Genomic DNA, 457,048 nt, shown 5'->3' with positions numbered 1-457,048 from the left:
GTCAAAAGTTTTATGAAACGACCCATCAGAAAATTTAGTTTTTGAGATCTCCTGATAAAAATTGAATTTGTCGCCAAAAATATTCTTTATTTGTGTCCCTATATCTCTAAGAAGCTTTGCTCGTTCTTTTGCTCTTACTCGCTGTTGTTTGGGGTAATCTTTCAGAAGATCACTAACATCTGCCGCAGTAATTACTTGCAAACGCTCAAGAATATTTTCACGGTTTTTAAATAAGTCTTCAGCAATCTGCGATTGAAGGAAGTCCCAGTTGAATTGATGGCATACAGAAATAAATGCTACTTTGAAGATGAGTTGATCCGGTTTGTCTTCCGAAGACCAAGGTAGCGCTTCAATTGGGCGGGTGTACGTCCTCAGTACCTTAGCATGCTCCATGCATGAAATTGGATCAATCTTAAATAGCTCTTTTGATAGAAGATCTTCAATCTTTTTCATAGTGGCCCAGTGCCTCGGTTTTGGTTTCCAGATACTTGGCCATGGTTTCATTTTTTTCGATGTCTAGATTTATACGACTTTCTACAATGATTCCGCTATCACGAAGTGCTTTCACCTTGTTGGGGTTGTTGGTCGCAATTGTTACTATTTGTATATTTTCTGTTTTTAGAACATCGATTGCTATTGCATAGTTTCTAGGGTCCTGTTGATGTCCCAATTCAGAGAATGCTTCAGCTGTATTTAATGCCTTGGTTTGCTCTAGGTATATTGATTTTACTTTTTCGCTGATCCCTATTCCTCTTCCCTCTTGATATAGATATATAATGATTCCACCATTTTTTTTAATGTATTCAAGAGCTGCATCTAGTTGACTCGCGCAATCACAATCCGTGGCATGGAAACTTTCGCTAAATAAGCAAGACGAATGGATTCTCAGAAATGGTGACCTTGGGAGTGTTTCGCTTTTAATAACCACGCACGTTTCATTATTAAGAGTGTGGGTATAGGTTATTAATTTGCCGTGCTTTGTATCTAATTGTATTTTAGTTTCTTTGCCCACTTAATTCTTTGTCCATTTGAGTTAATTGTAAGATCGAAGAAAACATTCTTGCGCTACGGAATCCCGTTTTGATCGTTCTCAAAAAGCGTTAATCCGAGTGTTAAGTGCTCAATATCGGAAACTGTAGAACGTTATATTAAAATCTCAAGCTAACATTTCCGGCAATTTTGAGAGTGCCGAAAACCTGTCTTGGGTGCGTTGTCTGGACTTAAAGATTGGTTTCCGGCTCGCGGATTAAACTGAATCCATACTTTCTCACTAATGTTGGCTACAAATCAAGAGAACTAGAACAGATTATGACCGGGAAACCGAAACCGAAACCGAAACCGGAAAAAAGGGGCAGATCTTTCTTCGTGGCTTATCGGATGGCTCAGAGCTAATTTGAGCGACTACCAATGCTCTCCTCACATCGGTTAATAATTACTGCCAGCACACCGAAAGGCTTCTGTGGTTCCAGAGCAGGGAGGCGCTGATGCCAAGATAATCTTGGGTAATTGTGCCTGTCTTTCCCTCAGTCAGCGCTTTTTAGAGCCTGGCTATTACCACTGGCAACACCACGCTCAACCAGATTGTGCCTGAAGCGCTCCACGCGCCGCCGGTTAACTCCCAGATCATAAAAGCCGAACAGCGACTGGGATCGGATATCCAGACTGCGGCGGTCCGGGCTCACCAGAACCTCGAAGTAGTCGGGAAAGTGGAGCAGGTCGCTATGAAAGGTCATGTCCAGATAGCCAAAGCGCGAATCATTGAGCCTGGCGCGCGGCATTTCAGTGGCGACAGCTTTAACGGTGTCCCATGTCGGCTGATCCAGGGGCGCAGACAGCTGAATGGGTTTCACGTAATAGAGGCTCACTGATGAGGTGCTGGATACACAGTTCAGGAAGGGCGTGCAGTCATCAAGGGAGAACTCGGTACCGGAGGAAGGTACATGGTTGGTCGAAGTGCAGCCTGTTAGCAGGAGTACTGTCAGTAGAGCAAAACATCGCATGTTTGATTTCGGAAGAGCCATTGTCAGGTGGGAATCCAGTGTAGCTCCATGCTGATGGTCGGTGTAGCGAAAGCCGGGACAGTTTCGTTTTCCCGGACCGGCGGTAACAAATTCATGGATGAGATCGAAAAAATAGACCTGCCCCGGTTTTGCTAAGATTATGACTCCAGGTCCCAGAGTGAACAGCGCAGATACGGAGGCAGCATGAAGTATTTTGCTTACGGATCGAATATGTCACTCCTCAGATTAAGAGCGAGGGTTCCAAGCGCGGAGCGAATCGGTATGTTCACGCTGGTTGAGCATTCCCTTCGGTTTCACAAGTGGAGCAGGAAAGACCAATCCGCAAAATGCGACGCACTGTTTACCGGAAATCCGGAGGACGTCGTCATTGGCGCACTGTTTGAGATACCGCGCAGCGAGAAAGGTCCGCTGGACAAGGCTGAGGGTTTGGGCTTCGGTTACGATGAAAAGCGGGTCACGGTTACGGATGCTCTCGGGAATTCCCTTGATGCTTTTACCTACTGTGCAACGTCAACGGATCCATCTTTGCTGCCTCACTCCTGGTATTTGAATCACGTCGTTGTTGGTGCGAAAGAAATCGGCGTTCCCGCCGATTACCTCGATGTCATTTCAGCCACACCAAGCCAGGAAGACCCGGATCGAAAACGAGACGCGAGAGAGCGGGCCATCTACGATTAGAAGCGGCTCGCCAGGGTCTAAAAAATGGGTTCGCCCGTTGCTTTGACGGCATAGAACAGACAATCGCTCTTCGCAATCAACGGGTTGGTGGTGATCATGAAGGCCTTGAGGGCCTGGGCAGGGTAGATTTGCCCATCCCTGACTTTCAGTACCTGCTCCATGTTCTCGGTGCGGTTGTGGCTGATCGCCGTGAGCACGTCCAGGCCTTTTTGCCCCACCCATCCAAGTGGCTCATCCGGCGACACAATCCCGAAATTGCGGTGTTCGAAATCGGGTGGAAACGTCAGGTCTGCCTGCCCACTGGGCGTTGAACGGTACTCGATGGTCGCATCGGGCGCCAACTCCACTCGAATCGGGTTTCGCAGCACCGCAACGTTCCATTCCGCTTTTTCCAGCGACAGCACGTCAGATTGCGAGGCATACCGAACCAGCCCTTCGTACGCCAGTTGGTGCGCGTGATCATCCTGAGCACCGCCACACTCGATGGTGACGGTGGGCACTTCCTGTTCGGAATACTCCATCAGTGCCCCCAGGCGAAGATCCGTCATGATCAGTCGGTCGGTAAAGAGCGACGCCAGCGCCTGGTGGGCGGCGTCGTTGGTGATGGTCACGGCGAAGGCAGGGCCGGTGCCGGAGGTGTTGTGCACATCCAGCAGGCACTCGGGGTTGGCGGTCTGAAGCTCGGCCAGCATAGCCTGGGCAATGGCGCCTTCCTCTCCTTCAAACGGTTCTTTGAAGCACCGGTTCAGGTCACGGCCGCCTGGCACTTGGCGCAGTGACAATACCGGCGGGATTTTCGCGGGGTGGACGCCGCCCAGAAGGAACAGCAGGTTGACCTCCGGGGTGTGCTGCTCCAGCAGCCATCGGTGAATCGCGAACAGCCCTGAGGGTTCGTTGCCGTGAAGCAGGGTTGCCATGGCCCGGGTTCTGGAAGGGTCGCGGCCAGCAACGCGAACCACCGTGGGCCGTTGCAGCCGGTCCAGCCACTCCAGGGGCGAGCGGCCCAGGGTTTGGGGTGAGGGGTTGTTGAGATAATCCAGGGTGTTGGAGCGGCTCATGGTGACAAGGTCCATTCGTGCAGTGGTGTGTTTTTCTTCTGATTGGCCATGTAACGAGACAGCATACTCTTGAACGCCTCGTCGGGAGTCTGGGACCGGAAAAAAGACTCGGTGACCTGGCGCTGCCATCGGGCGCCCGTCATCCCAGTTTGAATGCGGCCTTCGATGATTCCCAGCAGGCGGTGGATCTCCGCCTCGTCCACGGCGGTTCGTTGCAAGGCTTCCCGGGCGCGCGGTAACAGGTCACGGGCAACGTTCAACAGGGGGGTGTCCTGTAACTGTACCTGGTGTTTGTGGGGCCAGATGATGTCTGCACCGATGCCGTATTTGGCGGCACGGTAGAAATTGTGTTCGGTGTAGTGAAAGGGAAGTATCGACGTCAGTTGCCGGATATCCTCGAGTACCGCCAACGCCGCTCCGATCACGAACAGCCCGTTCGCGCACATATCTACGGCGGTTGGGCCGGCCGGCATGGACCGAATCTCGATGCGCAGATGGCCGCCGTCTGTGTGATCAAAAATGGCCCGGTTCCAGGGCCAGGTGGTGCCATGGTGCAGTCGCAGTTCGGCCAGTTCAGGTACCTCTCCACGGTCAATAACCGCCATCGGATCTTCTTCCGACATCAATGGCAAGATGGGGGGATACAAGGAGGCCGAGGCCGCAAACAGCTCCCAGGCACTGCGTGCCCAACCGTTGCCGTAATAAACCCTTGGCGGGTGTTTCCAGGTTCTGTGGTTGGGCGAGCGGCTGTCGACGGATTGCTTGAACAGGGCGATACGGGTTTCGTCCCAGAGGTGGTGGCCGAACAGGCTGGGCGAATTGCTGGCCAGAGCCAGCGCAATGGGCGTCACCAGCTGCACGGCGTTGAAATAGTCGGCAAAGCGCTCGGCTGGAACGCGCCAGTGCAGCTGGAACGAGGTGGTCGCCCCTTCCATGGTGACGTCGTCCGCTTCCAGGTCGATGACGTCGTTGCCACCGATATGTATGCTGAAGGGCTCGCCCCGTTGCTGGATCAAGGCGTTGGATAGCGCATGGTAGCGGGGTTCGTCTGTCATCACCTTTGCGCCCATATCGGACTGGCGCAACGTGGGTAGAATGCCGATGGGCACCAGTTGGCCATTCAATGGCGCGGCGTGCCGGTTGATTCGCTGCATGGCCTCGAGCAGTTCCTGCTCGGTTCTGGCAAAGGGGGCGCCCTTGAAGGCCTGGGGGCTGAGGTTGTATTCGAGATTGAAGCGGTTGAGCTCAACCGTTAGTTGTGGATCCTGAACGCTGGCGGCTAGTTCCGTGTTGATCGGCTGAACACGCAGGTCCGGGTTTACGATGTAGAACTCGACCTCGGCACCAATGGAAGATTCCCCCTCACCAAAGCCGGGCCGATCCAGAAGGCGGGTGAGTGCGGTAAGGTCCGTTCGCACCTTGGCGGCAAAGCGGTCAAATTCTTCCGGCGTAAATTCCGATTGTTGTATCGACAGTCCCATAGCGGCTGTGTCTCTAGCACTGGCTTACTTTGATAGTAGCGGAAATGAGGGGTGCGCGAGTGACTGACCGAAGGAGAAAAGCGATATGAAGACGTCTTCCGGGGGCCTTAACCCCCTATCAACGATTGTCCTGGCTCAGAGTTAGAACGCCCGATTGCTGGGAGAAGTTCAGCTGCCCAAGCACGCTCATCCCCAACAACACCATGTCGGGATCCATGGCCGGGTTGATGGTGCCGGGTACATTGTAGAATGTCATATCGCCCAGGCGGAGTTCCTGAATGGTCGTGCTCCACACATTGACTGTGCCAGCGGCGGTATGCGCAAGGCCGGACTGGCCCTTTCTGAGGCCTGCTTTTTGGGCGAGGGATTCTGAGACGGCCACGGTTGTGGCACCGGTATCCAGGATGAAGGTGACACGCTGGTTGTTGATGGTGCCGTTTGCCAAATAGTGGCCTTGGCGGTTGGCTTGCAGTTCAATCTCTGTGACGCTGCCGCGGGTGTGACTAACCAGCTGCTGGTTGGGGTTGCTTTGTTGCGAGTCCCAGCTGCCGAAAAAATGCGTGACAGCGGCGAGCAATACAACCCAGAACACTGCGAAGTATAGGAGGTATCGGATTTCGGGTTTGATGATGCCAGGTTTGCTCATCCTGTTCCTTGTTGTGGGGCATGGGCAGGTTGTTCCAATACTACCTTGGCCACTCGCTCGGCGGTAGTTTGATCGCCTTCCCGAGCATAACCTTCCATGTTTCTCCATCAATTCCATCAGTCGAATCATTCTGGCGTGAATTACAGCAGGCGCAGAGGGTCTCGGCTCGCCGCTTGATTTCCGGCCATTTGACCCGATTAATTCAATCATCTGATCAATCATAGGTCGACCTATCATGACTGACATCCGACATCTTGTGTGTCCCCATTGCCACAAAGTGAATCGCGTGCCGGCCGACAAGCTGTCCGCCGGTGGTAACTGCGGCGCGTGCAAACAGGCACTTTGGCCAGACCAGGTGCTGGATCTTACGGAGCAGACGTTTGCGGCACACACCGGGCGCAGCGATGTGCCGGTAGTGGTGGATTTCTGGGCCAGTTGGTGCGGGCCTTGTAAGGCGATGGCGCCTCAGTTCGAGCAGGCGGCGAAAGCCTGGCGGGGTAAAGTGCGCTTTGCAAAGCTGAACACCGAACAGTCACCGGGACCGGCCGGGCAGTTTGGCATTCGCAGCATACCCACAATGATCCTGTTCCAGAATGGCCGGGAAGTGGCTCGTCAGAGCGGTGCGATGAATCAGGCGCAGATCAGCCAGTGGCTGCAATCGAAGGGTATTCGGTAGACTTATGGTGTAATTGGCAGTCCTCGGGAGGCCTCAAGCCCTTTCAACGATTATCCTGGTTTAGGGGCAGGGCGTTTTATGCCTACACTCAAGTAGTCCCTTATTGATTCTGGAGACTACTATGGATTTCCACGCTTACCGCCAGGCTTTAGCCGACACCCTGGAAGGCAGCGAGCTACCCTTTCCGGCAGATGAATTAAGTCTCCGTTTGGCGCGTACCCGGGCCCTGATGACTGAAGCCGGACGTGATGCCCTGCTGTTGACCGATCCTGCCGATATTTTCTACCTGACCGGCTATCACACCTTTGAGGTCTCCGTGCATACCGCGTTGCTGGTCACGGCGGAACGTATCGTCCTGCAGGTACCGTCGATTGAGACCGGGCCGGCTGTTGTTACCGCAAGGGTGGACGAAATCATTGGTTACCGCTGGGAGAATATCAGTGAAGTCATCGAGCCTTTGCTGGCCTTGCTGTCACCCTGCCAGCACATAGGCCTGGATGCGAATTCTGCCGGTTTGCGCTACGCCATCATTCAACCCCTATTAAACTGTCTGGGCAAGGCACGCTTTCACCATGATGGCGGCGCATTGCTGGATAGTCAGCGTCTGGTGAAAAGCGAAGCCGAACTGGACTGCCTGCGCGAGAGCGCACGCATCACCGCAATCGGGCTACGAGCTGCCGAAGCTATTATTGAGCCCGGCATCACCGACAATGAGGTGGCTGCCGAGGGTGCTCGTGCACTGCTCGCGGCGGGCAGCGAGTTCATGAGCCTGCAGCCGATCGTGACCTGCGGTCAGCGCAGCAGCGTGATACACGTCAATCATAAACGCACCGTTATTAAGGCAGGGGATCCGGTTTTCCTTGAATTTGGTTCAGCTTATCAGCGCTATACCGCACCGATGATGCGCACCGCTGTAGCGGGCAGAGCCACGACTGAGATGCACCAGATCGCGGAGGTTTGCCAAAGCCTCTATACCGCCCTGAAAGAAACTATGTGCCCGGGTAATACCTTTGATGATGCAGCAAAGGCTGCCGAGGCGGCCCTGGCACCCTATGCGGATCGAGTCTTTTTCTCTGGCGTATTTGGCTACTCCGTAGGAGCGCAGTTCCCTCCCAGCTGGGTTGAAGGCACCGGCTACATCGCCCGCGGTCTCACCCGCCGCTTTGAGGAAAACATGGTTTTCCACCTCCCCCTGTGTCTTCGCCTGCCTGGGGAGTGGGGGATTGGCCTCAGTGACACAGTACAGGTCACTGCCAAGGGTGGTGTAGCCATCACCGACAATGATTGGCAGGTCAATGAACGGGTTGACCTCATTAAATCTTAAACGTACCTGGACCCGACATGTTTAAACCCAGTTGTTACAGCTGCCGAAAAAAGTTTGAGCCATCTGCGTTGCGTGTTTCTTACTCGAAGAATTACTGTGAGAGCTGCGGCGTTGGGTTGTTTGGTGAGGATTACTTCAGCTTCCCGCCAAAGCCGGCTCCAACTACCCGGAGGAACCTGGTGGTTCATGGTGCTGTGGTGCTTCTCGTAGGTGGTTTCTTTTTGTTTTGGATGTCTGTTGGTGGGCTGTAAGAACTCGAGCTGGAGGCGCTATGAACTACTCAGATAGGGTCAACAAAACCTGGTGCCACAGTGCGCCTGGCGCCTCACCTCAGGACTATCGGGAGTTGGTGCGGTACGCCACCTTGGCGGCCTCCAGTCACAATACCCAGCCCTGGATATTCGAGTTGGAACCCAACCGCATACGGGTGTTGCCTGATCTGTCCAGGCGTTGCCCGGCGGTGGACCCAGACGATCACCACCTTTACGCCAGCCTGGGGTGTGCAGCTGAGAATTTGCTGTTGGCAGCGCAAGCTGTCGGATTAAAGGGGTATTGCCAGTTTGATGTATCGACATCCGGGGTGGTGATTGATTTTGAAGAGGCTACGGCCGTGCGGTCTGCACTTTTCGAGGCGATTACCCTGCGCCAGTGCAGCCGTTCAGAGTACGACGGTGTGCCACTTGCGGCTGAAGTGCTGGCGCAGCTTCAGGCAGCGGGGCAGGGTGATGGCGTGTCGGTGCTTCTGATGACCGATGCCGATCAAAAGGCGCTGGTCGCAGATTATGTCGCCAAGGGCAACGATGCCCAATTTGCAGACCCTGAATGGGCTCGGGAACTTAAAGCCTGGATTCGGTTTAACGGCAAGGAGGCGGTGCTTTCCGGCGATGGGTTGTACGGGCCTGTTATGGGCAATCCGGCCGCGCCCCGCTGGCTTGGGTTGTTGGCGATGAAGGGCTCGTTTTCTGCAAACAATCAGAACAAGAAGGATCGACGGCACATTGACAGTTCTTCCGCCATTGCCGTCATCTATTCAGAGGCCGATGACATTCCCCACTGGATTGAGGCAGGCCGGTGTTACCAGCGCCTGGCCCTGCAGGCTGCGGCCCTCGGCCTGCGTACGGCGTTTATTAACCAGCCGGTGGAGGTGGCGACACTGCGCCCGGAGTTTGCCTGCGCCATTGGCATTGGTGGCCGGCGCCCGGACCTTATCGTGCGGATTGGCCACGGCCCGCAGATGCCGCGCTCTCTCCGGCGGCCGGTTGAGGATGTTATCCGGTGATTTTACTGGGGGTACTGATTCTGGCCGGGCTGGTGCTGTCGGCCTGGCGGCTGCTGGACCACCGGGCGGACCGCAAAGCCATGCGCGAGCTGGTGGGCGCGCAGCCCGCACAGTCCCCGGTCTTTGCCGCCGAGATGGTTGCCGATCTTCCCGAGCCGGCACGGCGCTATTTTCTGTATACCATTGAACCCGGTACGCCGCTTGCGACGGTCGCCCGTATCCGGATGACGGGGCGTTTCGGCATGGGTGACAGGAGCAATCCCAATTATCTGGATTTTGAGGCAACCCAGGTGTTGGCCATGCCTTCTGGATTTGTCTGGAAAATGCGTGCGCGGCGGGGCCTGATGCGGCTGTCCGGTTCTGACAGCCAGCGGTGGACGCGGTTCTGGTTGATGGGGTTGCTACCTGTTGCCCGCTTTGGCGGCGACCCGGACCATACCCGTTCGGCGGGTTTCGTTTGCCGACACATGTGGAAGCTGGCAATCATTTTGGTACGGACCAGTATTTTCCGTTCTTTGTGGCCGATGTGAGCGTTGTTGAGTTTTTCTAAGCATTTGCTGAATCGATCAGCGCGGTAATTTCCCGGTCAATGTCCTCCTGATTCACCAGCTGATCAAACCACTGGTTGGCCACGCCATCACTGGTCAGCCCCAGCAGAGCTCCCAGTACCATACCCCGATGCACGTTATCGCCGCCCAGGTTGGTGTTCACCCGCAATGCCAGCCATGGATCGTTACGGTATTTGTAGGCCAAGTACAGTACCACCGGCCAGGAATCTGAGATGTAACATGCGGGCGAGTACATCCGGCCAACTACCTGGTTGTCTGGCAGGTTTCGTTTCGAAAAGGCGGCAACATCCAGTCCCCTTGCGCCTTTGGCGGCGTCTTCAAGGAGTGCCTTTATACCGTCTTCGCCTGGCCCTTCCATCAGGCCGCACAGCAACGTTACGTAGCGGTCGCACACTTGCATCAGGCCCTCATCCGGGTGGGTGAGCGCCAGGTGTTCCCGGCAAAGCGCTTGAATATCGGGAACACTCGCACCCCGCAGGCGTTCCGAAAATACCAGCGGTGCGATGGTTACCAGGCCGCCAACCGAGGGGGTGTCGTGGGTGACCATGCCGCATTTTTCTGGCGGCAGGCCTTTCTCAAGGTTGGCAAAGAATCCGCGATGGTAGGATTCGGCATAGGTGTCTGGGTGGCGGGGAGGATCGGCGGTCATAAAACCGATGTAGGCCTTGAGGAAGGTTTGTGAGCGATAGTGCCCGTTATCTTCCGCGAGGCAGCGCATGAGCACGCGGCTGCAATGGGCATTGAGGGTATTCTCGCCTGCAGTCATACCGTGGTGGTAGTGAACGTTTGGTACATTCCAGAATTGCGCACGGCCTTTGAGTATCACGTCTCCCACAATCTGCGGCTCTGGTTTGCCATGGTGATGGGCACGGCGGCCACCGCGGCTGGTGGAATGGAGCGACATGATAGACGATGGGTGGAATTCCGGCGCAGCCTCGAACCGCTGAATACCCCCGGGAAAGGCTTTTTCGATATCCATCGGGTTGTAGAACCAATGCACGGGCATAGCCAGGGCATCGGCGATGAACTGGGTTTTCAGGCTATTTCTTACCCGGCTTGCGCAGCTGGCATTGGTTTGCACTGGGATGCCCCTTACTTTGAGTTACGTTCTCAGTTTTCTTTTTTGAATTTTGCTTTGCAGTTGCCGCTCATGCACATCGTGCAGTAGTGCTCACGGTCCTCGTGTTTGCTGCCCTCTGCGAGCTTGATGCCGCAGCTGTTGCAGAGCAGGATGGCAAGTTCGCCCTCAATTTTCACAATTGCGTTCTGGTAATTCATAAGCAGATATCTAGAAAACCCATTTCTTTAACGCGACGTACGGGTATCTCGTCTATCAGTCCTGATGATAAGGAGTAGCTATGTTTCGCATTCACGTTGAGAGGCTTCTCAACATGGATATAAATACGGTCTTTGAGGCCATCGCAGATCATGCCCGCTATGATCGATTTCCCGGCGTTAGCAAGTCTGTGCTGGTTGAAGAAGGGAAAGAGGAGAAAAACGGCACGGGCGCGCTTGTTTTAAAGGCTGAGGGTGAAAAGACTCGAGTGACCTGGATTTCCGAAGGGCATGTGCGAGTGCCACTGCTCGGCCGGATGATGGATCGGTTGGCTGAGCGCAGTTTTTCGAAAGCCTTCAGTTCGTTGCTCAAGGCCATTGAGCGGCGGGTCTGATCCGGGCCTTGCGGCAGGCGCAGATTGCGTAGCCAGAGGATGTGGACAAGACTGATGGGATGAAGCCGCTCGTTCTGATCGTTGCTTACTTTGCTGCCGTTACCCTGCCGTTAGTTCTGTCGGTATGGCTCGGCGGGCCGCCGCGCCAGTTCCACCAGGAACTGGCCTCAGCCCTTGGCATTCTCGCTTTTTCGATGATCCTCGTGGAGTTCATTCTCTCCGGCCGCTTCAAGGCCATTTCAAATGGCGTGGGCATGGATGTGACCATGCGGTTCCACCAGACCATGGCGCGCATCGCGCTGGTCTTGGCGTTGGTGCACCCGTTTCTTTACCAGGGAACGCTGGCCGGTGGTCAGCGCCCATGGGACCCAACGCGCCAGTTGACCCTCACGACCGATTTCTTCGCGCTAGTGCCAGGCATTGTTGCCTGGTTGCTGCTGACAGGTCTTGTGGTTATGGCGATAGGGCGTGCCCAGTTGGGTTACCGATACGAGACATGGCGCCTTTTGCATGGGCTGGGCGCGCTCCTGATTGCGGTTTTGCTGCTGCACCATACGGTATATGGCGGGCGTTACGGGTCGCATCCGGTGATGACCTGGGTGTGGCTGGTTATGACGGGGGTGGCGGTTGGCTCGCTGCTGATGGTGTACCTGGTGGTTCCCTGGCGGCAGAAAGCGCGCCCCTGGCGGGTGACGGAGGTTGTTCGGTTAACGCCTAAACAGTGGCAAGTGACGGTGTTGCCCGACGGCCACGATGGCCTCGAATACCAGGCAGGGCAATTCGTTTGGCTGAATGTGGGTCACAGCCCTTTCTCGATGAAGGAAAACCCGTTTTCCATTGCCTCAGCGCCGGCGGCCGGTCCGGAGGTTTCTTTCATGATCAAGGAGCTCGGCGATTTCACGCAAACCATTGGCGAAATAGAGCCTGGCACCGTCGCCTATCTGGACGGCCCTTATGGCAATCTCACTGTCGATGGCCGGCAGGAGCCCGGTATTGCGCTTATCGCTGGTGGGGTTGGCCTCTCACCCCTGTTGAGCATACTCAGGCAATTGCGCCTGACCGGTGACCCCCGCAGGGTGAAGTTGATCTACGGAAACCGGATTATTGATCAGGTCGCCTATCGTAAGGAGCTAGACGAGACGCTGGGAGCGGAGAACATCGTGTATGTGCTGTCTGAACCGCCTGAGGGCTGGCAGGGAGAGATCGGCGTCATCGATGGACCATTGATTGACCGCGTTTTTGCTGTGGGCGATTTCCGGGATTGGGCCTTTGTGATGTGCGGGCCGAACGTCATGATGGATGTAGTTGAGAGCCACCTGATCAAGCGGGGCACGCCCGCTCGTCGGATTCTGTCGGAGCGGTTCAACTATGACTGATCTGGAAGGCTTCGCCTTGTAGGTTCAGTGTTGGGAGAGCGCTCGCACGCAGCGATGAGAAAATGCTGCGCTTGGACAGTTTGGACTGCTCGGGCTTATTGAGGATGTAATAGAGTGACTGTGACTGCTTTAGTGCGTGGATTGCTGATTCTGACCGGGCTGGCGTTGTCGGGCTGGCGGCTCCCGGTACGCCGCTCGCGACAGTCGCCCGCATCCGGATGTCGGGGCGCTTCGGCATGGGTGACAAGCGCAATCCCAACTACCTGGATTTCGAGGCAACCCAGGTGTTGGCCATGCCTTAGCCGTTTTCTGGACGCCTGCAGCGCTGTTGCCGGGCCCACATCGCGGTCCATCTTTGCTCGCGGATTTGGTTTAAAGCAATACTTCCACTCCATCACCAAATGCTACTTCACCGCCATGCAGGTTGGTTATAAACTTGTGTACACTTAATTTGTGCGCTGATTAAACGCGCGGCCGCCTTGTTACCTCACTACCGGAGCATCCGATGGCGAACGACGATTCCTGTTCAGAGCTGTTGCTGGATAACCAGCTGTGCTTTGCTCTGTATTCCACGTCGCTGATGATGACCAAAACCTACAAACCGCTGCTAAAGGCACTGAACCTGACCTATCCACAGTATCTGGCCATGCTTGTGCTGTGGGAAGAGGATGGCATTACCGTCAGTCATATCAGCAAGCGGATGCTGACAGATCCCGGGTCAATGACGCCGCTGCTAAAAAGGCTCGAAGCGGATAAGCTGCTAACGCGCAAGCGCCGCACCGATGATGAGCGGGTGGTTGAACTCCATCTCACCCCACAGGGTCGAGCGCTTAAGGATAAGGCCCGGGCCATTCCCGGTTGTATTGTAGAGGCCAGCGGTCAGCCCCTGCCTGATTTGATGGAACTCAAACGGCAGTTAATCAAATTGCGCAGCCACCTGAAACCGTCACTTTAAGCTCGCAAATCCTGCACTACGTAGTTGTATCAATATAACTTGCGCGCAAAACATTTGTGCGATAAATTGTTGTTGAGTTCATTTTAAACCGAGACGGAGTATTGCTTATGTCCATTGAACAAGTGCTTTATCGTGCCTCTGCTGAAGCCACTGGCGGCCGTGATGGCCGGGCCATTTCCTCAGACGGGGTGTTGGACGTTGAACTGACAACCCCGAAAGAACTGGGTGGCGCAGGCGGCAAGGGCACTAATCCTGAACAGCTGTTCGCTGCTGGCTATTCGGCCTGTTTTATTGGTGCAATGAAGTTTGTTGCCGGTCGCGACAAGTTGCCTTTGCCGGAAGATGCTTCCATCGAGGGCGAAGTGGGCATCGGCCAGATCCCGGCCGGCTTCGGCATTGAAGTGGAGCTGAAAATCTCGCTGCCGGGCATGGACGACGCCCAAGCACGAAAGCTGATTGATGAAGCTCATAAGGTGTGCCCGTATTCGAACGCCACTCGTGGCAACATTGACGTAACGCTTACCCGCGTCGCCTGATTCGTCAGGCTTGCGGCGCAAGCATTCACGCCGTCGCCAGGTTTCAGATTCACGTTGAGCGACTTTAAGGGGGTGCCGGGCGCCTTAAGCGACTACGCTTTGTTGAGTGAGTAGAGCAGATGCGTTCCGGAGGGAGCCTGTTTTAAAGGAGAACGAAAGGGCATGATCGGCGATCGCAGCGTAAAGGTGTTTTATGACGAAGTGATGCTCGGGCACAACCCGGAGGTGGATCTGCCTTTCATGCCCAGCCGGGTGGAAAAGCGCGTGAGGTCGATTCTCCAGGGGCTCAATTTCAAGTGGAGTTATCCGGAACATCCGGGCCGCCTGTCTGCTATCAAAGCATACCTGGATGAGAATCCGATAAACGGTGTGCGGTTTGTTAGTGGGGCGGCCCCTGCCACCTACGAACAGTTGGCGCGAGTGCATACCACTTCGTACTTGGACCATCTTTTTTCCATGGCGGGTAAACGGGCCTGGCTGGACAAGGATACAACGGCGGTGTCGCCGGATAGCATCAGCGCTGCCACGGCGGCGTCTGGGAATGCCATCGCCGCTGTAACCAGTGTTGTGAAGGGGGAGTGTCAAAGTGCTTTTGCACTGGTGCGGCCGCCGGGCCACCATGCGGAGCCGGTGCGGGCCCGTGGCTTCTGCCTGCTGAACAATGTTGCGATTGCGGCGGCCCACGCCCAGGCCAAACTTGGCTGTGAACGGATTCTGATCATCGACTGGGATGCCCACCATGGTAATGGCACCCAGGATATTTTCTGGGCTGATCCGGATGTGCTTTTCTTCGATACCCATTGTGCGGCGCCGTTCTATCCTGGCTCTGGTCATCTTGAGGAGGTAGGCGAGGGGTTGGGTGAAGGCTATACCATCAACGTTCCGCTGCCGGAATCCGCGGGTGACGTTGCCTTTGAGAAGGTTTTTCGCGAGATATTGATCCCGGCGGCTGATTACTTCGGGCCAGACCTTGTTCTGGTCTCTGCCGGGTTTGATCCCCACCGTAACGATATGGCGCTGAACCTGACCTACGACGGGTTCAGGGCGATCACCCGTATTGTTCAGGATATTGCCGACAAACATTGTGACGGTCGGCTGGCCATGGTTCTGGAAGGCGGCTACAACCTGACCTCGCTCTCCAAAGGCGTTCATGCGGTGCTGGAGACCTTGGCAGGCGGCGATGCTCCCGAAATACGGGAAGTGGGTGTAAGAGAGGCGGAGCAAGCGGCGGAGTTTCATCGCTCGGCCTTTGAGGATCTTGAAGAGTAGTTGTTGTGGAGGGCCCGTAGTGTCGCGCCGTTAACAGCCCGCCAGGGCTTGGGCTTGCCAGAGTCTGTTCAGGCATGGGCGAGCGCTCTTACGCAGCGGCTAAACACCTCCGTCGAGAAAAATCGGTGCTCGCCGGATTGCTGTGCCACGAACAGCTGGCCACCGGATTCGCGGATTCCCCCCTCAATCATCAGGTTATCACTCATCTCGAAATCCTCAATGGTATGGCCAAGTTCGTCCTGGAAGGTTGCACCTGCCCGTTGCTGATAAAGCCGGCTGTCCAGGGTGAACCCGAACGCGGGCTTGCCCTGGCCGATCATGTAACCCACCTCGAATACAGTACCCGGATCGGCGCTGATGCCACGAAAGGGTGTGAGGTTGGCAATGATGGCGTCGCAGCTGTCCATCAGTTCTCGGTTGGCCTGGTATATCCGGTGGCCGCGCTCCGGTTTTGCCTCTTTGTCTGAAAACGTCAGCGCTGTGTCTAGCGGGTCGACGCCCTCGAATCCTGCGTCCCGGAGCAGGCGTTTTTTCTCGGCGACGATGGCTTGGTGTTCCTCTGCCGGGAAGAAGACTTCCGGGCCGGCTAGGTAGATGCGGTTTGGTTTTGGCATGTTAACGAGGTCTCTCATTTGAGGGCGGGCCACGGCCCGAAGCATAGTGTGGAAATCTTGTGCCGGCAGGCCATCGGATTCAAGCTTAAACACCTCCCAAGCGGTATCTGTCTGAACCAACTTTTGGGTTGGGTCTTGGTGAGTCTTTGTTTACCATATGGCGTGTGGTGCCAGTGACCGGCCCGAAATCGATGGATGGCTCTTCAAGGAAAGAAGGAGCAAAGGAATGAGCAAGAAAGTTGTGTTGCTGGGTGACTTGGGTACAGAACACCAAGGATTCCCTCCCACGCCGGTTATTGCCGGCTACCCCGATGTACTGATCGACGGCAAACCTGTCGCCCGCGTGGGTGATCCTCTCGCCCCGCACTCCAAGCCCAAACACCCTCCCCACCCGCGAGCCATCGCTGCGGGTTCGGCAACCGTGCTCATCAACGGTATTCCTGCGGCAGTCACAGGCAGCGCGGTCTCGTGCGGGGGCGTCACTATCGGCAGTGGTAGCGTTGTGATTGGCGATACCTTCACGCCCACGCCGTTTTCGGGTATCTCACCGGCGCCGTCAAAGCCAGCTCCGCAAGCGGCCTCTCGCGCTAATCTCTCTGGCAGCGCTATTCCGGAATCACAAAGTGCCAGCGGTGTCGGTAATGGCACGAACAATGCCTCTGCAGGTGGGCCGGCTGCATCCAGTATGGCGGCATCAACTCCAATCTCATCCCCAACAAAGGATCAGTCTCAGGCTGCGGTAGAGCCGGGTTACCACGTCGTTCGGAGGCCGATGAGTAAAACGGAATTGTTGAACGCCTTGTACGGAGACGCCTCGGCAAAGCCAGATCATTTTGATCGTTTGAATCCAGGCCTGGGCGGACAGCTGATGCCCGGTGAGATGGTTGTGCTGGGAGACCCTGAGGGTATGGAATGCACTCAAAAAGAAGTCGAGTTGATGGAGGTGGCGGCGCAGGTAAATGCCCAGGTTAGGTCACTGGAGCAGGATGAAGCGCAGTTTCTTGTCAAATACTACGATTTATTGGAGGCCATCACCTCGACAGGTTCTGCGGGTCTGGGTGCAGGCGCCGTGATGGTTTCCAAGCAGATTGGCAGCATTGAGTCGACTTTGAAGAACATCGAGCGGCTTCATCAGGACAGTTACCGGAGGCATGGGCACCTCAACCACCCGGAGTTTTTCGAGAAGCGGCGAGCGCTTTTCAAAGAGCTGGATTTTGCTCTGGGAAGTGTGGCCCGCAAGGGGATGTCACTGGATGATGATGCAAAACTAAAGCGGTCGTTGGGATTGTCATCTAAGAGCATTGTGCATAATTGGAAAACGGCTGGGGTTGGCGGTATACCTGGCTATGCAACGCATTATGAGCGAGTGGCTAGGGGGGCGAAGTATGTCCGGAATGTGGGCTATCTTGGGGTCACTCTGGATGTATCCATGTCGGCGATGAAAATTCATGAGGCTTGCACTGCGGGTGACGAGAGGGCGTGTCAGGCCGTTTCGTATCAGGAAGGCGGTAAGCTCTTGGGCTCGATGGGTGGCGGTGCTATCGGGGCGGGCGCCTCGTATGGTTGCTTGGCCTTTGGAGTTACCTCTGCAGGTATTGGCGGTGTCGCCTGCGCGGTGATTGTCGGCGGTATTGGTGCGGCATTTGGGGGACGCGTTGGGGGAGGGGGCGGTGAGGCTGCAGCCGAAATCCTGAGAAGGGCTATTCATGAGTAATGAAAAATTGACGTTATTGGCTGAGATCACAATAGTGGCCTCTCTGGGCGTTGGTATCGTTCTGCTTTTGTTGATGGTTACGCTGTTTTTCCGAAAAACAGTGGAAGTGGAACGGCGTATTGCAACTCCAGGCAAGCAGCTGGATGAAATTCGCAGCATCTGGGGAAATGGGCCAATCGGTCGCTGGATGAGGGTGATGCACGTATATGCTTTTGTGGTTTTTCGACACATTCCAAGAATAGGGCCTCGAATTGAATCGAGAATGGGGGATGAGAACGAACCTTTACCTCTCTCACTGAAACTGTGGATTGTTGTGCCTTTCACAGTGTATGCGGTTCTCATGTTTCTGTTCTTCTTTTCAGGTTGGTACATTGGGGCGTTTGATTAGTCGATACCATGAATCGCAAGGCGCTCTTGTCAGGGATATCTGGCGATCCGCCGAAACACACAAAGCTCAAGGAGGAGCAAAGTGCTTATCAAATATTTCCTGGGCCACAAAAAGGCGCTCACCCTATGTGGCGGGTGCCTGGTGATTGCCCTGACGCTATACCCGATGTTCTATCGCACCTGGGCTTTCGGTTCCGATGCCTGGGGGCTGACAGTCATAGCGCTTCTTGACCCAGAGGAAGTGCCCTGGAGCCCTTCGGATTTCAATAGCCTGGCGATCCGGCCTGCAGTGGCCTACTGGCTTCTCACCAATTTCGACTGGCCCTATGAACGCTGCGGTAAAGCGATGACGGCGATGGGTGGCTGTTCTCAACCTTTGGTCAATTTCGTAGGCGCCTCGTTGGATAGGCACGATGCTGATTCCATCATGACGCGCCGTGGCTATGCGTTACTTCGACACTTTGCCGCAAGAGGAGAGCCGTTGAACGGCTACCACAACGGGCTGGCACCAGTGCATGAGGCCGTGCTTTACGCCGATGTGGGTTATCTCCGCGCCCTTCTGGAGTTGGGGGCGGATCCAAGCCTGCCGATTGATAGTCCGGGGAAGGACTATCATGGCTTTAACGCTTTTGAGTTTGCGGTGTTTTTGGAATCCCGGAACTCCGAATTTTATCAGACTATTCGGGCAGAGCTTGAAGCTCTATAGGCGGGCTCGATCGTCCTCAACCGCTTCCGTTGTTTTAGGGTTGTTTCGCGAGGGCTAAACTTATACCTATCACTCGAATTTCTCATTCAGGAGTTGGGTTATGGGTCTCGCCATCGCACTGCATGTCCTATCTGCACTAATCTGGGTTGGCGGTATGTTTTTCGCCTACATGGCTATGCGCCCGGCGGTAGTTGAGGTGATTGATGCCTCACAGCGAGGCGCGTTGTGGTGTGCCACGTTGTCCCGGTTTTTCCGGTGGGTATGGGCGGCGGTGATTCTGTTGCTGGTCACCGGGTACTGGATGATTTTCAGCGTGTTCGGTGGCATGGCCGGTGCCGGCTGGCATATCCACGTGATGCAGGCGCTGGGTATTGTGATGATCCTGATCTACGCCCACGTTTATTTTGCGCCCTTCCGGCGGCTGAAACAGGCAGTGGCCAATCAAGACCCCCAGGAGGGCGGGCGCCAGGTGGGGCAGATTCGCAAGCTGGTTGGTACTAACCTGATTCTTGGGCTGATTGTGGTCGCGATTGGGGCTGGTGGGCGGTATTTGTAGGCCCTGGTGTGCATTCCGGTGAATCCGCTCCATGCAGATAATCCTATGGCGCCAAAGCACATAGTAGAATACTTCCGTGACAACTTGGGCCAGAGCTTTCTGGCTTCTCCTTTTCGGGCTTCGTTGAGGGCCTGGGCGCTTGTGCCGGTGTTTGCCGTTATCGCGGTCTCCGTCGGTTTCGGCGCCGGCTTGTTTCAATTGGGTTGGCTGGATTCGCCGATCACTCCTGTGCTGCCCATCCTGTTGTTTGTGTTCCCGTCTCTGCTTGAAGAGGCCTTCTTCAGGGGCGTACTGATACCGCGAAACGCAGTGGCCTCAGGGCCTGGAAAGGCCGCTTGGAGTGTGGCCATCAGCACACTGATTTTCGTTGCGTGGCATCCCTTCAATGCGCTGTTGTTTAACCCGACGGCCGTTCCTCTTTTTCTGGACCCATGGTTTCTGGTTATCGTGTGCGTTATGGGAGTTACCTGTGGCTGGGCCTACGTCGTTTCCCGCTCTATCTGGGTTCCGGTGATTATTCACTGGGCTGCGGTAACGGTTTGGGTGCTTTTTCTTGGGGGCAGGAATCTGATGCTGGAGCTGTGATTGCCGCTTTAAGACCTGTAGTAACCCCTTAATACCCGCCCCGACACCACCGCTGCTAATGTTTCCTGACCTGGCAATACAAACACAAGGAGACAGCCATGAGCGGGAAAAAGATTCTGATGATTACCGGTGATTTCACCGAGGACTACGAAACCATGGTGCCGTTCCAGGCACTGCAGGCCGTTGGCCATACGGTTCACGCCGTCTGCCCCGACAAGAAAGCAGGCGACACGGTCGCCACGGCGATTCACGATTTTGAGGGTGACCAGACCTACACTGAGAAGCCCGGCCATCGGTTTGCGCTGAATGCGGATTTTGAAGGACTGGACCCCGCCGACTATGACGCGCTGGTGGTGCCTGGCGGCCGCGCTCCGGAGTATCTGCGGCTCAACCAGGATGTGCAGAAGCTGGTTCGCCATTTCTTTGAAGCCAACAAGCCGGTGGCGGCGATCTGCCACGGTGCTCAGTTGCTGGCCGCAGCAGGGGTTCTGGAGGGCCGTAAATGCTCTGCCTATCCGGCCTGCCAACCAGAGGTTGAGCTCGCAGGTGGCACCTTCGCCAGTATCGAGGTTGATCAGGCGGTCACCGATGCTAATCTGGTAACAGCACCTGCGTGGCCTGCCCATCCGGCCTGGCTTGCGCAGTTCTTCAAGTTGCTGGATCAGTAACGCAGCAGGGGCCAGGGCGCTGGCCCCTCAGTACCGTCAAGCGCCATCAACCACATTCGGGGAGGCCGTTATGTGCAAGCTCTTTATCAACGCCGATTCGGAGCTTTGGGTTAGCCGCACCCACTCCCTGCGAATTGACGGCATGGTCACCAGTGTGCGGATGGAAAACGCCTTTTGGCAGGTGCTGTCGGAGCTGGCTGAGCGCGATGGCATGAATCTGCCGCAGATGATCACCCGGCTTTATCACGAGTCCATTGATGCAGGCCATGATCTGGGCAATTTCACATCCTTTCTCCGTGTCTGCGCGCTGCGCTACCTTGAGCTGCAACTGAGTGGTGACGTGCCGAGGGATACCCGGGTGCCAATCGCTTCGCTGGATGCAGACCGTATTCTTGCTGGTAAGCGCGGTAAATCGGCAACACCGAAAGTCGTGAGTAAGGCAAGCCACTAGGCGCGAGACACCGCCGGTTTCCTATTCGCGGATACAGCCCCTGACCCTCAGTCTGTCGGTTGTATACCGGTCGCATGCACTGGAACAAACACCAGCATCTCGTTGTTTGCCGGCATTGCATAATCTTCCCACAGTACCAACCCCACCGCCTTGGCCAGCGCAGACAAATCCTCGATATCTCGGATGCCCATGTGTTGCGCCTGAGATCTGAGTGACTGATCAAACGCCCGATTGCTCTCACTGGTGAACTCACCCTGGTGCCTGAACGGCCCATAGAGGCAAAACGCGCCGTCATCAGGCAGGCTTGCACCGATGCCCTGGAACATTTGTTCCACTTCTGTCCACGCCATGATGTGGGCGGTGTTGGCGGAGAACGCCCATCGGAATTCCCGTGTGGGCCATGGGCTGTTGGCCACGTCCAGCTTTCGCATGGGGAGAATATTTGGCAACGCAGCCTGTTCCAGCCGGGAAACAGCCAGGTGCGCGGCCGTGGGGTGGTCCGTTGGCTGCCACTGTATGTGGGGCAGGGCTGCTGCGAAATGCACGGCGTGCTGGCCGGTGCCGGTGCCTATTTCCAGCACGGTGCCCGGTGCATTGAAGACCTCGCGCAGTCTTTCCAGTATGGGGCCCTTGTTGTTTTCGCAGGCTTGGGAAAAGGGCAGGTGGTTGGTCATCAATGCGTTTCTCCTATTTCAGAACGGCTGGCCAGTTCGCATCGGCCTCGCGAATGAGTTGGTTGGTGTTCGCCAGCCAAGACGTCTGTACCGATTGGTTGTAGTTCAGAAACAACCGTCCGTCCCTTATGCTCCAGTGCTGTGGGTCGCCTTTGGCGAGGTAGCCCTGGCTGACAGCCCAGGCGCAATAGCCGCCGTATGCCGGTGCGAATTTTTCAGGGTTGGCGTTGAACTGCGCAAGATTCTCCGCATTGGCAAAACGCCAGGTCGCACCCTGGTACTCTGTAGTGTAACGGGGCGAGCCTTTGACCGGTTTGCCCTGAGTGAAATAGCTAACGGTGTCGTACCCTCCGGCGCCAGTATTGCTCAATAGGCCGGTGTAAACGGGCGGTTCAGCAGCCCAGGCCATGCTGGCCAGGAGCCAAAAGGCAGCAATTAGTGTGATGCGTTTGTTCATGTCAGGGTCTCCGTGCAGTCAGGTGTTGTAGGGAATCTGACAATCGAGCCGGCATTATGTTACGAAATATTGGGTAACAGCCTACTATTAACGCCACTTGGTTGGTGCAAAACTTGAGCGATTACTCTGACACTATCGCGACAGGAGGATAAATCATGCCTCAGCTTCGTTTCATCTTTCTGCTGAGTACTGCCGTGTTTGCTGTATTTCTGGCCACCTCGACAGCTCAGGCACATCACGGTTGGGCCTGGGCCACAGATGAGGAATTCGAAATCACTGGTGTTATCCAATCGGTGCGCCTCGGGAATCCCCATGGCGAGGTGACGATACGCGCGGATGGTGAGGATTGGGTGGTGGAAGTGGGTCAGCCCTGGCGTAATGAGCGGGTTGGACTGACCAGGGAAATGTTGAGCGAGGGGCGGGAGATTACCGTGCATGGTCACCGTTCGGCCCGGGAGGGTGAACGGTTAGTGAAGGCCGAGCGCGTTGTGATCGACGGTCAGGACTTCAATCTTTACCCTGGCCGTGCTTCCTGAGCCCGGGGATGATTGAACCGGCGTTGAGCCTCGTCCAAGAGTTGGCTTTGGTCTCGGCCTTGCGTAATTCCACGTTCATGTACCCGTTGGTAAACGCCGGGCATATTCTCGGGGTTGCAATGCTGGTTGGCGGTATCGTGCCGCTGGATCTGCGTTTGCTGGGGCTTTGGCGCAGGTACCCCGTGACAATGTTCGTCGATGTACTTCGAATAACATCGGCGATGGGCCTGGTGTTGGCGATTGTTTGCGGGCTGCTGCTATTTGCCACGGCAGCCGCGGACTACGCGGGTTCGTGGCTGTTCCAGGCCAAGATCGCGCTGGTGGTGTTGGGCGTATCGAATGCTTTGATACTGGGTAAGGTATTGAAGCGCCGGGATATGGAGAACCTGCCTCTGATGGCGAAAATGCCTTTTCCTGTGCGAGTGGGGGCGGCGTTGTCTTTGTTTGTATGGATTGGTGCGCTGACTCTTGGGAGGTTATTGGGGTATTTTTGAATCGATACTGAATAAATGCAGTAAAGAGGTTTAAGTCTTTTGCTCACACACCTTCGCCCCTACCAGCAGGAAGCTGTCGATGCCACGCTGAATCATTTCCGCAAATCGGACGAATCTGCCGTGATCGTGCTGCCTACCGGCGCCGGCAAAAGCCTGGTGATTGCCGAACTGGCCCGCCTTGCTCGCCGTAAGATTCTCGTACTCACGCACGTCAAAGAGCTGGTGGAGCAGAACCATTCCAAATACGAGGGGTATGGGTTAGCCGGTGGCATCTTCTCCGCCGGGCTGAAGCGCAAGGAGAGCCAGCATCAGGTCACCTTTGCCAGTGTGCAGTCGGTAGCGGCGAACCTGGATCAGTTCCGGGATGAGTACTCGTTGGTGATCATTGACGAGTGCCACCGGGTCAGCGGTGAGGAAACCAGCCAGTATCAACAAATCATTGAGTTACTAAAACAGCAGAACGACTCCCTCAAAGTGCTTGGGCTGACCGCGACGCCCTATCGCCTGGCCATGGGCTGGATCTATCGCTATCACTACCGGGGTTTTGTTCGCAGTGAAGATGACAAGCCCTTTCAGCGCTGCATCTACGAGCTGCCGCTAAGCTACATGATCAACCGCGGCTATCTCACCCGGCCGGAGTTGGTGAATGCAGCGGTGGCGCAATACGATTTCTCGTCGCTGGCTCAGGACCGCTTTGGCGAATACGCCGAGAAAGACGTCAATCAGCTGCTGAGCAAACACAAGCGAGTGACCCGCGCCATCATTGAGCAGGTGGTGGAACTGGCCGCGGACCGCCAGGGCGTGATGGTTTTCGCTGCAACGGTAGAGCATGCGCGGGAGATCACCGGCTATCTGCCGGAGAGCCAAACCGCCCTGGTGACCGGCGCCACCGACCAGAAAGATCGGGACCTGCTGATTCAGCGCTTCAAGCAGCGGCAGCTAAAGTACCTGGTGAATGTGTCTGTGCTCACCACGGGTTTCGATGCGCCCCATGTGGACCTGATCGCCATTCTTCGCCCTACCCAGTCGGTGAGCCTGTATCAGCAGATGGTGGGCCGAGGTCTTCGCCTGGATGACGGCAAAAAGGACTGCCTGGTGATTGATTACGCCGGCAACCATATGAACCTGCATCACCCGGAGGTTGGGGAGCCGAAACCAAATCCAGACAGTGAACCGGTGCAGGTGTTCTGCCCGGGCTGTGGGTTTGCCAATATTTTCTGGGGTAAAACCGACAGTGACGGCCGGGTGATTGAGCATTACGGGCGCCGTTGCCAGGGGCTGCTGGAGCCCGTGGAGGGGGAGAGCGCGCGTGCCTTGCAATGCGACTACCGTTTTCGCTTCAAGGAGTGCCCCCACTGTGGTAGCGAGAATGACATTGCGGCCAGAAATTGCGGGCACTGTCATAAAGCGATTATCGACCCGGACGATCAACTAAGGGATGCCCTGAGGCTCAAGGATGCCATGGTGATTCGTTGCGCGGGGATTTCGTTAAGTGTTGACGGCTGCAAACTTCGAATCATCTACCACGGTGAGGATGGGGAGGAGCTCAAGGAATCGTTTGATTTCAGCAAGCCGGCACAGCGCCACGTGTTTAACAAACTGTTCGGCCGTAGATTTGCTAACGGCCAGGCTCCGAAAACCTTCGGTAAGGCGGAGGAGGTACTAGAGTTGCAAGCTCTGTTGCCGGCGCCGGATTTTGTGATTGCCCGTAAGCAGAAACATTATTGGCGAGTGCAGGAGCGGATATTTGATTATCGGGGGCAGTATCGGAAAGCGAATGAGGTGTGATGCCGTAAAAGGGGCGCATGGTCGCCTACGAGTTCGCTGAGGTGCATGCCAACCCTACGATGGCCGTTAATTCTGCCATTTTTCCAGGAATGAGATTCCTCTTCAGGCGTTAACGCAGAACCTGCAACCCTTGCAGGCCCCGAAGCACCCGTGACGGCGCGATGCCAATCATATCCTGAAACATCCGGCTGAGGTGTGCAGAGTCGTGCAGGCCCGCGCTAAGGGCTGCCTCGGTGAGCGACTGGTTCTTCGCTACGTGGTAGAACACGGAACGCAGGCGCGACCAGCTTCGGTAACGCCGGAAACTGATGCCCACTTCCTCCCGGAAAAGATGGTTGAATCGCGATTCCGATAAGTGCACCTGGTTGGCCAGATTGGCGCGGTTGAAGGGTTGGTCTCCCGCTTCCCGCAAGTAGTCAAGGCTTCGGGCAATGCGGTTGTCCAGCTCGGCTCGGTGCCCAAGTGCCGACGCGGGGAGGAGTTGGGACATGTCAAAGGATTGCAGCCTTCGCTCCAGACTTCTCGGCCGCGCGGGAGAGGAGATTGGGTCGAACACCAGCGGGCGATCACTCAGCCACCCTGCTTTCAGGAGTCGGGTCTCCAGCGCATCCGGTTCCAGGTAGAGGGAGGCTATGTACTCACCTCCGCTATCCAGCCCGTGCTTCACATCGGCATTCACCAGGGCGCTGTGGCAGGTCTCACGGTGGCCATCCGGGAAATGCAGCGTGATGGGGCCACTCAGGCCAATCAAGAGCACCGGCGCGGCATGTGCGTGCATTCTTGCCGGAGGGAGCTCACCCAGGAACAGAGCCCGGTCACGCGCCAGCCAGATGCGTTTTTCCTGTGTCATCGAATAGCCCAAACGTACAAGTTGTACCGGAGCTTGTCCGGCATACTTCAGCCTCACAACTATAACCAAGGAGTAAATGTATGTCTCTGGCCGAAAAGATCTGTCTTTCAGCGGCGTTCCTGTTCTTCATGACGGGGCTTCTCACTGGCATCTGGAAATACCGGCACATGGCCCGAAGCGAGGACGCTTCGTCGCCGACCTATGTCGACATCGCTCACCGCAGTTCACTACTTTACAGCTTTGCGGCACTGCTGTTGGCTGCGTTCAGCGCCCGCAGTGTTTTTGCGGACTGGGTTAACGTTGTGGCGGCTGTCTCGGCCTTAGCGTTTTTCGCGTTTGCCATCGGCACCTATATCCTCCATGGCCTGCTTCAGGACACCGACAACCAACTGCGCCGCCCTCACCGCTTGGGGAAGCGACTTCTACCGCCCTGGATGACTGGGGTATTCATGGTGCTGCTGATACTTGGGGAAGTGGGTGGTAGCCTGGTTTTGGGGGTAGGAGCGATGCTTGGCATCTGGCAGGGCTAGAGAGGCTTGTTTGCCATTCGTCACTGCAGCACCGCTGGAGTCGTTGCTGCAGGTTACAATGGGGCATTTGAAGCGCCGCGGAGCCCCTGATGTCCCTCAAAAAGACCCCAGATCTCTATGAAAAGTTGATTGTCCAGGCATGGGATGAGAACGGGAGGGCCTGGATTGATGCCGTTCGGGATCACGGAATCCGTGCGCCGGGCGTGGCGTCGCGTGACGCTTTGCTTGCCGCAATCAATGACCATGTTCAGCCGAACTCTCGGGTCCTGGATGTGGGATGCGGAGAGGGCTGGTTAGTGGATTTACTGACCGGGTCCGGTTTTCGTGCCGTCGGCGTGGATGCATCCCGCGAGCTAATCGAATACGCCCAAGAGCATCGCAAGGGGCATTATGTGGTTGGAGATCAGTCTGATCTCGCTAAGTTGGGGCTTGGAATATTTGACTTGGTCGTCTGTAACTTTTCACTGTTTGGCGACGAAACTGTGCGCCGATGCGTTATGTCTGTCCCTCAAATGCTGACCCCAGGCGGCGTATTGATTATCCAGACACTGCACCCGATGATGTTCAGCGGAAACGAGGTGGCCAAGAGCGGTTGGCGGGAAGGCACCTGGGCCGACTTGCCCGGCGATTTCGGTGAACCGTCTCCTCTTTATGTTCGGACACTGGACGACTGGAGCCGGTTATTCAGTGAGGCGGGTTTAGGCGTTTCCCGGATGCTGGCACCAACTGCAGGAAATGCCGATCCCAAGAGCCTGATTTTTGTTGTTTCCAGATGCGAGAGGACTGGCCAGTAAACGTCGGCTGGCTTGGCAAGGAGTAACAGGGCAAGAATCGGATGGAAACGCCTGGCAATGTCCGTTGTAATAACCCCGTGCTTGGCGAATATAGGGGAATGACATGCCGTTGCCAGTGGAGCAGGAGATGCGGGCTGTCCTGGAATCCGGGGACGACCGCCAGGAGGGGGATTCACGAATGACCCGACTGGTAAGAATCGCACATTATATTGAAACGCACGCAGACGAGCCGCTGACACTGGCAGGCTTGGCGGCTATTGTTGGGCTTTCTCCCTCGCGGTTACAAAGGCAATTCAAAGAAGCGTTTGGCGTTTCTCCCAAAGCCTATCAGGACGCGGTGCGGATGCGCTTCTTCAAGCAATCCCTGAAAAATGGCGATAAGGTCACGGATGCGATCTTTGCCTCTGGGTTTGGTTCCGTCAGCCGGGTTTATGGGGAAGCGCACCGAAATATTGGAATGCCGCCAAGGGCCTATCGGGCTGGGGGTGAGGGTGAGGTCATCGTTTACGCTTGCCGACCCACCTCTCTGGGCTTGATGACGATGGCTGCAACGGCGAGGGGCGTCTGTTTTGTCCAGTTTGGTGATAGTGAGTCCTCGCTGCTAAGTGGTCTGAAAGCTGAATTCCCCAATGCCGACTTGATCACTTCTCCGGCCCAGAATGCTCCAGAGCTTGATGACTGGATATCGGCCCTGGATCAACACATCAGCCAAGGTGCCCCGAGGCCTGACCTGCCGCTGGATATGCGAGGGACGGCTTTTCAGATGAAGGTGTGGCAATTCCTGTTGAGCATTCACGAAGGCGATGTGCTCAGCTACAGCGAGTTGGCCGCGAAGATCGACAAGCCCAAAGCGGTGCGGGCCGTGGCCTCTGCCTGCGGCAAAAACCGGATAGGCGTGCTGATTCCCTGTCACAGGGTGTTGCGGGGTGATGGCGGGCTTGGCGGGTATCGCTGGGGCCTGGAGAGAAAGCGGGCGTTACTGGATGCTGAGCGGAAACGCCAGAGGGCTGACGCCGATTCTTAGGGGGCTACGGTGGCGACCAGACTTCTCCATGTTGCATTACCCGAAACTCCGATTCGCTCAACCCTTGCCTCTCCAGCGCCAGCCGCAGTCGCCGTGGTGGCTCATCCATGGGCTCGTCAGTGAGTACGAAGGTGCCCCAATGCATGGCGACGGATTGGCGGGCGCCAATGTCCTGATGAATCCTGACCGCCTCTTCCGGTGCCACGTGCACCGGGGCCATGAACCAGCGCGGGTCGTAAGCGCCGATCGGTAGCAGCGCCAGATCAATGGGTGAGAACAGCTCGCCGATACGCTTGAATATTCCGCCATAGCCAGTGTCGCCGGCGAAATAGAGACGGAAACCGTCGATTTCCAGAAGCCAGCTACACCAGAGCGTGGTGTTGGTGTCCGTTGCGGTGCGGCCGCTGAAGTGCTGGGCTGGCAGGCAGAACACTTCCTGGTTGTCGGCGATACGCTCAGACTGCCACCAACCCAGTTCCACCAGGTTATGGATGCCGCGTTTTTCAAGCCAGGGGCGCAAGCCCATGGGAATACAAAAGCGTAGGTGTGTCCCGAAGCGCCGGTGCAACTGGCGCACGGTTGCTTCGTCCAGATGGTCGTAGTGATTGTGTGAAATCAATACCAGGTGGATTGGTGGCATGTCTGCTACGGTCAGGGCCGGCGGTGTGTGCCGCCTTGGCCCGATCAACTGGAATGGGCTGGCACGGTCTGACAACACCGGGTCAGTCAGCACGTTCAGGCCCTGATATTGGAGCAGGAACGACGAATGCCCAAGCCAGACCAGTTGTGGCTTTTGGGGTGGCTTTGCCAGCAAATGGCCATCCGGGCGTAGCAGCGTGAAGCGTTTACCCTGCGGGAAGCGGCGGCCTGGCGCCAATTGCCAGCGCAGGAAATCCCCCAGGCCGTGGCGGGGCACCGGCTCCAGGTTTCGATACCTTCCCCCATGGCAATGGGGTTCTGCGGCAAGGGCAGCAAGGCGTTCACGGTTGACGGTCATGGGTTAGGCTCGCCGGTTGGAATCAGTTCAGCATTATATTTTTGTTTCAGATAGACTGGGAGCGCTGATTCTGGCACTTAAGCCAAGACCTGATATGGAAAACAATATGAGTAAGAAAGCTGTTAAAGCTACCTTAACATCTGCCGAAATTGAAGCGCAGACTGCAGCCTTTTTAAAGTCCGGCGGTCGTGTTGAGCAGGTGGGCAAAGGTAAAAGTGGGCAACTGACTTCCACCGGCACAAAGCAGATCAACCTGAAAAGCAATTGATGATCTCGGGGTAACCCGGTTACTCGGCATCCGGCTCCAAGAGCCGAGCCCCGGGGCCTCGCTCGCCCAATTCATCCCAGGGGTTCCTAAGCCGGCAGGCGTCGATAGACAGGCAGCCGCAGCCAATGCAGTCGCTGAGTTGGTCCCTCAGTCCGGTGAGCATGTCTATGCGGCGGTCCAGGTCTGCCCGCCAGAGCTCTGAAAGGTGTTTCCAGTCGTCAGCGGTAACCGTGCGATCCGTTGGCAGTGCGGCCAGGGCATCGCCGATCTCGGCCAATGGAATACCAAGCCGCTGCGCCACCTTGATCACGGCGATTCGCCGTAACACATCTCTCTGGAAGCGCCGCTGGTTGCCCGCGTTGCGCCAGCTCTTGATCAGCCCCTTTTGTTCATAAAAGTGGATGGCCGATACCGCCACGCCGCTGCGTCTGGCAACTTCCCCAACACTGAGCGTGGCTCGTAGCTCCTGGTTGTTTTCTGTCTTCATGATTGCCTCTGAGGTGCTTGGTCTGGCTATTCTCCCGATAGCCATTTTCCATGATTCTGTTCGTTGACCTCAACTTAACTTTAGGTATTAGGCTGGCGGTGCAGTGACTAACTGTTCAATCAGTGACTATTCAGGAGGATGTCATGAAACAGATTTTTCCAGACCTTTGGCAAACTGACGTCGAGAATCCATTCCCCGGACTTACCACCCACGCCTATCTGCTGACGAGAGAAGAGGGCAACGTGCTCTTCTATAACACCGGTCACGAGTATGAAATTGATGCCATGGCCACCCTGGGTGGCGTTGATTGGCAATTGTTGAGTCATCAGGATGAATTGGGTAAGTCGCTCTTGCGGGTGCGTGAACGCTACGGAGCCAAGCTGGGCGGGCATGCACTTGAGCGGGAATCCTTCGCGGAGATCCTGGAGCCGGATGTTCTGTTCACTGGAAGACAGACTCTGGCTGGCAACATCGAGGTGATTCCAACCCCTGGCCACACACCTGGCAGTACTTGTTTTCAGGTGAGATCGGCGACTGGTAAGACCTACCTTTTCACGGGCGACACGGTTTATCGAAACCGAAAAGAGCAATGGAGCAATGGCTTCATAAAGGGTTGGAGTGACTGTGACACTCTGGTGGCCAGCTTACGGATGTTGCGTGAGTTGCAGCCAGATGTGGTCATTTCCAGTGCATTTGCCGACAAGGACGGTTACCAGGAAATGTCGCCAAACGATTGGGCACGCCACGTGGATAGCGCACTGCAGCCTTTGCTTACGGCTGGGTAAGTCGGGTTAAGGGTCGCACTGCTATACTCGATGAACAGTTGAGGTCGTTAGTGGGGCGAGCGAAATGGATGGAGGAAGTGGCGAGCCGAAGGCCGATTCGAGCCGGAGGACGAATCCGGCGGCCTTCTTTCGCGGATTCCTGCGGGAACCGGGCCAGGTGGGCTCTGTTATCCCCAGTTCAAGATTTCTGGAGCAGCGAATCGTTGAGGCGTCTGGTCTATCTGTCGCCCGACAGGTCGTAGAGCTGGGCCCCGGTACGGGCGGCACCACGCGCGCGTTTCTTCGTCACCTGGGGCAAGACGCACGGCTTCTCTCAATCGAGCTGAGCCCTTTCTTCCATGAGTTGCTTGGCGACATTGTTGACCCCCGCTTTTGCAACCACCTGGGCAGCGCCGAGGATCTCACCGAGATTCTGGCTGTTTACGATATGCAACAGCCAGATGTGATCATCTCTGGGATTCCCTTCTCAAAGATGCCGGCAGCTGTGGCTCATCGTGTCGTACAGGCGGTGAATGACAACCTGGTAGAGGGCGGGCGGTTTATCGCCTACCAATTCCGGAGAGATGTCGCCCGGTTTACCGATCCGGTCATGGGGGCTCATACCAGCTGTACGCTGGAACTGCTGAACATTCCGCCCATGCGGGTATACAGCTGGATTAAAGGTGAGGGTGGTTGAGTTTTTCATAACCGGGAAAGTTAACCTACTATTAGGGAGTGGTTCACTCACTGAAGGAATAGGTTATGAACACCATGATCAGGACACAGCGTGTCACGTTTGGTTTGATCCTTGCCGCTTCGATGGTCGCCGGTGCCCATGGAGCAACGCCTGCGCCTGAGGGGGCGGCGGTGTATTTTGTGACACCGCTCGACGGGCAAACAGTGAGCTCTCCGGTGACGGTAAGGTTTGGCCTGGAGGGCCTGGGCGTTGCGCCCGCGGGCGTGGAGCGCGAGAAAACCGGGCACCACCATTTGTTGGTTAATGTGGATGACCTGCCCCCGATGGACAAACCGATCCCTGCGGATGAACGGCATATTCATTTTGGGGGAGGCCAAACCCAGACCACTCTGGAGTTAGAGCCGGGCGAATACACGCTCCAGCTTTTGGTGGGTGATCACCTGCATATTCCCCATGAGCCGCCGGTGATGTCTGAGAAAATCACCATCACGGTGGAGTAGTGGGCGCAAACCTAGTCGCGCAGATGCAGGCCCATATCCCAGAAGTCGATTTCCAGCCGGGTGGCATCCCGGAAGATGTGGGATAGCTGTTCAAATCGGCTCGGGGTTACGTCCGCCAGCCGTTCATCCAGCCAGCGGATTTCCGCCTGCATGGCGCCCTGGAATTCGTCACTTTCGTACATGGCGATCCAGGCATCGTAGGGGTTGGCGCCGCCCCGCAGCGTTTCTGAGCGCCGGTTCAGCCAGTTGGCGATCTCGCCGTAGCCGACCATGCAGGGCGATAGAGCCACGTGCAGGTCCAGCAGGTCGCCGCGATTGCCTGTATCCAGCACGTAGCGGGTGTAGGCGAGGGTGGCGCGGGCTTCGGGCAGGTTGTTCAGTTCCTGCTCTGAGATTCCCCACTCTTTGCAATAGCTGATGTGTAACCCCAGCTCGGTATCCAGAATGGCCAGCAGCCCGTCTTTGGCTTGCAACAGGTCAGCCAGGGTCGGGCTTTTGTAGGCCGCCAGGGCATAGGCCCGGGCAAACTGGATCAGGAACAGGTAGTCCTGTTTCAGGTAATGCTGGAAGGCTTCCGGCGCGAGTGAACCGTTGCCCAGCTGCTGTACAAAACTGTGTTCGATGTAATCCCGCCACTCGGTGGGAAAAGCGTTTTTGAGATCTTCGAACTGGTACGGCATTGAAACTCCATGGCGGTGGTTGTCGAGTTGGTTTTGAGGGCCCAGGGCTGGTTCTTTGATATTATGCCCACACTCTTTTTCCTTCAAACAGGAGCCCAACCATGGCACAAGCATCTCTCAAGGAACAGCTCGGCAATGCGGTGAAAGACGCAATGCGCAGCAAAGACAAGGACCGGCTGGTTACTCTGCGTATGGCCCAGTCCGCCATCAAGCAGATTGAAATTGATGAGCGCCGAGAGCTGAGTGACGACGATGTGCTGAAGGTGTTGGACAAGATGCTAAAACAGCGCCGGGATGCCGCCAGCCAGTACGATGACGCCGGTCGGGGTGAGCTGGCGGACAAGGAACGGGCGGAAATGGCGATTATTGAGGAGTTCATGCCGGCGGCGTTATCCGAGGAAGAACTGGACGGCTTGATTGCTGAGGCGATCAGCTCAACCGGTGCCCAAGGTATGCAGGATATGGGGAATGTGATGAACGAGCTGCGCCCGAAAGTGACGGGCCGGGTGGATATGGGGCAGTTGAGCAAGAAGGTGCGGGCCGCACTGGCGGGCTGAGCACCGCCCCCTTTTGTTTTGAAGGCGAGGGCCACGGGCCCTCGCTGCTATCCTCAGGCGAAGTCGTACTCGCCGCCTTTCTCAAGGGCCCGCTGGTAAGCCGGCCGGGCATGTACTCGCGCCACCCAGGCAGAGATGTGGGGGCGGCTTGCACCCACAATACCGCGTGCCACTGAGGCTTCCAGCGGGAAGCTCATCTGGATATCGGCTGCGCTCAGTTCGTCCCCCAGGAACCAGGTGTTCTTCGCCAGGTGCGCTTCCACAAAGTCCAGATGGGTTTTGATCATAGGGCCGATGAATATCTGGTTTGTCTTGTCGGCGATGCCTTTCGCCACCGGCCGGATGAAAAATGGCATCGGACTGGTTTTCACTTTTTCAAACACCAGGCGCATGACCAGCGGCGGCATCAGTGAACCCTCGGCGTAATGCATCCAGTAGGTGTAGTCCAACCATTGCTGGCCGCCGTTTTCGGGCAGCATGGTGTCTTTGCCGTAGGTGTGGGCCAGGTATTCAATGATGGCGCCGGATTCTGCCACCACCAGATCACCGTCGGTAATCACCGGCGATTTTCCCAGCGGGTGCACCTTCTTCAGGCTGGCGGGGGCCAGCATGGTTTCAGCGTCGCGCTCGTAACGTTGAATTTCGTAGGGCACGCCCAGTTCTTCGAGCATCCAGAGAACCCGTTGTGAGCGGGAGTTGTTGAGGTGGTGGACTGTAATCATGCGGAAGCTCCGTTCCCGTTAAAAAGAGTGTTCGGGTAGTAGAATAGTGTGTCAGCGGCCTTTTGGTTCACCTTTGATGTAATTCATTTTTAATGATGCTTCTGAATAAACCGCTTTTGTGGCTTGAATTGCGTTCAGCGGGCACTCAACTATAAAAGATACATACGCTGAACAGCGAAGCAGGAGGTCTACATGCACGTGTTTATAGCAGGCGCCAACGGGCAGATCGGGCAACATCTGTTGCAGGAGATGGCAAACAGCAATCATGAGGCCCGAGCGTTGGTCCGTCATCCCGATCAGGGGCCGGAACTGCAGAAGCTGGGCGCCACCGAAACCGTATTGGGGGATCTGGAGCACGACTGCAGTGAGGCCATGCGCGGCTGTGATGCCGTCATCTTTACCGCGGGTTCTGGCCCTCATACTGGCCCGGATAAAACCATTGATGTGGATCAGGACGGTGCTATCCGCCTGGTAGACACTGCCAGGGCCATGGGTATAAAGCGGTTCATCATGGTGAGCAGTATGCGCGCCGAGGAGCCGGAGAAGGGCCCCGAAAAACTTCAGCACTATCTTCGGGCCAAGCGAAATGCCGATGAACACCTGAAGAACAGCGGCTTGAATTACACCATTGTGCGGCCGGGGCGGCTGACCAATGATGACGGTACCGGCAAGGTGGCTGTGAGTGAACGGCTGGCCTCTTTCGCGGAGATTCCCCGGCAGGACGTGGCTCGGGTGCTGCTGGCCGTGCTGGACTCGGATAACACGGACAACCGGGTGTTCGATGTGGTTTCAGGCGACACGCCGGTGGTTGATGCCCTGGCAAAGCTTTAATTCCTACCAGCTGAGCATCACCCGGCCGAAGATACGATCGCCGAGGCGAATATCCCGGGTGCCCGCGTTCAGATCCTGGTATCGAACGCGGGTGTCGATACTGGCGCCTAGCCCCAGCACAACCGCAGGCCACGAATCATTGCCAAAGCCGAGCCGGTAGCTCAGTTCCGCCCGCCATTCCCGAAGATACAGCGCGCTTTCAACCTCGCGGGACTTGTCGAGTGTGGCCCAACGGTCGCCCGCGCGCTCCATCCGGATGGTCCAGCGATGATCGGCGTTTTGCCATTGCAGCAAAACGGGCAAATCCATCAACCAGTGGCCGTTATCCGTGGACTGCGCCCATCTCAACCGCGGCAGCCAGCGGAACGAACCGAAGCGATGATCACCGCCAACACCCACGCTCACGGCTGAGCCCTCGTGCCAGGCCCTGAATACAGCGAGGCGGCCATTGAGTACCTGGCGGTGGAAGTCCTGATGTTTGAACATATTGGAGGTGCCTGCGACGCCCACTTGAGTCTCCAGGTGATAAAGGTTGTGTTGCCACTCGCCCCCGAATGTCAGCCGGTGCAGGTGGCCGTTGTGGGCCGGAGTGCCCGTGCGTATGCGAAGCGGCTGGTAATCGTAGTCCAGGCCAACGGTGGAGGTTGCGCCTTGATAGCGCCAGCCCAGCTCCCGCTGGGAGCGGCTGACGTCTTTGGCGGTGGGCTCTTTGCCGGGCCAGCTATACGGTTGCCAATGACGATACTGCAGGTAGAAAGTGCCTGCAGCGTTAACCGGGCCAGGTTGCGCAAGTGAGATTAACAGTATGGCCGTTGCAGCTGCTTGTGTTGCTGTGGGCCGATGTCTGCTTTGGGCACTGGAGTCGCGGAACACCATGGGGCCTGCCATTGTTCGGGGTGTCATCTAACCATAGCGCTTGTTCAGGCAAGTTGGTTTCTTTCCTGATAGGCTTCAGTTTATACATGGCCGCTTCGGGCGGTGAAACCGGTATTGGTTCCCTATAATGGAGTCTTCATGAGCGATAACCCCTTGGCCCAGATTCTTGAGATGGATGGCGAGGAACGGTATGACTACTTTCTGGATGCCGTCGCCGACGAGCGCGAAATCTGGATTCTGATCAATACCGACAATCAGTTTTTGAAAATTGTCTCGGAAGAGGACGGTGTTGGGTATTTGCCAGTTTGGCCGGGTGCTGAGTTCGCGGCGGATTACGCCAAGGATTCCGGCGACCTCTCACCGAAGGCGGTCTCTTTGCCTGACTTCTTCAAGAAGTGGGTGCCAGGTTTAACCCGGGACGGCTTGGAAGTGGGTGTCTTCCCCGGTGGTGAGGGGGAATTATGGATAACCCCGGCGGAAGAACTCAAGCGTGATCTGCAAGAGGTGATGTCGAGCTCGTTCTAGTCTTACATGGGAGGTGGCGGAGGCTTATGGCTGATAAAGAGCTACGTACCAAATCCGATAAACAGGCCATCGACCAGTTTATCCACCAGGTTCGCACGCTGCCCGCGAAGGGGGGTGGTGAGGGGCGCCTGATCTTCGCCTTGGATGCCACCGCCAGCCGGGAAGCAACCTGGGACCAGGCCTGCCATCTTCAGAGCGAGCTGTTCATGGCTACCAAAGATTTGGGAGGCCTGGCCATTCAGCTGTGTTATTACCGTGGCTTTGGTGAGTTCAAGGCGACCGGGTTTGTGAATGAGACCGGCCAGCTGCTGAACCTGATGAACGGCGTGTCTTGCCTGGGTGGCCGCACCCAGATTAGCCGGGTGTTGGCCCATGCGGTGAAGGAAACCCGGGCAAAAGCGGTAAAAGCCGTGGTGTTTATCGGCGATTGTTGCGAGGAGCCGGTGGATGAGCTTTGCCACTCCGCGGGCGAACTGGGCCTGTTGCGAACGCCGGTGTTCATGTTCCACGAGGGGCATGATCCCCACGCCAAGGCGGTGTTCCAGCAGGTGAGCAAGTTGTCTGGCGGCGCTTACGTACCCTTTGACCGAAACAGCCCGCAGGTACTGAAGGATCTTATGGCGGCTGTCGCGGTCTATGCTTCCGGGGGAGCAAAAGCCCTGGAGGATTTTTCCAGCCGCAGCTCTGCGGAAGTGAAACGTCTTACTCAGCAAATCCGCTAGCATTTGCTGAGTAGACTGAGAGAACCCGGAGTATCTGAGTGCCACTAACGCTGTTGGTTATTGTGTTAACGGTTGTTGCGTGGGTCTGGCTGCGCAGCCAGCCGGCCAGTCAACGCAAACCGGCGATTATCAAGCTGACGTTGATTGTTGGGATCGGGTTGGTGTTGGTTATGGCTGTTACCGGCCGGCTGCATTTTCTGTTCGCGTTATTGGCGTTTCTTTACCCGCTGTTGCGCAGGGTGTTGCCGTCAATACTGACTGGGAACCTACCGGGCGGTGGCCAGGCGAAAACGGGTAATCAATCCCGGGTCGCCAGCGATATCCTGGAAATGAGCCTGGACCACGATTCCGGAACCATGAGCGGCAAGGTTCTTAAAGGCCCAATGGCCGGGCGAGCGTTGTCGGATCTGAGCGAGAGCGAATTTCTGGAGCTTCTGCAGTACTGTCGTATGGAAGACGAAGACTCTGCCCGCTTGCTGGAAACCTATCTGGACCGCCGTTTTGGTGATTCCTGGCGCGCGGATGATCAGGGCGATACCGCTGGCAGCGAATCCGGCCAGCAGTCACGGGCGGGCGGCCCGCTTACCGAGGCCGAAGCGCTGGATATCCTTGGCCTGGAACCCGGCGCCAGCGAAGAAGAGATTGTTCAGGCCCATCGCCGGATGATGCAGAAAATGCATCCGGACCGTGGCGGTAGTAACTATCTGGCGGCACGTATCAATGAGGCGAAGGAGCGGCTTCTAAGCTGATGGGGCGTGCACAGTTCCAGTGAGAAAGCCTGGGTGTCGATGTGTAAAAAGCATCGACACCCAGGCTTTTTTCCCTGACAAAGTTAGCCTTTTCTGCGCCGAGAAACAGCTAAACCGGCAAGCCCAAGCCCCAACAGGGCAAGTGTGCCAGGTTCCGGTACTTGAGCAATCCTTGCCCACGCGTGGTTATCGCTTTCAAACGCGTTTTGAGAGCTGATCAGTTTTACTGTATCGAACAGAGAATCACCGAAAAAGAAGTTGATATAGCGATTGTCGTTAAGGCTAACCTGATTGCCCTGAACCAGAATATTTGGATCAATCGATTGCAGGAACTGGCCGCCAATTGAAGCCAATAAGTCTTGGCCATTGTAGAATTCGAGAGTGTTGTAATTGTCGATGGACCCCCAGTAAAGTCCAAAATAGTTAGCTGTAGTGCCCAGACCGAAGATTGCGGAACCTGCATTCTGTGCGTCTGGCACAGTGAGGTATAGGTTAGGATCATCATTTGGGGATGGAATGCCCGCCGGAGCCGCGTATTGGCCACTTTGAGACCCTGTCACCACGCCAAAATCGCCGGAGCAGGAGGCATAGCCTGCACATGGTGCGGCCGTTTGAAAATCCAGGATAGTAGCGCCGGCAATGCCCGTCTCGTAGATACCGGCTTCAGATACAGTGATCTGGACAGCGTGGGCGCTTGTAGCGGCTCCGATGCTTAACAAGCCGGCAGCAATAACTGATTTAGTCACTTTCATGGTCGATCAACTCCTTTACTACATTAGGAAGGTCCGTTTAGCGGCCTCGGCCAGTGCGGTTTTCAGCAAGAGCCGGGCCATCAAAGAGGAGTTCTTTTGTTTCAAAGGATTACTGGCACCATGAAATCTTCTAAAAGATGAAGTGTATTAAATGTCGACACTTCCGGAGTGGCCGGGATCTGTTGCCATTGCTTGTGCCTATATATTCGACGCCGTAAGCATGCTAAAACGACTCGGCTCTGCGGCTGCAGCAATTCTTGGAGCTGTTGGGCCTTCCCTTTCATCAGGATTTCTGTATGTCAGACAAGTTCTTTTATAAAGGCCGGCAGGATGCTCGCCAGCACCACACCGATTACGGCGGGTTCAAGACCAAGGCCAGTCAGAAAAGCGGCAGCAAGAAATTTCCGCTAACGCTGGTGGTCACCAGTGAGGCACGCAAGCAAGAGATCGAAGCCCAAGTGGCCGAGGCCGGGCTGCACGCCAACATTACCGTAGACAGCCGCGAGGGTGCGGTTGAATCCATAGCCGAGCTGACGGTACTTCTGAACAAGGTTGCGACGGTCGTCACCACGAAAACGCCGTCTCGTAACGACCCGTGCAGTTGCGGTAGTGGCTTGAAGTTCAAAAAGTGCTGTGGCTGAAGGTGTGGCGAACAAAGAGAGCAACATTATGATTATTTGTGGCGTTGAACTTACCGCGAGCGACGCAGTGCTGTGTTTGCTGAAACTGGATCGGGGGCTGATCAGCTTGCCGGAATGCAAGGTGCGCAAGCTATCGCTGGTTAAAAACCACACCCGCGAAGACCTGAAACAGTTCCAGGCGGCGTTCGCGGAACTGATGGCAGAGCACGAGGTAACCCGTGTCGCGATCAAGGAACGCATGCCCAAAGGCAAGTTTGCTGGCGGAGCCATCAGCTTCAAACTGGAGGCGACGATACAGCTGATTGCCGACCCGGATCTGGACGTTAGATTGCTCCCTCCTGCGTTGATCAAGTCTACGCTGGCCGCCAACCCGCTGCCCATTCATTTTGAAGCGACCGGTTTGAAAGCCTTCCAGGAAACCGCCTTCACCGCAGCCTATGTTGGATTGATGGCGAAGTAATGGGGCGTTATCCGCAGAACGGCGTTTGGAGCGAGCATGGCGAAGCAACCCACTGAAGCCCAGCAGCGGGCTACGTTGAAGCGGCTGGATAAGTTCAGCCGTTTGATGGACAGCAGCATTGGCATTCCCTTTACCCGCTTCAAGTTTGGCGTCGAAGCCATTATTGGGCTGGTGCCGGTGGTGGGAGACTTCGTAGGCTTGGTGTTGTCGAGTTATGTCCTGATCGAAGCGCATCGGGTTGGCGCAAGCAAAGCCGTAAAGCGACGCATGCGGCGCAATATGATTATCGATTTTTTGGGCGGCCTGTTACCCGTGGTTGGCGACGCCTTTGATGCCATCTACAAAGCCAATACCCGCAACACTGGATTGCTCAGAACGTACCTGGAGCAACAGTTGGCTGTTGAGCCAACACCACCGCCATTCCCCTGGAAGACGCTGATAGGGTTGTCGATTCTGCTTGCGCTGTTTACCGGCGGATTAACGTTGATACTCTGAGACCTGTTTTGCGGCGATAATCGTCCGCTCTTGAGCTATCCTGATTAGTCTCAGGCCAGACACTGCATCGCATTTGATTCTGGCCAATGCCCTGACAATAACAAGACCAGTGAAAGGGAACACCGCTATGGCTCACTACGACTTCATTATTGAAGGTGGCCGCTATTTCGATGGCACCGGCGCCCCGTCTTCCATCCGCACTCTGGCGATCAAGGATGGCCGAGTTGCCAAGGTCACTGATGAGGCCATCGATCATGCTGAGGCTGACCGTGTGATTGATGCCTCGGGCAAATGGGTGACGCCGGGGTTTCTGGATACTCACACCCATTACGATGCTGAGCTGCTGGTTAGCCCCAGCCTGTCGGAATCCGTGCGCCATGGTGTAACCACAGTGCTGGTGGGCAGTTGTTCCCTGAGCATGATCTGCAGTGAGTATGAGGACGCTTCCGACATTTTCACCCGGGTGGAAACCGTGCCCCGGGAGCGGGTGTTGCCGATTCTGAAGGAACACAAAACCTGGTCTACCCCCAAACAATGGGTGGAGCATGTCAAACAGGTGCCGTTGGGGCCAAACGTGATCAGTTTTCTGGGGCACAGTGACCTGCGGGTGGGTGTCATGGGCCTGAGCCGGGCCACCGATCTGGCGATTCAGCCCACCGAGGACGAAATGCAAACCATGGAACGATTGCTGAAAGAGGCCCTGGATGAAGGCTTCCTGGGGCTCTCCACCATGTGCCTGAAATGGGACAAGGTGGACGGCGACCGGGAGTGGTCCAAGAGCCTGCCCAGCACATACGCTAAATGGAAAGAGGTAGCGCGCCTGAACAGGCTGGTGCGCCAGTATAACCGTGTGCATCAGGGGGCGCCGAATGCCGCCACGCCGCTACAGATTCTGCAGTACGTGCGCGAATGCCTGGGTTGGTTGCGACGGCCCCTGAAGACGACACTGATCAGCCAGATGGATCTTAAGGGCAGTGCCTACCTCACCAACCTGACCCGCCTGACCTCGGTATTTACCAATGCGTTACGGGGGGATTTCCGCTGGCAGGTGTTGCCCACGCCGTTCACGGTGTATGCCGACGGCATTGATGTGGTGTTTTTTGAGGAGTTCGGTGCTGGCGAAATGGCCCTTGACCTGAAAGATGCGGTTGAGCGCAACGAGCTCCTGAAAGACGAGGCGTATCGGCGTAAGTTCCGTAAGTTCTATGGCGAAAAACTGAGCCCGAGGGTGTGGCAGCGCGACTTTGGTGACGCCATGATCATCGACTGCCCGGACCAATCCCTGATCGGAAAGAACTTCGAGGAAGTGGCCAAGGCCCGGGGCGTCCACGTGGTGGACCTGTTCCTGGACCTGGTCGTGGAGTTCGGCAAGAAAATTCGCTGGTATACCACCGTGGGTAACCACCGGAAACAGGTACTCAAGCGGATCGTCAAAGACCCCCGCTCGCTCATTACCTTCAGCGACGCCGGCGCTCATATCCGCAATATGGCGTTCTACAACCTGCCGCTACGCATGTTGAAATTGGTGCATGAATCCATTGATGAAGGCGATCCGATCATGACCATGGAGCAGGCCGTTCACCGCCTGACCGGAGACCAGGCCGACTGGTTTGGCATCGACGCCGGGAAAATCCGGGAGGGAGACAGGGCCGACGTGGTGGTGCTGGACCCGTCAGGATTTAACCAGAACCTGGAGCAGGTGCACTGGGGTGACATGGAGAATTTCGACCTTCAACGCCTGGTTAACCGCAACCCCGGAATCGTGAAAACCGTACTGATCAACGGCAAGCTGGCAGTGGATGACGAACAGCTGGCTCCCGCATTAGGGCGGGAGATGGGGTATGGAAGGTTTATCCCGGCCAGGTGAAATGCCCTCGCTATGGCGAGGTCTGGGTTCAATGTTGACAGAAGCAGGGCAGGTCAGGGATACGCTGGTACCTGACAACCTGCGGGTTCTCATAGCTAATGATATGTTATAACATAACATTTAAAGCGTCATCTTGGTGTGCTTGCGGCCGGCGCAACTTCGATATCCACAGTTGATCAAAAAGCTAATGAGCGGCCCCGAGCAATGCCGAGAGCGGGTGTAAACCTAAATAGACACAGGCTTAGCATGAACAAAGAATTGCCAGATGTTGCCAGCAATGAAGCCCCGCAAATCCGTGCACCGTTGGAGTGGGTCGGGATGAGCCGGATTGATATACCCATCCATCTGTCCGAACCGGGTTGCCCGGGGCCAGTTCATGCCGTTGTGGATGCCCAGGTCAACTTGCCCGCAGTGACGGTTAAAGGCATTCACATGTCCCGTATCTACCGAATGCTTGATGAAATGTCGAGCCAGGAGGCAATAGCGCCCGGGCATTTACGAAAACTACTGGAACAGATGGTCGATAGCCACCACGACTGCTACACCGATGGCGCAAGAGTGGTTCTGGATTTCAGCCTGCTTGCCCGGCGGGCGGCGCTGCGGTCACCGGAACTGGCGGGGTGGAAGGCCTATCCAGTGCAGCTTGAGGCAAAGTTGGACCAAAAGTCGTTCTCGTTAAGAGCGTCGGTTCAGGTGGAATATTCCTCCACTTGCCCCTGTTCCGCAGCCTTGTCCCGTCAGTTGGTGGCCGATGGTTTCAGGAAGAGTTTCCCTGAGAGTGCCGGGCTGATGAGCGAGGATGTGGCCGTCTGGCTGGAACAGAACGCCACGCTGGCCACACCCCACAGCCAGCGCAGCGAGGCACGTGTGAGTGTCGATATTCCCGAATCTGCCGGTGATTTCGGCCTGATGAGGCTCATTGATCAGGTGGAGGCGGTTCTGGCAACACCTGTCCAGACCGCCGTTAAACGAGCGGATGAGCAAGCGTTTGCATGGCTTAATGGCCAGAACCTGATGTATGTGGAGGATGCAGCCCGGCGAATCCAGAGCGCGCTTACCAGCTCTTATGACAATCTCCAGACTCATGTGCGGCACCTGGAAAGTCTCCATTCCCATGATGCCGTGGCGTCTGCCAGTGGGGATTTTCAGGGAGTTATCTGATGGGCTCTGACAGTATCCAGCTCTACAACACGCTTGCTGGCCGCAAAGAGCCACTGAGCACGGAGCTTCCCGGGCGGGTGACCATGTATGTATGTGGGCCAACGGTCTACAACTTTGCCCACATTGGTAATGCGCGACCGGCGGTTATCTTTGATGTGCTGGCCAGACTGCTGCGCCATGACTACGCCTGTGTACTCTATGCGCGCAATTTCACCGATGTGGATGACAAGATCAATGCCGCTGCAGCGGCAGAAGGTGTTGGCATTGACGCCATTACGAATCGGTATATCCAGGCATACCACGAGGATCTGGCAGCCCTCGGCGTTGAATCCCCGGATCTGGAACCCCGTGTCACTGAGCATATTTCGGAGATTGTAAAGCTGATTCAGGCGCTCATTGCACGTGGCCATGCATACGAAGCAGCTGGCCATGTGCTGTTCCACGTGCCGTCCTATTCCGCCTATGGCGCTCTGTCCAAACGCAAACCGGAAGACATGCTCGCTGGTGCCCGTGTTGAAGTCGCGCCCTACAAGCGCAGCCCGCTGGATTTCGTGCTCTGGAAACCGTCAACAGAAGACCAGCCCGGCTGGGCAAGCCCTTGGGGCCGCGGACGGCCAGGTTGGCACGTGGAATGCTCAGCCATGATTGGCAAGCATCTGGGCAAGACCATAGACATCCATGGCGGTGGGCAGGATTTGATCTTTCCCCATCACGAGAACGAAATCGCGCAGGGAACCTGTGCCAATGGAGCCCTTTATTGCCGTACCTGGGTTCACAACTCCTTTGTGACCGTGGACGGGCAAAAGATGTCCAAGTCCCAGGGCAATGTGATGCTGGTCCGGGACCTGCTCGCGGAGGCTCCCGGCGAGGCCATCCGGCTGGCACTCCTGTCTACCCATTACCGTAATCCCCTCGATTGGAATGACCGGCGCCTGAGCCAGTCGCGGGCAACATTGACCCGCTGGTACACAAGCCTTGCACGCACGGAAGGCGAGGCGCACGCAGACTGGTCAGAGACAGAACCGGACGGCGAAGTGCTGGAGGCCCTGAGGGATGACCTCAACGTCTCCCGCGCGCTGAAACGTCTGCACGAGCTCTGTCATCTGCTGGAACAGGCCGGCACAGCGGAGAAGGTACAGCAAATGGCGCGGCGCCTCCGCGCATCCGCAGGGCTGCTTGGCCTGCTCCAGCAGCCCGTCCAGACAGCCTTAACTGCGTTGTGCGGGAAGAGCGTCGAACCCGGAACAAGACGAATGCCGACAGAACAGGTTGAAGCGCTGGTGCGCCAGCGTCAGGAGGCCCGTCGCCAACGCGACTTCGCACGTGCGGATGCACTGAGGGAGGAACTGGAGCTGGCGAGGGTAGTGATAGAGGACACCCCGCAGGGACCGCGCTGGCGCAGGGCCAGTGAGGTCATGACATGAAGACTGAAAGTACCTGCTCGCCCAGCTTATCCCGCACTACTATCCAGGGAGGAACCCATGGAAAGTCTTGACGTATTAATCGTCGGTGCGGGGCCTGCCGGTATTGGCATGGCCCTCGCGCTGAGCAAGGTGCCAGGCCTCGCCTACGGGGTGGTCGAAAGTGATCGTATCGGTGAGTCCTTCCGGCGCTGGCCCGAGCAGACCCGGCTGATCACTCCCTCCTTTAACAGCAACCCCTTTGGTCTGGCCGATCTGAACGCAGTTGATGAAAACAGTTCCCCCGCCATTTTTGCCGGCGCAGAGCATCTGAATGGTCCCCAGTACGCGGATTACCTCAGTGCCGTTGCAGAGACCTACGATCTGCCCATCGCCTGCGGCTGCAAAGTGTTGGATGTCAGCGTTGACCCGGAAGGCGGGTTCCAACTGGCAACGGAAAAGGGTGAGCTGCATGCCCGGTTCCTGATCTGGGCAACCGGCGAATACCAGTTTCCGGATCTGGATCCGTTCCCCGGCGCCCGGGCCTGCCTGCACTATGCCCGGGTTGAGGACTGGAACGCCCTGGAAGGGAACCACCATACCGTCATTGGCGGTTACGAAAGCGGAGTGGATGCTGCCGTGAACCTTATAAGGTTGGGTCATCACGTTCGCCTGCTGGCGCGTCGGCCCACCTGGGACCTGCCCGACACCAACGACCCCAGCCAGGTTCTCTCGCCCTATACCCGGGAGCGTTTGCGGGAGTTTGAGCAAACCGGGCGACTGGAGATTGTCTTTGGTGCAAACGTGGTGGAGCTCTCGGAGACAGACGCTGGCGGGTACCGTATCCACGCCGCCGATGGGCGGCACTGGGATTGCGATACCCGCCCTGTGCTTGGTACAGGCTTCATCGGCGGCGGTGGCGCCCGTCAGATTGAAGATCTCTGGGAATGGGACGATGGGAAGGTCCTGTTGACTCCGCAGGACGAGTCTACCTGCACTCCGGGCCTGTTCCTTGTCGGGCCTCAGGTTTGTCATGAACAGCGTATTTATTGCTTTATCTACAAGTTCCGCCAGCGCTTCGGCCTGATTGCCATCGAACTGGCCCAACGCCTGGAGCTGGATGATTTCGGGCTAATGTCTCCGGGCGGAGCTTGGGGGCCTTTCGGAAACGACGAATGCTGCGAAGGGTGCGAATGCTGACGGAACGATCACCCGGGGGGCTGCCCGGGACGTTTATGACTTCATCTTTGCTGGTGGCAGGCATTGTCACCGGGGGGTTGCTGGGCTCTTTCGCCCCGGCTGTCGGACAGGAGCTGGGCAATTACCTGGACTACACGCTACTCGCACTGATCACGCTGCTGTTCTTTGGTGTGCGTTTTGGCGCCCTGGTGCAGGTGCTGGGCAATGTTCGTTTTCTTGCCATCGCCCTGGTGGCCAACTTTGTGCTGATTCCCCTGATTGGCTACGGCGTGGCATCGCTTTTCCTCGCCCCACACCCGCTGTTCATGGTCGGCCTGATCATTTACTTCATGGCCCCCTGTACAGACTGGTTTCTGGGCTTCACCCGGCTGGTCGGCGGCAATGTACCCCTGGGCACAGCGCTGATTCCGATCAATATTCTGGTGCAGCTGCTGTTGTACCCACTGTACCTGCAGTTGTTTACGCATAACCTGGTGCACATCGATACGAGCGTCATCGGCAGCACCCTGCTGCAATGGTTCCTGTTGCCGCTGGTGATAGCACGGATCGCGCACCAGGCCTTACGCCTGGTCATGAGCACCCATCACTTTGAGGTCATACTGTGCCAGACGGACCGGGTCACACCCTGGATCATCGCGATGCTGGTGCTGCAGATCTTCGCTGGTAACGTTGGCGTGCTTCTGGAACATCTCGCTGTTTTCGTCTGGGTACTGCTGGCTGTCTTTATTTTCTTCGTGCTCACCTATTTTCTCGGTGAGGGGATCAGCCGACTGTGCCGTCTCCACTACCCGGAGCACGCACTACTGACCATGACCACAGCGGCACGCAACGCTCCTTTGATGCTGGCCGTCACCATGACAGCCCTGCCCGGCGAGCCGCTGGTTTATGCGGCACTTGTGATCGGCATGTTGGTGGAATTTCCCCACCTGACGGCCTTGCGGCACCTGTTATTGGGTGCCCGGGATCGATTTTCACGCCATGGCAGGGCAGGCTCCGTTGCAGCTAATTCATAAGGAACGTCCGGATGATTCGCAAGAACCCTCGCGGCGACCTGCCGCAGCTTCAACGGTGAAAGGATCAACAAACAGCTTAAGTAGCAGGAGGCATCATGCAGCAAGCTAGCGTTCCCCAGTCCTATGAAGAATGGCGACATTGCATCACCGTGATCTGTAATCAACCTCTCACGGAGGCGTACATCGAAAAACGAATACAGGCACTGAATTCGGCTACCGATCACATGACGCTCAAATTCGTCCAACTGTATGGCGAAGCGCAACGCGTGAGGACACTTGAGTGGTTCGAGAGGGCGAAAAGTGAACTCTGAAGTAGCGGAGAAGTTTGGTGGTGGAACAATCGAGCATGCCAGTCTGCTGGTTGTCGGCGGCACCGTTTTGACCCCGAATGGTGCCGAGCGTATCGATTTGGCTTGCCAGGGTGGTCGCATTGTCGCGCTCGGTGCACTAAAAGGTCACTGGACCGCCGATACGACCATTGATGCGACCGGGTTGCATGTTCTGCCTGGGGTGATCGACAGTCAGGTTCACTTTCGTGAGCCAGGTTTAACCCATAAGGAAGATCTTGAAGCTGGAACCCGGGGCGCAGTACTGGGTGGTGTGACGGGTGTCTTCGAGATGCCGAACACCAACCCCTTGACGCTCTGGCAGGCGGATCTCCAGGCCAAGCTGGATGCGGCCAAGGGCCGGGCCTGGTGCGACTATGCCTTTTATATTGGCGGTTCCGGAGTCAATGCGGAGCAGCTACAGAGCCTGGAGAGTCTGCCAGGTTGTGCCGGCGTGAAAGTCTTCATGGGCAGCTCATTCGGCGACCTGCTGGCAGACGATGACACGGTGCTGCGGCAAATTGTACGCCACGGGTGCCGGCGCATGTCAGTGCACGCCGAAGATGAGGGCCGTTTGAAAGAGCGCAGGTCGATTGTCGAAGCGAGCGGAGACGTTTGCCAGCACCCGGAATGGAGGGATGTGGACAGCGCACTCCTCGCCACGCAACGGATCGTGACCATGGCTGAAGACACAGGCCGCCGGCTCCATGTTTTACACGTTTCCACGGCCGAGGAAATGCAGTACCTGGCCCGCCACAAACGCTGCGTGACGGTGGAAGTAACGCCCCATCATCTGACCATGGCGGCCCCCGAGTGTTACCAGCGACTGGGGAGTCTCGCGCAAATGAACCCGCCTGTCCGGGAACAGCGACATCAGGACGCTTTGTGGGAGGCTATTCGCAAGGGCGTTGTGGATGTTATTGGCAGTGACCACGCGCCCCATACCCTGACGGAGAAAGCAAAACCCTATCCGCAATCGCCCAGTGGCATGACCGGCGTACAGACGCTTTTGCCGGTGATGCTGGATCACGTCCATGCCGGGCGCCTCAGCCTGCAACGCCTGGTGGACCTGACCAGTGCAGGCCCGGCGCGCATCTTCGGGATCGAGGGTAAGGGGCGCATTGCCCTTGGCTACGACGCTGACCTGACATTGGTTGACCTTGCCGCCCGGCGCACCATCACAAATGACTGGATTGCCAGTCGCAGTAGCTGGACTCCCTACGATGGCAAAGTCGTTACCGGTTGGCCCGTTCACACCGTTGTGCGTGGACAAGTGGTCGTACGGGATGAAGCCTTGGTCGGCGCTCCCGAAGGCCAAGCCATCCGCTTTCTGGAAACGCCCGATACAAAAAACGTCACCGTTTGAATTGCCACAACCATTGAGAGTGAAAATATCATGAAAGAAACGTCTGACCAGTCTCAGCCCGCCGGGCCGGATGCCGTTAGCTTTGCCCCCAGAAACTCCATTGAGCAGGTGGAGGAGCAGACAGAACTGGCCCCCAAATTCGATGATGATGGACTGATTACCTGTGTGACCACCGATGCCGACAGCGGCGAGGTCCTGATGCTGGGCTATATGAACACCGAGGCGCTGGAGAAAACCATTATTACCGGCGAGGCCCATTACTGGAGCCGCAGCCGGCAAGTACTCTGGCACAAGGGAGCAACCAGCGGGCTAGTCCAGCAGGTTGTCGAGATGCGGATTGACGACGATCAGGACGCGGTGTGGCTGCGGGTCAACGTGGCCGGCTCCGGGGCCAGCTGTCATGTTGGTTACCGCTCATGCTTTTACCGGCAGGTGCCTGTGGGGGCTGACAGGGCAAATGGCGAGGCCTTAGTGTTTGTTGAGCAGGACAAAACCTTTGATCCCGCTGATGTCTATGGCGATGCGCCCAATCCGACCAAGCTTTGAGTAGCGGATGCTGAGAGTTTGGCCATGTCAGTGCATTGTTCGCTGTATCTGTGCCAATCGAGCCAGACAGTTCCCGTTCTGGGCCATACAGCAGGCTTCCTCACTGTGGAACTGGAGGCAGGCTGAAAGGCTGGGAGTCAATGCCCGTTGCCTCCAGTGCTCCCCGGGGCAGTTCAAGCATGCGATGAGCGCTGCGGTTTACGCTTTGGGCTAACCATGGCTAACGCTACGTTAAATCCTGTTCATTCAACGCAGGAAGAACTGCACCGGCACCACTAATTCCAGCGTGCTGTTATCCATGGTATCCGGCATGGCCGGCAGCGGTTGCGCACGTTCGATCATCTTTTGCACCTCTTCATCCAATGCCACATGACCGGAGCTTTGCTCGATGCGGTAATCCTGCACACGGCCTTCCCGGTCCACCACAAAGTACAGTAACACCGTGCCCTGCTGACGGCGCATTCGCGCCCGGCGCGGATATTCCTTGTGCTGCTCCAGCCAGGCCAGCAGGGTGGCGGCGTAGTCGTGGGTATCGCCGGGCAGGCCGCCGCCGGCGGTATTGTCGCCACTGCCGGTGTTGTTCTGCTCGGTGCTACCGCTTTTTCCCGCCGCGCCAGTTGTGCTGGCTTGCGGTGGTGGAGTGTCCTCTTTGACCAGGGGTGTTTCAGGTTTTGGCTCAGGCCGGGCTTCCGTTACCGGCTTTTTCACTGGTTCGACTTTTTTGATCGGCTCAATGGGTTTGTCGGGGCGGGGCAGCGGTGTTTTCTCACGTACAGGGGTGGGCTCCTGAACCGGTTCGGGGTCAGGTTCGGGCTCCACAGATTCCGGTTCCGGTGCATTGACAGGCTCGGGTGTATCTTCGCCCTGCTGTTCCTCGGGACCGCCAGCGGCGCTGCCAGCCGGGCCCAATGCGATTTCCACGCCGCCAGTGCCCGCGGCTTTGGCCTGGCCCCTGGGTTCAGTGGGCGGCACCCAGAAGGCCAGCGTCGCCCCGGCCAGATGCATTAGCGCGGCCACTGATAGGGCCAGTAACCAGCCGCCCTTGCCGGGCGTCAGTGACGGTTCTCGTCTAGCGGATGGCGCTTTCATGCTTCCGACTCCGTGAGCAGGCGCAGTTTCTTGACGCCTGCCTCATAGAGTGATTGGGTAAAGCCCACCAGGGCATTGCCCGGCAGATTGCCGTCGGCCTTCAAGGTGATGGGGGTTTGTGGCTGCGCCTGCATGATGGTGTCGATCCGCGCCAGCAGTTGTGCCCGGGTCAGCGGTTCATTATCCAGGGCAAACCGACCATCGGTGCCCATCAGTATGACCAGGCTGTCCGGCTCGTGCTGGCCCTGGCTGGTTGAGCTGGGTGGAACCACGTCAAAGGGTTCGGTGACGCTCAGGCTGCCGGAAATCATAAAAAAGATCAGCAACAGGAACACCACATTGATCAGCGGTAAAATACGCTCTTCGGTCTGGTCCGGTCGACGGTCGGGGAAGTGCATTACTGTTCTGCCTCCTGCCACTGCGGGTCTTCCACCAGCTTCAGGGACTGTACCCCCGCCTCGTTCAAGGCATCCATGACCGCCACCACCGCCTGTACGCGGGTGTCGGCCAGCGGCTGCAAGCTGACAGGCTGTTCCGCCGGCTGGCGCGCCCGGGCCTGGTCAATCAGCCGCCCAAGGGCGATGGTTTCACCGTTGAGCCGCAGTGAGTCTGCGCCAATCTGCACCACAAAGGGTGTTTGTTCGGAGGGCGCGGGTTCACCGGCGGCGCTGGTGTCCAGCGACAGGCTGCGCCAGTCCATAAAGCTGGAGGCGAGCATAAAAAACACAAGCAGAATAAACACCACATCAATCAGCGGAGTCAGGCTGATGGGGGATTTTCGCCGCCGCGACAGGCTAGCCAGTTTTTCCGGCGGACTAAAGGGCGCTTGCATTAGCCATTGGCTCACGAGTTTGTGCTTTCGAGCTGCGCGCCCCTTCAGGCACGGCAATGGCGTTCGTTTGCTCTACCTCATGGCGCTCAGCCGCAGCGGATAAGTCCTCGGTAAACACCTGGGTCACCAGGTTGTCCATTTCATGAGCCAAGTGATCCACGCGCCGCTCCAGCCAATTGAGCAGTGCCACCACCGGAATGGCCACACACAGGCCCACGGCCGTGGTCAGCAGGGCTTCCCAGATGCCGCCAGAGAGAATGGCCGGGTTCACCTTGTTACCGGCGGCCTCCAGTTGCTGGAAAGCGGAAATCATCCCCAGCACCGTGCCCAGCAAACCCAGCAGCGGCGCCAGCGAGCCGATCACTTCCAGGGGTCTCAGGCCCCGGCGCAGCTGAAATAACGCATCACTGCCATAGCGCAGCACTTCTTCACGCACCGCCACTTCCGGCAATTGCCGCCGCTGGCCGCGAATGGCCCGAGCCAGCGTCTGGGCGGTGGGGTTGGCGCTGGCGTCAGCGGTGTTCAGGGCGCCTTCCACCTTGCCTTGTTGCCAGAGTGCCAGCGCCCGTTGCGCCGGTTTGCGCTGCCACAACCGGGCACGCTGAAACTGGAACAGCTTTACCAGCACCACGGTAAGTGCCACCACGGACATCATCAGCAGCAACGCCACCACCGGCCCGCCGGTGTCCAATAAGGCCAGGGCGTCATTTAACCAGGCAGTGGCGGGCTCAACCATGGTATCGGGTGCGTTATCCAGAGTTTCGCTGCCGGGCTCGGCTTGGGCCGACAAGTCGGCACTTTCCGCCATTTCGCCAGGCGTTTTGTTCAGCATCGCCTCGCCGTCTACAGCCTGATCGGCTGGGATGTCTTGCGAAGTTTGCAGGCTTTCATCAGTCATGGTTTTACACCCAAAAAAATGACAGGAAACGACTGACGTCGCTTCCTGAAGGTGCCATCAGTGTGTCAGTGGCGCAGTACCTTCCAGGTAGGCCTTTCCACTGCGTTTTACCGTCTCGGCATCGGCGCTTTCAGACGCAAGGTGCACCTCTTCCAGCAGCGCTGCGACGCGATCCTTTTCTTCGCCCAGTTTCTCCAGCGCCTGCTCCAGGGTGTAGGTCAATTGGTGAACGTCATTAAGGTCCTCCGGGTTGAGGGATTCCTTCTCGACAAGGGCCGCCAGTTTCGGATTGTATTCGGCCAGATTGTCGAGCGCGGCTTCCAGGGTTGGCGAAGGTTTGGCCTCAAAATGGTCTGGGCGCTCGTCGGCCAGAGCGGGTGCTGCAAGAGCGAAAGCCCCTACGAGTGCGAACGTTGTCATCAGTTTCATCTTTATCTCCACTATTTCTGGTTTTCGTTTGTTTCAATGCGGCCCCTTAACCCCAGCCCAAGAAGCGGGGCACACCATCCCGGGCGGTAGCTCAGTATCAGAACGACCAGCAGCACCGCGAAAGACAGTGCGCCTAGCCAATGCACCAGGCCCACTGACCAGCCATATTGCCAAAGGCAACCCGCAAGACCGGCACTGAGACCGACGAATCCAAGGGTACGCAAGGTGATGCGCGTGATCCGGTTCGGCGCTTTGCCCGCAACCTGCTTGTAGTGACGGTTCATGGCCAGCGCCAACATGGTGAAACTCACACCACACAGGATCAGTATCAGCACGTTCATCATCCGTGGGCGCTCCGAGGGGCGGCGACCTGCTGATCTCTTAGCGCTTTCTCGGCCTGCAGCGGTGACTGCTTTGCGCTTTTCGCATGAAGGCCCTTGGCCAGTGCGGCAAATCCCAATCCCAGGGCCAATACCGCAAGGTCAAAACCCGCCATGACCCAGTCCCCTGCGAACAGACTATTGCCAAGGTGCCGGTCGGTGGTCAGCGCGTTTAGCAGTGGCAGCAAGGCAAAGGCCCCAGCGGCCAGCCAGGCCTGCTCCTGCCAAGCACGGTGGGTCGGGCGTAACACGGCATGCAAAAACATCGTCAGCCAGACCAGAAATAGGCTATGCACCTCCCAGTCCGCCCGGTTAGTCATGTCCAATGGCAACAGCCGATTGGCCCAGAAATAGGCGGCGATGGCCACGGGCAGACCGATGATGGTGGCGACATTCAGATTTTCGACCAGCCTAAGCCCGAGGTGTGGCGTTTGCTGTGCCTTCTCGACACGCTGGCGGCGCTTGACTGACCACAGCACCAGGCCGGTGGCGATCATCCCCGCACCCAGCAGACCCGAGAGGACATACAAGGCACGCAGCAGCGGCCCGGCGAAAAGCCCTTCGTGCAGGCCGAGCATCAGGTCGCGGAAACCCTTGGCATTCGAATGCAGCGCAGGTTGCTCAGCCAGCAGCTCACCGCTCACACCATCGAACACGAGGACGTCCGCTGCATTCAAGGGGCCGGCAGCATTGTTGCCACGCATGATAATGCGGGCGTTGGCATTATTCGGATGGTGGATATCCAGCGAAGCTATTGGCGCATTGCCCCATAGATGCTGTGCTTCAGCAATTAAAGTATCAATCGCTACCAGCGGGGCTGATTCACTATTGGCTTCGACTAGAGCGGGCGGAGTAAAAACATCATCAATAAATGCCTGGCCACCGTCGGATTCTGATCCGTACCATGCAACTACGATGAGCGGCATATAAATAAACATCATGAAGATCAGCCCCGACCAAGTGATCATCAACTGGAAGGGTAAACTGACCACGCTCAATACATTGTGTGCATCCAGCCAAGAACGCTGGCCTTTGCCCGGGCGAAAGGTGAAAAAATCTTTAAAGATCTTCTTGTGCACGATCACCCCAGTGATCAATGCCACGAACATAAACATAGTAGAGACACCTACAATCCAGTCCGATATCGAACGCGGCAGGTAGTGCATACGCCAATGCATCTGGTAGAGCGTTTGGCCGCCAGCCGTATCACGGGCGGCCAGTGCCATGCCGGTTGCCAGGTCGAGCTGTAGGTTGCCCGTCGTTTCTATACCTTCACCCCGGGCCCCGTTCCAGAAAACCCGTGGATAGGGGGTGTTGCGATCCAGTGGCAGACCAATAAACCAGCGCTGAGCCTGGGGTGCATGCTCAGAAAGGTAATCCGTGGCGATTTTGAGGGTCTGCTCTGAAGGCGATGCGTAATCGGCCACCGGTGCCTCCGGCATCATCCAGCGGTCAATCTCTGTGTCCAGATAGCCAGCAGTGCCGGTGACAAACATAAAGTACAGCACCCAAGCCAGCAGCAGCCCCACCCAGGTGTGCAGCCAGGCCATGGATTGGCGGAAAAAGTCTTTCATGGCTTGCCCCTCACAGCACTGCCCAACCCAGCGCACTACTCAGCAGCGCAGGTATCAGCAAGCCCGCCCAGGCCCGAGTAGCACTGCGAGCGGCAAAGCACCAGAGAATGGCGGCCACATGCACCAGAAAGCTCAGTTGTATGGCTGCAAGTGCCCCTTCACTCGGCGGCACCGCCAGCAACGCCAACAACGCCACAGGCAGCGCATGTGCCAGCGCATAGCCGCCGAGCACGGCCGCCCCCGTCCGCGACGCTACACTTAAGCGAAACGCCATGGTTTTATCTGATCGCAGCCAACGGCTCACTTTCAACGCGATAGGGCTCATTGCGCACGGGTGCCGGATTCGTACGGCGGGCTCACTGGCAATGGCGGCAGCGCATCCAGTCCCTGCACCTGTTTAAAGGTCAACGTGGTTCCGAAGCCCCGGCGGTCATGTTCGATCTTCTCGCTTGTGCCATCGGCCAGCACGCAATCGCGTTCGCCCTTCATATCGACCGTATGATGGGTCGAGACGATGTAGATCCCTTTCCAGGGCAAGGGCGGGAAGGCCACGACGCCCTCGGCATCGGTGCGCCGATCCATGCCCCACCCCGATTCATTGGCCAATCGCACCGTGTGGTTTGCCAGGGGCGCACCCAGCAAGACAACCTTGAATGCGCCTGGTTCGCCCGTGGGCACAATATCCAGCTCCAGCTGTGTGGGCGCAGTCACCCTGGCATCGGCAACAAAGCGGCTGGCCATGGTCCAGTGAGTACCAACCCCGTCGCGCTCGTAGACCGGCCCGTTGTCGAAAACGGCAACAATTGCTTCACCCCCTTCAAGGGCCTTGTCCAGCTTCAACGCGAGGCGATCCCGCATCGGAGCGACATTCAGGGCGGTCGCATTGCCGGCCGTGCCGAGTCGCTGGGCTCGTGGTTGAACAATGTCGTCCAACCGGCCCGGTGATAGTTCGCGCAGGTTTCGATCGAGATAGCCGTAATGCAGGGCTGCGCCACCATCCGCAGGCTCGATCCAGATCTGGTGCGCTTGAGTCGCGGTCGTGAGGATAAGCGCGCAAGAAAGCAATAAGCCTCGCAGGCTCGATTTCAATTCAATTCTCATGAGACTCTCCAATAAATTGAGCGCTTTGAGTGTTAGTAATGCGCCCTTCAAGTGATTCCTAAGTACGTTCCAGTCGAACGAAGACGAGAAATGGTGCGGCTAGAACTGTCCCTCGAACGTCAACATCCAGGATCTGGGCTGCCCCCAATACTGACGGCCATAGCCGGAATCGATGGCATTGGCGTAGTACTTTTCGTCTAGTAGGTTGGAGCCGTTGAGCGCCATTTTCACGGAAGGGGTCAACTGATAGCTGACAAACGCGCCGACCAGTGTGCGCGCCTCTTGTGTCATGCCCCACTGTCCATAGGCCTTGCTACTGGCATCAATACTGATCCCTGTGCGCCAGCGGGTTCCGGTCGGCTGGAAACTTCCCGCCAGTTTGCCAATATGCACCGATTCATCGTTGTCATCTTTTTTGTATCGGGTAAAACCGACCATCAGCTGAACTTCGTCAGTAATGTGCCCCGATAACCCAAGATCAACACCTTCGGTCGTTGTCTTGCCTTTAGCGGCGTAACACCACCCACCACAAATGTTATCTTCGTCATAGGGCTGCAGAAGCTCGGCTTCATTATCTTTTTGGATTCTGAACAGAACAGCGGAAGCATTCAGTTTGCCGTTAAAAAATTCGCCTTTGACGCCTAGCTCGTGACTAGCCCCAACCTCTGGTTCCAGGGTGTTGCCGTCCGTCCCTCGCGCCGATTGCGGATTGAAAATCTCTGCATAGGAGGCATAGGCTGATGCCCAATCATTCAGCTCGTAGATTACTCCCGCATAGGGAGTGAACACCTCATTCTCTTCCCGGACCGTGTCGCCAAACTCATAGCGATACCAGCTTATTCGCGTGCCCATAACTGAACTGATCCGGTCGGTGAAATAAAAGTGTCCAGCCATATACCCACCGTATTGTTCTGTCACCAGATCATTGATCTGGGAATCCAGGGTGAGTTGCGGGCGGGGCACACTGGTTTGCGGGTCAAAATCGTACAGATTGGTGTCATAATCTGTTCCGGTACCTCGCCTGCCGTTCCAGACTCTTTCCGTCCAGTTTCCACCTAGAACGAGCTCGTGACTGCGGCCAAACATCGTCACTGAGCCGCTGGAGAAGACCTCCAGATCATGACTGGTTTCCTTGTTAAATTGGCCCCAGCGGGAGAAGGTGGCATCGCCGGTAGTGGAGTCAAAACTGTCGAGCGTACCAAACAGCCAATCTGCCTCGGATGTCAAAGCGGATCCTTGTACGGTCAATTGCCAGTTGGCAGAAAGCACCTGCTGCAAGCGTGCTTTGTAGGTAGTCGAATACTTATTCCATTGGTTCCAGGCCGGTGCCAGAAACGTTGAGCGACTCCAATCCATATCGAGACCATCATTGTCCGTGGGCAAACCGCTCCGGTCAGTAACGTTGTCGTAAATGTCCTGATTCTGAACGCTCAACGTCAGAAGAGTGCTGTCCGTTAAGTCGCTTTCGACGACGGCATAGAACACTTTCTTCCTTTCTTTCGCGTAATCCCGGAACGACTCTTCACTCTGGTCTACTGCCACCGCGCGTCCGCGCACAGTCCCTTCCTCACTGAGAGGACCCGAAACATCGGCCACCATCCGTAGCGCGTTCCACGATCCGGCAGAGATGGAAGCACTTCCCCGGAAGTCCTCCGTCGGACGCTTGAATACCATATTGATGACGCCACCGGGTTGCCCCGCTCCATTCATCAGCCCGGCGGCACCTAGTAACACTTCGGTCCGGTCGATCAAGGCGCTGTCCGGTCCGGCAACGACACCACCATCAATACCAGAGCTTGAGGGTAGACCGTCGTATTGGATCGACATGGCATAGCCTCTGGCAGTATATGAACGCCGATCATCATCGGTATGCCCGACAGTGACACCGGGCGCAAGCCGTAGTACATCCTCCATCTCCGTCGTGCCAAAATCTTCAATCATTTGGTGGGTGACGACATTAACGATCTGCGGTGTCTCTCGCGGTGACAGGTTGAGCTTTGTGGCTGTCTTGGTGTTGCTCGTTGTGTAGGAACCCGTGCCCTCTGATCTACCAGTGAGAGCTTCTGCACTTACAGTCATCGCTGGTAGCGTCAGCATCCCATCCTGACGCGCCAACTCAATCGCTACCGAATTCTCCCCAGTAAAGTGCATCCTAAGCCCACTGCCAGCCAACAGCGCGTGTAGTGCCTGTTCGGTCGAATACTGCCCCTGAAGACCCGGGCTGGATTTGCCCTGGGTCAGCTCGGTGGAGACCGACAGGTCGATACCGGCTTCCAGGGCAAAGCGGTTGAGCACCGCATCCAGTGGCCCGCTTTGGATATTGAACAGGCGCTGCTGGCCAGCTTGTGCGGCGGGCTGCGCGCCATCCCCAGTTTGTGCCAGTGCCGGCGCGGGGACGGCAGCGCCCAGGGTGGCGGCGATGGCCAGGGAAAGCAGGGTGCACGGCTCGGTGCGGTGGCCTGTCGGTCGGGAATGTGTGGACACGGGTGTTGGCATTGATGATCCCCAAGATTGAATCAGTTTTCTCTATTGACTCTTCCGAACGAGATCGCCAAACCCGTAATGCTTTTAAAAAAATATCTGCAGATACCCTCGTGCTGGTAAACCGGACCGTTGTCGAAGGGCAGCACGTCCGCCTCACCATGAGTTGTAGGTCCTGCTGATCGCAGAGCCAGGTGTCTTCTTTTTAGGTTCAGCGTCAGAAAGTTGAAGCCGTCCCCACCTATCAATTCAGAGTAAAACCAGTTTCCTGCGGAACTTCTTGGCGTAATCCTCGAGATAAGATCAATGCACCGTTCTGAACTTTCAGGTCATCGGGTTATAAGGGAATTTCCACGCCCAGCCTGGCTGTTCTCGGGCTACCCTGAGCCAGGGAAGTGCTCCCGCTGGATGTGAGCCAGTAGGCTTCATTGGTGACATTGTCGATGTTCAGGCGAAGTGTGATTGGTCGCCCAGAAACCGAGGTTTCGTACCGGGCACCAAGATCGAATAACGTGACGCCATCAACACTCCATTGCCCCTGAGGGTCAACCGGTCGTTTGCCCACGTATTGAGCGCCGGCATTCAGTGTCAGCGGTATTTCCGTCAAAGTGTGTTCGCCATAGAGCCGAAACTGTTCACGGGCAACCCCCTGAATCTTTTTCCCTTCCAGGCTTGAATCTGTTGTTTTCTCGTTGCGAGCATCCAGCCACAAGGCGCTGGCCATCACGAGACTGCGGTGGCCAATATTGGCCTTGGTGGAGAGTTCGAGACCTTCGAAGCGTGCTTCGCCGTCCTGAGTGAAGACGTTGTTGGCAGTGGTATAGGTCAGACCTTTGCGCAACTGGAATAGGGCGGCGTTGACTGACCAGCGATCAGTATTAAGCTTGACTCCAATTTCTTTTTGATCGCTGACCAGCGGCTCAAAAGTCTCTCCGGTATTCTCAGCCGTTTCTGGCGCTGTTGCCCCCTGTTCCAGGGCCTCGACATAGCTGGCGTAGACCGATAGCCAATCCACGGGCCGATGTACAAGCGCCAGTGTTGGTGTGATTGCCTGCTCATCATAGTCACCGAGCTCGTCTTTAAGCTTGGCGTGGCGCAAACCGGCTACTAGGTCCCACCGTCTACCAATATTAACGGTATCGGAAATAAACCACTCACGGCGCTTGAGGCGTGAGTACTCGTTGATTTTTGCATCGCGCTTGTCTAGACGGGCGAAAGGTTCCGGGAACTCTTCAGGGTTTGAAAGATTGCCCGAACCAAGGTTCACGAATTGATTCTTGGGGCCACTATTGGACGAAACAGTCTCGGTGTGTGATGCGCCGACTACCAGATTGTGATGAACGGGCCCCGTAGTAACGTTTCCATTCAGGAGTATTTGAGTTTGATCACTCTCGAAAAAATTGTTGTAGCTGTATAGAAAGGCTGAATAGTCACCATCTTTGTTGGCGAAAAGGCCTGGCAGGTGAAATAGACGATAGTTCTCTGAGTGGCGATGGGCGAGCTCCAGATTCCAGTCGTCAGTCATGGCCCAGTTCAGATCCGTTCCCCAGACCTGGTGTGTGGAGCCATAGGTTGCCCAGCTCGGTGCCAGCCGTTTGTCGCCGCGGATCGGTTTCAGGGGCTCGGCGGGCTCGAAGTTGCTGGCCTCGCCGTCCGCATTGGGGGTTACAGCCCACTGACCGCCATAGCGAGTATGACTGGACGCCAAAGCATCAACACGCCAAACCAACTCCGGAGTGATATGCCAGTCCAGGGCGATAGACGCCGAACCCCGCCGGGATTCGCCATCACGGATATAGGTATCGCCGGACTCGTGCACAGCATTGATGCGATAGCCGAACTGATCTTTATCACCTAGGCGCCCCCCAAGGTCGCCGTGAACCAGCGCCAGCCCGCTATCCATTGCCTGGACATTGATGGTGCGAACCGGGATGTCCGTGGGGCGTTTGAGAACGTAATTGATAATGCCGCCAGGAGCACCGAAGCCATACAGAAACCCGCCCGCACCCTTAAGAATGTCGATGCGCTCTATATGCTCAAGAGGAAGGTCCTTTGCACGGCTACGCAGGTTCATGCCATCAAGTTTCTGCCCGGTATCGAAATCCGGTGAGATACCGCGGATAGCGAGCGTATTGTTCTCCGCCACCAAGTCGCCGGACGATAGGCTGACAGAGGCATCTAACTTGGTGGCGTCGGAAATGGACCGGGCCTGGAGGTTATCCATCAGTTCTCGGGAATAGATTTCAATGCTGTAAGGAGTGTTCTGCAGAGACTTATCGCCGAGTATGCCGACATTCGCGCTTTCAACCCTATAGGCTTCAGTCGCAGTACCAGTGCGTTCTGCTGCGGCGCTCACATTAATCGGCGCTAGCTGTAATGGATTACCTCCCGGTTGCCTCGCCAACAACGTCACCCTGTTCTCGCCCGCGAAACGGTAACTGAGGCCGCTACCAGCCAGAAGGGTGCGCAGGGCCTGCTCCACTGAATACTGGCCCAGCAACCCTGGGCTGGTTTTGCCCCGGGTCAGATCTGTGGAAACGGAAAGGTCAACTCCCGCCGCCAGGGCAAACTGGTTGAGCACCGCATCAAGTCGGCCGCCTTCGATGTCGTATTGGCGCTGTTCGCCGGTCTGTTCGGTGGCTGCCCCAGGATCGCCCGTTTGGGCCGGTGTTGGCGTGGGCGCGGCGACGCCCAGGGCGGCGATGGCCAGGGAAAGCAGGATGTGTGGCTGGGTACGGCGACTTGTCAGTCGTGAATGTACAGGTACAGTTGTTGGCATTGATGATCCCCAAGGTTGAATCAATGTTCTCTATTGACTCTTCCGAACGAGAATGCCAAACCCGTAAATACTGTTTAACGTTTTGTATTTCGGCTTCACCGAGCGGGGACAACCTTTACCCAGTAATCGGTCCGGTAGCTGAGCGCCACCGGTAGGCTGGCGGCCAAGCTTTGCAGGGCTCGGTCTGTATCCTGAAGGGAAAAGACGCCGCTGATGGTGAGGTCGGCCACCGCATCGTCGTATAAGGTAAAGCCTGGCCGGTAGCGGGCAAGTTCTTCGACGAAGTCCGCCACGCGCATTCCTTGGGCAACTAGTTTTCCTCGCTGCCAGTTAAAAGGGTTGGCCAATAGAGGTTGGGGGTGAGCAGCTCTGTCTCGACTGAAGTGGGATTGCTGGCCAGCACTCACCCTTTGAACCTTTTCGCTTATACCCGGATGGGCTTCCACAACACCTTCGAGTACAGCAATATGAATGTGGTCGTTGTGTTGCCGAACGGCAAACTCAGTGCCCAAGGCTACAACATCGCCAATTTTGGTTTGCACCTCGAAGTGGCGGCGGGGTGTTTCGTGACCAGTTTTAAGCAGTATTTCCCCTTGGTGTAAACGAATGCTCCGTTGCCGCTCTGAGAATGTCACATCCACCGCACTATCGGTGTTCAAAGTCAACCTTGTGCCGTCTTCCAGTTGAACGGTCCGAATCTCACCGACGCCAGTGCGATACTGCGCTAGCATGACGCGGCCCATGGACGTGTGGGGTAAACTAAACGCGGTGACTGATACGCCCACACCCGCCAGAGCCAAGGTTTTGAGGAATCGACGGCGTGATGTAACCGCCTGATGGGCTTTTTCTATTACCGAACTCAACCCGCCGCTTTGTGGCAGGTTGGTGAACTTGCCAGATACCTGGCACATACGTTGCCAGGCCTGTTCATGCTCGGGATGTTGGTCACGCCAGCGCTGGCAATTGAGTTTGTCTTGCTCGCAGACGTCATCGGCCATCAGGCGTGCCATCCAACCGGCGGCCTGTTCGATGTGGGTATCACTGCTGTGCCCCGTCTTTACAGCCTTCCGGAGGCTGGCTTTTTCATGCATAGACATCTTCAGGCAGCCTCCAATGACAGACAGCAGGCAGCCAGGCCCCGTGCCACATATTTCTCCACCGAAGAAACGGAAACGTCCAACGTGCGCGCAATAGCGGCATAGCTGTACCCCTCCAACTGACGCATCAGCAGGGCCTGACGCACATTTCTGGGTAAGCCATCGAGCATGTAGTCAATTTCCGTGAGGGTTTCGATGATGGCATGGTGGGTTTCAGGCCCCGGGGTAAAATTCTCCTGCATATGACTCAGGCTTTCCAGATAGGCCTGCTCAATCTGCTGCCTGCGGTAACCGTCTATCATGAGACCTTTGGCGATGCGAGTCAGGAAGCGCCTTGATTCTGTTTCGGGCGGTACCTTGCCACTTTTCAGTAGGCGTAGAAAGGTGTCCTGTGCCAAGTCCGCAGCCATCTGGGAGCAGCCCACACGCGAATATAGCCAGCATCGCAACCAAGGCTGGTTTTCTTTGTAGAGGGTGTTAAGGCGACCGGTGGCGTCAGAAGTTGACATGGATATTGAATGTTAGCAATAAGTGTTCGCAAATGATATTGATTAGCATATGCAATATCAAGTGGACGGGCCGAATAAATCAAGGTGATGGGGGCTTTGCTTTGCCAGGCCTTCACTTAATGGAGCAGACAGCAAAGTCTGCATCCGTCTTCTATACTGGTTGTTAGCTGATCAATCTCTTGTCAGGAAATAGAGAATCAGTCAAAACTTTCCAGAGACACAATTGTCTTCCAAGGAGGCTGAGATGAGCTGCAATGTCCATAAGCATCACCCTCATGAGCATGGCCCAAATTGTGGTCATACGGCTATTGAGCACGACGGTCACATTGATTATCTGCACGATGGCCACCTGCATCATCCGCACGAGAATCATGTTGATGAGCACAAGATTGAGGTGTCGGACACCAATCCTGATACTTGCACGCCTAACCATACCTGCGCAGGACACGCACCGGATCACGTTCATGGCCCGGGTTGCGGGCATGAGCGGGTGCCACACGGAGACCATGTTGACTATCTGGTGGATGGCCACCTGCATCACCCCCATGGCGACCATTGTGATGACCACGGGCCGGTGAAAGTCGCTGGCTGAGTTGCTTCCCCACCCGGACGTGGGGAAGGCAATGCTCAGTGCCGAAAGTTAAGCTCCTTTCGCTCGTTCAGGGTTTTCACCTCGGCACATAACTCCGCGGTGGGCCGCGCCAGTAACCTGGGTATCCCGATGGGCTCGCCAGATTCAAGGCAGTACCCATAGTCACCGTTGGCAATGCGCTTCATCGCGGCATCTATTTTCGGCAACAGGCGGCGCTCCCGGTCGACTATGCGTAGGGCCAGCCGGGATTCCTCCTCATATGAGGCCCGGTCTGCTTCATCGTTCATTTCCGGAGGGCTGGCCAGCTGTTGCTTTGCCGCTTCAATGTTGTCCATGGTTTCCTGGCGCAGGTCTTCGAGCAACTGTCGGAAGAACGCCAGCTGCGCCTCGTTCATGTACTCGTCGGCGGGCGCCTTTAACAACTCATCTTTTGTCAGTGTCATCTGATGTTAGTCCCAGGCCGGAAACGGATCGTTCAGCGTTTTCCAGAAAGACTTTCCGGCCAGCAGCTGCTCTTCATCCAGAAGGCATTCGTCCAGTTGGCGGGTGATGCTGTCCTGGTCGAGATTCTGGCCGATAAACACCAGCTCCTGGCGCATATCGCCGAATGGCTCTACCCAGCTTTCCATAATCGCCTGGCGATACTCCGGGTCTTCGGGCCAGTTTTTTTCCGGTACTGCTTTCCAGAACATTCCGGCAAACCCGTGACGGGCAATGCCGCCCGCCTGGCTCCAGTTGCCGGCAAACTCCGGGCGGGTGGCAAGCCAGAAATAACCTTTTGAGCGAATCAGTTTTCCACTGGAGACGCCCTGGTGCAGGAAATCATAGAACTTCGCCGGGTGGAACGGGCGGCGGGCCCGGTAGACGAAGCTGGAAATGCCGTACTCTTCAGTTTCTGGGATGTGTTCGCCACGCATTTCCTTCAACCAGCCTGGCGCCTGCTGGGCGCGTTCAAAGCTGAAACGACTGGTATTCAGTACCTTATCCAGCGGCACGACGCCTTGTTCGATGGGAAGGATCTCTGCTTCGGAGTTCAGGCTGCGCAGCACGCCCTTGAGCCTGGCCAGATTGTCTGGGGACACCAGATCGGTTTTGCTGATCAGCAGAATGTCGCTGAACTCCACCTGGTCTACCAGCAGGTCCGCCACGCTGCGTTCATCTTCTTCGCCGAGGCTTTCTCCGGTTTCCTGTAACGATTGTGCCTCGTCATAGTCTTTCAGGAAATTAACCGCATCCACCACAGTCACCATGGTGTCGAGCCGCGCGATATCCGACAGGCTGACGCCATCTTCGTCGGCGAAGGTGAAGGTTTCGGCCACGGGCAGCGGCTCTGAAATTCCTGTGGACTCGATTACCAGGCAGTCAAAGCGACCTTCTGCGGCCAGCTTGCGCACTTCGATTAACAGGTCTTCACGCAGTGTGCAGCAAATGCAGCCATTACTCATCTCAACCAGCTTCTCTTCCGAGCGGTTCAGCGTGACTTCCTGTTGTACCTGGGCGGCGTCAATGTTGACTTCACTCATGTCGTTGACGATGACCGCCACTCTCTTGCCGTCGCGATTGTTCAGGATGTGGTTCAGTACCGTGGTTTTCCCGGCACCGAGAAAGCCCGATAGAACAGTAACCGGAAGTCGTTTTTCTGTGAGCGGCATTGATCTTCTCCTGAAAGGGTCGGCGTTTCGGTTCTCGTGAATGTATATGTTATAACATAACACTAACTGCGTCGATCACCAGCGCTTCTCTCCCAGGCTTTCCAGATGGTAACCGCCAAAGCCTGTCGTGTCGGCTAACATGTACAGCCTGTTTGTTCGTGTTCAGCCAATGGCGGTGGGTAGGTTCTGTTTATGGCCAAGAGGTCTTTTGTTCGCACATCTTTGCGTATGGTGGCGATCGCGCTCGGTGTCGTTATCGCACTGCTGTTGCTGGCTATTCTGCTGTTCCGCTTTGTGAACCCTCCCACGTCGGCGTTTATGCTGGCGTATCAACTCGATAACCCGCCCCGGCCGTTACGGCATGAGTGGGTGCCGCTGTCGGATATTTCTCCGTGGATGCCGCTGGCGGTGGTGGCCAGTGAAGATCAACGGTTCCCCCATCATCGTGGCGTGGATGTGGATGCTATCCGTAAGGCTGTGTCGGAGTACAAGGCGGGGGAGGGGCTGCGGGGCGCCAGCACAATCACCCAGCAAACCGCCAAGAATCTGTTTCTCTGGAACGGGCGCAGTTTTGCTCGCAAGGCCATTGAGGCGGGCCTGGCCGTGACCATCGACGGCCTCTGGCCCAAGCAGAGGGTGCTTGAGGTGTATCTGAATATCGCGGAATTCGGCCCGGGCATCTACGGTGTGGAAGCGGCCAGCCAGGCCTATTTCGGCAAGCCGGCACGTTATCTTTCCCAGGCCCAGGCCGCACGCCTCGCCGCTGTTTTACCAAACCCGAAGGTCTTGAGCGTGAACTCTCCGTCGGCCTATGTGCAGGAACGGGTCGACTGGATTCAACGGCAAATGGCCCAGCTTTCCGGGCTGCGGTATCTTGAGGGGCTGTGATAGCCGCTGGCGACAGGGGCCTCCGTTACCTCCTCACAAACGTCAGAAACGCACCCGCTGCGGTTGCCGCAGCACCACCAATCAGATACCACATGGTTTCATCCGTGAAGCGACCGGTCAGCGCTTCGGTAACCTGATTGCCAACAGCCTGGCTGGACTGGTAGCCAAAGTAGAGAAGTGCGATGCCGACGACTAATAACACGATACCGATCAGTTTTGAGCTTCCCATTGCTGTTTCCTCGCTAAGATTCTATTGAGTTGTCTGTAACGACGGAGGTCACCTCAATCGCGTGTAGGTCACTTGTGTCGCTAAACCGGTGCGACGCCGAAGGCCCACTGATGCACCCAAAGCACCATCACAACATACGCGGCAAGACCACCGACCACGGCTATAGCGTCATTTGCTTTGGTGGCAGGAAGGGTCGCGATAGGCCGCTGTGTTCTGCGTTTCATGGAGATTCGGTCGGCAATCGCCCAGGCAAGGAAAGAGCCGAACAGAAGAACATCATGCAGCATGCCGTTGGCCAGAAGGTGGGCCAGTGCCCAGAGTTTGACCGCAACGAGCATTGGGTGGCCGATCTTCGCCTTGATCCGGCCGGGAAAGTAAGTTGCCAGAAGTAGTGGGAAAACGGGGATCAGGAGCAGCAGCGACACGTGCCTTAGCCAGGTGGGCGGCACGTAAAGGACGCTGGGGTCAAGCCGGGCAGCGCCGTAACCCCATATGATCAGCAGCAGGCCGGCGAGAGAGGCGAGGGAGTAGAGCCCCTTGAATGCCGCCTCCCCCAGAGACGCATGCAGTCGGTCCCGCAGCGGTTCATTCACGATAGACAACGAGTGAACGCCCAGAAACAGGACCAGTCCCAGTATCAAGGTTGTCATAGGCTCTCCTCTCCTTAGCCTTACGAGCGCTTCACCCGCTCTCTGTGAAGCGTCTTATTCCCGACAGACCTGGATAGTATAGTCACCTATGCGCGAACTACGAGCTGATAAACCTTTGGCGTCAGCTCGCCACCCTGGTAATGGTACCTTGAGCCACGGCGACTATCCTCTCTTCGCCGTTGTCCGTTGCGACGATCTCGCACTGGCATACAGCCTGGCGCTTGCCAGAGGAGAGTACCCGAGCCCTGGCGATTAATCGTTCCCCAATAGCAGGGCGAAGGTAGTTGATCTTGTATTCGGAGGTGACTGAATCCCCCAAAACCGAACCTCCGGCATAGGTCAGTGCATTATCAGCGAGGTAGCTGACCACTCCGCCGTGGACAAAACCGTGCTGTTGCTTGAGCTCTTCTTTCACGATCAGGCTCAGTTCCGCTTTGCCAGGCTCAAATGCTTTCAACTCTGTGCCCAATAGTACGCTGAACGGTTGTCGGGCCAGGATCTGTTTGCCAAATTCGAAAAGCTCCCCCATGGCGGGTTCCTCCTGTGCGGTGCGCCGGTTAGCGGGTATGTTTGATGTTCATATCGATCAGGGCATGAAACACCTCCTGGCCAGAGGTATCCGTCACAGAGACAGGCACCCTGACAGTCCCCTCCTCAGACCAGTCGAGGCTGGAGCCATCAGCGGTAGCGGTGAGGTCCGTTTTGGCCTTCTTGAGATATTTGACGGTCATGCCAGAGGGAATCCAGCGTGCCCCCTTGGGAACTGAGGCGTCGGTGAGCAACCCGCCGGCCAGTTCCGCCATGTTGCACATGGCAATCGCATGAACGGTTTTCAGGTGATTGGTGACCTTTCGGCGTTTTTTCATGGTGACCACGCAGCGGCCCGGGGCTAGAGTCTCTACCGTTGGTGAGATGCTGGAGAAGTACGGCGCGGTCTGGCAGACCGCACGACTGAACAGGGTTTTGCCCATGGGCAGACGGCTAAGCCGGTTGTAGAGGCTGACAACATTCATAATGCATTCTCCTGCGCTAGAAAAGGGCGGTCAGGAGATAGTGCCAATATTTGGAATTTATTTCTAGAATAATATTCTAGCTTTTTGAAAGAACTCTCCAGGCGGCCTCTGCAAAGAGCATGGCGTGTTCCGACGGCGGCGTTGGTACGCGCCCGGCCAGCCAGGCCCGACAGTAGTTCTCAGCCTGCCCAAGAAGTAGGGAGGCATAGGTTTCCCGTGGCAGAGATCGAATGTCGCCCTGGCTTTGACCCTCGGCCAGCCAACGGTGAATCACACTGTATTGCTCACGGTTCCTTTGCGTCAGTTCCTCCCGGTAGGGGCCTGCTGCCACACTGGCCCGCGCCAGAAACATGAAGCGAGCAAGTTCCGGTTCGTTGGTAACCCAGTCCATATAACGGGTAACCAGCGCTTCAATAACCTGTCGAGTGGTACCTGCGGCTTCTATCCCTGGCCATACGTTTGCCCTGTGATCGTCCAGGGCCGTGAAAAACAGCGCTGCGGCCAGGCCCTCTTTGTTGTGAAAATGGTGGTACAGGGTGCCAACACTGGCCCCGGAACGCTGGCGGATGATATCAATGGTGGTGGATTCAAGGCCGTGCTCAAGAAAGCAGGTCAGCGCGCAGCGAAGTATATGGCGTTTGTTGGCTTTGCGGGCACCGGGTAAAACACGGTCAAAAGCGTCCAGCGGCATGGGGTTCTCATGTCATGGTATTTAGAAGGTTATTCTAGAGAAATCTTCTGCCGGTTGTCGCGGTTTGTGGAGACGGGTTGACAGAGTGATAAGGTGATGTGGATGCAAACTGCGCCGGGGCGTCCCGACGCAGTTTGCCAGTGAGCGCGGCATCAGTCGCAGGAGCCCGCCTGGAAGAAGCCATCAGAGGTCTCTCTTACCCAGGTGTATACCCCGGAGACGGCGCCCAGAGACTCATCGCCACCAACGGTATAGTATCCACTGGCGTAATAAGCTCTCCCAGCAAGGTCATGATTCAGGTTGGTATCGTTCCAGTTCTGGCAGGTGAACTCACCACCACCTTCGTCATCACCGCCACCGGTTTCGCTGCAGGCTGCGGGCTCTGTCGCAAACCAGAGGCCGGGGTCACCCTCATGGAGGGTGACGCTGCTCCAGGTATCAAAGGAGCCGCCAATATCGGCATTGTCACCCGTGGTCAGCGCTCTCAAGTCGGATGTTCCCCCGGCATAAGCCCTGCCTGCCGTAATATGGGCACTGGGTGAGGTGGTTGCATGTGCGCAGGTTTCAGACGGAACGTTCGGGTCTACAACCGTTACGCCCCGTTTTTTCGTGGTGGTGTTATTGTCACTGTCGGTCGCGGTGTAAACGCATTCGTACTGGCCAGCAACTGCGGTATTCACGTCGGAACAGTCGGCGTTGACCACCAGCGAACCGTCTTCAGCATCGTCGGCGGTAGCGCCCGGATCTGTAAATGGTGTGTGGATGTCCACAACCATAGGGTCGTCGCCAATCAGGGTAATAATGGGAGAGCCCTCAGGTTCCGAACCGTCTCGGCTATGGCGGTTGAAAAAGTCCCAGATGATGTCGGGATAGCTTGGGCCAACCCGCACCGACCATTTCCCGTTATTACCGTTAGCCCCTCCAACCCAATAATGACCGTGATCGGTGTCTTGCAGGTTCGGAGTGGACAGCGGGCCATCCAGGTAGACGGTTTCTACAATCGATCTTGAACCGAGGGTGCCATCCTGTGTATGGCGGGTATGGACGCAGTCGTAGTTGTTCTGGAAATAGGGCGAGCAAGCCGTTGCAGACGCTTGGGTGGTGGCTGGTGAATCAAGGCCTGAGGTGCCAAAAACCTGCAGGTGGGCATCGCGGGTATTATCGGCTGCTGTTTTCAGTACCGTACAATCGTTCTCATTCTGTAGCACAAGCAGTGGAATCGGATAGGTATCATCCAGTTCGCTCTGCATGTCTGAAACAACCCGTGAGACACTGTGAAATGTCGCGCTGCCCGGACACTGTCCGGATAACGAGACAGAGGCAGCATCCTCGCCGTAAGGTAATCCCGCTGCCGGCGCGGCAGCTGCCCAGTATTCATTATGGGTAACGGCGGCCACCGTCGTCATTGCGCCACCTGAGGATAGGCCGGTGATGAAGCGTCGGTTAGGGTCGATGCTGAAACTGGCTTCCACCGCCTTGGCAATCTGGTGCAGGTCTTCCACCTCGCCTGCGCCCTCGTGGCGATGGTGCTCGAACCAGAATCCCCAGCAGTTTTCGTTCCGGAGGCCGTCATAACTGGTGATGAACGGTGCCACCAGGACAAATCCGTACTCATCGGCGGCTTCGGTCAGTCCCCAGTCGTTCAAAACGTCGTTATTGGTCTGCCGGCAGCCATGCAGGGCCATCACCATTGGCGCAGGAGTGGCGAGGTTGTCGGGTACGTAAACCTTGTAATCCCGGGCCCGGGATTGGCTGTATCCCTGTTGGGGCAGAGTGTAGGAGTGGGTCTGACCTGCTGCAACAGGAACGCTTTGAATAAGAAGTGCGGCAGAGGCGACAATGGCAGGGAATACCGAGCCGGCCCTCCGTAAGTTGAAGGATAATGGCATAACTGACTGCTCCTTATTGGATTTGTTTTTGGCGCAGAATCTCAAGGAAATATCATGCCACATTTTAACCAGCTGATTTTGATATGAAATTCAGATTTTCAGTGACGGGTGTTGACCGAACTTCCGGACAAGGTGTCTGATTAGCAGGACACTGGGAGCAATGGTGACAAGCCACTTTATTTGCGGTATTCCGCTCAGATTGAGGCGCCTATGGATACGAAGTGGTATCTGGTATTTGCAGACTTGTTACTGGTGTTTCACACCTTGTTGGTTGTGTTCGTCATCTTTGGTCTGGTGGCTACCCTGGTCGGTTACTTTCGCCAGTGGAATTGGGTTCGAAATCTCTGGTTCCGGCTGAGCCATCTTGTGGTTATTGGTATTGTCGTGCTTCAGGCCTGGCTTGGCGTGCTGTGCCCGCTGACGATCTGGGAAATGGAATTGCGTGCAAAGGCCGGGCAGGGTGGTTATGAGGGCTCGTTCATTCAGCACTGGCTGGAAACCATTCTGTACTACAACGCGCCGGACTGGGTTTTTATTCTGGTCTATACCCTGTTTGGGACGTTGGTTGTGGCAAGCTGGTTTCTGGTAAAGCCCCGACGCTGAAAGCAGTATCAGGGTTGCAAGGTAAACCGCTCAATAACGGTATAAACGGAGCCTCCTGGCCCAGGTGTGCTTTTATAAAGTACGAAGTCTTGAACCGGCATCAATCCAAACAGGGTGCCTTGGTGGCTTTCAAGCAGCGAGGCCACCGAACCCGCCGGATGTCGAAAACGGCTAAGCGTGATATGCGGTTTGAAGCTCGGGTTTTCGAGTGTGAACCCGTTGTCGGTCAACGCGGTTGCCAGATTTTTCTGGAGCTCTCTGAGTTCATTCTCCGGAGATACGCCCGCCCAGAGGATCTTGGGTTTTTCCGGAGAACCGAAACACCCCAGCCCCTGCACATTAAGCTCAAAGGGCGATTGGGTAACTCCCCTCGCCAGATCACGGGCCACGGCCACCTGCTGATCTTCTACCTGGCCAAGGAACGCCAGGGTCAGGTGCAGTTGCCCGCGGCTTTGCCAACGGGCTCCCGCCACTTGTGTTTTGACTTGCAGGAGGCTCGTCTTGATGGCCTCGGGAATCTCAAGCCCGAAAAACAGCCTTGGCATAACGCGTTCAGTAACAGGAGTTGGGGGAGGTGTCCGGATTAATCTCGCCGGCCACTTCCTCCGGGTCAATGCCGTGACTGACCAGTACCTCCCGGACGAAGTTCACCTGGGCCAAAATGCGGTCGGCATCGTCGCCGTATTCGTAGTGATTAATCTCGACCGGCTGGGGCATGAAGGTGAACGCGGTTTTCAGTGCTGTCAGGGTGTCCTCGTCAATCATTGGCATTCTCCTCAAAGGCACAGGTCAGTATCGTACTTGATGATATCCCTCTTGATCAGCAATTTCCCATCCCGAATAGACGCCAGTACCGGTTGTTGTCCCATCAAAACCTCATAAGGCGTTTGGCCCTGCTGAACAATGCACCGTGCCGGCAGTCCTTTGGCGATACCGTACTCTTTCAGATCCAGCGCAGCGGCACCGTTGTCGGTAATCAGTTCCAGGGATCGCTCGATGTGGCTCATACCGAGCATGTGGCAGGCATGCAACCCTACATCAAGAGTGCGCAGCATGTTGCCATTGCCGATGGGGTACCAGGGGTCGCGGATGGAATCCTGGCCGAAGGCGACTTTCAGGCCAGCGTCGAGCAGTTCCGGTACGCGGGTCAGGCCGCGGCGTTTCGGGTAGCCGTCGAAACGGCCTTGCAGGTGAAGGCTTTCGGTAGGCATGGACAGGAACCGCAGGCCGGATTTTTTCAGCAGGCGGAACAGGCGGCTGCAATAGGCATCGTTGTACGAACCCATGGCACAGGTGTGGCTGGCCGTTACCCTTGAGCCGTAGTCCAGGCGCAGGGCTTCGGCGGCGAGCACCTCCAGAAACCGGGATTCCGAGTCGTCGATTTCATCGCAGTGCACGTCCACCAGTCGGTCGTTCTTGTGGGCCAGTTCCATCAGCCAGCGCACTGACTCAACGCCGTAATCCCGGGTGAACTCGAAGTGGGGGATGCCGCCCACCACATCGGCGCCCAACCGCACAGCCTCTTCCATCAGTTCTCGACCATTCCTGAAGGAGAGAATGCCCTCCTGTGGAAACGCCACGATTTGAAGATCAACAAATCCGGCTGTCTGCTCGCGAACTTCCAGCATGGCTTTGAGGGCTGTCAGGCTGGGGTCGGTAACGTCGACATGCGTACGAACATACTGAATACCGTGGGCAGCAAACAGTTTGAGGGCTTCGGTGGCCCGGTTGATAACATCTTCACGGGACAACATCGCCTTGCGCTCGGCCCAACACTCGATGCCTTCAAACAGGGTCCCGCTCTGGTTCCATCTTGGTTCACCTGCGGTCATGGCAGCATCAAGGTGAATGTGAGGCTCAACGAATGCCGGGGTAACCAGGTTGCCGGCAGCATCAAGTTCGTTGTTTCCGGCGGGAGTTTGTACAGGTACTGGGTGTATGTCTGTAAAACGACCATCGGCAATGGTGAGTTTATGCAGGCCATCCTTGCCCGGTAAGCGGGCATTAACGATAGCATTCAGTGATTCGGTCATTTCGTCTCCTGATTCTGCTGCGCAGATGGTGCAGGCTTTAAAAGCAGATGGGCCAATAGCCTGGATTTGAAAACGTCTGCTTTGTCAGTTTCCCGCGATAGGCTGTCGGTGAGTTGGTTTATTCGGTTGCGAATGGTATTCCGATGGCAGCCCAGCAACTTTGCCATGGCGCTTTGGTTACCGAGGCACTGGATCCACGCCTCTATGAGGTCGGTCGAGCTGGCCAGGTTGTCGGCATCAAATGATTCAGTGCCGGTATGTTCTGACATCACAATAGCCCTGCCGATGACTTCAGTCACTTCAACCATCGGCAAAGAATAGGGCTGCTCAAACAATGGCAGTGCCAGATCGTCGGCCAGTGCGCACAGTGTTTTGGGTAGCTGACCAATGTACGCATCCCCGGTAAGAACCACCAGCCCGGCTACGTTGCACTGCTTACCCTCATACAGGCATTCCGCCAGATTCTGTGGGCTGCGATGGCGGCTGATGCCGGTTACAAATACCAGTTCGCCACCTTTAACCCAGTCTTTGAAGGAGCGATTCTCCGCGAGGTAGGGCCAGCGTACCGGGTTGGTGGCGGCTGCACTGCCACCTCGCAGCCGAATTGCGTCGAGCCCGGGAAGTCCCGGAATGTCGTTGCAGCGAAGTGCCATCAGGCGGTTCCCATAACCAGTGCCCGCCGTTCACGTACTGCCTGGCCGACCACCAGAATCACGCTGTAACTCAAAGCGGCTACGAGTACGCCGACGATTGGTGCAATCCAGGGTGAGCTATAGGCAGCGGAGGAGCCGATTGCGTAAGCGGCAAGGCCAGGTAGGTTGAACGCAGGTAGTGATGCGGTAGCCAGATCCGGGTATTGGCGTTTATAGCCAATAAAGTAACTGGCCATGATGACACCGCCGATGGGCGGGATAAACGTACCCAGCAGTACAAGAAAGGGAATCAGCCACTGATACATGCCCATCACGGCCAGAACCGTGCCTATGCCGGCGCCCACAACAGTGACCAGTTTTCGGCGGCGGGTGCGGACCAGGTTGCAGCCGGCCACGGCAAAGTTATAGACGGTGTTGTCCTGGGTGGTCCACAGGTTAAGGAACAGCATCAGGATACCCAGCGTTGCCAGTCCTTGCGCCACCATAATGTCGACAATGTCTGCCTGTTGATAAACCAGGGCACCAAAGGCGCCGATCAGGGTCATCAGGCCGTTACCCAGGAAGAAGGCCAATAGTGTGGCAATGACGGCCGTTTTGCCTGATTTGGCGAAGCGGGTCCAGTTGGTGGCCTGTGTTCCGCCACTGACAAAGGTGCCGAATACCAGGGTAATGGCAGCCGCTACTGTCATCTCGCTGGCTGGCGTGATGGACAGCAAACCGCTAAGCCCGCCGGCATCCGATGTGGCAATCGTCATACTCACGGCGACCAGAATGATCATGGCGGGTACCGCCACCCGAGATAGCCATTCCAGACCCCGATAGCCGATAAATGCCGTTACGCAGAAAGCAAAACCGAACAGAATCATCAAAGGCGTGGTCATGCCCTCGGGCATGCCTGTCAGCTTGACCAGAAGTATCGCCATGGTGGCCGTTCCCCAGGCGTACCAGCCAATCTGGGTGAAGCCAAGAATGAAGTCGGAGAGTTTGCTGCCCAGCTCACCAAAGGTAAACCGGCTCATCAAGGCGGTGTTCAACCCGGTTTTTGCCGCGATATAGCCAAGCATGGCGGCATAAATTCCTAGCAGCAAATTACCGGCGGCGAGCACCATCAACATGGTAGGGAAATCAAAGGCGACCCCGACACTGCCGCCGGCCCACATGGTGGCGGTGAAGAAGGTAAAGCCGAGAAGCACCAATCCCATAGACCAGACACTTTTTCGTTTATCCAGTGGTACCGGGCCAAGCGGGTAGTCCTGTTCTTGTGAGCTTGTTTGGGTTGCCATGAGGTTCACTCCGAGTTGTCTATCAACATATGGAGTGTTCGCAACGTTTATGCCATGTGTGGTTTGTTGGCATAAAAGTGAGTAACCATCGGGCTGAGCTTGTGCAAAGTGCACAAAAGGTGGTGCTGAAGCAGGTATGGATTAGCAGATTTGCGTGGAGTTGGTGCGGTTTTGGGGAGCGGGCATAATTATGGTGCACCGGGAGTCCGCCAGGGACTCCCTACGGGCTTTAATGTCACGTAGCTAAAACCTTCGGTGTAGTGTGCCTTGAAGGTCAACCCGGAATTGCGTCCGGAGATTCGGGTAGAACCTGCCCGCCATCAACAATGATTTGCTGCCCGGTGATGTAGCGGGCCTCCTCGGAGGCCAGGAAACAGGCGGCGTGGCCTATGTCGTCAGGGGTTCCCAGCGTATGGGTGGGAATGGCAGCACGCATCTGGTTGAGGTATTCCTCTCCCTGCGCCTGAAGACCTTCTGTCAGCACGTTACCGGGCATCACCGCGTTGATGGTGATGCCGCTATTGGCCACTTCCAGGGCAGCGCTGCGCATGAACCCCAGTTGGCCTGCCTTGCTGGCACCGTAATGGCTCCAGCCCGGGAAGCCAGTGACCGGGCCGGTGATGGAGGATGTCAGCACGATGCGGCCGTAACTCCGTTTCTTCATGTGTGTCATGGCGGCCTGTACGATGAAGAACGTGCCTTTCAGGTTGACGTTGTGTACCTGATCCCACTGGGCTTCGGTCATCTCATCCAGGTTGGCCTGCGGGAAAATGCCGGCGTTTGAGCACAATATGTCCAGCTGCCCGTACTGCTTTTCAATCTCGGCAATGGCGGCCTGGCAGTCGCTCTGTCGGGTAACATCCAGTTTGATAAACAGCCCACCAAGTTCCTTGGCTACTTGCTGGCCGGCTGCTTCATCAATACCGCCAATCACGATCTTGGCGCCGGCTTTGTGCAGCACCTCAGCAATACCTTTACCGATACCATGCTCGCCGCCGGTCACCAGAGCGACTCGATTTTCCAGGCTGAACATATTCTTCTCCTTGTAGTCGGATAACGTGTTGTTTGAGTGAAGCATAGTGGATTTGCGCTGTCCCATACGTGCAGACGGCGGGAATGGACAATGTCTCACGCGTGCACGGGGCGATATTGGACACAGATCAAGGACATGATCTGTTAGGGTGCCGAGCCTTGGACAGATCAGCTTGCTGGTCATCATTTCTGGAAAGCAAATTAAGGACTTCCTGCTGTGCAAACTCACGATGAAAGTAATTCCTACCAACCCGTTTCTGTTTCACCGCGCAAAGTAAAAGCGGGGCCGCCACTGAACTGGATTTCAGGGTCTATAAAACTGCTCCGTGACAACTGGGGCGTGATTCTGCCGGCATACCTGCTGGTGATTGTTGCGCCAGTGCTGATTCAGCTGGTTTCGTTCGAGCTGATGTTTCGAGGCAGTCTTTTTACGATGGTTCTGATCGTTTCTGCGATCGCGGTTCTGACACTGGTACTGAACGCCGGGATGATCGCCGTTTTTCACTCTGCAGCTGAAGGGCGTCCTCGATTCACCAGTTTGTTTGCTGCGTTTGGGGGGCACAGTATCGTTCACCTTGTGCTTATGTTGCTGATGATGGCTTTGGTCGCCTTGGCTATGGCATTGGTGGGTTACTGGATTGTGGGTATAGCAGATCTTGAGCGTGCGCTTTTCGGCACCGGCTACTACGGTGACGCCATGAGTTTCGGCTTGGGAACCCAAAACTTCATGTTGCGTGCCCTGTTCGTGTTCCTCTCGGTGGTGGCGGCTGTGACCCTGTTCGCTGCGCTCTTCTGCTATGTCGTGCCGTTGATCGTGATTGCTCGTGAAGGCGTCTTTGCGGCGATTGGTCACAGTTTTCGGGCGAGTTTCAAGAACCTGTTCGTGCTGATTTTCTTCGCCGTGAATGTGATGGCGCTGAGCCAGCTCTTTTTCTTCCCCCTGTTCACGATCAGTGCGTCAACGGCATCAATGAGTTTCTGGGTAGTGGCGATGATTCTTGCGGCCATAGTTTGGGGGGCAGTGCTTACCGGTGCTTATTACCTCTCGTTCCGGGATGTGCTGCTGGCGGACGAGCCACCCCTTGGTGAGCCGGCTCTGGACACTGCGGTAGCTGCATAGTCGGCGTTTGGTCAGAACAGCCCGATTTGCGGCGTTGAAACGTTCACTGGCAGAGGCTCCAGCTCCGGAAGCTTTTCCCGCAGAAGCTCCGTCCAGAGCGAGGCCAGTGCCACTGCGTGGCCGTTGTCGGGCATGTGCATGAAGACATAGGGCTGAGTGCCAGCCGCTACCCAGGCTGCCACTCGCTGCACCCAGGGTGCGAGAAATGCCCGGTTGGTCTCCAGGTCGGGATGCCCTATGTAGCGAATCACCGGCGATGCATCGCTGGGGAGGATGTGCACCGGAACTCGGGGCTTCTTGCGCTGGGCATCGACGGTTGATTCGCAGTCGGGCGTTGCCGAGAACAGCGCCCGGCTATCCAGTGCAACCCGGGCGAGCTTGCGGGCCCGCAAGCCTTGATTCAGGGCACGCTCCTCCTCACCCTTGGCAAAGAACGCCGGGTGCCGAACTTCTACGGTCCAGTCCAGAAACTCCGGTGCGGTATCCAGAAAGCGCCAGAGTTGATCCAGCCGCTCCGGGCCGAAGCTTGCTGGTAGTTGCAGCAACATGGGGCCAAGCACATCATTTAGCGGTTCAATCAGCGACAGAAAGGCCTCGAGTTCATCGTCAGTGCCGCTCAGGAAGCGTTCGTGGGTGATGGCTTTAGGCAGTTTGAACAGGAATCGGAAGTTGTCCGGAACCTGCTGCCGCCATAGCTGGCACTGTTCGCGGCTGGGGCTGGCGTAAAAGGTGGTGTTGCCCTCAACGGTGTTGAATACCCGGGCATATCGCGCCAGGGGCGTGCCGGCGGGTGGCAGTTGGCTGTTCCAGTTCGGGTCTTGCCATTGAGGGCAGCCAATAAAGTAGGGCAATGCCATCGCTCTTCCGTTGCTGTGCTGTGGATAAATTGATCACTTAAGGCGGGCGGATGAACCGGTTGATCAAATAACCTACGCATTCCACCAGCCCTTGTGGTTAAAGGGTTTGCACTGCCTATCCTTTCGTTCCTAACAAAGTTATCCACAGATGTTGTGGGTAAAACAGACCGTCAAAGCTGAACTTTTCCCCGGAGCGCCTTGGTTTTGCCCTTTTTCGTTTTACTGTCCACTCGCCGCCGTTGTGACCCCTTGGTAGGCTTGGTTGGGCGCCGGGCCCTCTTTTGTTTTACCGCTTCCTGAATGAGCTCTTTCAGTCGCTCCAGCGCATCCTCCTTGTTCAGTTCAAGAGTTCGGAAAGACTGGGCTTTGATCACGATGATGCCGTCTTTACTGATGCGCTGATCTGATAATGCCATCAGCCGTTCCTTGTAGAAAGGCGGCAAGCTGGAGTTGAGGATGTCGAAGCGGAGGTGAACGGCGGATGCCACCTTGTTGACGTTTTGCCCGCCAGCGCCTTGCGCGCGTATCTGGGTGATCTCAATTTCCCAGTCCGCCAGTTCAACGGCGTTGGAGATTTTCAGCATGGGCTTCCATTTAACTGCACAAAGTGGATTCTGGTGTTACGGTGAGCCTAATCAATTTTCAGGGGTATGTCATGAACGTTCTGGTATTGGGAGCCACAGGCCTGACCGGGCGCCTGGTGGTCGAAAAGTTGCTAAAGCACACCGGTGTCTCATCCGTGGTGGTGCCGGTGCGCCGTTCACTGGGTATTGATAGCCCGAAGCTGGCGGAGCATGTGGTCGACTTTGAGACCCTGGAGTCCCGTGCTGCTATCTTCAAAGTTGATGCCCTGATCTGCTGCCTGGGTACCACGATCAAGAAGGCGGGCTCGCAAGAAGCATTCCGTAAGGTGGATTACGATTACGCCTATAGGGCGGCCAAACTAGCCAAGGCGGCGGGCGTGAACCGATTAATCCTGATGTCCGCCATAGGGGCCTCGTCCCGGTCCACGGTTTTCTACAGTCGCGTGAAAGGCGAGCTGGAGGATGCGGTGCGAGGTCTTGGGTTCAATTATCTTGCCATTTATCACCCAAGCTTGTTGCTGGGCGACAGGAAGGAACACCGTACCGGTGAAGCGTTGGGGATGGCCGTAATGCCGCTGGCCAACCGCGCATTGATTGGACCACTGCACAAGTATCGGGCCATCGAGGCGGAGACAGTTGCCGAGGCGATGGTGAATGAGCTGATCGAGTTTACCGGGGCCGAAAACTCCCGAGCCGCAATTAAGGTTCGGGAGTACGACGATATCCGGAGATTGGCCACAAAGAGTTAAACGAGCTGCCCTTGATTCAACCTTTCGAAGCTCTTTGGAAAGAGCCTTCGGCAGGCTTGGTTCAGTGGCTTTTCAACGATCTCGGGTAAACGAATGCCCAGCGGGTTAGACTCGGCCATGGCCTCGTTGGCGATTACCCGGGTGCCCATGATGTAGTCGAACCAGGGGCGTGTTACGCACCAGTTGGCATCCTGGTTGGTGTTCATGTGATGGTCGTAGTGCCAGGGAATCGCTTTTTTACCCCACTCAGGCTCCAGGTGTGAGCGCCGGTGCACGTAAAAATAACGAGCAGCAGCATAGTAGGTGCCCAGGGTGAAAAACGGCGCTACCGGCATGGCCAGGGATGTGATAGCTGTGAGCTTGAGCAGAGACGTGACTTCATCCCGGGTGCGCCAGTTGCTCAGGCCTTCCGCGTAACCATCATCCTGGTAATCGGTGGTGCGCACGATTTTGTGGTGCTGCCAGTGGCTCTTCATGGATTTGGGGATTGGGCTGTAGCGCGGCTGCCCAGGCCTGGGCGTGCCATGCAGGATGTACTTGTGGGCGTACCATTCGAAGCCGTTGGCAAAGATCAGGGCGATGGGAAAACCAATCATGGTCTGGCCTCTTTTTGTGATTGTTGTTCTATCCTGTCATAGCTTCGGATGAATCCTTTTATTAATTTGCGCCAGGTTGGCGGTTTCATTGGCGGGATATGACAGTACGGGCAGTCAGCAAAGCAGCGATCGTGTGCCGGAGGGGGCTGTTGGCGACCAGTCTGATTCTGGCCGGTCCTGCACTCGGGGCCGAGTCGCCAGACGAGGCGTGTACTGTCAGTGACATCCAGCCGGAAATGATTGATCTGGACAAACCACGGGATCAGCTGGCGCGCCAGAGCAATCTCGTGATTCCCCCGGGTGCGAAAATTGGCAGCATTCGAATCATTCAGCGCCCCATTTTTGATACCAGCGACCCAAAGCAGGATAACTTCCTTTACCGCGCCCTCAATACACTCAACACACCGACTTGGGAGTCGGCCCTTCGTTCCCAGTTGGTGTTTGTTGAGGGCGACATCTACAGTCCCGGGTTGCTGGAAGAGTCTGAGCGGGTCTTGCGGCAGCGGGAATATCTGACAGCGGCCTGGGTGGGGGTTACCCGCCTTTGTGGGGATGAGGTGGAGGTGAGTGTTCTGGCGCGGGATACCTGGACACTACTACCAACCCTGGGTTTGACCAGATCCGGTGGCGAGAATACCACCAATGCGGGCATCTCCGATCCGAACTTCCTGGGTTCCGGCAAGAGCCTGGGAATTTCCTACACCAAGGACCCGGACCGCTCCGAAACCAGTTTGTTTGTGGACGATCCCAATGTCGCTGGCTCTCACTGGCAGGCGGGTTTTTCCTACGATGACCGCAGTGATGGGAGGGGGCGGAGCGCCTATCTGGAACGGCCATTTTTCAGCGAGCGCACCAACTGGCGCTTTGGCCTGGCTGGAGTGGATGATGTCCGGGAGGAATCCCGCTACGTGGGGGCAGAAGCCATTGCCGATTACCGCCGTAGCCGGGAGTATTTCAGTGTTGATGGCGGATGGCGCCTGGCTGAGCGCAACGAGCGGCAGCTCCGCCTGCTGGCGGGGTATCGCTACGAGGCGTTCGGATTTCAGCCGTTACCTGATCAGCCTGCCCTGGATGTGTTGCCGGATGATCGAACCCTGAGCTATCCATGGATTGGTTTTGATTACCGCCAGAACCGTTTTCGCGAGATGACCAACCTGACCCGTTTACAGCGGGTTGAAGACGTTCGGGATGGTTTCTTGTGGCGCACGGAATTGGGTTATTCAGGCTCAGGGTTGGGGGCAACGGAAGATCGGGTTGTCCTGAACATGAGTTTTCAGGACTCGTTGCTGGCGACGGAAACCAACTACGCCAGCTACGGCCTGAATCAGAGCGGCACCTATCGGCTCGATCAAGACCGCGTGGAGAATCTCCTGGGCACCCTCAGCCTGGAGTACTTTCACGGTGGGTCCGTTCGTTGGACCGGCTGGTACACGAGTCTTGCGTTTACCGCTGCTCGTAACCTGACCGCCGACCAACAACTGTTGATTGGAGGTGAAAACGGGCTTCGTGGCTATCCCAGTGAATACCAGCAAGGGGACCGAAGGGTTTTGTGGACACTCGAGCGCCGGTACTTCCCCGACTGGCATCCTTTCAAGTTGTTTCGGATGGGCGGGGTTGTGTTCGTTGATGCTGGCCGCGCCTGGTTTGCTGACGGTCAGAGTAACGGGCCGGACGGTGGTGTGTTGAGGGATGTTGGGGTTGGCTTGAGGTTGGCATCCAGCAGAGTTGAAGTACAGAGAATGTTGCACTTTGATCTGGCGTTTCCCCTGGATGGGGACGACAGCATTGATGCTTTACAGGTGTTGCTGCGGGGGAGGAGCCGGTTCTGATTCTGGTTGACGGTGGCTCTCCCGGTGGCAGACGGGCCACCGGGAGATGCAGAATCAAAAACCGTAAGCGCGGGAGATGGTCTCGATTTCACCTGAGTTGACCAGTGCCTGGAAGCTCTGGTTCAGGGCTTTGAGGATGTCTGGGTCTGTGCTCTTGTTCACGGCCAGGTACATCGGGGTTTCCCGGAACACCAGAACCTGCTCCAGATCTGTCACATCTGAGGCATCTGCGGCAAGGTAGGGGCCAGCCAGGCCATCGGCTACCCACAAGTCGATCTGGTCCTGCTCAAGGCGCCGGGCATTCAGGCCGTTGGTGCTGATGGCGGACACATTAAAGCCCTTCTCTTCAAGATACGTGGTCATGACATCGCCGCGATAACCGCCAATGCGATAGTTCTTGGCGTCTTCCAGTTTGCTCAGTCGGATAGTGGTGCCGGCTTTCGCGAAGAGCGTCCATTTGATACTGGCTAATGGTCCAACCCAGTCAAACGCAGGCTCCCGGTCAGCGGTTTTGGAGACGCAATAGATGCCGTGATTGGGGTGTTGTTCGCTCCGGTTGATTCCGTAGCTCAGGTCCCTCAGCTTGATGCTGTATTTCAGGCTGCTTTGTTCGAGTACCGCCTTGAGGACATCAGTGCATAGTCCTGTGATATCCCGTTCCGAGTGTGCAAACGGTTGACCATTCGTGGTCATGTTGTAAGGGGGGTATTGTTCTGTGTAGATACGGAGTTCTTCGTTGGCCGTTGCGCAGCCTGAGGTCAGCATGAGGGCAACAATCAGCCCGATTTTCCCTTTCATGAACACGCTCCATCTTATGGGGGAGAAATTCTGGAGCGCGGTAGGTTATGGCAGGTGTAGCCAGTCGGGTACTGTGGAATCCCCGGCTTTACATTTTCAGTTTGACCCAGCAGAAGCCTGGCTGTGGGATTCGAAGTAGTGGTTATAACGGCCACTATCACGGAACGCCTGCAGTCGTTCATTGAAGCGGTCTGTCAGTTGTGCGGTGTCTGGTCGTGTTTTGGGAAACAACACGAAACTTTCGTTCTCGAGAAGAGGGCGGGGGTGGTGGGTAATGCGGCTGGCTTCCTCCGGGTCAAGTTCACGACGCAAAATGTGATAGCCCACGTTGATCTCTTCGGGGAACGCATCGATGCGGTCGAACAGGAGCCTGCGGAAATTCAGCACGGTACTGGCGACCCATTCAATACTAAGCAGATCATCCTCTACGGCTTGATCGAAAGCCGAACCTTAACTGTAACCAATACTGCCGCCGAGTCTGAGGTCAGACAGGTCTTCGACGCTGGACCAACTGACCGGCTGGTCTTTCAGGTGAAAAACCACGAACCGCTCTTTGAGGACCGGGTCGCTGAAGGTGAAGTCCTGCTCACGTTCCTCCGCATGCATCCATACCGCCGTGGCATCGTGTTTGCCCATTGCGGCTTCATAGTAAGCTCGCTTCCAGGGGAGGAAGTGGTAGGAGACCGTAAAGCCTTCCTCGGCAAACACATCTCGCAGCAATTGGGCGACAATCCCCTGATCGGGTGCCTCCTGATCAAAATACGGCGGCCAGTCACCAACCGCTATGCTCAGGTGTTGTGTATCATCTGCGGTGACTGTCTCAATCCATGTAAACAGCGATACCAGCAGCATGGTCAGGTATCGTTTCATTTCTAGGCTCCGGGAGCGGCCCGCGAATAACCGTGGGCCGGGAAGCAGGCGATTAACTTAGAAAATAGCAGCCTTTTCCGGGGTTTCCCAGTTTCAATGTCCGGCCGCTAAGATCCCTCTTGCCAGCCATGCGCGGGTGTCCTTGGGATCTATGACCGCATCGATTTCCAGATAACTGGCGACGTTGATGGCTTTGCCCTGTTCGTAAGCCTTGGCGACCAGGCCATCGAACATCTTCTTGCGAGCTGCGTCATCTGGTTGGGCTGCCAGCTCCTTGGCAAACCCCAGGCGCACCGCCCCTTCAAGCCCCATGGGGCCGAACTCTCCGCTTGGCCACGCGGCCGTGAAAAAGGGCGTCAGCAGGCTGCCGGCGGCCATGGCTTGTGCGCCAAGTCCGTAAGCCTTGCGCAGAACCACGGTGTAGAAGGGCACCGATAGTTTGGCTGCGGCCAGGAACATGTTGGAGACGCGACGCACGGTGGCCTGTGTTTCCGCCTCTGGCCCAACCATAAACCCCGGGGTATCACACAACGACAGAATAGGCAGGTTATGAGCGTTACAGAGTTCCATAAAACGGCTTGCCTTATCGCCCGCTGCGGCATCGACGGCGCCTCCCAGATGCATGGGGTTGTTGGCTATCAGGCCCATGGGGCGGCCCTCAATTCGAATGAACGCGGTAATTAACCCGGGCGCGAATTGGCGGCGGAGCTCCAGAACGCTGTCGTCATCAGCGAGCGTTTGGATGACTTCCCGGATGTCGTAAACGCGCATGCGGTTCTCGGGAATCAGATGGCGAAGCCTGCGCTGATCTGCGCAGGTCCATTCCGCGAGGGAGCCCTGGAAATAAGACAGATACTGCTTGGCCACGGCGACAGCTTCGGCCTCGTCTTCGACCACCACATCAATCACGCCATTGGGGCCCATCACGGAGACCGGCCCGATCTCCTCGGGGGCATATCGGCCCAGGCCGCCGCCTTCTATCATTGCCGGGCCGGCCATACCCAGGTTGGCATTCCGGGTAGCGATAATGGTGTCGCAACAACCCAGCAGGGCCGCGTTGCCGGCAAAGCAACGGCCGGAAACAATCCCGACGGTTGGCACCTTGCCCGAGAGCCGAGCCATGCTGACAAAGCTCTGGCAATCCAGGTGTGACACGCCGTTAGTGTCGGTATCGGATGGGCGGCCGCCGCCACCCTCGGCAAACAGCACCAGCGGAATTCGCCACTGTTCTGCCAGGGCAAGTAGTCGGTCCGTTTTCCGGTGGTTTGCCAGTCCCTGGGTGCCGGCAAACACGGTGTAATCGTAAGCCATTGTGGCGCAACCGGCGGCTGCAGCGCCGAAGCGCTCGGCGTTGACGGTGCCGATGGCGGTGATCAGCCCGTCCGCGGGGCTTAGTTCAATCAGTGTATCCACCGACCGGCGACGCCGTTGGGCAGCCAGCGCCAGTGCCCCATATTCGTTGTAGCTGTCTGGGTCGAGCAGATCCTCGACGTTCTCCCGGGCGGTTCGCTGACTGGTACGGCGGCGCTTTGCGACCGCGTCGGGACGATGCTCATCGGTTAACGCATCGTGCCGCTGGAAGACCTCCGCCAGATCAGCCCGGATGTAATCGAGGTCGATGGTCTGCTCGGTTTGAATGGTGTCATCGCTGACCTCTGAGGGTTCCAGGATCAGCAAAGCTTCACCCTCAGTTACCGTTGAGCCTGACACCGCGAGGAGGGTTTGAACGATACCGGATTGCCCGGCTTGCACGATGAATTCCATCTTCATCGCTTCGAGAACGGCAACGGTTTGGCCCGCTGCAATGGTGTCGCCTTCCCGGACCTCAACACTCGCGAGCGTGCCTGCACTGGGCGCTGCGATGCTGATGGCACCGGCAGGTAATGATGGTGTGTTCAGTTTTGTGTCGTGCGTCGCTTCTGTTCTGTCGAAGTGATGCCTCGGGTGCTTGCCTTCAGACGTTGAGGGGGCAAGCTCTGAAAGCTCGTTTTCCACGAATCGCGTGTTGACTTGCCAGGCTTTGACGGCCGGGTGGTGCAGCAGGTTTTGTAGCAGTCCGATGTTGTTGGCCACGCCGTCCAGTCGGAATTCACACAGAGCACGATAAAGCCGTCGAAGAGCCGATTGGTAGTCCGGGCCGTGGGCGATAAGCTTCGCGAGCAGGGAGTCATAGGCGGGATTGATGGCGTAGCCAGTATAACCTGAACCATCCACCCGCAAGCCGGGCCCTGTTGGCGGCTCATAGGCCGTGAGCGTGCCCGCTGCGGGCATGGTGGTGCCATCGGAACGAAGGGTTTCGGCGTTGATCCGGGCCTGAATGGCCACGCCGCGCACGGCCGGCGGGGTGTCCAGGGCCAGTTCAGATAAGGTTTGGCCAGATAGAAGCTTCAGCTGGGTCTGGACCAGGTCAATGCCGGTGACTTCCTCGGTGACGGTATGCTCTACCTGAACCCTCGGGTTGGCTTCCATGAAGTAGAACCGACCGGGTTGATCTTCGTCCACCAGAAACTCGAAGGTGCCGAGCCCTCGGTAGTTGACCGCTTTTGCCATGACCAGGGCACAGTTGATCATTTCGTCCCGGAGCACCGGGTCGAGGCCCGGACTCGGGGCCAGTTCGATGAGTTTCTGGTTGCGCCGCTGGATGCTGCAGTCCCGTTCCCACAGGTGGGAGACGGCGCCGGTGCCATCCCCAAGAATCTGGATTTCAATATGGCGGGCGCGGGCAATCAGTTGTTCAACATACAGATCACCATTGCCAAAGGCAGCTTGTGCTTCAGATCGGCAGCGGCTGAAGGCTTGTTCCAACTCGCCCTTGCTGGTCACCGCGCGAATGCCGCGCCCGCCGCCACCGGCAACCGCCTTGAGCATCAGGGCGCCATGCTGGGCCAGAAAGGCTTCTGCCGCCTCCTGGCTAACCGGGCTGTTGATACCGTTGACCAAGGGCACCTGACAGCGCTCTGCCAGGGCCCTGGCAGAGGATTTATTACCGAACAATTCCAGCACATCCGGCGCCGGTCCGATGAACATCAACCCTGCCTGCTCACATTGGCGAGCGAACTCGGCGTTTTCCGCCAGAAATCCGTAACCGGGGTGAATGGCGTCGCACTCGTGGGCCTTGGCCACGGTAATCAGTTGTTCCATGTCCAGATAGGCTTTCACACCACGGCCTTTCAGGGGCACGGATTCGTCTGACTGGCGGGTATGCAGGCCGTTTGAATCGTCCTCAGCAAACACGCTGACGGTTCGTATGTTCAGCTCGCTGCAGGCGCGGGCAATGCGAATGGCGATTTCACCGCGGTTGGCGATTAGGACAGATCTGAACGTCATGGCGCTTCATCCCGGAGACAGGTTCTTGTTCTGGTTTTTGGATGTCTCCATCCTAGGAAGCGGGCAATGATGAGGCAAATGAATTTTATTGAAGGTTAGCTATAAGCAGAAGTGATGAGCTTCTGCTTATAGGGTTCTTGTCGGTGGCGAGGTGAGGTCATCCTTTGGCGTTTGCAGAGGACCGCGAACGAATCCTCGCGAGAACCTGTTCGCCACTGCTCTTTCCGTTGCTGATGCCGGCGGCTTTCAGTTTCGAGTCCAGGGTTTCGTCCTCCTGTTCCCGGTCCAGCTCTGTCAACGCCGCCTCGATATCTTCCGCTTCGGCCTGTCTTGCCTGAATGCGGGAAACGGATTGATTGAGGTCTTCCATGTGACTGCTCAGCCCCCGTGCGTGTCCGCGGAGTTGGCGGTTAACCTGCTCTGCGTGGCGGTTGGCTCTGGCCAGCCGGAGTTCACTGTGGAAATGCTTGAGCGCCCGGCCAGAGTCCCGCAGCTGTTTGCGCAACCGGTTTTCCTGCTGCTGCAGTTTGTCGTGCTGCTGTTGCTGGCGCTCAAGAAGTGGTTCATCTTCGGCGATCAGGTTGGCCAGCTCCAGCGCCAGCTCTTCCTCGTTCTTCTCCAGCGCTTCGGTTACCTGATGCTCCCGTTTATCGATGGTGGCCCTCAGGTGTTCGTTGTCCCTGGCCAGCCGGGTTTTTTCCGCCATCAGGCAGGCGAGTTCCCGCTTGGAGCGGGCGATGGCCTGTTCTGCATCGCGCAGCTCCTGTTCGAATATCCGGATACCGTTGGCATCCACCAGTTTTGCTACCGGCTCCTGGGCCGATGCCCGGAACAGGGTGTCCAGTTTGCGCCAGATGCTCATGGTGTTACTCCCCGTATTCTTTCAGCAGTTGATGGGTGCGTGCCTCGGAGATGCGGTTGACGATGCGCTGGTGCTCGTGTTCGTCGCGGATGGTTTTTGAAAGCGTGATGGTGGTGCTGACAAGAAACAGGGCGCTGATGGCCATGTAGCCTTTGAGCACCAGATCCACCGGTGCCAACACCACGCCGGCGGCGGCCGCAAAAAGCGCGATAGCAAAGGAAACCTTCACAAAGAATACCCACCCGGCGGAATTGCTTTTGAGTTCGCTGTCCATGATTAACTCCTGATGACGTTGTTGTTGGAACGGCTCCACTGTGCGTGAACCAGGGAGGGCGGGCGAGGTTTTCTATAAAGGTAGTACTGTCCTATACATCGGGTATCGTATATTGATACGTTTGGCTGAGTGGCTGGTAAGAAAGGGGACGGTTATGGCGCAAACCAGCGCGATTGTCAGTGAATTGAAACGCCAACTCAGGGCACACGGGCTGACCTACCAGGATGTGGCACAGGCGCTGGCGTTGTCAGAGGCCAGTGTGAAACGGTTGTTTTCAGATCGTCAGTTCTCCTTGAAGCGCCTGGACCAGGTATGTGGACTGATGGGGATGGAGATCACCGATCTGGTTCGCAAGCTGGCCCCCGAGCCCCGGGTTGAACAGCTGAGCGAAGAACAGGAACGGGAGCTGGTGTCTGACCTGCGCCTGTTGCTGGTGGCGGTGTGTGCCATGAACCGCTGGCAGTTTGGCGAGATACTCCAGAACTATCAGATAGAGGAGCCGGAGTTAATCCGCTATCTGGCCCGGCTTGATCGCATGGGACTGGTGGAGTTGTTGCCCGGTAACCGAATCAAATTACTGGTCAGCCACGACTTCGCCTGGCAACCCCGGGGGCCAATCCAGCGGTTTTTTGAAACGGAAGTTCAGCAGGATTTCCTGAAATGTCGATTCCACCAGCCGGGTGAGATGCGGCTTTTTGTAAGCGGTATGCTGTCGCCCCAATCGAACGAATCCGTGCAACAGAAACTGAAACGCCTGGCCCTTGAGTTTCGTCATTGCCATGAGGAAGACCTGGCTCTGCCATTAGAACAGCGTTTCGGAGTCAGCTTGCTGATGGCCATGCGGCCGTGGGAAATTGACGCCTTCGCAAGCCTCCGGCGGCCAGAGGCGAGGAAGGCGTATCCCGGTGTTACACGGAATTAGACACTGACTCCTCCCTCCTCATCGGCGGCTGCGTCGAGCAGTTGCTGCGTTGTCGGGTGTACAATCCGGATGAACGCAAATGGCGGGCAGTCTTCGATTACCTCGTTATTGCGATCGACACACGCGTCTACCCGGCCATTCGCACTGAGGCGCCAACGTCGGCGGCCAACGGTGTGAGCTACGCCAGACAGATCACGGGTGTTGCCACCAAGGGTTTCGATGTAATCGGTCCCGTCATCGGAGAAACGCCGGATGACCACATCGGTGTGGGAATGCCCGGTTGGCGTTCCTTTGATAGCGTATTCGCCGCTGGCTTTCTTTTCGATGAACTGGCTCTCCAGCCCGGCCAATGTGAGATTGGCGCAAGGGGTCTCGTTCCAGGGCTTGCAGAGGATGTCGCCGACCTGAGGTGACAGGTCTTCTGCTTTGTAAAGCCAGAACGGCCTGTCCAGATCCCGGTTCTTTCGGTTCACCAGTGCCTCTACAATGTAGGTCATGTGCCGGATGCTGGGACTGAACCCATGGCTGGGCTTTACGCCGGCGTTCTTGACGACGTAGGAAATAAACGCGGCACTCCAGGCGGCTTCATTGTCTCGCGAGTCCTCCGCGAACTGATCCACGGCCCACTGGCCAATAGCTCCGAAGTAATCCTGGAGCTTCGCCAATTCAGTACCTTCTTGCTTTTTGGTCCCGTCGTCGTTGGTCCAGGCAGTTTCCTCCGCTTCCGCGTTGGCAACAATGTCCCGTTTCCAGGCGGTGCCGCGGTTATAGCGCTCAATAATCTTTTGATTCGCCAGAGACCGTTCGAGGGCTTCAACGTCAGCATCTGGCCGGAACGATGCGAGCTGCAAACCGTTGCCCACACTCACTGTGCGAATGCCCCCAGCGTCTTGCTCGGTGACCGACACATCCCGATCTTTACCGAATTGCTCAACAATGGATTTGGCGCGGTCAGAGACGCCATCGGCGGCTTTTTGCCCCATTTGCTCTGCCTGTTTGCGCAAAGCCGCTTCGCCATCCTGTTTTGACATGGAACCCTTTTCAACGGCGCGGTCTATGGCGGCGCGTTTCTTGTCAAAGTTTGCGCCTGCGTCCTTTTCTGCCTGCAGTTCCGCCAGTCGGGTCTGTAATGCAAAGCCGCCGAACTGACCGGCCAGGTTGGCCGCCGAATTCAGCGCACCCAAAGCGTTCTTCTGGGTGCCCTCAAGGCCAGCCATGTCGCGGAAGGCGTTGCTGTTTGCCACGGCTCCAAGAATGTCGCCAAATCCCTGAGGGGCTGGTGCGGCAGGCGCATTCTGCAGGTTAATGATGGAATCCGGCATGTTGGTGGGGGTCATGTCTTGCGGTTGGCTGCGGCGAGAATCAAAGAAGTTGCCCGGGAAGTCGGCCAGGGCCGGGTCTTCATCTTTCAGCACCCAGTCGGTTGAGCCTTCATGCTCTTCACAGGCGTTGCACTCGTCCATGATGGCCTGCGCGTACAGGCCATCGGTGGGCAGGCTGATTCGCATGGGCATCGCCGGCGCGCCTTCGCCCTTGTAGTAGCGGAAGGCATCTTCATAGCTTTCATGGCCGTTGATGCCCAGGAACGCGCCAGCAGCCACCTTGAACACCAGTGTGTTGCCCATGATGGCAATGGGTTCACGTTCAACCACGGAGGCGATCGAGCGACCATCGCTGGGGGATATGGCGAAGCCGTCCAGGAGCATGTACAGCTCGTCCCTGTCCATGGTCCACCAGATCACCTTATGGTAGTAGTGCAGGTTGTCGTTAATGTGTTCCAGTAACTTGCGGTTCGCTTTCTCGGCTTCCAGCCGCATATTCTGCTCTTCCCAGTTAGACGGCCGGAAAGACAGCGTGGCGCTCTCGCTCGGGGCCGGGCGATCGGTTTCGTTGTCATCCCAGGCGGGAGGGGAGATCAGGTCATCCGTACCCCGTGGTGAGCTGACACGCCGCTCGTAATGGCTGGTGTGAAAATGAATGTTCGCACTGGTCACGTTTGCCACGGAACCTTTGGGTAGGTGCTCGGTGGCGGACAGAATCAGCTTGGCGATGTCCTCCCGTTTGTTCCCGGCCAGGGCCTCCGATGGCACGTTGAAATCAACTCGCACCGTGCGGTTGAACCGGTATTCGCCCACCAGGGTGAAATCGGTGCCTTCGAGTTCGCCGTTCTGGCTGTCCAGGCGCAGTCGGTCAACCCATCGCCGTGCCATCGCCGGTGCGATTTCCCGCTGAAAATAGGCATCCCGCTGGGCGGCAGAGAAGCCGCGGATACGGGCCACAATCTGGCCCACCGGTATGGGAAGGATGTTGGCGTAGGCCTGCCACACCCGCGTGGTGATTTTCTCGCCGACGGCACCTTCTTCGCTTAGCTGGTCGTCGATCTGATCCGATACCACCTCGTCTCGCGGGCGCTCAATGCCCAGTTTGATGTAAATGGTTCCCGTCAGGCTTTCCAGAGGTTGGGCCTTGCGGGGGCCGGCTGGAACATCGGAGCCCTGCCAGTGGTTCTGAATGTCTTCGGTGTATTTCAAGGCCCAACGCAGGTCGCGCTTTTGCAGGTAGCGCTCGAACACATCGCGCCAGCGAATCACGCGGGAAAAGGTAAACGGCCGAATCGCGAAGGGCACAAACAGGCATTCGCGCACGCCGGCGAGCACAGTGTCTACGCGGATATGTCGGAGAATCTCATGGTAGATGACGGTCAGGGAGTGGCAGTAGTTGGGGTTGCGGACCACCTCCGAAACGCCTTCAATCGATTCGTCCTGGCTGACTTCGTTCACCACTGTGGATTCGTATTGGCGCAAGGAATCACCGAACTGGCGGATGGCGTCTCTCAGGCTTTGTTCCTCTGCCGCGGACACGCTGCGGCCACCCTGTTGCCAGCTGCTGGAACTGGCCCGGCCGTGGGCGGCACCACCACCAATCACCACCGGGCCGAGCGCAAACCCGATGCCACCTGCCACACCGGTGGTTTTGGAACTGCTGCCGCCCTTGCTCCATTCGTTCAGGTTGGACCGAACGGCGTTGTGGTAATCCCGGTCGCTGAATGTGCTTTGGGAAACCTCTTCCGCAAACTGGCTGGTCTCGCGCCGGATGCTCGCTTCGCGGCGTCGCCAATCCAGTTTTACAATCCGGCGGGTTTGCCGTGGTGCCAGGGTAAGGGTATGCGCCACATCGCCCAGGGAATAGCCGTTGGATCGCCACTGCACCCGCCATTCCATGATGTGGCCACCCGCCACGGAAAGAGCCTGATATTTGGTGGTGTCGCCGTCCCAGTCGATGGGGTTTCGGGCGCTCACAGGTTGCCGCTTGTTCAGCCAGGGGAGTTTGGGCAGTGGCAGGAAATCAATGGCTTTAATGGGCGGCATGAATACGCCGGGGTTTTTGGGCAGAAAACGCTGCAGGCTGGCAGTGTCAATGGAGAACCTGGCCCGGCTAACGCCGGCGGCCTCACTGTCCGGTTGTTCGCTGGCCACCATGGCGGTGGACATCATTCGGAACTCATTGGCATCCCTGGGTGCGATCAATCCCCGGTAATCCGGTTTTGTGTTGGAGGTGGATTCGATCTCAGGCTGCTCCACCCGGAAGACGGTCTGGAAACGGCGTTCGCCCAGAATGCGGGCCGGGTTGCTGAAAGGCCGACAAAATGAGCCGGGGTCGTCGCTGAACAGGTCCGGATCGTTCAGCAGACTGTCTTCGTCCATGTTCAGGGGCGGATGACCATTATTGCAGCACGATCCGTTAACCTGTTCCTCGCCATCGCTCACCGGATCTTGCCAGGGCAGCATGATGCGGAGGTCCCGCAATGGGGTATAAACGGAGCCGTCGGACTGGTAACCGACAATCAACTTTGGTCCGTTCAACACCCAGATCCAGCCATTGGCTTCAGTACCGGCGTTGAAGGGACGCTTTACATGAAAACTGCCATCGAATTTGAGGTCTGCGCCTGTCAGTGACAATGCCCCGAGATGGCCGGCCGTATGGGTATCCAGAGCCACTTCGGCTGAACGTGCGTTGGTGCCGTTGTCAGCGTTTTGTGCCAGCAGACTGGAAATCGCCTGATGTTTTGCCTCGGTATCGATCAGATCGACACTCAGTGAATAGTCATCGAACCTGCGGTCGACCTGGCCAAGCGTGACAAAACGGCCGGATCGTTCCAGCACCGGTTGCTGCTCCGGGTTGTTGCGCTCAAGGGCATGCTTCAGGGACTCTGCAGGAATGACGAGGGTGACGGGCTCCCCTTTCTTGCCGGGCCCGGTATCAATCTCGCCCAGGTCTGCCAGCTCCTGGCCCTGTCGGCTTTCCAGTCGCGCGTGGATGGGCTTGCTCAGGAGGACGGGTTCGAGTTTGCTTTCTGCACTGGCATGGCGATCGAGTCTGATAATGTCGCTGGCAGGATGACTATCATTCTGCTTGTCTTCGGTCTGGATCGAGATCTCGTAGCTGACACGGACCTGTAGAGATTCTGCGTCTGCGCTGTTGATGGCCTTTTCGGGTTCAATCCTTAACCACAGTTGATTGGGCATGATGTGTCCTTTCGGTTGATTGTGCATCCTGGTGGGTGGGCCCCTTGCCGGGCGGGCGATGCAGACAATACAACCGGTGCCGCTGGACGTTTCCCTGCGGCAAGACAACCTTGTCGTTCAGTTCCTCAGCATACGGCCAGATATCGAAGCAAGGTGACCGTGGATGCATGGCTTTCCGTACAAAAAAACAACCAGATTACAGCTGCTGGTTGACGACTTCAGTGGCAAGTGTTGTGTTGGACTTGGAATTTGTAAACGTTGAACCGGGATTTTTTTGTAACGATTCCCTGTCGGAAAATACGTTGTGTCGTCATGGCTTACATGACTTTTCGGTGGAGTGGTGGCTTCAGGCTGCCACGATGCGGTTCCTGCCTTGGTGTTTCGCCTCGTACAGGCGCTGATCCACAAGCTCCAGAAAGTCATTGAGTGAATCATTTCGGGCCGGTGTGATTGTGCCGACGCCGATGCTTAGCGTGACCAGCTGGCTTGCGCTATTGTTCCCATGGGCAATCTGTTCTCGCAGGAGATGTTGGTGGCACCGCTCGGCAACTTTCAGTGCTGCCGCAGGATTGGTTTCCGGCAGAACGATGACAAACTCCTCGCCACCAAAACGGGCAACAAAGTCCTTAGAACGCGTTGCAGCACCCATGAGCACTTTGGCTATACGTTTAAGGCACTCATCCCCTTGCAAGTGACCATGAAGATCGTTGTATTGCTTGAAGTTATCGATATCCAAAAGCAGCACCGAGAGAGGTTGATGATTTCTCAGGGCACTATGCCAGGCCTCGTCCATGAATGAATCAAACATTCGGCGATTCGCTACGCCGGTGAGGCCGTCCTGGAATGAATATTCCTCGAGCTTTTTTTGCAAGGCCACGACTTTTTCTTCGGTTTTCTTGCGCTCGCTGATGTCGAACATGAAACCGATCAACGCTTCGACCTCTCCATTCTCATCGCGGGAAACATGCACCACATCCCGAATCCAGACGTAGTGACCATCTTTGTGCAGTGCCCGATAGTCAGCTTCGTGATCAATGCCTGACTTGGATTGAGCGACACAGAAATCCACGACCCAGCCCTGGTCGTCCGGGTGCATGCGGGTGGCCCAATCTTCTACGCTCTGCCAGCTTTGCGGTGTCCAGCCCAGCAGAGCCTCGATCTGGGGACCGATATAGGCAAACTTCATGGTTTTCCAGTCGATCTTCCAGGGAATGGCCCTGGTAGACTCCAGCAGGGTTTTGTAGACCGAGCTGTCGGCGGCCAGTTCTTCAGGTTTGTTTTTCACGACCGTACCTCCAGGCTTGGCTACTCGGGGTGGAGTCTTCGGTGGGTGGATTTGAGAGTATGGGATATGTCGCAGTATAGGGCATTGGCGTCTGGAGGGAAGCTACTCTTCGGTGGATAAATTATGACCCGGTCATTTTGCGGCCATATTGCTTGAACCCCCGGTTCTATTGGGCTCAGGCCGGCTATCCTTGCGCTACGCACAAAGTTATCCACAGATTCTGTGCGTAACCTTGGGTGATGCATGACGAAGCCGCTTGGGGTAGGCTGCCTGCATGTCTATCACCCGGCGTTGTCGCCGCATAAACGGAAAGCGTTAATGAAGTTCCCCATTGTTACGGTTGCCATGGTGTCTGTTGCCCTCGTCTACGTGTTCTGGGGCCAGACTCAGGAATCCTCTGATCCGACCGATCCCGCCCGCTTTGCCAATCTTCAGGCTAACCCTGCCAAAAGCAGTGACGTGGTGGACTGGGCAATTACCCAGATTCCGGAGGTTTGCGCGCAGGCGATAGGGCAGCCTGCCGGCAGTGACGCAGTTAACGATTGCGAGAAGCGTGCGCAATCCCGAACGTCCACCTGTCGCCGGGCTGTGTACGACAACTTCCCGGACCGGGTGACCTCCGAGGCGATGTTCCGGGATGTCTCTATCTCGATGATGAATTGCCTGGTGCCCCAGGGCGGTATTGTTCGGCCATGACCGTTGGTGCGCGGCGGTGGCATGGCGATGATCAGGGCTTTACCTGATGCCCCAGATCGCCCACAATCTTGGGATTCTGATGTTAACAAACACTCACTTTAATAAAACGCAGTAGATGAGGATGCACAGGTGACTGAACTCGTAAGCTACGAACTGAACGACGGCATTGCCACCATCAGCCTGAACAACGGCAAAGCCAATGCCTTGAGCCACGACGTGTTTGCCGGGCTGAATGCCGCTCTGGACCAGGCCGAGCAAGACAAGGCCATTGTGATTCTGACTGGCCAGCCGGGTATGTTCTCCGGCGGCTACGACCTTAAAGAAATGCAGAAAGGCCCGAAAGAAGCAATGGCGCTGGTTAAGGTGGGCTCAACCCTGACCCGTCGCCTGGCGGCGTTCCCGCTCCCGGTGATTGGTGCTTGCAGTGGCCATGCCATCGCCAAGGGTGCGTTTATCCTGTTGTCTGTGGATTACCGCATTGGCGTAGAGGGCGGTTTCAAGCTGGGCCTGAACGAAGTGGCTATCGGTATGACCATGCACCACGCTGGTATCGAGATTGCCCGCCACCGTATGCCGGCGCCGTATTTCTACCGTTCGGTGGTGAATGCCGAGATTTTTAACCCGGAAGGCGCCGTTGCGGCTGGTTTCCTGGATGAGGCGGTGGCTCCTGAGCAGCTGATGGAGCGAGCGGTAGCGGTTGCAACTCAGATGAAGCAGCTCAACCTGAATGCGCATAAGCAAACCAAGCTGAAGGTGAAAGGCGATTACCTGGCGCTGCTGGACCGTTGCATCGAACAGGACGCTGCTCACTTTGATCTGATGGGTTAACCCGAGCCCACCTCTTTCTGGAACTGGCTGGCAGGTTTGATTCTGAACAGCCAGGCCAGAAGAGGTTTCGCAGAGTTTGTGGGTAAACACGAGAGGGGGCGAGTGAAATGTCTGAAAAGCCGGGTAAGCCGGTGGCGGCATCCGCCATCGACAAGCATGTGTACAAGGTTTTCCCCAACGATATGAACTCACACAATACAGTGTTTGGCGGCATGATCATGGCCAAGTGTGATCGCCTGGCTCTGGTGGTGGCAGAGCGCCATTCGGCCCATGTTTGCGTGACTGCTGCGGTGGATTCCATCCACTTCCGGGCCCCTGCCAAGGGGAATGACACACTGCTATTCAATCTGTCTCTGAACCGCAGCTGGGGCTCGTCGATGGAGATTGGTGCCCGTGTAGAGGCCGAGAACAGCTATACCGGTGAGACCCGCCACATCCTTTCCGCATTTTTCACCTTTGTGGCCCTGGACAAGAACGATCGGCCTGTTGAGGTGCCACCGGTGATTCCGGAAACGAAAGACCAGATTCGTCGTTACGAGAAAGCCGAAATTCGCCGGGAAGGGCGGCTGAGAACGCGAGACGCGCTTTCAAAAGCAAATGGCTGAGAGACTATCGCTTATTGATTCCAGTCATGGTATATCAGCGCCACAGAAAACCCTTTTTATCGGAATCGGATGTTATGCCTAAAGCGAGTGAGATCAAGAAGAACCAGGCCGTTGAATACGACGGACGCGTCTATTTTGTGAAGGATATCGAGCGCTCGGTACCTCAGGGCCGTGCTGGCGGCAGCTTGTACCGCATGCGCATGTACGATGTAGTGACTAACCAGAAGCTGGATGAGACCTTTAAAGACTCTGACATGCTGAATCTGGCGGATTTGGTGCGTCGTCCGGTCATGTTCTCCTACGCCGATGGCGACGAGTACGTGTTCATGGATAACGAAGACTTCACCCAGTACATGCTGAACAAAAGCGCCATTGAAGACGAGCTGTTGTTCATCACCGAGGATACCCAGGGCGTGATGGCGATTCTGGTCAGTGAAACGCCGGTGGCCATTGATCTGCCGCCGACCGTTGAGCTCACCATTGAAGAAACCGACCCGTCTATCAAGGGCGGTTCGGCAACGGCTCGCACCAAGCCAGCCCGCCTGACCACCGGCCTGGTGGTTCAGGTGCCTGAGCACATCTCTACCGGTGATCGCATCAAGGTGAACGTGGAAGAGCGTAAGTTCCTCAGCCGCGCCTGATGTTTTGATCAGCTCCGTCAGCCGACGGAGCTGATTTCGTCGCCGCTGAGGTGACGATACCCACCAACAGGAAGTTCCGGGTCCAGTACCAGGCTGCCCATGCTTTCCCTGTGCAGTGATGTGATCCGATTGCCGACCGCGTGGAACATGCGCTTTACCTGGTGATACCGCCCCTCAAAGATGGTTACCCGAGCCTCGCGGTCATTCAGTTGCTCCAACCGGGCAGGGGACGTTGTCAGCTGTTCGTATTCAAACCAGATGCCCTCGGCAAAGCGCGTGGCCGTTTCAGGGCTGATGGGTGACGCGGTTGTGACCCGGTAGGTTTTCGGTAGTTTGATGGCAGGCTCGGTGAGCCGGCGGGACCATAGCCCGTCACTGCTCAGAATAAGAAGCCCGGTGCTGGCCCGGTCCAGGCGGCCGCCGATGTGCAAGTGCTCCCGTATTTCCGGCGCAATCAGTTCCATGACGGTCGGGTGTTGGTCATCCTGAGTGGCGCTCAGGTAGCCGGCGGGTTTGTGGAGCATCAGGTAATAAGCGGGTTCGGCTTGCTGGATGATGTTCTGGTCAATTCTGACTTCCTGAAACCGGGAAACCTCCTCTGCGCCGTCCTGACACCTCTGGCCGTCCACGCTCACCCGGCCAGAAGCCAGAAGCTGTCTTGCATGGCGACGACTGACACCGTTCTGGTTGCTGATAATACGGGAGAGCTTCATGGCTCGCTTGGGGTAACGGCCGGCACCAGCCGGCTCAGCTTCTTGATCAGTTTCCGCCAGCCAATGGGCAGGCGCTCTTCCAGGGCGTTCAGCCGGGATTTGTCGATGGACCAGGGGTCAAAGTCCTGTTTGCGCCCGTAGATCACCCAATTGTTGGTCCGGCTCTTGAACACCAGAAGTAACGGGAACTGGCGCTTGAGTTCCCGCAGCAGATTGCCATCTGGTTCCGGCATTCGGTGGTAGTTAAGAACCAGCCAGCCGGTAGAGGATAATGCCCGGCTGCAGGCTTTGATAAACTGCCGCTGGCTTTGCGCCGGGCTCATACGGTCAGCACTGTACAGGTCCGTCAGGATCATATCGGTGCTGGCTTCGGGTAGCTGGTCGACGGCCAGGCGGGCGTCGGCAATATGCACCCTTAGCCGTTCTGATTCGGGTAGTGCAAACCAGTCCTTTGCGATTTCCGCAACCTTTCGCCGAAGTTCATACACATCAATGATGCTGTCCGGAAGCAGCGTGAACAGACCATGGGCCAGTACGCCACCACCCAGGCCCAGCACCGTTACCCTGCCGGGTGAGGCGAAAGCGATTGGCAGCAGCATGGCGCGGTTGTATTCATGCACTGGCACGTTGGGGGATGCGCGCAAGATCTTGCTTTGCTCAAACACCGAATCAAAGCTCAGAATCCGGTGCTTGCGGTCATCGATCACCAGGATGTTGCCATGGGGGTCGCTTGCCACATGCACGATATCGCCCTTGATTTCAGGGCGCTTGATAATCGTGCCCATCAGTTGCTGGCGTAGCGTTGGTGCAGAATGCCGACCCGTTCGACGTAGGCCTTGGTTTCCGCGTAGGGTGGGATGCCATTGAAGCGCCCGACGGCGCCAGGGCCGGCGTTGTAAGCGGCGGTTGCCAGCCGGACATCGCCATTGAAGCGTTTGAGCATGCGGGCAAGGTAATCGACCCCACCACGTATATTGTCTTCAATGGCAAATGGGTCTCTCACGCCCAGTTCATCTGCGGTGCCGGGCATCAACTGCATCAGGCCCTGGGCACCGACCGGCGACACGGCCTTCGGGTTGAACGCAGATTCGGCATGAATGACCGCCCGAACCAGAGCCGGGTCGACATCGAACTCCTGAGCGGCTGTCAGGATTTCATCCCGGAACGGACTCACGAACAGAGGGGTTTTGTGCCAGTCCACTTTGGAACCCGGGTCGCAGGCGTAGCAGTGAAACCGGATAACCTCGACGTCTTCTGTGCTGGGCCGTTGGCTGCTGTACGCGACCACACCGTGCTCATCGGTGTAGCGGTACACGGTTTCGTTACGGGTTGAAGCCCGGGGCTGGCTCGGGCTTTTCACGTTGGTGAATTCTACCCGGCCATCGGGATGGACAATGCGCTGGATGCTGTCGGCATGGGCGATGCCGGTCGCCAGAACGAATCCGGTGAGAAGGGCGATCGTTATTCTGGCCAGTAGGGAGATACCGCTTAAATTCATCAAAGACCCGGTACGTTTATTCTGCATGACAATCTGCCGATATTATCGCGGTAGATGCCCCTGTAAGTGTAGGAGTTTCGTGCCTTGATGATACCGATTGTTCATGGGGTCACAAACTTACTGTGGGCCTCTGGCCTCATCGGGCACCGGTTCGGGTTGGTCTGGTAATCGTTTGCCCGACCAGTTTTCCATCAGCCGGCAAGCGACCAGATCACCGGTCACGTTGATGGCGGTGCGGCACATATCCAGTATCCGGTCCACGCCCATAATCAAGGCAATACCTGCGGGCGGCACGCCCACTGATTGAAGCACCATGGCGAGTATGACAATACCGACCCCCGGTGTAGCGGGCGAACCGATGGATGCACCTACGGCCATGGCTACCACCAGCGCCATGCTGCCAACGCTCAGATCAATGCCATAAACCTGGGCCAGAAACACTGTGGCCACGGCCTGGTAGAGCGCCGTACCGTTCATGTTGATGGTGGCACCCAGGGGAATGACAAACTGGGAAACGGAAGGCCGCACACCCAGTTTGTCTTCCGCGGTGCGAATAGACAGTGGCATGACGGCGGCGGAGCTGGAGGTTGAAAAGGCCAGCAGCAACACATCGCGGGTGTCTTTCAGGAATTGAAGTGGCCGCACCCCTGCGAGGAGCTTGAGAAGGGCGAGGTAGAAAACCATCAAAATGGCCAGGCCAAGCAGTACCGTGGCAACGTAGGACGCCATGCCCAGCATCGCACGGAACCCGAGCGTGGTGGTCAGTTGTGCCATCAATCCGAAGACTGCATAGGGCGCCAGGCGCATCGCCCAGCGAACCACCGTCATGCAGATTTGTTGCAGGGAGTCGAGCAGGTCCAGCATCGGCTTGGCCTTGTCCCCCGACATACTGACCAGTGCAACGCCGATGATGATAGAGAAAATAACCACCTGCAGCATCTGCCCTTCCACCATGGCATCGAGCGGGTTGCCGGGCAGCAGGCCAATGAGAGTCTGGGGGATTGCATCCAGACCGGGGATGTCGGCGGCAACCGGCACAGCATCGACAGGCGGTGCCGTCAGGCCGGTCATCAGATCGCCCGGGTTAACAAGGCCGCCCACCCAGAGGCCAATGGTCGCTGCAATCGCTGTCGTGATGACAAAGAACAGGGTAACCCGGACGCCCATCTTGCGCAGTTGTTCCAGGTTGTCGCTGGCGGCCAGGCCTCTTACCACCGAGGCTATCACTAGCGGTATCACAATCATCTGGATGGTGGCGAGGAACAGTTGCCCGGGAAAGGCCAGCCAGTTGCCGATCAGCGTGCCGGTTTCCGGCTCGACCAGTCCAACAGAGGGGCCGAGCAGGGTGCCCACCACAAGGCCCAGTCCCATGCCAATCAGCACCTTGAGCCAGAGCCTGCCTTTAACCAGTGTGGCCAGGTAGACGCTCAGGTGACGCAGGGGGCGGGGGTAGTAGTCGGCCTGCTGGCCGTTCGTGTTATCCATGGTCAACATGTCCGTGTTGCGATCAGCCAGTGCCAGCTTTGTGCAATTAAAATAATGAAGTGGTGAACGTAACAATAGGATATTCAGGGAAAATATGCACCTGGATCAATTTCTTCTTAATTCCGCCATGGCGCTCCGGTATTTAAGCTAAACTGCAGATAATTCGAACGATAAGGAGCTTTTATGCCGTTCTCTCCGAACCATCTTGCTGAGCTGAACCTGTTGCTGCAATTTCCCTCGATTTCTACTCAGGAGGGTATCAAGGTGCATGCCCATACGGCGGCGCCTGAAACGGTTCGAGCGGCAGAGTCACTGTTTGCAAAAGGTCTGATCAGCCAGAAAGACGGGGGTTATCTGACCCCTCTGGGCTGCGAGGCCGTTGAGTTTACCCAGAAATTGCAGTCGATGTTGACGAGCGCCTGACTGTAATGGTTGGTTAGCGGAGTTCTGTGTCTGTCTGGCCGGGTTCTGGCAGGGTATAGTCTCCTGCCAGGTTTCCTATCAGCCGAGCTTTGAGCCATGCCCCCGGTTTTCTTTTCCTTTTTTGTTCCTGCCCTGTTTGTCTGGCTCTGGAGCACCGGTTTCATTGGTGCCAAGTACGGCCTGCCGTATGCAGAGCCTTTTACGCTGTTGTTTATCCGCATGTTGTTCACGCTATTACCTTTGGCAGTCTTGGCCATCGTCATGCGTGCCCGATGGCCGGGCTGGCGAAGCGCTGGTCATGTGGCAGTCACCGGTATTCTGGTTCACGGCTGCTACCTGGGAGGGGTGTTCTACGCCATTGATCAGGGTATGTCATCAGGGTTGGTGTCGCTCATTGTGGGCTTGCAGCCGTTGGTAACAGCGCTGGCTGCTGTGGTGTTTCTGCGTGAGGCGGTTTCGCGAAAGCAGTGGGCGGGATTGGTCTTGGGGCTTGTGGGTGTTTCGCTGGTAATCGTAGAAAAGTTTGGAGGAACCAGCACCGGCGATACAGGGTTACCCGGGCTGACGCTGGTCTGGGCAGGGCTGGCGCTGATCGGAATCTCCCTTGGCACCGTTTACCAGAAACGGTTTGGCACGTCGGTTGATCTGGTATCCGGCACCATGATTCAGTACACCGCAGCGGCCGTCTTGTTTGGTGTTGGTGCGATGGTACTGGAGTCCCGAAGTGTGGAATGGTCGCTGCAGTTCAAGCTGGCCCTTGGCTGGCTGGTGTTTGGCCTGTCGGTCAGTGCCATTTTGCTTTTGATGTGGTTGATTCGACGCGGCGCAGCCTCTCAGGTGGCGAGTTTGTTCTACCTGGTGCCACCGGTAACGGCACTGGAGGCGTTTATCCTGTTTGATGAGCGCTTGGGGCCAATGGCCATGGCCGGCGGGGTTGTTGCGGTGGCTGGCGTGGCCCTGGTTGTTGCTCCAGGGCCACGAAAAGCCAGGTCTGCCTAGTCAGATTTTTGGGCCCCGACCTCGTAACGCGTTGGCGAGGAGTGAAACAACCAACAAGACCAGAAAGATGAAAAACAGGATCTTGGCAAAACCCGCAGCCGTTCCGGCGATGCCTCCGAAACCCAGAACACCTGCAACAATTGCAATAACAAGACACACTACCGCCCAATAGAGCATTTCCTATCCTCCTTTTTACGGTTCCCTTCCAACGTGGCACATGGCCAAAGAATGCGCAACGAAACAGCTGCTCTGTTGAGAAATGGTAATTGCGGATACAGGTTTGGCTACGGTGTCTGTGATCCCGTCGGCCAGGCTGCCGTAAATTCCAGATACGTTCTGTCACGGAACTTTCAATGCCGGATACGGACTACGGAGTTATGCTGTCATAAACTGCCATATCGATTGGCACAAACTTCCAACTCTGCCTATTTTTGCGTCATACCAACGATTGCCAGCCAAAAGGAAAAAACATGCACGTTGTCATCGCATCAGCCAGAAACGCCCTGCGAAACGTTACGGGGGCATTGTTCGTCGGATTAACGCTAGCGGCCTCAAGTGCCACGGTTCAGGCTTCTGAGCGGCTGTATATCTTTACCGAACATTATCCTCCTTATAACGCCTCTGTTTCAGGTGAGGGCTTTGCCCACAACGAGGACCAGATCACCGGTATCTGCACCGATATGGTGAAAGCCATGCTGGCAAGGGTAGATTACGATGTGCAGATGAAAATGCGTGCGTGGAGCTACGCCTACGACTGGGTGCAGGGTCGTGAAAACCATGGTCTGTTCTGTACGGCGCGCACCGATGAACGGGAGCAGCTGTTCCAGTGGGTGGGCCCGTTGGCATCCATCGAATGGACCCTGTTTGCGGCTCCAGACTCCGATATAACACTATCCACTCTGGATGATGCCAAAGACCTGAGAATTGCCGGCTACCGGGGCGATGTCATGTCGCAGTACCTGGTGGATCAGGGATTTAACGTGATCATGAATACATCGGGCGATGTGAATCCCCGCCGTCTGGCGCTGGGCCAGGCCGACCTGTGGGTAACGGATGGCCTTGTGGGGCCATTGGTTGCTGAAGACGAACATGGCATTACCGGCCTTAAGCCTGTGTTGGTTTTTCGGGAAACCCCGATGTATCTGGCCATCAGTCTGGAAACCAGTCCGGGCATTGTGGCGGATCTTCAGAAAGCGCTGGACAGCGCCCGCAGCGAGGGTGAGCTGGACGCCATTGTTGCCCGGTACGAATGATCCCTGGTTGGGGCAGGCCGGTGGGCAGTTCAGTCTGTGCTCCGGGTGGGGTGAACTGAGCGAGATAGCGTGGGCTCGCAGCCAATCACCCTGCGGGCCTGCTTGTGGGCATGCAGGTACCACCTCTGGCCGCCACGGGTGAAGGTGTCCGCACGCACCTGAAAGTCGGCAGTTTCAACGGTGGCGGGTATCGGCGTGCCATCGGCGTGTCGATAAACGCAACTTGTGCCTATGGTGAGAGGCTGTCGAAGGGGGAGCTCGATAAAGTCGTCTTCCCTGACTACCGGTGCCTGACCGTTGATTTCAATAACTTTCAGGCAAGGGCCGAAGTGAATGCGGTTGACGTCGTCTACGGATTCCTCAAGGCAGTGGTGAGCTTTGAGAAACGCTACGTCGCTGTCCAGACCCTCCTGGCGATCTGGCAGATTCTGGCAGGCTGTCAGGATCAGCATAAGGGCAGTCAGTAAAGCTACTCTCGTCATCAAGGCCTCCGTGGTGTTGGCATCAGCGCGCCTTGGGGATCTGAACGGAGCGCGTCGATCAGCCGCTGATCTCGTCCATAGATGTCGTTCCGGAACTGTATCACTCCTGATTGATCAACCCACACCGTCCAGTATTGCAGATGAACCGGTATCGGCGTTCTCAGCATCGCATTGACTGGGTCTCTGAGTTCAATGGCCCGGTCTATATTCGCCCGCGACCAGTTGCTGTTACCTTCCAGCAGATGCTCCGCTAATTCAAAGGGCCGCTCAACCCTGATACAGCCGGAACTGAACGTTCGTTCAGCTCGGCCAAACAGGGCCTGCCCCGGGGTGTCATGCAGGTAAATATCATACTGATTCGGGAACATGAACTTTATCTGTCCCAAGGCATTCATCGGCCCGGGTTCCTGAACCAACTGGTACGGGAAGTTATTGGCCGACAGAGTGTGCCAGTCGATAGTAGCCGGGTCCACTTCCACGCGATCAGCGCCCCATCCCCGATAGACCTTAAAATTCATGCGCTCAAGGTAGCCGGGATCGCTGCGGATAATTGGTAGCTGGTCCTGGATCATCAGCTTCCGTGGGACGGTCCAGGTAGGGTTGAATACCAGGTAGCGAATGCGGTCACTGAATACCGGGGTTTGGCGGTACGGGCGCCCAACAATTACCCGCTGGCGGAGGATTTCTTCACCAGCGCGTACCATGGTCATCTCGAAGCCGGCGATGTTGACCAGTACGTAGGTATCACCAAGATCGTCCGGCAACCAACGCCAACGCTCCAGGCTGGCATCCAGTTGGCGGATGCGCTCGACAGGTAATCTATTCAGGGCAGCAAAAGTCTGGCGCCCGATGATTCCATCCGGTTCAAGGCCATGCCGGGCCTGGAACGCGGGAAGGGCGATCAACAGCTCGTCGTCGTAGCTATCACTTTCGACCGACGCATCGTAGGCATCCGGGCGATCATGGTCGGCACTCGGGATATCGCCAAGAAGGGCAAGCCGACGACGTATCTCGGGGATGCGCGGGTCGTTGTCTCCCGGTCGGAGTGTGGGAGTGGCGGCGAGTTCGTGCCAGGGCTGCCCCAGCAATGCGGTCAGGGTGCGGCGCGCCGTGACCAGTTTCTGGTAGGCTGGCGCTGAAGGTTTTAGCTGTTGCAGGGTCTGGTAAACGGAATTGGTGTCCAGCGCTTGTGCAAGCACGGTGTGGGTTTCCAGATCCTGGCGATTGGCGGTCCATTCAGCGTGAATGGTCCTCGGGTTAACTTTCCCCGCCTGCAAATGGGAGGAAAGCAACAGGAATGCGTCTGACAGTACCAGGTCCAGATCGGCCCGCACTTCTTCCTCGACCTGATCCGTCGGTTGCAGGGCCAGGGCGGCGATCGTTTCGTGGTGATAATCCAGCGGGTTTAAACCCTGATCAGCCACCTCACTGATGGCCTGGGCCAGTTGACGTCGGGCATTGTAGGAATCCCAGGCCAGGTCAAATTCCCTGAGCTCGTAGAAACGGGTCAGGGCCTCCTTTGCAAGTATTGGTGCGTCGAGAACCGTGACAGGATGCCCGGCCTGAAGGGCTTCTATGCGATTGATGATGCTATCGTCACTGAAGACGGGGGGGCATGCCAGTAGAAGAATCAGAGCCAGGCCGCGTGATCTGAGATACTTCCATCGTGCGTCTCTCATAGTGGCGCTCCTGGCTCCTTTATAGACGATTCAATCGGTTCGCGTGTCCTCCAGTATAGCCTTTTGGTCTTTACGTGGCTTTCCTGACTTAGCCGGCCCGGCCAAACATGCGTTCCAGAAAACCAAGCTCCCGAACATCTGCCACCGGTACTGTGTCCAGTTCCTGCATGGCTTTGCGCCAGAAAGCCTCTGGGCTATCAAGATGCGAGACCAGCTTTCGTTCCTCCGGACTATAGTGGTTGTGATCGCCAGAGATTCCAGCGTCCATCAGCTGCTCGGCCCACAGATAGAGCGCTGCCCGAAGGGTTCGGAGTAGCCGGCAGTAAACCTCCCGGCTGAGGTTGATGGCCAGTTCGGCACTGAGATTAATCTGCTTTTGCAGGTCTGACATGGCCTCTTTATCCAGCAACACCCGATTGCCATTGCCTTTTTTGCAGCTTAAACAGGTATGTTCGAGCTCTTTTACCCCTTCCATCAGGTTCAGGTGCCCGAACTCCTTGGTTTGGGTGTCATTGACCGGCGCAGGAATCCAGCCATACTGCGGGGATTTGGCAACGATGTGTCCGGGCAGGTCGAGCCGATAAGGTGGTGCTTTGTCTATATCGGGGTATCCGTCAAACTCAGCCCTTAGCCACGCTGCCATCTGTCGATGTCGGAGCATGGTGGCCAGGGTAATGGCTGATGGCACGATATCGGCGAGCAGATCGCTGGCATCCTGGGTGCGTTCCATCAGGTGGTCGACAGATGTAGACATGATTATCTCCCTGAGCGTGAGGGTTAAACCCTCGCCGTTATTTTTGTTTTTGGTTCTCCTCATCCGTGCAGAGGAGTAACCTGTGGGTAAAAAGTAGACAGTGGTTAAAGTTTGCGCTGTTGTAAAAGCGTTATGGCTTTGTAACGACGGGTAATCAGGGAGGGGCCGGTGATGAATGAACGGGTTCCGGATTTCAACAACCTGCGCGCAGACATGGTTCGGTATCAGCTTGCCGGCAGGGGGATATTCGATTCAAGAGTGCTGGAAGCCATGGACAGAGTGCCCCGAGAACGCTTTATTCCCGAGCATCTGGCGGGCGAAGCCTATGAAGATTACCCCTTGCCGATTGGTTGGGGGCAGACAATTTCCCAGCCCTATATCGTGGCGCTGATGGCGCAGGCGCTTCAGCTGGAGGGGCGGGAACGGGTGTTGGATATTGGGACTGGATCGGGTTATGCCGCAGCCGTTTTGGCCAACCTCGCCCTGGAGGTCTTCAGTATCGAGCGGATTCCTGAGTTGGCAGAGCAGGCCAGGAGGAACCTGGAGCGGGCGGGGTTCAGCCAGGTGCATGTTCGCTGCGGCGACGGAACCCTTGGTTGGCCGGAGGCTGCGCCCTTTGATGGCATCTGCGTTGCTGCAGGTGCTCCCGCCGTACCTGAGACCCTTAAACAGCAGCTTGCCGTCGGTGGCCGGTTGATTATTCCGGTGGGGTCGGAGCATTCCGTGCAGCGGCTGGTGTGTATTACCCGCCGGACGGATGCTGACTTCGAGCGCGAAGACTTCGGTGATGTCCGGTTCGTGCCCCTGTTGGGTGAGCAGGGATGGTCCTGACGTCAGTGCCAGGAGGCGCCGAAGTCAGTTTGACGCATGGGTACTCTCGAAGATCTTGTCTGCAGACGCCGCCACAAAGCCGGAGTACAGGTTGCCATCCGGTTTCGGATAGCGCAGGGCGAATTCATAGAAACAGCTGGGTACCGTGGCCACCTGATCAGTGAACTCCAGGGCGACCCGGTCTGCCAGGGTGGAGGATTGCTCAAGCAGTTCCTGAGGTGACCCCTTTACATCACCCCCGGAGGTGTTTATGGCGAAGCCGTGGTCTTTGAGCAGTTGGTTGATCTGCGCAACGGTTTTGATGCTCTCAAGATGATTGATACTGACCGTAAAATGGTTGGCTCGATAACCCCAGGCTGCGGTCCATGCAGCGTATTCGCTTTCCTCCAGAAGTGAACGGTAAGTGCCGTAATCCAGTTTCCAGTGGCGGCCGGAAGTCAGAAAATCATCGGCATCTACCGCGCCCGGATTCGTTTGGGCCACAAGGTCAGAAACGATGGCCTGCAGTTGCACTGAACATTGATCCACCAGTAGCTCAGAGATGAACACCTTGGGAACATCCGGGTCAGGGTGCTCGTAATGCCGTGCGTAGAGCTTTTTGGCTTCAAAATGATATTCGCCACCCGGCTGATAGCCCAGCTTGAGAAAGTGGCCGGCCAGTTTGTCCAGGCGTACCGGGGCCAGGTTAAAAGTGCGCAGTGCAATGTGATCATTCACGATGGGATGGCTTTCGCGTTCGCCCAGCAACTGATGAATACGCTCAGCCGAGGGCGTCACCCGTCGATAGGATTGCCAGAGCCGGGAAAAAAGCGCGTTCAGATCATTGTGCATGACGGAACTCCTGGTGAGCACTCATCTCACTTGTGTTCAGTGTGGGGCGGTTTTTGACCAGGGGTAGTGCGCACACCTGGTCTCCACCATTCAAGCCCAGCTTCCGCTGAATGCCAGTCGGTAGGGGAACTTGCTCCGGCTCGTCTCCCCCTGACAGCGAATCGATGATCGTCGCACGGAATCCGGAACACTGGCCGTTGGCCACAATCAAGGGGAACCCGGTGTGGGCGGTAATCCGGGTGCCGCCATATAAACCCCGGTATAGCCCGCTGTTGCGAACACTGGTAATGGCATCCCGTGCGCATTCAATGGTCGGCCCGGCATCGAAAAGATCCACCAGTCCACGATGCCGGAATCCTTCCTGTTTCAGCAAGTGTAGCGCCGGGCGGGTGTCCGGGTGAACCTGGCCGATGACTGCCTGAGCTTCAATGGTCATGTCTGCAATGTCGAACGGACCAGGGGGAACAAGTTGTTCCAGAAAACGAGCATCACTCTGGGCGGAGAGTTGCGTTACCGTGGAAAAATCCAGATCGACCACCTGATGTCTCAGCCAGTTCCAGAAAGGCGAGTGGCCATGAGTGTCAGACACCCCCCGCATCTCTGCTATCACGGTGTTTGCAAAACGCTCGGGGTGCAGTGCCATAAACAGAAACCGGACTTTTGACAGGAGTTTGCCGGCATTGGCCTGGCGATAGTCCGGGCGAAGGTACAGCGAACAGATTTCGGTGCAGCCCGCGTAGTGCTCGCAACGGGTCAGGGTTTCCCTCGCGAGGCCTGCTGGCCCGATCGTTCTGTCGCGTTTGAAGTGGTGCAACGGCCGGTCGAGCCCAACACTGGCCTGGATGCCAGTTGTGCCCATGATCTCATGGCTGTGCTCATCCTCAAGTACAAACAGATACTGCTCGTTTGTGGGATTGTCTACGCGCCGCTCAAAGCTCTTCATGGAATGCTCGATCTTCTGTGCCAGCGCGTCCCGGTCTGGCATCAGGGATGTGAATCCCGGTCCGGATTCAACGGCAATCTGATAAAGGGGATCAAGATCCCGAAGCGTGATAGGGCGGATCAACATGGCCGACATCCTGAACGTTGTTTAGGTCCAGTATGGCGGCTGGTTATGCCGATCTGTAGATTCAAATTGGTCGATATGGTATAGAATTTAGCCATATTGACGAATCAGGTAATCAAAATGATTAGTATGCAAGACCAGAAATTGTTGGGACTGCTCCGGCAGAATGCTCGCGCCAGTGTGACTGACCTGGCCAAGGGGTTGCATGTTTCCCGTTCCACCGTACAAAACAGACTGGCGAAACTGGAGGCGCAGGGAATCATTCGCGGCTATACCTTACAGCTGGGCGGTGAGTACGCTGCCAACCAGGTGGAGGCCCATGTGTCGGTCAAGGTGCACCAGAAACTTACCGCTCGCACCAACGCCGAACTGGAGCAAATTACTCAGGTCTGCCAGTTGTTTTCGGTCAGTGGTGAGTACGACTTGATTGCCATCGTCCAGGCCCAATCGCTGGAGGAGTTGAGCCGTGTATTGGATGACATCGGGAACCTAAAAGGAGTTGAGCGGACTAACTCGGCGGTCGTGCTTGAGACCCGTTTCAGGCGCTAGTCGGCTCTCAGGAACCAAGAAAACCCGCGTAGGCGGTGTAGAGAAAGGCGCCGGATCCGATGAGAATTACGGCCCAGGCGGGGAAAATCAAAGCAGAGCGAGTCGAGGTTCTCATAGAGCGACAGTCTCTTGTGGTATTGGTTATCAATACGCGGTACTTCTCAATCTAGACCAGACTTGATGGATGTCACGTAATATTTTGGGAGGTGCGTCTCAGCTTCGAGCTAAATGGTCAACGCCCGGGATGTTTATTGCTATTGAGCACGCGGGAAAGTTGGCTAGTATGAATGCAACAATAAAAAGCGATTCCAGACAACCGAAGATAACAACAACAAGGAGCCACCATGGCTATAGACCCACAAAAGCAGACGTCTTTGCACTGCCTGTACTACTGGGCCCAGCACACTCCCGATAACGTTTACCTAACCCAGCCGTTCCCGGATGGCCGGGTGGAAGACATTACCTGGGCGCAGGCCGCTGACCAGGTGTCCCGGATGGCCGCCTACCTGAACAGCCTTGGTCTACCGGAGCACAGCAATATCGGAATCCTGGGCAAGAATAGCGCGCATTGGATACTGTCGGATCTGGCCATTTGGGCAGCCGGTCATGTCAGCGTGCCGCTTTACCCGACCCTGAATGGTGAAACAGCCGCTTACATTCTTGAACACAGCGAGGCTAAACTGTTGTTCCTGGGTAAGCTGGACGGTACGGCCGACGGCTGGAACGACATCAAGCATCATATTCCTGCTGATATGCCCATCGTGTCTCTGCCTTTGTCGCCGCGCGATGACACTCCCAAATGGCAGGAGATCATCAAAGAGCAATCACCGGCTGAGCCGAAACTGCCTGATCCGGATGCGCTGGCCACCATCGTGTACACCTCTGGCAGTACCGGCCGGCCCAAGGGCGTGATGCACAGCTTCCGCACCATGATTTCGGTGGCCGATGGCCTGCAGCAACTGTTCCCAGTATCCTCCAACGAACGCATGTTGTCTTACCTCCCGCTGGCCCACGTGGCGGAGCGGGCAGCGGTTGAAACCCAGTCCCTTTACTACGGTTTCCACCTGTACTTTGCCAACTCCCTGGATACCTTCCAGGAAGACTTGCAGCGGGCCCGGCCCACGTTGTTCTTCTCGGTACCGCGCCTGTGGATGAAGTTCTATCTGGGCGTGAATGCCAAGTTGCCGCCCAAGAAGCAGAAAATCCTGTTCAATATTCCGATCCTGAACTCGCTGGTTAAAAAGAAGGTGCTCAAACAGCTGGGCCTGGACCATTGTCGGGCCGCCCTGACGGGCGCGGCACCGTTGTCTGGAGAGATTATCGGCTGGTATCGGGGCCTTGGTCTGGAACTGCTGGAAGTGTATGGCATGTCGGAGAACTTCGGTTACTCCCACGCCAATCGCCCCGGCCAGGCCAAGGTGGGTACGGTCGGCATGGCAAACCCTGGTGTTACTCACCGCATTGGCGAAGGTGGCGAGGTTCAGGTCAAGAGCCCCGGTCAGATGCTCGGCTACTACAAGAACGAAGAGAAGACCAAAGAGGACCTGACCGATGACGGCTTTCTCAAAACTGGCGATATGGGTGAAATCGACCAGGATGGTTGCCTGCGTATCACTGGCCGGGTGAAGGATCTGTTCAAAACCTCCAAGGGCAAATACGTGGTGCCCGTGCCAATTGAGAACCGGTTCAATCATCCGAAAGCCGAAGTGGTGTGTGTGGCCGGCGCCAACCAGCCTCAGCCGTGCCTGATGGTGTTGTTGTCAGAAGAGGCCCGGGATGAACTGGATCGTGGTGGTGACCGGGCGGAGCTGGAACAGGAACTGGCCCGGGAGCTTGATGCCGTTAACGCCCAGAGCGAAGCCCATGAGAAAGTGGCTTTCGTAGTAGTGGTCAAGGAGCCCTGGACCATGGAAAACGGCATGTTAACGCCGACCATGAAGATCAAGCGCAATGTGATCGAGGACTTCTACAATCAGAAGATGGACGAGTGGTTTGGTAAGAAGAGTAAGGTGATCTGGGAGTTCTGATCAGGGCGTTAAACACTCACCATAAAAAACGCCGGCATGGAAACATGCCGGCGTTTTTATTTGTGCTTCGGTTACCGGGTTCCGGTAATCTCAGTGACCGCCCTGTACCTGGGGCATGTCTGGGGCAACCGCAGCCGCTTTGCGGTTGAAAATCCGCACCTTACGGCTGAAAAACTGCATCGCCTGCTGTGCAGCAGCGCGGGTATACTGGCGCCTGACCTCGGTACTGTTGTGGAGGATACTTGACGGCAGCGGGTTTACGGTTGCGATATGGCTCTTGGTCATAGCGCCTTCCTCCTTTGTCTGGTGGATTAATTAGCGATCTATCTTTAATTTAACGACTATTCTAGGAGTTCTTATTTGCAGTTTGAATACGTTAAAATCCGTACTCACGTTGCGAATATGCAGTAACTATGGACTGGGATTATCTTCGATATATACGGGCTCTGGCAATAGGTGGAACGCTGGCGAAAGCCGGTGAATTGCTGGGTGTACACCAAACCACTGTTTTAAGACGACTTGATCAGATGGAAGAGTCGTTGGGGGTGCAGTTCTTCGAGCGCAACCGGGATGGTTTGCAGCTCACTCCGGTTGGCGAAATGGCGTTTCGGGAGGCCCAGCGGCTGGCTACCGATGTGGAAAATCTGGAGCGCAAACTGGTAGGTGACGATGCTGCGCCGGTGGGTAAGGTCCGGGTGGCGGCCGAGGATGCCATGATGAATGAGCTGCTCGGACCGATCCTGGCGGAGCTGGTTCACGCCTATCCGGATATCGAACTGGAGGTGCTGACCGATAACGATGTGGCGAACCTCAGCCACCGGGAGGCAGACCTGACCTTGCGGCCGGAGAACAAGCCCCAGGCGACCCTGGAGGGCGAGCGTATTGCCGCTGTGGATTCCGCTGTCTACGGGGCCGCCCGATACTGCCGCCGACACCGCAATATGGATATCGAGAACCACCCGGAAGACTGCACCTGGATACTGCCGGATGAGAGTTTCAGCCATCTGGCGACCGGGCGTTGGTACCGGAAGCACCTGAAGAACGTCTCCTCGGTGATTCGCTGCAACAGCCTGCAATCCATGGCAACCCTGGCCAGGTCTGGAGCGGGGTTGGCGGTGTTGCCCTGTTATCTGGGCGAGGCCGCGAAAGAGCTGCGCAGGCTATCAGACCCGCTGGAGGGCGAGAGCGTGGATTTGTGGCTGCATGTAAACCAGGATACCCAGCAGATGGCCAGGGTGCGCATCGTTATGGAGTTCCTGGTTGATCGCCTGAAAGCGCTGGAATCTGCCATTGAGATAAGCGCGTCGCTCTGAACCTAAGCGTCGGCCTTGCAGAACGGCCAGAACTGGTACCAGCGCCAACATTGGAACTCCGCTTCGCACTGCTTTAACTGGTTGTCGTAGCGGAAGGCGCGGTTCTGAACCCTTCGGGCCAGGGACTGTATGGCCGGTTTCTGTTCGAACGAGCGGCGTGCGTAGCCGCCCCGGCCTTCATGATAGGCCAGGTAAAGCTGCCGGGGTGCGCTGAATGGAATGCCCAGCTCGCGGTTGCTGAGGTGGTTGTACCAGCCGACAAAATCCAGCGCGTATTGCATGTCGGTGCGCACGGTTCGCCAGGATGCGTCGTTCGCCACCAGGTATTCGCCCCAGGCGGGGTCAAGGGCCTGGGCATAACCGTAAGCGGTGGTGGGGCGCTTCCAGGGAATCAGTCCCCAAAGCCGGGTGCGGGGCGGCCGGGCATGGCTCCGGAAAGACGATTCGTAATAGACAAAAGCCAGCTGTGTGGCGATGGGGGTGCCCCATTTCTCCTCGGAGGCCCGGGCATAGTCGTACCACACCGTATGTTCCCTGAAGATCTCACAGATGTTTTCCGGGTTGGCCGGAGGTTCCGGGGCCAGCAGACTGAATCGTAGGGTTGCCCAGGTGCCGATCACCAGCCCCAGCAAAGGCAGGCCGTACCAGCTGATGCGGGAGCGCCATACATTAAACCGCTTGTTGCGGATATTTCGAGATTTTCGGGTTCTTCTGCGCCACATCCCTACCAAACTGTCATCTCCAAAGGCCTTGGGGCACTTGCCGTAATGGCTTCAGGCGTGTCATAAACAGGGCCATTGCAGTAACAGGATAATAGAGAAATGAGACTGATCACCCTAGTTAAACCTCTTTTAGTTGCCGGGCTTTTGTTGTCGGGAACGGCTCAGGCCTCAACGGATGCCCGTGACGTTCTGACAGCATCTCCGATTGATGACATCGTGGGCCAGTACCCGGCCATGATGAGTCAGGGTATTCGGGATGGTCTCAAACAGAGCGGCCAGGTGCCGCCGATGGTGGCCGATACTATTGGTTATGTGGTCAGCAGCAGTTACAGGGCCGAGGACATCGAGCGCAAGCTGGTGGCCAGCCTGGACGAGTCGCTGACGAGCAAACAGCTTGAGGAGGTATATGCCTGGTACCAGACCCCTGTCGCACAGAAGATATCTCGTGCGGAGATTGCGGCATCTGCCCCGTCAGCCTGGTCGGAGGTGCGTAACAGAGCCGGGGAGCTGAACGAAGCCTACAAGGGCACTGCCCGGGAAAGGCTGTTCGACCGTTTTGACCGGGCTTCCCGCGCAACGGAAACCACCGTGGATACCACCATTGCCGTGCAGTTGGGTTTGGCAACCGCCATGGCGGCCTTGAGCAGTGACTCGGTGCATTACGAGCGGTTACGTCAGCGTTTGGAGAACCAGCGTGGGATGTTGCAGGGCATGGTTGGGCAACAGGTTTACGACAGCTATTTGTACACCTATCGGGATATCAGTGTTCAGGAACTGGGTCTGTATCTGGACTTTCTGGAGAGTGAATCGGGTAAACGCTTTACCGAGGTGGTCACAGAGAGCATTCAGGCGTCGATTACGGACCCTATTGAAACCATCGGTAGCCAATTGGCGCGGTTCAGGAATTTCGGGACAGGCGAATCCCGATAACAAACGCCTGCTGTCTGCGCAGTCAAGCGCAGACAGCAGTTGCACTGGCTTAGCTGCGGGAAGTCACTTCCAGCAGGTGATAGCCGAATTGGGTCTTGATCGGCCCAATTACGGTGTTCAGGTCGCTGCTGAACACGGCCTTGTCAAACTCGGGAACCATCTGGCCAGGGCCGAATGAACCCAGGTCGCCACCGTTACGGCCGGACGGGCAGGAGGAATGCTGTTTCGCCACTTCGGCGAAATCCTGGCCACCTTCAATAGCTTTCTTCAGTTCTTCACATTTTGCTTCGCTGTCTACCAGAATGTGGCGTGCAGTTGCTTGTGCCATGGTCAAGTTCCTGTTGTTGGATGGAGGAATGGACGGAAACGTCTGACACGAATGCTGCCCGCACAGCGTGCTGCTGGCAAGCCCTTTTTATGCGTGTTTCTGCGGCCTCACAGTCTTGCGCCCAAACCTGTACAATGCCGGCTTTTATTTGCCGGCTTGTTGCCGGCCCTCACGCTGACAGGTTCTTTTCTTGATCTCCACCGCCAATCTCACCATGCAATTCGGGGCCAAGCCCCTGTTTGAAAACGTATCCGCCAAGTTCGGCAACGGCAACCGTTACGGTTTGATCGGTGCCAATGGCTGCGGCAAGTCCACCCTGATGAAAATCCTCGGTGGCGACCTGGAGCCGTCCGCCGGCCAGGTGATGCTGGAGCCCAACATCCGCCTCGGTAAACTCCGCCAGGATCAGTTCGCCTACGAGGACTGCACGGTGATGGACACCGTGATCATGGGCCATGGGGAACTGTGGCGGGTGAAGAAAGAGCGGGACCGTATCTACTCCCTGCCGGAAATGAGCGAAGAAGACGGCATGGCGGTGGCGGACCTGGAAGTGGAATTCGCCGAAATGGATGGCTACACCGCCGAATCCCGCGCCGGCGAACTCCTGCTGGGCCTGGATATTCCGCTAGAACAGCACAACGGCCCCATGAGCGCCCTGGCCCCAGGTTGGAAACTGCGCGTGCTGCTCGCCCAGGCCCTGTTCTCCGACCCGGACGTGCTGCTGCTGGACGAGCCCACCAACCACCTGGATATCAACACCATCCGCTGGCTGGAAAACATCCTGGTGGCCCGCAACAGCACCATGATCATCATTTCGCACGACCGCCACTTCCTGAACAGTGTGTGCACCCACATGGCGGACCTGGATTACGGTGAACTGCGCCTGTTCCCGGGCAATTACGACGAATACATGACTGCCGCCACCCAGGCCCGCGAGCGCATGTTGTCAGACAACGCCAAGAAAAAGGCCCAGATTGCCGAACTGCAGCAGTTCGTCAGCCGCTTCTCCGCCAATGCCTCGAAAGCCAAACAGGCCACCTCCCGCGCCCGCCAGATCGACAAGATCCAGTTGGAGGAAGTGAAGCCGTCCAGCCGGGTGAGCCCGTTCATCCGCTTCGAGCAGGGCAAGAAACTGCACCGTCAGGCGGTCACCCTGAAAGGCCTGACCAAGGGCTTCGACGAAGGCCCCCTGTTCAAAAACCTGGATCTGCAGATTGAGGCGGGAGAGCGGGTGGCTATCATCGGCCCGAACGGAATTGGTAAAACCACCTTACTGCAGTGCCTGGCCGGCGCCTACGAGCCGGATGCAGGCGAGGTGAAATGGACCGACAGTGCCGAGGTAGGTTACTTCGCCCAGGACCACACCGCCGACTTTGCCCGGGATGACACCCTGACCGATTGGATGGCGCAGTGGACTACCGGTGGTGAGCAGTTGGTGCGCGGTACGTTGGGGCGGATGTTGTTCTCCGGGGATGATATTGGTAAGTCGGTGAAGGTGATTTCTGGCGGTGAGCAGGGGCGGATGCTGTTTGGTAAGCTGATTCTGCAGAAGCCGAATGTGATGCTGATGGATGAGCCGACTAATCACCTGGATATGGAGTCTATTGAGGCGTTGAACCTGGCGTTGGAGAACTATCTGGGCACGCTGATTTTCGTCAGCCACGACCGGGAGTTTGTTTCGTCGCTGGCGACTCGGATTATTGAGTTGAAGGCGGATGGCATTACCGATTTCAGCGGTACTTATGATGATTATCTGCGGAGTCAGGGCTACGTTTAAGTATCAAGCATGGGGTGCCGGCACGGGTGTGGGTTGGGCCTTCCAAAACACGCTCCTTCGGCACGTCCGTGTGACGCTTGAGCTCCGCCATCCATGGCTCCGCACAGTTTTGGAAGGCCCAACCCACACCCGCGCTCTGACTTCGGAGCTGTATTCAGAAACAAGTAAAGGCAACTATTTTGAACGAATCTCAGGTCATTAACGCCACCCGTCAGTGGGTCGAAGACGTAGTCGTTGGCTACAACCTCTGCCCCTTCGCCAAACGGGAACTGGTCAAGAACCGGATTCGGTTTACGGTGACAGAGGCGAAGAACGACGACGACCTCCTGCAGGCTCTGCATGCAGAATTGCAGCGTCTGGAAGACGAACCGGAGATCGAAACCACTTTGTTGATACACCCGGGCGCGTTGCAGGATTTCTACGCATACAACGAGTTTCTGGACGCTGCCGATGCGTTGCTGGCCTACCTGGAGTTGGAGGGTGTTTATCAGATCGCCAGTTTCCACCCGGATTACCAGTTCGCCGAAACCGAGCCGGGGGCTGCTGAGAATTACACCAACCGGTCTCCGTACCCCATGTTGCACTTGTTGCGGGAAGCGAGTCTGGAGGCGGCGATTGATAGCCATCCGGATGTGGACGGGATTCCTGATCGGAATATCGCACTGATGAATGAGCTGGGTGCGGAGAAGATGCGGAGTATTCTCGCAAATTGTCTGAACGTCTCTGTCCAAGAGCGGGCAGGGGAGTAGACGACAGGAGCGGTTGGGGTAAGGCTTTCAAAACTGTGCGGAGCCAGGGATGGCGGAGCCCAAGCGCCACATGGATGTGCTTGAGCGTGTTTTGAAAGCCTTACCCCAACTGCGACAGCACGGCCTATCAGGCTGGGTGATCGTAACTCCGAAGATGCGCGCTCGTGAAATTCCAGAATAAGAGTCAAAGACTATGGGACTGCTTTTCGAACAAATTGACAGCCAGCCCTCGGTGATCGGGGAAATCACGCTGCGCCGCCGCAGGATTCCGGCACTGGGTGACCGGGATATCTACGAAGTGAAACTGGGCGAAGAATTCCTCATGTCCAGCATGTTTGTCGACGCCGAAGTGGCCCTCTCAGACATCGGCCTGGGCGAAACCGAAGGCGACAAGCTCAGTGTTGTTGTGGGCGGACTCGGCCTTGGCTACACCGCCGTGGCCGCTCTCAAGCATGAGCGCGTCAGCGAACTGCTCGTGGTCGAATACCTGAAACCCGTCATCGGCTGGCATCAGCAAGAAAAAGTGCCCCTTGGCAAAGACCTCAATGCCGACCCCCGCAACCGCTACATACACGGCAGCTTCTTCGACCTCGCCATCGCCGACCCCGAAACCGGCGGCTTTGACCCGGAAGCGCCGGGCAAACCGTTCGATGCCATTCTGCTCGACATAGACCACTCGCCCAGAGCGCTGCTGCACGACTCCAGCGCCAGCTTCTACACCGCCAACAACCTCCGCCTCATGGCCCGGCAACTCAAACCCCGTGGCGTGTTTGCCATGTGGTCCAACGAAGGTGAGGACGATGAATTCATGGCGACTCTGGGGGAAGTGTTTACCGACGTAGCCTGCCACGTTGTCAGCTTCTACAACCCCTTCCAGAACCGCGAATCGTTCAACACCGTCTATGTGGCCCGCAAACCAGGCTGAAAACCTTAAGCGGCTTTTTCCAAGGCCCCAGCCAGTGCAAGGTTGGGGTAATCACTACCCCTGGTAACCACGATCCCCGGTTTGCTGACAGCCCCCTGGTCTTCTAGGCTCAAGTAAAAGGAGCAGCTTTCAGGAGGTTTTCATGTCTGATCACCACGTATATAAAAAGGTGGAAATTGTCGGTTCTTCAAAGAAAGGCATTGAAGACGCCATAGATAATGCGCTTCAGGAGTGCGGAAAAAGCGTCCGCAACATGGAGTGGTTTGAAGTGACCGAAACCCGCGGCCACATCGTTGACGGCAAGGTTGGCCACTATCAGGTTGTGATGAAAGTCGGCTTTCGCATTGCCGACAGCTGAGTTCTTTGCAGGTGGATATCCAGACCGACGTCTGTGAAGGGGGAAGCCTTGCCTGCCCGAAAACCGGACTGAGTCCGGCGAGCAGGCGCGGGCATCAGGCGAAGTTCAGCTGCTTGCGCCATTTGTGCAGCAGGAACTCGGTGTCGTGCTGCCAGGGGTGGAAGTCTGGTTTGAAGTAATCCAGGTACTCCGGAATGATCGCGGTGAACATGCCCTTGCGGCCCCACACACGGTTCAGACCTTTGGCCCAGGACTTCAGATTCAATAACTGCTTGTCTTCGCGCATCAGCTCAAAAATGAACGAGTGGATGGCTACCATGATCAGCGTTGTGATCAACGCCATGACACCCATGCGGATGGCGTAGTCCACTACGGTTTTATCGTAGAGTTTTTCATAGGTGTCGAAGGCCACCGCTTTGTGTTCGTTCTCTTCGACACAGTGCCAGGCCCACAGGGTTCGCATGGACGGGTCGATGGCATTCACCAGGTCTTCGCGCTTCAGCAGCTGCGCTGAGAGGATGCCGGTGAAGTGCTCCAGGGCAACGGTAGCGGCCAGATGCACCCGCTTGTTGTTGAGCAGCGGCAGGTCTTTCGCGGACAGGAAGCCTCGGGTCCAGCCTTCCAGTTTCTTGATATCGAAACCCTGATTGATGGCACCCTCGTTGAAGTGGCCATGCTCCTTCGCGTGCATGGCCTCCTGCCCGATAAAGGCGCTGATGTCCTTCTGCAACTGAGGGTCGTTGATCTGGTCACGGACTGCCCGAACACTGTCCACGAAGAAGCGCTCACCGTCTGGGAAAAGTGCGGAGAGGGCGTTGAACAGGTGGGTCATAAACGGGTCACTGTCGACCCAGTGGCGCGGTACATCCTCAAAACCAAAGTCCTGACGGCGTACCGGAAAAGATGCTGTGACTGCTGACATAGCGACTGCCTCGATTGTGTTTGTCTAACAATCACACATTACGCGCCAAGAGCCGTAAAAGTCCGGTCAGAAAGGGACAGATGCTTATCAATTGGTACGTTGGTGCCCGGAACAGGCGGGATGGGAGAGCCCGGGCAGTGTATTGCCCGGGCAATAGGGGTTACATCAGGTTGTAGATAAACACGATGGCAACGGCCACCGGGGTAACAAACCGCACGGTGATAAACCACAGGTTGAACATGGTCGGTGACAACGACAGTTCGTTCTCCATGGCCTGGCGGGACATCACCCAGCCGGCAAACAGTGCGACCAGCAGGCCACCCAGCGGCAACAGTATGTTGGCGGTGAAGAAGTCGAGCAGGTCGAAGATGGTTTTGCCCTCCAGCATGGGAATGAAGCCCAGCGGGGCAACGTCCGCCCACAGGTTCAGTGACAGCACGGAGGCAATGCCCAGGGCCCAGCACACGCCACCTGCGGCGATGGTGCTGATGGTCCGGTTCATGCCTTTCTGCTCTTCCAGCCATTCCACGATCGGCTCCAGCAGGGAGATGCCGGAGGTCCAGGCGGCGAAGATCAGCAAGACGAAGAACAGGGTGCCGAACAGTGTACCCATGGGCATCTGGCCGAACGCGAGGGGCAGTGTCTGGAAAATCAGGCCGGGGCCGGCACCGGGTTCGAGGCCGTTGGCAAAGACAATGGGAAAGATCGCCAGCCCGGCCAGCAGTGCTACGCCGGTGTCGATGACTGACACCGTGATGGAGGTCTTGGCGATGGAGATTTTCTTCGGCAGATAAGAGCCATAGGCCATCATCACCGCCATGCCCAAACTCAGGGTAAAGAAGGCATGGCCAAGGGCGACCAGGACGCCTGAGGTGGTGAGTTTGGAAAAGTCGGGCTGGAACAGGAACGCTGCGGCCTGGCCGAAGTGGCCGGTGGTCATCGCGTAGCCGACCACCAGCAGCAACAATACGAACAGCGCTGGCATCAGGATACTGACGGCCCGCTCAAGGCCGGAGCGGACACCCCGGGCGACGACCACCATGACCAGGGCCATAAACACCGTGTGCCAAAGCAGCAGGGTGGACGGATTGCTTAGCAAGCCGGAGAAAATGGCTCCCACAGCTTCGGCGGATTGCCCGGCCAGCTGCCCGCTGGCGGTTGTGCCCACGTAGGATATTGCCCAACCACCAATCACCGAGTAGAACGACAGTATTAAAAAGCCAGCAAGGACGCCGATGGCGCCTACCAGTTTCCAGGCTGGTTTAAGTCTGTCCCGTTCGGTAATCAGTCGGATGCTGTTGACCGGGCTGCGACCACCCCGGCGGCCGATCATGACTTCGGCCATCATGATGGGAATGCCGACAACGGCGATGCACAGCAGGTACACCAGTACAAAGGCGCCGCCACCGTTTTCGCCGGTAACGTAGGGGAATTTCCAGATATTGCCAAGCCCGACGGCGGAGCCGGTGGCAGCCAGAATAAACGCGAACCGTGAGGACCATAGCCCTCGTTTTGCATTGGAGCCCTCAAGGGCATCCGAATAGGTGGCGGAGCCGGATGAAGTGACAGACATAGTGATCTCCCGAAGGTGTTGTTTTTGTTTCAGGGGTTAAAAGGGGAGCCGCAGAACCCTGCGGCCCCCAAGGGGAAGCACCGGTGTCAGGTCACCCGGCGCAAGCCAGCCGCCTGGGCGCCAGCCCAGCACCCGCGGCGTGCTTTCTGAAGCGCTCTTCTGCCAGTTCATTGGCGATCTCACCGGTGGGGAGCCCGGTGCGATCAGAGCGCTGGAATATTTCCGACAGGGTGTCACCGATGGTGTCTACGTGGGCGCGGATTTGCTCGGGTGAGCCTCCGGTGCGTTCGTAGAATACATCGATGATGCCGCCGGCGTTGATGGCGAAATCCGGAGCGTAGAGGATGCCCCGGTGTTTGAGGGCCGCATCATGTTCGGGGCGGTCCAGGAGATTGTTCGCGGCGCCGGCCACGATGGCCGCCCGGATGGCCGGAATGCTCTGGTCGTTCAGCACTGCACCCATGGCGCAGGGGGCTACAACATCCACCGGCAGGCTCAGGATGTCATCGGAGCCAACGGGCGTTGCACCAAACTCGTCCACTGCGCGCTTGAGGTTATCGGCGTGAATGTCGGTGACCCACAGTTCTGCACCGGCCTCTTTCAGGTAGCGGGCCAGGCGGAAGCCAACATTGCCAATGCCCTGGATGGCCACCTTCAGGCCGGTCAGATTATCCGTGCCGAGCTTGTGCTTTACGGCTGCTTTAAGGCCAATAAAGGTGCCGTAGGCGGTTACCGGCGAAGGGTCGCCCGTGCTGGGCTGGCCGTCAAACCCGGTGCGGGTGGTTACGCCGGCCACGTGCCGGGTATGGCGGCCCATCACTTTCAGGTCTGGCACGCTGGTGCCGGAGTCTTCAGCGGCGATGTACTGGCCGCCGAGGCTTTCCAGGTGCCTGCCCATGGCTTCGAGCAGGGCTTCGGTCTTGTGCTTTCGCGGGTCGCCGATGATGACCGACTTGCCGCCGCCCAGGTCGAGATTGGCCAGGGCCGATTTATAGGTCATCCCCCGGGACAGTCGCAACACGTCCCGCAACGCTTCCTCATCGCTTGCGTAGGGGAACATTCGGCAACCGCCGAGTGCTGCACCCCGTGACGTATTGTGGATGGCAATGATGCCCTTCAGGCCGGTTTCGGCGTCGCAGACAAAAGACAGGTGTTCGTGGTGATCGAACTCCGGATGGCTGAATACGTTCATGGCGTTTCACCTCTGTTCCGTGGCCAGCCGCTACCCTTGTGGGGCCTGCGGCGGCTGTTTCTGTTTTAGACCGCCGCGTTGGCGATTTGTTGGTGTGCCCGTTCACCGGGGTTCAGTTCAGCCCGGTACTGCGCCCGTTCTTTTCGGGTGGCATGATAGGCCGCTTCTTTGACCGGGCCGTAACCGCGGACCTTCGCGGGCAGGCTGGCCAGGTTTCGCGCGGCATCGGCGTGGTCTTTGCTCAGGTGTTTGAGCAGGAAGGCGACATCGGCCTCGTATTCCCGGATGATCTTGCGCTCCAGGCGGCGGTCCGCGGTGTATCCGAAAGGGTCCAGGGGCGTGCCTCGCAGGCTTCGGGCTTTCGCCAGCCAGGCGAACGCGGTTTCCATCCAGGGGCCGAAAGTGTGTTTCTTCGGGCGTTCGCCATTTTTGCTCCGGCTGAGCAGGGGCGGTGCCAGATTGAATTCCAGCTCAATGTCGCCCTCGAACTGCTCCTCCAGCTGCTTGCGCAGGCTGCCATTGCTGAACAGTCGCGCTACTTCGTACTCGTCTTTGTAGGCCAGTACCTTGGCGTAGTTGTCGGCGATGGCCCGGAACAGCAGTGGGTCCCGGCCAAGTTTCTGGGAGATGGTGTGTTCCGCCTGGCGCACCAGCCTTTCATAACGCTTGGCCAGGGCAGTGTTCTGGTACTCGCTCAGGTGTTCCATGTTGCGTTTGATCAGTTGATCCGTGGTTTCCATTACCTGCACAGGTGTGCCTTTGGGTTTCGGGAAGGCCAGGGCCATCACCCGCCCAAGATCGTGGGCAGCTCGCCGGCCCCACAGAAAGGCCTGTTTGTTTTTGTCGACCGCCACGTTGTTAAGCTCAATGGCCCGCTCTATAGCTGCGGCACTCAACGGCAGCAACCCCTGTTGCCAGGCGAAGCCGACGGTGAACAGGTTGACCGCCATGCCGTCACCCATTAGAGCTTTGGCAAGGTCGCCGGCGTTGAGGAACCAGCTGCCATCGGGCCGGCAGGCTTCCTTGACGGTCTGCTCCATGGATTCACCGGGGAACTGGATGTCCGGGTCTCGGGTAAAGGCGGCGGGCATGGCCTGCTCGGTATTGACCACCGCCCGTGAGAAACGATTATCCAGTTTGGCCAGGGCATCGTCGGTGGCGGCGACCATCAGATCAAAGGCAATCATCAGGTCGGCCTCGCCGGCGGGAATCCGCACGGCATGGATGTTGTCTTGCCGGTCACTGATGCGGATATGGCTGACGACAGCGCCGAACTTCTGGGCCAGGCCAGCCTGGTCCAGCACTGAGACGCCTTTGCCCTCAAGGTGGGCTGCCATGCCCAGCAGGGCACTGACGGTCACCACGCCGGTGCCGCCGACGCCGGTCAGCAGAATACCGTAAGGATTATTGCCGGTGACCGGCGTGGGTTCCGGAAGCTCAGGGAAGTCCACGTCTGAGCTGACGCCGGCTGGCTTCTTCAGTTTGCCGCCTTTGACGGTGACAAAGCTCGGGCAGAAACCGCGCACGCAGGAGAAGTCCTTGTTGCAGGAGGACTGGTCAATGGTGCGTTTGCGCCCGGCGTCTGTGTCTTTAGGCAGAATCGACAGGCAGTTGGACTGGATACCGCAATCACCGCAGCCTTCGCACACGTCCGAGTGAATCATCACGCGCTGGTTTGGGTCTTCCATGGTGCCGCGCTTGCGGCGTCGGCGCTTTTCGGCCGCGCAGGTCTGGTCGTAGATGATCACCGAACAGCCTTCGATCTCACGCATTTCCCGTTGCAGGGCGTCCAGGTCGTCCCGGTGATGGAAGGTGGTGCGGTCCGCGAAATCGGCCCGCGACGGGTATTTGTCGATATCGTCGCTGACCACCGCGATACGTCGCACGCCCTCACCATACAGCTGATGGCTGATCTGCTGCACCGTCAGGGTGCCATCCACCGGCTGGCCGCCGGTCATGGCCACGGCGTCGTTGTAGAGAATCTTGTAGGTGATGTTGGCACCGGAGGCGATGGCCGCGCGAATGGCCAGTACGCCTGAGTGAAAGTAGGTGCCGTCGCCCAGATTCTGGAACACGTGTTTCTGGTTGGTAAACGGTGCCTGGCCAAGCCAGGTGACGCCTTCACCACCCATCTGCGTGAAGGTGTCGGTACCCCGTTCCATCCAGGTCGCCATGTAGTGACAGCCAATGCCGCCGAGGGCGCGGCTTCCTTCCGGTACCCGGGTGGAGGTGTTGTGGGGGCAGCCAGAGCAGAAGTGCGGGGTCCGCTCCAGACGCTCCCGGGGTTGCGCCAGACTGTTTTCTTTCTCGGTCAGGAAACCGAGACGCTGTTGCAGTTTGTCGTTGCAATAACGGCCATCCAGGCGGGAGGCGATGGCCCTTGCCACCATGGCCGGTGTCAGTTCAGCGATGGTCGGTAGCAGGTCGTTACCCTGGTCGTCCCGCTTGCCGATGACGTTGGGGCGTCGGCCATCCTGCCAGGTGTAAAGCTGGGTCTTGATCTGTTCTTCAATCAATCCCCGTTTTTCCTCGACTACCAGAATTTCCTCCAGCCCTGAGGCAAACTCAAAAATACCCTCGGGTTCCAGGGGCCAGGGCATGGCGACCTTGTACACGGCCAGCCCGATGGCTTCACGTTCCTCATCGCCCAGGCCGAGGTCCGCCAGCGCCTGGATCACATCCAGGTAGGCTTTGCCGGTGGTGACGATGCCCAGTCGGGGCCGTTCAACCGAAAGCACCGTGCGGTCCAGGCGGTTGGCCCGGCAAAAGGCCTTGGCGGCTTCCAGCTTATGGCGGTGCAGTCGTTCCTCCTGCGCCATGGGTTTGTCTGGCCAGCGGGAGTTCAGGCCACCTTCCGGCATGGGAAACTGTGTGGGAATGCGGATGTTGATCCGGCTGAGATCCAGGTTGGCAGAAATGGACGAATCCATGTTTTCGGCCAGGGCTTTGAAGCCAATCCAGCAGCCGCTAAACCGCGACATGGCCCAGCCGTAGAGGCCCAGATCCAGAATGTCCTGAATGCCGGCGGGGTTGAGCACCGGCATACCCGCATCCAGAAACGCATAATCACTTTGATGGGGCAGGGTGGAAGATTTGCAGGCATGGTCGTCGCCAGCGACGGCCAGTACCCCACCAAATCGGGAGGTGCCCGCCGCGTTAGCGTGCTTGAACACATCACCGGTGCGGTCCACACCCGGGCCTTTGCCATACCAGAGGGCAAACACGCCGTCGTAACGGGCACCTTCAAAGATGTTGACCTGCTGGCTGCCCCAGACAGCGGTGGCGCCAAGGTCTTCATTCACCCCGGGTAAAAAATGGATGTTGTTTTCTTTGAGGTGGTCCCGGGCTTTCCACAGAACCTTGTCAAAACCGCCAAGGGGAGATCCGCGATAGCCAGAGATAAAGCCTGCGGTGTTCAGGTTGTTCTTGCGGTCGAGTTGGGCTTGGAGCAGGGGAAGTCTCGCCAGGGCCTGGCTGCCGTTCATGTAGACCGAACCGGCATCTTTTTCCCAGACATCGTCAAGGCTGACGGGACGCAGCCCCTTTGGGGAGCGTAAAAGATCAGACATGTTGAAATCCTCTCCCACCTGGCCGGATCGCGGCGGTAGGTTTGTCTTGTTTTTGTAATCCCGGCTTTTGGCCGGATGTTCGATTTCATCAGTCCTGCCCGGTGGATTGGCCGGGTTGCCCTTTTGGGGCTGGACGAAAACAAACTAGAATAAGTTTACGTTCACGTCAACAAGGGCGGGGCGACCGAGTTCGCAAAAGTGTGATTTGTTCATATAACTGATTGAGCAAAATAGGAAAAATAATTCCGGGCTAGCGGTTATTACCTATTCGCGTTTTGGCGGTTCCGGCTTAGTTTCTCGTAATGTCTGCCAGTTTATATCCTTACCAATTTCAGCCGCACAGGGTGCGAGCTGAGTTTTTTCGTTTACTTCCCATCTCATTGTTCGTGGTGGCGTTTGGTGCTGCCTTTGGCCTGGCGGCCATCCAGAAGGGCTTGTCGCCCCTTGAATCCATCCTGATGAGCACCACCGTGTTCGCCGGTGCGTCCCAGTTCGCCGCGGTGGACATGTGGGGCACCGAAGTCTCGGTGCTGCCAATGATTGCCGTGGTGTTTGCCATCAACTCCCGGCACCTGCTGATGGGCGCTTCTTTGTACCCCATGCTCAAAGACGTCTCGCCGGGCAAGCGCTACGGACTATTGCTGTTGCTGACAGACGCCAACTGGGCGGTCTCGGCGCAGGAGTATCAGAGTGGGCGGCGCAATCTTGAGGTGATCCTGGGTGGTGGGCTGGTGCTTTGGCTGGCCTGGATGATCGGTACCGGGTTGGGTGTGTACTTCGGTGGCCTGCTACAGAACCCCAGAGCACTGGGCCTGGATATGGTACTGGGCTGCTTTCTGTTGGCCATGGCCCTCGGTGGCAAGAAATCGCCGCGTATTCTCGTGGCTTGGCTGGTGGCAGGTGCTGCTTCGCTGGCGGCGTGGAAATGGCTGCCGCCCAATATGCACGTTGTGGTGGGTGCACTGGCTGGTGGTGTGATCGGACTGTTCTGGCTGGAACCCGGAGCCCAGAGCCGGGAAGATAACCTGGAGGTCCGGCATGGCGATTGAAACCACAACCCTGGGTGTTCTGGCGTTGATCGCCATCATGGCAGTGGTGACCCTCGTAACCCGCTTCGGCGGGGTGTTCATCATGTCGTTCCTGCGCATCAGCCCGCGGGTTGAGAGTTTCATCAACACCATGGCGAGCTCGGTGCTGATTGCCATTATTGTGCCCATGGCGGTGACTGGCGATCTGGGAGCCCTGGCTGCGCTGGTGACCACCGGCGTTGCCATGCTGGCCATCCGCAAACCCCTGCCGGCCATTACTCTGGGCCTCCTGGCTGCCGCGTTGGTGCGGTATCTCAACTAAGTCTCTGATTCTGGCTGGTTAAAAACTGCTCAAGTTTTCCGGTGATGTGCCGATACCCTGACAGGTCAGTTGAGGTACGAACACCATGATTTCATCCAGTCAGATTTCCCTGTTTCAGAACAGCACCCGCCAGGTGCAGGCTATGGACAGTAGCCAGTTGCGCATTACCCAGCAGAACGAGGGTTTGCCCCAACAGGGATTGCAGGCCGGCGCCACTGAGTTGTCTTTGTTCCGACAGGCGGCCTACCGTTATAGCAGCCAGGAACAGCTGGCGTTCAGCAGTGCCAGCCAGGTGAGTGGGGATAATCGCACGGCCTCGTTTACCAGTGCCGAGCTGATCGAAAAATCCGCCGACCTGTTCCTGCTCGGCCAGCAGGCATTGACCGTCAGCCGGGCGGCTCTGGGCGGAGAGGCCGTGGGGGAATCCCAGGGCAGCCTGTCGGTGACTGCCGGCCGCTATATGTTCTACTCGGAAAGCGAGAGTCGTAGCTTTGCATCCACCGGCAGCATCACCCTGCAAAACGGCGAAACCATTGACTTTACCCTATCACTTCGACAATCACAGTCACGCACCTACGAATACTCCGAACTGATCCAGATTCAGGAACGCCCGCTGACTGACCCGCTGGTGATCAACTTCGGCGCTTCCACCGCGCGGTTGACCGACACGTTGTTCGAATTTGACATGAACGGCGACGGCCAGACCAGCCAGTTTGCCAGCCTGGGTGCTGGCAGCGGTTACCTGGTGTTTGACCGCAATGGCAACGGCAAGGTAGACGACGGCTCCGAGCTGTTTGGTCCCCAAACCGGTTCCGGTTTCAGCGAACTCGCCAAGTATGACGACGACGGCAACCGCTGGATTGACGCCAACGACGAAGTGTTCAAATCCCTGTCGGTGTGGGTGCAAACTGCTGATGGCGGCCAGGCCTTGCGGTCATTGGAGGCAGTGGGCGTTCAGGCTCTCTACGTTGGCAGCGTTGAGGATCAGTTTACTCTCACCAACCCGCAGGGCGTTCCCCTGGGCCAGATCAAGGCTTCTGGCATTTACCTGACCACAGGTGGTGAGGTGCGTACCCTGGAGGAACTGGACCTGGCGGAGCAGAACACCGAATCTGCGCCGGCAGAGAACACCTTCCTTGGTGTACGCGGTGGCAACGAAGCTGCCAATGGCAACGGAAACTCTAATGGTAACGGGCCGGTAAGCGCCCGTATCGAAGCAATCCAGAATGCACTGGAGAAGCTGAACGAAATTCGCAAGAAGCAGCAGGACTTTATCGAGGCTTCTCAATCGCAGGGCAAGAAAAAGTCCCCGCTGGATGATTACCTGAAGGTGATCGACCGGTTGCGCCTGGAATTGCTGAATTCTCAGGACGAGAAAAAACAGGCGGCCAGTCGGTATTTGGAGTTTGCCAGGCTCTGACTTTGAGCTTGGGAGTTAGAGCTGGTCGGGTGGACCTTCCCAAAAAACGCTGTGAATACGTCCGTGTACGCTTGGCTCCGCCATCCCTGGCTCCGCACATTTTTGGGAAGGTCCACCCGACCAGCTCTTTCAAACTTCGGCGTGGTCTGCTTTAGTCGGGGAGGCTTACCCGCTCCCCGGCCGTCTCCCAAACTAAGGCGCAGCCTCCGGCATAGGATTGGTATTACGCAGAGCCAGCTCACCAATCCCAGGTAATTTGATGCCGAGCGCCAAGGGATTAACACCCAGCGACAATCCCAGAATGTTCAGCTCCACACCCTCCCGGACGCCCGCCAGAACACCAACATAGCCTCCCAGCGAAAGCTGGTAACCGGCACCACCGGGTGTTGTTGCCCCCACACGGCTGCCCAGATAGTCCTTGCCGATGGCATGATTGGGTAACGCCACGTTCAGCCCCGGTGTTTCCCGGATAACCCAGGCCACGAAGGTGTTGCTGTTCGGGCCGGGCCAGGCCTCGTATTCGTTAATGTACGGGTATGACTGCACCGCCTCGTAGATGTCGGGAATCAGTGCCTTGGCCTCATCGCCCCGAATATCGGCATACAACTCTGGCCGGGCGCCGAACCAGTGGCGATCTGGATCGTCCGGGCGGGAGCTGACTACGTGCTGGCGCCAGCCAATGACCTCATGCACCTTGTAGTGATCGGCGCCTTCCTCTTTGGTGGCCACCCAGGTGTGTACCGCGAAATAGCCGCGCCAGCTCCAGGCCCGGGCGCCGTATACCTGAACGATGGCTTCGTGAGTGTCTACCGCCGCCGGTGCTATACCAGCGCTGTCACGGCTGGCGGTTTGCCAGGCATTTCGTTCTGGCTGGGTGCCGGTGGCTGCCAGCAGCAGGGGGCCGGAAAACAGCAACAGCAGTGCGCCCAGAAACCAGCCAGAGTACTTCAATAGTCGTGTCATTGGCGTGTCCGTCTTGGGGAGGTTTCACAGACTGTACCCGGGCAAATAAGTTCCGGATCACCCTTGGTCAAAGCAATATAACCCGGGTCGCACTCTATGAGTTACGGATACTTCTTTCACGGATGGTTGATGCGAGCTGGTTGATCAGGTCCCGGGCATCGCCTTCGTGCAGGCTGTGGCATTTGTCCTGCAACACCCGTCGGTCATGGCTGGACGAGGTGTTGGAGACATCTTTCAGCAGGTCAAGATGCTGGCAGGCTGCCAGGTGTGCCTTGATTTCGGTATCAATTAGTCGGGTGGCGAGCCCGTCGACCACGTCGCTGCAGAATGGGCGATTTCTGTTCAGAAGATTCCGGGCTTCGAGGGCCGCATGGCGGGCTTCCAGCCTCAATTCCCCCGATGCCTCACCGGCTTCAACGGCCCTGAGGAACATGCCCAGGCGCTCGTACAGGTGCCACACCTGTGGCCAGAGTTTGTCATAGGCTTCTTTTTCAGTGCGGTACCGGGCTTCGTCAAACAAAGAGGACATGTGTGGTGATGAACCGGACTCGCCCGTGCGGTTGAACTGCGCTACCCGAAACTCGTCGACCTCCCGCCAGAGGGTGTCGGCCCGCTCACGCAGGGTTGTTAACTCCTCCCGGTGCCGACGCCGGGCGCTGGCGGTAAACAGGATGGAGCCCAAGGCAAGCAGTATGGCTGCAGCCGAGAGCAGTAACGGCAGATGATCTGATGAGAGAAAAGTGCCCAGTTGGCCAGTGTCCATGGCGTTCGACCTCCGTCGAATTCCCGTACTGAGGTTACAGTATAGAGGCTAATCCGGCTCCTGCTGTCGGAATGGCAGGGCGGATTGCGCGTCGTTAAAGTAACTTATCACATGCTCTGCTTCTTCGTGTGTGAAGCTTTGGATAGCCTCTCGAAACCCCGGGTGCAGGATGCCGTGCCAGGAATGAGTAATGATGGGTTCAAAGCCCCGCACCAGTTTGTGTTCTCCCTGTGCGCCCGCATCGAAGTGCTGGAGCCCGAGTGTCAGGGCGAGTTCAATGCCCTGGTAGTAGCAGGTTTCGAAATGCAGGTGGTTGTATTCTTCCAGGCAGCCCCAGTAACGGCCATACAGGGTGGTGTCGCTGTCCAGGAACAGGGCGCCGGCAATCAGCTGGCCTTCGCGAACCGCCATGATCAGGTGCAGGTGTTCTGGCATGGTCTCCCGCAATTGCTCGAAGAACAGCTTGTTCAGGTAGGGTGGGCGGCCGCGCTTGAGGTAGGTGGCCCGGTAGAACACGTAGAAGGCCGACAGTACCTGATCTGAAATATCCTGCCCGTGAAAATGCTGGAAGTGGATGCCCTGCTCGGCCACTTGCCGGCGTTCTTTGCGAATGGATTTACGCTTGCGGGAGGTGAGCGCCGCGAGGAAATCGTCAAATCCTTCATAGCCGTGGTTGTGCCAGTGAAACTGGCATCCGATGCGGTGCAGTTCGTCCTCATGCTGTAACAGAGCCTGGTCTGCGGTGTCCGGGAACAGCAGGTGCCAGGAATGCGCGCCAAGTTGTTCGGTCAGGTCGGTCAGAAGCGAGTCGAGCAGTGCCGGCGTGAGCTGCCCGCGGAAGCCTTCCTCCAACAAGAATCGGGGGCCCTGGGAGGGGGTGAACGGCACGGCGATCAGGAGTTTGGGGTAATAGGGCAGGTTGTAGCGTTGGTAGGCTTCCGCCCAACTGAAGTCAAAAACATATTCGCCCATGGAGTGGCTTTTCAGGTAAGCCGGGGCGAGACCGCAAATTTTACCGTCAACGCGAAATACCAGATGGCTGGGTGTCCAGCCGGTTTCGGTGCGGGTGCAGCCTGAGCGTTCCAGTGCCTGAAAGAATTCATGGCGCAGGAAGGGGTTGTCGCACCCGGCCAGCCGTTGCCAGTCCCGCTCCGGGATATCGGCAATGCTGGCGCAGGTGCTTAGTGTGATTTCAGGAACAGCGGGTTCGGTCATGGGGTCGGATCAAGCTTGTTTAGGTGACCCTATACCATACGACAGAACCCCGCTGGTGATCACTCCTCGGTGTTGGCGCAGTGCTTTTCCATTTTTTCCTGCCAGTTACCACGGCGATTCTGATGCTTTTCCTGGCGTTCCTGGTGGATTTCGTCCCAGATCTGCCGCTGTTCTTCGTTCAGTTTCAGGCGGTCGGCCATGTCTGCTCGGTGCTCCTGCATCTTTTGCTGGCGCATTTCTCGCTTTTCCTGGTACTTCTCCCGCATTTCTTCACTGAATGGGCCTTTGCCCTCGCGGAAGTTTTCACACATTTCTTGTTTATCCCATTTTCCGGCTTTGTGCTTGTTGCCGTGATGTTCCGCCATGGCTATGGGGCTGGCGGCAAACAGTGTGGCCATCAGTACACCAGCGGTTAGCAGAGATGATTTAGCTTTCATAACGATTACCTCTAGGGTTCGGTTGTGCCTGTCAGGCGTTATCGGATGACTGCCATGGTACGCCGTGCCAAGTCAGATGGTGTCAGGGCGTTGTAAAGGTTCGGTAAAGAAAAAACGTGGTAGATCAGAACCCTCTGGCGGCCGTGCTAGACTGTGGCCGTATAACAGACGAGAGAGCAGCATGCAGAACCGGGTATTGTTGATCGAAGACGATGACGAGCTGAGAGAACTGCTGGCCAGATACCTGACCAATCAGGGATTCACGGTACGGGAAGCGGCCAATGGCCGGGATGGCCTGGCCCTGGCGTTGGGGCAGGATTGCGATATTGTGGTTCTGGATATCATGTTGCCAGACATCAATGGCCTGGATGTGCTGCGCGAACTTCGTGGGCAAACCCACCTGCCGGTGATTCTGCTGACCGCCCGGGGCGACGAGACCGACCGTATTGTCGGTTTTGAGGTGGGCGCCGATGATTACATCCCGAAACCCTGCAATCCCCGCGAGCTGGTTGCCCGCCTGCAGGCGCTGCTTCGCCGCATCGCCTGGGACCAGAAATCCGATGTGGACGCCAACCGCACCTACGGGGACCTGCGGGTGGAGCCCGGCCAACGGCGAATATATCAGGATGATGCGCCCCTGGAACTGACAGCGACCGAATACGAGGTGCTTCAGGTGTTGCTGGCCCACGCCGGCAGTGTGGTGCGCAAAACCGACCTGATGCAGTGGGCCCTTGGCCGCAGGCTGGAAGCCTACGATCGTACTCTGGACATGCACATCAGCAACCTGCGCAAGAAGCTCGGCAATGATGATCCTCCTCGAATCGAAACCATACGAGGCCTGGGTTACAGCTACCGGGTGCCTGCTGTATGAAGCGCTTTATGTTCCCCTTGTTCTGGCGTATTTTCCTGTCAATCTGGCTCGCCATGGCGGTTACCGTGGTGGCCAGCAATCTCGCAACCCGGTATCTGCTGGACCGGGAACGCCAGGCCATTGAGCGCCAGGTAGGATTGCATGAGCTGGCCCGGGAAGCCCTGGCCCTGCGCTTGGGAGAAGATCGCGGGGCGATGTGGCGTTTTCTGAGAGCCGAAGGCGAACGCCTTGACCTGCACCTGATGCTGATCGAAAAAGAAGAGGGACATCACCGGTTGCCACGCCAGATTCGGGAACGCATCCAGTCGGGCTGGTATCCCAACAAGCCTGCGGTCATCACTCTGGACGAAGGCTATCAACTGGTTGCCTGGCCGCGTATGGGCAGTGATGGCTGGCTAGACCCTAAATTCTTCCGCTTTGTCGAGCTTGGACTGGCTTTTGTGCTGATCTCTCTGGCTTGTTGGTGGATTGCCCGATTCGTTTCCAGGCCTTTGCGCCACATGGAGTCGACGGCAAAGGCAATCGCGGATGGCGACACCCAGTTGCGGGTTCCAAACCGGATTGCCCGCCGCCGGGACGAAGTCGGTCAGCTGGCCAGTGCTTTTAACGCCATGACCGATCGGCTGTGTCAGTTACTGGAACGCCAGAACCACCTGCTGCGTGATATTTCCCATGACCTGAGAACGCCGCTGGCGCGACAGAGGGTTGCCATTGAACTTGCCAGTGACGGCGGTGCCGACCCCGCACTCATGGACAGCATCCTGCGCCAGAACGAGCGGCTGGAAACCATGACCGGACAAATTCTGACCCTTTACCGGGTGTCCGAGAACGGTGGCTCGATGGAACGTGAGCCGGTGAAACCTCTGGCGCTGATGAACCGGGTGCTGCGGGATGCGGCCGATTACGCCGAACACCGTGGGGTGGACTGTAAACTCACCGCAGCTGACGACACCAGAGCGGTGTCGGTGCTTGGGGATTCGGGGTTATTGCAGCGAGCTTTGGATAACGTATTACAGAATGCGCTGGACCACACGCCACCGGGGAAATCCGTGCACGCATCATTAGCGTTGGTGGATGGCAGCATACAGCTGGATATTGCCGATGATGGCCCCGGCGCACCAGACGAGTTATTGCAACAGTTGTTCGAGCCGTTTTTCCGGGCTGATAAATCCCGGGGCGGTAAGGGGTGGGGATTGGGGCTGGCCATTGCCCGGGACATTGTCAACGCTCACGATGGCGCAATCTCGGCCCGGAACCGTTCCGAGGGTGGCCTGCAGGTGACCATCCGGCTACCCGTTTTTATCGGTGGTTGACTGCCTTTTGGCAGGTTTTGGCTCACCTTCGGGTTTAAGGCGTTCAGCGGCTGAGAAGTCGATGCCTTCTAGCAGCTCGTCCTCATCAAAGCGAATGCCGCAGGCCGCCTTGCGTATTTTTGCCGGGGCAGCGGTGCCAGGACTGTTTTGATCGTTATCTTCGGAGGTCATAGGTTGCTCCATGAGTAAAGATTACCCTGTACCCTCAGGATACCTTGAGCGAGAAACGGAAGTGAAGAAGAGCCGCTTCATCGCCCGGGTGTATCCGGTAAGCTCCCGTGATGAGGTCAGGGAACACGTTGCCCGTGCCCACCGGGACTACCCGGACGCCCGTCATGTGTGCTGGGCCTACCAGATTGGCCGGCCCGGTTCGGCGGCCGAAGCCGCCATGAATGACGATGGCGAACCCTCTGGTACTGCCGGCAAGCCCATCCTGAACGTGGTCCAGCACAAGGACATGGGGGACGTACTGGTGATCGTTGTCCGCTACTTCGGGGGCATCAAGCTGGGTGCGGGCGGTTTGGTTCGCGCCTACGCCGGCGCGGCAGAGAGCGTGTTATCGGAGGTGGGCCGGACCATACAGCAGATCCGGGTGCAGGCAGAGGTGGTTCTGGGTTTTGCAGACGAACAGCCACTTCGGCACTGGTGTGAAGGCCATGAAGGCCACATTGAATCGATTCAGTACAGTAACCGGGTCAATGCGCTGGTGTCGGTACCTGAAGCCCGTGCGACAGAGTTCGCTGCGTTCTGCGATGCGCAAAAGCTGGATTACCGTTTGGAAACCTGAACCGGGTGGCAAACTGAAAGTGCCCGGTCGGGCGTATACTGGACCATATGAGTGTTTAACGCAGGAGAAGACCATGCGAATGTTTATCATAGCGGTGATGGCCGCATTTATCACCGGCTGCGCCAGCAACGTGGTTACCGACTACAACTCGGCGACAGTGTTCGGAAACTTCACCAGTTGGGCATATGCACCGGGACAACAGGATTCCGGCTTCACGTCGCTGGATGACAGTCGGGTTCGTGCCGCGATAGAGCGCGAAATGACCCGCAAAGCAATGAAGCGGGTTCCTGATACGGAGGCTGACCTGCTGGTTACCTGGCAGATCGTTCCGGAAGAGCGCCTGGAGCAAGTGGGTGTAGGGCTTGGCTTCGGTTTCGGAAGAGGCAACTTTGGCTGGGGCGTATCGGCTCCGCCACCGGTTCGGGAAATCACCGAGGGCAAGCTGGTTGTCGAACTGGCTGATAGACGTTCCTCAGAGGTGGTTTGGCGTGCTGCGAGCCGCCGTTACCTGAACGAAAACCAGTCACCGGAAACCCGGCGCAAGTTGATTGACGAGGTTGTCTCGGAAATGTTTTCCAAATACCCTCCCGGCCTGAACTGATCAACAGGCAGAGGCTGGTGTATGGGAATGAAAAAGCGGGAAGGCGGCCTGGTTTTCTCCACAGAGCAGGGGCGCATGTGCCCGGAGTGTCGGAACCCGGTCGCTGATTGTACCTGCGGGCAGCCGGAACGGCCGTCGGGTGACGGCGTTGTTCGGGTCAGCCGGGAAACCAAAGGGCGGAAAGGTAAGGGGGTCACCCTGATCACTGGTATCCCGATGGATGACAAAGACCTGAAGGCCTACGCCAAAGTGCTAAAAGCCAAATGCGGCACAGGTGGTACAGTGAAGGACGGTGTGGTGGAAATTCAGGGAGACCAACGGGATATTCTCGTGCCCTTGCTTCAGCAGAAAGGATGGACGGTAAAAAAATCCGGAGGCTGAGGTTTCACTACAGACAACGATTCAGAGGAGGCGCGCATGCATGTACTGGTTCTAGGGGCCGGTGTCGTAGGAGTTACCTCGGCCTGGTATCTGCACCAGCAGGGCCATCAGGTAACGGTAGTCGACCGCCAGAGCCAGTCAGGCCTGGAAACCAGTTATGCCAACGGTGGCCAGATTTCTGTGTCTCATGCCGAGCCCTGGGCCAATCCCTCGGCGCCTGTCAAGGTACTGAAGTGGCTGTTTCAGCCGGATGCGCCTCTGTTATTCCGCCCCCGACTGGATCCCTACCAATGGCGCTGGGCCTTGTCTTTCCTGACCCAGTGCACCTCAGCCAAGGCAGCCCATAACATTCGCCAGATGGTTAATTTGGGCACCTATAGCCGGGACTGCCTGCAGGCACTGCGCAGAGATGTGGGTATCGAATACGACCACCTCGAGAAAGGTATCCTTCATTTCTACACCAACCCTGCAGAGTTTGATGCGGCCATGGAGCCAGCCCGGATCATGCGTGAGCTTGGCTGTGACCGACAGGTGATCGATGCGGAGCAGGCGGTGCAGATTGAACCAGCATTACAGCCAGTGCGCCATCGAATTGCCGGAGCCACATACACTGCCGATGATGAAAGTGGTGATGCCCGGGCCTTCACCCAGGCGTTGGCAAAGCGTTGTGAGGAGGCCGGCGTAACGTTTGTGTACGGGACCGAGGTGCTGGATTTTGATCGCGCCGGTGACCGTATTCTGGGCGTGCAGGTCGTTAACGAAGGCAAACACCAGATCCTTCGCGCGGACAGCTATGTGCTGAGTCTCGGCAGCTTCAGTGCCATCCTGGCCCGCAAACTGGGGCTATTCCTGAACATTTACCCCGCCAAGGGCTACTCAATCACCGTGCCGGTCAAGAACCCGGACGCGGCGTTCAATGTCAGTTTGACCGATGACGAGTACAAACTGGTCTATTCGCGACTGGGGGACAGGATACGGGTGGCTGGTACGGCTGAACTCAATGGCTATACCCGGGATCTGAACTACACTCGGTGCCGGGCTATCGTGCGAAGATCAGCGGAACTGATGCCGGAAGCCGCATACTGGGACAAGTCCGAGTTCTGGACTGGCCTGCGGCCAGCAACGCCTTCGAACGTGCCCTATATCGGGAAAAGCCATTTTGCCAACCTGTACCTGAACACGGGCCATGGCACCCTGGGCTGGACTCACTCCTGTGGTTCCGCAGCGGCATTGGCAGACATTGTGGCAGGGCGTAAACCCGAGGTTGACTTCACGTTCTCCGGGCTCTGATCTCCGGGCACAAAAGAGCCGGCGACTGCATGGCAGTGGCCGGCTTTTTTAGATCGGAGGTGGTCAGTCCTTGAGCTGGTCTCGAATCAACTTCTTGTTGATTTTGCCAACACTGGTCTTGGGGATATCCTCCACGAAATCAATTTGCTCCGGGATTGCCCATTTGTTGATCTCGCCGCTCTCCACGAACTGTTTCAGGTGGCTCTGGATGTCCTCGACGCCGGCCTGCTCACCGGGTTTGAGTGTCACCAGGGCATGCGGCCGCTCGCCCCATTTCTCATCGGGCACGCCAACCACAGCGGCACCCGCAACGGCCGGGTGCTGGCTGATCAGGTTCTCAAGGTCCAGAGAGGAAAGCCACTCGCCACCGGTCTTGATGACATCCTTGATGCGATCCTTGATGGTCAGCGTGTTGTCTGGCTCCATACTCGCCACGTCACCGGTGTGCAACCAGCCGCCTTCCCAGAGTTCCTCGCCCTTGTCAGCCTGCTTGAAATAGCTCTGGGTCAGCCACGGTGCCCGGGCAACCACTTCGCCCTTGGCTTCGCCATCGTGGGCAACCGGGTTGCCATCCGGGTCGACAATATCCAGGTCAACCAACGGTACGGCAATGCCGGTTTTCACCCGGATAGCCGTTTGCTGCTCAAGCGGTAGCTCCAGATCTTCCGGCTTCATGTGGGTGGCGCTCAGCAGCGGGCAGGTTTCCGACATGCCGTAGCCGGTGAACATCTTGATGCCCAGTTTGGCGCCAGCGTCACACAGGCCTTTGGTCAGGGCGCTGCCGCCAATGAGTACATGCCAGTTGCTGAGGTCGGCCGTTTTGATGGACTCGGTGGCCATCATCATCTGCATAATGGTGGGCACGCAGTGCGAGAAAGACACTTTGTGCGTTTTCAGCAGGTCAACCAACAGTTCTGGCTCGTAGCGGCCCGGGTAAACCTGCTTGATGCCCATCATCGTGGCTGCGTAGGGCACACCCCAGGCGTGAACATGGAACATGGGGGTGACCGGCATATACACGGAGGATGAACGCAGCAGCGGCATTTCATCGAAGTGAGCGATGGTGCCGGTCATGGCCAGTGTGTGCAGTACCAACTGCCGGTGGCTGAAATACACGCCTTTGGGGTTGCCGGTGGTGCCCGTGGTGTAGAACGTGGTGGCCACGCTGTTTTCGTCAAAGTCCGGGAAATCGAACTGATTGTCGGCTTTGGCCAGCAAGGCCTCGTATTCGCCGTGGGTATCGACAGACGTTGCTTTGGCACCGTCACTGTCGGTCAGTTGAATCCAGGTTTTGACGGTTTTGATTTCGTCTTTGACGCCTTCGATGATCGGCATAAAGTCGTCATGTACCAGCACCACATCGTCTTCCGCGTGGTTCATGGTGTAAACAATCTGTTCCGGTGACAGGCGCACATTAACCGTGTGCAGAATGGCACCGATCATCGGAATCGCGAAGAAACATTCCAGGTACCGTGGGGTATCCCAGTCCATGACGGCAACGGTGTCGCCGGGCTTTACGCCCGCGTCTGTCAGGGCGTTGGCGAGTTTGTGGATGCGCTCTACCAGGTCGGTATAGGTGTACTTGCTGCGGTTGGCGTAAACGATTTCCTGGTCCGGGTTATAGCGGGGGCCAGACAGCAGAAGCCGTTTGATCAGAAGGGGGTACTGATAAGCGTTGTCGGCCGCGGGGAGAATGCGGGTTTGTGCCATGGTCTACACCTCTTCGACGTCTTGTTGGATGGTTGTTCTTGTTTGTTCAGTCTTCGTCATCCTCGCTGCGCTTTTCGTGCTTGGGCGGGATCACGCTTTCCGGAGCGGGTTCAAAGCCGCTGTACAGCTTGTGGGTTTTGTCGTCGTAGTTATCTTTGAGTTCATCCTTCACTGTGCCTTCCCAAAGTGGTGTGCCCAGGAAGTAGCCTGCCCGGCCAATCACATGGGCAGCAATCGGCGCGGTGATCAGGATAAAAATCACAATCGCGAACGCCCGTGTAAACACCACCACATCCGCGAAATACACCGCCACACCGGCCATGGTCATCATGGCACCCATGGCACCGGCCTTTGTCGACGCGTGCATTCGGGTGGGCAGGTCCGGAAGCCGGAGGATGCCCACAGAAGCCAGAATCATGAAGCTGGCACCCGTCAGGAGCAATATGGCAACTATCAGTTCACTCACTTTTGGGTCCTCCTCGCTCCAGGAACCGGGCAAAACCAACGGCCGTCAGGAACGCTGTCAGGGCAATAACAATGGCAACATCCAGAAGGCTGGGCACGCCGGTATCGATGGCGTGCACCCCTACGTAACCGACCACGATAGAGGCGATCAGTTCCAGAGAAACCACCCTGTCGGGCAATGATGGCCCTTTAATCAACCGGATAAACCCGAACAGAAGGGCCACCGACAGCATGAAATAGACAATATTGATAACAACATCCAGCACGTTTGGGCTCCTCAGCGCATGATCTTGAGAATCCGGAACTCAAGTTCCTTGAGATCCTTGCGCAACTGCTCCTCGTCCTGCAGGAACATGGCGTGAATATAGAGCACTCGCCGATCATCGGAGACGTCCAGGCTCAGGGTGCCGGGGGTCAGCGAGATAAAACTGCTCAGGAACATGATTTCCGCGTCGGTGTGTGCTTCCATCTCAAAGGCAATGACGCCGGGCTTCATGTACCAGACGGGGGTGGCTACGTCGTACGCCACCCGGAAGTTGGCCTTGACCAGCTCCTTGATGAAAAACAGGGAAAAGGAAATCAGTCTCGGTAGTCGCCGGGAATAACCCTTCAGCGCGGGAACATGCTTCTGCAGCACCATCAACGCCAGGTAACCGAAGAACAGGCCCGCAAACAGATTCCAGGCGGTGAACGAACCGCTCAGGGCTACCCAGGCCAGTGCCAGGCAAACGTTCCAGAAAAATCCGATCATGGCTGATCACCTCCCAACACCGCTTCGATGTAGAGCTGCGGGTTCATCAGCTGCTCGGCAGACATCTCTGCCAGCTCATAGATTGGCTGGCCATACAGGCCGATAATCAGGGTGCAGATGGCCAGGCCAACCATTGGCAGATAGTAGGCCCAGGCGTGTTTTTCGTTCAGCTTGCCCTTGAGCTCTTCGGTATTCCTGACGTGGTCTGGTACCTTCTTCCAGAACACCTCCGCCCAGATCTTGATCATTGAGTAGAGCGTCAACAGGCCAACCAGCAGGGCCACAAAGGTGACCAGGTAGGCTTCTGCCTCCAGTGCGGCGCGAATCACCACAAACTTGGCAAAGAAACCTGACAGCGGTGGAATGCCCGCCAGAGAGAGGGCCGGGATCAGGAACAGCACCGCTAGCAGCGGGCGGTACTTGTAAACACCGCCCAGGTCTTTCAGTTCATAGCTGCCCAGCAGGCGATAGGTAAAGCCGCTGACCAGGAACAGGTTCGTCTTCACAATGATGTGGTGCATGATGTAGAACACACCGCCGATGATGGCCAGCGGGGTGAACAAGGCCAGGCCCAGCATCATGTAGCCAATCTGGCTGACGATGTGGAACGACAGGATGCGTCGGAATTCGAACTGTGCTGCTGCGCCCAGAACACCGGTCAGCATGGTCAGGGTGGCGGCCCAAAGCAGGATGTTGTGGGTGTACTCGACATCCTGGGTGAAAACGAGGGTGAACATCCGGAACAGGGCATACACCCCCACCTTGGTGAGCAGGCCGGCAAACAGCGCTGAAACCGCTACCTGGGGTGTGTGGTAAGACGCTGGCAGCCAGAAAAACAGCGGGAACGCCGCCGCTTTTACGCCAAACGACACCATGAACATCATGGCAACCACCGTTAGCATACCGGTGTCTTCCACCTGTCCAATTTTCTGCGCGATGTCCGCCATGTTCAAGGTACCCACCATGCCGTAGAGCAGGCCCACCGCAGACAGGAAAATCGCAGAGGAGAACAGGTTGAGGGTGACGTACTTGATGGCCCCTTCCATTTGCGCTCGCTCACCGCCAAGGGTCAGCAGGGCGAAGGAGGCCAGCAGCATGACCTCAAACCAGACAAACAAGTTAAAGATATCGCCGGTCAGGAAAGAGCCAGCCACGCCGGCCAGCAACAGGTGCATCAGCGGGTAGTAGCCAAACTTTTCATGGCCCCGGGGCGTGGACGCCAGCGAGTAGATAGCGATGGCCAGGCCGATAATCCCGGTCAGTACGATCATGATGGCGGCTAGAACATCGGCCACAAACACAATACTGAACGGTGCCGGCCAACTGCCCATTTCCATGGTCACAAAGCCCTGGTCGGTGGTGGACATCAGTAGCCAGATGCCACTCCACAGCAACAGGATATTGGCCAGCACACCCAGAATGCGCTGATAGCGAATCGACCGCCACAGTGCCAGCGACAGGGCGCCAGCCGTCAGGGGAATAAATACAGGAAGAATGATTTCCGGGCTCAAGTGTCCGTATCCTTCATCTGGTCCAGGTCATCGGTTCCAACCACTTCGTAAGCTCGGCGGATAAGAACCACGGCGAAGGCCAACACACCAAAGGCAATCACGATTGCAGTCAGGATCAGGGCCTGGGGCAACGGATCTGCAATCATGCCTGCCGGGGCGCTGGCGCCTTCCGCAATCAGCGGCGGCGCGCCACGGGTCATGCCGGACACAACAAAGATCAGCAGGTTGGCGGCATTACTGAGTATCATCAAACCGATAACCAGTTTGACGATGGACCGCCTGAGCATCATGTAAAAGGCCGCAGTGAACATGATGCCCACTACGTACGCCATCAGGCTCTCCATAGAGATCCTCCGGAATTCTGCTCTGGGAAAAAGATCATTCTTCGGACTCCATCAGGCCAACCACAAAGGTCATGATGGTGCCAAGAACGGCAAGATAGACGCCAATGTCAAAAATCAGCGGTGTGGACAGCTTCAGGTAGGCTTCACCGGGCAGCGGTAAGTCCCACCAGTGGGCTGTCAGCATGGGTTGGCCTGAGAAAAATGCTGGTAGTGTGGATGCCAGCCCCATCAGCAGGCCGGCGGCCAGCAGGTCTCTCGGGCCAACCCGAAGAAGCCGACGGGTGGCTTCCGCGCCAAAGGCAAAGGCATAGAGCACAAACGCGCCAGAGGCAACCAGCCCACCAATGAACCCGCCACCGGGCTCATCGTGACCACGGAAAAGCAGGAAAATCGAGAACATCAGTTGCAGCGGCATGATTAGCAAGGCCGCGGTATGCAGAATCATGGTGTTGGATTTCATGGCTTGTGCTGATCCTCCGCTTTCAGTTTCAGCATGGAGAACACGCCCAGGGCAGCCAGTGCCAGCACGAAGATCTCACCCAAGGTGTCCAGTGCCCGGAAGTCCACCAGAATTACGTTCACAATGTTCCGGCCATAGGCCAGGGGGGCACTGTTCTCAACGTAATAGGAGGAGATGGATTCGAAGTACTGAATGTCCAGCACCGCCAGAATCATCAGGGTGATAACAACGCCACCGAAGATTGCCACCGCCAGATCCCGATAACGCTGGAAAGGTGTAGACAGGTTGACGAACTCCGGAAGCTTGAACAGAACCAGAACCAGCAGGATCACTGTCAGGGTTTCCACCAGTAGCTGGGTGATGCCCAGGTCCGGTGCGCTGAACAGGATGAACGTGAGTGCTACGCCAAAGCCCAGAACCCCCATGGACGCCACGGAGCCCAGGCGGGAATGGGTGCCGCTGGCAAACGCCGCAGACGCGACCAGCAAGAGCGCAATGCCCCATTCATAAAAGTGGCTGTCGGCCAGGTTAAGTGTGAAATGCACGCCATACTGGTCCAGCATGGTGTAGCCCGCCAGACCAAAGGTAACGGCAACCATAACCAGCATGTAGATGCCCAGTACACCGTTCTGCAGCATCCGGGTCTGCCAACTTGCCACTACGGTAATCCATTCCATGAACTTGAAGTAGCCCGCCTCCGGGCCGACACGACCGCCTGCGTAGTTAATGGCGTATAGTGTTGGCTGAATGCGCGGCCAGGCCTTGAACAGCAACAGGCCAACGACCAGGCTGGCTGCGGAGAGCATCAGCGGTGCGTTAATGCCATGCCAGAGGGCCAGGTAGAAATCCACCGGGCTGCCATATACCGAGGCAACCGCAGCGGTCAGCAGGGCATTCTCCGGGATGAAGGGCAGCAGGCCGAAAACCAGTGCGATAATGGTCAGCACCGCTGGGCCGATGAGCATGCCAAACGGTGCCTCGTGAGGCGTTTTCGGCGTATCTCCCTTGGCGCCAAAGAAGGGTTTGATAGCAACCAGACCCGCTACGCCAACGATCAGCATGGCAGAGGCAACCGTCACGAAGAGCAGCACACCACTCCAGACCGGCGCGTCAATCAGCGCTTCGAGCATCAACTCTTTGGCAATAAAGCCGAACAGTGGAGGCAGGCCTGCGAGGGACAGGGCTGCGAAGGCGGCAATAGTCGCTGTCGCGGGCATGGATTTGCGCAAGCCACCCATCAGCGTGATGTCTTTGGTGCCGGTTTCATGATCCAGGGCACCGGCGAGCATGAACAGCGCGCCTTTATATAGGGAGTGGGCCACCAGGAAACAGATAAAGGCGGTCATGGCCAGTTCTGTGCCAACACCGATCAGCATGGTCAGGGTGCCAAGGGCCATCACGGTTGAGTAGGCCAGAATCTTCTTGATGCCGGTACTGCCAAACGCGAGCCAGGCACCGGTAAACATGGTGGCAGCGCCGAAGCCCATCAGCATCAGGCTCCACAGCTCACCTTCACCCAGTGAGGGGTTCAGCCGGGCCATCAAATAAACGCCGGCCTTGACCATGGTGGCGGAGTGCAGGAAAGCGGAGACCGGAGTCGGCGCCGCCATGGCGTTTGGCAGCCAGAAATGGAAGGGCACCTGCGCCGACTTGGTAAAGGTGCCCGCGAGTATGCAAAGCACGGCACCCGTGTAGAAAACATGCTGATGCAGCGGCTCACTGGATGCCAGGATTTCCGCGAGGGAGTAGCTGCCAGTCATTATGGCCAGCATGATCAGCCCGGCCATCAGCGCCAGGCCGCCGGCCACTGTCACAAACAGACCCTGCAATGCACACTTTCGGGCATCCAGATCTTCGTGGTTGAAGCCAATCAGCATGTAAGACGTGATGCTGGTCAGCTCCCAGAACACAAACAAGGTAATCAGGTTGTCCGAGAGCACAAGCCCGAGCATCGATGCCATGAACGACAGCATGATCACATAGAAGCGGGCCAGATACTTGTGACCGGCAAGGTAAGAACCGGCATAGATCAGAATAAACGTACCGATACCGCTGATCAGTAAGGCAAACGTCAGCGAGAGGCCATCAACAAGAAAGTTCAGGGAGATATCGAGGCCTGGCAGCCACTGATACTCCAGCAGCACCGGCCCATCCTGAACCTGAGAAAGAAAGGTGCTGAAGTAAACCGCAAGGCTTGCCGGCAAAAGTGCCAGCACCCACCCAATGTATTTGCCCGCAACCCGGTGTAGGAAAGGGGCGGCAATTGCCAGCAAAAAGCCGGATAACACAGCTAACAGCATGTGCGTCAAAGCTCCATTTGGGCACCGCGGCGATATGCCGACACCGGGGTGCAGGATATTCATTGATAGGGAATATCTATGGTTTAGCCCTTTATAGGTGCCAGAAAGACTATCTGACAGATTGATCAAAGGCAAGGTAAACCGTGCTCCGCAACCGGTGCCGTCTGACGGTAAATAAAGCAGAAGGTTCCCGCCGGGTAATACCTTGGTCGTAGAGGGTGTGCTAATCTCAGTCAGCGTTCATTCATCACACTCTGGCGACCTGTATCATGACTGCGAATTACCCTAACTTGCTGAAACCGCTCGACCTTGGCTTCACCGAGCTGAAGAATCGTGTGCTTATGGGTTCCATGCACACCGGGTTGGAAGACCGTTTCTGGAATATTCACAAGTTTGCCCGGTATTTTGCTGAACGCGCCGAGGGTGGCGTTGGCCTTATGGTAACGGGAGGCTTTTCGCCGAACCTGGTTGGCCAGCTGGCGCCGTTGGCATCAACGATGAATAACCGGGCAACGGCGCTGTTGCATCGCCATGTGACCGGTGCAGTGCACGAGGCGGGCGGGAAGATCTGCCTCCAGTTACTGCACGCTGGCCGGTATGGTTATCAGCCGTTGATTGTGTCTGCCTCGGCAACCAAGGCGCCGATCAGCCCGTTCAAGGCTCGGGCCCTGTCGACCAAGGGCGTTGAGCGGCAGATCAACGATTTCGTCAACGCCGCCAAGCTGGCCAAATTCGCCGGCTATGACGGCGTTGAAGTGATGGGCTCCGAAGGCTACTTCATCAACCAGTTCCTGTGCGAACGTACCAACAAGCGAACTGACAAGTGGGGCGGGCCCTACGAGAATCGCATGCGCCTGCCGGTGGAGATCGTGCGCCGCATGCGTGAGGCCGTAGGGCCGGAGTTCATCATCATCTACCGGTTGTCCATGCTGGACCTGGTGGAGGGCGGCCAGACCTGGGACCAGATCGTGACGCTGGGCAAAGCCATCGAACAGGCCGGTGCCACCATCATCAATACCGGCATTGGCTGGCACGAGGCCCGGGTTCCCACCATTGTCACTTCGGTGCCCCGCGGTGGCTTTGCCGATGTTACGGCCAAGTTCTACGGCGAGGTGGACATTCCGGTGTGCACCACCAACCGCATCAACACGCCGGAGAAAGGCGAAGAGATCCTTGCCGCCGGCAAGGCCGACATGGTGTCCATGGCTCGCCCGTTACTGGCCGACAGCGAGTTTGTCCGCAAGGCAGAGCAGGGGCGTAGCGATGAAATCAACACCTGTATCGCCTGCAACCAGGCCTGCCTGGACCATGTGTTCCAGGCCAAGCGCGCTTCATGCCTCGTTAATCCCCGGGCCTGTTACGAAACTGAACTGGTGCTTACCGTTGCCCCGGTGGTGAGGCGGGTGGCCGTGGTCGGTGCCGGGCCGGCGGGCCTGGCAGCGGCAACCACCGCCGCCAAACGTGGCCACAAGGTGACCCTGTTCGAAGCCGACAACAAAATTGGTGGCCAGTTTAATTACGCCAAGCGCATACCCGGCAAGGAAGAGTTTTACGAGACCCTGCGCTACTTCCAGCGCCAGATAGAGTTGCTGGAGATTGACCTTAAGCTTGAAAGCCGTGTGGAGGCTTCAGACCTTGTTGAGCAGGGCTTTGACGATGTCGTCGTTGCCACCGGCGTAAAACCCCGGACACCAAAGATTGACGGCATCGACCATCCGAAAGTGCTGGGTTATCTCGACGTGCTTCGCCATAACAAACCGGTGGGCAAGACCGTTGCAGTGATCGGAGCTGGCGGCATCGGCTTTGATGTCAGCGAGTTCCTGACTCACGACTTTGGCAAACAGCCCGAGGGCGAGCAGGTGAGTGTGGCCGACTGGCAGGCCGAGTGGGGTGTGAACCCTGCGTTTGAGGGCCCCGGCGGCCTGGCGGAGCGGGAGGCAACCGCGTCTCCCCGCAAGATTTACCTGATGCAACGCAAAACAGGAAAAGTAGGCGCCGGCCTGGGTAAAACCTCAGGTTGGGTGCACCGCAGCAGCCTGAAGCACCGGGACGTGGAGATGCTCAGAGGATGCCGTTACGACCGCATTGATGACCAGGGGCTGCACATCACCCTGACAGACAAGGATGGCAAATCCGGAGAGAGCAAAGTGTTGCCGGTGGATAACGTGATCATCTGCGCGGGCCAGGAGTCCTATCGGGAGCTTTTTGATCAGCTTACGCAGGGGGGAGTCAAAGCGCACCTGATCGGCGGGGCTGATCTGGCGGAAGAACTGGATGCCAAGCGCGCCATCCGGCAGGGTACCGAAGTGGCTGCCTCTCTTTAGTCAGGCTGACAGGAAACGTCAGCAGGTGACCATAAATGGCATTTGGTAGTCGTCTGGAGTAAAGAGGGCTACCGAATGGATTTCAGGGCGTTGGAGATGGCCTCTGCCTCGGCTTGCAGTACCTGGCAGCGAAGGCTGTTACCCTGCTGCAGGGCGTGCTCTACCTGCTTGCGCTTCATGTCGTAGAGACGGCTGAGAATATCGGCCTGGCTTTGCTTCAGTGACGTGTTCATGTGAACGACCTCCCCGCAGGGGTTGGCTATGTCAGAATTATTTACGTAAAACGGCAAAAAACCGCCTACTCACTTATTCTGATGCATAACCCGGGCCAGCCGAATACTACCAAAGACGCAATCCAACCCGGAATGCTCCGACTAACGGCTGAATTTTGCCCGATAGGCCCCCGGAGCAAGCCCTGTATGCTTGCGAAATAGCCGGCTGAACGAACTGACATCCTCATACCCCACGGCCCGGGTAATCGCCTCCAGCCCGAGACGTGAAGACTCCAACTGTCGACGAGCCTCCTCCACCCTGAGCAGTTGCAGATAGGTTGAGGGAGCATCCCCCGTCGCCTGCTGAAAGCGCCGTAACAGCGACCGCTCCGACATTCCCTCGGCATCGGCCAGAGCCGCCAAAGACACCGGCTCCCGAAAATGCGCCTCCAGCCAATCCTGTACCCGAAGCACTGCCAAATCAGAATGATACCGCTTGGCCTGCAACACACTGTAAGGCGCCTGGCTGGTACGCCCGGCATCAATCACAAACGCCTTCGCCAACTCCCGAGCCACCTGCGCTCCCGCCAGACGTTCCACCAGATACACCCCCAAATCCCACCAGGCCATACCGCCCCCGGCACAGGCGACAGGCCCGTCCACCGTCACCAGCTTCTCCGGGTGCAACTTCACCTCCGGAAACCGCCGCCGGAACTGATCCCCGAACCCCCAATGGGTCGTCGCCTCCCGTCCATCCAGCAAGCCTGCGGCCGCCAACAAAAACGCCCCGGTACAATTACTCGCCACCCGAACCTGACCTTCCGGCACCGCCCGAAACTGCGTTAGCCATTTAACCAGTGCCTGATTGCCGGCCAGAATTTCATCAATTGGTGCACCGATGGTCGGAATGATCAGCAAATCATCAAGTCCAAGCCCATCCACCTCCTGCCACGACCCATCTGCAAGCAACGTCACACCATTAATACACCGACAGGGCTCCCCGCTCTCCGTCAGCAGCCGGGTGTTGAAGAGCGCGTGGGGTTGCTCTCCGTGAATCCGCGCCCAGGTGACCCCGGCAAGGCGGAACAAGTCGATGATCCCGGTGATGGCGCTTGCAAGCGCCCCGTTGAAGCCGATGATAGTGACGGTTTTCAATGGGACATTCCCTATTCGGTGAGTAGTGGAGTCGTACAGACGGGCATGACGGCAGCCTCCCAGTCAGGCCACTGGCATGGGTACCCCCTTCCGGGAGTGTGCGCAGCAGGGAAGCTGCGCTCAAGCCCCCACGGACGGGTTCACGGCGTCTCCCGGAAGGGGGTACCCATGCCAGAGGCCGTCTCGCCACCTCCTGTCGGGCGTCAATCACCAGCAAAGGTTGGCGGTTTTAACCAAGAATAAGTCAGAAATGACAATTCCAACAACCGCCGAGACTGTGAGACGCTAGAGGCAATAAACAGGAGACCAAGAATGACCGACACCCTGATCGATCGCCGCGACCTGGCATTCCAGCTCTACGAAGTGATGAACACCGAAGCCCTCACCGAACGTGAGCGTTTCAGCGAACACAGCAAAGACACCTTCGACGCCGTCATCGAAACCGCCGACAAAATGGCGAAAGAAAAATTCGCCAATCACAACAGCGCTGCTGACAAAGACGAGCCCAGATTCGTCAACGGCCAGGTCGAGATGCTCCCCGACGTCAAACAGGCCTTCGACGCCTACGCCGAAGCAGGCTTCCTAGCTGGCCGATATGACTACGACCTCGGCGGCATGCAACTGCCGGAATCCGTCATGGCCGCCTGCAACGGCTTCTTCACCGCTGCCAACCCAGGCACCGCCGGCTACCCATTCCTGACCACCGCCGCCGCCAACCTTATCCGCGTATTTGGCAACGACGAGCAGAAGGAAAAATTCCTGCCCAACATGCTCAGTGGCCGCTACAGCGGCACCATGGCCCTGACCGAGCCCCACGCCGGCTCCAGCCTGGCGGACATCCGCACCTCCGCCACGCCCACCGACGACGGCCACTACCTGATCAAAGGCGCCAAGATCTACATCTCCGGCGGTGAACAGAGCATCACCGAAAACATCGTTCACATGGTGCTGGCGAAAATCAAAGGCGCCCCGGCCGGTGTGAAAGGCATCTCCCTGTTTATCGTCCCGAAATTCCACGTCGACGAAAACGGCAACCCGGGCGAACGCAACGGTGTCAGCCTCGCCGGCCTGATTCACAAGCTGGGTTATCGCGGCACCACCAGCACCGCTCTCAGCTTCGGCGACGACGCCCCTTGCCACGGTTATCTGGTGGGCGAACCCCATCAGGGCCTGAAATACATGTTCCAGATGATGAACGAAGCCCGCATTGGCGTTGGCTTTGGCGCTGCCGTGATCGGCTACCGGGGTTACATGCACAGCCTGGAATACGCCAAAGATCGCCTACAGGGCCGCAAAGCCAGCGAAAAGAACCCCGAAAGCCCGCAGGTGCCCATCATCGACCACGCCGACGTACGCCGCATGCTGCTGGCCCAGAAAGCCTACAGCGAAGGCGGCCTGGCGCTGTGCCTGTATGGTGCTCGCCTGATGGACGACCAGCACACCCACCCGGATGAGCAGAAACGAATGGAAGCCGGCAAGCTGCTGGACCTGCTCACCCCGGTGATCAAAGCCTGGCCTTCTGAGTACGGCCCGAAGGCCAACGACCTGGCGATCCAGGTATACGGCGGCGCTGGCTACACCCGTGAATACCCGGTGGAACAATGCTGGCGCGACAACCGCCTGAACCCGATCCACGAAGGCACCAACGGCATCCAGGCCATGGACCTGCTGGGCCGCAAGATCTGGCAAGACCAGAGTCACGGCCTGCAACTGCTGATGCAGGAAATGCAGACCGACCTGCAAGCGGCCACCACCGATCGTTGCCAGCAGTGGGCTTTGTCTTTGAGTGAGACGTTGCAGCAGGCGGTTAAAGTCACCCAGAGTCTGGGCAAATCCCTGATGGGTGGTGAGGTAGACAAAACCCTGGCCAACGCCAGCTGCTACCTGCACCTGTTCGGTCACATCATCGTCGCCTGGATGTGGTTGCGGCAGGCTAATGCGGCAGCCAATGCGCTGGCGTCTGCCAACAGCGACAGCGAGCGCAACTTCTACCAGGGCAAACTCCAGGCCGCCCAGTACTTCTTCCACTGGGAATTACCCACTGTGGCCCAGGACCTGGTGTTGCTGCGTAATCAGGATGATACGTGTCTGAATATGAAGGCCGATTGGTTCTGAGTTTGGTGCTCTCGTTCGTGTTGTAGCCTGCGTGTTTGAGTGCAGACACGATCAGCTGGGAGGCCTTTCAGGGACACGCTACGAGCACGTCCATGTGCGCTCGGCTTTGGCCATCCATGGCCAAAGACGGTCCCTGAAAGGCCCCCCAGCCGCTCGCGCCCTAGCAGCGGTCGGGTTCGCTGGTCATTAAGGAGCCACATCGAGAAATCTGATTTCTATTTCCAAGTCTTTCGTCTGAGGTATATCGCAGAAGTATGGCGCACGAGCGACGGGTAGAGCTTTCCGGGACTGTCTGCAGCAGGGATGCTGCAGTCAAGCGTACAGGGACGTATTCACAGCGTGTCCCGGAAAGCTCTACCCGTTGATCGTGCGAGCACCCAAACAAACAGGCTAGGCGCCCAAAGCAGAGGAAAACGCCAATGTCACTCGTAAACATAGAAAAACAAGGCCACATCCTGCTGATTGGCCTGAACCGCCCGGAAAAAATGAACGCCATGAGCCGGGCCATGTACCACGAAATTGCGGCCGCCTATCACCAGCTCCAGAACGACCCGGAACTGCGGGTAGCCGTGATGTACGCGGAAGGTGACCACTTCACCAGCGGCCTGCAACTGGATGACTGGGCCGGCGTGTTCGCCAACGGCAAAGGTATCGAACCCGGCGAAGGTGAGCTCGACCCGTTCCACATCACCGGAGAAGGCCTCACCAAGCCGGTGGTCTTCGCCGCTCAGGGCATCTGCTTCACCTGTGGCGTCGAAATGATGCTCAACACCGACATCCGCGTAGCCGCCAAAGGCACTCGCTTCGCCCAGCTGGAAGTCAAACGCGGCATCTTCGCCTGCGGCGGCGCCACCATCCGCCTGCAGCGTGAAATCGGCTGGGGCAACGCCCAGCGTTACCTGCTCACCGGCGACGAATGGACCGCCGAACAGGCCTACCAATGGGGCCTGATCCAGGAACTGGTGGAACCCGGTGAACAGTTCAATAAAGCCATGGAAATCGCCGAAAAGATCGCCAAAGCGGCTCCGTTAGGCGTTCAGGGCAGCCTGAAATCGTCCAAGATTGCCGTGTCCGAAGGCCAGGAAGTGGCCAAGGAGCGCTTGTTCCCGGAGCTGCGCCCGGTCATGGCCAGTGAAGATGTCAAAGAAGGAATCCAGTCATTCCTGGAAAGAAGGGAAGCGGTGTTCAAAGGCAAGTAGCGGAATTGTCAGGTTATTCCAGATCACGTCCGTAGTGAACCGTCGGATCAGCGACTATCCCACGGAAGCGCAAGCGGCGGGTTGGGGCCACCCTTCCGGGAGTGTGCGCAGCAGGGATGCTGCGCTCAAGCCCCCATGGATGGGTTCACGGCGTCTCCCGGAAGGGTGGCCCCAACCCGCAGCCGGCACCCAACGAACAGGCTGGGACCGGCAATCAAACCACGAAATCAGGCAGCCTCAGACTCAGAAGCAGAGTCAGCCCGCCGAGCCGCAGCCTCCGCTGCCACTTCCGCAGCATAATCCGCATACTTGGCCATCAACTCCTCCTTACGATCCGGATCCCAGTTGATCTTCGTCAGATCCCCCTCGTAGTGGTCAATCACCCGCTTATCCATGGTCTCGTACCACCACTGGGGCAGGTAAGCCGGCAACAACATTGATGCATAGCCACCCGGCAACTGCGGCGCCTTCTCAAAATGCCTCAACGCCTGATAACTTCGGGTCGGGTGCGCGTGATGGTCTGAATGCCGCTGCAGCTGATACAGGAACAGGTTGGTCACCACATGGTTACTGTTCCAGCTATGTTCCGGCTGAGTCCGCTGGTACTTGCCGTTTTCGTCTTTCTGGCGCAGCAGGCCATAGTGTTCAATGTAATTCACACTCTCCAGCAGGCTCGCACCGTACACCGCCTGCGCCGCCAGGAAGGGCACCGCCCTCGGGCCACAGATCAGCGTAGTCGCACCAAAGAACCCGGCGCTCATGGCCCAGCCCTGCAGCAACTCATTGTCCAGGCTCCAGAAGCTTTTGCCCTTCCGCTGAAGCCGCGCCTTCTCGATCTTGACGGCTGACTTCATGCCGCCAAACACCGTGCGCGGCAGGAATTTCCAGAAACTCTCGCCCATCCGGCTGCTGGCCGGGTCTTCCGGGGTGGCTACTCGCTTGTGGTGCCCGAAATTGTGCTCAACCACGAAATGGGTGTAGCCGGTGGGCGCCAGTGCCGCCATGGCCATCAGTTTATTCAGCTTGTTGGACTTGTGGCCCAGTTCGTGGGCGGTATTGATGCCTACACCGTTAATGGCACCCACGGTCAGGGTCAGGCCGATCTTGTCTTCAAGGGGCGTTTTCTTGCGGCTGGCAAGCCAGGCGCCCATGAAGGTCATGGCGTACTGGGTGGGTATAAACGCCTTCACGATCCGGTCATAGTACTTGTCCTGCTCCAGAGACTTCACTGCCGATTCAGGCGGGTTGCTCTTGTCCTCACCAATGGCGCGATCCAGTGCGGGAATGATGCCATGCACCAGGGCCGGACCAGTCCAGGCCAGGGCCTTGAGTTTTTTCGGGGCCAGGGCATAGCCAGTTAACGCCGCCAGGCCGATGCCGGGAAGCGCGGGCCCGAGCAGCCACATGTATCGTTTCGGGTCCTTCCAGGTAGTTTCGACTGATTGGGAATCCGGGGCACCTTTCACTTTGGCGTTCATGTCTGACTCTCCGTGGGTGTTCTTGGGTTATTGTTTTATCAATTTATGTCGGACAATCTTGCAATTCAACAGTCGTTTGTGGTCGATGGAGACCTTGGCCCCGAATGACAATGCTTGAGGGGTCAACACCGGGCGGAGCCTCGGATGGCTCAGGCGGTCTTTCATTGGAAGTGGCAAGACTTGCGCTTCTGGTCCAGACTTTCTCAAAACAAGAACAACAGGGAAGAAACTATGAGTGCCTCAAATCCTTCTCCTGCGATCATCTCCTGGAGCGTTCAGGAAAGGCTTCGCGAGTACGTGCGGTCACGGCAACTGGCCGAGATCGTGTATCGGGACCCGGCAGGGCAGATATGCGTGGTGCATGAAGTTATCCGCGACCTCCTGAGCCGCGCCGGTCATGACTTTCTGGTATTGGGGAAAGGTAAAGTGGTCGGCGTGGAGCATGTCATCATGGTGGACGGCCAGCGGTTAACCAAAGAGTAATCGGCAGGTAATTGCTATCTAAAGGGCATCGGCCCTACTCTGTTGGTGTCGTAAACATGTATCAACAGAGGGATATGTTATGAACAAGCTCACACTGAGCGCACTGGCTTTGGTTGCAACTTTTGGTCTGGCAGCCTGCAGTTCTGAAAGCGACGAAGGTGCGGATTTTGAGCGAGCGGGCGAGAACGCCGGCGAGATGATGGATGATGCCACCGACGCTGCCGAGGAATCTTGGGAAAACGCCACGGGTCAGGATGAAAGTGCCTGGGGCGAGATGAAGGAAGGCGCCGAAGAAGCCGGTGAAGAAATGGGCGAAGCAGCCGATGAAGCCGGTGATGCCATGGAAGAGGGTTATGACGAGATGGTGCAGTAAAAGCCCAGGGATGACGGCAATTGCCCGAATGTTGATTGTGCTCTGAATGAAACGACAAAAGGCGCTCCGGGGAGCGCCTTTTGTATATTTCAGATCAATCAGCTGCCGATAAGGCCGCCGTCTTCTTTTGTAATTACAACAGTTGCTGAGCGTGGGCGGTTAGTACCACCATCTGGCCAGTTACTAGTGAAGTTACCTGGCGTCGATGTGTCACCTGGGTGCTGAATGTTCACAAACATGGTTTTGCCATCCGGAGTGGTCACAACGCCAGTGACTTCGCACTGAGTGGGGCCAACGAGGAATCGTTTGATTTCGCCGGTTTCCGGGTTTGCCGCCAGCATCATGTTGTTGCCAAAGTCGCCAGCATTGCCTTCCCCTCGCAGAAGGGAACCACTCATATCAGTCTGGATCCACAGGGTACCGTTGGGGTCAAACCAGAGGCCGTCAGGTGCCGCGAAGGTAGAATCCTCAGTCAGTGCTTCGCCAGTAATCAGGTTCTGACCAACTTCTTTTTCAAAGCCGTCGCTGGTCATTCCCTCGGCGTTGCCGGCCATAACAAAGATATCCCAGCTGAACGTCTCAGAGACAGGATTTCCGTTTGCTTCAGTCCACCGAATAATGTGGCCGGAAATGCTGTTTGCGCGCGGATTCGAGTTGTTGGTGTCTTCTTCGGCTCTACTGGTGTTGTTGGTCAACGCAAAGTAGACGTCGCGATTTTTCGGATGAACTGCTCCCCACTCCGGACGGTCCATTTTTGTTGCGCCGGCGATATCGGCTGCCAAGCGTGAGTTCATCAACAGCTCGGCTTGGGTAGCAAAGGCTTCTTCAAAGGTGATGTTGCCAACCGTGGTCCCTACGGCCGCTGTCATTCTGGCGAAAAAAGCATCGTCGTCTATTGACAGTGGCAGCCATTCACCCGATCCATCATCATTGAACTTGGCCGCATAGAGCGTGCCTTCGTTCAGCAGGTAACCACCTGCGGAGGAAGCGTAGTACGGCTGCTTGGATACAAACTTATAGATATATTCAAAGCGGGCGTCATCACCGGAATAGGCAACCAGTGGTTCGCCTTCAATCGGCTCTTGGAAAACGATGCCTTCGTGGGCAAATCGGCCCAGCGCAGTGCGCTTCTGGGGAACACTTTCGGGATTGAACGGATCAATTTCTACAATCCAGCCAAACGTGTTGGCTTCGTTGCGATAGTCGTCTTTTGCAGATCCATCACTGGCTGTGACATCAAAGCGAATGTACTCGTCAGCGCCATCGTCTGCCAGTTCCCACGAATACCGTCCATTATTGGTACTAACTCCGTACCGAAGCTGTTCTTTGTTGCGTTCGCCTTTATTGACGAAATAACCCGCCCAGTTCTCTTCGCAGGTCAGATAGGTATTCCAGGGTGTTACGCCGTGAGCACAGTTATTGATCGTGCCGCGAGTACGCGTCCCATCGGTGCTGTAGCGGGATACAACCAGGTCGGTACCGCGAACGGGCCCTGCGATATCCATTGGCGTGCCGGCTGTTACTCTGCGGTTGTATGGGCTGCCGTGGACGATGTCCCAAACGCCATTTTCGTCTTTTCGAATATGGGCGACTGAAATGCCGTGGGCAGCAATTTCCTTCCGAACTTCATCGGCTGGACGTTGGCCGTCGTTCAGACTGGGGCCGTTCGCATGGAGGACGGGAACATCCACGTACTCATGGTTCATCACCAGCAGTCCTTCCTCGGAGCTGCTGCCGCCTTCTTTGACGTCGATCGGGTAGAAGTGCATGCCATCGTGGTGCGAGCCAACCTGCTGCTCTTGATCCGACCCCGAGTTGGTTCCGTCAGCGCGATAGTCTGGATAGCTGCCGGTCAGCGGTGTCCCCCAGGGGGCCAGTGCCTGGGCGTTGTAGCCCTCTGGAACAACTATGGAGTCTTCTCTTGAGATGGGAATAGCCTTAAAGCTGACCTGAGGGGTTCCCACGCCGTCGGGAGTCGTCGTGTCGCTATTGTCGGAGGAGCTGCTGTTACATCCGGCCACTGATAATCCGAAGAAACCTACCAGTGATGCGCCCATTGCACCTTTCAGAACCGTGCGGCGCTCCATGCGAGATGAAAGCACGGATTGGAAGCTTTCATTGTTACTGAAGTTGGTTACTGGATCGATACCGCTGTTATCAACTACGAGTGTTTGCTTTTTCCTGAACATGGAGGTCTCCCATCACATTGGTTAGTGTTGTGGGAGTTATTTAAAAGTTGTTGAGTGACAGGGTGGTGTCTGTTACGTGACCGAATGATGCATTTTTTGTTGCAACCTTCAGAGATCCTTGGAACCGCCGATAAACGGTACAACGGTTAGATAGTGGCATCCAGAATCCACTAAAGTAGCAGTTATTAACCTGAATCATTTCTTTACTCTCAACGCTGGCCTTAAATAACAAAATGTTTGCGTACGCAATGATAAAGAAGAGGGCACCATGGGCTTACTCGATCGCGCTGCAATTATTTGGGGGGTGGGCATTGCTGTTGCGCTCGGCATTGCCTGTCTGTGGGTGGCACCGTTGTTAGGGCTGGATGCGGCCTCGATGTTGATCGGCCTGGTGCTTGGTCTGGTGGTGGCCGCCGGTTATCTGATTGTGCGGGTACTGGAGCCAATCGAGAAAGGCATTGCCGGCCTGAACGATGGCTCGCTTGCGGAAGGCCACCCCCTGAGAGCCCAATGCCAGCAGTTGCTGGAGGACGCCCGTGCCGGCAAGGCGCTGGTGGAAACCCTGTCTGACAGTGCCGACAAGAACGCCATTTCCGCCGCCGAAGTGTCCTACGCGGCGGATCAGGTGAAAAAACGCCTCGACCGGCAGGTGGAAGAAACCGCCCAGATGGCCGATTACGCTGGCAAGATAACCGAGTCTGTTCGTGAGTCGTCCGAACAGGCCACCAACGCCGCCACCATGGCGTTGCAGAACCGGGAAGTCAGCGTTGAGGGGCGCCAGGCGTTGGTTTCCGCTATTGAAAGTGTCCGGATTGTGCATCAGCAGTCGGGCGAGAATCTCAGCCTGATTCAGGCTCTGAACGAAAAGTCCACCAAGATCCAGGGCGTTACCTCTACCATCCAGGGCATTGCTGAGCAGACCAACCTGCTGGCCCTGAACGCCGCTATCGAAGCAGCGCGGGCCGGTGATCAGGGCCGGGGCTTTGCCGTGGTGGCGGATGAGGTTCGACAGCTGGCGGGGCGCACTGCACAAGCGACCAGCGAAGTGGCGGAAACCCTGGAAGAAATCCAGGGCGATACTTCCCTGATCGTTGCCCGAATTGAGGACCTGGCCCGCTCCGTGGAGCAGGGGCTGACATCCGTTGAAAGCGTTGGCGCGCAGCTGGATCTGATTCGCGACCAATCCGACCGGGTCCAGCAGCAGGTTGCCCGTATTGCAGAGATTGACCAGGCCAATGAGCAGAGTCTGGAACAGGTGTTCTCTGTCATTGAATCGGTGCGAGATCATATTGCTGAAAGTGACAGCAGTGTGGCTTCTCTGGCGGGCCAGGCGGCCACCCTGATGGAACTGGCGGAAAACGCCAATGCCGCGTTCGCGTTGAACAGTAGTCAAAGTTACCACCGATCGTTCTTTGATCAGGCGCGTGCGGGAGCCGCCCAGATCGGTGAGCTTTTTGAGCAGGCCATTCAGCAGGGCAAACTGAGCGAATCGGCCCTATTCGAGAAGAAGCGAGAGCCGATCCCGAACACCAACCCCCAGCAATACAGCAGCGCCTTCGACCGTTTCACTGACCAGGTGCTGCCAGCGGTGCAGGAGAGCATCAAGAATTCCCACGATGCCATCGTCTTCTCCATTGCCTGCGCCCCGGATGGCTACGTGCCAACCCACAATCGGGATTTTGCCCACCCGCCCACCGGTAACCCCGAAGTGGATCTGGTGAAAAGCCGGAGCAAGCGACTGTTCAATGATCGCACCGGTATTCGTTGCGGCAGTCACACTCAGGACATGCTGTTGCAAACCTACCGGCGCGATACCGGTGAGATCATGCATGACCTGTCGGTGCCCATCTATGTCAACGGCAAGCACTGGGGTGGTTTCCGGATAGGTTACCGGCCTTCCGGGCACTGAGGTTCGCTGCTATGCTGCGGGTTTGGTTGAAAGGAGTTGCCCGTGGCTGAGCCTGAGTTTATTCCCGCTGAATCGGATCAGAACAAACCGCAGGGGGCGGATTCCGCCCGCAACCTGGCGATCATTGTCTATATTCTGCAGGGACTGGCATTCTTTCTTGGCGGGATCACTGCGCTGGTCGGGGTGATCATCAACTACGTCAAGATGGATGAGGTGCGTGGCACCTGGATTGAGCCCCATTTTCGCTGGCAGATCCGCACCTTCTGGATTGGCCTGCTGTGGCTGGTCATCGGCACCCTTACCCTGATGGTTATTATTGGCTGGTTTATCCTTCTGGGGATGGCCATCTGGGTGATCTATCGCATTGTTAAAGGCGCCCTGGCGCTGAACGACGGCAAGGCACCCGAGTAACGGGACGCTCAGTCTTCGGTGACCTCTTTCAGGCGCAGGGCGCTGACCATTCCGGTAAAGCCCATCAGCCCCAGCACGATAATCACCGCGATGTCTGAAACCAGCGACAGCGCGGCGGTAAGCCCCCCGGTTACCAGCAGCAGAACCCCGATCACCGTATTGCTGACGGCGGTATAATCTGTGCGTTTGTTGCCTCCGGCCATATCCACCAGGTAGGTTTTACGCCCCAGGCGCACGCCGGCATGGGCGATACTCAGAACAAAGAATGCGGCGGGGTAGAACCAGGCACCACCTACACCCGGCCCGAAGATCAAGGCACTGAAGCCCACCAACAGGCAGACGGCGCTGGCCATGGCTGCGCCCCGTATGATGACCCGCCGGCTTGAGGTATCTGCCGCCCAGCCCCAGAAGCTGGCACTGACCGAGCTGGCCAGGCTACTGGCCAACAGAAACACCCCAAGCATCCAGCCGACATCCGATTGCTTCTGCGCCAGCACCACAAAATAGGGCGACGCCAGGGCAGAGCAAAGCAGCAGCGCCCGAGTAACCACAAAGTGCCGGAACGGCGCGTCGTCTTTCAAAAGCGACAGGCTCTGGATGGCTTCGGTCATGGCGTTACTGCCACCGCCGGTTTCACCGGGGAATTCTTCGACACTGGCGAACAGAACACCGGCGATGATCCACAGCGCGGCTGCGAGCAGCAGAAGCAGGCTGTAGAACCCGAGGGTTGGATCGCCACGATCCCAGAACAGCAGAGCGGTCATGGCGACCGTCAGGGAGCCGCCAATGGTGGTGGCAAGGCCAGACAACCGGCCCCGACGGGTTTTCGGGATGCACTTGCCCTGAACGTCTTTCATGGCCACCGAGCAAAAGCCCCGGGCCAGGGAAAACACCACTAACCCTGCAATGATGCCCAGGCCGGCAGCATAACCTTCCAGAAACCAGACGCTGGCGGCCATACCAACCACGCTGACTGACTGCCCGAAGCTACCCAGTGTCCAGAACCACTTGCGCACCGCCTTGCGCCGAACCCAGGCGGCAATCACCATTTGAGGCACCATGGAACCGGATTCCCGTATCGGCACCAGCCAGGCCACCAGGGCAGGGGCGCCGACGGCGCTCATCAGCCACGCCAGAACGGTTTTCGGGCTGATCAGAAGGTCGCCGAGCTTGGTCAAAACATTGGCCGCAAGAATCAGAAAGAAATTCCTGGGCACCTCCCGACAGGCCTCCTCGGGAATGTCTTTGCAGACCCTGGCGTCTTCTTCGTTGGCAATCAGTCCATAGAGCTGGTCGATGGTGTCTGGTTTGGTTGCTGGCAAGGGGCCTTCCTCCGGAAAATGTTTGCCAAGCATACCAGTTAGCTCTGGTGCGCTTAAGTCGCGGAGCGAGTTGTAGAGTAGGCAGCTCCAGTCAGTCAGGACGTATTTTGATACCAAAGCCCGGAAACTATTTCTCCATTTCGGTACCTATCACTCGCCGGTTCCCTGTGCCTGAAGTCAGACTGAGCAGAAAACTTTCCAGTGCGTTGAGCTCATGCTGGTCAAGGTTCAGCGGCTGTAGCAGGCTGGATGTTGCAGGAAAAAGGGGGTCCTTTAACTGGTTTTCCTTTGGTTTCGGCCTTGGCGCCCCAGCGTTATACATAGACAGTATTCCACGAAGATGTGGGAAGTTGCCTGTGTGCATGTAAGGCCCGGTTGCGGCGACATCCCGCAACGGTGGCGTTCGAAAACGACCTACATCCGCTGGTTCCTTCGTTATGTTGTAGCGGCCGAGATCTTCCAGTTTTCGACCGTAGTAAGTGAGCCCGATATTGTGAAATTTTTGGTCAGACAGCAGTGGCCCCATGTGGCAGTTGGCGCATCGAGCCTTGGTTCGAAATAGATGCAACCCAAGAAGAGCCTGGTCGCTTAATGCGTTCGTATTGCCTCCCAGAAATCGATCAAACGGTGCAGATCGCGAGCGCAAAGTACCCTGCCAGGCTTCCAGTGCCTCCCCGGCGTGCTCAAGGGTTATGGCCTGGCCCTCGAAGATTTCCTGAAATTCAGTTCGATAGTGCTTGGAGTTGTTGAGTCTTGATTCTATGCCTTCCCGGGTTCCTGCCATCTCTACCGGATTAAGCATCGGCTCAATAGCCTGTTCAGCCAGGGAGGCAGCACGTCCATCCCAGAACCATGTGCGATGAAGACCGGTGTTCAACAAGCTCGGGCTGTTCCGTGCGCCCTCCTGAAAGCTGTGGCCGTTGGATGTGCGTCGACCATCGGCAAATCTCTGGTCCGGATGATGGCAACTAGCGCAAGTGATTTGTCCGGATCCGGACAGAATGGGGTCAAAAAACAGCCGTTCTCCCAAAGCTCTCAGTTTCTTTTCCCTGAGATCAGGTTCTGGTGGTCGGGGGAGCAGGCCAAGTTCTTCGAATTCAACACGGTCGTCGATGATGGGTGGGGGCCACAACGACGGTGATTGCTCGTAGCAGCGCCTCAATTGCTCCATGGAAGTCTCGCAGCTTTTGACAGCCCCGTTCTCCGATGGTTCTGAATGTGCTCCGGAAGACTGAGGGGTGGCTAGAAGGAAAGCCAGGGCGACTGGAATCAGTAGCAGTACATGTGTGCGAGAAGAAGTTGACATAATCCATCCTGATATCTTTAAGCGAATAATAATGATTTGCATTACAAAATCAACCGGGCATAATTTGCATATATCAAAAACGAATTATCCGTCATTCAGGGAGTTGGTGTTATGAGTCATTGGCGATCAATGCCTTTTATGTTCCGGTTGTTGCAGGTCAATCTGGCGATACTGTTTACGCTTTTCGTTTCCGCTTGCGGTGGCTCTTCAGGCGGTAGTTCGAACGAGGAATCGGGGCAAGATACGGTTGTCGTTGCCGGTATCGTCACCGATCCTGCCATTGTGGGTGCGGCCGTTCGACTGGTTGATGGCCGAGGTAACGCTCTCACTCGGATTCAGATAACGGACCAAACGGGGCAGTTTTCGTTCCAGTTGCCTTCTTCCGTCGATTTGGCGGGCGCCCGTGCGGTGGCCGTCGGTGGCCGGGATGCGGAAACGGGCCAGGATCTTCAGGGAATAACCCTGGAAGCACGTTTGCGCGTTGGTATCGAGGTAATGGTGACGCCCCTGACAACACTGGCGCTGGCCTATGAGCGCGAGGGCGGAACTTTGGCGGGTTTTGCCAGTATGCTGGGCCTGACCGAACAAGAACTGGAATCCGATCCGGCTAACTCGGCCGAAGCCCAGCGTGCCAGCATGCTGTTGACCGAGTTGATGGTGGCAATGAAAGGAGCAGCTGACAGCACCAGTAGCCTGCTGGACAAACTGCAAATGGCCAGCGGCGATCTCAGTAACACCGCAGACCTGTTGGTCGCAGATACTGATTTGCCGGCTTCGGTGGTCTCTCGACTGGAGGCCGTTCAAAGCCGGATCAATGCGCTGGACAGCCTGGCGGAAGCGCCGGCCGATGCAGCGGCCATGGTTCGTGAACTGAACCGGCTCAACATCCGCAACGGTGTCGCTAACTACCTAAAAAACAATCTTGATTTTCAACCGGCCACTGAAAGTGAGCAGGCCAATGTGGATGCCTTGGCTGATGCTATCTTCGGCGCCCTGAACCAGCGTGGCCTGCCTGCCGACAGCGCCGCTCTCCTGAACATTGCCCGCTATGTGGTGGTGATTAACGCCCTGAGTGCCGAGGCCATTGCTGCGGCAGATTTCGCAGTGCCCCAGCCCATTGACCCGGAAAACCTGCTGGGCTTGCTTGCAGACACCGAGGTGGTCGACAGCACTCTGCCGCTTGCGGTGGGTGAAGAACTGGGGGACGACAATGCGGCGCGGGTGGAGTACTTCTTCCGTTCTGATCTGTCGCCATACTATCGGGCTGCCCGGCTGTTTGATGGGGTGATTGATGATCAGATTATGGACCCCGTTTATGCAGATATCGCTGTTGGTCAGGCCGCAGCCGGCTTGGTTGAGCAAGCAAGGCTAACCGCAGAATCCTCAATTTTCCAGAAAGTCGAGAAGTTTAATACCTACCGCAGAGTGGGTGAGCAGCTTCGGGAGCGAGGTGATGCAGAAAGCGCTATTGCACTTTGGCAGAAGGCACTGGCTGACTTTTTGAGCTATCTGGAAGCGAAGGGTGTTGAAAATTTATCGGCCGAGGATGCCATCTTCCTGAGCAGTCTTAGCGAAGCTCTTCGGGCAGCAGGTCGTCCTGAGCTTGCCGATGACGCCTTTGCAACAGTAGATGCGTATCTCAGTGCTGAGGCGAATCCGAATGGCCAGCTTACTACTGCTTACCGATTATTAATGGGGGCGATTGAAAGCAAGGCTGGTGAGCTTGTGGAGACCCTGCGATCAGGGACCGGTTCGGAGTCAGATGCGCTCTCTGCCGTGCAATTGCTGGAACAGGTTGTTTTCGGGGCCGGTCAATTCTATAGCCGAGGCGCTCCGCTGGCAGGTTTTTGTTATAACTTCCGTACTCTGAATCTGCAAAGTGCGGCAGATTACTACGAACAGATCGGGCGAACAGAAGACGCTGTGCGAATGCTCGACGAGTACGAGCGTCTTCTTCGGGTGGACTGTAACTGGAAGTGGGCCCGAAACATGGCCGACGATTTTGCGCCGATTTACGGAAAACTGGGGTTACTGGATCGCCTGGAAGAGACTCTGGTTGCCTATGTTGAGCCTTTGGAAGACGGCGTTAGATACGCCAATGATGCTCGTTTGGCCGCACAAGTCTACGTTGTGCGCGATGCCGCGATTGCCGGAGATGTTGAAGCAGCCATTCAGTTGGTAGCAGAGAGCCAGCCATCTCTCATCCAGCAAGTCAGCACTCTGACCTTTACAGGCACTGGCGCAAACTTTGAGGGCAGGACTGGTCTGGCTATTCTTCTCTCGGAAGCGGGGTATCCGGAGACAGCCAAGATTATCGCGGATCATGTTATGGAGATTGTGCTCAGCGATGAATACCTGATGGAAGTGGAGGCATCTCTGGAAAACCTCAATGAGAATGCTACCCGCCCCAGCCAGTTTATCGGGCAGGGCTGCAGGAAAATATCTGCGCTTTACCACTGGTTGGGTTATCCGATTGAAGCGCAGAATGCCATGGCAGGGTGCGAATCCCGCGCAAAGACTCTTTTTGCGGGCAGTAGTGCACCGACCATAGAAAGAGCAGAAACGCATGAGTTGCTTGCTGAGGGATACCAATGGATAGGTGACACCGAAAAAAGCCGGGGACTCCTTGAGACGGCGGTGGCACTAGTCGATGTATACAGTGATCCAGGCAAGCGAGCCTACGAGAAACAGGTGATTGCCTTGTTACACGCCGGCAACGGGGATTTGACCGATGCACTGAATACAATGGTCTCGGCTCGTACGGATCTTGCCTTGATTACGACGCTCGGTGGAAGCCAGGCCGAGATTCTGGGGGCGGTTAAACGCGCCAATACATTGAGTGAAACCTATCTGGAAATAGCAAACATAGTTCGTGGTCGATTAGCGCACCAGGGGATCGGTGCAGGGAGCCAACCGATAGATGCAGTGAAAGCGCGTCAGGCCGTTCGCTCTCTCTGGCTGGAAAATGATTCTGCTTCGGGCTGGCCGGGAACCATGATTGCGATTGACCAGCTGAATGATCCAGACGTTAGGCAACAATATCGTAATTACGGAATCCATGACCTTGCGGCCGCCAGGTATTTCGAAGATGCGGAAGCGCAAGCGCGCGGATACGACCTGCCGGTCGATCGAAACAAAGCGCTTTCGCTGATTGCTCGTGTACTCACCAGCTATGACGATTACCCAGGGTCTGAAGCCATCCGCTTTGACTTCGACAAAGACGGCCTCCCGGACTTCTACAGCCCGACAAGTACCCAGCAGGAGCGTGATGCCTTGGCGGTTTCTCTGGACGATGATATCGACGGAGACGGTATCGCCAATGCAATGGATGCAACACCGTATTGTTCCGTTTGTGAGCTGTGAAGCTTGCAGGAACCGACCAGCGCCACTGTCGTATTCCACCACAGCGCTGGTCATCAAGCCCTCTACTGGTCACCTTATCGGTGATCAGTAGCGGCGTGGTGGCCCAAGATACCACGGATCATTCAGCCGCGAAGCAACTACCTGAACTCGTTATAACCGCGCCCGTCGCCAACCCCGGTGGCGTGGGTGAAACTGGCGCTGGTGAATACGTATTTGAGCGGGACTATATTGAACAGTTTGGCGCCGCAGATGGCGGCCTTGAAGGCGTTCTGAAACTGGTGCCTGGCATCCAGTTCGGTGAGGACAGCGAGGGTGCAGAGAGTCTGACGGATTTGAAACCCAAGTCCATCTCGATTTCCGGCGGCCGGTTCTACGAGAATCGGTTTGTTGTGGACGGGCTAGGCAACAGTAACCGTTTGGACCCGGCCTCTGGCAGCGACGGCTCAGGGATTAATGACATCGGCGGCCATGAACAATCGCTGTTTCTGGACGCTGATCTGATTGGTGAGCTGAGAGTTTATGACAGCAATGTACCGGCAGCCTATGGTGGCTTTACCGGAGGAGTGGTGGACGCCACGACACGCAGGGCCGGGAACAAGGCAGAGGGCAAGCTGAGTATTAGCGGCACCCGCAGCGAGTGGGCGGAGTTCAGGACCTTTGTCAGAGACTGGGATCCTGACTCCCAAGCGCTTCCCCCCATACCGCCTTCGGAACCTGAGTTTAAGCGCTATCGGGCCAACTTCCACTACTCAACGCCAATGACAGACTCAGTCGGGATCCTTTCTAGTGTCAGCCAGGCCTATTCCGAGACCCCGGACGTAACCCTGGGTGAAACCCGCAACCGGGTTCAGCGTAACCAGAATGTCCTGATCAAACTGACGTCCGAACTGGGTGCCAATGGAGTTCTTGATGTCTCTGCCACCTACGCTCCGTTCGAAAGCGAAAGTTTTCTCACGGACGTTAAAGGCAGTGACTATTCGGTAGAAGGCGGCGGCTACAGCTTCAAGGCAGGTTATGACTACCTCGGTGAGGCGGTTGAGCATGAAGTTGATCTGGGCTGGACCCGGAGCGTGAACAACCGCGAAGCTCCCAATGGTTTCTACCGCTGGGAAAACACCCGAAGCCGTCAGTGGGGGCGTGAGGCGGACGTTGGCCTCAGCCGGGAAGGTGGCTATGGCAACCTGGATATGACTCAGGAATCGGCCACTCTGGCCTATCGCTTGAAATCCTTACCCGTTACGGTTGGTGATGTTGAGTTGCGTCATGAGGCCGGTAGTGAAATGAGCCAGAGCAGCTACCGTTACCAACGGGACGAAACGCTCTTCGTTTACGACAATGCTGTGATCAATAGCGACGTACAGTGCCGGGGTATTATCGACGATTGTGTGCAGGAAGAGCAGTATTTTTCCGGCCGGCGGGTGTATGAAGCAGACGATGTGACGGTTCGCCTGAACGAGGCCTCACTCTACGCTGAGAGCACCATGGCATGGCAACGCCTGAGCGGCACCCTGGGTGTGCGTTATGACTACAATGACTTTCTCAAGAACCACGATTTAGCGTTCCGGTCCCGGGGAACCCTGGATGTCTTTGGTGATGCCAGCACTCGACTGATTGCCGGCTATAACCGCTACTACGGGGCGGCCCTGCTGACCTATAAACTGCGGGAGGCCCGGGCGCCTTACTACCGGGAATACCGCAGCACCGAGCAGAACATTGTCACAGATTGGGAGCGGGAGTCCGGGCAGGGCGATTACCGTTATATTTTTGATGATGTACAAACACCCTACAGCGATGAGCAAACTGTTGGTCTGGAGCAGGCTTTGTTGGGCGGCGTGATGACTCTCAAAGTGGTCAAGCGCGATAATCAGGATGAGTTTGCCAGAACCGAAACGGAGACTAAGGAAGATGGTTACCGTTACTACATCATGAATAACGATGGCAGTAGCGAGTACCTGGGCGTTTCCCTTGGCTGGAATGTTGTTTATGGCAACACGCTGGTCAGCATGCATGGCACCTGGTCGGAAACCAAGACCAACAATGCTGACTATGATGATCCGATTGATGACACCTCCCCCTCTGAGTTCGTCTCTTACAAGGGTGACCGTGTTCCTTATGGCGAGCTGGACATTCTTCGCAGCGATTTCAACCGTCCGATTGTCGTCAACATAGGCGTGGCGCATCGTTTCTCCGAGCAGTTCAGTGCTTCCGCCAACGCCCGCTATCGCGGTGCTTATGACCAGATCGAACGAACCAGTCGTCAGGTTGAAGGCGAACTGATCGACAACGGTGTTGGTGAAGTTATCCGAGAAACACTGACCGTTTACGAAGATGAGGAACGAAAGGCCACAGTCCAGTTCGATCTTGGTTTCGATTTCCGCTTACCTATGGTCGGTGACACCGTTCTGGTAACAGGGGCTGAAGTGAAGAATCTATTCAATAACCGCATTTACACGGTATCTGAAGGCATGTCTGGGATTGAGCCCGGTCGGCAATTATGGTTTACGCTCGGGGTGGATTTCTAGACCTACTTGCTTGAACAAGGTGTGTGCGGCCTAATGGGCTCCTGGATCCGGGAGCCCCCTATGCTGAGTTACCTTCACGCCTTTCACGCTGGCAACTTTGCCGATGTGCAAAAACACGCTGCCCTCACGCTGGCGCTGGCCATGATGCAGGCGAAAAAGACCCCGATTGCCTGTTTTGATACCCACGCCGGCAGTGCGATGTACGATCTGGCCAGCGACCGGGCCAGGAAAACGGCGGAGGCCGACAGCGGTATCCAGCGATTGTGGGCCATGCGCCAGAGGCTGGCGTCACCGGACTGGCGCCCGATGCTGGAGGTGTTGGCACGTCATAATGGTGCTGGTGAAACCCTGGCCCATTATCCCGGTTCTCCCGCCTGGTTTGCGGAATTTGCCCGCCCTGGTGATTCCGTGACGGCCTTTGAACTGCACCCGTCCGAGGGGCGAGCCCTGGAAATCTGGGCCCGTGATGCCGGTGTCCGGGTGCTGCAGCAGGATGGACTGGCAGGGCTGGTCCGGCAGTTGCCGCCGCCCCAGCCAAGACTGCTGACCCTGATAGATCCCTCCTATGAGATCAAAGACGATTACCAGCAGGTTTCGGATACTTTGCACAAGGCATGGAAAAAATGCCGTCACGGGGTCTATCTTATCTGGTATCCCATCCTGACCAGCGGATTGGAGCAGCGCCTGATTAGCGAGCTGGAAAAAGGCGACGTGCGCAAGATCCTGCGCCATGAGGTGCGGCTGGTTCAACCGCCGGAGCGCGGCATGGTCGGTTCAGGTATGTTGGTGGTGAATCCGCCCTGGGGCTTTGAACAACGCTTCGTGGCTATGATGGATGATGTGCAGGGCGACGCAGGGCTTGGCTTATCTCAGTCCCTGAGCTGGCTGGTTCCGGAATAATCTGGCGGGAGTATCGCATTGGCGAATGACGTTGTAGAAGACCACCCGTATCTGCCTGGCGGACTGATTGCGCTGGACCAATGGAAAACCCCTGAGACCTCGGTTCAGAAAACCATCCGCGGCGCCTTTCGGGACATTCTTGACCAGTTGAGAGCCGGTATCAGCCCGGAGGAGCAGGCATTCCAGAGCCTGGATGATCTGCCGATGCTGTCTGGGGATCGGCTGAAGGAGTTTGCACCGGAACCGGATGCCGCATTGCTGGCGCAGGTATTGGTGGACCAGTTCGATCAGCTACACCGTGACGGAGCCAGCCATCGTGAGGTGAACTTTGTGGTGGCGCCTCCGTTTTCCGGGGTGAAGGAAGCCCTGCGCTGCCTGTCCCGGAGAGTGCTGACACCTCCGGATAACCTATTGATGACAGAGCAGGACGCTGGCGCCTGGTGGGATGAACAACTGTCCGGCGGCGACTGGGTGATTCCGGAACTTGCGGATTTCTGGCTCAGGCATCCGGGCGGGCTGAATCTGCTTCGGGAACTCTTCGCTCGCATCGCGCTGGACCATGCCGGTAATGGCATGGTTGGCTGTTCCAGCTGGTGCTGGCAGTTCTGGCGCCAGTATTCACCGGAGCTCAGCCTGGCACCATACACCCTGGCGCCGCTGACTGGTGAGCAATTGACCCGGTGGCTGGATTACCTGGCGTCCGGCCAGGGAGAGCAGCAGGTTACTGCCAGAATGACCCGCGATGGGTTGTATGTTCTGCCGGCACCCGGGCAGGACTCTGACCTGAAATACAGCAGCTTTAACCAGGACCTGGCAACCCTTGCTCGGGGCAACCGGGGCGTTGCGCTCGCCATCTGGCAACGTACCTTGCGGGCCCGGCCTGAGAAAGACGATGAAGACTCGGGCAAGGAAGTTGTCCGGCTGGCCGGGCGTCGGTGCTGGGTTGCTCCGCTGGATCAGATCAGCCTGCCCTCGGTGCCTGCAAGTGCCGGGCGACAGCCGAGCCACATTCTGCATGCCTTGTTGTTGCACGACGGCCTTGATACCGAGCAGGTGGCATTGGTGACCGGGCTACAGAAACAGGATATTGCCTTGACTCTGGACCGGCTAATCCGGTCCGAGCTGGTTGGCCGAGCACCCGAATCGGATGTGTATCGGGTCACCCCACTGGGGTACTCCGCCGTTCGCAAGAACCTTCAGGCCCGGGGCTATCCCGTGGATGGTTTCTAGGAGATCTCGATGGGCGATTTCGGTTTCAAGGAAACATTTGCTTCGATCACTACTGACGCGTTGCTGAATGCATTGATGGTGGTGATACTGGCATCTTTAGTGATCATGCTGGTGCAGAAGCTGCTCCCGGCCCTCGCGGGGAAGCTCGGGGGCAAACTCAGGCTTTACCTGCTGGCGTCAGTACCGCTTCTGCGGTTACTGATTATTGTGCTGACCATTGTGACGGTGGTGCCCATCCTGGTGGAGCCGTCTTTTGAGAACATGGTGGCAATTTTCGGGGCCCTGGGCCTGGCGCTGGGGTTTGCCTTCAAGGATTACGCCAACAGTCTGATCGCGGGCATTGTGACCCTCTATGAGATGCCTTATCGCCCGGGGGACTGGATTGAGGTGAACGGTCGGTACGGTGAGGTGAGGTCGATCGGTACTCGGGCAGCGGAGATTGTCACCCTGGATGACGCCGTGATCGTGATTCCCCACAGCCTGTTGTGGAATACCCTGCTGGCGAACGGCAATGACGGCACCGACAACCTGATGTGTGTGGCTGAGCTGCACCTGGACCCAAACCACAACGTGGCGCGGATGCAGCAGCTGTTTCGGGACGTGGTGTTTACCTGCCCGTTGACCAAAACCTATCAGCCGGTGATTGTGACCGTTTCCGCCACTGACGACGCCATGCGCTATCGCCTCAAGGCCTACCCATTGGAGCCCAGGGAGCAGAGCCGGTTTATCTCGGACCTGACCGCAAGGGCGGCCGATGTCTGTGCCCGGGAAGGCGTTCGGATGGTATCAAAGCGGGTGACAGGCGCAGCCTAGGGCTGCGTCCATTCGTCCACAAATTCCAGCAGGGCCCGGCCGGTTTCACCGGTCTGTTCAAGGTATTTGTCCCGTACCGGCAGGCTGGCTTGCCGGAATCGTTCCCGCTCCTCCTGGTTAAGCCGGATTAACTGAATTCCGCCGGTTTCCACCATGCGCTCCAGTCGCTGCTGATTAAGGGCTTCCTGGCTGTCCCAGGCGAACTCCGCCAGATCGCGCACCGCCTCGTTCAGCCAGGTGCGTTCCTGTTCGGGCAGGTTGTTGTACCACTGCTGATTAGACACGATCGAGGCGACAAAATAGGACGCCTGTGCCATGGTGAGGGTGGTCTGCACCTCGTGGAAGTCCATTTCCTCAATGGCAAACACCGGGTTGGTCTGGCCGTCGATCTTGCGTAGCTGAAGGTCACTGTAGACTTGGGAATAGGGCGTCTGAACCGGCTCCGCCCCGTACGCACGGTAAGCCTCGGCAGCCATGTTTGACGTCATCGTACGGATGCGCAGGCCCTGGAAGTCGTCTGGCGAGCGCAGGGGCTGATTGGCGGTCCAGGTCATCCAGCCTTCCGAAATAAAGCCCAGTAATTGCAGGCCGGTTTGCTGGTAGGGCTGCTGGAACTGTGAGATCAACTCCGGATCTTCCAGCAACTGCCGCGCGGCTTTCGGTTGCTCGGGCATAAGAAAGTGCAGGTTGAAAATGCCAGATTCCGGAACCGTGTCGGCCAGGTGGCCGGGTGAGGCAAAGGCCAGGTTCACCGAGCCATTGCGGGCCAGCTCGGTGAGCTGGGTGGATGTTCCCAGAGAACCATAGGGAAAAACATCCACTTCAATGCGGCCGTCGGAAAGTTCCTCAATGTAAGCCCGGAACGTCTCCGCGTACTGATGCTGCACGCTCCCCTCGATTTCCTCCAGGGCAAAGCGCCAGGTAATCGGATATTTCTCCGAGATGGTTTGCTGGCTGCTTTGGTCGCCGGGTGACGGGTCGTCGGAACATCCGGAAAGCATCGCGGTGCAGGCGGCCAGTGCCAGCCAGTGGCGGACGTGGTTTTTGATCATAGCGGGCGGACTCCGGTCCGGAAAGATGAAAAGCTGTCGGTTTCTCCTGACGGAAAAGGTACCACAAGATAGCTCAGGAGGCAGATCCGGAGGGGGGCAATATCACCGGGCAGGAAATAAAAAGCCCCGCCTGGGGCGGGGCTGAAGGACGAACCGGTTTGCAGGGTTCGTTTACATCATTGAGTCAACGCGGTTACGTACTTCCGGGTTGCTGCTGTAAGCCGTTGCGATGGCGTTATAGGTCGGAATATCCATGCCGACTTCCTCGATCACTCCCACCATCTTGTCGTTGGCTTCCATTTGCAGTTCCTGGGCCTCTTGCTGGGAATCGGCCGCTTCAATCTTGGCAATGTAGTCCTCACGAACTTCCATTACGCCGGATTGCGCTTCCACGAACTGCTGCAGCTCGGAATCGCTGTAGTTGGCATCCTGAGCATTCTGGGCCGCTGGGTCTACGTATTCAGCGCCTTGCTGAGCATCTTGCTGGGCAATGGCAGGTGCAGCCGCGAGCATGGCCAGGGAAGCGGTAATGGAAATCAGCAGTTTATTCATAAACAAGCTCCTTGAGGTTTGGCAGAAATTTGAGAAGTTCTGCCGGTTTGTGAAACACACAATAGACTTAACAAGTGCTGTGCCAACTTTCGAAAATAAATATAAAGTCAATAAAAACAGCAGCTTGAGTTGATCCCAGCATTACGTTCGGGTAATCCAGGTTGTGGCGAAATGCCACATGTGGCACAAATGCTGTGACACTTCTACATAGGAATCGCTCATGGCTTCCCTTGGCCGCCGAATTGGTGACCTGTTTCGTTCGCTGCAGCTGACGCTGGTTCTGAGCATCGTGGTTCCGCTGCTGATGTTCAGCGGTATTGCGATATACATCGGCCTGGGCGCGGTCGAAAAAGCATTGAATGAGCGCCTTCGTGAAGACCTCGAGCTGGTTGCCAGGGCGGTCAGCGGCCCCCTGTCCAATGCCCTGGTCGAGCAAGACGAGCTGGTGCTTGGGGAATCCCTCAAATCCATCTTCCAGATCGGCCGGATTTCCGGAGCGTCTGTCTTTGATGAGGAAGGTAACCGGGTGGCCAGCCTGGGTGTCGCGGATTCTGACGTCACCAACAGCGTGAGTGCCGAGCGGGTGATCGCCAGTGGCGAGCTGGGTGGTGCTTTCCGGCGGGTTGATGGCGAATCGGTGTTTTCGCAGTTCACGCCACTGGTCGGCGAAGACGGCCGCATTCAGGGGCTGCTACAGGTGACCAGGCAGCGCAGTGACTTCCACGACCTGGTGGCCTCCAGCCGCTGGTGGGCGGTGGGGATCTGGTCTGTGCTGGCTATGACCATCATCCTGGTGGTGGTGCTGGGGCATTACCGTACTGTGGGGCGCCACGTGAATGGATTGATGGAGAACATGGATAAACTGGCGCCTGGCCGTTGGCTTCTGGCGACCCCTGCGGCCGGCCCTCGGGAGTTGCGACAGATTCATCGGGGTATTCGGGATATGGGCCGGCGCATGGGCGATGCCGAGGCCGAGATCGAAGACCGGATTGCCCGGGAAAGAGCGCTGGCCGAACAACTGGAGTACCAGGAGAAGGTGGCCATGATTGGCCGCGTCGCCGGCGGGGTTGCCCATGAGTTGGGGGCGCCGCTGAATGTGATTCAGGGCCGTGCCCGGATACTCGCCAGGGCGGGGCTGCCGGACGATCAACAGCGGCACCTTAAGGATATTGAGCACCAGGTGCAGCGGATGACCACCATCATTCAGCAATTACTGGACTGTTTCCGGCACGTGCCAGACTCCAGGCGACCACTGGACCTGTCTGATGTTCTGCGAGACGTTCTGGCCCGCGCATCCGAAGACGAACGGTGCAGTCGTTGTCAGCTTGAGACCCAAGGCATTGATCAATCCATGCCCACCCGGGCTGAGCCGCTACGGGTTGGCCTCGCCTGCCTGAATGTTATCCGTAATGGCTGCCAGTCTGCCCGCAGCCGGCTAAGGGTAACGGCCCATCAGTCCGATGATTGCTGGGAAATCCGGATAGAGGATGACGGGCCGGGTATTGCGCCTGAGGATAGGGACAAGATCTTCGAGCCCTTCTACAGTACCCGTCCCGCCGGCGAGGGCACCGGCCTGGGGCTGGCCGTTGTGAACAGCGTCATAAAGGAACATGGAGGTCGTGTGGGTGTGGAGGAGAGTAGCCTGGGCGGGTGTCGAATGAGTCTGTATTTTCCCAGGGAGACCGGCGTATGAGTGATTCGGTAGCAACCATACTACTGGTTGAGGATGACCAGAGCCTGGGCCAGTTGCTGGCCGAAGAGCTGGAGATGGACGGTTACACCATGCTCCGGGCCGGGACCGTTGATGAGGCCCGGCAGCAGCTGCGGGAACAACGGCCAAGCCTGATCGTCTCGGACCTGCGACTGCCGGATGGCGACGGCCTGCAGGTGCTGTCGTTTCAGCAGGCAGAGCATCCGGGCATTCCCTTTATCGTGATTACCGCCTTTGGCACGGTCGATCAGGCGGTGGATGCACTGAAAGCCGGTGCCGATGATTTTCTGACCAAGCCACTTTCGACGGACCACCTGAGGCTCAAGATAAAGCGGCTGTTGGCCCAGGCGGACATCAACCGGCAGTTGGCGGAGATTCAGGCCAGTCAGAATGGTGGAAATAACCTGGGCCTGGTGGGCGACAGTCCGGCCATGGCGCGCTTGCGCACCGAAATCCGGCAGGTGGCCCGTAGCCAGGCGGCGGTTCTGATCAACGGTGAAAGCGGGACCGGCAAGGAGCTGGTGGCCCGGGCAGTGCACCAGCAGAGTGATCGGGCCGGGCAGGCGTTCCTGGCCGTAAACTGTGCGGGCATTCCGCCGGACCTGATGGAAAGTGAATTCTTTGGCCATGAAGCCGGCGCCTTTACCGGCGCCAGACAGGGGCGCAAGGGGCTGTTTGCGGAAGCCAGTGGTGGCACCTTGTTGCTGGACGAGATTGGTGAGATGCCCCTGGCTCTGCAGGCCAAGCTGCTACGGGTGCTTCAGGAAGGCTCCATCAAGCCGGTCGGCTCTGATCATGAGGAAACCGTGGATGTGCGGATTCTCGCCGCCACCCACGTTGATCTTATGAAGGCGGTGGAGCAGGGGGAGTTCCGGGAGGATCTGTACTATCGCCTGGAAACCCTGTCTCTCGGTATTCCGCCACTTCGGGAACGGGGTGAGGATGTTGAATTGCTGGCCATGCATTTCCTCAAGGAAGCCTGCCGCCGCCACAACCGGGGGTTTATCAAACTCAGTGATGTGACCCTTCGAGTGCTTCGGGACTATCCGTTCCCTGGTAACGTTCGGGAGTTGTCCAGTGCCGTTGAGCGGGCGGTTACCTTCTGCGAGGGCGATACCATTCAACCGGAGCATTTGCCGGAGCGCATCCGAAAGCGTCAGGGGGTCTCTCCCCAGCCTTTGGCGGCACCGGGTTCGGTCAATCTGTCAGAGTGGCCAACGCTGGAGGCCTTACAGCAGGACTATGTGCGCCGGGTGATGGCGGCGGTGGATGGCAATAAACGCCGGGCGGCACAGATTCTCGGTATCAACCGCCGCACACTCTACCGTTGGCTGGAGACGGAAACAGGGTCGGCCAATGACTAATCAGAAACAGGCCATGCTCTATGGTCTGGCGACAGTGCTGCTTTGGTCAACTGTGGCAACCGCCTTCAAACTGGCCCTGGCCGAGCTGGCTCCGGTGCAGATGTTGCTGGTGGCTTGCGCCGCTTCAGTATTGGTCATGGGTGGAATCCTGATGGCCCAGGGCCGTTGGCGTCTGGTGTTTGGGCTATCCCGCCGGCAGTACCTTCAGTCCATCGGGATGGGGTTGATCAATCCGTGCCTGTACTATTTCCTCCTGTTCGGCGCCTTTGACCGCCTGCCCGCCCAGGAGGCGCAGCCGCTCAACTACACCTGGGCGCTGGTGCTTGCTTATCTTTCGGTGCCCTTTCTGGGCCAAAAACTGCGCCGCATCGACATCCTTGCTGGTCTGGTTTGTTATGCCGGCGTGGTGGTCATTGCTACCCGGGGCGCGGTCACCAGCCTCAGCTTTTCAGACCCGCTGGGCGTCGCCTTCGCGTTGGGTAGCACCCTGGTGTGGGCCAGCTACTGGATTATTGCCACTCGCGACACCCGTGATCCGGTGGTTGGCCTGTTTCTGAATTTCCTGTTCGGCTTGCCGTTCATAACCCTGGCGTGCTGGTACACGGTGGGGCTCGACTTGCCACTGGGCGGGTCCCTGACAGCGGCGGTCTATGTTGGTGTATTCGAGATGGGAATTGCCTTTGTGCTCTGGTCCCAGGCTATGAAAAAGGCTGAGAACACGGCGAAGGTCAGCAACCTGATCTTCATCTCACCGTTTCTGTCATTGGTATTTATCTACTTCATCCTCGGCGAAACCATCATGCCGTCTACCTACGTCGGGCTGACGCTGATCATGGCCGGGTTGTGGTTGCAGCAGCAGAAGGTTCGGGTTAGACAGCGGGGGCTCGACCATGGATGAGGGCTGGTACCTCTATCTGGTTCGCACCAGAACCGGCAGCCTGTATACCGGCATTACCACAGACGTGGAACGCCGCTTCTCAGAGCATCAGGCCGGGGCCCCCAAAGGGGCCCGCAGCCTGCGGGGCAAAGGGCCTTTGACTCTGGCATTCCAGGCATCGGTCGGCAACCGTAGCCGGGCCTCGCAACTGGAATGGCAGGTCAAACGCTGGTCCAAAGCCCGTAAAGAAGCGCTTATCAGAGGTGCTCTCAGCTTGCCAGATGGGTCCTGACATGGTCGGCGGCAACCTGCACGGCCTCGGTGGCGCGGTCCAGTTGGCCGCAATGGACCTGAAACACGTGCCACAGGTTATTGTAGATCTCCAGACGGGTTGCTACGCCATCTCGCTTGGCGACATCTGCCAGCCGGGTAGCATCGTTCAGCAGGATTTCCTCGCTGCCAACCTGGATCAGTAACGGTGGCAAGTTATCCAACTGGCCATACACCGGCGATACCAGTGGCGTGGTCAGCGGTGTGTCACCGGCGTACATTCGGGCGGCATTGGCGGTCCAGCTTTCCTGCAACACCGGCTCGCGCTCCGGCTGATAGAGCGCGCCCTGGCTGAGATCGACCCAAGGCGAGAAACACGTGATTGAGGAGGGAAGCGGGTGTTTGTGGTCACGCAATTTCATCGCCAGAGCGATGGATAATCCGCCGCCGGCCGAATCACCGGCCAAGGCAAGGCTATTGGCCGACAGTCCCTGGCTGATCAGCGCCAGGTAAACGGATTCGGCATCATCCAGCGCTGCCGGGAACGGATGTTCCGGAGCCAGGCGGTAATCGGGGGTAATCACTTCGCACCCGGACAGTTTGGCCAGATGCCCGGTGATACCCCGATGGGTGCTGGCAGAGCCAATGATGTAGCCGCCGCCGTGGAGGTAGAGGATCGTTCCGGATGGCGTTGCTGTTGCCGTGGTTCGCACCACGGGAACATCGCCCAGGTCGTCCCGGACAAACCGGGCGCTGCGTGGCGGTACGGACGACCGGTAGGCCTGGCGAATCAGCTGGCGTTGTAGTTTCAGGGGTACAGCATTCGAGAGCATCGGGCGGACCAAGCGCTGCATTGTCTGGCGCAGCCCGGCTTCAAGAAGCGGCTGGAACATCTGTGTTCTCCCTCGTGAATGCGTTAGGATGTCGAACAATTCTCGATTCATGACAGGCGTTTAACTCTACGTGTACTGGAAAACAGATACCATAGAAATTCCGAACTGGGACAGACATTCTTTGCTGGATCGTCTGGAACCCTTTGATCCGGCCATCAACCGTGAACTCAGTGTCGAGATGGAGGCCTACTGCCGTTTTTATGGCTTGGACTTGTGGGTAGAGCATCCGGAGGTGGCCTACCATCAGGGTTACATCAAGGCTGAGCGGCATGAGGTCATGGTTCATTATTTCCGGCTGCCGGAGTCGTCTGCCCCCAAAGGCACGGTGTTCATTCTGCATGGTTACTTTGATCATGTGGGGCTGTACACGCAGCTGATTGACCGCTGCCTTGGGGCCGGTTTTGATGTCTTGGCCTACGATCAGCCCGGGCACGGGTTGTCCAGCGGTACGCCGGCAGCCATAGGTAGCTTTCTGGAGTACCAGGCGGTGTTGTCGGAGGTGATGGCCCATGTGCGGGATAAAATCCGCGGCCCCTGGTTTGCGGTAGGACAGAGTACGGGTGGGGCGATTCTGATCGACTACCTGTTATCGAATCACCATAACCGGGAAACCTCGGATTTCCGCAGGGTGGTGTTGCTGGCGCCACTGGTTCGTCCCATGGGGTGGTTGGGCGCCAAGATTCTGCACAGTCTGGTCAAGCCGTTCCTGACCCGCTGGCGGAGGGTGTTCGGAGCCAACAGTGGCAACGCGCGCTTTCTGGACTTTCTGCGGGAGCATGATCCCCTCCAGGCCAGGGCCGTGCATGTGGATTGGGTGACGGCCCTGCGTAAATGGGTGCCACATATAGAATCGGCACGGCCGGTGGATTTTCCGGTGACGGTGGTCCAGGGGGAAAAGGATCTGACCGTGGACTGGCAGCACAATTTGCGGATTATCCGGAATAAATTTGCCTCAGTAAGGGAACAAAGAATCCCGGATGGGCGTCATCATCTGGTAAACGAAGCGCAGGATTTGCAGGCGACAGTGTTTAACACCATTATTGATACGTTCGCGGAATAACACATTGGTTTGCGCCACTTGGTGGCCGCCAGTCAGGAACTGAAGCAGGAGATAGCAGTGAAAAAGACCATTCTTGCCTTTGCAGTGGCAACCGTTGGCCTCAGTGGCTGTATGACTTACGACCCTTACACTGGTGAGGAGAAGACCTCCAGTGCCACCAAGGGCAGTATTATTGGTGCTATCGGTGGTGCTGCTGTGGGTGCTGCTACCTCCAGCCGCAGCGACCGTGGCAAGGGTGCCCTGATCGGCGCCGCCGGTGGTGCTGCTATTGGTGGCGGTATCGGCTACTATATGGATCGTCAGGAAGCCGAGCTGCGTCATAAGCTGGAAGGCACTGGCGTTCGGGTGGTTCGTAACGGTGACCAGATTGAATTGATCATGCCTGGCAACATCACTTTCGATACCAACCAGTCCACCATCCGCCCTGGCTTCAACGACACCCTGGAATCCGTGGGTCTGGTGCTCAAGGAATTCGACAAGACAATTATCCAGATCGAAGGCCACACCGACAGCACAGGATCTGAAAACTACAACCAGCTGTTGTCAGAGCGCCGCGCGTCATCCGTTCGTGACTTCCTGCTGAATCAGGGTATTGAGCCGCGCCGGACCCGCGCTGTGGGCTATGGCCAGCGTTACCCGATCGCCTCCAACGACACCGCTTCTGGCCGTGAGCAGAACCGTCGTGTTGAGTTGACTCTGGTGCCGATGCAGTAAAGCCCGGCCGGGTTTTGCCATCGCCCAATGAAAAAGCCCCGGCTGCAAAGACCGGGGCTTTTTGTTTGCCGTGTTGGCAGGTGTGGCATCAGTTGGTGTTACTGGGCAGCCACTCATCAATGCGTTTTTTGAGTTCATCCAGCTGGTTCTCGCCAGACTCCTTCAGCTCGCCCAGCTTGGTTCGGGCCGTTTCAATCTGGTCTTCCATGGCCTGGATGCGTTCTGAGAAGTCCCTCTGAATCTTGGCCTCAGCTTCTTCGTCCTTTGCTTTGGCAATTTTCTCATTGGCCTCAGCTCTCAGACTTTCGATCTGTTTGCTCCAGTGCTCGGTCTGGGTTTCCAGTTTTCGCTGCAAAGAATCCTTCAATGACATAGCTAACTCTCCTGTCGGGCCGGGCATTTACCACGACCGTTTCAATGAGTGGTACCTACCAGCATGGCCTCGGGTGCTGGAAACTCAAGGGCATCAGGATTAAGTTTTGTTGAAGTCACCTTGATTCGGGGTATTGTGGCCCGAAATGGCATAAAAAAACCGGAGCCAGGCCCCGGTTTTTTAGCGTAAGCACTGCGCTCAGAACAGTACCCGACAACGGATAGTGCCTTTCACCTGGCGCAGTTTTTCCAGCGCCAGTTCGCCGTAGGCCTTGTCGACATCAATAACCACATAGCCGATGTCTTCCTTGGTTTGCAGGTACTGGCCACACACGTTGATGCCGTTCTCGGAGAATACCTGGTTGATCTCGGACATCACGCCTGGCACGTTTTCGTGGATGTGCAGCAGGCGGTGCTGGTTCGGGTGCGACGGCAGGGCCACTTCCGGGAAGTTCACAGAGGAGACGGAGGTGCCGTTATCGCTGTACATGGCCAGCTTTTCGGCTACTTCGCGACCAATGTTTTCCTGGGCCTCAATGGTAGAACCGCCCACGTGCGGGGTCAGGATGCAGTTGTCGAACTCGCGCAGCGGAGAGATGAACTCTTCATCGTTGGACTTCGGCTCAACCGGGAACACGTCTACCGCAGCACCCAGCAGCTTGCCGGAACGGAGGGCGTCGGCCAGGGCGTCGATGTCGACCACGGTGCCCCGGGATGCGTTCATCAGGATGGAGCCAGGCTTCATCTGGGCGAACTGCTCGGCCTTGAACATGTACTTGGTGGCCGGCGTTTCCGGTACGTGCAGGGAAACCACGTCTGCGATGTTCAGCAGTTCCTGCAGGGTGCCTACCTGGGTGGCATTACCAATCGACAGCTTGGAGACCACATCGTAGAAGTACACATCCATGCCCAAGCCTTCGGCCAGAACACTGAACTGGGTACCGATATTGCCGTAGCCGATGATGCCAAGCTTCTTGCCACGGATTTCGTAGCTGTTCTTGGCGGATTTCAGCCATTCGCCCCGGTGCGCCTTGGCGCTCTTCTCAGGCACGCCGCGCAGCAGCAGGATGGCCTGGGCCAATACCAGCTCGGCGACGGAGCGAGTGTTGGAAAACGGTGCGTTGAATACCGCAACACCACGGCGGGTGGCGGCTTGCAGGTCGACCTGGTTGGTGCCAATACAGAAACAGCCCACGGCCACCAGCTTTTTGGCGGCGTCAAATACCTTCTCGGTCAACTGGGTGCGGGAGCGAATACCGACGAAGTGCGCATCGGCAATCTTCTCGATCAGCTCTTCCTCGCCCAGGGAATGGGACAGGTACTCAATGTTGGTGTAACCCGCAGCGTTCAGGGTATCAATGGCGGATTGATGCACGCCTTCCAGCAGCAGGATCCGGATTTTGCTCTTTTCGAGAGACGTATTTGACATGGGCTTGCTTCCGAACCTTTCGTCACGTGAAATGACCGCGGCCGGGGATCGTCAACCCAGCTCACAGAACAGGGGCGGTATGATACCATAAAAGGAACTTTTCACAGCGCGCCGGTTTGCCTGAATCAATTCCTTGCGAATCGCCGAACCACAGGCCCGGCCCAAACCTGACGAGACTGACGCATCCATGAATTCCGAACAGATCATTGCTTCCCTGAAAGAGCTGGTAGCCGCCGGTGACGCACCGGGAAAAGTGCTGACGGACCCGGCCGACCTGGACACCTACGGCAAGGACTGGACCAAGATCTATCCCCCCAAACCATTGGCAATTGTTCTGCCCAAGAGCACTGAGCAGGTGCAGGCGCTGGTGAAGTTTGCCAATGATAACCAGATAGCGCTGGTGCCCTCAGGCGGACGCACGGGTTTGAGTGCCGGTGCGGTGGCGGCGAACGGTGAGGTGGTCGTCGCGTTCGACAACATGAACCAGATTCTGGATTTCAACGCCAGCGACCGCATTGTGCGTTGCCAGGCTGGGGTGGTAACTGAACAGTTGCAAAATTTTGCCGAAGAAAACGGCCTGTACTACCCGGTGGATTTTGCCTCAGCGGGTTCCAGCCAGCTCGGCGGCAACCTGTCCACCAATGCCGGTGGCATCAAGGTGATCCGCTACGGCATGAGCCGCGACTGGGTGGCCGGCCTGAAAGTGGTCACCGGAAAGGGCGATATCCTGGACCTGAACAAGGACCTGGAAAAGAACAACACCGGCTACGACCTGCGCCATCTGTTTATCGGTGCCGAGGGTACCCTGGGCTTTATTACCGAAGCCACCATGAAGCTCACCCGCCAGCCAGACAACCTGACGGTGCTGGTGCTGGGGCTGGGCGACCTGACCAACACCATGGATGTGCTGCAGAAGTTCCAGAGCAAGCTGGACCTGACCGCCTACGAGTTCTTCTCCCATCAGGCCATGGGCCACGTTCTGGCTCACGGCCAGGTGCAGGCTCCGTTTGAAACAGAAGCGCCTTATTACGCACTGCTGGAGTTCGAGGCAGTCTCTGACCAGGTGATGGACGACGCCATGGCGCTGTTCGAGCACTGCGTAGAGGAAGGCTGGGTGCTGGATGGCGTGATCAGCCAGAGCGAAACCCAGGCCCAGAACCTGTGGCAGCTGCGGGAGCGGATTTCCGAGTCGATTGCCCCGCGTACCCCCTACAAGAATGACATTTCCGTGGTGGTGTCAAAAGTGCCGGGTTTCCTGCAGGAAATCGAAAGCGTGGTTACCGATCACTACCCGGACTTCGAGATCATCTGGTTCGGTCATATTGGTGACGGCAATCTGCATCTGAACATTCTCAAGCCTGAAGGTATGGCTAACGAGGATTTCTTCGAGAAATGCCAGCAGGTGAACAAGTGGGTGTTTGAGATCGTCGAACGCTATCAGGGCAGTGTGTCCGCCGAACACGGTGTGGGCATGACCAAGAAGCCCTACCTGCAGTACACCCGCAGCGAAGCGGAAATTGCTTATTTGCGAGGCATCAAGCAGGTGTTCGATCCCAATGGCATCATGAACCCGGGCAAGATTTTCGATTGATCCGGGTTCGTTGAAGGCGAGGTTTTCGGCGAGTGCAGGAACACATAGTCGTGCTCACCGGCGCTGGTATCAGCGCTGAAAGCGGTCTCTCCACCTTCCGCGACAGCGGCGGCCTGTGGGAGCAACACAGCGTGTACGACGTGGCCACGCCGGAGGCCTTTGCCCGTAATCAGGAACTGGTGCTGCGTTTCTACAATGAGCGACGGCACCAGCTGGAATCTGCCCAGCCCAATCCTGCCCATCGCCTGCTGGCCGAGCTGGAAAGCCGCTACCGCGTCACGGTGGTTACCCAGAACGTGGATGACCTGCACGAGCGGGGCGGCTCCACCAACGTGCTACACCTTCACGGCGAACTCACCAAGGCCCGCAGCTCTGGTTTTCCTGAGCTGATTTACGACATCGGCTACAAGGAAATTCACCCCGGCGATGTATGCGAACGCGGCACCCAGCTGCGGCCGCATATTGTCTGGTTCGGTGAGGAAGTGCCGATGCTGGATGCGGCCGCTGAGGTGGTTCGTACTGCTGACCGTCTGCTTATTGTTGGGACATCCCTACAGGTCTACCCGGCTGCCGGACTGGTTTACGAGGTCGACATCGATGTGCCCATCACCGTGATTGATCCCGGCGAGCCGGCCTCGGTTTCCAGGGCAAGGGTCATTCGTAAAGGTGCGAGTGATGGCTTGAGTGAGTGGGTCACGATGTTGGGCTAGCACCCATGTTGGGAGTGCTGCTATGGGGAAGGCTTTCCAAAACTGTGCGGAGCCATGGATGGCGGAGCCCAAGCGTCACAGGGATGTGCCGAAGGAGCGTGTTTTGGAAAGCCTTCCCCATAGCAGCGCTGCGCTCGATAGTTGGCCCTCCCCGACAGGGCTCTGGCCTCAACTTCGGAGGTATTTCTCCAGTTCATTTCTAAATGCGGCCTGCACACCCAGCCGTTTCAACATCCAGTAATGCCCCGCAATCATCCGGTCTATAAAGATGCTCTCCACGGGCGGCTTGAAGTAATCCAGGTATTTGAACACGGTGCTGGTTTTTGCCGCTACGTGCTTGTGGATGTCGGCCTCGGCAAAGTCATAGGGTTCATCATTCAGGAACGGAATGATCAGGATGTCCCGCCACATAGCGTAGTAGGCTTCGTCTACTGCTGGCTGGTTATCAACCCTGGCGCCAAGATCGATCAAGTATTGGTCCAGGGCCTGATAGTCTTCATCCAACGCTGCAATCAAGGCCTTACGGTACGCCTCCACAATCTCCGGCTTCAGTTTTTTCACACACCCGAAGTCATACATGATGATAGTGCCGTCCGGCCGGTAGGCGAAGTTGCCGGCGTGTGGGTCGCCGTGGATGCACTGGAAGCGGAACAGTTGGTCGGCCATGATGGTGAAGATGCGGTGGCCGATGTCGTTGAGGGTTTCCTGGCTGTAGCGTTCCGGGGTCACCTGGCTGACATGGTCGCCTTCCACCAGTTCCAGGGTCAGTACCCGCTGGGTGGAGTGGCTGTCGACCACCTCCGGAATAACCACCCAGGGCTGGTCTTTGTGGAATTCGTGAAAGAGTTTGAGATTGCGGGCTTCGTTTTCGTAGTCCAGTTCTTCTTTCAGGCGCAGGCGGATTTCGCCGAACAGCTGGTCTACGGTCTCCTTGGGCATTTTCAGCAGGCCGCCCAGCTTCAGGGCCAGGCGTAGCTGTTTCAGGTCGGAGTCGCAGGATTCGTCAACGCCGGGGTACTGCACCTTGACGATCACATCGGTGCCGTCGTGCAGCCGAGCACGATGTACCTGGCCGATGGAGGCGGATGCGTAGGGGGTTTCCTGCAGGTACTCGAACAGTTCGCCCACCGGTTTGCCCAGCTCGCTCTCCACCTGCGCAAGAATGACATCGAAAGGCATGGGTGGGGCTTCTTTCTGGAGCTTTTCCAGAGCCTGGGAAAACTCTTTGGGCAGGAAGTCCTGGGTCTGGGACGCAATTTGCCCCACCTTCATCACTGCACCCTTGAGTTCACCCAAGGTGTCGGCAATCTCGCCGGCCATACGGGTGTAACTTTCGCTACGAGCGCCTTCGTCGTCGACCGTGCGGAACATGCGCCGGGCCCTTTGGCCCGCGTACTGGCCCGCCACGGAGGCTGTCATGCCTGCGAGTTTGAAGAAGCGTCCTGTACGGGACGTAACCGGTTTCTTCGCCATGGTCCTGTCTGTTTCCCTGAAACGCGTGGTTCGCCTGAATATGCGTTCAGGCGGGCAAATCAGACCACTGTTGTCTCCACAAACAGCACATCTTCCAGTTCCAGCGACAGGGTCTGGCCGGAGACCAGTGGCCCGACGCCTTTGGGAGTTCCGGTCAGCACCACGTCTCCGGGCTGCAGGGTGAACTGGCTGCTCATGTGGGCGATCAGCGGCACAATGGGGTTCAGCATATCACGGGTGTCGCCGGTCTGTTGGCGTTGTCCGTTTATGTCCAGAGTGAAACGGATATTGCCTTTGGGAAGCTTGTCGGCAGCCACAAACGGGGAGAGCGGGCAGGCGCCGTCAAAGGCCTTGGCCCGCTCCCAGGGCTGGCCTTTCTCCTTGAGCTTGCTTTGTACATCCCGCAGCGTCAGGTCCAGCGCCAGGCCGTAGCCCAGAATGGCACCCTCGGCTTCGCTGGCAGAAGCGTTGGTGAGCGGCCGGCCGATGAGCACGGCCAGTTCGGTTTCAAAGTGGACTTCGCCCTGGTTGCGGGGGAAGTCCAGAGGGCGGGTAATATGTACCGCTGCCGTTGACGGTTTGATGAACAGCAACGGCTCGTCGGGCACCGGGTTATTCAGTTCCCGCGCGTGCTCAGCGTAGTTGCGACCAATGCACACGATTTTGCCCAGGGGTAGATGAACCGGTGTGCCATCTTTCCAGTGATGTTGATAATCGGGCATGGTCGCCTCCTTTAACGGTGGTTATTCTCCCTCGAACGAACACACAGTATAAACCTGCAGGCCGTCTTCCTGCAGCTTGCGCGAACCGCCCAGGTCTGGCAGGTCGATCATGGCGGCTACTTCCACGATTTCCGCGCCAATGCGCCGAATCAGTCGGGTTGCGGCCAGCATGGTGCCGCCGGTGGCAATCAGGTCGTCTACCAGCACCACTTTATCGCCCGGCTTGAAGGCGTCCTTGTGCAGCTCCACCGACGCCGTGCCGTATTCCAGCTCGTAGTCTTCCACCAGGGTATCAAAAGGCAGTTTACCCTTCTTGCGCACCAGTACCAGTGAGGCGTTGAGCTCATAGGCCAGGGCCGAGCCGATGATAAAACCGCGGGCATCCACCGCGGCCACGGCGTCGATTTGCTGGCCATGGTAGCGGTGCACAAAGGCGTCAATCAGCTTGCGGAACGCGGTCTTGTCTTGCAGAACCGTGGTGATATCCCGGAAGGAAACCCCGGGCTTTGGCCAGTCCGGCACGGTGCGGATGGCTTTCTTTATACTCTCGGAAAAATAATCCATAACTCACCTGTGTGGACCCGGCTTACGCCAGATCCAGAAACATGAATTTCAGAACGAAGACAACGGCGATGGTGGTGACGCTCCAGTTCAGATCAGACCATTTGCCGGCCAGGGCCTTGACTGCCACGTAGGTGATAAAGCCGAGGGCAATACCATGGGCGATAGAAAACGTCAGCGGCATCATCAAGGCGGTGACGATGGCCGGTGCGATGTCGGTGATGTCGTCCCAGTCTACCAGTTTCAGACCACTGGCCATCAGGCAGGCTACGTACAGCAGTGCCGGGGCGGTTGCGTAAGGCGGGATCACGCTGGCAATGGGTGAGAACAGCAGGCAGGCCAGGAACAGCAGGGCGACCACGACGGCGGTCAGGCCGGTGCGGCCACCTGCCGCGATACCGGCGGTGGATTCCACATAGCTGGTGGTGGTGGAGGTGCCCAGGGCAGAGCCCGCCATGGTTGCTACCGAATCTGACATCAGGGCCCGGCCCAGGCGCGGCAGTTTGCCATCCTTATCTAGCAGGCCACCTTTCTGCGCAGCGCCCACAAGGGTGCCGGAAGTATCGAACAGGTCAACAAACAGGAAGGCAAACACCACGCTGATCATGCCTACGTTCAGGGCACCGGCCAGGTCCAGTTGCATGAAGGTGGGGGCAATGCTTGGTGGGGCGGACACAAGCCCCTGATACTCCACCATGCCCAGCATCATTGCGATCACGGTAATGGCGATAATGCCGATCATCACAGAACCGGTGATCTGACGGAAAGACAGCGCACAGATCAGGACAAAACCACCGAAGAAAAGCAGTGCCTCGGGCACCATGACGTCACCCAGGCTGACCAGCGTCGCGGGGTGATCAACCACAATGCCGGCGTTTTTCAGGGCAATCAGGGCCAGGAAGAAGCCAATGCCGGCAGAAATGCCAAACCGCAGCGACATGGGAATGGAATTGATGATCCACTCCCGCACCTTGAAGATGCTCAGCAGGAAGAACAGAAAACCGGAGAGAAATACCGCGCCCAGGGCCACCTGCCAGGTGTACCCCATGCTGCCTACCACTGTGAACGAGAAGAACGCGTTCAGGCCCATGCCCGGGGCCAGTGCGATCGGGTAGTTGGCCCACAAGCCCATAATCAGAGTGCCGATCACTGCCTCCAGGCAGGTCGCAACAAACACCGCACCGAAATCCATGCCGGTGGAGGACAGTAGGCTGGGGTTGACCACGATGATGTACGCCATGGTCAGGAAGGTGGTAATGCCCGCTACCACTTCTTTACGAACATTGGTGCCGTGGGCCTGGAGTTGGAACAGTCGTTCAAGCATGACGGGGGTCTGCCTCTCGGGATGCCTGGGTTGGGGTTTGAAACTCTGTTTACGTGCGGAAATCGTGAACTGGGTGAAAAAACGGCAATCTTACCGGCTCACGGGTCTCAGGCCAAGGCCAGGGAATGATTGACCGTTCAGCCCGTGCTGTGATCTCGCTGTAGCCGGATATCGAAACGGACGGCCAGCATGCGTACGGTTACTATGAACAACAGGCCGATGGTCAGGGCGATAGACTCGCTTTCCAGGAACCACTGGCACACAAAGTACAGCCAGCATCCGGCGAATGCGATGGAGGCGTAGATCTGATCCTTACGAAAGATGAAGGGCACTTCGTTGCACAGAGTGTCGCGCAGTGCGCCGCCGAAGCAGCCCGTCATTACGCCGAGCATGGAAGCGATAAACCAGGAGTGGCCCAGGTCCAGCGCCAACTGGGCGCCGAGAATCGAGAAAATGCCGAGGCCAATGGCATCCGGGAAAACAATACGGGATTCCTTGAGGCTGTGCGCCCGGCTCCAGTAACTGAATACAATCGCCATGGCCAGAATCAGGATAGGCTGCTCCTGGTGCTTGATCCAGTACAGCGGGTGGTTATCCATGATCAGATCCCGCAACGTGCCGCCACCCAGCGCAGTAATAAAACCGATGGCAAAAATGCCCACGGGGTCCATGTTCTTCGAACGAGCGACAATCATGCCGGAAATGGCAAATGCCACAACCCCAATCATTTCCAGTGTATAGATGATGTCGAACATGGCCGGCTCTGGGGCAGAAAGTGTACGTAAGCAAGGGTGATCAAACGGGAGTGCGAAGGATAGCCGAAAACGGGCTTGGATTCACCTGACGGCACCCCACCTGTGCCGAGAAATGATGAAGAACGGAGACAGGATACAGAATTACCTGAAGAGTGATCTGCCAGCCCCTGACATGGCGTATGTTCAACGACCCCTGTTTTCATTGATCCGGAGTACACCATAAATGCCGCTGATTCGCCTTGCCTACGCCAGTGAAGCAACCTTTGAAGCCAAACCTCTGGAGAAAGGGGTTGAGCCCCACGTTGCCCGTATTCTGCTTGTGTCTCGTCGGAACAACGGAAAAGTAGGGCTTGTAGGCGGGCTGTATTACGGTGACAACCGCTTTTTCCAATATCTGGAGGGTGAAGAGGAGGCCGTTCGGGACACTTACCAGAGAATTCTTCAGGACCCAAGGCATCGTAATGTCCGGACGTTGATCGAGGAGCCGGTGGCCGAGCGGTCGTTCACAAACTGGTCGATGAAGTACGTGCCGGCTTCTGCAGATGTTCAGGCATTTCTTCAGAAGCACCACTTGCCAGAGTTCAATCCATCCGCTTTTGACAGCACCCAGTGTGAAGAAATGATCGACCTGATCCGCCGCTCCAGTCAGGACCAGAAGCTGGTCAACTACGACGAGCCGGTCCGCAGTACGTCACCCGCCCCACAAACGCTGTCACCAGGCCTTAAAGCCGGGCTGGTTGTTGCTGCGGTGGGCCTGGTCGTGGCGCTGGCGGTCAGCGCGACTATGTTGTAGGGCTGAATCAGCGTGGTTTATACGAAACGATAAGCGATCTTGATTTGCTTCATGATGCAACTGCGTTTAGCTTGGTGCGATTCAATAAAAAAGCTGAACAAGACGCCGCTTGAGCCCGAACACTGCAGTTACGCTGATCGGCCCCAAGGTATCAGGAGAGATCATGAAAGCCATTCTGTGCAAAGAATACGGACCTGCCGAAAACCTGGTTATTGAAGACATCCCAAGCCCGGAGGCCAAGGGCCGGGGCGTGAAAATCCGGGTGAAGGCCGCGGGCCTCAACTTCCCGGATACCCTGATCATAGAGGGCAAATACCAACTGCAGCCACCCATGCCATTCTCACCGGGCGGCGAGCTGGCGGGTGAAGTGCTCGAAGTGGGCGAGAAAGTCACCCGCTTCAAGCCAGGTGACCGGGTAGCGGCCCTCACAGGCTGGGGTGCGTTTGCTGAAGAAGTGGTTGCCCCCGAATCCAACCTGTTGCCCCTTCCAGACGGCATGCCTTACGAACAGGCGGCCGGTTTCATGATGGTGTATGGCACTTCCTATTACGCGCTGAAACAGCGGGCTAACATTCAGCCTGGCGAGACCTTGCTGGTGCTTGGCGCCAGCGGTGGTGTTGGTCTGGCGACCGTTGAACTAGGCAAGGCCATGGGCGCAAAGGTAATCGCGGCGGCCAGCACAGCCGAAAAGCTGGAGGTGGCCAAGGCCGCCGGCGCTGATGAGCTGATCAACTACTCTGAAGAATCCCTGAAAGAAGCGGTGAAGAAGCTCACCAAAGGCAAGGGTGTGGACGTGATCTACGACCCGGTCGGCGGCGACTTCACCGAACAGGCCCTGCGTTCTATGGCCTGGAACGGCCGCCACTTGATCATCGGCTTTGCCGCAGGCGATATTCCAAAGGTACCGGCAAACCTGACGTTGCTGAAGGGCTGTTCGGTGGTCGGGGTGTTCTGGGGCAGCTTCACCCAGCGAGAGCCGGAGGCCAGTGCGAAGAACATGATGGAGCTGTTGCAGCTGTACAGCGAGGGCAAAATCGACCCGAAGGTCAGCGAGGTATTCAAATTCGACCAGTACGCCGAGGCTCTGGGAGCCCTGACTGGTCGCCGTGCTACTGGCAAGATCGTTCTTCGGGTTGGTTCCTAGGTCTGGTTTGGGCTCCTAGCCTATTAGGCTAGGTGCTGGGTACGAGTGGGTGGCCCCTCCCAAAAAACGCTACGAGCACATCCATGTGCGCTTCGCTCCGGCCATCCATGGCCTCCGAGATTTTTGGGAGGGGCCACCCACTCGTCCCTTCAACTGTTCGGTTGTAGTCTGCATTAGTCCCTGGATAGGAGCTGGACTAGTAGCGGTGTTTTTAGACTATTACTCGATGCTTGAATAGCCGGGTTGGCTTGGGCTTCCAAAAAATCTTGAGGGCCAAGGATGGCCCGAACGAAGCGCACATGGATGTGCTCGTAGCGTTTTTTTGGAAGCCCAAGCCAACCCGGCTAACTCAGAAACAAACAGGCTAGGGCCGAACTAGACCCCACCACCAAAAGTCAGAACCGAACACTACCAGCATCGATATCGGCCACCAACTCCGGCGTAAGCTGCGTATACCCGGATGCGCCCGGCAGCCACGCATAAACTTCCTCATGGGGGCTGGACAGAGAGTAGCCAAGCTTCTGAACATCCACCTTCCGGTACTTGAACGTGCCCGTCTTCTCGATGGCGTGGGTTACCCGCACGAATACCGGTATCGCATACGGTGGCAAATTGTCCTGAAGGTAAGCAAATAGCTTGTCCGCATCAAAGGACGCCTCCGGATTCTGCGGCACCAGCGTCACCATGCCGGCTTTGCCATTGGTGTTCGGAATTTCCACGCCGTAGACAATCGCCTCCTGAACCATGCCGGAGCCGTCGATAATGTTCTCCACCTCGGTGGTGGAAACATTCTCACCCTTCCAGCGGAAGGTATCGCCCATGCGGTCGACAAACTGCAGGTGCCGGCAGCCGATTTCCTTCAGCACATCGCCGGTGTTGAACCAGGCATCGCCTTTTTTGAAGGCATCACGAAGGATCGATTTTTCCGTGGCCTCTTTTTGGGTGTAGCCCTCGAACGCCCACTTCTTGTTGATCTCGCCGATCAGCAAACCCGGCTGGCCTTTCTTCACTTCTTCCAGGCGACCTTTGCTATTTCGGATCGGGTCGCGGGTGCCCTCATGGTATTTCACCAGCTTGTACGGGGCGGTGGAGAAGCCCACGGTGTTGTCCATGTTGAAGAAGTTGCTGAAGCCGATGTTGCCCTCAGACGAGGCGTAAAGCTCCGCCACTTTGTCGATGCTGAAACGCTCCTTGAACTCGGTCCAGATCGACGGGCGCAGGCCATTGCCGATCATTTTTGTCAAATGGTGGTTGCGGTCCTGTGCGCTGGGGGGCTGGTTCAGCAGGTAGCGGCAGAGTTCACCGACGTAGCCGAAGGTGGTGGCGTTGTATTTCCGGACGTCGTCCCAGAACGCGCTGGCGGAGAACTTTCGGCGCAGGGCGATGGCGGAGCCGCCGGCCAGTACCGAGCCCCAGCACACCAGCAGCGCGGTGCCGTGATACAGGGGCAGGGTGCAGTAGAGAACGTCTTCCGGTTCCATGGCGAGGGACAGCATGCCAAAGCCGCCATAGGCCCGGATAAACTTGCGATGTGAGCCAGGGGCGGCCTTGGGCAAGCCAGTGGTGCCGGAGGTGTACAGATAAACAGCCGTATCGCCCATAGTAACGTTGTTGGAGAGCATTGGACGGGTGGAAGACCGCTGGCTGACTTCGAGCGCCATGTTGGTGTAGCCCTGTGGTGCTTCACCAAACGTATTGAGGGTATTGGCATCGGCCAGGTACTGCAGGGGCTTGGTGTGGCGTAGCTGGATGTCGTCACGCACGCCCTCGGCGTGGTCAACCAGTTCAGCGCCCACCACCAGCATACGGGGCTGGATCAGGTTGATGCTGTGGGCCAGGACCTTGCCCTTCTGTGAGGTATTCAGCATGGCGCAGGCCACGCCGACCTTGGCGGCGCCAACCACGGTGGCCAGCAGTTCCGGGCGGTTATCCAGCAGCACGGCAATGGCGTCGCCCTTCACCAGCCCCTGGTCCTTCAGGTAATGGGCAACCCGGTTGCTCCAGGCGTCGAGCTCTGACCAGGTAATGGTGCGATCATCAAACAGAATGGCCGGGCGTTGGGGGTATTTGTCGGCGTTGCGTTCAACCAGCCGGCCCAGCGTCAGGTCTTTGTTGTCGTCCTTCAGCCGGTAGTAATAAAGCCCCTTGGCCACATAGGGGAATTTTTTCAGGACCGTTGGCAGGCTGCGTAGGATGTCGCGCGCGGTTACGATGTCTTGGCTCATGTTGCTTCCGTTTCAGTCGTCATTGTCTTTATAGGTTTTGAACCGCGGAGCAACACAAAGAGCCCCGCGGCTAATCCAGGAACAGATCCGGCAGTAGCGGTTTGTCGCCCTGTGCGTACCGGTAGTGTTCAAAATCCTCTATGCCATCCTGACGAAGCACCTCTTCATCAATCAGCGCCTGCCCCGTCAGTTCATCTGCGGTGCGGGAGAGAATGCTGATGGCCGCATCCGCCATGATCTCCGGTTTGCGGCCCTGGGCCATGAGTTGCGGCCCGCCCACTTCGTACTCGATGGCCGCCGTGGCGATCAGCGTTTTTGGCCACAGGCAGTTCACGGCAATGCCGTAGCGGCGGAATTCCTCGGCCATGCCCATACTGAGCATGGTCATCCCATATTTTGTGGTGGTGTAAGGCCCGTACTGGGCAAACCACCGGGTGTTCAGGTTCAGTGGCGGCGACAGGCTCAGGATGTGGCCACCGGATTCCTTCAGCCAGGGCAGGGCAGCCTGGCTGCAAGTGAACACCGCCCGGGCATTGACCTGGTGCATCAGGTCGTAGCGGCTTACCTTCAGGTTTTCGACACCAGTCAGCCGGATGGCGCCCGCGTTGTTCACCAGTACGTCGATGCCGCCGAAATGATTGGCGGCTTCTTCCATTCGTTGCCTTACCTGGCGTTCATCCCGCACGTCCAGCACCAGCGGCAGCGCCTGGCCGCCGGCGTTGCGGATTTCCTCCGCCACGGTGTGGATGGTGCCCGGTAGTTTCGCATGCGGTGTATCGGTCTTGGCGCCAATCACCACATTGGCGCCTTCCCGGGCGCAGGCCAGAGCGATGGCGCGGCCGATGCCCCGGCTGCCGCCGGTGATGAACACGGTGCGTTGATGGAGTCGGCTCATGCGTCGGCCTCCTCGTTAGCTTCTACCTGAACCAGCAGTTGGCCCCGTTTAACCTGATCACCCTGCCGGGCGAGCAATTGGCCGATGGTGCCGCTGCGATCGGCTTTCACCGGGTGCTCCATTTTCATGGCTTCCAGGATGACCAGAGTCTGGCCCTGTTCAACCTGATCCCCTTCGGCCACCAACACATCAATGATGCCGCCGTCCATGCTGGCCTGTACCTTGCCACTGCCGGCGCCTTGGGCACCCTGTGCCGGCTGGTGGGTGATGTCCCGAACTGACCAGGAGCGCCCGAATGCCTGCAAATATAGGGAATCTCCGCTCCGGTAGTATTGGCACCGCTGACGAACCCCATTGTCGATAATGCATAGCAGGCCAGGTTCCTGGCTTTGCAGCTGCAGCTCGTAATGTTCTTCGCCGTGGGATACCTGCAGTGTGTGGCCGCTGTGGCGGACCAGCAGTTCCAGGCTGTCATCCTGAGTTTCCAGCTTCATGGGCATGACCGTAGCCGGGGCGTTGCTCCAGCCCTCCTGACCTGTGCCGCTTAAGCTGAGAACGCAGGCGCTCAGGGCCAGTTCACGGATGGTGAGCGGCTGGGGCGCCAGGGATGGATCATCCTTGAACGCCTGTTGCAGGAACGCGGTGGTGGCTTCACCGGCACCGAAGGTGTCGTCGGCAATAATGCGACTGAGGAAGTGCCGGTTGGTGGTCACACCAAATACGGCGGTATCTTCCAGGGCCCGGATCAGCCGGCGGCGAGCTTCGTCCCGGTTCTGGCCCCAGGCAATGACTTTCGCCAGCATGGGGTCGTAGTGGGGGCTGACCACATCGCCGGAGCGCACGCCGGTGTCGTAGCGCAAGCCGGCACCTTCGGCCGGGGTAAATTGATGCAGGGTGCCGGTTTGTGGAGTAAAGCCGTTGGCCGGGTCTTCGGCGTACAGGCGCACCTCGATGGCATGGCCGTTGAGTTCAATCTCGTCCTGCGCCAGCGGCAGCGGGCGGCCTTCGGCGACCATCAGCTGCCAGGCGACCAGGTCCTGACCAGTGATCAGTTCGGTGACCGGGTGTTCCACCTGCAGGCGGGTGTTCATTTCCAGGAAGTAGAAGTTGCGGTCTTTGTCGACCAGGAATTCCACGGTGCCGGCGCCTTCGTAACCGCAGGCCAGGGCGGCTTTGACGGCCGCTTCGCCCATGGCTTTGCGCAACTCAGGGGTAACAAAGGGTGAGGGCGCTTCTTCAACCACTTTCTGGTGCCGGCGCTGCACGGAGCAGTCCCGTTCGCCCAGGTACACGGCGTTGCCGTGGCGATCGGCAAAGACCTGGATTTCCACGTGGCGGGGTTCGATAACGGCTTTTTCGATGATCAGTTCGTCGTCGCCGAAGGCTTGCTTGGCTTCTGAGCGGGCCCGCTTGATGTTGTCGGCCAGCTCACTTTCACTCCCGACCAGGCGCATGCCCCGGCCTCCGCCGCCTGCGGAAGCTTTGAGCATGAGGGGGTAGCCAATGTCTTTGGCAGCGGTGATGAGCTCGTCGTCGCTTGCCCCGTGTCCTTTGCCAGGGCCTTCATATCCAGGAACCACCGGTACGCCGGCTTCCTGCATGGCGATTTTTGAGCGGCGTTTGCTGCCCATGAGTTCGATAGCGTTCTCGGGCGGGCCTACGAAGGTTAGGCCGGCCTGTTTGATGGTTTTGGCGAAGCTGGCGTTTTCCGATAGGAAGCCGTAGCCGGGGTGGATGCAGTCGGCGCCGGTTTTGGCGGCGGCATCGAGGATGGCGTCGGCGTTCAGGTAGGAGGCGGCAACCTGTGCCGGGCCTATGCAGACGGCTTCGTCGGCTTGTTCAACGTGCAGGGCGTTGGCGTCGGCTTCGGAGTAGACGGCAACGGTTCGGTAGCCCAGCGCCTTGGCTGTGCGGATGACCCGGACGGCGATTTCGCCTCGGTTAGCGATTAACAGTTTTTTTAACATGTCCGTTTCCTACCTTATCTGCGGAGACCGCTTACTGATGGAGCCTGTCCGCACCATTGGCGGGGTGGGCCTCCGGAAAAACGCTACGAGCACATCCTTGTGCGCTTCGCTCCGGCCATCCATGGCCTCCGAGATTTTCCGGAGGCCCACCCCGCCAATGGCGCTCCCGCGACCTTGGGTGTTGCCTGCTCAACTACGATTGAACAGTCTCAATGTTTGTTGTTGTGCTTCTTAGCTATCTGCCCACTTGGGCTCACGCTTTTGCATGAACGCCATGGTGCCTTCCATGCCCTCTGGTCCCCGGATAGCGGCCGCAAATTTTTCAGCGGCATCGTCCAGAAGACCGGCCATGGCTTCATGGCCGACCCGGTGCAGCAGGGCTTTGGTCTCTGCCGTGGCATTCGGGGCGCACAGGCGAATGCGTTCCAATGCCTGGTTCAGCATGTCGCTCAGCTGTTCTTCGGATTCCGCAACCTGGTGAACGATGCCGAGCGCGCAGGCTTCCGCTGCGTCGATTCTCAAGCCCAGAAGGGCCAGTCGACGGGCCTGGGTCAGGCCGATGCGTTCTACCACGAACGGGGCGATCTGGGCCGGGATGACGCCGAGGGTGGTTTCCGGCATGCCGAATTTGGCAGTCGGGCCGGCGATGGCGAGGTCGGAGACACAGGCCAGGCCGAAGCCGCCGCCCATGACGGCGCCTTCGGTGATGGCGATGACGACTTTGGCGGATTCGTTGACCTGCTGGATCATCTGGCCGAAGGCGCGGTTGAGTTTGTAGAACGGGTCGTCGCGGCCTTCGCCGGCTTTCTGGCCCCGGGCGCCGGCCATGTCTTTGATGTCGCCGCCGGCGCAGAAGTGTCCCCCGGCGCCGCGGATGACGACGGCGCGGATGCTGTCGTCATGTTCGACTTCGCTGAACACGGTGGACAGTTCCGCGACCATGTGGAGGCTCATGGCGTTGCGGACGTCGGGTCTGTTAATCGTAATGAGCAGCGTCGGGCCCTGTTTTTCAAGTATCAGGGTTTCGCATTGTGGTAGTTGGTATTCCATACAGGACTCCACGTAAAACGTTTGGGGCCATGAGGCGGGGTTCCCCTTCCGGGACCGTTGAGGGCCATGGACGGCCCGAAACGAGCCCACAGGGACGTGCTTGTAGGCGTGTCCCGGAAGGGGAACCCCGCCTCATGGCCTTCCGCCAAACTAAAAACTTAGTCGCGTTTCTTGCCAGGCAAGGTGCCCATCAGCTTGCAGATGATGCCCAGCATGATTTCGTCGGCGCCGCCGCCGATGGAGACCAGCCGCACATCGCGGTAGGCTCGGGCCAGGGGGTTTTCCCACATGTAGCCGTTGCCGCCCCAGAACTGCAGGCAGCTGTCGGTGACTTCGCGGCCCAGGCGGCCAGCTTTCAGCTTGGCCATAGACGCCAGCTTAGTGACATCCTTGCCTTCAACGTGCAGCTCACAGGCCTGGTACGTCAGCGCTCGCAGGGCTTCGATTTCGGTCTGCAACTCCGCCAGGCGGAAGTGGATGTACTGGTTGTCGATCAGCGGCTGACCAAACGTCTTGCGCTCGCGGCAGTACTCGATGGTCTGGGTAACGCAGTTTTCCAGAGCCTTGATGACATTGGCCGCGCCCCACAAACGCTCCTCTTGGAACTGCAACATCTGCATCATAAAGCCCGTGCCCTCGGCACCGATGCGATTGCGCTGGGGAACCCGCACGTCGTCGAAGAACACCTGCGCCGTTTCCGACGAACGCATACCCAGCTTGTTCAGGTGCGGGCTGAAAGTGATGCCCGGAGTGTTCATGGGCACGATCATCAGGGTCTTGTTCTTGTGGGGCTTGTCGTCGCTGGTGTTGGCCAGCAGACACATGAAGTCCGCCTTCGGCGAGTTGGTGATCCACATCTTGGAGCCGTTGATGACGTAGTCATCGCCGTCTTTCTTGGCAGTGGTCTTCAGGCCGGCCACGTCGGAACCTGCGCCTACTTCACTCACACCGATACAGCCCACCATATCGCCGGCGATGGCCGGAGCCAGGAAGTCCCGTTTGAGTTCGTCTGAGCCGAAGCGCGCGATGGCCGGGGTACACATGTCGGTCTGTACGCCCACGGCCAGCGGTACACCGCCACATTTTGCCATGCCCAGTTCCTCGGCCGCGACCAGGTTGTAGCTGTAGTCCAGACCCATGCCGCCGTATTCCTCCGGCTTCTGGATGCCCAGCAGGCCCAGGTTGCCGAGTTTTTTGAACAGGTCGTGAATCGGAAACTCGCCGGCTTCTTCCCATTCGTCGCAGTGCGGGTTGATTTCCTTTTCCACGAAATCGCGGACGGTTTTTCTGAGGGCTTCGTGTTCGGCTGTGAATTTCATTGTTGTTCTCCCAGTCAATCAGTGTGGAAATCAGAAACGGGCGACGCCGTAAACGTTGGGTCGTAGTTGTCTTTGTTCGGCTTCACGGCAAACCGACAGTGCCATGGCCAGCACTCGGCGGGTGTCTCTTGGATCGATCAGACCGTCGTCCCACAGCCGTGCGGTACCGAACAGGGCGGTGGAGCCGTCTTCGAGTTTCTTGGCGGTGGCCTGCTCCAGGAACGCCAGGGTCTTTTCGTCCGGCTCGATGCCGCTTTTGCGTTGTTTTTCTTCAGCCACGATGCGCATCACCTTGCCGGCCTGGGCCGGGCCCATGACGGCGGTGCGGCTGTTGGGCCAGGCGAAGATAAATCTCGGGTCCAGTCCCCGGCCGCACATGGCGTAGTTGCCGGCGCCGTAGGAACCGCCTACCACCACCGCGAGCTTCGGAACCCGACAATTGGCCACGGCCTGAATCATCTTGGACCCGTGTTTGATGATGCCGTTCTGCTCGGAATGCGTGCCCACCATAAAACCGGTGGTGTTGTGCAGAAACAGGATTGGCGTACCGGCCTGGTCGCACAGCTGGATAAACTGCGCAGCCTTGGTAGAGCCGGCCGGTGTGATCGGGCCATTGTTACCGATGATGCCCACGCTGTGGCCCTGAATGCGGATGGTGCCGCACACGGTCTGGTTGTCGTAGTCGTTCTTGAAATCCAGGAAACGGGAGCCGTCGGCGATGCGGGCGAGGATTTCACGAACGTCGTAGGGTTTCTTGGCGTCCGAAGGAATCACCCCGAGCAGCTCGTCAGCCGGATACAGCGGCTCATCCCACTGGGGTTCCTGGCGCAGTGGAAGATTTTCATTCCAGGGCAGGGCACCGAGAATTTCCCGGGCCTGGCGGATGCCATCGGCGTCGTCTTCGGCCAGGTATTCAGCGGTGCCGGCCACAGTGGCGTGCATTTCTGCACCGCCCAGTTCTTCATCGGTGGCGACCTCGCCCGTGGCCGCTTTCAGCAGCGGCGGGCCGGCCAGGAACATCTTGGCCTGCTCGCGCACGGTGATCACATAATCCGACAGGCCGGGCTGATAAGCACCACCGGCGGTGGCGTTGCCATGCACCACGGTCACTTGCGGAATTCCGGCTGCGGACATCCGCGCCTGGTTGGCAAACCCCCGGGCGCCGAGCACAAAAATATCCGTGGCGTAGTTCAGGTTGGCGCCGCCAGATTCTGACAGCGACACCACCGGCAGCTTGTTCTCCATGGCAATCTGCTGCAGGCGCAGGGTCTTGTCCAGACCGGCGGGGGTAATGGTTCCGCCCTTGATGGCGCTGTTGCTGGCGACCACCAGACAGCGCACTCCGGCTACCCGGCCAATACCGGCAATAATCCCGCCACCGGCCATGGAGCCGTCTTTGTCATCGTGCATCTTGTAACCGGCCAGGGAGCACAGCTCCAGAAACTCACTGCCCCGATCCAGCAACCGATTGATGCGATCCCGCGGCAGCAATTTGCCCCGCTTGGTAAACTTCTCCCGGGCCGATTCCGCCAGGTCCAGCACCTTCTGCTCCACGTCCCGGAAAGTGGTGATATGGGCTTCCATGGCCTCGACATTGGCCCGGAACTCGTCGGACTGGGGGCTTATTGTTGTTTCCAGTACCTGCATGGGAAATCCTCAGTCGTCACTCAAAACTTTCGGCGTTACCGCCCGATGGAAACCGTTGTAGGGCTCGTTATTCTTTGCCTTCGGCATCGGCCACACACGCCCGCCCTGGGATGCCGCACCGTCAATCCGCAGACAATCGCCACTGATAAACGCCGCCCCCGGGCTAAGCAGGAAACAGATCGCCGAACTCACCTCCGATTCCGTGCCCATCCGCTTGATCGGCACCGCATCCGCCAGGCTGCGAATCCACGACTTCATATGAGCCGGGTAATTATCCATCCCGCTGGAAGCAATCCACCCCGGCGCCACCGCATTCACCCGAACCCCGGACGGCGCCCACTCAACCGCCGCCGTCTGGGTAAAATTCACCATCCCGGCCCGGGCGGCCCCTGAGTGGCCCATGCCCGGCATACCGCCCCACATATCCGCCACAATGTTCACGATCGAACCGCCGGATTTGCTCAAGGCCTGTGTATAGGCCTCCCGGGAAATCAGAAAACCACCGGTCAGATTCGTGCGCACCACGGTTTCCCAACCCTTCTGATTAATCCCCGTCAACGGAGACGCAAACTGCCCGCCGGCGTTGTTCACCACCCCGTTCAGCCCACCGTGGGTCTCAATAATCGCCTTCACCGTCGCCTTGACTGACTCCTCCTCACGGATATCGCAGGCATGAGCACTGGCAATACCGCCGTCTTCCTCAATCTCGGCCTTAACCGCGTCTACCTTCTCCTGCTTACGACCCACCAGCGCAACCCGGGCACCGAGCGCCGCCAGTTCGTGAGCCGTGCAGCGGCCAATACCGGAGCCACCGCCGGTCACGATAAACACCTGGCCTTCAAACAAGCCCGGGCGAAGAACAGACTGATAACTCATAAAAGTTCCTTATCTGAATACAAAGAATCCACGTAAAAAGTCGGAGCGCCCTGGTGGGGGAACGCCCTACAAAAATCTCGTAGGCCATGGATGGCCGGAGTGAAGCGCCACATGGATGTGCCGCAGGAGCGCTTTTTGTAGGGCGTTCCCCCACCAGGGTGCCGCCACCCAAGTTGTGGGCCTGAGCCCCAAGCAAGAAGCTTGCGCCGGAGAGTGATTAGAATGTTCATTGTGCTACCAAATTCGAAGGCACCGGCACAGGAAACTCCAGAAGCTGCTGCGCAAACGCCTTACCCTGCGGATCAATCCGCAAACTGGCCACACCACCACCACCAAGACTGTGCTCCAGCAAGAAATTGAACGCATGCAACCCTGGCATAGACCAGCGCGTCACCTTGCCAGACTCCGGATTCAACGTATGCGCCATCCAATCTGCCACCGCCTGTTCCGTCAACGCCGCCTCAATATAAGGAACATACTCCGGATCCCGCGCAATCACCCCGATATTGCTGTGATCACCCTTATCCCCGGACCGGGCCCAAGCCAGCTTGATCAACGGAACCGTGGTATCCGCCGCCACCTCCATCCGTGACTCCGGCTCAGCCGCCAGAGCACCCGGATCGAAACCACCCTCGGTAGCCACCACCACCTCAGACTTCTCGCCTGCCAGATCCACCGAAACCGCCACTTCCGATTTTGGTACCAGGCAAGAGAACAAACGAATCTTCGGCCAAACGGTTGGCCGACCACCGACAATGCCGGTGATACCCGGTGCCATCCCCGTGGCAGCCTGGGCGATTTCCCGTGAAAAAAGCACCAGTGCCTCTTTCTTCGGGTGGGCGGTGGCAATCTTCACCACCACTTCCCGGCATTGATCGCCCTTGCCATGGGCGCCGTAAGTGGTCTCGGTACCCAGCAACTCGATGCTGGTTTCGGAATAATCCGGCAGGCCGCGCTCCACAAACATCACCGAGGTTTTGGCAAGAATCGCCTCTGCGACTTTCTGAGCCTTGGCGGGCGCGTTTATGCCAGCGAGCAAAAAGGTGACCGTGCACTTGAAGCCATCCGGCCAGGTGCCAGATACCTTGTAGCTGTCGGTAGGTGGCAGACCTTTGGCACCGGAAACGCGAACCTGATCCTTACTGATTTCCTCAAGTGCAACCTCGGTGAAATCGCAGGTAACGTCGGGCAGCAGATAGGCCCTTGGATCACCAATCTCATACACCAACTGCTCGCTTACCGTGCCCCGGCTGACCAGACCGCCGGTGCCTTCGGGCTTGGTCATTACAAAGTCGCCGGAGGCGCTCACCTCAGCAATGGGGAAGCCCATATTGGCGTAGCCGTCGGCCACATCTTCCCAGTCGGTAAAGTTGCCACCGGTAGACTGGGCGCCACATTCCAGCAAGTGCCCGGCCAGGCTGCCCTGGGCAAGTTTGTCGTAATCGTTCCAGCGCCAGCCGAATTCATGCACCAGCGGCGCCAGCACCAGCGCGCTGTCCGCTACCCGGCCGGTAATAATGATGTCGGCACCCTGTTCCAGGGCAGCCACCAGGCCTGGTGCGCCCAGGTAGGCATTCAGGCTCACCATCATGGCGGGGAAGGGCTGGCCGGTGGTCATCTCGGTGACGCCGGCATCGGCGAGCTTCTTATTCTTCATCAGCAGGTCGTCGCCCAGCACCAGGGCGATTTTCAGATCGACCCCCGCTTTTTCGCACAACGCCTGCAACGCATCCCGGCAAGCCACCGGGTTCACGCCGCCGGCGTTGGCCAGCACCCGGATGCCTTTTTCTTTAATGTCGCCCAGCAAAGGCGCCATAACGGTTTCCACAAAATCCCGGGCATAGCCCTGGGTGGGGTCCTTCATCTTCTGGCCAGCCATGATGGACATGGTGATCTCGGCCAGATAATCGGCCACCAGATAATCGATGTTGCCCCGGTGCACCAGCTGGGCGGCTGCCGTTTCGGTATCACCCCAGAAAGCGGCGGAGCAACCGATGCGGATGGTTTTGTTGGCGTGTGACATGTTCTTGGCCTTGTTGTGAAGCCCGCGTCGGCGGGAAGTTATCCAACGTTGATAATGACAATACCAAGCAAGCGCTTGGTTTGTAAACAGGCAAATCTCGGGTAGAATAAAAAGTCCCACCAAGACAACCGGATGGCCTTTGTGAACCAGAACCAGATTCTTCAGTCCTTGATTGCCGAACAGCTCGTTTCCGACCCTGCCAGTGCCCGCGGGCGCTTGTTAAAGGAAGCCGCCAGGTTATTCCGGGACAAAGGCTATGAGCGCACCACTGTGCGTGATCTGGCGGCAGCCGTCGGCATCCAGTCCGGTAGTCTGTTCCATCACTTCCGAACCAAAGAGGAAATTCTGAAGGCGGTTATGGTTGAGACCATCCGTCTCAATACCGCTTTGATGCAGGCGGCAGCCGACAGCGAGGAGTCCCCCCGGGGCAAGCTTCGGGCGTTGGTGCGAAGTGAGCTGGAATCCATTAATGGCCAGACTGGCGAAGCCATGGCAGTGCTGGTCTATGAATGGCGTAGTCTCTCGGAGGGCTCTCAGGTCCAGGTGCTGGAATTGCGGGAGATATACGAAGGGCTGTGGCTATCTGTTTTGGAGGAGCTTAACGAGCTTGGCCAGCTCAAGGCGGATCCCTTTATCGTAAGGCGGATGTTGACCGGAGCGCTGAGCTGGACGGTGACCTGGTACAAACCCGAGCGCGGTGGACTGACGCTGGACGGGTTGACCGATCAAGTCATGGCGATGCTCGGACTGTAACAACAGGTTACCTTTGGAACTTATTGTTTTATATCAATTAGTTTAAATTTTTGTGCTTTCCTTAGAGGCCATTGGCCCGATCGGCATATAATTTTCGGCATTCCAGCCATTCTTGTCTGACAAAAATCAAAGCATCCTTCGCGTCGTAGAGACCAGTTCCTCGGGGAACAGCCTGGATGTTGGCTGTGAAGGTTCTGGTTCACGGTTTGACGACGCGAATATGTGATAAAAAAACACTCGTCATCCCTTACTGACAAAAACAAAGCAAGACAGGGCAAATTATGTTCTACCCAGAGGTTTCCCTAGTGGGCCGTAGTTCGGCCCTGCTCAAACAGTTCGCACTTGCAGGACTGGCGATGGTCCTGGCCGGCTGCTCCGCCAACCCCATATATACGACGACGGGTATGGTGCTCTCCAGCTACGCAGAGTCTGAGGCAACACCTTATGTGCTGCAGATGTCGGACACTGAAATGGCGTGCGCGCTGGGTGAGGGTACTGATCCTCTCGTCTACTCCTTTTCTCGCGTAACCTCCGCGCCTGACAGCACCGGGTCACTGCTTATGCTGCTGGCCGGCAATTGCATGGAATACCGTGCCTGGAACGCAGAACTGGACTATCTCCGTGCCCAGTACAATGGCGATGTGCCTGCTGCAAAAGACGCCCGTGAGCGCGCCAAGCGTTTGTACGCCACTACGGCCTCGCGCCGATACAATGCCTATCTTCGGGCCATGGCAGCCTACGATTTTGATCCGGCTGCCGAGCCCATCGAGTGCCCTTTCCTGTTTACCGATCAGGACGAACTGACGTTTCTGTTGGGGCTTCTGACCGGTATGCAGGCCATCGTGAACGACTCCAACTCTGGTGCGCTTGCAGGCGTGCCTCGTAATATAGCGCCGAGGGCAGAGCGTGCCGCGCAATGTGTTGACAACGAAAAATGGGGCGGTTTGCCCAATGCTGTTCGCGCGCTGGTCTGGTTGCTGTTGCCCGATACCCGTCCCGAGCTGTCGCCTGACCCTTGGCAGGTGCTTGAGAACAGCTCCGAAATGGGCGTGAATGCGGGTATTCGGGCATCCCACGCGGTTCAGATCGTAGCTGCTGAAACCTTTGGACGCCCTGATGTGCTCGCCGATGCCATTGCGCACTTCGCCGACGCCGACGACCGAATCGACGTATGGGACGATTACCGATTGGTGGATGAAGTGGCTCGAACCATCGTTCAGTTTTCCTCAGACAAGCACTGGACTGCCGAATATGGTCACCGCACGCCGCGCAATTTCTTCGGCAAGATGAGCCCGGAACGCGCCAGAACCAATACCGAAACCATGGACCTGGACGACCTGCTCTGAGAGCAGGCCGCCAGGCCCTGACCCAGTTTCAACGATAAACACAAGAATGACCCGGAGGTCGTCATGATCCGTAAATCCCTTGCCGCTCTGTCGTTGGCCGTTGCTGCTCCGTTGGCATCAGCCCAGACAGTTTCCATGTGTGTGTTTGACGTTATCGGCGCCAACGGCGACGTATACAATCTGGTCAAAGACTACGCCCTGGAAATGAAAGCCCATGGAGTGGACTTCAATCTTCGCCCCTATACCGACGAAGGTGTGGCCGTTGGTGATTTTAACGCCGGCCAGTGTGACGCCGTTGCCGCAACCGATATCCGGACTCGGCCGTTCAACAAGTTTACGGGCAGTGTCAGTGCGGTTGGCGCCATTCCGACCTATGATGATCTGGAAACCTTGTTGGCGACACTGGCCCAGCCCAGGGCGGCATCTCTGATGAAGTCCGGCGGCTATGAAGTGCTGGCGATTGTGCCGGCCGGTGCGGGGTATTTGTTCGTCAACGACCGAAGCATCAACACCGCAAGCAAACTGGCCGGGAAGCGAATGGCCACTCTCGATTATCAGCGTGACGCCATTCATATGGTGAATCACGTTAAGGCAACGGTGGTTCCATCGGATATCACCAACTTCGCTGGTAAGTTCAATAACGGCTCCGTTGATACCGCCTATGCGCCAGCGTTCGCCTATGAAGCCCTCGAGTTATACAAGGGTATCGGTGATAAAGGCGGTATTGTTGACTACCCACTGGCCCAGTTGACTATCCAGATCATTGCCCGCGAAGGCGTTCTGGATGATGACACCGCGCAGAAATCCCGTGAAGTGGCCTGGGATATGTTCCCGCAGGCGATGAACCTGATCGAGAGCCAGGAGAAAGCGATCCCTGAAAAGCAATGGATTCGAATTCCGGACCAGGACATTACTGGCTACCAGGAGATGTTCCGTGAAAACCGTCTGGAAATGCGTGATGGTGTGAACGGTGCACCGAGTGTGTACGACCCACGCATGATGAGTCTATTGAGCAAAATTCGCTGCGCCAGTAACCCGGGCGCGTCTGAGTGCACGGCTGACAACCGGGAATAATCGGAGAGAAAACACATGAACTGGCGCGCGATGACTGCCTCTGGTGCAAGGACGCTCTACCCCGTACACAGGATACATGGGGTTATTCTACTGCTTTTGCTCCTGTCAACTCTGCTGCTGGGCATGGGGAATTCCCTGCACTCCAGAATGTTGTGGATTGGTGAGCAGGTCTGGCCGAACTATTATCTGCTGAACCCGGATGCGACCGAACCCACCTGTAATATGTTCGTGGATGTGGATGCCGAGGTTGAGCGCAGGATTCAGGCTTACAAGCCTGATCCGGACGATTTGTTCAGCTCCCCACCAGACGCGGATGCGCTGAGGCAGTCTCTGCAGAGCAACGTGGCCCTGTGTGAGCAGCGCCACCTGATGTATGCCGAGAACCAGAAGCACGCCACATGGGCACTGGGTGCCTACAAGAGTTTTGAACAGGGACTGGCTGGCTTTCTGCTGGACAACATTGAACTGACCAAGTACCTGTTCATCGCCATGTTTGCCATGGCTGCTGCGATCTCGGCGCTGGACGCGGACCACATTGCCCTGCGGCTGTCCCGCAACCGGTCAGAGTGGCGCTTGAGCCAGGGCGTGCAGTTCATCGTCAACGGTTTGATGGTGCTGTCCCTGAACGCCTATCTCGGGCGATTATCGACATCGCCGGGCACGGAAAACACTATGATTTTGCAATACGCCTGGGCCGGTGTATTCGGAATGTTCATGGTGATCAACGCCATTCGCTTCTTCCACATACCCGAGCGCATGAAGCCCGGCAGCCTGAGCTTGTCATCGAGCCTGGTCATCCCGTTGTATTGCATGATGGGTTTGATAGCCATGTCCTACTTCTTCTTTGTGGACGGCTACACTTCGGGCCTGGCGATCTACTTCGGCATGATGGCGAACCTGTCTTCCATGTTCATCAACATCGGCCTTTATGTGCTGGTGGGCATGATGCTCAAGCAGACCCGCGTGCCGGAATTGCTGCTGAACATCGTCAAGCCGTTCAATCTGCCGGCGCCTATGCTGGCCTCAGTGATTATCTTTGCCACCGCCTTCCCGACGGCGTTCACGGGTGCCTCCGGTATTTTTATTCTTGCCGTGGGTGGTGTTGTGTATGACGAACTGAGAAAAGCGGGTGCCGGGCGGCAGTTGTCCCTGGCGACCACCGCGATGTCAGGCAGTCTCGGGGTGGTGCTCAACCCGTGCCTGCTGATTGTGGTAATCGCAGCACTGAACAAAGAAGTGACCACCTCTGAAATGTACGGCTGGGGCTTCTGGGTGTTCATTCTGTCTGCCAGCCTGTTCTCGTTCATCGTGTGCAAGACCGAAGGTAACTGGAAGCCCAGGCCGGCACCGGGTGCTTTGCGTCTTGCGCTGAAACAACTGTTACCACTGGTACCTTATGCACTGACTGCCGCTGCTGTGATCTTTGCAATCTGGGTGGTCCTGGGCCTGAAGTTCAACGAGTACAGTGCGCCGATGATTCTGCCTTTGGTGATGCTCGCCCTGGTGGTGTTGGACTCTGGAAAGGAGAGTAAGGAACTTTCTGTTTCCCGGATGCAAACGTTCTTTGAACGCAGCAGCAATGCTGCCAGTGATTCAGCCGTTCACATTGGCGCGCTGATGGCCCTGATCGGCTTCTCCATCTGCCTGGGCGGTATTCTGGAGCGCTCCGACATTGTCCATGCGATTTTCCCGGAGACCCTGACCAGCCCCTGGATTGCTATGATGGTCATCGTAGTGATGCTGACGCTGATCGGCATGGTGATGGACCCGTTCGGTGCGGTGATTCTGGTATCGGCCACCATCGCCCAGCCAGCAATACAGATTGGCGTAGACCCGCTGCACTTCTGGATTGTGTGCCTGGTAGCCTTCGAGCTGGGTTACTTGAGCCCGCCTGTGGCCCTGAACCATCTGTTAACGCGGCAGGTGGTTGGTGAGACTGAAGTGCTGGCGGCAGAGCGCACGGGTACTTTCTGGCACCGTTACCAGCGCCTGCTGTTGCCGCTGGCGGTGATGATACCCAGCTTGCTGCTGGTGGCCTTTGTGCCGATGCTGTTCTACGCCTTGTAGTTGCCATGGTGTGTGAAAACCCGTGGAGTTCTGCTTCACGGGTTTTTTTGTTTTGGTTGACCGCAAATGTTGGGGGGAGGGAGAAGGTTGGAGGGGCTTTCTGAAACCCTGCGGAGCCATGGATGGCGGAGCGGAGCGTACAGGGATGTATTCACAGCGTGTTTCAGAAAGCCCCTCCAACCTTCTCCCGAGCCAGACTCTCTCGCATTTATGGGAACTTAGGCGAGCTAACTTTGGAACTTTTGACCTATAGTTTGCGTATGGATAAGGAGGTTCATATAAAACAGGCAAAGAGGGTAACCGTGAGAAGAACATTGCCGCAGTATCTTGTGCTTTCGGGAGTGGTGTTGTTCGCAGGATGCGGTGGTGGTTCCGGAAGTTCTGAATCCCAGCCCCCGGCCATTGATCTTGGCCCTTTATCTGGTGTGATCAGTATCGAATCCGGCAGCCGGATTGATCAGGACACGATGGATCAGTTGCGGTTTACCGATGCCAGCCCTGCTTCGGGTGCCCAAACCCTGCCGGCCAGTTTTGTTCTTGCCGGGTTTGTCAGTTCGCGAAATGGTTCCTATCCGTTGCTCAACGGCCAATTGTTCAGTTACGCGGCTGACCCGGTAGATACCTACACCGTGCCGATGGGGCCGGGTGAAACGGTGATTCTGAGAAATTTTGGCGGCCGTGATGGAGTTGCGGAGCTTGAGTTGCGGGTGAGTGGAAATGGAGAGACTCCGCAACCAGAGCAAACCTCCCCGGAAACACCCTCAGTGAGCATCAGGTTGGATGATACTGCTGCTGTAGCCAATTACACGGTTGAAGTCAGTGTGACCGGAGACGGCCCTGCCCGCTACGTGCTGGTCAAAGCCGCCGACACCCAACTCGACAGCCTGAGCCTTGACTGGCCGGATCATCAGTTTCTACCGCAACAAGCCATCGTCACGCTGGATTCCAGTGCCCCTGGGGCTATGTCTTCAATGGCCGCCGGCACGGCCAACGCTGAGCGGCACCTGGGCGGCGCGGACTGGTTGATGCGGATGCCTGCCCAGGCGTCTTCCCGTGCTGTCAGTGCGACTCAAATGCAGGCGGAAACCCTGTCCTGGATTACCCAGCTTCGGCAGATGCCGGGTGTCAAAGACGCGGTGCCAAACTATCAGATGTCGAGCATGCAGAGCTCGCCGGTGGATGAACCTCTGTACCGTTTGCAGTGGCACTACGATCTGGTTAACGCGCCGGGTGCCTGGTAGTTGGTGCCTGAAGGCGGGACGACGGCGCGTGTTGCAGTGCTTGATAGCGGGCTTTTTAGCGAAGATCCAGACGCTCGCCCCTGGCATCTGGACCTCGATGAAAATGTGGTCGATGGTAAAGATTTTGTCGATGGCGACGATTTTCCCAGGGATCCGGGTAGCAGCGTTGGCTCCAACGTGTTTCATGGCACTCACGTTGCTGGAACGGTGGCTGCGGTGGTTAATGGTGAAGGCATTGGAGGGGTTGCTTTCGGATCGGCAATTGTTCCTGTCAGGGTTTTGGGAGAAGGTGGAACCGGCTCCTCCACCGACCTGATTGATGCTATTCGTTGGGTGACAGGTCAATCTCCGGTTCTGAACTCTCCCAGGGCTGATGTCGTCAATCTGAGCCTGGGTGGATTGCCCCGAATTCAGGCCCTGGAAGATGCCATCAGCTTTGGGGTTAATCGTGGTGTGATTTTCGTTGGAGCAGCAGGAAACTCTGCGACATCCACACCCTCTTTCCCGGCGGCATCACCCAACGTGCTGGCGGTCAGTGCCGTGGATGCCGCAGGTCGACTGTCGTCCTACTCAAACTTCGGAAGCTGGATTGATCTCGCAGCACCCGGCGGAGATGCCAGCCGGGATGGCAATAACGATGGCCGCGCCGATCTGATCTGGAGTACCAGTGCGGTGGGGCAGGCCGGTCAATTCGTTGCCAGTTATACGGGCTTGCAGGGTACGTCTATGGCCACGCCTCATGTGTCGGGCGTCATGGCACTGCTGAAAGCCCAGAAAGACACCCTCAACTACAGCGAGGTTCGAGCCCTGCTGGAAAGCGGCGAACTCACCGATTATCCGGGAAGCCGAAACGACCAGCTGGGGTATGGCATTCTCGATGCCGCCAAGGCGCTTCAGGCGAATCTTGAAGGCAACGTGACGATTTTGTCTCCATCACCCTCTCAGGTTTCGCTCAGCAATGAAGGGGTGACCAGCGCAACCGTGGTGCTCAGCCAGATCGGCAGCGGGTCGGTCAGTGACGTAAGTCTGACTAACAACCTCACTTGGATAAACGTCACTCAACCAGAAGAGCGCGATGACGGGCGCTATGTGTTCAATGTCTCGCTGGTAGAGTCGGAGATTGAGCCAGATACGGCTTACCGGGGTGATATCCGTGTGACCTATGACGATGATGAAACTCAGCGCAGTCTGCGCATTCCTGTCATCGCCCAGCTCATCAGCGACGAACAGGCCCGCAACGCCGGCACCCACTTCGTCCTGCTGGTGGATACCACGCCGGATGATGACGGTTTCTATTGGGCCGAGGCCCAGATTGCTGTGGAGGCCTCCAATGGCAGCTACGGTTTCCGCTTTGAATCCTGGGATGGAGAGGAGCCGCGCCGGCTCAATGAAGTCAGTCCGGGCGACTACTTTCTGGTCGCGGGCACGGATATTGATGGCGACGGCATCATCTGTCAGCCCGGCGAGGCCTGCGCGGAATACCCGATTTCCGGTTTGCGGGAGGTGATCACTATTGAGGAAGGCCAAAGCCTTTCCGATCTCCGGATGACCACCAGCTTTACCCGCCCCACAATTTCTGCGGAAACCCCGGACATCTTGCCCAGGCCGGGGTTTCAGGGTTACCGTTTGATCACGCCAGAGCGCGATAGCGCTCGCAATAACAGTGATAACCGACCCAGGACGACACAATGACAGATCGCATTCCCCGGCTGTTTGCCTTGCCGCTGGCAGCGGCCCTGATAACGGCTTGCAGTGCCACCGGCGGTGAAAACGCCGGCATGCAGCCCCAGGTGCGCCAGGTAACCCAGTCTGCCCATTGTGGCCTGACCGGACCAGGCGTCGCGCACGTGCGGACCGGTTCGGAACTGGAGGCATTGCTGGATATTGGCGGGCAGAATATGGCAACCGGTATTATTCGCCAGGTTAATCTTGAGAAAGAGTCACTGGTGATTGTCACCCTGGGCCAGAAGCCAACCGCCGGTTATAGCGTTGGGCTTGAGTCTGCCACGGCGGACAGGAAAACCCTGAAACTGGCCATGAAGGTAAATTCGCCCGCGCCGGACATGATGGTGGCGCAGGTGATTACCTCGCCCTGCGCGGTGCTTGCGGTAGCGGACAGCCAGTGGCAGCGCCTGGAAGTATCCGGGTTGTCTGGAACGCCGTTGTTGAAAGAGCTCGGAAACTGAAACCACTTGGCGTAGCCACAAAACAAACATTGATCTTTCAGCCCGAATCCCTAAGCTATGGCTCAGCTTTAACGACCACTTGCGGAGCCATGCCGTTACTATGAGCCAGCAACAATACAACGCCGATGCCATTGAAGTTCTGAGCGGTCTTGACCCGGTGCGAAAACGCCCAGGCATGTACACGGACACCTCAAGGCCGAACCACCTGGCTCAGGAAGTCATCGACAACAGTGTGGACGAGGCGCTGGCCGGCCATGCCCGCCGGATTGATGTCATCCTGCACAGTGACAACTCGCTGAGTGTGGAAGACGATGGCCGCGGTATGCCCGTCGATATCCACAAGGAAGAGGGCGTTCCGGGGGTTGAGCTGATCCTCTCCCGCCTGCACGCCGGTGGTAAGTTTTCCGAGGGCAACTACAACTTCTCCGGCGGCTTGCATGGTGTGGGTGTGTCTGTGGTGAATGCCCTGTCTACCCATCTGGAAGTGACCATCCGTAGGGATGGACAGGTTCACCGGATGACCTTCGCTAACGGCGACAAGGCATCCGAGCTGGAAGTGATCGATACCGTTGGCAAGCGCAATACCGGTACCCGCCTGAAGTTCACCCCCGATCCGAAATACTTCGACAGTCCCAATTTCTCCGTCAGCCGTCTGCGGCATAACCTGCGGGCCAAGGCGGTGCTGTGCCCGGGCCTGATGGTGACATTCCTGCAGGAAAAAACCGGCGAGAAAGACGAGTGGTTCTATGAGGACGGCTTGCGGGACTACCTGCGTACTGCCCTGGCAGACATCGAAGCCGTGCCGCTTGAGCCCTTCACCGGCAGTTTCTCCGGTAATAAGGAAGCGGTGGATTGGGCGATCCAGTGGCTGCCGGAGGGCGGCGATGCCGTCATGGAAAGCTACGTCAACCTGATTCCCACCGCCCAGGGCGGTACCCATGTGAATGGCTTGCGCACGGGCTTGCTGGAAGCCATGCGGGAATTCTGTGAGTTCCGTAGTCTGCTACCCCGGGGGGTCAAGCTGTCGCCCGAGGATATCTGGGAGCGGGTGGCCTATGTGCTGTCGTTCAAGATGCAGGAGCCTCAGTTCTCCGGCCAGACCAAAGAGCGGCTGTCGTCCCGTGAGGCGGCGGCGTTTGTCTCCGGCGTGGTGAAAGACGCCTTCAGCCTGTGGCTGAACCAGCACACCGATATTGCTGAAGCCCTGGCTGAGCTGTTTATCAGTAATGCCCAGCGCCGGCTGCGGGCCAGCAAGAAGGTGGCCCGCAAAAAGGTGACCTCCGGCCCGGCGTTGCCCGGCAAACTGGCTGATTGCTCCGGTGCCGATACCACCCGTTCAGAACTGTTCCTGGTGGAAGGTGATTCGGCTGGCGGTTCCGCCAAGCAGGCCCGGGACCGGGAATTCCAGGCGGTGATGCCGCTGCGGGGCAAGATCCTGAATACCTGGGAAGTGGATTCCGGTGAAATTCTGGCTTCCCAGGAAGTTCACGACATTGCCGTGGCCATCGGTGTTGATCCGGGCTCAGAGGATCTTACCGGGTTGCGCTACAACAAAGTCTGTATCCTGGCGGATGCCGACTCCGACGGCCTGCATATCGCCACCTTGCTGTGCGCGCTGTTCGTAAAGCACTTCCGACCACTGGTTTCTGCCGGCCATGTATTTGTCGCCATGCCGCCGCTGTACCGGGTGGATCTGGGCAAGGAAACCTTCTATGCCCTCGATGAGCACGAAAAGCAGGGTATTATCGACCGCCTGGCAGCCGAGAAGCGGAAGGGCAAGGTTCAGGTGACCCGTTTCAAGGGCCTGGGTGAGATGAATCCCCTGCAATTGCGCGAAACCACCATGGCGCCAGACACTCGCCGCCTGGTGATGCTCACCCTGGAAGAGGGTGATGACACCGATGAGCGAATGGACATGTTGCTGGGCAAGAAGCGGGCTTCAGACCGCCGGGTTTGGCTGGAAGCCTACGGCAATATGGCGGATATTGCGGTTTGATATTCCCTGCAGTGCTATAAAAATCATTACTTATTCTTTCTCAGAATTGATGAGGGCCGCTATCCTGCCAGTTTTCTAACCGGAATAACCGAGTTATGGACTGGCACGGATGGTTTTCCCTTGGGTTGGCGGGTGCCGCCCTGTTACTGATGAGCTCTGGCCGCTTTGCGCCGCATCTGGTGATGATGGCGGCATTGGTGGTGCTGAGTGCCAGCGGTATCATCGGCCCGGAACAGGCCCTTGCCGGCTTCAGTAATCCGGGGCTGATCACAGTGGTTGCCCTGTTTGTGGTGGCCTCCGGTGTTCACCATTCCGGGGGTGTTGACCTCCTGGTGCACTACATTCTCGGCAGCCCGAAAACCGTTCGCGGGGCCCAGGCCCGCATTGCCTTACCAGTCACGTTGCTCAGTGGCTTCCTGAATAATACGCCGGTGGTTGCCACCATGATTCCGGCCGTTCATGCCTGGTCCCGCAAGATTGGAATTGCCCCTTCCAAGCTGATGATTCCCCTCAGCTATGCCGCCATTTTCGGCGGAACGCTCACCCTGATCGGTACCAGTACCAACCTGGTGGTCAATGGTCAGTACCAGCAGCTGACCGGTGAAGAAGGCTTTTCAATTTTCGCCATTACCCAGGTTGGGCTGCCGGTTGCGATCATCGGGGTTGCTGTGATGTTGCTGGTACTGCCGCGGATGTTGCCAGACCGTAAAGACCAGCAGAAGTTCGGCTCGGTCAAAGAGTTTACGCTGGAAGTGGCGGTCGCGTTCGAGGGGCCGCTGGTCGGCAAAAGCGTAGGTGAGGCCGGGCTGCGGGAGCTGGATCGACTCTACCTGGTTGAAATTGAGCGGGATGGCAGCGTGGTGACGGCGGTGCCATCGGAAGAGCGTCTTCGGGGCGGTGACCGCCTGGTGTTTGCCGGCGATACCCAGGCAATTTCTGATCTGTTGCGGATCAACGGCATCGTGCCTTCGGTGCATGATGATGAGCCGTCTCTCAGCAAGGACCGAGCCGAACGACGTTTGGTGGAGGCGGTGTTGTCGCCCCAGTCAGATGTGCTTGGCCAGACTATCAGGGATGCCCGGTTTCGGGACCGGTACGGTGCCGTGGTACTGGCGGTTGCACGCGGAGGTGAGCGGGTGCCGGGTAACCTTGGCAACATTCGCCTGAAACCCGGTGATGTGTTGTTGCTGGAAGCGCGCCCGGCGTTCGTCAGCCGGCAGCGATACAACAAGGATTTCCTGCTGATCAACGACCTTGAGACAGAAGCGCCGCGCCACGACCGGGCCTGGTTGTCCTGGGGCATTTTGCTGGTGTTGGTCGGGCTTGCCGCCTGCGGCATCATGACGATGCTCAACGCTGCCCTGGTAGGAGCATTCGTGATGATCCTTTCCGGCTGTTGTACGGTTGGCCAGGCCCAGAAAGCGGTAGACGTTCCGGTGATTCTCACGATCGCCGCTTCCTTTGCCATGGGCGGAGCGCTGGAACAGACCGGAGCGGCGAGTTATCTGGCCGGTGCGGTGTTCAGCCTGAGCGATGGCCACACCCTGCTGGCGTTATTGCTGGTTTACCTGGTGGTGTCAGTGCTGACGGAAGTCATCACCAATAACGCAGCCGCCGTCCTGATTGTGCCGGTGGTGCTGTCGCTCACGTCTGCGATGGGCGTGGATTCCGAGCCGTTTATCATTGCGGTGATGATGGCCGCTTCGGCAAGCTTTGCCACACCACTGGGTTATCAGACCAACATGATGGTGTTCGGGCCGGGAGGCTACCGTTTCAGCGATTTTATCCGGGTTGGTTTGCCGATGAATGTCTTTATCGGCCTGGTGACGGTTGGCGTTATTTCTGTGGTTTACGGTGTTTGATGGGGGTTGGCGAGGATATCGCAGCACAAAACCTGCAAACGCCCCTTATGCTGGTAGGCCAGTGACAGGGTGACGCACATATAGGCGCCGGTTACGCACAGGTAGGGTGTTGTAACGTGCAGGTTCTCAGGCTGAGCCAGGGCCTGGCGCAGGTATTGCTGGCGGAACCAGTCGGCGCTGGTGGTGTTCTCCAGCGGCCGGAAACGGGGGTCCCGCTTCTCAATGGCGGAGTCGGAGACCAGGGTGTCTTCAATCTGGATGCCCTTGTCATCCGCGAGATAGCAGCGGGATACGGCGGGGTGGTTCAGCAGTTCAAAGCAGGCCTGTGACATCAGGCTGCCGTCCTGCAGTCGTTCAATGGCCCGCCGGAACGGCCCGTTGAAATAGTTGACCAGTTGCTGTGTGGGGTCCTGGGTGATCTGTTTGCGCTTCTTGTATTCCTGAAGTAATTCTTCGAGGTCTGCGGGCGTGTGGGGCAGTTCCCCGAGTTCAAGGCAAGGGCGCCGGAAATAGAATCCCTGTACAAAGTCCACACCAGCATCGATGGCTATCATGGCCTGATCACGGGTTTCCACGCCTTCCAGTAGTACCAGGCATCCCGACTGGTGAAGCAGTGACACCATGCCATTCAGAATCTGCCGTGCCCGCTGATCGTCAGTGGCGCGGGTCAGCAGCGTACGATCCAGTTTGACGATATCTGGCGACAGGTTCCAGATTCGCTCGAAATTCGAGTGGCCAGCGCCAAAATCATCGATCGCGGTGAGGCAGCCAAGTTTCCGGTAGTAGGCGACGGTATCTTTCAGTCTCTCAGCATCGTCTGTGGGCTGCTCAACAATCTCCATCACAATTCGATGGGGTGGTAGCCCGGTTTTTTTCAGAAGCGCCCCAAAGAACGAATCCGACTGGCTGCCACTGGTCACCACCCGGGGGGATACGTTCAGGAACAGCCAGTTCAGCTGATCTTTTATGCCGCTGTAGTTACGGATATGCAGGTACCGACACAGCCGGTCCAGCAGCAGGTTTTCAGCGTCGGTGTCCGGAAGTTCAAACAGGTGGTTGGGAAGTACAGCCGCGTTGTCGTTGTCGAACGCCCGGATCAGGGCCTCATAACCAACGGTCCGTTTGTGGGAGATGCTGTAAATCGGTTGCAGGGCGGTTCTGAGCTTTAGCCCTCTGAAATCGGCTGTCCAGGTCTCTCCTTGCTGAGTGAGCATGGGCGAGAGCAGGTCCAGTTCTGGCGCTGGCAGGATATCGGTAAGGCTGTGGGACATAGGCGAGTCTGAACCGTTTAACGAACGCATCAGGAGCAGCAGTTGTGGTGCTGACCACTGAACTGTTAGCCAGAGTGCCCACATCCCTGGCACGTTTGCCTGTATTTCAAGGCGTTAACTGTTTAGCTAAAGCGCAGATTGCCAAAAAACAGGAATCATTACCACTGTTTAACCGGTAAAACTCGAAACAGTTTGTGACTTTGTGTTGGTATGGGGAATTCGGGGCGGGGCTTTGGAGAGCAGAACCCCCGGCAGGCCGGGGGTTCAGAATGGAGCATATTAATTGTTGCTGGGTACTACTACGGATTCGTCGAATTCCAGTTCCATGTCGTTTCCTCTCGGTCACTGAGGCCCCCGACGGGGCGAATTAAAGTATGTGAGAAGTTTAGCGTTGCTGTGAATTTGCACAATCCGTAGAACCCGTATTCGACCAAAGTGGCCAGTGCCAACCCTGGTGTCCGCCAGAGACTTGATCAGATAATTTGATGCATCCCGGCAGAATATTTTGATTTTCACCCGGCAGTTCGGGGCCTAGACTGACCTAAACGTATCAGTCGCACAGGGTGGCTCAGTCCAGGGATGGAGGATTTCCCAAATCATGAAATTACGAAATACCAACACCGCCTACGGTCTGATCGCTGTCAGTTTGCACTGGCTGGTGGCGCTGGCGGTCATTGGCCTGTTCGGGCTCGGCTGGTGGATGGTGGAACTGTCCTACTATGACCCCTGGTACCGACAGGGCCCACACATTCACCGGAGCATTGGCATCCTGTTGTTCATAGTGGTGGTGGCCCGGCTGTTGTGGCGAGTTGTGACTCCGCCTCCCAGGCCGCTGCCTGAGCACCAGCGGTGGGAAGTGATTGCCGCCCACGGGGCCCATGGGTTGCTCTATCTGCTTCTGTTCGTAGCCATGATCAGTGGATACCTGATTACCACGGCCGATGGCTCGTCCATCAGCGTATTTGGCTGGTTTGAGGTGCCTTCAGTCACCGGTCGGATCAGGGGGATGGAGGACACCGCGGGTGCGGTCCATTACTGGAGCACCTGGGCACTGGTCGGGCTGGCCGGGCTGCATGCCCTGGCGGCCTTGAAACACCATTTTATTGATCGGGATGCCACGCTCAGGCGCATGCTTGGCCGCGGTTGACGCAGATCCGAAGACCGAAACGATAACCATGACTCACTCAGGGAGAAGACCATGAAAAAACTCTTGCTCGCATCCGCCGTTTCAGTGGCACTGATTGGCACTGCCAATGCCAGCGAACACAGCGGCACCTATGCCTTTGATAAAGAGGGCGCCCACCAGTTCATCACCTTCAAGATTTCCCATCTTGGCTACAGCTGGCTGTATGGCCGGTTCAACGACTTCGACGGCGAATTTGTCTACGACGCCGAGAACCCGGAGAACAGCACGGTCACCGTTACAATCGACACGGCCAGTGTGGACTCCAACCACGCCGAGCGCGACAAGCATTTGCGCAGCAAGGACTTTCTGCACGTGAGTGAGTTCCCGCAGGCCACCTTCAAAAGCAAGCGGGTGGTTGTGGATGACGACGGCGAGGCTGATATCATCGGCGACTTCACCCTGCGCGGCGTGACCCGTGAGATCACCCTGGAAGCCGAAATGCTTGGCCACGGTGAAGACCCCTGGGGCGGCTACCGTATGGGCTTTGAGGCCGAGACCGAATTTCGTCTGAAGGATTTCGGTATTCCGATGGATCTGGGTGAAGCCTCTGAAACCGTTGAAATCAAGATCTCCATCGAAGGCATTCGTCAGTAATCCTGATTGAAAACTCTGTCTCAGGTTCCGGGGTTAAACCCGGAACCTGCCTGTCTGTTGCTCCAGTTCTGAAGCATAGTCCTTAAGTGACTTGCTGATCCCATCGATGGCACGAGAGCGCTCAGCGCTGGCTGCGGCCAGGTCGTTAATGTCGGTAATGCTGCGATTGATCTCGTCCACAACCTGGGTTTGTTCTTCGGTGGCCGATGCCACGCTGGTGTTTACATCGGTGATATTGGAGATCGCCTCCAGAATGGCTTGCAGTTCCTGCTCCGCTTCGGTGGCCAGTTTTTCCGTCTCAGCTGCTTCTTTACTGCCGGTTTCCATCACATTGACCACATCCGAAACGCCAGTCTGCAGTGCTGTGATCATGGTCTGAATATCCTCGGTGGACTGTTGTGTGCGTTGGGCGAGCGTTCGCACCTCATCCGCCACCACCGCAAAGCCCCGGCCTTGCTCACCGGCTCTTGCGGCTTCAATGGCAGCGTTCAGGGCCAGCAGGTTGGTTTGTTCGGCGATACCGCGAATCACATCCAGAACCGAGGTGATGTTGTCAGAATCATCAGATAGCTTGCGGATCACACCAACCGCCTTGGAGATCTGGGCCGCCAGCCGGTGCACCTGCCTGGATGAATTCCGGATGATTTCGGCACTGTTCTGCCCCTTGAGGTCTGCTTCCCGGGTGATCTCGGCCGCCCTTGAGGCATTCCCGGCAACTTCTTCGATCGCGCTTTGCATCTCATTGATGGCCGTTGCCACCATGGTTATCGAATCGGTCTGTCGGGTAACGCCCTCGTTGTTGTCCCGCGCAGCAGACGCCAGTTCAGTGGCGCCCTGGCCCAGATCCCGGCTCAGGGTCTGTATTGAGCCGATCATGCCCTGAAGGTTCTCCAGTACCTGATTGAAACTCCTGGCCAGTTGCCCCAGATCGTCCTCCACGGCCACCGGTATTCGTTGGGTCAGGTCGCCTTCACCCTGGGCAATATTATCGAGCTGGCTGCGCAGGGCTTGAATGGATCGGATGATCAGTCTGAGGAAAATCAGGAACAGGGCAATACTGATAACGATGGCCGCGACCGTGATAACGGTAATGGTTACGGTGCTGGAAGTGCCTTCGGCGCGGGCTTCGGAATAGCGACTCTGGGCCTGTTCATCCGCGTGGCCTTCGGCTCTGTCGTAGAAGGCCCGTAGCCGCTGGAAGAGCCCGATGGTTTCTGTGGCGGCAAGGTTTCTGGCTTGTGTTCCGTCCCCCCGCTCTGCCAGTGCCAGAACCTGGCGCGCAGAGCGCTCCCATTGGTCAAAGGCCTGGTCAAAGCCTCCGGTCACAGAGCTGATCCCTGTGCCTCGGAGCCGCGCTACGCTGTCGGTAAAACGCCGGCGTGCCTGCTCCACGTTCTCCTCGAAATCTGCGATGGCGTCTGTTGTGTCTTCACCATTCAGGGTCTGGTCGACCACCATCATCTGAGCAACTAAAGCCTGATACAGGTCACGGTCACCGTTGAGGATTTCGGCAACGGAAGGCAGGAAGGTGACGGCAATATCTTCGGTGCTTTCCACCAGGTTTTTGGCTGTCAGCATGCCGAATCCACCGGAGACAACCAATGCCAGAGCGGTGATGAAAAAGGGCAGGGCGATCTTGGTGCGCAAACCCAGATTGTTTAAAACGTTCATTCAGCCTCCAGATTATTGTTGTTGCTCTAGAGGCTAAGCGTAGCAGGGGGTGGGGCGTTGTCACCCTGAACATGAGGGTGGAATCTTGATTTAGCTCAGGATTTGATGACGAATCAGGGTTGTTGCACGTTGCCGGATTGTTCACTGGTTCGGCACAGATGCCGTTGGCGCCAGAACTGGGCGATAAAGATGACAACGCCGATGACCAGACCGGCCCAAAGGTAAGGCTCCGGCATCTGGAATGATCCACTGATGGCGAATTCCACCAGCAGCATCAGCGCGACGGCCAGGGTGGCGTTCACCAAGGCTGTCACCAGGGCGTGCCCGCAGGCTTTGAGATTGGGTTTCATAGGTTTCCGCTTGTCAGGGGATAAAACGGCTTTCTATTCACTGTGGCGAGAATACGGTGCACCTTACAGACTCTCCATGCGGGAATTCCGCTATTGGAAATTGGTGTATCGTTGCTTGCGTCCATATAATGTGCGCCACATTGCCCGGTGTTTGTGCCGGGTTATCGGGGCTGCATCAAAGCCGCATTTCAAAACAGGCAGTTAAGGCAAAGAGGCATCTATGCCAGAGTTTCAGACAACGGATGAAGGTTTCGAAAGGGTATCGCTACGGGATTATACCGAGAAGGCCTACCTCGACTACTCCATGTACGTGATCCTGGACCGTGCATTGCCCAACGTAGGGGATGGGCTCAAGCCGGTGCAGCGTCGGATTGTTTATGCCATGTCGGAGCTGGGGCTGAAATCCACCTCCAAGTACAAGAAATCTGCCCGTACCGTTGGTGATGTGCTGGGTAAGTTCCACCCCCATGGTGACAGCGCCTGCTATGAAGCCATGGTGCTGATGGCGCAGCCGTTCTCCTATCGCTACCCGTTGGTGGATGGTCAAGGTAACTGGGGCTCGCCGGACGACCCGAAATCGTTCGCCGCCATGCGTTACACCGAATCCCGCTTGGCTGCCTTTGCCGATGTTCTTCTGGGTGAGTTGGGGCAGGGAACCGTGGACTGGGCGCCGAACTTTGATGGCACCATGGAGGAGCCGTCCGTTCTGCCAGCCCGGTTGCCTCATGTCCTGCTGAACGGCACCACCGGCATTGCCGTGGGCATGGCCACCGATATTCCGCCGCACAACGTGCGAGAGGTCACCGCCGCCTGCATTCGCTTGCTGGATGACCCGGAAGCCACCGTTGACCAGCTCTGTGAACACATCAAGGGGCCGGATTTTCCCACCTATGCGGAAATTATTACCCCCCGCAAGGATCTGATGCAGATCTATGAAACCGGCCGCGGCTCTCTGCGTATGAGAGCGCGCTGGGTTCGTGAAAGTGGCGAGATCGTGATTACCGATCTGCCACATCAGGTATCCGGTAACCGGGTGCTGGAGCAGATTGCCCAGCAGATGCAGGGCAAGAAACTGCCCATGGTGGCGGACCTGCGTGACGAATCCGACCATGAGAACCCCACTCGTCTGGTGATCGTGCCCCGGTCCAACCGGGTGGATCTGGATGGTTTGATGGCGCACCTGTTTGCCAGCACCGATCTGGAGAAAACCTACCGGGTTAACATCAACGTTATTGGTAATGACGGCCGCCCGGGTGTGAAGGGGCTTCGCCAGATTCTGACCGAGTGGCTGGCGTTCCGTAAAACCACGGTTACTCGCCGTCTGCAACATCGCCTGGACAAGGTTCTGGCCCGGTTACACCTCCTTGAAGGCTTGTTGATTGCCTATCTCAACATCGATGAAGTGATTGAGATCATTCGTACCGAAGACAAGCCCAAGGCCGTACTGATGTCCCGGTTTGGCCTGTCGGCCGACCAGGCGGAAGCCATTCTTGAGCTGAAACTGCGCCACCTGGCAAAACTCGAGGAAATGAAAATCCGTGGTGAGCAGGACGAGCTGGCCGCGGAACGGGACGAACTGCAAGCTATTCTGGGCTCGGAAGACCGCCTGCGCGAGCTGATCAAGACCGAACTGCAGCAGGATGCCGAAACCTACGGTGATGATCGCCGTTCTCCGATCGTCGCCCGTGAAGAAGCCAAGGCCTTCAGTGAGATTGACCTGGTGTCCAACGACCCGGTCACTGTGGTGCTGTCGGAGAAAGGCTGGGTGCGGGCTGCCAAGGGGCACGACATTGATCCGTCCGGGCTCAGTTACAAGTCTGGCGACCGCTTTGCGCTGGCTGCCAGGGGCAGAAACAATCAGCAGGCCATATTCCTCGACAGCACTGGGCGTGCCTATGCGCTCATGGCTCACAGTCTGCCGTCTGCCCGAGGGCAGGGCGAGCCTCTTACCGGCCGGATCAACCCACCGTCCGGGGCGACCTTCTCTGGCCTGCTGATGGGAAATCCGGAGCGTAAAGCGCTGCTGGTCACCGACGGCGGCTATGGTTTCGTGACCTCGTTGAACGACATGATCAGCAAGAATCGAGCTGGCAAGGCGGTGGTGTCTGTGCCCAAAGGGGCCCGAATCATGCCCCCTGTGCTGATCCCAGAGACAGCAACAACCCTTTACCTGGCGGCTATATCCAACGAGGGGCGGATGCTGGTGTTCCCGCTCAGCGAATTGCCGGAACTGGCCAAGGGTAAGGGTAACAAGATCATCAGCATTCCCTCTGCCCGCGTTCAGAATCGTGAGGAGTATGTGGTGGCTGCCGCCGTCTTCGGTGAAGAAGACCAACTGGAGGTGAAGGCCGGCAAACGCAAACTGGGTCTGCGTTTTGCAGATCTGGAGCATTATCTTGGTGAGCGTGGCCGGCGTGGTCACAAATTGCCCAGAGGGCTCCAGCGGGTAGACGGCATTGATGTGATTCCGTCTGCGGCCCGTGCCCAGGAAGAAGCTCAGGACGTGGAGGGCGCCGACAGTGAGTGAGCTGGTTCTGGTAAATGTGTCCGGGCGAGATAAGCCCGGATTGACCTCGGAGATCACCGGGATCATGGGGCAGTACGATGTCCGGATTCTGGATATTGGCCAGGCGGTGATTCACGACCACCTGACCTGGGGCATACTGATCGAGATCCCGGATGAGTCGAAATCGTCCCCGGTGATCCGTGACGTTCTTTTTCGACTGCATGCCCTGGACCTTCAGGTGCGCTTTGCCCCCATCACGGTGGAGGAATACCAGGCATGGGCCGAAGGGCGTAACCGGGCCTGCTACATCGTTACCCTGCTATCCCGTGACATCAAGGCCGAACAGATTGCCCGGGTATCGGCCATTACGGCCCGGCATGGGCTGAACATTGACAACATTACCCGCCTTTCTGCACGCCCGTCGCTCAATCAGGGGGAGAACCGCATTGCCTGCGTCGAGTTTTCGGTGCGGGGGACGCCGTCAGACCTGGAACAACTTCGGGCGGACTTCCTGCATATTGCCGGTGAGATGAACGTGGACATCGCCTTCCAGGAAGACTCTATTTTCCGGCGAAACCGCTGGTTGGTGGTGTTTGATATGGATTCCACGCTGATTGAGGCCGAGGTGATCGATGAGCTGGCCCACGAGGCTGGCGTGGGCGAGCAGGTTGCGGAAATAACCGAGCGTGCCATGCAAGGTGAGCTGGACTTCAGCCAGAGCTTTGCCGAGCGACTGGCGCTGCTCAAAGGCCTGGATGAGTCGGTGCTTGAAAGTATTGCCGGTCGGCTGCGTATGACAGAGGGGGCTGAGCACCTGATCCGAAGCCTGAAAGCGCTGGGCTACCGCACCGCGATTCTCTCTGGCGGCTTTACCTACTTTGCCCGCCACCTGCAGCAGAAACTGGGCATTGACTACGTGTATGCCAACGAACTGGACATTGTCGACGGCAAGGTGACCGGCCAGGTCAAAGGCCAGATTGTGGATGGCAAGCGCAAAGCCGAGCTGCTGCTCGAGATTGCCGAAAAAGAGCATATCTCAAGGGAGCAGGTCATCGCCGTGGGTGATGGTGCCAACGACTTGCCGATGCTGAGCCAGGCGGGCCTGGGCGTGGCCTTCCGTGCCAAGCCGCTGGTCAAGGAATCGGCCCGGCACTCCATTTCCACCCTGGGCCTGGACGCCATTCTGTACCTGATCGGTTTTCGCGAAAGTGATACCAATCAGACCCTCCAGAACAGCAGCCTGTGAATGCAAAAAGGGCGAGGTTCTGACACCTCGCCCCTTTTTCCTCTATCCGGAATTGGCGTCCGGTCAGTGGTCCCCGAAGTCGTAGTTCATCTCCGGTACTGGTGCCTGCAGGTAATAACCCTGGATATAGTTCACCCCGGCCTGCCACAGCGTTGCCAGTACACTGGCGTTCTCTACCAGCGGTATGATGGTGAGCTTGCCGGCATTCTGCAGGCTCTTGACCATTTCCTTGACCTGCTCCTTGGCTTCATCGCTCTTCTGGATTTCTTCCGTGAAGGAGCCGTCAATCTTCACGTAGTCGGCGTCAATGTGCTTGAGCGTGTTGAACGGATTCAGGGCGCAGCCAAACTGGGCAATGGATACCTTACTGTGAAGTTCGTGTACCGCTTTGGTGAACTCCTTGGCCTGCTTCATGTAGTTGTTGGCATCGCCTTCGCGGATCTGGAAAATCAGTGAGTCTCCCGGCAGGCGAGCCGCCTTGAGGGCAACGCTGAGCCAGGGCGTAAAGGTTTTGTCCTGCAGTGTCTCGGCGGTGATGTTCAGGAACAGCCTGGTGTCATGACCCCGTGACCGGTGGCTTGCCAGCTGTTTGATGGTTTGCAGGATCACCCAGCGGTCAATCTTGATGGCCGTATCGCTCGGCCCCATGGGGGGCAGGAAGTCGTAGGGAGAGACTTCCTCGTTGTCTTTGTCGAGCATGCGAACGAAGGCCTCGTAATGCTCTTCGCCCTCACCCCGCAGGTTGATGATAGGCTGGAACAGCAGCCGGAAGCGGTTGTCGTCCAGGGCCTTGAGGATAGCCTCAACCGAGTTGCTTTCATCCAGGCTTTCGTACTGGGCGGGATTATAGACCACGATCCCGTTACCCCGTTCATGGCCCTCGAGCTTCTTCACCTCGGCGGAGGCGGTATGGGCACGCCCCATCAGTTCCTCTGCCTTGGGCGAATTCTCCGTGATCGCGGCTATGCCGATGGACACTGTCAGCGGTACTGTCTTGCCGTTGATGTCGAACAGATGATCTTCAACCGCTTTGCGGACCCGCTCAGCAATGCCTTCCATATGTTTCTCATCGCAGGGCAGGCACATCAGGCAGAAGGCATCATCGCTCAGCCTGGCCAGCGTCACTTCCTCGCCGGCCTGTTCTTTTAGCAGCGAGGCCAGATCACCCAGCAACAGATCGGCACCGGCGATACCGACCTGGCCCTTCATGCTTATGAAGTTGTCCAGGGCGATGTAGGCCAGGGCGCCGGTCTGGTTGTTCTTGCCGGCATTGGCAATGGCCTGGGCCAGAGCGTCCATCAGGTATTGACGGTTATACAGGCCCGTGAGCAGATCCTGGCTGCTGATCTGTTTGAGCTTTTCTTCCAGCTCGGCATCGCTGTGTTCCGGCTGCAATACGATCTGCGTGCAGGCTTCGCCATCATAAGTGGCGGCAGAGACAGACATGGTTACGTTCAATTCCTGATCGTCGCTGCGGCGTGCGGTGCAGTTCAGGGTCATGCCGTCCTTGCCATCATCGGCAAAGGCCTTCATGAAGTCTTTGTACTTGTCCTGGCTTTCCGGGGTCAGGGTATCGAGAACCGGGATGCAGATAAGGTCATCAATGTCGTCGTAGCCCAGGAACTCCATGTAGGACTGGTTGGCATAGATGTGCATACCATCGTTGATGTAGGCGATGGCGTCCTTGGAGCTTTCCAGAAGCAGCTGGCAGCGCTGTTCGGCCTCACGCAGGTGGGATTCCAGAACCCGACGACGGCGGCGCTCTTCCAGGGCGGCCAATTCGCGTTTCACCACCAGCACGAGCAGATCCTTGTACTCGAACGGCACAGCATCCTGTCCGCCGGCCCGGATAATGTTCACCGTTCTTTCCCGGCTGACTTCCTCGGTCAGGAGAACGAAGGGGATGTCCTTGTCCATGCGCTTGACCATGGCCAGAGCGTCATCCGGCCCGAACTCCTGCTCCAGGTCCCGGGCCAACAGTAGGTCCCAGTTACTGGTTTTCAGGGCTTCTTCCAGATCTTCTTCCGAGGTTATACGGTGTGCCCGGGTGGCCTTGCCCGAGTTGCGGAGCAGGCTGACCATGGATTCAGCATCATTTTGAGATGGATCAAGAATCAGCAGGTGTACGGTCGCGTTTTTTTTCTGCATTCGTAAGACTTCTCATGGATACGGTCACTTCCGCTGAATGATGCAGGGGTTGGCGATCAATAACAACCCTGGCAGTAGCCGTGGTTCACAGTCTTTCCGACCTTTGGCGTTACAGTGATGGCCACAGGGAGTCGAATTCGTCTTCCGTGGCGCCGGGCGTTGATGGCGGGGCGCCATTCGGACTGGCCAGGGCCGCCGGATTCTGCAGTTTCAGTTCAAACTGGCTGATGCTGCCGGTGGCAGAGACCTTCTTGAGCAACTGCCCCTGATCTTCCCGGCCATCGTGCAGCAATGAGATGCGACTGCCACTCTGGAAGGGCAGTCTCGGGGTTATGAGGGTAGCGGCCTGATTAACCACACTGATCTCCGGCAGTAGCAGCCCCCGGAGGTATTCGCTGCTGTTGCCCACCTTCTGGATCAGCCTTACCCCGCACGGTGCGGCGCTTGGGGCCAGCAGCTCAATGCCGATCTGGGTGCCCTGATTCCGGACCTGACGCAGCCAGCGCACCACGGCGATGCTCCAGGGGTGGGATTTCTGTTCACGTACCCCAAGAATCTCACCCGCCTGCAGCGAGGCTGGTACATTGGTTTCCCAGGCAACACAGTAGCCACCCGGGCTGGTGTTGATCAGCAGGGCATGATGGGAGCGGGGGCGGCTCTTCTCCTGTCCCGTGGGTATGGCGGCCCCGGTACCCGACTTGAAGTTGATCGGTGCATCGGCCGCGTGCAGCCTGTCTTCACTTGGGCCCGCGTCGTGGGCTCCGGCCCAGGCGTCCGTGTTCCGGTTGGCATTGCGGATAAACCGGTTTTCCTGCTCGGGATCAATGGTTTCGTTACCGTTCAGGAACTCGGCAAAGGTCTTTTCACCAGCTACGAAATAGTGGGTGGCCGTCAGGCCGACGCAGACCTCCAGCGTGCCCTGGCTGGAAATGCGGTTGAAATTCCGCTTGGCCAGAATACCCAGCGCCTGGCTGAGATGTGTCAGCAGGGTGTCGCTGATTTTGGGCGATACCTGTAGCCGCGTAGCATCTTTCTCGTGGCTGCGCCTGGCGTGCAGCACCTCGGCCAGCTGCGTGGAAAGATCTTTGGTGTCAAAACCGAAGCTTTCGTCCCCCGGTTTGTTTTCCAGCAAGCTCCGGTAGACTGGCGGGTTGTCCAGCTCCATGTTGATCACGAACAGGCTGTCAGTTCCAATGTCCGGGCCGCACTGGCAGAACTCGGTCCAGGACTCGAACAGCTCGTAAACCTGAGTCAACTCGGCCTGACGCAGTTGATTGGGGCGGGCGCAGCCCAGCAGGAGAATGCGTTTGTAGCTGTCGGCCACAGTACTGGCGCGGCGATGGGTCAGGGTGTCGTCATCGATTTCCAGTGCGGCCAGTTTGTTCCGATGCGCAAACCGGTACAGACGGTGGCACTCCAGCCAGCTCAGGGCCGGGCTTGGGCAGTAGAGCTGATGCGAACGGACAATCGTGGCGCCCAGCTCGGATATGGCGCGGTGAACGGCGGCGGCAACGTGGCGGCGATTTTTTTCCAGACCGCCGTTATCCAGATATTCCAGCACACACAGTTTATAGCCGCTGGCCAGGTGCAACTGGAGGGCCTGGGCCAGGTTGGCAATCTTGCGCTGCTTCTCGGGCAGGGCGATGGCCAGGCCCAGAAAGTGGCGTGACAACTCGTTGCAGACAAAATGAATTTTCTCGCGAACCAGCTCAAGGAACTGCATTCGTTGCTGCGGCGCCAGAAACAGGTGGTTCAGTTCAATAATCGCATGGTAAAGCTGGCGGGATGCCTCACCGATGTTGGCCATCGGTAGCTGGTCAATCCACAGACGAAAGGCCTTGGGTGTCGTATCGCAAAACGACAGGCTTGCGGTTTTCTGTTCAGGAACCTTCAGTTCAGGTTTCAGAATATTGCCTTCCATGATCTCACGCCAGTGTTTGAGTCGCTTTGAGTATGTATCGACCGAAAGTGTCGAAAATACATGCTTTTATTGTCTTTACCTATAGAACTTTAAGATAGCAAACCAATAACAAAAAGCGAGAAGATCATGAGTTGACAATCTTTGACAAGTGTAAGTGGGACCGCTTTTGCGACATGTCTCACGTTACGCTGATGTTGGCCTGATTATCGCCTGTGAAAACAGGGGTTTTACTGGTTTCCCCGGGCAGTTCCCTGACCAGCCTTGGAACCAGAAAACCCGGCAGCCGCGTCATAAGCGCCCGAACCAGCGCTGCCGCCGCCTGGTCGCTGACATCAAAGTGATGGGCGCCGGCAACGGGATCAAACGCGTGCAGGTAGTAGGGCATAACGCCCGAATCAAACAGGTCTTCACTCAGCCGGGCCAGGATGCTGGCTGAGTCATTGACCCCTTTCAGGATCACGCTCTGGTTGAGCAGGGTCACCCCCACTTCGCGAAGGCGCGCAAAGGCTTTTCGTGTGTCTGAGTCTAGCTCTGCCGGGTGATTCACATGCACCACGAGGATTTTCTGAAGTGGCGAATTGCCAAGCCAGCCCAGCAGGGCGTCGCACACCCGTTGCGGAATAACGACCGGTAGCCGGCTGTGTATTCGCAGGCGCTTGATATGCGGTATGCCTGCCAGGGCTTCGGCCCATTGCGCCAGTAGCCGATCATTCACTGCCAGTGGATCACCACCGCTGAAGATCACTTCGTTAATTTCGGGGGCGGCATTCAGGGTCGCCAGAACCTGCTGGCGGTCGTCCGGACCGAGCCGCTGGGATTCATAGGGGAAGTGGCGGCGAAAGCAGTAGCGACAGTTGATTGCACACTGGCCCGTTACCATCAGCAGTGCCCGGCTCTGGTACTTGCGGATCAGCCCTGTGGTCTGGATGGCGTTGTTCTCTTGCAGCGGATCGCGCACATACCCTGCTTGTTGTCGCGATTCTTCCGCCAGCGGCAGTACCTGTCGCAACAGGGGATCATTGGGGTCACCCGGAGTCATTCGCCGTAGGAACGGCTCGGGCACCCGCACGGGAAACAGGTGGTGGCCCGCGCTGGCACCCGTGAGCCAGGGCTCTGCCGGCAGCTTCAGACGCCCAAGCAGCTGCTCCGGGCAGGTAACGGATTCTGCCAGAATCTGTTGCCAGCCTTTAGCACAATTGTGGGGCTGTCGACGCGGTTCGGTAGCGATCAACGATGGCTCTTCGTTACGGGCTTCTATACGGGCAGGGGTTCGCTGTATCATAGCGACCTTTGAAATTTTAACGACAGTCTGTCAGGTGGACATTTCATGGCTTCATATTCTACCAACGAATTTCGCAGCGGTCTCAAAGTTTTGCTGGATGGCGACCCCTGTATCATGCTGGAGAACGAGTTCGTCAAGCCCGGTAAGGGGCAGGCGTTCAACCGCGTTAAACTGCGTAACCTGATGACCAACCGGGTCTGGGAGCGTACGTTCAAATCCGGCGAGAGCCTGGAAGCCGCGGACGTGATGGACCAGGACATGGAATACCTGTACACCGACGGTGAGTTCTGGCATTTCATGCTGACCGACGGCTCGTTCGAACAGTACGCTGCCGATGCCAAGGCCGTGGGCGACACTGTCAAGTGGCTGAAAGAGCAGGATGTTTACACCGTGACCCTGTACAACGGCGCGCCGCTGACGGTCACACCGCCAAACTTTGTTGAGCTGGAAGTGGTGGATACCGACCCGGGCATGAAGGGAGATACCGCCCAGGGCGGCTCCAAGCCGGCGACACTGTCGACCGGTGCCGTGGTGAACGTGCCTTTGTTCATCACCATTGGTGAGGTGTTGAAAGTAGACACCCGCTCTGGCGAGTACGTTAACCGCGTCAAGAGCAGCTGATCCGACAATGACCGATCAGCCTGTCTGGCAGCCTTCTGCCTCGCGGGAGCATCTGAAAAGCCGTGCACAACAGCTAGCCTGGGTGCGCGGCTTTTTTGCAGAGCGGGGTGTTTTGGAGGTCGAAACGCCGGTGCTCGGACGGCATGGCGTCACCGATATCAACCTCGACGGTATCGCGGCGGCCGTCAACGCTGCCGGAGTTTCTGGCGGCTGGTTGCAGACCTCCCCTGAATATCACATGAAACGCCTGCTGGCGGCGGGCTCGGGATGTATCTATCAGATTGCCCGGGTGTTTCGTAATGGCGAGCGTGGTAGCCGCCATAACCCCGAATTTTCGTTGCTGGAATGGTACCGGGTGGGCCTGGACGACACGGCGATGATGGCCGAAGTGGCTGACCTGGTGTGTGGCTGGCTGGGATGTGATCGCCCGGATGTGCTGACCTACCGTGAGGCCCAGCAAACGCTAGCCGGCATCGATCCGATGGCCATCACGGATCACGACCTGTACCAGTACTGTCAGCAATGGCTGGAGCCGGAGCAGTTGGCCGGCATGGGGCGTGATGATTGCCTGGACCTGGTGATGAGCTTCAAGGTTGAGCCGTTGTTGGGGCGGGGCCGGCCGGTGTTCATTACCCGGTATCCGGCTAGCCAGGCAGCATTGGCCAGGGTTGTCTCAGACGACGATGGCTACCCGGTAGCGCATCGATTCGAGCTCTACATCGACGGGCTTGAGTTGTGCAACGGTTACTGGGAGCTGACCGATCCGGTTGAGCAGCGAGCCCGGTTCGAACAGGACAACCGGCGAAGAAAAGCCGCGGGCAAGCCGGAAATGGCGGTTGATCAGAGTTTTCTGGCAGCCCTGGACGCCGGGCTGCCCGAGTGTTCCGGTGTGGCCCTGGGGTTGGACCGCTTGCTGATGCTGAAAACCGGTGCCGGGCGGATAGAAGACGTGCTGGCGTTTCCGGTCGAGCGCGCCTGAGCCAGGTCTCAGGTGTTGTTGCTGCCTACCCTGCCAAACGCTTCGCCCATGCGCACGCTTTTGCCAGGAACCTGATTGGCATCCCAGGTTACCGCGCCCTTGGGCATTGCCAGGACAACCGTGGAGCCCAGGCGGAACCGGCCCATTTCCTCACCTTTCTCAAAACTGATCGCATCTTCGCCCCGATAAACCCAGCGGGTTATCTGTGCAGGTTCCGGCGCAATTACGCCGGCCCAGGTGGTTTCCATGCTGCCTACGATCATCGCACCCACCAGAACCAGGGCCATGGGACCTGCCTCGGTATCGAAAATGCAGACAACACGTTCATTTCTGGCGAACAGGTTGGGAACATGCGCTGCGGTAACCGGGTTCACCGAAAAGAACTTGCCCGGAATATAGACCATCTCCCGCAGTGTGCCGGCCATGGGCATATGAATGCGGTGATAGTCTTTGGGCGACAGGTAAATGGTACTGAACTCCCCGTGGCGGAACGGCTCAGCCCGGCTGTCGTCACCGCCGAGGATTTCCGTCAGGCCGAAGGACTGGCCCTTGGCCTGGAAAACTCTGTCGTTACTGATCTGTCCGAGTTGGCTGATGGTACCGTCGACCGGACTGACAAATACATCGCTGCCTTCCGCCACAGTGCGCACGCCGGGTTTGAGGGCGCGGGTAAAAAACGCATTGAACGATGGATAGACGGTAGGGTCTGACTCAGCTGCTTCGCTCATGTTTACGCCGTAGCGGCCGATAAACCAGTTAACAACGCGGTTTTTCATGGCCGGGGCGCTCGTGCTGTCGGCCAGGCGACCTGCCAGGCGAGAGACAGCGCGTTGGGGCGTAATGTATTGGCTCAGTACGAACAGTTTGTCAAACATCAATAAGTCTCGGTAAGAACAGAGGCGGCAGTGTAACAAAAGCGGCCCCGTGTATAGAAATTGTTTCACGCCTTCGCTGTTCGTTCAGAGCCTTGCTATTATCAGGGCACAGCTCGCCCCGGTCGGGGTGGAGAACCCGTGACTGACCTCGGTCGTTAACGAGATAACAAAAGGCGTATATCTTTTCATGCTGCTGATTATTGGTGCGGTGATAGTTGTTGCAAGTGTGCTGGGCGGATACGTGCTGCACGGTGGTCATTTGATGGTGCTGTGGCAGCCGACCGAGATCTTGATCATCGGCGGCGCGGCGGTTGGGTCATTCATCATTGCCAACCCCATGCACACGGTGAAAGAGGTAGGGCAGGGTTTCATGCGGTTGCTGACCGGCTCGCCGTTCAACAAGTCCTACTATATGGATTTGCTCAGCCTGCTATATGAAGTGTTCGACAAATCTCGGAAGCAGGGGGTCATGGCCATTGAGGAGGACATCGACAACCCGGAAAACAGCCAGATCTTCACCCGTTACCCGGCCATCATGAAATCCCGCGATCTTCTGGATTTCATCACCGACTACCTTCGCATTATCAGTTCCGGCAACATGGCGCCCCATGAGCTGGAAGGCATGATGGAAAACGAGATCGATAGTCGTCAGCATGAGCTGGAAGAGCCCGCTCACGCGGTCAACAAGATTGCCGACGCCTTGCCGGGCCTTGGTATCGTGGCGGCGGTACTGGGTATTGTCATCACCATGAACTTTCTCACCGAGGGGCCTGAGAAAATCGGCCTGAGTGTGGCAGCGGCTCTGGTCGGTACGTTCTTGGGTATCTGGATGGGTTATGGCTTTGTCGGCCCCATGTCGATTTCCATGGAACACTCAGCCAAGTACGAGCTGAAGGCTTATGAATGTGTGAAATCGGCTATCGTTGCGACGGTGTCTGGTCAGGCGCCCCAGATGGCCATTGAATTCGGCCGCAAGTCGTTACCCACGGATAAACGACCTGGTTTCCAGGAACTCAACGACCACGTTCGTTCGAAGTGACGAGCTGCGTCCCAATCGCCCGGAGTTGAGTTGTGGAAGAACAGCCGATCATCATCAAACGCAAGAAAAAAGTGGTCGGGGGCCATCACGGTGGCTCCTGGAAGGTGGCCTTTGCAGACTTTGCCACCGCCATGATGGCGTTCTTTCTGGTTCTCTGGCTTACGGCCACAGCGTCTCCCGAACAGAAACTGGCGGTTGAGGGGTATTTCAAAGACCCTGTCGGTTTCATGGAAGGCGGTGCTCGCAGCCCGGTGGACCTGGGGGGTAGTGCATCGGTTATCAACGAAGCGACCCAGGACATCGAATCAAGCCCTGTCCAGATCCAGGACGAAGTGGTTGACCAACTGGCTGACACGCTCGAACAGCGTCGCATGGAACAGCTGTTCCAGGAGCTCCAGGAGCGGATTGAGCAAAGCGAGACCTTGCAGGAATTCAAGGATCAATTGCTGATCGACATCACCGATGAGGGGCTGAGAATCCAGATTGTTGATCGCTCTGGCCGCCCGATGTTCGACAGTGGGCGTGCTGAACTCAAATACTATTCCCAGGACATTCTGTTTGAGCTGGCCCGAACTCTCGGTTCGGTCAATAACAAACTCAGCATTACCGGACACACCGACGCCACGCCATTTGTTGGCCGGCCCGGTTATACCAACTGGGAGCTGTCGGCAGACCGTGCCAACACGGCCCGGCGAGCCCTGGTTGCCGGCGGCGTGCGTCTTCAGCAGATTGCCCGGGTGGTGGGGCTGAGTGATTCTGTATTGTTCGATAAGGAAAACCCGACAGCCCCGGTGAACCGCAGGATCTCGATCATCGTGCTCAACAAAAAAGCCGCTGACAGTATTGAAACCGGCGCGGGCAGGTCAGATCAGCCGTTGATTGACCTCACCCAGCCGACGGAAGAACAGCAGCAGGAAGCGAGAGAGCAACTGGAGCGGGGAGACTGGTTCGAGGAGCGGCCGGAACCGGCGCCCGGAGAGTTGAACTGGTAACGTTCCGCTGGCGCCGTGCGCGGGGCTGTTGCCTCAGGTGATTCTCAGCCCCCGGGACTGTTGTTCTGCCATATCTTGCAGAATCCGGTGAAAACTCTTCAGCCGTTCCCTCGACACCGTTCCGGCCTCTGCTGCCGCATCAAGCGCGCAGCCGGGGTCTCCCATGTGGCGGCAGTTGCGAAACTTGCAAAGCCCGATCAGCGGCCGAATTTCCCGGAAACCATACTCCACTTCCTGTGGGGTCATGTGCCACAAACCGAACTCCCGAATCCCCGGAGAATCAATCAGGTCGCCGCCGCCCGGCAGGTGAAACAGCTTCGCCGTGGTTGTGGTGTGTACGCCTTTGCCGGTACTTTCGGATACCGCGCCCACTCGGAGCAGTTCATCCGGCAGCAAGGTCTGGATGATGGATGACTTGCCCACCCCCGACTGGCCCACGAAAACGCTGGTTTTGTCCCGGACCAGTGACTCCACCTCTGGCGCAGGCTGCCCGGCGCAGGCAGTGGCAGAGGTACGCTCCACCTGGTACCCAAGCGCTTCATAGCGACCCAGCAGCGCATCAATCTGGGCCCGGTTCTGGTCGGTAATAAGATCGGTCTTGTTCAGCAGGATAACCGCCGGAATGTCGGAGCTTTCCGAGGCCACCAGGTAGCGATCGATGAGGTTGTCGTGGGGTTCCGGCTCCGGTGCAATCACCAGGATAATATGATCGATATTCGCCGCCACTGGCTTCAAGGCGCCGAAGTTATCCGGCCGCTGCAGCAGGTTGTTGCGCTCACAGCGGGCTACGATCACCCCGGTCTCGCTTTTCCCGGGCCGCCACACCACCCGGTCACCGGTCACCAGGTTGTCGATGTTGGCTCGAACAAAACACCGGAAAACACGCCCGGTGTCGTCACCTTCCAGCGCTTCGATATCCAGTTGCTGGCCATAGTGGGCAATCACCAGGCCTTCCTGTTCAGGCCCCAGTTCGCCGGCTTCGGCTTGCGCTTCCACGGCTTTTTCCTTGCGGTTCAGCCGTTCGGTGCGTTCCTTCTGGATTTTCTCGATGCGCCACTGTTGGCGTTTGTTCAGTTTTCTCTTGGCCATCGGCTCTCAAATGTTCCGGGAAAGTGGTGTGACACATGATACGTGAATCATGGACAATAGGCAGAGTTTTGGTGCCTGCCTCTACTTCTGGTTTCGTGGATTCTGGGCTTGGTGCAAGTGCAGGCATTGGGAGGTCTTTCCGGGAGACGCTACGAGCACATCCATGTGCGCTTGACTGAAGCCATCCATGGCTTCAGACACTCCCGGAAAGACCTCCCAATGCCCGCACAGATACCATGTGCAGATTTCCACGGAATTGCGACACAGAGGAACAGCGGCAGGCGCCAGGTTTGAAAAGCGGGTGTGGGGTGGTGTTCCGAAAATCTGCGGAGCCATGGATGGCGGAGCCGAAGTGCCACATGGATGTGCCGAAGGAGCGTTTTTCGGAACACCACCCCACATCCGCGACAACACCCAACCAAAACCGCATAGGTGTCAAGACGAATGCCCGACCACAACCGACTGGTATGGATAGACCTGGAAATGACCGGCCTGGATCCGGAGAAAGAGCGGATCATCGAAATGGCCACGATAATTACCGATTCAGAATTGAACCTGGTGGCTGAAGGCCCGGTAATTGCCATTCACCAACCAGACAGCCTGCTGGATGCCATGGACGAATGGTGCACCAACACCCATGGCGCCAGCGGCCTGACCCAGCGGGTGAAAGATAGCAAAACCTCCGAAGCCGAAGCGGAGCAAGAAACCCTGGCCTTCCTGAAACAGTACCTGTCCGCCGGCGAATCACCGCTGTGTGGTAACAGCATCGGCCAGGATCGCCGCTTCCTGGTGAAGTATATGCCCGAGCTGGAAGCCTTCTTCCATTATCGTAACCTGGATGTCTCCACCATCAAGGAACTCGCCCGCCGCTGGCGCCCGGATGTACTTGATGGCGTGAAAAAGAAAGGCAGCCACCTGGCCCTGGACGACATTCGCGATTCCATCGACGAACTTCGCCACTACCGGGAGACCTTTTTCAAGCTGTAATGCCGTGCTGCTGTAGCGCCCAGGCCACATGCTCCCGCACCAGCGCGGAAGGGTGGTCGGCCCGCTGTTTCAGTGCCTCGATCACCGGAATGGTGCTCGGGGCGTTGCCCAGCCCGACCGCCAGGTTGCGTAGCCAGTTTTCATAACCGGTTCGGCGGATGGCCGAGCCTTCGGTGCGCTTCAGGAACTCGTCCTCCGTCCACAGAAAAAGCTCGGCCAGGCTGCTATTGTCGAGGCCATGCCGGGGCTGAAAGTCGTTTTCCCGGGTCGGTTTGTTGAATTTGTTCCAGGGGCAAACCAGCTGGCAGTCGTCGCAGCCGAATACCCGATTGCCCATCTTTGACCGCAGCTCTTCCGGAATGGGCCCCTTGAGTTCAATGGTGAGATAGCTGATGCAGCGGCGGGCATCCAGTAAGTGAGCGCCAACGAAGGCGTCGGTAGGGCATACCTCCAGGCAGGCGGAGCAGGAGCCACAATGCTGGCTGTCAAAGGCTTCGTCCACCGGCAGCGGAGCGCTGGTAAAGATTTCACCCAGAAAGAAGAATGAACCGGCTTTGGGGTGAATCAGCATGTTGTTCTTGCCAATCCAGCCCAGCCCAGCCCGCTGGGCGAGCCCGCGTTCCAGAACCGGTGCGCTGTCTACGAAGGCTCGGTAGTCGTAGCCGCTGACCGCGGAATCAATCTTTGCCGCCAGGGTGGCCAGCCGTTTGCGCATCAGTTTGTGGTAATCCCGGCCCAGGGCGTAACGAGTCACGTAGGCGGTTTCGCGGTTAGTCAGTACCTGCTTCGGATTGTCCGGAGCGGGCAGGTAATCCATCCGTACTGAGATAACGCGGGTGGTACCGGGCACCAGTGAGTCGGGGGTGTAGCGTTTGTCGCCGTGGTCTGCCATATACGCCATGTCGCCATGGTAGCCGGCTTTCAGCCACTGTTGCAGGCGTTCGGCGTGGGGCCCGGTATCAGCGCAGGTGATACCGGCGTCGGCAAAGCCGAGCTCGCTGGCCCAGGCCCGGATCTGGTCGGGCAGGGCATGCAGTGCCTCATGTTCGGGCCGCTCGGAGCGGAGCTCTGGGTTTGACGTCATGGGAGAAGTCGGCTGTGTAACCTGCGAAGATTTAATTTGATTAAGTTATGACCTTTTTCCCTGTTTTGCTATTCTTTACAGGTATCTGGCCAGTTTTCTTAAACCGGTTTCTTTAGCTGGAGCTTTGGCGAATGCCAATACGCAATGCAAGCAGTCTACCAGAAGCGCTCTACTCCGCCGACTCGGTGCGAGCAATTGACCGCTACCTGATTGATCAGCAAGGCGTTGATGGCTTTGAGTTGATGCAGGCCGCTGCCCGGGCGGCCTTTCGCCAGTTGTTGCGTCACTGGCCTGTCCCCGGGTCGATTCTGGTGCTTTGCGGTGCTGGTAACAACGGCGGTGATGGCTACTTGGTGGCGGCGAATGCTCAAAGACATGGTATTACTGTCCGTTGCATTGCCATCGCACCGACCGGCAAGTTGACCGGGGATGCGCTTAATGCGCTTAACCGTGCCCGCGCGGAAGGTGTCAGTGTTGAAGATATCGGCGAACTGGGCGAAGACGGATTGGAAAAACATCTGTCGTCTGCAACCCTGGTGGTGGATGCGATGCTGGGTACAGGAGTGACGGGTTCGCCCCGGGAGCCCTTTGCAGGTGTGATTCGGCGGGTTAATGAATCGGGTTTGCCGGTATTGGCGGTGGATTTGCCGTCCGGCCTGAATGCCACAACAGGCTCTTCAGCGGGTGATGTGATTCAGGCCAAGGTAACGGTGACTTTCATTGGCGCCAAGGCTGGCTTGTACACGGGTGCCGGTGCCGGTGTTTGCGGTGAGGTAGTGTTTGAGGCTCTTGATACCGGCCACGATATCTCTGGCAGTGGCCAGCCGCCGCTTGCCCGCTTGCAGTCCTGGGCCCAGTGCAAGGAACAGCTGCCTGTCCGTCCGCTTGATGCCCACAAGGGGCGTTTTGGCCACGTGTTGGTGGTTGCCGGTGACCGGGGTTTTGGTGGCGCCGGCATCATGGCCGCCGAGGCGGCGTCCCGGGCCGGGGCCGGTCTGGTTACCCTGGCTACCCGCCCGGAACATGTTACGGCTGCGCTTGCCCGCTGCCCGTCCTTGATGGTGCACGGGTTGATCCATGGCTCAGAATTGCCGCCATTATTGGCCAGGGCCGATGTGGTGGTGTGTGGTCCTGGCATGGGCAAGCTGGCCTGGGGGCAGCAGATGCTGCAACAGGTTGAACAAAGCGGGCTGCCGCGGGTGTTGGATGCCGACGCGCTCAATCTGATGGCCGGGCGAGTGCCCGTGGTGTCTGATAGCCATATACTGACGCCACACCCCGGCGAGGCGGCGCGGTTGTTGGGTTGTGATGTCGCTGACGTTGAGGCGGACCGGGTGTCTGCAGCCCGCCGGCTGCAAACCATGCTGGGCGGGGTGGTGTTGCTGAAAGGCGCGGGTACCGTTATCGCCAGTGGCTCGGCACTTCCGGTGATTGTTCCTGGTGGTAATCCGGGCCTGGCGACCGGGGGCATGGGCGATGTTTTATCCGGCATCGCCGGCGCGTTGCTGGCACAGCTGAAGGACCCCCGGCAGGCCACGACACTGGCTGCGGCTCTGCATCTGGCCGCGGCGGACCAGGCGGTGCAGACTTATGGCTATATGGGGCTGACGCCCACGGATGTAATCAGCGCCTTGCCAAAGGTGCTGTGGGAAGCAGAAAAGGTGAACAGCCGTGACGACCAGGAGGCGTTATGAGCATTTTCGGCAATGAACGCCGGTTGTTTCTGGAGAGTGAAGCGGAAACAGAGCGCCTGGGCGGTGAGCTTGCCGGGCTGGTGAAGGCATCCGATCAGGGCATTGTGGTGTTCCTGGATGGCGATCTGGGCATGGGGAAAACCACTCTGAGCCGCGGTGTAATGAGAGGGCTCGGGCATGTGGGAGCGGTTAAAAGTCCAACGTATACCCTTGTGGAGCCCTATGAAGACCTGGAACCGCCGGTATACCATTTCGACCTTTACCGTCTGGGCGATCCCGAGGAGCTTGAGTACATGGGAATCCGCGATTACTTTTCGGGCGGCAGTTTCTGTCTGATTGAATGGCCGGAGCGGGGAGAGGGTGTTCTGCCAGAGCCAGATCTTGAAATCCACCTGGAACGGCAGGGAGAAGGCCGGTCGGTAGTACTGCGTGCCCGATCGGAGTTCGGCGCCTCCCTGTTGAATCAAATAGAGCTGATAGGGCCTGATTCATGAGACTTTTTCTGTGTTTGATGGTGGCTCTGGCGGCTAACCTCGCTCAGGCTGCTACCCAGATTGAAGGCGTGCGGCTCTGGCCCGCGCCTGACCACACGCGCCTCGTCCTTGATACTGCCGGTAGTGTGGAGCACAACGTGTTTGCGCTATCCGGGCCCTCGAGGTTGGTAATCGACTTGAAAAATACCTCCCTGAAAGCGGATTTCAGCAAAGTGGACCTCAGTGGCAGTCCGATTGAGCGGATCCGCAGCGCACCGCGCAATGGCAGCGACCTCAGGGTGGTACTCGATCTGAAAAGCGACATCAAGCCCCGCAGTTTTGTGTTGGAGCCCAATCAGCAATACGGGCACCGGCTGGTGGTCGACCTGATTGACGAGAAGGGCAGCCGTCTCGAACGGGCTGCCAGCCCCACGGTGACTCAGGATTCAGCCGGCAAGCGGGATATCATCATCGTGATCGACCCGGGCCACGGCGGTGAAGACCCAGGCGCTATCGGCCCCAGAGGTACCCGGGAAAAAGATGTTGTGCTCAGAATGTCCAAAACCCTGGCGGATCTGATCAACAAGCAGCCGGGCTTTACCGCCAAACTTACCCGCACCGGGGACTATTACATCGGGTTGCGCAATCGCACGTTGCTGGCGCGCAAGTACAACGCGGATCTGTTCGTCTCGGTGCATGCAGATGCCTTCAGAACACCTCAACCCAGTGGCGCATCGGTATTTGCCCTGTCCCAGCGGGGAGCGACCAGTGAAACCGCGCGCTGGCTGGCCCAAAGCGAGAATCGCTCTGATCTGATTGGCGGTGCTGGTGGCGTGTCTTTGGACGGTCGCGACGATATGCTGGCAGGTGTTCTGCTGGATCTCTCCATGACCGCCAGCATCAATGCCAGTCTCGGGGTGGGGAGCTCTGTGCTGGGGCAGTTGGGCGGTGTTGCCAAGTTGCACAAGCCCGGTGTTGAGCAGGCGGCCTTCGCGGTTCTGAAGTCTCCGGATATACCGTCAATACTGGTGGAAGCCGGGTTTATCTCGAACCCGAAAGAAGAGCAGAACCTGGCCACCGAGTGGTATCGCAATCGACTGGCCAACGCCATCATGGACGGTATTCACGAGTATTTTCAGCGAACGCCTCCACCGGGCACGCTATTGGCCTGGCAGAAGGAAAATCAGAAAGGTGGCGGGCAGGTTAGCCGGTACCGTATCCAGCGGGGTGACACCTTGTCTGGTGTGGCCCGGCAGAACCAGACCACCGTCAGCGAGTTAATGCGCTTTAACGGGATGACCGATGATCGTGTTATGGTAGGGCAAACCATTCGCATCCCCTCATCCTGATCAAGAGGTAGTTCCCGGATATGCCCCACATTCAGTTGCTATCGCCCCGGCTCGCCAACCAGATTGCTGCGGGCGAGGTGGTGGAGCGGCCTGCATCCGTCGTCAAAGAGTTAGTGGAAAACGCGCTGGATGCAGGTGCAAGCCGGGTTGATATTGAAGTGGAGCAGGGTGGCGTCAAGCTGATCCGGGTGCGTGATGATGGCTCGGGCATTGACGAAGCCGACCTGCCGCTGGCCCTCAGCCGCCATGCCACCAGTAAAATCCTGACCCTCGATGACCTGGAAGCTGTCGGTACATTAGGCTTTCGTGGTGAAGCCCTGGCCAGTATCAGTTCCGTTTCGCGCCTGGCACTCACGTCCCGCACCGAAGCCCAGGAAGCCGCTGCCCGAGTGGAGGTGGAAGGCCGGGATATGGATGCCCGTCTTTCTCCGGCCGCGCACCCGGTGGGAACCACCGTGGAAGTCCGTGACCTGTTCTTCAACACGCCAGCCCGGCGCAAGTTCCTGCGAACGGAAAAAACCGAATTCAATCATGTGGAAGAGTGTATTCGCCGGCAGGCCCTGAGCCGATTTGATGCTGGCTTTACCCTGCGCCACAACCAGCGTGTGGTGCAGAGCCTGCGGCCAGCAGAGTCGGAGGTCGACAAGGAGCGACGTATTGGTTCGCTGTGCGGACAGCAGTTTATAGACAACGCCGTTATTATTGACGCGGAAGCGACCGGCCTGCGGCTCTGGGGCTGGGTGGCATTGCCCACCTTCTCGCGCAGCCAGGCGGACCTGCAGTACTTCTTCGTGAATGGCCGGGTCATTCGGGATAAGCTGGTCGCCCATGCGGTGCGACAGGCCTACCGGGATGTGCTTTACAACAACCGCCACCCCGCCTTTGTGCTCTATCTGGAAGTGGATCCCGCCACCGTCGATGTCAACGTGCACCCCACCAAGCACGAGGTCCGGTTCCGGGATGGTCGGTTGGTCCATGATTTTATCTTCCGCACCCTGCACCGGGCTCTGGCTGATGTTCGCCCGGATGATCATTTGCGCGGTGCGGTCGCTCAGTCTTTCGGGCGCGAGCCAGAGGCAGTTGTTGCCAACCCCGCCGGTCATCCAGCTGGGATGGGGGCATCGCTCCCCGATCGGGCGCCGCCTGTAGCTGGTGGTTATGCCAACGGAGGCGGCTTTGGTGTTGGGTCGGCTTCCCAGCCGCAGCAGGAATGGAAGGCCAGTGACCAGATGGCGTTCTATCAATCCCTGAATGAGGGCGGGGGGGTTGCTTCCCGGCCTGACCATGCCAGCCAGCCGGTTGCGGTCACGCCTCCACGAGACACCGATGAAGAGCCGCCCCTGGGTTATGCCATCGCCCAGCTACATGGCATCTACATCCTTGCCCAGAGCCGGGCTGGCCTGATCGTTGTTGATATGCATGCTGCCCATGAGCGCATCACCTATGAGCGTATGAAGCACGCCCTGGCCGAGCAAGATCTGAAAAGCCAGCCCCTGCTGGTGCCGTTGTCACTGGCGGTAAGCCAGAAAGAGGCGGCGCTGGCGGAAACTCACGGTGAGGAGTTGCAGCACCTGGGGTTGCAAATTGAACGAATCGGCCCGGAGACCCTGGCTGTGCGACAGATTCCTGCGCTGCTGCGGGGCGCCGACACCGAACAACTGGTCCGGGACGTGCTGGCGGATCTGATTGAGCATGGGCAGAGCGACCGGGTAGAAGCCGTCACTCACGAATTGCTGGGCACTATGGCCTGCCATGGTTCTGTTCGGGCAAACCGGCAACTCACCATTCCGGAAATGAACTCGCTGTTACGTGACATGGAAGCCACTGAGCGAAGCGGCCAATGCAATCACGGCCGCCCCACCTGGACTCTGGTCACGCTGTCAGAACTCGACAAACTGTTCCTGAGGGGGCGTTAGTCACTCCATGTCGGACACTGAGCGCCAACCGGGGCATGCGCTGCCGCCGGCTATCTTTCTGATGGGGCCGACGGCTTCCGGCAAAACCGATATGGCCATCGCCCTCTGCGACATGCTCCCATGTGACATCATCAGTGTCGATTCCGCGATGATTTACCGGGGTATGGATATTGGTACCGCAAAACCTGATGCCGAAGAACTGGCCAGAGCACCTCATCGCCTGATCGACATCTGTGATCCTGCCGACAGCTATTCTGCTGCGGATTTTCGTCGTGATGCGCTTGCCGAGATGGCAGATATCACCCGCCGCGGCCGCATCCCGTTGTTGGTTGGCGGAACCATGATGTATTTCAAGGCATTGTTGCACGGTATGTCCGACTTGCCCTCCGCTAACCCGGAGTTGCGGGCGCGCATCGAGCAGGAGGCGGCAGAGCACGGTTGGGAGCACCTGCACCGGGAACTGACAAGCCTTGATCCCGTTGCCGCCGGGCTAATCCACCCAAATAACCGCCAGCGGCTGATGCGGGCACTGGAAGTTATTCGCCTGACGGGCAGACCCATTTCTGAAATCTGGCAGGCGCAATCGGGAACTTCTGAACAGGAGGCGGTGTCAGGTATTGAGGATTACACGTATTTTACCCGTTGGCAGGCAGACGAAACCCCGAGCCTGCCGTATACTGTTTTCCAGTTTGCCTTGGCTCCAGCCGAGCGTTCTGAGCTTCATCGGCGTATAGGGCTTCGTTTTCAGGCTATGCTTAAGGCAGGGTTTCTGGACGAAGTCCGTGCTCTGATGAAGCGGGGTGATCTCAATCCTGACATGCCTTCGATGCGTTGCGTTGGCTATCGGCAGGCGTGGGATTATCTGACGGGTAGCTGTGATTACCAGACTTTCGTCGACAAGGGCGTTGCCGCCACCCGACAACTGGCAAAGCGGCAGCTGACCTGGTTGCGAAAATGGCCGAATGTTCACTGGCTGAACGCCGGTGATCCGCAAGTGGTGGTTAATGCCTTGAAAAAAAGCGGCCTTGGCACCACATTTAAATCAGAAAAATGACGATCTGCACTTACTTATAAACAGGAGAACTCACATGTCAAAAGGGCATTCTTTACAAGACCCTTACCTCAATGCATTGCGCAAGGAACGCATTCCGGTTTCTATCTTTCTGGTCAACGGCATCAAGCTGCAGGGCCAGATCGAATCCTTTGACCAGTTTGTTATTCTGCTGAAGAACACCGTCAGCCAGATGGTCTACAAGCATGCGATTTCCACTGTGGTCCCTGCTCGCAATGTGCGCCTTCCGCCGCAGAACCCGGCAGGTGAAGGTGAGTCTGAAGACTGATCTTTCCGGAGTTTCCGGTTTCTACACCCGCGTTCCAGGACAGCCCGAGAGCTCGAATGGCCGCGGGTGTTTGTTTTTATGGAGTTTAACCTATCTTGTTTGAGCGTCCTGACGTTGGAGAACGGGCGGTTCTCGTTCACATAGAATTCACCGCCCACGATGATACCGAAGACCCCGGTGAGTTTCGGGAACTGGTGACCTCCGCCGGCGTTGAGCCGGTGATGATGGTGACAGGCTCCCGCAAGCAGCCCAACCCCCGGCTCTTTGTTGGCGAAGGCAAGCTTGACGAAATCCGCGATGCCGTTGCCGCCAGTGAGGCGGACGTGGTGCTTTTCAACCATGCCCTCAGGCCCAGTCAGGAGCGCAACATCGAGCGGGAGCTCAAGTGTCGGGTGCTGGACCGTACCGGCGTTATCCTGGACATTTTCGCCCAGCGCGCCCGTACCCACGAGGGCAAGCTCCAGGTGGAACTGGCTCAGCTGGAGCATATGTCGACGAGGCTGGTTCGAGGGTGGACCCACCTTGAGCGCCAGAAAGGCGGTATCGGTCTGCGGGGGCCCGGTGAAACCCAGCTTGAAACCGACCGTCGATTGCTGCGGGAACGCATCAAGTCTATTCACAAGCGGCTTGAGAAAGTCCGCAAACAGCGTGACCAGGGCCGCCGTGCCCGCAAACGGGCCGATATTCCGACGTTGTCCCTGGTGGGCTACACCAACGCTGGGAAATCCACATTATTCAACCGAATCACCACAGCCAGCGTATATGCTGCTGATCAGTTGTTTGCGACGTTGGACCCAACCTTGCGTCGTCTGGAACTTCCGGATATTGGTCCGGTCGTAGTGGCGGATACGGTCGGCTTCATCCGGCATTTGCCCCACAAGCTGGTAGAGGCTTTTCGCGCAACACTGGAAGAAACCACTCAGGCAACGTTACTGCTGCACGTGATTGATTGTCACGACGAGCGTCGCGATGACAACATGGAACAGGTGGAGAGCGTGCTGGCGGAGATCGGTGCGGACGAAATACCGGTCCTTCAGGTGTTCAACAAGATTGACCTGTTGGATGGATTTGAGCCCAGGATAGACCGGAACGAGGATGGTGTGCCCGTTCGGGCCTGGGTGTCTGCGGTGACCGGGCAGGGTCTTGAGCTTCTGTTCGATGCGCTGGTTGAACGGCTGGCGGAGGACGTTGTGCATCACTTTGTGTTGCTTGGGCCGGCCGATGGCAAGCTTCGCGCCCTTCTGCACGAGGCTGGGTCTGTGTTGAGTGAAGAACACCGGGAGACCGGTGATACAGTGCTGGAGGTGAGGTTGCAAAACCGGGACTGGATGCAGTTGCTGAGCCGGGCGGGCGTCAGGGAAGAAGCGCTCAGGCTGGAGATTCGATGAGTCCGAAAGCCGCAAGCTATTGCCGGGGCGTTGATAAATCCCTAGTATTTGCAGCCATTCGATAATACATGAACGGAGAGAACTATGGCCTGGAATGAACCGGGTGGAAACCGTAACGACAACGATCCCTGGGGAACCGGGGGTGGTCGTCGCGGCAATGATCAGGGGCCACCGGACCTGGATGAGGCGCTGAAAAAAGGCCTTGAAAAGCTGAACAGGATGCTGGGTGGCAAAGGTGGCAACTCAGGCAATTCCGGCGGTAGCAGCTCCGGTGGCAGTGCTGGCGGGTTTGGTGCCGTCATTGCGCTGGCAGCTATCCTGGCGCTTGGCTATGTGGTGTTTCAGTCGTTCTATACCGTAGACGAACAGGAACGGGCTGTTGTTCTCCGGTTTGGTGAGTACAGCACCACTGAGAACCCGGGTTTGAGGTTCAAGGTGCCGTTGATTGATCGGGTGTACAAGGTTGGGGTAACCAACGTTCGTACCGCCCAGTCCAGTGGCCAGATGCTGACCATGGATGAAAACCTGGTAACGGTTGATCTGCAGGTTCAGTATCGGGTAGGCAATGCCCGTGACTACGTTCTCAACGTCAGGGATTCTAACGAAGCCCTGTCGTTTGCCACTGACAGCGCCCTGCGTCACGAAGTGGGTAGCTCCACTCTGGATGAGGTGCTGACTGAAGGGCGTGCTGAACTCGCTATTCGTGTCGAGCAGCGCCTGCAGAGCTTTCTTCGTGAATATGGCGCGGGTCTTGAAGTTGTCCGGGTCAACGTTGAAAGCACCCAGCCACCCTCTGCGGTGCAGGATGCCTTCCGTGAAGTGCAGCGTGCCCGGGAAGACGAACAGCGGCTGAAGGAAGAGGCGGAAACCTACCGCAACCGGATCGTGCCGGAGGCTCGCGGCCAGGCCCAGCGCCTGATCGAGGAGGCCAACGCCTATCTGGAAGAAGTGGTTGAGCGTGCCCGTGGTGAGAGCTCTCGTTTCACTCAGCTGCTGGAAGTGTATGAAATTGCGCCGGCGGTTACCCGCGAACGCATGTACATTCAGGCGGTGGAACAGGTGCTGGCGAACAGCAGCAAGATCTTCATCGATACCGAGAGCAGCGGCAACATGATGTACCTGCCTCTGGATCGTCTGATGCAAGGCACTGGTGGTTCATCAAGCAGCTCCCGCTCATCTGGCGGCAGCAACCAGGCCGATATCGGCATGCTGACGGACCAGGTGCTGCAAGAGCTGCGCTCGCGTCAGGACACCAACATTCGGAGGAGCAGATAAGTTATGGGACCCAAAGCTGTTGTGGGCCTTGCAGGCGCTCTGATTGTTGTCCTGCTTGTGCTGTCAAGTGTATACATCATCCCGGAAACCCACCGGGGCGTTAAACTGCGGTTCGGTGAATTGGTTCAGACCGACATTCCGGCAGGCCTGCACTTCAAGGTGCCGGTGATTGACCAGATCCGCGAGTTCGATATCCGGGTATTGACCATGGACCTGCCGTCTCGCCAGTACCTGACGGTGGAAAAGAAGCCTTTGGACGTAAACTCCTACGTGGCGTGGCGCATCCGTAACGTGGATCAGTTCTACCGCTCCACGGGCGGGGATGAATTCAGGGCTCGGTCTCTGATTCTGTCTCGGGTCGATAATGGCCTGCGGGATGAGTTCGGTGTTCGCACCATGCACGAAGTGGTATCCGGCCAGCGGGATCAGCTTATGAACACGCTTCGTGACCGGGTGAATTCCAACGTGGTTGGAGAGTTCGGTATCGAAGTCCTGGATATCCGGGTAAAAGCGATTGAGCTGCCGGGGCAGGTCAGTGAGAACGTCTTCCGCCGGATGGCTGCTGAGCGCCAGAAGCTGGCCCAGGAATTCCGTTCCCGGGGCCAGGAGCTGGCCGAGGGTATCCGGGCTGATGCAGATCGCCAGCAGACGGTTATTCTGGCCACAGCGTTTGCTGAAGCCGAGCAGACCCGCGGTGCCGGTGATCGTGAAGCTGCGCAGATCTACGCAGATGCTTACGGTTCCAACGAGGAATTCTACAGCTTCTATCGCAGCCTGCAGGCCTATCGCAATACCTTCTCGGGCAAGGATGACATCATGGTGATCGATTCCGACAGCGCATTCATGCGCTTCCTGAAGGACCCGATGGGCGCCAACTGATCGGCTCTGAAGATCAAAAAACCGGAATACCTCGGTATTCCGGTTTTTTTGTGTCTGCCAACGGTGTAGAATTTCGCCGGTTTTGCTTTGGGTTTTCAGCCCCTGGCATCCTAAATCCTGAGTCATTCCCCCGGAGTGTTTTGCCGGCGCGGGAAAAACGGACAACAGAATCTCATGACTGTATCTGATCGCTGGTTACTGCCTGACGGGGTGGAAGACATTTTGCCGCCGCTGGCCGGACAGATCGAATCCCTGCGACGGGATGTAATGGATACCTGCCAGCGCTGGGGTTACCAGCTGGTTATCCCGCCGCTCATTGAATACCTTGAATCCCTCTTTACCGGTACGGGCCACGACCTGGAGCTTCAAACCTTCAAGCTCACCGACCAGTTGACCGGTCGCATGATGGGCGTGCGCGCCGACATGACGCCACAGGCGGCGCGCATCGATGCCCATACCCTGGGGCACGAAGGCATCACCCGGCTTTGTTATGCCGGCCATGTCTTGCACACCCGTCCGCGCCATATGCTGACCGGCCGAACGCCGATCCAGGCCGGTTGCGAATTGTTTGGCAGTGCCTCGGAAGCCGCCGATCTTGAAGTGATCAGTCTGATGCTGGAAGCGCTCCGGGTTGCGGGCCTGCGCCGTGTGCATATGGATCTGGCCCATGTATCGATTTACGAGAGCCTGATCACCGAGGCAGGCTTTGATCGGGACACCGAAGCGGCCGTCTTCGATGCCATGGCACGCAAATCGGTGCCTGAGCTGGATGCGCTCCTGGGCGATTGCCCTGCCGGTTCGGGCGGTGCACGCCTGCGTGAGCTTGCCCGGGTCAGCGGGGGCGTGGAAGCACTTGACGAGGCTCGCTCGATTCTCAGCGGCGCCTCGACCGCCCTGGATGCGGCCCTGGATCAGTTGGGGCGGGTGGCAGAGATGCTGGCCAGGGATTATCCAGAGGTCAGTCTTGGCTTCGATTTCTGCGAACTGCGTGGCTACAACTACCACACCGGGCTGGTGTTCGCGGCCTATGTGCCCGGCCATGGTGATGCGGTGGGCAAAGGCGGCCGTTACGATGCCATCGGCAGTGATTTTGGCCGGGCTCGCCCTGCCACAGGATTCAGTCTCGATATCCGGGCCCTGGTGTCACTGGGGGAACGTCCGTCCAAAAGGTCTGGTGCCATCTGGGCACCTGCGGAGACGGATTCAGCCCTTGAAGGTGTGATCTCCGGCCTGAGAATGACGGAAACGGTGGTACGGGCCTTGCCCGATGACACTGACACCAATCCAGCCGAGCGTGGCTGTGATCGTCAGTTGGTCAAAAAGGATGGTAAGTGGGTTGTCGAGGCACTGGCCTGAGTCGCCAGGTGTCGGTTTCACTGGATTAATGTGCAGGACTTGAGCCTTCGGCTCGTCTGAATTGAGAGAGAATCATGGGTAAAAACGTTGTTGTGCTGGGCACCCAATGGGGTGATGAAGGCAAGGGCAAGATTGTTGACCTGCTGACAGACAAAGTAGCTGCGGTGGTGCGCTTTCAGGGTGGCCATAATGCCGGACACACACTGGTGATCGAGGGCAAGAAAACAGCGCTGCACCTGATCCCTTCCGGTATTCTCAGGAAGAATGTCCAGTGCCTGATTGGCAATGGCGTGGTGTTGTCACCGGAGGCCCTGCTGAAAGAAGTCCGTGAACTGGAAGCCAACGGTGTGGCCGTGCGCGATCGCCTGAAGATCAGCCTGGCCTGCCCGATCATCCTGCGTACCCACGTGCGTATTGATCAGGCCCGCGAGCGCGCCAAGGGTAACGAAAAGATTGGCACCACTGGCCGTGGTATTGGTCCCGCATACGAAGACAAGGTATCACGCCGTGGCGTGCGTCTGGGCGATCTGTGCAATCTGGCAGACTTTGAAGTAAAGCTGCGGGAAATCATGTCTTACCACAACTTCGTGCTGACCGAGTATTTCAAGGAAGAGGCGGAAGACATCGATGCGGCCCTGGCCGAATTGAAGCAGATGGGTGAGGAAATCCTGCCCATGTCTGCAGATGTCACCGATATTCTGCACGACTACCGCAAGCGCGGCGAGAACATCCTGTTCGAAGGTGCTCAGGGCTCTCTGCTGGATATCGATCTGGGTACCTACCCGTACGTTACCTCGTCCAACACCACCGCTGGCGGCACCGCCACGGGCTCCGGTTTTGGCCCGATGTTCCTGGATTACGTGCTGGGCATTACCAAGGCCTACACCACTCGTGTTGGCTCAGGTCCTTTCCCGACCGAGCTGTTTGACGACATGGGCCAGCACCTGGCGGTAAAAGGTAACGAAGTTGGCACCACCACCGGCCGCTCCCGCCGTTGTGGCTGGTTTGATGCGGTGGCCCTGCGCCACGCCATCCAGATCAACAGCGTGTCTGGCATTTGCCTGACCAAACTGGACGTGCTGGACGGCCTGGAAACGGTGAAGGTGTGCGTTGGCTACAAGACACCGAATGGTGAGATTACCCGCCCGCCCATTGGTTGCGATAGCTACAAGGATATTGAACCGGTGTATGAAGAGCTGCCGGGCTGGAGCGAGAGCACGGTAGGCCTGACCACCGTTGACCAGCTGCCAGAGAATGCCAAGGCCTACATCCGCTTCCTGGAGGAGCAGATTGAAGCGCCGATCGATATTATCTCCACGGGCCCTGACCGGGTGGAGACCATCACTCTGCGCCATCCGTTCGGAGAGTAAGCTCGAAGAACAAAAAAACCGCCTTTGGCTGTCACGCCTCAGGCGGTTTTTTTATGTTCGGGTATTACGTCAGGGCTTCTCGGCGATGATGGTTGCGCGCTTGGGTCCCGGATAGCCTTCGATGGTTTTGCTCGAATCGTTCGGGTCGAGAAAATCCGCCAGAGAGTTGAAACGCATCCAGTCCGTCTGCCGTTGTTCCTCGGTGGTGGTGTCGCTGACATCCGCCACCCGCGCATTGCGAAACCCGGTTCTGTCCAGCCAGCGTAAGAGGGTGGGGCAACTGGGTAGGAACCAGACATTGCGCATCTGGCCGTAGCGGTCTTCCGGCATCAGACTGAAGCCTTCCGGACCGTCAACCACCAGGGTTTCCAGTACCAATTCGCCGCCTGGGCGGAGGGTGCCCTTGAGTTCCAGAAGGTGGTCCAGGGGCGAGCGACGGTGGTACAGAACACCCATCGAAAAGGTGGTGTCGAACATCTGCAGGTTGTCCGGTAAGTCCTCCATTCGCACCGGTAGCAGGTCTACCGGAACCTCACCCAGGTAACCCTTGACTGCCAGAAACTGGAACATGAACAGCAGACCGGGGTCGATGCCTACAACGCGGCCGGCGCCAGCCCCGGCCATGCGCCAGCAGTGGTAGCCGGAGCCGCAGCCAACGTCGAGAATGGTTCTGCCCCTGAGGTCTGACAGATGAGGAGCAACCCGGTCCCATTTCCAGTCTGATCGCCATTCGGTGTCTATGTGGGTGCCGAAGAACTCGAATGGGCCTTTTCGCCAGGGCATCAGGCCCCGCAGGCCCTGTTCTAGACTTTCACTCTGCGCCTGGGTCAGTGGGTCGGGAGCCGACAGGGTAATGGCGGAACAGTTCAGGTCAGCGGCAACACCGGGCACCTCGGGTAACAAATCCAGTGCGCTTTGCCAGCGGGGCAGGTCGCCGTGGGGGTTGTCTTCAAACCGGGCAATCAGTTGGCGGGTAAGCCGCTCTGCCCAGGGCTCATGCCCGGACTGTTGCAGGAAGTCGATGAACGGGAGAAAGTGCGCTCGCCAGTCGAAAAGTGCCATGGGGTCGGTTATGTCCTGGGATCAACGGTTCTTGAGGGCCAGTATGGAAACAAAGTTGAAGCACTGATACCAGACCAGTACCTGATCAAAGCCGGCCTGTATCAGCCGGTCACGGTGGGCGGCCAGGGTTTCCGGAATCAATACCTTTTCGATGGCTGCCCGTTTCTGGCTTATTTCCAGGTCGGAGTAGCCGTTGGCGCGCTTGAACTCGTGGTGCAGTCGCGTCTGGATATCCTGCTCGGTTTCCGATTCAAAGCGGATTTTTTCAGACAGGATCAGTACGCCGCCTGGCAGGGTTGCCTTGGCAATCCGGGTAAGCAGGGCCAGCCGCTGCTCCGGTGGTACGAACTGCAGGGTAAAGTTCAATGTGGTTACCGAGGCTCGGCTCAGTTCTGTTTCGAGAATGTCCTCGCAGCGCAGGGTAACCGGCAGTTCGTGGTCATCCAGTGCGATGTAGTGCTCGCAACGCTCGATCATGGCGCTGGAGTTGTCGACACCCACCAGGGTGCAGTCGCGGTGAGGAATGCCGTGGCGCATGGCCAGGGTGGAAGCGCCCAGCGAGCAACCCAGATCATAGCAATGGGAGCCTGGTTGTACGTACTGCTCGGTGATCACCTCAATCATCGGGATGATGGTGGTGTAGCCGGGCACCGACCGGCGAATCATGTCGGGAAAGACCCTGGCCACCGAAGCATCGAACCGGAAATCCTCGGGGTTGCGTTCGGTAGCGAACAGACGGTCGGTCAGCTGCTCTGGTGCCCCGGATTTGCCCTTACTCATCGCCGTCCTCTTCAGAACCTGTAGCTGGGGCCAGGTCCGTGGGAGAGGGCCGCTGGCAGCGTACACCCCGGTTCTTGTAATCTACCAGGATGCCCCGAAAGGATGGATCGACATCGGCGGCGATGGCCAGGTAGCCATTCTCGCACACAGCGTGCAGCTCTGAGGACTTTCTGGACATCCGGAAGCTGTCGCCGGGCTGGATATGAATAGCCTTGAAGTCGCCGACCGGCACATGGTCCTTGTGTTCGGTATGGTCAATGCGGCCTGTGGCCTCTAACACCAGGACGGTGCCGATGATGGCGGCTATGCCGGTCACAATAAGGCTGCGGACGGTATAACGGGCTTCGTCGTTATCGCTCATGGATACCTCGTTGAATGATGATCAGAATTGCCCGGGCAGGCTGATGGCCGGTTCCTGAAGTGCGGAAAGTTGTTCGCGAAGGGCCAGGATCTGGTCTGACCAAAATCTGGGTTGGGCAAACCAGGGGAAGAACCGTGGAAAGGCCGGATCTTCCCAGCGCCGGGCAAGCCAGGCGCAATGGGCGATTTGCCGATAACACCGCAGGGGCTCAATCAGATGTCGTTCCCGGCGGTTGAAGTCCCGGAACATCTCATAGCCTTCAATCAACTCGCCGAGCTGCGCCCCGCGTTCGGAGGCTTCGCCGTTAAGCAGCAGCCACATGTCCTGCACGGCCGGCCCTGTGCGACAGTCATCCAGGTCTACAAACAGCATGGATTCGTCCCGGCACAGAATGTTGCCGGCATGGCAGTCGCCGTGAATTCGCAGGGTATCAACGGTTCCCGCGTCTGCCATACGTTGGCGGCAGCCGGCAATCAGATCCGGGATCAGGCTGTCCCAGGCCGGGCGCAGGTCGTCCGGCACCCAGCCGCCGTTGACCAACAGCGCATTGTGCTCTTCCAGCCCCTGGATCAGGTCAAACCCCGGCCGGTGGTTGAAGGGTTTCAGCGCGCCAAGGTTATGGATCTGCCCCAGCCATTGGCCCAGTCGGTACAGCGTGTCTGTGACGCTGGTGTCGGGTGCCTGCCCGCCGCGCTGGGGGAAAACCGCAAACAGAAATGCCTGATGCTGGCCCAGGGTATCGCCCCCGGGCATGACCAACGGCGCGACCACCGGAATGTCGGCTTGTTGCAAGTCCAGCGAGAATTCATGCTCCTCCCGGATCGCGGCTTCGCTCCAGCGACCCGGGCGATAGAACTTGGCAATCACCGGCGGGCCATCGTCGAGCCCTATCTGGTAAACCCGGTTCTCGTAACTGTTCAGGGCGAACAGCCGGCCGCTGACGGCAAAGCCTGCTTCCTCGAGCGCGTCCAGGATCACTTCCGGGGTGAGTTGATCGTAGGGATGTGTGGACGTTGTCAGTTCCGGAGGCTCATGTTGCATAAAATTCAGAAGGCCGTGTTGTATCGGGATTTCATGGATTGCAGATGATACCAGTTTTCGTCCAGTTCCCAGCGAACACGATTGACGCCCGAGGTTGCCAGAATAATATCACCGGCCCGGGCCTGAACCTGCGCCAATTCACGTTCAGCTCTCTGCCAGTCCCGGTGGGTGTCCGCCAGATGACGCATACTCGGAAAAACCGCAGACAATGCCTGCTGAGTCGAGACGGAGTGGGAGCGCAGCGAACTGATCACCGCCGTATCCCCTTCCACCCGGAGCACTCTGTGCTGGTAGGGGTAACTGGCCACGGTTTTATCGGCCATCAATTGATCGTTCAGGCTGATAACCTCAAACCCTCGCCAGCCAATCCAGCTAACGAACAGCGCGGCAACCACCATAACGGTAATGAACTGCTTCCTGTCTGACATAATCCCTGCTCCGTGCATCCTGATACCCGTAGGGTAAAGTATAACGGTTCTGAGGATGGAGGTAATGCAGTCAGCGGCTATCTGCGGTAATTTCCCCGTTTGATATTGATAAATGGTCAGTCATCGTGAGTGAAGAGCGTTTTAGCGTACAGACGGTGGTCATTGGCGCCGGCGTGGTCGGGCTTGCCATTGCCCGGCAACTGGCCCTGACTGGCCGGGAAGTCCTGGTACTGGAGTCAGCCTCCCGCTTCGGCGAGGGCATCTCATCCCGCAACAGCGAGGTCATCCACGCCGGAATCTACTACCCGCAAGGCTCCCTGAAAGCCCGCTGTTGCGTTCGGGGCCGTGAGCTGTTGTATGACTACTGCACCAGCCGCAAGGTTGGCCACCGAAAATGCGGCAAGTGGATCATCGCAACCAACCTTGCTCAGGCCGACCGCCTTGCCGGCATCCAGGCACAGGCGGCGGGCAACGGCGTCGAATTGCAGCTTCGCGATGGTCGGGACATAACCCGACAACTCTCTGCCATCAACGCCCGGGCCGGTCTGTGGTCTCCGGAAACCGGGATTATCGACAGCCATGGCCTGATGCTATCGCTGTTGGGGGAGCTGGAGGATGCTGGCGGACAACTGGTATTGAACAGCCCGGTGCTGGCCGCAGAATCCGACGGCGGGAAGCATACCCTGACCCTGGGTGGCAGCCAGCGTGTAAAACTTGAGGCTTCTGAAGTCATCAACGCCGCCGGTTTAGGTGCCCCCCGCCTGGCCCAGCAATGGCAAGGCCTGCCCGCGACCGCCCGCCCGGAACAGTGGCTGGCCCGTGGCGTTTATTTCAGCTATTCCGGCAAACATCCCTTCAATACCCTGATTTACCCCTTGCCCGAGCCCGGCGGCCTGGGCGTCCACCTCACCCTGGATCTCGCCAATCAGGCCCGTTTTGGTCCTGATGTGGAATGGATTAGCGAGGAAGACTACACGGTGAATCCTGACCGGGTTCACGCCTTCGCCGAAGGCATCCGGCAATGGTGGCCAGGCCTGGATGCAGACCGCCTTCAACCGGCCTACGCCGGTATTCGCCCAAAGCTTACTGGACCCGATGGCGATTTCTTCGATTTCCGCATAGACGGCCCGGCACAACACGGACTGCCCGGCCTGGTTAACCTGTTTGGAATTGAATCACCGGGGCTAACTTCCTGCCTGGCAATAGCCGAAGAGGTGAAACTGCTATTAGACGGGAAAAGTAGGATGTAGGGGAGAACTGCCTTTGGATGTCGGGGAAACCAACACAGCCGTTAGTGCAGCGGTGAGGTCGCCCTTTCCGGGACTATAAAGGGCCATGGATGGCCCGTCCTAAGCGAGCAGGATGCCTTGAGCGCGTCACGGAAAGGGCGACCTCATCGCTGCTGACACCAGACAAAGGTCCCCGACTAGTTTCCCGGACCTCCTAGCCAGGAGTCCGAGCCAAAGCCCAAACCTGAATGTCAGCAGCCCCCGCTTCCTTCAATGCAGAGGCAAGAACCCTGACCGTAGCCCCCGTGGTAACCACATCATCAACAATCGCCACCCGCTCCGGCACCACTCCGCGCACCTCAAACACATCCCGCAGATTCTGCAGTCGCGCAGCCCTGTTCAGACTCCGCTGAGCCTTCACCCGTCGCGACCGGCGCACCACCCCGGCCGCGACCGGAATGTCCAACCGGGCGCCAACAAACTCGGCAATGTCCTGGGCCTGATTAAAGCCCCGTTGCCAGCGCCTGAGCCAGTGCATGGGGGCGGGAATCAGAACATCCGGTCTCTGCTCCGGCTCAAGGTTCTGGTCCAGAAAGCTGGCGAAACCGGCTAACAGTGGGCGAGCGAACTTGCGGTGCCCCTGATACTTGTAGCGGCCAATCATGCCATCTACCGGGTACTGGTAGCGCCAGGGAATCAGCGATCGGGAAAAGGGCGGGGGCAGTGTCTGACATTCGCCGCACTGCATGCCCGGTGTGGCAAAGGCCAGAGGCAGGGCGCAACTGTGGCAATGCCAGCGATTGGCCGGCAGGTCGTCCCGGCAGCCAGTGCACAGCCCATGGTGTGCGTGGGGTGACAGGCAGCTGACGCAGCGGCCTCCACTCTGTACGCTGTTAACCTTTCGTTCAATGAAGGTTGACAGCGGGTTCAGTCCGTTTATCATCTCGGTTTATCCGTAAACCAAAAACCTTGCGAAGGTTAACAGGACTTTGCCATGACCGCCACAGCACTGCGTCACGACTGGACACTTCAGGAAGCCCGGGATCTTTTCAATCTGCCGTTCAACGATTTGCTATTCCGGGCCCAGACCGTGCACCGCGAGCACTTTGACCCAAACGAAGTGCAGGTCAGCACCCTGTTGAGCATCAAGACCGGTGCCTGCCCGGAAGACTGCAAGTATTGCCCCCAGAGTGGCCATTACAACACCGGGCTGGAGAAGGAAAAGCTGCTGGAGATTGAGAAGGTGGTGGCGGAAGCCCGGGCGGCGAAGCAGAAAGGGGCTTCCCGGTTCTGTATGGGGGCGGCTTGGCGCAGTCCGTCCAAAAAAGACATGCCTTATGTCCTCGATATGGTAAAGCAGGTTAAATCCCTGGGCATGGAAACCTGCATGACCCTGGGCATGCTGAAGGAAGAAGAAGCACGCGAGCTGGCCGACGCCGGGTTGGATTACTACAACCACAACCTGGATACCTCCGAGAAGTATTACAACCACATCATCACAACCCGCACCTACCAGGACCGCCTGGATACCCTGGATAACGTCCGCAAGGCCGGCATGAAGGTCTGCTGTGGCGGCATCATGGGGATGGGTGAAGACGAAGATGACCGGGTTGGTTTGCTGGTTCAGCTGGCGAATCTGCCGCAGCACCCGGAGAGTGTGCCGGTGAATATGCTGGTGAAGGTGAAGGGTACACCGCTGGAAAATGTTGAAGACCTGGAGCCGTTTGATTTTATCCGGTTGATTGCGGTGGCGCGGATTATGATGCCGGCGTCCCATGTTCGGTTGTCTGCGGGTCGCGAGCAGATGAATGAGCAGATGCAGGCGTTGTGTTTCATGGCGGGTGCCAATTCCATTTTCTATGGAGAGAAGTTGCTGACCACGTCCAATCCTGAGGCGGATGCGGATATGCAGTTGTTCGGCAAGCTGGGGATTCGGCCGGAGCAGCGGGAGCAGTGTGCTACCGAGGAGCAGGAGACTGAGGCGTTGGCCGAGGCGGTGGAGTATGAGGCTACTCGGCACATGTTTTATGACGCTACTCGGGAGTCGGCCTGAGGTTTCTGGTTTTGGGCGTTCTGTGCGGTGCGGGTGAAGGTCGGGTAAGGCTTTCCGAAACACGCTCAAGACGTCCATGTGCGCTTAGGACGGGCCATCCCTGGCCCTTTATAGTTCCGGAAAGCCTTACCCGACCTTCACGCCAAACGCCGTTCGTGGATTCCGTACAACAGCAGTTGATTTAGGTACTTTTTCTATGCGTGATTTCGCCCTGGAGATTGAACAGCGTAAACGGGACGGTTTGTACCGGTCCCGTCGCCTGGTTTCCGGGCCGCAGAAGCCGGAGTTGGTCGCAGACGGGGCAGAGCTGTTGTCGTTTTGCAGCAACGATTACCTTGGGCTGGCTAATCACCCTGGCAATATCGCCACGCTGCGTGACGCGTTGGCCGAGACCGGGTTGGGTGGGGCGGCTTCTCACCTGGTTTGTGGGCACCATGATGCCCATCATCAGCTGGAGCAGCGGCTGGCGGCGTTTACCCGGCGTAGTTCGGCGTTGTTTTTTTCCACCGGTTACATGGCGAACATGGGTGTGATTTCGGCGTTGGCGGGGCGAGGGGATACGATTTTTTCTGACCGCTTGAATCACGCGTCGATTATTGATGGCTGCATCCTTAGCCGGGCTCGTGTTCGGCGTTATGGCCACGGCGATGTGGCGGCGTTGGAGCGGATGTTGGCGGAGACGTCGGGGCACAAGCTGGTGGTGACCGATGGTGTGTTCAGTATGGACGGTGATATCGCGCCGCTGAAGGAACTTGCCCGGGTGTGTAAGGCCCACGATGCTCTGTTGGTGGTGGACGATGCCCATGGTTTGGGTGTGCTTGGACCCCAGGGGCGGGGCAGTGTGCTTGAGGCCGGGTTGTCTGAGGATGAGGTGCCGGTTTTGATTGGCACTCTTGGCAAGGCAGTGGGTACTAGCGGTGCGTTTGTGGCCGGGCCGGAGGTGTTGATGGATTATCTGGTGCAGAAGGCTCGAACCTACATCTACACCACCGCCATGCCGCCGGCGGTGGCGCTGGCAAGCTGTGCCAGTATTGATCTGATCGAACAGGATGATGCTCGCCGCGCCCATTTGCAGGCATTGATCGCCCGGTTCCGTACCGGGGCGCAGCAGCTGGGTTATCAACTGATGCCGTCGCACACGCCCATCCAGCCCATTATGGTGGGGGATAACCATGCAGCTTTGGCATTGAGCCGTGCGCTGGAGGGGCAGGGCATACTGGTCACTGCCATCCGCCCGCCCACGGTGCCGGAAGGCGAGGCCCGGTTGCGGGTAACCCTGAGCGCCGCGCATTCTGAAGAGCAACTCGATCGATTGCTGCAAGCTTTGGCCCAGTGCCGCTCCCTGTTGCCGGAGCAGGCTGCTCAGGAGCCTGTTGCGGTATGAGCGCCTACAGCGATCTGACGGCAATAACCCGTGCCGAAGGCGGAACCGGCAGTAAAGCCTGCATTGCCCGGGGGTTCGGCGGCGCCAGCCAGACCTACGACAGCGCCTCCCGCCTGCAAAAAGCCATGGGCGACACCATGCTCGCCAACATACCGGAGAACCTGAAGCCGGCAACTATCCTGGATCTCGGCTGCGGTACCGGCTGGTTCACCCGCAAACTGGCAAGCCAATACCCGAACGCCGCCATCACCGGCGCAGACCTGGCCCCCGGCATGTTGCAGCAGGCTAAAGCCTGCAGCTCCGAGACCATCCGCTGGCTCAACGCAGACGCCGAACAGCTCCCGCTGCCAGACAACAGCACCGACCTGATCTACAGCAACCTGATGATCCAGTGGAGCACCCGACCGGAAGCCGTCTTGGCCGAATGCCAAAGAATCCTCAAACCCGGCGGCATCCTCGCCATCTCCACCTTGCTGGAAGGCACCCTCGAAGAACTCAAGCAAGCCTGGGCCTACGCCGACCCCGGCCAGCCCCATGTAAACCGTTTTACCCGCTATGCGGACTGGAAGCGATTAACCGGCCAGCAGCTCCCTGGTTCCACCTTGGACACGGCAACCCTGGCTTTGCCCTATGACTCCCCCATGGCCCTGAACCGGGAGCTCAAACACCTCGGTGCCGTGTTCAAGGGCGAAGAGCGCCGCAGAACCATCACCGCCCCGGGACGATTCAAGGCGATGTGTGCTGCTTATCCAAAACAAGGTAATGGCGAGATCATCGCCAGTTATCACGCTGGCTGGTTGTACTGGTCAAAGCCGAGTAATTACGATTTTCAGTGATCGAATAAGGACGGCAATCTTGAAAGTTTGCGGTGAGGGTGTGGTGCGTCTTTCCGGGACTATAGAGGGCCAGGGATGGCCCGATCTAAGCGCACATGGGTGAGGCAAGCGTTTATGAAGCAAAGCTTCATGCGCAGCCGAACGACAGCAATCTTTGATTGCTGGCCGGGCCCCGTAGGGGTCTTGAGCGTGTCCCGGAAAGACGCACCACACACTCACCTGGCACCCCAAAAAGATGCAGCAGGAACCCCAGAAAATGGCAAAAAAAACCTACTTCGTAACAGGCACCGACACTGGCGTGGGTAAAACGATCGCTGCTGCTGCCATTCTGGAGGCTGCCCGGCAGCTGGGAAAGCGCACGCTGGCGATGAAACCCATTGCCTCAGGGTGCGAGCAGACCCCGGATGGACTGCGTAATGAAGACGCCCTGATGTTGCAGGCCGCCATTACCGAAGAGCTTCCCTACGATGCCCTCAACCCCATAGCACTGGAGCCGGCCATTGCCCCCCACGTTGCGGCGCAACAGGCGGGCAAGAACATCACGGCCCAGCGCCTTGTGGGCTTTTGCCGTGGCCTGCAGATTCGGCCCGCTGACCTGATGCTGATTGAGGGTGCTGGTGGCTGGCGGGTTCCCCTCAACGATCGGGAAACCTACGCAGCGGTGCCCCGGGAGCTGGGGCTGGATGTGGTAATGGTCGTGCCCCTGAAACTTGGCTGTATTAACCACGCCATGCTCACCGCGGAGGCCATCAGGGCCGATGGTCTGTTCGTGGCAGGCTGGGTAGCCAATCATCCCGAAGAGAATGTCATGAGTTGTGAGCAGGACACCCTTAACTATCTGACAACGCACCTCGGGGCACCATGCCTGGGTGTTTTGCCGTGGTTGGATGGCACTCCGGCTGACCAGTTGCCGAAAGTTCTGGCAAGATTCCTGAATATTCGCCCGTTGATTGAAATTTGACCAAATCTGTGAGTAAATAAGTCAATCTGTTGTCATAGGTGGCCTAGACATGATCAACAACACCCTTTCTCTTGGTATCCAAGGTATCCAGGATGGCATGGCGGGCATGGAAAACGCGGCCCGGAAGATTGCCCGTGGCGGTGTTGACGGCCCTCAGGGTTCTGCTGAGGGTGCGGGTAATCTGGCTGAGCCACTGATTGAAATGACGCTCTACGAGCGCAGTGTCGAGGCGTCCGCACAGGTTGTGAAGACGGCTGACGAAACTCTGGGAACACTCCTGGACATCCGCGCCTGACCCTGACTACTGAGCCGTGAATATCCTTTCCTCGATTCCCCCTGTTTATCCGGTGGTTTCCGGTGCCGCGTCGGCGACTGGCAGCATTCCGCCGAGTGGTGTTTCCTCGACAACGCCCGGTGAAGGCTTCTCTACCGATGCTGATGATCGTACCCGGGGTGTTGAGCAGTCCTCCGACGCCAGATCAGCCTCCCGATTTGTCGATGGTGACGCGGATGCAAAGGCCGACCTGCAGGGGCTCACGGAGGCCGAGCTTAAACAGCTGAGCGAGCTGAAAGCCAGGGACCGGGAAGTTCGGGCCCATGAGGCGGCGCACCAGGCAGTCGGCGGTCAGTACGCCGGAGCTATGTCGTTTACCTATCAGCGCGGCCCTGACGGTGCCCAGTACGCCGTGGGCGGTGAAGTCCCCATCGATGTCTCCCCGGTCGCCGGCGATCCGCAGGCAACTATCGAGAAAATGCGTGTGGTGCGAGCGGCCGCCATGGCGCCGGCACAACCCTCAGCGCAGGATCGTGCGGTGGCGGCCCAGGCCATGCAGACCATGTTACAGGCGCAGTCTGAGCTGGCGGCCGGTGAAGGCGAGCGTGAGCCAACGCCTGGTTCCGAATCGGCTCGGGACGAGACAGCCCAAGGCCAGACCGGCATTGCCCGCCAGGCCGACGAAACCTACCGCAGCGTTTCTGCCATGCAGGTTGCCGAAGGCGTGTTCGGCGAGCCAACGTCTTTATTTGTCTGAATGACCTGACTGTTCCATCTCTCAATCCGTCAGCTCCGGCGGTTTCCCATTGTTGTTGTGGCGGTGTTTTCCGCTTCGGTGAACACACAATGCAACACAATTTTTAGCCAAGGCTATTGACAATTCTGTGTCGCAAAACGTATGTTTCAAACAAGTGTTTAATTAAGGCTGTGATGCGATGTGTCACAGTGTCTGAGCAAACCCAAGGCCAAAGGCTGTTATCTGTTTCAGCCGAGTCCGAAAACCGAGGTGGATTCCATGCCTGAGTACAAAGCGCCCCTGCGTGATATCAAATTCGTAATGAACGAGCTGCTGAACAGCGAGCAGCACTACGCCAATCTGGAAGGTGCCGAAGATGCAACTCCGGATATGGTCGATGCCATCATCCAGGAAGGTGCAAAGTTCTGTGAGCAGGTATTGTCTCCGCTGAACCAGGTGGGTGACCAGGAAGGCTGTACCTGGAGTGAAGACGGTGTAAAAACCCCGACCGGCTTTAAAGAAGCCTACCAGCAGTATGTTGAAGGCGGCTGGCCGTCCATGACGGCTGACCCCAACTACGGTGGTCAGGGCTTGCCGCACTCTATCGGCCTGGTGGTCAGTGAGATGGTAGGGACTTCCAACTGGTCCTGGGGCATGTATCCTGGCCTGAGCCACGGTGCCACCAACACCATCGAAGAGCACGGCACCGAAGAGCAGAAGCAGACGTATCTGACCAAGCTGATCAGCGGCGAGTGGACCGGCACCATGTGTCTGACCGAGCCGCACTGTGGTTCTGACCTGGGCACCCTGCGTACCAAGGCCGAGCCGAACGCTGACGGCACCTACAGCATCACTGGCACCAAGATCTTTATCTCTGCCGGCGAGCACGACATGGCCGAGAACATCGTTCACATCGTACTGGCACGTCTGCCGGGCGCACCGGAAGGCACCAAGGGCATCTCCCTGTTCATCGTTCCCAAGCAGTTGCCGAACGAAGACGGCTCTGCCGGAGAGCGTAACGCGGTATCCTGTGGTTCCCTGGAGCACAAGATGGGTATCCATGGTAACGCTACCTGTGTTATGAACTTCGACGGCGCCAAGGGGTGGCTGATCGGGCCTGAGAACAAGGGCCTGAACTGCATGTTCACCTTTATGAACACGGCCCGTATCGGTACCGCTATCCAGGGTTTGGGTGCCGCTGAACTTGGCTTCCAGGGTTCCCTGGCCTACGCCAAGGATCGTCTGGCCATGCGCTCCCTGAGCGGTCCGAAGAACCCGGACGGCATCGCAGATCCGATCATCGTGCACCCGGACGTGCGCCGCATGCTGCTGACCCAGAAGGTTGTCGCTGAAGGCGCCCGCGCCCTGATCTACCTGGCTGGCCAGCAAGTGGACGTGGTTCACAGCGGCAAGACCGAAGAAGAGCGTAAGCACGCTGACGCGCTGCTGGGCTTCCTGACCCCGATCGCCAAGGCGTTCCTGACCGAAATCGGTTACGAGTCTGCCAACCTGGGTATGCAGGTATTCGGTGGCCACGGCTTCATCACTGAGTGGGGCATGGAGCAGAACGTACGTGACTCCCGCATCGGCATGATCTACGAGGGTACTACCGGTATCCAGGCGCTGGATCTGCTGGGCCGTAAGGTTCTGATGACTCAGGGCGAAGCTCTGAAAGTGTTCACCAAGCAGGTTCACGTATTCTGCAAAGAGAACGCCGACAACGAGCAGTTGAAAGAGTTCATCGAGCCGCTGGCTGCGATCAACAAGGAGTGGGGCGATCTGACCATGAAGGTTGGTATGACCGCCATGAAGAACCGTGAAGAAGTCGGTGCCGCTGCGGTGGACTACCTGATGTACTCCGGTTACGCGGTCTTCGCTTACCTGTGGGCCCGTATGGCCAAGGTAGCATTGGACAAGATGGCTGACGGCACCTCCGAAGAGATGTTCTACAACGCCAAGGTCCAGTCTGCACGCTTCTACTTCAAGCGTCTGCTGCCGCGTACCAAGACCCACGCAGAAACCATGCTGGCCGGCTCTGACAGCCTGCTGGATATGCCGGAAGAAGCCTTCGCTATCTAAGGCGGGGTTGCTATCTGGTTGATGGCACAGAAAAAGCCCGTTCTCCGTCCGGAGGCGGGCTTTTTTCACGAGTCCCGGGCGTGTTTTGAGGTAGAATAGCGCGCCATAGAACAACAACCTTGTTTCGGACACATAGCCGAGCGGGGGATTATCAGACCTTCATCGAGAAGGCGTTTTCCATGTCCCCCAAGTGACTGACTGAATTTCTGGAGAGTTTTACATGGCTGATTATCAGGCACCCCTTCGTGACATGCGTTTCGTTCTGAACGAAGTATTTGATGCCCCAGCGCTTTGGGCATCACTGCCCAAGATTGCAGAAAACGTAGATCCCGACACCGCAGACGCGATCCTTGAGGAAGCGGGCAAGATCACCAGTGGCGTGTTGGCACCCCTGAACCGCGAAGCGGACGAGCAGGGCTGTAAGTGGAACGAAGGCGAAGTTTCCACTCCGGAAGGTTTCAAAGAAGCCTACCAGACCATCGTGGAAGGTGGCTGGAACGGCCTCGGCGGCAACCCCGATTTCGGCGGTATGGGCATGCCGAAGACACTGGTGGCCCAGTTTGAAGAAATGATGCAGGGCGCCAACATGGCCTTCGGCCTGGCCCCGATGCTCACCGCAGGTGCCTGCCTGGCCCTGGACGCCCACGGCAGCCAGGAACTGAAAGAGAAGTACCTGCCCAACATGTACTCCGGCGTATGGTCCGGCGCCATGGACCTGACCGAGCCGCACGCCGGTACTGACCTGGGCATCATCCGCACCAAGGCCGAGCCGAACGACGATGGCTCCTTCAACGTGACTGGCACCAAGATCTTCATTACCTGGGGCGAGCACGACATGGCTGAGAACATCATCCATCTGGTGCTGGCCAAGCTTCCGGACGCGCCGAAGGGCCCGAAAGGCATCTCCCTGTTCCTGGTGCCCAAATTCATGGTGAACGACGACGGTTCCCTGGGCGAGCGCAACCAGTTCAGCTGTGGTTCCATCGAGAAAAAGATGGGTATCAAGGCCTCCGCTACCTGTGTGATGAACTTCGACGGCGCCAAAGGCTGGCTGGTTGGTGAAGAGAACAAAGGCCTGGCCGCCATGTTCACCATGATGAACTACGAGCGCCTGGGCGTTGGCATTCAGGGCATCGGCGCCGCCGAAGCCTCCCTGCAGAGCGCCCGTGAATACGCCAACGAGCGTATCCAGAGCCGCGCTCCCACTGGTGCCCAGCAGCCCGAAAAAGCCGCTGACCCGATCCTGGTACACCCAGACGTGCGCCGCATGCTGCTGACCATGAAGAGCTACGTAGAGGGTGGCCGTGCCTTCTCCACCTACGTAGCCCAGTGGCTGGACATCTCCAAGTACTCCGACAACGACGAACAGCGCAAACACGCCGAAGGCATGGTTGCCCTGCTGACTCCCGTCGCCAAAGCCTTCCTGACCGACCGGGGCCTGGACACCACCATCATCGGCCAGCAGGTCTTTGGTGGCCACGGCTTCATCCGCGAATGGGGCCAGGAGCAGTTGGTACGCGACTGCCGCATCACCCAGATCTACGAAGGCACCAACGGGATCCAGGCCATGGACCTGATGGGTCGTAAAGTGGTTGCCAGCCAGGGCAAGCTGTACGAACTGTTCGTGCAGGACGTCGCCTCGTTCATCGAAGAGAACACTGGCGATGCCGCCCTGAAGCCCTACCTGGAGCCGTTGGCAGCCTCTCTGGAGCGCTTGTCTGACGTCACCGAACACGTCATCAAACAAGCCGGCGACAACCCCAACGCCATCGGTGCCGCTGCTGTCGACTACCTCGACATGTTCGGCTACACCGCCCTGGCTTACATGTGGGCCAAAACCGTCAAAGCCGCCGCCCCGAAAGCCGAGGGCGATACCTCCGGCTTCTACACCGGCAAGCTGAAAACAGCCCGCTTCTACTTCGACCGCCTGCTGCCAAAGACCGTGTCTCTGGCCGAAGGCATCCGCAGTGGCAGCGATGCGATGATGGCTCTGGCGGCTAACGAAATCTGATTCAGATTCGTTACTCCAGATAGCAAAAAAGCAGGCCCAAGTGGCCTGCTTTTTTGTTGATAGCGAACTGAAGTCTATCGGCTGGCATGTGGGGAGGCCCTTCTGAAACCTTGCTCAGCTGATCGCAAGAGTCCGGGCGGTGGTCAGGGTGGGGCTTTCCGAAACCTTGCGGAGCCAGGGATGGCGGAGCAGAGCGTACAAGGACGTATTCACAGCGTGTTTCGGAAAGCTCCACCCTGACCAGCGCTTGCACTTTTTGAGAGTTTAGAGGCGATTAATCAACCCAGGATTAACCACAAACGGATTCTCATTACCCTGAATCTCGGCAATACGCTGATGCCGCGCCAACTCCCGATCATCCGGCGGATCCAGCTCATTCCACTCCTGGAACACCGACGTTGCCCCAAGCCAAGGCAGCCCATAAGTATCCACCATGTAAGCCATCGTGCGGGCAACATCCCCCTTCACATGCTCCGGCGGCTCAAAAAATTGTGCACTCTCCCGAATACCACAATCATCCGCCCGCGTCGCATCGCCCAGATTCTCATAGCGGGCATTCCGCCTCCGCATCTCGACCCGCGAACGAACCGGCACCATATTGTGAAGATCCGACGTAATCTGACGGTATTGATTATCCTGCTTGCATTGGCTTGTGGTGCCGCAATTCAGCGCGCTGCGGATATCAGCCGGCGGATAGACATAGCCATCCGTCATAACGAACCCCTTGCTGGTGAACGGCGCGTCACAGAAAAACGACGTTCCGCCGTTTGCATAGAGATTGCCCCAGAACTGATCTTTCACGACCGTCTCTGGATCACTGAAACGGGTATTCTGGCCAATAACCAAGGTTGTTGAGAGGGCGAGTATAAGCGTGATGGGAACTAACGTTATTTTTTTCATAGGGCCGTTATACCTCACATTGCACGGCGCATACCGTGGCCATCGCGACGAGCGATTGATGGCAAAATGAACAATCTGACAAAAGTATGACGGAGTGTTCACTCTTTTCTGTGAAGTATGGCACAGAGGCTCAAATAGAGAAGCCCCTGTGCGGATCGTTCATGTTGTAAATTGTTAACGCGTTAACAATCTATTTCATTTTGTTGCGGATGTCCTGATAGCGGGTCTTGAGATCTTCTCCCCATTGGCGAGCCGTGTCTCTCGCCTCATGGCTGGCATTCTCCGCATCATGGACAACCTGATCCAGTTTCTGGCGGAAGCGATCCCAGTCCTGTTCCAGGTCGTCCCATTCATCTTTTACATCTTCCTTGGCTAGATGCAGTTGCACACGGGCTTCGTCACGGTACTGCTTGATTTTTTCCGACAGTTTGTTGAATTCGTCTTGCAGACTCATAGCGATTCTCCTTCCCTGATGAGTTGGGAAGTCTACAATGCGCCGGAATGTAAAAAACTGTCAAGAGGGTGAAAGTCAGGGTTTTGCGCAGGTTCGCACTGGATTGACCTGGATCAGTTAGGGTGAGCACCGGCAAGAACCGCCGACAAATCCCTGAGGTGATGCCAGGGGGTAAGACCATCAAACCCCTTGGCGGATCGGTCTGTTGTGTTGCAAAGGCTGATGGCCTGATGCAGTTGGCGCATATTCAGCCGCCGGGCTGCCTGTTGGATCGCCGACGCTCGTCTGGGCTGGAACACCCCGCGTTTTTTCAGGAAGCCCGAAGGATTGTCGCCCGGGGGCAGGGCAGTTTTCAGTTCGATGATGATGTGCAGGTCTCGCACCAGCACACTCAACAAACCCAGCGGGTTTTCACCTTCCTGCTGCAGGATTCCGATGATCTTTCCCGCATGGGCGGCTTTACCGGCGAGTAACTCGGTGACCAACTCAAAGCCATTGAAGCGGGCGCTGTCCTGGACCGCTTGCTCGATAGTCTCTTCGTCGATGGTTTTGCCAGCCGTCAGTAACGCCAACCTGTCCAGTTCCTGGCTGGCAGCCAGAAGATTCCCCTCAAGCCGCTCCGTGAGCATCCCCAGGGCCCCGCGGGTAAGGCTCAGGCCTTGTCCGCTGGCCCGCTGTTGCAGCCAGCCGGCAAATTTATCGGGCTCAACCGGCCAGACCGGTACATGGACACCGCAGCCTTGCAGAGCCTTGTACCACTTGCGTTTGGTTTCTGCGGCGTCGAGTTTGGCGCTGATGAGTAGCAGGATAACGTCTTCAGGCGGTGCCTCAAGAACCTGTTCAAGAACCCTTCGGCCATCACCGAGCTTGCCCGTTGGCAGGTGAATCTCGATACGCCGCTTCTCGGCAAACAGGGACAGGGCGTTGCATTCATCGGCAACGGCATTCCAGTCCAGTTGATGATCGGCGTGGTAGGTCAGGCGATCCTGATACCCCGAGTCCCGGGCCGTCTTTCGAATCAGGTCACAGCATTCCTGCACCAGCAGGGGCTCGTCACCGGAAATCAGGTAGACCGGAGCGAGACCTTTCTTGAGCAACTGGGGGAGCTGGCCGGGTTGGGTCTTCATGGCGCGTCGGCTTGCTTCTGGCTTGCTTCGTGCTCTTCGATAGCCGCGTCAATCCGCTCCCGGGTCATCGGTGCCAGCCTGAAGAGTACCTGTTGCGCCAGCCGGTCCCCCAGCTGTTGCCTCAATTCCTCTTCTTCCCGTTGCTTGGCCAGCACATTGGTTTCATCGTAACGATAGGTCTCGCTGGTGGTCAGATCGGTTGCCGCGATCAGCGGGATCCGGTCTGCGGTCAGCAACTCCATAGTGACTTGATGTCGCAGTATGTACTCTGCCGCGGCGGCCTGAGCGGTAATGGCGGATGCCCGGCGGTCCTGCTGGTAGCTTCTCAGCCGAAGCACGTAGTCCGCCGATGAGGCACCCTGCAGATCAATGCCCCCCAGCCTGAGTTGATCCCGCACCGACTGGCAGAACCGTCCGGGCAGCGAATCGGGGCAGTCTACCGCCAGTGGCTGGAGGGAGGCCGGCACCGGTGAGGTGCCCCGTAACTGAAAACCGCACCCGGCAAGCGTGGCGGTTGCCAGCATTGCCAGTAACGGCAGCCGGAGGGCTTTCAGAAAAAAGGGCACCGAAGGCATATCAGTTAGCCACCACGTTAACCAGCTTGCCGGGCACAACGATGACTTTGCGCACGGTTTTGCCATCGGTGAAGCGCATAACGTTTTCGTTCTCCAGCGCCAGTTTTTCCAGGTCCGCCTTGCCGATGTCTGCGGGCACGCTTTCTTTTGCCCGTACTTTACCGTTGACCTGCAGCACAACCTCAATCTCACTGCGGACCATGGCGCTCTCATCGGCAACCGGCCAGCTGGCATCAACCACGGGTTCTGAGTGGCCAAGGGCCTGCCAGAGAGTATGGCTGATGTGTGGCACGATGGGCGACAGCACCAGAACCGCCACCTCCAGTGCTTCCTGGCGAACGGCGAGGCTCTGGGGCTCGTTGTCTGTCAGTCGGCTGACTTCGTTCAGCAGTTCCATCACAGCGGCGATCGCCGTATTGAAGGTAAGGCGACGACTGATGTCGTCACTGACCTTGGCAATGGTTTCGTGGGTCTTGCGACGCAGATCCTTCTGGGCGCTGTTCAGGCTGCCAGCCTCAAGGGCGGGTACTTCACCACCAGCGGTTTGCTCATTGACCAGGCGCCACAGCCGCTTGAGGAAGCGGTGTGCGCCTTCCACGCCGCTGTCAGACCATTCGAGGGACTGCTCTGGCGGCGCAGCAAACATCATGAACAGACGAACGGTGTCGGCGCCATGCTGGTCAATGATGGCTTGAGGGTCGATGCCGTTGTTCTTGGACTTGGACATCTTGGTGACGCCGCCGATCTGAACTGGCTGGCCGTCTTCATTGTGGACCGCCTTCACCACTTGTCCTTTGTTGTCCCGTTCGACCGTGACATCGGCCGGGGCAATCCAGGTAATCTTGCCGGACTCATCTTCCCGATAGTAGGTCTCAGCCAGCACCATGCCCTGACAGAGCAGGCGATTGAACGGCTCCGAGCTGTCTACCAGGCCAACGTCCCGCAGCAGTTTGTGGAAGAAGCGGGCGTACAACAGGTGCAGGATCGCGTGCTCGATACCGCCGATGTACTGATCCACCGGCAGCCAGTAATTGGCCGCTGCGGGGTCCAGCATGCCCTTGTCGTAATTCGGGCTGCAGAAGCGGGCGTAATACCAGGACGACTCCATGAAGGTGTCGAAGGTGTCGGTCTCCAGGGTGGCCGCCTGACCGTTATATTCGGTTTTGCACCACTCCGGGTCGGCCTTGATCGGTGACTGAACGCCGTCCATTTCGACATCTTCCGGCAGGCGAACCGGTAGCTGGTCATCCGGCACCGGCATCTCCGTGCCGTCTTCCAGCGTCATCATCGGAATGGGCGCGCCCCAGTACCGTTGACGCGACACACCCCAGTCACGCAGGCGGTAGTTCACGGTGCGCTTGCCGATACCGTTGTCTTCAAGGTATTTCGCGATCTCGTCGAAGGCTTCCTCGCTGGTCAGTCCACTGTATTTGCCGGACGATACAAGCACACCTTTCTCGGTAAAGGCATTTTCCTGTACATCGATATCGCGGCTGTCATTGGGCGCAATCACTTGTTTGATCGCCAGCTTGTACTTCAGGGCAAACTCGTGGTCACGATCATCATGGCCGGGAACGGCCATCAGTGCGCCCGTGCCGTAGTCCATCAGCACGAAGTTGGCGACCCACACAGGCACCTCTTCCTGGGTCAGCGGATGAATGGCCTTGAACCCGGTGTCGATGCCCTTCTTTTCCATGGTGGCCAGTTCTGCTTCCGCCACCTTGCTGTTGCGGCACTGCTCGACAAACTCAGCGACATCCCTGTGCCGTTCAGCCGCTGCCTTGGCCAGCGGGTGTTCTGCTGCCACCGCCATGTAACTGACGCCCATCAGGGTATCCGGACGGGTTGTGTAAACGGTCAGGCCGTCTTCCCGGTCTTTCAGCGGGAAGGTCAGCTCAGTACCTACAGACTTGCCGATCCAGTTCCGCTGCATGGTCTTGACCTGTTCGGGCCAGTCTTCCAGCTGGTCCAGGTCGTTCAGCAGTTCCTCGGCGTAATCGGTAATGCGGATAAACCACTGGGGAATCTTCTTCTGCTCAACCAGGGCGCCGGAGCGCCAGCCGCGGCCATCCACCACCTGCTCGTTAGCCAGAACCGTCTGGTCGACGGGGTCCCAATTTACGGTGGACATTTTCTTGTACACCAGGCCCTTTTCGTAAAGACGGGCAAAGAACCACTGCTCCCAGCGGTAGTACTCGGGATCGCAGGTGGCCAGCTCGCGGCCCCAGTCGTAACCAAAGCCCAGTTGCTTGAGCTGTTTCTTCATGTATTCGATGTTCGCCCGGGTCCACTTGGCGGGGGCGGATTTGTTGGCAATGGCAGCGTTCTCGGCGGGCAGGCCGAAGGCGTCCCAGCCCATGGGCTGCATGACGTTCTTGCCTTGCATGCGCTGGTAGCGGGAAATCACGTCGCCGATGGTGTAGTTGCGAACGTGGCCCATGTGCAGTTTGCCGCTGGGGTAGGGGAACATGGACAGGCAGTAGTACTTGGGCTTGCCGGGCTCTTCCTTCACTTTGAAGGTTTCGTTGGTTTCCCAGAAGTCGCGGGCGGTCTGCTCTACATCACGTGGGTTGTATTGTTCGTCCATTCCTGCCATTACCAAAAGTACCCTGTGTGAAAATGAGGTTCGAAAGGGCCGAACATTCTAACGCACCCAAGGCTTAACAGGTAGTCTGCCAATTTCGCAGACTTGTGCCAGACTTCTGGTATGGAGGTTATTCGTGGGTTTGGTGCAGGTTGCTGCCGGGGATGGCTTCCCGGGACACGCCGTAAACCCATCCCTGGGGGCTTGAGCGCAGCATCCATGCTGCGCACAGTCCCGGGAAGCCATCCCCGGCAGCACCCCAAACCTGCGAGGGGTATTCTTGGGCGGAAGAGCTGCCTCATCCTGACCCTTGCACCACAACTGGAAAACAGGCGGGACGAATATGACAGAACCAGAACGCAATCATCTTTCAGGCAAAGCTCTTGAGGCTTACGACAGAATGCTGGAGCGGGTGCAAACCCGTTTGCATGAGCTTCAGGAAACCTCACTTCAGACCCTGGAGGAAGAAGTTCAGAAAGCGGTTGAGTTTGAATACGAACTGGAGGAAATGACCCGTGAGGAAGCCGACCTGCTCGGCGCCTACCTCGAGCGGGACCTGGAGCACCTGCTGAACTTTGTCGAGGAAACCGGTGAGGGGCTGAAAGAATGGTTGCAGCTGGATATCTCGTTACTGGAGCACACCCTGGCGGATCGACTGCTTTCGGTGGCCGACAAAACCCTGGTGGACACCCTGGAACTCAAACAGAAACTGGAGAACCAGGACATAAGCCACTATATCTCGGGCGAAGTGGCCACCGCCGGTATGTTCCGGTGCATGAATTGCAACCACATGGTGTGCCTGACCAAAACCAGCCACTTGCACCCTTGCGAGGCTTGCGGTTCCCATTACTTCGAGCGGGTAACCAGCCGCTGGCCACCTAAGGAGTAGGATTTTTCGGGATTACCCGTTCCCGCACAAACACGATCAGGATCACCGCCAGGGTCAGCACCGGCCATGAACCGGTCTGCATGTAGGGCGTGCTGCCGGTGGCGGGGAAGACCTCACCGGTCAGTACTGCCCGTTGGAACTGCGGAATCCTTTCGGTGATCTCGCCCTTTTCGTTGATGATCGCGGTAACGCCGTTATTCGTGCCCCTGAGCATATAGCGGCCGGTTTCCAGGGCGCGCATGCGGGCCAGTTGAAGGTGTTGCAACGGGCCAATGGAATCACCGAACCAGCCATCGTTGCTGATGGTTAACAACAAGCCGGAGTTACGGGCATTGAAGGCGACAAAGTCCGGATAGGCTACTTCGTAGCAGATGTACGGCATGATGTTGATGCCGTTTGCCACCAGTGGAGACTGGTATTTGGGCCCGGGGGTGAAGCTGCTCATGGGCAGATCGAAAAAGCCGATCAGTCCTCGCAGAACGCCCTGCAACGGCACATATTCGCCAAACGGCACCAGCTTCTGCTTGTGGTAGATGCCTTCACCGTTGCCAATGGCCATGATGCTGTTGTGGAAGGTGAAGTCGTCGATACGATCGCTGTAGCCGTACCAGGGAATGCCGGTGATCAGCGTGCTTTCATCGCCGAGCTCTTCGTGGATGTGATCAAGCACCTTGCCGGCCTGGTCCTGGGGGATCGGAATCGCGGTTTCCGGCCATAAAATAAGATCGCGTTGCCAGTGGGCCTCGGTCATGCCCAGGTACGCCACAATCTGGTCCCGCAGGAAATCCGGGTCCCATTTGATCTGTTGGGGAATGTTGCCTTGCATGGCGGCAAAGGTGACCGGCTGTTCGCTCAGGTCAGTCCAGTCGGCTTGTTTCATGGCCGGCGCGAGGAACCAGGGCAGCAGAGTGAGTACTGCGGTGACCGCTGCTGATTTGCGGTGCCCGGACAGAACAAGCCACCAGATGGCATAGGCAGACGCACCCGTGACTGCGATCCAGAAGGTGATGCCATGTACGCCTGTGAGGGGGGCCAGACCGCCAAGTGGTCCGTCCGTATGGGCAGTGCCGAGGTATAGCCAGGGAAAGCCTGTAAGTAACCAGCCCCGTAGCCAGTCTCCCAGAACCCAGATGGCCGGAAACAGGAGCAGGCGCCGGATCATGCTTTCTTTGGCCAGTTTGCCCCAGAACCAGAAGGCAAGGCCGTGGAACAGCGCCAGCCCTGCTATAAACAGGACCATCAGCAGGACAGCCACTGGCACTGAGGTGTTCCCGTGCTCGCTGATGCTGATGTAAATCCAGCTTGCGCCCGAACCGAACAGGCCAAGGCCGATAAACCATCCGGCGCGAAACAGTTTTTCCGAAGCCTGGTGGAGTGTTACCAGGACAATCAGAAAAACCGAGAGGGGGCCAAGCCACCACAAATGAAAAGGTGAAAAGGTGAGGGTCTGGAGTGCGCCGGCAATCAGCAGGATTGCCGGGCCAAACCAGGGGTGGTCAGTAAACCGCAGATTCAGAGGGCGACCAAGGCCAGGTTCATGATTCACTTCGCGTTACCTGCAACAAACGGATGACTCGGTTATCGGCGTTGGCAATAGTAAACTGCAAGCCGCCGAATTCAACCGTTTCTCCCCGTCTGGGCAGGTGACCAAACTCTTTGAGAACCAGGCCGCCAATGGTGTCGAACTCTTCCTCGTCCATCATGGTTTCGAAAAATTCGTTGAAGTCTTCGATCGGTGTGACGGCTTTCACGGCGTAGGTACCGTCGCCCCGGGCCTTGATGTGAGTTTCCTCGTCGAAGTCGTGTTCGTCTTCGATCTCGCCCACGATCTGCTCCAGCACATCCTCGATGGTGATCAGGCCGGCGGTGCCGCCGTACTCATCCACCACAATCGCCATGTGGTTGCGGTTTTCTTTGAACTCTTTGAGCAGCTGGTTCAACCGCTTGCTTTCGGGAACAAATGTTGGTGGCCGGAGGATCTCCCGGATACTGGTCCAGTTCAGTTCGTTGTTGATTGCCAGCGGGAGGAGGTCTTTTGCCAGCAGCACACCGATCACGTCGTCCTGGCTTTCGCCGATGACCGGGAAACGGCTGTGGGCGGATGACATGATTTCCGGCAGGAATTCTTTCGGATCCTGGGAGGCTTTGACGGTGATCATCTGGGAACGGGGGATCATGATCTCATCCACCCGCATGTCGATGACCTGCATGGCACCTTCGATGATGCTCATGGAATCGACGTCAATAATTTCCTGGGACTCTGCGTCCCGCAGAATCTCCAGCACGTCCTCGACGGACTCAGGCCCGCTGGAGAAGGCCTGTGATATACGCTCCAGCCAGGACTTGCCGCCCTGGCTGCGACTCGACTGATCGTCGCTCATGAGTCTGGTTCCGTTTCCTCTGCTTCATAAGGGTTAGCAAATCCAAGCTGCGCAAGCAGCCGGACTTCGAGGGCTTCCATGGCCTCGGCTTCGTTATCTTCAATATGATCGTAGCCCTGGAGGTGCAACATACCGTGCACCACCATATGGGCCCAGTGGGCGACCGGTTCTTTATGCTGTTCCTGCGCTTCCTTTTCAACAACCGGCGCGCAAATCACCAGATCTCCGGCCAATGGCACCGTTATACCCGGTGGTGCTTCAAATGGGAAGGACAAAACATTGGTGGGCTTGTCCTTGCCCCGGTACTGGTGATTCAGGTCCTGACTTTCCTCGTTACCAACAATACGGATCGTCACTTCAGACGGATCCTCGCCCAGCCATGCCTTTTCAGCCCAGACCTGGAACTGTGTTTCGTCGGGTACACCGGTGCTTTCATAAGCTACCTGGAAATCCACGGTCAGTTTGCTCATGGGTTGGTTGAGCCCCCGTCACCGAACGAGTCGTAGGCTTCCACAATGCGCTGAACCAGCGGATGGCGAACCACATCTTTTGATTCAAAGCGGGTAAAGCCAATACCGGGGACCTTGCTGAGCACGCTGGCGGCATGAATCAGCCCGGAGTTCTGCCCGCGCGGCAGGTCCACCTGGGTGGTGTCGCCGGTAATCACCGCCGTGGAGCCAAAGCCAATCCGGGTGAGGAACATTTTCATCTGCTCCCGGGTAGTGTTCTGGCTCTCGTCCAGAATGATGAACGAGTTATTCAGGGTACGGCCACGCATGAACGCCAGTGGTGCAATCTCGATCACGCTTTTCTCGATCAGTCGGGTTACCTGGTCAAAGCCGAGCATTTCATAGAGCGCGTCGTACAGAGGCCGAAGGTAAGGGTCCACTTTCTGGGCCAGGTCGCCGGGCAGAAAGCCCAGTTTCTCGCCGGCTTCCACCGCCGGGCGTACCAGCAGGATGCGTTTCACCTGTTCGTCTTTCAGTGCCTCTACCGCACAGGCCACGGCCAGCCAGGTCTTGCCGGTACCTGCCGGCCCAATGCCGAAATTGATATCGTGGGTGCGGATGTTGTGCACGTACTTTTGCTGATTCTGGCCGCGGGGTTTGGCGGTCAGCTTCGGAGTTTTGATGACGGTAATTTGGCCTTCGTCATAGGGCACGTCATCCGGCAGCCGCTCAAGGCCGGTTTCCCGGATAAACAGGTGCACGGTATCCGGTGGAATATCTTCGCTGGCTTCGGTTTCCCGGTACAGGTGCCGGATGACTTCGGTGGCGGCGGCTACATTTTCGGTGTGACCCTCCACCCGGAAGTGGTGGCCTCGGCGGCCGACTTTTACCTGCAGACGTTTTTCGATCATCTTCAGGTGTTCGTCAAACTGGCCGCACAGGGTCGCCAGCCGACGCTGGTTTACCGGGTGCAGGTCAAATTGTCTGGTGTCGTGAGTGTTCAATCTTGCTCCGTTTCGTTTTACTCCCCGGGTTTCTGCTGTTGGGGAGTAGGCTGTTCAGGCTGCAACGTTATCGGTACAGGGCGGGCAGGGCCGTCAAAAAAACGCCCGTGAATACATCCCTGTAGGGCTTCGTCGCGCCTTCCCTGGCGCTCCAGATTTTTTGACGGCCCTGCCCGCCCTGTACCTGTTTAAACAATGTGCAGGCCGAAAGGGCGAAAAACAAGTGGTTCGGATAAGCCAATCCCGGAATCACTGGTCGGTGTCGGGCTCTGGCTCGTCATTTGTCTGGCATGCCGTTGTGAAGTCTGCCGGTGACAGGGTGAGGGTGCCTCCCAAAAATCTGGAGCGCCAGGGAAGGCGCGACGAAGCCCTACAAGGACGTACTTGCGAGGCGTTTTTTGGGAGGCACCCTCACCCTGTCACCAAGCCCCCAAAACCAGAAGCCATGGGAGCCAAAGCTCAGTAAAACTCAGAACCAACAGGCACACCGCGAAGTGAGTTGGGGTAGGCCTCGACGATTTCCACGTCGATAAAGTGTCCAACCACCTCAGGATTCTCGTGGCGGAAGTTAACGATGCGGTTGTTCTCGGTGCGGCCAGCGTACTCGCCAGGGTCTTTCTTGGACAGGCCAGTCACCAGTATCCGCTGGGTAGAGCCTACCATCTTCCGGCTGATGTCCATGACGTTCTGATTCAGTCGATCCTGCAGAATGCTCAGGCGCTGTTTCTTCACCTCCATCGGCGTATCGTCCGGCAGGTCTGAGGCCGGCGTACCCGGACGGGCGCTGTAGATGAAGCTGAAGGACATGTCGAAGCCGATGTCGTTGATCAGTTTCATGGTGTCCTCAAAATCCTTATCGGTTTCACCCGGGAAGCCGATGATGAAGTCGGAGGAGAAGCTGATGTCCGGGCGGATCTTGCGCAGGCGGCGGAGTTTGGATTTGTACTCCAGCGCTGTATGGCCCCGTTTCATCGCCGCCAGGATGCGGTCGGAGCCGCTCTGTACCGGCAGGTGCAGGTGGCTGACCAGCTCCGGTACCCGCTCGTAGACGTCGATCAGGGCGTCGCTGAACTCCACCGGATGGGAGGTGGTGTAGCGGATGCGGTCGATGCCGTCGATGGTGGCGATCACTTCGATCAGTTCTGCCAGGTCCATCTGGTCGCCGTCGTGGGTGTCGCCGCGGTAGGCGTTGACGTTCTGGCCCAGCAGGTTCACTTCCCGAACGCCCTGGGCGGCCAGATGGGCCACTTCGGCGATGACATCGTCCACCGGGCGGCTGACTTCTTCGCCGCGGGTGTAGGGCACCACGCAGAAGGTGCAGTACTTGCTGCAGCCTTCCATGATGGAGACAAACGCAGAGGGGCCGTCGGCGCCGGGCTCGGGCAGGTTGTCGAACTTCTCGATTTCCGGGAAGCTGACGTCGACCACGCCTACGCCGTTACCCTTGGTGCGCACTTCGGTGATCATGTCTGGCAGGCGGTGCAGGGTTTGCGGGCCGAAGACCATGTCTACGTAAGGGGCCCGGTCGAGGATGGCCTGGCCTTCCTGGCTGGCTACGCAGCCGCCGACGCCGATGATCATATCGGGTTTTTTGCTTTTGAGACGTTTCCAGCGGCCGAGCTGGTGGAACACTTTCTCCTGGGCTTTTTCGCGGATGGAGCAGGTGTTCAGCAGCAGGATGTCGGCGTCATCCGGGTTGTCGGTCATTTCAACCGCTTCGCCGGTTTTGAGCAGGTCTGCCATGCGGGCAGAGTCGTACTCGTTCATTTGGCAGCCGTGGGTTTTGATGAACAGCTTCTTGGCCATGGGTCTCACGTAGTTTGGTGTGTTGGCGCCGGGGTGGTGTGGGGCGCTGGCAAAAATGGACTGCACATTATAACGGGGTGCTTAAACATCAACCACCGTTGTCTCGGTATTCCTCATTTGGCTCTGTGCTATTATTCGCAGCCTTTGAGTTGTGGTGCATGAAGGTCTTTGGGGGAGGCTTTCCAAAAACCGCTCCTTACGGCACATCCCTGTGGCGCTTCTGCTCCGCCATCCATGGCTCCGCAAATTTTTGGAAAGCCTCCCCCAAAGCCCTTCCCGGACCGCTGTGCCGTCATCAACAAGGCTTGGATTTTACCCATGACCCCTGAACGCCTCGCCCGAATCAAACAAGTTCTCAACACCCGTCAACCCGATCTGCGGGTGTTGACGGATCAGGTGCACAAGCCCAGAAACCTGTCGGCGATCATTCGGTCCTGCGATGCCTTTGGTCTGGCCAATATGCACGTGGTTTGGCCCAAGGAGGGTTTTCGGGCATTTCGTAAGACAGCCGGTGGCAGTTTTCACTGGGTGACGACGCATACCCATCCCACCATGGACAACGCGGTGACGGAGCTGAAAGCTCAGGGCCACAAGCTGTATGCCGCGCAGTTGTCAGACCGGGCGGTGGATTTTCGGGAGGTGGATTACACCGTGCCGTGCACGATTATCATGGGTAACGAGGTGGATGGCGTGAACCCGGTGACCGCCGAGCAGGCGGATGAGCATATTGTGATTCCGATGATGGGGATGGTGGAATCGCTGAATGTGTCCTCGGCCTGCTCGATCATTCTGTCCGAAGCCCAGCGTCAGCGGAAACTGGCGGGGATGTTTGATCAGCGGCGTATGCCGGATGACGAATACAACCGGCTTCTGTTCTGCTGGTGCCAGCCCACGGTGAAGCGGTATTGTGACGACCGCAATCTGCCGTATCCGCCCATCGACCACGAAACCGGCGAACTGATCGACGGAGTAGGCTGGATGCAGGAAGTCAGAAAAATAAGGGCCAATCGCCCCAGATGGGACGAGAAACCAGAAAACATAGAAGCAAACGAGTCCTAATGGAAACCAGCACATTTGTCATGCCGGTGCGGGGTGGGTGAATCTTTTTTCTGCCGGAAAAAGATGTCTGAGCGAAGCGAGTTGTTTTTCCAAAGAAAAAAGATTCACCCACCCCGCAACCCGCCCCAATATTCTCAGGCTAGGAAAACAACACTCAGTCCTCCCGCGCTTCCAGATACCGCTGCAACTGCTCCCGCAAAGCCTTGGGCAGTCGGGTGATGGTCAAGGCATCTTTGTCACGGTCGTAGTACACCGCCTGGTTCACCAGATCTGAAGAGAATGACACACTCATACCTCCACCAGAGCCGGCAATACGCACCAGTTTCTTGACCTTGCGATGGTCCGGGTGCAGCACGCCGGTTTCGGGCATTTCTGCGTTCTTGCTGGCGAATTCTTTGAAACGCTCGGGCTGGCTTTCGTCCAGGTAGTTGGACAGGGCCTCGATGGCTACCGGTTCGCCCAGGGCATGCTGGTCTTTGCAGAACTCGTAGGCTTTGGCACGGACTTCACCGGCTTTTTCCGGTTCGCTGGATTTGGCGAAGGCTTCCACCGCGTCCAGGAAGGTCATGGTTTCCTTTTCCACGTCCACGCTGTTGGTGAAGGCGCAAAGGCGAAGGAACAGCTCACCGGGGTCGCCGGTGCCACGGGCATGGACCACGGTCATGTAGTTGTCGCTGGAGTTCTCGTTGCGCCATTCATCCACTTCGATTCGAACCGCCAGGTTCAGGCGCGACAGGCTCAGCACATCTGTGGCGTCCAGTTTCTGGCTGCCGTCAAAACGCATGGCGCCGTCGGTTTCGAGGATGAACAGGTACACCACTTCCGAATCTGCCAGGGCGTCATGCACCACCATCAGGTGGCCGTCGAATTCCTCCTGGCTGCCGTTGAGCAGTTCCTGCCACTGGCCGAACAGGCGGTCGGTCATGGCGGCGAAGGTTTGTTTGTCTTCAAGGTAGTCTTTGAGCCAGGCGCTGAATGGGCCTTCGCCGATGTCGTCTGAGAAGCGGCCGTACTTTTTGCCGGGCTTGCTGTTGAACAGGCGCTTCATCTGCTTGTGCAGGGCTTCGTAATCGCCACCGGGCTCCTGCTGAGCCTCGCCGGCAACAAGGCGGGCGGGCTGGCCCGGCTGGTACTGGCTGGCGAAGGCGGTGCGCAGGTGTTTGATGGCCATGGTGTTCAGCTCCTGTGGTTAATCTTGGTGGAGCGGGATTGTGCCATGGTCTGGCTTTTCGGTCATTTCCCTGTTTCGAGTTTGGGGGCGGGTCGCGGGGTGGTGGTTTGTTTTTCCAAAGAAAACCATCCCCCACCCCGGCAAGCCCGCCCGCCAAGGATGGGGAATCAGTACAAGAGGCCAAACCCCAAAGTTAAACCCGCTGACTCCGAGCCAACTCCTGCAGAAGCCCCGCAACGGCAGCCGGAATATCCGCCTCCGAATCAGCTGAAACGCTGGCATTGGCAATGTCAGACCCGAGGTTTACGGCCACAGCCACCAGGCCGTGGGAGGTCAGCAGCTGGGCTACGCGGCGGCGTTCGTCGGCGTCACCGGTGTTTTCTTCAGTCACCACGACCGCCGTCTTGCCTTGGTCAAACAGCGCCCGCTCCACGGCCAGGGCCAGTTGCGGGGCCTGCTTGCCGGTGCAGGCGATGATCGCCGGCTTCTGCGCCAGGCGGCGCTCGCGCTCTTCCACTGTAACCGGGTCCAGGGAGTCCAGGCTATCGGTCAGGCCTGCAATCATGCCGGCGCCAACGGTTACGTTGGTCAGCCGGTCGATGACGATGAAGCTGCCAGTGGCGTGGTTGCGCTGGTAGGCGTCAAACGCGATGGGCTGGTTCAGGGTTAGCTCGCACAGGCCGATTTCATTCAGCTGAAGCTGGCTTGGGTTCGGGTTCTGCGCCAGGGTGTTTACGTCGGTTTGGTGATGAATGCTCTTCACCGTACCAGAGGTAAACGTGGGCCCCAGCTTGATGTCGTAGAGGCGGCCGGTTTCCAGCGGCGCGTCGGTCATCCACACAATGTTGGCATTGAACCGGTTGTGTACCTCGGGCTCGTCTTCTGCCTTTACCAGCATATCCCCGCGACTGATGTCGATTTCATCTTCCAGGGTCAGGGTGACCGCCTGGTCGATGTAGGCCTCGCTCAGGTTGCCGTCGAAGGTGACGATTTCCTTGACCTTACTGGTGCGGCGTGAGGGCAGGGCCATCACCGTGTCGCCCGGGCGAATGACGCCGGAGGCGATAGTGCCACAGAAGCCCCGGAAGTTCAGGTTGGGGCGGGTGACATATTGCACAGGGAAGCGGAAGTGTTCCAGGTTCTTGTCCCGGGAAACTTCCACGGTTTCCAAGATTTCCATCAGCGGCTGGCCGGTAAACCAGGGCGTGTTGTCGCTCTTGTTCACAACGTTGTCGCCATCCAGGGCGGAGATCGGCACAAAGCGGATATCTTTCAGGCCCAATTTGTTGGCGAACGCCAGGTAGTCTTCGCGGATCTCGTTAAAGCGATCTTCACTGAAGTCCACCAGGTCCATCTTGTTGACCGCTACCACAATGTGGCGAATACCCAGCAAGGAGGCGATGAAGGAGTGCCGGCGGGTCTGGGTCATCACGCCGTGGCGGGCATCAATCATCAGGATCGCCAGCTGTGCGGTGGAGGCGCCGGTGGCCATGTTGCGGGTGTACTGCTCATGGCCCGGGGTGTCGGCGATGATGAATTTGCGCTTGTCGGTGCTGAAGTAGCGGTAGGCCACGTCAATGGTGATGCCCTGCTCCCGCTCGGCCTGCAGGCCGTCCACCAGCAGGGCCAGGTCCAGCTTCTCACCGGTGGTGCCCATCTTGGCACTGTCAGTCTTCAGGCTTGCCATATGATCTTCGTAGATCATCTTGGTGTCGTGCAGCAGCCGGCCAATCAGCGTGCTCTTGCCGTCATCCACGCTGCCGCAGGTGAGCAGGCGCAGGAGTTCCTTGTTCTCGTGCTGCTTCAGGTAAGCCAGAATATCGTCGGCGATCAAATCAGACTGGTGTGACATATCAGAAGTACCCTTCCCGCTTTTTCTGTTCCATGGAGCCGGCTGAATCGTGGTCAATGACCCTTCCTTGCCGCTCTGAGCTGGTGGCCAGCAGCATTTCCTGGATGATGTCGGGCAGGGTGTTGGCCTCGGATTCAATGGCGCCGGTCAGCGGGTAGCAGCCCAGCGTACGGAAGCGCACTGACTTCATCATAGGCTTCTCGCCTTCTTTCAGCGGCATGCGGTCGTCGTCCACCATAATCAGGGTGCCATCGCGTTCTACCACTGGTCTCACCGCCGCGTAATACAGCGGTACGATATCGATGTTTTCAAGGTAGATGTACTGCCAGATATCCAGCTCGGTCCAGTTGGAGAGCGGGAACACACGAATACTCTCGCCTTTGTTAACCTTGCCGTTGTAGATGTTCCAGAGCTCCGGGCGCTGGTTCTTCGGGTCCCACCGGTGGTGCTCGTCGCGGAAGGAGTATACCCGCTCCTTGGCGCGGGATTTTTCCTCATCCCGGCGGGCGCCCCCGAATGCGGCGTCGAACTTGTACTTGTTCAGGGCCTGCTTCAGGGACTGGGTTTTCATGATGTCGGTGTGCTTGGCGCTGCCGTGGGTGAAGGGTCCGACACCCTGCTTCACGCCTTCTTCGTTGATGTGAACAATCAGGTCGAGGTCAAACTTCTCCGCCACGTTGTCCCGGAACGAAATCATCTCCCGGAATTTCCATGTGGTATCAACATGCAGTAACGGAAAAGGCAGCTTCCCAGGGTAGAAGGCCTTCAGGGCAAGGTGCAGCATCACGGCAGAATCTTTGCCGATGGAATAGAGCATGACCGGGTTGTCGAACTCGGCCGCCACTTCCCGGATTATGTGGATGCTTTCGGCTTCCAGCTGTTTGAGATGAGTGAGGTTGTATGTGGTCATGGTCATCCATTGCCGCAGGGGCTGTGTGATGGCTGTAAATCGGTTGACCAACTATATCAGGCGGCGGCAGGGTATAAGAAGATTTCTGGTAAGAATTTTAAGTTCTAATAATATGGCGCCGAACCCAACGTGCCGGGGACTCCGGGCGTGCTGAGCCGGTGTCGGTGGTTTCAGTGGGTGTCGTAATTCGCTGTTCGGGCGTCAGACAGCAGTTTGGCAACATAGCGGTCGATGTAATCAAACCCGTTGCCCTCAAATTCACTGAACTGGATACCTATCTGGAATTCATTTCTGGAGATGCGCCGCATATGCACGATATTGCCATCTGCAAGCACAGTGACTGGTTGCGTTGGAAGCACAGGCACGGTGAAACGGGTTTTCACGCCAATCCAGTGACCGGGGGCCGGCGCACGCATGCCGGGAATGAGCTGTTGAACAACGTCCTGATCACAGGAAATCATAACACCGGCACGTGACAGGTTAGAGACCTTGCAGGTCAGGCAGCAGCCGTCGCTTTTCTCAACAGTAATCTCGGTCGACACATCGACTCGCTGCTGATTTCTGAGATTCTGTTTAGCGGGTGCAGGTTTCATTTTAATTTTTCTGGCGCGAGTAGTATCGAACGACGTTGCCTTTCCCATAATTGCCTTCCAGAAGAACGCTTAAGCGCTTGAAATTGTAGCTGCTTAAAAAGTGATCAGCAAGGTAAGTGCGTATATTGTTGCAGCTTTATTAAAACTTTCTGAACACGGCGTCACATTTTGGTGCGTCATTTCGCGTTTATACGTGTTTTTTGGTGGCATATGTGGGAAGTGCAGAGCTGCAGATGATATCCCAGTGAGTTAAAATCGCCGCCTACACACATTTGGAGCCAGGCTCCGGGATTCCTGCGGAACTTTATGACCGAGAAAATACAAGACACTGCTCAGGGCGGAAAAGTTGGCTTTATCAGCCTGGGGTGCCCCAAAGCCCTGGTAGACTCAGAGCGTATCCTGACTCAATTGCGGCTGGATGGTTACGAGGTCGTGCCCACCTACAACGATGCCGACATTGTGGTGGTTAACACCTGTGGTTTTATCGATGCGGCCAAGCAGGAATCCCTGGATGCCATCGGCGAAGCCATCAGCGAAAACGGCAAGGTGATTGTGACCGGTTGTATGGGCGTGGAAGCGGAGAAGATTCGCGAGACCCATCCAGGTGTGCTGGCGGTCTCTGGTCCTCAGGCCTATGAAGAAGTTGTGGGAGCGGTACACCAGTATGTACCGCCGAAGAAAGACCACGACCCATTCGTGGATCTGGTACCCCCGCAGGGCATCAAGCTTACGCCAAGGCACTATGCCTACCTGAAGATATCCGAAGGCTGTAACCACAGCTGTACCTTCTGCATCATCCCGGACATGCGCGGCAAACTGGTTAGTCGCCCGATCGGTGATGTGATGGATGAGGCGAAACGACTGGTAGACGCTGGCGTTAAAGAGCTGCTGGTGATCTCCCAGGACACCTCCGCCTACGGTGTGGATATCAAATACCGCACCGGTTTCTGGCAGGGCCGCCCGGTGAAAACCAAGATGCAGTCCCTATGTGAGGCTCTGGGTGAGATGGGCGTATGGGTTCGCTTGCACTACGTCTATCCGTACCCCCATGTGGACGACATCATCCCGCTGATGGCTGAAGGCAAGATCCTGCCGTACCTGGACATCCCGTTCCAGCACGCCAGCCCGAAAGTGCTCAAGGCTATGAAACGCCCGGCCCACGACAGCAAGACCCTGGAGCGCATCAAGACCTGGCGTGAAATCTGTCCGGAACTGACCATTCGCTCGACCTTTATTGTCGGCTTCCCCGGTGAAACCGAGGAAGATTTTCAGTACCTGCTGGACTGGCTGGATGAGGCGCAACTGGACCGCGTGGGTGCCTTTACCTACAGTCCGGTTGAAGGCGCCAGGGCGAATGAGCTGGAGGGTGCTGTGCCGGAAGAGGTCAAGGAAGAGCGGCTGGCCCGATTTATGGCGAAACAGGCGGAGATTTCAGCTGCCCGCTTGCAGGCGAAAATCGGCAGGACGATTGACGTGCTCATCGACGAGGTTGATGAAGAGGGTGCGATTGGTCGTTCGAAGGCGGATGCGCCGGAGATTGATGGCATGGTTTACCTGAACGACGAAACCGACCTGGTTCCCGGCCAGGTTGTACAGGCTGTTGTGGAGCACGCTGACGAGCATGACCTTTGGGCTCGCTTGGTCTGACTTCTGTCGCGGTTTTTGGGCTTCGGCCCCAGCCTGCTGGATGTTGGTGGCTGGGGCTTGGCGAGGGACTTCTCCCAAAAAACGCCCGTGAATACGTCCCTGTAGGGCTTCGTCGCGCCTTCCCTGGCGCTCCAGATTTTTGGGAGAAGTCCCTCGCCAAGCCCTCGATCCAACATGCGGTGGGGTAGTCATAAATAAACCGACCCCTCCCCAAACTCAACAGGCTAGGGCCGAAACAAAAACGGCCCACACCAAAGCCAAAACTTAACCACCAAGCTTTCGAACAAGAATCTCGTTGAACAGTTTGGGGTTGCCTTGGCCCTTGGACGCTTTCATCAAAGGCCCCATGAAACCGCCAAGCATCTTCTTGCGCTTCTTAGGATCTTCCTCGCCCTGGTACTGGGCCACCTGATCCGGCATGCCGGCCAGTACCTCGTCGACCATGGCTTCCAGGGCGCCGGTGTCGGAGACCTGCTTCAGCCCCTTGGCGTCGATGATCGCATCCACGTCATGGTTCTCACCTGACCACAAGGCTTCGAACACCTTCTTCGCACCAGCTGAAGAAACCGTGTTGTCGGCAATGCGGGTGACCAGTGCGCCCAGTTGTGCGCCTGAAATCGGAGCTTCGGCCACGGATTTCTCGTCGGCATTCAGGCGGGCGGAGAATTCGCCCTGAATCCAGTTGGCGGCCAGCTTGGCGTCTTTGCCGTGCTCCACGGTTTCTTCGAAGAACGCAGACAGCTTGGCGTCGCCAGACAGCACGCCGGCGTCGTAGTCGTTCAGACCGTATTGCTCCTTGAAGCGGGCCTTGCGGGCGTCGGGCAGTTCCGGCAGGCGGGCGCGGGCGTCTTCGATGAAGGCGTCATCGATTTCCACCGGCAACAGGTCAGGGCAGGGGAAGTAGCGGTAGTCGTTGGCTTCTTCCTTGGTGCGCATGGACCGGGACTCGTCCCGGTCGCCGTTGTACAGGCGGGTTTCCTGCACAATGCGGCCGCCATCCTCCAGGATATCCATCTGCCGCTCTACTTCATGGGCGATGGCCTGCTCCATGAACCGGAAGGAGTTCAGGTTCTTGGTTTCGGTGCGGGTGCCCAGAGTGTCAGAGCCTTTCGGCTTCAGGGAGATGTTCACATCAAAGCGCATGGAGCCCTGGGACATATCGCCATCACAGATCCCCAGCGAAGTCACCAGGCTATGGAGCTTCTTGGCGAAGGCTACGGCTTCGTCGGCGCTGTTCATGTCAGGCTCTGTCACCACCTCGATCAGCGGCGTGCCGGCCCGGTTCAGGTCAATGCCGGACATGCCGTGGTAATCCTCGTGCAGGGATTTACCGGCGTCTTCTTCCAGGTGCGCGTGGTGAATGCGTACCCGTTTGGTGCTGCCGTCGGCCAGGTCGATGTCCACATAGCCGGGGCCGACAATCGGCTGGGCCAGCTGGGTGGTCTGGTAGCCCTTTGGCAGATCCGGGTAGAAGTAGTTTTTGCGCTCGAAGACCGAGCGGCGGCCGATTTCGGCTTTGGTGGCCAGGCCGAACATCACCGCATAACGGAAGGCCTGCTCATTGGGTACCGGCAGGGTACCGGGCATGGCCAGGTCAACGGCGTTGGCCTGGGTGTTGGGCTCGGCACCGTAGGCGGTGCTGGAGCCGGAGAAAATCTTGGTCTGGGTGGCGAGCTGAACGTGAATTTCCAGCCCGATCACGATATCCCACTGCATGTGTTCGTCTCCTAATCCGGGCTTATTGGGGTTCACGCTGGTGCCAGTCAGTCACCTGCTGGAACTGATGGGCGGCGTTCAGCAAGCGGGCCTCGGAGAAGTAATCCCCGATGATCTGCAGCCCCACCGGTAAGCCGTCGACAAACCCTGCCGGAACCGACATGGCCGGAATGCCTGCCAGGTTGATGGCGATGGTGAACACGTCTTCCAGGTACATGGACACCGGGTCGGTGTTCTTCTCGCCCTGCCTGAACGCAGGTGTCGGAGACACCGGGCTCATCAGCACGTCCACTTCCTTAAACGCATTGATGAAGTCCTGCTGGATCAGACGGCGAACCTTCTGGGCCTTCAGGTAATAGGCATCAAAGTAACCAGCGGACAGGGCGTAGGTCCCCACCAGAATCCGGCGCTTCACCTCATTCCCGAAACCTTCCGCCCGGGTGCGGGTGTACATATCCATCAGGTCTTTCGGATCGTCGCAGCGGTAGCCATAACGCACACCGTCAAACCGGGACAGGTTGGCAGAAGCCTCCGCCGGAGCGATCACATAATAAGCAGCAATGGCCAGCCTCGCGTTGGGCAGTGACACTTCTTTTACCGTCGCGCCCAGCTTTTCATACTCGCGAATCGCGTTGCGAACCTGCTCTTCCATGGCCGGAGACAGCTGGTCGCTGAAGTATTCCTTCGGCAGGCCAATCTTCAGGCCTTTCAGCGGCTCGTTCAGGGTGGCGGTGTAATCCGGAACTTCCCGGTCGATGCCGGTGGAATCCTTCGGATCGTGCCCCGCCATCACATTCAACATCAGCGCCGCATCTTCGGCGGTGCGCGCCATCGGCCCGCCCTGGTCCAGAGAGGAAGCAAAGGCAATCATTCCATAGCGAGACACCCGGCCGTAAGTCGGCTTCAGGCCAGTAATGCCGCACAGGGCCGCCGGCTGGCGGATAGAACCACCGGTATCCGTACCCGTCGCCGCCGGCACCAGCCGCGCCGCCACGGCAGCGGCAGAACCACCGGAAGAACCACCCGGCACCCGTTTGTCACCGCTGGCCAGGCCCCAGGGGTTGGTCACCGCGCCGTAGAAACTGGACTCGTTAGACGAGCCCATGGCGAACTCATCCATATTGGTCTTGCCCAGACACACTGCGCCGGCCGCCTTGAAGTTCGCCGTCACTGTGGCGTCGTAGGGTGGCACAAAGTTCTCCAGCATCCTTGAGCCGCAGGTAGTGCGAATGCCGTTAGTACAGAAAATATCCTTGTGAGCAAAGGGCACCCCGGTCCACACCGTGGCCTTACCCGCCGCCCGCATCTCATCCGCCGCTTTCGCCTCGGCCAATGCCTGCTCGTCGGAGATGGTAATAAAGCTGTTGTACTTGCCGTCTTCCTGTTTCAGACGGTCGAGGAACTGCTGAGTCAGCTCCACACTGGAAATCTTGCCGCTCTCCAGTTCCCTGGAAAGTTCTGCTACGGATTTGTTATGCATCATCAATCCCGAAATATGTGATCGTCAGACAACCTGCCGGTTACACGGAAATGTCAGTGGCCCGAAAACTCACTCAATGACCTTGGGTACCAGGTACAACCCATCCTCGGTCGCCGGCGCAATTGCCTGAAACGCCTCCCGCTGATTGGTCTCGGTAACCACATCCGGCCGCAGCTTCTGTACGGCATCCAGTGGATGCGCCATCGGCTCCACGGAATCGGTATCCGCTGCACTCAACTGATCCACCAGATCCAGGATATTGCCCAGATCCTTCTCCAGAGCCGAAACCTGCTCGCCGTCCACCTTGATGCGGGCGAGCACGGCAACTTTCTCGATGTCCTCGCGGGAAATGCTCACGTTGCCTCCATTAAAGCGTGTGTGAAAACAATTTAATCCTAAAGAGCCCGAACGACTCTAACTGGCTGATTTTGGCGCTTTTCAGCTGTCCGGGGATGCCTTGGGGAGGGGCTTTCCAAAAATCTGCGGAGCCATGGATGGCGGAGCCGAAGCGCCACAGGGATGTGCCAAAGGAGCGTTTTTTGGAAAGCCCCTCCCCAAGGCATCCTTGCACCCAGAGAAAACAAGCCCGACATATTAGCAGAATCACAACCAAGATTGGCCCCGAAACAGTACCGAAAATGTGAGAATGGTAAGCTGAGAGCCCTGATGTTGCCTTGCCTGAGAATGGCCTCACTGCTAAAGTTGCGTGATTCTTCTACATCCGCAACCGCAACTCTCAGGTTGAAACAACACGAATGTTAATCAAAAGACTCCGAGGCATCTTCTCAAGCGACCTGTCCATCGACCTGGGCACCGCCAACACCCTAATCTACGTGCGTGAACGCGGAATCGTACTCAACGAACCCTCCGTTGTTGCCATCCGCACCAGCGGCTCCCAGAAAATGGTGGCTGCTGTGGGTTCCGAAGCCAAGCGCATGCTCGGTCGTACCCCCGGCAACATAACCGCCATCCGCCCAATGAAAGACGGTGTGATTGCGGATTTCGTTGTTACCGAAAAAATGCTCCAGCACTTCATTCATAAAGTGCACGAAAACAGTTTTATTACTCCCAGCCCCCGCGTACTGGTGTGTGTGCCCAGCAAGTCCACACAGGTGGAGCGCAAGGCCATCCGTGAGTCTGCCCTGGGCGCGGGTGCCCGTGAAGTGTTCCTGATTGAAGAGCCCATGGCCGCGGCCATTGGTGCAGGCCTGCCGGTTGAAGAAGCCAGCGGCTCCATGATTGTCGATATCGGTGGTGGGACTACGGAAATCGCCATTATTTCCCTGAACGGCATCGTTTACGCTGAATCGGTGCGGGTTGGCGGCGACAAGTTCGACGAAGCCATAGTTACCTATGTGCGCCGCAACTATGGCAGCCTGATCGGCGATTCCACCGCCGAGCGGATCAAACATGAAATCGGTTGCGCCTATGAAGGCCTGGATATCCGCGAGATTGATGTGCGTGGTCGCAACCTGGCAGAAGGTGTGCCCCGTGCGTTCACCCTGAACAGCGAAGAGATTCTCGACGCGTTGCAGGAATCACTTGCCCAGATCGTGCAAACCGTCAAAAGCGCGCTTGAGCAGTCTCCACCTGAGCTGGCGTCTGATATCGCTGAGCGCGGAATCGTGCTTACCGGTGGTGGTGCACTTCTGCGAGGCCTCGACAAACTTATCAGTGAAGAAACCGGTCTGCCGGTGATCATCGCCGAAGACCCCCTGACCTGTGTTGCCCGTGGTGGCGGCAAGGCGCTGGAAGTCATTGATCGCGGTGGCATCGGAATGTTCTCCCAGGAGGGTTAATCCCGTGGGAGGGCTAAGCCATTAAAACCATCTTTGTCCAGGGGCCGGTACCCGGCTTCAGACTCTTTCTTGTGATTCTGGTATCGGCAGCGTTGATCGCTGCCGATGCCCGTTTTGACAAGCTCACACCTGTTCGCAGTACTCTCGCCACCGGCCTGGCTCCGGTATACTGGCTGGGTAATGCCCCCTACCGATTCAGTGACTGGTTCTCCGGGCTCTTTGTCAGCCGTGAAGACCTCCAGAGTGAAAACGAAGAACTCAAGGCCCGAATGCTGATACTCGAGCGGCGTGCGCTGAAATATGCGGCGTTGGCGTCAGAGAATAACGAGTTGCGCCGGCTGCTTAACTCCTCTGAAGTGTTGGATGACCGGGTGATCGTGGGCGAAGTGGTGGGTGTCTCGCCCGATCCGTTTTCCCACGAGATCATCATCAACAAAGGCCATAGCGACGGTGTGACCACCGGGCAGGCTGTACTGGATGCCGAAGGTTTGATGGGGCAGATAGTGCAGACCAGCCAGTTCACCTCCCGTGTGTTGCTGGTGTCGGACAGTAGCCATGCGGTGCCCGTCGAAGTGGTCAGAAATGGCTTGCGTTCGGTGTTATTGGGCAATGGTGAAGTCAATCAGCTGGATCTGGTGCATGTGCCGGATACTGCCGATATACGGGAAGGCGATACCCTGGTCAGCTCCGGCCTTGGTGGCCGTTTCCCCCGGGGCTATCCGGTGGCTGAGGTCAGCCAGATCACCAAGGAACCAGGGGAACCCTTCGTGACGATTCGGGCCAGGCCCATGGCCAGACTGAACCAGAGCCGGCTTGTGCTGGTGGTGTTTCAGCCTGAGTCCCGGGAGCGCCGCGAGTCTGCGGAACCGCAGACCACGGAAGAGGAGGCCAACTGATGCTGTCGGTCATTAGCTACCCGCTGTTTTTCGTGACCGTTGTGCTTGCGCTGGTGTTAAGTATATCCCTGTTCCCGGTAGGCTGGTTTGAATTCCGTCCGGAATGGCTGGGTTTGGTGGTTTTTTACTGGACCTTCCGTGCACCGGCGCAGTTTGGGATTCTGATGGCCTGGTGTCTCGGGCTATTACTGGATGTGCTTGAGGCCACCCCCCTGGGCACCAATGCGCTGGGTATGGCACTCATTGCTTTCCTGGTGCTGACCATCCATCAGCGCTTGAGAATGTACCCGCTACCGCAACAATGCCTTATGGTCTTCCTGTTGTTGGGCATCAACCAGATGCTGGTGCACTTCATCAAACAACTGCTGGGCGCCGATACGGCGGGGTTCAGTTACCTGTGGCCAGCATTAACCAGCGCGGTCGCCTGGCCCTTTGTCAGTGGCCTGCTGGACCGCCTGAACCGGAAGCTGGGCTAGCACCATGAAGACACTGATTCTTGCATCCGCCTCTCCTCGCCGGGCTGAGCTGTTACAGCAAATCGGGCTGACGTTCCAGGTGCAGCCCGCGGATATTGATGAAACCGTGGCCGAGGGTGAGTCGGCGGAGCATTATGTGGAACGCCTGGCTCGTGAGAAGGCGTTAAGAGTGGCCGGTGAGAATCCTGACGCACTGGTTCTGGGCTCGGATACCTCGGTGGTCTTGCAAGGTGAGATTCTGGGGAAACCGGTCGATGCGGCGGAGGCAAAAGCCACACTGGCCCGGTTGTCTGGCCAGCAACACCAGGTGATGACGGCGGTGGCGCTGGCGCGGGGAGAGGTCTGCCAATCGCACCTGTCGGTCACCAACGTGACCTTTCGAAGCCTTTCCGAGGCCGAGATCCGGGCCTATGTTGATAGTGGCGAGCCCATGGATAAGGCCGGTAGCTACGGCATTCAGGGCCTGGGTGGTATCTTTGTCCAGGAATTGCAGGGCAGCTATAGCGCGGTGGTGGGTTTGCCCCTCCTGGAAACCGCCGGGTTGTTGGCAGAGGCCGGTTTTCCGGTCTGGCAGAACTGGCCGAGTTGTAAGGAGAGCCAAACATGAGCGAAGAAATTCTCATCAACGTTACGCCGGTGGAAACCCGGGTGGCGTTGGTCGAAAACGGCATGCTTCAGGAAGCTTACATCGAGCGGACCAGCCGCAAGGGTATTGTTGGCAATATCTACAAGGGTAAGGTGGTTCGAGTGTTGCCGGGAATGGAAGCGGCGTTTGTGGATATTGGCCTGGAGCGGGCCGCATTCATACACGCCTCGGATGTTGCCTGCAGTCAGTCCGGGCCGGAGGAGCCTTCGGATGGCCCGAAAACCGTGCCGGATATCCGCACCCTGTTGCGTGAGGGGCAATCGCTCGTGGTTCAGGTCACCAAGGACCCCATCGGCACCAAGGGAGCCAGGTTGACGACCCAGCTTTCTATTCCTTCCCGGTACCTGGTGTTTATGCCGGGGGTCAGCCATATTGGTATTTCCCAGCGGATTGAGGACGACAACGAGCGCACTCGGCTGAAGACCCTGATTGAAGAGGCGGCTGAACAGAGCGACGACGTTCAGGGTGGCTATATTATCCGCACGGCAGCGGAAGCGGCGGCGGCTGAAGACCTGATCGCCGATATGGCCTACCTGCATCGGCTTAGCCAGTCCATACAGGATCGGATTGGTAGCGCGCCCGCACCGTCCGTGGTCTACCAGGACCTGCCATTGTTCATTCGCACCATTCGGGATCTAATCCGGCCGCAGACAGAAAAAGTGCGCATCGACAGCCGGGAAAGCTACCAGCGGGTAATAGAGTTTGTGCAGGAGTTCGTCACGGAATTCGCCGACAAGGTTGAATACTATCCCGGTGAGCGGCCGATTTTTGATCTGTATTCGGTCGAGGATGAGATCCAGAAGGCCCTTAGCCGCAAGGTGCAGCTGAAATCCGGTGGTTACGTCATCATCGACCAGACCGAAGCGATGACCACCATTGATATCAATACCGGCGCGTTTGTCGGCCACCGGAATCTGGAAGAAACCATCTTCAAGACCAACCTGGAGGCCGCCCGTGCCATCAGCCGGCAGCTGAGGCTCAGAAACCTCGGTGGTATCATCATCATAGACTTTATCGATATGGACGACCCGGAGCACCAGCGCCAGGTACACAGGATGCTGGAGAAGATGCTCGAGCGGGATCATGCCAAAACCAAGATCACCGGTGTCTCGGAACTTGGCCTGGTGGAGATGACCCGAAAACGCACCACAGAAAGCCTTGGGCAGGTGCTGTGCGAGCCTTGCCCGATCTGCGATGGACGGGGCTTCCTGAAAACGGCAGAGACCGTCTGCTATGAGATTTTCCGCGAGATTCTCCGGGTGAACCGGGCCTATGAAGCTGAGAACTATCTGGTGATGGCGTCACAGAAAGTGGTTGATCGTCTGCTCGACGAGGAATCCGACAATGTCGCAGACCTCGAGACCTTTATCAGTAAGACCATACGCTTCCAGGTAGAACCCTTCTACAGTCAGGAACAGTACGATGTGGTCCTGCTCTGACGCCCGCTGAACCGGGCTGTCGAAGGAGTATCGATTACGATGCAAGGCCGTGAACAGGAGCAAGCTCAGCAGCCGCGCCGGGGCGCCGGCAAGCTGGCGCAGTTACTGGAGCACCTGGCAAACGGAGTCTGGTGGTTTATCTTCGCCTTGCTGGTGGTGTTTGCCCTGTACGTTGGATTGGGGAGGCAACTGACCAATAATATCGACCGTTTCACCGGCGAGCTTTCTGAGCAACTCTCCGATCGCACCGGGCTGGATGTCCGGATTGGTCGTCTTTCCTCCCGCTGGCACTGGCTTGACCCGGCGGTAACCGCTACTGATCTGACCGTTCACCACCCCGAAACTGGCCAAGCCATTGCCGAGCTTGAGCACTTGCGTCTGCGTCTGGATTTTCTGTCATCGGTACTGCGATTCCGTTTGGTGTTCGAGGACTTTGAAGCCGATGGCTTAACCCTGAGCCTGGCCCGGCAGTCCGGCCTGGACCTGCTCGAGCCGCCGGATGAGCTGACCGACCTGACCCGCCCCGGTGGCCAGGACCTGCAAACCTGGCTCAGGCTGGCCGGGCGCTGGCTGTCTGATCCGCGGCTGACCATGACCCGGATCAGCCTTGGCATTGATGATGGTTCAGGCAATACCCGGCATTTCGATATTCCCCAACTGGACTTGGTGTACCGCCGTGGTTTGTTTCAGGCCTCGGGCAGGGCCATGCAGCCAGGAACCACGACCCAGCTCGCCAGTTTTGCCCTTGTGGGGCAGCACTTTTTCCGGGGCGAATTTACCGGCCAGTTGTATGTGGATGTCGATTCCGGGCGTCTGTTTGATGGTCTGGTGGACGATCTGAGTTGGCGCGGTCTTCGTGTAGAGGGGGCAGATCTGGGCGGGCGTGCCTGGCTGACCTTTGACAGCGGTGAGCTGGAGCAGGTTCAGGGGATGGTGCAAACGCCCTATTTGCAGCTCGGGGTCAATATGGAGTCGCTGGCTCCCCTGGAGAGTATCCAGGCTCGTTTTGGCTGGCGCCGGGATGGTCCCTTACAGCTCCAGCAACTGCAGTGGCAGTGGCTGGACCACGATGTCCAACCCTTTGGATTGCGCCTTGAGCCCGATTCCGGAGGTAATATCCTGATTGCCGATGGCGTGCCGCTGGCGCCGATCCGGCGGCTTGTGCAGAACCTTCCGTTGCTTCCGGCCGTGGCCAATCATGCGCTGGAGCAATACCGGCCATCCGGCTACCTTGACGACGTGATCCTGACGCTGCCGGAAGATCTGGCCGGCTTCCAGCTATCCGGTCGATTGCGGCAGGTGTCGGTTGAGGCCGCGCAAGGGGCGCCGGCCGCCCGTGGGCTTGATGGTCATATCCTGATGACGGCGCATTCAGGCCATGTAACCCTCGATACCACCGGGCCCGCCTACCTGGGCTTCCCAAAACTCTATGATGCTGGCTGGCCGCTGGATTCGATGGCTGGCACCGTATCCTGGGAGCTGGCCGGCCCGATAACCCGTGTATTTGCCGACGATCTCCGATTTACCTACGCCGACCGTACAACACTCACCGGAGCGTTTGATTTAAGGCTGGATCGGTTTGGCGAAGATAACCTGGGCTTGCGCGTTGGCGTTGAGAACGGCGATGCGTCCATGCTCGCAGATTTTGTCCCGGCCAAGGTGGTGGACCCCGGGCTCTATCAGTGGTTAACAACTGCCATTATGGAAGCCGATATCACCGCCGGTGAGTATTACGGTCACGGCCGGATCGATTCCGGGGCACCCCGGGGATCGTTTGTCTCATCCATGTGGTACGAGTTCGATCGTGGTGTTGTCCGTTACGACGAACGTTGGCCGGAAGTGCAGAGCGCCCGCGGCCGGGTTGAGGTTCAGAATGCAGACACTCTGGTCACTCTGGAACAGGCCCTGACAGGCGGGCTGGAACTGCGCTCGGGCGTCGTAAGGGTTGTGCCGGGAGATGGCGAGGGGCCGACTCGCGTACGGGTTGATGCACAAGCCGATGTGCCAGGTGAGAGCGTGCCGTTCTGGATGACCGAGACACCGCTTGGCGACATGGCCGGAATGGCCGCCATGGAGCTGGATTATCAGGGGCTCTACCGGTTAGCCCTGAATATTGATCTGCCACTGGGGGCTGGTGAGCAGACAGCGGTGAACGCACGGGTGGCAACCTCCGGAGCAAGCATCTCCTACCCGGCAGCGGGATTGGTCTGGGCAGGAATCGAGGGCGAGGTCCGCTACGATACCCGTCGGGGATTTTCCGGTGAGCCACTTCTGGCAGAGTTCTTCGGGCAACCGGTGACTGTTGAGTTTGAGCAATCAGAACAGGGCCCGGCAGGTAAGGGCGCAGCGTTGTCTATTCGCCAGACCGGCCGGGTTCCTTTGCCGTCGTTTTTGCATCAGTTCGGGTTGCCGGAGGGCTCCGCACTCGGGATGTCGGGTAGCCTGGATTATTCGGCACAGCTGAGCGTGGCGGATGAGCGCGCTTCCCGGATAACGGTAACCTCCGATTTTCAAGGCCTGTCACTGGACTGGCCGCAGCCTTTGGGTAAGGGAGCGTCGGATCTGGCCCGGTTGCAGGCGCTGATAGACCCTACGGACACTGAGGGTGTCCGTGTGACGGGGGACTGGCAGGACCGGTTGGCCTTTGATCTGCTGTGGAAACCGTCAGGCTTTGAACTGGGACTGCGTGAACTGAACCTGGCGGGGCACAGTCTCAGGAATATACAGATCGATGCGCTGGATCTGGGAGATCGTTGGGTGTTCAACACGGAATCTGATCGGGTTCAGGGCAGGGTGATGGTGCCCACGCAGGGAACGATTGAAGCCGATCTGCAACGACTCAGTCTGATGCGCTCAGATACCGGGGGTGAAGACCAGGAGGACCGGCAGATATTGACCCTGGAGGAGCAACTGGAAGCGTTTCGAGCTCTGGACGTGGGGAGCTGGCCCGATATTGATGTGACCATCGCGGACCTCAGGCTGGGCGATGAGTCTGCCGGCCGCTGGCAGTTCGCCATGCGGCCGCAGCCGTTCCGCCTGAACATCGAGGAAATTGAAGGGCAACTGGAGACGCTGGCGCTCACTGGCAGAATGAGTTGGAGTGTGGTTGATGATCGCGAAACCAGCCGATTTGTCGGAACCCTTTCAGGCGGCCGCCTCCGGGAGCTGGAGGCACTGACCGGTGCGCCGATTCCAATGAATAATGAGCAGACCCAGGTTGACCTGGATCTGGACTGGCCCGGCCGACCGGATGAATTTGCCCTGAAGCAGCTCAGTGGCCAGGTCAGTGTCCGTCTGGATGACGGCGTCATTTTGGAGCAAAGTGGCTCAGCCCAGTTGTTCAGAATTTTCAACCTGCTCAACACCGACACGCTCTGGCGCCGGCTGCGCCTGGACTTCTCGGATCTTTATGAGCGGGGCATTGCGTTTGATGCCATTTCCGGCAAGGCTGTCATCGTAAACGGGCTGGTAACCCTCGACCCAGAGCTGCAACTGGTGGGGCCTTCCGGGGCTTTCAAGATGAGTGGATCCACCAATATGGCCGATGAGAGCCTGGATATGCGGTTGGTGCTGGTGCTTCCGGTTACCCAGAACCTGCCCCTGGCTGCCATACTGATGGGAGCGAGCGCCCCCATTGGCGGCGCACTCTTTGTACTGGACAAAATTCTGGGTGACCCGTTAAGCAAGTTGACCAGCGCCACTTACAGTGTCACCGGTAGCTGGAGCGAGCCCAAAGTGGAACTACGTCGGGTTTTCGATACGGGTGAGTAGAGGAGTCGGAGCATGACCCAAGTTGCAGCGATTCAGATGGTCAGCAGTCACAACCTGGCCGGTAACCTGGCCGAGGCCGAGGCGCTGTTGCGTGATGCTGCCGCCCAAGGCGCGAAAGTGGCAGTATTACCTGAGAATTTTGCGGTTCTGGCCACCGCTCAGATGCGTGAGTGCGGTCGGCAGGAAAGTGGCGGTGAATCGGTGATCCGCCGCTTTCTTTCAGAGCAGGCCAAGAGGCTGGGGCTATGGATCGTAGGTGGTTCCATGCCTCTGGCAACACGACCCGATGGCTCTGATGTTCCCGACAGGGTGCGTGCAAGCTGCATTGTTTACAACGATCAGGGCGAGGAAGTTGCCCGTTACGACAAAATTCACCTGTTTGACGCCATGGTTGAGGATTCCCATGGCCAATACCGGGAGTCGGATACCTTCGAGCCAGGTGACCAGGTGGTTGCCGTGGATACTCCCGCCGGCCGGCTGGGGATAGCAGTGTGCTACGACTTGCGGTTTCCTGAACTGTTCAGGGCGCTGCGAGAACAGGGTGCCGAGTGGGTGTGCCTGCCCAGCGCCTTTACCTGGCAAACTGGAGACGCCCATTGGCACCCACTGATTCGAGCCAGGGCCATCGAGAACCAGGTTTGGGTGGTTGCCCCCGGCCAGGGGGGGCAAAACAGTGAGCGACGCAAGACTTATGGCCACAGTTTGATCTGTGACCCCTGGGGCGGGGTGGTGACGGAACTGGATGAGGGCCCAGGCCTGGTTGTGGCAGACCTGGATATGGAAAAACTGAACCAGGTTCGGGCCAGAATGCCGGTCTGGGAGCACCGCCGCCTTTAACGTAGAACTCCGCTCAGCGGGTTGCTTTACTGCTCTGCGTCATCAATCCACTCCCGGAGGGCCCGGAACAGTTTACGGGCCTGACCGGTATTCTTCTGTTTCTCCACTTCCTTGCGGGCATTGCGAACCAGGTTGCGCAGGTGCTGCACGTCTGCCGCCGGGCAATAATCGATGAACTCCCCCACCACCTTGTCGCCTTCGGAGATCATCCTGTCGCGCCAGCGCTCGGCCAGGTGATGCCGGCGGGTGTGCTCCTCACTGCCGGCATTGAATGCGCCAATGGCACGAGCCAGTGCTTCCGGGTCATCCTCCTGCCGGATGATCTTGCCAATGTATTGCAGGTGTCGGCGGCGTGCTTCGCGCTGATTAATACGCCGTGATTCCACGATGGCAGCCTTCAGGGTGTCGCTGATGTCCAGTGACGCCAATTGCTCGTCATTGAGATCCAGCATCTGTTTACCCAGGTCCTGGAGCGCGTGCATTTCCCGCTTGATCTGGGATTTGCTCGGGCCGAAATCTTCTTCGAGCTCCTCGTGGTGCGGGTGGTTGTCGGATTGACTCATGGTTGGCTCCTCAAGCGTAAAAATAGGTGGCGAGCCCCAGGAAGGAAAGGAAGCCCACGACGTCGGTGGTGGTGAGCAGGATCACGCCCCCGGCCAGTGCCGGGTCTATATTCAGTCGTTTCAGTGTTAACGGCAGCAGGGTGCCGACGATTGAGGCGATGGTCAGGTTGATGACCAGCGCCATAGCAATCACCAGGCCAATGGTTGGGTCTCTGAACCACACCATGGCCGCTGCAGACACCACCAGTGCAAACAGAAACCCGTTCAGCGTTGTTGCCAGAAACTCCCGGTTCAGCAGCCATTTCACGTTGTCATTGCTGACCTGGCCCACGGCCATGCCACGAATCATCAGCGTCAGCGTTTGGCTGCCGGCGATGCCGCCCATGCTGGCGACGATTGGCATGAGTACGGCCAGTGCGACCACCTGTTGAATGGTTTCCTCGAACATACCGATCACAGAGGCTGAGGTAAACGCGGTCACTACGTTGATTCCGAGCCAGACGGCTCGCCGGCGCGTGGTTTTGATCACTGGTGCGAACGTGTCTTCGTCTTCGTCCAGACCGGCCATGCTCATCAGCGAGTGATCAGCGTCTTCCCGGATAACGTCGACCACGTCATCGATGGTGATCCGGCCCAGAAGCTTATTGTCGTCACCAACAACCGGCGCAGAAATCAGGTCGTAGCGCTCGAACAGGGTGGCGACCTTGGTGTCGGACAGGGTGACCGGAATCGGCTCGATATCGGTGTCCATCACCTCACGAACCGTGGATGCGGGGTTGGATACCAGCATTCGGGTGATGGGCAGCATGCCAATGAATTCGTCCCGCCGGCTGACCACAATCAGGCTGTCGGTCATGGGGGGAAGGTTGCGGTGGCGGCGCAGGTACCGCAGTACCACGTCAATACTGATATCTGGGCGCACCGTAATGGTGTCCGTATTCATTAGGCCGCCGGCAGTGTCCTCGGGGTAGGAGAGTACTTCCTCTACCCGCTGCCGGTCTTGCTCGTCCATGGTGTCCAGGACCTCCTGGATCACCGTGTCTGGCAACTGCTGGAGCAGGTCGGCCAGGTCGTCGGATTCAAAATCCTCAATGATATCTGCAAGTTCCTGGGCGTTCAGCTGGCTCAGGAAGTAGGCCCGGATGTCGTCACCGAGATATTGGAGTACTTCCCCTTCCAGTTGCTTATCGACCAGATTCCACAGCAGGGCGCGTTGGCGGGGAGGGGAAGATTCCAGCAGGTGTGCGATATCGCTGGGGCTCAGGCCGCCATTGAGGATTCGGGCAACCTGCTTGAGCGCACCACTGTCCAGGGCCTCACTGAGGGAGCGAAGGCGCTGGCGGGCCTGACTTTTTTCCAGAATATCGGTCATGAAACCACCTGCGATCAGAAAACCGTCGCATTATAGCGGAGTTAGCGCCGTCAGGTGAGAAAGGATTGTAGGTGAATGACGAACCAGGGTGTGCTTAACCCCCCTCGCCGAAATAATCACCGATCAGTTCTACGAGTGCCTCGATGGCTTCCTGCTCATCAGGGCCGTCGGCGACCAGTTCAATATCCGTGCCCTGGCTGGCAGCCAGCATCATCACCTGCATGATGTTCTTGGCATCCACGTCCCGGCCCTTGCCGCGTATCCGCACCTGGCTGTCAAAGCCGGAGGCGGTGGCCACCAGCTTGGCGGTGGCGCGGGCATGCAAGCCCAGTTTATTGATGATGGTGACGGGGCGGCAGATCATGTTGGATCAGATCTCCCCTCGGGCCTGGAGGTGGGGGAGTTCAGTATGACGAACCTGCACGTTGTTGTATCGGGTGCGGAAGTGCTGGCCCAATTGCTCGCAGACATAGACGGAACGATGCTGGCCACCGGTACAGCCAATAGAAATGGTCATGTAGCTGCGGTTGCTGTCGGCGAACGAGGGTAGCCAGGTATCCAGGAAGCGGATCAGGTCGTCCACCATTTGCCTGGTGAGAGGTTCCCGCTCGAGAAACTCGATAACCGGCTGATCGGTACCGACGTATTTGCGCAGGCTGGTGTCCCAGTATGGGTTGGGCAGGCAGCGCACATCGAAGACGTAATCGGAATCGACCGGTACGCCATGCTTGAAACCGAATGACTGGAACAGTAGTGCAAGCTCCTGATCCTTACGACCGACCACTCGCTGTTTGACCATGTCGCGCAGTTCATACATCGACATGCCGGTGGTGTTGATGTAAAGGTCTGCCAGTTTTGACAGCGGTTCCAACAGTGCCTTTTCGTTGGTGATGGCTTCTCGGAGGGAAGTACGGTCATCGCTCAGCGGGTGCTTTCGGCGTGTGGCGTGGAACCGTTGCAGAAGGGACTGCTCATCGGCATCCAGAAAGATAATCTCGACAACGACTCCCGCATCGCGAAGCTGGCGATAGATCTGTTCGAAGTTGGCCAGTTCGGCAGACAGGTTGCGGGCGTCGATGCTGACGGCCATTTTCCGGAGCCGCCCCGGCGCTTCCTGTTGCGCCGCTTCCCGGGTCAGCGGGAACAGCAGTCCGATGGGAAGGTTATCGATGCAATAAAAACCCAGATCTTCGAGCACATGCAACGCGGTACTCTTACCGGACCCGGATCGGCCACTGACGATGATCAGTTTCATGATGGACGCTCCTGCCTGCTTCTGTTGGTGCTACTGCTTATCAGGATGCCGCGGTCATGCGCTGGTAAAGGGATGCTGCATCCTGGCACTGGCGAAGCTGTTCACAGAACCCGTTGTCGTTGAATTTCTCGGCCAACTGGCTTAGCAGCTCCAGATGTTCACTGGTGGCTTCTTTGGGCACGATCAAGGCAAACACCAGGTCGACCGGCTGATTGTCGATAGCATCGAAGTCGATGCTCTCTTCCAGCGTCATCAGCACGCCGATCACACGGTCCAGCCCTTCCAGGCGGCAATGGGGTATGGCAATACCCTGGCCGATACCGGTGCTGCCAAGCCGCTCGCGAGAAACCAGATTGCTGAAAATCTCGGTGTCGCTGAGGATTTCATCCTGATGATGAATATGCTCTGCGATGGTTTCCAGAACCCGCTTTTTACTGGAGGCTGGCACTCGGCACAGCGTCAGTTCGGGAGCCAGAATGTTGTCGATGGTCAGGGATGTATCGCTCATGGATCGACTGTGATTCCGTAAAAAAAAGGCTGCGGCCGGTATGCCCCGCCGCAGCTCGTATCATTGAAACACCCGGTACGGTGGCGCGATGAGCGCGCTCAGCCGTTGCCGTGCATCCGGTCTACGTTCTTTTCTTTGTGCTTGAGGATCTGGCGGTCCAGCTTGTCCACCAGCGAATCAATCGCGGCGTACATATCCTCACTCTCAGCCTTTGCGTGGATCTCGCCACCGATGACATGCAGGGTGGCTTCAGCCATCTGACGTACCTTCTCAACTTCCAGCGTCACCTGACAGTTACTGATGTGGTCAAAGTGACGCTCCAGCTTCTCGAACTTGGTGTTGACGTAATCCTTCAGTGCAGGGGTCAGTTCTACGTGATGGCCTGAAATGTTGAGTTGCATAGGCGTCTCCTGTTGTCATCATGCCGATGTTGCCACCGGGCTACGTGTCCGGTGCCTCATGCACCGGAAAAATGTTAAACCAGTCTCTTGCGCTCGTTTGAAGGAGGGATGTGCATGGCCTCCCGGTATTTGGCAACGGTGCGCCGGGCCACATTGATGCCCTGATCTCCAAGCATGGCTGCAATCTTGCTATCGCTCAACGGCTTTTTTGGAGTTTCTTCTGAAATCAGTTTCTTGATCATCGCACGAATAGCGGTGGAGGAACATTCTCCGCCCTCAGCGGTACTGACGTGGCTGGAGAAAAAGTACTTCAGCTCGAAAATGCCGCGGGGTGTGTGCATATACTTTTGAGTGGTGACCCGTGAAATGGTGGATTCGTGCATTTCCACGGCCTGTGCGATGTCCGAGAGGATCAGCGGTTTCATCGCTTCCTCCCCCTGGTCCAGGAAACCCTGTTGGTGCTCAACAATCCGGGTGGCGACTTTCAGCAGCGTTTCATTGCGGCTTTGCAGGCTTTTAATGAACCACTTGGCCTCCTGCAGTTGATCCCGCAGGTAGGTGTTATCAGCACTGCTATCGGCGCGACGGATCAGTGATGCGTAGCTGGCGTTGACCCGAATTCTCGGGGCGATCTCCGGATTGAGCTCAACACGCCACCGGCCCTCGTGTTTTCGGACGATGACGTCCGGTATCACGTAATCCGGCTCCGCTCGGTCTACCACATCACCCGGGCGAGGGTTGAGGCTGGTAATCAGGGCCAGAACCTCGCGCAACTGATCTTCTTTGAGTCTGCTGCGGCGCAGCAGTTGCGCGTAATCCCGGTTGCCCAGCAAATGCAGGAACTGGGTAACCACCAGGCGGGCCTGTCGAAGCCAGGGGGTATCTGGCGGCAACTGGTTGAGCTGAATCAGCAGGCATTCCTGCAGGTCCCGGGCGAACACGCCCGGCGGGTCGAAGTGTTGTAGCCGGTGCAGGACCGCCTCTACCTCGTCCAGTTCAAGGGGGTCTTCTTCAGTTTCGTCCTGCAGGCCGGAATGGATTTCCTCAATCGGTGAGGTCAGGTAACCGCGCTCATCCACAGCGTCCATCAGGGCGTGGGCGATTGCCTGGTCACGCTCGCTCATGGGGGTCAGGTTGAGCTGCCATTCCAGGTGGTCCTGGAGGGTCTCGGCCGGTGAATTGCGGGTTTCGAAATCCGACTCGTTCTCGTCATCCCCTTTGCTGGCTGGCGCCGGTGCAGACTGGTAGATATCGTCCCAGGCGGTGTCTACGGGCAGGTCGTCGGGGATGTTATCCGGGATGTCGTTTTCGGAAGCCCAGTCCGGGCCATTTTCGTTTTCATCCCAGTCAGAGGCAGCCTCAGTGGCTGGTTCATCGTGGTCGGAATCCCGGTCTTTATGTTCGTCCCGGGTATCGTCATCCGTATCGGGGGTGTCAGACTGATCGTCATCCTCGGAGGTTTCCAGCATGGGGTTGGATTCCAGTGCCTGCTGGATTTCCTGCTGGAGGTCGAGGGTGGAAAGCTGAAGCAGGCGAATGGCCTGTTGCAGCTGGGGCGTCATGGTCAGACTCTGGCCCATCTTAAGCTGTAATGAGGCTTTCATAACCATGGCTCAAGATCCATAAATCAAGGGTGTCCCGGTAGTGACGTTGCCTGCTGTCAGGCAAAAAAATTGTTATACGCTGGTTACTTGCCGCTCACTGGTATCAGTATAAGCAAGTTCTTTGCCGAGTTTACTTGCTACAGATCATCAAAACAATCAGACCTCGGTCGTCGAGGGGTTTTCTTCCGCTCACAGGTGGAACTCATCACCCAGGTAGACTTCCTTGACCTGTTGGTTGGCCAGGATGGCTTCCGCATTGCCGGAGGCGATGATATGGCCGCCGGAGACAATGTAGGCGTTTTCACAAATATCGAGGGTTTCCCGCACGTTGTGATCGGTGATCAGCACGCCAATGCCCTTGTCCCGCAAATGCCGAATGATGTGCTTGATGTCACTGACTGAAATCGGGTCTACCCCGGCGAAGGGCTCATCCAGCAGAATAAACGCAGGTTCCATGGCCAGCGCTCTGGCGATTTCGACGCGCCGCCGTTCACCACCGGACAGCGCCATACCCAGGCTGTCCCGGATATGGGTGATGTGAAATTCCTCGAGCAGTTCCTCAAGTTTGGCTTCCCGCTCCGGCCGTTTCATGCCTTTTCGGGTTTCCAGAATGGCCATGATGTTGTCGCGCACGGTTAGTTTGCGGAATACCGAGGCTTCCTGGGGCAGGTAGCCGATGCCTTTGCGTGCCCGGCCATGCATGGGCAGGGGCGTGATGTCCTGGCTGTCAATGGTGATTCGGCCGCGGTCGGAGGGTACAAGCCCGACAATCATGTAAAAACAGGTAGTTTTCCCTGCACCGTTGGGGCCGAGCAGGCCTACGATTTCTCCGGACCGGATTTCCAGAGACACATCCAGAACCACTTTTTTCTGTTTGTAGCTTTTTGCCAGGTTGCTGGCCCTGAGAACTGCCATCAGTAACCTATTCGTCTGTGGGGTTGCTGGAGCCGCGAGGCTGAATCACCATTTCCACCCGGCCAGAGCTTTCTTCCGAAGGCGTGCCGCCTTCTGCCGTGACCACCCTGCGCACGGTGTCGTATTGGATGACGTCGCCCCGGAACACATTGTTGCCTTGTTCAATCACTGCCTGGCGCTCGAACGTCAGCCGGTTTTCCGCCGCTGACCAGGTGATGGTCCGTGCCCGGGCGTCTGTCATGGCTTCACCTTCCCGTGCCGGCTGGCGATATCGGGCGGGTTCGCCGCTCGCCTCAATCCGGCTGAGACCTTCGGGGCTTCGGTACAGCACCACCCGCTCTGCGTTCAGCTGGGTGGCCCCCTGGACCAGTTCAACGTCACCGGTGTAGATGGCGGTCCCTTCGGTATCGTCCAGGCGGGCGGAATCAGCGCTGACCTTGATGGGGGTGTCGGAATCCAGATCAAACGCGGTTGCCGGGCTGGCCAGCATCAGTGCGGCCAGCATGACCGGCAGTCGGTGTGTGCGCTTACCTGATGGTTTCATATTGCCCTTCCACCCGGGAGTTGAGTTCCAGTATGCGTTCGTTTACCCAGGCTTTCATGCCATTGGCCTGGGTAACGCCGAACGGTTCGGTAATGGTGACCGGTTGATCGGTGTATACCGTGCCCTGGCGGTTATCCAGGGTCAGTGATTCGGTTTTCAGAGTGGCTTCAGAGTCGCCGGTTTGCCGGAGTACGACAACGTTGCCCGTCAAGGTCACCTGATCATCGTCTTGCCGGAGGCTACCTTCATCCGCTTCGATTATCCATGGTGGGGTGGCCTGTTCGCTGAAAATCCTGGCTCTTGGGGCATTCATGGTGGCGTAGTTGGTGTCTTCAAACTGCTCAATTCGGGGGCTGGATATCGACATCTTCAGGTTGCCGTGTTCGTCCCAGGTTGTGTAGCGGCCCTCGATGATAAAACTGTCGGGTTCCGACGGGCCCCTGAGTTCTGCGGCATCGCCCCGCACACTGTCACCTTCCTCGTTCTGCCACATCAGGAAGACGGTGGCGAGAACCGTGGCTGCCAGCGCCAGGGTTCGAACCCAGGGTTTGCGAACGATGTCCGACAGGGCCCCCGGGATCATGACGGCTTGCCCAGATAGGGGGCCAGAGTAGCGTCCAGCCGGTTCTGCGCCCAGAGTATCAGGTCACATGCTTCACGCACGGCGCCGTGCCCCCCCGGGGCCTGGGTGCAATAGTCGGCTTGCTGACGCACCAGCCAGTAGCCGTTGGGTACACTGATGCCCAGGCCGGCGAATGTCAGGGCGGGCAGATCTGGCAGATCATCGCCCATATAGGCAATCTGGTCCGGAGCGATATCCATGCCTGCAACCAGTTCCTGTAACGCAACTTTTTTGTCTTCCCGGCCCTGCATCAGGTGCGGGATGCCGAGGTCGGTCATCCGTTTTTCTGTCAGTGGTGACCGGCGCCCGGTAATGACTGCCACGGTAATTCCGGCCTTCATCAACTGTTTCAGGCCCAGACCATCCAGTATATTGAACGCTTTGAGCTCGTCGCCGGCAGCGCTGAAATACAACCGGCCATCGCTCATGATGCCGTCCACGTCCAGGGCGATCAGGCGAATTCTGGCGGCTTTTGCCTTGAGCGTGTCGTTCCAGCCGGTGTGCATAGGCGGTGCGAAGTCACTCATTAAATCACCCCCGCACGCAGCAGGTCATGCATGTTGATGGCGCCAACCAGGTTGCCGTCGTCGTCGGTGACGGGCAGGGCATTGATCTTCATCTCTTCCATGATGTTCAGTGCCTCGGCCGCCAGGTGGTCAGCCTGAATGGTTTTGCTGTGGCGGGTCATGACGTCCCGGATCGGGGTGGTGTGAACGTCGACGGATTTGTCCAGGGTCCGGCGCAGGTCGCCATCGGTAAATATGCCGGTCAGATGCCCCTGGGCGTCGACGATGGTGGTCATGCCCAGCCCTTTACGGCTGATCTCCAGCAGGGCGCCGCTGAGGGTGGTATTTTCAAGAACTTTGGGAATCTGGTCGCCGGTATGCATGATGTCAGAAACCCGCAGCAGCAAGCGCCGCCCCAGACTGCCGCCCGGGTGAGAGAAGGCAAAGTCTTCGGCACTGAAGCCGCGGGCTTCCAGCAGGGCTACGGCCAACGCATCGCCCATGACCAGGGTCGCTGTGGTGCTGGATGTGGGTGCCAGGCCAAGCGGGCAGGCCTCCAGGGCAACGCTGACATCCAGATTGGTGACCGCTTCCTGAGCCAGCACAGAGTTCGGGTTGCCGGTCATGCTGATCAACGGTGCCCCCATGCGTTTGATCAGTGGCAGAATGGTCACCACTTCGCTGGTGCTGCCACTGTTGGAGATGGCAATCACCACATCTTGCGGGGTGATCATGCCCATATCGCCGTGGCTGGCTTCACCCGGGTGAACAAAAAAGGAGGGTGTGCCGGTGCTAGCCAATGTTGCTGCAATCTTGTTGCCGATATGGCCGGATTTACCCATGCCGGTGACCACTACCCGGCCTTTGCAGGCCATGATAACGTCGCAGGCTCTGGTGAAGTCGCCGTTGATACGGCCTTCCAGGGCTTCGATAGCTTCCCGCTCGATGCGGATGGCTCGCACTGCTGAGGAGCGGTAGTCGGGGGTGTCTGGAGCGTGTGAATCTGTCATCTCGGCGGATAGTCTGCTCGGTCGGTCTGGTTTGCCCGGCCAAACGTCGGTGATCGGGCGACTGAGCCGTGAGTATATCATTGTTGAGACGCGTGGCAGCCAACGTTCAGGGAAACTGATCATTGCCATCAAGACATTTTACGTAGCTTTAACCGGCTTTTCATTGAGCTGAAGCGGCGCATGTCATAATGTAGGCGCTCTTTAATCAGGATGGATTATGGCGTCATCTGCATACATAAGCCTTAACGACGTGGTGTTTTCCCGCTCCGGCCGGCGCATATTCGATGGTGTCTCGCTGGATATTCCGAAGGGGCGGATCACCGCGATCATGGGCCCCAGTGGCACCGGTAAGACCACGCTGTTGCGACTGATTGGCGGCCAGCTGCGTCCCGACTCCGGTCAGGTGGTGGTGGCAGGCCATGAGGTGCCAAAGCTCAAGCGCAAGGAATTGTACGTGCTGCGGGAAAAGATGGGCATGTTGTTCCAGAGCGGCGCCCTGTTCACCGACCTCAGTGTGTATGAGAACGTTGCCTTTCCTTTGCGGGTTCATACTCGTCTGCCAGAAGATATGATACGGGATATCGTGCTGATGAAGCTCGAGGCGGTGGGCCTGCGTGGCGCCCGCAAATTGATGCCCTCTGAGCTGTCCGGCGGGATGACTCGTCGGGTGGCGCTGGCCCGCAGTATCGCGCTGGATCCGGAGCTGATCATGTACGATGAGCCTTTCGCCGGACAGGACCCTATTGCCATGGGGGTTCTGGTCAAATTGATTCGCGATCTGAACAGCTCCATGGGTCTGACCAGTGTGCTCGTTTCCCATGACGTGCCGGAATCCCTGAGTATATGTCACTACGCGTGCATTATTGCGGATGGCAAGGTCATTGGTGAGGGAACTCCGGATGAACTCAGGGCGCACCCCTCCGAGCGGGTTCAACAGTTCCTCAAAGGCCAGCCCGATGGCCCGGTACCGTTCCATTATCCGACCAGCGATGCAGCATCTGATTTCGGTATCTTCGGGGGTGGCGCATGATGGATCGCATAGCGGCCTTGGGGCGAACGGGTCTTGATGTTATTGCGTCGCTGGGGCGGGCCTGTCAGTTTCTGGCGGGCGTTGTCGGGGGCGTACCCAAGCCCTCTGTAGGTTTTCCGCTTCTGGTAAAGCAGTTATATGCAGTCGGTGTGCTGTCGCTGGCCATTGTGGTGGTGTCGGGTTTGTTTATCGGCATGGTGCTTGGTCTTCAGGGGTACACCATTCTCAGCGATTTTGGTTCGGAGGCGGCCATCGGCCAGATGATCGCATTGACCCTGGTGCGTGAACTGGCGCCAGTGGTGGCGGCATTGTTGTTTGCTGGCCGTGCTGGTTCTGCGTTAACCGCCGAAATCGGTTTGATGAAAGCGACCGAGCAGCTCTCCAGTATGGAAATGATGGGGGTCGACCCGTTGCGCCGGGTGATCGCCCCAAGGTTGTGGGCGGGTTTCATTTCACTGCCTATTCTGGCCATGATATTCGCGGTGGTTGGCGTCTGGGGCGGCATGTTGGTGGGTGTTGAATGGTTAGGCGTATACGAAGGCTCATATTGGGGCAATATGCAGGCCTCAGTGGACTTTGTGGATGACGTTCTCAACGGGCTGATCAAGAGTGTGGTGTTCGGTTTTGTCTGTGCCTGGATTGCGGTGTACCAGGGTTATGACTGTGTGCCCACCTCAGCAGGGATCAGTTCGGCCACTACCAAAACTGTGGTGTATTCATCTTTGGCGGTACTGGGTCTGGATTTCGTGCTGACCGCTGTCATGTTTGGAAATTTCTAACAGGTATTCCGGGAGCCTCTCATGGCACAACGAACAACAGAAATCATCGTCGGTCTGTTTATTATCGCCGGGCTGGCAGCCTTGCTGTTCCTGGCGTTGCAGGTCAGTGGCCTGTCCCCCAAGGCCGCTGGCGCTACCTACAAGCTCCACGCAAACTTTAACGATATCGGTGGGCTGGCGCCCCGGGGCCGGATATCCATGGCGGGTGTGACGGTAGGCACCATTGAGTCGATCACTCTGGACCGGGAAACCTTTCAGGCCAGGGTGACCATGTCTATCCACAAAGACGTGGATAACATCCCGGCGGACAGTGCAGCAGTAATACGTACATCCGGAATTCTGGGGGAGCAGTACATTGATATCTCCATTGGTGGGGATCTTGAGTCTTTAAAAGAAGGCGATACTTTCTATTCCACCCAATCTGCCATGAATCTGGAACGGATGATCAGCAATTTCGCCTCGGGCCGTTGAGGCAATGGGAATAAACGCACAGGAGACTGCAATGCTTGTTTTGAAACAACGCCTTATACTGATATTTGCCCTGTTTGCAGTAGGGCTTGGCCAGGCCTGGGCAGGGCCGGAAGAAGAGCTTAGGCAGTATGTGGATGACAATACCCAGAAGTTGGTAAAAAAGCTTCAGACGGAGAAGGGGCTCTACGCATCTGACCCGGAAGCCTTTTACGCGAGCATGGATGAAACCCTTGACCAGTTTGTGGATTTCCGTCGCATTGCGGCTCGGGTAATGGGCCGCTACGCCCGGCAGTCGACGCCAGAGCAGCGCGATGACTTTGTCGAGAAGTTCAAGCGCAGCCTGTTTGACAGTTATGCCCAGGCGTTGGTGTCGGCCGATGATTTCACTATCCAGGTGAAAGAGGCGTCCATCATGGCCCAGAACAACGATCGCGCAACCGTGCAGATGGAAGTCGTCACCTCCTCCGGTAATCGCTATCCCGTCACTTATTCCATGTACCGCAATGCCGAAGGTCGGTGGATGATGGAAAACGTCATCGTTGAGGGGATCAATATCGGCCTGGCTTTCCGCGACCGCTTTGCCCAGGAAATGGAGGCTAATCGGGGCCAGATTCAACTGGTCATCGATGGTTGGAGCGACGCGGTGGAATCGCTGAACCTGGACGAGGAAATTGACCAGTCATGACCAGTGACGCGCCTGCGGTCATTTTGGATGGCGTTACTTTGCGGGTAACCGGATCGGTTGATGCCGATTCGGTGATTCCGTTGCGCAAACAGGGTGAACAGCTAATCAACGGCGCCCAGAGCTCGCTTACGGTCGACCTTGCCGGGCTGGGCACCGCCCACAGCGTGGTGCTCTCTATGCTCCTTTGCTGGCATCGGCTGGCGCTCAGTCGGCAAGTATCCCTTACCTTTGAAGGCGCCAGCGACCGCCTATTGTCGCTGGCTGCGCTCAGCAATCTTAAAGATCAGATTCCCGGATTTGCCTCACACAGCTGACCGGCGCCCGGGAATTGGTTACAATTCCGCCCCTGATTTCAATACAGCCGAGGAATCCCTATGGACGCCGCCCAGGTTACCGATCTAGTAAAACAAGCACTGCCCGATTGCGAGGTGCAGGTGCAGGTTGATGGCAACCATTACCTCGTGGTCGCGGTGGGTGAGGTATTCGAAGGCCTGCCAACCATCAAACGGCAGCAAATGATTAACAAGGTACTGTTCCAGCACATCATGGACGGCACCATTCACGCCCTTCACCCGAAGGCCTACACCCCGAGCGAGTGGGCCGAGCGGCAGGCCAACGCCTGAACCGAACAGGACAGATATTGTGGATAAACTTCTGATCAGGGGGCGCAAGCCTCTGGATGGCGAGATTCGCATCTCCGGTGCCAAGAACGCGGCGCTGCCGATTCTGGCAGCCACCCTGCTGGCGGATGAGCCGGTGACCGTTGGCAACCTGCCGCACCTGAACGACATCACAACGATGATCGAACTGCTTGGCCGGATGGGTGTCGAGCTGCTGATAGACGAGAAGATGAGTGTTGAGGTTCACGCCAACACCATCAAGCATTTTCATGCGCCCTATGAGCTGGTGAAAACCATGCGCGCCTCTATTCTGGTGCTGGGCCCGTTGGTGGCGCATTTTGGTGAGGCAGAAGTTTCCCTGCCTGGCGGTTGTGCCATCGGTACCCGCCCGGTCAACCTGCACATCCACGGCCTGGAACTGATGGGCGCGGATATCAAGGTTGAGAATGGTTACATCAAGGCCAAGACCAACGGCCGTCTGAAAGGTGCCCATATCTTTATGGATACGGTGACGGTAACCGGCACCGAAAACCTGCTGATGGCTGCAACCCTGGCTGAGGGTAAAACCATCCTTGAAAACGCCGCCCGTGAACCGGAAGTGGTTGACCTGGCCGAGTGCCTGATTGCCATGGGCGCTGACATCAAGGGCCATGGCACCGCCACGATCGAGATCAATGGCGTAGAGCGACTGCACGGTTGCCACTACAACGTGCTGCCGGATCGCATTGAAACCGGTACCTATCTGGTGGCTGCGGCCGCCACGGGTGGCCGGGTGAAGGTTAAAGATACCCGCGAAGACCTGCTTGAGGCGGTATTACTGAAGCTGGAAGAAGCTGGCGCCCACATCACCACCGGGCCGGACTGGATTGAGCTGGATATGAAGGGTAAGCGCCCGAAGGCGGTTAACCTGCGAACGGCGCCATACCCCGCATTTCCGACGGATATGCAGGCCCAGTTTGCAGCGATGAACGCCGTCGCCGAGGGCACGGGAACCATTGTAGAGACGGTCTTTGAAAACCGCTTTATGCACCTGCAGGAGCTGATTCGCATGGGTGCGGATATCAGTCTGGAAGGTAACGCCGCCATCATTAAAGGTGTGGGGCATCTGACGGGCGCGCCGGTTATGGCCACGGATCTGCGAGCCTCGGCCAGCCTGGTTATCGCTGGCCTGGTGGCCGATGGCGACACCATCGTAGACCGCATTTACCACATAGACCGCGGCTATGAATGTATTGAAGAAAAACTGCAGCTGCTGGGCGCAAGTATTCGCCGTTTGCCGGCATAATGAACCAACGGGACCCGGAAAGACCCATGACAGATTCCATCACCATCGCCTTGTCGAAGGGACGAATTCTCGAAGAAACCCTGCCGTTGCTGGCGGAGGCCGGTATTGAACTGGTTGACGACGTGAAGAAGTCCCGCAAGCTGGTGTTCCCGACCACGGACCCGAACGTGCGGATTCTGATTATCCGTGCCACCGATGTGCCCACCTACGTGCAGTATGGCGGCGCCGATCTTGGGGTAACGGGTAAGGATGTGCTGATGGAGCACGGTGGGGAAGGGCTGTATGAGCCGCTGGATCTGAATATTTCCCGCTGCAGGCTGATGACTGCGGGCAAGAAGGGTGAGCAGCCGCCGGCCGGGCGAATCCGGGTGGCCACCAAGTTCGTAAATCTTGCGCGGCGTTATTATGCGGCACAGGGGCGGCAGGCGGATATTATCAAGCTCTATGGGGCAATGGAGCTGGCGCCGATTCTGGATCTGGCGGATGAGATTGTCGATATTGTGGATACGGGCAATACGCTGAAGGCCAATGGGCTGGAGCCTCGGGAGCTGATTGATCATATCAGTTCGCGGTTGGTGGTTAATCGGGCTTCTATGAAGATGAAGCATGGGCAGATTAATCCCATCATAGAGAAGATGGCGGTTGCGGTGGATCGCCGTCGGGGCTCGGGTTCGGAGTAAGGCTTCCTTTTTTGCTTGGGAGTATGTCAGCCCACAGGGAAGGCCTTCCAAAACACGCTCCTTCGGCACGTCCATGTGACGCTTGGGCTCCGCCATCCATGGCTCCGCACAGTTTTGGAAGGCCTTCCCTGTGGTCTTCCGCATACTTTTTAGTTCGGAAGCCCCAAACATCGTTGAAAATACCCCGAACTGTTGGCGGGTAATCCGGCAGAAATCAGTATTCAATCCAACGCAGGATTAATGAGATGAACGACAGAATCACCAGACTGACTGCAACCCAAAGCGACTTTGACGATGCGCTCGCCAAGCTGTTGGCGTGGGATGACAGTGTTGACCATCAGGTGAATGAGTCGGTTCGGCATATTCTGCGTGAGGTGAAAACCCGTGGCGATGCGGCGGTTCTGGAGTTTACCGAGCAGTTTGACCGGTTGAAGGTCGGCTCCATGGCCGAGCTGGAGATGGACAAGAGCCGTCTTCAGGAAGCGTTGGAGCGGATTCCGCAGGACCAGCGGGTGGCCTTGGAGAAGGCGGCTGAGCGGGTTCGGGATTATCATGAGCGGCAGGATCAGAAGTCCTGGCAGTATGAAGACGAGGACGGGACGATTCTGGGGCAGAAGGTGACGCCGCTGGACCGGGCGGGGCTTTATGTGCCCGGCGGTAAGGCGGCGTATCCGTCTTCGGTGCTGATGAATGCCATTCCGGCGAAGGTGGCGGGTGTCGGTGAGTTGATCATGGTGGTGCCGACGCCGGATGGCGTGGTGAACGACATGGTGCTTGCGGCGGCCGCGATTGCCGGGGTTGATCGGGTGTTTACGCTTGGCGGTGCGCAAGCTGTGGCTGCGCTGGCCTACGGTACAGAGACTGTGCCGGCAGTGGACAAGATTGTGGGCCCGGGGAATATTTTTGTGGCTACAGCCAAGCGGGAAGTGTTCGGGATTGTGGGCATTGATATGATTGCCGGCCCGTCGGAGATTCTGGTGATCTGCGACGGCAAGACAGATCCGGACTGGATCGCGATGGATTTGTTCTCCCAGGCCGAGCACGACGAGCAGGCCCAGAGTATTCTGATCAGCCCGGATGCGGCGTTCCTGGATGCGGTGGAAGCCAGTATCAACAAGCTGCTGCCGACCATGGAGCGGGAGGAGATTATCCGTACGTCCATGATTGGCCGTGGTGCGCTGATTCACGTGGCCGATTTGAAGGAAGCGGCGGAAGTCTCCAATCGGATTGCTCCGGAACACCTGGAACTGTCGGTGGAAGATCCGCAGGCGATGTTGGAAGACATTCGCCACGCCGGTGCCATTTTCATGGGCCGTTACACCGCCGAAGCCCTTGGTGACTACTGTGCCGGCCCGAACCACGTACTGCCTACCAGCGGTACGGCAAGGTTCAGCTCGCCGCTGGGCGTTTACGATTTTCAGAAACGCTCCTCCCTGATCGGCTTCAGCCCCAAGGGTGCCGACCGGATGGGGCGGGTCGCCTCTGTGCTGGCAAGGGGTGAGGGTCTGACTGCTCACGCCCGCTCTGCCGAATATCGCATTAAAGAGAACCCTGTCAATGAGTAAGTTCTGGAGCGCGCTGGTCAGCGAATTGCAGCCGTATGTGCCGGGTGAACAGCCGAAAATGGCCAACCTGGTCAAGCTGAACACCAACGAAAATCCCTTCGGGCCATCCCCGAAGGTGATTGCCGCCATTCAGTCTGAGCTGAATGACAACCTTCGCCTGTACCCGGACCCGGAAGGGCAGGCGCTGAAAGAGGCGATTGCTGCCTATCACGCGGATTACGGTATTTCCGCCAAGCAGGTGTTCGTGGGTAACGGTTCAGACGAGGTTCTGGCCCACATCTTCCAGGGCTTGCTCAAACACGACAAACCGATTCTGTTTCCGGACATTACTTACAGCTTCTACCCGGTTTACTGCGGCCTGTACCAGATCGAAAGTGACGTCATCCCGCTGACCGAAAGCTTCGAAATCACCCCGGACGATTACAAGCGCCCGAACGGCGGCATTATCTTCCCGAATCCGAATGCGCCTACAGGTCGGTACCTCGGGCTGGAGCATGTGGAAGAAATCCTGAAGGCGAATCCGGACAGCGTGGTGGTGGTAGACGAAGCCTATGTAGACTTCGGTGGGCAGACGGCTATTTCACTGGTTAACCAGTATCCGAATCTGTTAGTCAGCCAAACACTGTCCAAGGCCCGCTCTCTGGCTGGTCTTCGGGTAGGGTTTGCGGTAGGTAATGAAGAACTGATCGAAGCCTTGAACCGGGTAAAAGACAGCTTTAACTCCTACCCGCTCGACCGTCTCGCGCTCGCCGGCGCAGTCGCGGCGTTCGAGGACCGTGAGTGGTTTGAGAAATGCTGTGGTGGCGTGATTGAAGAACGTGAGCGGGTAACGGCTGAGCTGGAGAATCTTGGCTTTGAAGTGCTGCCATCAAAGGCAAATTTCGTCTTCGCCCGCCATCCTGATTACCCAGGTACCGATATTGCCGCCAAACTGAGAGAGCAGGGCATTATCGTTCGTCACTTCAACAAGCCGCGGATTAGCGACTTTCTTCGAATCACCATTGGTACCAGTGACCAAAACAGTTCTTTGATCAAAGGTCTGGCTTTTCTTTAAGCCGGCGCAACACTCGAACGAGGAATCGGCGCGCATAAAGTTCGGCTGCAAGGTGCAGGATGGCCTTTCCAAAAATTTCGAAGGCCAAGGATGGCCTGAGAGAAGCGCACATGGATGTGCTCGTAGCGGTTTTTGGAAAGGCCATCCTGCACCTTGCTTCCCCATGAACTGAGTGCGCCGATCCGACCTCAGAAGCACCGCACGATGGGGAGGCAAGCACAAACATGGCAAACCGAAATGAAATCCTCGCCAAAATCAACGAATGGCTTCAGCCGGAAGGTTATCAGGACTACGCCCCGAATGGCCTGCAAGTAGAAGGCAGTGAGAACGTAAGCGTTGTCGTGTCCGGGGTAACCGCATCGCAGGCGTTGATCGACGAAGCGGTGAAACAAAACGCCGATATGATTTTGGTTCACCACGGCTACTTCTGGAAAGGTGAAGATCAGACCATCCGCGGCATGAAAAAGAACCGCATCAAGCAGCTGCTGGATAACGACATCAACCTGGTGGCCTACCACTTGCCGCTCGATGACCACCCTGAATACGGCAATAACCGCCAACTCGCCAATGTCCTGAATATTCAGAACCCCACGCCGATCGGCGGACTGGTTTGGCAGGGTGAGCTTTCTGAGCCAATGACTCCGGAAACGTTTGGTCTCCACATCGCCAGAGCCCTTCACCGGCAGCCCCTTCATGTGGGGGACGGCCCAGAGAAAATCAAAACCGTAGCCTGGTGCACCGGCGCAGCTCAAGGGTTTATAAATGTCGCGTTGAACGCAGGGGTTGATGCTTACATCAGCGGAGAGATTTCCGAGCCGACCACTCACACTGCCAGAGAGTGTGGAATCCATTACTTTGCAGCGGGCCACCACGCCACAGAACGCTATGGTGTGCAGGCGTTGGGGGAGGCGCTAGCCAGGGAGTTTGGAGTGAAACACCAGTTTATTGACTGTGATAATCCGGTCTAGTTGTTCGGCGGCATCACCGGAGAATAGAGTCATCGTAAGCAGGGTAGAGGCTCGCTGAGGAATCTGGTGGTTGGGCTGGGGATGGCTTTCCAAAAATTTCGAAGGCCATGGATGGCCTGAGAGAAGCGCACATGGATGTGCTCGTAGCGGTTTTTGGAAAGCCATCCCCAGCCCGACCAGGCCCCATTATTGATGGCTTGTGCCGGGCTTGGAAATCTCGGTAATCAAGTAGACCGCTTGGTACCATCCGCATTTAGGCCATAATCCTCGGCTAGCGTGCCTTTGTCCTCAGGATCAGCCTTCGGCGCATAATCCCGTGGCGGCTCTGAGTTTTCATCACTGCCGTGCTCCAGCCGGCCAGAGCCGTCCTGTCCAAGCTCTTCCAGCCAGTCCTCATCATTGCAAAGCCGGTTCGCGCCACGGGCCATATGCTGATTTACATCGCGATAGGCATCATTAAACCGGCGCAGCAAATGGGCAGATTCCATGAAATGCTCATTCACCTGTGCCTGATAGCGAGTAAACTCACTGCGCAATTCTTCAATTTGCTGCTCCGCCCGGCGCTGCCGGAGCGTTGCTCCCTGGCCTGAACGGCCCACCAGAATCCCGATGACAATGCCAACCACCAACGCGGCTACCGCCGCCAGAATCAGGTTTGTCATATAAAAACGTCCTTTCGTTGCATGCGAGTGAGCTAATCCTCATTCAAAGAGTATAACTCCCCTGACTGATTGAGCCCATGGCCAGGCACTGAGCGAATCGTCGTATTGCTCTAGTGTCTCGTCTGGCTAAGGAATTAGCCAGACGAGACACTAGCACCCGTCCGGCGTGGCGAAAAAGTACGAAATAAGCGACAATACCGCGCCGAAAATCCAACACCATTACAATCCCGGGAAACCCTGATGACAGCAGCCATGTCTTCTGAAACCGTCGCGAACCTGAGCCCTTGGGAGCGTTACCAAAAGGACCTTGAACGCCCGGACTTTCATAAAGACCCGGCCCAGGAAGATGCCGTCCGTCGCCTTCAGGCACTGTACGACAAACTGGTCGATGCCGAAAGTGAACGCCACAAAGGTCTGGCAAAACTGCGCCGTAAATTGAAGAAAGGCAAAGAAGATCCAGTCAAGGGGCTCTATTTCTGGGGTGGTGTGGGCCGCGGCAAGACCTATCTGATGGACACTTTCTACGAGGCGTTGCCGTTTGACCGCAAGATGCGGGTGCATTTTCATCGCTTCATGCAGCGGGTTCACAACGAACTGAAGCAGCTCAAAGGCGAGAAAAATCCACTGGATAGGGTGGCGAAAAAGTTTGCCGATGAAACCCGTGTTATCTGTTTCGATGAGTTCTTCGTCTCCGATATCGGCGATGCAATGATTCTCGCCACGCTGATGGATGGACTGTTTGGCCGCGGTGTTACCCTGGTATGCACATCGAATATCGTGCCAGACGGCCTCTACAAGGATGGCTTGCAACGGGCCCGTTTCCTCCCCGCTATAGAGCTGGTTAAGAAACATACCGACGTGGTGAACGTCGACGGCGGCGTGGATTACCGGTTGAGAACCCTTGAACAGGCTGAGCTTTACCATTGCCCGCTGGACGATCAGGCCGATGTCAGCCTGCGCACCAGCTTTGATGCTCTCGCCGTTGAAGCCGGTAAGCACAGTAAAACCATGGAAATCAACGGTCGCAAAATTCCGGCGGAGGCCCATGCAGACGACGTGGTGTGGTTCGATTTCAAATCCGTGTGTGATGGCCCGCGCAGCCAGAACGACTACATCGAAATGGCGCGTCAGTTCCACGCCATCATCATCAGCAACGTGCCGCAGCTGGGTAAAAACAATGACGACCAGGCTCGTCGATTTATCAACATGATTGACGAGTTCTACGACCGAAACGTCAAAGTCATCATCTCGGCAGCCGCCCCGATCACCGAACTCTACACCGGCGGCCGCCTGAGCTTCGAATTCGAGCGCACCGAATCCCGCCTGCTCGAAATGCAATCCCGGGAATACCTGGAAGCGCCCCATAAGCCATAGGGTCTGTCCCCGAACGGGGACTGACCCATTTTGGACTCCAGCTCCAAAAATCAGAGCGGTTATAGGGTCTGTCCCCGCAGGGGACTGACCCATTTTAGAACCCAACTCCATAAAAGAGGGTCAGTCCCCACCCGGGGACAGACCCGTTACCAAGAGAGGTCACAAATGAGCCAAGACAACGTAGTTATCGTAAGCGGCGTACGCACTCCCATGGGCGGATTTATGGGCAGCCTTGCCCCGGTTTCAGCCCCTGAGCTGGGCGCCATCTCCATCGCCGAAGCCGTCAAGCGCGCCGGCCTGCAGCCTGCCGATATCCAGGAAGTCATCATGGGCAACGTGCTGCCTGCCGGCCTCAAGCAAGGCCCGGCCCGCCAGGCCATGCGTAAGGCCGGCTTGCCTGACAGCACCGGTGCCACCACCATCAACAAGCTGTGCGGCTCCGGCATGAAAGCGGCCATGCTGGCCCATGACCTGATCAAGGCAGGCACCAACGACATCATGGTCGCCGGTGGTATGGAAAGCATGTCCAATGCACCTTACGTGCTGCTTGGAGCCCGCCAGGGCTATCGTATGGGGCCCGGGCAGGCTCCGCAGGATCATATGTTCCTGGACGGTCTGGAAGATGCGGAAACCGGTCGCCTGATGGGTTCCTTTGCCCAGGAAATGGCAGACAAGAAAGGCTACAGCCGGGAAGACATGGATGAGTACGCCATCCAGTCCCTGACTCGTGCCAAGAAAGCCATCGAAGAAGGTTTGCTGAAGGAAGAAATCATCCCCGTCACTGTAAAAACCCGCAAAGGCGAGGTGGTGGTGGAAGACGACGAGCAACCCCATGCCGCCAACATCGAAAAAATCCCGACCTTGCGCCCGGCATTTGCAAAAGATGGTACCGTGACCGCAGCAAACGCTTCATCTATTTCTGACGGCTCCTCCGCTCTGGTTCTGATGCGTGAGTCCGAAGCCCAGAAGCGCGGCCTGAAGCCGATGGCCCGTATCGTAGCTCACAGCACCCAGTCACAGCACCCGAGCGAGTTCACCTGCGCACCGGTGGGAGCCATTGAAACCCTGTTCGCGAAAACCGGCTGGACCAAAGACGACGTTGATCTTTTCGAAATCAATGAAGCCTTCGCCATGGTTGCCATGATGCCGATCAAAGAACTTGGCCTGGACCCGGCCAAGGTGAACGTGCACGGCGGCGCCTGCGCCCAGGGCCATCCGGTCGGTTCCACCGGCTCTCGCCTGCTGGTCACGCTGATGCACTCCCTGAAGCACTATGGCAAGAAAAAGGGCGTTGCCGCACTGTGTATTGGAGGGGGTGAAGCCACCGCCATGGCCATCGAAGTTCTGTAATACAGTCAAAGTGGTTGCACTCCCGAATCTTGTCTATAGTGAGGGAGTGCGAAAACACGGCTAAACGGAGAGTGACAGCAAAATCATACTTTTGACTGATCAAAGCCCTCAAAGGCCTTAGCTATAGTGCAAGCATCAGGGCACTGTATGCACAGCCGCCAAGACACCAAAATCAGAACAACCGAGCAGCGACTCAGAACAACAACGGAGTAGCCTTCCAATGACAAGAAAAACTCAACCGTGGCAGCGTTGGACCAAGTTACCGCTTGCCGTCGCCATAGCCGCCGGCGTGTCCGCCCCGGCCTCTGCTATTTCCTTTTATGTGGGAGATGTTGAAGCGCAGTTCAATACCACGTTGTCAGCTGGTGTGGGTTGGAGAACTCAAAATCAGGATAAGCGCTTGATTGCACAGGGTAACTTGGGGCCAGATTATGCACCGGGTGGACCCCTTGCCAATATTGGCGCATCCACTAACAACTATGATGACGGTAACCTGAACTTTGACAAGGGTGATACCTACTCAAAGATTGTTAAGGGCAACAGTGAGCTCTTCCTGGATTACGCTGTAGACAGCAATGTCTTGACTCGTGTGGGTGGCCTTGTACGTGGCCGTTACTGGTATGACTTCGAACTAAAAGACGAAGGTCGGGCGACTGACGATGTCGGCCAGCAGCGAGAGCTGAATGACCGCGCCAAAGCCAATGCCTCCGGTGGTGAAATTCTTGACGCTTACATTTTTACTGACTGGTATTTCGGCAACATGCCTGTCAGTGCCCGTTATGGTAAGCAGGTAGTTAGCTGGGGTGAAAGTACGTTTATCCAGGGTGGTATCAATACCATTAACCCGATTGACGTTCCTGCCTTCCGCGCTCCGGGGTCAGAATTGAAAGACGCCCTGCTGCCGGTAGAGATGTTTTATGTTTCTGTTGGTCTGACAGATACGGTTTCTGTTGAGGCGTTCGTGCAAGCGGATTGGGAACCGGTTCGTCCAGACGATTGTGGTACCTTCTTCTCAACCAATGACTTCGCCGCTGACGGTTGCGGCCCGGTATTGTTGGCTGGCCAGCTGCCTGACTCTCAGGCATTGGCGCAGGGCTTTGTTGCACCGCGTCTGGCCGATAAAGAAGCAGATTCCAAAGACCAGTTCGGTGTGGCATTCCGTTGGTACGTTCCAGCGCTCAATGACTCCGAATTTGGTTTCTACTACATCAAGTACAACAGCCGCCTGCCTTATGTAAGTGGCCTTGTAAACAACCCGGCATCGCCCAGTGCCACGCAGCAGAACGATCCGAACCTGCCAAACTCCAGCTTCCCAAGTTACTTCATTGAGTACCCTGAGAATATCAACCTTTATGGTATCAGTGTGAACACCACCACTCCGGGTGGCTGGTCATTGGGGGCCGAGTATAGCTTCCGGGACAACGTGCCGCTGCAGTGGAACGCGTTTGAACTGATCTTTGGTGGTCTTCAGCAGCGTGGGCCGAATGGCGAAGTTCTGAGTGGCCTGGAGCGCCAGCGTCTTGCAGAATCCAATAACGCCAACCTGGCTGGCAAGCCAGTCGAGGGCTATGACCGCTTCAAGGTGTCCCAGGCACAGTTTACGCTGATCAAGTTCTTCGACCAGGTGATGGGCGCCAGCCGCTTGTCTCTGATCACGGAATTTGGTGCCACCTATGTCCATGACCTGCCGGACTACTCTGAGGCCCGTTACGGCCGTTCCGGCACCTTTGGTATCGGTGAGCTTCCCCTGGCTTCCCTGGGTGGCGCGGATCTTTGTGCCAACGGTGCAAACATCAACGTCAACTACTGCAACAACGAAGGCTTCACGACATCCTTCTCCTGGGGCTACCGTTCGCGCCTGGTGTGGGATTACCCCAACGTTTTTGCGGGTATCAACCTGTCTCCGCAATTGGCGTGGAGCCACGATGTGAAGGGCTATTCGCCTCAGCCGGGCGGCGCCTTCAACGAGGGTAACAAGGCCATCGGCCTGTCTCTGGAAGCGGTTTACCAGAACAAAATCACCGGTAACATTGGTTACACAAACTTTTTCGGTGGCAAGCCGTATAACGAGTTGACCGACCGTGATTTCGTGAGTGCTAGCGTCTCTTACTCATTCTGAACCGGACCGAATTCGTTTAACGAGGTAATTTAAATGAAACTGAACAAGAAACTACTGGCCACAGGCGTACTGGCTGCAAGTCTCTTTGCGGGCCAGGCCTGGGGCGCGGTTTCTGCTGAAGAAGCAGCCAAACTGGGCGATACGCTGACACCGATGGGTGCGGAGCGCGCAGGCAACGGTGGCGACATCCCTGAGTGGACAGGTGGCATGACCACCCCGCCGGCAGGCTATAAGGGTGATGGTATTTATGTAAACCCATTCCCGAACGAGCAGCCAAAGTTCGTCATTGATCAGAGCAACATAAGTCAATACGAAGACAAGCTGTCCCCTGGCCAGATTGCCATGATTCGGCAGTACCCGAATTACAAGATGCCGGTTTACACCACGCATCGGACGGCAGTCTACCCTCAGGACATCATGGATGAGACGGTAAAGAACGCTACTCGTTCCGAACTGATCCAGAATGGTAATGGTATTGGTAACTATGCCAATGCTACTCCGTTCCCGATCCCGCAGAACGGCCTTGAGGCGATCTGGAACCACATTACCCGTTATCGTGGCGGGTCTGTTCAACGTAACGTTGGCCAGGTTACACCAACCACTAATGGTGCTTTTTCTGTGGTCAAATTCCAGGACGAGCTGACCTGGAACCGTTACCTGTCTGACTATCAGGAAGGGCAAGACGATAACGTTCTGTTCTATTTCAAGCAGGCCATTACCGCTCCGGCCCGACTGGCGGGTAACGTTCTGCTGGTACACGAGACCCTGGATCAGGTGAAAGAGCCTCGCCGTGCGTGGATCTACAACGCCGGTCAGCGTCGTGTTCGTCGCGCTCCACAGGTGGCTTACGATGGCCCGGGTACCGCGGCTGACGGCATGCGTACCTCTGATAACTTCGACATGTTCAACGGCGCTCCCGATCGTTACAACTGGGAACTGGTCGGCAAGAAAGAGATGTATATCCCTTACAACTCTTACAAGCTTGTTGATCGTAACCTGAGCTATAGCGACATCATCAAGGCTGGTCACATCAACCAGGACCTTACCCGTTATGAGCTGCATCGTGTGTGGCACGTACGGGCCACCCTGAAAGACGGTGAGCGTCATGTGTATGCCCAGCGTGACTTCTACCTGAACGAAGACTCCTGGCAGGCGTCGGTCATTGATCATTACGACGGCCGCGGCGAGCTGTGGCGTGTGGCTGAAGCCCATGGCATGCAGTTCTACGATCAGGATGTGCCCTGGTACGCCATCGAAGTTCTGTATGATCTGCTGTCTGGTCGCTACCTCGCGTTGGGTCTGACCAACGAAGAGAGCAATCCGTACAGCTTCGGTGTTAGCCGCCAGTCACGGGACTACACGCCGGCCGCGCTGCGCCGTGCAGGTACCCGATAACAGGCGAGTTTGGCAGTAACTGAAAACGGCGGGCCTTTGGCCCCCCGTTTTTTTGTGGCCGTAACCGAACTTTTGGTGTTAAAAATTCGCCACTGACAAACTCTTTACACGTCAAAATTTTGCAGCTCACCCCACCTTTGGTTTAACCTTCTTCCAAGCAACTCATACTAAAGGCGTACCCGATGCAGGACGCCAAGCCATAATCCGTGAAAAGAAGATTCTTTTTACGCCGGCCTGTTGATAGCAGGAAGCCGGTTTTAAATGGGGCAGTGCGTGAAATCCTATAATGATGGCTGTGCAGCCAACGATGAATTTCAGTCCGCCAACAATGGCCTTGCGCATGGAGAGCTTGTGCGAGACCTTCTGGAGCAAAGGCTTCAGATGCCGGCAATTCCTGTCTCCAGGCTAATCCGGCCAGAGCTGGACCAGCAGATCCTGGCCGCTATGTCGCCAGGGCATCTGTTGTTTCTGGAGGCGCCCAGTGGTTATGGCAAAACCCACTCCCTGGTCAGCGCGCTCAATGCTGCGCCGGATGCCAGTATTCGTTGGGTTACACTTAACGGCGGTGACAACGCCCCTTCTCGTTTTCTCTCACTGTTGGCCACGGCCCTTGGTCTGTCTGAGGTCTCAGCGCCAAATGGCGGTACTTTCCAGGATCATCTTTCTGTTCTTCTGGTCACCAAAGCCCGAAAGAAGGAGTCCAATCGGGATGTACTGGTTCTGGATAATCTTCATCATCTGACGAACCCGGCTGTGGTGGGATTACTCCATCAACTGGCTACGAACATTCCTGGCAACCTGGCGGTGGTGATGGCATCACGTTTACCCCTGCCGTTTGAAAGCCACACGCTGGATCTGCAGGGTGTCTACCAGCACTTGTCTGTGGATCGCCTCGAGTTCTCCCGGTCGGAAACGTTCGAGTTTTTTCAGCAAGCACGTGATGAACGCCTGATTACCAGTGTGGCCATCGACCACCTGTACAACCTGACGGAAGGCTGGCCAACCCCATTGGCCCTGTACCTTCGTGAGCTCGCTCGTGGCGATGAAAGAAAGCCGGTTCACGAAACCGAGTCCGTGGAACGGTTTATCAAGAGCACCGTGCTTGCGCCGTTGGCGCAGTCACAGGTTCGCAGTTTGCGAGTGATGGCGGAGCTCGAAAGCTGTTCAGATGAGCTGTTCCTGACACTGGAGGGCACCACCGCAGAGCCGGATATGCCGCCATCGTCGGCGGCGGAACGCGGATTGCCATTAAAGCAGGTGCCGGGGAGGGGGCGTTGGTATCGTTTGAACCCATTGCTCCAAGCCTGGTTACAGGCGCCCGTGATGGGCGGTTATGCCACCCGTATGTTGATGGCAAGCCGTTGGTTTGGGCAACGGGAGCAGTTTCCGGAGGCGCTCAAGTACGCCTTGCTGGCGGGCGAAAATGATGAAGTCATACGCATCGCGTCCGAGGGCACCGAGGCGCTGCTGTTGGGGCAAGACACGGCGTCGTTGCTGACGCTGCGACGAAGCCTGCCTGCCCAGTTGCTGGAGCGGAGTGCCAGGCTGCGAATCGTCTACGGCTGGGTTCATGCGATTGGTGGCCAATTCCGCCAGGCGCGAGAGTTGCTCGAATCGTTCAGTGTGTCAGATCTAAGAGAACAGGAAGCCCGAATATACGCCCTTAAAGCGTTTATCCTTCGTGGTGAGGGCTTTGTGGCACCTGCGCTTGAGATGGCTGACAAGGCGCTGGCGACGGGAGGCTTGTCTACCCAGGCGCAACTGGTGACTCAAATTGTCAGGTCCAGTGCGTTATGCGCTGGTGGGTACTTTCAGGCAGCGCGGGATGCCAATCGAACCGCTGCAAAGTTGGCTCGGGAAGCTGGCGACTCTGGTTCTGAAGCACTGGCAGTCTATGCTCACGCCAGAATTGAGCTGGGCAAGGGTGCTCTGGGCCATGCAGAACAGCTTTTGCGAACCGGGCTGGATACCGCCATGCAAGAGCTCAGTCGGCCCGCCCGGATTGGGGAAACACGGTTACAACTGAATCTGGTTCTGGTGCTCTGGCATAAAGGGCGTCTGAAAGAGGCCGATCGCCTGTTGGTGAGCTGTGCCCGGCATGCGGAGCAAACTCGTGATCTGGGGCTGCTGCTGGCTATGGCGTTGAGGGTTCTGATGTGTCGGGCTCAGGGCCGTATGGATGACGCTTTTGTATGGATTGGCCGTGCCGAACGAACCATGCATTCCTGGCAGGTTGACGAGTCTGTTTATCTGCCGGTACTTGAAGCGCTGAAGGCGAGCTGTTGGTTGGCCTGCGGTCAACCTGAGAGCGCCTCTCAGGCGATGACAAAGCTGGCACCTTTCCGTAAGGACGGCTGTGTTCCTGAACTGTTCCCGATGATTCCGGGCTTGCTGGACTGTTTGCAGGTGCGGATTGATCTGGTGAACGGCGACCTGATTCGGGCCAGGGAACACCTCTCTGCTGTGTATCACCGGTACGAAGACACCTTACCCTGGGGGCTTCTGCTTCATGCTGGCCTGCTCGATGCGGTGCTCCTGACGGAAGAAAAAGGGCTGCCTGCTGGCAGGCGACAGCTGGAAAGCGTCGTTCGGGAGGCCGCCAGGGAGCACTTCATCAGTCCTTTCGCAGAACTGATGCAGGAGCTACGCCCCCTCATGGAAAAGACCTTCAGGGGGTTGGAGAAATGTCCCTTTACCAGTGCGTTGGGCGAACTGTTTGGTATCGAGGGCGCGGTGGTGGTTGCCGATGCGCTCGCGGAGCCAATCAGTGACCGGGAGCAGGGTGTTCTTGAGTTGATTGCCAAGGGCCTGTCAAACCAGGAAATCGCAGACAAGCTGCACATCTCCCTGCATACGGTGAAAACCCATGCCCGCAGAATCAATGCCAAGCTGGAAGTGAAGTCCAGAACCCAGGCGATTGTGCGGGCCCGGGAGTTGGGGCTGCTTTAGTCAGCCCCCGGCCTTCAGCTCCTCAATCCGGGCATCTTTCTCCGCCCATATCTCGCTTATCCAACGCTGGAAGTCCACGCGCAGTTCCCGGTTACCCTCATAATCCATACCCAGAAATCGCTCTGGTACCTCCCGGGTGCGAATGTCGATAATGATCTTGTCTACCCTGCCGCACAGGTAGTCCCAGATGCCCGGCTTGCCGTTGGGGTACACGATGGTCACATCCAGCATGGTGTGAATCATCTCGCCCATGGCGCCAAATACAAACGCCGTTCCACCGGCGCGGGGTTTCAGCAGGTTTTTATAGGGTGAATTCTGGCGGGCCTGTTTTTCTGGTGTAAAGCGGGTGCCTTCCATAAAGTTGAAGATGGTCACTGGCGTGTAGCGAAATTTCTCACAGGCTGCTCGGGTGGCTGCGATGTCTTTGCCTTTCAGTTCCGGACGTTTGGCGATCTGCTCTTTGGTATGGCGATGCATGAACGGAAAATCCAGCGCCCACCAGGCAACGCCCAGGAGGGGTACCCAAATCAATTGCTTCTTGAGAAAAAACTTGAGCAAGGGGATCTTGCTATTCAGCACGTACTGGATGGCGGGGATGTCTGTCCAGCTCTGGTGGTTACAGGTCACGAAGTACCAGTGCTTGCGGCTGAGTTCCTGAGCGCCCCGAACGTCCCATTCAACTTTGTGGAACAGTTTTACCAGTGTGTTATTGAAGCCTATCCAATACCGGGCGATGCCATTGACGATCACAGTGCAGACCTTGCGCACGGCCGTGACCGGGATCACCAGTTTGATGATGGCGAACAGCAGCAGGAACGGAAGGAAAATTATGGTATTCAGCAGGATAAGCAGAACCACCAGAACCCCTTTCAATGGGGCGGGCAGGAAATTGAGCATGGGCACGATCTCTGTAGGTTCAGATTTTAATGTCAGCCTTCAAACGGGCTGGCCAAGGCGCCTTCCGCGCCGGGAAGCAGCGCAGTATCTGCCTTTGCTGAGGCCAGTTGTTTGAACTTGGCGGGGGTGCGCTCTCCCAACAAATTCCTGAATTCCTGATCATAGAACTCAAGGTTGTTGTAGCGAATCATGGAGCGAATCTCTTTTATATACTCCTCACCCCGTTCGGAATAGCCAAGTAGGCCTTCCGCCATTGCCAGCCCGGAAAGCGGCTGTTCCGCCTGGCGGTTCTGCAATCGGAGGTCTCTGACCAGTTGGTAGGTGGGGTGTCGGTTCAGGTTCTGGATATACGAGCGAACGGACTGATAGGGAGAGGAGAATTTTGCCACCTCATGGCTGGCCCCTTCAACACGGCTCAGGGGTACAAGACCACAGCCTTTGCTGAAGCACCACTGACCGAACAGGTTATTACCCTCAGTGGCAAAGCGAGACGTGCCCCAGGCAGATTCATTGGCCGCCTGGGCAAGAATCAGCGATGGCGGAATAACATCCAGGCGCTTTCTTAAAAGTGCAAATTGCTCATTGCTCCCTGTTGGGGCGTCAACTCTCAGGCGCTGCGCCTGATCGGTCAGCCATCGTTCTTCCCGGTTTGAGAGCTCGGCTTTGCTGGCAAGCGACTCAAGGTATTCGCGCTCAAGCAGAATGCGGGAGTTGGCAAGAACAATCCGCGGGTAAAGGAACGAGAAGAACGCGACTTTACGTTCGGTGGCATCACGATAGACCGAAAAGTCGGGCAAGTCGTCCTGTGCCCAGGCTGGGAGGCGGGGAAGCGATGCCAGAATCACTTCGTCATCGTCACCTCCACCAGAACTGCCGGGTGGAACATACAGGGCGCCAGCAGTAGCAAACAGAATCAAAGGAACAAACAGCATCAGCGCCCGGGTAACTTCAGTCATAAAACCTCTCGTCTTTATGGGTATGTCAGGCGATATGGCAGAAATTATAACAGGTTATACGAGAGCGTCCTGAGTATTGGTTCTGTTAGTCCGATTCCGGGATCACCGTGGCTATCAGTAATCCGGTCTGAAACTCGGGGCCGGTGTTATCCCGCAAGGTCAGAAATATCTGGTCACCTGTTCCTGTGTAGAATCCCGCGAGTGTGAGTTCGCCGCCGCTAAGGGTGATCTCGCCGTCTTCCGTTGCGGTGACGCCGAGTGAGGAGTCCAGGCTGGCTTGCCTTGGCTCTGAGACGTTACTGGATGGGATGTCGTGGTCAATCTGGACACCTTTTGCAGTCAGGGTTGCGTTGCCATCATCATGTAACTCCAGTGAACCGTTATGGATCTGATGCATTCGGCTGGTGTTATCGTTCATAGAGACGATAACACCCTGAAGCCTGTAGAGGGCCGGCACCAGTGGGTCAGTGGGAGCCTTGCCGGCAATCAACAGGCCGTCGCCAAGGTAACTGTCATCCAGATTGAAGGCCATCAGTGAGCCGTCTGGGGTGCTGGCGCCCAGGCCCATGTCCGGTGTTTCAAACTCTTCGCCGGGCTGGTCTTCATAAAGGGTCAACCTGCCCATATACCGGTCTGACTGGCTCAGGCGAGACAATCGGTTAGCCAGATTCCAGTCACCGGTTCCGGAACTCGCCTCTGCGCGCACTTGGCCATTACTGGCCCGGACAACCCGGAACTGAGCAAGCGTCGCCTCAGCTGCCAGCCGGTTGCCATCAGGGGTTTGGGTGTCCCAGGTGCCGTGCCCGGTTTCGAAAACCAGTGGGTCATCTTCATTGCCGAATCGGGGTGCGATATACACCAGGTTATAGCGTTGCTCTGCCAGTGTGGACAGGCTGAAATCGCTGCTGCGCTCCAGGTGGAGCTCAAACACAGAAAGGTAGTGGTCTTCCAACGTGTCCTGGCGTTTGAGTTTGCCTCCCTCTTCCTGAAGCTCAATGGCTTTGCCGGCCGAGAAATAGCTGGTGAGCACTCGGTCCGGGCTGCTATCCGGCTCTGCCGGCGCGGAGGTGAAAGCATCCAGATGATAGGGATTTCGGGTCCAACCCGTGATTCTGCTGCTGTCGCGGCCAGTCACACTCTGGTACAGGGCGCGGCCTGCCAGCAACCGGGCGGGGTTGATCGCATCACCGTTCTGGGCATCGCTTCGGGGTGGGGTGAGTGTGGCCGCCCCGGGAGCGCTTGAATGGCTGTTGCGCGCCCAAAGATCCGAACTCCGATTGAAGAATGTCTGGGAACCGCCGTTGTCAGTACCGTGAATGAGCGTTTGCCGATCGTACGGAATGTCGGTGGCCAAAGAGGTGACATTGATGTTGAACGCTTCAAAGGATGTGAGCGTGAGCGCTGGGTAAAGATAGGCGCTTCCGGTGGCGGTGAGCGCCTCTTCCTGGGCGGTACGGACACCCCATTGGCCGGCACCGAACGCATTGGATTCCCGGAAGGTCTGGCCAAGCTCCAGCCCCAGGAAGACCGAATTGTAATCGGCGGAACTGGCGCGGACGGTGTCTGAATTATCCTGGCCGAGCAGGGCATAATCTGCCATGGCAGCCACGTAGGCTTTGAAGTCGGCCCGGTTATCCAGCCGGTCGAGGGCGCTGGCAATACTTGCATTGGTGCCGATATCGATCTCGAAGTCATGCACCTGGTCCGCGACCGTGCCCCAGACATACTTATTCAGACAAAGGCTGCTGTTGACACAATTCATGACCGTTTGAAAATCGACGGCATCGTAATTCCCCAGGCCCTCGACAACCAGGTAATGGGAAAACGGGTTTACCTTCACATCCCGGTCCGCGTCGGCGGCGAGGGCTTTGAGCGTTGTGCTGCGATAGGAGGCTTCGATAACAACATCGGGGCCGATGGGGACCCCATCCTCAAACGCGATGATCAGGTAACCATCATCGTCCGTGGCAGTTGAAAAACGTACAGTGCCAAGGTCTTTCCTGAGGGTATAGTCCGTACGGTAAACCTCGACACGGTCGGGCACCACAATCCGCAGATTCCTGCGTGTGGGTTCACCCTGCGGGGCAAGGCTGGCCGGCACTTCCATGGTAACCCGGACTTCGTTCGGTCTCAGCCCGCGGGCGTTGTTGGAGTCGCCGGTGCTGCCAGGGCTGAAATCGTCCAGGGCATTGACGGCATTGCCGAACCGGTTGGGGATCTCCTTGACACCATCAATAGCGCTGTCGCCGCTGCAGGCGGTGAGTATCAGGGTGGCGGCCAGAAGGGTGGGGGGGTTCAATCTCATGCCAGACAATCCGTTGAGTAAGTATCCGGGAAGCCTAGCAACAAAAAGCGGGGGAGAGCGTGAGGAGTAGCACGAATCCGTTACCCGCCTGTTCGCCGGGTAACGGATTCAGTATCGGTGTGGCGCGGTTAGAAGAAAATCTTGATGCCGGCCAGCACACCTTCATCCAGGTTGATGTCTGGGGAGCCGGCAAAGTCCAGCTCGGTGTTCAGGTAGCGGTAACCGGCGAACACCTCAGCATTGCGAATCACACGGTAGCTTCCGCGCAGTTCCAGGCTGGTCATGTCGTCGGAATCTCCGAACGAAAGAATGGTTGGGGCGTAGTGGAGGCTACCGCTGAACGACAGGCCTGGTACGTCTGGCACATTCACGGTGGCAAAACCGCCCAGACCGACGGCGCCGCCATCCACATTGCGGCGGCGCTCATCATAAAAGACACCTTTGAGGCCTACACCGGCAGTGGTTGGCAGGTTGCCAATGGACGTACGGCCTTGCGCGTGAAAGTCGAGGTTGCCGATATGGCGGCGGCTGTCACGGTAGGTGTAGCCTGCACCCAGCTGAATATCGTTCTGAGCACCGAAAAAGTTGACCTGGCCCTTCGCCGAGTTATTGGTCAGGCTCAGGTCCAGATCAGCGGCGAACACAGGGGCGGCTGCCAGAGAAAGCGCCAGAGCGGAGATGCGGGTTACTTTCATGTTTACACCTTTATTGCTGTCGTTTGAGTTCAGACCGGCCGGAACTGCCGGCATCAGCGATAGTTATGACTGAGAGGATGGTAACGACCTGCCAACCGCATCACAACTTAAATGCCCGTAAGCCGTTGGAAAGGGTAGTCAGTCGGGCTGATGTGGCCTAGCTGATTCAGTGCCGGGTGGCTTCGTCGATCTGGTCGAGGTCATCGGGAGAAACGTTCTCCGCCGGCACCCGATATTCCTCATTGGCCCAGGCGCCAAGGTCAATCAGCTTGCATCGTTCGGAACAGAAAGGCCGAAATGGGTTGGTTTCCGTCCATTCGACAGACTTTTTGCAAGTGGGGCATTCAACATTCATATCAGAATCCGGGCTATGGGTAACATGCCGGTGCTCAGGATTCAGCAGCGGCCTGGCAGTATTGTTCCAGTACTGCCCGCAGCATTTCAAGGTTGACAGGTTTGGCAACAAACGCATCCATGCCCGCCGCCCGGCAGCGTTCCTCGTCTTCTTCCATCGCGCTGGCGGTTAGCGCAACCACGGGCACCCTGGCCCGGTGATGATCTTCTTCCCAGCGACGCAGCCGTCTGGTGGCTTCAAAACCATCCATGCGAGGCATAACGCAATCCATGAACACCAGGTCAAACTGATGCCATTGCCACAGGGCGGACGCCGCCTGGCCGTCGTTGGCAGTCATCACCTCACAGCCGAGTTTTTCCAGCAGCCGGCGGGTGAGGGTACGGTTCACCGGGTTGTCTTCAACCAGGAGTACCCGCATTCGCCCGCAGGGAATCTGCCGCTGTTTGACCGTGACATCGGTTATTGCCTGCAGCGAAAAGCGAGTCAGGAAGCGGCGTTCCTGTTTTTCGACATCCAGAAACAGTTGGTTGAGGATGGGGATCAGATAAGATTCCCGCAGCGATTTGCTCAGGAAAGCGTCAGCCCCGGCCTGCCGAAAATGTTCGGCATCACCGCGCTGAGGATTGGATGAGAGAATCAGTAGCCGCATGTCGGCCCATTGCGGGTTACTGCGAATCTGCCGGCATAACAAATCGCTGTCCATATCCGGCACAAAACCATCAAGGATGATGGCGTGGTATGGGTCGCCGGCATCGAAGGCCTGGCGTAGCGAGGTCAGGGCCTCACCGGCGGCTTTCACTGCCTCGATCTGAACCTCATATCGGGACAGCATTTCCAGTGTGATCTTGCGTGACAGCTCGTAAGAATCCACCACCAGGATCTTTCGCCCCCGGACCATATGGGAGTCTGGCCGAATACGGGTTGAGGCATCTCCGGCCGCCTGCAGGGTCAGCTCCACCCAGAACGTGGAGCCCTGCCCGGGGCGGCTTTCCAGATCCATGGAGCCCCCCATCAGATCAACAAGCTGGCGGCAGATCGTCAACCCCAATCCCGCTCCGGGCAGTTGCCGCTGGAACCGTTGGCCCAGCTGCACATAGGGTTCATACACCAGCGGGATGTCTTCGGGGTTAATGCCGACGCCGGTATCTTCAACCGCAAGGCGTAAGCGAACATTCCCCTCTTTCCGCCCAAGTACTTCTATGCTGATCAGCACATGGCCGGAATCGGTAAACTTGATGGCATTGGAGAGCAGATTGAGCAATATCTGCCGCAGCCGCACCGGGTCGCCGATCATGGCCCAGGGCAGGTTTTCATCAACCCGCATTTCAAGAGCCAGGCCTTTTTCCCTCGCCCGGGAGCCCAGCATGTGGATCAGATCGTTGAGGGTTTCCCTGAGGTCGAACGGAATGGCTTCCAGTTCCAGCTTGCCGGCTTCCATACTGGAGATATCCAGCAGGTCATTGATAATGGCCGACAGGCTTTCAGACGCGTTAAGCAGGGTGCTGACATACTCCCGCTGTTCCTGGTCCAGAGGGGTGTCGGTCAGCAGGTTGGCGTACCCCAGCACCGACTGCAGCGGAATGCGCAACTCGTGGCTGACATTGGCCAGAAACTGGTTTTTGGCATGGTTGGCCCGAATGGCTTCATCGCGCTCGCCCTGGGTTTTGATCGTGGTCTGGCGCAGTGAGCGGGTGTCTTCCAGGATCTGCAGGCGCATCTTGTTGAGTGCCTGCTCAAGCTCTGACAGCTCATCCGGCCGGCGGGGCGGCTTTCGGCGTAACTGAAGTGGGTCAACCAGGGCATCGAGGTTTAGCTTGGCGGCGTAATCAGCCATGGTTTCCAGGTGCCGGGACAAGGTTACCCGAACGATCAACAACAGGCCCAGAGTGCCCAGCATCACCACCAGTGACTGGAACAACAGGTTCATCAGAGCCTGGTCCCGAACGCTCTCGTAGATTTGCTCAACGGAGGAAACAACCGTCAGTTCCCCAACCCGGCGGGGCTGGTCAAACGTGGATCGATTGAACTCAAGGGGAAATGTCTGGGAAATCACCCGGCCTTCCGGATACTGGCCAGTGCTGAATTCCTCACCCGTGGTGGTGATAACACGGGCATACTGCACCGACGGCATGGCCCGCATGTCGTCGAGGCTGTTGGCCACCTCGCTGAAGTTCATTACCCAAAGGTTGGTGCCCATGCTGCCAGATATCAGCTCAACAGCCCGCTCCTGGCTCGACTGAAGTTCCGTTTTCTGGCGATCAAACTCGCCAATCATCTGCACGCCGGTCGCCACCAGAGACAGAATCAGGCTGTAAAGCAGCACCCACCCCAGCAAGCGGAGAGCCAGCGGGCGAACACCTAAACGCTTTAAAAACCGGTTGGAAAGCAAGGCACAAGTTCCCTGTGTCGACTACAAAATCACCAGCAGCAGTTTAACAGACGGATATCACTTCCACACGTATCTTTGAATCATCGTTCACAAAACGAAAACGCACATTCAGGTCATAAAGGTTGGCACCGTAGATGCGCTCTTCATCTCGTCCGCGGCGAAATGATGGCCTGGGGTCATAACTCACAACGTCTTCGATCAGCGCCCTCACATCCGGATACTCCTCTACCGGCAGGGTTGCCAGCTGCGCGGTAGCCTCAAGGCTGAATACCACGTCGGCACGCTCGGTGGGCGCGGATTCTGCCCAGCCGAGCGAAGCCTCCGGCACCGAATCGGCAAACGGCAAATAGGGTTTGATATCTAATATTGGCGTGCCTTCGATCAGGTCGTGGTCGCTGATGCGCAGAACCAGCTGCCCGTTTTTGCGAATCAACCCTTCGTTCCTGACCACTGACAAACCAAGGCTGTTAGGCCTGAAAGGCGAGCGACTGGCGAAGACGCCGATCTTTTTGTTACCGCCTAGCCGTGGGGGGCGAACCACCGGCCGCCACTCGGCACGAATGGCCTCGTGGAACTGAAACGTAAGCCACAGATGACTGGCGGTTTCCAGGCCCCGAAAGGCGTCCTCCCGGTCAAACGGGCTCTGGATCAGCAGCTCAGCATGGGCATGGCGCGTAAGCCCCGGTTGGCGTGGCACCCCGAACTTGTCTTTGAAGCAAGAGTGGGTAATGGCAATGGGGGTGAGGGTGAGAGCCTGGTCTGCCGGTCGGGATTTGTGGCGTGGTCTGGTCATATCATTGCCGGTCAATGGTTCCTGAGAAGTACATTTCGATACGGAACACCACCGAGGCCTGATCTTTGAAACCCTCGTCTCTGGGAAACTCCAGGGCTGGAATCAGTTCCGCAAACAGCCAATCTTCGTACAAGCGATAACGCCATGTGAGATCGGCAAAGTAGGACGTGGTTCGCCACGATGGCTGACTTTCACCAAGGGCCCCCAGCCTGGGGGTGAGGACGGAACGATGGCTGAGCCGTTTACGCGTACTGAAGATTTGTGCTGCCTCAAACTTGCGGTCCTGGTGCAACCACTCGAGCTCCGATGACGTGTAGAAATGCCAGCCGTTGCCAAGTGACCGGTCTGCGCCGAACCATGACCGCGCGCCCCATCCCCGGGTATGGTAGTAGTATACCCGCTGCTGTACATTCAGCGCCCAGGCATCATCCAGTTGCCAGCCCTTGCTGGCGGTGGTTCGCCAGAACATTTCCGGTGGCAATCTCAGGCGGCCGCCCACATCGGTGGACAGATTGATGGCGTCGCCCACCTGTGAAAGGAAACGCAGGGCGCCGGTGGTTTCCGTATCGGTACGGTTGGGCTCTGTGAGTTGTCGGTCCCGTTCCCGTTCACCAAGCGGGATCAGCTCATCGCTTTCACTTTCGATGACCAGGCGTAACTTTTTCTGGGTGGTGGGCACGTCCAGCCGGAACCTCAGCTCCGGTTTGAATTGCGCCGGATCACTGTACTCGGATTCTGCCGCAAACCCGATTCTCAGATAACTCTCATTGTTTGGAAGCGAATGAGAAGATCGGGACAAAGTACGATCTGCCCAGGCGCCAAAGTTCTGGACCGTGCTGCCATGAATGCGCTCCTGTCGGATGACCCAGTTGCTGAAGTTCATCCACCAGGAGTCTTCTGGTTCCGCCCAGTATTCATCGGGTTCAAACGTGTAGAACGAATACGGGAGTGATTCCGGTGCCAGCACATCCGGAATGGCGGAATCTCTTACCGTAAACACGGGCTCTGCTGCATGAGCGAGCGATGAGACCAGCAACGTATAAAGTAAAAGCGGGGCGGCCAGATGTCTCGGCCGGGGCTCCTTAACGAAACTCAAACAGGAACCGATTATGCAATTCACAAACCTGGCGCTCCACATCCTGTAAAGGGCGGTTGTTGTCGATAACAGCGTCTGCCCGTGAACGCCGCTCATCCCTGGCCATCTGCGCAGCCATAATGCGCTCTACCTGAACCCGGCTATTATCGTCCCGGGCCATGGTGCGTTCAATCTGAATGTGTTCGGGCACATCAACCACCACCACGCGATCCACCAGTTCATGTTGGTCGGTTTCCAGGAGTAATGGCGAAACCAGCAGTACATAAGGCTGGGAATAGGGGGTTTCTGGTGATTGCAGTTGCCTGACTAGCTCCTCGCGAATGACCGGATGTAACAGGCGTTCGAGCCAGTTTCTCTCTTCCGGATTCTCAAACACCCGCTGCCGAAGCGCTGCCCTGTCCAGTGCGCCGTCTGCCTGCAGAATGTCGCGGCCAAAGTGCTCAGCAATCGCGGCCAACCCAGCCGTTCCAGGCTCAACCACCTCCCGAGCCACATCATCTGCATCCACCCAGTGCACACCCAAATCCCCAAAGATGCGCACCACCGTAGACTTCCCGGAACCAATCCCGCCAGTTAACCCAACGATCTTCAAGCATCAAACTCCCAAAAACCCAAACCAAATCGCCTGAATCTCCGCCCCAAACCAAAGTCCCAACAACCCAGCCGCCGCCAGATAAGGCCCAAACGGAATCGGCACCTCACGCCCATGTTTTTTGAACACCATCAGCGCAATACCAACCACCGCCCCCACCAGGGACGACAGCAAAATCACCGCCGGCAACAACTGCCACCCCAACCAGGCACCCAGAGCCGCCAGCAGCTTGAAATCCCCATGACCCATGCCTTCTTTGCCAGTCACCAGCTTGAATAGCCAGTACACCGACCAAAGCGACAAGTACCCGGCAACGGCACCCCAGAAGGCACTGTTAAAATCTGTCAGCACACCAAAATAGTTCAACACCAGGCCGAGCCACATCAGGGGCAGGGTAATGCTATCTGGTAGCAACTGCGTGTCGAAATCGATCATCGTCAGCGCCACCAGGGCCCAAACCAGCAGCAAGGCCCAAAGCGCCGCTTCCGTTGGTCCCAGCAAAGCGATGGTCACCACTGAGAAGATCGCTGTGATGGCTTCAATAATCGGGTAGCGTGGTGAAATCGACGTTCCACAAGAGGAGCACTTGCCCCGCAGTACTAGCCAACTGATCACCGGAATATTCTCCCAGGCCCGAATCTTATGACCGCAGGATGGGCAGGTGGAGGCTGGCTTGGAGAGGGAAAGGGGTGTTTCCTGCTTGCGCTGCTTTTCCGGTACCTCCAGAAACTCTTCACACTGGCAACGCCATTCCTGCTGCATCATTTTTGGCAGGCGTAAGATGACTACGTTCAGGAAGCTGCCGATGCAGAGGGAGAATAGGGTGACGGTTAGGTATAGGAGCCAGGGGGTGGAGAGGAATGGGTCTAGAGAGGGCATTCAAAAACTCATTGATAAGATTGATTGAGTGCCTGCTCCCCGGAAAGGGCGGGGAGCAGGAAAGGGCGGGTGCTTAGCCAACAACCTGGCCCATTTGGAAGATTGGCAGGTACATGGCGATGATCAAGCCGCCTACCAGTACACCCAGAACCGCCATAATCATGGGCTCCATCAGAGCAGTCAGGTTGTCAACCATATCGTCAACCACGGCTTCGTAGTGCTCGGCGACTTTGCGCAGCATTTCGTCCAGGTTACCGGATTCTTCCCCGATGGCGGTGAGCTGCACCGCCATCACCGGGAAAATGTCCTGCTGTTTCATGGTTGTTTGCAGTTGGGTGCCACTTGAGACATCGTTTTTGATTCTCATGATGGCATCCCGGTATACCGCGTTACCGGTCGCTCCGGCAACGGAGTCCAGTGCGTCCACCAATGGAACACCGGCGGCGAAGGTGGTAGAGAGCACTCGGCCGAACTTGGCGACGGCGGATTTGTCCAGGATTTCGCCAACAACTGGCAGCTTGAGGACATATTTGTCCACTATGTCAGAAAATTTCTGGGAGCGTCGTTTGGACTCTTTGAATAGGAAAATGGTACCCACAATGCCAAGCAGCACAACAAACCACCAGGTCTGCAGCCATTCGGATAGCCTTACTACCATTTGAGTGAATACCGGCAAGTCAGCCCCGAAGCCCTGGAACAAGCTCTCGAACTGGGGAACCACCTTAACCAGCAATATGGCAGTTACCACAATAGCAACCACAATAACCGCAATCGGATAAGTCATGGCCTTTTTGACTTTTTTCTTGAGCAACTCCGTCTTCTCGAGATAGGTGGCTATCCTGTCCAGCATCTGCTCAAGCGCACCGGCCTTTTCACCCGAATCCACGAGGTTGCAGTAGAGGTCGTCAAAATGTCTTGGGTGCTTGCGCAGGGCAGAAGCAAAACCGGTACCGGAGGAAATATCATTCCGGATACTCATCACCAGTTCCTGCAAGCCTTTGTTCTCAAGTCCGTCCGCCACAATATCGAAGCTCTGAACTAACGGTACGCCTGCTTTCATCATAGTGGCCAGCTGGCGGGTCAGCATCGCAATATCAAACGGCGTGATCTTCTTGCTGCCACCAAACAACGGCTTGGGCTTCTTCTTAACCTTGTCCGGGATAATGCCCTGCTTACGTAGCTGGGCTTTAACAAGAGCCAAGTTTGAGCCCGTGAGCTCTCCCTTAGTCTTATTGCCCTTCCGGTCTTTGCCTTCCCAAACGTACGATTCCAGCTTCTGCGCTTTTTCTGCCATGCTTAATCCTTCGTCACGCGGTTGGCTTCCTCAAGGCTGGTCACCCCTTCCATTACTTTCAGAAGGGCGGATTGCCTCAGGTTGCGGAAGCCTTCTGCCTGCGCTTGTTTTGCAATTTTTATGGAACTGGCCTCTTCCATAATCATGCTCGCCAGTTCTTCGGTAATCTTCACCACTTCGTAAATACCGACGCGGCCTTTGTATCCACTAGAGCATTTATCACAGCCCTTGGGGCGGTACAACGTGAAGCCTGTATCAATTTGTTCTTGTGTGAACCCTTCCTTCAAAAGCACGTCTTTGGGCACATCTGCTGGCTGTTTGCAGCTGCACAGGCGCCGGCCCAGGCGCTGTGCGATGATCAGGCTAACGGAGGTGGCAATGTTGAAGGCAGGCACGCCCATGTTCATCATTCGAGTCAGAGTTTCGGCAGCGCTGTTGGTGTGCAGGGTTGATAACACCAGATGTCCGGTTTGTGCCGCCTTGATCGCAATGTTGGCGGTCTCCAGATCCCGGATCTCACCCACCATGATCACATCCGGGTCTTGCCGCAGGAAGGCCCGGAGGGCTTCAGCGAAGCCGAGGCCCACTCTGGTGTTTACGTTAACCTGGTTAATGCCTTCCAGGTTAATTTCCGCTGGGTCTTCCGCCGTGGAAATGTTGATGCCCGGAGTGTTCAGAATGTTCAGACCGGTGTACAGGGAAACGGTTTTACCGGAACCGGTTGGCCCGGTTACCAGAATCATACCCTGGGGCTGAGCCAGGGCATCCATATACAGTTGCTTCTGGTCTTCCTCGTAACCTAGCACGTCGATGCCCAGCTTGGCCTGGCTGGGGTCCAGAATCCGCAGAACAATTTTTTCGCCCCACAGGGTGGGCAGCGTGTTCACCCGGAAGTCGATGGCCTTGGTCTTGGACAGCTTCATCTTGATCCGGCCGTCCTGGGGGATACGGCGTTCGGAGATATCCAGCTGCGCCATGATTTTCACACGAGCGGAGATTTTCGGGGCGAGCTTGATGGAGGGGCGGGAAATCTCTTTGAGGATGCCGTCTGTCCGGTACCGAACTCGATAGATTTTCTCATAAGGCTCGAAGTGAATATCGGAAGCACCACCACGAATGGCATCAAGCAGCATCTTGTTCACGTACTTAACAATCGGGGCGTCATCTACTTCTGTAGCGCTTACTGCACCGTCGTCGTCCTGGTCGCCGCCCTCAGTTTCGACGCCCTCCAGGTCGGCATCGTCCAGGTCACCCATGGTGGTGTCCTGGGATTCGAGGTACTTGTCGATGGCAGCGCGAAGTTTGGCGTCGTCCACCAGAATCGCATCGGTGCTTAAGCCGGTGTTGAACTTGATTTCATCCAGTGCCTGAATATTTGTGGGGTCTGATACGGCGATGAACAGCCTGTTGCCTCGTTTATACAGGGGCAGGGCGTTATGCTTCCGCACCAGCTTCTCGTCAACCACCTTTTCCGGCATCATTTCCGGCAGGAAAGAATCCAGGTCCAGCACTGACACGCCGAACTCCATGGCAGCAGAAAACGCCAATTTGGAACTGTCCGCAAGGTGGTTCTGGGTGAGGTAGGTGATCAGCGGAATGCGGTTCTGGGAAGCCTGAAGGAATGCATCCTTGGCGGTATCTTCGTCCAGAAGCCCGTCATCTACAAATCGACGGGCCAAGCCTGTCAGTGTCACGTTTCGGTTGTTGCTCGCCATAAATGCTCTGAGGAAAGTCTTGTAAGTGGCTGAAACTCGTCTTTATGAACACAGAGTTTAGATGCATGGCCGGGGTTTGGAAAGCGGGGTAGGTCTCAGGTTTGATCTTTCTCAAAGACATGTCGTTGAAATGTGCTGGTCGATTTGTGTTAGGGGATGGGTGACAAAAAACGTCACTCCTGGACGTGATGGGGCGAGTTTGCTGTAGGTTTGCTGTGTGTGATGTGCTTCACATAAAGTCGCAACACCCTGAATGCACGTTTATTTTTAACATTATCTTGCAATTGGCACGCTGGCTGCTTAGCTTATTGCAGGCTCAGCGCGGCTGACGGGAAATATGCCTGACGGTCAGAGCTTTGAAAAAGAAACGACAACTCTAGAGGTCGATAACATGCAAGAAATCAAAATGAATCATGGTCAGAAGGGTTTTACCCTGATCGAACTGATGATCGTTGTGGCGATCATTGGTATTTTGGCGGCTGTGGCTATTCCGCAGTACCAGGACTACACCGCACGTGCTCAGGTTTCACGGGTTGTTGGCGAAGTCAACGCACTTAAATCCAACGCGGAAAGTATCTTTAATAACGGCGGCCAGATTGGTAATGTAGACGATTTGGACACGGATCCGCGTACTATTGGCGTCGGCTGGACGGGGTCAAACCTGGTCGCTGGAGCCAACACCGCTCCAAACTTTGGTCTGAACATCGAGGATGGCGATTCGGCTACTATGTCTTGGAACGTTACGTTGGGTACTGACGCTTCCGCAGCTGTGCGCGGTGCGATCATCACAGTTGCTCGGACTGCCAACGGTGCTTACACCTGTGAGATCACTGCGCCAACAACTGGCAACGGCTGGAAGGATAGCTATGCACCCGCTGGCTGCCCAGTAGAAGCTGACTAAGGTGATCTGAAAAAGATCATGGACAGGCACTAGCCTGACCAGATCCCCAAAGGCCCGGTGGTTCCGACCCCGGGCCTTTGTCGTTCCTGGCTTTCTATTTGCTGCGTCTGATTCGGGGTTATGACAAAACGGCGGCGGCATTCCACCGTGAATTGTGGATATCTGCCGATAGTCTGATTTGAGAAAGAAGGGGAGGGAGCCTAAGCCGCTCGTCGTCGCCGTCCAGGATTTCGGTAATCCTGGTAACTGTCCTCAAACGTGGTCGCCCGGTGGCACCACCGTTCTGGGTCCAGATTCAACCGTTCCAGAATCGGCAGCGCCTTCTCATTCATAGCGCCCCGTTTGTCCTGCAATAGCTTCCGCTAGATTAAAGGTTGGGTGAATGCTCTCTTTAATGCTTGTGTGGTCGGAAGTCTCCGGTGTTTCTGCCATGGCAGCGCGGATTGGGTTCAGGTCGACGTAGGCCATGCAGGAAAGGAGGGCTTCCTCGGTGTCCAAGGCTTGGGATTTAAAACGGCTTTCCCACCAATTTGACGGGATCAAATTGGAACAGCCGAAGGCTGGCCCCGCAGGGGTGATGGCCATGGATGGCCATCATATAAAGTGCCCGTGCACTCGTCTTCCCCGTTGGCCTGCCTCGCAATCGGCTCATTCAGGCATTTCATAAACCAGCTCAAGTCCGCCAACCGCTGCCGAAAGGTTTCAGCGTACTCCTCCACTCGCCGAAGCTCGGTCGCACACAACTCATCACCTCGATGGCACCGCTGTACCAGAGGTGGCCCTTTATAGAGGCTGCACCAGCGCGCCAGCACCTCATCTATGCTCCACGGTTCCACGTCATCCGGGCTGAGCTTCACCACCAGGTGGTAGTGGTTCGACATCACCGCATAAGCGGCAACATCTATCGCGAACACAGATGCCAGAAGCCGGATTCGCTCTTCAATCCATCCTCGCCGGTGTTCATAACAGCGCCCGGTGGCGCGGTCTTTTCCGCACAGGAAGGTGCGGCGCACGCAGCGTGAGATTACGTGGTAGAAGGGGGTGTCTGAAACGCTGACCAGTTCTGCTCTGGCTTTGGGCATGGTGGAGTCCTTGTCTTCCGTGACTGTTGACATGGTCATATCATGCATCAGTAATTTAAAGCTGTATATATGTACAGCACCTTGTTGCCGGATATAACTGGCTTATAAATGTTATTGGTTCGGGTGTTCCACTCAGTGGTATAGTTTGCGTATGATAAGGATCTTCAGAACGAAAACGTTTTATCGATGGACGCGGAAAAACGGAGTGAGCGATGATGATCTCCGCCAGGCAGTTATGGAAATGAATGAAGGTCTGATAGATGCGGATCTTGGAGGTGGAGTTTTTAAGAAAAGGATTGGATCGCACAGTCATGGCAAGAGAGGTGGCTCGAGAGAGCTTGGTGCCACCAACTTGGGTGACCGTTGGTTCTTTGTGTTTGGGTTTGCCAAGAACGAACGTTCAGACCTGTCGGCCAGGGAGTTGCGAGCACTAAAGGCGTTGGCAGCAGATTTGTTGCAGTACTCAGACCAAGAGCTGCAGAAAGCTCACATAAGCAAAGTGTTGAAAGAGATTACTTATGGCAACCACTGAAAGAGACAACCGGCTGTTGAATGAAATTCGAGAAACAGCATTGGACCTCCATGCCGTTGGGCTAATAGGTAAACGGCGACTCGGCGAATACGAAGAGCTGTGTCGCACTGACAGTAGAGAGCTCCCGCCGGAAGAAATCCGGAATATTCGCAGCCAGACCCGTATGAGTCAGGCTGTGTTTGCTGCCATTCTTAACGTGAGTGTTTCAACCGTTCAGAAGTGGGAGACGGGCGAGAAAAAGCCTGCCGGAGCATCGCTGAAATTGTTAAACCTTGTGAGAAGAAAGGGCATCGAGATTTTGTATTTATAATTCCTATCAACCATGCAATCGTGGACAGGCACAACCTCGTCAAACATGGCCCCCATCTTGCTGAACATGTCCGAGTGACCACTCAGCGAGACAGAGCAATGCCAAAGCACACCAAAGGTTTCACCCTTATTGAGTTAATGATCGTTGTTGCGATCATCGGCATATTAGCGGCAGCCGTCATTCCGGTTTATCAGGGGTACGCCGTGAAAACCCAAATCGGGCAGGCGGTTAGCGAGCTTGGCGCCTATCGCTCAGGATTCGAGTCTAATACAACGGGTACTTCTGGTATCAATAACCAGTCTCTCGGTTATAGCCCGTCAAACCTGACCACAGGTGATATTGCTACCGAAATAGGCACCTTGAATGCTGACGGATCTGGTCACCTGCAAGTGACCATGGGGGGCAATGCACACCCGAACCTGGCAGGTGTAATTCTTCGATTCGAGCGCACTGTGGCCGGCGAATGGCGGTGTGTTATCGATAAAACAGCCGCTAGCCAATGGCGGGCCAGCTACACACCAGCAAATTGCACCGTGCTCTGAAGTTGGGGTAGCCCCCTCTGTCAGCCTAATTGTCCTGTAGGCTGCCAGAGGGGTCTGACCCCAATGTTGTTATTCGTAGGTGCAGAAATAGGCCGTATCTACGTCAGCCTTCACCTTGAAACTGGTGTTGGCCGCTACTTCAAAGGCATCGCCGGCCCCGTAGCGGGTCCAGCTATCGCTACCCGGAAGCTGAACGGTTAATGCGCCGCTGACAACGGTCATCACTTCTTTTTTACTGGTGCCGAACTCGTACTCACCGGAACTGATCACACCTACGGTTGCAGGCAGAGACTCGCCTTGGAAGGCAATGGATTTTACTTTGCCGTCGAAGTATTCGTTTACGTTTAACATGGTCATTACCCCTTATTTATCCAAACTGCCGGTTCAGCCAGGTATTGATGTCACCAGACTCATACATCCATTGCTTTTCACCCTGGTCATTGGTAATCAGCAGGCAGGGCACTTTAACGGTGCCGCCGCCTTTCACAAGATCCTCACGATGCGCCGGGTCGTGTTGTGCGTCACGCAGCTCGATATTCAGCCCCAGCCGGGCTATCTCTTTGCGAACCTTGATGCAAAACGGGCAGGCCCGGAATTGGTAGAGCGCCAAGTTTTCGGTGGCCTTATCAATCTCTGCTTGCTGCTCAGGCGAACGGATGATGGCCTTCGGTGTACTGAGTTTCTCTGAAAGCAACATAAACGGTGTTAGAGCCAGCCGCAGCAGGCGGAAAAAAGCGCGGATAATCATTCGCATAATAAAACCTAAACTATTTGGAAATGAGCGTATGTGCTGGAAACAGGGCGGCAAGGATACCACGGCTAAAAATTTGGGGTCAGACCCCAAGACATTTCACCCCATCAAATGTTCTGGGGTCTGACCCCAAACTGGGATGGCCAGCCGCGCTACTAGAAGCGGTAGCTTAATCCCAGCAGACCATAGTGGGCCCAGGCAAAGGTGTATACGCTGTCGTTATCTGCTCCGCCTTCCAGGGTTCGGTAGCCGAGCCGGCCTTCCAGTTGCGGTGACAGTTGATAGGTTACGGCCACGGCGGCATCAATCGCCCGGCCCTGGGGCGCGCCAAGGCCCTCCACGTCAAACTCCAAAGCCCAGCGCTGAGCAAAAGCCCGGCGGGCCCGGAAAGACAGCAGTGGTACTACGCCAAGGTCTGGGTCATCGGCGCTTGTGGTGCCCTGGCTGAGTCGAACATTGGCATCGCGCACTAGCAGCGTGGCCCCCGCGCTTAGTTTCCAGTCGCCATGCTCTGGCCAGTGATATCGCCAGCCCAGCCGGTAGGTGTTGAACTTATATACACCCTTTACGCTGCTTCCTGCCTCAAACGTCTCGCCGGCAAAGCGCACATCGTCGGGCAGCTCACCGTGGCCATAAGTGCGTAATGGGGCATAAAGAAGACTGACAGAATGCTTGTCAGATAGCTGGTAGGCCAAATGCACCCGCAAATACGGGTCGGCTCCCTGGCCAGTCAGTTTCAGGAGGTCAAAGCGATCTCCTGAGCTGTCGTTCGGTATCTGAACATCGTTGCGGGAAAGCCAAACGGGCCCGGTTTCGACCGTTAACGTCCAGTCACGTGTTTCATCAGCTGCGGCCGGTGTCGATAGAAAAGCGCTTACGGCCATTGAGAGGGCAAAAAGAAAGGGGCGTGCCATAACGATTAGCTCCCGCTCAAAATTTGGGGTCAGACCCCAAGACATTTGGTGACCTGAAATGTTCCGGGGTCTGACCCCAACTTCACGGGAAACCCGACGTTCCGTCCGCTTAGCCAAGGCTACCTTGTTTTGATACCGGCAATCACGTAATACTGGAACGTCCAACAAAGGTGCGTTTTCTGTACATTGGCTACTTGAGGTTCCAGTCATGAGCGGGCGCCAGCCTTCTTTCCCAACTGATGTGCATAGGTCGATGAAGCCAAACCGCGACAAGGCGCTCATGCTTGCCCAGCGAGCAGTGTCGGTTTTTGTATGCGTTGCCGTGCGAATCATGAAGGAATGAAGGGTTCACAAAACTCGCACACCCACCCGTGCAACATGCTCAAGCAAGTCTTGGTTCTCTACCTGATGTTCCAAAGCCAGATCGACTTTCCAAGGCAGTAGCAGATCATCAATCTCCAGTTCCAGGTTATTGAACCTCCGCCAGGAGAGTGTTGGCGCGGTGAGCATTAAATCGATATCCGAGTTATGGCGATAGTTGCCCTTGGCGCGGGAGCCATAAAGAGTCACTTGTTCTATTTCAGAGTATTTTTCGAAGAGCGCTTTGAGGCTGTTAATAACGCGGCTCGGTAAGCCGAATTGATCTGCTTGCGGAGACGTTTCAGGCAAGGTCATGCTTCTCTGCCTCTTTGTCCATCCTGCCTTTCAAGGTCAGACAGGTCACGTGCCTGGCACAGCTTCACAGCAGAGTCCAACTGGCCGAATGCCTTTTTAAAATTACTGAAACGCTGTACCCAGCGGACATCTTGCTCTGTCACCTTTGATTCTCCCTCATCTCGCGTATCCGTCAGAATAGCATGGGGTCAGACCCCAACCTGGACTACCAGAACCAGCGCAGGGGTGCTGGGGCTTTTACGGTGTTTGGCGCTTGCCGCACCACCTGGGCGATCTCGGGGGAGCCGTGCTCTTCGGCACATTGGTACAAAGAGCGAATATGCTCCGGGCTACGCTTGTCTTCCGGGTCTCGGTGGTTGTCGATGCAATACTCGAAGTATCTCTGCATCTGCGCCTGTCGCTGTTCGTCGTCGCCAGACCAGGCTTGCAGGTTTTCGAGGCGGGCGACATCCACGGCGATACCGTAGCGGTGCAATTGCACCATCAGCACCATGGCCAGGATGAAGGCCAGGAATACTCCGAGGGAAAGGGTTCCGATCACGTATTTACGAATCATTGATTTGCCTTGAAGGGGGATGCAACGTTGGTGATGGTGCCCCGGTTCAGCTCATAAACCGCCATATTTACCGCAGAAGCCAGATTCAGGGATTCGATCTTTGCGGCGCCGGGAATGGTGAAGCGCTGGGCAGCTAGCTCGTTCAAAGCTTCCTGCGGCACACCGCGGGCTTCGTTGCCGAACAGGTAGCAGTCGTGTTCTGCAAAAGCCGGGTTGGCGATGGCTTCACCGCCAATATCCAGGCAGGCAATGCGAGGATAACGGCGGGCGAGAGTGTCCAGTGACACCTCGGTTTCAATGGGCACGTGAAAAATCGCCCCCATGCTGGCGCGGACCACTTTCGGGTTGAACGGGTCTACGCTGCCGGGGCTGAGCAGGCAGCGCATGCCGCCGAACCAGGCCAGAGTGCGCAAGATGGTGCCCAGATTGCCGGGGTCCTGGACTTCGTGCAGGTAAACGGCCTTTTCACCGGGCATGGGGCTTGCCGCTGACGCCGGTGGAATTGGCACCACGGCCAGAATACCCTGAGGGGCTTTGGTGTCGGCCAACTGGGCCATTTGCCGGTCGCTGATCAGGTGCTTCGGCCAGGGGCTGTTCCAGTGTTCGTAGGCGCTGGTGACATAGAGCTGCGCTTGTCCCCAGGTGGAAGGGGTCTGCTCACGTGCTTTATCCAATTCCAGTACCAGATGCTCCCCCTCCACCAGAAAATGCCCGAAGGCCTGGCGGTATTTTTTCTGGTGCAGCTTCTTGATGTCGTCCAGCTTCACGATGGATTGCTCCCAGCGGTGTCCAGCTCAGCCATCATGGCTTTGGCAACTGCTTCGGCCACTTTGATGCCATCCACCCCGGCAGATAAGATACCGCCGGCATAGCCTGCGCCTTCTCCGGCCGGGTACAGGCCGCAGGTGTTCAGGCTTTGCAGGGTGTCCCGGTCGCGGGTGATGCGCACGGGGGAGGAGGTGCGGGTTTCAATGCCGGTCAACACCGCATCGGCCCGATCGAAACCGCGTATCTGCCGGCCGAAGGCGGGCAACGCTTCGCGGATGGCGTCGATGACGTAGGGGGGCAGGGAAGGGGCCAGGTCGCCCAATCTAATACCGGGTTTGTAAGACGGAACCACCTCGCCGAGTTTTTCAGACGGCTTACCCGCGATGAAATCTCCCACCAATTGCCCCGGTGCGCAGTAATCGCTGCCTCCCAGTTTGTAGGCATTGGCTTCCAGTTGTTCCTGCAGTTCGACGCCGGCCAGCGGGCCGCCTGGGAAGTCTTTGTTCGGGTCAATATTCACGACAATACCGGAGTTGGCGTTGCGTTCGTTGCGGGAATACTGGCTCATGCCGTTAGTAACCACTCGCCCCGGTTCCGAGGTGGCCGCCACCACGGTGCCGCCCGGGCACATGCAGAAACTGTACACCGCGCGACCGTTGCTGGCGTGGTACACCAGCTTGTAATCCGCTGCGCCCAGTGCCGGGTGGCCAGCGTATTTGCCCAGCCGCGCGTGGTCGATCAGACTTTGCGGGTGCTCAATCCGAAACCCGATGGCGAAAGGCTTGGCTTCCAGAAACACCCCGCGCCGGTGCAGCATGCGGAAGGTCTCCCGGGCGCTGTGGCCCAGAGCCATCACCACATGCCGGCTCACCAGTTGCTCGCCACTGGCCAGTTCCACCCCTTTTACCTGGCCACTGTCCAACAGCAGGTCGGTGACTTTCTGTTCGAAGCGAATCTCGCCACCCAGGCGAATGATCTCCTCGCGCATTTTTGACACCACGCCAGTCAGCCGGAAGGTGCCGATATGGGGCTTGCTCACGTACAGAATTTCTTCCGGCGCGCCTGCTTTCACGAACTCCGCCATCACCTTGCGGCCGTAGAACTTGGGATCTTTGATCTGGCTATACAGCTTGCCATCAGAAAATAGCCCGGCACCACCCTCGCCAAACTGCACGTTGGATTCAGGTGAAAGCTGCTTCTTGCGCCACAAGGCCCAGGTGTCTTTGGTGCGCCGGCGCACATCCTTGCCCCGTTCCAACACAATCGGCCTGAACCCCATCTGCGCCAGCAACAAAGCCGCAAACAAACCGCAGGGGCCAAGGCCGACCACAACCGGCCGCTGTTCCAAACCAGCAGGCGCCTGCGCTACCGGGTAATAGGCGGTATCTGGCGCCGGGCGAACGTGGTTGTCGTCGGCAAAACGGGCAAGCACGGCAGCCTCGTCTTGCACTTCCAGATCAATGATGTAAACAAACTTGATCTCCGTGTTCTTCTTGCGCGCATCGTAGCTGCGCTTGAACACGGTGAAATCCAGTAGCTCATCGTCCTTCAGTTTCAGGCGCTGCAGCAGGGCGGCTTTCAGGGCAGCCTCGGGGTGGTCAAGGGGTAAAGCCAGTTCGGTAACGCGAATCATGGTGTGTCCAGGCCGCCCGGCGACTGCCCGGCGGATTAGGGTTGGAATGAAAGTCAGAATGGCCGCCATTGTACTTTGGAGACGGGTGCTTGTCAGGCGCCGGTGCTTTTGCGGCTGTGCTGGTGGCAGCGTACAATGCTGTTTTCCCGCAATAACGCAGATAGCAAACCATGGCCCGTTCCAAAAGCAGTAACCGCTGGCTCGAAGAGCACGTTAACGACCCCTTTGTGAAACAAGCGCAACAGGACGGTTACCGTTCCCGTGCCAGTTACAAACTGCTTGAAATCAACGAGAAAGACCGCCTCATACAGCCCACCAATCTGGTGGTGGATCTGGGCTCCGCGCCCGGCGGCTGGTCTCAGGTTGCCGCCAAACTGGTTGGTCACAAAGGCCGGGTTGTGGCCTCTGACATCTTGTCTATGGACGCCATCGCTGGCGTCGAATTCATCCAGGGTGACTTCACCGAGCAGGAAGTATTTGACCAGATCATGGCGATTCTGGATGGTGCCCGGGCCGATGTGGTCATCTCAGACATGGCCCCCAACATCAGCGGCGTCAACGCCGCCGACCAGGCCGCCTCCATGTACCTGGTGGAACTCGCCCTGGACATGGCCTGCCAGATCCTCAAACCCAAAGGCAGCTTCGTCGCCAAAGTCTTCCACGGCGAAGGCTACGACGACTACGTCAAAGCCATGCGGGAGGTCTTTGCCAAAGTCGTTGTCAGAAAACCCGACTCCTCACGAGCCCGCTCGCGTGAGGTTTATTTGGTTGGTAAGGGTTTTAAGGGTCTGTCCCCGAACGGGGACTGACCCACCTTTGCCCGTCTGTTGCACTCAGCCTGAGCCCATGGGTTCCAAAATGGGACAGACCCCAAACGCCGAATAAATTGATCTTTCGCAAGATCACACCGCAGCCCCATCGTTATCCTGTGCCCATTCACACTTGTCTGGGCACTACGAATGCAAAATCGCTCAATACAACTCCTGGTCTTTATCGCATTACTGGCACTCACACCCTGGGCCGGCGCCACCTCCGTCTACAGTGCCTTGGCCCAACTGGAAGACATTGTCGCCGACGATGAGCGCCGGCAAGCCAGCTACGATGCAGGCGAAGAACGCATCCGCTTCTGCGGCTATTGCCATGGCCGCGACGGCAACAGTAAACGCGACTACATTCCCAACCTGGCAGCCCAGCACCCTTTGTACCTGTTCGAGCAGTTCGAGAAATTCGGCAGCGGTGCCCGTGAGGATTACGTGATGTCTCAGCTGGCGAAAACGCTCACCGTAGAGGAGCGCATTAATATCGCCGTGTATTACAGCGAACAGAAAGCTCAGCCCCGCCCCGGCGCTGATCCCAGGCTTGCCGGAAAGGGAGGGCAGTTCTACGATCAGCGCTGTGCCGCCTGCCACGGCCAAACCGCCGAAGGCTTCCGCGACATGCCCCGCCTGGCCGGCCAGCCTGCGGAATACGTCACGCTGGCGCTGAAACGCTTCCAGGGCATGGACCCAACAAAGCACAGGTCCCCTATGATTGGTATTTCCGCTGTGTTATCCGAAACAGATATCCAGGCCCTTGCTGCCTATCTGCAAGGCCTTTGAAGGGTCTGTCCCCGCATGGGGACTGACCCACTTTTACCGCGGCCCATCTCCCAGGGGTCTGTCCCCGAACGGGGACTGACCCATTTTGGAACCCATGGGCTCTGGCTTAGTGCAACAGACGGGCAAAAGTGGGTCAGTCCCCATGCGGGGACAGACCCTTTAGTATTTTTGCGCTAAGCTGGAATTATTATCCACCCGACAAAGAGTTACATGCCTATGAAACTTCGCTTCCTCGGCGGCACAGGCACCGTCACCGGCTCTCGCTATCTGCTCTCTGATGAAAACCACCGCCTGCTGGTGGATTGCGGCATGTATCAGGGGGTAAAAACCTTGCGGCGGCGCAACTGGGCGACGTTTCCGGTGGATCCCTCAACCATCGATGCCGTGGTGCTCACCCACGCCCACATTGACCACTCCGGCTACCTGCCAGCACTGGTAAAAAACGGTTTCAAGGGCAAGATCTACTGCACCAAGGCAACTCACGAGTTGTGCAAAGTGCTGCTGCCAGATGCCGGCTTCCTGCAGGAGGAAGATGCCAAGTACGCGTTCCGGAAGAAATTCTCCAAGCACGAAAAGCCCGAGCCGCTGTTCACCGAAAAAGACGCCCGGGAAGCTCTCAAACACTTCGAGTCGCTGCACTACCACGAGAAGTTCGAACCCGTGAAAGGCTTTGAAGTGAGTTTCACTCCGGCGGGGCACATCCTGGGCTCATCCTGCGTGCACGTTCACCACAAAGGTGCCGCCCGCACGGTGGTGTTCAGCGGTGATGTGGGTCGCCAGGATGATCTCATTATGCGACCACCCGAGCCGTTGCAACATGCGGATGTCCTGGTGTGCGAATCCACCTACGGCGACCGAACTCACGGGGAATCAGACCCGGAAGGCGACCTGGCCGACATCATCACCAAAACCGCTGGCCGGGGAGGTATCGTATTAATGCCCGCGTTCGCGGTGGGCCGCGCCCAGATGCTCCTGTACGTAATTCACAAACTCATGGGGCAGGGCAAGATCCCGAAACTGCCGGTGTACCTGAACAGCCCGATGGCGATAAAAGCCACAGAAATATTCTGCCAGCACCACAAAGAACATAAACTCAACCGCGCCCAGTGCGAGCTGATGGATGAGAAAACCGAATTTGTCCGCACGGTTGAGGAATCCATCGAGCTGGACGCCGTACGCTACCCCTGCGTGATCGTGTCTGCCAGTGGCATGGCCTCCGGTGGCCGCGTGCTGCACCACCTGAAAACCCTGTTGCCCAATCCCCGCAACAGCGTGGTATTCGCCGGCTTCCAGGCGCCGGGCACCCGCGGCGATGCACTCGTAAGCGGTGCCGAATCCGTCAAAATCCACGGCGAATACTGGCCAGTGAAAGCTGAAATCCACAACCTCGATTCCATGAGCGCCCACGGCGACTACAACGAAATCCTGGCCTGGCTGGAGCAGGGCACCCTGAAGCCGGAAAAAGTCTACGTCACTCACGGCGAACCCGTCGCCAGCGACACCATGCGCAAACGCATCACCGAGAAGTTCGGCTGGCCCGCCGAAGTGCCCGAACTCTTCGAAGAAGTCGAAATATAAAATTGTAAAATTGGGGTCAGACCCCCGGACATTTCACCTCACCAAATGTCCTGGGGTCTGACCCCAAATTAGAACTCTCCGAATGTCGCCTTGATCCGCTCCCGAAATTCTTCAGAACCGAGCGGCTTGCCGGAGATCGCCGCATAGTGAATCTGCTCATCCATTCCGTCAGGGCTGGGACTGGCGACGAACGAGCGGTAGCTGGTGAAGCGCCGCTCGGCATCGGGTTGGAAGTTCAGGTAGCAGTCGTGCGGCGTATGCATGCCCGAGCGCATCCCGTAGGCATGGCAGTTATAGCTTGACCATTGATAGTCGCCGGCATACTCCACCATGCCCGCCTTCACCGGGTTCAGTTCGATATACCGCTGGCATTGCAGAAAGTACTGGTCGGTATCAACGAGGCAAGACTTGAACCGCCCCTCCCACAAGGTTCCGGTGCGGTCGTACTTGTGGTTGTAATACTGGGCATAGCGCTGACCAACCGCCTTCATAAGGCTCGAAAGAGCGCCCTCGGCGTTGGGCGTCACTAACAGATGGGTATGGTTGCTCATCAGCACCCAGGCGTGAATATCCACCTGAAATTCGCGTTGATAGCGGGAAAGATAGGTCGCGTAAGTGGCGCGATCGGCCAGATCCTGAAAACATTCCTGCCGGTTATTCCCCCGCTGAATAACATGCTGGGGCATCCCGGCCGGACAAATCCGTGGTCGGCGGGGCATCTCACAGTCCTTGTGAATTGATTTGTAACTGCAACAATCTGCCGCAACACGCCCAAAAATTCAAGTTGGGGTCAGACCCCAAGACATTTCGCCCCACCAAATGTCCGGGGGTCTGACCCCAAAATTTGCTATTATTGCGGTAGATACGGCCAGCAGGATGCAAACATGTATTACAGCTCGATTCTTCCGGAAGTGATCAGAATTGCTGATGAAGCCAGCGAGAAGGTACTGCATATCTACCAGTCTGACTTCAAGGTGAGTTACAAGGAAGATCAATCACCCATCACCGCGGCCGACACGGCCAGCCACGACATTATCGTGAAGGGGCTGCGCAACCTCACACGGGATATACCGGTCCTGTCGGAAGAAGGCGCAGAGATTCCCTGGGAAGAGCGCAAGCACTGGCGCCGTTTCTGGTTGATTGACCCCATCGACGGCACCAAAGATTTCACCCAGCGCACCGGTGAGTTCACCGTCAACATCGCCATGATCGAAGACGGCGAACCGGTGATGGGCGTGGTCACAGCGCCGGCACTGAAAGAAGCCTTCTGGGGCATCAAAGGTGAAGGTGCCAGCATGCGTGATCGCACTGGCCGCATACACCGCATTCGCGTAGTGGAACCCCGGGAAACCTTGCGGGTGGTGGCTAGTAAAAACCACCTGAATGAGGAAACCCGCACCTTTATCGATAGCCTTGGTGACCACGAAACCGTGCAGGCGGGCAGTTCCCTGAAGTTCTGCCGCATAGCGGAGGGCCATGCCGACATCTATCCCCGCATGGGGCCCACCAGCGAGTGGGACACCGCCGCCGCCCACGCCATTCTCCTGGCCGCTGGCGGCAACGTGCAAACGCCCCAGGGCGAACCACTGAAATACGGCAAGGAAGATGTGCTGAATCCGAATTTCATTGCGGCGGGTAGCTGGTATTTTTGAAGTTGGGGTCAGACCCCAAGACATTTCACCTGATCAAATTTTCTGGGGTCTGACCCCAAAGATGGATTTTTAATGACTTGGTATGCTTTACAACACAAGCCAGCGCAGGGGGATCGGGCGCTGCAGCATTTGCAGAATCAGGAGGTGGCCTGTTTCTACCCAAAGATTGAGGTGGAGAAGATTCGGGCCGGTAAGCGGACCAGGAAGCTGGAGCCGTTGTTCCCCGGTTATCTGTTTGTGAATCTGGAGCAGACCGATCCCATGTGGTCGAAGCTTCGCTCCACGCGGGGTGTTGCTCGTATTGTGGGGTTTGCCAACAAGCCGGCCGCCATCGCCGATGAGGTGATTGAGCACATCAAAGTCAGCCTGGATAAAGTTGCGGAGCAGGGCGGTATCAAGCCGGGCCAGCCGGTTGAGCTGGACGAAGGGCCGTTTAAGGGTATCAGTGCTATCTTTCAGGCCTACGATGGTGAGGAGCGGGCGATTGTGTTGATTACATTCATGCAGAAAGTGCAGTCAGTCAGAGTGTCGCTCTCATCTTTAAAAAGCTAACACTTTTGATTCTGAAATCGGCGTTGGATGAGTAACGGTTAGCGTTTGTCGCCGGGTTGGAATCTTTCGAGAGGTTTGCTCTTAAGCCGTAAATTAGTTGCGTTCGACTTGTGCTTGTTGTTGGTTAATATGTAGTATGATCCACTACATGTTGGACTAAAAATGCGCAGGTGAGAGTTGTGTTCAAGACAGAGGTGCCTTCGGCAAGCGAGCTCTTTAGTCTCCCTATCGACCAATTGCGGGAGAGGCTATCCAAGCTTCACGCGCCGGTGTGCAGCCAGGATATGAAACAGTTTGAATTCCAGTTCCAAAAAGCTTACCGGCGGGCGTGCTATACCGGGGAGTACGCGCGTGTGGACTTTTTCCTGTCGGGACTGCCTGAACATTTTTTATCTATCAGTGCAGCGTTGCTGATCGACTTGAATGCGTTGTCATGGGCTGTCTATGGTAGACAAGGCGAAATCGTTCGACTGATCTGTTCTAAACAGAGTGATGCTGATTTTGTAGGCTTTGATTATGATTTGGCTTTGGCTCTATTGGCCTTAATAGATGAAAATCGTCCAGACGCATTACAAACGGCTTGTCTGTCCGAGATTAACGCAGATGACATATATTCATCGTCTCTTTCCATGATTTGTGAGGCGGGTAGGGGCCAGAACTCGACAGAGCTCATCCGTCTATTGGAAGCGCGTATGGGGTCCGCAATTGATCGACAGATCGCGTATCAAATGCTGACTCAACAATAAGGCGAAAGTGTGCATTCGACAGAGAATTTGGAGTCGGCCGTGGGAAATACTATTAACGATAAAATCCGACAGCATATGAAGGTTCGGGATGGAAAAGATCTTAATGCGGCAATTGAATCGGTTAAGGAGCGAATCTTAAGTTCCAGAGTTAGTGCAGATGATCTTGAAGTTGATACTCCTCAGTTAGATGATGTTCAATTAAACCTTGCTGCCGATTCCATTTCTAAAGGTTTGCTGAGTGGTTCTCGCGTTTTGCTTTTGGGGCGAGCTAACCCAGATCACATCTTGTCAATATCGACGTTTATTAGGTCCTTGAACCTGCTTCTGAAAGCATTGCGACGCACGCGAGATGTGGTTCAAACAACCCGAGGTAGTTTTAATGAGAAACTAGAAGAATTTGAAGCGCGTTATTTCTGTTCGAAGTTTACCTCTGAGCGGCTAGAGAGGGAGTCCGAGCTTGAAGATGTGCTTGCTAGTTATGAGCCTAATATAATTATAGTGTTAGATCCCACCAAAGGTATTTTGGCCAGGATCCGAGAGGGCTCACCAGCCTCATTAATTATTGCATTGGCAACCAATAATTGTCTAAGCCACATTTCAGATTGCGATATTGCCATTATGCCCAGAAGCGGAGTTGGGGAAATGGCTGCTCCGAAAAATTGCACTCTTTGCGCCATTGCTTATCAGCTGAGCTTAAGGTGTCGCGATACTCTTATCGGCTTAATATCTGCGCATGCACGTGTTCAAGCTTTAACTGCACAGATAAAAACTGCGGGCCTTGAAGCGAGTGATACGCTGGTGGCTCTCTCCTATCTGTGCGACGACATGCCAATGAAGCCACATGTTCGCGATATCGTAGGATCTGGTGTGGACAGAATCAACAGAGGTTGGACACAACAATCACGAACGTCCCATTCTCGAGGGACCCTGCTTTACGGCCTACGCGCTTTACTCATTGAGGTAGAGGCCGCATACCCGTTTACGGCACAGCAAGTACAAATGCGACTGATCCCTTTATTTAGTAGTGTTTGTTATTCAGGATACCCGGAGACCTTGATTGATTGCCTCTTATGTGACGAATTGAAGGTTTCAAAAGAGAAAGCGTCCAAGGCATCGATTCTTAAAGCAAAAACCTACTTCCCATCATTAAAACAGCTAGCTGGCCTTATCGGTGCTGAGCCGCAAGGTGTGCCGGCTGAGAAAGTACAGGTTTCGAATCCGGTTGAATATGAGGAAAGTAATTTCGAGAACGACTCACGGTTGCTGCCCATATTTGCGGAGCGACGCTATGCAGATTCAGGAAAAACCCAACTGGTAAGAGCAGCTATGCCAAACGGGCTGCTGAGGTGTTTTCTTCGTTCCGACTTTATCAATGTTAATGACGCGCTTCGCTTTATTAGCTTCGATATGGACAATTCGTTTTACCCATTTCAGTTTTGGGCCGACGCGTTCTCTGGGGACATTGCGATCGAGAGAGAGGCGTTTACGGAGTTTAAGTTTCGTCTCGACTCATATCTTGCGAGAATGGTAGAAGTCTCCAATCACTCAAGCCCCAATATTGTTGATGGTCCTTTGTCTGTAAACCAGAGAACTTCTGCTCTTGCTCAGTGGTTGGAGCGTCAGCCATGGGGGCGGACTTGTCCAGAACCTGTCTTTGAACAATGTTTTGTCGTTCGCAACAGCACAGTTCTAATGGAAACGCATCAGAGTTTATTGGTAGACGACTGCAGCGCGAATGAGCAAGGCTTTACCGGGGAAGGATTCGTCCTTATCTGGAAGAATAGTGCGGTGTCAATGTCTGAGAGGCTAAGTTCCGGACAAAAAGTGGTAGTGCGGTATCGCCTGAAATTAAAACGTGATGCTTCAAGCACTAATGTTTTTGGAGAGGTAGTAAACGTTGCTTGTGGCCAGACCGGAGAATTACTTTGATAGGCCAGGTCATGGTCGGGGTGGGTATGGTATGCCTTATATTGGTGCTCGCATTTTTTTATTTCTATACGTACTTAAAGAAGAAGAGCCGAAGACAAGATCAGGCAATTTCTGAATTATCTAAAAGGCTAGGGGGTGCCAATGAGAACGCCAGATACTATGAAAATCAGCTGCGGCGATGCATTGCCTGGCTCCCGGTTCCTGTAGTTGCCTTTGATTTATGTCAGCGCGAGGTGATTGAGGAGTCAGACGAATTAATACGAAAATTGGGTGAATTTGATGCCCGTGCTGTCGCGCCTGAAGAGTCATTTGTTTTTTATTTTCATAACCCTGAAACGTATCCCGGTTTCTTGCCTGAATTACGTAAGGCACTGAATTCAAGGACACTTCGGGCTGGGTCGCTTGTTGATTCTATCTCAATTGAAACGGTTGCTACTGCTAATCTTCAGCGCTTAGAGCTTAGCTTGGATATTGAGGTTAAGGATAACATCGCATTTGTGGCTTTCAACTTCTCAGAGAGAGAGGCTCAACGAGAAAAGCGGGCACACTTTGACAACAGGATAATTCGGTCGATTCTTAACGAAACCGACATTCAAAGTGCTCTAAGCAGATCCGTAGCGCTGCTTCACTGCGAACTGGGGCGGGGGCTGGCTTGTAGTGTTTCCCTGCTTGATGCACCGACCAAAACGCTACATCTCATTTGGCAAAAAGGCATGGACGATACGGTCGAGAGTTTTATTAGATCTCTTCCTGTGATTTTTGGCGACACTCCTCCTGCAACCGCAGCTTTTCTGGAAAAACAAATTGTTGTGCGTTCTGCTCAGAATGAATGGGTCAGCAGTGTAGGTTCGTTGATTCCTGAGCAGATCGTCGCGTGGCACTCTTACCCGATTAAGTCTATCGGTGGAGAAATACTCGGCACACTCGATGTAATGTCACTGCAAGAGGCTCTGGAGTTGCCAGTCGACGATGGTGTGGCAAACTTTTTGTTTGTAGCGTCAGTTCTTTTGGAGCGAAAAAGCGCTATGTCGACGATAATACGACAAACCCGAGTCGATCAGTTGACAAAAGAAGTCAGTCAGCGGTTGCTGGCTCCCAAAAATGACTCACAGTTATGTGTCTTGCGCCAATGCTTAACCCTTTTGCAAGGAGGGTCGGATTTATCGGTTGGCAAGTTGGGTATTCTATATGTGCTCGGTGATGGGGCAATAGAGTGCATGGGTGATTTTTTTGATTTAGACAGTGCTGCGAGCTCTCCACAGGGCGAGCCGCATGACAGAATGGGCAAGCTGCTTCAAGATGGAAGCTTATTTCTGCGCGAGGAAGCGGTGGGGTTGCCCGATGTGAAAATTTTAGAGAATAGTGACTATTGGGCTAAAAGGATAATTGATGTTCTACCTGTTTGTACTGAAATGCGACAAGCCTCGATGATAATCTGCCCGATTCTCTCGGATAACACGTTAAGAGGTTTGTTCATCTTTGGGGCATGTTCGGAATTCACTCAGTCCCAAATCGCCTTGCTGTCAATGGTAACGCCGAGCATTACTAATTACCTGATTCGGGAACACCTACTCTCTGAGTTGCAGAGTAGGGCGAACCATGACCAGCTTACCGGGCTATTGAATCGTGGGTGCATTGAAGATAAGTTGAAGTCGGAAGTTGAGCGCTCTAGACGATATACCAATGATCTTTCAATCGTTCTTTTTGATATTGATCATTTTAAGTCCATCAACGACTCTTTTGGTCATGATGTTGGGGATGAAGTACTGAAACGAGTTGCTCGTCGAGTTAAGGCGTCCCTCAGAAGCGTGGATCTGCTTGGCCGATGGGGTGGGGAGGAATTCCTGATAATTTTGGCGGAAACCGATGTTGATAGCGCCAAATATGTAGCAGAGAATATCCGTCGACTAATCGAGGCGGATGTCTATGGGGCTTCTCGCCCGGTCACAGTGAGTGCTGGGATTGCGTGCTTCAGGGAGGGCGATGATGTGCTGTCGCTCGTAAAAAGAGCTGACCTGGCACTTTACGAAGCGAAAGAGCAGGGTCGAAATCAAGTGCGCATAGCTGGTTGAGCTCTTTAAAGTCATTGCGATTATGGCGTTTCAGCTCTGTTTGCAGTTGCCCGCGCTGGCGGTCCGGACCTTTCTGGCCTGTTGCTTTAGTATATATCTAAAGAGTCGTTGTCTGGAGAACTCAGGCAATCCAGTAAATTCAAACCGTAGCATCATCATAGATTCGCCGTCTATTTCTTCATCCCCCCTTAATCGAGCTTGGACTTGCAAGGGTTTGTCGTTGTCAGCTAGGTATAGTTTTAGTGTTAGTTTTGAATTGACGGGTTGGGTGTATTCCGATTTGCTAACATCTATCCGTACGCCTCCTTCGCTCAGGGAGACGTGGCACCGACGCGGATCATCTCGATCATCACTTCGCACGCACTCGGTTTTAATGTAAGAATTCGTAAGTTCGTCAGACAGTATCGCGATAAGTTGGGCTGTTCCGACTTTTTCAGTGGTGCGAGCTCTTTTGAGGCCTCTTATCACAGCATTAAGCAAGTCGCCATGTAGGGCCTGGACTACAGCGTTTGGGGAGATGGTTGCCGCGGGGAACACCCGTTTTTCACCGTCGTAGATCTCAACAGCTATGAAATCGGAAACGCGGAAGTGCTTTCGCTTGTCCATGTTAGACTCCAGCCCCTATGGAGCTGCCCACTATAGCTCAGCATCCGGTTTATGTCAGCATAAAATGGTCTAAGCGAAACAATGGCCTGTGTTGACCTATTTTTCCTGATTTTACAGTATTTATCTTTATAAGATTTCAATAGATTGTGTTATGCGATAACCTTTGTTGTCGTTACACTCTGTCATGTCTTCGGGTGTTCGCAGTTGGCAGGCCAATCAAAATAGTTGGCGAATAGCAGCCTGCTGGGTGTCGAGTGCTCAACTACAAAAACAAAAGGGGGCGCTAATGCTACCGCGCAACAAGCTAAGAAAATTAAACTCACTGTGGTTGTGCACAGCTTTCCTGTTAACAGGATGTTTGGAGAGCGGCGGGCAAACCGACAAGAATGCCAATCCGACCTACAATGTCGGCAGCCCGAATATCCTTGCTGAAGGCACCAGCCCCATATTCCGGCCGCTGGAAACGCAGTTTCCTCTTCCCAGTGACCCGCTGTTCTATCTCAACAAAGAGTTGGACGGCACCATGCTCAACGGTACAGACCCCGAAAACCCGGTAACCACCGGTTTGGGTTTTGTGGATGGCAACTCCATCCTGGCTCCGTTTGATATCAAGATGAACGACAGCCTGGACCCGAACCAGACGCTGGATGCCAGGAACTTTGTCAAGATCGATGGCGAAGTGGTGCCCAACCCGGACCAGAATGTCTTCATTCTGGAGATGGACTTCCCCTCCGGCGATGCCGTATTCCCGCAAGACGGTGAGGTTGCAGGCATAGTTGATATGGACCGCTACCGGCTGGCCAAGAGACTGAAGGCACAGGGCCGCACCTTGCAAGCGGATGAAATCTTCGGGCAGTTGTTGGAGGAGCGCTTCAGGGTCGACATTATCACCGTTGACCTCTCGGGGCCTGCAGGTGAGCCTGGCGGCGCACCCAATAATGCCATCCGGGTTCAGCCGTTGGCACCGCTCAACCCGAAAACCAAGTACGCCGTTGCGCTTGGCAACGAAATTGTCGATAAAAATGGCGACCCTTTGGTCGCAGAAAACCGTTTTAACTCCGCATCCAATCCGGATTTTGTTCTTGGCAATCCCCAGTTAATGCCCTTGCGCATGTCGGTGTTGCCAGCCCGGGCCTGGGCCAGCGAATTTTTCCAGTTCAAGCGCCAGGAGGGTGGTCCGGAAGCAGAAGCAACGACATTTGATGATGTTACCTTTGCTATCAGCTTTACCACCACTGCGGTAGAGGATGTCTTGCTGGCGAATGCTGCGCCCGCCGCCTGGTTCCGTCAGCACCTGATGATGGAGCGCAAGCAAGCGGTGATCAGAGAACTGATTGCCGGAAACCTTAATGTGTCGGGCCAAGCGCTGTCCGGTGTGTCTGAAGAAGACCAGCAGATCAACTCGGAACTCTTCCGATTGCTGACAGATGAAGAATTCAGGTTGTATAACGAGGAGCTGGCCACCTTGCTGGCAGAGGCCAATGCCTCAGACATGACTTTGCGTTACAACGACTTGGTTGAATCTGACAGTACAGACCGTCAACTAGCGTATACCTTACAGGCGGCTGCCGTGGCGGCGGTTGAGGCCGTAACGGATGTTTCTGGTCGGGCAACTCAGTTGGCACAAGAAGCCGCAGAGTTGCTGGACCTCCCCAAAGCCCATCAGGGTGGCTCTGACTCGCCCGTGCGCTTCTTCAGTCAAAAGGAAGGCGGCGACATCAACCCGGCGCTGGAACAGGTTGCCATAGAGATTCCGATATTTCCGGATGTTACGGTTACGCCGAGAGTCTACGAGGGTGAAATCACCCTGCCGTACTACCAGTCTTTGCCAGACGGAACGGATGGCAGGCCGCTGCAAACCGGTTCCTGGCTGCCGGCAGATTTCAGCGCCAATCCCAATTTGCCGCAGGCAAAGTCTGATCGTGTCAGCTACCGCTTCCCCTTCGCCCAGAAGCAAGGTGATGTAAAAGTTCCCATTGTTGTAGCGGCTCCTGATCCCAGCCAAATTTCAAACCTTGACCCGACGCTTGAATTCCCGGTCATCATCTATCAGCACGCGGCTACTCAAGACCGTTCCGCCATTCTCCCGATGGCTACCGCTGCGGGTCTGTTGTGCCTGAGTGAAGGGGTACCACTGCAGAACAGCGGAGACTGTTTTATCACCGTTGGCATTGACCTGCCTCTGAACGGTGTCTTCGGGCAAGCGGCAACGTCAGACCAGAGCGGCGGCCGCCCCGGTATGGTCGCGATTACCGAACAAGAAGGCAGCTCGCCTGATGCCACGGAGCGTCACTTTGGATTCACCGCAGGGCCAGCGATGAGCCCGGTTGACGCGAGCACCGTGCCAGATCCGGAATCCGGTAGCCTGTTCCTGAACTTTACCAACTTTGCCAACACCCGTGACAACATGCGCCAGGGTGTGTTGGACCTGCTACATGTCAATGCTTTACTGCCGGCCATTGAGAACGCCATTAACGATTGCAATGACAATGGCCCGTGCAGCAACGGGATTCGAATGGATACCAGCCGGGTGCACTTCATCAGCCACTCACTCAGCGGTATGAGCGGTGTGCCTTTCCCGGTGATCAATAACCTGGCAGCCGAAGACAATCCAGACCTGACTCCGATTCGGGCCTCGGTATTGTTCAACACCGGCGGGCACTTCAGCCGGCTGGCCGAAAACTCACGGGAAGCCATTGCGCCCGTGTTGCTGCCCACCTTGGAGCGGGCTTCAGAGGGGCTGCTAGCTCAGGGCCGGACAGAGCTGAATATTTATTTCAACGTGTTCCAGGCGCTGCTGGATTCAACAGATCCCGTCGCCTTTGCACCGTTGTATGATCAAACCGGTAACAACGCCACCTTGCTGACGTCCATTGCGGGAATGCCGGGAGACCCGGGCCGCCCGAGCGACGGCACTATCCCCAATTCGGCTGATGGCGACCTGTACGACCAAGGCCCGCTGGATCGGGTTCTGGAAGATACCGGGTTCGAGATCAAGAGCTTGCCGGCGCCGCTGGCGGGTACCGATCCGCTCGCCAGGTTTATGGGGGCCGTTGATACCGGTAGTTCCGCAAACGACGGCACCAGGCCGGTCATTACCCGGTTCCTCGAAGGTTCCCATGGCAACCCTGTCTCGGCTGGCCAGAAAGGTGCAGATCCGTTCAGCTCCAGTGCGGTTTTCGACGAGATGATCGCACAGATGCGGGGCCTGTTTCTGAGCGGACAGGTGTCGATTGATAACGAGTGTGTTGTGCAGGGCGTTGGAGCCAATCCGGGCGACGCCAGCTGCGAGGGGCTCACGGATGGAGGTCGTGATCCTGTTGAAAACGGTGATGGCGAGTCCGCAGGGACCAGCGGCTCGGGCAACTTCCTTACAGACACCGTCGGTGGGCTGTTCTCAGGACTGGTCGGCGGTTTGTTCGGGGCATTCACCGGGGGCTGAAGCACGCCACCCTTACGCCTTGATCCACAAACCACTTGCTAATAATGAACCCGGCCCGGAGAGGGCCGGGGCAGCTCAGACACAGGAGCATACCAATGACAAAAACAACGATTAGCCGGTTCGCCGGAAAACACACCGGCCTGGCCGCAGCCATTGCTGCATTGATCGCATCTCCGGCAGCCGCCATTGATTTCAACTTCTATGGTATTGACGCTTCCTTCAGCACAACCTTGACTGCAGGTATCGCTGTGCGCGTGGAAGACCGTGATCCAAACCTGATCTCCCAGGGTAACCTGGGGCCAGAATTTGCGTACAGCAACATTGGGGCGTCATCCAACAACTTTGACGACGGTAACCTCAACTTTGACAAAGGCGACCCGTACTCGCAGATCCTCCGGGGCCGCTCCGAGCTCTTCCTGGATTACAGCCCGAACAGCAACTACCTCACCCGTATCGGCGCGCTGGTGCGTGGCACCTATTACTATGATCATGAACTGAAAGACAACAAACGAGCGGTGGACCCGGTAGGGCAGCGCCGTAAACTTAACAGTGAAGCCAAAGACAACGCCGCAGGCGCGGATCTGCTGGATGCCTATATCTTTACCGATTGGTACCTGGGCAACACACCGGTGTCTGTCAGGGCTGGCCGGCAAGTGGTCAGCTGGGGCGAGAGCACCTTCATCCAGGGCGGTATCAACGCAACCAATCCGATTGATGTGGTTGCCCTGAGAACCCCCGGTGCAGAACTGAAAGACGCACTGCTGCCGGTAAACATGATCTACACCTCAATAGGCCTGACCTCGGAGATCACGCTGGAAGCCTATGCACAGCTCGAATGGGAGCCGTTCAAGGTTGATGATTGTGGCACCTATTTCTCGACCGCAGACGTAGCATCCCCCGGTTGCGGGCCGGTGTTGCTGGCAGGTCAGGTGCCCGATGCACAAGCGTTTGAGGAAGGTTTCATCGCTCCCCGCCAAGGGGATGTAGAGCCTGGCGACAAAGACCAGTTTGGCGTTGCGCTGCGGTGGTATGTACCAGCTCTGGATTCAGAGCTCGGCTTCTACTACGTTCGCTATCACAGCCGGCTGCCTATGCTCAGCGGCATTGTGGCTAACCCGGAAGCTGAGTTCGACAGCCAGTTTAGCAACCCGGACCTGCCGGAGTCCCGGTTCCCCAGTTACTACATTGATTACCCGAAAGGTATCGACCTATACGGCATCAGCATCAACACTACATTACCGACAGGCACCTCACTGGGCGCAGAGTATAGCTTCAAGAAAAACGTACCTGTTCAGTGGAATACCTTCGAACTGATCTACGGCGGTTTGCAACAGCGTGGTCCCGACGGCCAGGTGATCAGCAAACTGGAGCAGCGATTCCGTGATGCCAATCCGGGTGTCAATTACGCGGGTGAGCGTGTGGATGGCTTTGATCGATACGACATCTCGCAAGCCCAGGCTACGCTTATCCACTTCGTTGACCGTGTGTTTGGCGCCGACCGGTTCATCACCATAGCGGAAGTTGGGGCAACTTACGTACATGAACTGCCAGACAAGAGCGAGGCAAGATATGGTCGTTCTGGCATGTTTGGTGTTGGCCCGGTCCATCTCGAGGGCGACAGCTTTACCGGGGATTTCTGCAGCGCGGGGCCGGGTGATGAAACCACCAGGCTGAATATCAACCCCACATTCTGTAAGAACGATGGTTTCACCACGTCGTTCTCTTGGGGATACCGTACCCTTTTCGCGCTTGACTACGCCAACGCCTTTGCCGGCATCAACCTGATGCCCAAGCTGTTTTTCACCCATGATGTGAAAGGCTACGCGCCAGACCCAGGTGGTAACTTCAAGGAAGGCAACAAATCGTTGAGCCTCGGCCTCGATGCCAATTACCAAAACCGCTACTCAGGCTCTATCAACTACACCAGCTACTTCGGAGGAGACTGGAACGAAATCTCCGACCGGGACTTCGTTTCGGTCAGCATCTCCTACTCATTCTGATAACGACAAGCACAGGAGTATTCATCATGGGAACCCACAAGAAACACCTGATTGCCGGTGCCATTGCGCTATCCCTGTTCGGAGCATCGTCTACGATGGCCGCAGTATCTGACGCCGAGGCCGCTAAACTCGGCAACGAACTGACGCCCATCGGCGCGGTGAAAGCCGGTAACGGCGGCACCATTCCTGCCTGGAATGGTGGTTTGACCAACCCAGGGGTGAACCAGTCGAAAGAGGGCGTCTACCCAGATCCGTTCCCCAATGATCAGCTCAAGTTTGTGATTGATCAGAGCAATGTCGACGAGTACGCAGACAACCTGTCCCCAGGGCAGGTGGCGATGATCAAAACCTACAGCAGTTTCTCGATTCCGGTGTATGAAACCCGGCGCACGTCCACCTATCCGGATGAATTTCTGAGTCTGGCGAAAGAAAACGCCACTACAGTATCCCTGACATCGGATGGCAACGGTCTGCAAAACTACGAAAAAGGCGTGCCCTTCCCGATCCCCCAGAAGGGTCAGGAAGTGATCTTCAACCACATCACTCGCTACCGTGGCGGCTCCATCATCCGGAATGTGGCACAGGTAACGCCCCAAGCCAATGGAGATTTTAGTCCGGTGAAGTTTACAGAACACCTGACCGATCGCGTTGAGCTGGCAGATTACAAGCCGGGCATGGACGACAACGTATTGTTTTACTTCAAGCAGGTGATCACCGCTCCATCTCGTTTGGCGGGCAATGTGCTGCTGGTGCATGAAACCCTTGATCAAGTAAAAGAAGGACGCCGTGCCTGGCTGTACAACTCCGGCCAGCGCCGTGTTCGCCGGGCGCCACAGGTGGCTTATGACGGCCCGGGTACCGCTGCAGATGGCCAGCGGACGTCTGACAACCTGGACCTGTTCAACGGTGCTCCTGATCGTTACAACTGGGAGCTGGTGGGCAAAAAAGAAATGTACATTCCCTACAACTCCTATCGTCTGGCGTCTCGTGACTTGAGCTATGGAGATATCATCAAGCCGGGACACATCAACCCGGAGCACACCCGCTATGAACTGCACCGGGTATGGCATGTACGCGCCTCCCTGAAAGATGGCGAACGCCACATTTATGGTCAGCGGGATTTCTATGTGGATGAGGATTCCTGGCAGATCGCTGTGGTAGATCACTATGACGGACGAGGGGATCTTTGGCGTGTTGCCGAGGCTCATCATCTTCAAGGCTATGATATCAATGCGCCCTTCTATGCTGCAGAAACCCTGTACGACTTGATGTCTGGCCGCTATCTGGTGATGGGCCTGACCAACGAAGAAAGTGACCCCTACACTTTTGAGGTAAACGCCCGATCTAATGACTTCACCCCGGCGGCACTGCGCCGTGCAGGTGTTCGTTAAGCGCGGAGTTACCCCTCGCTACCTCCGCCCGCCCCATTCGGGGCGGGCACTTCTCTTCTGTTTTTTCCCTTTGTCTGATGCCCTAAAGATTGGCCCGCAATGCCTCTTTCCGAGACGTGACTCCTTGTTATTTTTGTTTAATAATTAAGCATAAATAATGTAGTGCGATATCAAAACAAAAAGGGCAAAAAGCCCGTAAAGGAGACATAACGTGTCCATTTCTGCGCGCCAGCGCCTGCTGGTTTCTGCGGTTTGTGCAAGTTCACTCATTCTGCTTTCTGCCTGTGGCGGCGATGGTGGTGATTCTCCATCGGCCGTCACGCCAAACAACGAACAGCGGCCAAATCCCGGCAACAACGTTCCGCCGTCACCCCCGGGGCAGGACACAAAAACCTACGCCTATGAAAATACCCGCTTTGCTTTTGCCAATGGCTGCTACAGCCTTCAGGCTGATGGCCTGTATGTCTCTGACGTGTCAGGTGGTCAGTACGGTACTACCGCCGAGGCAAGTAAGGCCGTGCGCTTTACAATGCGCCCGACTGAACTTGGATCGTATTTGATGATGTCTGGCTTTTCTCGGGGTGATGGCCAGATTGGCCGGTTTGAATTGTTGGGAATTACCGATCCGGGCGGGGAATTCCTAGACGCTGGCGGCCATTTCATTGGTGAACTGAGTTATCTGGTGTCCGGGTTAGGTGATACGGTTAACCTGATACTCGACCCGATTCTGCCCCTCGGTGGCATTCTGCGACAGCTCGGCGAAAGCCTGGACTTTGCGGGAGGGCAGCTGGGCAATATCGATGTTTTGCCGAGATTGGCCGCAGTCGATAGCCCCAATGATCTTGCCGTCTGGAAGCTCAACAAACACCAGGAAACCGACCAGTACACTATAACCTCCGCAGTCACCGGGCTTCTGTTAGGTACCTCGGAGGACGGGCTGACACTGACGTCGCCTTCGCTGCGTAATGCCTCCAATACTTTTACCTTCACTGAAGCTGAAGGCTGCACCGAATACCCGGAGGCCGGCCTTAATCTGGACGTTGTGGACAGCCGAGGTCCAGCCATCTACCTCAAAGAGGTTGACCGTTTCAAGAATATCAAAGGCATCAATACCGACGATGTTTATGGCTACGTAGACGCCCATTCCCACATTTCTGCCTATGAATTCATTGGCGGTCGAATCAACTATGGCGCGCCTTTCCACAAGTTTGGCGTAACCCATGCCCTGGAAAATTGTGAAGTGGCTCACGGCCCCTGGGGCACCACCGGTTTCCTGGAACTGGTCACCAGCGGTACGGGCCCCCATGATACTCAGGGTTGGCCAACCTTTAACGATTGGCCCCTTTACAACTCACTTCAACACCACCAGAGTTACTACCGCTGGCTGGAGCGGGCTCACTATTCCGGTATGAAAATCTTGGTAAACCATCTGGTTCATAACGAAGTGCTGTGCGGTATCAACCCGCAGAAGCAGAACGATTGCGACCCCATGGAAGCCATCCTGCTGCAGATCCAGCGCATGTATGAGATGCAGGATTACATAGACGCCCAGCACGGTGGTCCTGGCGAAGGCTGGTTCCAGATTGTCACCAGCCCGGCCCTGGCAAGGGAAGTGATTGGCGAGGGCAAAATGGCGGTGGTGCTCGGTATCGAAATGTCGAAAGTCATGCGCTGTGGCGAGTTTATGGGCGTGCCCGAATGCACCAAACAAGACATTGTTGAGCGGATGGATCAGCTATACCGGTTGGGTGTTCGCAACATGTTCCCGGTGCATAAATTCGATAACGCCTTCGGTGGCCATCTGCCAGACCTTTCTACCGGTGTGGGTATTGGCGCTGTGCTCTATGCTGGTAATCTGCTGGAAACCGGTCACCCAATAGAGTTTGAAGAGTGTCCGGAGGGCACTGAATTTGTGGGGGATGAAACTGACCAGAATGCAGCTCTTCAACCCTTCGGTATTCTGGATCAATTGTTGTTTCAGCTTGATTACCTAGGTGACCGTTTTCCGCAAACACCTGAAGAAATCCAAGCACTGGATCCTCGCCGGGGTACTGGGCACCTGTGCAACCGCCGTGGCCTAACAGACCTGGGCGACTTCCTGATACAGGAACTCGTGCGGCGTAAGATGATGATTGAAACGGACCACATCAGCCGCAAGGCCTCTGCCCGCATTCTCGACATCACAGAGAAGTTGGATTACCCAGTTATAAATAGTCACGGCAGCTGGGGTGGTACCGAAGCCCTTCGTGATCGCATTGCAGCCCAGGGTGGTATCACAGCCTCATTCGGTGGAACCCGCGAAAACTGGGTAGACAAGCTGGTACGGGATGGCAACCGCCCCCGCCCGGACGACCAGAAAGTCGGGCCCTTCGGCGGCGCCGGCTTCGCCTCCGACGTCAATGGCATCGCCCAGCTCGCCAACAACCCCGGTAGCGCAGAAGACGAGGCCAGGCTCTACCCGTTCACCTCCGTGGATGGCCGCGTGGTGTTCCACAAACAGAAAACCGGCGACCGGGAATTCGGCCTCTACGACGGCCGCGGCGTCGCCCACTACGGTCTCTACCCGGACCAGATCGCCGACATGATGCTCCACTCCGACCGCCCGAAAGAGTTGATCGACGACGCCGTCAACCAACTCTTCACCTCGGCCGAAGCTTACCTGCGCATGTGGGAACGCATCGAAAACGCCCCCCTATGAAATTGGGGTCAGACCCCCGGACAGACCCCCGGACATTTCGCACCATCAAATGTCTTGGGGTCTGACCCCAAAAATATAAGAAGAAGGATAATTGCCATGATACAGAGACTGAGAACGTCAGGTTTTGCGGTGCTGGGGATCAGCGCAATGCTGCTGTTGTCCGGTTGTTTCGGGGGCTCCGGCGGTTCATCGGGTAATGACCGGGCCGATGCCAACCGGCCGGGCCAGGAAACGGAACAGCCGCCCAGGTTCAGTGAAGGCAGGGTGTTCCGGGTGGAGCCCGGTGAGCAGGCCACCGAAGAGATGGTGGCGGCGATGATCCAGCTGCGCCCTGGCGATAGCCTGGAATTCGGCTGCGGCTATTTTGACCTGTACCACGGGCTGCTGATCCAGGCCACGGAAGACGTGGAGATTCGCGGTTGCGGCAAGGATGAGACCGTGCTGAATTTCCGCAACAGCGACAACGTGACCGGTCTGGAAGCTTTGAATGTAAGGGGCATTACCGTGAAGGACCTCACCATCCTGGATTCCCCGGGCGATGCCTTCAAGCTGAAGGGCGTCAAATGGGGCACCCTGTTGAACGTCCGCGCTATCTGGTCCGGTGGCGGTGAACCCATCACCAGGGCAAACGTCGCCAGCCGGCTGAACGTGGAGTGCACCAGCCCGCCATTCAACGAGGGCGACCCGGCGCCGGATTACGTACCCAGTGCCTCCAGCGGCCGTTATGGTATCTACCCCGTGGAGTCGGAAAACATTCTGGTGGATAACTCCGAATCCATCGGCGCCTCGGATGCCGGTATCTACGTTGGCCAGACCAATAACGCCATCATCCGCAACAGCCGCGCCGCCTATAACGTCATGGGTTTTGAGATCGAAAACGTGCAGGGCGGGGAATACGACAGCAACCTGGCGGAATGCAACACCGGCGGTTTCCTGATCTACGATCTGGAAAACATCACCCAGTACGGCGATACCTCGGTGATGCTGAACAACATCTCCCGTAACAACAACACCTACAACTTTGCCCCCAGCGGCATCGTCTCTGCCGTGCCCCGGGGCACTGGGTTCATTACCCTGGGTTACGACAACATCGAGATCTACAATAACGTCTTCGAAGACAACAGCACCGCAGCGATCATCTACACCAGCTACGAGCTGATCGATGGCAAGGGTAAAACGTCCGACAAAAAACTGGACCCATACACCGAAGGCCTTCACATCCACAACAATGTGATGAAGAACTCCGGTTATGACCTGCCCCCGCCCAACCTGGAAAAGGTACTTGGTGAAGGCGAGGTGGAAACTTTGCTGCCAACGCTGATCGGAATCAAGAATATCCGTAACCCCGGCAAGGGCGCCCATATTGTGTGGGATGGTCTGCTGGATGACTATGATGCGGATTGCCCGTACCCGGTGGACGCCAATGGCCAGCCAGTACCAAAAAAGGCCAACGGTAAACCCATTCACACCAACGAACATCCCAACCCATCCTGCCTCTATAACGCCTACAAGTTTAACGACCAGGGCCAGCGCAAGCTGCCGGAGTGGGGTTCGTGCATCTACGACAACGAGATGTCACCAGACAGCCAGAATTACATCAACTTCCACGGCATGCGTGGCCTGGAACTGGTGCTGAACCTGGTGGATTATGATCTGGGCGCAATCCTCTCGTGGCAGGGGCTGCGGGATACGCTCACCGGCCCGCTGGAGTTTTTCGCCGATACCAAGCTCGAAGATCACGACTGCCAGGCCCGCTTTGGTCGCACCCTGGCCAGCCTGCCCCGGGTGACCATTCCGCCGTTTGAGCGCAGCGGCTCGGTAGACCCGGCGCCTACCCAGGAATACATTAACCAGTTGTGCGAAATGCCCGTTAAGCCTGGCGAAATTAACCGGGAGGCCCTGACGGTAGATTGCCCGCGTCTGGAGCAGTACAACCTGTTCGCCAACGCTCAAGACCCGCGCAGCATGCCCCACGAAGGCGGCGTGCCGTTCGTGCTCAATTCCAATCTGTTCTCCGACTACGCCACCAAGTACCGGGTAGCGTTTATTCCACCGGGCACCAAGGCCATGTACATGGACGGCCAGAACGGCGGTAACCTCAACGGCACCATTCATTTCCCGAATGGCACGGTCATCGCTAAAACCTTTGCCTTCACCGATGAAAGCAAAGGTACCGAAGAATTGGTGGAAACCCGCCTGCTGATCAAACGCACCTCCCAGAGTGGTAAGGCCATATGGAGTGGCCCAACCTACAGCTGGAGCACGGAGGCTAACGGCAAGAAAGTGGCCAAGCTGGTACCGGGCGGCGAAACCCGCAGTGTCAGCTGGCACTACCAGGACCAACACACCGGTAAAGTGCTGGCCGGTTCCACCGACAGCTACTCCATTCCCAACCAGAACCAGTGCATCACCTGCCACTCCAATGACGACCTGGAAGCGGGTGCGGCGCCCATTGGTCCAAAGCCCCGCAACCTGAACCGCGCCTACAAGCCGGAATCCCGCTTTATGGGCACCGAAGGGCAGGGCGGCTTCCCGCAGGTAAACCAGCTCAAGTACTGGCAGGATCAGGGCCTTCTGGCCAACGTGCCGGCCCTGCAAATTGACGGTCGGGGCGTAGCCACCAACATTGAACGCCTGCCCCATTGGAGCGTGCCGGGCGATAGTGGCGCCACCGCCGGCTCCAGGGCGGATGTGGAAGCCCGCCTGCGGGCCTACCTGGAAGTGAACTGCCAGCACTGCCACAACGATAAAGGCGCGGCCTCCAACACCGGCTATTACCTGGACCACTACCGCAACATCGACGCCGGCTACGGCATCTGCAAGAAACCCACCGCAACCGGCGGCGGCTCCTGCGGCCGGCAACATGTCGTGGTGCCGGGTGATCCAGACCGCTCCATCGTCTCCTGCCGCATGGAAGACGCCAGCGATCCCCAGCGCAAAATGCCACCTATCGCCAAGAGCGTCAGCCACACCGAAGCCGTCGAGCTCCTGAACCACTGGATCGCAAACGTCGTCGACTCCAGCTACAACAACGCCGAAGCCTGCGGCGGCACCGGCATCTTCAAATCACTCAACTAACAAATTGGGGTCAGACCCCCGGACATTTCGCACCATCAAATGTCCTGGGGTCTGACCCCAAGTTGTTATTCGATGAGTGCCAATGCGTCTTGTGCTGGCATGGGTTTACCCAACAGGTAGCCTTGGCAATATTTGCAACCCATGGAATCGAGTAGGCGGAGCTGTTGTTCTGTTTCAACTCCTTCAGCAGTCACAGTTATGTCGAATGCCGTTGCTATGTCGATAATCGCTTTAACCAGGATCGCGCCTTGTTCGTTCTCGATCTGATCAATAAAGCTCTTGTCTATTTTAAGTTCATCAATGGCTAAGCGCCTAAGGTAACTAAGAGACGAATAACCAGTACCGAAATCATCTACTGCAACCCGAACACCATGCTCGCGCAAACGAGTAAGGTTTCTGTCTACGCATGCGGAATTCTCCATCACCACGCCTTCAGTTATTTCGAGGGAAATCTGACTCGCTGGAATCTTGTATTCTTCCAGGAGATCAAATACCTTGCATGAGAAGTCACAGAGTGCAAAATGAGAACCGGTGATATTGATTGCGACGGGTGGGATCTTCTGGAGATTTTCACTAGCATCCTGGAGAATGGCTAGACACTTGCGAAGGACGTACTCATCGATGCGAAATCCGAGCGAAGACTGCTCAGCAATGGCAATAAATTCGCATGGCGAGATGAAGCCTGATCCCCCCGGATTCCACCTGAGCAAGCACTCGTAACCTGCCAGCTCTCGGCCCTTAACAGAGAACTGGGGTTGAAAATAAATCTCCAGTTCGTTCTCCTCAAGTGCTCGTTTTAACCCCATCTGTAAGTCTATTCTGCGCTGAAGCCTGTGATGGTGGTTTGCGTCGAAGATGGCAATTGCTTCGTTGCGTTTTTGGGCCTCCTTCAAGGCCGATTCAGCAAGCCCGGGTAATCTGGCCGGCAGCCGTGAGTCATCTGGGTACAAGGTAATGCCGGCATTACCGGATAGACGTATCGTTGCTCCGTTCACAGAATAGGGCATGCTCAACCAGGCGATCAGATCATTTGCGATCCGGATAGCCTCTTCCCTGCAAGACACCGGAACAGCGACCAGAAAATCATCTGCGCCAATTCGGGCACATAAACGATCCCGATTCACATGATCTTGAATTCGTTTCGAAGCCTCAACAATCAATTGATCGCCTACATCGTATCCGAAGTGTTGGTTGATTAAGTTGAACTGTTCGCAGTCGAAATGCATTAACGCATACCGAGAATATATGGTGCCCCAAGCCTCTAGTTGCCCGGCTATGGATTGTTTGTTGAGAAACCCCGTCAAAGGATCGTGTGTCCGCAGATAATTCGCTTCCTGGTTAGCCCGATCCTTTTCTCTTTGAATCGCCTTCAGGTACTGTTGCTCTGTTTTTTCAACGTAAGCGTTCATTCCAAGACGTCCTGCCACCCCGCTGAAATTCGCCCTACAGTAACCTCACATGTTCCAACACGAGGTTACCCCCATGAGAAAGCACCGCACACCCGAGCAGTGGCAGGCGCTGGTTGATCAGCAGCGTGACAGCGGCTTGTCAGCGCCACAATTTTGCAAACAGGAAGGCATTGGCTATGCCAGCTTCTGCAACTGGCGCAAGCGCCTGTCCGATCCGTCGACCGACGATTCGGCAGGTTCCGGTGAAGCCAGCTTTCTGGATTTGTCATCACTGATGGGCAGCTCTCCATCCTCCGGCCCAGGCTGGAATATTGTGCTTAGCCTTGGCAATGGCGTCGAACTGCGGCTGAGCCAGAACGGATGATCGGGCTCGATAGCCAGGCGCGCATCTGGCTGTGCACAGAGCCCACCGACATGCGCAAATCGTTCCGGGGCCTGAGTGCCCTTGTTCGGAATCAGTTGAAGCACGACCCGCTCAGCGGTCAGTATTTCGTCTTCGTCAATCGGCGCAAGACCCAGATGAAGATGCTGTATTTTACGGCCACCGGTTACTGCCTGTGGGCCAAGCGCCTGGAGCAGGGGCAGTTCCGGGTGCCATTATCCGCCTCGGGTCAGCGAGCCCTGACCCTGACGGATCTGCAACTGCTGATCGATGGCATCGAAGTGCAGAAATACCGCCAGTTCAAGCGTTTTCGAGGGGTATAGAAGGCCGACTTCCGGTATAATATCGGTCATGAATTCAATGGCTTCCGCCCCCCATTCCAACACGTCTTCTTACTCGGCCCTGGCCGAGGAAAATGCGTTGCTACGTGAACAACTTCAGGTCATGCAGCACCAGTTGGACTGGTTCAAGAAGCAGCTGTTCGGTCCCAAATCCGAGAAGCAGGTGTTCGATCTGCCCGGTCAGGACAGCCTGTTTACATCGGATGACGCACCGGTTCCGGAAAAGCCACCGGTAGACGAGAAGCGCACGGTTCGGGCTTACCAGCGCGGCACCGGCAAAAAGCAGCGGGACGACGACTGCCTGAACGACACCGGCCTGCGCTTTACCGCTGATGTCCCGATGGAAGTCATTGAGCACCGGCCACCGGAGCTGACCGGCCCAGAGGCCGATCAGTACGAAGTGATCGGCAGCAAGACCACCTACCGGCTGGCCCAGCGGGCCTCCAGTTATGTGGTACTGAAAGTGGAGCGCCCGGTATTCCGGCGCAAGGGAACCGAGAAGTTGGTAACCACTCCGGCTCCGTTCAACGTGCTGGACAACAGCCTGGCCGATGTCAGCCTGCTGGCCGGGTTGCTGGTGGACAAGTTCCAGTTCCATCTGCCGCTGTATCGCCAGCACCAGCGTATTCAACAGGCGGGCATTACCGTCAGCCGCAGCACCCTGACCAACCTGGTCAAGCGCGCCATCGACCTGCTGCGCCCCATTGTGGATGCCCAGGCCGATAACGTGTTGCGCAGTCGAGTGCTGGCCATGGATGAAACGCCCATCAAGGCCGGGCATCAGGGCCGGGCCGGCCCACAAAAGGGCAAAATGAAATCCGGCTGGTTCTGGCCGTTGTACGGCGATGCCGACGAAGTGGTGTTCACCTACTCGAACAGCCGTGGCCGGGCCCACATCGAACAGGTACTCAGCGAGTCGTTCAGCGGCACCCTGATCAGTGACGGCTACGCGGCCTATGCCCGTTATGCCGCCGCCCAGGAGAACGTCACCCACGCCCAATGCTGGGTGCACAGTCGCCGTTACTTCATCGAGGCTCAAAAGGACCACCCGGAGAAAGTTACTGAGGCCCTGCAACGGATCGCGGCGCTGTACCAGAATGAAGAGATCATTAAAGCTCAAGGGCTGACTGGCGAGAAGAAACGCCAGTACCGGTTGGACCACTCGAAGCCGATGGTCAGCGACTTCTTCCAGTGGTGCCGGGATCAGTTGGCGCAAAGCGGGCTGTTGCCCAGCGATCCACTGACCAAAGCTCTGAACTACGTGCTCAGCCGCGAAACCAGCCTGACCGTGTTCCTGGAAAATCCCGACGTGCAGCCAGACACCAACCACTTGGAAAGGGCCCTACGGCCCATTCCCATGGGCAAGAAAAACTGGATGTTCTGCTGGACCGAACTGGGCGCGGAACACCTGGGCATCATCCAGAGCCTGATCAGCACCTGCAAGCTGCACGATATTAACCCCTACACCTACCTGGTGGACGTGCTGCAACGCATCAGCCAGCACCCGGCCAGTGACGTCAGCGACCTGACGCCCCGACTCTGGAAAACCCGGTTTGCCGACAACCCATTACGGGCGCTGATCGACCCACGCCATCCTGACCGACAGAGCAAACAGCCGGAGGCTACCGTCCGTGCGCATTGAGGACATGAGCATCGACCAGTTGCTGGAGCTGAACCAGTACATCTGCCAGCGCATTGATGAACTGCAAGAGCAGGAAACCCTGCAAGCCTTGAGTCAGTTGCGGGTTGGCCTGAAAGTGACCTTCGAAGGCCGGGAAGGACCTGTGCTGGGGATCGTCACCAAGATCAACCGCAAGAGCGTGATCGTGTTAGCCGAGGACGGTACCAAACAGTACAAGGTCTCGCCGGAGTTATTAAGGCCTCTCCGTGACGTGAAATAGGTCAACTATGTCGTGGAATGAACGCTTACTTTTCAACTGCTGATAAAGCCTGCGTGTAGGCGGTCAAGTCGTGGCAGATTCCTACAAACAGTGTTTCACCATCCACCGTCGTTTCACCCACAGACAAGTGCATGGGGAAGGCTTCTCCACTTTTTTTACGCCCACTTACACAGCGGCCGTATCCGATAACCTGGGGGGTGCCCGTTTTCAGGTAACGGGTGAGGTACTGGTCATGAGCACGGGCATGGGGCTCAGGCATAAGCAATGAAACATTTTGCCCGAGAACTTCATCCGGCCCGTATTCGAACAACGTCCTGGCAGAATCTGAAAACCTCAGGATGGACCCGTTACGGTCGATTACGATTATGGCGTCAACGGCCGCCTGCATCACCGCTTGAGCTAACCCGTTTTCAAGAGTTTCACTGCTCATCCGTTATTTGAACCTCACAACAAGTTCGTGGAGATCTTTAGCGATGTCGCCCATTTCACGCACGCTTTGAGTCGATTCCTCACCTTTCTGAAGATTTTCGCCAGCCAAAGACGAAATTCGCTCCACTTGCTCGTTAATCTGATCGGAAACCTGCGCCTGCTCTTCAACTGCCGCTGCCATTTGCATTGCCATTTCAGCAATGGTGGCAACCGAATCTGCGATTTCCGTCAGACTGGATTCTGCCTCCAGCATTCTCGCTAGCCCGTTGTCGGCAGCACTTGCGCCAGTATCTGCCACCACAACCGATTGTTCAGATTTACTGACTAGCTCGGATACCACGCCGTGAATGTCCTTCGTGGATTCCTGGGTTCTACGGGCAAGATTTCTTACTTCGTCGGCAACCACCGCAAAGCCCCGACCATGCTCGCCAGCTCTTGCAGCTTCAATTGCGGCGTTAAGCGCCAAAAGGTTCGTCTGCTCAGCGATGTCTTCGATAATTTTGGCGGCTGATGCGATTCGCTGAGTCTGCTGAGCGAGGTCATCTACAGACTGACCAATGTTGTGAACTGTTTGTTTAAGGTCCTCAATTGCTCGGCGGGTCGAGTTAATAGTTTTTACCCCATGCCCGGAAGCAGTTCGGGCATTGTCTGCCTTATCTGCAGTAAGCTGGACATTCTGCGACACTTCGGAAATGGTCACAGACATTTCATGTACAGCCGCGGCTACCTGCTCTGTTTCCGCTTGTTGGTTCTGCATCGTTTGTTGGGCTTCATGCGCAATTTCCATACCTCTGATGGTGCGTGACCGAACCTCACCTGCAGAATCTTCCAATCGAGTAAGAACGGCGTCCAGATGTGCCCTCTGAGCCATAATGGCAACCTTCAATTTGCCAATATGAAGGCTGTCATCCGTGTAGCTTTTTGCGGCGAGGTTACTGGTGAAGCTCTTGCCTAGTTGAGCCCTAATAGAGCTCAAAAGTCTGGCTTGAGCGCGATATGAAAAGATAAACAGGCAGACAAACGCCGCCCCCAAGACAACCACAGACAACATGGGCCGGCCAGCCCAGAAGAGTGCAGCTGTGGCGATAAAAACGAGACTTAAAGTGATAAACGGTAGCGATTGCATCGCTGCTTCATGTGCCCCGATCTCCCTCCCGCTCCGAATGTTTGCGTAGAGTTTTTCTGCCCGAGCGACATCTTTTCTGCTCGGACAAGATCGAACGGACTCATAACCAACAATCTCACCATTTTCCGTTACCGGCGTAACGTAAGCGCTTACCCAGTAAAAATCACCGTTTTTGCAACGGTTTTTAACCAGCCCCATCCAAGGTATTCCGGCTTTAAGACAGGCCCACATTTCTTCATAAGCTTTTTGCGGCATATCGGGGTGGCGAACAATGTTGTGTGGTTGGCCAATCAGTTCGTCACGGCAGAAGCCACTTATATCCACAAAAGCCTGATTACAGTGTTTGATTTTTCCTTTTAGATCTGTCGACGAAATCAGCTTTTGGCTGGGTGAGAAGGTGCGCTCAGTGTCGGTGACGGGGAGATTTTTTCGCATAGGTACTCCGCAAAGTACATTGGTTATAATCTAATTCAATTTACTTATATCGGCCGTTTACGCAGAACTTTAGACATAAATTTTCAGAGGCCGTTCCAATTCAGATGAATAAAGGTTGAGTTTTGCACTCAAAAACAGGTTTGGCCGAAGAGATGCGGAGTAGAATCCAGAAAGCACTGGCCAAAAGCGTGGTGTTAACGAGGTCAGTGCTGCGCATCCGTGCTTATGGCGGAGGGGGGGGCGCTGCCTGAAGGCAATCTACATGAGCGATCCCCTAAGGACGGACACACCACTGAACGCGCTCTTTCAAGAGCGCGTTCAGTGCCATCATTAACCTGCGAGAGCACCGAGCAGGCCGCCGACGATTCTATCCAGAACTGGCCCCAATACAGGAATTTCCTGAATCATCGACGGATCAAGAATGTCGCCTAGTGGACTTTCTGCTGCGCCGCCCTGAAGCAGGTTAACAAACTCACCTACCAGCGGCAGATCGTCGAGAGGCGTGCCACCGTCTTGGCCAAGAGAAAGCAATTGCTCAAACAGATCACCGATGATCGGCAGGTCGCCGTTCGTGATGGTATCTGGGTTTAGAAGGGACAGCAGATCACCAATCAAGGGGAGGTCGCCCTCACCGATATTGTTAGGATCCAATGCTGATAGCAACGTTCCGAGGACCGGAATATCTCCAGCACCAAATTCATCGCCTAAGTTAAGCAGTCCAGATAGCTCTCCGATGATCGGCAGATTAGACGGGTCAAAGCCGTCGCCGCCAAAAAAGTTGCCAGCATCGAGCAGAGTGAGCAAGTCACCTATCAAAGGCAGATCCTCACGGCTCGGAGTGCCGCCATTTCCACCCCCAATCGGTGAGAGTTCCAGCAGGGTATCAAATAGTGCGCCGCCCAGGTTAAGAACGCCATTCGGGCCAACGAAGGTTTCAAAACCATCCAGAACAGTAATAGAGGCCAAGCCGCCGAGGTTAACCCGAATCAGAGAGCCTTTCAATAAGCCAATGTCTGCCAGTGCCTTGGCATCCTGCTGACTGGTTAACTCGCCGAGTACGGGAATTTGACCAACTGCATCAAGAACAGTAAGAAGGCCATCCTCAAGTGGTTGAGGCAGTGGGACTGAATTGTCTTCCAGGACCTTTAGCTGAAGTAAACCACGATTGTTCTCTTCAAACAGGTCCGCTAATTCGGGTGGCACGGTGCCCAGATCACCAGAAGCCAATCCTTCAATCAATCCCAGAAGAAGATCCGGTACTTGTTCAGGATTTCCTCCGGTGAACGCGTCGGCAAAAGCGAAGATTTGGCTTTGCCCCAGGCCCAGATCGAGCGCCAGAGTACAATCAGCGCCGGGTTCTCCGTTATTGACCGATTTCGGGTCGCACACAGCGATCACACCGGTGAGGAAGCTCAGGAAATCGACACCGTCAATCGTATTGGTAGATTGGCTCGGCAGTGCACCGCCATTTAATACCCCGGAAAGACCGTCAATCAACGGCAGTTTCAAGATCAAGGCATTGTCCAGGCTGTTTAGGCCATCCTCTGAATCGCCAAAAGCCAACGGATCAAGCAGGGTGCCCGCCAAGTCATTCAGTGCCTCCCCGAGACCAGGAATTTGGCTAACTACGCCCTCATTCAGAGCTAGCACCAAGCCGCCTGTTCGGAACACCGTAGAGCTTGATGCTTCGCCAGGATTGCCTGCGAGGTCCGTGATGTTGGCCTCTACGATAATACGGTAGAAGGTTTGGCCTTTAAGTGCCTGATTGGGAGTGAATTCAACAGAGTTGCCTACTACGTTGAATGCACCAGAAACCAGCCCAACAACGTTACCGCTGTCATCGAGCTCCTGAACAATAAACGTGGTACCGTCGACCGATGATGGGTCTATTGGCTCATCGAACTCGACGAAAATACGGCTGTCCGTGGTGGCCATAGTTTCACCATCACTAGGGCTTGCCGCCACAAACATCGGCCCGGTGGTGTCTTGCTCCGTAGTAGAGCCCGTCGTGAAGCTTGAGGACTCGCTATCCACCAAGGATTTTGTCGAGCCTGAATCACCGCAGTCAGCCTGCAAGCCCGAGAGAGCCTGGATGGTGTAAGTCGTGTCGCCGTTGAGATCGCCTAGTGGATTGAGCACCACGGATCTACCCACTATACGGGGGCTGCCGTCTTCTAAAACAATCTCATTGACACCATCGAGCAACCTGACATTCCCCGGAACGCTGTCCGCATCAACATTTGCATTGAAAGTAATGCGCACGTTGGAGTTAACCGCGACATCAAGGGCGCCGTCAGCAGGAACAAATTCTGTGATCGAAAACTCAGTAGTTGAGGAATTACAGAAACCCTGTTGCTCGGTCTGGTCACGAGTAGGATCTTCCGGCACGTTAAGGCGCGGTTCGCCTGGGCCTCCGCTGCCACCACAGCCAGTGAGCAAGAAGGTTGAAGCAACCCCCAACGCCAACAAGGAGTGTTTAAATGACATCATGATTGCATCCTCTGCTTATTTTTTGATGAGTTCTGAGTATTTGCCAGTAACAATCGCTTCTACCCGACGGTTCTGGGCCCGGCCTTCGGCAGTGCTATTGGTAGCGATTGGTTGAGATTCGCCCATGCCAGTTGTGGTAATTCGATTGGTGTCGATACCAAACTCGTTGACCAATACTTTCATGACAGCGTCGGCGCGGCTTTTCGAAAGTTTTTGGTTATAGCTAGCAGAGCCTGTGCTGTCCGTGTGGCCTTCCAGCAAAATGCTGCTGGTCGGGTACTGCTTCATGACTTTTGCCAGCTTGGCGATTTCCGGGAAAAACTGCCGGCGGACCTCAGTTTTATCGAGCTCAAATTCCACGTAGAGCGTCTCGCGGATTTCCTTCGTTAGCTCTTTGGGACAGCCATCTGAGTCAACAAGGGCGCCTTGGGGAGTGTTAGGGCACTTGTCCAGCTCATCGATTACCCCGTCACCATCAGAATCTTTTGGTGGTGGTACAACAGCTGGCTTGGTCGTGGTAACCGCTGCAGGCTTGGGTGCGCTGGGAAATTTCCGGTTGAAAAGATAATGAACACCAGCGAAGTACTGGCCGTCGACATACCCATCGTCGAGTTCCGTCCTGGCCCTTACGCCTGCCTCAATCATAAAGCGCGGAGCGACCATTCGTTGCATACCGCCTTCCAGGAAAATGGCATCCTCATTTTTGCTAACACCAGAGGTGACATCGATATCGGTATAGCTATAGCCGAGGCCGCCGAAGGGGCGCCATCCCGCCAGTCTAAACTTGGCCGGGTGGGCTCGCCCACCGATTGAGAACCTAAGCAGCTCCGTATCAATACCGGTTGCGCGGGTCTCAGGTTCGGCATAGCTGCCCTGAAGTAGAACACTCCAGTTGGGATTGAACTGATGGGTAACGTTAATCCCGCCCTCATAGTAGTTACTAAAATTGTCTTGAACGACCGACTTATTCCGAGAGTTACCGGAATCTACGTGGCTTCCCTCAATACCAACGGTCCAGTAACTCAAAGGGAAATTCTCAGCGCTCACTGCGAGGCTCGGTAAGCAAATGGTGGCACAAACAGCTGCCAGGTAGGTCATACGCATTTTGGTCACTCCTTTGGACTCTGGTCGAAAATAGTATAGGTAGTATTATGCGATAAAAAAATAGCGATTGACAATATTTTACGGTTTGAAAGTAAATCGTTGAGTTCCGCAGACTGTTAAAGTCTTTCTAGTGCTCGAGGAGGTATCAATTTCTGGGGAGCGTAAGGGTGAGTTCTGTCTGAGGTGGTATGACGGTGATCTGGTCCTGAAGAATTGCGTTCAGGTTGAAAATGGTTACGAATTTTGCCAGCCCAAAGCGGGTTTTTGTGTCGTAGGCAATTGCGTTCAAGTGTTTATATGGTTCGAGCTCAATGAGCTTGTCAAGTAAGTCCATTCGGTTTGATGGCTTTCTCGGAAAGTCTTCTCTAGGTGAGCACTCTTCGTCCAGCCAGCGATTCCAGTGACAGTGAATGTCGTCCAGCACGTCTTTATTGGCTCTTAACGGTAAGTTCAGGAAGCGACACGTCTCGAAGGTTGATAGCTTTTGTTTGTTGCTATCCCAATCGCCAATGTCAACCTTTACATCCGCAAAACAAACTCCTTGGCCTGTGGCGGCGCTTTCCCTGACCGCTGCGCCTATAAGGCTGCCCGGGCCCTTGTTGCCGTATAGGAGTGTTATGCCTCGCTGTGGGAGGCGAAACTCTGGGAGTTGAAAATAGTTCGGATTTTCAAGAGTATAGCTTGACGGCTGTCGGTCACCTTCGAAGAAAAAAAATGTTTTGGTTCCGATTGCAGACACGTTAACTCTCGCCGTTTAAAGACTCGTCAGAGTCAGGAAAAATGGGTCTATTTGCAAAGTGACAATACAGCATCCTATGGTAGCATTGAAAAATAAAGTAGAAAATATGAATGCCAAAGTTTGTGATCCAATGCCCCTACTAAATCTGTCCTTGATCAAGTCGAGAAGCCTCTAATGCCTAACAATGAGTTGACCCATCCTTCAGGGCCTATAAATGGTCGTACACTGGTGAATTTAAAAGCCGTGCTCGAGAGCTTTCTTGGTGGGGGGGAGGTTCGTGATCTTGATCTCGCGCTCCTGATGAACGTACCTCTCAATCGACTGAGCCAATTAAAGAGAGCAAAGTCTTCCATCTATACTGTTGGGCGCACTTCAGACAAAAGTGTCGGCCTTGACGCCGAAGAAGAGGAGGAAGAAAGTGCTGAGTTGCCGGGAGTCAGGCCTAGCCAGGCGATACTCGTAAGGCTGCTCCTCAAGCGACCAGATCTAGTGCCGATGCCTCTACGTCCTTCAAGTGCTGAGGTTTTCGACCTCCTTCAGCCTTTCATGGGGGTGGTTGATCAAGTTAAGTATATAAAATCAGGCGGTAAATCTGGTTTTGCGCCTTTATTCGGGCGGTCCTACATTTCTTCCTACAAAATGTTGGGGGAGGGGGCAGCTGGAATGCAGAATGCAGGTCTACCGGTTGCTCGGCTCCAGATGCTTGTTGTCGGTAAATACTCCCAGTTTTTCAGGGACGGCCTCAGAAAGTACGCGGTGCAGTCTCGCTCGGCTCCAGCGTTCGTTAAGGAGACGTTACAGTGTAAAACGGGTTGGGGGTTGTTGCGTGAGAAGGACTCGCTGACTGACTGGATGGATGATGCATTGCATGACCGGTTTGAGTCAGAGGTGTACGCCCTATTCAGCCAATGGTTTAGCAATTGTTACCTCGGCATCCTGAAGAATGAGGCGAAGTCCAGAGATCTTGACCCAGTCGCAGCCATTATTAAAGGGAAATGGGTGAACTCTTCAGCGGTCAGTGACGATAAGCTGCGACAGTACGATCGATTTTCGCGCCCGATTCTGGGTAGTAGCGACAGCCTGTTCTCATTGTTTCGCGAAAGTTTTGGGCTTACGAGTGCAGAGGCCTATTGGGTTTTAGGATTGCAGGTGAAGGCGTTTTATCGGTTTCGACAACAGCCGGATCGTCGAGTTGATGCCCCTACGTCAATTCTTCTACGTTATTTATTCCAGTATCCAGAGGATATAGGCTTATTTATGCCGAAGCCTATGCCTGGTGCTGAGATTTTTGACAAAATAAAAGATGAAGATGGCAACTTTAAGCTTGGTCAGCTCGCGCCACTATTTGGTGCTTCACGGGTTATGAGCTACGAGTTTTCAAATCCTGATTCGCCTTGCCCGTTCTTCGCTCGGCGTCTTGCTATGGTCTTCCAAGCCGCCTTTTCTGGGGGCGAGCCTATATACAGGCTGCTTAGAGAGTGTGTTGAAGAGGAGGTTCAAGCTCGAGGGCTCTCATCTGATCTTTTCTGGCGTGATGGGCGTTGGCATAAATAGATTAAAACTCATCATAACTTTACAAAGTTTTGCAAAAATGACGGTGTAATCGGGTCACTAGAGAGCTACCTTGAAGTGGTTCGTAGTGGTATAGTTATCGCATAGCCTAATCCTATTTTTCGGTTGAAGCTTGTTGTAGTAATTATTCTGTAACTTTAAGTGCTCGCAAAAAGGAGAAGTCGATGAAAACTGCAAGGATTTTCAGAATGCGGTCTGGTGCAGCGTTAGCAAAATTGCAAAAAGGAGCGTCATCCCTGGAGTATTTAATGCTGGGCGCCGTAGTGATCGCGATTTTGATTGCGGTTATCGGATTGAACGACGACATAGCCACTACCATTAGTGAAACACTGAGCAATCTTTTTGGGGAAGTGCAAGACGCAGCCTCGTCAGATTAAGTAAGTGGGTATGGGCTGTGTCGCGGTGGTGCGCCCGCGAAGTGGATACCAGGCGGCACAGCTCGCCCCTTCGCGAAACTTTGGGCTAGAAATTATGCGTTCTTATAGTAGTAAAGGCGTGATAACCCTGGAGTTCGTGTTGATATTTCCGATCTTGGTCGGTTTGATATACGGGGCTGCGGGTTATGGCGTCCTCTTTTTTAACAAATCGCAAATGCAAACGGCTGTTGATCGAGCCGCGGCAGCGGTTTTCGCTCTCGACAGGCGGGCGTCAGGTAATTTTGCGCAAGATGCGACCAGCTACAGCAACGAAGTGCTTGTCGTATTGAGCGAGCGATTGCCAAAGGCGTCAGCCCAGAGAATAGTACAAAGGGAGTGTGTGGTTAATACAGAAAACGGTCTAGACTTGCTGGAGTGCACACTTCGGGCGGATGCCGGAGATGCGCCTTTCTTACCTCAAGTGAACGTTTTTGGGTTAGGAGCCTTTCCCCCGCTACCCGCCTCTTTAACGACTCGCTCTGTAGTTGCTTTCTAGCAACTGATTGGGCACACCTACTGACCTGGCAAAGGAAATGGATGATGAGGTCAAGGTTTTTCTATGCAATTCCCTCTCTTCTGCTCGCCTTAGTGGCTGTTGGCATCGCTCTTTATGGCTTAATGCTGGAGCGCGAGGCTTCAACCAGCGAACGACCGGAAATGTCAGAGCGAGCTCAGAATCAATCCGATGGGCTTGTCGAAACAAGGTTCACTTACCTGATTGCTCAGCAGGCAGGGGACCCCGGATCCCCGCTGGTACCAGATGGGTTGGTTCGCTTCGAAACGACAACTGAATTGCAAGGTGCCGTGCCATCTGATGAGGTATCGTTTGATGAGCCCTTAAAGAGGACCCTTCGGGCGGGAGAAATTGTCACCTTTGACCTTTACAAACATTCAACGCGCCTTCAGCCGTTACTCGAAGATGGTATGAGAGCTATGGCATTGGAGCTAACACCCCTAACCAGTATTGGGGGGCTATTACAGCCGGGTGATTACATCGATATCTATAGCAGCTTTAGGGGTACGAGTGATGAAGATCCTGCTGCTGTGGAAACCCTCAGTCAGTTGAAAGTGCTTGCCGTACAAGGATCAGTTGAAATTGACGGTGAACAAAGCGGAGACAACCAGCGCAGAAATCAAACCATAGTCTTGGCAGTGCCGCGACAACAGGTGCCCCGGTTAGCGCTAGCATCGGCAGAATCACGATTGAGCTTTGTCGCCACCGGGCCGCAGGTGCAACCTGCCGAAAACGATCTCGCCTCATCTGAAGTTGGTGCCGCTCCCGCTGATGAAATGCCTGCAGAGCCGCTGGTGGCTTACTTGACTGATATTAAACCGGCAAAAGTTGAGCCGAGTGAGGATCAACAACCCCCAACTCAGCAAAGGAGCAAGCCCTCAGAAGCATCTGCAGGTCGGGAAGTCAGGATTTTCGAAGGTTCTTCAGCAAGGAGCATTTATGTTCAGTGATGGTCTAAGACACCGGGGTGTTAGATTAGTACTTCGATTGTCAATTGCGGCCCTCGCATGGTTATCATTTTCTCATGCGGCTGCGGTAGAAAGTACAATTTTATTAGGGCCCGGTGAACAGCATGTGCTCCGTTTTTCTGAGCCGCTCTCCAAGATATCTGTTGCCGATCCGAGGATCGCTTCCGTAACCGCATCTGGTGAAAAAGAAGTGATCGTAACGGCAGAAAACTCCGGAGTGACAGCGGTAAGAGTGTGGCTGGAAGGCAAAGGTTCTCCCCTAGTTACAGAGTACAAAGTGTCTGATCTTCGCGGTATTAAAAGCAAAGTACCGATGCAAGTACAAACCGATATTCGAATTGTTGAGGTCAATCGCTCAGAACTCAACACACTTGGCGTGTATTACTCCAGGCTATTTAATGGTGGTAATAATGGTGTGACTATTGCCCCGCCGGGTTCCGCGTCAATGTCCGCTGCTTCCGGGGCACCAGCAGCGCCGGGAGCGTTGCGTACCGATGGCTTCAACCTATTCAGCTTTGGGTCAAACTCCTTGAGTGTCATCAATGCGTTGGAATCGGGTGGTTTCGCCTACACCTTAGCCGAACCATCCCTCGTAAGCCTTAGTGGACAAACCGCTACGTTCCTCTCCGGCGGTGAGTTTCCAATTCCAGTCTCATCAAGAGATGGCGATGTTCAGATCGAGTTTAAAGAGTTTGGTGTAAGTCTTGCGCTGACGCCTACCGTAGTGGATGACGAGCAAATTATTTTGAAAGTGGCGCCGGAAGTCAGCGAGTTGGATTTTTCAGCAGGTGTATCCACTGCCGGCGTCTCTGTACCCGGGCTTCGAATTCGCCGAACTGAAACTATGGTTTCCATGGCTCCTGGGCAAAGCTTTATTATCAGCGGCCTGGTTAGCCGCTCCACCACTAACAGCAGCGACCGATTACCAGGGCTGGGTAACATACCAATTCTCGGTGCATTTTTCCGCTCAGACCGAGTGGCATCCGAAGATAAAGAGCTAATCATGGTCGTAACGCCCAGATTTGTAAGTGCTCAAAATCGATTGCCCGCCGATGTCCGTAATTTCGGCCGGGAATATGAGCAGAGCAGCACGAAATGGATCGACATGGCGATCAACCCCGGCCGGGCTGGCAAGCCTATTGAAAGCGGCCTTAGCTGGTAATGGAGCAAGCCATGAGTAATAACATCATATGTGTCGCAGACGATGTTGGTGTGCGTGTTTGGTTGGAGCGTGTACTGGAGTCCGAGTGGAACCTCGAAATGGTAAGCTCTTCCGATTTGTCGCGGGTTAGCCGACTGGTACAGGCAACGGGAGCGGCCGTTGTGGTCGTGGCTGTGGACGAGCACGACTCTAACAGAGCGCTGAAAGTTTTTTCCGCAATTCAGAAAGCGTGTCCTGAAGTTCATCTAATAGGTGTCTCGCAGAGAGTGTCACAAGATCTCCTGCTGAGTATCATGCGTGCTGGTGCCAGGGACTGCCTGATTACCGGTATCGATTCAGATTCAGCCCGTGAACGTGTACGAAAAATAGCTGACGCTGCGATGCCCGTACACGCAGGGGGGCATCGGGCATCGAAAGGAAACATCACCCTGTTGACGTCCGCGTCGCCTATCGTAGATACGCGGTTCTTTGCTCAGAACTTCGTGTGTGAAATGAGCCGTTCCGATACTGAAAAATCGATCCTTGCGCTCGACACAAACTCTGAGACCAATAAAACCTTCTATTACGACAACCTTAACCGATTGACACTCAATGACCTCGTTTCCCGGGGCGACAGCGTAGATCGATCCTTTATAGAAACCGCCCTGGAAGAATTTTCGTCGGGACTACGCCTGCTTTCTGGCCAAATAAGCTCCGAATCCCTCGAAGGTGACTTTGGGGCTGATATCTACATCACGATGAGCCAGTTGGCAGGCCTGTTCGATCACCTGGTGATTCGAGTAGAGCCAGCAAGTGTTGAAGGGTGGTTGAGGGCGATGGGGTCTGATATCAGCAACGTCATCTTGTTAACGCATCCCGCAGTGGATCAAGTACAAGCAAGTGATGCAATGTTGAAATTGTCGAAAGAATGGGTTGGCGAGACGTGCCGTTTTTTCGTGGTCGTTGATGGGTTCGAAAAGAAAAGTAACCTATCGCTAGCGGATATAGAAAAAACACTGGGGCAAGCGTGTCAGTTGACCTTACCCCTTGAGTGGCGCTGCAGGTTAGACGCAATCAACGCAGGGATTCCCATGTCGTTGGTTCCTGCCAAAAACCGTTATGAGCGAAAGTTAAGAAACTTTGTCAAAGACGATTTTTTAGCAAAACGTAAAGGTAGTGCCAGGTTTCTATTCAAGCGAGCGGGCAGTTGAGGGGTAGGTCATGGCGATTAGGGTTGATGATGACTATCAGCATTTAAAAAAAAACGTCCATTCCCACATCATCGAGCGGCTTGATGAAGAGGGCATCGAGGTTGAACGAGTAGAAAAGGGTCAGGTATCCCGCTTTATTCAAGGCGTAGTGGATCATTATGTTGCTACCCATAGAATTCCCATGGCCAACGCAGACCAAGCCATGTTGGTGCGTGAAATGGTTGATGAGGTTCTGGGTTTTGGTCCGCTCGAGCCCTTGCTCGCAGACGATCAAATCAATGACATATTAATCAATGGCGCTAACAGCGTATTTGTTGAAATCGCTGGGGTATTGCAGAAAGTCCAGACGCGCTTCATTGACGACGAACACGTAATACGCATTATCCGGCGGATCCTCGCCCCCCTTGGCCGCAGGCTTGACGAAAGCAGTCCAATGGTCGACGCCCGTCTCCCGGATGGCTCCCGGGTAAACGCAATCATCCCTCCGATTGCGCTTGACGGCCCATCGATGTCTATCCGCAAGTTTTCATCCAAGCATTTAACTGCGAACGAACTGGTCAACTTGGGGTCAATGACCAGAGACTGCCTCGACTTACTCTCCAATATCGTTGAATCAAGACGCAACCTCTTGGTGAGTGGAGGAACCGGCACAGGTAAAACAACCATCCTAAATTTGCTGAGTGAGTTCATCCCACAGGATGAGCGAATCGTCACCATTGAAGACTCCGCAGAGTTGCAACTGAATCATCCGCATATCGTCCGGCTGGAAACCCGGCCGGCAAATACCGAGGGTACCGGGCGAATTACTGCCAGGGACCTGATTATCAACGCATTGAGGATGCGGCCGGACCGAGTCATAGTGGGGGAGGTTAGATCCGGAGAGATCATTGAGCTCCTGCAGGCAATGAATACCGGCCACGAAGGTTCAATGAGCACCATTCACTCTAACTCGGCCAAAGACGCATTAATTCGTATTGAAACCCTCTTGGCAGTGAATGGATATGATGCTGGTGAAAGGGCCATTGCCAGGCTAATCGGCTCATCGCTTGACGTCGTGGTCCAGCTCACCCGCTTGCCCAATGGCCGACGGCTCGTAAGCGAAGTGGTCGCTCTTCAGCCAACCAAGTCAGATCCATACCGTATGGAAACGCTATATCGCTCCCCAGAGATTGAGTGGTCAAATACACAAGAGGCGGCTGTATGAACGCCCAGGTTGCCTGGTTTTTGAGCATGCTTATCGGAACTGGAGCACTGATAATTATCCTGTCCCAGTTAGTCGTAAGCCGATTGATGCTTGGCTCAAGTATCAAGAAGCGTGTACGCAACCGTTTGGCTCGTGAGGCAACAGTTGAAGAGAAAGCATCGATCATTGATTTGGGGCCACTGCAGAACCTGATGCTTCGCGCCGGTATCAAAGTTTCCCCTGGGAAAGTGATTTTTCTGGCAATGGTTGCATTAACAGCCATCGCATTGACATACCTCTACCGAGGCGTGGTTGAAGTTCTGGTGCTGATTTTCTTTATCTTAACAGCGCTAGTGACGCTCTGGCGGGTAAAGTTCGAAAAGCAGCGCCGCAAAATTTATGAGGAATTGCCAGGGATTCTCGACAGCATGTTGCGATCGATATCCGTTGGTAGGTCTGTCGAACAAAGTATCGTGATGGCCTTTGCCGATGCTTCACCCGTGTTCGACCCTATGGTATTCCGTTTACGCAATGCTGTTGCGCAAGGGCGAGATTACACGAGTGTGCTGGATGCCTTCGCAGCTTTTTACCAAGTGCCTGCGTTCACCCAAGTGGCAATAGCACTGAGAACCTCGTCTCGATTCGGGTCATCGGTACGCCCAATCCTCTTTGAAGTTTCCCGGGCAATCCGGTCCCAACAAGAACTCCGCCGGGAATTTCTCGCAGCAACGGCTGAAACACGTTTTACCGCTGTGGTTTTTGCACTGCTCCCACCTGCACTAGCTGTCTATATGGTCGTGCTCAACGAGCAATTCTCTGAAAAGCTACTTGAATCGGATGTAGGGCACACGCTCTTGATGATTTCTGGCGGGCTACAATTACTGGGCATCCTCATGATATGGAACCTGATCCGGGGGGTAGGGCGTGCCTGAGATAGTATTCGTTTGCGCGGCGTTGATGGGCCTCCTAACCATTGTAATAACCCTTCACAAAGCCCCTAACTGGGGCGTCAAGGCACGTATTTATGCAAGACTCAACCATCAAAAGGTCAGCCTTGCAGATGATGGTGAAGCCTCTGCGGCGGCTGACTTTCTCATTTGGTTAGTCGACAGGAAGCTATTTGCATCGGATTTCAAAGAACTTGAGCCGTCGTTGGATGCCACAGGAAGGAGCGCTGTCTCTTCAAGGCGACATTATCTGACTTGGTGTTGGCTGATGCCCTTAATTGTGGCAGTTCTGGCGTTCTCCCAGGCAGACTTCGTCATGGCTGCTCTGCTGTTACTTGTAAGCTTTTATCTGCCCAGGCGGTTAATCCGATCATCGGGTGCAAGTGCAGAAAAGCTACAGAACAGAGAGGCCATAGAGCTCTGTCAATTAACACGAATGCTGATGGAAGCTGGTTTAAGTCCCGAGCGATCACTAAAACTGATTTCCAACCAGGCCCGAGACATCATGCCACGCCTGATCCAAAGGATCGACCGTTTCAATCGTGTTATGGAAAGTGGTGCAGAGCGCAGCCAAGCGCTGGAAGAACTGGGTCGAAATCGTAATCTCACCGTTTTAAGAAGCTATGTTGCGCTCATGAAACAATCCGGAACACTGGGTTCCAAGGTGGCCTCAGGGCTCGATCAAATAGTTCAGGAAGCCCAGCATGAAGAGCGAAGCAAACTAAAAGAAGAGACGAATAAAATTGGAGCAAGGATGACCGTCATCATGATGCTATTTATGTTGCCGTCATTATTCATGCTGATAGGCGGGCCAGCGGTATTGTCGATACTAGACGCATTCCAACGCTGACAACCCAACCAAAACCACAGACAGTGGCCAGTGAAGCGCATACTGAAGGAATACAACATGAAAAAACATCTAATGATCGTCTGCGCGCTTGCAGTAACCCCGCTACAAGCGAGTGATACCAAAGATAGTTCAGATGGACTGCAGGGGCTTGCCTTTGATGCGCACAACGAACGTAAAGTTCAGAAGATAATGCGTCAACAAGCCGAAGCGGGGTCAGTGGGTGCAGAGTTGACCGAGGCCGTTGTCGTCAAGACCCACAAGAGACTTGTGGATAGCTTTGAACAACCGATACCTGTTCGAATAAGAGAATCAACGAGAGATGATTGAACAAAGGCAACGCGGGGCTCTGATCTTCGCTACACCATTGCTGCTGGTGTTGATTGTTACATTCACAACATTGCTCATTGACGGTTCCCGGTTGCTGCTCGTTCGCTCCGAGATGCAGTCAATCGTCAATTCAACCGCAACAGCAGCAGCCGATGAAGCGCAAACCTGTAGCGGCGTTCCAGCCACCTTTAATGCAATGCAAACTCGAGGTTTGCTTGCTGCCAAGGCCGCTGGCTTTGACGGTGACGAAGCAGCCATCGAGATCATTCCCGGGGTTTTGCTCCAAGGGCAGTCGACGGCCAGCCCGATGGTATTTACATCGCGGAATCCCAGCACACAAATGGCGCAAACGAATGCAGCCTGGGTGAAATATACCCGCACCGAGCCAGTATCCGCATTGTTCCCTAATTCAGTATTTCCTCCCATCACCTTGACTGCAGAAGCTGCTGCCAGAAAAGAAGTTTATGCAATACTCAGTGCCACTGGCGCTACTGCCACCGTCCAGGGCGGTCTTTTGGGGTCCCTGGTTGGGCAGCTTATAGGGGCTCCTGGGTATTCCTTGGATGCAACCAATCTTCAGAGCCTTGAGTCAACCCTCATCGGTGTGGGAGACCTGCTGTCGGCTTTGGGCGTAGCTGACCTCACCAGCCTTGTCGATGAACCGCTAATAGATGTACTGAACGCAGTGGTTGGACTGACTGGCGGCGTTACTTCACCAGTGGGCGGTATTGTCGACGATCTGACCAATGCAGTTGGATTGTCAGGTTTGAACGCTTCCGCAGTATTTGAAGTGATTGGTCAGCCCCCCGGTAACATACAAGCCTCGTTCCCAGTCTATGATTTTGTCATCAGCGTGGTTCTCAACAGCGCTAAAGCCCTTAATCAATCAACATCGAGTCTTCTATCTCTTGGTCTCGACACAGCACAGTCCCCGCTGCTGTCCGGGCTGGTTCAGTCGATTAGTCTATTGGGGGACGTTGACGTCACGCTAAATCTGGTGGTTGATGAGCCGCCCCGCATTGTCATCGGCCCCGCCCGGCAAAACGAACAAGGCGAGTGGCTCACCACTGTGCGAGCATCAGACATCGCACTAGAGACGGCACTGGACATTCAGCTTGCAACAGGCATATTGGGCGACCTGATTAGCACGCTCTCCCTTGGGCTGATCCAAATATCCATTCTAGACAACATATCCATCCCGCTGGCGGTGCAGGTGGGTGGTGGTGAAGCAATGCTCGTGAACGCTAAGTGCGCCCGGGGTGGGTTGAATGAAGCCGAATTTGATTTTTTGATGCAGGATAGTGTTGCGAGTGTAAAAAGTGGAAGGGTTGACGCTGGTACGGGGCAGGTTACGCCTGAACCTATTGGCGTAAAGCCCCTTCTCGGATTAAAACTATTGGGCGTCTCTGTTGCTAATGTTTGTATCGAAGCAGACCTGGATATCAATCTGCCCTCTACCAGTGCAAACCAGGTACTGGAAAGCTATAACCTGTATTGCCCTGCAGGTGAGTGCGATATCGAGTCGGTAGACTCAGGTAACAATGCTTTGCAAGGCCTTGATATTCAGGTCCGGAACTTGGCTCTGGACTGCGGGCAAGGGGGCCTGACAGGCGTTGTGAGCACAGTTCTTAGCGGGTTAGTAACCCCACTGACCGGGCTCCTGAAGGGCGTGACCGAGCCTGTGCTAGGCCAGTTGGTTGCACCTTTATTGTCCGCATTGGGTGCTGATCTCGGGGGAATGCAATTACGAGTTCTTGGAGCTGAACAAACTGGCTCCCAGCTCGTAGAACGTGCCGTATTCGAATGAATTCTATAATGCCTGGTAGCCCAGCTCAGCAGTGGTAAACGGAGGACTTTCTTTGCCAGGGAATTTGGGACATCCCGTATCACTCATGTCGATAGCACTGATAGCAATCTTAGTGTTGATTTACATCAGCGTTAGAAAAGATCGACGGCTAGCCTTGAGGCGCGAAAAGGAATTGGTGGCAGCGCTTGAAAGCGCTCGGAGGCGCCTGCGATCATCCTTATCAGATACCCGCTCCATGTTGAATCAGGAAGCCTCCGTGATTCTGGTTTTCGATCGCCAGACGCTTACCTTGCTCTTTGCTAACCAGCAGGCACTGGACCTTTTTGGTTACAACAGCGCCGCAGAATTATCAGACAAAGTCATCATGCGCCCGGATGCCTGGCAACCACATCCGTTTTCACTGCTCGACTTTGAACGATGGATGAACCAACTCAAAGCCAGTGGTTCGCAGCGCAAAGAGTGGATATTCACGGGTCAGGATGGGCAAGGAATATGGACGGACTGCTACCTTGCGAACACCGTATTTGAGGGTAAAACTGCTCGAATACTCAGTGCAAACAACATCAATCGATACAAAATGGACCGGATTGCAGACGTCATCAGAAACCGGGTGCTGACCAGCATAAATGCCGGGGTCTCGCTGGAGAGCATTTTTGACAGCCTCTGCAAACTCGCTGAAATTCGTCTGAAAGACAGTCGCTGCCAAATCGCAGTTTTTGATCAACAAAGAAACCATCTTGAAACCATGGGTGCATCGCGATTTGCCAAAGATCTCCGGAGCAGGCTGCCAATCATTGCCGCCCGTTACGGAGAAACCTCAATTGGAACAGCGGCTTATACAAAAAACAGAGTGGTTTGTGAGTCAATCCGGGATGACCACCGTTGGCAGGGCTATACTCAGATCGCAGAACAATTAGACGTAGACGCAGTGTGGTCGGAGCCGGTCCTTGATCACAAAGGGCAATTACTGGGTGTTCTCTCGGCTTTCAGTTCCGTACCCAAAAAGCCAGATGGTGAGGCCATTGAGGAGATGACATCCGTTGTATCGCTGATGAGCCTTGCGATTGAGCGACAGAAATGGCGTAGCAACCTGGAGGCAGCGGCGTCCAGTGAACGGTTCATCAGGCAGTTAGGAGTTGAGCTTGTAAACCTTGCTACTGGGGAAACTTTTAAGAATCAGTTGCGAGCCTCCCTACATCGTGTGGTTGCGCATTACGAACTAGGGTCGATCAGCGTATGGGAGCACGATGACACAGCCAAGGTGTTTACCCAGTTGGTTTCCACCAGCAAGAACCCCGAAACCGTCAGTGAAACAGGACCCGCTGTAGGTTCTGGTAACCAAAGCATTGAAGAGAATTTCGTTCTTAACGCATCGTCAAAGGGCACCCCTGATTACATTACCTCCCAGGATCCGTTACATCCGCATATCTGTGTGAGCTCAGACCCCAAACCGGTACTGTTCATTCCGCTGGATAACATTGAGCAACAGGACCTTAGAATTGGATTCATCTCCGTACAATCTCAATTCATGTTCGTCGCGCAGGAAACGATAGAGCATCTGCAGGTAATTGGGACAATGGTACGGACAGTGTTGCTAAACAGAAGACTTGTCCAAACCCTTTCCCAGGCCATGGAAACAGAGCAAATCGCTCGAAAAAAACTGGAGGGAGAACTGTCAGTTGCCCGTTCCATACAGATGGCAATGGTGCCAGGGGCCGGCCAATTTAAAGAAAAGTACCGAAATTGGACGATAGAAGCGTGGCTGCAACCGGCAAAAGCGGTGGGTGGAGATCTATACGAATTTATCCGTTTGCCGAGTGGTAAAGCCATTGTCGCGGTTGGCGACGTCTCCGACAAAGGAGCGCCGGCTGCCTTATTCATGGCTAAAACGGTCAGTTTGCTAAACCTCCTCGTGCGCTCCCACGACGGAGACCTTCAAACCGTTGCAAATGCGCTTAACAACGAATTGTGCAGGAGCAATGATAGCTGCATGTTTGTCACCATGATCTTATGCGCTATTGACCTTACCACGGGGAACGCAACCTGGTTAAACGCTGGGCACAACGCCCCGCTTGAAATAAGTAGCATTGCGGCGCCAAGATTTGTTGAGCTTGAATCGGGCCCACCGCTCGGGCTTTATGAAGATGTCTCGTACCCAGTCAAATCTGCCAGAATAGAGCCTGGTAAAAAAATATCTATGTACAGCGATGGTGTGACAGAGGCCTTCAACGCGAGAGGAGAAGAATTTGGTGACGACCGCCTGCTGAGTCTTGGGTTCAGGCCGCACGCGGGCCCGGACGGATTGCTGGGTGTTATGCGGCAACATTTGCTTGATTTTATTGGAGGAGCTCCCCAATCTGATGACATAACGCTATTGACCATCCATCACCATGGCCAGGGATCATGACACTGACAATAAAAACGCAAGACAGCGTCTCATCCATATTCAATGCTGTTAGGGATGCACTACCACCAGCACTTTATGATAGCGACAGCGTGTACGACTGTTTTACAATCATCGATGAATTCCATGCCAACATTCGTGAGCATGTTGCATCCAAAGAAAGCGAATTCAAATGGTGGCTTACGCTGGAATGCCGCAATGGGGCAATAGAAATGACATTTCAATACGGTGGTCCGTGCTTTGATCCCACGCAAATTGGCACCGTTATACACCAGCCAATAGAGTCCCGAAGAATCGGGGGGTTAGGATTGACGCTAATCACTCAGTTAAGTGACAAAATAGATTACACTTACAAAAACGGGCTCAATACATTATGCGTTGTGGTTAAGGCCACCAAAGACTCCAAGGAAAATGACCCATGGCACTGAAAATAGTAAAGAGAAATAGCGCTGAGGAAGCTGTCAGTCTGGAACTGCAGGGTTCATTGGATAGCGATACATCGCCTGAACTGGACGACTACCTAAATGGCGTTATTGGCCCCTCGACAAAGGTTGTTGCATTCAACATGGCGGGCGTTACGTTCATTAGCTCCGCTGGCTTGCGGGTGATCTTCAAAACTCTCAAACTCATGAAGTCCCGTGGGGGGCAGGTAAGTGTTACCCAGATGAGCAAAGGGGTTAGAAAGGTCTTTGAGATCGTCAAGGTCATGCCAGACCTCACCGTTTTTGCCAACCAAGCTGAAATGGATGAATACTTGGAAGCTGTACAGCGTCGGGCCGAGGGTTAACTTCGAGGAGGGGGCATGTCGATAGTACTGGATGGAACCGTTGGTATTCAAAGAGATCAGAACGGCGAGATTGCCAACGTTGTCTGGTTTCTCTATGGGCTTCCCTGGGATAGCGGGGAGCCTCGTAACGCTGTGTTTTTACACGAGTCGTTTGGGCAAAACTCACCGCAAATGATAGCCTTTGATGTGGACGACGAAGAGTACGTTATTTACGCGGAATGGGATTCTGTCGCCAATCCCGGGCAATCACACGAGCTGAAGATGTTCTACAAGAAATACGGGTATATCCTGATTTCTTGTCTACGCGACGATGACAGTATAGACGAAGGTCTAGTGAGACGAGAGTGGATAACTCCCGTAAAGTATTATGAGGATTATGTGACAATGGTCAACGAACTGGCCAAAGTTGGATAATATTATGTGTAGGTTGATAGAACTTACCGGAGCTGATTATGCGACAAGATTACCAAGCGCAATATAGATCGGAAGTTGAATCGCTAGCAACAAGCGGTTTTCAAGTGTTTATGTTGAGTGGAGAAGCGCTAAGAGCCCGAGGTGAGGTCGGTTCAAAGTTGTCAGGCCCGGCAATGCCAGTTGAATTGAGGAAGGAGCTGGCAGATGTATGCTGCGGATCTCTTGCCCTCACAGACTACAGTGCTGAAAAACTTGCAGAACGTATTGCGACAGCGAATGCTCGTAAGTCTCATAGTGTATCCGGAAAGCTTTCTCAAAAAGTTTAAGTAAACCCTGGTTGCCTGTCGTCCCCATAATCGGACAGGGCTCGGTTACCTCCCCAAAAAAAGCCACCTCCTCAGCGTTACGGGGTGGCTTATGCGTTTAAGAACCCCACCAACTGATTTGTGACCGCCTGGTCACAACCGGTTATTACCTTGATTATGATCTCTGACCTTTAAATGTAACAGGTAGTCGCATTATAATCAGGACGGCAAAACATGAGAAGCTGTCATGGATTTGTTTAGGTTGATGCCTGACGCTGGCGAAAATTTTTGCTCCTTGGCTGATTGGCATAAATGCAGTACTACGATACAGGTCTTTGGAAGGAATGATGCAAATGAGCGAAAACGGATTAAAGCTGCTCTTCTGGGCTCCTCTGGCAGCCACTCTATTGGCTGGCTGCGGTGGCAGTGATTCACCACGGATAAACTCAGCCGATACAACGGCTTCGGTAACATTGAATGTTGATCGGTCCAAGATTACTCAAGGTCAGACAATTACCTTGACTTGGGAATCTCAGAACGCAAATCAATGCCAGGCCAAAGGCGCATGGATTGGCCATCGCGCGTCAAGCGGGTCTGAGACGGTTGTTGTAGAAAAACCAGGGGAGGCACACTTTGAACTGGCCTGTTCAAATGACGAAAGTACTTCTGAGGCAGCAGTTGCGAGCATTATGGTCCAAGAGCGACTACCAGCATTGATTGATTATAATGCGGTGACGGCTGGCATTGTTCGAGTGGGCGACCCTATTGTTTTTACCTGGCGTTCTCCGAACGCATTGAAATGTAACGCAGTGAGTCCCCCCGGCCTCAACAGTAACTGGTCAGGCAATCGACCGACTGTCGGTTTCGAAGAGATCGTGGTCCCAGGCACACCTGGCACCTACGTCTACGGCCTTGCTTGCGGTGGTGCCACAATAGCCGAAACCACGGAACAGGTGAGTATCACTGTAGCGCCAGCCATTGCTGCCGGCCCAGGGCCGGACATTACGTTCGTTACCCGCCCTGATTCAGAACTGCAGGTTGGCCAAGAGGTTGTCATCGAATGGTCAGCGCCAGGCGCGGCAAAATGCACCGGTGCGAGCTCCCCCGAGAATCCTCAATGGGATAGGCTTTTTGAAGGCTCTGACCGAGTTTCGACAACCGTAGGGCAGCCGGGTAACTACGCTTATTCACTGTCGTGCTCGAACAACGACGGCGCCACCACTATTGAAAACATCCTTTTTAACGTCAGGCCGGCGGGCCCTGTCGTTACGATGGCTTTCGATGATGGCCAAAGCGTCCGCATTACCGCATTCGATGAAGCGGCCAGCTTCGATTGGGCCGTCGACTCAAGCGCGGTCAGTTGCACAGCTTCTGGAGAAGATTCGCGGTGGTCTGAAGTGTTTCAGGCGGATTTTCAGAACAACCTGACGGGAACATTCGAGGTCTCCAGCCTGAATCCCGGAGTGTACAATTACGATCTCAGCTGCGTCGACCGAAATGGTAACGCCGGCCTATCAGACAGCGTACGCCTCGTGGTCGGTTCCGCGCCCGCGCCGGATGGGCAGTTCAGTCTGGACAACTCCATAAACGAGGACAAACTGAGGCTTGACTGGGCGACTGTCAACGCTAACGAGTGCGTGCCTTATAGCCAGACATGGAAGGAATGGCGTAGTCAGTCGTTGATGGGCGGCGGCATTGCCGGCCCGGTGGACGTTCCGCTGCCTGACTTTGCTGCAGGTACGCACCCACTTGATGCAACGCTGATTTGCTCCGGTGATAACAACGAGCAAGGTTCTCTGAGCAAAGCGGTGAATATCAAAGTTACTGAAGTCGATGGGGCGCTCGTGCAGGAAATCACCGGGCCGAGCACAACGCTCTCCGCTTCAGCCTCTAAAGTGGTTCCTGGCGGTGCACTGTCATTGAACTGGGACTCCAGCGACGCTGTTACCTGCACCATCCCCAGAAGTGTGAACCAGAACTGGGAAGAGTCTCAAATTCCTCTTCGCGGCTCCCGGGCGGTCGTAGCGCCCAACGAACCAGGAATCTATACCTACTCTGTGTCATGCTCTGGTAGTGATTTTGGGCTGCAAGCCACAGCCAGCACCTACGTAGTCGTGGGGAATGTTAGCCCGATTATCGAATCGTTCAACACGCCGACACCGATGGCGACCAGTGGCGATACGATCAACTTTTCATGGCAAGCCAAAAATGCACTGTTCTGTGAAACTGGCCAAAGTGGCGTAGGCGAGTGGCCCGGCTACTTTGATCATGCAAGTACCGGGACCCACTCCGTAAATCTCCCTCGTCGGGTGGACACCAGTCGATACGACTTCTCGCTGACCTGCGGAATTCCAGGCGGCCCGAAAACGAGCCAAGTTATCTCGGTCACTGCAGACAGTGTGGGCAATGAGTGCGGCATCTTGGAGTCTAATACTGTTTCCCGCTTCCTGACCACCGACATGGTTGATGTCAAAGTGCGTAGCATCTTCGGTGACGGCGCTCCTGTGATCATCGGTGACGGATCTGGAGCACTGTCAGATGAGGCCTTGAAAAACATCACTGATGGTAGCACCAACACATTCGCTCGGCTGACCATGCCGTTCGGTTTGGCAGGGCTATTCCAAGCTTATGTCGACGTTTACGCCCGACCGCCGCTACTGAATCTGGACGCACTCACACAAGATTTGGGGGCGAATAAGCGAATAGGCTTCATTCTTGGTAACCCAAATCAGGCGCTACAACTATCGCTATTGGGGTTGGACAGCCTGTCACAGATCACAGAAGTGCCGGTTGCAGCGGACGGTGCCGTCGGTGTTGAAACCGGGTCTCGGGATTTCAGCAATACGAATGGCTTGACGCTCAACGCTCTGTTCCTGGTTAACGACACACAAGCCTCATTTGTGTCATTTCCATTGGATGAAACACTGAATCTCGCCGGCGTGCGCTACGCTATGGAGGGTGGTTTGCTAAGCGTCGCGAAGATATTGGATTTCTATGGTGCCTGTGTAACCAGCGAGCTCTGATCTGGATGCTCTTCAGGAGCCTCAGCCATCGTCAATGCACGATGGCTGAGGCTGTATCGTTAAGGCCGTCAGGCCAGGTCCGCCTCCAGTGCGTCAGCCGTCACCGGTTTAACGGTTTCGCGCGAGAATCCAACTCGGTAATCTCCACTGTCAGGATCTACAACGTAGAACTCGATCTTCATAGTGGATTCTGACAGTTCCAACCAAACAAACCCCAGCATTTCTTCCCTTTGATAGAACGTAGGGTTCCTCTCAGGTTTTTTTAGAGCGTCTGTTTTGCCCCCTGCTCCAGACACGATGATATGTGCGGGGCCAAACTCAGAAACCGGCTTGATCCACTGCATGGAATGGTCATGGCCGGTAAACAGCATATCGATTTTATGAGCGAAGGCATCTTCCAGGAAGGCCTTATATCTGAGGCCATCCGCATCTGGATTATTAAACAGAATCCGCAGGCCTTCATCGAGATTCCCTGCATCGCCGTGTTTACCGTTAGATTTGTAGGGAACGTGAGACAATGCAATCTTCCAGTGGGCCTTCGATGCTCCTACTGCTTCTTTCATCCACATCTGCTGTGGGTAGCCGTAATTCTGCCAGTTGAACTCTTCATCTCGGTCCAGGTAAAAGCTTGTCAAAGGGTTGGAGTCTACGACAAACAGCTCAAGAAACGGTGCATCGTCTGCGTGCTTACCAAACGCTTCGTTGTAAAAGCGAGCAGGCATCTTCCACTTATTGGAATACCGGTTTTTGCTGTAGTGGTAGTCAACCTGATAGTTGCCCCGCTTGTTGTCGCTACCGCCACCAAAAATCGTGCTGGCGCAGTCGTGATTACCTAGACACATATAAAACGGCAGATCCAGGTTCTGATACGGATATTCAAAGCTATCCAGAAACCGGGGGTCGTCCACCGAAGTAACCCCCTCTTCATAGATATTGTCTCCGGCTCCGAGAACAAACTCTGCACCCTGGGCCCGAGCAACCTTTTCCATTGCCGCTGCAACGTGGTATTGACCCTGGGTTCCGGTACCCATGTCGCCCACAACCATAAACCGAAGTTTTTCAGTGGGCGTCATGTTCGGCTCTTCCGGAGATTCCGGGAAAACATCACCATCTTCGTTCAAGTTGTCTGTATTACCGTTACCATTATTCCCCCCGCCACAGGCAGCTAAAGTCGGGACTGTTGCCGCCCCAACCAGGAAATTTTTCAGAAATTGTCTGCGATCAACGCTCATCAGAGGGCCTCCATGATTTGAGTCGCGGCCGGTGCAAGTGCCGGGGCGTTCAGTTTAGGGGCGCTGGGAGCATTGGCGCGCTCCACATGATTGCCACCGTCCTTCGTCATATAAGAGCGGGCAAAGTGCTCTTGATTGCTAGGCTCCGATACTGTCTCTAGATGGAACCAGTCCGCTTTGCAGCGCTCCGGAGTTACGTCAAGGACCATATATCCGCGGTGGTAAAGGTCGACCCATTTCAGGTGCCTGTTAAGCGGAATCAGAGCGGCAGCTGCCAGGTCCGAAAGCCCCTTGGTTGGCGCTGCCGGAGACGTCACCGCCGGAGTCACGAACTCAACAGCCAGCGAGCCCTCGCCAGTGAATCGGTTGTACGCAAACACATTACCTGGGTCCATCGCGACATCCATGGCCCACGAGCTGTGGATGTCGCCGGTGAGTACAACAGCATTGTTCAGGGCCATAGCTTCAAGGCGCCCGAGCAGGTTTCTCCTGCTGACTTCATAGCCGTCCCATTGGTCATAGTTGAGTTGGGCTCCTCCGCCGATATGCCAGTTTGGGGTGTCGGGCAGGGTGCCCAGCGTGAGTGGAGAGAGCATGACCTGCTGGCCGATCACATGCCATTGAGCCCCGCGACTGCTCGAGTTCTGAAGTTGGTTAAAGAGCCACTTTTCTTGCTCATGGCCAAGAAGTTGTCTGGACGGATCCCGCGCTTTTGATGGCAAAGAGACCTGCTCACTGCGCCCGATCAAGCGGGTATCCAGCATCATCAGTGATAGCAATTGCCCGAACTCGAAATGACGATAGATGCGTATTTCATCGTCAGGATCTACGCGACGAATCGGCATCCATTCGAAGTAGGCTTTGACAGCTGCTCTTTTACGATCCACATAATCACCTTCACCGTTTTCAGGGTTGTGGTTCTTGGCGCCGTCTTTCCAGGAGTTGTCAGTGATTTCGTGGTCATCCCAAACGCAGATAAAAGGATGTTGCCTGTGGCACTCCTGCAGATCTCCATCTGTGCGATAACACGCGTAACGACGGCGATAGTCATCCAGAGAGACAATCTCATGAGGAGGGTCGACTGGTCGCATTCCGGTCAGGTTCTTGTCGGCGTACTCACCTTGAGCGTACTCGTAGATGTAGTCACCCAAATGAATTACCGCATCAAGGTCTGGACGGTAGGCGATTCTCCGGTAGGCATTAAAGTAGCCATAGGGATAGTTTGAGCAGGAAACGACCGCCAACCGCAAGTGATCAGTTTGCTCGCTCGGTGCTGGTGTTGTGCGGGTGCGGCCGGTGGATGAAACATAGCCCAACGACTCAAAGCGATAATAATAGGTTGTACCTGGTTGCGGAAGATTGGCGTCAATCTTTACCGTATAGTCCGCGCTAGACCGAGCGTAACCAATTCCTTCGTATACAAGCATACCGAAGTCGGGCGTTTCAGAGACCTGCACGATAACGGGTATCTCATCCAGCCCTTCTGCAGTAATGCGGGTCCAAAGAATGACTTGGTAGGCCAGGGGATCACCACTGGCAACGCCGTGAACAAACGGATTGGGGCCGCTGTATCCGGGCATCTGATCCCGGATAACGTCCAGACTGTTGCCAAGTGACTGGTCTGCGTTATCCGCAACCGCACCATCGGACGTTGCGCCATTCGAACTGCCGCCGCACGCAGATAGCAACCCGAGTGATAGCCCGGCCGCACTTGCATGGGTAATAAAATCTCTTCGTTTCATGGGGTGCCTCCTCAAAACATCATGAGCGGAAGGCTACACCCGCATTGTTACGTTTTTATTTGTCTTTTATTAAAGTATCAGGTTCATCAATATTATTTACAAAGCAAGCTTGAAGCTCCGGGAAAATTATAGAATAGACGCATATATTTCATAAAGGTGTTGCAGCGTGTTTACATATCGAGGACGATAAGATTGTCTTGTTACAGATACGCAAAAAGCCAAGCATTAGCTCGGCTTCTTCTGAAGATTAATTTGGCCGGGCAGAACCCGGCCATTAGAGCCCCTACTCTCGGTTATCGGCAGTACATTCAGCCGCACCCGGGTTGCTGGCGCATCGGATATTTGCCATCAGCTTCAGCATTCTCGCGTCGTATACAGATGGCGCATTGTTAACGCCATCTCGCATTTCCAGCCGGTTCTCACGAAACATTTCCTGGTAACCAACAATGTCGCTATCCGGAATGCGAATCCACTTGTTATCTGGGATAGCCGCTTCCTGGCTCTTAATCAAAGCCATGACCTGGCCATGCATCCCCCAAGCCGCTTCTCGAGCCTTTTGAGCAGTTTCGTCATCCAGTATGCCTTCACGTGCGATCAGCTGAACTGTTAGCTGTGCAAGAGGGTAGTCAACCACGCCACCGTTAGGCTCGATACCTTTATAGAGTTCCAGAGCCTCATACGCGAAAGCAGGTGCGTAGGCTGTGTCGACAGAACCATTGTTGAACTTACCAGCGAAGTTCGTGATGTCCGAAGGTACTACCGTCGCCTTAACGTAGTTAACCATATGAATGGCGTCGCGTTGGTACTCCAGTGTCGCCATGCGCTTCCCCGCCAAGGCGCTCGCTGTGTTGATTGAGCGGTCATTAACAAACAGATAACCAGCGCCAACAGGGAAAATGCCCAACACTTCGTAACCGTCACTCTTCATCAACGCACCAGCTCTGGGCTGCGCGAGAGTTGCAAGAAGTGTTTCAAGGTTCTCATAAGTTGGCAGTGCGCCAACAGCACTGATAGAGCCTGCAAACTTATTGAATGGCCGGGTCCTGAGGTCGGTTGCTGCCACGGCATCGCACTGGCCTGCGTTAAAATCCCCCACGGCAACCCCTTCATCCGTGTAAGGCTTGAGTTGCAAGTCAACACCAAGGGGCTTCACCTCCAGCGCGTAATCCTTCATAACGTTAAAAACATCGCCATTTGCACCAATCACATCAAAAACGCAAACCGATAATGGTTGGGCTGAAACCGCTACGGGTGCCATAAGCGCCAATGATGCAGCTGCAAGAAATTTTCGCATGTGTAACTCCTGGTAAATCAGTCTTGTTTTTGTGAATAATCAGAGAAGGCCGTCCAGATCCATCGTCTGAACCGGGGCTCTTTGGGACACCGGAGAGAGCTTTCCAAATTGATTGGATGGGGTTCGATACCCGTATTCTGCCACCCAGTGTTTATCGGATGCATGCATCAGGATCCGTTTAGCAACTGCATCAAGAAGGGGGTACGCGCTTGTTGCTTCCATTGACGCCTCGGCATCGGAAGCCGCCGCAATTGCCTTTTCTTTGATCTCGGGGCGCCCAAACGTTTCGGCAGCAACGATTTCTAAAGCACTGGAAACCCGAAAGCCTCGTTCAAAGCCAAGCTTGCTGCTATTGTCTAGAACCATCCACGGATCGGGCCCCAGCTTGGGCTGGGTATCTGGCAGCAGCAGCCAGACAACAGCACGAACTGCATTGGGAATCCCCCCCCACTTTTCATTGTCAACGCAACGAATTGCTCGCTCTGCCTGCGGCGCAATATTTCTTGGTACGCCGGCAGCGGCTCCAGAGTTCGCGTCATTAACGATGGCTTGAAGGCCGGTTACCAGCCCCAGCATAAATGTCAGCTCATCTTGATCGTTGAACAGAAAAGGACATTCCAGTGGTTCGGCGGAAGGGTCAAAACTGTACGCTGCCATAGCCCGCTCAAATGCCAGAACGCGCCGGTTAGCAACCTCGGCATTAAGCCTTTTGACCTGCTCCCGTTCATGTCTCGCTGCGTTGGTGTTGCCCTCATAATTCGCCCGAAGAAAGTCAAGTTCGGCTTCCATCAGTTCGTACTCTGAACAATTAGCGGCAAGCAGCATCAGGAGCGAGCCGGTTGTATCGGGGGGAGATGTCACCCTACTGAATGAATACACCAGGGGGTCAAGTGATTGGCCCAGAGAGCATGCCATTCGCGCATCAGTCATCTCTAAAACATATGGTGTCGCTTCAGATTCGGCGTAGTTCGATAAAACGATGCCTGTCGTGGTGTACACAGGATTGGCAGAGCAACCAGCAAGCCCCAGAGCGACGGCTGCGGCAAAGAAGCCTTTTCTCCAGACGGCGGTAGCGAAAGATTTCCGTACGAACGCTGTTGACGAGCTTATGGAAAAGATGGGCATTATCAGAACCTCATTATACTTTTTATTAGACAATCGTATGATAGGTATCATGCTTTATTGGTCAGCGCGGTGCAAGTTTCAGCTTTCTGTTTCCAGTGCCCAAAAATGCTCCTGTGAACGCCCGCGACCTGTGTTCGAATTCTTGCGCATTCTTGTTCTGATGGTCGTGTGAAAAACGGATCAGGTTTGTCATGTCCATGGGAGGGGCCAACCAAAAACCCTGGCAGAAGTCACACCCCATAGATTTCAGCAGGCTCCATTGCCCCTCATTTTCAATTCCCTCCGCCGTAACAAGCAGGTCTCTTTGCTTTGCTATCGTGATGATCCCGGCAACCCGTTGAAACCCTCGCCGCTCATGAATCATTGCCACATCTTTCCTATCGATTTTGATCTCGGTAGCCGGGAGCGCCTGCAAAACCGAATAATCATTGTGGCCTTGCAGAAAGTCATCGATTGAAAGAGACACGCCGTAGCGGGTAAGAGAATTGAACACAGTGCAGGCCCTCTCAAGCGAACCAAGAGGAGCAGTTTCAGTCAATTCGAAAATCAGCTTTGGATGATGGGTTGAAGAGAGAATACGCTTAATGGCATCAAGGAAGCTGTCATCCTGTACGCTGGCAGCGGAAATATTGATTGAAATGGGAGATAGAGACAATCTAACCCCTGCGGGCATCGAATTCAGCGTTCTCAGTGTTTGAGTCAGTACTTGCAGATCAAGAGCAGTAGATAGGGCTTGCTCTTCCGCAAGTCGAACAAATTGATCCGGTTGCTGCCACGCCTGATCAGCATTTGGCCAACGAACCAGCACTTCAACCCCCCGTATCGAACCGTTCGTTGCGCGAAACTTCGGTTGGAAAGCCAGCTCAAATCCTGTTGTATCCATGACGGACTGTAGTTGGGACACTCTGTCATTCAGTTTGTATTCGTGGCCTGGTTCGTGGCACATAAATCGCCCTTGAGAGCATCGTATAGTGTAAGGTATACTAAAGTTACACCCTGTTACACAGGTTTACAAATGGCTTTTGCGACGGGAAAGACACTATTTCTGGCCAACGCCTCCCGATTTCGGGCATAAGCAAAGTTCGGGGTTTTCGCGGGAATGCTCCCTGCGCTGTTAAGGTGGCTAAAGCTCCGGGAGTTCAGCGTTGGCTCGGGCTTTACGTAGCATTGAGCGCAGTCCGAGCTGGTGTTTCCGGAAATCAAGCCTTGCTCTCAACTTGGATGCCCTCAGGCAGCGCAGATTTTCGTCCCAGGCGAGGGTGCCTCGTATATCGTCAATAGGCGTATTGGTATGTTTCAGAGCAAGAATTCCATGTCGCTCAGACGTAATAACCCCATCTCTGCCAGCGGTAAGACACACAAGCAGCAGTGGTAACTCAGCGCCGTCATCTTCCTCAATGGCGCTGTGCATGGTGACATAGGTATCCATACCTCCTCTGAGCTTTAACGCGGTAGCTGCTAAAATTTGTTTTGATGACCAGTCAAGCCTGCTGGCTTGGTAAACCCCATGGCAAACAGCTCGAACCACGTCGCCTTTGGCGCATTGGCGGTTAACCATGACCCGAATCGCAGTATCTGTCATTTCCGGGAACCAAAATTTAATGTCAGTGTGCGTAAAAACTGGATCTAGCCCGAACATCTCAAAATGCTCAACCAGCATTCTAAAGCGGTCTGAAGGCCTGATCATGTTAAGGGCTTCAGCATTGAAGGTCCGACTGGTTGATATCGCTACCAAAGGATTTTGCTCGCCTGAATATTCGTCAGGCGGGTGTTGAACGCGCGCTTCGCCAGCCGACGAACCGGTAGACTTCAGCATCTAACTCGCTCCTTTCCCGTGTTGACCTAGTGGCGCTTTAAACCACATATAGCCTTAAAAATACGATCTGTTACAAATAGTATAATGGTAGTTATACTATAGAATTAAGACTTTTGGCGAGCCTTCCGGCCTGCTGAACCCAAAAAAAGCTAAAGAGGATGATCGGCAAACGGTTGGCTGGTATCGTCAGGTACCCAAATAGTTGGCTCAACTTTAAGCAACGCCCTCGCGCCAGATACTAGTTCGGGTATACTTGCCACAGCCATAGATTGCATCAGCTCACTGAGGAGAATGGAATGAAGTACTGGAAGGCCATTTCTCGTCCGGTCTTTGCCGCAGCAGCCATCGCACTTGTGTCTGGTTGTGCAGCACTCATGCCCGTAGACGAGGAACAACCAAATGCGACCATGACGTCCCCGGGTAACCTCCCCATCGTATGCTCAAACAACGTGACGCCTGAGCAGCGTGTCGAACTCGATGCTATTGATGATTTAATGGCCAAATCGGAAAACTATGCTGCACTGGCGCGGCTCGAAACCTTATCGTTCGCCACGCAGCAGCACTGGCTGCGCTGGGCAGAGCTGATGGCCAAGGTTGAGCAGGTTGACCAGGCGGAGAACGCATTCGAACAAATTGTGCGTACTTGTGGCAGTGCCGAAGCCTATCACGGCCTTGGCGTGGTGTACCTAAAATCAAACCGTGTGCAAGAAGGCTTGGAAGCACTTCAGCAAGCCAAAACCCAGAATCCCGCATCGGCTGCTATAAGAAACGACTTTGGCATAGGCTTAATGCGCACTGGCATGTATGGTCAGGCAGCATTTGAGTTGCGTACGGCCTACGAGCTCTCTGGTCAGCAGCAGAGCGTCGGGCGGAGTATGGTTGCTGCCTATTACCTTCGGGGCGGGGAACAAATGGTTACCCGGTTGCAGCGTGAGATTGGGCTGAGTGATCAAATGGTCAGCTCTGGAATTGAGTTTTCCCGCCAGTTTGCCGGCCGATAATGAGGGTTAGAATGCTTAGCAGAATCAGCGTAAACCAAAAGGTAACGTTGCTGGCGGCAGCAGTGCTAATGTTAAGTGGCTGTGCGTTGCAGAACGAGTCGCCAGCACCAAGGGTCAGTGGTCTGTACTCGTATGAAGTCGGCGGCTCAAGCTTGACGGCTGATACACAGGCCGCTGCTCCTTCCGGCGTGGCGCAGCCGATGCCTGAGCAGCGCTCTGTTGCCAGCAGTCGCCGATCCGCGTCAGCTGACGATCAACGACAGCCTGAAGAACCCATTTCCTCAACGCCACTGCCGGAGACGGATAGCGCCAGGGTAGGTCAGCCCATTGCAACCTCTGAGCTGTTGATGTCCCAAACAACTGGCCAAGAGCTAGACATCCGGCCAGGGCAATGTTGGGTTTATGCCCAAATACAGCCGCGCCCCGTAGAAGACAGCGTGACAGTCAGGGTTCGGGATTCAGAGGTGCGCCTTGAGGTAACGCCGGCCGAATTCAGTCGTGGGTTCAAACAGGTTGTTACTAAAGAGGGAACCAAAACATTCCGTGTGCAGCCCGCAACCTACAAAGAGATAGAAGAACAAGTGCTGGTTAAGCCGGAGTCCACCCGCTTGGTGGTAGAGCCCGCCCAGTATGAAGAGGTTGAAGAAGAGGTCGTCTTGGAGCAGGCCCGAACAGAGCTTGAGCCCTGCCGCACTTCAGGTGCTGCCGCTTATGGTGCTGCTTCAGCTGTTTTCGGCTTCTGCGCAAAGGAAATTCCTGCAAGAACCAGAACCATCACCGTTACACGGTTGGTAAAGCCAGAAACAACCCGAACTGAAATCATTCCCGCCGAGTATAAGACAGTTACCCGTAAAGTAGTGGATCAGCCTGCGGAAGTAGTTCCTGTAGAGTTGGACGATGAAATCGACACCCTTGAGATCGCGGAATTGGTTGAGCCCGCTCAAACCAGGCAGCGAGAAGTGCCCGCAGAGACTATGGATGTGAGTGTCAGGCGGTATGAAGGGCGTCCCACAATCGTAGCGCGCCAAGCAGTGTGCGATCGTGACCTCACCAGAGACATGGTGAGAAACATTCAAACGCGCCTCGCTAGCCTTGGTTTCAGTCCGGGCGAGATTGATGGCCTGCCCGGGCCAAATACAATTAACGCGCTATCTCAATACCAGATTGAAAACGGACTTGCGTCTGGTGCCATTACCATTGAGGCCATGCAAAGCCTAGGTTTGATGGATTAAGCTCGTCGCTCCGGGGCCGGCCGCATTAGCCGGCTGGCCCTCAGGCTAACGTCCAGATCTATTGCGTTAGCCTTTATCTTCCCCCTCCCTACCTTAAGTGCTCTAACTCCATCTCAATTCAGATGTGTAAAAAAACCTGACGATTCAGAACAAAAGTTTACGTTTATCGCAAGGTACACCTTCAATTAACTTTTCCTAAGCGAGGTATTCGCTAATAAGCTCGCCAAAATGCTGATAATAAAACAAAAAAATAATTATTAGATCCCCGAAGCTAATCGCTGATTCATCCGGTTTACTCCACTCATCGCAGTCAATCACAAAAATTGTCGTGATTTGTGTCGCATCTTTTTTGGCGCACATGCGTATAGTTTTGCGTCAAGTTAGTGACAAAAAGCCTCCCGCCCAGGGATAGCTGCGGACACGGGATTTCTTCACCGCAAGAGGCTGGAAAACCAATCAGTGAGGAAAAAATGTGAGCGCACCAATAGTCCAATGCTTGAGATGCCTGGCAGCGATAAGCCTGGTTCTGGTCGTAGCCGCGTGTGGCGGAGGTAGTTCAGATAGTGATACAGGTGGAGCAGGAGACAGCAAATCTGCTAACAACAAACGCGGTGTGCTGTCTGAAAATGGCTTGGTCAGATTTGATAGTGCGCTTTCGGTCGGGCCGGAAGGCCAGACCCTGACCCTTCGTGGTGCCTTTCCTGCGCCTGAATCCGTTGAAATTGCCGCTTCGCCCGATGTCGGTGTCGAGCTGGCAGGCTTTCGCGAGAACAGCGTGTCACTGAGCCTGCCTCAGGTAGACCGTCCAACGAATGTAGCCTTAACACTCGCGCTTCAATACCCTGGCCAATCTGCAACAGTGAATCTGAATGTGGTTATTCAGAACACGTCAGCAGCCATCATCGAGGAGCAGGTGGAAAACACATTGGCGGAAAGAGAGAGCATCCTCAAATTAACACAAGACGCCGTGTTGTATCAGTTCTTCCTACAGATGGCGTATCTCAATGGCGAGCTCACCCACAGCCAATTGCGTTCGGCGCTTGAGGGCTTCAAACCGGAAAACGGCCCCTGGGCATTCGATACGGCATTCGCATTAGACAACTTGTTACAGACACAGCAGCAGTACAGGCAAGGCCGAGTATCCGAACAGGTCCTCAAACGAGAGCTTGATTACGCAGTCCAAATGATTGCCAGCCACGGCAGTTACGGCCGCGAGATGCTCAAGGGCATAAACCAATATGTTGAGGTTATCGTACCCGGCGGTTTGTTGGCAGGCGACCTCGCATACGTAAGCAGTGCTGGACTCTATTCTCGAATTCTGAGTTCCCCTCGGTACGTTCAAAACACCCAGCAGGGAATTAGGTTAAACAGCGAGTATGCCGCTATCGAGTCGCTGGTTCGGTTTAGCGCAAACCAGAAAATCTGCTGCGAGGTAATGTAATGAAAAAGTCAGTGTTCGTGCCGTTTCTGGCCGTTGCTGCGGCGCTTCCTTTACCCGCTTATTCAGAGACTCAGAATCACACCGCAGCAGGTGGTCAAGGTCCGGGCAGGCTCGTAGTAACCTACGATGGCTCGGTGTCAGCCCTATCACTTGGCCCCAGGCTTGCTTCCTCAGAAATCCTCGAGGTTGGCGCCGAAAATATCGAGGCAGTCAAAGCACAGCTTGCCAGCATGCCGGGCGTTTTGAAGGTTGAGGAAGACTACTGGGTAAGCAACCCTTCGTTGCCATCGCAACCGAAACCGTTGAACGATGTGGTAGGGGCGTTATCTGCTCAGCCTGAATACAGCGTTCAACAGGCATCTGCTACGCCGTCAGACCCGGGATTTTCCTCACAAATTGCCTGGCAAGAGCCGCGTTCTGGTAGGCAAGGGGTGCAAGATATTTTTGCAGCTTACTCGCTGGCAACGCCCAGCCGTACTGTCCGTATTGGCGTGGTGGATTCTGGCTTCTATGCCATAGAAGATCTGCGCTACGCCCAAGGTTACAACTTTGCATCAGCAGACGGATTCAGCGGGCGCTACCTGGAAAACGAGATTGCGCCTGATTGCCGAACATCTCACGGAACCGGAGTGAGTGGGGTGTTTGGGGCCATTACCAATAACGGCACCGGTATTGCTGGCATTATAAATGCGGAAATAATAGCGGCCAGGGCTCTCAGTTGCGACAGCAGCGGAAGAGTCAGGGGAGTGCTTACCGACACCGCTCTGGCGATAAGATGGCTAGCTGGCGACCCCTCTGTCAGCCAGGCACCCAGGCTGCAAAACCCCGTAGACGTGATCAACGCCTCGATTGGGAGCCAGGTTAGCCGTTGCCCCGGGTACCTGCAAGACGCCATCGACTACGCCTACAACAAGGGCATCCTGACCGTTGTAGCCGCAGGAAACGCCGGCGAAAACGCTGCCAACATGTCACCTGCCAATTGCCGCAGGGTGGTTACCGTTGCGGCCGTTCAAGCCAGTGGAGACCTTGCCGGTTTTTCGAATGTGGGGGCGAATATCAACGTAGCCGCTCTCGGTACAGAAGTCTTATCACTGGATAGGCTGGGTCAGCTCACCTTCTGGGATGGCACCTCTTTCTCATCACCCATCGTGGCGGGTATCGCCGGCTTGCTCAGGCAATCCAGCAGCACTGAGCTGACACCATCGGCCCTGGCTGACATCCTGCAATCCACTGCCAGGAGCGTGATTCAGCCCGACGGCAGCAGAGTACCAGTCGTTGATGCAAAAGCGGCCCTGGCACGTATAAGTGCAAAGCCCAGGCCGGCTTCCGCCAGCATCACTCCTTTTCTTAACAGCCCTGAGCGCTGCCAAACAGACGCCTATGTGCGTAATAGTCCACAAGGTTTAGCCCTGAGTAGAGTTCATGAAGTTAACGCAAAAAACCTACCAGTTGTTTCGGGCCAAGAAAGGTACACCGTATTTGCCAGTACCAGTACGGGCAGCAAGCAAATGGTTCAGCAAAGCCAGGAGCCCGTCTTCCTGGTGCGGGATGTTGATCCAGCAAGTCAGGATCTGTGGATCGATATCTGTGACACCCGCGGTAGCAACTGTCGGTTCAACAAATCTCAGGAGCTGCTGTAAATGAATAAACATTCGCTGACTGCAGCAATTAGCGCTTTTGCGGCAATGATCTGGTTGATTGAAGAGCTAATTCACGGAAAGGGCGGACTAGTCTCCAATACCGTAAATCAGATTTTTACAATCTCCGGGCCCATGCCAGAGCTGCCTTTTATCAATCTTGGTTGGCTTGTGGAGCTGTGGGTACTACTGGCAGTGGTGTGGGTGATGGCCGTCTTTTTCTGGATGGTACTTGGTCTTTGCATGTCTTCCAGCGGTCGCGGATTACAGCGAATACTAATGCTTGCCATCCTGTTGGTACCCGTTGGTGTCAGTAGTGCTGGTTTGTCTCCTGGACTGCCTGCCGGGGGGAATATGCACAGCGTAAACGTACAGGTACACGACTTGTTTGAACGAGTGAAAGACACATTCGACATCAGATAAAAATATCGTAGAAAGTAATCGATATTAAACAAGTTTGTCACAAAGGCTCGTTACATTGTCTGGTCGATGTAACGTTTCGGGCCTTGAAGCATGTTTTTAAACCCCTGCCTTCGCAATATAGTGCGCCAACAACACAAGCTGTTGGCGCTCTTCTTGTCACTGGCCATCGCCGTAACCTGGAGCCCTTACGCCGATTCGTCCCCCAGGCCGCTGGGCTGGGATGAACTCGTGCCTCTGGGCTGGCCAGACAGAGACCCACTGGATGGCCAGGATATTTCCTCCCTGAACGACGAAGACCCCGAAGCCCAGCGGTTGTTTCAGGTGTTACGAGAATATCTTGACAACGCCCCCGTGGTAGAAACTCTTCATGGCCAAACGGTGGAAATCCCCGGTTACGTCGTGCCTTTGCGGTTCAAAGCTGGCACCCGAGAAGTTCAGGAATTTCTGCTAGTACCATTTTACGGAGCGTGCATTCATGTGCCCCCGCCCGCCAGCAACCAGATCGTTCTGGTAGATGCTTCAAACTCACAAGTTCGATTGCCTGACAACCCTGACGAGCCTGTTCGAGTGGTCGGAAAGCTCCGAATCGACCGGTCAGAGTCTGAACTTGCGGTGTCCAGCTACCAATTGAGTGCCACGGTCGTGAGCGCCTACAAAAACTGATATCCAGGAGTGTAAGATGAATTCTCGATGGTACTTCCTAGTGCTGCTGATGCCACTATGGGTGGCCGGCTGCGGCGACTCTTCGTCTGATGGAGGGCAGCCGGGTAACCCCCAAGAGGAGCCGGCCCCCCCAGAAGAGCAACCACCGGCAGATTCAGTAGTGCAAGTCAGCGCCGGTGAGCCCCAAACCGTAGACGAAGCCGAAAGTTTCACCCTGGAAGGCACCAGTAAAGTGAACGGGCAGGGCGACCAAATCATTGTTCGCGTGCTTTGGCGCCAGCTATCCGGCCCTGCGGCCACCGCGCTCTCCCAGCCAGACCAAAACCTTGTCAGCTATCGGGCGCCGCAAGTGGAAGGCGGCGCCAAAAACCTCGTGTTTCAGTTTGAAGCGGAAACCTTTGAAGGTGCCGTTTTTACCGATACCGTGGTTGTCACTGTAAACGACACCCTTCAAAACCCACTTCCCGTAGTGGATGCGGGCCCGGACCGTGAAGTTATTGGTGGCGAGCCATTTGAACTTGCAGCAACGGCCCAGGACGATGACGGCATCGCCTCCGTAGCCTGGAGCCTGTTAGAACCTCAAACACAGATCATTCTTGAAAACGCCGACACCCTGGTAGCCACGGTCACGCTGCCCAGAACGGATGAACCCCAGGTATACCGTTTTGCTTTCCAGGCGGTGGATAGCCTGGGCGGCGCCTCAGTAGATAGCGTGACCATCACCAGCCTGCCGTCGTTCTCCAATACAGCGCCAGTTGTGCAATCCATACAGGCCAATCCAGGAGTGGCAACCGGGGGTGAGGTCGTTTCACTGGAGGCGCTAGCCGTTGATGCTGAGAACGATCCGATTCAATATCGATGGTCGCAATCTCCTAACGACCCGTTCCCCATAGCCATACAAAACGCGGAATCTTCAAGTGCCCATGTAATCGTTCCGCAGATTAGTGATCCGGTCACGCTCAACTTCACCGTGACCGCGACAGACGGCGCGCTACAAGACACGCGAACGGCCCGGCTTCAGATTGTCCCGAGGGCAGAACCAAAACCGGGAATTATCAGTTGCCTGTTCAACCCCTTTCAAGCGGGCTGCCCGCTACAGGTTGTCAACGACCTGATAGGCAGCGGAGGCGTACTTCGTTGTGAAGACAATCCATTTTCAGTGGAATGCCCACTAAGCATATTGGCAAGGGTTAGCCCGCCCATTGCCGAGTGCTTAATGGCTCCCAGCCTCTCTGGCTGTGGTCAGATTTTGGGCCAGCTTGCAGACCCCCTGTTTGTGTTTCGATCCCTCCCCACTCCAAAACTGGCATCCGAATGCACCCCCGCTTTTGATGAGCAAACGTTTGAGCATTATATCGGTGTGATACACGGACACACCGGCTACTCAGATGGCGCCATTGGCACGCGCCCGGCTACCGCCTTTGACCGAGCCAAACGCCAGGGCCTCGATTTCTTCGGCATCAGTGATCACTCAGACAATGCTCGATTACCACTCACCGTCACCGGTGACTGCTTCTCAGAACAGTTCCTGGATTGCCTGATCGCCGACACAGAAAACCCCGAAGACAGCTTTCGTAAATGGAGGGCCACGCAAGAGCAGGCAACAGAAGCTAGCACGCCAGCCTTCACTGCATTTCGGGGGTTTGAGTGGACATCCGACAGGTTTGGCCATTTAAACGTCTTCTTCTCAAATAACGTTATTAACGCCAAAACCGGACCTGGTTACCTCATCTCCATGGGCCTGTTCTGGCAGTGGTTCCTGTACCCGGACTTCCTAGGTGGCGGCAGCGATGGTTTGGTTATATTTAACCATCCAGGCCGCGAGGATCTGTTTGAAGGCATTGTGTCTAACATCCCCGGCGGCCGAGACCCCGCTTTTGCCTTCAACGACTTCGATCACGTGCCAGGTGCCAACATGCGCGTAGTCGGCCTTGAGGTATTCGGTAAGGGTTCTGAATACGACAGCTCTGGTAAAAACGGAAGCTGGCTTTCCTACGCACTAGACAAAGGTTGGTACCTGGGTGCTGTGGGTTCTGAAGACCATCACGGTACGACTTGGGGCGCGCCTTCGCTGCCCAAAACCGTCATGATCGCCCGTTCAAACGCATTGGTTGACCTCAAAGAAGCGATGTTGGCCCGGCGCTTTTATGCGGTTGCGCAGAACTTCAATGATCTGAGAGTAGACTTCCGCATAGACAACCAACCCATGGGCGCCCGCTTGGGACGGCCTGACGGATTCTCCCTACCAGCACGCTATGAGCTACGTCTTGGTGATGCAGCTTTCAACGGCGTTATTGAAGTTGTCACCAGAGGTAACCGAACGGTTGGAACCTACGAAGGGAGTGAGGGCAGTTTTGACTTAACAGCGGTAACCGAAGAACCCTATTACTTCCTGCGGATACGCAACCCGGAGACTGGCCGGCCCGTGGCGTTTTCAAGCCCCATCTGGGTTGAGGCGGGCTCTGCCCCCAAACCAGTATGCCGTTATGGGCTCTAAGGCCTAAGATGATAGCTATTATTCCAAAATAGAACTTGATATCTGTGATATATCGTATAACCTAATTTATGTGTACTGGTGTGGTGTTCCGGCCTTAACCGTTACCTTCATGGCGGTTACGCCAGTACACCTAGTCCTGTGGAATGTGATGATCGGTTTCTGCCGTTTTTTCTAGGACTAGAGTCGCTTGTTCTGTACCTTGCCCGCTCGGCCCGCCCTGAAGCGGGCTTTTTTATTGCAGTTTGCTAACAATAATGAATGAGTCTTTTGAAAAGCGGGTTAACGTAAAGGATGTCTTGGAAAATACCCTGCTCAAGTTCCGTCTATTCAGAACTAGCACCCGTGCTCGTCTCTGTGGTTCCTAAGCTTCGTGTGGTAAGCGATCATCGAATAATCCTTTAAAAGAATTTTCGGGTCTCGTGGCATCACCGCAGCCGATTTAATCGAGGCCAGAGATCTTTTTCTCACCTCAAACGAGTCTCGAATTTCAAAATCCTCATTTACGATTTGGCGAGACTCATCATCGAGCCCGACCGGGCCGGCACCCCAGAAATTTCCACGGATAACACCGGGCGCAACGTCATAAGTGACAAACCCAATACCCACAAACTCAGACTCACTCCAACGTTGCGGGCCGTTGTCGTCAAATAGGCGAACAGATACCCCTCCGGTGCCGGCCATCACCTGCATATAGCCGATGGGATTCCGAAAACCATAAGACATAGGGGCAGAGCGTTGATAAATGTGATCATGGCCTACGAGCAGCAGATCAACCCCATATCGGACCAGAATCTGCTCCTGAAGCGACACAAGTGTGAAGTTAGCTGGTGAACGGCCCGCCTGGTCTGTCCAAATCGGGTAGTGTTGTAAAATAACGATGAAGTCGATCTCACCCGCCAGGCGTCGGATAGCCGCCTTGGAGAGGTCAACTTCCATGTTGATCAGCTCCTCTGGTAACGAAAAATCCTCAATGACAGCGCCGGCGCTGCTTACCAGGAAATGGACACGCCCAACGTCAAAACTGTAAAAGGTGCTGCCGGGGTTTGATGCGGTGACCGATATACCTGGCTGCGGGTGCGATAGCCGACTTTTAAAGGCACCAGCAGAGCTTTTAAACGAGCCATCTTTATTCTCATGATTGCCAGCCGCGGCGAGCATCACGTGAGACGCCAGATACGGTTCGTTTTGATCAAACCAGGTATCCCAAACGGGCTGATTACCGTCGGCGTAGGAAAGGTCGCCGGCTATCAGGCATAAATCCGCGGGGTGTCTGAGCAACTCATCATGAACCTTCTGAGCGTTGGGCGTTGTGCCGTGGTCGCCGAAATGCACAAAGCGCCAGCTTTCTTCGGGAATCGGTTTCAGGGTATGAATGCCCGACCACCCGCCAATATCCGATCCTACCTGATAGAAAAGCGACCTGTCCGGATCCAGTGCCCGAAGCGTGACCCGGTGTGTTCGCACCTCAACGCCAAACGTCTCGCTGGGTTCGCTGACTTCCATGTCTTGAGGCAATGCCTGCCCTGATCCCCATTTGTCAACGAGCGACTCATCCTGAGTGTAACGAATGAAAGACTGGGGTTCATCGTGACCATCGGTAAACCAAGTCAGCGTTCTTGAGGTGTAGGGATCTTCCACAAAACTGGCGTGAATACCGCGCGGCGGATGAGTGCCGTCGCTCGGAAAGATCGACTCATTAACCTCAGGGGGTTCCGGGCTGGTGGGTTCTTCCGGCACGTCCGTAATGGGCGGCTCAGTAATGGGGGGCTTTGTGGGGCTGTCTGGAGGCGGCGCCAATGGCGTTGATCCGTTGTCGCTACCACCACCGAAACACCCGCTGATGCCCGCAACAGAGATGCCTCCTACGCCGGCCAGCAGAGCGCGCCGTGCTTTGTTAACTTCGTTGTCGTTCATTATAAAGTGCCTTGGCAGAGTATAAGGGTTTGTCGTATGTATTACATCATGCTACCTATATGTTTCGATTTTTTTACTGCCCACAAAGCTCGCAATGAGAGTGGACAATCAAAATCTATCGGATGATAATAATTATGCGATGCGCGTTGAGCGAGGCTTGAGGCCTGTCTGTACGCCATCGCAGCCTTGCAATCTTATTGCGACCTTATCCTTGCCCGCGGTTTCGCGGGTTTTTTTAGTCATCTGCAGCAGCAGAGAATGTGCTCGGTAACTTGCTTGTCACGTGTCGATCGTTACAATCGTCACACTTTTGTAAAGCCGCGTTCAGTTTACCGAGCGGTTAAACTGACAGGGATCAGTCAGGCCTTTCGCGTCTTTCCGTTTCCCTGTCTGATATCAAGCCTCTTATGGCGCCTGATGACTGCCCTCAACGCACTGAATTCTGGTTGGTGGGGCGGTAGCGTGCCTGAAACAGCGGTTGCCAAATCGGTTGCATATGCGCATCATCTGCGCTCCACAAAAATTTATTCGTAAGGCAAAGTCTTCAACATGAAACAACTGCTCGCTGCCGTTGTCATGCTGTCTCTTGGCGGCTGCTCCGCAATCCCTGGCTCTCACATCCCCGCTGGCCAGTCCAAATGGTTCAGTGCAGGCAGCAGCGAGGTACAGTCAGAAGAACTGAACCTCGAAACCCAGGTAGAAATCTTCGCCATCACCCCCAGCCTTATCCGGGAAAAACAGCAGCAACCGGAACAAACCCCGGTACACAACCCGCAGTTGGAAGACGAAATGCGGGGCTACGATTACGTAGTCAGCCCTGGTGACATCCTCAACATCACCGTTTGGGACCACCCGGAACTCACCATCCCCGCGGGCTCTATGCGCACCCCCACCGAAGCCGGTAACTGGGTACACAGCGATGGCACCATCTTTTACCCCTACGTGGGCAAAATCGAAGTGGCCGGCCTGAAAGTCACTGAAATCCGCGACATCCTGCGCGAGCGCCTGGCGGAATACATAGAGTCTCCCCAGGTAGACGTTACCGTTGCCGGGTTCCGTTCAAAGCGGGTGTACATCACCGGCGAAGTCAAAGCGCCCGGTACCCAGTCCATCACCAACGTACCGCTCACGTTATTAGAGGCAGTGTCTCAAGCTGGCGGCTTAACCGACATGGCAGATTGGACCAATGTAACCCTCACAAGAAACGGCCAAACCCGCCAGTTCTCGCTGCGGGAGCTGTTCCAAAAGGGCAACACCCGTGAAAACATCGTGCTGCGGCCGAACGACATAGTGCACGTGGCCCGTAACGACGCCGCCAAGGTGTTCGTGCTGGGCGAAGTGTTAGCCCCCCAAAGCATCAACTTCGGCCGCAGCGACATCACCCTGGCGGATGCCCTGTCAGACGCCGGCGGTTTCGCCCAGGCCACCGCAGACGCCAGCGGCGTATTCGTAGTGCGGCGCGCGCCGGAAGGCTCCGGCAAGGTGGCCTACGTGTACCAGCTGAACGCCCGCAACGCCACCGCGCTGGTACTGGCAGACCAATTCCTGCTGGAGCCCCGAGACATCGTATACGTGACCGCCGCGCCTATTGCCCGCTGGAACCGCCTGATCGCGCAAATCGTACCCACCGCGCAGGCCGTGTTCTTCTTCGCCCGAGCTGAAGACGAGGTAACGAATAACTGATGGCTATGTTCAGCAACATTCTGGTGGTTTGCGTAGGCAACATATGCCGCAGCCCCATGGGCGAGTATCTACTGCGGCAGAAGCTTGCTCATCGCCCGGAACTCACCATTCATTCCGCCGGTATCGGCGCCCTGGTGGATAAACCGGCAGACGACACCGCACTGGCCCTGTTGCAAGAGCACGGCATTGATGCCGGCAACCACCGGGCGCGGCAAGCCAGCGAAGCCCTGCTTGCCAATGCAGACCTTATTCTCGCGATGGAGCAAGGCCACCTGCGCCAGCTGCATCGCATGGCCCCGCAAATCCGTGGCAAGGCCTTCCTGATTGGCAAATGGATAGGCGATCAGGAAGTGCCAGACCCCTACAAACAGCAGCGGCCGGCCTTTGAACACGCTTACAAATTGATCGACCAGGCCACCGATGCCTGGCTCAAGTACCTGGATAAATAAAATTCAATGACAGACAACACCCCACCGCAGCACATAGACAACGACGAAATCGACCTGATGGCACTGCTGGGCACCCTGTGGGATGGCCGCTGGATAATCGCCCTGGTTACCGTTTTGTTCACCGCCGCCGGCGTGTTCTACGCGCTTATCCAGGTACCGGTATACCAGGCTAACGCCCTTATCCAGATTGAAAGCAGCAAAGGCGGCCTGCCCGGCATGGGGGAAGTGTCTGAACTGTTTGCCTCAGATTCCAGCGCCGTTACCGAGATTGAAATCATCAAAAGCCGCAGGGTACTGGGTAGCGTGGTAGATACCCTGAACCTGGATATCGTTACCAGGCCCCATTATTTCCCAGTGGTGGGGGAGGCCATGGCCCAGCGTTTTAAAGGTGGCCGTGGTGAAGTAGCCCCCGCCAGATTCGGTGAGCAATACGCCTGGGGTGGCGAAAGCCTGGAGATTTCCCGGCTGACCGTACCCGAAGGCCATGAGGGCCGCCCTCTGGTGCTGCGGGCCACCAATAACGGCTGGGAGTTGTACCAGTACGAGGTGGCGCCAGCCAACCTGCTGTTAGAGGGTAGGGTAGACGAACCTGCAGACGCCGAAGGCTACGGCCTGATGGTGACCGAACTCAATGCCCGCCCGGGCACCTGGTTTCATGTGATGAAACAGCGCCGCTTTAACGCCATCGCCGGTCTGCAGAGCAATCTGGCCGCCAGTGAGCGGGGCCGCAACTCTGGTATTGTGGCCATCAGTTACGAACACAAAGACTACCGCCGGGCGGAAAACATTCTGGATGAAATTGGTAAACACTACGTTCGCCAAAACGTGGAACGCAGCAGTGCCGAGGCGGCCCAGTCCCTGGCCTTCCTGCGCCGAACCTTGCCTGAAGTAAAACAGGAGCTGGAAGAAGCCGAGCGCAAACTGAACGCCTACCAGGTAACCGCTGAAACCATCGACATCACCGCAGAAGGCAAAGCCATTCTGGACCAGGTGGTGGACCTGGAGCGGCGCATCTCTGAGCTGGAAATCCAGCGGGCAGAGATAGAGCAGCGCTTTCGCGATACCCACCCCCGCTACCGGGCCTGGGCTTCCCAGATGGAAGAACTTAAAGCCCGCCGGGCAGAGCTGAACCAGCGCATTGGCAACTTGCCAGAAACCCAGCAAGAACTGGTGCGCCTGCGCCGCGATGTGGAAGTGGGTAACGAAATCTACCTGCAAATGTTGTCTAACATCCAGCAGCTGGACATTGCCCGTGCCGGCACCGTGGGCAACGTACGGGTAGTGGATGAAGCCGCCGTAAACATTAATGCGCCCGTGCGCCCCAAGCGTTCGCTCATAGCCGCCATTGCGCTGTTGCTGGGCGGCATGGTGGGTGTGGGTTCTGTGCTGGTTCGGGCAGCGTTTAATCGCGGTGTCGAGAACCCGGACGATATAGAGCGCATTGGCCTGCCGGTGTATGCCGGTATTCCGTATTCCAAAACCCAGCATGATGTACTGGACCGGAAAAAACGCAAAAAAGGTGCGCCCAACCTGGTTAACCTGCTGGCCGTTGAAAACCCGGCAGACCTGGCCATTGAATCCCTGCGCAGCCTGCGCACCAGCCTGCACTTCGGCATGATGGACGCCAAAAACAATATCCTGATGATTTCTGGCCCCAGCCCGGCGGTGGGCAAAACCTTTGTCTCCACCAACCTCGCCGCCATCATGGCACTGGCAGACCAGAAAGTACTGCTGATTGATGCCGACATGCGTAAAGGCTTTAGCCATGAGATCTTCAAAGTGTCTAACGACTGTGGCCTTTCAGAGGTGCTCTCAGGGCAGTGCTCGCTGGATGAGGCCATCCATTGTTCAGACATGGCCGGCATGCTCAGCTTTATGCCCCGGGGTTCTGTGCCGCCCAACCCGTCGGAATTGCTGATGAGTAAACGGTTTGAAGAAATGCTGGAGAAAGTCAGCCCCAACTACGACCTGGTGATTATCGACACCCCGCCAATTTTGGCGGTAACCGATGCCGCCGTTGTCGGCCGCCATGCGGGCACCACCATGCTGGTTGCTCGCTTCGGGTTGAACCCCATCAAAGAAATTGAACTGACCAAACGTCGATTTGAGCAAAACGACATCCAGGTTAAAGGCGTTATCCTCAACGGCGTAGTGAAAAAAGCCTCCGCCTACGGCTATGGCGGTTACGGTTACTATAATTACGAATACAAGGCAGACAAAGCGTGACTCTGGCCAAGCAAGTGCGCACCATTTGCCCAAAACTGCCGATCACCCTGGCAGTTGCCACCTTTTTGATGGCGGGCGAGGCCATCGCTGCCCCCTGGCTGGAACCTGGCGACCCGAGGGCCAGGCACGCCGTACAACAACTGGCCGACCGTGGCCACCTGAACCGCACCGTAACCACTTGGCCGATGATGTGGGCCACCATAGACAGCGGCTTGAAAGCACAGGGCAGTGCCCACACGGATGCCAGCGTAACCACCGCCAGTGCCTACCTGGCCTTTGAGCAAAACTACCAGGCCGCTGGCGGCATGCGTAACGATTTTACCGTAGCCGGCACCACTGAAACCCCGTTTATCCGAACCTTTAACGGTGGCCCAAGAGAAGAAGCCGAAGCCACCGCAAGGGTAGAACTGCAAGCCCAGAACTGGGCCGCCCGGGCCAGCGTCACCTACGCCCTAGACCCGGAAGACGACGAAAACATAAGGCTAGACGGCAGCTACCTGGCAGGTACCGCCGCCAACTGGGTACTGGGCGCCGGCGCCATAGACCGCTGGTGGGGCCCGGGTTGGAGCAACAGCCTGATCCTCTCCACCAACGCCCGGCCCATGCCGGCGGTTTGGCTAAACCGTAAAGACGCCAAACCGTTTGGAAGTGAATGGCTAAGTTGGATAGGGCCTTGGCAATTCACCGTGTTTGCCGGCCAGTACGAAAGCGAACGGGCGGTACCCCGTGCAAAGCTCATTGGTATGCGCGCCACCTTCCGCCCGTTTGAGGGACTGGATATTGGCCTCTCCCGTGCCATTCAATTGGGCGGCGAGGGCAGGCCCGAAGATGGTACAACAATATGGAGAGCACTGCTTGGTAGGGATAACGGCCAGTTTGGCCAGGATCGAGACCCCGGCAATCAGCTTGCCAGCGTTGATATCCGCTACGGCTTCGCCATTGGCAACCAAAGCATGAGCCTGTACGCCCAAATGATGGGCGAAGACGAGGCTGGCGCCTTCCCGGCCAGAAAATCCTGGTTGCTGGGCAGCGACTGGACCACCAGCGTTGGGCAAAGCCAACAACAGTGGTACCTGGAATACACAAACACCACAGCTGATGACTTTATGGGCAGTGCCATGCCTAACATCAGCTATGAGCACCACATTTATAAGACCGGCTACCGCTACTACGGTCGAAATATGGCTAGCACCTATGAGGGCGACGCTGAAGCCGCCACTCTGGGTGCCTACAACTTCTACCCCAACGGGCATAACCTGGGCCTAACCATTACCTGGGCAGACCTAAACCATGACGGCACCAGCCGAGTAGCGGCCACCAACCCGGCGGTGTTCTACAACGTGCCCAAAGAACAACAGGAAATTCTCTTGCTGGATATAAGCTACGGCCGCCCTCTGTTTGGCGGTTGGCTAAACCTCAAAGGCCAGGCTGCTGACACAAGATTGGCTCTGGAATCCGGCAGCAAGCAAAATTGGTTAACCTCAATAGACTGGACCTATCGCTTTTAAACTCCAAGCAATTAATCTACAAATGGGCTCGGCCGCTTCAGCGGATGCACAAGAAGTGGCGACTTCAGGTTTGCAATGTAGCTTTGAGACCATGAAGAGCAATACCTCCGCACATGTCAAACTAGAGGGCATCGTGAGCGTAAAACTTTTGCAAAAGCGATCTCGAGGTGGTCTAGGGAGCGGTCCGGGCAGACGTTGGGCACGGTGTTCTCAGCATTGATGTGAACGCCAAAAAGCTATGTTGGTACGCAAGATCATAATATGATGCGGGGTAGATTAAGGTGGCGATTATGGTCAGTATTCTAATTTAGCTATATAGATCCCAGCTTCAATACCACTGAGTTAGTGCCAAAGTGAAATATCGAGAAATCGACGGAGCAGAGACTGTAGCAGTACATTGGGTTATCTTTTTTGCTGAGTTTGATTTTTCTCCATTGTTGATGTTCGGATTAATATTTGTGAGTTTGCGGCTAATTGATTGGGTTTATCATTATTAGATAAGTAGATTGGTTGAATTCATGGTGCAAAGTAATAAAGATTCTGTTTAAATCAAATTTTGGATGCTTTACTGCGTTTGCTTTTGCGTTCTTTTAATTCAGTGTCATCATGATCACAGGTCTTTATCGCGCGATTGTAACCATCAGTTTTGTACCTAATATCCTCTTCTGGTCGCGTGATTTTATATAATAACTGCTTTACTTTGATAGTGTGCTATAGCTTTAACCGGCAATACCCACATGAAAAAGCATGACGGAAATGCCAACACCTAATAGAATACAACGCGTTAAAGATCGCGCCTTCTCTGGTCCAGCAGGTAATGTATTCCGCGGTATGGCGACCTTGGCTGCCGGTAACATCGCTGCGAGACTCATCGGCATTGCCGCCATACCGGTTCTTACCCGTCTTTACAGTCCGGAAGATTTTGGTGTGCTCGCTGTTCTGACTTCTCTGGTTGCTATCCTGGCCCCGATAATATCTCTGCGTTTTGTGCTCGCCATACCATTGCCACGGCGAGATGGTGTGGCCATCAACCTGCTGGTACTCTCTACCGTGATTATGCTGGGTATGATCTTGATTGCCTCTCTTGTGTTCTGGTTATTTGGGAAGCAGTTGCTAGGACTGTTTTCAATGGAATCTTTGGCTCCGCACTGGTGGCTGATCATTTTTGGCTTAATTGGTGTAGGTGGCTATGAAATGTTGTCGCTATGGGCAACGCGTAGACGAGCTTACAAAGACATCGCACAAACCACTGCGATCCAAAGCCTGATTGGCAATCTAATAAAGCTGATGCTGGGGTTTCTGGCGATAAAGCCATTGGGGCTGCTGATCGGTCAGGTGCTTTCGAGTGGTGGAGGTGTAATATCGCTGTGGTTGAGATTCAGGACCGACTTCTCAAGCAACCGACGACATATCAGCATCGAACGGGTTTTGCTTACTGCCGCTCGTTATCGCCACTTCGTCATATTTCGTTTACCTTCGCAGTTTTTTCTGGCTTTTTCAACGCAATCGCCTCTTCTTTTTTTTAGCGCTGTATATGGTGCTCATGATACAGGTCAGCTGAGTATGGCTTTGGTAATCATTGCCTTACCATTATCAGTTATAGGTCATAGCATTTCCCAAGCCTATTACGCTGAGGTTGCGAAGATTGGTGTTAAAGATTCAGCTCAATTGATAAAGATCACTAGGATTGTTACTCGGAAGCTATTTTTAATGTCGATAGTTCCCTGCCTGATCCTGATGTTTGGGGGGGCGTACATTTTCGATTTCTTTTTTGGTAATAAGTGGAGTGTCAGTGGAAGCTTTGCGTCACTTCTATCCATATACTTGATTGCTCAGTTCTCTACTTCTCCTGTTATGAATGTTTTTAATATTATTAATAAGCAGGGCGTATTTCTTCTTATCAATATGATGCGAGCGATATTGATGGTTTTAGTCTTTGTTGTTGTTGCTCCATATCTGTCTCTTCTATCCTATGAAACGGTACTTTTATACTCATTGGTGATGGCTGTATTTTATGTCTGTATCTATCTACTTGTGATAAGTCAGCTAGAAAAGCTCAGAGGAAGAGAAGGGAGAATATAATGTCCATTAATATAATTATAAAATCTATTAAGGTGTTCACTATAGGAAATGCCTCGTCTCGAGTTATGTTTTACTTGAGTATGGCGAGAGCGTTTCAGTCAAGGAGAAGGTTGAAGCGTTTTCTACATAGCAGAATGCAAAAATATGGTGTCTATATTTCTGCCAACGCAAGAATTGGGGAGGGAATTAAACTTCCTCATCCTACTGGGGTGGTGATTGGTGGGGGTGTGATCATTGGCAGGAATGTGACTGTTTTTCAGAATGTAACTCTTGGAGGCGCCCGGGTAGGGGACTCGAAGAATCAAAACTATCCAATTATTGGAAGTAATGTCGTGATATATGCAGGTGCGGTAATTGTGGGAAAGGTAAGTGTTGGCGATAACGCGATCATAGGGGCCAATTCAGTTGTGCTGAGCGATGTGCCCAGTGGAGCTACCTGTGTTGGTGTTCCCGGTAAGGCAGTACAATCGAGACTAGAAAGGAGCGGGGTTTGAAAAGTATTTCACTCAATAAGTCTAAATTGGTTGGAGGGATTCAACTATCAGGTGCAAAAAACTCAGCGTTGCGTTTACTGGCAGCCAGCATCCTGACGAGTGGAACCATCAGACTGAGTAACTATCCGTCCCAATTGCTTGATGCCCAGGTGCATGTGGACATGTTGATGGCTCTGGGCAAACAATCCCTGTTGATAGCTGACGATACTATTCAGATCAAAGAAGTAGAAAATTTGCAAACCCGCCTTGAATGGGAGGGGCGTTCAATCCGCAATACGTTGCTTATTCTTGGTGCCTTAACAGCTCGCTTTGGGCATGGGGCCGTGCCGCTGCCCGGGGGGTGCAAGCTGGGAGAGCGCAAATACGATCTGCACGTTATGCTGTTGGAGCGACTTGGTGCCCGGGTTTGGGAGGAAGGTGATTACCTTTTTGCGGAAGCGAGTAGGGGGCTAGTAGGTGTTGATATCTATCTTCCCATTCGTTCCACCGGGGCCACTGAAAATGCCATTCTAGCTGGCAGCTTAGCTAAGGGCATAACGCGAATTTGGAATCCGCATATTCGGCCGGAAATTCTTGATCTCATTGCATTGTTAAGCAAGATGGGCGCGAAAATCACCGTTCATGGACAAGAGCACATTGAAATACAGGGTGTGGATGGCTTGCACGGCGCGGAGCACCGGGTGATCGCCGACAATATGGAGGCCATAACTTGGCTGGCGGCGGCAGTGATTACTGAAGGTGATATAGAGATTCACGACTTTCCTTATGAGGACCTTGAAGTAGTGTTGGCGCACCTGAAGGCTGCGGGTGCAAAGCTCTATGAGGGCGATAATTCACTTATTGTTCGTGGAGGCACTTGTTACCCGATAGAAATCAGTACTGGCCCTCATCCTGGTATAAATTCAGATGTACAGCCGATTCTCGCCGCCTGGGCTGCCAAGGCTCGCGGAGAGTCGCGAATAATTGATTTGCGTTTCCCGGGGCGTTATGGCTATGCCGAAGAGATGGCAAAAATGGGCTTGGCCTATGATGTTAAGGGAGACATGTTGAAGATACGCGGCAATGGCGGTGAACTACATGGTGCCGAAGTCAGGGCGCTGGATTTGCGAGCTGGTGCCGCGTTGGCTTTGTGTGGCCTTGTAGCTCAGGGAGAAACCATTGTTCATGATGCTTGGCAAATAGGCCGAGGCTATGTGAACTTCCTAGAAAAACTAGGAAGTCTTGGGGCGAATATCCGTGAGTACTGAATGATGAAGCCCTCCAGAGCTTTGCTTGCAGACCTTGAAGAGCTAGTCCCTGGCGGCGTCTTAAGGGCGGTATCACTTGTAGATGTTAGCCGCTGGAAGATAGGGGGCATCGCTGATGTAATTATTCGTCCCGAGAGCCCTGAGCAAGTTCAGGCGTTACGCCAGTACTTCTATCGGAATAATATTCATCATATCGTTATTGGTATGACCAGTAATTTACTGTTTTCAGACGAAGGGCTGAGAGTTCCATGTATTCAAATCGGTAGTCGTATGAGCAAGGTCGATATTCTTTGTGGCGTTGTCCAGGCTCAGGCGGGTGCTTGGGTGCCGGGCCTTGCTAGAAAAGTCCAGAAGGCAGGGTTCGCTGGCGCCGAACACATTTGTGGTATACCTGGCACGATAGGCGGTCTTATTTGCATGAATGGAGGAAGCCAAAGAAAGGGTATTGGCAGTTCCGTTGTTGAGGTTACGAGTATTGATGAGGCGGGTGGCCTGCATTTTCGTAAGGCAGATCAGTGTCGTTTTGGTTACCGGGAGTCTGTGTTTCAGCGTAATGGCGAGATTATTGTGAATGCTGCTCTGGACTTTAAGAGGGCGCCAGACCCAAAGTTAGTGCGGCGTGAGATGATAGACATCCTATCGTCTCGCAGAAGGAAGTTTCCCCAGAAATTACCTAATTGTGGCTCTGTTTTCAAAAGTGATCCAGCGTTTTATGACAAGTATGGGACGCCTGGCGCTATTATCGAAAAACTTGGCTTAAAAGGATTTCGCATAGGTGGTGCAGTAGTTCCAGATGTTCATGCAAACTTTATTGTTAATGTAGGAAATGCAACCGCTTCAGACGTAATATCCGTCATTCAGTCTATCAAGTCATCCGCTGAAGATCAGCTTGGTGTAATGCTTCCAGTTGAAGTCTGTTATGTTAATCAGTTTGGCCAAATTAAGGCGTTATAGAGTATGCATAATCTGATCATTTCAGTTTCTGCTTTTAATGGAATGAATGAGTATGGTGGGCATTACTTCTCTGCATTGACTACGGCTAGAGAACTAAGCAAGAAACATAAGGTAAGTGTTTTTGTAGTTGGTGATTTCTTGCCAAAAACGTTGGCGGTTAATGATGTATCCGTTGTTTTCATCAGGTATCACGCCGGTTTTTTCTGTGTGGCCCCCAGTGGCATCAAGGAATTGGTGAGGAGTTCAGGGGCCAACGTTGTTGTTGCATTTGACATGAAGGCCGGTGTGATTTTTAGGCTCATTTCCGCACAGCAAAGTCTTGGGTTTATTCAGGTAAAGGCGGGTGGGCCTTTACCTAAGACTCCCTATATTAATAATCCGCACCAGGTCCATTTCTCAAAAAAGGACTATGATTGGGCAAGTAAAAGAATCGCCTACGGCAAAAAGGTTATATCTTGGGTGCCAAATCGTGTCGCTGACACGAAGCCAGATGAACTGGGTATTGCGAGACTTCGTGAACAGCTTGCGGTCGCCCAAGACGACATTGTTTTGATGCGAATTGGACGGATAGATAAAAAGTATAAACCTGCCTTTGTCGGAGCTATCGAATCCGCGAGAGTCTTAAGGAAGAATGGCTTTTCTGTGCGTCTGATAATGATCGGCGCTGTAACACATCAGGATCTATATGAATATCTAAAAAGTATAATGAGCGAAGAAGATGTGTTGCTATCTGATGCTTGTTACACAAAGAATGCACGGCGTTTTCTTGCGATGGCAGATCTTAATCTAGGTGTTGGCAGGGGGTTTATGGAGGGCTGTGCTGAAGGAAACTATATGCTCGCAATGACCGCTGAGAGTAAGCTTCCTGTTGTTGTTGATGAGGGTAATATCCAAGAGCTCTTCTCGGAAAACTTCTCTATGCGTGGTCGCTCTACCCGCACGGATAGTGAACGAGTATCAGATCTTGTTAATCTGGCTCGCGAGGTATCATCTTCGTCCGGCGGGTCTTCGTTATCAAGAGGCTGGTTTGAGAGGTATTTTGATAGTGGTCGCATTCTGGATTTATATAGTCCCATTCTTGATTCTGCAGAGAGGAATAGGGAAATGATAGATTTCTTTGTGTTTTTCGAGTGTACACTCTTTCTTCTGAAAAAAGCGTTGAGAAAAGTCTCTATGGACAAGATGGTCTAATGCATAAATATAATGCAATCTCTCTAGCTCGAATGCCAATCGTTGAAGCTCGGGGAGTGGAGGCAAGATCAAGTCGTCTTCTGCAAACGATGAGAGGCCTGTCTATCGCATTGTTCTTATTTTTGCTCCTGCATTTCGAGTCGATTTCAATTAGTGGCCTTAAGGTTGCCCACCTGTGGAAGGTAGGTTTTGCTCTAATTCTACTTACTTATATCTTGCTGTCTAGTAGAGGTGTGATTAAGCTGCAGTGTTTCTTGCCGCTGATTTTACTTGTTTTTATTCAACCATTGAATTATGAGTGGTTCCTTAACCCCATAGGTTTTTTGGGGGTGCTGGCGCAAATGCTATTGTTCCCCGTTGTTGGTATTTTCTTGGCTTCACTTCCTTCACGGGTTCTGAGGAAAGTACTTGTTTTTATACCTTTTTTTATTGTTCTATCTTTTGTTCCGTATGAGCTTGGATTTTTGAAAAGTCTGGGTAAAGAGCTTGATATGGGCGCTTATGGGGCTGCAGAGGTCTTTTCTAATGTTGGACTTTTTGCAACGCCTCACTCAGCCTCCTCAGCTCTTGCTTTTTCATTTTTGATTCTTATGTATTTATGGGTCGCAAAGGTCTGCAGTCGTTTTTTGGTTTCCCTAGTTTTAGTTCTTTGTTTATATTTTCTGCTATCAACGTATGTCAGAACTGGATTGGCAATGGCGCTAGTTGGGGCGCTTTTTTTTATCTGGCGCTTGATGAATAGTGATCCAAAAAGGTTCTTCCGCACAGTTTCTCTGGTTTTAGTAGTAGGACTTCTTTCCGGTAGTTGGGTGACTAATAATCAGGTTCTTATGGATAGGATTCTAGGGCAGCGCTTGCATAACTCAGAAGACTCTTTTGAAAGGCTTGGTAGTGGAAGGGGAAGGCTGATTCTGGCGAGTTATGATATCTATATGAAGAGCAACACCTTTGAAAAAGTCTTTGGACTTGGTGACACAGAACAGAAGGCTCGGATGAATCGAGAAATAGGCTTAAGTTTAGTTCCTCACAATGGCTTTTTATACTTGTTGCTTACTAATGGGATTTTGGGACTTTCGTTATTCTTATGGTTTATTTGGAAGGTCTGGAAGTATTTTGGCCGGCTAGGTGGTATTCATCAGACGCTTGCGGCGTCCTCGTTGGCAGCTTATTTAGTATTGTCCTTTCTACAGAACTTTAATTTGGTTTATAGTTTTGTGATTTTTTTGGTCATCGCTGCATATTCAATCAGAATTGAGTATGAGCCGATTTCATAACTAGGATTTTGTTAATCGCATTTCGAAACTTTTTAATATTAGTATCTTTGGTTGGATTCGTTAGTGGTAATCTATTGCATTCGTTTCGCTGGGTACCTAGAGCTATAATTTTGGATATTTTATGAATTTTTTTCCTGTGTATATACATCTAGAAAAATGCGGTGGTATGTCGCTTCATCACGCCCTGAGATATTGCCTGCCCGGCTACGAAGTTTTAAAGCCATGGTGGTATTGGTCGAATGAGCCGGGTAATTATTTTTCCCCTCGCGAACTACGTCTGTTGCAACGCTTCCATCCGGTACTCACAGGGATTGGCGGTCATACGACTCGCTCCTATGCAAACTATGAAACTGAGCTTGATAAGCCTGTTTTTTACTTTACGTTTCTTAGGGATCCTATTGCTCGCTATCTTTCTCATCTCAACCATCAGGTCAATAAGATGGGAGTTGAATGGCCTGTGGACGAGTTTCTCAAGGAAAGAAGGTTTAACAACCTTATTACCAGGCGTATAGCTGGCGATGACGACCTTGAGTTGGCCAAGCGTAGGTTAAGAGATGATTTCGGTATGGTGGGCCTGTTTGAGTCGTATGACAAGTCTCTAGTAATTTTATCTAGTATCATGTTCGGTGTTCCGGACCGGCTCCACTATGAGCACATGAATGACTCCGAAAGCGAAACCAAGGTTACGTTTAATGAGCTTTCGGCGGATCAACAGGCGATGGTGATCGAGAACAATTCCCTTGATATCGATCTTTATGATTGGGTAAAGCGTGAGGTCTTTCCTGGGTATGTCGATCGTTATATTGGTGATCTTGATGCTGATCTTGAACGATTCAGGAAACAAAATGTCGGATTTCGCTACAATCGAACTAAATGGTACTTCCTGAGGCTCTGTAAGGTGTACTCAGAAAGAGGTCCCCAGAGGTTGGCGCGGCGTTTAGCTGGTGGTTCTAGATGAAACCAAAAAAGATCCATGTGCTTTCCATAGGTCCTGTTTCTTACGTTGGTGGTATCAATGTTCACATGATCCGCCTAGCGGCCTTGCTAGATGGCATTGTCGTCTTCGATTTTATCGACGACGCCCCACCGCAGATCGCAACGGATGTGTCTATATGTATTCGAAAAGCGAACTCTATTCCACATGTTCTGAGAAAGATATGGCAGTCTGATATAGTCCACATTCATTCAGGGAACTGGCTGCTGCGAATACTGCTTGTTTTGATTTGCTGCCTTCTGCAGGCGAAAGTTGTAATTACCCTGCATTCTTATCGGTTTTCCGGATTGAAGAAGCTGCTTTCGGATGCTGTTTTGCGGTTGGCGAATGAAGTTATCTGTGTGAATCCAGATATCAAATCATCTTCGAAGCGTGCTGATGCATTAGTGAAAGAGGCATTTATTCCTCCCGTTGACGCGGAAAGTCGAGACCTTCCTGATGAAATCGATGCTTTTATTAATCGCCACCGTGGTTCTCTTCTAATTTGCGCAAATGCCTATCGCCTGGCTAGACATGAGGGCAAAGATCTTTATGGTCTTGATCAGTGTCTGGCAGTTGCTCGTCAAGCCAAAATCGCAGGGGACAATATTGTCATTCTTTTTGTGGTGGGAACAGTAACGGCTTCTGATGATCTTTATCACTCTGCGCAGAGGGCCATCGAGGATGAAGGGCTTGATGAGTTTATTTGTATTTATCCGAAAAGCCTGGATTTCATCACGCTTATACGCCGGTCAGATATCGTAATAAGGCCAACTATTACAGATGGTGATGCGCTCACAATCAGAGAGGCGATATTTCTGGGCAAGCCCGTTATTGCCTCTAACGTTGTTGCACGGCCTGCTGGCACGGTTACGTATCGGTCTGGAAATGCAGAGGATCTCTATGCTGCCATCAGAAGTGTAGCTTCTGCCTTAGCTTCTGGTGATAGGCCCACAGATCAGGCAGAGACCTGCTCCATGGATCTGTACAAACAGTTCTACCTTGAGGTTTATGAGAAATGCATCAGTTGACACAAAAGCTAGGTTCAGGGGATATGGGCGTTCAGGATGTTCCTGTGCCACAAGTTGCCCCTGGGTTGATACTTGTAAAAAATCATTACTCAATTATCAGCGGCGGCACAGAAGGCTCCACAGTCACCGCAGCAAGAAAAAGTCTCATTGGTAAGGCGAAGGAGCGCCCACAACAGGTTAAACAAGTAATCGATACCTTCAGAAGCCAAGGGCCCCAGCAGACCTACCGTGCAGTGATGAAGAAACTGGATTCATACTCGCCACTTGGCTATAGCTGTGCGGGTGAGGTGGTTGAGGTTGGTGAAGGGGTGACGGAATTCAAGGTGGGTGATCTTGTAGCTTGCGCAGGTGCAGGTTATGCAAATCATGCCGAAATTGTAGCTGTACCGCTCAATCTCTGTGTCAAGTTGGCCAGCCATGCGAATCTCAAGCATGCCGCATATAACACCCTTGGCGCCATTTCTATGCAGGGGGTCCGCCAGGCAGACTTGCGTGTTGGAGAAACCTGTGTGGTGATTGGCTTGGGTTTGCTGGGCCAACTTGCCTGTATGATCCTCAGGGCCTCCGGTGTGCATGTGATCGGTGTCGACGTGCTTCAGTCTTCAGTGGATCACGCATTGGCGAATGGTATCGTCGACCATGCCTTTACCCGGGACGCACCAGGCGTTGAGGATAAAATCCATGCCGCGAGTTACGGAAATGGCGCTGATGCCGTCATCATTGCTGCAGCCACTCATAGCAACGATCCCATTAACTTTGCGGGTGCGATAGCCCGAAAAAAAGGCTGTGTGGTTGTACTTGGCGCGGTCCCTACGGGGTTTGAGCGAGATCCCCATTGGTATAGAAAGGAACTGGAGCTGCGTATGGCCTGCTCCTATGGCCCTGGCCGCTATGATCCACAATACGAAGAAAAAGGGGTCGACTATCCACTTGCCTATGTGCGCTGGACAGAAAAGCGAAATATGGAGGCATTTCAACGCCTAATTGAGAAGGGCTTGATGCCTCTCGATTGCCTGACCACCCATGAGTTTGCCTTTGAGGATGCTCCCAAGGCGTTTGATATTATCGCGAATAAGTCAGAACCGTATATTGGCATCGTGCTGCGTTACGACACCTCCAAGCCGGTGGTTCGGGGAGCCGTTCGTGTAGGGGGGGAAGCAGGCTCTCCGGAGGCAGCGGTGAGCGTTTCGTTTATTGGCGCTGGTAGTTATGCGCAGAGCCATCTCTTGCCGAATATACCGGATCGCACTGAAGTAAGGCGGGTCGGTGTTATTTCTAACTCTGGCACTACGTCCAAGCGTGTGGCAGAGAAGTACGGTTTTTCGTTCTGTACCTCGGAAGAGGCTGAGATTCTTGCGGAGCAGACGAATACGGTATTTATTGCAACGCGGCACGATTCCCACGCTGACTATGTGATGAAGTCGCTTACTGCTGGCAAGAACGTGTTTGTTGAGAAGCCCCTCTGCTTAAACATGGCGGAGCTGGAGGAAATTGCCGATCTGCGTGCAAGTTCCGGCAAGGCTGTTATGGTGGGCTTCAATCGCCGCTTCTCTCCTCATGTACAGACCATTAAGTCCCGCCTTGGCTCTGGCCCCATGTCGATGATCTATCGTGTTAACGCCGGGAGCGTTCCGGCAGACAGCTGGATTCAGGATATGGAAGTGGGCGGTGGCAGGATTATCGGTGAGGCTTGTCACTTTATTGACCTGCTCACTTACCTTAATGGCAGTCTGCCGAAGGCGGTTTCAGCCATGGCGCTGCCAGATCCTGGCGGCCTGAACGATACCGTTAATATCAGCATCCAGTTCGAGAATGGCTCGACCGGGGTAGTGGCATACTATGCCAATGGACCTAAGGATCTGCCGAAGGAATATCTTGAGGTATTCGCGTCTGGCAGCACCGCTGTTCTCGAGGATTTCAAGGCACTTCGCATATACGGTAAGGGTAAGGTAATGCGCCAAAAGCTCTGGAATCAGAACAAAGGCCAACATGACATGGTTGGCGCATTTATTGACTCACTGCTGAAGGATGGCTCAAGTCCGATTCCCTTTGAGGATATTTACGCTGTGACCAAAACTTCATTTCTGGTTCTGGAGTCACTTCGGAATGGCAGCCAGGTGGTCTCTGTAAATGATTGAGGAGAGTTTTACTCGCCTGCGGGATTACTGTGAGGCCGAGAATTATAAAGGTTGGGACCCGTATGATGGCCTGAATTCCGCCATCTTTCAGGCCACCCCGTTCAAGCGCTGGGATATTGCACGTTTGGTGCTGATTCAATTGTGCAAGCGCTCGCCAGTTAACTTACGGCCACTGCTGTTGGTGCCCAAGCAACATAACGCCAAGGGTGTTGGGCTGTTTTTGAATGGCTACTGTAACTTGTACCGGCTTGCAGAGCAGGGCGACACGCGCTTTGGCAGTCTTGAAGAACTACGCAGCAAAATTGATGAGGTTGGCGGGCTTTTAATGACGTTGCAAAGCCCGGGATACTCAGGAGCATGTTGGGGCTATAACTTCGATTGGCAGGCGCGCCGGTTGTTCCTGTTCCCTGCCCACACTCCGACAGTAGTGGCGACAACCTTTTGTGCTAGTGCGTTGTTTGAGGCGTATGAGATTACTGGTAACAATCTATATCTAAGTACAGCCTTGTCCTCTGCCGATTTTGTACTTAAGGATTTGCACCGCTCGGAGCATAAAGGCGGTTTTATGCTCTCCTACAGCCCGCTGCCAGGAAACGATACGGTCTATAACGCCTCTTTACTGGGCGCCAAACTGCTCAGTTATTGTTATCACTACACCGGCAACGAAGAGTACAAAACCGTTGCCCGGCAGATCGTCAATGCCGCCTGTGAAGGCCAGGCGAAGGATGGCTCCTGGGTGTATGGGTTACTCCCAGTACAGTCGTGGATTGATAGCTTTCATACCGGTTACAACCTGGACGCAATATCACACTACACCCGGTTGTGTGGAGACAACGCCTACAAGGTTCATCTGGACAAAGGGTTGAAGTTCTATCTTGAAAACTTCTTCCTTCCAGATGGAACGCCAAAGTACTACCACAACAAAACCTACCCGATTGATATTCACTGTCCTGGGCAGTTGTGGGTTACGCTCAGCCAAATGGACTGTTGGCAGGGTAATGCTGCGTTGTGTGAGAGCGTTGCGCAGTGGACTGTCGCGAATATGCAATCGCCAAAAGGTTATTTCTACTACCAGCTCAAGAAGGGCGTGAGCTCCAAGATCCCTTATATGAGGTGGAGCAACGCTTTTATGTTTAATGCCCTAAGCTATTATCTGTTGGAGCAACATGGACAGTGACAAACTAAACGGCGTTAGGGTCTTTGCACCAACTTCCCGCCAAGCCCTGATTGAATATGCCTTCCAGAACCGCAGCCTTCTAGTAGCGGTAAATGCAGAGAAGCTTCTGCACGCTACCGACCAGACGCGTTCCATTATTAACAGGAATGTCGGTTACCCCGACGGCCTTGGCGCGGTGATGGGTTTGAAGAAAAAGGGCCTTCGGGATGTGGTAAAGATTCCGGGCTGCGAGCTGTGGTTGGATATTATTCGCAGCCATTATCGGGAAAAGAGCTTTTACCTGGTTGGTGGTAAAGAGTCGGTTATTGGCCAGGCCGTGGCACAGTTGAAAGCTGAGTTTCCCGGTATTCGCATACTTGGGCACCGCAATGGGTACCTAAAGGGCGAAGAAGACAAGCAGGCGCTGATTGCCGACATCACGGCGAAGAAGCCGGATGTGGTGTTTGTAGCAATGGGGTCTCCCCGCCAAGAGTTGTTGATGGAGGAGATGCAGGGCCGACACCCCGCAGTTTACCAAGGGCTGGGGGGGAGTTTTGATGTGTATACCGGCCAGGTGCAGCGCGCTCCCTCATGGTGGGTTGAGCATCACCTTGAGTGGCTTTATCGCCTGCTGCAAGAGCCAACGCGTATCAAGCGTCAGATTCATTTGGTGCGCTTTCTGATGCGGGTTGCGTTAAACCGTTTGTAAGCTTCCGCGCCTTTCCCGTTTACTTTGTTTCTCTCTTCGTTTTTCCCTTCATTTCCGTTAGTCAGGAGTTACCGGAATGGACTTCTCCAAGATTTGTGTTGTTGGCCTTGGCTACATAGGCCTGCCTACTGCTGCGGTTATTGCCTCGCGTAAATGTAATGTCGTTGGCCTGGATGTCACTCAAAAGGTGGTGGATACCATCAACAAAGGCGAGATACACATTATTGAGCCAGACCTGGACATGATTGTTCGTGCGGTTGTAAAGGAAGGTTATCTGAGAGCCACGCTGAAAGCAGAACCGGCCGATGCGTTCCTGGTGGCCGTGCCTACGCCGTTCAAAGCTGACGAAGGTAAAAGCCGTGTGCCAGATTTGAAGTACATTGAGTCTGCTGCCAAGGCAATTGCGCCAGTGTTAGCCAAGGGGAATCTGGTGATTCTGGAATCGACCTCCCCGGTGGGAGCTACGGAACAAATGGCAGCTTGGTTGGCCGAAGCACGGCCTGACTTGACGTTTCCTCAGAGCCATGGCGAACAGTCAGATATTCGAATTGCCCATTGCCCGGAACGAGTGTTACCGGGGCATGTGATTCGCGAGTTGGTAGCGAATGACAGGGTAATCGGCGGAATGACCACCGCTTGTTCTACCGCAGCGTGTAAGTTGTACGAGATGTTCGTGGAAGGTGAGTGTGTAGTCACCAATGCCCGCACAGCAGAGATGGCGAAGCTTACTGAAAACAGCTTCCGCGATGTCAATATTGCCTTCGCTAATGAGCTGTCGCTGATTTGCGATAAGCTGGATATTGACGTGTGGGAGCTGATTGCACTGGCCAACCGACACCCACGGGTGAATATCCTTAAACCTGGCCCGGGTGTTGGTGGGCACTGTATAGCGGTAGACCCATGGTTTATTGTGAGCGAGACCCCGGAGCAGGCAAGGTTGATTCGCACCGCGAGAGAGGTGAACGACGGAAAGCCTCAATGGGTGATTGACAAAGTGAAAGCCGCAGTGGGCGACTTCTTGCTGAAAAATCCCGGCAATACAGCTAAGGACGTTACAGTTGCGCTCTTTGGGCTGGCGTTCAAACCGGATATTGATGATCTTCGGGAAAGCCCGTCACTGGCCATTGCCGAAAAACTGCAGCAACAGCTGGTTGGGCCCTTATTACTCGTGGAACCTAATATTCAGGAGTTGCCTGAGTGTTTGGAGAACGGCGCGTTGGTATCTGCGGAAGAGGGAATCACCCAGGCAGATATCTGTGTAGTGTTGGTTGGCCACAAGCAGTTCCGGGGGCTGGATTTTTCTGCGAGGCCTGAAGGGTTTGTGATTGACGTAGTCGCCAGCGGCCGGGCCTGACGGGGAGTTTGTTTTGAAAGTATTAACGGTATTCGGCACGCGCCCAGAGGCCATCAAAATGGCGCCGTTGGTGTTATCGCTTCAGGAAGATGAGCGGTTTGAATCTGTTCTATGCGTTACCGGCCAGCACCGGGAGATGTTGGATCAGGTGCTTTCGTTATTTGAGCTGGCGCCAGATTACGACCTCAATATTATGAGGCCAGGGCAGGATTTGACGGATGTAACCGCCGGGATTCTGCAGGGGATGCGCGGTGTTCTGGCAGATGCAAAGCCGGAGCTAGTTTTGGTGCACGGGGACACCGCCACCACTTTCGCCGCCACGCTGGCGGCTTATTATCAACAAATTCCGGTAGGACATGTGGAAGCGGGCCTGCGCACGGGGAACCTGTATTCCCCATGGCCGGAGGAAGCCAACCGGAAACTGACCGGCGCGTTGGCTGCTGTGCATTTTGCCCCCACACAAAAATCGGCGGATAACCTGCTAGCTGAGGGTATTGAGGGTAGAGCGGTACACGTCACAGGCAATACGGTGATCGATGCTCTGTTCAAAATTGTGGAGCGTTTTGACGCAGACGCGGAGCTGGCTGACTCGCTGGCGCAGAACTTTCCGTTCTTGGATCCAGAGAGGCGTGTGGTGCTGGTAACCGGTCATCGCCGGGAGAGTTTTGGTGGTGGGTTCGAGCGCATATGTGAAGCGCTGGCCCGAACCGCCCGAGCTTTTCCGGAGGTAGACATTGTGTACCCGGTGCACTTGAACCCTAACGTGCGTGAGCCCGTCAACCGGCTGCTGAGTGGTCTGGATAATGTCCACTTGATCGAGCCCCTGGATTACCTGCCGTTTGTGTATTTGATGAGCCGTTCTTACCTGATCCTGACCGATTCTGGCGGTATTCAGGAGGAAGCACCTTCCTTGGGTAAGCCTGTACTAGTGATGCGTGACACCACTGAACGGCCGGAGGCTGTAGACGCCGGCACTGTGGAGCTGGTTGGTACCGATGTAGAGCGCATTTGCGAGCGTTTACACAGATTGTTAACGGATAAGGTAACTTACCGGCGGATGAGCATGGCCCATAACCCGTATGGGGATGGAGCAGCTTGTTCACGGATTTTGGCGCAGATTACAGCAGAAACTATTGAAAAGCAGACATTATGAAAACTTTCGATGTATTCAACGGCGATGCCGACGGAATTTGTGCACTGATTCAGCTGCGGCTGGCAGAGCCGATTGATTCCGCCTTGATAACCGGTGTAAAGCGCGACATTGCTTTGGCAAAGCGGGTACCGATGGCCGCTTTGCGCGCACAGGTCAATATTCTGGATGTGAGCCTGGAAAAAAACCGGGAGGCTGTGGATGGCCTTTTGGCTGCTGGCTGTTCGGTGTTTTATATCGACCATCACTTTCCCGGGGATAGCCTGCCGGACCACCCGAATTTTGCCGCGCTGATTGATACCCAGCCCACCACCTGCACTAGTTTGCTGGTGGATCAGCATTTGGGTGGCCGCTTTCATAACTGGGCCATTGCAGCGGCGTTTGGCGATAACCTGAATGCGGTGGGTGAAGAGCTTGCGGTAAACGCTGGCTTAAGTACAGAGCAAACCGAGGCCCTCAAAACCTTGGGTGTGTGCATTAATTACAACGGTTATGGCGCCACGGTGGAGGATTTGCACTTTCACCCAGCGGATTTATACCGGGCGTTTGTGCAGTTTGACGACCCACTGGATTTGATTGCCTCTGAGCCTGCTGCCTGGCAGAAGCTGCGGGATGGTTATGCGGAGGACATGGCCAAAGGCTTGGCTGCTCCGGTGCTAAATGAAACGGACACCTCTTTGGTGATTAAGCTGCCCGATGAGGCTTGGGCAAGGCGAGTGAGCGGCGTGCTAGGCAATGAACTAGCCAACCGTAATCCTGGCAAAGCCTGTGCGATTGTGACTGATACAGCCACTGATAGTTATCTAGTGAGTATTCGTGCACCGCTGAATAACCGTTCCGGGGCTGATGAAGTGGCGCGGCAGTTTCCGACGGGCGGCGGGCGTAAGGCGGCGGCCGGGATTAATGACTTGCCGGCGGCGCAGCTGGATGCGTTTGTTGGCGTTATGGCTAACTTTTGGAGATAGGCGCGAGAGAAGGGTGGGGTCTGACCCCATTCGGGGTCAGACCCCTTTGTAGCCTTCGAGAATTCAATTCATTTTACGGATCCAGAAATGACCTTAACCCCCCCCAAGAAAACCCACCTCAAACAACTTGAGGCGGAGTCGATTCATATTATTCGCGAAGTGGCCGCCGAGTTTGATAACCCGGTGATGCTGTACTCCATCGGCAAAGACTCCGCGGTCATGCTGCACCTGGCCATGAAGGCTTTCGCCCCGGGCAAGCCGCCGTTTCCGCTGATGCATGTAGACACCACCTGGAAGTTTCGGGAGATGATCACCTTCCGGGACAAAATGGCCGAGAAGCTGGGTATGAAGCTGATTGTTCATACCAACCAGGAAGGCGTGGAGCAGGGCATAGGGCCGTTTACCCATGGCAGTGCCAAGCATACCGATGTGATGAAAACCCAGGCGCTGAAACAGGCGCTGGACAAGTATGGTTTTGATGCGGCTTTTGGCGGTGCCCGGCGGGATGAGGAGAAGTCCCGTGCCAAGGAGCGGGTGTATTCCTTCCGCGACAAGTTCCACCGCTGGGATCCGAAAAACCAGCGCCCGGAGTTGTGGAACCTCTATAACGGCAAGGTGAACAAGGGCGAAAGTATTCGCGTGTTCCCGCTCTCCAACTGGACAGAGCTGGACATCTGGCAGTACATCTATCTGGAGAATATCGACATTGTTCCCCTGTACTACGCAGCCGAGCGCCCGGTGGTGGAGCGCGACGGCACACTGATCATGGTGGACGACGACCGCATGCCGCTGGAGCCGGGCGAGACGCCAGAAATGAAAATGGTGCGCTTCCGTACCCTGGGCTGTTACCCGTTGACCGGCGCGGTGGAGTCTGAGGCGGCGACCTTGCCGGACATCATTCAGGAAATGCTGCTAACCACCACCTCTGAACGCCAGGGCCGGGTGATTGACCACGACGGTGCAGCATCCATGGAGCAGAAGAAGCGGGAGGGGTATTTCTAATGTCGCACGCATCGGTTTTGATTGAAAAAGACATCCTCGCGTACCTGGACCAGCACGAGAACAAAGACCTGCTGCGGTTTTTAACCTGTGGCAGTGTGGACGATGGCAAATCGACGTTGATTGGCCGGCTGTTGTTCGATTCCAAGCTGATTTTTGAAGACCACCTGGCGGCGTTGCACAAGGATAACGAACGCCAGGGCAATGCGGGAGAGGCGCTGGACCTGGCCCTGTTGGTAGACGGCCTGGCTTCTGAGCGGGAGCAGGGCATTACCATTGATGTGGCCTACCGGTATTTTTCCACTGACAAGCGCAAATTCATCATCGCCGACTGCCCGGGCCACGAGCAGTACACCCGCAACATGGCCACGGGTGCCTCTACCTGTGATCTGGCGGTGGTAATGATTGACGCCCGTAAAGGCGTGCTCACCCAGTCCCGCCGGCACAGCTTTATAGTCAGCTTGCTGGGCCTGAAGCACATTGTGGTGGCGATCAACAAGATGGACCTGGTGGAATTCAGTGAAGAGCGGTTCAACGAAATTCGCACTGAATACCAGAAACTGGCGGACCAGCTGGGGCTTCAGGATGTCTATTATGTGCCTATTTCGGCCCTGAACGGCGACAACGTGGTGAACCGCAGCGAACAGACGCCCTGGTACACCGGCGAAACGCTGATGACCATTCTGGAACAGGTTGAGCTGCGCAAAGACCAGAACGTGGAAGATTTCCGCTTCCCGGTGCAGTTTGTGAACCGCCCGAACCTGGACTTCCGCGGGTATTGCGGCACCTTGGCCAGTGGTGTGGTGCACAAGGGTGACCAGTTGGCGGTGCTACCGTCTGGCAAGACGTCCCGGGTGAAGGGTATCCACACTTATGAAGGCGAGATTCCCCGTGCCTGGCCTGGGGATGCGGTAACCATCACCCTGGAAGATGAAATCGACATTTCCCGGGGCGACTTGTTGGTGCACGCCAACCAGCAGCCGGAAATGGGCCAACGTTTTGCTGCTCACCTGGTTTGGATGAACGAGACGGCGTTGGTACCCGGCCGGGAATACGGCATCAAAATCGGCACCAAAGTGACTGGCTGCTTTGTGAACAAGGTGCTGGAAGAGGTGGATGTAAATACCTTGCAGCGCAATACCAGCGTAGGCGGCGGGCTGGAACTGAACGCCATTGGTCTGTGCGATGTGGAGTTGTCTGAGCCGGTGGTGGTTGAGGGCTATCAGAACCATCCGGGTACTGGTGCGTTTATCCTGATCGACAGGCTAACCAACGTGACGGTGGCCGCTGGAATGGTGGAGCGGGCGCTGGATGCTTCTGGGGAGCTGCCTAAGCGGGAGTATTCGGAGGCGGAGCGGAACTTGAATAAGTTCATTCGCGAGAACTATCCCGAGTGGGGCTGTAAAACAATCTAGCAGGCTACAAAGGGGTCTGACCCCTCGGGGTCAGACCCCACCCCTCTGCCAGCGGCAAACACCAAAGCTAAAGGAATCAGAAGTTGAACAACATAGTCTGGCACGACCACAAAATCACCCGCGCCGAGCGCTCCGCCAACAAAAACCAGAAGCCCTGCCTGCTCTGGTTCACCGGCCTGAGTGGCTCTGGCAAATCCACCATCGCCAACGCCCTGGACGTCGCCCTGCACGAACGCGGTTACCACACTTTCCTGCTGGACGGTGATAACGTGCGCCACGGCCTGTGCAGCGATCTGGGCTTTTCCGACGACGACCGGGTAGAAAACATCCGCCGGGTAGGTGAAGTGTGCAAACTCTTCGCCGACGCGGGCCTGATCGTCATGAGCGCCTTCATTTCCCCCTTCACCAGCGAACGCCGCATGGTGCGCAAGCTGTTCCCGGCCGGCGAATTCATTGAAGTGTTTATGGATACGCCAATGAATACCTGTGAAGAGCGCGACCCCAAGGGCCTCTACAAGAAAGCCCGCGCCGGCGAAATCAAGCACTTCACCGGCATTGATTCCCCCTACGAAGTGCCTTCACACCCAGAAATCCGCCTCGATACCTCCCGCAATACGGTAGACGAGTGCGTGAACTCCCTCATCGACTATCTGTTAGAACGCGAATTAATCGCAAGCAAATAATGGGGTCAGACCCCAGTACATTTGGCACCTCGAAATGTCTTGGGGTCTGACCCCAAATTGGAGTAGCTGAACGCATGGAATGGCAGGGTGTTTTTACGCTGATGATGCTGGTGGGGGTGTTGGGTACCCTGGCGCTGACGCGTGTTTCTGCAGACCTGGTGCTGATGGCGGCACTGGCATTGTTGTTGGTATTTGGGGTGTTGGGGCCGGTGGATGCCTTGGCTGGATTTGCAAACCCAGGGGTGATCACCATTGCCACGTTGTATGTGGTGGCCGCCGGGTTGAAGGAAACCGGGGCGGTGCAGTGGATCGCCCGGTTGTTGCTGGGTCACCCAAAAAACCAACGGGCCGCGCAGTTGCGAATGATTGCACCCACGGGCGTACTGAGTGGCTTTATGAACAATACGGCCGTGGTGGCCATGTTTATTCCCGCCATTCAGGATTGGGCGCAGCGCCTGGGCATTCCGGCTTCCAAATTATTGTTGCCGCTAAGCTACGCAGCGATTCTGGGCGGTACCTGTACGTTGATTGGCACCAGCACCAACCTGGTGGTTGATGGTATGTTGCAGAGCCGGTTGGGGATTAATCTGGGCTTGTTCGAGCTAGCCTGGGTGGGTGTTCCCCTGCTGGTGATTGGTGGAGCGTTTCTGATTCTGGTAGGTCACAGGTTGCTGCCCGACCGGGGCGGTTTGAGTGAAGAGCTCGACCAGGTGCGCGAGTACGGTGTGGAGGTTGAGGTGGAGAGCCCCGGGCCTTTGGTGGGCAAAACCATCGCCCAGGCCGGTTTGCGGGCCCTGACATACGGTTATCTGACGGAAATTGACCGCGGTGGTCGGCTGATTACCGCCGTGGAGCCAGACCGTACCTTGCAGCCGGGGGATAAGCTTTACTTTGTTGGTGCCCCGGAATGCGCCAGTGAGTTGCGCCGAATTCAGGGGTTAAAGCCAGCTAATGGCAGTGTTCACAAGCTGGAGATCAAGAATCATCAGCGCTGCCTGGTTGAGGTGGTGTTGGGGCCTGAATTCCCGGCATTGAATAAAACCATTCGGGATAGCCGGTTTCGGACTCGTTTTAATGCGGTGATTCTGTCTGTGTCCCGAGAGGGCAAGCGCGTGCCCGGAAAGCTGGGTGATATCACCTTCCGCATGGGCGATACGCTGCTGCTGGAGGCCAGCCATGAGTTTGCGGAGCAGTATCGGTTCCGGCGAGATTTTTTGTTGGTGAGCGCTCTAAACGACTCCACCCCGCCTGATTTTCATAAGGCCCCGCGAGCGCTGGGTATTCTGGCCGTGATGGTACTGCTCAGCGCATCTGGGCTCTTATCGATTCTGGAAGCTGCCTTTTTGGCTTCAGGCGCGATGATAGTCAGTGGTTGCCTTACAGCCAGCCGCGCCCGCCGCAGCGTGGATTTACCGGTGCTGGTGGTGATTGCGTCTTCTTTTGCACTGGGCAATGCGATGACGGAAACCGGGGCAGCACAGTGGGTTGCTGGCGGTTTGCTGGGATTCGGGCCGTTAACGCCTTGGTTGGCGCTGGCTTTGGTGTACGTGCTGACGGCGATATTCACGGAAGTCATCACCAATAATGCGGCGGCTGTGTTGATGTTTCCGATTGCACTGGCGGTGTCTGAGCAGTTGGGAGTGAATTTTTTGCCCTTTGCAGTGGCGGTGATGTTTGCGGCATCGGCTTCGTTCATCACCCCGCTGGGGTATCAGACGAATCTCATGGTGTATGGCCCAGGCCGTTATCGGTTTACGGATTATGTTCGGATTGGTACGCCGTTGTCGTTGTTGGTGGCAAGTGTGGCGATTGGGTTGATCCCTTTGGTTTGGGAGTTTTGATCGGGTGGGTGCAAAGCGCGAATTCCATCGTTGCACAAATCCTCCCGGAGTGTCATTGTAACGAAATAATGTTGGCATAATATAAACTGTGCTATAAAATTACATGTCGTCTAGTTAACAAGCACGGAGGCTGCGGTGGCTAATTTTTCGTTTGTTTGGTTGGTCGGCGCTCTGCTTGCCATGTTCTCCTTGTCTGCCTTTCGGTCTTTGGCCCCCAACCTTGGGCTGTTAGATACCCCTAACGAACGTACAGTACACACTGGCCAGGTTCCCCTGGTTGGTGGGTTAAGTGCGTACTTGGGGTGCGCCGTTTCGCTGGTTCTGTTTGCTCCGCTAGGCCCATCACTTTTTCTGTTTTTACTGTGTTCCGGTGTGTTGGTATGTGTTGGTGTTCTGGACGACGCTCGGGACCTGCCGGCAAAGTTTCGGTTGGGTGTGCAGGTGTGTGTAGGGGCGGTTCTTGTGTTGGGTTCTGGCCAGTATCTGGTCAACCTGGGTGACTTGTTAGGAATGGGGCCGGTTGTGCTGGGCAGCACCTTGGGTGTTCTCGTTAGCATCGCAGCCGTGATTGGTGCCACCAATGCGTTCAATATGGTAGATGGCATTGATGGGTTGCTAGGCTCGCTGAGCCTGGTCACTTTGTTGGCGCTGGCGTATCTATTCAGTGCTTCCGGGGCGCACACGCAGGAGCTGTTGCTGACCATCGGGATAGCAGTGGCGCTGATTCCGTATCTGTTGGCCAATCTTCAGGTGCTGGACCGCGGCGGTAAGGTGTTTTTTGGTGATGCCGGCTCTATGTTTATCGGGTTTGCCGTGGTGTGGCTGCTAATTTGCGCCACCCAAGGGGAGCAGGCTGTTATGCGGCCGGTCACGGCGTTGTGGATTATCGCGGTGCCGCTGATGGACATGGTCGCGATTATGATCCGCCGTGCCCGAAAGGGGCAGTCGATGATGCTGCCTGATAAAGAACACCTTCATCATATTTTTTTGAGGGCGGGCTTTACCCAGCGGCAAACGCTTTTGGTGATTACGTTTGTGGCCGTGCTGATGGCCGCCTTCGGGCTGATTGGCGAGGCCCTGGGTGTGGCGGAGTGGGTAATGTTTGCGGTGTTCCTGGCGGTGTTTGCGGCATACGACTGGTCTTTGCAGCATGTATGGCGCTTGCTCAGGTTGTTCCGTTACGAGGTGGCGCTTGGCGCCAGGCGGTTGCGTTAAAGTTCGTGAAATCACCTGGCTTTGCGTTTCCCCTTCGTGAATATGGTGTAAAGTAGTTACTGTTTAGTTCGGCAATTGTGACTGCCGGATTCGCGGTAGCTTCAACGTTCTTATCGAGACCTCACATGGAAGCGGCTAGTTCTACCGGCCTTCTGGCTGGATTTTTTGCACTCCTCTCTATGATCGTTCTGCGCCCGGTGGCGCAGAGGGTGAAACTCCTCGATCAACCAGATCACCGTAAGCTGCATAAAGGCGCTGTTCCGTTAATCGGCGGTTTAAGCGCGTTTGTGGGCTTTGGTGTTGCCTGGCTGATATGGATGCCGGTGGCGAGTGCCCACAGCCTTTTTTTGGTATGCGCCGCCTTGCTGGTGATGGTGGGTGCCGTGGATGATGCCCGTGATTTGCCGGCCAAGTTTCGGCTGGCGGTGCAGGTGGTGTTGGGGGCTGTGCTCACCTTCGGTTCCGGCATTTCGTTGACCACGTTCGGTGACTTGTTTGGCTTTGGCGAGATTTCGCTTGGTTATCTGGGGCCCTGGGTAACCATCGCGGCGGTGATTGGCGCTACCAACGCATTCAATATGGTAGACGGCATCGACGGCCTGGCTGGCAGCTTGTCGCTGGTGGCGTTGGTCTCGCTGGCATTTGTGTTTATGGCAGACGCCCGTTTTAACGCAGAGCTCGTGCTGGCCATTGCGATAGCGTGTGCGTTGGTACCCTATATGATGGCGAACCTGCGCATTCCCCCGTTCCGTTGCCGGATCTTTATGGGCGATGCGGGCTCTATGTTTATCGGGTTTGCCGTGGTTTGGCTGCTGGTGAACGCCACCCAGCCAGGGGAGATGGCCATGCGGCCAGTAACCGCGCTTTGGATTATTGCCATTCCGCTGATGGATATGGTGGCCATTATGGTGCGCCGTGCCCGCAAGGGGCAGTCGTTGATGAAGCCAGACAGAGAGCACCTGCACCATATCTTCATGCGCGCCGGTTTCTCAGACCGCGAAGCATTACTGATGATTACGATTGTTGCCCTGGTGTTCGCCGGTATTGGTCTGGCGGGCGAGTATTTTGATGTGGCTGAATGGCTGATGTTTACCGCGTTTGTGGGCCTGTTCGCGGTTTATGATTGGTCTTTGAGCCATGTTTGGCGGTTGTTGGTTTTGTTTCGGAGGCGGGCTGGGCATTAGTAGCCTTGGGTGCTTGAGTGATCGAGGCCGGCGTTTGCCGGCTTTTCGCTTTCTGGGGCGTACCTTTACTCCTGGTAACTGAGTTTGCCCTCTGATTGGCGTACAATCGCGCCCCTAACGTAACACTATTCCACCTGTTGACCTGTTCTAACCGTGGTTCGAGGCCCAACCATTTTGTTACAGAATCCGGGAAATACCTCTTCTGGTTCCGCATTGAAAGCGCTGGTCTCTAATGCATCCATTCTGTTCTCTGGTGGGATGCTGGTTTCCATTATGGCGGTTATTTCGTTCATCCTCGTTGCGCGCCAGTTGGGGCCTGACGTTTTCGGGATATTTGCTCTGTGTACCAGTGCTGTTTTGGTAATTGATCGGTTGGTTAACTTTCAAAGCTGGCAAGCGATTGTGCGCTTCGGGAGTGAACTGGTTGATGATAATTCGAAAAAAGGCGGTGGTTTGCCACGTCTTGTCGCCGGCTGTTTCCTTTTTGATGTGATTACGGCGTTGATCGGTGCGGGAGTTGCCTGCTTATCGATCTACCTTCTTGGATTTTGGATGGAATGGTCTGCTGATACCCGTTTTGCGGGTGCAATCTTCGGACTGGTTGTTGGTTCAAAGATTTCTGGAAGCGCCATCGGGATTTTTCGGCTGTTGGAGGACTATTGGGGGCAAGTCTATGTTCAACTCGTAGCTTCCATAGTCAAACTCGCGCTTGTTTTAGTCGGCGTATATCTAGATTGGGGAATCTTGGGTTTTCTTGCAGTTTGGGCCGCCACAGAAATTCTGATGCAATTTGGCCTCACGCTGATGGCATTTTTTAAGTTCAGAGCCCGCTATAACCTGAAAATCTTTTCTGAGGGTGTTGGGCTTGAGGCTGAAGTCATTCGATTTATGGTTTGGACGAACGTTGCAGTAGCCGCTGACTTACCAGCAAAAGAGTTTGATGTTGTGATCGTTGGCCTTTTAGCTGGAGAACGTGCTGCTGGCGTTTACAAAATTGCTCGCCAAGGAATGGCGCTTGTAGGAAAAGTATCTTCTCCAATGTACCAGGCAGTCTACCCCGTTCAGTCGAAAATGCTGGCTAAGAGGGACCGTGCAGGAGCGGTTCGAATAACCTTGAGGTCATCGATGTTATTAACGGCGGTGTCTGCCGTGTTGGTTCTGGTCTCTTGGCCACTTTTACCTTCGTTGGTGCCTTTGGTGTTGGGTTCCGACTACGGAGCTGTATGGGCTCTCTTCTTGTTTGCAGTTGCAGTAAAAAGCCTGGACAACATTTTCACTCCCGTTCATTCGCTTTTTATAGCGCTCGGATACATTAAAGCCAACCTGCTAATACTATTGATAGCAAATGGGTTGTTGTTAGTAGGGTTTTGGCTGGTAGTGCCAACATCAGGCGCCATTGGTGCGCTGGCTTGCCTGGCTGCACAGGCAATTTTTGTTTTGTGTTCTAAGATCTATGTGATCAATAAAAGGGCGGTTTAAAGGTATGGCGGGTATTCATTTCGTGATGTCCGACCGTACGGAGTTTACGGGGTGGGCCGAGCTAACCGGCAGTGTGCATGAAAATTGGCACAAATTTGTTCGAAGCGAGTGGGCTTGGCTAGTGCAAACTTACTTTGAGCTCAGGGACACGGGCTACGATGTTTCGGCCTCAGCAGTTGCAGACTCTCAGAAAGTCAATGTGATGCATGCTGATGACTACGTTCATTTGCAAAACAAAGACTTATTTTTTGTGGCTGTTGTGGTTGCAGATAGGCGCGTCTATTTCCCGGGTAACTGTAGTCTGGTTCAGAACCATAACCAGCTTGTGAGTAAGGCAGATTATTGGGTTCCCCATTGGGACCAACCAGGGCTGATCCCTCGGCCATCTCTGGCCCCTGACCCCGATTGTATTTTTAATGTGGCATTCGCGGGTATCCCAGAAAATTCCATTGAGTTGAATCGCGTGATAGAGCAAGCGGCTTTTGCACGGCCGGTGCGAATCTCTATGTTGTCTCCTCATAGATGGAACGATTTTTCTGACGTCGACGTGTTGGTTGCTGTGAGAGATCTTAACGGTAAGAAACATCCTGAGAAGCCCCCGACCAAGCTGTTCAATGCTTGGGCTGCCGGGGTGCCATTTGTTGGAGGGATGGATTCCGCGTACGAACAGGTCGGTAAACCGGGCATTGATTATCTGCAGGTTTCCGATCAGACGCAGCTATTGAACGCTATCTCCTGGCTTCAGGATGGTGACAATTGGAGCTCTCTGGTGGGTGCTGGTAAGCAAGCATCTGAGAAATTCAACAGGCGGAAAACGCGGGAGACGTGGCTGGATGTATTGTCTGGGCCAGTACAGGAGCAGTTTAAAGCATGGGAATACAGTAAGCGGTATAGCAGACTGCAGAGCGTATTCGTCAGGTTTCTGAGGTTCAATGGAATGCGCCTCCGCCGTCGCTATCTGGTGTACCGGCGGAGATACTAACGTGAGGTTTTTGGCTACCTTCCCGTTATTGTTTTTTTTCATCTATGCGCCTTTTATAAGGCTTCTGGGTGTAACAGTTTATCTGCCATATTTTGTTGTTGTAGTACTTTCTGTGTTCGGTATTTTGTCAATTTTTAAATCACTTAGATTGGCTAAGCTTGTGATGCTGCCTTTAATGGCGCTGCTTATTCTCTTGGGTTACGCGTTTATTTCCAGCTTTTTTCATGGAATATTTGATCGGGATTTTTACTATTCTGTATTTTCTGGTTTTTTTATTCTGATAGCGGGGTGTGGGCTTTCCTCGATTTATGACAAGACATATGGTGAGAGTTCTACCTCGAACTTAACCTGGCACCTTTTTTATTCTGGTGTTCTTCACTCTATTATCATGATGCTGGTTTTCTTTTCTGATACTGTCGCCTCACTTCTATATAGTGTTATTCCGTTAACTGAAAAAGGGCAGTATTTCGTTGATATGGGTATCAGGTCTCCGGGGTTGACATCTGGAGGAGGGGATAGTTTATCTGGTCTCCACGCTCTTTTTGCGATTCTTGGTTTCTATATGCTGCTGCGTCGATGGGAGGATTTGAAGTTAGCTGAGGTGGTTTTCGTTATTATTGGTATATATCTGGTTCTTGCATCTCTTGCGTTATCGGCGAGAACGGGATATGTGATTATTGTTGGGCTGACATTTTGCCTGTTGTTAGTGTTGATCGCTGTTTCGATGGAGCGGTTTTCTTTCCGTTATTTGACAAAAGGATTTTTTGCTTTTTTATTTTTTTGCGTTTTTAGTTTTTTAAGTTTTGGTGAGTTTTTAAGTTTCCTTGGTGAAGAGAGGGCATACAAGCGCTCAGCCGAGCTCGTAATAAATTACAGGGAATCTGGTGAAGCTAGTATGGGGTCTGTTTCAGCTCTGAAGGGCATGTATTTTCTTCCTGTTTCTGGGTTAGACCTAATTTGGGGAACAGGTGACTTAGGCCGTAATGTGGACGCTGGCTTCTTGGCATCTGATGTTGGCTATGTGAGAGCTCTTCACGGTTACGGTATTGTTGGGCTAATTCTGATGTATGTGCCTTTTGTTTTGATTGGGCTGGCTATCTTGTCTTCCCATCGTGTCGGCTCTGAGGCCGTGGTGTTATTCCTTTGTGCTGCCGCAATTCTCGCTATGAACCTAAAGACTTTTTATTTTTGGGGGCTAAGAGATATATTCAAAGTATTTTCTATTTACCTTTTTGTTGGGTGTGGCGTTGGGTTAAGTTCAGTGCTGCATGTAATTGGGCGGTTACGGAAAACGTCCGGATGATCTATTTTTTCCCACATTGCGATATCAAAACTTACCATTGGGGAGCGGTCCTTCGCTCAGAATATGGCGTTGGTGTTCATGAGTTGAAATCTCATCCTTTTTTTCATTGGTTTGAAGTTTTGAGATTTTCTATAAAAAAAAGGTCGAGGCCTGTTTTTGTTTTCCGATATTTGGGTGATTATCCTGATTCTTTTCGATCGGCTCTGAGGCTTTTGTCCGATCTACTTTGTATCGTCGTTTGTTTCTCTCTAGGTGGTCATGTTCGCTGGATTGTTCATAACGTTGATAGAGAAACCTATATGTATCATCCAGGTATGCTCAGTTTCCGAAGGAAGATTATCGGTTGGGCTTCCAAAAAGGTATACGTAACGGATCAGTTTCTTTTGCCACTGGCGTTTTCGACTTTGCAATCGGGAAGGGGCAAGCTTGGCGTCGTCACATTCGGCGCAGAAGAATCGATAGCTTCACCGGACTTTTCAGAGCGCATTTCTGAGGTCTTGAAGGATTTTATTTGGGTACGACAACAGAAACCCCTGATTGGCTTATGTGCGTCGGCTGTCGCCGATAAGTGTCATCACTTCTTTATGGTAGAAGCTGTTCTAGATGCTCTCAATGCGGAAAGTCTCCAGGTTGTTATGGTTGTGGTTTGCAATACCCGAGTCCTTAGGTCAAGGCATTTTATTCAACTATTCAGCAGGTTGGGAGAGAGGGAGGATGTGATTTTATTCCCCGAAGGAGGGGCGGTTTATGAGAATCGTTTAAAAGGAAAAATAGATTTCATATATCGATCTCTGTCTGATCAATCTGTTCCATACACGTTGTACAATGCAGCTGCTTCCCGTATCCCTGTATTGACACACGATGTTGGTTTGACTGCCACGATTGTCAGAAATTGTGGTATCGGTGTCGTTTGGGAAGATCTTCACTCTAAAAGCCGATTTGATTTAGAGAGCGCCTTGGGCGTCTGTGAAGACCGCAGATTTGAAGAGTTTTTATCAGCGCGCACTTGGCAGAACGGAGCGGCCGCTTTAGTAGAAGGGCTGAAACATGAGTGATGAGCTAAAGCAGGGCAACTCTGTCGATTTGATACACCTCTGCAATAATTATACGTCTTCAGTCGTCCACAAGCTGATTGGCGATCATATGCGCAAGCAATTTCAAAAGCAGGCGTTCATTATTCCTGTCCGGTCCTATGATGAACTCAGTGTCGCTGATGATAGTGATTCGAAAGTTTGCCTGGCTCCGGTTTTCTACCGAAACCGAATTTTGCGCTTTTTTCCTTTAGTTAAGGTTGGGTGGGTATTTTCTCGCGTATTCAGAGCATTGAATGAGTTTTTCGACGATAAGAAAACGAGGGCCATTATTGCGCACAATTTTTGGTCTGACGGCATGGTTGCATTTTTTTACTCTTTCTTTAGGCGCATCAGCTTTACTTTGGTTGTTAGAAATACAGATATCAATGTCTTCATTCCCGGCCTGCCGCATTACCGCTGGTTGATGAAGTGGATGGTGCGTAGGTCTCATGCCCTTGTTTTCGTGAGTGAAGCGCATCGAAGAACGTTCAGTCTTCGATTTCCTAAGTTGTATGAAAGTGCTGCTCGAATAGCAGTTATACCAAATGGCCTCGAATCGTTTTGGTTAGACAATGAGAGCACGCAAGCGGTTCGTAAAGCCAGAGTTTGCTATGTCGGAAAGTTTAACCGAAATAAAAATCTGGTGAGGCTGGTGAATGCGTGCGAGTTGATTTTAGATGATTACCCGCAGTTGGAGCTTGTGCTAGTCGGAGGTGAGGTTGACGAACTCGAGGAAATGCTAGCGAAACCTGTGCCCGAATTTGTTGAGGTTCTCGGCACGATTAGAAACAAGGAGGAGCTCAAGGAGGTTTATCAGTCATCTCGCGTATTCGCGATGCCCTCGGTTACTGAGACTTTCGGTCTGGTCTATCTTGAGGCGTTATCGCAAGGTTGTGCGGTAGTTTGTACTCGGCACCAAGGAATCGATGGGATGTTTGATTTTCCTTTTGTGCAAGCGGTGGACCCCCTCGATACGAATAGCATTTCGGCTTCGTTAAGGAATCTGCTGCAGTTTGAGAATGGGGTTGCTAGCGCGCAAGTGCGTTGCACCTTAAGCCAGTTTTCCTGGGAGTATGTGGGCAAGCGATATGCCGAGGTTGTGCAATGAAGATTATTTACCTGCATCAGTACTTTAAAACCCCTTCGATGGCTGGCGGCACGAGGTCATACGAGATGGCTCGGAGGTTGGTTAGTGCGGGGCATGAAGTTCATGTGGTTACGTCGCGAACAGACCAGCCAGCACACGGAGGCAGTTGGAGCCAGGAAGTGATTGATGGGATTCAGGTGCATTGGTTGCCTGTGACCTATTCAAATTCAATGGGTTTTGTGAAACGTTTGCAGGCGTTTTTTAGATTTGCGCTGAAAGCAGGGAAATACGCTTCGTCAATTAAGGCGGATGTTGTTTTTGCTACGAGTACCCCACTAACGATTGCCATCCCGGGTGTGAAGGCAGCGAGGACTATTGGGGCGCCAATGGTTTTTGAAGTAAGAGATCTCTGGCCAGAGATTCCAATAGCGCTTGGGGTTCTTCGCTCTCCTGTTACAAAATTTTTTGCCAAAAAGTTGGAGTCTTGGGCGTATAGGAATTCGAATCAAGTTGTCGGACTGTCATCTGGTATGTGTGATGGGATAGTTCGCACAGGCTATCCCAGAGAGCGAGTGCACCTGATCCCTAACAGTTCTGATATGGAGCTTTTTTCTGTCCCGAAGACCCTGGGAGCGGAATTCAGGCAAGCCAGGCCTTGGTTGGAAGATCGCCCACTCGTTGTCTATGCCGGGACGTTTGGCAAAGTAAATGGTGTAGGTTATTTGGTTGAAGTGGCAAAACACTCACTTTCTTTGGACCCGGAAGTTCGATTTCTTGCTGTTGGCGAGGGTGCAGAGTGGAGTGAGGTTGAGCAAAAGGCTGAGTCGGAGGGTGTACTCAATAGAAACTTTTTTATGGAACCCGCAGTTACCAAGGCCGAAATGCCAGCGTTACTGAATGCCGCTACTATTACCACATCTCTCGTTATTAATAACAAAGCACTTTGGCACAATTCGGCGAACAAGTTTTTCGATTCTCTTGCAGCTGGCCGTCCAATTTTTGTGAACCATGGTGGTTGGCAGGCAGAACTGCTTGCAAAGTCTGGGGCAGGGTTCCAAACCCCCGCAAACGACCCGGCAGCGGCCGCAGAGTTGATTGTAACGTTCATCAAGAATCCCGGTGCGGCGGATGCGGCAGGTTTAGCGGCTTTGAAACTGGCACGAACGGAGTTTGATCGAGGGCGGTTGGCAAATAAGCTTGAGCATGTGTTGAAATTGGCAGTTGGTGATTCAGTTGAGTAAGCGCATTTTTGACGTTGCAATCGCTATTTTGGTTTTAGGGGTTAGTCTTCCGATTCTGGTTCTGCTGGCGCTGTTGATCAGGATTTGGTTGGGAAGACCGGTATTGTTCGTTCAAGTGCGTCCGGGTCTTCATGGTAAGCCCTTTAGGATGGTTAAGTTCCGAACCATGACCGACAAGCGTGATAAGCACGGCCGCCTATTGCCAGATAATATCCGGCTTACGCGATTTGGTCGAATTCTAAGATCGACAAGCCTTGATGAGCTTCCCGAACTATGGAATGTGCTGAAGGGTGATATGAGTTTGGTTGGGCCGCGTCCGTTGCTAATGGAATATTTGCCACTGTATTCCAAGGAACAGTACCGGCGTCACGAAGTCCGCCCGGGTGTAACAGGTTGGGCTCAGATCAATGGCCGTAATGCGATTTCGTGGGAGGATAAGTTTAAGCTGGATGTTTGGTATGTGGATAATCAGTCTTTTGGGCTGGACTTGAAGATACTGTTTCTCACGGTAAAAAAAGTGCTGATTCGGGATGGCATAAGTGGTCAGGGTGAGGTGACGATGTCAAAGTTTACTGGAACTAAAGAGTGATGCGGCTGGCAATTCTGGGTGCCAGTGGGCATGGCAAGGTAGTGGCTGATGCCGCCAGTTTGAGTGGTTGGACCGAGATTGTTTTTTTCGATGATGCCTGGCCCGTAGTTGCAAACAACGGTCCTTGGGACGTTGTGGGCGCAGGTTCGCATTTGTTGGCTCAGGCTGCTGGGTTTGACGGTGCGGTTGTTGCCATAGGTAATAATGCCATTCGTATGGCTAAACAACAGGAGCTGGTGTTTGCCGGGCTTAAGTTGGTCTCTGTGTTTCACCCCTCTGCGGTTGTAAGCCCCCATGCCACGGTTGGTAGCGGCACCGTTGTGTTTGCCAATGCGGCAATCAATGCCTGCGCTACTCTGGGCGCGGGCTGTATTGTAAATACGGGTGCAGTAGTGGAGCACGATTGCGTGGTCGGAGATTTTTCACACCTTAGCCCGAACTCTGTACTCGCCGGTGGCGTTACCGTTGGGCGAAAGGTTTGGGTGGGCGCCGGTGCTACGGTGAAGCAGCTGGTGGTGTTAGGTGATGAGGTCACGGTTGGTATGGGTAGCACTGTTTTGCGAGATGAATCCGCCGGCCAGACTATTGTTGGCGTTCCAGCTCGCCCCGTTCGTTTTCAGGACTGAGTTTTTATGTTGAATACTGTGTTCTCGCCTTGGCCTTCTTTTACTCAGGAAGAGGCGAATGCTGTCTCTTCGGTGCTTTTATCAAACAAGGTGAACTACTGGACCGGCACCGAAGCCCGCGAGTTCGAAAATGAGTTTGCTGCGTTTGCCGGTACCGATCATGCGTTAGCAGTTGCCAATGGCACGGTGGCTCTTGACCTTGCGCTTAAGGGCTTGGGCATAGGTGTTGGTGATGAGGTGATTGTTACTTCCCGAACCTTTTTGGCTTCTGCGTCGTCTATTGTGAATGCAGGCGCTACGCCGGTGTTCGCGGACGTGGATCGGGACACTCAGAATATTTCTTTGGAGACAGTTCGCCCCTTGGTAACCGAGCGCACGCGGGCGATTATTGCGGTGCATCTGGCCGGTTGGCCGTGCGAAATGGATAGCTTGAACACGCTGGCTCGCGAGTATGGGCTTTTTGTGATTGAAGACTGTGCCCAGGCCCATGGCGCCACTTATAAAGGGCGGCCTGTCGGTGGTTTGGGAGATGTGGCGGCTTGGTCTTTCTGCCAGGACAAGATTATGACGACCGGTGGCGAGGGTGGCATGGTGACCACTAATAATCGAGAGTTATGGTCTCGCATGTGGTCGTTCAAGGATCACGGTAAAAGCTGGGAAGCGGTTTATGAGCGTGAGCATCCGCCCGGCTTTCGATGGTTGCATGAGAGTATCGGTACCAACTGGCGGATGACAGAGATGCAGGCGGTAATCGGCCGATTTCAGTTGACCAGAATGGCCGATTGGACAAGATCGAGGATGGCTAACTGTAATTTAATCTGGGCCGAGGCCTCCAAGCACAAGGGTTTGAGGGTTCCTGTTGTGCCAGACGACATTGGCCATGCTGGTTATAAGTGCTATGTCTTTATTGAGCCTGCCGGATTGAAGCCGGGGTGGGATCGTGACCGGATTATGGCGGCCATTATTGAGCGAGGCGTGCCTTGTTTCTCCGGGTCTTGTTCTGAGGTTTATCTTGAAAAATGTTTTCAGGATTTGTCTCTTGCACCTGAAGAGCGGTTACCGGTTGCCCGTGAGATGGGTGAGACCAGTCTGATGTTTTTGGTGCATCCCACGTTGACGGAGACTGAAATGGCAAAAACGGTTGAAGTGCTTGCTGATGTTATGTCAAAGGCGTCTTGTTGAACCTGGGAGTGCTGGTGAGAAATAAGCTGGTCAATCGCATACTGCATCTATCTCGCCCCAAGAAGCGGGTAATTTCCGTTGCGACGGATTTAGTGCTGTTGTCGTTGGCGATATGGGCAGCGTTTGCGCTCCGTTTTGAGAGCTCGGCCTGGCTGCCTTCAGAAAGGCAGCTTTGGGTGTCGTCCGCTACCGTGGCCGTTACCATAGCTGCGTTTGTAAAGCTTGGGTTATATCGCGCTGTCATTCGCTATATCAGCGAGCATGCTTTCCTGGCAATTTTGGTAGGTGTTGCCTTCTCGAGTATTGCGTTGATTGTACTTGGCTTTGTGTTTCAGGCGCTGGTTCCCCGTTCCGTGCCGGTTATCTACGGCGCGTTTGCATTTGTGTTGGTAGCGGGTACCCGGTTTGCTGTGCGTGCAGTTGTGCGGCGCCGTGGCGACCGTTCCAAGGATGGTGTTTTAATTGTGGGTGCCGGCTTGAAGGGCATGCAGTTGGCTTCTGCTCTTTCGCAGGGTGTGGAATACCGGCCGGCTGGCTTCATATCGATGGTGGATGCCAATCACAAGTCGATGATTGGTAATTTGCCGGTTTATTCTCTGGAGTTTATCGATAAAGCGATCCGGGAATTGGACGTTTCCCGGGTGTTGTTGGCTATAGAGGAGTCCGACCCAGTCAATCGTAAAGAGCTCATGCGAA

Annotated in this window: 429 protein-coding genes (2 of these 429 cut by a window edge); 239 read left to right on the top strand and 190 right to left on the bottom strand. The window is 56.1% G+C overall.

All coding sequences use genetic code 11. The annotated features are described in order from the left end of the window. From QUE75_RS15060 to QUE75_RS15050, 3 genes are all read right to left on the bottom strand, one after another. Positions 1-453, bottom strand: the 5' end (the start) of a protein-coding gene (locus QUE75_RS15060; protein WP_286251393.1) for a hypothetical protein. Its footprint begins 501 nt before the window's first position; 453 of the gene's 954 nt are visible here — the first part of the coding sequence; its start codon is at positions 451-453; its stop codon lies beyond the left edge, outside the window. Then, a complete protein-coding gene (ribA, locus tag QUE75_RS15055; RefSeq protein WP_286251392.1) occupies positions 440-1,012 on the bottom strand; it encodes a GTP cyclohydrolase II RibA in 573 nt (190 codons plus the stop codon). Before ribA ends, QUE75_RS15060 begins: the two co-directional genes overlap by 14 nt. 511 nt (positions 1,013-1,523) lie before the next feature. Further along, positions 1,524-2,000 carry a DUF1499 domain-containing protein gene (locus QUE75_RS15050; RefSeq protein WP_396631664.1) on the bottom strand — a complete coding sequence of 159 codons (477 nt, stop codon included), beginning with the start codon at positions 1,998-2,000 and terminating at the stop codon, positions 1,524-1,526. Between the two features lie 204 nt (positions 2,001-2,204). Here QUE75_RS15050 and QUE75_RS15045 point away from each other — a divergent pair, with 204 nt between their 5' ends. After that, positions 2,205-2,699, top strand: coding sequence for a gamma-glutamylcyclotransferase family protein (locus QUE75_RS15045; protein ID WP_286251390.1), 495 nt, complete (start codon positions 2,205-2,207; stop codon positions 2,697-2,699). Between the two features lie 17 nt (positions 2,700-2,716). Here QUE75_RS15045 and QUE75_RS15040 read toward each other — a convergent pair whose 3' ends face one another. The 3 genes from QUE75_RS15040 to QUE75_RS15030 all read right to left on the bottom strand — a co-directional run bounded on the left by QUE75_RS15040 (position 2,717) and on the right by QUE75_RS15030 (position 5,884). Continuing rightward, positions 2,717-3,757: a M14 family metallopeptidase gene (locus QUE75_RS15040; RefSeq protein WP_286251389.1), complete on the bottom strand. Its 1,041-nt coding sequence runs from the start codon at positions 3,755-3,757 to the stop codon at positions 2,717-2,719. Next, complete coding sequence (locus QUE75_RS15035) at positions 3,754-5,238, bottom strand: hypothetical protein (RefSeq protein ID WP_286251388.1); 1,485 nt, start codon at positions 5,236-5,238, stop codon at positions 3,754-3,756. The genes QUE75_RS15040 and QUE75_RS15035 overlap by 4 nt, the downstream gene beginning before the upstream one ends. Before the next feature lie 118 nt (positions 5,239-5,356). Continuing rightward, positions 5,357-5,884, bottom strand: a complete 528-nt coding sequence (locus QUE75_RS15030; protein WP_286251387.1) for a retropepsin-like aspartic protease family protein — start codon at positions 5,882-5,884, stop codon at positions 5,357-5,359. 235 nt (positions 5,885-6,119) lie between these two features. Between QUE75_RS15030 and trxC the strand changes: the two genes are divergently transcribed. The 4 genes from trxC to QUE75_RS15010 all read left to right on the top strand — a co-directional run bounded on the left by trxC (position 6,120) and on the right by QUE75_RS15010 (position 9,693). Continuing rightward, entirely contained in the window at positions 6,120-6,560 is a 441-nt protein-coding gene (trxC, locus tag QUE75_RS15025; RefSeq protein ID WP_286251386.1) for a thioredoxin TrxC, read from the top strand. A gap of 121 nt (positions 6,561-6,681) precedes the next feature. Beyond that, complete coding sequence (locus QUE75_RS15020) at positions 6,682-7,884, top strand: M24 family metallopeptidase (RefSeq protein ID WP_286251385.1); 1,203 nt, start codon at positions 6,682-6,684, stop codon at positions 7,882-7,884. A 271-nt stretch (positions 7,885-8,155) separates the two neighbouring features. Next, complete coding sequence (locus tag QUE75_RS15015; protein ID WP_286251384.1) at positions 8,156-9,163, top strand: Acg family FMN-binding oxidoreductase; 1,008 nt, start codon at positions 8,156-8,158, stop codon at positions 9,161-9,163. Beyond that, positions 9,160-9,693, top strand: a complete 534-nt coding sequence (locus tag QUE75_RS15010) for a DUF6544 family protein (protein ID WP_286251383.1) — start codon at positions 9,160-9,162, stop codon at positions 9,691-9,693. Before QUE75_RS15015 ends, QUE75_RS15010 begins: the two co-directional genes overlap by 4 nt. Positions 9,694-9,709: 16 nt before the next feature. Here QUE75_RS15010 and QUE75_RS15005 read toward each other — a convergent pair whose 3' ends face one another. Further along, entirely contained in the window at positions 9,710-10,813 is a 1,104-nt protein-coding gene (locus QUE75_RS15005; RefSeq protein WP_286251382.1) for an ADP-ribosylglycohydrolase family protein, read from the bottom strand. Between the two features lie 29 nt (positions 10,814-10,842). Then, on the bottom strand, positions 10,843-11,010 hold the full coding sequence (locus tag QUE75_RS15000; protein WP_286251381.1) for a hypothetical protein: 168 nt from the start codon (positions 11,008-11,010) through the stop codon (positions 10,843-10,845). 80 nt (positions 11,011-11,090) lie between these two features. On the opposite strand from QUE75_RS15000, the gene QUE75_RS14995 reads away from it, so the two are divergent. The 5 genes from QUE75_RS14995 to QUE75_RS14975 all read left to right on the top strand — a co-directional run bounded on the left by QUE75_RS14995 (position 11,091) and on the right by QUE75_RS14975 (position 15,538). Next, positions 11,091-11,402 carry an SRPBCC family protein gene (locus tag QUE75_RS14995; RefSeq protein ID WP_286251380.1) on the top strand — a complete coding sequence of 104 codons (312 nt, stop codon included), beginning with the start codon at positions 11,091-11,093 and terminating at the stop codon, positions 11,400-11,402. A gap of 59 nt (positions 11,403-11,461) precedes the next feature. Beyond that, entirely contained in the window at positions 11,462-12,778 is a 1,317-nt protein-coding gene (locus QUE75_RS14990; protein ID WP_286251379.1) for a ferredoxin reductase family protein, read from the top strand. Between the two features lie 505 nt (positions 12,779-13,283). Continuing rightward, positions 13,284-13,733 (top strand): MarR family winged helix-turn-helix transcriptional regulator, encoded by a 450-nt coding sequence (locus QUE75_RS14985; RefSeq protein WP_106694841.1) that lies wholly within the window; start codon positions 13,284-13,286, stop codon positions 13,731-13,733. Between the two features lie 107 nt (positions 13,734-13,840). Continuing rightward, on the top strand, positions 13,841-14,269 hold the full coding sequence (locus QUE75_RS14980) for an organic hydroperoxide resistance protein (RefSeq protein WP_106694842.1): 429 nt from the start codon (positions 13,841-13,843) through the stop codon (positions 14,267-14,269). Between the two features lie 162 nt (positions 14,270-14,431). Further along, positions 14,432-15,538: a histone deacetylase family protein gene (locus tag QUE75_RS14975; RefSeq protein ID WP_106694843.1), complete on the top strand. Its 1,107-nt coding sequence runs from the start codon at positions 14,432-14,434 to the stop codon at positions 15,536-15,538. A 68-nt stretch (positions 15,539-15,606) separates the two neighbouring features. Here QUE75_RS14975 and QUE75_RS14970 read toward each other — a convergent pair whose 3' ends face one another. Continuing rightward, the gene (locus QUE75_RS14970; protein WP_286251378.1) at positions 15,607-16,152 is read right to left on the bottom strand and encodes a nucleoside 2-deoxyribosyltransferase; all 546 of its coding nucleotides are present in this window, start codon (positions 16,150-16,152) and stop codon (positions 15,607-15,609) included. A gap of 226 nt (positions 16,153-16,378) precedes the next feature. Here QUE75_RS14970 and QUE75_RS14965 point away from each other — a divergent pair, with 226 nt between their 5' ends. The 7 genes from QUE75_RS14965 (at position 16,379) to QUE75_RS14935 (ending at position 21,219) form a co-directional block, all read left to right on the top strand. Then, positions 16,379-17,866 (top strand): type VI secretion system PAAR protein, encoded by a 1,488-nt coding sequence (locus tag QUE75_RS14965; RefSeq protein WP_286251377.1) that lies wholly within the window; start codon positions 16,379-16,381, stop codon positions 17,864-17,866. Continuing rightward, positions 17,859-18,254, top strand: coding sequence for a hypothetical protein (locus QUE75_RS14960; RefSeq protein WP_286251376.1), 396 nt, complete (start codon positions 17,859-17,861; stop codon positions 18,252-18,254). Before QUE75_RS14965 ends, QUE75_RS14960 begins: the two co-directional genes overlap by 8 nt. An 81-nt stretch (positions 18,255-18,335) precedes the next feature. Further along, positions 18,336-18,959 (top strand): ankyrin repeat domain-containing protein, encoded by a 624-nt coding sequence (locus QUE75_RS14955; protein ID WP_286251375.1) that lies wholly within the window; start codon positions 18,336-18,338, stop codon positions 18,957-18,959. 100 nt (positions 18,960-19,059) lie between these two features. Further along, positions 19,060-19,515, top strand: a complete 456-nt coding sequence (locus QUE75_RS14950; RefSeq protein ID WP_286251373.1) for a CopD family protein — start codon at positions 19,060-19,062, stop codon at positions 19,513-19,515. 45 nt (positions 19,516-19,560) lie between these two features. Continuing rightward, positions 19,561-20,100, top strand: a complete 540-nt coding sequence (locus QUE75_RS14945) for a CPBP family glutamic-type intramembrane protease (protein ID WP_286251371.1) — start codon at positions 19,561-19,563, stop codon at positions 20,098-20,100. Between the two features lie 98 nt (positions 20,101-20,198). Continuing rightward, positions 20,199-20,768: a DJ-1/PfpI family protein gene (locus QUE75_RS14940; protein ID WP_138437040.1), complete on the top strand. Its 570-nt coding sequence runs from the start codon at positions 20,199-20,201 to the stop codon at positions 20,766-20,768. A gap of 70 nt (positions 20,769-20,838) precedes the next feature. Further along, a complete protein-coding gene (locus QUE75_RS14935) occupies positions 20,839-21,219 on the top strand; it encodes a ribbon-helix-helix domain-containing protein (RefSeq protein WP_058092303.1) in 381 nt (126 codons plus the stop codon). Between the two features lie 47 nt (positions 21,220-21,266). On the opposite strand, the gene QUE75_RS14930 is transcribed toward QUE75_RS14935, so the two are convergent. Together QUE75_RS14930 and QUE75_RS14925 are read right to left on the bottom strand one after the other, a co-directional pair. Further along, a complete protein-coding gene (locus QUE75_RS14930) occupies positions 21,267-21,893 on the bottom strand; it encodes a DUF938 domain-containing protein (protein WP_286251367.1) in 627 nt (208 codons plus the stop codon). A 13-nt stretch (positions 21,894-21,906) separates the two neighbouring features. Then, the gene (locus tag QUE75_RS14925) at positions 21,907-22,350 is read right to left on the bottom strand and encodes a YHS domain-containing (seleno)protein (RefSeq protein ID WP_286251365.1); all 444 of its coding nucleotides are present in this window, start codon (positions 22,348-22,350) and stop codon (positions 21,907-21,909) included. Between the two features lie 155 nt (positions 22,351-22,505). Here QUE75_RS14925 and QUE75_RS14920 point away from each other — a divergent pair, with 155 nt between their 5' ends. Genes QUE75_RS14920 through QUE75_RS14910 form a run of 3 tightly spaced genes read left to right on the top strand, consistent with a single transcriptional unit; the run spans position 22,506 to position 25,168 of the window. Next, positions 22,506-22,886 carry a DUF6152 family protein gene (locus QUE75_RS14920; RefSeq protein WP_061333674.1) on the top strand — a complete coding sequence of 127 codons (381 nt, stop codon included), beginning with the start codon at positions 22,506-22,508 and terminating at the stop codon, positions 22,884-22,886. An 8-nt stretch (positions 22,887-22,894) separates the two neighbouring features. Then, positions 22,895-23,380, top strand: a complete 486-nt coding sequence (locus QUE75_RS14915; RefSeq protein WP_286251362.1) for a hypothetical protein — start codon at positions 22,895-22,897, stop codon at positions 23,378-23,380. 39 nt (positions 23,381-23,419) lie between these two features. Continuing rightward, positions 23,420-25,168 carry a DEAD/DEAH box helicase gene (locus QUE75_RS14910; RefSeq protein ID WP_286251361.1) on the top strand — a complete coding sequence of 583 codons (1,749 nt, stop codon included), beginning with the start codon at positions 23,420-23,422 and terminating at the stop codon, positions 25,166-25,168. Between the two features lie 109 nt (positions 25,169-25,277). Here QUE75_RS14910 and QUE75_RS14905 read toward each other — a convergent pair whose 3' ends face one another. Continuing rightward, positions 25,278-26,018, bottom strand: coding sequence for an AraC family transcriptional regulator (locus tag QUE75_RS14905; RefSeq protein ID WP_286251359.1), 741 nt, complete (start codon positions 26,016-26,018; stop codon positions 25,278-25,280). A gap of 80 nt (positions 26,019-26,098) precedes the next feature. On the opposite strand from QUE75_RS14905, the gene QUE75_RS14900 reads away from it, so the two are divergent. The 3 genes from QUE75_RS14900 (at position 26,099) to QUE75_RS14890 (ending at position 28,366) form a co-directional block, all read left to right on the top strand. Beyond that, positions 26,099-26,548, top strand: a complete 450-nt coding sequence (locus tag QUE75_RS14900; RefSeq protein WP_106694861.1) for a hypothetical protein — start codon at positions 26,099-26,101, stop codon at positions 26,546-26,548. Positions 26,549-26,637: 89 nt separating this feature from the next. Further along, the gene (locus QUE75_RS14895) at positions 26,638-27,342 is read left to right on the top strand and encodes a class I SAM-dependent methyltransferase (protein WP_061333683.1); all 705 of its coding nucleotides are present in this window, start codon (positions 26,638-26,640) and stop codon (positions 27,340-27,342) included. 103 nt (positions 27,343-27,445) lie between these two features. After that, positions 27,446-28,366 carry a bifunctional transcriptional activator/DNA repair enzyme AdaA gene (locus tag QUE75_RS14890; protein ID WP_286251356.1) on the top strand — a complete coding sequence of 307 codons (921 nt, stop codon included), beginning with the start codon at positions 27,446-27,448 and terminating at the stop codon, positions 28,364-28,366. Positions 28,367-28,370: 4 nt separating this feature from the next. Here QUE75_RS14890 and QUE75_RS14885 read toward each other — a convergent pair whose 3' ends face one another. Beyond that, entirely contained in the window at positions 28,371-29,363 is a 993-nt protein-coding gene (locus tag QUE75_RS14885; protein ID WP_286251353.1) for an MBL fold metallo-hydrolase, read from the bottom strand. Between the two features lie 106 nt (positions 29,364-29,469). On the opposite strand from QUE75_RS14885, the gene QUE75_RS14880 reads away from it, so the two are divergent. After that, positions 29,470-29,631: a hypothetical protein gene (locus QUE75_RS14880; protein WP_171040041.1), complete on the top strand. Its 162-nt coding sequence runs from the start codon at positions 29,470-29,472 to the stop codon at positions 29,629-29,631. 19 nt (positions 29,632-29,650) lie between these two features. On the opposite strand, the gene soxR is transcribed toward QUE75_RS14880, so the two are convergent. Then, positions 29,651-30,118: a redox-sensitive transcriptional activator SoxR gene (gene soxR / locus QUE75_RS14875; RefSeq protein ID WP_286251349.1), complete on the bottom strand. Its 468-nt coding sequence runs from the start codon at positions 30,116-30,118 to the stop codon at positions 29,651-29,653. Positions 30,119-30,261: 143 nt separating this feature from the next. Between soxR and QUE75_RS14870 the strand changes: the two genes are divergently transcribed. From QUE75_RS14870 to QUE75_RS14860, 3 genes are all read left to right on the top strand, one after another. Further along, complete coding sequence (locus QUE75_RS14870; protein WP_106694866.1) at positions 30,262-30,903, top strand: MBL fold metallo-hydrolase; 642 nt, start codon at positions 30,262-30,264, stop codon at positions 30,901-30,903. A gap of 64 nt (positions 30,904-30,967) precedes the next feature. Beyond that, on the top strand, positions 30,968-31,579 hold the full coding sequence (locus QUE75_RS14865; protein ID WP_106694867.1) for a class I SAM-dependent methyltransferase: 612 nt from the start codon (positions 30,968-30,970) through the stop codon (positions 31,577-31,579). 65 nt (positions 31,580-31,644) lie between these two features. Continuing rightward, on the top strand, positions 31,645-32,079 hold the full coding sequence (locus tag QUE75_RS14860; RefSeq protein WP_152438825.1) for a DUF4399 domain-containing protein: 435 nt from the start codon (positions 31,645-31,647) through the stop codon (positions 32,077-32,079). An 11-nt stretch (positions 32,080-32,090) separates the two neighbouring features. On the opposite strand, the gene tenA is transcribed toward QUE75_RS14860, so the two are convergent. Continuing rightward, on the bottom strand, positions 32,091-32,759 hold the full coding sequence (tenA, locus tag QUE75_RS14855; protein WP_286251347.1) for a thiaminase II: 669 nt from the start codon (positions 32,757-32,759) through the stop codon (positions 32,091-32,093). 101 nt (positions 32,760-32,860) lie between these two features. Between tenA and QUE75_RS14850 the strand changes: the two genes are divergently transcribed. Next, entirely contained in the window at positions 32,861-33,316 is a 456-nt protein-coding gene (locus QUE75_RS14850; protein WP_152438823.1) for a GatB/YqeY domain-containing protein, read from the top strand. Between the two features lie 53 nt (positions 33,317-33,369). Here the strand turns inward: QUE75_RS14850 and QUE75_RS14845 are convergent, their stop codons facing one another. Next, complete coding sequence (locus tag QUE75_RS14845) at positions 33,370-34,038, bottom strand: glutathione S-transferase (protein ID WP_152438822.1); 669 nt, start codon at positions 34,036-34,038, stop codon at positions 33,370-33,372. A gap of 192 nt (positions 34,039-34,230) precedes the next feature. On the opposite strand from QUE75_RS14845, the gene QUE75_RS14840 reads away from it, so the two are divergent. Then, a complete protein-coding gene (locus tag QUE75_RS14840; RefSeq protein ID WP_106694872.1) occupies positions 34,231-34,869 on the top strand; it encodes an SDR family oxidoreductase in 639 nt (212 codons plus the stop codon). Between the two features lie 3 nt (positions 34,870-34,872). Here the strand turns inward: QUE75_RS14840 and QUE75_RS14835 are convergent, their stop codons facing one another. Further along, a complete protein-coding gene (locus QUE75_RS14835) occupies positions 34,873-35,772 on the bottom strand; it encodes a hypothetical protein (protein ID WP_286251344.1) in 900 nt (299 codons plus the stop codon). Positions 35,773-35,883: 111 nt separating this feature from the next. Here QUE75_RS14835 and QUE75_RS14830 point away from each other — a divergent pair, with 111 nt between their 5' ends. Genes QUE75_RS14830 through QUE75_RS14820 form a run of 3 tightly spaced genes read left to right on the top strand, consistent with a single transcriptional unit; the run spans position 35,884 to position 37,741 of the window. Continuing rightward, positions 35,884-36,270 carry a DUF2750 domain-containing protein gene (locus QUE75_RS14830; RefSeq protein ID WP_138437062.1) on the top strand — a complete coding sequence of 129 codons (387 nt, stop codon included), beginning with the start codon at positions 35,884-35,886 and terminating at the stop codon, positions 36,268-36,270. A 26-nt stretch (positions 36,271-36,296) separates the two neighbouring features. After that, a complete protein-coding gene (locus QUE75_RS14825) occupies positions 36,297-36,992 on the top strand; it encodes a VWA domain-containing protein (RefSeq protein WP_138437063.1) in 696 nt (231 codons plus the stop codon). Between the two features lie 38 nt (positions 36,993-37,030). After that, positions 37,031-37,741, top strand: coding sequence for a DnaJ domain-containing protein (locus tag QUE75_RS14820; RefSeq protein WP_286251341.1), 711 nt, complete (start codon positions 37,031-37,033; stop codon positions 37,739-37,741). Positions 37,742-37,824: 83 nt separating this feature from the next. Here QUE75_RS14820 and QUE75_RS14815 read toward each other — a convergent pair whose 3' ends face one another. Next, positions 37,825-38,493, bottom strand: coding sequence for an Npun_F0296 family exosortase-dependent surface protein (locus tag QUE75_RS14815; RefSeq protein WP_286251339.1), 669 nt, complete (start codon positions 38,491-38,493; stop codon positions 37,825-37,827). 296 nt (positions 38,494-38,789) lie between these two features. Between QUE75_RS14815 and QUE75_RS14810 the strand changes: the two genes are divergently transcribed. The 10 genes from QUE75_RS14810 to hisI all read left to right on the top strand — a co-directional run bounded on the left by QUE75_RS14810 (position 38,790) and on the right by hisI (position 48,968). Beyond that, entirely contained in the window at positions 38,790-39,134 is a 345-nt protein-coding gene (locus tag QUE75_RS14810) for a PBPRA1643 family SWIM/SEC-C metal-binding motif protein (protein ID WP_286251337.1), read from the top strand. Positions 39,135-39,162: 28 nt separating this feature from the next. Next, on the top strand, positions 39,163-39,594 hold the full coding sequence (locus QUE75_RS14805) for a DUF3010 family protein (protein WP_058092217.1): 432 nt from the start codon (positions 39,163-39,165) through the stop codon (positions 39,592-39,594). A 36-nt stretch (positions 39,595-39,630) separates the two neighbouring features. Continuing rightward, on the top strand, positions 39,631-40,089 hold the full coding sequence (locus QUE75_RS14800; RefSeq protein WP_106694878.1) for a DUF4112 domain-containing protein: 459 nt from the start codon (positions 39,631-39,633) through the stop codon (positions 40,087-40,089). Positions 40,090-40,216: 127 nt separating this feature from the next. After that, positions 40,217-41,956 carry an N-acyl-D-amino-acid deacylase family protein gene (locus tag QUE75_RS14795; RefSeq protein ID WP_286251334.1) on the top strand — a complete coding sequence of 580 codons (1,740 nt, stop codon included), beginning with the start codon at positions 40,217-40,219 and terminating at the stop codon, positions 41,954-41,956. A gap of 246 nt (positions 41,957-42,202) precedes the next feature. Next, positions 42,203-43,117, top strand: coding sequence for a GTP cyclohydrolase FolE2 (folE2, locus tag QUE75_RS14790; RefSeq protein ID WP_286251332.1), 915 nt, complete (start codon positions 42,203-42,205; stop codon positions 43,115-43,117). Next, a complete protein-coding gene (gene cysS / locus QUE75_RS14785) occupies positions 43,117-44,541 on the top strand; it encodes a cysteine--tRNA ligase (protein WP_286251330.1) in 1,425 nt (474 codons plus the stop codon). The genes folE2 and cysS overlap by 1 nt, the downstream gene beginning before the upstream one ends. 57 nt (positions 44,542-44,598) lie before the next feature. Continuing rightward, positions 44,599-45,717, top strand: coding sequence for an NAD(P)/FAD-dependent oxidoreductase (locus QUE75_RS14780; protein WP_286251328.1), 1,119 nt, complete (start codon positions 44,599-44,601; stop codon positions 45,715-45,717). Positions 45,718-45,752: 35 nt separating this feature from the next. After that, positions 45,753-46,730, top strand: a complete 978-nt coding sequence (locus QUE75_RS14775; protein ID WP_286251326.1) for an arsenic resistance protein — start codon at positions 45,753-45,755, stop codon at positions 46,728-46,730. 300 nt (positions 46,731-47,030) lie between these two features. Continuing rightward, a complete protein-coding gene (locus QUE75_RS14770; protein WP_286251324.1) occupies positions 47,031-48,422 on the top strand; it encodes a dihydroorotase in 1,392 nt (463 codons plus the stop codon). 30 nt (positions 48,423-48,452) lie between these two features. Further along, a complete protein-coding gene (gene hisI, locus QUE75_RS14765) occupies positions 48,453-48,968 on the top strand; it encodes a phosphoribosyl-AMP cyclohydrolase (protein WP_286251322.1) in 516 nt (171 codons plus the stop codon). Between the two features lie 246 nt (positions 48,969-49,214). Here hisI and QUE75_RS14760 read toward each other — a convergent pair whose 3' ends face one another. From QUE75_RS14760 to QUE75_RS14700, 13 genes are all read right to left on the bottom strand, one after another. Next, a complete protein-coding gene (locus QUE75_RS14760) occupies positions 49,215-50,057 on the bottom strand; it encodes an energy transducer TonB (RefSeq protein ID WP_286251319.1) in 843 nt (280 codons plus the stop codon). After that, positions 50,054-50,455, bottom strand: a complete 402-nt coding sequence (locus tag QUE75_RS14755) for an ExbD/TolR family protein (RefSeq protein WP_286251317.1) — start codon at positions 50,453-50,455, stop codon at positions 50,054-50,056. The genes QUE75_RS14760 and QUE75_RS14755 overlap by 4 nt, the downstream gene beginning before the upstream one ends. Beyond that, entirely contained in the window at positions 50,455-50,889 is a 435-nt protein-coding gene (locus QUE75_RS14750) for an ExbD/TolR family protein (RefSeq protein WP_286251315.1), read from the bottom strand. The genes QUE75_RS14755 and QUE75_RS14750 overlap by 1 nt, the downstream gene beginning before the upstream one ends. After that, complete coding sequence (locus QUE75_RS14745) at positions 50,873-51,787, bottom strand: MotA/TolQ/ExbB proton channel family protein (RefSeq protein ID WP_286251312.1); 915 nt, start codon at positions 51,785-51,787, stop codon at positions 50,873-50,875. The genes QUE75_RS14750 and QUE75_RS14745 overlap by 17 nt, the downstream gene beginning before the upstream one ends. Before the next feature lie 57 nt (positions 51,788-51,844). Next, positions 51,845-52,216 carry a DUF6746 family protein gene (locus QUE75_RS14740; RefSeq protein ID WP_286251311.1) on the bottom strand — a complete coding sequence of 124 codons (372 nt, stop codon included), beginning with the start codon at positions 52,214-52,216 and terminating at the stop codon, positions 51,845-51,847. An 11-nt stretch (positions 52,217-52,227) separates the two neighbouring features. Beyond that, the gene (locus tag QUE75_RS14735; RefSeq protein WP_286251309.1) at positions 52,228-52,560 is read right to left on the bottom strand and encodes a DUF3325 domain-containing protein; all 333 of its coding nucleotides are present in this window, start codon (positions 52,558-52,560) and stop codon (positions 52,228-52,230) included. Then, positions 52,557-54,170, bottom strand: a complete 1,614-nt coding sequence (locus QUE75_RS14730) for a PepSY-associated TM helix domain-containing protein (RefSeq protein ID WP_286251307.1) — start codon at positions 54,168-54,170, stop codon at positions 52,557-52,559. Before QUE75_RS14730 ends, QUE75_RS14735 begins: the two co-directional genes overlap by 4 nt. 10 nt (positions 54,171-54,180) lie before the next feature. After that, a complete protein-coding gene (locus tag QUE75_RS14725; protein WP_286251305.1) occupies positions 54,181-54,444 on the bottom strand; it encodes a DUF3649 domain-containing protein in 264 nt (87 codons plus the stop codon). Positions 54,445-54,491: 47 nt separating this feature from the next. Further along, on the bottom strand, positions 54,492-55,271 hold the full coding sequence (locus tag QUE75_RS14720) for a hypothetical protein (protein WP_286251303.1): 780 nt from the start codon (positions 55,269-55,271) through the stop codon (positions 54,492-54,494). A gap of 99 nt (positions 55,272-55,370) precedes the next feature. Beyond that, positions 55,371-57,767 (bottom strand): TonB-dependent siderophore receptor, encoded by a 2,397-nt coding sequence (locus tag QUE75_RS14715; RefSeq protein ID WP_286251301.1) that lies wholly within the window; start codon positions 57,765-57,767, stop codon positions 55,371-55,373. Between the two features lie 322 nt (positions 57,768-58,089). Continuing rightward, a complete protein-coding gene (locus tag QUE75_RS14710; RefSeq protein WP_286251299.1) occupies positions 58,090-60,531 on the bottom strand; it encodes a TonB-dependent siderophore receptor in 2,442 nt (813 codons plus the stop codon). A 95-nt stretch (positions 60,532-60,626) separates the two neighbouring features. Then, on the bottom strand, positions 60,627-61,628 hold the full coding sequence (locus QUE75_RS14705) for a FecR domain-containing protein (protein ID WP_286251297.1): 1,002 nt from the start codon (positions 61,626-61,628) through the stop codon (positions 60,627-60,629). A 2-nt stretch (positions 61,629-61,630) separates the two neighbouring features. Next, positions 61,631-62,137, bottom strand: a complete 507-nt coding sequence (locus QUE75_RS14700) for a sigma-70 family RNA polymerase sigma factor (RefSeq protein ID WP_286251296.1) — start codon at positions 62,135-62,137, stop codon at positions 61,631-61,633. Positions 62,138-62,381: 244 nt separating this feature from the next. On the opposite strand from QUE75_RS14700, the gene QUE75_RS20615 reads away from it, so the two are divergent. Beyond that, a complete protein-coding gene (locus QUE75_RS20615) occupies positions 62,382-62,729 on the top strand; it encodes a hypothetical protein (protein ID WP_396631663.1) in 348 nt (115 codons plus the stop codon). Positions 62,730-62,764: 35 nt separating this feature from the next. On the opposite strand, the gene dksA is transcribed toward QUE75_RS20615, so the two are convergent. After that, entirely contained in the window at positions 62,765-63,172 is a 408-nt protein-coding gene (gene dksA, locus QUE75_RS14690; protein ID WP_072676566.1) for an RNA polymerase-binding protein DksA, read from the bottom strand. A 6-nt stretch (positions 63,173-63,178) separates the two neighbouring features. Then, positions 63,179-64,381: a zinc metallochaperone GTPase ZigA gene (gene zigA, locus QUE75_RS14685; RefSeq protein ID WP_286251294.1), complete on the bottom strand. Its 1,203-nt coding sequence runs from the start codon at positions 64,379-64,381 to the stop codon at positions 63,179-63,181. A 192-nt stretch (positions 64,382-64,573) separates the two neighbouring features. On the opposite strand from zigA, the gene mtgA reads away from it, so the two are divergent. Further along, positions 64,574-65,269 carry a monofunctional biosynthetic peptidoglycan transglycosylase gene (gene mtgA / locus QUE75_RS14680; protein WP_286251293.1) on the top strand — a complete coding sequence of 232 codons (696 nt, stop codon included), beginning with the start codon at positions 64,574-64,576 and terminating at the stop codon, positions 65,267-65,269. A 25-nt stretch (positions 65,270-65,294) separates the two neighbouring features. Here the strand turns inward: mtgA and QUE75_RS14675 are convergent, their stop codons facing one another. From QUE75_RS14675 to QUE75_RS14650, 6 genes are all read right to left on the bottom strand, one after another. Next, positions 65,295-65,498, bottom strand: coding sequence for a DUF3185 family protein (locus QUE75_RS14675; protein ID WP_286251291.1), 204 nt, complete (start codon positions 65,496-65,498; stop codon positions 65,295-65,297). Positions 65,499-65,578: 80 nt separating this feature from the next. Then, positions 65,579-66,148 (bottom strand): NnrU family protein, encoded by a 570-nt coding sequence (locus tag QUE75_RS14670; RefSeq protein WP_106694884.1) that lies wholly within the window; start codon positions 66,146-66,148, stop codon positions 65,579-65,581. A gap of 121 nt (positions 66,149-66,269) precedes the next feature. Then, positions 66,270-66,677 (bottom strand): PaaI family thioesterase, encoded by a 408-nt coding sequence (locus QUE75_RS14665; protein ID WP_286251289.1) that lies wholly within the window; start codon positions 66,675-66,677, stop codon positions 66,270-66,272. A 28-nt stretch (positions 66,678-66,705) separates the two neighbouring features. Further along, positions 66,706-67,161, bottom strand: coding sequence for a hotdog fold domain-containing protein (locus tag QUE75_RS14660; protein WP_061333049.1), 456 nt, complete (start codon positions 67,159-67,161; stop codon positions 66,706-66,708). A 76-nt stretch (positions 67,162-67,237) separates the two neighbouring features. Further along, entirely contained in the window at positions 67,238-67,852 is a 615-nt protein-coding gene (locus QUE75_RS14655; protein ID WP_286251287.1) for a TetR/AcrR family transcriptional regulator, read from the bottom strand. A gap of 152 nt (positions 67,853-68,004) precedes the next feature. Further along, positions 68,005-69,741: an extracellular catalytic domain type 1 short-chain-length polyhydroxyalkanoate depolymerase gene (locus QUE75_RS14650; protein ID WP_286251286.1), complete on the bottom strand. Its 1,737-nt coding sequence runs from the start codon at positions 69,739-69,741 to the stop codon at positions 68,005-68,007. Positions 69,742-69,951: 210 nt separating this feature from the next. Between QUE75_RS14650 and QUE75_RS14645 the strand changes: the two genes are divergently transcribed. Next, positions 69,952-70,344 (top strand): DUF2784 domain-containing protein, encoded by a 393-nt coding sequence (locus tag QUE75_RS14645; protein ID WP_286251285.1) that lies wholly within the window; start codon positions 69,952-69,954, stop codon positions 70,342-70,344. Between the two features lie 8 nt (positions 70,345-70,352). Here QUE75_RS14645 and thpR read toward each other — a convergent pair whose 3' ends face one another. The 6 genes from thpR to fabG form a co-directional block, all read right to left on the bottom strand. Then, positions 70,353-70,889 carry an RNA 2',3'-cyclic phosphodiesterase gene (gene thpR / locus QUE75_RS14640; RefSeq protein WP_286251283.1) on the bottom strand — a complete coding sequence of 179 codons (537 nt, stop codon included), beginning with the start codon at positions 70,887-70,889 and terminating at the stop codon, positions 70,353-70,355. Between the two features lie 7 nt (positions 70,890-70,896). Then, complete coding sequence (locus tag QUE75_RS14635; protein WP_286251281.1) at positions 70,897-71,109, bottom strand: penicillin-binding protein; 213 nt, start codon at positions 71,107-71,109, stop codon at positions 70,897-70,899. 11 nt (positions 71,110-71,120) lie between these two features. After that, the gene (gene codA / locus QUE75_RS14630) at positions 71,121-72,377 is read right to left on the bottom strand and encodes a cytosine deaminase (protein ID WP_286251278.1); all 1,257 of its coding nucleotides are present in this window, start codon (positions 72,375-72,377) and stop codon (positions 71,121-71,123) included. Continuing rightward, positions 72,374-73,030: a PucR family transcriptional regulator gene (locus tag QUE75_RS14625; RefSeq protein WP_286251276.1), complete on the bottom strand. Its 657-nt coding sequence runs from the start codon at positions 73,028-73,030 to the stop codon at positions 72,374-72,376. Before QUE75_RS14625 ends, codA begins: the two co-directional genes overlap by 4 nt. Next, positions 73,030-74,313, bottom strand: coding sequence for a cytosine permease (gene codB / locus QUE75_RS14620; protein WP_286251274.1), 1,284 nt, complete (start codon positions 74,311-74,313; stop codon positions 73,030-73,032). The genes QUE75_RS14625 and codB overlap by 1 nt, the downstream gene beginning before the upstream one ends. A 274-nt stretch (positions 74,314-74,587) precedes the next feature. Next, a complete protein-coding gene (fabG, locus tag QUE75_RS14615; protein ID WP_286251272.1) occupies positions 74,588-75,346 on the bottom strand; it encodes a 3-oxoacyl-ACP reductase FabG in 759 nt (252 codons plus the stop codon). 378 nt (positions 75,347-75,724) lie between these two features. Between fabG and QUE75_RS14610 the strand changes: the two genes are divergently transcribed. Then, on the top strand, positions 75,725-76,465 hold the full coding sequence (locus QUE75_RS14610) for a hypothetical protein (RefSeq protein WP_286251270.1): 741 nt from the start codon (positions 75,725-75,727) through the stop codon (positions 76,463-76,465). Between the two features lie 11 nt (positions 76,466-76,476). Here QUE75_RS14610 and QUE75_RS14605 read toward each other — a convergent pair whose 3' ends face one another. Together QUE75_RS14605 and arfB are read right to left on the bottom strand one after the other, a co-directional pair. Next, entirely contained in the window at positions 76,477-77,322 is an 846-nt protein-coding gene (locus QUE75_RS14605) for a DUF72 domain-containing protein (protein ID WP_286251268.1), read from the bottom strand. Positions 77,323-77,492: 170 nt separating this feature from the next. After that, complete coding sequence (arfB, locus tag QUE75_RS14600; protein WP_286251266.1) at positions 77,493-77,906, bottom strand: alternative ribosome rescue aminoacyl-tRNA hydrolase ArfB; 414 nt, start codon at positions 77,904-77,906, stop codon at positions 77,493-77,495. Between the two features lie 71 nt (positions 77,907-77,977). On the opposite strand from arfB, the gene QUE75_RS14595 reads away from it, so the two are divergent. After that, on the top strand, positions 77,978-78,655 hold the full coding sequence (locus QUE75_RS14595; RefSeq protein ID WP_286251263.1) for an NAD(P)H-binding protein: 678 nt from the start codon (positions 77,978-77,980) through the stop codon (positions 78,653-78,655). Here QUE75_RS14595 and QUE75_RS14590 read toward each other — a convergent pair. Next, a complete protein-coding gene (locus QUE75_RS14590) occupies positions 78,652-79,251 on the bottom strand; it encodes a sterol desaturase family protein (protein WP_072676578.1) in 600 nt (199 codons plus the stop codon). The genes QUE75_RS14595 and QUE75_RS14590 overlap by 4 nt on opposite strands. A gap of 149 nt (positions 79,252-79,400) precedes the next feature. Here QUE75_RS14590 and QUE75_RS14585 point away from each other — a divergent pair, with 149 nt between their 5' ends. Beyond that, on the top strand, positions 79,401-81,080 hold the full coding sequence (locus tag QUE75_RS14585) for a BamA/TamA family outer membrane protein (RefSeq protein ID WP_286251259.1): 1,680 nt from the start codon (positions 79,401-79,403) through the stop codon (positions 81,078-81,080). A gap of 54 nt (positions 81,081-81,134) precedes the next feature. Here QUE75_RS14585 and QUE75_RS14580 read toward each other — a convergent pair whose 3' ends face one another. The 6 genes from QUE75_RS14580 to QUE75_RS14555 all read right to left on the bottom strand — a co-directional run bounded on the left by QUE75_RS14580 (position 81,135) and on the right by QUE75_RS14555 (position 87,211). After that, a complete protein-coding gene (locus QUE75_RS14580; RefSeq protein ID WP_106694897.1) occupies positions 81,135-81,878 on the bottom strand; it encodes a substrate-binding periplasmic protein in 744 nt (247 codons plus the stop codon). A gap of 96 nt (positions 81,879-81,974) precedes the next feature. Beyond that, positions 81,975-82,265 carry a hypothetical protein gene (locus tag QUE75_RS14575; protein ID WP_286251257.1) on the bottom strand — a complete coding sequence of 97 codons (291 nt, stop codon included), beginning with the start codon at positions 82,263-82,265 and terminating at the stop codon, positions 81,975-81,977. A 63-nt stretch (positions 82,266-82,328) separates the two neighbouring features. After that, entirely contained in the window at positions 82,329-82,748 is a 420-nt protein-coding gene (locus QUE75_RS14570; protein ID WP_286251255.1) for a substrate-binding periplasmic protein, read from the bottom strand. A gap of 93 nt (positions 82,749-82,841) precedes the next feature. Next, positions 82,842-86,075: a carboxyl transferase domain-containing protein gene (locus QUE75_RS14565; protein WP_286251253.1), complete on the bottom strand. Its 3,234-nt coding sequence runs from the start codon at positions 86,073-86,075 to the stop codon at positions 82,842-82,844. A gap of 157 nt (positions 86,076-86,232) precedes the next feature. Beyond that, positions 86,233-86,937, bottom strand: coding sequence for a PspA/IM30 family protein (locus QUE75_RS14560; protein WP_106694900.1), 705 nt, complete (start codon positions 86,935-86,937; stop codon positions 86,233-86,235). 4 nt (positions 86,938-86,941) lie between these two features. After that, on the bottom strand, positions 86,942-87,211 hold the full coding sequence (locus tag QUE75_RS14555) for a YiaA/YiaB family inner membrane protein (RefSeq protein WP_058092198.1): 270 nt from the start codon (positions 87,209-87,211) through the stop codon (positions 86,942-86,944). 154 nt (positions 87,212-87,365) lie between these two features. On the opposite strand from QUE75_RS14555, the gene QUE75_RS14550 reads away from it, so the two are divergent. After that, the gene (locus QUE75_RS14550) at positions 87,366-88,133 is read left to right on the top strand and encodes a helix-turn-helix domain-containing protein (protein WP_106694901.1); all 768 of its coding nucleotides are present in this window, start codon (positions 87,366-87,368) and stop codon (positions 88,131-88,133) included. Here the strand turns inward: QUE75_RS14550 and QUE75_RS14545 are convergent. Continuing rightward, positions 88,130-92,659, bottom strand: coding sequence for a DUF2272 domain-containing protein (locus QUE75_RS14545; RefSeq protein ID WP_286251249.1), 4,530 nt, complete (start codon positions 92,657-92,659; stop codon positions 88,130-88,132). The genes QUE75_RS14550 and QUE75_RS14545 overlap by 4 nt on opposite strands. A 346-nt stretch (positions 92,660-93,005) precedes the next feature. Continuing rightward, positions 93,006-93,944 carry a sensor domain-containing diguanylate cyclase gene (locus QUE75_RS14540; RefSeq protein ID WP_106694903.1) on the bottom strand — a complete coding sequence of 313 codons (939 nt, stop codon included), beginning with the start codon at positions 93,942-93,944 and terminating at the stop codon, positions 93,006-93,008. A 243-nt stretch (positions 93,945-94,187) separates the two neighbouring features. Between QUE75_RS14540 and QUE75_RS14535 the strand changes: the two genes are divergently transcribed. The 4 genes from QUE75_RS14535 to efpL all read left to right on the top strand — a co-directional run bounded on the left by QUE75_RS14535 (position 94,188) and on the right by efpL (position 96,714). Beyond that, positions 94,188-94,640: a hypothetical protein gene (locus QUE75_RS14535; RefSeq protein ID WP_286251246.1), complete on the top strand. Its 453-nt coding sequence runs from the start codon at positions 94,188-94,190 to the stop codon at positions 94,638-94,640. A gap of 129 nt (positions 94,641-94,769) precedes the next feature. Further along, the gene (locus QUE75_RS14530; RefSeq protein ID WP_152438793.1) at positions 94,770-95,468 is read left to right on the top strand and encodes a crotonase/enoyl-CoA hydratase family protein; all 699 of its coding nucleotides are present in this window, start codon (positions 94,770-94,772) and stop codon (positions 95,466-95,468) included. A 107-nt stretch (positions 95,469-95,575) separates the two neighbouring features. Beyond that, positions 95,576-96,073, top strand: a complete 498-nt coding sequence (locus QUE75_RS14525) for an acyl-CoA thioesterase (protein WP_072678156.1) — start codon at positions 95,576-95,578, stop codon at positions 96,071-96,073. Positions 96,074-96,147: 74 nt separating this feature from the next. Beyond that, a complete protein-coding gene (efpL, locus tag QUE75_RS14520; protein ID WP_058092192.1) occupies positions 96,148-96,714 on the top strand; it encodes an elongation factor P-like protein EfpL in 567 nt (188 codons plus the stop codon). A 17-nt stretch (positions 96,715-96,731) separates the two neighbouring features. On the opposite strand, the gene QUE75_RS14515 is transcribed toward efpL, so the two are convergent. The 4 genes from QUE75_RS14515 to QUE75_RS14500 all read right to left on the bottom strand — a co-directional run bounded on the left by QUE75_RS14515 (position 96,732) and on the right by QUE75_RS14500 (position 100,410). Further along, positions 96,732-97,427, bottom strand: coding sequence for a pseudouridine synthase (locus QUE75_RS14515; RefSeq protein WP_286251238.1), 696 nt, complete (start codon positions 97,425-97,427; stop codon positions 96,732-96,734). Next, the gene (locus QUE75_RS14510; protein ID WP_072676585.1) at positions 97,424-98,212 is read right to left on the bottom strand and encodes a spermidine synthase; all 789 of its coding nucleotides are present in this window, start codon (positions 98,210-98,212) and stop codon (positions 97,424-97,426) included. Before QUE75_RS14510 ends, QUE75_RS14515 begins: the two co-directional genes overlap by 4 nt. Beyond that, the gene (locus tag QUE75_RS14505; RefSeq protein WP_286255705.1) at positions 98,212-98,925 is read right to left on the bottom strand and encodes a lytic transglycosylase domain-containing protein; all 714 of its coding nucleotides are present in this window, start codon (positions 98,923-98,925) and stop codon (positions 98,212-98,214) included. Before QUE75_RS14505 ends, QUE75_RS14510 begins: the two co-directional genes overlap by 1 nt. 117 nt (positions 98,926-99,042) lie before the next feature. Beyond that, positions 99,043-100,410: a dicarboxylate/amino acid:cation symporter gene (locus QUE75_RS14500; protein ID WP_286251237.1), complete on the bottom strand. Its 1,368-nt coding sequence runs from the start codon at positions 100,408-100,410 to the stop codon at positions 99,043-99,045. Positions 100,411-100,593: 183 nt separating this feature from the next. Between QUE75_RS14500 and QUE75_RS14495 the strand changes: the two genes are divergently transcribed. Together QUE75_RS14495 and QUE75_RS14490 are read left to right on the top strand one after the other, a co-directional pair. Then, on the top strand, positions 100,594-100,833 hold the full coding sequence (locus QUE75_RS14495; RefSeq protein ID WP_106694908.1) for a TIGR02647 family protein: 240 nt from the start codon (positions 100,594-100,596) through the stop codon (positions 100,831-100,833). Positions 100,834-100,929: 96 nt separating this feature from the next. Next, positions 100,930-101,832: a DMT family transporter gene (locus QUE75_RS14490; protein ID WP_286251235.1), complete on the top strand. Its 903-nt coding sequence runs from the start codon at positions 100,930-100,932 to the stop codon at positions 101,830-101,832. Here QUE75_RS14490 and QUE75_RS14485 read toward each other — a convergent pair whose 3' ends face one another. Further along, entirely contained in the window at positions 101,833-102,009 is a 177-nt protein-coding gene (locus QUE75_RS14485; protein ID WP_072676589.1) for a DUF1328 domain-containing protein, read from the bottom strand. Positions 102,010-102,302: 293 nt separating this feature from the next. Here QUE75_RS14485 and QUE75_RS14480 point away from each other — a divergent pair, with 293 nt between their 5' ends. Further along, the gene (locus tag QUE75_RS14480; RefSeq protein WP_106694910.1) at positions 102,303-103,085 is read left to right on the top strand and encodes a substrate-binding periplasmic protein; all 783 of its coding nucleotides are present in this window, start codon (positions 102,303-102,305) and stop codon (positions 103,083-103,085) included. A 29-nt stretch (positions 103,086-103,114) separates the two neighbouring features. Here QUE75_RS14480 and QUE75_RS14475 read toward each other — a convergent pair whose 3' ends face one another. From QUE75_RS14475 to QUE75_RS14465, 3 genes are all read right to left on the bottom strand, one after another. Further along, complete coding sequence (locus QUE75_RS14475; RefSeq protein WP_286251232.1) at positions 103,115-103,567, bottom strand: hypothetical protein; 453 nt, start codon at positions 103,565-103,567, stop codon at positions 103,115-103,117. Continuing rightward, positions 103,567-105,246: a L,D-transpeptidase family protein gene (locus QUE75_RS14470; RefSeq protein ID WP_286251230.1), complete on the bottom strand. Its 1,680-nt coding sequence runs from the start codon at positions 105,244-105,246 to the stop codon at positions 103,567-103,569. Before QUE75_RS14470 ends, QUE75_RS14475 begins: the two co-directional genes overlap by 1 nt. An 88-nt stretch (positions 105,247-105,334) precedes the next feature. Next, positions 105,335-106,000: an AbiTii domain-containing protein gene (locus QUE75_RS14465; protein WP_138437098.1), complete on the bottom strand. Its 666-nt coding sequence runs from the start codon at positions 105,998-106,000 to the stop codon at positions 105,335-105,337. 171 nt (positions 106,001-106,171) lie between these two features. Between QUE75_RS14465 and QUE75_RS14460 the strand changes: the two genes are divergently transcribed. Beyond that, positions 106,172-106,831 carry a protein-L-isoaspartate(D-aspartate) O-methyltransferase gene (locus tag QUE75_RS14460; protein ID WP_286251228.1) on the top strand — a complete coding sequence of 220 codons (660 nt, stop codon included), beginning with the start codon at positions 106,172-106,174 and terminating at the stop codon, positions 106,829-106,831. 24 nt (positions 106,832-106,855) lie between these two features. On the opposite strand, the gene QUE75_RS14455 is transcribed toward QUE75_RS14460, so the two are convergent. After that, complete coding sequence (locus QUE75_RS14455) at positions 106,856-107,662, bottom strand: DUF1338 domain-containing protein (RefSeq protein WP_286251225.1); 807 nt, start codon at positions 107,660-107,662, stop codon at positions 106,856-106,858. Further along, the gene (locus tag QUE75_RS14450) at positions 107,652-108,731 is read right to left on the bottom strand and encodes an arginine N-succinyltransferase (protein ID WP_286251223.1); all 1,080 of its coding nucleotides are present in this window, start codon (positions 108,729-108,731) and stop codon (positions 107,652-107,654) included. The genes QUE75_RS14455 and QUE75_RS14450 overlap by 11 nt, the downstream gene beginning before the upstream one ends. Positions 108,732-108,848: 117 nt before the next feature. On the opposite strand from QUE75_RS14450, the gene QUE75_RS14445 reads away from it, so the two are divergent. Together QUE75_RS14445 and QUE75_RS14440 are read left to right on the top strand one after the other, a co-directional pair. Beyond that, positions 108,849-109,277, top strand: a complete 429-nt coding sequence (locus QUE75_RS14445) for an Lrp/AsnC family transcriptional regulator (RefSeq protein WP_106694916.1) — start codon at positions 108,849-108,851, stop codon at positions 109,275-109,277. 344 nt (positions 109,278-109,621) lie between these two features. Then, on the top strand, positions 109,622-111,304 hold the full coding sequence (locus QUE75_RS14440; protein WP_072676596.1) for an AMP-binding protein: 1,683 nt from the start codon (positions 109,622-109,624) through the stop codon (positions 111,302-111,304). 90 nt (positions 111,305-111,394) lie between these two features. Here QUE75_RS14440 and QUE75_RS14435 read toward each other — a convergent pair whose 3' ends face one another. After that, a complete protein-coding gene (locus tag QUE75_RS14435; RefSeq protein WP_061333071.1) occupies positions 111,395-111,589 on the bottom strand; it encodes a hypothetical protein in 195 nt (64 codons plus the stop codon). Between the two features lie 128 nt (positions 111,590-111,717). Between QUE75_RS14435 and QUE75_RS14430 the strand changes: the two genes are divergently transcribed. Then, a complete protein-coding gene (locus QUE75_RS14430) occupies positions 111,718-112,617 on the top strand; it encodes a LysR family transcriptional regulator (RefSeq protein WP_072676597.1) in 900 nt (299 codons plus the stop codon). Positions 112,618-112,619: 2 nt separating this feature from the next. On the opposite strand, the gene QUE75_RS14425 is transcribed toward QUE75_RS14430, so the two are convergent. Then, positions 112,620-113,339: a transglycosylase SLT domain-containing protein gene (locus QUE75_RS14425; protein WP_138437102.1), complete on the bottom strand. Its 720-nt coding sequence runs from the start codon at positions 113,337-113,339 to the stop codon at positions 112,620-112,622. 99 nt (positions 113,340-113,438) lie between these two features. Here QUE75_RS14425 and QUE75_RS14420 point away from each other — a divergent pair, with 99 nt between their 5' ends. Continuing rightward, complete coding sequence (locus tag QUE75_RS14420) at positions 113,439-114,269, top strand: DUF2059 domain-containing protein (RefSeq protein WP_286251217.1); 831 nt, start codon at positions 113,439-113,441, stop codon at positions 114,267-114,269. A gap of 49 nt (positions 114,270-114,318) precedes the next feature. On the opposite strand, the gene QUE75_RS14415 is transcribed toward QUE75_RS14420, so the two are convergent. Then, entirely contained in the window at positions 114,319-114,597 is a 279-nt protein-coding gene (locus QUE75_RS14415; RefSeq protein WP_022987955.1) for a peptidylprolyl isomerase, read from the bottom strand. 190 nt (positions 114,598-114,787) lie between these two features. Here QUE75_RS14415 and QUE75_RS14410 point away from each other — a divergent pair, with 190 nt between their 5' ends. The 4 genes from QUE75_RS14410 to QUE75_RS14395 all read left to right on the top strand — a co-directional run bounded on the left by QUE75_RS14410 (position 114,788) and on the right by QUE75_RS14395 (position 118,406). Next, on the top strand, positions 114,788-116,374 hold the full coding sequence (locus tag QUE75_RS14410) for an ABC-F family ATPase (protein ID WP_286251211.1): 1,587 nt from the start codon (positions 114,788-114,790) through the stop codon (positions 116,372-116,374). A gap of 179 nt (positions 116,375-116,553) precedes the next feature. Beyond that, on the top strand, positions 116,554-117,123 hold the full coding sequence (locus QUE75_RS14405; protein WP_286251209.1) for a DUF1415 domain-containing protein: 570 nt from the start codon (positions 116,554-116,556) through the stop codon (positions 117,121-117,123). Between the two features lie 193 nt (positions 117,124-117,316). Further along, positions 117,317-118,048, top strand: coding sequence for a polyamine aminopropyltransferase (locus QUE75_RS14400; protein WP_286251208.1), 732 nt, complete (start codon positions 117,317-117,319; stop codon positions 118,046-118,048). Positions 118,049-118,190: 142 nt separating this feature from the next. Beyond that, a complete protein-coding gene (locus tag QUE75_RS14395; protein ID WP_106694924.1) occupies positions 118,191-118,406 on the top strand; it encodes a dodecin in 216 nt (71 codons plus the stop codon). 94 nt (positions 118,407-118,500) lie between these two features. On the opposite strand, the gene QUE75_RS14390 is transcribed toward QUE75_RS14395, so the two are convergent. From QUE75_RS14390 to QUE75_RS14375, 4 genes are all read right to left on the bottom strand, one after another. After that, entirely contained in the window at positions 118,501-119,328 is an 828-nt protein-coding gene (locus QUE75_RS14390) for a metal-dependent hydrolase (protein WP_286251204.1), read from the bottom strand. A 160-nt stretch (positions 119,329-119,488) separates the two neighbouring features. Next, a complete protein-coding gene (locus tag QUE75_RS14385) occupies positions 119,489-120,901 on the bottom strand; it encodes a sodium-dependent transporter (protein ID WP_061333079.1) in 1,413 nt (470 codons plus the stop codon). A 91-nt stretch (positions 120,902-120,992) separates the two neighbouring features. Next, positions 120,993-122,093, bottom strand: a complete 1,101-nt coding sequence (locus QUE75_RS14380; protein ID WP_058092167.1) for a Leu/Phe/Val dehydrogenase — start codon at positions 122,091-122,093, stop codon at positions 120,993-120,995. Between the two features lie 65 nt (positions 122,094-122,158). Next, the gene (locus tag QUE75_RS14375; RefSeq protein WP_396631662.1) at positions 122,159-125,662 is read right to left on the bottom strand and encodes an indolepyruvate ferredoxin oxidoreductase family protein; all 3,504 of its coding nucleotides are present in this window, start codon (positions 125,660-125,662) and stop codon (positions 122,159-122,161) included. 302 nt (positions 125,663-125,964) lie between these two features. On the opposite strand from QUE75_RS14375, the gene QUE75_RS14370 reads away from it, so the two are divergent. From QUE75_RS14370 to QUE75_RS14360, 3 genes are all read left to right on the top strand, one after another. Next, positions 125,965-126,711 (top strand): AzlC family ABC transporter permease, encoded by a 747-nt coding sequence (locus QUE75_RS14370; protein ID WP_061333081.1) that lies wholly within the window; start codon positions 125,965-125,967, stop codon positions 126,709-126,711. After that, the gene (locus tag QUE75_RS14365) at positions 126,701-127,012 is read left to right on the top strand and encodes an AzlD family protein (RefSeq protein ID WP_061333082.1); all 312 of its coding nucleotides are present in this window, start codon (positions 126,701-126,703) and stop codon (positions 127,010-127,012) included. Before QUE75_RS14370 ends, QUE75_RS14365 begins: the two co-directional genes overlap by 11 nt. An 85-nt stretch (positions 127,013-127,097) precedes the next feature. Then, positions 127,098-128,432 carry a hypothetical protein gene (locus QUE75_RS14360; RefSeq protein WP_286251197.1) on the top strand — a complete coding sequence of 445 codons (1,335 nt, stop codon included), beginning with the start codon at positions 127,098-127,100 and terminating at the stop codon, positions 128,430-128,432. Positions 128,433-128,624: 192 nt separating this feature from the next. Here QUE75_RS14360 and QUE75_RS14355 read toward each other — a convergent pair whose 3' ends face one another. The 4 genes from QUE75_RS14355 to QUE75_RS14340 form a co-directional block, all read right to left on the bottom strand. Beyond that, on the bottom strand, positions 128,625-129,395 hold the full coding sequence (locus QUE75_RS14355) for a DUF3750 domain-containing protein (protein WP_286251195.1): 771 nt from the start codon (positions 129,393-129,395) through the stop codon (positions 128,625-128,627). Positions 129,396-129,489: 94 nt separating this feature from the next. Beyond that, positions 129,490-130,158: a hypothetical protein gene (locus tag QUE75_RS14350; RefSeq protein ID WP_061333085.1), complete on the bottom strand. Its 669-nt coding sequence runs from the start codon at positions 130,156-130,158 to the stop codon at positions 129,490-129,492. A gap of 48 nt (positions 130,159-130,206) precedes the next feature. Then, positions 130,207-131,373 (bottom strand): GNAT family N-acetyltransferase, encoded by a 1,167-nt coding sequence (locus tag QUE75_RS14345; RefSeq protein ID WP_286251193.1) that lies wholly within the window; start codon positions 131,371-131,373, stop codon positions 130,207-130,209. A 59-nt stretch (positions 131,374-131,432) separates the two neighbouring features. Beyond that, positions 131,433-131,810: a hypothetical protein gene (locus QUE75_RS14340; RefSeq protein ID WP_138437119.1), complete on the bottom strand. Its 378-nt coding sequence runs from the start codon at positions 131,808-131,810 to the stop codon at positions 131,433-131,435. 181 nt (positions 131,811-131,991) lie between these two features. Here QUE75_RS14340 and QUE75_RS14335 point away from each other — a divergent pair, with 181 nt between their 5' ends. Beyond that, the gene (locus QUE75_RS14335) at positions 131,992-132,681 is read left to right on the top strand and encodes a response regulator transcription factor (RefSeq protein ID WP_286251189.1); all 690 of its coding nucleotides are present in this window, start codon (positions 131,992-131,994) and stop codon (positions 132,679-132,681) included. After that, positions 132,678-133,994, top strand: a complete 1,317-nt coding sequence (locus QUE75_RS14330; protein ID WP_286251187.1) for a sensor histidine kinase — start codon at positions 132,678-132,680, stop codon at positions 133,992-133,994. Before QUE75_RS14335 ends, QUE75_RS14330 begins: the two co-directional genes overlap by 4 nt. Here QUE75_RS14330 and QUE75_RS14325 read toward each other — a convergent pair. Further along, positions 133,971-134,165, bottom strand: a complete 195-nt coding sequence (locus QUE75_RS14325) for a hypothetical protein (protein WP_061333089.1) — start codon at positions 134,163-134,165, stop codon at positions 133,971-133,973. The two genes, QUE75_RS14330 and QUE75_RS14325, sit on opposite strands and share 24 nt — an antisense overlap. Positions 134,166-134,175: 10 nt before the next feature. Between QUE75_RS14325 and QUE75_RS14320 the strand changes: the two genes are divergently transcribed. The 4 genes from QUE75_RS14320 (at position 134,176) to QUE75_RS14305 (ending at position 137,053) form a co-directional block, all read left to right on the top strand. Continuing rightward, on the top strand, positions 134,176-134,781 hold the full coding sequence (locus QUE75_RS14320) for a YigZ family protein (protein WP_061333090.1): 606 nt from the start codon (positions 134,176-134,178) through the stop codon (positions 134,779-134,781). A 73-nt stretch (positions 134,782-134,854) separates the two neighbouring features. Then, positions 134,855-135,382, top strand: a complete 528-nt coding sequence (locus QUE75_RS14315) for a DUF4136 domain-containing protein (protein ID WP_061333091.1) — start codon at positions 134,855-134,857, stop codon at positions 135,380-135,382. Between the two features lie 21 nt (positions 135,383-135,403). Next, the gene (locus QUE75_RS14310; protein WP_061333092.1) at positions 135,404-135,763 is read left to right on the top strand and encodes a translation initiation factor Sui1; all 360 of its coding nucleotides are present in this window, start codon (positions 135,404-135,406) and stop codon (positions 135,761-135,763) included. A 36-nt stretch (positions 135,764-135,799) separates the two neighbouring features. Next, positions 135,800-137,053, top strand: coding sequence for a D-amino acid dehydrogenase (locus QUE75_RS14305; protein ID WP_072676618.1), 1,254 nt, complete (start codon positions 135,800-135,802; stop codon positions 137,051-137,053). A gap of 63 nt (positions 137,054-137,116) precedes the next feature. Here the strand turns inward: QUE75_RS14305 and QUE75_RS14300 are convergent, their stop codons facing one another. From QUE75_RS14300 to QUE75_RS14265, 8 genes are read right to left on the bottom strand one after another with little or no spacing between them, the layout of a single operon-like run. Further along, positions 137,117-138,763 carry a fatty acid--CoA ligase gene (locus QUE75_RS14300; protein WP_286251180.1) on the bottom strand — a complete coding sequence of 549 codons (1,647 nt, stop codon included), beginning with the start codon at positions 138,761-138,763 and terminating at the stop codon, positions 137,117-137,119. A gap of 46 nt (positions 138,764-138,809) precedes the next feature. After that, positions 138,810-139,229 (bottom strand): monovalent cation/H(+) antiporter subunit G, encoded by a 420-nt coding sequence (gene mnhG, locus QUE75_RS14295; RefSeq protein WP_072676620.1) that lies wholly within the window; start codon positions 139,227-139,229, stop codon positions 138,810-138,812. Continuing rightward, positions 139,222-139,494, bottom strand: coding sequence for a monovalent cation/H+ antiporter complex subunit F (locus tag QUE75_RS14290; RefSeq protein ID WP_058092151.1), 273 nt, complete (start codon positions 139,492-139,494; stop codon positions 139,222-139,224). The genes mnhG and QUE75_RS14290 overlap by 8 nt, the downstream gene beginning before the upstream one ends. 11 nt (positions 139,495-139,505) lie before the next feature. Further along, positions 139,506-139,979 carry a Na+/H+ antiporter subunit E gene (locus QUE75_RS14285; protein ID WP_061333096.1) on the bottom strand — a complete coding sequence of 158 codons (474 nt, stop codon included), beginning with the start codon at positions 139,977-139,979 and terminating at the stop codon, positions 139,506-139,508. Next, positions 139,976-141,490 carry a Na+/H+ antiporter subunit D gene (locus QUE75_RS14280; RefSeq protein WP_072676621.1) on the bottom strand — a complete coding sequence of 505 codons (1,515 nt, stop codon included), beginning with the start codon at positions 141,488-141,490 and terminating at the stop codon, positions 139,976-139,978. Before QUE75_RS14280 ends, QUE75_RS14285 begins: the two co-directional genes overlap by 4 nt. Further along, positions 141,487-141,834 (bottom strand): Na+/H+ antiporter subunit C, encoded by a 348-nt coding sequence (locus QUE75_RS14275; protein ID WP_058092148.1) that lies wholly within the window; start codon positions 141,832-141,834, stop codon positions 141,487-141,489. Before QUE75_RS14275 ends, QUE75_RS14280 begins: the two co-directional genes overlap by 4 nt. Positions 141,835-141,868: 34 nt before the next feature. Continuing rightward, a complete protein-coding gene (locus QUE75_RS14270; RefSeq protein ID WP_061333098.1) occupies positions 141,869-142,294 on the bottom strand; it encodes a Na+/H+ antiporter subunit B in 426 nt (141 codons plus the stop codon). Continuing rightward, the gene (locus QUE75_RS14265) at positions 142,291-144,594 is read right to left on the bottom strand and encodes a putative monovalent cation/H+ antiporter subunit A (protein ID WP_061333099.1); all 2,304 of its coding nucleotides are present in this window, start codon (positions 144,592-144,594) and stop codon (positions 142,291-142,293) included. The genes QUE75_RS14270 and QUE75_RS14265 overlap by 4 nt, the downstream gene beginning before the upstream one ends. Before the next feature lie 269 nt (positions 144,595-144,863). Here QUE75_RS14265 and QUE75_RS14260 point away from each other — a divergent pair, with 269 nt between their 5' ends. After that, positions 144,864-146,918, top strand: coding sequence for an NADPH-dependent 2,4-dienoyl-CoA reductase (locus tag QUE75_RS14260; RefSeq protein ID WP_286251174.1), 2,055 nt, complete (start codon positions 144,864-144,866; stop codon positions 146,916-146,918). A 68-nt stretch (positions 146,919-146,986) separates the two neighbouring features. On the opposite strand, the gene QUE75_RS14255 is transcribed toward QUE75_RS14260, so the two are convergent. After that, the gene (locus QUE75_RS14255; protein ID WP_167392899.1) at positions 146,987-147,151 is read right to left on the bottom strand and encodes a hypothetical protein; all 165 of its coding nucleotides are present in this window, start codon (positions 147,149-147,151) and stop codon (positions 146,987-146,989) included. Between the two features lie 141 nt (positions 147,152-147,292). Then, complete coding sequence (locus tag QUE75_RS14250) at positions 147,293-148,285, bottom strand: GlxA family transcriptional regulator (RefSeq protein ID WP_286251169.1); 993 nt, start codon at positions 148,283-148,285, stop codon at positions 147,293-147,295. A gap of 312 nt (positions 148,286-148,597) precedes the next feature. Here QUE75_RS14250 and QUE75_RS14245 point away from each other — a divergent pair, with 312 nt between their 5' ends. After that, complete coding sequence (locus QUE75_RS14245; RefSeq protein ID WP_286251167.1) at positions 148,598-150,400, top strand: acyl-CoA dehydrogenase; 1,803 nt, start codon at positions 148,598-148,600, stop codon at positions 150,398-150,400. A 419-nt stretch (positions 150,401-150,819) separates the two neighbouring features. Beyond that, on the top strand, positions 150,820-151,599 hold the full coding sequence (locus tag QUE75_RS14240) for a crotonase/enoyl-CoA hydratase family protein (RefSeq protein WP_286251165.1): 780 nt from the start codon (positions 150,820-150,822) through the stop codon (positions 151,597-151,599). A gap of 227 nt (positions 151,600-151,826) precedes the next feature. Here QUE75_RS14240 and QUE75_RS14235 read toward each other — a convergent pair whose 3' ends face one another. Beyond that, complete coding sequence (locus QUE75_RS14235) at positions 151,827-153,077, bottom strand: alkane 1-monooxygenase (RefSeq protein ID WP_286251163.1); 1,251 nt, start codon at positions 153,075-153,077, stop codon at positions 151,827-151,829. Between the two features lie 231 nt (positions 153,078-153,308). Here QUE75_RS14235 and QUE75_RS14230 point away from each other — a divergent pair, with 231 nt between their 5' ends. Both QUE75_RS14230 and QUE75_RS14225 read left to right on the top strand, forming a co-directional pair. Continuing rightward, positions 153,309-153,560, top strand: a complete 252-nt coding sequence (locus tag QUE75_RS14230) for a hypothetical protein (RefSeq protein WP_058092140.1) — start codon at positions 153,309-153,311, stop codon at positions 153,558-153,560. Positions 153,561-153,639: 79 nt separating this feature from the next. Then, positions 153,640-153,933, top strand: a complete 294-nt coding sequence (locus tag QUE75_RS14225; protein WP_061333913.1) for a hypothetical protein — start codon at positions 153,640-153,642, stop codon at positions 153,931-153,933. A gap of 98 nt (positions 153,934-154,031) precedes the next feature. Here QUE75_RS14225 and QUE75_RS14220 read toward each other — a convergent pair whose 3' ends face one another. Next, positions 154,032-156,122, bottom strand: a complete 2,091-nt coding sequence (locus QUE75_RS14220; RefSeq protein WP_286251161.1) for a PhoX family protein — start codon at positions 156,120-156,122, stop codon at positions 154,032-154,034. A 268-nt stretch (positions 156,123-156,390) separates the two neighbouring features. Between QUE75_RS14220 and QUE75_RS14215 the strand changes: the two genes are divergently transcribed. Both QUE75_RS14215 and QUE75_RS14210 read left to right on the top strand, forming a co-directional pair. Next, positions 156,391-158,031, top strand: a complete 1,641-nt coding sequence (locus QUE75_RS14215) for a methyl-accepting chemotaxis protein (protein ID WP_061331635.1) — start codon at positions 156,391-156,393, stop codon at positions 158,029-158,031. Between the two features lie 42 nt (positions 158,032-158,073). Next, positions 158,074-158,442, top strand: coding sequence for a DUF4870 family protein (locus tag QUE75_RS14210; RefSeq protein ID WP_106694949.1), 369 nt, complete (start codon positions 158,074-158,076; stop codon positions 158,440-158,442). Positions 158,443-158,450: 8 nt separating this feature from the next. Here QUE75_RS14210 and QUE75_RS14205 read toward each other — a convergent pair whose 3' ends face one another. Together QUE75_RS14205 and QUE75_RS14200 are read right to left on the bottom strand one after the other, a co-directional pair. Further along, on the bottom strand, positions 158,451-159,797 hold the full coding sequence (locus tag QUE75_RS14205) for an MFS transporter (RefSeq protein WP_396631661.1): 1,347 nt from the start codon (positions 159,795-159,797) through the stop codon (positions 158,451-158,453). Positions 159,798-159,891: 94 nt separating this feature from the next. Further along, complete coding sequence (locus QUE75_RS14200) at positions 159,892-161,112, bottom strand: cytochrome-c peroxidase (protein WP_286251158.1); 1,221 nt, start codon at positions 161,110-161,112, stop codon at positions 159,892-159,894. 69 nt (positions 161,113-161,181) lie between these two features. On the opposite strand from QUE75_RS14200, the gene QUE75_RS14195 reads away from it, so the two are divergent. Genes QUE75_RS14195 through QUE75_RS14175 form a run of 5 tightly spaced genes read left to right on the top strand, consistent with a single transcriptional unit; the run spans position 161,182 to position 169,898 of the window. Beyond that, entirely contained in the window at positions 161,182-164,433 is a 3,252-nt protein-coding gene (locus tag QUE75_RS14195) for a hypothetical protein (RefSeq protein ID WP_286251156.1), read from the top strand. Next, positions 164,430-166,955: a TonB-dependent receptor gene (locus QUE75_RS14190; RefSeq protein WP_286251154.1), complete on the top strand. Its 2,526-nt coding sequence runs from the start codon at positions 164,430-164,432 to the stop codon at positions 166,953-166,955. The genes QUE75_RS14195 and QUE75_RS14190 overlap by 4 nt, the downstream gene beginning before the upstream one ends. 60 nt (positions 166,956-167,015) lie before the next feature. Beyond that, a complete protein-coding gene (locus QUE75_RS14185) occupies positions 167,016-167,855 on the top strand; it encodes a 23S rRNA (adenine(2030)-N(6))-methyltransferase RlmJ (protein ID WP_286251152.1) in 840 nt (279 codons plus the stop codon). An 18-nt stretch (positions 167,856-167,873) separates the two neighbouring features. Beyond that, positions 167,874-169,085: a hypothetical protein gene (locus QUE75_RS14180; RefSeq protein WP_058092129.1), complete on the top strand. Its 1,212-nt coding sequence runs from the start codon at positions 167,874-167,876 to the stop codon at positions 169,083-169,085. 9 nt (positions 169,086-169,094) lie between these two features. Continuing rightward, positions 169,095-169,898 (top strand): mechanosensitive ion channel family protein, encoded by an 804-nt coding sequence (locus QUE75_RS14175; protein WP_286251148.1) that lies wholly within the window; start codon positions 169,095-169,097, stop codon positions 169,896-169,898. On the opposite strand, the gene dctP is transcribed toward QUE75_RS14175, so the two are convergent. Next, positions 169,895-170,950: a TRAP transporter substrate-binding protein DctP gene (dctP, locus tag QUE75_RS14170; protein WP_286251146.1), complete on the bottom strand. Its 1,056-nt coding sequence runs from the start codon at positions 170,948-170,950 to the stop codon at positions 169,895-169,897. The two genes, QUE75_RS14175 and dctP, sit on opposite strands and share 4 nt — an antisense overlap. Positions 170,951-171,121: 171 nt before the next feature. Then, entirely contained in the window at positions 171,122-171,502 is a 381-nt protein-coding gene (locus QUE75_RS14165; RefSeq protein WP_286251143.1) for a DUF4168 domain-containing protein, read from the bottom strand. Between the two features lie 220 nt (positions 171,503-171,722). On the opposite strand from QUE75_RS14165, the gene QUE75_RS14160 reads away from it, so the two are divergent. The 4 genes from QUE75_RS14160 to QUE75_RS14145 are packed head-to-tail and all read left to right on the top strand — an operon-like array spanning position 171,723 to position 175,746. Then, entirely contained in the window at positions 171,723-173,195 is a 1,473-nt protein-coding gene (locus tag QUE75_RS14160; protein WP_286251140.1) for an ATP-binding protein, read from the top strand. Beyond that, positions 173,192-174,577, top strand: a complete 1,386-nt coding sequence (locus QUE75_RS14155) for a sigma-54-dependent transcriptional regulator (protein ID WP_286251138.1) — start codon at positions 173,192-173,194, stop codon at positions 174,575-174,577. Before QUE75_RS14160 ends, QUE75_RS14155 begins: the two co-directional genes overlap by 4 nt. Further along, positions 174,570-175,475: a DMT family transporter gene (locus tag QUE75_RS14150; RefSeq protein WP_106694957.1), complete on the top strand. Its 906-nt coding sequence runs from the start codon at positions 174,570-174,572 to the stop codon at positions 175,473-175,475. The genes QUE75_RS14155 and QUE75_RS14150 overlap by 8 nt, the downstream gene beginning before the upstream one ends. Then, complete coding sequence (locus tag QUE75_RS14145) at positions 175,468-175,746, top strand: GIY-YIG nuclease family protein (protein ID WP_286251135.1); 279 nt, start codon at positions 175,468-175,470, stop codon at positions 175,744-175,746. Before QUE75_RS14150 ends, QUE75_RS14145 begins: the two co-directional genes overlap by 8 nt. Here the strand turns inward: QUE75_RS14145 and QUE75_RS14140 are convergent. Next, the gene (locus tag QUE75_RS14140) at positions 175,724-176,617 is read right to left on the bottom strand and encodes an alpha/beta hydrolase (RefSeq protein ID WP_286251133.1); all 894 of its coding nucleotides are present in this window, start codon (positions 176,615-176,617) and stop codon (positions 175,724-175,726) included. The genes QUE75_RS14145 and QUE75_RS14140 overlap by 23 nt on opposite strands. Before the next feature lie 70 nt (positions 176,618-176,687). On the opposite strand from QUE75_RS14140, the gene QUE75_RS14135 reads away from it, so the two are divergent. Both QUE75_RS14135 and QUE75_RS14130 read left to right on the top strand, forming a co-directional pair. Continuing rightward, entirely contained in the window at positions 176,688-177,677 is a 990-nt protein-coding gene (locus QUE75_RS14135) for an alpha/beta hydrolase (RefSeq protein ID WP_286251131.1), read from the top strand. Positions 177,678-177,734: 57 nt separating this feature from the next. Then, a complete protein-coding gene (locus QUE75_RS14130; RefSeq protein WP_286251129.1) occupies positions 177,735-178,391 on the top strand; it encodes an OmpA family protein in 657 nt (218 codons plus the stop codon). 88 nt (positions 178,392-178,479) lie between these two features. Here the strand turns inward: QUE75_RS14130 and QUE75_RS14125 are convergent, their stop codons facing one another. Further along, positions 178,480-178,764, bottom strand: a complete 285-nt coding sequence (locus QUE75_RS14125; protein WP_061331621.1) for a hypothetical protein — start codon at positions 178,762-178,764, stop codon at positions 178,480-178,482. Between the two features lie 198 nt (positions 178,765-178,962). Then, a complete protein-coding gene (serA, locus tag QUE75_RS14120) occupies positions 178,963-180,192 on the bottom strand; it encodes a phosphoglycerate dehydrogenase (protein WP_061331620.1) in 1,230 nt (409 codons plus the stop codon). A gap of 187 nt (positions 180,193-180,379) precedes the next feature. Here serA and QUE75_RS14115 point away from each other — a divergent pair, with 187 nt between their 5' ends. Then, positions 180,380-181,783, top strand: coding sequence for an FAD-binding oxidoreductase (locus tag QUE75_RS14115; RefSeq protein WP_138437144.1), 1,404 nt, complete (start codon positions 180,380-180,382; stop codon positions 181,781-181,783). Between the two features lie 32 nt (positions 181,784-181,815). Next, the gene (locus QUE75_RS14110; RefSeq protein WP_286251124.1) at positions 181,816-182,493 is read left to right on the top strand and encodes an SIR2 family NAD-dependent protein deacylase; all 678 of its coding nucleotides are present in this window, start codon (positions 181,816-181,818) and stop codon (positions 182,491-182,493) included. Between the two features lie 168 nt (positions 182,494-182,661). Here QUE75_RS14110 and QUE75_RS14105 read toward each other — a convergent pair whose 3' ends face one another. The 5 genes from QUE75_RS14105 to QUE75_RS14085 all read right to left on the bottom strand — a co-directional run bounded on the left by QUE75_RS14105 (position 182,662) and on the right by QUE75_RS14085 (position 187,328). Beyond that, positions 182,662-183,966 carry an ABC1 kinase family protein gene (locus QUE75_RS14105; protein ID WP_286251122.1) on the bottom strand — a complete coding sequence of 435 codons (1,305 nt, stop codon included), beginning with the start codon at positions 183,964-183,966 and terminating at the stop codon, positions 182,662-182,664. Between the two features lie 59 nt (positions 183,967-184,025). After that, positions 184,026-184,688 (bottom strand): fumarylacetoacetate hydrolase family protein, encoded by a 663-nt coding sequence (locus QUE75_RS14100; RefSeq protein ID WP_072676648.1) that lies wholly within the window; start codon positions 184,686-184,688, stop codon positions 184,026-184,028. A 21-nt stretch (positions 184,689-184,709) separates the two neighbouring features. Further along, positions 184,710-185,252: an adenine phosphoribosyltransferase gene (locus QUE75_RS14095; RefSeq protein ID WP_152438733.1), complete on the bottom strand. Its 543-nt coding sequence runs from the start codon at positions 185,250-185,252 to the stop codon at positions 184,710-184,712. Positions 185,253-185,274: 22 nt separating this feature from the next. Further along, positions 185,275-186,573: an NCS2 family permease gene (locus QUE75_RS14090; RefSeq protein WP_286251115.1), complete on the bottom strand. Its 1,299-nt coding sequence runs from the start codon at positions 186,571-186,573 to the stop codon at positions 185,275-185,277. A gap of 137 nt (positions 186,574-186,710) precedes the next feature. Continuing rightward, a complete protein-coding gene (locus tag QUE75_RS14085; RefSeq protein WP_058092112.1) occupies positions 186,711-187,328 on the bottom strand; it encodes a trimeric intracellular cation channel family protein in 618 nt (205 codons plus the stop codon). A gap of 223 nt (positions 187,329-187,551) precedes the next feature. Here QUE75_RS14085 and QUE75_RS14080 point away from each other — a divergent pair, with 223 nt between their 5' ends. Both QUE75_RS14080 and QUE75_RS14075 read left to right on the top strand, forming a co-directional pair. Beyond that, positions 187,552-188,121 carry a BLUF domain-containing protein gene (locus tag QUE75_RS14080; RefSeq protein ID WP_061331614.1) on the top strand — a complete coding sequence of 190 codons (570 nt, stop codon included), beginning with the start codon at positions 187,552-187,554 and terminating at the stop codon, positions 188,119-188,121. 163 nt (positions 188,122-188,284) lie between these two features. Then, complete coding sequence (locus QUE75_RS14075; RefSeq protein WP_286251110.1) at positions 188,285-189,265, top strand: NADPH:quinone oxidoreductase family protein; 981 nt, start codon at positions 188,285-188,287, stop codon at positions 189,263-189,265. Between the two features lie 395 nt (positions 189,266-189,660). Here the strand turns inward: QUE75_RS14075 and QUE75_RS14070 are convergent, their stop codons facing one another. The 8 genes from QUE75_RS14070 to QUE75_RS14035 form a co-directional block, all read right to left on the bottom strand. After that, entirely contained in the window at positions 189,661-191,490 is a 1,830-nt protein-coding gene (locus QUE75_RS14070; protein WP_286251107.1) for a long-chain-acyl-CoA synthetase, read from the bottom strand. A gap of 70 nt (positions 191,491-191,560) precedes the next feature. Beyond that, entirely contained in the window at positions 191,561-192,385 is an 825-nt protein-coding gene (locus tag QUE75_RS14065; RefSeq protein WP_286251105.1) for an SDR family oxidoreductase, read from the bottom strand. Further along, on the bottom strand, positions 192,382-194,352 hold the full coding sequence (locus QUE75_RS14060; RefSeq protein ID WP_286251104.1) for an acetyl/propionyl/methylcrotonyl-CoA carboxylase subunit alpha: 1,971 nt from the start codon (positions 194,350-194,352) through the stop codon (positions 192,382-192,384). The genes QUE75_RS14065 and QUE75_RS14060 overlap by 4 nt, the downstream gene beginning before the upstream one ends. Before the next feature lie 231 nt (positions 194,353-194,583). Beyond that, entirely contained in the window at positions 194,584-195,402 is an 819-nt protein-coding gene (locus QUE75_RS14055) for an enoyl-CoA hydratase/isomerase family protein (protein ID WP_286251102.1), read from the bottom strand. A gap of 158 nt (positions 195,403-195,560) precedes the next feature. Continuing rightward, positions 195,561-196,721, bottom strand: a complete 1,161-nt coding sequence (gene atuD / locus QUE75_RS14050) for a citronellyl-CoA dehydrogenase (protein WP_286251099.1) — start codon at positions 196,719-196,721, stop codon at positions 195,561-195,563. A gap of 30 nt (positions 196,722-196,751) precedes the next feature. Further along, a complete protein-coding gene (locus QUE75_RS14045) occupies positions 196,752-198,368 on the bottom strand; it encodes an acyl-CoA carboxylase subunit beta (RefSeq protein ID WP_286251098.1) in 1,617 nt (538 codons plus the stop codon). Positions 198,369-198,377: 9 nt separating this feature from the next. Continuing rightward, on the bottom strand, positions 198,378-199,244 hold the full coding sequence (locus QUE75_RS14040) for an SDR family oxidoreductase (protein ID WP_286251095.1): 867 nt from the start codon (positions 199,242-199,244) through the stop codon (positions 198,378-198,380). 226 nt (positions 199,245-199,470) lie between these two features. Beyond that, complete coding sequence (locus QUE75_RS14035; protein ID WP_286251093.1) at positions 199,471-201,267, bottom strand: acyclic terpene utilization AtuA family protein; 1,797 nt, start codon at positions 201,265-201,267, stop codon at positions 199,471-199,473. A gap of 132 nt (positions 201,268-201,399) precedes the next feature. Here QUE75_RS14035 and QUE75_RS14030 point away from each other — a divergent pair, with 132 nt between their 5' ends. The 9 genes from QUE75_RS14030 (at position 201,400) to QUE75_RS13990 (ending at position 213,792) form a co-directional block, all read left to right on the top strand. After that, positions 201,400-202,020 (top strand): TetR/AcrR family transcriptional regulator, encoded by a 621-nt coding sequence (locus QUE75_RS14030; protein ID WP_138437157.1) that lies wholly within the window; start codon positions 201,400-201,402, stop codon positions 202,018-202,020. Between the two features lie 281 nt (positions 202,021-202,301). Next, entirely contained in the window at positions 202,302-203,366 is a 1,065-nt protein-coding gene (locus QUE75_RS14025; RefSeq protein WP_061331603.1) for a hypothetical protein, read from the top strand. A 63-nt stretch (positions 203,367-203,429) separates the two neighbouring features. Further along, positions 203,430-204,440, top strand: coding sequence for a putative solute-binding protein (locus QUE75_RS14020; RefSeq protein WP_106694973.1), 1,011 nt, complete (start codon positions 203,430-203,432; stop codon positions 204,438-204,440). Positions 204,441-204,455: 15 nt separating this feature from the next. Continuing rightward, entirely contained in the window at positions 204,456-206,507 is a 2,052-nt protein-coding gene (locus QUE75_RS14015) for a TRAP transporter large permease subunit (protein ID WP_286251086.1), read from the top strand. A 302-nt stretch (positions 206,508-206,809) separates the two neighbouring features. Then, a complete protein-coding gene (locus tag QUE75_RS14010) occupies positions 206,810-207,748 on the top strand; it encodes a hypothetical protein (RefSeq protein ID WP_286251084.1) in 939 nt (312 codons plus the stop codon). Between the two features lie 36 nt (positions 207,749-207,784). Then, positions 207,785-209,440: a S8 family serine peptidase gene (locus QUE75_RS14005; RefSeq protein WP_286251082.1), complete on the top strand. Its 1,656-nt coding sequence runs from the start codon at positions 207,785-207,787 to the stop codon at positions 209,438-209,440. Next, positions 209,437-209,934: a protease complex subunit PrcB family protein gene (locus QUE75_RS14000; RefSeq protein WP_061331600.1), complete on the top strand. Its 498-nt coding sequence runs from the start codon at positions 209,437-209,439 to the stop codon at positions 209,932-209,934. Before QUE75_RS14005 ends, QUE75_RS14000 begins: the two co-directional genes overlap by 4 nt. A 100-nt stretch (positions 209,935-210,034) precedes the next feature. Beyond that, entirely contained in the window at positions 210,035-211,930 is a 1,896-nt protein-coding gene (gene parE / locus QUE75_RS13995; RefSeq protein WP_061331599.1) for a DNA topoisomerase IV subunit B, read from the top strand. A 95-nt stretch (positions 211,931-212,025) separates the two neighbouring features. Next, complete coding sequence (locus QUE75_RS13990) at positions 212,026-213,792, top strand: SLC13 family permease (protein WP_061331598.1); 1,767 nt, start codon at positions 212,026-212,028, stop codon at positions 213,790-213,792. On the opposite strand, the gene QUE75_RS13985 is transcribed toward QUE75_RS13990, so the two are convergent. Further along, on the bottom strand, positions 213,780-215,063 hold the full coding sequence (locus QUE75_RS13985) for an EAL domain-containing protein (protein WP_061331597.1): 1,284 nt from the start codon (positions 215,061-215,063) through the stop codon (positions 213,780-213,782). The two genes, QUE75_RS13990 and QUE75_RS13985, sit on opposite strands and share 13 nt — an antisense overlap. A 598-nt stretch (positions 215,064-215,661) precedes the next feature. On the opposite strand from QUE75_RS13985, the gene QUE75_RS13980 reads away from it, so the two are divergent. Together QUE75_RS13980 and QUE75_RS13975 are read left to right on the top strand one after the other, a co-directional pair. After that, on the top strand, positions 215,662-216,210 hold the full coding sequence (locus QUE75_RS13980) for a cytochrome b (protein WP_061331596.1): 549 nt from the start codon (positions 215,662-215,664) through the stop codon (positions 216,208-216,210). Positions 216,211-216,261: 51 nt separating this feature from the next. Further along, entirely contained in the window at positions 216,262-216,843 is a 582-nt protein-coding gene (locus QUE75_RS13975; RefSeq protein ID WP_106694976.1) for a YceI family protein, read from the top strand. A 33-nt stretch (positions 216,844-216,876) separates the two neighbouring features. Here the strand turns inward: QUE75_RS13975 and QUE75_RS13970 are convergent, their stop codons facing one another. Next, positions 216,877-218,514: a methyl-accepting chemotaxis protein gene (locus QUE75_RS13970; RefSeq protein WP_286251073.1), complete on the bottom strand. Its 1,638-nt coding sequence runs from the start codon at positions 218,512-218,514 to the stop codon at positions 216,877-216,879. A 113-nt stretch (positions 218,515-218,627) separates the two neighbouring features. Beyond that, positions 218,628-218,864 carry a hypothetical protein gene (locus tag QUE75_RS13965; RefSeq protein ID WP_061331593.1) on the bottom strand — a complete coding sequence of 79 codons (237 nt, stop codon included), beginning with the start codon at positions 218,862-218,864 and terminating at the stop codon, positions 218,628-218,630. A 220-nt stretch (positions 218,865-219,084) separates the two neighbouring features. On the opposite strand from QUE75_RS13965, the gene parC reads away from it, so the two are divergent. Both parC and serB read left to right on the top strand, forming a co-directional pair. Then, positions 219,085-221,391, top strand: a complete 2,307-nt coding sequence (gene parC / locus QUE75_RS13960) for a DNA topoisomerase IV subunit A (RefSeq protein WP_106694978.1) — start codon at positions 219,085-219,087, stop codon at positions 221,389-221,391. Continuing rightward, entirely contained in the window at positions 221,384-222,616 is a 1,233-nt protein-coding gene (gene serB, locus QUE75_RS13955; RefSeq protein ID WP_286251069.1) for a phosphoserine phosphatase SerB, read from the top strand. Before parC ends, serB begins: the two co-directional genes overlap by 8 nt. 63 nt (positions 222,617-222,679) lie before the next feature. Here the strand turns inward: serB and QUE75_RS13950 are convergent, their stop codons facing one another. From QUE75_RS13950 to epmB, 3 genes are all read right to left on the bottom strand, one after another. After that, entirely contained in the window at positions 222,680-224,764 is a 2,085-nt protein-coding gene (locus QUE75_RS13950; RefSeq protein WP_061331590.1) for an EAL domain-containing response regulator, read from the bottom strand. Between the two features lie 109 nt (positions 224,765-224,873). Beyond that, positions 224,874-226,685, bottom strand: a complete 1,812-nt coding sequence (locus tag QUE75_RS13945; protein ID WP_058092085.1) for a hypothetical protein — start codon at positions 226,683-226,685, stop codon at positions 224,874-224,876. A gap of 178 nt (positions 226,686-226,863) precedes the next feature. Continuing rightward, the gene (epmB, locus tag QUE75_RS13940; protein ID WP_230713074.1) at positions 226,864-227,967 is read right to left on the bottom strand and encodes an EF-P beta-lysylation protein EpmB; all 1,104 of its coding nucleotides are present in this window, start codon (positions 227,965-227,967) and stop codon (positions 226,864-226,866) included. Positions 227,968-228,012: 45 nt separating this feature from the next. Here epmB and efp point away from each other — a divergent pair, with 45 nt between their 5' ends. Together efp and epmA are read left to right on the top strand one after the other, a co-directional pair. Then, positions 228,013-228,588, top strand: a complete 576-nt coding sequence (gene efp / locus QUE75_RS13935; protein WP_058092083.1) for an elongation factor P — start codon at positions 228,013-228,015, stop codon at positions 228,586-228,588. A gap of 7 nt (positions 228,589-228,595) precedes the next feature. Beyond that, entirely contained in the window at positions 228,596-229,567 is a 972-nt protein-coding gene (gene epmA, locus QUE75_RS13930) for an EF-P lysine aminoacylase EpmA (protein WP_286251059.1), read from the top strand. 8 nt (positions 229,568-229,575) lie between these two features. On the opposite strand, the gene asd is transcribed toward epmA, so the two are convergent. Beyond that, on the bottom strand, positions 229,576-230,442 hold the full coding sequence (gene asd, locus QUE75_RS13925; protein WP_286251057.1) for an archaetidylserine decarboxylase: 867 nt from the start codon (positions 230,440-230,442) through the stop codon (positions 229,576-229,578). A 187-nt stretch (positions 230,443-230,629) separates the two neighbouring features. Here asd and motA point away from each other — a divergent pair, with 187 nt between their 5' ends. Then, entirely contained in the window at positions 230,630-231,481 is an 852-nt protein-coding gene (gene motA / locus QUE75_RS13920; protein ID WP_061331586.1) for a flagellar motor stator protein MotA, read from the top strand. 32 nt (positions 231,482-231,513) lie between these two features. Further along, positions 231,514-232,473: a flagellar motor protein MotB gene (gene motB, locus QUE75_RS13915; protein WP_061331585.1), complete on the top strand. Its 960-nt coding sequence runs from the start codon at positions 231,514-231,516 to the stop codon at positions 232,471-232,473. A gap of 33 nt (positions 232,474-232,506) precedes the next feature. Here motB and rsgA read toward each other — a convergent pair whose 3' ends face one another. Next, positions 232,507-233,562, bottom strand: a complete 1,056-nt coding sequence (rsgA, locus tag QUE75_RS13910; RefSeq protein ID WP_061331584.1) for a small ribosomal subunit biogenesis GTPase RsgA — start codon at positions 233,560-233,562, stop codon at positions 232,507-232,509. A gap of 444 nt (positions 233,563-234,006) precedes the next feature. Here rsgA and orn point away from each other — a divergent pair, with 444 nt between their 5' ends. Then, the gene (gene orn / locus QUE75_RS13905; RefSeq protein ID WP_286251051.1) at positions 234,007-234,549 is read left to right on the top strand and encodes an oligoribonuclease; all 543 of its coding nucleotides are present in this window, start codon (positions 234,007-234,009) and stop codon (positions 234,547-234,549) included. Here the strand turns inward: orn and queG are convergent. Then, entirely contained in the window at positions 234,539-235,633 is a 1,095-nt protein-coding gene (gene queG, locus QUE75_RS13900; RefSeq protein WP_106694981.1) for a tRNA epoxyqueuosine(34) reductase QueG, read from the bottom strand. The two genes, orn and queG, sit on opposite strands and share 11 nt — an antisense overlap. A 131-nt stretch (positions 235,634-235,764) precedes the next feature. On the opposite strand from queG, the gene QUE75_RS13895 reads away from it, so the two are divergent. From QUE75_RS13895 to QUE75_RS13845, 11 genes are all read left to right on the top strand, one after another. Next, positions 235,765-237,327 carry an NAD(P)H-hydrate dehydratase gene (locus tag QUE75_RS13895; protein WP_286251047.1) on the top strand — a complete coding sequence of 521 codons (1,563 nt, stop codon included), beginning with the start codon at positions 235,765-235,767 and terminating at the stop codon, positions 237,325-237,327. Continuing rightward, positions 237,324-237,821, top strand: a complete 498-nt coding sequence (gene tsaE, locus QUE75_RS13890) for a tRNA (adenosine(37)-N6)-threonylcarbamoyltransferase complex ATPase subunit type 1 TsaE (protein WP_286251046.1) — start codon at positions 237,324-237,326, stop codon at positions 237,819-237,821. The genes QUE75_RS13895 and tsaE overlap by 4 nt, the downstream gene beginning before the upstream one ends. Continuing rightward, complete coding sequence (locus QUE75_RS13885) at positions 237,818-239,149, top strand: N-acetylmuramoyl-L-alanine amidase (protein WP_061331580.1); 1,332 nt, start codon at positions 237,818-237,820, stop codon at positions 239,147-239,149. The genes tsaE and QUE75_RS13885 overlap by 4 nt, the downstream gene beginning before the upstream one ends. 20 nt (positions 239,150-239,169) lie before the next feature. Then, entirely contained in the window at positions 239,170-241,065 is a 1,896-nt protein-coding gene (gene mutL, locus QUE75_RS13880) for a DNA mismatch repair endonuclease MutL (protein ID WP_061331579.1), read from the top strand. Positions 241,066-241,072: 7 nt separating this feature from the next. Beyond that, a complete protein-coding gene (gene miaA, locus QUE75_RS13875) occupies positions 241,073-242,119 on the top strand; it encodes a tRNA (adenosine(37)-N6)-dimethylallyltransferase MiaA (protein ID WP_286251042.1) in 1,047 nt (348 codons plus the stop codon). Positions 242,120-242,153: 34 nt separating this feature from the next. Then, positions 242,154-242,405: an RNA chaperone Hfq gene (gene hfq / locus QUE75_RS13870; protein WP_058092070.1), complete on the top strand. Its 252-nt coding sequence runs from the start codon at positions 242,154-242,156 to the stop codon at positions 242,403-242,405. Between the two features lie 92 nt (positions 242,406-242,497). Further along, positions 242,498-243,793: a ribosome rescue GTPase HflX gene (hflX, locus tag QUE75_RS13865; RefSeq protein WP_227510115.1), complete on the top strand. Its 1,296-nt coding sequence runs from the start codon at positions 242,498-242,500 to the stop codon at positions 243,791-243,793. Between the two features lie 84 nt (positions 243,794-243,877). Beyond that, entirely contained in the window at positions 243,878-245,068 is a 1,191-nt protein-coding gene (hflK, locus tag QUE75_RS13860; RefSeq protein WP_106694986.1) for an FtsH protease activity modulator HflK, read from the top strand. A gap of 3 nt (positions 245,069-245,071) precedes the next feature. Then, a complete protein-coding gene (gene hflC / locus QUE75_RS13855; RefSeq protein ID WP_061331575.1) occupies positions 245,072-245,947 on the top strand; it encodes a protease modulator HflC in 876 nt (291 codons plus the stop codon). Between the two features lie 174 nt (positions 245,948-246,121). Next, positions 246,122-247,303: an ATP phosphoribosyltransferase regulatory subunit gene (locus QUE75_RS13850; RefSeq protein WP_106694987.1), complete on the top strand. Its 1,182-nt coding sequence runs from the start codon at positions 246,122-246,124 to the stop codon at positions 247,301-247,303. A 74-nt stretch (positions 247,304-247,377) separates the two neighbouring features. Further along, positions 247,378-248,673 carry an adenylosuccinate synthase gene (locus QUE75_RS13845; RefSeq protein WP_061331573.1) on the top strand — a complete coding sequence of 432 codons (1,296 nt, stop codon included), beginning with the start codon at positions 247,378-247,380 and terminating at the stop codon, positions 248,671-248,673. Positions 248,674-248,742: 69 nt separating this feature from the next. Here QUE75_RS13845 and cmoB read toward each other — a convergent pair whose 3' ends face one another. The 5 genes from cmoB to QUE75_RS13820 are packed head-to-tail and all read right to left on the bottom strand — an operon-like array spanning position 248,743 to position 252,345. Continuing rightward, a complete protein-coding gene (gene cmoB, locus QUE75_RS13840) occupies positions 248,743-249,735 on the bottom strand; it encodes a tRNA 5-methoxyuridine(34)/uridine 5-oxyacetic acid(34) synthase CmoB (protein WP_286251032.1) in 993 nt (330 codons plus the stop codon). Positions 249,736-249,756: 21 nt separating this feature from the next. Continuing rightward, positions 249,757-250,515 (bottom strand): carboxy-S-adenosyl-L-methionine synthase CmoA, encoded by a 759-nt coding sequence (gene cmoA, locus QUE75_RS13835; protein WP_286251030.1) that lies wholly within the window; start codon positions 250,513-250,515, stop codon positions 249,757-249,759. Further along, positions 250,508-250,876, bottom strand: coding sequence for a hypothetical protein (locus QUE75_RS13830; RefSeq protein WP_058092062.1), 369 nt, complete (start codon positions 250,874-250,876; stop codon positions 250,508-250,510). The genes cmoA and QUE75_RS13830 overlap by 8 nt, the downstream gene beginning before the upstream one ends. A gap of 21 nt (positions 250,877-250,897) precedes the next feature. Beyond that, positions 250,898-251,917, bottom strand: a complete 1,020-nt coding sequence (locus QUE75_RS13825) for a serine/threonine protein kinase (protein ID WP_286251028.1) — start codon at positions 251,915-251,917, stop codon at positions 250,898-250,900. 5 nt (positions 251,918-251,922) lie between these two features. Continuing rightward, on the bottom strand, positions 251,923-252,345 hold the full coding sequence (locus QUE75_RS13820) for a hypothetical protein (protein ID WP_058092060.1): 423 nt from the start codon (positions 252,343-252,345) through the stop codon (positions 251,923-251,925). A 125-nt stretch (positions 252,346-252,470) separates the two neighbouring features. Here QUE75_RS13820 and QUE75_RS13815 point away from each other — a divergent pair, with 125 nt between their 5' ends. Next, positions 252,471-253,595, top strand: a complete 1,125-nt coding sequence (locus QUE75_RS13815) for an NAD(P)/FAD-dependent oxidoreductase (protein ID WP_286251025.1) — start codon at positions 252,471-252,473, stop codon at positions 253,593-253,595. A 193-nt stretch (positions 253,596-253,788) separates the two neighbouring features. Here QUE75_RS13815 and QUE75_RS13810 read toward each other — a convergent pair whose 3' ends face one another. Further along, positions 253,789-254,517: a ComF family protein gene (locus tag QUE75_RS13810; RefSeq protein WP_286251024.1), complete on the bottom strand. Its 729-nt coding sequence runs from the start codon at positions 254,515-254,517 to the stop codon at positions 253,789-253,791. A gap of 51 nt (positions 254,518-254,568) precedes the next feature. Here QUE75_RS13810 and bioB point away from each other — a divergent pair, with 51 nt between their 5' ends. The 8 genes from bioB (at position 254,569) to QUE75_RS13770 (ending at position 263,908) form a co-directional block, all read left to right on the top strand. Continuing rightward, positions 254,569-255,627: a biotin synthase BioB gene (gene bioB / locus QUE75_RS13805; protein ID WP_106694992.1), complete on the top strand. Its 1,059-nt coding sequence runs from the start codon at positions 254,569-254,571 to the stop codon at positions 255,625-255,627. Between the two features lie 196 nt (positions 255,628-255,823). After that, positions 255,824-257,011, top strand: coding sequence for an 8-amino-7-oxononanoate synthase (gene bioF, locus QUE75_RS13800; protein ID WP_286251022.1), 1,188 nt, complete (start codon positions 255,824-255,826; stop codon positions 257,009-257,011). Further along, a complete protein-coding gene (gene bioC, locus QUE75_RS13795; protein ID WP_286251020.1) occupies positions 257,008-257,847 on the top strand; it encodes a malonyl-ACP O-methyltransferase BioC in 840 nt (279 codons plus the stop codon). The genes bioF and bioC overlap by 4 nt, the downstream gene beginning before the upstream one ends. A 256-nt stretch (positions 257,848-258,103) precedes the next feature. Then, positions 258,104-258,808, top strand: a complete 705-nt coding sequence (bioD, locus tag QUE75_RS13790; protein WP_061331563.1) for a dethiobiotin synthase — start codon at positions 258,104-258,106, stop codon at positions 258,806-258,808. A gap of 49 nt (positions 258,809-258,857) precedes the next feature. Next, on the top strand, positions 258,858-259,103 hold the full coding sequence (locus QUE75_RS13785) for a flagellar basal body rod C-terminal domain-containing protein (protein WP_072676701.1): 246 nt from the start codon (positions 258,858-258,860) through the stop codon (positions 259,101-259,103). Positions 259,104-259,119: 16 nt separating this feature from the next. Then, a complete protein-coding gene (locus QUE75_RS13780) occupies positions 259,120-259,839 on the top strand; it encodes a putative metalloprotease CJM1_0395 family protein (RefSeq protein WP_396631660.1) in 720 nt (239 codons plus the stop codon). Between the two features lie 258 nt (positions 259,840-260,097). Further along, positions 260,098-261,897 (top strand): acyl-CoA dehydrogenase C-terminal domain-containing protein, encoded by a 1,800-nt coding sequence (locus QUE75_RS13775; protein ID WP_061331647.1) that lies wholly within the window; start codon positions 260,098-260,100, stop codon positions 261,895-261,897. Positions 261,898-262,117: 220 nt separating this feature from the next. Continuing rightward, positions 262,118-263,908: an acyl-CoA dehydrogenase C-terminal domain-containing protein gene (locus QUE75_RS13770; RefSeq protein WP_106694997.1), complete on the top strand. Its 1,791-nt coding sequence runs from the start codon at positions 262,118-262,120 to the stop codon at positions 263,906-263,908. A gap of 264 nt (positions 263,909-264,172) precedes the next feature. Here the strand turns inward: QUE75_RS13770 and QUE75_RS13765 are convergent, their stop codons facing one another. The 5 genes from QUE75_RS13765 to leuS all read right to left on the bottom strand — a co-directional run bounded on the left by QUE75_RS13765 (position 264,173) and on the right by leuS (position 269,551). Continuing rightward, positions 264,173-264,808 carry an endonuclease gene (locus tag QUE75_RS13765; RefSeq protein ID WP_106694998.1) on the bottom strand — a complete coding sequence of 212 codons (636 nt, stop codon included), beginning with the start codon at positions 264,806-264,808 and terminating at the stop codon, positions 264,173-264,175. A gap of 190 nt (positions 264,809-264,998) precedes the next feature. Continuing rightward, entirely contained in the window at positions 264,999-265,262 is a 264-nt protein-coding gene (locus tag QUE75_RS13760) for a hypothetical protein (protein ID WP_061331558.1), read from the bottom strand. 113 nt (positions 265,263-265,375) lie between these two features. Next, positions 265,376-266,389: a DNA polymerase III subunit delta gene (gene holA / locus QUE75_RS13755; protein WP_286251009.1), complete on the bottom strand. Its 1,014-nt coding sequence runs from the start codon at positions 266,387-266,389 to the stop codon at positions 265,376-265,378. After that, positions 266,386-266,964 carry an LPS-assembly lipoprotein LptE gene (locus tag QUE75_RS13750; RefSeq protein WP_286251006.1) on the bottom strand — a complete coding sequence of 193 codons (579 nt, stop codon included), beginning with the start codon at positions 266,962-266,964 and terminating at the stop codon, positions 266,386-266,388. Before QUE75_RS13750 ends, holA begins: the two co-directional genes overlap by 4 nt. A gap of 1 nt (position 266,965) precedes the next feature. Beyond that, positions 266,966-269,551, bottom strand: a complete 2,586-nt coding sequence (gene leuS / locus QUE75_RS13745; RefSeq protein ID WP_286255700.1) for a leucine--tRNA ligase — start codon at positions 269,549-269,551, stop codon at positions 266,966-266,968. A 340-nt stretch (positions 269,552-269,891) separates the two neighbouring features. Here leuS and QUE75_RS13740 point away from each other — a divergent pair, with 340 nt between their 5' ends. After that, positions 269,892-270,437: a zinc ribbon-containing protein gene (locus QUE75_RS13740; RefSeq protein ID WP_061331555.1), complete on the top strand. Its 546-nt coding sequence runs from the start codon at positions 269,892-269,894 to the stop codon at positions 270,435-270,437. Here the strand turns inward: QUE75_RS13740 and lnt are convergent. The 5 genes from lnt to miaB form a co-directional block, all read right to left on the bottom strand. Continuing rightward, positions 270,427-271,953 carry an apolipoprotein N-acyltransferase gene (lnt, locus tag QUE75_RS13735; protein WP_396631715.1) on the bottom strand — a complete coding sequence of 509 codons (1,527 nt, stop codon included), beginning with the start codon at positions 271,951-271,953 and terminating at the stop codon, positions 270,427-270,429. The two genes, QUE75_RS13740 and lnt, sit on opposite strands and share 11 nt — an antisense overlap. Positions 271,954-271,972: 19 nt before the next feature. Beyond that, positions 271,973-272,818: an HlyC/CorC family transporter gene (locus tag QUE75_RS13730; protein ID WP_106695002.1), complete on the bottom strand. Its 846-nt coding sequence runs from the start codon at positions 272,816-272,818 to the stop codon at positions 271,973-271,975. Then, on the bottom strand, positions 272,815-273,288 hold the full coding sequence (gene ybeY, locus QUE75_RS13725; protein WP_061331553.1) for an rRNA maturation RNase YbeY: 474 nt from the start codon (positions 273,286-273,288) through the stop codon (positions 272,815-272,817). Before ybeY ends, QUE75_RS13730 begins: the two co-directional genes overlap by 4 nt. After that, complete coding sequence (locus QUE75_RS13720) at positions 273,285-274,271, bottom strand: PhoH family protein (RefSeq protein WP_106695003.1); 987 nt, start codon at positions 274,269-274,271, stop codon at positions 273,285-273,287. Before QUE75_RS13720 ends, ybeY begins: the two co-directional genes overlap by 4 nt. A gap of 459 nt (positions 274,272-274,730) precedes the next feature. Then, a complete protein-coding gene (gene miaB / locus QUE75_RS13715) occupies positions 274,731-276,077 on the bottom strand; it encodes a tRNA (N6-isopentenyl adenosine(37)-C2)-methylthiotransferase MiaB (RefSeq protein WP_286250999.1) in 1,347 nt (448 codons plus the stop codon). Between the two features lie 318 nt (positions 276,078-276,395). Here miaB and trmH point away from each other — a divergent pair, with 318 nt between their 5' ends. Next, a complete protein-coding gene (trmH, locus tag QUE75_RS13710) occupies positions 276,396-277,136 on the top strand; it encodes a tRNA (guanosine(18)-2'-O)-methyltransferase TrmH (protein ID WP_286250997.1) in 741 nt (246 codons plus the stop codon). Positions 277,137-277,290: 154 nt separating this feature from the next. Here the strand turns inward: trmH and QUE75_RS13705 are convergent, their stop codons facing one another. From QUE75_RS13705 to QUE75_RS13690, 4 genes are all read right to left on the bottom strand, one after another. Beyond that, positions 277,291-278,307 (bottom strand): nucleoid-associated protein, encoded by a 1,017-nt coding sequence (locus tag QUE75_RS13705; RefSeq protein ID WP_286250995.1) that lies wholly within the window; start codon positions 278,305-278,307, stop codon positions 277,291-277,293. A 193-nt stretch (positions 278,308-278,500) separates the two neighbouring features. Next, on the bottom strand, positions 278,501-280,159 hold the full coding sequence (gene cysN / locus QUE75_RS13700; protein WP_286250993.1) for a sulfate adenylyltransferase subunit CysN: 1,659 nt from the start codon (positions 280,157-280,159) through the stop codon (positions 278,501-278,503). 1 nt (position 280,160) lies between these two features. Next, positions 280,161-281,075, bottom strand: a complete 915-nt coding sequence (cysD, locus tag QUE75_RS13695; protein ID WP_286250991.1) for a sulfate adenylyltransferase subunit CysD — start codon at positions 281,073-281,075, stop codon at positions 280,161-280,163. Positions 281,076-281,239: 164 nt separating this feature from the next. Then, positions 281,240-281,662 (bottom strand): PilZ domain-containing protein, encoded by a 423-nt coding sequence (locus QUE75_RS13690; RefSeq protein ID WP_061331542.1) that lies wholly within the window; start codon positions 281,660-281,662, stop codon positions 281,240-281,242. 306 nt (positions 281,663-281,968) lie between these two features. Between QUE75_RS13690 and rimO the strand changes: the two genes are divergently transcribed. Next, on the top strand, positions 281,969-283,309 hold the full coding sequence (gene rimO / locus QUE75_RS13685; RefSeq protein WP_286250989.1) for a 30S ribosomal protein S12 methylthiotransferase RimO: 1,341 nt from the start codon (positions 281,969-281,971) through the stop codon (positions 283,307-283,309). Positions 283,310-283,573: 264 nt separating this feature from the next. On the opposite strand, the gene gatB is transcribed toward rimO, so the two are convergent. The 3 genes from gatB to gatC all read right to left on the bottom strand — a co-directional run bounded on the left by gatB (position 283,574) and on the right by gatC (position 286,862). Continuing rightward, positions 283,574-285,025, bottom strand: coding sequence for an Asp-tRNA(Asn)/Glu-tRNA(Gln) amidotransferase subunit GatB (gatB, locus tag QUE75_RS13680; protein ID WP_286250986.1), 1,452 nt, complete (start codon positions 285,023-285,025; stop codon positions 283,574-283,576). Positions 285,026-285,047: 22 nt separating this feature from the next. After that, the gene (gene gatA, locus QUE75_RS13675; RefSeq protein WP_286250984.1) at positions 285,048-286,505 is read right to left on the bottom strand and encodes an Asp-tRNA(Asn)/Glu-tRNA(Gln) amidotransferase subunit GatA; all 1,458 of its coding nucleotides are present in this window, start codon (positions 286,503-286,505) and stop codon (positions 285,048-285,050) included. A 69-nt stretch (positions 286,506-286,574) separates the two neighbouring features. Further along, a complete protein-coding gene (gene gatC / locus QUE75_RS13670) occupies positions 286,575-286,862 on the bottom strand; it encodes an Asp-tRNA(Asn)/Glu-tRNA(Gln) amidotransferase subunit GatC (protein WP_058092033.1) in 288 nt (95 codons plus the stop codon). Positions 286,863-287,260: 398 nt separating this feature from the next. On the opposite strand from gatC, the gene QUE75_RS13665 reads away from it, so the two are divergent. The 7 genes from QUE75_RS13665 (at position 287,261) to QUE75_RS13635 (ending at position 296,369) form a co-directional block, all read left to right on the top strand. Continuing rightward, on the top strand, positions 287,261-288,304 hold the full coding sequence (locus tag QUE75_RS13665) for a rod shape-determining protein (protein ID WP_058092032.1): 1,044 nt from the start codon (positions 287,261-287,263) through the stop codon (positions 288,302-288,304). 71 nt (positions 288,305-288,375) lie between these two features. Further along, positions 288,376-289,200, top strand: coding sequence for a rod shape-determining protein MreC (gene mreC / locus QUE75_RS13660; RefSeq protein ID WP_286250979.1), 825 nt, complete (start codon positions 288,376-288,378; stop codon positions 289,198-289,200). After that, positions 289,200-289,676, top strand: coding sequence for a rod shape-determining protein MreD (mreD, locus tag QUE75_RS13655; RefSeq protein WP_072676720.1), 477 nt, complete (start codon positions 289,200-289,202; stop codon positions 289,674-289,676). Before mreC ends, mreD begins: the two co-directional genes overlap by 1 nt. 4 nt (positions 289,677-289,680) lie before the next feature. Next, a complete protein-coding gene (locus QUE75_RS13650) occupies positions 289,681-290,283 on the top strand; it encodes a Maf family protein (protein ID WP_286250976.1) in 603 nt (200 codons plus the stop codon). After that, positions 290,280-291,761 carry a ribonuclease G gene (gene rng / locus QUE75_RS13645; protein ID WP_061331537.1) on the top strand — a complete coding sequence of 494 codons (1,482 nt, stop codon included), beginning with the start codon at positions 290,280-290,282 and terminating at the stop codon, positions 291,759-291,761. Before QUE75_RS13650 ends, rng begins: the two co-directional genes overlap by 4 nt. A 39-nt stretch (positions 291,762-291,800) precedes the next feature. Beyond that, positions 291,801-295,532: a YhdP family phospholipid transporter gene (locus QUE75_RS13640; RefSeq protein WP_286250974.1), complete on the top strand. Its 3,732-nt coding sequence runs from the start codon at positions 291,801-291,803 to the stop codon at positions 295,530-295,532. A 12-nt stretch (positions 295,533-295,544) separates the two neighbouring features. Continuing rightward, positions 295,545-296,369 (top strand): carbon-nitrogen hydrolase family protein, encoded by an 825-nt coding sequence (locus QUE75_RS13635; RefSeq protein WP_286250971.1) that lies wholly within the window; start codon positions 295,545-295,547, stop codon positions 296,367-296,369. A gap of 26 nt (positions 296,370-296,395) precedes the next feature. On the opposite strand, the gene yjgA is transcribed toward QUE75_RS13635, so the two are convergent. The 12 genes from yjgA to QUE75_RS13575 all read right to left on the bottom strand — a co-directional run bounded on the left by yjgA (position 296,396) and on the right by QUE75_RS13575 (position 305,669). Next, positions 296,396-296,932: a ribosome biogenesis factor YjgA gene (gene yjgA / locus QUE75_RS13630; RefSeq protein ID WP_072676724.1), complete on the bottom strand. Its 537-nt coding sequence runs from the start codon at positions 296,930-296,932 to the stop codon at positions 296,396-296,398. Positions 296,933-296,942: 10 nt separating this feature from the next. After that, a complete protein-coding gene (gene mgtE, locus QUE75_RS13625) occupies positions 296,943-298,304 on the bottom strand; it encodes a magnesium transporter (RefSeq protein WP_106695015.1) in 1,362 nt (453 codons plus the stop codon). Between the two features lie 94 nt (positions 298,305-298,398). After that, positions 298,399-298,668, bottom strand: a complete 270-nt coding sequence (locus QUE75_RS13620) for an HPr family phosphocarrier protein (protein WP_072676726.1) — start codon at positions 298,666-298,668, stop codon at positions 298,399-298,401. Between the two features lie 6 nt (positions 298,669-298,674). Continuing rightward, positions 298,675-299,559 carry an RNase adapter RapZ gene (gene rapZ / locus QUE75_RS13615; RefSeq protein ID WP_106695016.1) on the bottom strand — a complete coding sequence of 295 codons (885 nt, stop codon included), beginning with the start codon at positions 299,557-299,559 and terminating at the stop codon, positions 298,675-298,677. Between the two features lie 40 nt (positions 299,560-299,599). Beyond that, positions 299,600-300,067, bottom strand: a complete 468-nt coding sequence (ptsN, locus tag QUE75_RS13610) for a PTS IIA-like nitrogen regulatory protein PtsN (protein ID WP_072676728.1) — start codon at positions 300,065-300,067, stop codon at positions 299,600-299,602. 98 nt (positions 300,068-300,165) lie between these two features. Then, on the bottom strand, positions 300,166-300,468 hold the full coding sequence (hpf, locus tag QUE75_RS13605; RefSeq protein ID WP_058092021.1) for a ribosome hibernation promoting factor: 303 nt from the start codon (positions 300,466-300,468) through the stop codon (positions 300,166-300,168). A gap of 74 nt (positions 300,469-300,542) precedes the next feature. Then, positions 300,543-302,078 (bottom strand): RNA polymerase factor sigma-54, encoded by a 1,536-nt coding sequence (locus QUE75_RS13600; protein WP_244178267.1) that lies wholly within the window; start codon positions 302,076-302,078, stop codon positions 300,543-300,545. Positions 302,079-302,261: 183 nt separating this feature from the next. Continuing rightward, entirely contained in the window at positions 302,262-302,987 is a 726-nt protein-coding gene (gene lptB, locus QUE75_RS13595) for an LPS export ABC transporter ATP-binding protein (protein ID WP_058092020.1), read from the bottom strand. 7 nt (positions 302,988-302,994) lie between these two features. Beyond that, positions 302,995-303,531 carry a lipopolysaccharide transport periplasmic protein LptA gene (lptA, locus tag QUE75_RS13590; protein WP_286250961.1) on the bottom strand — a complete coding sequence of 179 codons (537 nt, stop codon included), beginning with the start codon at positions 303,529-303,531 and terminating at the stop codon, positions 302,995-302,997. Continuing rightward, entirely contained in the window at positions 303,515-304,114 is a 600-nt protein-coding gene (lptC, locus tag QUE75_RS13585) for an LPS export ABC transporter periplasmic protein LptC (RefSeq protein WP_286250959.1), read from the bottom strand. The genes lptA and lptC overlap by 17 nt, the downstream gene beginning before the upstream one ends. Continuing rightward, complete coding sequence (locus tag QUE75_RS13580; RefSeq protein WP_286250956.1) at positions 304,111-304,680, bottom strand: KdsC family phosphatase; 570 nt, start codon at positions 304,678-304,680, stop codon at positions 304,111-304,113. The genes lptC and QUE75_RS13580 overlap by 4 nt, the downstream gene beginning before the upstream one ends. Then, positions 304,680-305,669: a KpsF/GutQ family sugar-phosphate isomerase gene (locus QUE75_RS13575; protein WP_286250954.1), complete on the bottom strand. Its 990-nt coding sequence runs from the start codon at positions 305,667-305,669 to the stop codon at positions 304,680-304,682. Before QUE75_RS13575 ends, QUE75_RS13580 begins: the two co-directional genes overlap by 1 nt. 217 nt (positions 305,670-305,886) lie before the next feature. On the opposite strand from QUE75_RS13575, the gene QUE75_RS13570 reads away from it, so the two are divergent. The 11 genes from QUE75_RS13570 to QUE75_RS13520 all read left to right on the top strand — a co-directional run bounded on the left by QUE75_RS13570 (position 305,887) and on the right by QUE75_RS13520 (position 314,806). Then, the gene (locus tag QUE75_RS13570; protein ID WP_286250951.1) at positions 305,887-306,699 is read left to right on the top strand and encodes an ABC transporter ATP-binding protein; all 813 of its coding nucleotides are present in this window, start codon (positions 305,887-305,889) and stop codon (positions 306,697-306,699) included. Further along, positions 306,696-307,478 (top strand): lipid asymmetry maintenance ABC transporter permease subunit MlaE, encoded by a 783-nt coding sequence (gene mlaE / locus QUE75_RS13565; RefSeq protein WP_058092015.1) that lies wholly within the window; start codon positions 306,696-306,698, stop codon positions 307,476-307,478. The genes QUE75_RS13570 and mlaE overlap by 4 nt, the downstream gene beginning before the upstream one ends. Before the next feature lie 21 nt (positions 307,479-307,499). Continuing rightward, positions 307,500-307,949, top strand: coding sequence for an outer membrane lipid asymmetry maintenance protein MlaD (mlaD, locus tag QUE75_RS13560; protein ID WP_061331525.1), 450 nt, complete (start codon positions 307,500-307,502; stop codon positions 307,947-307,949). Between the two features lie 31 nt (positions 307,950-307,980). After that, a complete protein-coding gene (locus tag QUE75_RS13555; protein WP_286250946.1) occupies positions 307,981-308,634 on the top strand; it encodes an MlaC/ttg2D family ABC transporter substrate-binding protein in 654 nt (217 codons plus the stop codon). Next, a complete protein-coding gene (locus QUE75_RS13550; protein WP_286250945.1) occupies positions 308,631-308,948 on the top strand; it encodes an STAS domain-containing protein in 318 nt (105 codons plus the stop codon). Before QUE75_RS13555 ends, QUE75_RS13550 begins: the two co-directional genes overlap by 4 nt. Before the next feature lie 60 nt (positions 308,949-309,008). Further along, positions 309,009-309,257, top strand: a complete 249-nt coding sequence (locus QUE75_RS13545; protein WP_061331522.1) for a BolA family protein — start codon at positions 309,009-309,011, stop codon at positions 309,255-309,257. A gap of 19 nt (positions 309,258-309,276) precedes the next feature. Then, positions 309,277-310,539, top strand: coding sequence for a UDP-N-acetylglucosamine 1-carboxyvinyltransferase (murA, locus tag QUE75_RS13540; RefSeq protein WP_106695024.1), 1,263 nt, complete (start codon positions 309,277-309,279; stop codon positions 310,537-310,539). Positions 310,540-310,565: 26 nt separating this feature from the next. Then, a complete protein-coding gene (hisG, locus tag QUE75_RS13535; RefSeq protein WP_286250940.1) occupies positions 310,566-311,219 on the top strand; it encodes an ATP phosphoribosyltransferase in 654 nt (217 codons plus the stop codon). Between the two features lie 245 nt (positions 311,220-311,464). Further along, positions 311,465-312,784 carry a histidinol dehydrogenase gene (gene hisD, locus QUE75_RS13530; RefSeq protein ID WP_286250938.1) on the top strand — a complete coding sequence of 440 codons (1,320 nt, stop codon included), beginning with the start codon at positions 311,465-311,467 and terminating at the stop codon, positions 312,782-312,784. Next, complete coding sequence (gene hisC / locus QUE75_RS13525; protein ID WP_286250936.1) at positions 312,777-313,838, top strand: histidinol-phosphate transaminase; 1,062 nt, start codon at positions 312,777-312,779, stop codon at positions 313,836-313,838. The genes hisD and hisC overlap by 8 nt, the downstream gene beginning before the upstream one ends. 224 nt (positions 313,839-314,062) lie before the next feature. After that, positions 314,063-314,806, top strand: a complete 744-nt coding sequence (locus QUE75_RS13520) for a Nif3-like dinuclear metal center hexameric protein (protein ID WP_286250934.1) — start codon at positions 314,063-314,065, stop codon at positions 314,804-314,806. A gap of 224 nt (positions 314,807-315,030) precedes the next feature. Here the strand turns inward: QUE75_RS13520 and QUE75_RS13515 are convergent, their stop codons facing one another. Further along, positions 315,031-315,468, bottom strand: coding sequence for a YhcB family protein (locus QUE75_RS13515; RefSeq protein WP_286250932.1), 438 nt, complete (start codon positions 315,466-315,468; stop codon positions 315,031-315,033). Positions 315,469-315,744: 276 nt separating this feature from the next. On the opposite strand from QUE75_RS13515, the gene zapE reads away from it, so the two are divergent. From zapE to QUE75_RS13490, 5 genes are all read left to right on the top strand, one after another. Then, positions 315,745-316,842, top strand: a complete 1,098-nt coding sequence (gene zapE / locus QUE75_RS13510) for a cell division protein ZapE (protein ID WP_286255699.1) — start codon at positions 315,745-315,747, stop codon at positions 316,840-316,842. Positions 316,843-317,007: 165 nt separating this feature from the next. After that, positions 317,008-318,192 carry a thiolase family protein gene (locus tag QUE75_RS13505; protein WP_061331515.1) on the top strand — a complete coding sequence of 395 codons (1,185 nt, stop codon included), beginning with the start codon at positions 317,008-317,010 and terminating at the stop codon, positions 318,190-318,192. Positions 318,193-318,412: 220 nt separating this feature from the next. Further along, positions 318,413-320,311 (top strand): DUF1302 domain-containing protein, encoded by a 1,899-nt coding sequence (locus tag QUE75_RS13500; RefSeq protein ID WP_286250929.1) that lies wholly within the window; start codon positions 318,413-318,415, stop codon positions 320,309-320,311. A gap of 33 nt (positions 320,312-320,344) precedes the next feature. Continuing rightward, complete coding sequence (locus QUE75_RS13495; protein ID WP_061331513.1) at positions 320,345-321,706, top strand: DUF1329 domain-containing protein; 1,362 nt, start codon at positions 320,345-320,347, stop codon at positions 321,704-321,706. Positions 321,707-321,979: 273 nt separating this feature from the next. Continuing rightward, positions 321,980-324,655, top strand: a complete 2,676-nt coding sequence (locus QUE75_RS13490) for a helix-turn-helix transcriptional regulator (protein WP_286250923.1) — start codon at positions 321,980-321,982, stop codon at positions 324,653-324,655. On the opposite strand, the gene QUE75_RS13485 is transcribed toward QUE75_RS13490, so the two are convergent. From QUE75_RS13485 to pilB, 12 genes are all read right to left on the bottom strand, one after another. Then, positions 324,656-325,552 (bottom strand): acyltransferase, encoded by an 897-nt coding sequence (locus QUE75_RS13485; protein ID WP_286250920.1) that lies wholly within the window; start codon positions 325,550-325,552, stop codon positions 324,656-324,658. It lies immediately after the preceding gene. Between the two features lie 32 nt (positions 325,553-325,584). Then, the gene (locus tag QUE75_RS13480; RefSeq protein WP_286250918.1) at positions 325,585-326,508 is read right to left on the bottom strand and encodes a glucosaminidase domain-containing protein; all 924 of its coding nucleotides are present in this window, start codon (positions 326,506-326,508) and stop codon (positions 325,585-325,587) included. A gap of 85 nt (positions 326,509-326,593) precedes the next feature. Next, positions 326,594-328,813 (bottom strand): hypothetical protein, encoded by a 2,220-nt coding sequence (locus QUE75_RS13475; RefSeq protein WP_286250917.1) that lies wholly within the window; start codon positions 328,811-328,813, stop codon positions 326,594-326,596. A 128-nt stretch (positions 328,814-328,941) separates the two neighbouring features. Then, complete coding sequence (locus QUE75_RS13470) at positions 328,942-329,508, bottom strand: YfaZ family outer membrane protein (protein ID WP_058089894.1); 567 nt, start codon at positions 329,506-329,508, stop codon at positions 328,942-328,944. Between the two features lie 166 nt (positions 329,509-329,674). Beyond that, positions 329,675-329,863 (bottom strand): DNA gyrase inhibitor YacG, encoded by a 189-nt coding sequence (yacG, locus tag QUE75_RS13465; RefSeq protein WP_058089895.1) that lies wholly within the window; start codon positions 329,861-329,863, stop codon positions 329,675-329,677. A 34-nt stretch (positions 329,864-329,897) separates the two neighbouring features. Continuing rightward, entirely contained in the window at positions 329,898-332,252 is a 2,355-nt protein-coding gene (locus tag QUE75_RS13460) for a response regulator (RefSeq protein ID WP_106695037.1), read from the bottom strand. Positions 332,253-332,295: 43 nt separating this feature from the next. Continuing rightward, positions 332,296-333,045 carry a tRNA (N6-threonylcarbamoyladenosine(37)-N6)-methyltransferase TrmO gene (gene tsaA, locus QUE75_RS13455; RefSeq protein ID WP_286250908.1) on the bottom strand — a complete coding sequence of 250 codons (750 nt, stop codon included), beginning with the start codon at positions 333,043-333,045 and terminating at the stop codon, positions 332,296-332,298. A gap of 1 nt (position 333,046) precedes the next feature. Further along, complete coding sequence (locus QUE75_RS13450; protein ID WP_286250906.1) at positions 333,047-334,045, bottom strand: hypothetical protein; 999 nt, start codon at positions 334,043-334,045, stop codon at positions 333,047-333,049. Between the two features lie 82 nt (positions 334,046-334,127). Beyond that, positions 334,128-334,733: a dephospho-CoA kinase gene (gene coaE / locus QUE75_RS13445; protein WP_286250903.1), complete on the bottom strand. Its 606-nt coding sequence runs from the start codon at positions 334,731-334,733 to the stop codon at positions 334,128-334,130. A 3-nt stretch (positions 334,734-334,736) separates the two neighbouring features. Next, complete coding sequence (locus QUE75_RS13440) at positions 334,737-335,612, bottom strand: prepilin peptidase (protein ID WP_286250901.1); 876 nt, start codon at positions 335,610-335,612, stop codon at positions 334,737-334,739. Positions 335,613-335,685: 73 nt separating this feature from the next. Beyond that, on the bottom strand, positions 335,686-336,906 hold the full coding sequence (locus QUE75_RS13435; RefSeq protein WP_106695042.1) for a type II secretion system F family protein: 1,221 nt from the start codon (positions 336,904-336,906) through the stop codon (positions 335,686-335,688). Positions 336,907-336,908: 2 nt separating this feature from the next. Then, positions 336,909-338,621, bottom strand: a complete 1,713-nt coding sequence (pilB, locus tag QUE75_RS13430; RefSeq protein ID WP_286250896.1) for a type IV-A pilus assembly ATPase PilB — start codon at positions 338,619-338,621, stop codon at positions 336,909-336,911. 406 nt (positions 338,622-339,027) lie between these two features. Between pilB and QUE75_RS13425 the strand changes: the two genes are divergently transcribed. Further along, the gene (locus QUE75_RS13425) at positions 339,028-339,522 is read left to right on the top strand and encodes a pilin (RefSeq protein ID WP_286255698.1); all 495 of its coding nucleotides are present in this window, start codon (positions 339,028-339,030) and stop codon (positions 339,520-339,522) included. Between the two features lie 539 nt (positions 339,523-340,061). On the opposite strand, the gene QUE75_RS13420 is transcribed toward QUE75_RS13425, so the two are convergent. After that, entirely contained in the window at positions 340,062-340,637 is a 576-nt protein-coding gene (locus QUE75_RS13420; protein WP_286250894.1) for a transposase, read from the bottom strand. A gap of 172 nt (positions 340,638-340,809) precedes the next feature. Between QUE75_RS13420 and QUE75_RS13415 the strand changes: the two genes are divergently transcribed. The 3 genes from QUE75_RS13415 to QUE75_RS13405 all read left to right on the top strand — a co-directional run bounded on the left by QUE75_RS13415 (position 340,810) and on the right by QUE75_RS13405 (position 341,988). Continuing rightward, positions 340,810-341,136, top strand: coding sequence for a type II toxin-antitoxin system RelE/ParE family toxin (locus tag QUE75_RS13415; RefSeq protein ID WP_286250893.1), 327 nt, complete (start codon positions 340,810-340,812; stop codon positions 341,134-341,136). Then, the gene (locus QUE75_RS13410; protein WP_106763123.1) at positions 341,123-341,446 is read left to right on the top strand and encodes a helix-turn-helix domain-containing protein; all 324 of its coding nucleotides are present in this window, start codon (positions 341,123-341,125) and stop codon (positions 341,444-341,446) included. Before QUE75_RS13415 ends, QUE75_RS13410 begins: the two co-directional genes overlap by 14 nt. Positions 341,447-341,544: 98 nt before the next feature. Next, positions 341,545-341,988 carry a pilin gene (locus QUE75_RS13405; RefSeq protein WP_286250887.1) on the top strand — a complete coding sequence of 148 codons (444 nt, stop codon included), beginning with the start codon at positions 341,545-341,547 and terminating at the stop codon, positions 341,986-341,988. Positions 341,989-342,057: 69 nt separating this feature from the next. Here the strand turns inward: QUE75_RS13405 and ppnP are convergent, their stop codons facing one another. The 7 genes from ppnP to QUE75_RS13370 all read right to left on the bottom strand — a co-directional run bounded on the left by ppnP (position 342,058) and on the right by QUE75_RS13370 (position 347,285). Continuing rightward, positions 342,058-342,339, bottom strand: coding sequence for a pyrimidine/purine nucleoside phosphorylase (gene ppnP / locus QUE75_RS13400; protein ID WP_286250885.1), 282 nt, complete (start codon positions 342,337-342,339; stop codon positions 342,058-342,060). A gap of 16 nt (positions 342,340-342,355) precedes the next feature. Further along, complete coding sequence (locus tag QUE75_RS13395; protein ID WP_286250883.1) at positions 342,356-342,742, bottom strand: glutaredoxin family protein; 387 nt, start codon at positions 342,740-342,742, stop codon at positions 342,356-342,358. Between the two features lie 152 nt (positions 342,743-342,894). Then, entirely contained in the window at positions 342,895-343,653 is a 759-nt protein-coding gene (locus QUE75_RS13390) for a hypothetical protein (protein ID WP_286250881.1), read from the bottom strand. Positions 343,654-344,001: 348 nt separating this feature from the next. Further along, on the bottom strand, positions 344,002-344,328 hold the full coding sequence (locus QUE75_RS13385) for a nucleotidyltransferase domain-containing protein (protein ID WP_286250878.1): 327 nt from the start codon (positions 344,326-344,328) through the stop codon (positions 344,002-344,004). Between the two features lie 205 nt (positions 344,329-344,533). After that, positions 344,534-344,884, bottom strand: a complete 351-nt coding sequence (locus QUE75_RS13380) for a hypothetical protein (protein WP_286250876.1) — start codon at positions 344,882-344,884, stop codon at positions 344,534-344,536. Next, positions 344,881-345,651: a TrmH family RNA methyltransferase gene (locus QUE75_RS13375; protein ID WP_286250874.1), complete on the bottom strand. Its 771-nt coding sequence runs from the start codon at positions 345,649-345,651 to the stop codon at positions 344,881-344,883. The genes QUE75_RS13380 and QUE75_RS13375 overlap by 4 nt, the downstream gene beginning before the upstream one ends. Next, complete coding sequence (locus QUE75_RS13370) at positions 345,648-347,285, bottom strand: NAD(P)/FAD-dependent oxidoreductase (protein WP_286250872.1); 1,638 nt, start codon at positions 347,283-347,285, stop codon at positions 345,648-345,650. Before QUE75_RS13370 ends, QUE75_RS13375 begins: the two co-directional genes overlap by 4 nt. 170 nt (positions 347,286-347,455) lie before the next feature. Here QUE75_RS13370 and rlmE point away from each other — a divergent pair, with 170 nt between their 5' ends. From rlmE to QUE75_RS13355, 3 genes are all read left to right on the top strand, one after another. Beyond that, entirely contained in the window at positions 347,456-348,094 is a 639-nt protein-coding gene (gene rlmE, locus QUE75_RS13365; RefSeq protein ID WP_286250870.1) for a 23S rRNA (uridine(2552)-2'-O)-methyltransferase RlmE, read from the top strand. Positions 348,095-348,244: 150 nt separating this feature from the next. After that, entirely contained in the window at positions 348,245-348,883 is a 639-nt protein-coding gene (locus QUE75_RS13360) for a c-type cytochrome (protein WP_286250868.1), read from the top strand. A gap of 216 nt (positions 348,884-349,099) precedes the next feature. Further along, positions 349,100-350,461 (top strand): MBL fold metallo-hydrolase RNA specificity domain-containing protein, encoded by a 1,362-nt coding sequence (locus tag QUE75_RS13355; protein WP_286255697.1) that lies wholly within the window; start codon positions 349,100-349,102, stop codon positions 350,459-350,461. Positions 350,462-350,529: 68 nt separating this feature from the next. Here the strand turns inward: QUE75_RS13355 and QUE75_RS13350 are convergent, their stop codons facing one another. Further along, positions 350,530-351,180 (bottom strand): transposase, encoded by a 651-nt coding sequence (locus QUE75_RS13350; protein WP_244178270.1) that lies wholly within the window; start codon positions 351,178-351,180, stop codon positions 350,530-350,532. A 165-nt stretch (positions 351,181-351,345) separates the two neighbouring features. On the opposite strand from QUE75_RS13350, the gene cysQ reads away from it, so the two are divergent. The 5 genes from cysQ to QUE75_RS13325 all read left to right on the top strand — a co-directional run bounded on the left by cysQ (position 351,346) and on the right by QUE75_RS13325 (position 357,412). After that, positions 351,346-352,113, top strand: coding sequence for a 3'(2'),5'-bisphosphate nucleotidase CysQ (gene cysQ / locus QUE75_RS13345; protein ID WP_286250865.1), 768 nt, complete (start codon positions 351,346-351,348; stop codon positions 352,111-352,113). A gap of 72 nt (positions 352,114-352,185) precedes the next feature. Beyond that, positions 352,186-352,665, top strand: a complete 480-nt coding sequence (rfaH, locus tag QUE75_RS13340; RefSeq protein WP_286250863.1) for a transcription/translation regulatory transformer protein RfaH — start codon at positions 352,186-352,188, stop codon at positions 352,663-352,665. Positions 352,666-352,844: 179 nt separating this feature from the next. Beyond that, positions 352,845-353,411: a hypothetical protein gene (locus tag QUE75_RS13335; protein ID WP_286250861.1), complete on the top strand. Its 567-nt coding sequence runs from the start codon at positions 352,845-352,847 to the stop codon at positions 353,409-353,411. Between the two features lie 39 nt (positions 353,412-353,450). Beyond that, positions 353,451-355,340, top strand: a complete 1,890-nt coding sequence (locus QUE75_RS13330) for a single-stranded-DNA-specific exonuclease RecJ-like protein (protein ID WP_286250858.1) — start codon at positions 353,451-353,453, stop codon at positions 355,338-355,340. Then, entirely contained in the window at positions 355,337-357,412 is a 2,076-nt protein-coding gene (locus QUE75_RS13325; protein ID WP_286250857.1) for a GGDEF domain-containing protein, read from the top strand. The genes QUE75_RS13330 and QUE75_RS13325 overlap by 4 nt, the downstream gene beginning before the upstream one ends. Before the next feature lie 30 nt (positions 357,413-357,442). On the opposite strand, the gene QUE75_RS13320 is transcribed toward QUE75_RS13325, so the two are convergent. After that, on the bottom strand, positions 357,443-358,018 hold the full coding sequence (locus tag QUE75_RS13320) for a PilZ domain-containing protein (RefSeq protein ID WP_286250855.1): 576 nt from the start codon (positions 358,016-358,018) through the stop codon (positions 357,443-357,445). 358 nt (positions 358,019-358,376) lie between these two features. Between QUE75_RS13320 and QUE75_RS13315 the strand changes: the two genes are divergently transcribed. From QUE75_RS13315 to QUE75_RS13295, 5 genes are all read left to right on the top strand, one after another. Further along, entirely contained in the window at positions 358,377-361,460 is a 3,084-nt protein-coding gene (locus tag QUE75_RS13315) for a hypothetical protein (RefSeq protein ID WP_286250853.1), read from the top strand. Between the two features lie 95 nt (positions 361,461-361,555). Beyond that, entirely contained in the window at positions 361,556-363,460 is a 1,905-nt protein-coding gene (locus tag QUE75_RS13310; RefSeq protein ID WP_286250852.1) for a DUF1302 domain-containing protein, read from the top strand. Between the two features lie 26 nt (positions 363,461-363,486). Beyond that, entirely contained in the window at positions 363,487-364,851 is a 1,365-nt protein-coding gene (locus QUE75_RS13305; RefSeq protein ID WP_286250850.1) for a DUF1329 domain-containing protein, read from the top strand. A gap of 211 nt (positions 364,852-365,062) precedes the next feature. Then, positions 365,063-367,549, top strand: a complete 2,487-nt coding sequence (locus QUE75_RS13300; RefSeq protein WP_286250849.1) for an amidohydrolase family protein — start codon at positions 365,063-365,065, stop codon at positions 367,547-367,549. Positions 367,550-367,645: 96 nt separating this feature from the next. Continuing rightward, positions 367,646-370,627: a parallel beta-helix domain-containing protein gene (locus QUE75_RS13295; protein ID WP_286250847.1), complete on the top strand. Its 2,982-nt coding sequence runs from the start codon at positions 367,646-367,648 to the stop codon at positions 370,625-370,627. A 65-nt stretch (positions 370,628-370,692) separates the two neighbouring features. On the opposite strand, the gene QUE75_RS13290 is transcribed toward QUE75_RS13295, so the two are convergent. Then, the gene (locus QUE75_RS13290; RefSeq protein ID WP_286250845.1) at positions 370,693-372,036 is read right to left on the bottom strand and encodes a putative bifunctional diguanylate cyclase/phosphodiesterase; all 1,344 of its coding nucleotides are present in this window, start codon (positions 372,034-372,036) and stop codon (positions 370,693-370,695) included. A 73-nt stretch (positions 372,037-372,109) separates the two neighbouring features. Here QUE75_RS13290 and tnpA point away from each other — a divergent pair, with 73 nt between their 5' ends. Genes tnpA through QUE75_RS13270 form a run of 4 tightly spaced genes read left to right on the top strand, consistent with a single transcriptional unit; the run spans position 372,110 to position 374,660 of the window. Further along, entirely contained in the window at positions 372,110-372,400 is a 291-nt protein-coding gene (gene tnpA, locus QUE75_RS13285) for an IS66 family insertion sequence element accessory protein TnpA (RefSeq protein WP_286250842.1), read from the top strand. Further along, positions 372,397-372,741 (top strand): IS66 family insertion sequence element accessory protein TnpB, encoded by a 345-nt coding sequence (tnpB, locus tag QUE75_RS13280; RefSeq protein WP_016915087.1) that lies wholly within the window; start codon positions 372,397-372,399, stop codon positions 372,739-372,741. The genes tnpA and tnpB overlap by 4 nt, the downstream gene beginning before the upstream one ends. After that, positions 372,689-374,401: an IS66 family transposase gene (gene tnpC, locus QUE75_RS13275; RefSeq protein WP_374815464.1), complete on the top strand. Its 1,713-nt coding sequence runs from the start codon at positions 372,689-372,691 to the stop codon at positions 374,399-374,401. The genes tnpB and tnpC overlap by 53 nt, the downstream gene beginning before the upstream one ends. Then, positions 374,391-374,660, top strand: a complete 270-nt coding sequence (locus QUE75_RS13270; protein WP_100732364.1) for a hypothetical protein — start codon at positions 374,391-374,393, stop codon at positions 374,658-374,660. The genes tnpC and QUE75_RS13270 overlap by 11 nt, the downstream gene beginning before the upstream one ends. Before the next feature lie 25 nt (positions 374,661-374,685). On the opposite strand, the gene QUE75_RS13265 is transcribed toward QUE75_RS13270, so the two are convergent. From QUE75_RS13265 to QUE75_RS13245, 5 genes are all read right to left on the bottom strand, one after another. Then, positions 374,686-375,090, bottom strand: a complete 405-nt coding sequence (locus QUE75_RS13265) for a PAS domain S-box protein (RefSeq protein ID WP_286250815.1) — start codon at positions 375,088-375,090, stop codon at positions 374,686-374,688. Positions 375,091-375,093: 3 nt separating this feature from the next. Beyond that, the gene (locus QUE75_RS13260; RefSeq protein ID WP_286250813.1) at positions 375,094-376,650 is read right to left on the bottom strand and encodes a methyl-accepting chemotaxis protein; all 1,557 of its coding nucleotides are present in this window, start codon (positions 376,648-376,650) and stop codon (positions 375,094-375,096) included. Positions 376,651-376,980: 330 nt separating this feature from the next. Then, positions 376,981-379,140 carry an Ig-like domain-containing protein gene (locus tag QUE75_RS13255; protein ID WP_286250811.1) on the bottom strand — a complete coding sequence of 720 codons (2,160 nt, stop codon included), beginning with the start codon at positions 379,138-379,140 and terminating at the stop codon, positions 376,981-376,983. 15 nt (positions 379,141-379,155) lie between these two features. Beyond that, positions 379,156-380,244, bottom strand: coding sequence for an OmpA family protein (locus QUE75_RS13250; RefSeq protein WP_286250809.1), 1,089 nt, complete (start codon positions 380,242-380,244; stop codon positions 379,156-379,158). Between the two features lie 145 nt (positions 380,245-380,389). Beyond that, positions 380,390-380,983, bottom strand: a complete 594-nt coding sequence (locus QUE75_RS13245) for a hypothetical protein (protein ID WP_286250807.1) — start codon at positions 380,981-380,983, stop codon at positions 380,390-380,392. A 174-nt stretch (positions 380,984-381,157) separates the two neighbouring features. Here QUE75_RS13245 and QUE75_RS13240 point away from each other — a divergent pair, with 174 nt between their 5' ends. The 17 genes from QUE75_RS13240 (at position 381,158) to QUE75_RS13165 (ending at position 398,852) form a co-directional block, all read left to right on the top strand. After that, complete coding sequence (locus QUE75_RS13240; protein WP_286250805.1) at positions 381,158-382,537, top strand: hypothetical protein; 1,380 nt, start codon at positions 381,158-381,160, stop codon at positions 382,535-382,537. A 182-nt stretch (positions 382,538-382,719) separates the two neighbouring features. Further along, the gene (locus QUE75_RS13235; RefSeq protein ID WP_286250803.1) at positions 382,720-382,932 is read left to right on the top strand and encodes a hypothetical protein; all 213 of its coding nucleotides are present in this window, start codon (positions 382,720-382,722) and stop codon (positions 382,930-382,932) included. Between the two features lie 10 nt (positions 382,933-382,942). After that, entirely contained in the window at positions 382,943-383,467 is a 525-nt protein-coding gene (locus QUE75_RS20610; RefSeq protein ID WP_396631714.1) for a TadE/TadG family type IV pilus assembly protein, read from the top strand. Between the two features lie 44 nt (positions 383,468-383,511). Continuing rightward, the gene (cpaB, locus tag QUE75_RS13230) at positions 383,512-384,435 is read left to right on the top strand and encodes a Flp pilus assembly protein CpaB (RefSeq protein WP_286250801.1); all 924 of its coding nucleotides are present in this window, start codon (positions 383,512-383,514) and stop codon (positions 384,433-384,435) included. Beyond that, positions 384,425-385,615 carry a type II and III secretion system protein family protein gene (locus tag QUE75_RS13225; RefSeq protein WP_286250799.1) on the top strand — a complete coding sequence of 397 codons (1,191 nt, stop codon included), beginning with the start codon at positions 384,425-384,427 and terminating at the stop codon, positions 385,613-385,615. Before cpaB ends, QUE75_RS13225 begins: the two co-directional genes overlap by 11 nt. Before the next feature lie 11 nt (positions 385,616-385,626). Further along, entirely contained in the window at positions 385,627-386,805 is a 1,179-nt protein-coding gene (locus tag QUE75_RS13220; protein ID WP_286250798.1) for an AAA family ATPase, read from the top strand. A gap of 10 nt (positions 386,806-386,815) precedes the next feature. Further along, on the top strand, positions 386,816-388,009 hold the full coding sequence (locus QUE75_RS13215) for a CpaF family protein (RefSeq protein WP_286250796.1): 1,194 nt from the start codon (positions 386,816-386,818) through the stop codon (positions 388,007-388,009). Beyond that, positions 388,006-388,920 (top strand): type II secretion system F family protein, encoded by a 915-nt coding sequence (locus QUE75_RS13210; RefSeq protein WP_286250795.1) that lies wholly within the window; start codon positions 388,006-388,008, stop codon positions 388,918-388,920. The genes QUE75_RS13215 and QUE75_RS13210 overlap by 4 nt, the downstream gene beginning before the upstream one ends. Next, on the top strand, positions 388,913-389,785 hold the full coding sequence (locus QUE75_RS13205) for a type II secretion system F family protein (RefSeq protein ID WP_286250793.1): 873 nt from the start codon (positions 388,913-388,915) through the stop codon (positions 389,783-389,785). The genes QUE75_RS13210 and QUE75_RS13205 overlap by 8 nt, the downstream gene beginning before the upstream one ends. A gap of 57 nt (positions 389,786-389,842) precedes the next feature. Then, entirely contained in the window at positions 389,843-390,112 is a 270-nt protein-coding gene (locus tag QUE75_RS13200) for a hypothetical protein (RefSeq protein WP_286250791.1), read from the top strand. Continuing rightward, positions 390,105-391,919 carry a pilus assembly protein TadG-related protein gene (locus QUE75_RS13195; protein WP_286250789.1) on the top strand — a complete coding sequence of 605 codons (1,815 nt, stop codon included), beginning with the start codon at positions 390,105-390,107 and terminating at the stop codon, positions 391,917-391,919. Before QUE75_RS13200 ends, QUE75_RS13195 begins: the two co-directional genes overlap by 8 nt. A gap of 256 nt (positions 391,920-392,175) precedes the next feature. Then, entirely contained in the window at positions 392,176-394,326 is a 2,151-nt protein-coding gene (locus QUE75_RS13190) for a SpoIIE family protein phosphatase (RefSeq protein WP_286250786.1), read from the top strand. Next, positions 394,323-394,751: an ATP-binding protein gene (locus QUE75_RS13185; RefSeq protein ID WP_286250784.1), complete on the top strand. Its 429-nt coding sequence runs from the start codon at positions 394,323-394,325 to the stop codon at positions 394,749-394,751. Before QUE75_RS13190 ends, QUE75_RS13185 begins: the two co-directional genes overlap by 4 nt. After that, positions 394,742-395,110: an STAS domain-containing protein gene (locus QUE75_RS13180; protein ID WP_286250782.1), complete on the top strand. Its 369-nt coding sequence runs from the start codon at positions 394,742-394,744 to the stop codon at positions 395,108-395,110. The genes QUE75_RS13185 and QUE75_RS13180 overlap by 10 nt, the downstream gene beginning before the upstream one ends. Positions 395,111-395,125: 15 nt before the next feature. Further along, positions 395,126-395,524 (top strand): hypothetical protein, encoded by a 399-nt coding sequence (locus QUE75_RS13175; protein WP_286250779.1) that lies wholly within the window; start codon positions 395,126-395,128, stop codon positions 395,522-395,524. A gap of 38 nt (positions 395,525-395,562) precedes the next feature. Continuing rightward, complete coding sequence (locus QUE75_RS13170; protein WP_286250777.1) at positions 395,563-395,850, top strand: hypothetical protein; 288 nt, start codon at positions 395,563-395,565, stop codon at positions 395,848-395,850. A gap of 323 nt (positions 395,851-396,173) precedes the next feature. Next, positions 396,174-398,852, top strand: a complete 2,679-nt coding sequence (locus tag QUE75_RS13165) for a hypothetical protein (RefSeq protein ID WP_286250775.1) — start codon at positions 396,174-396,176, stop codon at positions 398,850-398,852. A gap of 68 nt (positions 398,853-398,920) precedes the next feature. Here QUE75_RS13165 and QUE75_RS13160 read toward each other — a convergent pair whose 3' ends face one another. The 6 genes from QUE75_RS13160 to QUE75_RS13135 all read right to left on the bottom strand — a co-directional run bounded on the left by QUE75_RS13160 (position 398,921) and on the right by QUE75_RS13135 (position 406,061). Beyond that, positions 398,921-400,084 carry a metallophosphoesterase gene (locus tag QUE75_RS13160; RefSeq protein WP_286250773.1) on the bottom strand — a complete coding sequence of 388 codons (1,164 nt, stop codon included), beginning with the start codon at positions 400,082-400,084 and terminating at the stop codon, positions 398,921-398,923. After that, positions 400,084-401,826: an alkaline phosphatase D family protein gene (locus QUE75_RS13155; protein ID WP_286250771.1), complete on the bottom strand. Its 1,743-nt coding sequence runs from the start codon at positions 401,824-401,826 to the stop codon at positions 400,084-400,086. Before QUE75_RS13155 ends, QUE75_RS13160 begins: the two co-directional genes overlap by 1 nt. Positions 401,827-402,109: 283 nt before the next feature. Continuing rightward, a complete protein-coding gene (locus QUE75_RS13150) occupies positions 402,110-403,120 on the bottom strand; it encodes a putative solute-binding protein (RefSeq protein ID WP_286250769.1) in 1,011 nt (336 codons plus the stop codon). A 39-nt stretch (positions 403,121-403,159) separates the two neighbouring features. After that, the gene (locus tag QUE75_RS13145; protein WP_286250767.1) at positions 403,160-404,245 is read right to left on the bottom strand and encodes a hypothetical protein; all 1,086 of its coding nucleotides are present in this window, start codon (positions 404,243-404,245) and stop codon (positions 403,160-403,162) included. A gap of 61 nt (positions 404,246-404,306) precedes the next feature. Further along, positions 404,307-405,128: an EAL domain-containing protein gene (locus tag QUE75_RS13140; protein ID WP_286250765.1), complete on the bottom strand. Its 822-nt coding sequence runs from the start codon at positions 405,126-405,128 to the stop codon at positions 404,307-404,309. A 240-nt stretch (positions 405,129-405,368) separates the two neighbouring features. After that, complete coding sequence (locus tag QUE75_RS13135; protein ID WP_286250763.1) at positions 405,369-406,061, bottom strand: hypothetical protein; 693 nt, start codon at positions 406,059-406,061, stop codon at positions 405,369-405,371. 296 nt (positions 406,062-406,357) lie between these two features. Here QUE75_RS13135 and QUE75_RS13130 point away from each other — a divergent pair, with 296 nt between their 5' ends. The 7 genes from QUE75_RS13130 (at position 406,358) to QUE75_RS13100 (ending at position 414,955) form a co-directional block, all read left to right on the top strand. Next, the gene (locus QUE75_RS13130) at positions 406,358-407,062 is read left to right on the top strand and encodes a tetratricopeptide repeat protein (protein WP_286250761.1); all 705 of its coding nucleotides are present in this window, start codon (positions 406,358-406,360) and stop codon (positions 407,060-407,062) included. Between the two features lie 464 nt (positions 407,063-407,526). Then, on the top strand, positions 407,527-408,294 hold the full coding sequence (locus QUE75_RS13125; protein ID WP_286250755.1) for a peptidoglycan-binding domain-containing protein: 768 nt from the start codon (positions 407,527-407,529) through the stop codon (positions 408,292-408,294). A 472-nt stretch (positions 408,295-408,766) separates the two neighbouring features. Beyond that, complete coding sequence (locus QUE75_RS13120; RefSeq protein ID WP_286250753.1) at positions 408,767-409,735, top strand: hypothetical protein; 969 nt, start codon at positions 408,767-408,769, stop codon at positions 409,733-409,735. Then, positions 409,735-411,375: a S8 family peptidase gene (locus QUE75_RS13115; RefSeq protein WP_286250751.1), complete on the top strand. Its 1,641-nt coding sequence runs from the start codon at positions 409,735-409,737 to the stop codon at positions 411,373-411,375. The genes QUE75_RS13120 and QUE75_RS13115 overlap by 1 nt, the downstream gene beginning before the upstream one ends. Further along, the gene (locus QUE75_RS13110) at positions 411,376-411,795 is read left to right on the top strand and encodes a hypothetical protein (RefSeq protein WP_286250748.1); all 420 of its coding nucleotides are present in this window, start codon (positions 411,376-411,378) and stop codon (positions 411,793-411,795) included. Positions 411,796-411,885: 90 nt separating this feature from the next. Further along, entirely contained in the window at positions 411,886-412,458 is a 573-nt protein-coding gene (locus QUE75_RS13105) for a DUF3299 domain-containing protein (RefSeq protein ID WP_286250746.1), read from the top strand. A 16-nt stretch (positions 412,459-412,474) separates the two neighbouring features. After that, entirely contained in the window at positions 412,475-414,955 is a 2,481-nt protein-coding gene (locus tag QUE75_RS13100; protein ID WP_286250744.1) for a PKD domain-containing protein, read from the top strand. 333 nt (positions 414,956-415,288) lie between these two features. Here the strand turns inward: QUE75_RS13100 and QUE75_RS13095 are convergent, their stop codons facing one another. Continuing rightward, positions 415,289-416,869: a purple acid phosphatase family protein gene (locus tag QUE75_RS13095; protein WP_286250742.1), complete on the bottom strand. Its 1,581-nt coding sequence runs from the start codon at positions 416,867-416,869 to the stop codon at positions 415,289-415,291. A gap of 549 nt (positions 416,870-417,418) precedes the next feature. Between QUE75_RS13095 and QUE75_RS13090 the strand changes: the two genes are divergently transcribed. The 34 genes from QUE75_RS13090 to QUE75_RS12925 form a co-directional block, all read left to right on the top strand. Further along, positions 417,419-418,552: a polysaccharide export protein gene (locus tag QUE75_RS13090; protein ID WP_286250740.1), complete on the top strand. Its 1,134-nt coding sequence runs from the start codon at positions 417,419-417,421 to the stop codon at positions 418,550-418,552. 5 nt (positions 418,553-418,557) lie between these two features. Beyond that, positions 418,558-419,001 (top strand): low molecular weight protein-tyrosine-phosphatase, encoded by a 444-nt coding sequence (locus QUE75_RS13085; protein WP_286255695.1) that lies wholly within the window; start codon positions 418,558-418,560, stop codon positions 418,999-419,001. 6 nt (positions 419,002-419,007) lie between these two features. Then, positions 419,008-421,227 (top strand): polysaccharide biosynthesis tyrosine autokinase, encoded by a 2,220-nt coding sequence (locus tag QUE75_RS13080; protein WP_286250739.1) that lies wholly within the window; start codon positions 419,008-419,010, stop codon positions 421,225-421,227. Then, positions 421,224-422,735, top strand: a complete 1,512-nt coding sequence (locus QUE75_RS13075) for a capsule assembly Wzi family protein (protein WP_286250737.1) — start codon at positions 421,224-421,226, stop codon at positions 422,733-422,735. The genes QUE75_RS13080 and QUE75_RS13075 overlap by 4 nt, the downstream gene beginning before the upstream one ends. A gap of 747 nt (positions 422,736-423,482) precedes the next feature. After that, complete coding sequence (locus QUE75_RS13070) at positions 423,483-424,817, top strand: lipopolysaccharide biosynthesis protein (RefSeq protein WP_286250735.1); 1,335 nt, start codon at positions 423,483-423,485, stop codon at positions 424,815-424,817. Beyond that, positions 424,817-425,311 carry a serine O-acetyltransferase gene (locus QUE75_RS13065; RefSeq protein ID WP_286250734.1) on the top strand — a complete coding sequence of 165 codons (495 nt, stop codon included), beginning with the start codon at positions 424,817-424,819 and terminating at the stop codon, positions 425,309-425,311. The genes QUE75_RS13070 and QUE75_RS13065 overlap by 1 nt, the downstream gene beginning before the upstream one ends. Beyond that, on the top strand, positions 425,308-426,558 hold the full coding sequence (locus tag QUE75_RS13060) for a UDP-N-acetylglucosamine 1-carboxyvinyltransferase (RefSeq protein ID WP_286250732.1): 1,251 nt from the start codon (positions 425,308-425,310) through the stop codon (positions 426,556-426,558). Before QUE75_RS13065 ends, QUE75_RS13060 begins: the two co-directional genes overlap by 4 nt. After that, complete coding sequence (gene murB, locus QUE75_RS13055; RefSeq protein ID WP_286250730.1) at positions 426,559-427,512, top strand: UDP-N-acetylmuramate dehydrogenase; 954 nt, start codon at positions 426,559-426,561, stop codon at positions 427,510-427,512. Between the two features lie 3 nt (positions 427,513-427,515). Continuing rightward, entirely contained in the window at positions 427,516-428,703 is a 1,188-nt protein-coding gene (locus QUE75_RS13050) for a hypothetical protein (RefSeq protein ID WP_286250728.1), read from the top strand. Beyond that, the gene (locus tag QUE75_RS13045) at positions 428,703-429,977 is read left to right on the top strand and encodes an O-antigen ligase family protein (protein WP_286250726.1); all 1,275 of its coding nucleotides are present in this window, start codon (positions 428,703-428,705) and stop codon (positions 429,975-429,977) included. The genes QUE75_RS13050 and QUE75_RS13045 overlap by 1 nt, the downstream gene beginning before the upstream one ends. A gap of 121 nt (positions 429,978-430,098) precedes the next feature. Beyond that, positions 430,099-430,935 carry a hypothetical protein gene (locus QUE75_RS13040; protein WP_286250724.1) on the top strand — a complete coding sequence of 279 codons (837 nt, stop codon included), beginning with the start codon at positions 430,099-430,101 and terminating at the stop codon, positions 430,933-430,935. Then, complete coding sequence (locus tag QUE75_RS13035) at positions 430,932-431,981, top strand: glycosyltransferase (protein WP_286250722.1); 1,050 nt, start codon at positions 430,932-430,934, stop codon at positions 431,979-431,981. The genes QUE75_RS13040 and QUE75_RS13035 overlap by 4 nt, the downstream gene beginning before the upstream one ends. Beyond that, complete coding sequence (locus QUE75_RS13030; protein ID WP_286250720.1) at positions 431,969-434,119, top strand: bi-domain-containing oxidoreductase; 2,151 nt, start codon at positions 431,969-431,971, stop codon at positions 434,117-434,119. Before QUE75_RS13035 ends, QUE75_RS13030 begins: the two co-directional genes overlap by 13 nt. Continuing rightward, positions 434,112-435,296 carry a hypothetical protein gene (locus QUE75_RS13025; protein ID WP_286250718.1) on the top strand — a complete coding sequence of 395 codons (1,185 nt, stop codon included), beginning with the start codon at positions 434,112-434,114 and terminating at the stop codon, positions 435,294-435,296. The genes QUE75_RS13030 and QUE75_RS13025 overlap by 8 nt, the downstream gene beginning before the upstream one ends. Continuing rightward, positions 435,286-435,984: a WecB/TagA/CpsF family glycosyltransferase gene (locus QUE75_RS13020; protein ID WP_286250716.1), complete on the top strand. Its 699-nt coding sequence runs from the start codon at positions 435,286-435,288 to the stop codon at positions 435,982-435,984. Before QUE75_RS13025 ends, QUE75_RS13020 begins: the two co-directional genes overlap by 11 nt. A gap of 76 nt (positions 435,985-436,060) precedes the next feature. Then, entirely contained in the window at positions 436,061-437,338 is a 1,278-nt protein-coding gene (gene wecC / locus QUE75_RS13015) for a UDP-N-acetyl-D-mannosamine dehydrogenase (RefSeq protein ID WP_286250714.1), read from the top strand. A 58-nt stretch (positions 437,339-437,396) separates the two neighbouring features. Beyond that, a complete protein-coding gene (wecB, locus tag QUE75_RS13010) occupies positions 437,397-438,491 on the top strand; it encodes a non-hydrolyzing UDP-N-acetylglucosamine 2-epimerase (RefSeq protein ID WP_286255693.1) in 1,095 nt (364 codons plus the stop codon). After that, on the top strand, positions 438,488-439,453 hold the full coding sequence (locus tag QUE75_RS13005; RefSeq protein WP_286250712.1) for a DHH family phosphoesterase: 966 nt from the start codon (positions 438,488-438,490) through the stop codon (positions 439,451-439,453). The genes wecB and QUE75_RS13005 overlap by 4 nt, the downstream gene beginning before the upstream one ends. Positions 439,454-439,540: 87 nt before the next feature. Continuing rightward, a complete protein-coding gene (cysD, locus tag QUE75_RS13000; protein ID WP_286250711.1) occupies positions 439,541-440,455 on the top strand; it encodes a sulfate adenylyltransferase subunit CysD in 915 nt (304 codons plus the stop codon). After that, on the top strand, positions 440,455-441,867 hold the full coding sequence (cysN, locus tag QUE75_RS12995) for a sulfate adenylyltransferase subunit CysN (RefSeq protein WP_286250709.1): 1,413 nt from the start codon (positions 440,455-440,457) through the stop codon (positions 441,865-441,867). Before cysD (QUE75_RS13000) ends, cysN (QUE75_RS12995) begins: the two co-directional genes overlap by 1 nt. Positions 441,868-441,950: 83 nt before the next feature. Next, positions 441,951-442,550 carry an adenylyl-sulfate kinase gene (gene cysC / locus QUE75_RS12990; protein ID WP_286250707.1) on the top strand — a complete coding sequence of 200 codons (600 nt, stop codon included), beginning with the start codon at positions 441,951-441,953 and terminating at the stop codon, positions 442,548-442,550. 74 nt (positions 442,551-442,624) lie between these two features. Further along, on the top strand, positions 442,625-444,391 hold the full coding sequence (locus QUE75_RS12985) for an SLC13 family permease (RefSeq protein ID WP_286250704.1): 1,767 nt from the start codon (positions 442,625-442,627) through the stop codon (positions 444,389-444,391). Positions 444,392-444,571: 180 nt separating this feature from the next. After that, positions 444,572-445,606: a UDP-N-acetylglucosamine--undecaprenyl-phosphate N-acetylglucosaminephosphotransferase gene (gene wecA, locus QUE75_RS12980; RefSeq protein WP_286255692.1), complete on the top strand. Its 1,035-nt coding sequence runs from the start codon at positions 444,572-444,574 to the stop codon at positions 445,604-445,606. A gap of 125 nt (positions 445,607-445,731) precedes the next feature. After that, complete coding sequence (gene wecA, locus QUE75_RS12975; RefSeq protein WP_286250702.1) at positions 445,732-446,790, top strand: UDP-N-acetylglucosamine--undecaprenyl-phosphate N-acetylglucosaminephosphotransferase; 1,059 nt, start codon at positions 445,732-445,734, stop codon at positions 446,788-446,790. 213 nt (positions 446,791-447,003) lie between these two features. Then, on the top strand, positions 447,004-448,269 hold the full coding sequence (locus tag QUE75_RS12970; protein ID WP_286250701.1) for a lipopolysaccharide biosynthesis protein: 1,266 nt from the start codon (positions 447,004-447,006) through the stop codon (positions 448,267-448,269). Between the two features lie 4 nt (positions 448,270-448,273). Next, on the top strand, positions 448,274-449,251 hold the full coding sequence (locus QUE75_RS12965; RefSeq protein WP_286250699.1) for a hypothetical protein: 978 nt from the start codon (positions 448,274-448,276) through the stop codon (positions 449,249-449,251). Position 449,252: 1 nt separating this feature from the next. Continuing rightward, positions 449,253-450,554 (top strand): hypothetical protein, encoded by a 1,302-nt coding sequence (locus QUE75_RS12960; RefSeq protein WP_286250697.1) that lies wholly within the window; start codon positions 449,253-449,255, stop codon positions 450,552-450,554. Then, a complete protein-coding gene (locus tag QUE75_RS12955; protein ID WP_286250695.1) occupies positions 450,551-451,609 on the top strand; it encodes a hypothetical protein in 1,059 nt (352 codons plus the stop codon). Before QUE75_RS12960 ends, QUE75_RS12955 begins: the two co-directional genes overlap by 4 nt. Beyond that, a complete protein-coding gene (locus tag QUE75_RS12950; RefSeq protein ID WP_286250694.1) occupies positions 451,602-452,735 on the top strand; it encodes a glycosyltransferase family 4 protein in 1,134 nt (377 codons plus the stop codon). The genes QUE75_RS12955 and QUE75_RS12950 overlap by 8 nt, the downstream gene beginning before the upstream one ends. After that, positions 452,732-453,955 (top strand): glycosyltransferase family 4 protein, encoded by a 1,224-nt coding sequence (locus tag QUE75_RS12945; protein ID WP_286250692.1) that lies wholly within the window; start codon positions 452,732-452,734, stop codon positions 453,953-453,955. The genes QUE75_RS12950 and QUE75_RS12945 overlap by 4 nt, the downstream gene beginning before the upstream one ends. Further along, positions 453,948-454,544, top strand: a complete 597-nt coding sequence (locus tag QUE75_RS12940) for a sugar transferase (protein ID WP_286250691.1) — start codon at positions 453,948-453,950, stop codon at positions 454,542-454,544. Before QUE75_RS12945 ends, QUE75_RS12940 begins: the two co-directional genes overlap by 8 nt. Further along, positions 454,544-455,170: an acetyltransferase gene (locus QUE75_RS12935; RefSeq protein ID WP_318036574.1), complete on the top strand. Its 627-nt coding sequence runs from the start codon at positions 454,544-454,546 to the stop codon at positions 455,168-455,170. The genes QUE75_RS12940 and QUE75_RS12935 overlap by 1 nt, the downstream gene beginning before the upstream one ends. Before the next feature lie 6 nt (positions 455,171-455,176). Then, the gene (locus QUE75_RS12930; RefSeq protein ID WP_286250687.1) at positions 455,177-456,352 is read left to right on the top strand and encodes a DegT/DnrJ/EryC1/StrS family aminotransferase; all 1,176 of its coding nucleotides are present in this window, start codon (positions 455,177-455,179) and stop codon (positions 456,350-456,352) included. Between the two features lie 14 nt (positions 456,353-456,366). Then, a protein-coding gene (locus QUE75_RS12925) for a polysaccharide biosynthesis protein (protein ID WP_286250684.1) crosses the window boundary here: on the top strand, positions 456,367-457,048 show its start. It continues 1,265 nt past the right edge of the window; 682 of the gene's 1,947 nt are visible here — the first part of the coding sequence; the start codon lies at positions 456,367-456,369; the stop codon falls past the right edge of the window.

Origin of the sequence: Marinobacter shengliensis, from assembly GCF_030297115.1 — a bacterium.
GTDB classification, from domain to species: Bacteria; Pseudomonadota; Gammaproteobacteria; order Pseudomonadales; family Oleiphilaceae; genus Marinobacter; species Marinobacter shengliensis.
The sequence above is the reverse complement of the archived record's forward strand: the minus strand, read 5'-3'. Positions and strand labels throughout refer to the sequence as shown.

What these genes read in the sequence shown, in the direction of transcription:
- QUE75_RS13965 (WP_061331593.1), bottom strand. Translation starts at nt 218,864, where the DNA reads ATGAAACCCAATCTCAAAGCCTGCGGGCACGCCCTGGTGACAGCCTTG.
- QUE75_RS14000 (WP_061331600.1), top strand. Translation starts at nt 209,437, where the DNA reads ATGACAGATCGCATTCCCCGGCTGTTTGCCTTGCCGCTGGCAGCGGCC.
- soxR (WP_286251349.1), bottom strand. Translation starts at nt 30,118, where the DNA reads ATGAAGACAGAAAACAACCAGGAGCTACGAGCCACGCTCAGTGTTGGG.
- arfB (WP_286251266.1), bottom strand. Translation starts at nt 77,906, where the DNA reads ATGCTGAAAATCTCCAACGCCGTTGAACTGGCGGACTGGGAAATTGAG.
- QUE75_RS14735 (WP_286251309.1), bottom strand. Translation starts at nt 52,560, where the DNA reads ATGATGAACGTGCTGATACTGATCCTGTGTGGTGTGAGTTTCACCATG.
- QUE75_RS13475 (WP_286250917.1), bottom strand. Translation starts at nt 328,813, where the DNA reads ATGAGATTGAACCCCCCCACCCTTCTGGCCGCCACCCTGATACTCACC.
- QUE75_RS14485 (WP_072676589.1), bottom strand. Translation starts at nt 102,009, where the DNA reads ATGCTCTATTGGGCGGTAGTGTGTCTTGTTATTGCAATTGTTGCAGGT.
- queG (WP_106694981.1), bottom strand. Translation starts at nt 235,633, where the DNA reads ATGACGTCAAACCCAGAGCTCCGCTCCGAGCGGCCCGAACATGAGGCA.
- QUE75_RS14015 (WP_286251086.1), top strand. Translation starts at nt 204,456, where the DNA reads ATGAACTGGCGCGCGATGACTGCCTCTGGTGCAAGGACGCTCTACCCC.
- QUE75_RS14495 (WP_106694908.1), top strand. Translation starts at nt 100,594, where the DNA reads ATGCCGTTCTCTCCGAACCATCTTGCTGAGCTGAACCTGTTGCTGCAA.
- QUE75_RS13090 (WP_286250740.1), top strand. Translation starts at nt 417,419, where the DNA reads ATGAAACAACTGCTCGCTGCCGTTGTCATGCTGTCTCTTGGCGGCTGC.
- QUE75_RS14840 (WP_106694872.1), top strand. Translation starts at nt 34,231, where the DNA reads ATGCACGTGTTTATAGCAGGCGCCAACGGGCAGATCGGGCAACATCTG.
- QUE75_RS14995 (WP_286251380.1), top strand. Translation starts at nt 11,091, where the DNA reads ATGTTTCGCATTCACGTTGAGAGGCTTCTCAACATGGATATAAATACG.
- QUE75_RS13980 (WP_061331596.1), top strand. Translation starts at nt 215,662, where the DNA reads ATGAAATTACGAAATACCAACACCGCCTACGGTCTGATCGCTGTCAGT.
- QUE75_RS14670 (WP_106694884.1), bottom strand. Translation starts at nt 66,148, where the DNA reads ATGACAACCTTGATACTGGGACTGGTCCTGTTTCTGGGCGTTCACTCG.
- QUE75_RS14400 (WP_286251208.1), top strand. Translation starts at nt 117,317, where the DNA reads ATGGGACTGCTTTTCGAACAAATTGACAGCCAGCCCTCGGTGATCGGG.
- rsgA (WP_061331584.1), bottom strand. Translation starts at nt 233,562, where the DNA reads ATGGCCAAGAGAAAACTGAACAAACGCCAACAGTGGCGCATCGAGAAA.
- QUE75_RS14500 (WP_286251237.1), bottom strand. Translation starts at nt 100,410, where the DNA reads ATGGATAACACGAACGGCCAGCAGGCCGACTACTACCCCCGCCCCCTG.
- QUE75_RS13265 (WP_286250815.1), bottom strand. Translation starts at nt 375,090, where the DNA reads ATGAGCAGTGAAACTCTTGAAAACGGGTTAGCTCAAGCGGTGATGCAG.
- QUE75_RS15050 (WP_396631664.1), bottom strand. Translation starts at nt 2,000, where the DNA reads ATGCGATGTTTTGCTCTACTGACAGTACTCCTGCTAACAGGCTGCACT.
- motA (WP_061331586.1), top strand. Translation starts at nt 230,630, where the DNA reads ATGCTGCTGATTATTGGTGCGGTGATAGTTGTTGCAAGTGTGCTGGGC.
- QUE75_RS14160 (WP_286251140.1), top strand. Translation starts at nt 171,723, where the DNA reads ATGGCTTCCCTTGGCCGCCGAATTGGTGACCTGTTTCGTTCGCTGCAG.
- QUE75_RS14055 (WP_286251102.1), bottom strand. Translation starts at nt 195,402, where the DNA reads ATGGAATACCAACTACCACAATGCGAAACCCTGATACTTGAAAAACAG.
- QUE75_RS14885 (WP_286251353.1), bottom strand. Translation starts at nt 29,363, where the DNA reads ATGACCGTCAACCGTGAACGCCTTGCTGCCCTTGCCGCAGAACCCCAT.
- orn (WP_286251051.1), top strand. Translation starts at nt 234,007, where the DNA reads ATGCCCGACCACAACCGACTGGTATGGATAGACCTGGAAATGACCGGC.
- QUE75_RS14590 (WP_072676578.1), bottom strand. Translation starts at nt 79,251, where the DNA reads ATGATTGGTTTTCCCATCGCCCTGATCTTTGCCAACGGCTTCGAATGG.
- QUE75_RS13600 (WP_244178267.1), bottom strand. Translation starts at nt 302,078, where the DNA reads ATGGTTATGAAAGCCTCATTACAGCTTAAGATGGGCCAGAGTCTGACC.
- gatA (WP_286250984.1), bottom strand. Translation starts at nt 286,505, where the DNA reads ATGCATAACAAATCCGTAGCAGAACTTTCCAGGGAACTGGAGAGCGGC.
- QUE75_RS13515 (WP_286250932.1), bottom strand. Translation starts at nt 315,468, where the DNA reads ATGACAAACCTGATTCTGGCGGCGGTAGCCGCGTTGGTGGTTGGCATT.
- QUE75_RS14275 (WP_058092148.1), bottom strand. Translation starts at nt 141,834, where the DNA reads ATGGAGAGCCTGATGGCGTACGTAGTGGGCATCATGTTCACTGCGGCC.
- QUE75_RS14305 (WP_072676618.1), top strand. Translation starts at nt 135,800, where the DNA reads ATGCATGTACTGGTTCTAGGGGCCGGTGTCGTAGGAGTTACCTCGGCC.
- mtgA (WP_286251293.1), top strand. Translation starts at nt 64,574, where the DNA reads ATGGCCAAGAGGTCTTTTGTTCGCACATCTTTGCGTATGGTGGCGATC.
- QUE75_RS13825 (WP_286251028.1), bottom strand. Translation starts at nt 251,917, where the DNA reads ATGCAACATGAGCCTCCGGAACTGACAACGTCCACACATCCCTACGAT.
- parE (WP_061331599.1), top strand. Translation starts at nt 210,035, where the DNA reads ATGAGCCAGCAACAATACAACGCCGATGCCATTGAAGTTCTGAGCGGT.
- hflC (WP_061331575.1), top strand. Translation starts at nt 245,072, where the DNA reads ATGGGACCCAAAGCTGTTGTGGGCCTTGCAGGCGCTCTGATTGTTGTC.
- fabG (WP_286251272.1), bottom strand. Translation starts at nt 75,346, where the DNA reads ATGTTCAGCCTGGAAAATCGAGTCGCTCTGGTGACCGGCGGCGAGCAT.
- QUE75_RS13355 (WP_286255697.1), top strand. Translation starts at nt 349,100, where the DNA reads ATGAAACTTCGCTTCCTCGGCGGCACAGGCACCGTCACCGGCTCTCGC.
- QUE75_RS13730 (WP_106695002.1), bottom strand. Translation starts at nt 272,818, where the DNA reads ATGAGCGACGATCAGTCGAGTCGCAGCCAGGGCGGCAAGTCCTGGCTG.
- QUE75_RS13750 (WP_286251006.1), bottom strand. Translation starts at nt 266,964, where the DNA reads ATGCCTTCGGTGCCCTTTTTTCTGAAAGCCCTCCGGCTGCCGTTACTG.
- cysD (WP_286250711.1), top strand. Translation starts at nt 439,541, where the DNA reads ATGACCTTAACCCCCCCCAAGAAAACCCACCTCAAACAACTTGAGGCG.
- QUE75_RS14045 (WP_286251098.1), bottom strand. Translation starts at nt 198,368, where the DNA reads ATGCAGGTACTGGAAACAACAATAAGCCCCCAGTCCGACGAGTTCCGG.
- yjgA (WP_072676724.1), bottom strand. Translation starts at nt 296,932, where the DNA reads ATGAGTCAATCCGACAACCACCCGCACCACGAGGAGCTCGAAGAAGAT.
- QUE75_RS13255 (WP_286250811.1), bottom strand. Translation starts at nt 379,140, where the DNA reads ATGATGTCATTTAAACACTCCTTGTTGGCGTTGGGGGTTGCTTCAACC.
- QUE75_RS13155 (WP_286250771.1), bottom strand. Translation starts at nt 401,826, where the DNA reads ATGAAACGAAGAGATTTTATTACCCATGCAAGTGCGGCCGGGCTATCA.
- QUE75_RS14550 (WP_106694901.1), top strand. Translation starts at nt 87,366, where the DNA reads ATGGCGCAAACCAGCGCGATTGTCAGTGAATTGAAACGCCAACTCAGG.
- QUE75_RS14265 (WP_061333099.1), bottom strand. Translation starts at nt 144,594, where the DNA reads ATGCTGTTAGCTGTGTTATCCGGCTTTTTGCTGGCAATTGCCGCCCCT.
- QUE75_RS13195 (WP_286250789.1), top strand. Translation starts at nt 390,105, where the DNA reads ATGATTGAACAAAGGCAACGCGGGGCTCTGATCTTCGCTACACCATTG.
- QUE75_RS14700 (WP_286251296.1), bottom strand. Translation starts at nt 62,137, where the DNA reads ATGTCAACTTCTGACGCCACCGGTCGCCTTAACACCCTCTACAAAGAA.
- QUE75_RS14080 (WP_061331614.1), top strand. Translation starts at nt 187,552, where the DNA reads ATGCCGCTGATTCGCCTTGCCTACGCCAGTGAAGCAACCTTTGAAGCC.
- QUE75_RS13575 (WP_286250954.1), bottom strand. Translation starts at nt 305,669, where the DNA reads ATGACAGATTCACACGCTCCAGACACCCCCGACTACCGCTCCTCAGCA.
- QUE75_RS14065 (WP_286251105.1), bottom strand. Translation starts at nt 192,385, where the DNA reads ATGAGCCGACTCCATCAACGCACCGTGTTCATCACCGGCGGCAGCCGG.
- hisG (WP_286250940.1), top strand. Translation starts at nt 310,566, where the DNA reads ATGACAGATTCCATCACCATCGCCTTGTCGAAGGGACGAATTCTCGAA.
- QUE75_RS13425 (WP_286255698.1), top strand. Translation starts at nt 339,028, where the DNA reads ATGAATCATGGTCAGAAGGGTTTTACCCTGATCGAACTGATGATCGTT.
- QUE75_RS13470 (WP_058089894.1), bottom strand. Translation starts at nt 329,508, where the DNA reads ATGAAAGTAACCCGCATCTCCGCTCTGGCGCTTTCTCTGGCAGCCGCC.
- QUE75_RS13830 (WP_058092062.1), bottom strand. Translation starts at nt 250,876, where the DNA reads ATGAGCGATAACGACGAAGCCCGTTATACCGTCCGCAGCCTTATTGTG.
- QUE75_RS14155 (WP_286251138.1), top strand. Translation starts at nt 173,192, where the DNA reads ATGAGTGATTCGGTAGCAACCATACTACTGGTTGAGGATGACCAGAGC.
- QUE75_RS13320 (WP_286250855.1), bottom strand. Translation starts at nt 358,018, where the DNA reads ATGGACAAGCGAAAGCACTTCCGCGTTTCCGATTTCATAGCTGTTGAG.
- hisD (WP_286250938.1), top strand. Translation starts at nt 311,465, where the DNA reads ATGAACGACAGAATCACCAGACTGACTGCAACCCAAAGCGACTTTGAC.
- bioD (WP_061331563.1), top strand. Translation starts at nt 258,104, where the DNA reads ATGGCAAAAAAAACCTACTTCGTAACAGGCACCGACACTGGCGTGGGT.
- QUE75_RS13295 (WP_286250847.1), top strand. Translation starts at nt 367,646, where the DNA reads ATGATACAGAGACTGAGAACGTCAGGTTTTGCGGTGCTGGGGATCAGC.
- rimO (WP_286250989.1), top strand. Translation starts at nt 281,969, where the DNA reads ATGACCGAGAAAATACAAGACACTGCTCAGGGCGGAAAAGTTGGCTTT.
- QUE75_RS13020 (WP_286250716.1), top strand. Translation starts at nt 435,286, where the DNA reads ATGGACAGTGACAAACTAAACGGCGTTAGGGTCTTTGCACCAACTTCC.
- cpaB (WP_286250801.1), top strand. Translation starts at nt 383,512, where the DNA reads ATGAGGTCAAGGTTTTTCTATGCAATTCCCTCTCTTCTGCTCGCCTTA.
- ptsN (WP_072676728.1), bottom strand. Translation starts at nt 300,067, where the DNA reads ATGAGCGATACATCCCTGACCATCGACAACATTCTGGCTCCCGAACTG.
- QUE75_RS13705 (WP_286250995.1), bottom strand. Translation starts at nt 278,307, where the DNA reads ATGGCCATCAAACACCTGCGCACCGCCTTCGCCAGCCAGTACCAGCCG.
- QUE75_RS14285 (WP_061333096.1), bottom strand. Translation starts at nt 139,979, where the DNA reads ATGATCGGATTTTTCTGGAACGTTTGCCTGGCACTGGCCTGGGTAGCC.
- QUE75_RS14950 (WP_286251373.1), top strand. Translation starts at nt 19,060, where the DNA reads ATGGGTCTCGCCATCGCACTGCATGTCCTATCTGCACTAATCTGGGTT.
- QUE75_RS14860 (WP_152438825.1), top strand. Translation starts at nt 31,645, where the DNA reads ATGAACACCATGATCAGGACACAGCGTGTCACGTTTGGTTTGATCCTT.
- QUE75_RS14665 (WP_286251289.1), bottom strand. Translation starts at nt 66,677, where the DNA reads ATGGGGGAGCTTTTCGAATTTGGCAAACAGATCCTGGCCCGACAACCG.
- parC (WP_106694978.1), top strand. Translation starts at nt 219,085, where the DNA reads ATGCCAGAGTTTCAGACAACGGATGAAGGTTTCGAAAGGGTATCGCTA.
- QUE75_RS15030 (WP_286251387.1), bottom strand. Translation starts at nt 5,884, where the DNA reads ATGAGCAAACCTGGCATCATCAAACCCGAAATCCGATACCTCCTATAC.
- ppnP (WP_286250885.1), bottom strand. Translation starts at nt 342,339, where the DNA reads ATGTTAAACGTAAACGAATACTTCGACGGCAAAGTAAAATCCATTGCC.
- hisI (WP_286251322.1), top strand. Translation starts at nt 48,453, where the DNA reads ATGAAAGAAACGTCTGACCAGTCTCAGCCCGCCGGGCCGGATGCCGTT.
- cmoA (WP_286251030.1), bottom strand. Translation starts at nt 250,515, where the DNA reads ATGAGTAAGGGCAAATCCGGGGCACCAGAGCAGCTGACCGACCGTCTG.
- QUE75_RS14930 (WP_286251367.1), bottom strand. Translation starts at nt 21,893, where the DNA reads ATGACCAACCACCTGCCCTTTTCCCAAGCCTGCGAAAACAACAAGGGC.
- QUE75_RS13950 (WP_061331590.1), bottom strand. Translation starts at nt 224,764, where the DNA reads ATGCAGAAAAAAAACGCGACCGTACACCTGCTGATTCTTGATCCATCT.
- codA (WP_286251278.1), bottom strand. Translation starts at nt 72,377, where the DNA reads ATGACCGAATCACTGAATGCTATCGTTAATGCCCGCTTACCGGGCAAG.
- QUE75_RS13785 (WP_072676701.1), top strand. Translation starts at nt 258,858, where the DNA reads ATGATCAACAACACCCTTTCTCTTGGTATCCAAGGTATCCAGGATGGC.
- QUE75_RS13305 (WP_286250850.1), top strand. Translation starts at nt 363,487, where the DNA reads ATGGGAACCCACAAGAAACACCTGATTGCCGGTGCCATTGCGCTATCC.
- cysN (WP_286250709.1), top strand. Translation starts at nt 440,455, where the DNA reads ATGTCGCACGCATCGGTTTTGATTGAAAAAGACATCCTCGCGTACCTG.
- QUE75_RS14345 (WP_286251193.1), bottom strand. Translation starts at nt 131,373, where the DNA reads ATGACCGAACCCGCTGTTCCTGAAATCACACTAAGCACCTGCGCCAGC.
- QUE75_RS13495 (WP_061331513.1), top strand. Translation starts at nt 320,345, where the DNA reads ATGAAACTGAACAAGAAACTACTGGCCACAGGCGTACTGGCTGCAAGT.
- QUE75_RS13110 (WP_286250748.1), top strand. Translation starts at nt 411,376, where the DNA reads ATGAATAAACATTCGCTGACTGCAGCAATTAGCGCTTTTGCGGCAATG.
- lptC (WP_286250959.1), bottom strand. Translation starts at nt 304,114, where the DNA reads ATGATCCCGGGGGCCCTGTCGGACATCGTTCGCAAACCCTGGGTTCGA.
- QUE75_RS13240 (WP_286250805.1), top strand. Translation starts at nt 381,158, where the DNA reads ATGCCTAACAATGAGTTGACCCATCCTTCAGGGCCTATAAATGGTCGT.
- codB (WP_286251274.1), bottom strand. Translation starts at nt 74,313, where the DNA reads ATGGCAACCCAAACAAGCTCACAAGAACAGGACTACCCGCTTGGCCCG.
- QUE75_RS14230 (WP_058092140.1), top strand. Translation starts at nt 153,309, where the DNA reads ATGAGTGCCTCAAATCCTTCTCCTGCGATCATCTCCTGGAGCGTTCAG.
- QUE75_RS13095 (WP_286250742.1), bottom strand. Translation starts at nt 416,869, where the DNA reads ATGAACGACAACGAAGTTAACAAAGCACGGCGCGCTCTGCTGGCCGGC.
- QUE75_RS14525 (WP_072678156.1), top strand. Translation starts at nt 95,576, where the DNA reads ATGTCTGAAAAGCCGGGTAAGCCGGTGGCGGCATCCGCCATCGACAAG.
- QUE75_RS13350 (WP_244178270.1), bottom strand. Translation starts at nt 351,180, where the DNA reads ATGCCCCGCCGACCACGGATTTGTCCGGCCGGGATGCCCCAGCATGTT.
- atuD (WP_286251099.1), bottom strand. Translation starts at nt 196,721, where the DNA reads ATGAAATTCACAGCCGAACACGAAGCCCTCAGAAAAACCGTCCGCGAT.
- QUE75_RS14870 (WP_106694866.1), top strand. Translation starts at nt 30,262, where the DNA reads ATGAAACAGATTTTTCCAGACCTTTGGCAAACTGACGTCGAGAATCCA.
- QUE75_RS15015 (WP_286251384.1), top strand. Translation starts at nt 8,156, where the DNA reads ATGAACTACTCAGATAGGGTCAACAAAACCTGGTGCCACAGTGCGCCT.
- QUE75_RS13210 (WP_286250795.1), top strand. Translation starts at nt 388,006, where the DNA reads ATGAACGCCCAGGTTGCCTGGTTTTTGAGCATGCTTATCGGAACTGGA.
- bioF (WP_286251022.1), top strand. Translation starts at nt 255,824, where the DNA reads ATGCGTGATTTCGCCCTGGAGATTGAACAGCGTAAACGGGACGGTTTG.
- QUE75_RS14375 (WP_396631662.1), bottom strand. Translation starts at nt 125,662, where the DNA reads ATGTCTGATCTTTTACGCTCCCCAAAGGGGCTGCGTCCCGTCAGCCTT.
- hpf (WP_058092021.1), bottom strand. Translation starts at nt 300,468, where the DNA reads ATGCAACTCAACATTTCAGGCCATCACGTAGAACTGACCCCTGCACTG.
- QUE75_RS14805 (WP_058092217.1), top strand. Translation starts at nt 39,163, where the DNA reads ATGATTATTTGTGGCGTTGAACTTACCGCGAGCGACGCAGTGCTGTGT.
- QUE75_RS12955 (WP_286250695.1), top strand. Translation starts at nt 450,551, where the DNA reads ATGATCTATTTTTTCCCACATTGCGATATCAAAACTTACCATTGGGGA.
- QUE75_RS14085 (WP_058092112.1), bottom strand. Translation starts at nt 187,328, where the DNA reads ATGTTCGACATCATCTATACACTGGAAATGATTGGGGTTGTGGCATTT.
- QUE75_RS14040 (WP_286251095.1), bottom strand. Translation starts at nt 199,244, where the DNA reads ATGAGTTATCAGTCTGTTCTTCGCCCGGGCTTGTTTGAAGGCCAGGTG.
- QUE75_RS14100 (WP_072676648.1), bottom strand. Translation starts at nt 184,688, where the DNA reads ATGCCCGATTATCAACATCACTGGAAAGATGGCACACCGGTTCATCTA.
- QUE75_RS14450 (WP_286251223.1), bottom strand. Translation starts at nt 108,731, where the DNA reads ATGTTGATCCGCCCTATCACGCTTCGGGATCTTGATCCCCTTTATCAG.
- QUE75_RS14580 (WP_106694897.1), bottom strand. Translation starts at nt 81,878, where the DNA reads ATGAAAGGGAAAATCGGGCTGATTGTTGCCCTCATGCTGACCTCAGGC.
- QUE75_RS13030 (WP_286250720.1), top strand. Translation starts at nt 431,969, where the DNA reads ATGCATCAGTTGACACAAAAGCTAGGTTCAGGGGATATGGGCGTTCAG.
- lptB (WP_058092020.1), bottom strand. Translation starts at nt 302,987, where the DNA reads ATGGCAGTTCTCAGGGCCAGCAACCTGGCAAAAAGCTACAAACAGAAA.
- QUE75_RS14435 (WP_061333071.1), bottom strand. Translation starts at nt 111,589, where the DNA reads ATGACCAAGAGCCATATCGCAACCGTAAACCCGCTGCCGTCAAGTATC.
- QUE75_RS13555 (WP_286250946.1), top strand. Translation starts at nt 307,981, where the DNA reads ATGCTTGTTTTGAAACAACGCCTTATACTGATATTTGCCCTGTTTGCA.
- thpR (WP_286251283.1), bottom strand. Translation starts at nt 70,889, where the DNA reads ATGCCAAGGCTGTTTTTCGGGCTTGAGATTCCCGAGGCCATCAAGACG.
- QUE75_RS14560 (WP_106694900.1), bottom strand. Translation starts at nt 86,937, where the DNA reads ATGAGCATCTGGCGCAAACTGGACACCCTGTTCCGGGCATCGGCCCAG.
- QUE75_RS13420 (WP_286250894.1), bottom strand. Translation starts at nt 340,637, where the DNA reads ATGTCAACAGTCACGGAAGACAAGGACTCCACCATGCCCAAAGCCAGA.
- QUE75_RS14320 (WP_061333090.1), top strand. Translation starts at nt 134,176, where the DNA reads ATGAGTAAAGATTACCCTGTACCCTCAGGATACCTTGAGCGAGAAACG.
- QUE75_RS13480 (WP_286250918.1), bottom strand. Translation starts at nt 326,508, where the DNA reads ATGACTGAAGTTACCCGGGCGCTGATGCTGTTTGTTCCTTTGATTCTG.
- QUE75_RS13005 (WP_286250712.1), top strand. Translation starts at nt 438,488, where the DNA reads ATGAAAACTTTCGATGTATTCAACGGCGATGCCGACGGAATTTGTGCA.
- QUE75_RS14445 (WP_106694916.1), top strand. Translation starts at nt 108,849, where the DNA reads ATGATTAGTATGCAAGACCAGAAATTGTTGGGACTGCTCCGGCAGAAT.
- QUE75_RS14025 (WP_061331603.1), top strand. Translation starts at nt 202,302, where the DNA reads ATGTTCTACCCAGAGGTTTCCCTAGTGGGCCGTAGTTCGGCCCTGCTC.
- QUE75_RS14455 (WP_286251225.1), bottom strand. Translation starts at nt 107,662, where the DNA reads ATGCACAATGATCTGAACGCGCTTTTTTCCCGGCTCTGGCAATCCTAT.
- QUE75_RS13185 (WP_286250784.1), top strand. Translation starts at nt 394,323, where the DNA reads ATGACACTGACAATAAAAACGCAAGACAGCGTCTCATCCATATTCAAT.
- cysN (WP_286250993.1), bottom strand. Translation starts at nt 280,159, where the DNA reads ATGTCACACCAGTCTGATTTGATCGCCGACGATATTCTGGCTTACCTG.
- QUE75_RS14570 (WP_286251255.1), bottom strand. Translation starts at nt 82,748, where the DNA reads ATGAAACGATACCTGACCATGCTGCTGGTATCGCTGTTTACATGGATT.
- QUE75_RS14635 (WP_286251281.1), bottom strand. Translation starts at nt 71,109, where the DNA reads ATGATTGACGAGGACACCCTGACAGCACTGAAAACCGCGTTCACCTTC.
- QUE75_RS14235 (WP_286251163.1), bottom strand. Translation starts at nt 153,077, where the DNA reads ATGAACGCCAAAGTGAAAGGTGCCCCGGATTCCCAATCAGTCGAAACT.
- miaA (WP_286251042.1), top strand. Translation starts at nt 241,073, where the DNA reads ATGTCGGACACTGAGCGCCAACCGGGGCATGCGCTGCCGCCGGCTATC.
- QUE75_RS14035 (WP_286251093.1), bottom strand. Translation starts at nt 201,267, where the DNA reads ATGTCACACGCCAACAAAACCATCCGCATCGGTTGCTCCGCCGCTTTC.
- QUE75_RS14350 (WP_061333085.1), bottom strand. Translation starts at nt 130,158, where the DNA reads ATGGACACTGGCCAACTGGGCACTTTTCTCTCATCAGATCATCTGCCG.
- QUE75_RS14850 (WP_152438823.1), top strand. Translation starts at nt 32,861, where the DNA reads ATGGCACAAGCATCTCTCAAGGAACAGCTCGGCAATGCGGTGAAAGAC.
- QUE75_RS14800 (WP_106694878.1), top strand. Translation starts at nt 39,631, where the DNA reads ATGGCGAAGCAACCCACTGAAGCCCAGCAGCGGGCTACGTTGAAGCGG.
- QUE75_RS13065 (WP_286250734.1), top strand. Translation starts at nt 424,817, where the DNA reads ATGTCCATTAATATAATTATAAAATCTATTAAGGTGTTCACTATAGGA.
- cysQ (WP_286250865.1), top strand. Translation starts at nt 351,346, where the DNA reads ATGTATTACAGCTCGATTCTTCCGGAAGTGATCAGAATTGCTGATGAA.
- QUE75_RS14195 (WP_286251156.1), top strand. Translation starts at nt 161,182, where the DNA reads ATGAGTCATTGGCGATCAATGCCTTTTATGTTCCGGTTGTTGCAGGTC.
- QUE75_RS15020 (WP_286251385.1), top strand. Translation starts at nt 6,682, where the DNA reads ATGGATTTCCACGCTTACCGCCAGGCTTTAGCCGACACCCTGGAAGGC.
- QUE75_RS13380 (WP_286250876.1), bottom strand. Translation starts at nt 344,884, where the DNA reads ATGATTCGTAAATACGTGATCGGAACCCTTTCCCTCGGAGTATTCCTG.
- QUE75_RS14430 (WP_072676597.1), top strand. Translation starts at nt 111,718, where the DNA reads ATGGACTGGGATTATCTTCGATATATACGGGCTCTGGCAATAGGTGGA.
- QUE75_RS14030 (WP_138437157.1), top strand. Translation starts at nt 201,400, where the DNA reads ATGGCCTTTGTGAACCAGAACCAGATTCTTCAGTCCTTGATTGCCGAA.
- QUE75_RS20610 (WP_396631714.1), top strand. Translation starts at nt 382,943, where the DNA reads ATGGGCTGTGTCGCGGTGGTGCGCCCGCGAAGTGGATACCAGGCGGCA.
- QUE75_RS13945 (WP_058092085.1), bottom strand. Translation starts at nt 226,685, where the DNA reads ATGGAAGGCAATATTCTGAAACCTGAACTGAAGGTTCCTGAACAGAAA.
- QUE75_RS13025 (WP_286250718.1), top strand. Translation starts at nt 434,112, where the DNA reads ATGATTGAGGAGAGTTTTACTCGCCTGCGGGATTACTGTGAGGCCGAG.
- trmH (WP_286250997.1), top strand. Translation starts at nt 276,396, where the DNA reads ATGACCCCTGAACGCCTCGCCCGAATCAAACAAGTTCTCAACACCCGT.
- QUE75_RS14960 (WP_286251376.1), top strand. Translation starts at nt 17,859, where the DNA reads ATGAGTAATGAAAAATTGACGTTATTGGCTGAGATCACAATAGTGGCC.
- mreD (WP_072676720.1), top strand. Translation starts at nt 289,200, where the DNA reads ATGCTGTCGGTCATTAGCTACCCGCTGTTTTTCGTGACCGTTGTGCTT.
- QUE75_RS14270 (WP_061333098.1), bottom strand. Translation starts at nt 142,294, where the DNA reads ATGAAATCCAACACCATGATTCTGCATACCGCGGCCTTGCTAATCATG.
- QUE75_RS13035 (WP_286250722.1), top strand. Translation starts at nt 430,932, where the DNA reads ATGAAACCAAAAAAGATCCATGTGCTTTCCATAGGTCCTGTTTCTTAC.
- QUE75_RS13385 (WP_286250878.1), bottom strand. Translation starts at nt 344,328, where the DNA reads ATGACCTTGCCTGAAACGTCTCCGCAAGCAGATCAATTCGGCTTACCG.
- QUE75_RS13405 (WP_286250887.1), top strand. Translation starts at nt 341,545, where the DNA reads ATGCCAAAGCACACCAAAGGTTTCACCCTTATTGAGTTAATGATCGTT.
- QUE75_RS12945 (WP_286250692.1), top strand. Translation starts at nt 452,732, where the DNA reads ATGAAGATTATTTACCTGCATCAGTACTTTAAAACCCCTTCGATGGCT.
- QUE75_RS13395 (WP_286250883.1), bottom strand. Translation starts at nt 342,742, where the DNA reads ATGCGAATGATTATCCGCGCTTTTTTCCGCCTGCTGCGGCTGGCTCTA.
- QUE75_RS13085 (WP_286255695.1), top strand. Translation starts at nt 418,558, where the DNA reads ATGTTCAGCAACATTCTGGTGGTTTGCGTAGGCAACATATGCCGCAGC.
- epmA (WP_286251059.1), top strand. Translation starts at nt 228,596, where the DNA reads ATGACCGATCAGCCTGTCTGGCAGCCTTCTGCCTCGCGGGAGCATCTG.
- QUE75_RS13975 (WP_106694976.1), top strand. Translation starts at nt 216,262, where the DNA reads ATGAAAAAACTCTTGCTCGCATCCGCCGTTTCAGTGGCACTGATTGGC.
- efp (WP_058092083.1), top strand. Translation starts at nt 228,013, where the DNA reads ATGGCTTCATATTCTACCAACGAATTTCGCAGCGGTCTCAAAGTTTTG.
- hflK (WP_106694986.1), top strand. Translation starts at nt 243,878, where the DNA reads ATGGCCTGGAATGAACCGGGTGGAAACCGTAACGACAACGATCCCTGG.
- QUE75_RS14365 (WP_061333082.1), top strand. Translation starts at nt 126,701, where the DNA reads ATGGCGATTGAAACCACAACCCTGGGTGTTCTGGCGTTGATCGCCATC.
- QUE75_RS12950 (WP_286250694.1), top strand. Translation starts at nt 451,602, where the DNA reads ATGAGTGATGAGCTAAAGCAGGGCAACTCTGTCGATTTGATACACCTC.
- QUE75_RS13850 (WP_106694987.1), top strand. Translation starts at nt 246,122, where the DNA reads ATGACTGTATCTGATCGCTGGTTACTGCCTGACGGGGTGGAAGACATT.
- QUE75_RS13435 (WP_106695042.1), bottom strand. Translation starts at nt 336,906, where the DNA reads ATGGCAGAAAAAGCGCAGAAGCTGGAATCGTACGTTTGGGAAGGCAAA.
- leuS (WP_286255700.1), bottom strand. Translation starts at nt 269,551, where the DNA reads ATGGACGAACAATACAACCCACGTGATGTAGAGCAGACCGCCCGCGAC.
- QUE75_RS15000 (WP_286251381.1), bottom strand. Translation starts at nt 11,010, where the DNA reads ATGAATTACCAGAACGCAATTGTGAAAATTGAGGGCGAACTTGCCATC.
- rlmE (WP_286250870.1), top strand. Translation starts at nt 347,456, where the DNA reads ATGGCCCGTTCCAAAAGCAGTAACCGCTGGCTCGAAGAGCACGTTAAC.
- QUE75_RS14890 (WP_286251356.1), top strand. Translation starts at nt 27,446, where the DNA reads ATGCCGTTGCCAGTGGAGCAGGAGATGCGGGCTGTCCTGGAATCCGGG.
- QUE75_RS14895 (WP_061333683.1), top strand. Translation starts at nt 26,638, where the DNA reads ATGTCCCTCAAAAAGACCCCAGATCTCTATGAAAAGTTGATTGTCCAG.
- QUE75_RS13410 (WP_106763123.1), top strand. Translation starts at nt 341,123, where the DNA reads ATGGCAACCACTGAAAGAGACAACCGGCTGTTGAATGAAATTCGAGAA.
- QUE75_RS14810 (WP_286251337.1), top strand. Translation starts at nt 38,790, where the DNA reads ATGTCAGACAAGTTCTTTTATAAAGGCCGGCAGGATGCTCGCCAGCAC.
- QUE75_RS14625 (WP_286251276.1), bottom strand. Translation starts at nt 73,030, where the DNA reads ATGGCACTTCGCTGCAACGACATTCCGGGACTTCCCGGGCTCGACGCA.
- bioC (WP_286251020.1), top strand. Translation starts at nt 257,008, where the DNA reads ATGAGCGCCTACAGCGATCTGACGGCAATAACCCGTGCCGAAGGCGGA.
- tsaA (WP_286250908.1), bottom strand. Translation starts at nt 333,045, where the DNA reads ATGACCAGACCACGCCACAAATCCCGACCGGCAGACCAGGCTCTCACC.
- QUE75_RS14185 (WP_286251152.1), top strand. Translation starts at nt 167,016, where the DNA reads ATGCTGAGTTACCTTCACGCCTTTCACGCTGGCAACTTTGCCGATGTG.
- QUE75_RS14940 (WP_138437040.1), top strand. Translation starts at nt 20,199, where the DNA reads ATGAGCGGGAAAAAGATTCTGATGATTACCGGTGATTTCACCGAGGAC.
- epmB (WP_230713074.1), bottom strand. Translation starts at nt 227,967, where the DNA reads ATGATACAGCGAACCCCTGCCCGTATAGAAGCCCGTAACGAAGAGCCA.
- QUE75_RS13235 (WP_286250803.1), top strand. Translation starts at nt 382,720, where the DNA reads ATGAAAACTGCAAGGATTTTCAGAATGCGGTCTGGTGCAGCGTTAGCA.
- QUE75_RS12965 (WP_286250699.1), top strand. Translation starts at nt 448,274, where the DNA reads ATGGCGGGTATTCATTTCGTGATGTCCGACCGTACGGAGTTTACGGGG.
- QUE75_RS14300 (WP_286251180.1), bottom strand. Translation starts at nt 138,763, where the DNA reads ATGGCACAAACCCGCATTCTCCCCGCGGCCGACAACGCTTATCAGTAC.
- QUE75_RS14865 (WP_106694867.1), top strand. Translation starts at nt 30,968, where the DNA reads ATGGATGGAGGAAGTGGCGAGCCGAAGGCCGATTCGAGCCGGAGGACG.
- QUE75_RS14720 (WP_286251303.1), bottom strand. Translation starts at nt 55,271, where the DNA reads ATGAGAATTGAATTGAAATCGAGCCTGCGAGGCTTATTGCTTTCTTGC.
- QUE75_RS13820 (WP_058092060.1), bottom strand. Translation starts at nt 252,345, where the DNA reads ATGTCAGACAGGAAGCAGTTCATTACCGTTATGGTGGTTGCCGCGCTG.
- QUE75_RS14990 (WP_286251379.1), top strand. Translation starts at nt 11,462, where the DNA reads ATGAAGCCGCTCGTTCTGATCGTTGCTTACTTTGCTGCCGTTACCCTG.
- QUE75_RS13070 (WP_286250735.1), top strand. Translation starts at nt 423,483, where the DNA reads ATGACGGAAATGCCAACACCTAATAGAATACAACGCGTTAAAGATCGC.
- mlaD (WP_061331525.1), top strand. Translation starts at nt 307,500, where the DNA reads ATGGCACAACGAACAACAGAAATCATCGTCGGTCTGTTTATTATCGCC.
- QUE75_RS15045 (WP_286251390.1), top strand. Translation starts at nt 2,205, where the DNA reads ATGAAGTATTTTGCTTACGGATCGAATATGTCACTCCTCAGATTAAGA.
- QUE75_RS13180 (WP_286250782.1), top strand. Translation starts at nt 394,742, where the DNA reads ATGGCACTGAAAATAGTAAAGAGAAATAGCGCTGAGGAAGCTGTCAGT.
- QUE75_RS14105 (WP_286251122.1), bottom strand. Translation starts at nt 183,966, where the DNA reads ATGGCGAAGAAACCGGTTACGTCCCGTACAGGACGCTTCTTCAAACTC.
- QUE75_RS13130 (WP_286250761.1), top strand. Translation starts at nt 406,358, where the DNA reads ATGAAGTACTGGAAGGCCATTTCTCGTCCGGTCTTTGCCGCAGCAGCC.
- QUE75_RS14900 (WP_106694861.1), top strand. Translation starts at nt 26,099, where the DNA reads ATGTCTCTGGCCGAAAAGATCTGTCTTTCAGCGGCGTTCCTGTTCTTC.
- wecC (WP_286250714.1), top strand. Translation starts at nt 436,061, where the DNA reads ATGGACTTCTCCAAGATTTGTGTTGTTGGCCTTGGCTACATAGGCCTG.
- mgtE (WP_106695015.1), bottom strand. Translation starts at nt 298,304, where the DNA reads ATGACCGATATTCTGGAAAAAAGTCAGGCCCGCCAGCGCCTTCGCTCC.
- QUE75_RS13690 (WP_061331542.1), bottom strand. Translation starts at nt 281,662, where the DNA reads ATGAAACCTGCACCCGCTAAACAGAATCTCAGAAATCAGCAGCGAGTC.
- QUE75_RS14835 (WP_286251344.1), bottom strand. Translation starts at nt 35,772, where the DNA reads ATGACACCCCGAACAATGGCAGGCCCCATGGTGTTCCGCGACTCCAGT.
- QUE75_RS13440 (WP_286250901.1), bottom strand. Translation starts at nt 335,612, where the DNA reads ATGCCCTCTCTAGACCCATTCCTCTCCACCCCCTGGCTCCTATACCTA.
- QUE75_RS14545 (WP_286251249.1), bottom strand. Translation starts at nt 92,659, where the DNA reads ATGCCCAATCAACTGTGGTTAAGGATTGAACCCGAAAAGGCCATCAAC.
- QUE75_RS14705 (WP_286251297.1), bottom strand. Translation starts at nt 61,628, where the DNA reads ATGTCTATGCATGAAAAAGCCAGCCTCCGGAAGGCTGTAAAGACGGGG.
- QUE75_RS14115 (WP_138437144.1), top strand. Translation starts at nt 180,380, where the DNA reads ATGAATTCCGAACAGATCATTGCTTCCCTGAAAGAGCTGGTAGCCGCC.
- QUE75_RS14370 (WP_061333081.1), top strand. Translation starts at nt 125,965, where the DNA reads ATGTCTGCCAGTTTATATCCTTACCAATTTCAGCCGCACAGGGTGCGA.
- QUE75_RS14675 (WP_286251291.1), bottom strand. Translation starts at nt 65,498, where the DNA reads ATGGGAAGCTCAAAACTGATCGGTATCGTGTTATTAGTCGTCGGCATC.
- mutL (WP_061331579.1), top strand. Translation starts at nt 239,170, where the DNA reads ATGCCCCACATTCAGTTGCTATCGCCCCGGCTCGCCAACCAGATTGCT.
- murB (WP_286250730.1), top strand. Translation starts at nt 426,559, where the DNA reads ATGATGAAGCCCTCCAGAGCTTTGCTTGCAGACCTTGAAGAGCTAGTC.
- QUE75_RS14340 (WP_138437119.1), bottom strand. Translation starts at nt 131,810, where the DNA reads ATGAAAGCTAAATCATCTCTGCTAACCGCTGGTGTACTGATGGCCACA.
- QUE75_RS13045 (WP_286250726.1), top strand. Translation starts at nt 428,703, where the DNA reads ATGCATAAATATAATGCAATCTCTCTAGCTCGAATGCCAATCGTTGAA.
- QUE75_RS13485 (WP_286250920.1), bottom strand. Translation starts at nt 325,552, where the DNA reads ATGCTCAATTTCCTGCCCGCCCCATTGAAAGGGGTTCTGGTGGTTCTG.
- QUE75_RS14415 (WP_022987955.1), bottom strand. Translation starts at nt 114,597, where the DNA reads ATGGCACAAGCAACTGCACGCCACATTCTGGTAGACAGCGAAGCAAAA.
- QUE75_RS15035 (WP_286251388.1), bottom strand. Translation starts at nt 5,238, where the DNA reads ATGGGACTGTCGATACAACAATCGGAATTTACGCCGGAAGAATTTGAC.
- QUE75_RS13545 (WP_061331522.1), top strand. Translation starts at nt 309,009, where the DNA reads ATGGACGCCGCCCAGGTTACCGATCTAGTAAAACAAGCACTGCCCGAT.
- QUE75_RS14965 (WP_286251377.1), top strand. Translation starts at nt 16,379, where the DNA reads ATGAGCAAGAAAGTTGTGTTGCTGGGTGACTTGGGTACAGAACACCAA.
- zigA (WP_286251294.1), bottom strand. Translation starts at nt 64,381, where the DNA reads ATGCCGCTCACAGAAAAACGACTTCCGGTTACTGTTCTATCGGGCTTT.
- QUE75_RS14945 (WP_286251371.1), top strand. Translation starts at nt 19,561, where the DNA reads ATGGCGCCAAAGCACATAGTAGAATACTTCCGTGACAACTTGGGCCAG.
- QUE75_RS13040 (WP_286250724.1), top strand. Translation starts at nt 430,099, where the DNA reads ATGAATTTTTTTCCTGTGTATATACATCTAGAAAAATGCGGTGGTATG.
- QUE75_RS14795 (WP_286251334.1), top strand. Translation starts at nt 40,217, where the DNA reads ATGGCTCACTACGACTTCATTATTGAAGGTGGCCGCTATTTCGATGGC.
- hisC (WP_286250936.1), top strand. Translation starts at nt 312,777, where the DNA reads ATGAGTAAGTTCTGGAGCGCGCTGGTCAGCGAATTGCAGCCGTATGTG.
- QUE75_RS13175 (WP_286250779.1), top strand. Translation starts at nt 395,126, where the DNA reads ATGTCGATAGTACTGGATGGAACCGTTGGTATTCAAAGAGATCAGAAC.
- QUE75_RS14480 (WP_106694910.1), top strand. Translation starts at nt 102,303, where the DNA reads ATGCACGTTGTCATCGCATCAGCCAGAAACGCCCTGCGAAACGTTACG.
- QUE75_RS14510 (WP_072676585.1), bottom strand. Translation starts at nt 98,212, where the DNA reads ATGGGCACGATTATCAAGCGCCCTGAAATCAAGGGCGATATCGTGCAT.
- QUE75_RS13050 (WP_286250728.1), top strand. Translation starts at nt 427,516, where the DNA reads ATGCATAATCTGATCATTTCAGTTTCTGCTTTTAATGGAATGAATGAG.
- QUE75_RS13260 (WP_286250813.1), bottom strand. Translation starts at nt 376,650, where the DNA reads ATGCGAAAAAATCTCCCCGTCACCGACACTGAGCGCACCTTCTCACCC.
- QUE75_RS13665 (WP_058092032.1), top strand. Translation starts at nt 287,261, where the DNA reads ATGTTAATCAAAAGACTCCGAGGCATCTTCTCAAGCGACCTGTCCATC.
- QUE75_RS15040 (WP_286251389.1), bottom strand. Translation starts at nt 3,757, where the DNA reads ATGAGCCGCTCCAACACCCTGGATTATCTCAACAACCCCTCACCCCAA.
- QUE75_RS14825 (WP_138437063.1), top strand. Translation starts at nt 36,297, where the DNA reads ATGGCTGATAAAGAGCTACGTACCAAATCCGATAAACAGGCCATCGAC.
- QUE75_RS13760 (WP_061331558.1), bottom strand. Translation starts at nt 265,262, where the DNA reads ATGAGTCTGCAAGACGAATTCAACAAACTGTCGGAAAAAATCAAGCAG.
- QUE75_RS13165 (WP_286250775.1), top strand. Translation starts at nt 396,174, where the DNA reads ATGATGCAAATGAGCGAAAACGGATTAAAGCTGCTCTTCTGGGCTCCT.
- bioB (WP_106694992.1), top strand. Translation starts at nt 254,569, where the DNA reads ATGACCGCCACAGCACTGCGTCACGACTGGACACTTCAGGAAGCCCGG.
- QUE75_RS13390 (WP_286250881.1), bottom strand. Translation starts at nt 343,653, where the DNA reads ATGGCACGCCCCTTTCTTTTTGCCCTCTCAATGGCCGTAAGCGCTTTT.
- ybeY (WP_061331553.1), bottom strand. Translation starts at nt 273,288, where the DNA reads ATGAGCAAACTGACCGTGGATTTCCAGGTAGCTTATGAAAGCACCGGT.
- QUE75_RS14335 (WP_286251189.1), top strand. Translation starts at nt 131,992, where the DNA reads ATGCAGAACCGGGTATTGTTGATCGAAGACGATGACGAGCTGAGAGAA.
- QUE75_RS14985 (WP_106694841.1), top strand. Translation starts at nt 13,284, where the DNA reads ATGGCGAACGACGATTCCTGTTCAGAGCTGTTGCTGGATAACCAGCTG.
- QUE75_RS14245 (WP_286251167.1), top strand. Translation starts at nt 148,598, where the DNA reads ATGACCGACACCCTGATCGATCGCCGCGACCTGGCATTCCAGCTCTAC.
- QUE75_RS14095 (WP_152438733.1), bottom strand. Translation starts at nt 185,252, where the DNA reads ATGGATTATTTTTCCGAGAGTATAAAGAAAGCCATCCGCACCGTGCCG.
- QUE75_RS20615 (WP_396631663.1), top strand. Translation starts at nt 62,382, where the DNA reads ATGAGCTGCAATGTCCATAAGCATCACCCTCATGAGCATGGCCCAAAT.
- QUE75_RS14070 (WP_286251107.1), bottom strand. Translation starts at nt 191,490, where the DNA reads ATGAGCCAAGACATCGTAACCGCGCGCGACATCCTACGCAGCCTGCCA.
- QUE75_RS14660 (WP_061333049.1), bottom strand. Translation starts at nt 67,161, where the DNA reads ATGAATGTTGTCAGCCTCTACAACCGGCTTAGCCGTCTGCCCATGGGC.
- QUE75_RS14125 (WP_061331621.1), bottom strand. Translation starts at nt 178,764, where the DNA reads ATGTCATTGAAGGATTCTTTGCAGCGAAAACTGGAAACCCAGACCGAG.
- QUE75_RS14470 (WP_286251230.1), bottom strand. Translation starts at nt 105,246, where the DNA reads ATGAGAGACGCACGATGGAAGTATCTCAGATCACGCGGCCTGGCTCTG.
- QUE75_RS14075 (WP_286251110.1), top strand. Translation starts at nt 188,285, where the DNA reads ATGAAAGCCATTCTGTGCAAAGAATACGGACCTGCCGAAAACCTGGTT.
- holA (WP_286251009.1), bottom strand. Translation starts at nt 266,389, where the DNA reads ATGAAGACCCAACCCGGCCAGCTCCCCCAGTTGCTCAAGAAAGGTCTC.
- QUE75_RS13775 (WP_061331647.1), top strand. Translation starts at nt 260,098, where the DNA reads ATGCCTGAGTACAAAGCGCCCCTGCGTGATATCAAATTCGTAATGAAC.
- tenA (WP_286251347.1), bottom strand. Translation starts at nt 32,759, where the DNA reads ATGCCGTACCAGTTCGAAGATCTCAAAAACGCTTTTCCCACCGAGTGG.
- QUE75_RS14880 (WP_171040041.1), top strand. Translation starts at nt 29,470, where the DNA reads ATGAGTAAGAAAGCTGTTAAAGCTACCTTAACATCTGCCGAAATTGAA.
- QUE75_RS14255 (WP_167392899.1), bottom strand. Translation starts at nt 147,151, where the DNA reads ATGAACACGTCACTGAAGCAAAGCCAGGCCGATATTCTCAGCCGTCTC.
- QUE75_RS13360 (WP_286250868.1), top strand. Translation starts at nt 348,245, where the DNA reads ATGCAAAATCGCTCAATACAACTCCTGGTCTTTATCGCATTACTGGCA.
- QUE75_RS14020 (WP_106694973.1), top strand. Translation starts at nt 203,430, where the DNA reads ATGATCCGTAAATCCCTTGCCGCTCTGTCGTTGGCCGTTGCTGCTCCG.
- folE2 (WP_286251332.1), top strand. Translation starts at nt 42,203, where the DNA reads ATGAACAAAGAATTGCCAGATGTTGCCAGCAATGAAGCCCCGCAAATC.
- QUE75_RS13250 (WP_286250809.1), bottom strand. Translation starts at nt 380,244, where the DNA reads ATGCGTATGACCTACCTGGCAGCTGTTTGTGCCACCATTTGCTTACCG.
- QUE75_RS12985 (WP_286250704.1), top strand. Translation starts at nt 442,625, where the DNA reads ATGGAATGGCAGGGTGTTTTTACGCTGATGATGCTGGTGGGGGTGTTG.
- QUE75_RS14745 (WP_286251312.1), bottom strand. Translation starts at nt 51,787, where the DNA reads ATGACTGATGAAAGCCTGCAAACTTCGCAAGACATCCCAGCCGATCAG.
- QUE75_RS14220 (WP_286251161.1), bottom strand. Translation starts at nt 156,122, where the DNA reads ATGTTCAGGAAAAAGCAAACACTCGTAGTTGATAACAGCGGTATCGAT.
- dksA (WP_072676566.1), bottom strand. Translation starts at nt 63,172, where the DNA reads ATGACACTGACAAAAGATGAGTTGTTAAAGGCGCCCGCCGACGAGTAC.
- QUE75_RS14980 (WP_106694842.1), top strand. Translation starts at nt 13,841, where the DNA reads ATGTCCATTGAACAAGTGCTTTATCGTGCCTCTGCTGAAGCCACTGGC.
- QUE75_RS13765 (WP_106694998.1), bottom strand. Translation starts at nt 264,808, where the DNA reads ATGAAAAAAATAACGTTAGTTCCCATCACGCTTATACTCGCCCTCTCA.
- QUE75_RS14905 (WP_286251359.1), bottom strand. Translation starts at nt 26,018, where the DNA reads ATGACACAGGAAAAACGCATCTGGCTGGCGCGTGACCGGGCTCTGTTC.
- tsaE (WP_286251046.1), top strand. Translation starts at nt 237,324, where the DNA reads ATGAGCATTTTCGGCAATGAACGCCGGTTGTTTCTGGAGAGTGAAGCG.
- QUE75_RS14605 (WP_286251268.1), bottom strand. Translation starts at nt 77,322, where the DNA reads ATGGCATTGCCCTACTTTATTGGCTGCCCTCAATGGCAAGACCCGAAC.
- QUE75_RS14920 (WP_061333674.1), top strand. Translation starts at nt 22,506, where the DNA reads ATGCCTCAGCTTCGTTTCATCTTTCTGCTGAGTACTGCCGTGTTTGCT.
- QUE75_RS14465 (WP_138437098.1), bottom strand. Translation starts at nt 106,000, where the DNA reads ATGTCTACATCTGTCGACCACCTGATGGAACGCACCCAGGATGCCAGC.
- QUE75_RS13135 (WP_286250763.1), bottom strand. Translation starts at nt 406,061, where the DNA reads ATGCTGAAGTCTACCGGTTCGTCGGCTGGCGAAGCGCGCGTTCAACAC.
- QUE75_RS13370 (WP_286250872.1), bottom strand. Translation starts at nt 347,285, where the DNA reads ATGATTCGCGTTACCGAACTGGCTTTACCCCTTGACCACCCCGAGGCT.
- QUE75_RS13150 (WP_286250769.1), bottom strand. Translation starts at nt 403,120, where the DNA reads ATGCGAAAATTTCTTGCAGCTGCATCATTGGCGCTTATGGCACCCGTA.
- QUE75_RS14145 (WP_286251135.1), top strand. Translation starts at nt 175,468, where the DNA reads ATGGATGAGGGCTGGTACCTCTATCTGGTTCGCACCAGAACCGGCAGC.
- QUE75_RS13740 (WP_061331555.1), top strand. Translation starts at nt 269,892, where the DNA reads ATGACAGAACCAGAACGCAATCATCTTTCAGGCAAAGCTCTTGAGGCT.
- QUE75_RS14310 (WP_061333092.1), top strand. Translation starts at nt 135,404, where the DNA reads ATGGGAATGAAAAAGCGGGAAGGCGGCCTGGTTTTCTCCACAGAGCAG.
- QUE75_RS14240 (WP_286251165.1), top strand. Translation starts at nt 150,820, where the DNA reads ATGTCACTCGTAAACATAGAAAAACAAGGCCACATCCTGCTGATTGGC.
- QUE75_RS13570 (WP_286250951.1), top strand. Translation starts at nt 305,887, where the DNA reads ATGGCGTCATCTGCATACATAAGCCTTAACGACGTGGTGTTTTCCCGC.
- rapZ (WP_106695016.1), bottom strand. Translation starts at nt 299,559, where the DNA reads ATGAAACTGATCATCGTCAGTGGCCGATCCGGGTCCGGTAAGAGTACC.
- QUE75_RS13310 (WP_286250852.1), top strand. Translation starts at nt 361,556, where the DNA reads ATGACAAAAACAACGATTAGCCGGTTCGCCGGAAAACACACCGGCCTG.
- QUE75_RS13580 (WP_286250956.1), bottom strand. Translation starts at nt 304,680, where the DNA reads ATGAGTGACTTCGCACCGCCTATGCACACCGGCTGGAACGACACGCTC.
- QUE75_RS14740 (WP_286251311.1), bottom strand. Translation starts at nt 52,216, where the DNA reads ATGAAACTGATGACAACGTTCGCACTCGTAGGGGCTTTCGCTCTTGCA.
- QUE75_RS13885 (WP_061331580.1), top strand. Translation starts at nt 237,818, where the DNA reads ATGAGACTTTTTCTGTGTTTGATGGTGGCTCTGGCGGCTAACCTCGCT.
- QUE75_RS14555 (WP_058092198.1), bottom strand. Translation starts at nt 87,211, where the DNA reads ATGGACAGCGAACTCAAAAGCAATTCCGCCGGGTGGGTATTCTTTGTG.
- QUE75_RS13220 (WP_286250798.1), top strand. Translation starts at nt 385,627, where the DNA reads ATGAGTAATAACATCATATGTGTCGCAGACGATGTTGGTGTGCGTGTT.
- QUE75_RS13810 (WP_286251024.1), bottom strand. Translation starts at nt 254,517, where the DNA reads ATGATAAACGGACTGAACCCGCTGTCAACCTTCATTGAACGAAAGGTT.
- QUE75_RS14830 (WP_138437062.1), top strand. Translation starts at nt 35,884, where the DNA reads ATGAGCGATAACCCCTTGGCCCAGATTCTTGAGATGGATGGCGAGGAA.
- QUE75_RS13105 (WP_286250746.1), top strand. Translation starts at nt 411,886, where the DNA reads ATGTTTTTAAACCCCTGCCTTCGCAATATAGTGCGCCAACAACACAAG.
- QUE75_RS12935 (WP_318036574.1), top strand. Translation starts at nt 454,544, where the DNA reads ATGCGGCTGGCAATTCTGGGTGCCAGTGGGCATGGCAAGGTAGTGGCT.
- QUE75_RS14215 (WP_061331635.1), top strand. Translation starts at nt 156,391, where the DNA reads ATGGGCTTACTCGATCGCGCTGCAATTATTTGGGGGGTGGGCATTGCT.
- QUE75_RS14260 (WP_286251174.1), top strand. Translation starts at nt 144,864, where the DNA reads ATGACTGCGAATTACCCTAACTTGCTGAAACCGCTCGACCTTGGCTTC.
- QUE75_RS14730 (WP_286251307.1), bottom strand. Translation starts at nt 54,170, where the DNA reads ATGAAAGACTTTTTCCGCCAATCCATGGCCTGGCTGCACACCTGGGTG.
- QUE75_RS14775 (WP_286251326.1), top strand. Translation starts at nt 45,753, where the DNA reads ATGACTTCATCTTTGCTGGTGGCAGGCATTGTCACCGGGGGGTTGCTG.
- wecA (WP_286255692.1), top strand. Translation starts at nt 444,572, where the DNA reads ATGTTCTCCTTGTCTGCCTTTCGGTCTTTGGCCCCCAACCTTGGGCTG.
- QUE75_RS13500 (WP_286250929.1), top strand. Translation starts at nt 318,413, where the DNA reads ATGACAAGAAAAACTCAACCGTGGCAGCGTTGGACCAAGTTACCGCTT.
- wecA (WP_286250702.1), top strand. Translation starts at nt 445,732, where the DNA reads ATGGAAGCGGCTAGTTCTACCGGCCTTCTGGCTGGATTTTTTGCACTC.
- QUE75_RS14060 (WP_286251104.1), bottom strand. Translation starts at nt 194,352, where the DNA reads ATGTTAAAAAAACTGTTAATCGCTAACCGAGGCGAAATCGCCGTCCGG.
- QUE75_RS13215 (WP_286250796.1), top strand. Translation starts at nt 386,816, where the DNA reads ATGGCGATTAGGGTTGATGATGACTATCAGCATTTAAAAAAAAACGTC.
- QUE75_RS14425 (WP_138437102.1), bottom strand. Translation starts at nt 113,339, where the DNA reads ATGTGGCGCAGAAGAACCCGAAAATCTCGAAATATCCGCAACAAGCGG.
- QUE75_RS14925 (WP_286251365.1), bottom strand. Translation starts at nt 22,350, where the DNA reads ATGAACAAACGCATCACACTAATTGCTGCCTTTTGGCTCCTGGCCAGC.
- QUE75_RS14205 (WP_396631661.1), bottom strand. Translation starts at nt 159,797, where the DNA reads ATGCTTGGCAAACATTTTCCGGAGGAAGGCCCCTTGCCAGCAACCAAA.
- gatB (WP_286250986.1), bottom strand. Translation starts at nt 285,025, where the DNA reads ATGCAGTGGGATATCGTGATCGGGCTGGAAATTCACGTTCAGCTCGCC.
- yacG (WP_058089895.1), bottom strand. Translation starts at nt 329,863, where the DNA reads ATGAATGTTGAATGCCCCACTTGCAAAAAGTCTGTCGAATGGACGGAA.
- QUE75_RS14915 (WP_286251362.1), top strand. Translation starts at nt 22,895, where the DNA reads ATGATTGAACCGGCGTTGAGCCTCGTCCAAGAGTTGGCTTTGGTCTCG.
- miaB (WP_286250999.1), bottom strand. Translation starts at nt 276,077, where the DNA reads ATGGCCAAGAAGCTGTTCATCAAAACCCACGGCTGCCAAATGAACGAG.
- QUE75_RS14460 (WP_286251228.1), top strand. Translation starts at nt 106,172, where the DNA reads ATGAATGAACGGGTTCCGGATTTCAACAACCTGCGCGCAGACATGGTT.
- QUE75_RS13140 (WP_286250765.1), bottom strand. Translation starts at nt 405,128, where the DNA reads ATGGATACAACAGGATTTGAGCTGGCTTTCCAACCGAAGTTTCGCGCA.
- QUE75_RS13845 (WP_061331573.1), top strand. Translation starts at nt 247,378, where the DNA reads ATGGGTAAAAACGTTGTTGTGCTGGGCACCCAATGGGGTGATGAAGGC.
- serA (WP_061331620.1), bottom strand. Translation starts at nt 180,192, where the DNA reads ATGTCAAATACGTCTCTCGAAAAGAGCAAAATCCGGATCCTGCTGCTG.
- QUE75_RS14200 (WP_286251158.1), bottom strand. Translation starts at nt 161,112, where the DNA reads ATGCAAATCATTATTATTCGCTTAAAGATATCAGGATGGATTATGTCA.
- QUE75_RS14150 (WP_106694957.1), top strand. Translation starts at nt 174,570, where the DNA reads ATGACTAATCAGAAACAGGCCATGCTCTATGGTCTGGCGACAGTGCTG.
- QUE75_RS14715 (WP_286251301.1), bottom strand. Translation starts at nt 57,767, where the DNA reads ATGCCAACACCCGTGTCCACACATTCCCGACCGACAGGCCACCGCACC.
- QUE75_RS12930 (WP_286250687.1), top strand. Translation starts at nt 455,177, where the DNA reads ATGTTGAATACTGTGTTCTCGCCTTGGCCTTCTTTTACTCAGGAAGAG.
- trxC (WP_286251386.1), top strand. Translation starts at nt 6,120, where the DNA reads ATGACTGACATCCGACATCTTGTGTGTCCCCATTGCCACAAAGTGAAT.
- QUE75_RS14325 (WP_061333089.1), bottom strand. Translation starts at nt 134,165, where the DNA reads ATGACCTCCGAAGATAACGATCAAAACAGTCCTGGCACCGCTGCCCCG.
- QUE75_RS13115 (WP_286250751.1), top strand. Translation starts at nt 409,735, where the DNA reads ATGAAAAAGTCAGTGTTCGTGCCGTTTCTGGCCGTTGCTGCGGCGCTT.
- cysS (WP_286251330.1), top strand. Translation starts at nt 43,117, where the DNA reads ATGGGCTCTGACAGTATCCAGCTCTACAACACGCTTGCTGGCCGCAAA.
- QUE75_RS14725 (WP_286251305.1), bottom strand. Translation starts at nt 54,444, where the DNA reads ATGGCGTTTCGCTTAAGTGTAGCGTCGCGGACGGGGGCGGCCGTGCTC.
- QUE75_RS13145 (WP_286250767.1), bottom strand. Translation starts at nt 404,245, where the DNA reads ATGCCCATCTTTTCCATAAGCTCGTCAACAGCGTTCGTACGGAAATCT.
- QUE75_RS14655 (WP_286251287.1), bottom strand. Translation starts at nt 67,852, where the DNA reads ATGCCGCTGGACGCTTTTGACCGTGTTTTACCCGGTGCCCGCAAAGCC.
- QUE75_RS14385 (WP_061333079.1), bottom strand. Translation starts at nt 120,901, where the DNA reads ATGTCTGTCACTTCATCCGGCTCCGCCACCTATTCGGATGCCCTTGAG.
- QUE75_RS14090 (WP_286251115.1), bottom strand. Translation starts at nt 186,573, where the DNA reads ATGCTTGAACGACTGTTCCAACTCCAGGCCCACGGCACCAATGTTCGT.
- rng (WP_061331537.1), top strand. Translation starts at nt 290,280, where the DNA reads ATGAGCGAAGAAATTCTCATCAACGTTACGCCGGTGGAAACCCGGGTG.
- QUE75_RS13550 (WP_286250945.1), top strand. Translation starts at nt 308,631, where the DNA reads ATGACCAGTGACGCGCCTGCGGTCATTTTGGATGGCGTTACTTTGCGG.
- dctP (WP_286251146.1), bottom strand. Translation starts at nt 170,950, where the DNA reads ATGATCAAAAACCACGTCCGCCACTGGCTGGCACTGGCCGCCTGCACC.
- tnpB (WP_016915087.1), top strand. Translation starts at nt 372,397, where the DNA reads ATGATCGGGCTCGATAGCCAGGCGCGCATCTGGCTGTGCACAGAGCCC.
- QUE75_RS14360 (WP_286251197.1), top strand. Translation starts at nt 127,098, where the DNA reads ATGATTTCATCCAGTCAGATTTCCCTGTTTCAGAACAGCACCCGCCAG.
- QUE75_RS14165 (WP_286251143.1), bottom strand. Translation starts at nt 171,502, where the DNA reads ATGAATAAACTGCTGATTTCCATTACCGCTTCCCTGGCCATGCTCGCG.
- QUE75_RS14845 (WP_152438822.1), bottom strand. Translation starts at nt 34,038, where the DNA reads ATGATTACAGTCCACCACCTCAACAACTCCCGCTCACAACGGGTTCTC.
- QUE75_RS14935 (WP_058092303.1), top strand. Translation starts at nt 20,839, where the DNA reads ATGTGCAAGCTCTTTATCAACGCCGATTCGGAGCTTTGGGTTAGCCGC.
- tnpC (WP_374815464.1), top strand. Translation starts at nt 372,689, where the DNA reads ATGGCATCGAAGTGCAGAAATACCGCCAGTTCAAGCGTTTTCGAGGGG.
- QUE75_RS14565 (WP_286251253.1), bottom strand. Translation starts at nt 86,075, where the DNA reads ATGACGTTCAGATCTGTCCTAATCGCCAACCGCGGTGAAATCGCCATT.
- QUE75_RS13290 (WP_286250845.1), bottom strand. Translation starts at nt 372,036, where the DNA reads ATGAACGCTTACGTTGAAAAAACAGAGCAACAGTACCTGAAGGCGATT.
- QUE75_RS14780 (WP_286251328.1), top strand. Translation starts at nt 44,599, where the DNA reads ATGGAAAGTCTTGACGTATTAATCGTCGGTGCGGGGCCTGCCGGTATT.
- QUE75_RS13970 (WP_286251073.1), bottom strand. Translation starts at nt 218,514, where the DNA reads ATGAACGTTTTAAACAATCTGGGTTTGCGCACCAAGATCGCCCTGCCC.
- hfq (WP_058092070.1), top strand. Translation starts at nt 242,154, where the DNA reads ATGTCAAAAGGGCATTCTTTACAAGACCCTTACCTCAATGCATTGCGC.
- QUE75_RS14975 (WP_106694843.1), top strand. Translation starts at nt 14,432, where the DNA reads ATGATCGGCGATCGCAGCGTAAAGGTGTTTTATGACGAAGTGATGCTC.
- QUE75_RS13100 (WP_286250744.1), top strand. Translation starts at nt 412,475, where the DNA reads ATGAATTCTCGATGGTACTTCCTAGTGCTGCTGATGCCACTATGGGTG.
- QUE75_RS13770 (WP_106694997.1), top strand. Translation starts at nt 262,118, where the DNA reads ATGGCTGATTATCAGGCACCCCTTCGTGACATGCGTTTCGTTCTGAAC.
- QUE75_RS14815 (WP_286251339.1), bottom strand. Translation starts at nt 38,493, where the DNA reads ATGAAAGTGACTAAATCAGTTATTGCTGCCGGCTTGTTAAGCATCGGA.
- pilB (WP_286250896.1), bottom strand. Translation starts at nt 338,621, where the DNA reads ATGGCGAGCAACAACCGAAACGTGACACTGACAGGCTTGGCCCGTCGA.
- efpL (WP_058092192.1), top strand. Translation starts at nt 96,148, where the DNA reads ATGCCTAAAGCGAGTGAGATCAAGAAGAACCAGGCCGTTGAATACGAC.
- QUE75_RS13895 (WP_286251047.1), top strand. Translation starts at nt 235,765, where the DNA reads ATGCCAATACGCAATGCAAGCAGTCTACCAGAAGCGCTCTACTCCGCC.
- QUE75_RS14650 (WP_286251286.1), bottom strand. Translation starts at nt 69,741, where the DNA reads ATGCCATTATCCTTCAACTTACGGAGGGCCGGCTCGGTATTCCCTGCC.
- lptA (WP_286250961.1), bottom strand. Translation starts at nt 303,531, where the DNA reads ATGAAACCATCAGGTAAGCGCACACACCGACTGCCGGTCATGCTGGCC.
- QUE75_RS13520 (WP_286250934.1), top strand. Translation starts at nt 314,063, where the DNA reads ATGGCAAACCGAAATGAAATCCTCGCCAAAATCAACGAATGGCTTCAG.
- QUE75_RS13505 (WP_061331515.1), top strand. Translation starts at nt 317,008, where the DNA reads ATGAGCCAAGACAACGTAGTTATCGTAAGCGGCGTACGCACTCCCATG.
- QUE75_RS13170 (WP_286250777.1), top strand. Translation starts at nt 395,563, where the DNA reads ATGCGACAAGATTACCAAGCGCAATATAGATCGGAAGTTGAATCGCTA.
- QUE75_RS13225 (WP_286250799.1), top strand. Translation starts at nt 384,425, where the DNA reads ATGTTCAGTGATGGTCTAAGACACCGGGGTGTTAGATTAGTACTTCGA.
- rfaH (WP_286250863.1), top strand. Translation starts at nt 352,186, where the DNA reads ATGACTTGGTATGCTTTACAACACAAGCCAGCGCAGGGGGATCGGGCG.
- QUE75_RS14355 (WP_286251195.1), bottom strand. Translation starts at nt 129,395, where the DNA reads ATGACACGACTATTGAAGTACTCTGGCTGGTTTCTGGGCGCACTGCTG.
- QUE75_RS14330 (WP_286251187.1), top strand. Translation starts at nt 132,678, where the DNA reads ATGAAGCGCTTTATGTTCCCCTTGTTCTGGCGTATTTTCCTGTCAATC.
- QUE75_RS13160 (WP_286250773.1), bottom strand. Translation starts at nt 400,084, where the DNA reads ATGAGCGTTGATCGCAGACAATTTCTGAAAAATTTCCTGGTTGGGGCG.
- QUE75_RS14440 (WP_072676596.1), top strand. Translation starts at nt 109,622, where the DNA reads ATGGCTATAGACCCACAAAAGCAGACGTCTTTGCACTGCCTGTACTAC.
- QUE75_RS14395 (WP_106694924.1), top strand. Translation starts at nt 118,191, where the DNA reads ATGTCTGATCACCACGTATATAAAAAGGTGGAAATTGTCGGTTCTTCA.
- QUE75_RS14750 (WP_286251315.1), bottom strand. Translation starts at nt 50,889, where the DNA reads ATGCAAGCGCCCTTTAGTCCGCCGGAAAAACTGGCTAGCCTGTCGCGG.
- QUE75_RS14755 (WP_286251317.1), bottom strand. Translation starts at nt 50,455, where the DNA reads ATGCACTTCCCCGACCGTCGACCGGACCAGACCGAAGAGCGTATTTTA.
- tnpA (WP_286250842.1), top strand. Translation starts at nt 372,110, where the DNA reads ATGAGAAAGCACCGCACACCCGAGCAGTGGCAGGCGCTGGTTGATCAG.
- QUE75_RS14760 (WP_286251319.1), bottom strand. Translation starts at nt 50,057, where the DNA reads ATGAAAGCGCCATCCGCTAGACGAGAACCGTCACTGACGCCCGGCAAG.
- QUE75_RS13990 (WP_061331598.1), top strand. Translation starts at nt 212,026, where the DNA reads ATGGACTGGCACGGATGGTTTTCCCTTGGGTTGGCGGGTGCCGCCCTG.
- QUE75_RS14535 (WP_286251246.1), top strand. Translation starts at nt 94,188, where the DNA reads ATGACGAAGCCGCTTGGGGTAGGCTGCCTGCATGTCTATCACCCGGCG.
- cmoB (WP_286251032.1), bottom strand. Translation starts at nt 249,735, where the DNA reads ATGGCACTTTTCGACTGGCGAGCGCACTTTCTCCCGTTCATCGACTTC.
- QUE75_RS13640 (WP_286250974.1), top strand. Translation starts at nt 291,801, where the DNA reads ATGCAAGGCCGTGAACAGGAGCAAGCTCAGCAGCCGCGCCGGGGCGCC.
- QUE75_RS14315 (WP_061333091.1), top strand. Translation starts at nt 134,855, where the DNA reads ATGCGAATGTTTATCATAGCGGTGATGGCCGCATTTATCACCGGCTGC.
- QUE75_RS14225 (WP_061333913.1), top strand. Translation starts at nt 153,640, where the DNA reads ATGAACAAGCTCACACTGAGCGCACTGGCTTTGGTTGCAACTTTTGGT.
- QUE75_RS13650 (WP_286250976.1), top strand. Translation starts at nt 289,681, where the DNA reads ATGAAGACACTGATTCTTGCATCCGCCTCTCCTCGCCGGGCTGAGCTG.
- QUE75_RS14645 (WP_286251285.1), top strand. Translation starts at nt 69,952, where the DNA reads ATGGATACGAAGTGGTATCTGGTATTTGCAGACTTGTTACTGGTGTTT.
- QUE75_RS14390 (WP_286251204.1), bottom strand. Translation starts at nt 119,328, where the DNA reads ATGTCAGCAGTCACAGCATCTTTTCCGGTACGCCGTCAGGACTTTGGT.
- QUE75_RS14710 (WP_286251299.1), bottom strand. Translation starts at nt 60,531, where the DNA reads ATGCCAACAACTGTACCTGTACATTCACGACTGACAAGTCGCCGTACC.
- QUE75_RS14140 (WP_286251133.1), bottom strand. Translation starts at nt 176,617, where the DNA reads ATGTTCCAGCCGCTTCTTGAAGCCGGGCTGCGCCAGACAATGCAGCGC.
- QUE75_RS14515 (WP_286251238.1), bottom strand. Translation starts at nt 97,427, where the DNA reads ATGAAGCTCTCCCGTATTATCAGCAACCAGAACGGTGTCAGTCGTCGC.
- QUE75_RS13200 (WP_286250791.1), top strand. Translation starts at nt 389,843, where the DNA reads ATGAAAAAACATCTAATGATCGTCTGCGCGCTTGCAGTAACCCCGCTA.
- mlaE (WP_058092015.1), top strand. Translation starts at nt 306,696, where the DNA reads ATGATGGATCGCATAGCGGCCTTGGGGCGAACGGGTCTTGATGTTATT.
- QUE75_RS13080 (WP_286250739.1), top strand. Translation starts at nt 419,008, where the DNA reads ATGACAGACAACACCCCACCGCAGCACATAGACAACGACGAAATCGAC.
- QUE75_RS14595 (WP_286251263.1), top strand. Translation starts at nt 77,978, where the DNA reads ATGAACGTTCTGGTATTGGGAGCCACAGGCCTGACCGGGCGCCTGGTG.
- cysD (WP_286250991.1), bottom strand. Translation starts at nt 281,075, where the DNA reads ATGACCATGACCACATACAACCTCACTCATCTCAAACAGCTGGAAGCC.
- asd (WP_286251057.1), bottom strand. Translation starts at nt 230,442, where the DNA reads ATGTTTGACAAACTGTTCGTACTGAGCCAATACATTACGCCCCAACGC.
- QUE75_RS13620 (WP_072676726.1), bottom strand. Translation starts at nt 298,668, where the DNA reads ATGATCTGCCGCCCCGTCACCATCATCAATAAACTGGGCTTGCATGCC.
- QUE75_RS13985 (WP_061331597.1), bottom strand. Translation starts at nt 215,063, where the DNA reads ATGTCCCACAGCCTTACCGATATCCTGCCAGCGCCAGAACTGGACCTG.
- QUE75_RS14380 (WP_058092167.1), bottom strand. Translation starts at nt 122,093, where the DNA reads ATGAACGTATTCAGCCATCCGGAGTTCGATCACCACGAACACCTGTCT.
- wecB (WP_286255693.1), top strand. Translation starts at nt 437,397, where the DNA reads ATGGCGCCGTTGGTGTTATCGCTTCAGGAAGATGAGCGGTTTGAATCT.
- QUE75_RS13635 (WP_286250971.1), top strand. Translation starts at nt 295,545, where the DNA reads ATGACCCAAGTTGCAGCGATTCAGATGGTCAGCAGTCACAACCTGGCC.
- QUE75_RS14475 (WP_286251232.1), bottom strand. Translation starts at nt 103,567, where the DNA reads ATGACGAGAGTAGCTTTACTGACTGCCCTTATGCTGATCCTGACAGCC.
- QUE75_RS14420 (WP_286251217.1), top strand. Translation starts at nt 113,439, where the DNA reads ATGAGACTGATCACCCTAGTTAAACCTCTTTTAGTTGCCGGGCTTTTG.
- QUE75_RS14490 (WP_286251235.1), top strand. Translation starts at nt 100,930, where the DNA reads ATGCCCCCGGTTTTCTTTTCCTTTTTTGTTCCTGCCCTGTTTGTCTGG.
- QUE75_RS14505 (WP_286255705.1), bottom strand. Translation starts at nt 98,925, where the DNA reads ATGAATTTAAGCGGTATCTCCCTACTGGCCAGAATAACGATCGCCCTT.
- QUE75_RS14175 (WP_286251148.1), top strand. Translation starts at nt 169,095, where the DNA reads ATGGGCGATTTCGGTTTCAAGGAAACATTTGCTTCGATCACTACTGAC.
- QUE75_RS14970 (WP_286251378.1), bottom strand. Translation starts at nt 16,152, where the DNA reads ATGCCAAAACCAAACCGCATCTACCTAGCCGGCCCGGAAGTCTTCTTC.